This window comes from Cytobacillus sp. FSL R5-0377, assembly GCF_038004385.1.
Classification (GTDB): domain Bacteria; phylum Bacillota; class Bacilli; order Bacillales; family Cytobacillaceae; genus Cytobacillus.
Genome location: NZ_JBBORA010000001.1, coordinates 115,344 through 576,716, shown reverse-complemented (window position 1 = coordinate 576,716; position 461,373 = coordinate 115,344). Strand labels below are relative to the sequence as shown.

Below are 461,373 nucleotides of genomic sequence, written 5' to 3'. Positions count from 1 at the left end.
TCGATTTATTCACTTTACTTGAGAACGACCTGATTGAGGAACTGACCCCTTTGTTTGAGGATGATTACTTAAATGATTTCTACGATGGGTTTATGGCGAATTCATCTATAAGCGATAAGGTATACAGCCTGCCTTTTCAGCGCAGCACGATTGTCCTATACTACAACAAGGACGCCTTCAAAGAGGCTGGGCTGGATCCGGAAGCTCCACCTGAAAATTGGGATCAGCTGGTGGAATACGGGAAGAAGCTTACCAAAAATGACGGCAAGGACCAGTGGGGTCTGGAAATCCCGAGCACTGGGTACCAGTACTGGATGTTCCAGGCATTAGCACTTCAGACGGAAGACAACATCATGTCTGAGGATGGAAAAGAAGTATATTTCGACGCACCATACGCAAAAGAAGCGATGGACTTCTGGCTTTCTCTTGGAAAGGAGCATAAGGTCATGCCGGAGGGTGTTATTGAATGGGCGACAGTTCCTTCTGACTTCCTGAGCGGAAAAACCGCGATGATGTACCATACAACAGGTAATCTGACCAATGTCAAAAACAATGCGGACTTTGATTTCGGTGTATCATTCCTGCCTGCGAATAATCAATATGGTTCACCTACCGGTGGAGGGAACATCTACTTGTTCAAGGATCTTCCAAAAGCAAATAAGGAAGCGGCCATTAAGTTCATGAAGTTTCTTACTGAACCTGAGCGTGTCGCCCAGTGGTCTATTGATACGGGTTATGTAGCTACCAGAGAATCTGCTTATGAAACAGACTTGCTTAAAAAATATATAAAGGAATTCCCGGCAGCCCTGGTTGCCCGCGAACAATTGGAATATGCCGACAGTGAATTGGCGACTTACCAAAATGGTGAGGTGCAGAAAATCTTTAATGATCATATTCAATCGATATTGACTGGCCAAAGCCCGGTTGAAGAAGGATTGAAAAAAGCACAGGAGAAAGCTGAAGATGTACTGAAGCCTTTTCAGTAATTGAGCTGCAACGTTGGACTGAATAGAGGGATGCTCAAGTGAAAGTGTGCGGACTTGGGCTCTCTTTATTCACAAGAAAGGTGGGTTAGTTCTGATGACAATGAAGAGAAGAAAATTCGGTACCGGAACGAGGCGCAATCTGTTCGCCTACGGATTACTGTTTCCTTCATTCATCTTTTTAACAATGTTTACGTTTTATCCAACCCTTAAGTCAATTCAATTAAGCTTTTACAGTGGTCCAATGACCCGGCTGCAGTTTTCCGGATTGGATCAGTATAAGGAAGTATTTGGTGATGAGATATTCAGAAAGGTTATTCTGAATAACATTCTCTTCATGCTGGGTACTGTGCCAACGAGCTTGTTTCTGGCGATGTATCTTGCCATTTGGCTGAATAAAAAAATGGCTGGAAGCTCCCTGTTGAGGACATCATTTTTCTACCCGACGATCATTCCGCTCATTGCGGTAGCGAATATATGGCTTTTCGTTTATACCCCCCAGTATGGGCTGCTCGATAACTTCCTCCACTTGTTCGGTGCAGGGGACACGAACTGGCTCGGAAATCCGAGTACGGTCATGATCGCAATGATTGTCATGATCATTTGGAAAGACGCCGGTTTTTATATGATTTTTTATTTAGCTGGTTTGCAAAATTTACCGAGAGATGTTTATGAAGCGGCTGAGATTGAAGGGGCAAAGCCATTCCAGATGTTCCGCCATATTACGTTTCCGCTCCTGATGCCGACAACGCTGTTCGTAATGATCGTGGCAATTACAAACTCATTCAAAAACGTTGACCACTTGTACATTATGACTAAGGGGGGACCTGATAATGCCAGCAATCTGCTGCTCTATCATATCTATGAAGCGGCATTTACAAATTGGGATCTTGGCAAAGCGGCCGTTCTGACTGTGGTTTTGATTGTCATTATGCTGGGGATCACGGCATTCAACTATTTATATCTTGACCGGAAAATCCATTACTGAGAGGGGGGGAGAATTCAATTGAAAAAATTGAATTATGGCATCATTATTGTTCTTGGGATTATTTCGTTTATCCCGCTGCTTTGGGTTATCATCACTTCCTTCTCTCCGGGTAATCAAGTGATTAATGGAGGATTTCCGTTCTGGGTTTCAAACCCAACGGTTGAAAACTATGTGAAAGCGTGGGAGACGGCACCATTTGTCCAATATTACATTAATACATTCGTTATCGTTTTTGGCGTGCTGATTGTCCAGCTGTTCACGATTACACTAGCAGCTTTTGCTTTTGCCCGGGTGAACTTCAAAGGGAAAAATGTACTGTTTATCCTGTTCTTGCTTCAGCTGATGATTCAGCCTGAAATTCTGTTGTTCCCAAATTACCAGGTTATTAGCCAGCTTGGACTCGTCAATACGAAGCTGGCTGTCATGATGCCGTATTGGGCTTCCGCTTTCGGAGTATTTTTGCTCCGCCAGACATTCAAGCAGGTTCCGTATGGTCTGGATGAAGCATCGAGAATAGACGGCTGTAAATGGTACCAAACGCTGTGGCATGTATACATTCCATCTGCGAAACCGACATATATTGCCTTTGCACTCGTCTCCGTCAGTCACCATTGGAGCAACTTCATGTGGCCGCTGATTATCACAGATTCTGTGGAGTCTCGACCGTTGACCGTTGGACTTGCCTTATTTGCGCAATCGTATGAAACGGGAGCGCAATGGGGAATGGTTGCTGCAGGTACAGTAATGGTCATCATGCCTTTAGTCATTGCTTTCTTCATTTTCCAAAAACAGTTTGTTTCAAGTTTTATGCATTCAGGTATCAAATAGGGCGGTGGTTGGATGGATATTCATTTTCTGGGAACGGGAAGTGCCTATCCCGGTACTGAACGGGATCATACCTCAATTTGTTTTTCGAATAAAGGTTATCATGTTCTGGTTGATGTCAGTGGGAACCCTTGCAGGAAACTGAAGCAGTTGGATGTGGATTTAGGGGAGCTCGATGCAGTGGTGCTCACCCATTTTCATATCGACCATATATATGGGCTGCCTTCCTTGCTATGGGGGATGTGGCTGGAAGGAAGGAAAAAGCCTTTGAGGATTTTCTGCGATTACCGTAATGAGAAAAAGCTTCGCGAATGGCTGGCAGCAATGGAGGCTGACAAGTGGCCAATTTCGTTTTCCATCAAGGTGGAAATATTTAATGGTGATCAGGAAGAGCAGCTGTTATCAGGCGGTGAGATGTCATTCACCTGTTTTAAAGCGCTTCATTCTGTTCCGGCTGTGGGACTTGAGGTGCAATGCGCAGGCCGAGTAGTCGTGTATTCATGTGATACAGAAATCAATGCACGAATCGGACAATATGGCCATATAGATATGTTAATTCATGAAGCGACATCCGCTCGTACTCTAACCGGCAACCACAGCAGCCTCCGTGAAGTTGCAGAAAAATATGCTCTGGATAATATCAAAGAAATTGTGTTAGTTCACTTATCTGATAACGAACCATATGAAGAAGAGGTAACAAGGCTTGGCATCCCGAAGATTGTCATTGGAGAAGACCTGATGACGAAATCACTATAAGTGAATAGAAACAAGGATAGAGATGAGGAGATTCCTTGGGTATGGCGGCATCCAATTATGTAATTGGAGAAATGGTCATGCTCAGGGAATTTTTTATCGCAGTTTGTGCAAGAATCAACCCTGATCGAAGTTTCACTTTATTGGATGGAGGAGACCAATGAGAAACTTGAAAGGATATATTTTTGACTTGGATGGCACCGTATATCTTGGGAAGCAATTGATTGAAGGAGCAGAGACGGTTATCAACTCCCTTCTGAATGAGGGAAAGAAGGTGCTGTTCCTTACAAATAAGACGATTGAATCGCGTCAGCGTTATGTGGAAAAGCTTCGCGGCTTCAAGATCAATGCAAGCCTTGAGAACATTTTGAATCCGACGCTTACTCTGATTGACTATTTGCGGGAACACCATCCTGATGCCGCGCTGTATGTGATTGGAGAGCAGCCAATCAAAGATGAACTGGCTCTTGCCGGCTTCGAGGAAGCGCTGGCACCGGCAGAGGTTGACGTTGTTATCCTGTCATGGGATCGGAATTTTCACTATGATCATTTAAATTTTGCCTTTCAAGCGGTAAAGCTAGGAGCAAAGATGATAGCCACCAATCCTGACAGAACCTGTCCCATGGAGGCCGGCGAAGTTCCGGATTGTGCCGGAATGATTGGTGCTGTGGAAGCGGTTTGTGGTAAGTCGATTGATGTACAGATTGGAAAGCCATCCATCCTTACAATTGAAGCAGCATTGAAAATACTGCATCTTAAGCCGGATGATTGTATTATGGTCGGTGATCGTCTTGAAACGGATATCCGGATGGGGAACGAAGCTGGAATGAAAACAGCACTTGTTCTTAGCGGGATTACTGCCGCGGAGGACTTGGAGGCTTCTCCGTGGAAGCCAGATTATGTATTATCTTCAGTTTGTGGATTGCTATCAGTAAAATGACAAACAAACAAGCAGAAGTATAACATTCAGCAGCATCGTATCGGTGGGGGAATATACAAATAGCCAACATCTTAGCAGACCAATTTGCTTAAAATTGGTCTTTTTTTTTTATTACTGATAATAGGGCGTTCAGCTTGGTAATTTTGATATTAATTTGAATCATATATTTGCGTTGTTGATTTTATAGGCAGGTTCATTAAGGGGAAATTAGTAAACAGCTTAGTGAGAACTTAGAACGAATTTGATGATCACAGTTAGATTTTAGATGGCCAACACTATTTAACTTTTATTTTTATCCTATTGAAAAATAATTGAATCTAGGTGTTATATTATTAGTAATAAAAAATTGTGATAAAACGATATGGATGTTCAGAATAGATAATATTGTATTTAGGTTCCATACAAGATCAAGGAGGAGAGTTTTATAAACGCACAACAAAATAATCACACATATAATAAACGGGCAATTTCATTAGATTTAGCTAGAGGATTCATGCTTTTGTTGATTGTACTTGCTCATGCGCCATTATACTTATACGCTTCCGATCCGGGGATTATGAGTCGCCCTAAGAGCATTACTTTTATAGACTCATTGATAAATACTTTCGGAGAATTGTTTATAGATAACCGTGCACGGCCGCTGTTTGCTGTTTTATTTGGATATGGGTTAGTTTTGAGCTTTGAAAAACAGCTTTCACGAGGCAGTACGATAAAAGCCGCGATTAAAATCATTAGACGGAGATGTTATTATTTAATCGTATTCGGAATTATTTTAGCTGTATTTATTGGGGGACAAGACATATTGATGGCTTATGGTGTAGCCGGTCTGCTGGTAAGCTGGCTGCTGCCGCGTGATAACAGGGTTTTAATTAAAGCTGCGGCCATCATTTGTATCGTTATACTGTTTTATTTACCATTTGTATGGGGTTCATTTTTGAATGAAATGGGCAGGTATGGGTTTGGAAGTGATTTTTCGAGGGATGACCATTATATTCAGTTACTAACTGAGGCAATTGTTTCGTTCCCTATTGTTCCTATCTTCATTCATTTTCTTTTCCCCATTATCCCTTCAGTACTCTTAGGGATTTGGAGTGGGAGGAAACGTCTTTTAACAGATCCTCATGCGCACCATAAGAGATTAAAAATAATTGCTGTAATAGGAATTACAATATCAATAATTGGCGCTGTTCCTTTAGTGATGATTGGTGAAGTATGGAAACCTGGCTATTTTGCAGCCGGAATCATTTGGGGTATTCACATTATAACTGGTATGGCTGCTGGAATCGGATATGCCGCATTATTTGGAGTAATTGGGAACCATATTAAAAAGTCTGATTGGATCACAAATTCAATAGTTGCATTAGGACAGCGTTCGCTTACATTTTATGTCTTGAATGAAGCCATGTTAGTCATCCTATTGTCGCCCGCAGCCTTGGATTTAGGCGGAACATTAACCAGCAGCGGAGTTACAGCGGCTGCTATTTTCCTATGGATAGCTGCTGTCATAATTGCATCTATTTTAGCAAAATACAATAGGAAAGGACCACTTGAACATCTAATGCGCCGGTTAGTTTATAAGTAATAAAAGCCAGGTTGCCTTTTTCAAGTTCAATATGGAATGAAATTATTTAAAATAAAATGCTATGCAGCAGTATACAACAATTAAAGCTTGAGGGTGAATTTAATCCTCAAGCTTTTTGCTTTATATTTTATTTGTATTTCTTCACTTTATTAGTTTTTCTATGACCACAAAGTTACTAACATACTGCTCATTTTTTTGTTATTCAATCCCTTTATCTTCTTTCATCAATTTCTTCATATCAATTCTGAGCATCCGGTCCATCGGGTAGGTGGTCGTATATCGGTATTTATCTGCTCCAGATTCAAATACGACGTAGAGTTCTTTTTGTACTTCTACTATTCCTTCTGGCATTGGAATGGCTTCGATACTCTGGCGCGGTTTTGCAGTGTGTCCATCAAGGAACCAAAGGGGCACTTCTTTTCCTTCAACAGCGACATAGGAATGAGGGTCTTCTTTTAACGGGTACTCATACCGATAAAGCACACTATCATTTGCTCTTCCGTAGGATGTACTTAGTATAATTCCATTCCTTGCAGCTTTTTGTATAATGGCACCTTGGACTTTTCCAGTCGTTGAAAGGACGTAATCGGGCAAAGCATGGTCAAGTGAACCATTCCAATGTTCTTCTGAAAGCATGTCGTTGCTTCGCTCCAAATCGAAGCCGATCATCCAGGCATAATGCATCTCACCATCTCTGTTTTCAATATGGTGGGATGGATCAGTCGGATAGGCGCTTGCCTCATAAAATTCACCGACCCAGAGAATACCTTCATCATAAACTGTGTAAGCTGCTTCGACCGGTAATGGTATTTGTCTTGTGAACTGGATTTCTCCATTATTTTCGGCTTTTGCCAGGTCACTTAATTTGAAGCTGAACAAGTAATTCTCTGATGCGACCCAGCCATGATCGCGACTAACCGTAACGCCTCCTGCGTGACCGGTATAAGGGGTGCCGTCAGTATTATAAAGGACAACTGATTTCACCAGCTTGCCTGACGTGCGATCTGTTACGGTAATGGTACCCGGCCGAATGCCATCATCGACATAGCTTATGGTCAGCAGCCAATCTTTTTTCTTATAATAGGATAACCCTTGAGGGACGAGACCTTCCGCTAGTCCAGCAATCACTGGTCCGTCAGAACTAATATCCCATAGACCTTGATAGGCTGGGTCCTTTAGATGTTTCCAGCGTTCAAGCTGCGTAATGATTTGGTGTTCAGGGGTGACTTGTACTGGCTCCGATTTTTCCGATATATTCCCAGATGTATCCTCTGCGCTAACTTGTAATGTGTAGGTTTGGCTGCCAATTAACAGATAAAGCTGAAAATCTGTACTTGATGCATCAACAGAATATTCGAGCTGTCCATCTTTGTAAATGTGATAACGAAATAGGTCTGATTCATTTGAAGCGCCCCAGCTCAATGCAGCATTTCCGTTGCCAGCAGTCGCCGACAGATTGGCAGGTGGATTCGGAGCTTCCTGATCTGATACTGGACGGGCTGGAGCCTGACCTTCTGCCAGCCATCCCGGAGTAGGGTTTTGGTTGATCCCTAACTTTTTCATTGTCCTTGTATTGTTCTCAGGATAAGTATACGTGACCGTTTTCTTTACTAACACATCGTCCTTTGAATAAACGACTTTGACAACTTCACTGCCATTAGGATCATATACAGTTAGTGTGCTGCCGCCATTGACCAGGCCGCTGATATTACTTAGGGTGATGGTATCTTCCTCTTTTAAATACTTGCTTTTATAGGAATAGAAATAGTTATAGTTGAAAGCTTCCAGTGAGATCGGGCTGATTGCTGCGGTTTTTGTCCAGACCACCACAGTTTCCCAAGGCATTAAAATATATGATTCCTGTATTTTTTCATTCCAATTGTGGGAGGCGAACCGGTAATCTTTCAGGTCTATTTTATTCGGGCTATTGTTATAAAGCTCAAAGTATTCAAATGCATCATTACCCCCGTAGTTATCTGTATTAGGAATCAATTCCGTGATCAGCAGACCGGGTGCGCCTGCCTCTTCTGCCTTGGCTTCCTATGCTGGCATTAGTGCCATTCCAATTCCTATTACAAGCATAAGAACAGATACCCATTTGAATTGAATTTTCAACATAAATCCTCCTTTTTAAAAGGTTTTTTATGAAAAATGAAAAGAACCCATGACAACAGAGTGTACGATGCCGTACACACAGTTGCACAGGGTTCTCCTCATCTCTACCCGCTATTTTTAATATTTAATTAATCATACAATGGGGGATTGGGGGCGGCAATGTGCATTTAGTATGATTTTTAAGTTTATTCTGAATTATCTGATCGATAATCGGTAGAGAAGCATTTGGACTATAAAACCATTACAAAGAAATGCAACGTATTGGAAGAGAGCGAGATTATTAGTTTACCTTTTCCAAGGTATAAGAAATAAGAAAGGCAGAAAGTAAAAAGAGTTAGAGATCCAAATTCCATAGCTTTGGATTGCCGGAGGAAATGGCGAGTGCACCGGCTCCTAATCCATTCAAAATGTCCTCCTTATTACTGATCAGGCCACCAGCGATGATTGGCAGTGCAGTCATTGTCGTCAGTTTATCAATGACAGATGGCATGAGGCCAGGCAGGACTTCAATTGCATCCGGCTTACAGTTATGCGCGATATCGATTCCTTTGACCAGTGCATTGCGATCGATAAGAAAAAGGCGCTGGATTGTCATTAGGCCTTCTTCTTTAGCATATTTAACCAGGTTGCTCTTTGTTGTAATAATGCCGGCTGGCTTCCAGATTTCTGCTATGTATTTAATAGCGCTCTTCGTGTTGGACAGTCCATCGATAAAATCAATGTGGATGAATGCAGTTTTGCCGGCTTGCTTTAGTTTTTTCAGGTAACCGTTCATAGTAATCAAATTTCCAGTAAGGATGAAAACCATGTTGGCTTTTGAATGAATGGCCTTTTCCAGGTCTCCTTCTTCCTTTATTGAAGCAATCACTTGGGATTGTACAATGTCTATTATGTTTTGTTTCATCTACTATTCCCCTTTTTTAATGTCTGATTATTCTATACCTTATCTTGTGTTTGAACAAATTAAGCATTTGTAATTCTGCTATCACTTTTGAAGGAACCAGGTTAATAGGTCTCTATATTTTATTCAAGAGAATAGACAATAATGATTGGAACGCTGTATTTACGAATTGAGTTTGATATAGAAAAGCTTGTTTTCTGCATCCTCCGCTATTCAGCATTTCCCATATAATTGAACAACACTTTCAGCCATTTCCTTCACACTCTTCATAAGCGAAACAGGTTTTATAATCCTCATTTGATCCCCGAACCCAAGTATATACCCGCATGCTTCCTGCTCAGAAGGAAAGCAGAGGCTAGCAGGAATCCACCCATTTTCCGCAGGAGAATCCGTATGAAGGACTTGAACAAATCGACCAGTAAAATTAATCCGCTCCATAATGGCTGGTGCAATCTCCACTTCAACCTCAAATTTAGGCAGGCTGCTAATGAATGTCTGCTTCGATTCCTGCCAATAGGCACCGAGATCAAAGTGATCCGGCCTGGTGAAAAACTGATTAATCACTACGGCATCAACAATTCTTGAAACACGGTACGTCTTTATCTTGGCATCAGAAACAGCTGCAAGATACCAGGTGTTCCCTTTGGCGACCAGTCCCAGCGGCTCAACTATTCTTTTGCTTGTCTGTTTGTCTGCTTTTTCGTATTGAATCTGAAGCTTTTTCTCCTCCCATACCGCCTGCTGAAGTACTCCAAAAGATTTCATTTCCCGTGGTGTCTGCCTCCATGTGCCGGTATCGAAATGAATCCGGTTGGAAATATCCTTCACATCCTCTTTCAGTGGAGCTGGAATGGCCGCCAGGAGTTTCTGGCGTGCTTCTTTCCAATCATTGCTGATGCCAAGGTCAGCAAGGTGCTCGATGGAAGGGGAGAGAAGAAGTGTTTTGATTTCAGCGGCTTTTAACCCGGTAAGATTTGTTCTGTAATTCTCAAGAAGTTTCCAGCCTCCGAATTTTCCCCGTTCAGCCAGGACTGGGATGCCAGCACCGCTTAAGGCTTCCATATCCCGGTGAATGGTCCGCTCTGTTACCTCCAATTCTTTTGCCAATTCCCTCGTGGTCATTCGTTCGTTATTTTGAAGCATTAAAACGATGGCAATGAGTCTGTCTGCGCGCAATCTATTCACTCCTGGTAAAATAGTTTTAAATATGACAATGGATGTCAACATTAATGATTATAGTATAGATATAACACAAAAGGGGGCAGATCAAAATGAGATCATTAAATGGGAAGGTGGCGCTGGTAGCCGGCGGAACACGGGGAGCTGGCCGCGGCATTGCCATGGAGCTTGGTGCTGCAGGTGCAACCGTTTATATTACAGGCCGTACTACGCGCAATAAGATGTCGGAATATGGACGCAAAGAGACAATAGAGGAAACTGCTGAATTGGTCAATGAGCTGGGCGGAACTGGAATAGCTGTCCAGGTGGATCATCTTATGGCAGATCAGATACAGTCTTTAATTGAAAAAATTGAGAGAGAACATGGCAGGCTGGATATCCTCGTTAATGATATATGGGGAAGCGAAAATTTGATTGAATGGGACATTCCTGTGTGGGAGCATTCACTGGAAAAAGGGATGAGAATGCTTCGTTTGGCGATTGATACGCATATTAACACAAGTCATTATGCCCTTCCGCTTCTGATCAAAAACAAAGGGGGATTAGTGGTTGAAGTAACAGACGGAACAGAAGAGTATAATCACGATCGCTACCGGGTGTCTATGTTTTATGACTTGGCCAAAAGCTCAGTTATCCGTATGGCCAAAGCATTGGCCCATGAACTTTCGCCTTATGATTGCACCGCTGTTGCTGTTTCACCCGGATGGATGCGTTCAGAAATTATGCTTGAGGTGTTTGGGGTCAGAGAAGAGAATTGGAAGGATGCCACCCAAAAGGAGCCTCATTTTGTGATATCTGAAACACCAAGGTTTATAGGGCGGGCAATTAGTGCCATTGCAAAAGATCCTGATAAAAAACGGTTGACCGGCAGATCCTTCTCAAGCGGTGAGCTGGCGAAAATGTATCATTTTTATGATTTGGATGGTTCTCAGCCGGAGGCTTTCAGGTACCTGGCTGAGGTCCAGGAGGCGGGAAAGCCGGCCAATGCTGAGGGATATAGATAGCTTTTCATTGGAAAACACCTTTGCAGACCTGTAAAGTAAAGGTGTTTTAGATATGTCTGAGGGAATATCATTACATCCAAATTTTGGTGAATTATATCCCTCTAATTGGTATAATAAAACCAGGTATAAAAAAATAATTAGGCGCAGGTTAGAGGGGAGAATGGCCTTGATCATCCCAGCAAAAAACAACCCCGTTTTACCAGTAACGAAAAGAGTAAAAGACATAGAATCCATCGTTAACTGGTTTGAAAAGCATCAGCGATCCTTTTATGCACTTGGCTGGTCCTATCTTGGAAAACAGGCCAAAATAGAGGAACTTTTTTATAGGTCCATTTTACAGGTGCAAAAGGAGCTGCGGAAATTTACAAGCAATACTTCTTTTGAGATTTCGGTTTTATCCATTTTTATGCAAGTCTGCCGGGAGCTTTCTATTGATAATAGTTTAACCGCTTCAGAGGAAACTATTTTTCATGTCCTCCAACAGTTAAAAGAACCGGAAAGAGCAGTGCTGGTCTTAACCTATATTAAAGGAATTTCTATGGAAGAAACAGCGCAGCTTCTCCACGTGCCGCCCCAACAGATAAAGGAGCATATATTTTCCGGATTACAATTACTCAGAAAAGGATTGGGGAATGGAGTGGCCTATCAGGGCTGTCATGAGTACCAAAAGCATTACGTGGATTACCTGGAAAGAAAACTGGAACGGCCGCAGAAAATTGATTTTGAAAAGCATATTTATCATTGCCAGTACTGCCAGGATGATTTAGCATCTTTGCAGGAAACGAACTTGAAGTTCTCAGAAACCATTGATTCATTTAGCGTGCCGGCAGGTTTTATGGAAAACGTAAAGGAACGGATTTTATATAGGGAAAACCTCCTGAATCAGAAGAAGAAAAAACGTAAAAGAATGGGACTCATTTCAGTTGGTGTTGTCGCGATTTTCTTGTGTACAGGCTTTTTCACCGGAGCTTTTTCAAAGATCTATTACTCATTGACGGAAGAAAATGTGGAGCTGCGCGTTTTTCTTCAGGAGGGTCTGGGTGAAAGGCTTGGACTCGAAGCGGAAAGCGATGGAGTAATTATACGGATTAAGAGTGTGATTGCTGATGAAATTCAAACTCTAATTTTTTATGAGATAGAAGATACCAAAGATAACGGCCAATATATGATAAATATAGACGATGGGGTTATTATCGAGGATGAAATGAAAATAATGGTGGCAAATACCTATCCAAGGTACTATCCGCCAGATATGGAGTCAAATCTTAATCAACAGGAAAAGACTATTTATCATGGGAAACTGAGTCTAAGGCCACTTGAAGAAGAGACAGGTACTATAAAACTTAAAATCAACAAAGTGATGAAACTAAAACGTCATTCCCCTGATGCCTTTTTCGATATGGAGCCGGAAAAAGGGGAATGGAACTTTGAAATTCCGTTCACAAAAAATCCCTCTATCAAATATACATTGAATGAAGTAGTTGATATAGAGGGAGCAGAAGTTTTGATTGATAGACTAATTCTTGCTCCAACAGCGACTATACTGGAATATGGTCTCAAAAATGAGGTGACGGAGAAGAAGCGGATCGACATGATTAATTTTAAAAATTTGGAAATTAATAACGGCATAGCGGAAGCTGACATGTATGGAAACTCCTATGTGCATGCACAGAATGATTTACGTTGGAGCAAGTTCCAAGCACATTTTGAACCTCTTTTTGAAAAAGGAACCGATAGGGTTAAAGTGCGCTTCGAGAGTGTTTATTTGTCAGTAGAAGACCATAAAAGGATTGCACTTGATGCGGCCAAGGAATATCCTAAAACCTTTGAATATGCAGGCAGCATTATTTCTATTGATAAGGTGGAAAGCGGGCAGCCTGCTACGGTTGTTTTCAGCAATCATGAAGTTAAGAATCGGGTGTATGAATCACTTAATTTCAATATAATCACTGATGAAGGTAAAGAATCCTCAATGGAGATGGACCATGAAGGAGTTGTTATGGATAAAAACGGAAAAGAATCTGATATGAAAAAGATTACGACGAAACTATACGATGAAATGGAGCAGCCCCGCCACTTCTTTACTGTGCAAAGCACAAAGATACATGGGAAAAATGTAACTCCTAAATCATTGGAGATATACGGTTATAGCACGACAAAATATTTAGATGATGAAATAGAGCTAAAAACTGAGCTGATTGAAATAGATGAAGCAGGTACCTGAATGGTGCCTGCTTCTTTTTCATTAAATCATCGACTCTACCAGTTCATTCCTGATTTTCGTAATATGCCATTCCATTAATTCTTTTGCTCTATCACCATCTCCAGAGGCAATAGCAAGATAAATTTCTTTATGTTCTGCCATTGTATCCTCGTAACGGGCCGGATCCTTAAAGCGATGGTTCTGTGTAGCTCGAATAGTATCTTCCATATGTCCCTTGAGAGTATGGATCAATTTAATGAAAATGGAATTATGGGTGGCTTCCGCAATTCCGATGTGAAAATCAAGATCGGCCTTTAACCCTAATTCCGGGTCTTGTTTGGACAGGGCCATATGATTTAAAGCTATTCGCAGCTTCTCCAAGTCTGCAGAAGTGGCTCTTTTGGCAGCAAGGAAGGAGGATTCGACCTCCAAGGCACGCCTGAGCTCAAGCATTTCATAAACTAAAGGATTTTCTGCTTTGACAGCTGTGATGATGTCTTCTTTGCTGGATTGGATGCCGGAGACTTTAATATAGCTTCCGCCCCCTTGGCGGATATCGATGAGCCCATTTAGTTCCAGAGTTCTAAGGGCCTCCCTGATGGTTGTCCGGCTGACATTAAATTTACATGCCAATTCTCTTTCTGAAGGCAGCCGTTCACCCGGTTTAACATTGCCCCCCAAATAGCATTCTATCAATTTATCTGCTAAAACCAGATAGGTCTTTTTTTTCTCCGCCATTCCCGTACCCTCATTTCAAAATAGGTCCCTTTTACTTTCCTAAATGTAACAGACATGAAATCTATTAATCAATGCCTTAAAAATAATTAAATAAATAATTGAATTTTTCTGATAAGTTAGTATAATTGACTTAACTTGTTGGACCAATTATAGCATTGGTTTGACCAAATTTTCAGCAGAAGAAAGAAGGAGTATAGGATGGAAACAGCTAGTATGAGCCTCATGCATGCTTTGAAAGAGGTGCTTTCTGATCAGCAGGTAACAGAAAATCAGACAGTAAGAGAATTGCATGGCAGGGATGAATCATACCATAAAGAGAGTCTTCCCGATCTTGTGGTTTTTCCGGAAACAGCCCAGCAGGTCAGTGAAGTGGTAAAGCTGGCAAGAGAATATAAAGTTCCCATCGTTCCTTTTGGGCTGGGATCCAGTCTTGAGGGGCATGTGATACCGTACGAACATGGAATTACGATTGACTTTTCATTGATGAATAAAATCCTCGAAGTGCGTGAAAAAGATTTTCTTGTCCGTGTACAGCCTGGCGTCACCCGCACACAGCTTAACAAAGAATTGAAAAAATATGGGCTGTTTTTCTCTGTGGATCCGGGAGCGGATGCCACACTTGGCGGAATGGCAGCAACCAATGCGAGTGGAACTACATCGGTTAAATATGGGGTCATGCGTGATCAGGTGCGTGATCTGGAAGTAGTTTTGGCTGATGGATCGATCATACATACAGGCAATTTAGCAGCTAAATCCTCCTCAGGATACCATCTGAATGGGTTTTTCGTTGGATCTGAGGGGACGCTTGGATGCTTTACAGAATTGACATTACGAGTATATGGAATTCCAGAGCATGTGATGGCAGCGAGAGCTTCTTTTCCTTCACTGAATGATGCGGTTGAAGCCGTAGTTTCCATTTTACAGGCAGGGGTTCCGATTGCGAGGGTGGAGCTTGTCGATGAGCCATCCATGAAGCAGGTGAACCTGTTCAGTGAAACCAATTATAACGAACGTCCGACACTCTTTTTGGAGTTTCACGGCAATGAAGCTGGTTTGATGCAGGATGTTGCATTCACCAGAGAAATTGTCGAAGACCATCACTGTCTCGATATTGAAATTGAAACCGATAATGCAGCAAGAAACCGCTTGTGGGAGGCCCGGCATAACCTTGCTTATGCATATATCCATGGCCATCCCGGGAAGAAAATGATGGTAACTGATGTATGCTTGCCGATTTCAGAACTTTCTGGCGCTATCAGCCATGCCAGGGAAGCGGTCGAAGCACTTGGGCTTCCTGGAGGAATCGTCGGGCATGTGGGGGATGGAAACTACCATACACTCCTGATGATTGATATGGGTAACCCTGATGAGGTGGAAAAGGCAGAAAAGTTCAATGAACAAATCGTCCTCTATGCTCTTGAGCGGGGCGGCACCTGCACGGGTGAGCATGGTGTAGGGGTTGGCAAGCAGAAATATCAGCAAAAAGAACATGGTCAGGCGCTGATGGTTATGGAAAAAATTAAACGCGCCCTGGATCCGGATAACCTCTTTAATCCAAATAAAATCTTGAAGACAAAAGAAGGAGCGTGATGATATGAAGGTTTTAGAAGCAATCAGTACTATTGCCGGTAAATATTTTGCCGTGTGGGTTATCTTAACATCGGTTATTGCTTTTATGTTTCCAGACCCGTTTTTAGGGCTGGGAGGCTATATCACCATCCTTCTCGGTGTTGTCATGTTTGGAATGGGACTCACATTAAAGGCAGTCGATTTTAAAATTATTTTTACGAAACCTCTGCCGGTGGTAATTGGAGTATGTGCCCAATTCATCATCATGCCGCTGGTCGCTTTCGTCATTGCAAAACTTTTGAACTTGCCGGCAGAATTGGCAGCAGGCCTGGTATTGCTCGGATGTGTACCAGGGGGAACTGCCTCTAACGTTATGGTGTATCTGGCTAAGGGCAATGTTCCCTTGTCCATAGCCATGACTTCCGTATCAACTTTACTCGCGCCAATCATGACACCGCTGCTTCTCCTCCTGCTTGCGGGCCAGTGGATGCCGGTTGATGCAGTGGCCATGTTTATGTCTATTGTCCAGGTCATTATTGTACCAATTGTTTTGGGATTGGCAATTAAGAAATTCTTCCCCGTGGCAGTGGAAAAAAGCTTAACAGTTTTACCGTTAATTTCAGTGGCAGCTATTATTACCATCGTGGCTGCAGTCGTCTCAGGTAATTCGGCAACTATTGCTGCATCAGGACTTCTGATTTTTACAGCTGTCATGCTGCACAATGGTTTTGGACTCATGATTGGCTACTTGGCAGGAAAAGCGCTTGGACAGGGTGAAGTAAACCGGAGAGCGATTGCCATTGAAGTTGGCATGCAGAACTCAGGGCTTGGTGTTGCACTTGCGACTGCACACTTTGGTCCCCTGGCGGCGCTTCCAAGCGTACTGGCAGCTGCCTGGCACAACATTTCAGGACCGATTCTTGCGACTTATTGGTCTAAAAAACCTGTTGGTGAAAGTGAAGTTGAAACGCCAGTTAAGCCAGCTGAAGTGAAACTGTAGATATGAATTTAGGTGTCCGCTCTTTTGGATTGAGAGGGCGGGCATTATTTTGTGCCTATCGAAAATTGGCTAAAAATTTTACTAGCTATTGACAACGTTTACATATAATACTAGAATTGTGACATGACAAGTTAACTATGGTGGAGAAACGGAGAACCCATGCTTTTTTACACTTCCATTCCCGGAAGTGTTATTAAAGTGTGGGTTTTGTTTTTTTTAGCAGTTAATAATGTTGTCGAATAGATCTATGGGGGGAAATAAATGTTCAAAATGTTTAAGCCTGCTCCTCCAATTGAGAGATTGCCTGAAGAACAAATTGATTCTGAGTATAAGAAACTTAGATTTCAAGTCTTTCTGGGAATTTTCATTGGTTATGCAGCGTATTACTTGATTCGGAAGAACTTCTCGCTGGCTATGCCGTACTTTATTGAAGAAGGATTCTCCAAAACTGAACTTGGTTTTGCACTATCAGCTATTTCGATTTCCTATGGCATCAGTAAATTCGTCATGGGGACCTTTTCAGATCGGAGTAATCCAAGAGTGTTCTTGCCTGCAGGGTTAATTCTTTCTGCAATTATTTCTTTATTAATGGGGTTTGTACCTTTCTTTACTTCGTCTGTTTCCATCATGTTTATTATGCTTTTCTTAAATGGATGGTTCCAGGGAATGGGCTGGCCGCCATCTGGCCGTGTTCTGGTACACTGGTTCAGCATCAATGAAAGAGGAAACAAAACAGCCATTTGGAATGTAGCTCATAACGTCGGCGGCGGTCTAATGGCACCTCTGGCTGTGGCGGGTGCAGCATTGTTCGCTGGCATAGCCGGTACCTCTTCTTCAGGCTATGAAGGTGTATTCATTTTACCGGCACTCGTAGCTATTGTTATTGCATTCATGGCCTACTTCCTCATTCGTGATACTCCCCAATCGGCTGGGCTGCCATCCATTGAAGAATATCGCAATGATTATCCAAGCAGAAGCAAGAAAACCTTTGAGACTGAATTAACAACAAAAGAAATTCTTTTCAAGTATGTATTAAATAATAAATGGGTTTGGGCAATTGCTATTGCTAATATTTTCGTTTATTTCGTCCGTTATGGTGTACTGGACTGGGCACCAACATATTTGAGCGAGGAGAAAGGCTTCGATATGAGCAAATCCAGTGTAGCCTATTTTTTATATGAGTGGGCAGGTATACCAGGAACACTATTATGCGGATGGATCTCAGATAAGTTTTTCAAAGGGCGCCGAGGTCCTGCAGGATTTGTATTTATGCTGGGAGTATTAATCGCAGTCCTTGTTTACTGGTTTAACCCTGCAGGAAATCCAACGATAGACATGATTTGTCTGATTGCGATCGGTTTCCTTATTTATGGACCGGTAATGTTAATTGGCCTTCAGGCACTTGATTTTGTTCCTAAAAAGGCTGCCGGAACTGCCGCAGGATTAACTGGATTGTTTGGTTACCTCGGAGGTACTGTAACTGCTAATGCGTTAATGGGTGTCATCGTAGATGTATCCGGATGGGATGCAGGATTTATGCTGTTAACCGCATCTTGTGTACTTGCAGCCCTCATTTTTGCAGTAACATGGAATGTAAGGGGACAAGAAGTAGTTAAAAATCAGCATTAAGACTTAGAAAACTGCTCAAATTATTGGGCAGTTTTTTTTTCATACTAATGAGAAACGTATTGACTAACAGAAAAAAATGGAATATATTTTAATTAACGATTAACAAAATGTTAATTAATAAGAGGTGAACCAATTTGAAGAATAAGTTTATTACCCCTGACGGTTATACAAGTGATATTGCGGTTTTTACCATCACATCTGAACAAGTTGGAGAGTATAAACCTCCAAAAAAAGAGCTGAAAATCATGCTGATTAAAAGAAGTGAACTGGACCATGAAGGAAATCCAAATATGGAAGCAGGTAAGTGGGCGCTTCCAGGAGGATTTGTCCGGCCAGGAGAGACAGCTTTTCAGACAGCAGAGCGAAGATTAGCGGAGGAAACCGGAGTGGAAGGGTTGAAAATAAAGCATTTTGGTGTTTATGATTCTCCTGGCCGGGATCAGCGGGGATGGATTATCTCTAATGCGCACTATGTTATCACTAATGAAGCGGCTTTAGCCAGCCGGAAAAAGACTTATGATGCATCTGAGATTGAGTTATTTTCACTTGAAGACGCAGTTAAACTTGATTTTGCTTTTGATCATCAGACCATTATCGATGATGCAGTCTGGTTTATTAAAAAAGATATGGCACTGACAACACTGGCTAAGCATTTTCTTCCAAAAGAATTCGTGCTTTCTGAACTCCAGGGCGTCTTATTGACGGTATTGGATGACTCAACGATTTCGACTGATGCTGCCTTTTTCAGAAAAGCACCGACACTTCCATTTATTGAAGCTGTAATGGAAAACGGAAAGCCTAAGAAATCAAACCGCTATTCAAAAACGCCGGCTCAGCTTTATCGATTCAATGACTTTCAGCCGATTGTGTCAGTATATCGAAACAAGCTGCAAGGGTGAAAATGCAAATATTTAAGGGAGAGATACACATGGGGATTTTTAAAAACTGGACGCGATTTGAAATTATATGGCTGATCACGTTTACACTGGTTAACATTTATCTATTCTTTGCCTGGTCTGATTCACTTCTTGGCCTGGTTTCATCTATAAGCGGCATGTTATGTGTGGTGCTGGTGGCAAAAGGTAAGATTGCAAACTATTACTTTGGTATTGTTCAAACCTTAACTTATGCTTATATTGCTTACGGATATGGTCTTTATGGTGAAGCCATGCTTAATGCCCTGTTTTATTTTCCAATACAATTTATTGGGATGTATCTATGGAGGCAGCATAAAACAAATCGCGGTGTTAAAGGGGAAGATGTGCAGGTTAAAAGCCTGACTAAAACAGGATGGTTCTATACATTAGTATCCATTTTCATTCTTACAATTGGGTATGGGTTTTTCCTTAAATATTTAGAGGGGAAATTTGTCTGGACGGATTCAGCTACTAACGTTCTTTCTATAACTGCGCAGATCTTAATGCTGAAGAGATTTGCGGAGCAATGGCTCCTCTGGATTTCCGTTAATGTTTTATCCATTATCCTGTGGACGAGTGCCCTTATCTCACAGGGGGGCAATGACTTCTCGATGTTAGTCATGTGGACTGCTTTCCTGGTCAACAGCATTTATGGATATATCAACTGGCGGAAATTATATGTGAAACAGAATAAGGAGGAGGTCTAAATGACAGTCGGATTTATTGGAGGCAAGTTTCTCCCGCTTCATCTTGGCCATGTTTATGCCATCGTTCAGGCTTCCTCCACCGTGGATGAACTGTATGTTGTGCTGTCTCATAGCGAATTGCGTGACAGACAATTATGCCAGCATTCTAAAATGCCTTATATCCCGTCTCATATCCGCTTGCGCTGGCTCAGTCAATTAACTAAAGATATGCCGCATGTGAAGGTCATATCCATTAAAGACAATCAGGGGGATGAGGATTACAACTGGGCAGAAGGTGCAGTAGAGATAAAAAAGGCAATTGGAAAGCGAATTGATTATGTATTTAGTTCAGAGTATGAATATAACGAGATCTTTACTAAACTTTATCCTGAAGCGAAACACGAATTGATTGATCCAAGCCGGAGACAGGTGAATATATCGGCAACAGCGATCCGCAATGAAGGAGTCTTTCATCATTGGGAATACATTCCGGACTTTGTTAAACCATATTTCGTTAAGAAGGTTGTAGTAGTGGGAACCGAGAGCTGCGGGAAATCTACCCTGACGAGAAATCTTGCTAAAATCTACAACACTTCTTTTGTGGAGGAATATGGCAGAACGGTTTGCGAAGAATTAGGCGGCTGCGATGGAATTATGGTGAAGGAGGATTACCACAAAATTGCATATGGCCATAAGCTTAGTGAAATTAAGGCGATTGAAAAAGCGAACAGAGTTGTTTTTATCGACACAGAGGCAATCGTGACTCAGTTTTACTCCAGCCTATACAACAATGAGCATCAAACAGTGCTGGATGAAATAGCGAACCTGCAGGATTATGACCTATGGCTATATCTTGAACCTGATGTGAAATGGGTGGATGATGGACTTCGTGTTCATGGAGAGAATGAAGTAAGGCTCCAAAACAACGATGCTCTAAAAACACTGCTGAACAACCATAAGATTAATTACAAAACCCTCAAAGGAGATTATAAGGAGCGGCTTCAGGGTGCAATAGGGCATATAGAAGAGCTGCTAAAACTTTGAATAAGTGATTGACAAAAACAATAATATTATTTATCCTTTTAAAAAACCAAATGAAATGCTTTCATTCGTATAACTCCAATAATATGGTTTGGAGGTCTCTACCAGGAACCTATAATTCCTGATTACGAAGAAGATACATGTGCTGTATTTTCTTCGTAATCAGGAATTTTTTTTTTGTAAAAAATCTAGGAGGTCAAGCTATGAATTTTACTAATATGCCTAAAATTGAACTTCACTGCCATTTGGACGGAAGTGTAAGACCTGAAACCATCATAGATATCGCGGAAAGAGATGGCATCAGCCTGCCTTCTTTTGATAAAGAAAAAATCAAAGGAGAACTAATTGCCCCGTTGGATTGCGAATCTTTGGATGAATATCTAAAAAGATTCTCCATTCCTAACTTGGTCATGCAGTCAAAGGAAAATTTAAAAAGAATTTCCTTTGAGCTTTTTGAAGATGCAGCAAATGAAAATGTGAAGTACATGGAGGTGCGCTTTGCCCCTTTACTTCATACGCGGAAGGGATTATCCGTAGAAAAAATCATCCAAAGTGTGATTGAAGGGATAAGAGAAGCTGAAGAAGTATTTGATATTAAAGGAAATATTATTTTATCATGCATGAGAACGATGAGGGCAGAAAGTGCATTTGAGGTCGTTGAAAAGGGAAGGGGATTCCTGGGAAAAGGGGTTGTCGCAATAGATTTGTGTGCTTCCGAGGAGGAAGGCTTCTGCGGGAAATTCATTGAACCGATCGCGCTGGCCAGAGAATATGGATACAAAGTCACCATTCATGCCGGTGAAACGGGAATCGGTAAAAATGTGCTGGAGGCCGTTGAATGGCTGGGAGCTGAACGAATCGGACACGGTGTATTTATTAAAGACTGTGAAGAGGCTTACAAGCTTGTAAAGGAAAAACAAGTTGTGCTTGAAATGTGCCCAACCAGCAATGTTCAAACGAAAGCGGTAAACCAATTTAGCGAACACCCAATTTCCGACTTCCATCGGGATGGAATAAAAGTAACAGTTAATACGGATAACAGAACAGTATCGGATACAACGATGGCAAAGGAGTGTGCAATAGTTTCAAAGACATTCGCTATGAGTGATCAGGATTATAAGCACATATACACAAATAGCGTGGAAGCTTCGTTTGCGGATGAAGAGACAAAGCAAAAGCTGATTGGATATGTAATGGATATCTAATAAAGAAGGTGTCTGCCCTTAGCAAAAATTATTACGTTTGGGGGCAGACACCTTAGTAAAGGATAGAAGAAGTTATTTTTCAGATGCAAATAACTTTAGATCTTCACCATCCAAAATAATGGTTCCTTCATAGTTCATGCCGATCTTTTCAAGCAGTGCTGAGGAAGAATGATTGTCTAAGGTTGTGATAGCCAATATCCGTTCCAGATCATGCTGGTTATGGCCATATTTTAATACAGCAGAAGCTGACTCAAACCCGTAGCCTTGCGTTTGATATCTGGATAAAAAAGCAAATCCAATATCTACATTGTCCAGAGTATCCCGTTTTATCAATCCGCACATTCCAATGGGAGTGTTTCCTTCCTTCCGTTCAACTATAAAGAGGCCAAAGCCCGCCTGAGAGTACATTTTCATGGGTCCGGTCACAATATAATTCTTTGCATCTTCAAGGGTACGTACACCTTTATCGCCAATATAACGAATCCATGAAGGTTCGTTTAAAAGTTCGAGAATGAATGCTGCATCATCCGGTGTTAACCAGCGAAGAATCAATCGATCAGTTTCAAGTACTTTCAACTATTTTAACACCTCGATCCTCTTAGGCTGTAACCATAAGTTTAAAATCATATTTTTTCAAATGCTATAACAAATATATAAGTTAAGTTATTATATGGGCAAATTTTTAATTCCATTTTTTGGATTGGTAATTCTCCCATTGATTCACTAATGAGTTATCCCTGTAAACCTGTTAGCCTTGTAAGTGGCCTGTTTTTGCCTAAAAACTACAAACAGGAGGTTTACAAAATGAAAAATTTAGTAACATTTGTTGCTGCCATTTCCCTCATTATGGGTTCATATAGCATGTTTCCTGCAGATCATTTCGATGCTGAGACAGTGGATCAGAAAGCTCCAGAGACACTGACATATAAAAAAGTTGAAGTTGACGCGAAGGAGTCATCATCAACGGATCATCGATTCATTAAAGAGGAAGAAAAGAAGCTGCTTGCACGTCTTGTACAAGCTGAAGCAGAAGGGGAGCCGTTTGAAGGAAAAGTTGCTGTTGCTGACGTGGTTCTGAACCGTGTCGAGCATGAACAATTCCCGGATTCGGTCAAGGAAGTTATTTATCAGAAGAATGCTTTTGAACCAGTTCAAAATGGTTCCATCAATGAACCTGCAAGCAATGAAGCAGTTCAGGCCGTTGAGAAAGCACTCATTGATAAGGAGCAAAACGATGAGCTTCTTTATTTTTATAACCCTGACACGGCTACAAGCCAGTGGATTTTTTCTCGAGAAGTAGTAAAAAAAATAGGCAACCATGCATTTGCTATATAAAGGCGCGTTCAGCATAAAAAGCTGCGCGCTTTTTTTGTTGCAGAAAAATGAAATTGGAGAAAGAATAAAAAAGAAAGATGGCCAAAATTATTAAAGGAATAATTCCAATTAGGGAGAGGGTTGAAATGGAGATCATCGTAAAGAAATTATCTGAAACAGAAGTAGCGTATATCAGGCGTACAGAAAGTTATTTTGAGCCGCAGTATCATTGAGGAAGATTGATTAGCTGGGCAAGCACCAATGGGTTATTTCCCCTGGCGGAATCTTTCATAGGTATTTCACTGGATAACCCTGAGCTGGTGGAGAGCAATAATTGCCGCCATGATGCGTGTATTACAATCCCTGAAGGATTTGATAAAAAGGGGGATAAGCAAATAATGTTTAAAAAGCCTGCTGCCGGGGATGATGCAATTTATCCATTCTATGATGCACCTGATAAATTACGGTATGCCTATCAGTATATGTTTAGAGAATGGCTCCCAATTAGCGAATATGACCCTGATTACGATAGACATAACCTTGAAATTAATCTGAATAATCCTGCTGAAGATACAGAAGGGAAATGCAGAGTTGTTCTATATGTACCGGTGCGAAAAAAGATTATCGGATGAAGTTACCGTTTATCCGATAAAACCCAAAAAATGCCGCGTCAAAGCTCGAGAATGATACCTCTTACCCATAAAATCAGTAATAAACGGCATCAAAGGACTGGTTAGGTACCGTTTATCCAATAAAACCAGACATAAGCAGCGTCAAAGCTTGTAGTTGATACTTCTTATCCAATGGAAGCAGTAATAAACGGCGTCAAAGCTCGTGAAGATACCTCATATCCAATAAAACCAGTAATAATCGACATACAAGCTAATGATAGAAACACCTTATCCACTGCCAAGCAGGCCAAACTGCTGTCAAAATTCCGCATTCAATTGAAGTGCGTTAAAACTGATCAGTGTTACTGCATTTCCGCGTTTCCCTACTGCCCTATATATGCGGGAGTAATTTTTGCTAAACTCCCTCCCATTTTCTTCTCGCTTAAATCCATTACATCCATTCCACAACTAGTTTATAATAAAAATGATGTCTGCATGAGATAATTTCAGTCTCTAAGACACAAAGATGTGTAAGAAGGTGAACAAAATCAACATCATTGAAACAAGGGTGAGAAGTTTTATTGATGATATTCAGCACCCGAAGCAAAAGAAGAAGTTAAATATAAACGATTTAGAATTTCAGCTGCGAAAATTACTGGATGACTATTATGAACTGGATGGTTATTCCCTTTTTTATGAAGCCATTCTATCATTGCAGGATGAAGGGCAGCTGACTCCTATACATAATAATCAATACAACGGGAAAACACCGGCGTTGTCTTTATATTACTGGGTTAATGTGAAATCTCAAGCTGACAAATGGGACCGGCTCGAGATGATGAAGCTGAGTGATCTGTTCGATTTCTCATTTTATGAAAGGCACCCGGAGTGGCAGACGAAAGAGGAATGGGGCCGTATTCATTGTTTATATGGTTTTCTCCAAACGAGCGGTGAACGGGAAACAGTTTCACTTGAAGAGAGAAGCCTGGAGCTGTTCGGCCACGAAAAATTTCTGCTGGATGGGATCAGTTTTCCTGATGGAAAGGGCTTTTTAGCAAGAATTGGCATATCTGAAGAGCAGCTCAAGGTGGTTAAATACGGGGAACCTTTTGTTTTTTGGATGAAGCAGGGAAAAGAGATCAAAGATATTCAGAGAGTGCTGATTGTCGAGAATCTATCATTCTTTCATACTTCAATTCAATTATTGGAAAGGGATCTGCTTGATTATGAGCCTGAACTTATCATATATGGAGAAGGAACTAAAATAGAACGCAGCTTTTCGTTTTTCTTTAAAATTTTCCCTGTTAAATCGTATCTATTCTACTATGCAGGAGATCTTGATGCGGCAGGGTACGGGATCATGACCAGGCTGATAGAAAAATATCCTGATAGCTGCATTCAGCCTGCATTAAAGATTTATCGTAAAATGCTGGAATGTCTTGATCAAAGAAATGAACAGAGATCAGGACAGTCTCAATATTTTAAATACCGTGATGCCTTCTTCAAGTGGTTTACGGAAGAAGAAAAAGAACTCTTAATGCAATTGTGGCATGAAAATAAACGGATTCCTCAGGAAGTCCTGACAATTGAAACATGGAGGAGATGGATGTGAACGAATCATGGGAAGGATTCGCCCAGCGGATGCAGCGTTTGAATCCGCTGTTTGAGCTTGGGAGAGGAATGGAAGTCGGAGAACTGAAGCCTCATATCCAGACAATTCTGATGCAGGTGCTCCTCACCATTTTTTACCGCGAATTGAATGATGATGATCATCGGCGAAAATCGGATATCAAATATATGGTCGAAGATTCGATTAAACAAATGAAGCTTTTGGCTGATGAGAAGCAGATTGAACGAATTACAAGCGGGCTTCTGTATCAGGGAAAAGAAGAATACAGCAGGCCGTTTGAAGCCCTTTATTACGATGAAATCAGGCAGTCATGGGAGACACAGGTATTCCGCTATGTGACAATGGATGAATTATATACAAACCTGGAAATGGGCGGATCAATCGTTTATAAGCTTACTGATATCTCACAGGAAATGATTTTCATGAGCAGGGAAATGGCAGAAGAATTCTCGATCACCATTGAACAGCTTTACAGTATGCAGCTGATTAAAAACGGCAATTTCCGCAAAGCTACCCGAAACCTCGATCACCTCATTTCACGGGTCAACCGCTTAATGTCAAGAGAATTCTCCTTTCAAAAAGAAATGATTAATAATCCCAAAATCTTATTGATGGAAGAAGAAATGCAAAGGGCTGATAACCGTGCGGAAATTGAAAAGCAGTTCGAAGAAGAGAAGAATCACTTCCGCACCATCAGCAGCATGATCGAAAAAACGAAACGAAGAAATGAGGAAAATGATCTCATACAAAAAGAGTTGATCTTACTCCAGGAAAAGATCGGCCATACAAGGCAATTGCATGACCGTTTCGCCAAGCTTGTGATTCAGAATATCTCCTATGAAATAAAATTAAAAGCGGAAAACCCCTCACTGTTTTGGGAAACGAGCCTCGTTTCGTTTCGTGAGCATATTTATGAAAATTGGTTCATGAAGGAGGGGGGATCTTCCTTTAATCGTGTTGAGCAGGTACTGGGTCCTTTATTTTCACCAAAGAATGAATTTATCTTACCTTTGGATTGGATTTGGGGCGAACAGGAATTTGATGAAAAACAGCAGACAGAGGCGATAGAGGAAGAAACGGAAGAGGAAAGTATTACACGGCAGCGCGTTACCAACTGGGATTCTGTTATCAAGGCCTGGAGCTATGTATTTCAATATTTGCAGTCATATGGAGAGTTTTCGCTGGCTGACTTAACGACATTGCCGCTAGAGGTACAGGATTTCTGGTTTGAGGAATCGGAAACGATTGATTTATGGATGATGTTTGATAAAAAGCCGCTGAAGGTACAGGTGCTGCACCGGAGGGAAGAGTCTCTGAGCGATGAGCGGGAAATTCTTCTGTATAAACTGATGCAGGAGTATCCGCAATTCCAGGTGTTTGAAGGATTGAAACTTTATACCGAGTTTGATCATCGGGCAGAGCCTTTCCTTTGGTATCAAATGAAAATCACTCCGTTTAAAATTTGTGTTCAGGAGGAGAAGTAATGAGTGCAGAAAGTATTAAGACTGCATCAGCAGTTTATTTTACGCTATTAAAAGACAAGGTCATTGATGAAAGCAGCGAGCACTTTCAGGCGTATTTCGATCCTGATGTAAGACAGACGGTGCTTTTAATGGCAGACGAATCAGGGACCTTTATCATTGAATCACCTAAACGGATTCAGCTCGTTGTCCAGCCGACCGGCTCTGTTTTTGCAACGAATTTTACACATATGAAGGACAGGCATAAGCAGGTTGAAACAAAAAAACATTTTCACCTGATGAGTGTTGTTATTATGGCATTCCTTGCAGCCATCGACCGCAATCAGGCGGCTAAGATCCGCACCAAGCGCGAAGGAATCAGCTTCTATACATTGGAGCGGCAAGTCAATGATGTCATTGTGAATTGGGATAGCCTGCTTAAAGTAAAACCGGATTTCGGAGAAGACGAAAAAATTGATATGAAAGACGTTGTGACCACATGGAAATACATGGAGGTCGACACAGATGATTACGGAGTTAAGAAAGCCAATCGCAGAACGAGGATCGGTTTGATTACAAGTGCCATGCGTCTGTTGGAAACAGAAGGGCTCATTGTCATCCTGGATCGGGAGGATATACCGAAGGCCATTCCAAAGCAGGAGTTATTTGAGCGGATTGAATATCTGTATCATGACTATGACCGTTATGAAATGTTCAAGGAATTAATGAAAACCGAGGAGGATCAGCATGCCGAAAATACATCGAATTAGAATTGCCGGCCTGAAATATGATGGCATGCAAAAGCAGTATAAGGACACCATATTTAACTTTCATAATGGGGAAACTTCCACAAATGGCCTCATATCGATGATGAATGGCGGCGGGAAAGGTGTTTTCCTGCAGACTATATTTCAGATCCTTAAGCCGGGTACCGCTTGGGGAAAGCAGAATAACCGATATTATCAGCAATTCTTTTTTAATAATAAAGAGCAGTTCCTGCCTTATACCTTTCATGTTCTGGTTCAATGGGAGCTCGACGGTTCAGACCGCAGGCATTTGGTGACGGGCGGTATGTTTTCAGCAGAACAGCGGATTTCCATGAATGAAGAAAGCGGAGAAAGCAAACCGCTTGAACAGGAAGCGAAAATCGTCCCTGATATTACCTTTTATACAAGAGAGTTTGAAAGAAAAGAAGAAGCATCACTTGATCATATTCCGCTCTATGAAGATGGAGAGCTTGCTGAAACAGAAGGACTGAAGGATTATTTAAAATGGAATGGGTACGATGTTTACCGGGACACTAAGAAACACTACCGTATTCTTGATACATATGGGATTAACCGAAAAGACTGGGATATTATGAAGGATATTAATAAGGATGAAGGCGGGGTTGGAAAATTCTTTGAAGGGGCTGAAGATGATCATTCCCTTTTCCAAAAGCGTATTATTCCTACAGTCAGTCAGGTTCTGCATCGGACGGAGCATCAGAAGAACGATCTGGTTGAGATTTTTAAAAGCCAGGCAAGCATTGCGAAAGACCTCCCTGTTTTGCTGAAGAGAGAGCAGGCACATAAAGAGTTTCTGGAAGATATCCTTCCATTTGAAGAGAGTCTTGAAAAGGGTGTCGGGCATAGGGAAATTGTGGAGGACAGCATTAAAGCTGGAAGACAGCTGCTTGGCGCGTTAGAGCACTTGAAGAAAACAGAAGAAGAAACACTCATAGAGCTTGATAAGGAAATTGAAAAATTAACAGGCCGGCAAGTGGATCTGCGTTTTCAGAAAGATAATCTTGAATATGCTAAAGCACACCGGGAAGTGCTGACTTGGGAGAAGAACTTAGCGGAAGAGCAGAAGAAGCATTTAGTTCTGAAGGAAGTTGTTAAGGAAAAGCAGGAGAGAAAAGAGGAGCTGGCTTTTCAGCTGTTATTGAAAGAATGGCATGAAGGGGATCAAAGCATCAGTGCGCTTTCCCAGCAGATTGCAAAGCTTGAGCAAAACAGCGGCCTGGAGCAAGTGAATGAAAGAATGGATGAGATCAAAAAAGAAGCGGCACAGCAGTGGGAAAAAGCCTCCGCTGCCATTGGGGAAGCCGTTCAGCATTATACAGGTTATCAGAAATATTTAAAGAAAAAAGCAAACGACCTGTCTAAGCAGGATAAACAAAAGACCCAGGAGATTGCCAAGCTTCGTACGGAAATTGATTTTCTTTATACCCAAATCCATGAATTTGAATCAAAAGAAGAACAGCTCATCAAGGAATTCGGTGACCGCATTACCTATGATTTAACGGGTTTAATAGAAAATCTGCATAAACAGAAAGAAACCAAAGAAGCGGCACTCGATGATATTCAGGCAAAAGAGCATAGATCAAATGGAAAGCAGAATCAGCTTGCTTCTTCCCATGGCACACTCGCGCAATCCATCCAGTTTTCTGAAGAAAAATGTGAAGAGTTGAAAAGGAAAAAGGAAGACCAGCAGCAGAAAGAAACAAAGCTGTACAATCGGCTGCAGGGCGTTCTGCAAGGTGTTACAGCTCCATTCACAAATGCCCTTTTATCAAAATACTCCTTGGAAGTGGAAGAGCTTCTCGTGCAAAATCGCGGGCAAGCGGAAGAATTAAAGAAAGCACTCTGGGAAACGCAGCTGGATTATGCCTTGAATGATGAGCATTTCTGGATTGCAAATAATGATGTGAAGGAACTGAAGGAATGGATTGATGAAAAGACCGGTATTGACGTATTTTACGGATCCCAATTTCTCCAAACCTTAAAGCCGGATGAAATGGAAAGCCACATGCTTGCTCATCCGCTCCTGCCATATGGCTTGGTGGTCAGCAGGACTCAATGGGAAAAAATCAATAAGCAGGTTCTTAGCGGTAGGATGTTTAAAAGTCCGGTCCCGATTTTTATGCGTGAAGATATGGCTGGCGAAAATCAGCAGAATGCCTTTGTGATGATCACTGGGACAGAGAAGGAGCTGCTGGCGGATAAAAATCAATTCACAAACTGGACAATTCAGATTGCGAAACAAATTGAAGAAAAGAAAGAAACTCTTGCAGAGCTGGAAAAAACAGAAACAGCTCTGCGCCGTATTATGAAAGAAATAGACCGGTTCCTTGCAAGCGACCTTGCTGTTGATCTCGAAAAAGCACAGCTTCAGGAAAAGGAAGCCCTGCTTTCGAGAAAAACAGAGCTGCAGGCTATCATTGTGCAGGAGGAAAAAGAAAAAGAACTGCAGCTGGGACTTAGAGAACAGCTGGACAAGACGAAGAAAAAGATTGATAAGCTTTCTAAAGAGGCAGAATCCTTAGCGGAATTTAACCGTGAAAAGTCGGTGCAACAGGAAAATAAACGGGTAAAGCAGGAAAAAGAGAAGCAGAAGGAAGCATTTGAGAAGCTGCAGAATGAGCTGGGGAACGAGCTTCAGTCCATTGCAGACCTTCAGGAAAAGTGGAGCCAGACCTATCTGGAATGGAAGCTGTCAGCCGAGCAGGATATTAAGAAGATCAGCTTCTTTATTGAAGGTGCTTCTTTCCCAGCCGCTGAAAAAGCTGAAGCTTCCGATGAGGTTCCGCGATTATCACCTTATATTTTAGAAGAAATCAATGGCAGTATGGAAGAGCTTAAACAGCTTCAAAAATCCAAAGAAGAACAAGCGAGTGAACTGCTCGCGATTCAGGCGACAAGGGTATCAGAACAAAAGCAGCAATTGAAGCTGGAGAAAAAACTTCATGCTCTTAATGAAGAGTGGAAGGATGCGCCTGTACCGGATGAACCAATAAGTATTTTAGAAAAAATGGTTCAGACAGCTGCAAAGGAAACAAAGGCAGCAGAAAAAGAAGAACGTGAACAGGAAAAGGCCGTAACCATTGCGGAAACTTCCTTAAAGCATGGAAGAGACCAGCGAAAAAAATCCGCTAAAAAAGTGGCCAAGCATGATCAGCAGCCTGAAGAATGGGAAGACCTTGATCTGGAAGTCAAGACGGTTGAAATCACTGACCAGACCAAACAGACAAATGCAGAGTTAAAGCAAACGGAAGAGCGTAAAAAAGAGACAGAACAAAACATAACTGAGTTTGAAAACAATCAATTGCATTTGTCCGTCATTCTTAAAGAGGAAGCGGCCGCATTTACAGATGAGGATATAGAGAAATTAAAGACTCAGGGAAAACAAAGCATCTTATCCTGGAGTGAAAAACATCAGGCTATTCAGGATGAAGGGCAGGAAAAGCATGCAAAGATTGAACAATCACTAAGGAATTTAAAGCTTGCTATTGAAGGAAAGGATTGGGAAATCCGCTTTAAAAATGAAGTCTTAACCACGCTTGATCATATGGATACAAGGCATTATGCGCATATTCAAAGTGTCGTCCTGAACATGAAGCGCTTTTCACAGAGCGGCCTGGAGCAGCTGGAGCGCGACAAAGAACGGGCGGAAAAGGCGCAAAACTTCTGGGCAAGCCGGGCAAGTATGAAAGTAATGAGCATTTCAGAGGCTATTCGTTCAATGATTGCAAAAATGAAGCTAAAGAATGAACGGGGTTCATTCCCTCTTGTCCAGCTCAAAGAAGACATTCTGCCTAAAAAAGCGGAAGATGTTGAACCTTTACTGAAACAGCATTTTGTTTCCGCGATAAACAAAATTACAAAGCGCTTCGAGATGATTGATGACAATAATCAGCTGCTGGATCAGGAAATCAAACAGCTCATCAGTGATGAGCAGATTTTATTTATCTCGCTAAGGAATCGTTATCCGGAGCTGCTGGTATATAATATGCGTACTGACAATGCCTTCATGTACGGGAAACCGCAGCGTGAGCATTATTCTACCTGGCAGACGATCAACCAGGGTTCAAAGACTAAATCAGATGGCAGCGGAGGCCAAAAGCTTTCCGCCCGCATGGTCATGATGATGATGCTACTTTCGGTTAAAAGTGAAACGGATCAAAGCTGGGTTCCGCTGGTCTGTGATAACCCGTTCGGACAAGCAGCTTCTGCCCATGTGCTTGATCCGATTTTCGCTGTAGCCGATAAGCTGAAGTTCCAATTCATTGTCGTTACTCCTCCTGAATTGGTGAAGACAGAGATCAGTCAGAGGTTTGATTCGTACTATAAATTGGATTTCATCCGCGAAAAAGGAAAAGAGATTGTTTCGGATACGATTGTTCCAGCATTCCGGATTTATCAGGGGGAGGAAGCTGTTCAATAAGTAACGTTCCGGTAAAAATTGATTAAGATATTTAATCCTATAAACTAGAAAAATCGCTCTGAGTTTTAACTCATGAGCGATTTTTATGATTGTCCAAGTCTCACTTCGTCCAACTAATGAAGGAGTGATATAGTTATTAGTTAGTTAATTTTCCTTTTTTGACATGATTTCTAGCAGAATTTGAATGTTCTTTACTCCATCATTTTCCCTAAGGGACCAAAAATGTAATGCAGAAGAGAGATCGGTCCAGGCAGGTCTTCCAGGTTAAAAAAAGACAACAGGGTGGAGATAGACAGAATTGCAGCAAAAGTGATTTTGTCAGTCTTCGAGGACTTTTTGAGCTGCTTCCACTCGAAAATGACAATTAACCATATCAAAACCTGCACGATAACAATAGTTGTCCAATCCCATTGCATTATTCCTTCACCTCATCTCGCGGAAGTGCAGCAGGAGGGCCGATATATCCAGGCCTTCTTACTTTGGCTTTGACCTTGATTTTTACCTCTACCTCCGGGAACTTTTCATCCCAATTCTCTTTTACCTTTTTCCATTCTTTCGGGTATTTTTGATGGAATCTCCTCCCAAACCCAATGACATCTGCCCTGTATTCCTGCTGGAGCTTTTCAATTGTTTGAGCAACTCTTTCTTTTAAGGCTGCTTCAAAATCTTTCCTAATTTTCTTTATCACTGCTTCATTCATGAGGTTGAAATGAGTTTCATTTTGAACAATATCTCCCTCAAGCCGAATGTTTAGATTCATAATCCAGCGTCCATCTTTAATTTCGGGGCTGAATTTAGTGCTGCCCAGTGTCGGAGTCATGGTAAGTTTTCCGTTTGCCCCTTCAGGTTTAACAGATATGGAGCTTCTTTTAATCTCGTCTTTTAACCATAGCAAGCCTCGGCTTTCTTTTAAATCAAGGGTTCCTGCCATTTTATCGTTTTTGAATATAGCGGCACCAGTAATTACAGGTATCGTTTCATTTGGCTTTCTGGCGCTTTCTGTCTGCTCTAACTTTTTTATATAAGGCATGGACACACTTTCGGATTCATCCATCAAGCCTATATCTACGTCCCTTAGCGTAGTTTGTGTTCCATCTTCATCCTGAGATAATTTCTTTAAGGCATCTCCAGAGTACCTCTCTAAAGGAGGAATCAATGTCAGCATTTCCTTTGCTTCGGCTTCACTTACAAATAATAAAGAATTGCCCCTTGGGCTTGGATGCCGGGCTAAATAATCTATATCTTTCCGTATTCCTTTTTGAGCAAGCCCTTTTCCAAAGATAAATATTTTACATTGTCCCCAAAACAGCCTTCTCGGCACATTTATTTGCAGCAGTGATATAGCATTAGCCAGATTATCTCCTACTCCTTCCCGAACAAAAGTTGAACCAGAACTGGGATCTTCTCCCGTTTCTCCGCTTGTAATGGCACGGGGGATGAACAACTGTACAGAAACTCTTGTTTTCCCATCTTCCAGTCTGTCAATTGCAGCTGCCGTAATGATGGCCAGTTCATTCATTTCCACTCGATCTGAGCAGCCGGAGAGGATTGCAATGCAGAAACAAATGGTGATCAGCAGGCTTCCCTTCAATGGCTCTCCCTCCATTTCCTTCGTGCCATGGCAATAAGCAGCAGCAATAGCGGGAGTACAGTTTGAACGATGACAAAATAAAAAGGCTGAGTTCTTGTAGAAAATTCGACCACTGACATGATATTAGGAATATCCCAATAGCTTAAGAAAATCAGAAGCAGAGCCAATGGAAATACAATTGGCCGATAATCTGAAAGCTTTAATAACTGCGCAAGACCCAAGCTGATAGCATATAAAAAAACAGAGACCTTCACAAAGTTTCCTAGTACCCACGAAGCTGTAATGATGACTTCAAAGTTCTCGAAAAATCCAAATACACTGATGGCACGGACGATTGAATAGACAGGATAAAATTGGTTAACAGATGAAACCCCTAAGAGAGTAAGAACAAAAAAATTAACATATAAGAGAAGCAGCACAATATACAAAGCTGATTTCATCCCCGACCTTAGTCCCTTTTTTGAATCATTGATAAAAGGAAAGATAAAGGCAAGAAGAAACAACTCACTGAACCATGAGCTATGCACCAAACTTCCCTTCATAACAGGGAGCAATCCATTCTCTAAAACTGGCCTCATATAGCTAAGATCAATTTCCTTAAGCAATAAGAGCAGTGATAAAGAAGTAACCATGAATAAAGTTGTGCAAATTACTGCAGATCTGGCCATTACTTCAATCCCGCCACGAACTGCCAAAGCACTGACAAAAACGATAGTAATGGAAAAAATGACGGAAGGCGTCTGCAGCATCACGTTGCCGGTAATGAAATCTGAATACTGTCTGATGACAATGCCTGTAGTATGCAAATAAAAGGAAACAAGAAAGAAATTAAAGAGTTTACCAAGTGCTTTTCCAAGTATTTGCTCACTGTATTCGATAGGGGTCATCCTTGGAAATAATTGATGAAGCTTCCATGCAATGAATACCGTGATAAAACCGATTATAGAACCTGCTATAGGCGTCATCCACATGTCATGCCCGGCTAACCTTCCCGATATGGATGGAATCGAAAGAACACCTGTGGCAATGATAGCCGGGACAATTAAAAATTCCATTTGCAGGGCCGATATTTTTCCCTTTTCCAGCATGTCCATCTCACCGCCATTTTAACTTATTTAACTGCCGCTATTTTCAGGACCTGGTTTTAAGCTGGACCCTTGTTTAGTTTTGTTGTATTTTCCTGTGGAATGAGCTCGCTGATTCATTTTCCATAAAGGCGAACGAAAGAGTGTGTCCTTTACCGCATTTTTTTGCAGTGTTGATACAGGAGTCAGGTATGGTAAACCGAATGATCTTAGCTCTGATAAATGGATGACGAGCAGGATTAGTGCAAGCATTACACCTATTAATCCTAAAGCGCCGCCAAGGAGTATGATGGGAAACCTCAGTAATCGAATGGCAAGTCCCATTGAATAACGGGGGATCATGAAAGAGGCAATACCCGTAATACTCACTACTATAATCATAGGTGCAGAAACAATCCCCGCTTGAACAGCTGCCTGACCAATTACAAGGGCACCCACAATACTAACAGCTGAACCTACTTGTTTTGGAAGGCGTATCCCTGCCTCTCTCAGTCCTTCAAAAGCAACTTCCATTAGAAGGACTTCCACAATGGCAGGGAAGGGGACACTTTCTCTGGAGGACGCAATGCTAAGCATCAGGTCCATGGGAATCATTTCCTGGTGAAATGTTGTTATGGCAACATATATGGCAGGAAGGAATAGGGATACAGCTAAGAAAAGAAACCGAAGAGACCGGATGAAGGTACCAATCCAAAACCTTTCATAATAGTCCTCCTGTGATTGAAACAAACTGAAGAAACTCACGGGAGCAATTAAAGCAAAAGGTGTCCCTTCAATCATTAATACTGCTCTTCCTTCAAGTAAATTTGCACATACCACATCCGGACGTTCCGTGTACAATAACTGGGGAAAAGGAGAATACGGGCTATCTTCAATGAATTGTTCGATATAGCCGCTTTCCAGTACTCCGTCAACAGTAATGCGATTAAGACGGCTTTCTATTTCCTGTATCAGAGTTTTATCCGCTATTTCTTCAATATATGAGATAACTACCTTCGTCTTCGTATATTTGCCTACATGCAGAGTCTTCATTTTCAGTCCCGGGTCTTTAATGATCCGGCGCAGTAAAGATGTATTGACACCGAGTGATTCAGTAAAGCCTTCCCTCGAACCCCGAATGGAGGTCTCAGCCTGCGGTTCTTCTATCGAACGCTTTTCAAATTTGGCTAATCCCAGTGAAAGAGCTTCATCATACCCATCAAAAAGCACTATTGGGTTCCCGATGCTTATTGAGTCGATACAGTCAGCGGTTGTTGCCATTCTTTTAATACTTGAAATCGGCAATCGGTTTTTCACAGTATGAAGGAAGTCGTTTTCGATATTCATGTTTTGATGCAGTAAGGTTCCAAGGACCAGCTCGTCAAGCTTTTGGGTATCACTTAATCCATCTATATAAATTATGGCTGCGTCAATTTTATTTAAGGCAAAATAACGGAAAATCACATCTGAACTCTCTCCATAAAGTGAGGAGAAAAATTGTATATTGTCTTCCAGCTTTTTTGATAAGAGGATGTCCTGTGATGTCAACTCGGGCTTAATCTGTTTTTTTACTCTTTTTTTTGAAGGACTCCTTTTAAATCGAAACACCACAATTTCCTCCTCAGGCAATATGTATATCCTTAAATTTCCTTAGAATTGAAATAAATATACAGGAAGGCAGAATCATGCGTTTCTTACATGGCAATAAACCACCAAAGTCTTGCCATCTTGCTAAAAATATGCAATACTTGATTGAAAATAAATTAATATACATACAAATTCTTATCCAGAGAGGTGGAGGGACTGGCCCTGCGAAGCCTCAGCAACCCCTGATTATGTCAGGAAGGTGCTAATTCCAACAGAGTTGACGCTCTGGGAGATAAGAGGTCGATTTGATAAGTTAAGGCCTCTTATAAAGGGGCCTTTTTTGGTGCTCTTTTATGCTCCCGTGCTAAGTGTTTAATATAGTACGAAGAAAGCGGAGGAATGACAAATGGAAAACAGCGTTATACAGGTACCGGAAGCATATTCGAGTATATTACAGGAATCTGCTGTGATGGGCTTCGGGCAATCATGTGATAGAAAAACAGGATTTTTACTAAAGGGGCTGGCTGCCTCCAAACCGGGTGGAAGCTTTTTGGAGCTGGGGACAGGTACGGGAGCTTCTGCTTCATGGATAATGGATGGGATGGATGAAAGCAGTAAGCTTACGACCGTTGATATAGATTTGAACGTGCAATCCATTGCGAAAAAATACCTCGGAAAGGACGCCAGAATCACATTTTGCTGTGAAGACGGAGCAGCTTTTATTCGAAATCTATCTGAGCGATTCGATTTTATTTTTGCAGATACGTGGCCCGGAAAATTCGAGCTCCTGGACAAAACCCTGGACCATTTGAATGTTGGCGGTTTTTATGTAATTCATGATGTGTTTCCGCAGCAGAAATTGCCTGAAGAATTTAGAATCAAAGCTACTAAACTTCTCAAAACTCTGCAGGACAGGCCAGATCTCGACATTACCGAATTGGATTGGTCTACCGGACTGATACTCGCAGTGAAGACTGCAGTTTGACAGAAGAGATATGAGGAGGGGATCCCATGAGTAGCATTATAAATTCGTTTGGAACTGTGCTGCATGAAGAAGAAAACATTATTGAATGCTTAACCTGTTCATTAGTATCGCATTACTGTTTAGCCCCGCTGCCCGGATTGCTGGCGGCAACAAATAAAAGGCTGCTATTTTATGGATTATCTGCATCTGAATCAACAAAGGAATTAGTTGAAGAATTTGCATATATCGATATAACTTCCATTAAAGAAAAGAGGGGAATAACGGGCAAGCATATTCATATGTACTATAACGATGATTTTTTTAATTTCCAGCAAATCGAGGGGATGAATATGTTTGATTTTATGGCAGCGGTTAAGGAAAAGCTCTGCACGATTACAGATCCGGCAAAAGAGCGATATCCCGTAAGATAAGCGCCCTTTTAGATGATAGATATTAATTAGTCAAATAACTTTTCCACGCATTAGCCATTAATTGGACTCCCTTCTCAATTTCGTCCATTGAAGGTGCCCCATAACCAAGCATCACATGGTTGGCAGGCTTGTGATGCTGGTACATAGGCGAAACCGCATCAATTTCAACTCCCGCCGACTTTGCCAGTTCGATTGCTTTAGATTCATTCAATCCATCAGGTAATATTACGATAATGTGCAAACCTGCTGTATCGCCAATTATGTCAAAATGATCTCCCAAATGCCTTGAAAGGCTTTCGATTAAACAGTTCCGCTTGGCCCGATATAACGTTCTCATTTTTGCTATATGAGATGTATAAAGTCCTTCTTCCATAAATTTTGCAGCAGCCCGCTGGTCGATTCTTGAAACATTAGACTTTTGATAAGCATTAAATTCTTCATATCTCTGCTGCAGTGGTGCCGGCATAATCAGATAGCTGATCCGAAGTGCCGGGAGCAAAGTTTTTGAAAAGGTGCCAAAGTAAAGAACGCGCCCGCCGGAATCCAGATGGGCCAATGACGGAATCGGTGTCCCTTTATAGCGGAACTCAGAATCATAGTCATCCTCAAGAATGTAAGCATCCTGTTTCAGTGCCCAATTTAACAGCTCAGTCCTTCTGGCAATAGACATAATTGTACCAGTAGGGTACTGGTGGGCTGGTGTTGTATATAATAGTTTTACCGGATTATCAGGTACACAGCATCCTTCATCGTCCACAGGAATGGGATAATATTCCTGCTGCAATTGCTCAAAAACGGATCTTGCCCTAGTAAAACCCGGATCTTCTATTCCTGCGGTTTTTCTCTTGAAAAACAAACAGACATTCAATAACTGCTGTTGAAATCCGCTGAATAGATATACCTGTTCCGGTTTGCAGGTCAATCCTCTGGCTTGCTGCAGGTATTGTGCAATCTGCACTCGCAAAGAATAGTCCCCCTGCCACGGGGCATTGCTGGCATTGGATTTATTAAGTTCTTTTCGATAAAGTCTGTTCCAGTGTTTATAGGGGAAGGCAGCAGCATCAACTTGCCCGTTTTTAAAATTAATTGAAGACTCACCCTGTATTTCTTTTTCCAATTCTACTGATCCATGCTCATTATAGTGCCATTCATCCTTAATTTCCGAAACAAAATATCCACTTCGTTCCACTGTATAACAGTACCCTTCACTCTGGAGCTGTTCATAAGCCGTTTGAACAGTCACGATGCTGACATTTAACTGCTCGGCCAGTTGCCGTTTTGAAGGAAGCTTGGCATGAGCAGCCAGCTTTCTTTCTAAAGTCGCCCTTCGGATTTGTTCATAAATTTGCTTATATTTTGCTTTATGATTCGAGAGAAGAATTTGGAGCTCCATTAAATCAGTCCCTGGTATTATATTAAAATTCATATTTGGTTATTTTTATCATACCAGAAATCGATTTTAATAGATGCAGGGAGAGTGATAATATGAAAAAATTAGAAAACAGTTTAGTGCAGTTAATTCCAATGAATCTCGAGCATGTAGAGGGACTTTATAAAGCTGCCCAGGATAAAAGAATATGGGAGCATATGTCGGTTGATTTAACTGACAAAAGCCGGGTTATTCAGTATGTTGAAGATGCAATCCAAAAACGGGAGAGAGGAACTGATTTTGCGTTTGCAATTGTTGATAAAAAATTAGGAGAAATTATCGGTGCTACCTGGTTTCTAGATATATCATCCCAGCATAAACGGCTTGAAATCGGGTCCACATGGGTGAATCCTGCTTATTGGAGCTCAAATATTAATACTAACTGTAAATATTTATTATTAACATATTGTTTTGAAGAACTTGCCCTTAATCGTGTACAAATTAAAACCGGGCATGAAAACCTCCGTTCACAAAAAGCGATCGAAAGAATCGGTGCTGTTAAGGAAGGCATTCTTCGAAATCATATGATAAGAAAAGAAGGAATAATCCGTCATACGGTTCTTTATAGTGTCATAAGGGAAGAGTGGGGCAAAGTAAAACGGCATTTTGAAGAACACTTGCTTTATTAAAAGCAGTTTGAATAGATGGAGCATCTCAGCCAAGAGGTATATAATCGATAGTAAAAGCGACTAGAAAGGTGTGGGTAGAAGTGAAAGCCGCTTCTTTTTTTCCTGACAACATCAAATCAGCACTTCAGAATACTCCTCCCGGGGAGTGGATTCCTGAGATTCCGGATGAGTGTATACGCCTTCATTGCGGCTATCCGGCTCCTGCTCTGATCCCTCATGAAGAGATGAAAGCAGCTGTTAACAGTTTATTAGAGGAAGAACATGATTTGCCGCTCCATTATATTGGAAGCCCCAAGATTTTAAAGCTGAAGGAACAGATTTTACAGAGATTGATAAGTCGGGGCATATCTGTTTCGGAAGAAGAACTTTTGATTACTTCGGGGGCCTGTCAGGCAATTGATTTGATTTCCCGCGTTCTTATTGATGAGGAATCAGTTGTGGCAATTGAATCTCCAACATATATGGAGGCTTTAGAAATTTTACAAAATTACACTAAACATATTATTAGTGTTCCGGTTGATAAACACGGACTTCAAACAGATATATTGGAGGAGATTTTAGAAGAAAGAAAACAAAAAGGGCTTGCTATCCCGAAGTTTCTTTATACAATTCCCACCTATCAAAATCCAACAGGCACGACGATGAATGAAGAACGCCGGCGGCATATATTGGAGCTTGCCAATAAATTTAATTTCCTTATAGTTGAAGATGATGCATATGGAGAATTATCATTTAATAAAAATCTCCCCACACTAAAAGCAATGGATCCAAGCAATCAAGTTCTGCATATCGGTTCGTTATCCAAGGTAGTGGCACCGGGCATGCGTATCGGATGGATAACGGGTGTCAGTGAAATTATCCAAGCCTGTGACTGGTTTAAAAAAGATTTGAACCATCCGTTTGCTCAAGCGGCGATGGCTGTTTATTTAGCAGATACTGATTTTAATAATAAATTAGTAACCTTGAGAGACACATACCGGTCAAAATGCAATGTTATGATCTCCGCACTCAAACAGCATTTCCCTGAAACAGCTTCCTGGTATGTGCCCGAAGGGGGATACTTCGTATGGATGAAAATTCCCGGTGCCGATACATCGGACCTGCTGACAGATGCTCTGGCAGAAGGGGTGTCTTTTATTCCTGGCAAGTACTTTTTCATTGATCAGGCAGCCGGAACGGAATTTCTGCGCCTTTCCTTCAGTTATGCGGATGAGAAGGAAATAACTGAGGGGATTCGCAGGCTGGGAAAAGCTGCAGCGGCCTATCTTTAAATGCATATAACCTATCTCTATGGAACATTTTTATAATAAAAAGGATTAAAGGAAGTAAAGCCTTATTACCTGGTATTGTTAGCCAGTGATAAGGCTTTTAATGTGCTGACGGGCAGTGATCTTGATGAAACAGCCTGTTATCAATTTTATTGATCTTTAGGTGGAAATACAGAAGTTTGGTGAAAAGAAATTACAGGGGAAATGAAATATTTATAGAAAGTAATCAGTGATGTATATTAATTTCTTTATCTAAGGAGTGATTTTCAATGCGTTTTCGGAAAGCAATTGAAGAAGATTTGGAAGCTGTAGTACGATTGCTTGCTGATGATGAATTAGGAGCAAAACGTGAGGAGTATAATGAGCCTTTGCCGGATTGTTATTATGACGCATTTAGGGCAATGGAAGCACAGTCAGGCAATCAGATTATTTTGGCGATAGACGGTCAGGAAGTGATTGGCTGCCTTCAGTTAACAATTATTCCTGGGATAGCCCGGCAAGGGATGAAACGGGCACAAATTGAAGGGGTGCGCATCGATAAACGCTGCCGTGGTAAAGGTGTGGGGGAAGCCTTGTTTAAAGAAGCGATTGCCATAGCGAAGTCTGAGGAGTGTGGTCTTGTTCAATTGACGACTGACAAGGAGCGGGGAGATGCACATCGTTTTTATAATAAGCTGGGGTTTATGGCGAGTCATGAAGGGATGAAACTAATCTTTTAATCCGAAACCTTATCCTAATTTAATATAGAATACTAGCAAATACTTAGAAATATTTTTAAAGGAATGCTGAATAATTTTTCATCATATGGAAATTATATAGTTGAATTCAAAAAGGAGGAATGATGTGGAAACAAGCATGAGTGTTGAAGAAGTATTGACCGGGATCTCTGAACTGTTGGAAAAAGAAGGGCTGCCGCCCCGAAAGAAGCAAGTAAAAAAATCAAATCCAGAGTTAATGAAAAATGCATTGTATTATTTTCCGAGCTGGGAAAATGCAGTAGAGCAGTCTATAGGATCTTAACCTCAAAGTGTACATAACATATCTGTTTTTAAAGTGGCGTGTTTGTCAATTTAAAAGGAACTGCTAAAACCACAGAAGATGCCTTCCTTATGGGAAAAGGAAGGCATCTTCTGTGGTTTTATAAATTAGGGGGTTAAAAAACCCTGTCACCATTAAAAATCGAATTTTTAACAATCACATAATCAACATGGCGAATGGCTTCCAGCTTGTTGCCGCCCGCATAAGAAATGGACGACTGGAGATCCTGTTCCATTTCTTTCAGTGTATCTGCTAATGATCCTTTGTGCTCTACTAAAATTCTCTTGCCTTCAACATTCCTCTTTTCCCCTTTTTGAAATTCAGAAGCTGAGCCAAAGTATTCTTTATAGAGCTTTCCGTCTTTTTCATTCTCAATCGTCTCTCCAGGTGACTCCTCATGTCCAGCAAATAAGGAACCAATCATTACCATGGTTGCTCCGAATCGAATTGACTTAGCAATATCACCATGGGTGCGAATGCCCCCATCAGCTATAATTGGCTTGCTTGCAGCCTTTGCACACCAGCGAAGTGCTGCTAACTGCCAGCCGCCAGTTCCAAATCCGGTCTTAATCTTTGTAATGCATACCTTACCAGGTCCAATGCCAACTTTTGTAGCATCAGCACCAGCGTTCTCTAATTCTCTGACGGCCTCCGGCGTTCCGACATTGCCGGCAATCACAAAGCTTTGTGGAAGGTGTTTTTTAATATGCCGGATCATTTGGATGACAGCATTAGAATGGCCATGGGCTATGTCGATGGTAATGTAATCGGGTGATAACTTTTCCTCCGCAATTTGCTTTATAAATCCATACTCGCCTTCTTTGACTCCAACACTGATTGAAGAATACAGACCCCGGGCCTTCATATCTTTAATAAAAGTAATTCGCTTCTCCGGTTCAAACCGATGCATGATATAGAAATATCCGTTCTCTGCTAAGAATACGGCAATTTTCTCATCTACAATCGTCTGCATATTGGCAGGCACCACAGGAAGTTTAAACAAACGTCCCCCCAGAAGTACTGTTGTATCACATTCTGACCGGCTATTGACAATGCTTTTTGCTGGAATAAGCTGAATATCTTCATAATCGAATACATTTTCCATTGTAACCCTCCTATTGTGAAAATAAATCAGATACGTACTTCCTTTGCAAGGATAGGTTTTTCAGTCGGAATTGATCTTATACCAGCAGATAGGGAAAACTCATTAAAAAAGAGCTTAGAAAAAGTCTAGCTCAATGGGATAAATCATAGTCAATATCCTAAAATAGGGTTAGATTATATAATAAATTTATAAGATTCAATCTTTATTCCCATTTAATATGTATTAAAACATCCCATTCCCATTAGGAGATTCCTCCGGTATAGGCTGTCCTACATCCCAAAGTTCAACAATCTTGCCGTCTTGAAACCGAAAGATATGTACAACTGCTCCGCCAAGGTCCTCAGGGTTTTGCTTTACATGAGAATGAACGGCAACGGTTTCATTTTCCTGGATGGCGAGTTTAACATCAAGTTTTTTGTTAGGGTTTTGCTTTGCATTCTCTTCCATTGCGAGCATAAGAGATTCTGCATCACCGCGGAAATAGGGATTATGATGGGACAAAACTGGGCTTACGAAACGCTTGTAGGCTTCACGAACCTGGCCGGATGCCGCGAGCTGCAGAAATGATACTGCTTTCTCTTTCAGTGAAAGGTTCGATGTTGATTGTGGATCTTTACTCAATTAAATCTCCTCTTTTCTCATTTATAAATTTAATTGAAGTATAAATTATAGATATCCTAATGACAACATGTACGATAAGAAGAATCCCTTTTTGTACTATTACTTTATTCTAGAGTGAGCAGTTAATTAATTTATGATATATTTTAGAAAAAAGGAGGCGTTTACTTGAGTATCCATTTTGAAGTGAAAAGATCTGCTCAGGTTTCTGCACAAAAGGCCTGCCAAGGTTTAATCGACCTTGATTCGGCAAAGGAATGGATGAATGGTCTAATTAAAATAGAGCGGGAGGGCAGCGGGCCATTAAAAGTGGGAAGTAAGTGGATAGAGACAAGAAAAATGTTTGGAAAAGAAGCTTCTGAACACTTTGAAGTTGTCGAACTTGACGAACCGAGAAAAATTGTCCTGCGCTGCGATGGAACTAAAGGAACAACAGGAAAAGGAGAATTTATTTTTACATATATAATCACCTCATCAGATGATGTTTCAGAAGTTACCCTGCTCGGCGAGATTAAGGGGCTGACAGGCTTTTCAAAGCTATTTGGAAAGATGATGGCTGGAGCCTTCAAGAAAGCATGTGCAAAAGATTTGGATGCATTAATAAAGTACTTAGAGGAATATGAGCAATAAATTCAAAGGAGCAGTTTGTGATGTCGATTGTTGATAAATTAAAGCTTAATAAATATAAAAATTTGGCTGTGCTCAACCAGCCTAGTGACTATTCTGTTTTTACTGGATTTAATACTGCTTTATCAGGTGATCATGATGCCATTTTCATCTTTGTAGAATCCCTTGAGGAAATGAAAGAGTTTAGCCGAAAAGTGATCGCTGAGGATCACTTGCTTGAAAAAGGATATTTATTTTTCGCTTATCCTAAAAAAGGAAATAAACGATATGATACATACGTACATAGAGATGCTATTTTTCCGGCAATGAAAGTGGGAGAAGATGGATATGTAGAAAATAGCGATGTGAAATTTTCAAGGATGGTAAGCATGGATGATGTATTTACGGTTGTAGGATTGAAGCGTGAAAAGAAAAAGGAAAAAAAGTCAGCCGCCCCTAGTCAATGTGTGGCTGATTACGAAAATTATGTGAATGATATTGAAAAGATTTTAGCTAAATACCCCAATGAATTAAAGTTTTATCAGGAGCTTACACCAGGTTATCGAAAGGATTGGGCGCGCTACATTTATTCTGTTAAACAGCAGAAAACCCGTGAGAAGCGTGAAGCCCAAATGGTCGATATTTTATCACAAGGGTATAAATCAGTTGATTTGTTTAGGCAAAATAAGAAATAAATAGGTTCCTGCCCCAGGTTACTTTAGTAACTAAAAAGGCAGGAATCTTTTTTAAAATCCTCGATAATAACAATTAAATATTCATCAGAAGCAGATTTATCGGCGCGCAGCGTCGGGAATGCTTAACGCCCCGCGATTCACTTAGCATCCTGGGCCGGAAATAAACGAACAAAATTGATAATCAAAAATAACATTTAATACGAAAAGAGCATAAAAAAGAATCCCTTTTGCTTGCTCTGGGAGTAGAATTATTTAATTTGGCAGCAGTGAACTAATATGTTTAATAGGATCCTACTTAACAACTAGTATTTGGTAAAATTTCACTATCGATTCGACAATTTTTATAATATATAAATAATTCGTATTATTCATTCCAAATATTGCCTCGTAATCTATAATTTAGAGTATCTAAATTATAGGAGGTCAAAAGAATGAAAAAAAAGCTGCTTGCGCCTGTATTGCTTTCATCAGCCTTATTGGCAAGTTCGATCCCGGTTAATGTCTTTGCCCAGCCGGCAGATCCAGCAAAGTATCAGTATGTACAAGCTTCCAAGGAATGGAATGAAAAAGCAAGTGTTCCTTTATTTGTGAAGGAACGATTTACAGAGAAATTTTCTTCCAGCACTCCCGCGAATGCAATAAATTACTTAAAGAAACATCAGGATCACACAGGTATTAAGAGTCCGGAAAAAAACCTGAAAGTAAAAGAGGTACAAAAAGACGAGCTGGGCATGACACATGTACGGTTTAATCAGGCAATAAATGGCGTGCCTATAGAAGGATCTGAAGTAATTGTTCATTATAATGAGAACAATGAAGTAGTATCCGTCAACGGCAGAGTAAATCAGACAATTGCCGAGGCAGCAGTGAATACGTCTGTGTCTTTAAAAAGTGATACTGCAGTAAAAACTGCTTTAACAGCTGTCAATGCGCCACAAGAACTTACATATGAGCCAGTTACAGAGCTCGTTGTCTATCCATTTGAAGGGGAGAATCATACAGCTTATAAAGTAAATGTAAACTTTATGGGAGATGAACCTGGAAACTGGTTTGTGTTTGTAGATGCAAAAACGGGTGAAGTCATTGATCAATACAATGGAATCATGCATGCTGAAGAACATAAAACACAAAAAGGATTTGGCAAAGGGGTTAATGGGGACCATAGGGAGCTGCATATTACCAGGGTGAAAGCAGAGAAATCAGGAACTAAATTTGCTCTAGCGGATTATTCCCATGATAACCTTGATGGAATCTTTACATTTGATTCTAAAAATGATTGGGACTCAAATAATGATGCTCTGTATGTCGGGAACTCAGCTGCATTTATAGGGGATTATGACCGCGCTGCAGTTGATGCACATTATAATTCAGAGCGGGTATATGAGTATTTCTTGAATGAGCATGGCCGTAATTCGCTGGATGGGGAAGGAATGGCTATCAATTCTTATGTTCATATGGGCACAGATTACAATAATGCTTTCTGGAACGGCCAATATATGGCATATGGAGATGGGGATGGCGAGTTTTTTATTTCTTTATCAGCCGGCCTTGATGTTGCTGCACACGAAATGACCCACGGGGTAATCTCTCATACTGCAAACCTTGCATATCGGAACCAATCTGGAGCACTGAACGAGTCATTTGCAGATGTTTTTGGTGTACTTGTTGACGATGAAGACTGGGAAATGGGAGAAGACATTATGGCGCCTGCTGCTAAAGCTGACGGTGTAACGAGATTGCGCAGCTTAAGTGACCCTAATAGTGTTGTAGTGAGTAATCCGGAAAGAGCCGCATATGGCAGCGGAGTCTATCCAGCTCATATGGATGAATATTACAATATGCCATTAAATGTTGATAATGGCGGGGTTCATGTGAATTCTTCGATTACTAACCATGCCGCCTACCTGATCGGGCAGGAAGTAGGCAGGGAGAAGCTGGGGAAAATTTATTACCGTGCTTTAACTGTCTATTTAACCTCCAATTCTGATTTTAGTGATGCACGCCAGGCGGTTGTTCAGTCTGCCATCGACCTCTACGGGGAAGGCAGCGGGGAAGCTGCTGCTGCGAATGCTGGATTTGATGCGGTGGGAATCTACTAGCAGAATTGATAAGATGAAAAAAAGACCTGACCCACACATGTGATTATAACGGGTCAGGTGTATTTTTATTATTAAGCTATTGAAAAACGAGCTTTAAATTCATAGATTAAAAATAAATTTTATGAATAATTTAAAAATGCATTCTTCTAAAAGTCATCCTATGTCATAATATAGGTAATAATAATAGCATTTTTAAGGTGGAGTCTGTCACAAAGGGGCCCTTATGCCCTTTTGAGGGAGGCTTTTTTATTTGCAGCATAATTATAAAAACGAAGAAGGTGCTGTCTATGTATGGTATTAAACTTTAGTTGGAAAGGAATGATCTCTATTTGACTGTATTAATGCCTAAAGTTAAAGAAGTTTTGTATGCTGTTCTCCCCATTACCGCCCTCGTAATCATTTTAAATTTGACTATTACCCAATTAGATTCTTTCTTGATTATACGCTTTGTGATAGGGGCCATTTTAATCGTTATCGGATTATCTGTTTTCCTGCTTGGCGTGGATATTGGAATTACCCCCATTGGACAGATGATGGGTGCTGGCATGGCAAAAACCAATAAAGTATGGATTGTCATTGCTGCCGGCCTCGTTCTTGGTTTTATCATCTCAATAGCCGAGCCTGATTTGCACATTCTTGCAGGGCAAATTGAACTGGTTACCTCAGGCCTTATTTCAAAGGGCTATATTGTCGTTATCGTCTCAATCGGTATTGCCGCTTTGCTTTCTGCAGGCCTTGTGAGAATTGTGTATAACCTTCCTTTATATAAATTATTGACGATCCTGTACCTTATTATCTTTATACTTGCCATTTTTACATCACCTGAGTTCCTGGCCATTTCTTTTGATGCTTCGGGTGCCACCACTGGAGCCTTGACTGTTCCATTTATTTTGGCTCTGGCCCTCGGTGTTTCATCTTTGAAAAAGGATAGCCAGGCTTCTGAACAAGATAGCTTCGGATTAGTAGCCATAGCTTCTACCGGCGCCATCATTTCAGTCATGATCATGAGCATTTTATCGAAAGCTGATAAAATATCCGGGAGCCTTGAACATCATGACCCTTCTTCGAATATTCTTGGGCCATTTTTGAACAAAACACCCATACTTGCAGGTGAAGTGTTTTTGGCCTTGCTACCAATTTTACTAATTTTTTTGCTGCTACAGAAATTGATCTTTAAAATGTCCAAAAAAGCAGTCCACAAAATAATAAAGGGAATTGTTTTTACTTTTCTGGGCCTTGTCCTCTTTTTAGTAGGGGTAAATGCTGGTTTTATGGATGTCGGCACGTCGGTGGGACATAGCATAGCCTCTTTAGACAGTAAAGCATACATTATAATTATAGGTTTTATATTGGGCTTCGTGACCATTTTGGCAGAGCCTGCTGTTCATGTGTTAACACATCAAATTGAGGATGTAACAAGCGGGTATGTTAAAAGGAAGGTCGTCATGATTTCCCTATCAATAGGGGTTGGGGCTGCCGTTGCTCTATCAGTGTTAAGAATTATTATTCCTGAGCTGCAGCTATGGCATTATCTTTTACCGGGCTATGCCATTGCGATCACTATGACCTATTTTGTTCCAAAGCTATTCGTAGGGATTGCCTTTGATTCAGGTGGGGTGGCATCAGGCCCGATGACAGCTACTTTTATTTTAGCCTTTATGCAGGGAGCTGCGGAATCAATAGAAGGTGCCAATGTATTAAAAGATGGATTTGGCATGATCGCAATGGTTGCGCTGACGCCCCTGATTGCCCTGCAGGTATTGGGCTTTATCTTTAAGCTAAAATCCAAAAAAGGGGGATTTGAAAAGGATGCACAGTCACTTTGATCATACCGGATTCGAATTAGTCTGTGTTATTGTCAACTTTGGGTCAGGAAGTAAAGTCCTTCAATCCGCAAAGGCAAATGGTATTTCAGGAGGTACTGTGTTCCTGGGCAAAGGTACTATTCAAAATCGCCTTTTAGAATTTTTTTCTTTAAATGATGTAAAAAAGGAAATTGTCCTGATGGTCTCGGATAAAGAAACAGCGAATCAGGTACTAATAGGGCTGGACATGAAATTTAAATTCAGTAAACCGAATCACGGCATAGCTTTTACTATACCTGTATGTAATGTGATAGGTGCAAGCCGCTGCAGAAGTGAAAATAATAAGCAGGGAAGAGGTGCAGAAAAAGTGATGTATCATGCCATTACGGTTGTTGTTGAAAAAGGGAAGGCGGAGTATGTGATTGATGCAGCAGCCGAAGCAGGTTCAAAGGGAGGAACTATCATTAATGCGAGAGGGTCAGGCATTCATGAAACCAGCAAGATATTTTCAATGGCGATTGAGCCTGAGAAAGAGATTGTGCTGATTCTTTCAGAAGAAGAAAGTACAGAAGGAATTGTTGCTTCTATAAGGAAAAAACTTAAAATTGACGAACCTGGCAATGGAATCATATTTATACAAGAGGTCAGCAAAACGTACGGATTATATAAGTAAATGGCCGCCGATATGGACATCAGAAGTAAGTTAAAAGGAGGCAGAAAATATGAATATCTTTTTTGCAGTCACAGTATTAATCTACACCATGCTTCTCATTTTCACATACGGCTTTGCCATTTTAACTGATTTTCAGGAAGATAAAGGGGAGGAAATCTTTGACAGGGCTTTTAAGAACGCCTATGTGATCCTTCTCTTTGGCCTTCTCATTATTTACACTCTGATCCAGCATCCGCATATTCCCATGGATTCAGGTAAGACATCTTATCTCTTGCTTGCAAGCAAATTTCTATCTCTGATGACACTTGGAGTCAGCCTATTTATTTTCAGCCGGAAAAATTACAGCCTATAAAGATAAAGGTGTCTGGCTTATCCTGATGCTCGTGATAATTAATTTATTAAATCGTTTAAAAAACTGCCATAAACTGTATAATTAAAGGTGTATAAGAGATTACAGTTCAAGGAGGAGAATATGGGCAGATTAATTCATTTTGAAATCCATGTCGATGATATGGAGCGGGCTAAAAAGTTTTATGGAGAGGTTTTTGGATGGTCATTTCAGGATTGGAGTGAGTATGCCGGAATGCCTTATTATGGAGCAGTGACTGGAAGTGATGAAGAGCCGGGCATTAATGGTGCTTTGATGCAGCGCCAGGGGCAGCCACCAGAAGCTAATCAGGCTATAAACGGATATTCCTGTACAATAGGCGTGGAAGATTACGATGCTGCGGAAGGCAAAATCCTTGAAAATGGCGGAACTCTTGCATTGCCGAAGTATGCTCTTCCAGGTATGGCTTGGCAGGGGTACTACAAGGATACTGAAGGCAATGTTTTCGGTATTCACCAGCCCGATGAAAATGCGAAGTGAAGGGTAAAAACTATTAGTACCTAATGGCACAATACATAAAAAAAGCCCGTCTATAAACGACAGGCTTCAGTGAAGGAGTCCCCTTTAGGAGGGGCTCCTTTATTTATGCGATAAGTTTTGAAATTTTCCCTTCCTTGCGCTTCTTCCTATATTCAGCTGTTGCTGTAAATAGAACATCTGAGGAAGAGTTAAGGGCTGTTTCACATGAATCCTGTAATACGCCAATAATAAATCCTACCCCGACAACCTGCATAGCTATGTCATCCGGAATTCCGAACAAGCTCGCTGCCAAAGGAATGAGAAGGAGGGATCCGCCTGCAACGCCAGAAGCACCAGCTGCGGAGACTGCTGCTAACACGCTAAGGATTAGAGCTGTTCCAAAGTCCACTTGAATACCTAATGTGTGAACAGCTGAAAGTGTCAGAACAGAAATTGTAACAGCTGCTCCTGCCATATTAACCGTTGCGCCTAACGGGATAGATACGGAATAAGTATCTTCATCCAATCCAAGCTTTTCGCATAAGGTCATATTTACAGGAATGTTTGCTGCTGAGCTGCGAGTGAAAAACGCTGTAATACCACTTTCTCTTAAGCATCTTAAAACAAGCGGATATGGATTTCTGCGAATATTTAAAAATACTATAAGTGGATTTACGACCAGAGCAATAAAGAACATACATCCCAAAAGGATGGCCAGTAATTTGCCGTAATCCATCAGTGCAGAAAGCCCATTGGTGACTATCGCATCAAAAACAAGACCCATAATTCCGATTGGAGCGAAGCTGATCACCCATTTCACTAGGGTTGAAATAGCATCCGAAAAGTTTGCGAGCATATTTTTTGTTGTATCTGCAGCTTTTCTTAAGGCAATGCCAAGAAGAATTGCCCAAGTTAGAATACCTATATAATTACCATTGATCAGGGCATTGACCGGGTTGTCCACTACGTTAGTCAGCAGAGTTTTAAGAACTTCCGCAATCCCTCCAGGTGGTGCTACATCCTCTGCCCCCGGAGCAAGTGAAAGAGTAACTGGGAAGATAAAGCTTGCAATAACTGCAACAAGTCCGGCTAAAAAGGTGCTTAAACCATAAAGAGCTATAATGGACTTCATATTCGTCCTCTGGCCGCTTCTATGCTTGGAGATGGCATGCATGACCAGGAAAAAAACCAGTACCGGTGCTACTGCTTTTAATGCACTTACAAATAATGTACCAAAGATAGAGATCCATCCCGCTGCCTTTGGAATAGTCAAGGCGAGGGCTGCACCTGCGATGATGCCCAGCAGGATTCTTTTGACCAGGCTTATTTCGTTCCACTTGCTGAATGCGTTTTTCATTCGATTCCCTCCGAAGTGTTTATTATATAAAAGAGAATAATAGCCTTTCACTGTTGTTGGACAGTGATATTTGTAAGTTTAACACAAATATTATAAATTGTGTGTAAATTATTATATTGAAATATCTGCTAAACGACTAGTGCTAGATAGATTACTGATAATAATGGTTTTAGTGGTTTAAATATGTGGAATGATAATAAAGAATCTAATAGTTTTTTGCTTGTGGAATAAGAGTTCTTATATAACTGCAACCTAAAAATGTACATAAAATCGAAAGATGAGGTACACACCATGACAGGAATTCTACTAGCCCTCATTGCAGCCGTCTCATGGGGCAGCATTGTATTTGTCAGCAACAAGCTTGGCGGGGACGAGGACAGCCAGACTCTTGGCACGACAATAGGTGCACTGTTGTTTGCTATTGCAGTCTATCTTTTTAAAAGGCCGGATCTTTCCAATATCGTCTGGGCAGTCGGCTTGATTTCTGGTTTATTCTGGTCGATTGGACAGAAAAATCAGTTTGGGGCAGTCCGCTATTTAGGGGTAGCAAAGACAGCTCCGATGTCCACTGGCCTGCAGCTTATTGGAACCACATTTTTTGGAGTATTCATTTTTAAAGAATGGGAAACAAAGATGAGCATTATTATCGGGGTCACCTCATTGGTCTGCATCATTATCGGTGCCATACTGACTTCTCTGAAACAGGGGGTTGATCAGGAACAGGGAAGGAGTCTAAAGAAAGGCCTGCTTGTACTCCTTTTATCGACAGCAGGCTTTGTCGGGTATGTGGTACTCATCCGCTGGTTTGAAATTGATGGCTGGTCTGCCATTCTGCCGCAGGCGATTGGAATGGCAATAGGAGCATTCCTTATAACTCTCCGCCGCAAGCCTTATAACAAATATGCAATCCGTAATATTATTACAGGGCTGATTTGGAGTACCGGGAATCTGGGACTGCTTCTTTCCCTTCCGAAAATCGGCGTGGCCACCAGCTTTTCACTTTCTCAAACAGGAATAGTGATTTCCACCATTGGCGGGCTTTTCTTTTTAAAAGAACGGAAAAGCAAAAAACAGGTGTTTATGGTTCTCCTTGGCTGTTTATTTATTATTGCAGGGGGAGTATTGCTTGGCTTTACGAAAAAATAAGGGAGTGATCTTATGTATCCAAGTCTTGAAGGGAAAGTTGTCGTTATTACCGGCGGAGCGACCGGGCTGGGAAAGGCAATGTCAGAACGGTTTGGAGCTGAAAAAGCAAAGGTAGTCATCAATTATTTTAATGAGGAACAGGAAGTGCAGGGAATTATAGAAACGATTGAGAAAGCCGGCGGCAGTGCATCTGCCATCCAGGGGGATGTTACAAAGGAAGAAGATGTTGAAAGAATGATTGCCCATGCTATTAAAACGTTCGGATCGCTCGATGTCATGATTAATAATGCGGGGATCGAAAATGAAGTTCCGTCTGAAGAACTTACTCTGGAGGATTGGAACAAAGTGATTTCGACAAATCTGACGGGGCAATTTATCGGCTGCCGTGAAGCTATTAACTATATGCTGGAAAACAAAATAAAAGGCTCAATCATTAATATGTCATCTGTTCATCAGGAAATTCCATGGCCTCATTTTGTTCATTATGCAGCGAGCAAAGGTGGGGTCAAATTGATGACCGAAACACTCGCGCTAGAATTTGCTCCGCATGGTATCAGAGTGAACTGCATTGCCCCTGGTGCTATTGATACACCCATAAATGCGGAAAAGTTCTCAGACCCGGAATTGAAAAAAGGTGTTGTTGAGCTAATTCCTATGGGCTACATTGGCAAGCCGGAAGAAATAGCAGCTTGTGCAGTATGGCTTGCATCAACAGAAGCCAGCTATGTCACCTGATTAACATTATATGCAGATGGCGGCATGACACAATATCCGGGGTTTCAGGCTGGTAAAGGATGAATGGACAGCTCTTCTCAGTGTGAGAGGTGCTATTTTCTATTTCTATTTCATAAAGCAGCGGGTCCGCTACAGGAAAATATTTTCAACAAGCAGACATAAAAAATCCGGCCTCTAAAAGGCCGGACCTGAAGGGGTAAAGAAAAAGGGCTGTATGATGTTTCGGTACAAGTTCATTGTAATACGGAAATGTTAACAATCTATGAACGGGATGAGGACAAATTATTAAATAATTCCGTTCCTTGCGCAGATCCTTTTGTAAAATGAACAGTTGGAGCTGTTAAAACGAGCATACAATCATGCTGTACAAGATACTGGCATAAAAATAGGGTTTAACAGTAGCCATGAAGTTTATTCAATATCTGAGGGTTCTATTGAAGTCAGCATTACAGGAGACAGCAGACTTTAATTTTGGGCAAGCATAACTTTGATGAATTCATTTGTAAAGGCTTCGTAGTCAAGTTTAACGGCTATTCTTGTCTTACCCTTCGGACTGCCCGGCCGGATATCGATATAAGATAGTCCCTTTCCCTCTACAGTTCCATCAATGACACTTACATCGTAATAAATATAATCAGCTATAGCAGGATTATTGATGATCATGATGGGAAGCAGATCGTGAATAGGCGCTCCCTGAATGCCGGGAACCAGGCTTTGATAAGCCTTATAATAGTACTCGAAAATAGGTTTTAATAAAAAAGTGAAAGGGTTTGAAGCTGTATTTGATACATATTCCACTATGTCCAAGGTCAATATTGCAAATTCTGTAACATTTAGGGGGGTAATTGTAAGGTTATGGGCAAATTTACAAATGTAATTGGAGGAAGTGGGATCACCATAAAAATTGGCTTCTGCAAGAGGGGTTACGTTTCCGGGAACAAAGAAAGCACCGCCCATGATATAAAAAGCTCCCACTTGTCTGATTTGTTCGTCAAAGAGTATAAATGCTGTTGCGAGGCTGGTTGACCTGCCGGTATCAACAATAATCAAGTCCTTTTGATACTTTTCAATAAGGATGCGAATTGTATCAAATGGATAGGTTTGATATTTTAAATCAGCTGGGGGCTGAATTGGACCAATCCCCTCTGCTCCATGGATATCAGGATAGTACGTGACTTTTTCCTGCTGAACAGGCTGCGCCGCACCTGGAATAATTGGAACACTTTTTTGTCCGGCCAGATCAAGCAGATAATAGGCGTTGGCTGTAGCCTGGTCCTCTGTTACATTCCCGTAGCTCGTAACAAGTCCGACCAGCTCAAGATCCGGATCGAGCAATGTATAAATGATCGCTAGAGAATCGTCAATTCCAGGGTCACAAAATAATAGAATCTTTTTAGTTTTTCCCTTTACCATTTGGAACCCTCCCTTATTTGCTTATACAAAAGTATTCAGTAATGCCTTTTAATATGTTGTGAAAGAAGAGCTGAAAATAAAAAGCGCCAATCCCTTAAAAATTATAGGGAAAAGCGCGTCTTCTTTCTTTTTATTTTCTTTTCTGTGCCTTCATTTTATTTGCTGCCAGTTCAGCAGCATACTCTTCGTATGTTTTACCCTGCTTTTGGCTCTCAGATTGAATTTTTCTGAACTTGTTATCATTAAGATTCGGCAAGTCTACACCTCCCTTGATCAAGAGTATTTTTTGCAAAGACTTGAACATTATTCGAAAAGAATGGATGTGTACAATAGGTTTAATTACTACTTCAAAGGGTAACAGAAAATATGGAATTCTAGAATATGGAATGCCAGTAAATGTTTAGGGTATATTTTTCCAAATTCAAACAAAAAATAGAGACATTAATTTAAAGGAGGTCTGTTTGTGGCTGAAAATAAAGATAGTCATAAAGCAAATGATCAAGATGTAAAGCGTGAGACGTTGACTACTCGGCAGGGGCACCCTGTAACGGATAATCAAAACATTCGCACGATAGGCAACCGGGGGCCAGCGACCTTAGAGAATTACCATTTTATTGAAAAAATATCCCATTTTGACAGGGAAGAGGTACCAGAGCGTGTGGTGCATGCAAGAGGAGCAGGGGCATTCGGATACTTTGAGACATACGGAAAGGTTGGCGATGAACCGGTCGAAAAGTATACACGAGCAAAAGTTTTTTCAGGTGAAGGGAAGAGAACGCCATTAATGGTCCGCTTTTCAACAGTGGCCGGTGCAAAGGATTCACCCGAAACAGCACGTGATCCCAGAGGTTTTGCCGTAAAAATGTATACTGAAGACGGAAACTGGGATTTGGTAGGGAATAACCTGAAAATCTTCTTTATCCGTGATGCGATGAAATTCCCTGATATGATTCACGCCTTCAAGCCTGATCCTGTTTCAAATGTGCCAAATCCTGAGCGGATGTTTGACTTTGTTTCCAGGACACCTGAGGCTACACATATGATTACTTTCGTATTTTCTCCTTGGGGAATACCCGCTACATACCGTCATATGCAGGGATCCGGTGTTAATACGTATAAATGGGTGAATGAAAAAGGAGAAGCAGTACTGGTGAAATATCACTGGGAGCCGAAGCAGGGCATCCGTAATCTGACTCAGGAAGAGGCAAATGAAATACAGGCGAAAAATGTCGGTCATGCCACACAGGATTTATTTGAGGCGATTAAACGCGGAGATTATCCTGAATGGGAGCTTTTTGTGCAGATTATGGAGGATGACTATCATCCAGAACTTGATTTTGATCCCCTTGATGATACAAAGCTATGGCCGGAAGAGAAGTTTCCATGGCTTCCGGTTGGCCGCATGGTTCTTAATCGCAATCCGGAAGATTACCATGCAGAGATTGAGCAGGCTGCATTCGGTACTGGGGTACTAGTCGACGGAATGGATTTTTCTGATGATAAGATGCTGCAGGGACGGACTTTCTCTTATTCCGATACACAGCGTTATCGCGTCGGAGCGAACTATTTAAAAGTGCCTGTTAATGCACCGAAAGTGCCTGTGCGCACAAATCAGCAGCGAGGGCAAATGGACACTCATGACCCGAGGGAGTCTGGGGAAAATCCGCATATTAACTATGAACCATCGATGAAGGGCGGATTCAAAGAAGCACCTGAAGAAGGCCGCACACCACATCGGCCAACCTATAATGCAGCAGCAATGAGCGCTCCCATTGATCGGCCAAATAATTATGGACAGGCAGGTCATACTTACCGGAGCTTTGAAGATTGGGAACGAGATGAATTAATTAAAAACCTGTCTGAAGCATTGGCGGTTTGTGACAAGCGTATCCAGGATGCCATGTTTGAGCATTTTACACAGGCAGATGAAGATTATGGCCGACGCGTGAAGGAAGGAACAGCGAAAGTTATGAAAGAATTGCAGGCAATGAGCGGCAAAGAGCAAGTGCCTGGCCGGGATGCTGGAAGATCCAAATATGGCCAAGGTTCGATTGCCCAGAACCAGGCAGCAAAAGAAGCTGTTGAAAAAAGCCGCGAAACAGATCCATATTAATGATGAAAACAGGGCTGCCCAAAGATGGGCAGCCTTTTTGGTCTTCGCTTATTACCTTTTTATTGCAGATCGGTAGGACTTCTTCCAGGTTTTGTAGAATAATCTCCTTAAACTACATATCCAGGGGTGTAAAAATGAAACCAATAATAGGGGTTACTTCAAATTTAGATGACAAGCAACTTACCGTTTCAATGGATAATATCCATTCATTATTAAACGCTGGAGCCGTACCGGTTGTTGTCCCTAATCTGTTGGATGATGACAAAATTGACAAATTAGCTGAAACCCTTGACGGGCTGCTGCTTACGGGAGGGGGGGACATCGACCCAACACTGTTTGGTGAAGAACCCCATCAAAAACTGGGCAGTATTTGTCCTGAAAGAGATATATTTGAAATCAGCCTAATTCAAAAAATGCTCGCTCGTGATAAACCAATTTTAGCCATATGCAGGGGCTGCCAAATCCTCAGTATTGCTCTTGGCGGTGATATGTATCAGGACATCTACTCCCAAATGAGCGAACCCCTGCTTCAGCATGCCCAAAAAGCCCCACGCTGGCATGCGACTCACTTTGTGAATGTAAAAAGAGAATCTCTCCTGCACAAAGTAACTGGAATGCAAAGCTTTAAAGTAAATAGCTATCATCATCAGGCTGTCCGCAAAATGCCAGACGACTTTGAGGTTTGTGCCGAAGCAAATGATGGTGTCATTGAGGCTTTTGAGAGTAGCAAACATAACTTCGCGTTAGGGGTACAATGGCACCCTGAATGCATGACACAAAAAAATGATTCCCCTTCAAAGGCTATATTTAAGGCATTTGTTATGGCTTGCTCGCAATAGTTTTAGAATGTAAAGCGCCGTCGCACTCTTAACCTGCGCGACGGCGTTTCACTGTCCTTCCTTCAAATAAGTCTCCGCACTGGTGATAAACTCCCGGACCGCAAAGGATAAGTACTTATTTTTTTTCCAGATCATCCCGAGCTCTAAATTAACAGCAGACTCAGAGATTGGCAGAACCACAAGGTCATGGCAGTTTATATTTTTACAGATTTTGCTGGGAAGCATGGTGACCCCCAGTTTCCCTTCAACCATTCCCAGCAGGAAGTCTTTTTGCGAGCTTTCACAGACGATATTAGGCTGAAAGCCGCTCTTTAAACATTCCTCAATAATTAAGTCATAAAGGGTGAAATCCTTCCGGTAGAGAATAAAAGGCTCTTTGGCTAATTCTGAAAAATGCACTTCCGTTTTGGAAGCAAGCTTGTGTTCCCGGTGGATAATGAGCATTAAGGGGTCCTTTAGGACTTTGATTATTTCAAAGCTGCTGCCATGAGCCGGCACCGTGCAAATAAGGCCGATATCCAAGATGCCATCTTCCACTCCTTTTTTTATCTTCTTCGTGCCGACTTCTGTTAATTTTATTTCGATCAAGGGGAACTTTTCTTTATACTGGCTGATAAGCTTCGAAAAGAAGGCGGCGCCGACTATTGGAGGTATGCCTATTTTGATTTCACCGCCCTTCAGCTCCATTAGATCTGTTAATTCCAATGTCAGGTTCTGAAATGCCTCAAGCACTTTTTTCGCATTGATTAATACTGCTTTTCCAGCATCCGTTAATTCAAGCTGCTTCGATGACCGATAAAAAAGCGGTACCCCAAGTTCACCTTCGAGATTTTTAATGGCTTTGCTGATGGAAGGCTGGGTGACATGCAGGGTCTGGGAGGCTTTTGTGAAGCTTAAGTGCTGAGCAACTTCAGCAAAATATTCTAAATGACGGATATCCATTCACTTCACTCCCTTCGTATAGCCAAAAGGCATAAAGATTATAGATTATATGTATTTCATTTATGAATGCGACTCATTATATAATAATCTACAATAAATACTGAAAATTAACAATATTTAATAAAGGGAGATGGATAGAATGGATTTGCAAAAGGAATCTCTGCTTCTTCATGAGAAGTTTCAAGGAAAGTTAACAGTTGATGTAAAAATGCCGCTAAATAGCATGAAAGATTTAAGCTTAGCCTATTCCCCAGGAGTGGCAGAGCCGTGCCGAAGAATCCATGACCAGCCTGAGAAAGTCTATGACTATACCATTAAAGGAAACTTAATCGCCGTAGTCTCTGACGGAACATCGGTGCTCGGACTTGGGGATATTGGCCCTGAAGCCTCCATGCCTGTTATGGAGGGGAAAGCTGCACTATTTAAAGCATTTGCCGGGATTGATGCGGTTCCGATTTGCCTTGATACGAAGGACCCAGAAGAAATCATTAAAACACTCAGGCTGCTGCAGCCTTCTTTTGGGGGCATTAACCTGGAAGACATCGCGGCACCAAATTGCTTTTACATTGAAGAACAGCTGAAGCAGGAAATGAACATCCCGGTTTTTCATGATGATCAGCATGGAACTGCTATCGTAACTGCAGCCGGTTTAATCAATGCACTGAAGCTTGCCGGCAAAAAAATGGATGAAATAAAAATCGTAATCAATGGAGCTGGTGCCGCAGGAATTGCCATTATCAAGCTTCTCCTGAATATGGGAGCAAAAGATATCATCATGTGTGATACAAAAGGAGCGATTTATGAAGGGCGTCAAGAGCGAATGAACCCTGTTAAAGAGTCTGTTGCGAAAATTACCAATTCTGGAAAACGCAGAGGGCCGCTTGAGGATGTTATCATTGGTGCCGATGTGTTCATTGGTGTCTCCTCTGCCGGTGCCTTAACAAAGGAAATGGTCGAGACAATGAGTCCGGATTCCATTATATTTGCCATGGCCAATCCAGTTCCTGAAATCATGCCGGATGAAGCGAAAGCTGCAGGAGCCAAAGTCGTTGGCACAGGCAGATCCGACTTGCCGAATCAGGTGAATAATGTCCTCGCATTCCCTGGAATTTTCCGGGGGGCACTGGATGTCAGGGCTACTGAAATAAATGAAGAAATGAAAATGGCAGCTGTTGAAGCGATTGCCGGATTAATCGATTCTACAGACCTGACACCTGATTATGTAATACCAGGCCCCCTCGACAGCCGGGTTGTCCCTGCGGTAAGGGACGCAGTAATAAAAGCAGCCCAGGAAACAGGTGCAGCCAGAATTGAAATTAGAGAGAACCACATAATAAGCCAATAGAATGAAATCAGCATGGGGAGGCATGTTCAAGTAAAAAACATCATAGTATCCAAAGTATAAAGCTGCTGGTTTTGCCATTGGGAATGAATTAATCACTTTCGTCAATTTGAATTTATTGAAAAGGGAGACTGATACCGATGAAAGTACACGAAGTAATTGAGACGCAGGAAATGTTCCGTGGTGAAATCATTGATAACTATTATGTTATTTATGAGCAAACAGAAAACAAAGTCTATGAAAATCGAAACAATCATCTGTTCCAGCAGGAAAAATTTTTAGAGGAGACCGTAAATATTTTTAAAGGAAATCCGCATTCCACCTTAAAGAAAGTAAAAGCCTATCCCATTAGCCATCTTGGATATGGGGATATCCGCGAAGCAATCACAAATGACTTTCCGGACCTCTTTAAGAACCTTAAAAAATCTTCAGCATAATTACAGGCAGCCTCCAATAAAATGGAGGCTGCTTTTTCTTTGGACTTTTAAAATGGAAATGTTTCCTGTCTATCTGTATGATAGTATAAGCAAAAAAGAAAATGAGGACAGGACCGTTTTTCGGGAATTTTTAAGGGAATAATCCAGATGTAAACATATTTGAGAGGTGGAGCAATGATTAAGTTTGACAATGTGTCGAAACAGTACCGGGATGGTACTAAAGCAGTAGATTCAATCAATTTACATATAAAAGAAGGCGAGTTCTTTGTGATTATAGGTCCGAGCGGTTCCGGGAAAACCACCGTTCTGAAGATGATTAATAGGCTGATTCCTTTGACAGCGGGAACGATTTTCATAAATGGAAAACGGATCAGTGACTATGATATTCATGAGCTTCGCTGGGATATTGGCTATGTTCTTCAGCAGATAGCCCTTTTTCCTCATATGACAATTGGAGAAAATATCTCGATTGTTCCGGAGCTTAAAAACTGGGAGCAAAAAAAAATTAAAGAACGGATTGATGAGTTATTGGAAATGGTCGGATTGGCGCCTGACATATACCGGAGCCGAAAGCCGCATGAACTTTCAGGAGGACAGCAGCAAAGGGTGGGTGTAACAAGAGCACTTGCAGCTAACCCTCCAATCATCCTGATGGACGAACCTTTTAGTGCGCTGGATCCCCTAAGCAGGGAAAAGCTTCAGGATGACCTAATCAGCCTTCAGAAAAAAATAAAGAAAACGATTGTGTTTGTCACACATGATATGAAGGAAGCTTTGAAGCTCGGTGACCGCATTTGTGTCATGAAGGATGGGGAAATCGTCCAAACCGGCACACCTGAAGAGCTGCTTGCACATCCGGAAAACGAATTTGTCAGGCAGTTTGTCGGGGAAGAGCATGGACCGTACATAGAGGGATTCAGCCTTCATGATATCCTTCTGCCGGTTACAGAAACAGGACAGCAAGGAATAGTCATTTCAGCCACCGCTTCATTTGAAGAAACACTTAGCTTATTGTCAGTTCATGATGAACTTGCTGTCGAAGAGGACGGGAATATCATTGGCATGGTCAACAGGCAGGCCGTTATTCGTGAACTTGCCGGAAGCATGAAGGATGAGGTGAGGTCATGAATGCCTTTATCTCTGTTATAAATGAAAGGAAAGGGCAGCTATTCAGTGTATTGATTGAGCATATACAGATTTCACTTATTGCTTTATTCTTTGCAGTCCTGATTGCAATCCCGCTTGGAATTTATCTGACTAAGAAGCAAAAAATCGCAGAGGGGATCATTGGGGTGACGGCCGTATTGCAGACTGTGCCCTCATTAGCCTTGCTTGGCTTGTTGATTCCCTTATTTGGGATAGGAAAGGTGCCTGCCATTATCGCACTAGTCGTATATGCCCTTCTGCCCATTCTGAGAAATACATATACAGGCATAAGAGAGGTGGATGATTCCATAATTGAAGCCGCTAGGGCAATGGGGATGAAGAGAAGCAAAAGGCTCATGAAGGTAGAGCTTCCTCTTGCCATGCCGATCATTATGGCCGGCATTCGGACAGCAATGGTGCTAATCGTGGGAACTGCTACTCTCGCTGCTTTAATCGGAGCAGGAGGACTGGGAGAACTGATTCTCCTTGGAATCGACCGAAATAATACGGCACTGATTGTTCTTGGGGCCATACCTGCAGCCATATTGGCAATCCTTTTTGACATGCTGCTGCGGCGATTCGAGCATTTGTCTTTCAAACGGTCGATCACTGCATTGGGAGTCTTCATTGGCGCAATGGTACTGGTTATGGCTATTCCGCTGCTGACAAATAAGTCTGAAGAGAAGATTGTTATTGGAGGGAAGCTTGGTTCAGAACCGGAAATCCTGATCAATATGTACAAATTGCTGATTGAGAATGAAACCGATCTTAATGTTGAGTTAAAACCAGGTTTAGGAAAAACATCCTTCGTCTTTAATGCTCTGAAGTCAGGCAGTATTGACGTGTATCCTGAGTTTACCGGCACAGCCATTGCTGAATTTCTAAAAGAGTCAGCGGTAAGCACTGAACAGCAGGAGGTTTACGAGCAGGCGAGAAAAGGAATGAAGGATCAGTTCAGTATGATGCTGCTGAAACCGATGGCATACAATAATACATATGCGCTGGCTGTACCGAAGAAATTCTCTGAGGATTATGGCCTGCAATCCATTTCGGATCTAAAAGCTGTCGAGCAAAGCATTAAGGCCGGCTTCACTCTTGAATTCTCGGATCGGGAAGATGGCTATCGGGGCATTCAGGAGCTGTATGGCCTGGACTTTCCAACTGTTTTAACCATGGAGCCCAAGCTGCGCTATGGTGCAATTGAAAAAGGTGAAATCAACTTAGTGGATGCTTATTCTACAGATAGTGAAATCGCAAAATATAACCTCACTGTTCTTGAGGATGATAAAAATCTGTTTCCTCCCTATCAGGGAGCCCCGATTTTGCGAGAAGAAACCGCTGAAGAGCATCCTGAGCTTGTCAAAGCCTTAAACAAGCTGGATGGAAAGATCACCGATGATGAAATGCGTGAAATGAACTACAAAGTAAATGTTGAAGGTGTGAGTCCTGAAGAAACTGCAAGAGAGTATCTTGAGGGGGAAGGATTGCTGAAATAAATCGGATTGAACAGGAAATTATCGAATATATTAAACCACATTCAACAGCCCCGGTTTTATTAATGGGGCTGTTTTTTGTTCTCAAACGGCTAAGCCAGTTCTTGCAGTGCAGGGTATTTTTACCTTTATCGCAGGGTGGAACAGCTTCCTTTGGCCGCTGATTAAAATGGAAAAAATAATCTGCAAATGGTCAGGAACATCAAGTTTCCTTCCTTTTTTAGGTGTTAAGAGCGAGCTCTCTTTCATAAATTCTTCTTAACAGAATGATAAGAAAGGAGCGAATTTTTGTGGCCCCTGAAATGCAAAAAGCAACATTACTCGCTGAAAATATTAATGACTTTTTGACATTCCTGAGTAAAAACCTCGAAAAAAATATCTTTTATATGGATACTGATAAAATAAGACAAATCCAACTGATTGCTGAAGACTTTAAGTTTCATATTCTTGCAAATGAGCTGATCAGGATCAATCGCTTTGTCTGGGATCCGAAGTACACAAATTATTTGGTGGACCGGTTTGTAAAAGGCCTGACCATTATTGATGAATATGTACAAAGGAACTATAACAGCCTCTTTATGGTGACGGGCAGATTATATACATTGAAGAATCTAAGTTCATTATTCAGCAAAGGGTAAAAAAACAAGGTCCTGGTTTACTGAATCCTAAGGGTATTATGGTGGAAGTAAATTTTCCCTCTCTTCATTTTTAACTATATGAATTATAATAGTTTAAGTTCATTTATTTTAATCATTAGGGGTATGAAAATGGAGAAGCATAAAATCTTAAGAATTCTGGAAAAAGAATTAGTGGTTGCCCTTGGATGTACGGAACCTGTTGCGATTGCACTCGCTGCAGCAACTGCCAAGAGTTATGCTAAAGGGGAAATACAAGAGCTTTGCTTGAAAGCGAGCGGAAATATCATCAAAAATGCCAAATCAGTCGGAATTCCCGGCATGAGTTCATATGGTCTGGATTTCGCAGCGGCAATTGGCGCTGTGGCAGGGGATCCTGCGAGAAAACTGGAAGTATTAGCGGGAATGGGTCCTGAAGATGAGCAGTTGGCATTAAAACTTATTGAAGAAGGAAAAGTAACTTCACTCCAAGCTGAGACACCGAAAAGGCTTTACATTGAAGTGATAGTAAAAACTGATATGCAGACTGCCAGAGTGGTAATCTCTGATAACCACAGCAATATTACTTTAATTGAGGTTGATGGCGAAGTTATTTATCAGGGCGGATGTGAAAATATAGGAATCCAATCTGAAGAAGAAGAATTAATTGCACTCACCATTGATGAAATATATGAATGGGTGCTGGGTGTGGAAATCAGCTCCCTGTCACTTGTGAAAAAGAGTATAGAGCTCAACAGGGTCATTGGGCTGGAAGGCTTATCAGGCGAATATGGCCTAAAGGTAGGGAAAACGATCAAGAGAAATGTGGAAATGGGGATTTTATCAGATGATATTGCTACTGCAGCAATGTCTTTAGCTGCAGCCGGGTCAGATGCGAGAATGGCAGGATCAACACTGCCTGTAATGGCAAATACCGGAAGCGGCAACCAGGGCATCGCAGTCACTCTTCCAGTTGTTGCTGCTGCAGAAAGACTGAAGGTCACAGATGAGAAAATGATTCGGGCAGTGGCACTCAGCCATCTGATCACCATTCATATAAAATCCAAATTTGGCCGGCTTTCGGCTTTATGCGGTGTAACGGCTGCGGGAATGGGGGCAAGTGCAGCCATCGTTTATTTACTGGATGGGCACCTTCAGCAAATTAAAGCGGCCATTCAAAATACAATTGGCAATGTATCCGGAATGATCTGTGACGGAGCAAAAGCAGGATGTGCAATGAAAGTGTCTACCTGTTCCAATGTAGCTGTGCAATCTGCCCTTCTTGCACTCAACGATCAGGAAATTAAATCAACCGATGGATTTATTCATGATGATGTTGAGAAAAGTATCGAAAGCTTCTGTAAATTAGGAAATGAAGGCACCCGTCATACGGATGAACTGATATTGAAATTGATGATGGAGAAATAAACAGCCAAAATGGCCCCTCTCTTTATTATAAGATGGGGCTTTTTGGTGCGGCTGGGGATCATGTGTAAAATTATGAAATCATCCCTCGACGAAACATCTCCGCAATGGCTTGAGTCCGGTTTTGAGCTCCCAGTTTTCTGATGGCTGTTTTAATATACTGGTTGATGGTAACTTCACTGATAAACATGGAATCAGCCATTTCCTTTATGCTTTCCCCCCAGGAAATCTTTTTCATAACCTCCATTTCTCTTTTGCTTAATAGGCGGGCATCTTCTTTTCCTTCCGTTTTTTCAAGGATTTTTCCTATGTTCTGACCAAATTGAGTATATGAAGAAAGCTGCTGAACCGAAATATGTGCATGATCATCAAATTCGTTTGTGCAAATATACCCGATGGGAACAGCGCCAAAGCAGATGGGGATAGCCAGGAAGGAGTTGACATTGGAAGTTGTAATGTATTTTATATTTATTTGCTTCAGGTATTCTATCCCCGAACAATATTTTGCTTTTCTTTCATAGAGGGCAGAATATATAAGCGGCAGTGAACGAATATCATCCCTGATATCTCTGATATGTATTAGTCCATGGCATGTAATTGCAATGATCCCTTCACCAATAAAACCTAAAGGGGAATAACGGAATAAATAGGCGTTTTTAACAGGGAAAATGTTCATATAAACCTCTAGAATTTTATACAGCTTTTCTTCATGACTCTCGACAACTTCTAAATTTTGGATATTACCTAATATGGTAGATTCAATTGCCACATTAACACCTTCCTTATAGGGTAATTATATATAGAAAATTGTGAATATTCAATATAAACGAATGATAGTAAGCTTAAAATAGAAAAAAGTATAAGCACTGGAAAGGAGGATCAATTTAAAAGAAAAAAATGTAATCGCTTTCAATTGAACTAATATCATGAGGAGGAAGAAAGAATGTCATCATTTCAAAAATCGAACTCTCTCACGGATTTTGATGCTGTTGTCGTTGGTGCTGGTTTTTCTGGATTGTATATGCTGCATCGTTTGCGGGAGGCTGGTTTTTCCACCCGGGTATTTGAAGCAGGCGATAATGTAGGCGGCACATGGTATTGGAATCGTTATCCCGGCGCAAGATGCGATGTTGAAAGCATCTACTATAATTACACGTTTTCTGAGGAACTGCTGAAAGAATGGAGCTGGTCGGCAAAATACGCTGAACAGCCTGAGATATTAAGCTATATAAACTATGTAGCAGATAAGTTTGATCTTCGGCGTGATGTGCAATTCAATACAAGGGTGCAATCCGCAAAATTTGATGAGAAGAATAGAAGGTGGGACGTCCAATTAAATAATGGCGAAAAGGTATCTGCTCAATATTTTATTACAGCTGTAGGGTGCTTGTCAGCGTCCAATGTGCCTAAATTTAAAGGGCTGGAAAACTTTAAGGGCGAATGGCATCATACCGGCCACTGGCCGCATGAAGGAGTAGATTTTACAGGGAAGCGGGTTGGCATCATTGGCACAGGCTCCAGCGGTATCCAGGCCATTCCTGTCATTGCAAAAGAAGCCGGGCGCCTGACTGTATTCCAGCGGACTCCGCAATACAGCAGCCCTGCCAGGAACACGCCGAATGATCCAGAACACTTGAAGAATATCAGGGAAAATTACGGGGACATAAGAGCAAAAATGCGCCATTCCATTACCGGAATACCGGAGGAGCCAAGAAATGTTTCCGTTTTTGACGAATCCCCTGAAGAAAGGCAAATAGTTTTCGAGGAAGCCTGGAAAGAAGGAGGACTGCTTAAACTAACTTACGCATATAATGACCTGTCCATATCTCCGGAAGCCAATGCGATCGTAGCGGAGTTCATTCGCTCTAAAATCCGCGAAACGGTTAATAATCCTGAAGTGGCTGAGAAACTCCTTCCAAGGTTCTATTATGGCACTAAACGGACCATCATAGATACAGATTATTTTGAAACCTATAACCGTGATAACGTATCGCTGGTGGATGTAAAGAAAGCCCCGATTCAGGAAATTACCGAAACAGGTGTTAAAACTTCGGATGGTGAATATGAGCTTGACATGATCGTGTTTGCCACAGGCTTTGATGCGATGACAGGACCTTTGTTTAAGATCGATATCCGTGGAAAAGACGGCGAATCTTTGAAAGAGAAATGGGCAGGCGGCTCACAGACCCGCACCTATCTTGGCCTGGGCACAGCTGGTTTCCCGAATATGTTTATGCTGACTGGACCTGAAAGTCCGTCTGTTTTAAGCAATATGATGGTTTCAATTGAGCAGCATGTGGAATGGGTATTTGACTGCATCAGTTATATGCGCGAACAAAACCAGGCTGTTATTGAAGTGAATGAAGAGGCGGAAAATACATGGAGCAAGCATTGCCGTGAAATCGCCGATCAGACTCTATTTACCAAGACAGACTCCTGGTACATGGGTGCGAATATTGAAGGGAAAGCCCGAGGTTTTCAAATCTATCTTGGCGGTGTAGGAGCCTATCGGAAGATTTGTGAAGAAGTCGCCGAAAAAGGCTATGAAGGTTTTAGCCTGACAGCATCTGAAAAGAGTGCTGTTAAATAAAGGGCTTAAATTGGGCAGGTATTCTTTCAATATATTAATAAATTAATAGGGGGAAAATAATTATGGCATTAGATCCGCAGGCAAAGTTTTTACTGGAACAAATGGAGGCAGCAGGAGCACCGCCGATGAGCCAGCTATCACCAGAGGAAGCTCGCCTTACCACTGATTTTAGCGCTCTGGCTGGTGAACCGGAGGAAGTAGGAAAGATTGAAAATAGAAAAATTGCGGGATCCGGAGGGGATATACAGGTTCGAATTTATACTCCTAAAGGAGAAGGTCCATTCCCTGCGCTCGTATATTATCACGGCGGCGGCTGGGTAATCGGTGACCTTGAGACAGTAGAGGTTCCTTGCAGGCTATTAACAAATTTGGCGAATTGCGTGGTCGTTTCGGTGGATTACAGGCTGGCTCCGGAACATAAATTTCCTGCTGCTGCAGATGATTCGTACGCTGCAGCCAAGTGGGTGGCTGAAAATGCAGAATCGATTGGTATAGATCCCAACCGTATTGCGGTGGGCGGTGACAGTGCAGGCGGAAACCTTGCAGCCGTTGTGGCTCTCATGGCAAGAGACAAGGGTGAAATCTCATTAGCCTATCAGATGCTGATTTATCCGGTAACCAACCATTCATATGCAACAGAGTCCTATACCGAAAATGCAGACGGCTACCTGTTAACAAAAGACAGCATGGAGTGGTTTTGGAATCACTATCTGCAGAATGAGGAAGACGGGAAAAACCCATATGCCTCTCCGCTGCAGGCAAAAGACTTGAGCGGACTGCCTCCGGCATTGGTTTTAACGGGAGAGTTTGACCCGCTGCGTGATGAGGGAGAAGCTTACGCTGAGCGTTTAAAAGAAGCTGGTGTGCCGGTTGAAGCCAAACGGTATGACGGCATGATCCATGGCTTCTTCTGGATGCCGGGTGTACTGGAACAGGGAAGAAAATCTATTGAGCAGGCGGCAGATGCGTTAAAGCGTGTGTTCCAGGGAAGTATCGCTTCGAAATAATAGAGATGCAGACTGGACACTTCTGAATGGGGAGTGTCCTTTTTTGTGTTATTTTGTAATTAATTTATTGCTAGATTACTGGAAGAGTTCATTGGTGAGATAGCGGTAGCCAGGGAGGGTTAATGACTACTAAAATGGAAGAGAGGCAAAGAAAATGGTCACCATGAAAGGGTTATGACGACGAAAACAGAAGAGAGTAGAGGAAAATGGTCGCCATAGAGGGGGCATGAGGACGAAAATGGAAGAGAGGCAAAGAAAACGGTAGCCATGGAAGGGGTATGACGACGAAAACAGAAGAGAGTAGAGGAAAATGGTCGCCATAGATGGGGGCATGAGCACGAAAAAGGAAGAGAGGCAAAGAAAACGGTAGCCATGAAAGGGTTATGACGACGAAAACAGAAGAGAGTAGAGGAAAATGGTCGCCATAGAGGGGGTATGAGGACAAAATGGAAGTGAGGCAAAGAAAATGATCACCATGAAAGGGTTATGACGACGAAAATAGAAGAGAGTAGAGGAAAATGGTCGCCAAGGAGGGTTCATGAGGACGAAAATGGAAGAGGGATGAAGAAAACGGTCACCATAAAGCATTATAAAACTGCTAAAAAAGAATACCCTCAACATAAAATCTTAGATAAATGTTTCTCTCAATCCTGTTTCCACCTCTCAATTTGGGGTAATCGATTTCCTGTTATTCCATTTTTACCTTCCTCTATTGCCTATCAAGATGCTCTTTATCCTATTTTCAAGAAAATTTTCAGTTAAAAACAAGTAATTCAGTAGCAATGTCCCTCTTTTATTACCCCAATTTACTGCTCACATCTCTCCCCTTTATTATGAAAATAGTAAGTATTCTTACTTTTCTACTAATTAAAGAGCAGGGGGAAAAAAATGAAGTCACGCAATAATCTATTAAAAGGGGCTCTGACTGCAAGTTTATTATTCACAGCTGCCATTCCATTTAATGTGCTTGCTCAGAAGCCCGAGATCACGGTGGACGAAGCAGAAAAAATTTTAAGCGGTCTCTCTAAGGAGCAAAGGGATGCTTTAGAACAGCTGGAAGTTGGACCGGGATTTATTATCTCTCCGGAAGTAAATACATCCACTCCCGACCTGGTCGATGTCATTGTTGAATTTAACCAGGCTCCTGCAAAGGTAGAGGTAAAGAAAGAAGCTTTAAAAGGGAAAAAATCATCTATTCATACAGCGAAAGTAAAAGTGGACAAATCCCACAAAGATTTCAATGCCCATGTTAACAAGCTGAAATCGAAGAAAAGCAATGTACTGTATGACGCAAGTAAGATTGAAGTGAAACGCGAATACAAGAACGCCTTTAATGGTGTTTCCATGACACTTCCGGGTATAGCTGTTGAAGAACTCCTGCAATCAGGTTCAGTAAAAAGAATCTGGAGCAATGCCCAAGTCCAACTTGGACTTCCACCAGCAGAGCGGTCTGCCATAAAGCCAAAGATGGCAGACAGCATTCCTCAAATCGGTGTGGATAAGCTTCACGATGAGGGGGTTACCGGAAAAGGAATTAAGGTGGGAGTGCTGGACACGGGTATTGATTATACACACCCTGACTTAACTGGTTCTTACAAAGGTTATCGTAAAGAAAATGGTCAAGACCCTAAAACAGTTGATCCAAGCTCTGTGAAAGGCTGGGACTTTATCAATAATGATGCAGATCCAATGGAGGCAACTTACGATGATTGGGAAACATCCGGTCAGCCTGAATTTGATTCCAGAGGATCTGCCTTCTATACCTCTCACGGTACACATGTATCAGGAACCATTGCTGCCCAAAAAGAAAATGCAGTAGACTATGCTGTCAAGGGAGTAGCACCGGATGTCAATCTGTATGCCTACCGGGTTCTTGGACCATATGGATCTGGCTCAACAGACGGGGTGCTGGCCGGTATTGATAAAGCAGTAGAAGATGGAATGGATGTAATCAATCTATCACTCGGAGCGGGTGTAAATGATCCTTTATATCCTACTTCGGTTGCTATTAATAACGCTATGCTTTCCGGAGTCGTTTCCGTTGTGGCAGCTGGAAATGCTGGGCCAGATGAAAAAACGCTTGGTTCACCTGGTACAAGTGCTTTCGGAATTACAGTCGGTGCAAGTGATGCATCAATCTCCATCCCAGCTTTTAAAGCCACTGCGGCTGAGAAGGATTTCGAATCTATGAAATTATTAGCCAAAAACTTTACGGATGATTTAAAAACACTTGAAGGCAAATCCTACCCAATTGAGTATACTGGCCTGGGGACTCCGCAAGACTTTACAGGGAAAAACCTTGAGGGGAAAATTGCCCTCATCGAACGCGGAGAGCTGACATTTGAGGAAAAAGTGAAAAATGCCAAAAATGCAGGTGCAGCAGCAGTTATTATTTTTAATAATACGGAGGGCGAAATTCCGGCCTACATAGGTGAGAGCACTAAATTTATTCCTACATTCCAGCTTTCAAAGGAGGATGGGGAGTATTTAAAAGGTATCCCGGGAGCTTCTGTACAATTTAATCAGTTAATGGTGGCTAAGACAGAAGGCGACACTCTTGCCGATTTCAGTTCAAGAGGTCCTGTCAATAGCAACTACGACATAAAACCTGACCTCGTGGCCCCTGGTGTTTCCATTTTCTCCACCTATCCGGAGTATATGAACCATCCAGAAGATGGCAAGGATTACACATCTGCCTATGCACGCCTGAATGGTACGTCAATGGCCACTCCTCATATCGCAGGCGTGGCGGCACTCATGCTTCAGAGTAATCCGGCTCTTGATCCTTTTGATGTCAAAACAGCACTGATGAATTCGTCGGATGATTTAAAAAAGGATTACTCCGTGTATGAAGTGGGCGCCGGCCGTGTGGATGCCTATCAGGCCGTTCACTCAAACGTTTCATTTAAGGTAATCGATAAAACAGAGCATGTTGAAAACGGAGAATACGTGGAAGCTGATGAAATCACAGGTTCCATCAGCTATGGAAACCACTATCTGGACAGTGCAGATATTAAGGATAGCCGTGCACTTCAAGTGACGAATAAAGGCAATAAGGACCAATCCTATAAGATAACCGTGGAATATCATTCTGCCCGGAAGGGTGTGCAGGATGGAGTAAAAAATAAAATTAAAGTAAACCTTCCAGAATCGTTTACAATACGTGCAGGGGAAACGGAACAATTACAAGCGGCGATTACAATCCCGCAAACAGCTGAAATCGGGCGTTATGAAGGATATATCCATGTGGAGAACCAAAATAATCCAGAAGAACGCTATCAAATTCCATATGCAATCCGGGTGACTGACAAAGGCATCGATTTTGCAGAACCGCTTCAGCCGTCTGTTACGACTGATACACCAATGCACCAATACTATTCACCTGGTACGCACTTTGCCTTTAAGTTTAAAAGCCCGATGGAGACATTCGATTTAGTTGTAAAGGATGCAAAAACAGGAAAGGCTATCGGAATTGTCGGAAGCTTTGATGCCCGAGCGGCTCTGCCTGATAAAGAATATCTCATATTCTTCGGCCACAGAGGACTAGTTTATCCATTTACAGGAAATAAGAAGCAGCCGATTGCCGATTATCTTCAGAAACTGCCGGAAGGTGAATATGTTCTTGATTTGATCAGCCGTGATGCAGATGGAAAAACCTATCATCAAGAAAGTCTTGGTATTATAGACAATACTCCGCCGGAAGCAGACCTCGATATTGAGCCGGGAGTGGTTGAGATAAATGATAATATGTTAACAACTGAAGACGGCCACAGGGCATTCTGGGTTCATGGTAAGGTGACCGACAAGACAGTTGACCTATTGCAATCAAAAGGAATGGAATATACCCAAAAAACCAATACAGCTGCTTATTACGAAAGTGACCTGCCATTTATCAGCGGATTCCTGCAGCTTGAAGACGATGGCACTACAAAATTTGGTGTGCTTCCGGAAGAATATGAAACGACACCTTACAAGTTAAGGCTATTCCCGTGGGATATGGCAACAGCAGCCAATATGTTTAAATCTCCCCGGTATGTATTTATGAAGGAAGGCACTGAATACGCAGACAGCCGTTTTAATAAAAGCAGTATGAAGCTGAATGACGAAATAACCGTGACCCTTGATTTAAACAATGTGGAGAACTTTATTTCAGGCACTTATGAAATTCAGGGGCTACTTGACTTTTTTGAGCTGCAGGAAGTTAAAGTAAATCCTGAGCTTCAGAAGTTTGCAGACCAAAATGGTATAGAGGTAAAAATAGATGAACCAGTTGTCACTAAGTCTGGTGTAAAAGTCGGGGCAGCTTTATTAAAAGAAGGGTTTGAAGGGATCAGCGGAGATATGCCTTTCCTGGATGTTACATTTAAAATGGTGGACGACACCAGTTACGCAAGGTATGTATCCTTTGGGTTAAAAGAACTTTCTTATCATAAAAAGGGTCAGTCTGAAGCCGTAACCATTCCGGCATACAGCTTAAACCATTTTGAGCTTATCTCATCTCACTCACGTATTTCAGGCAATATGGCACCAGAAGCTTTCTTAACTTCAGGAGGCTGGATTGACAGCAAATATGATTTTACCAAGCTTAAAGCAAAGGTTTATGCGAAAGCAGCAGACGGGAAAATTTATGATGGAACTATGGACAGCAGTGGACTGTTTGAGGTCATTGTGCCAGCAGCAAAAGAAGCCTATACGGTCTATGTCGAGGTTCCTGGCCACTTGACAGAATATAAAAATGTATCGGCCAGCATCGAGAAGGATGGAAAGTATCACGGGCTTTATGTAAGAATTAACCCTGAAGATAACCTTGCTGGGGATGTTACTCAAGATGGGGTTATCGATATCCGTGACATGAAAGAAGCGGTTAATCATTATGGAGAAGAAAACCCTAAAAATGCCGATCTGGATATAAATCAGGATGGAGTAGTCGATGAAACCGACGTCAGATGGATTGAAAAGAATTTCTTGACGAAAGGGCCGCTGTCCGGAAAAGGAAATCAGCCGAAAGACAGGATTGGAAAGAAAGGGCTAGCTGATTTCTTAAAAATGATTGGATTGGAGCCGAAAAATTAATAATAAAACAGCAGGCAGGAGACAAGTTCTCCTGCCTTTTTCTATTATCCTATAGAAAACATCCAGTAATTTCACTATAATAATAGAAACTTGATACCGAGGTGGCAGCATGATCATAGGAAAAATTATTAAGTTTTACAGGGAAAAAGCAGGATTAACACAGGGCCAGCTGGGGGAAGGAATCTGTTCTGTTACCCATTTAAGTAAAATCGAGAGGGGAATTACCGAATACTCCGGTGAAATTACACTCCTCCTCGCCAGGAGGCTCGGAATCGATCCTGAAGAGGAAACAATGCGATATCATCAGCTTGCCAAAAGGCTGGATGAATGGCATGAGAGTATGATCATGCAGCGTTTGCAGGAATCTGAGCGTATAAAGAAAGAACTGCAGGGTGAAAAACTGATTCATATGACTGACTTTCAAACTCTATATCGCCTGCTGTCAGCCAGATATTTTTTATCTGTAGGTGATTTGATTTCAGCATCAGATTTAATTTCGGATCTTAAAAAAGCTTCTGCTGCATTGTCACCTCATAATGCTAATTTGTTAAAGCATATCCAGGGCATTTATTACTTTCTAACCGGCCAATATCGTGACTGTATCAGCTGCTTGGAATCCATTGACAGAGATCAGTATAGCTACGAAGAATACTATTACCATTTAGCGATTGCCTACCATTCCATCCATTCGAATATTACCGCCTATTATTATGGAGAAAAGGCGCTTCAATATTTTCAAAGAACCTTAAACATTCTCCGGATTATTGACACAGAAATGCTGCTGATTATACAGCTAAATTCGAAGGAACTTCATGATTTTCATGAAACGAAGGAAAAATATGAACAGCTTATAAAGCTATGTGATGCATGTAATTCAGGTGATCGCAAATCCAAGCTATATCATAATCTGGCCTTTGAATATTTTCGCCGAAAGAAATATCGGAAATCAGCTGGTCTATATGAAGAAGCATTAAAACTTACCGCTGAAAAATCTCCTCACTATCTGACTGCTTTAGATGGATATATTCATACCTGTTATAAAGGGAAACTCAAGTCCCGAAATATCTTAATAAAATTAGCTGGAGAAGGACTGGAGAGGGCAAGAGCTGCTGATTCATATACCTGGATTTATTTTCAGCTTCATCTCCACCTGCTGAAGGATGAAGAAAGGCAATACTATCAATTTATTGAAGAAATAGCATTGCCATACTTCAAAAATATTGGATACGGCATTTTAATCGACCATTATGAGAAAAAGCTATTCCATTTTTACTCAGAAAAAGGCGAGTCAAAAAAAGCAATAGCACTAGCCAGTTCTTTTATACATAAGCAAAAAAGCTATTATGATCATGATTAAATAAACAGAAGGCTTGTTCACCGCCAATCGGGAACAAGCCTTTTGAATTCATTTTATCAGTTAGCCCATGCGGCAATTGCACAGCATGTTCTGCAGGAGAAACTCCCAGCATCATTCTCTAAAGACTTAATAAGGTCCCTTCTACTTCATGTATGAGTCTAATAAATTACTAGGCAGTCTTATTTTTCATGGCTTGTTTAGTCATCTTTCTTTGAAAAAATTTAGCATTAGTTCCTATATATACACCCGTAAGAACAAAGGCTGCTCCAATTCCATGCGCAATGGTGAACGTTTCACCCAAAAAGATTGTAGCCATGAAAACAGCAGACACTGGCATCACATTAATAAAAATGGAAGCCTTGGCCGCTCCGACCTCTTTAATTCCGTTATAATACATGACAAATGAAATCACGGTAACAAAGATACTCATATGAGCAATAGCAGCCCAAGTTGTAAAGTTGGCTTGCTGAAGATCCATCCACGTTGTTTCTGCAGAAGCAAATGGCAAAAGAAATAAAGTCCCATAGGCAACGGCATATGTGGTCGATTCCACTGAGCTGAATTTTTTCAATGCCACTTTCCCCACAACACTATAAATGGCCCAGCTAATCACAGCCCCCAGCAGTACAAAGTCAATTGGTTCAAAGCCATATTGGAAAAGAGAGAGCAAATGGCCATCTGTAATAATAAACACTGCACCTGTCAATGCAACGGCCATTCCCATGATATGATTTTTCGTAATTTTCTCTTTAAGGAATAGTCCAGATAAAAGGACAATAAGAACCGGATTGGATGCAATAAATAATGAGCTTTTAATCACCGGTGCGTGCTTTGTGGCCAGAAAGAAACAAATATTATACAGCGCAATTCCAGTCAGGCCCAAGAGAGCAAACAGTCCATGATCTCTTAAGTTTGGCCGCTTCCGGTTTTTCTCCATAATCCACATAAGCGGAAAAAGCAGGATGGCAGCTCCTAAAAACCGCAAAAAAGCAACGGTTGCAGGTTCGAAGATTTGAACAGCAAACTTACCGGCAATAAATGCGCTGCCCCATGTTGCAGTAGCCAAAGTCAGCATCAAATAAATCAGCCATAATCTCTTTTTCAAACGAACTCGCCTTCATTTCTGTAAAAATTTTATAAATAGTATTATAACATCTTTTTCGAAAGTCGAAATAGTTAATTTTTTATAACTTGAAATTCACATCTAAATTTAGGCTATAAGGAAGAGAGGATTATGATGTTTTTTACTTTATCGGTTATGAGGTAAAGTATCGAACAAAAAGTGGAGGGGGGAAATAATGATACTTGGCCATTTCAGTAAATTAATGCATGGTAAAGGCGGAGAAAAAAAACGGATTCAGGCAAAAAATGAAGAAGCTGATCAGGATACCAGCTTCTTTATCGTTTATTCATTCTGGAATTGCCCTCATCGACCATCCCCCTTACTTCTTCAGCCAATCTGTCAAAAACCTGATTAACCCTATTCATTAAAATATCCTGGGAACCTCCATTTTGATTATCAATTCCTTCATTTATATTGTCCTTTTTCATTAAGAACTCACCCCCGCAAAAGTTATCTTTTGTATAGGGCTGCAAAATATTCTTCGCAGTAAATTACACAGGTAATGAAAGCCAGCTTGGACTTCGGGTATGATTGAAGAAAGATATAAAGAAGTCCGAGGATATGTTACCTAAAGTCCGGGTAACTACATAAAATATTGGCTGAAAAATTTCCAATTGCTCCTTTCATTGTATAAACTAAGAATGATTATCAATTAAATTTTTATATAACAATACTGATTCACAATATATAAACCCTGAGAGGAGGTAAAAAAATGTGGCCATTTTCATCCAGCAAAACGAAGAAGAAGAATGTCATTGATGCAGCAAGTTACATTTCCATCAAAGAAACAACGGAAGAAGCGGAAGTTGAAAAGATGGTATCGAAGCTGGAGCAGATTTTTTACAGCACATCCAGGGAAATCGTTATTTTATGCATTGGATCTGACCGCTCTACAGGAGACTCTCTTGGGCCATTGGCAGGTAAGATACTTAAAGAGAAGAACATTCCCTATCCAGTGTATGGGACTTTAAAGGATCCGGTCCACGCTTTAAATATCAAAAAGGTACTTAAAGAAATAGAAGAAACCCACCATAATCCCTTTATATTTGGCATCGACGCCTGCCTTGGAGACGAAAGGCAAATCGGCTATATTTTAATAAGAGAAGGATCTTTTATTCCAGGGAACGCAGTGAATCGGGTTCTCCCGAGTGTGGGTGACTATCATTTGAAGGCCATTGTAAATACGCTCGATCCATTATCACCAGTGCACTCTTTAAATAGCACGAGACTGTACATGGTTTTAAAACTGGCTGAAATTATCGCGGAAATTATTTCACGGGTCGCGGCAAATGATCGGACTTCCCGGGGAAAGATAGAAAAAATAAATGTGCCGTAAAGGTGAGACTAGTAGAACTCCCTGGTAAATCAGCCAAAAAATTGCTGTTACCCCGACAGGTAAGTTATAATGGGCAGTAAGGTTACTAAAGAGAGAAAGAGGGAAAGGGATGGTTAACAATTGGACGGAAGATAACCTGATCTCAATACGCGAGAGGGTTTATCTGCATATTAAGGATCTTATTTTAGACGGGGAATTTAAAGCGGGAGACCGGCTGGTTGAACGTGAACTTGCTGAGCGGTTAAATATCAGCAGGACACCAATACGGGAAGCGCTGTTCCGTTTGGAGTCCCAGGGGTTTGTTAAAACAGTGCCAAGAAAAGGCGTAATCGTTGCCGATATATCTGAAAAGGAAATAATTGAAGTATTCACCATTTTATCTTCACTTGAAGTACTTGCAGCAAAATTAGCCGTCCAAAAGCTGGATGAAGGAATGGAAAGCAAATTCACTGACAGTATTCAAAAGGTCAAGGAATACCTGAAAAATCAAGAAGAAGATGCTGCTGAATTACATAGAGAGCTAAATCATCTCCTATATAGCTCTGCCAAAAATGTGAAGCTTTATGAGATGCTGAGCGGATTGTCCGATTACATTCGCGCTTTTGCCAAAATCGGGCATAAAAATCCAGGCAGGGCAAAGCAGTCTATGGATGAGCATTTAAAAATCATGGAAGCCATCGTCAATAAAGAAATGGAAATGGCAGAATATCTTACCAAAATACATATTGAGAATTCAAAAAAAGCATATATTGAAGCGGTTCAGCAGAACGAAAATAAAAATTAAGAAAGAGCTTGAGCTCTTTCTTAATTTTTTTTAAACTCCAATCACGAATGGCGAAGTTAAATTTTTTAATACCTTAGCTACACTCATGGCGACAATTGGACTCGATTTTGGATTTTCTTCATAAGGAACATTCGAAACGGAGATTTCCACTTCGCCAAAATACCCCTTAGCCTTAATGGTATGAGTATTTGTTCGGATAGTCGGATCAGCATATACCTTCACCTTTGTATTTTCAAATCCAATACCCGCCAGGCTAAGGGCTGCGGAAACATTCACACTTTGCGGAAACAGCCTGGATGACTCCCGGGCATTTCCTTCATAAATACAAAATGGTTCAGTCAGCATATGTAAATCCACTTTTTCTTCTGCAATCGTACCTTTCCAGCTGCGGGGATGTTTTCTTGTGATTAATGTAATATCTTCAATCTCCCCCAGTGCCCCTGCTGCAATCCGGTCCAGGCCGGCTATAGCTGCAGAGGGGATAAAGATCTGCCGGTTTTGCTGCATGGCGACATCCTGCAGTTTTTCATAAAAACAGGCATCTCCTAATGCTCCTACAGAAAGTACTACTAGATGACTTCCATTTGCCAGCACTTTTTCTCCATAAAGGTGTAAAGCCTCATGACCTGCTGCCTCTATGATAATATCTAAATCACCATTAAAAAAGTCGTCTTCATCTGATGTAAGGGCAAGTGATTGTTTGTCAGCATGATCAGCATGTTTATTACTTCTGACCAGCACCGACTTCAGCATCACATTGCCGGCATGGCCGGTTTCTATTAATTCTGCAATGGTTTTCCCAAGCGTTCCAAAACCTATAATTCCAGCTTTAAGCATGTTTTTCACTCCTTCTTGGGCTAAGCTCTAAGTATAGGTATCTATAGAGGTGGCATACGATATACTTTGTGCAATTTTAATCTAGATTTTAACTTAAGTTCATAAAGAGAGCAATACATTTTATAGAAAATAGTAAAACATCTAAATTTTCAAAATTATTTGCACAATAGTTGTTTTTAGTGTTATTATAGTATACAAGTTAAAAATAGTGAAAAAGGGAGGTGGTCATAGTTCTCATGTGCAGAAGGGTAGATGCATTTCAATGGAATCTGTCAATCTGCTAGCATAAGAGATGGATAAAGGGCTATTAAAAGCGGTACATCAGCAGTAAAGCCAGTCAGCCATGTTAAACGCTTTTTTGTTTTTTGGCTATTTTGGTATACAATCTACCAAATGCTGTATTCTGTTTGGCAAATGTTACAAATTCTTACTGGTTATGCTAAATTTCTGGGTATTACATAGTCAGCTGCAGATAAACAGTTTATGCCTCCAGGAATCTGTCTTTTGCAATCTTTCATAGAGAGCTATTTTTTATTACGAAACACGGAGGGGAATATATGGAGTTAACATTTGCTCATTGGGTCTATGCAATTGTTACTGTGTCTGTCATCGCCACCATGCTTTTCAGGAGAGGCGTTGTCTTGCCGGTAATCATCGGAACTTTCTTAGTGGCAGTCATTTATAAAGGCAGTCTGATTGCTGGCTTTCAGGCTGTATTTAACGCTAATCTCCTCGCAGCAAAAGAGTTATTCAGCATATTCTTAATTATTTCACTCATGATCGCTCTGCTAAATTCTTTGAAGGATTTGGGAGCTGATAAGAGGCTTATTGGTCCGATAGAGAAAGTCATGGTGAATGGGCATGTTTCCTATTTAGTACTGATGGTTACAACCTACGTGATCTCTCTCTTTTTCTGGCCAACACCTGCAGTCCCGTTAATCTGTGCACTGCTTGTACCTGCAGCTGTTAGAGCTGGGCTGCCTGTGATGACGGCTGCCATGGTAATTGTCATTGCCGGTCAGGGCATGGCATTATCCTCTGATTATATCATGCAGGTAGCACCGATGCTCAGTGCCAAAGCAGCTGGAATTGATAAGTCCATGGTTGCGGATAAGACGCTGGTTCTTTCCGTTATTACAGGTGTACTCGCATTGTCTTATGTTTATGTGGCGCATAGAAAATCAATCGTGAAAAATGGGCAGCATGACTCCAAGTTAAACCCGGAAGATGCCGCTTTCTTCGGTGTAGCAAATGAGCTTGCTGCCACTGCTGAAGAAAGTGCCGAAATCATTCAGCGAAAAAACACATGGGGCAAGGTTTTTGCAGTATTAGTGCCCTTATCGATGCTGGCTGTTATGATTTATATGTTCTCAACAAAATTAACAGGTGGTACAGGCTTTGAAGGAACAGATGGAGCTGCATTCATTGGCGGTGTTGCGACAGTTTTATTCGTGCTTGCCACTGTGGTATTTAATCGAATTAACGCTTTAGATAAGGTAAGCGAGCATTTAACAGAAGGCTTCGTGTTTGCCTTCAGGGCGATGGCTCCGGTTATTCCAATAGCAGGCTTCTTCTTTATGGCAAGTTCAGACTTCACTGGCACAATATTATCATTAGATGAAAGCGCTGCCAAACCAGCCTTTTTGTTTGATATGATTCAAGCTGGCCAGTCATATATACCTGAGAATGCCTTTGTTGCAGGATTCGGTCTGTTAATTGTCGGTCTGATCACCGGCTTGGATGGGTCAGGTTTTTCAGGGCTTCCGTTAACAGGTGCCTTATCAGGTGCATTAGCAAGTGGAAGCCATATCGATCCTTCCACTTTAGCGGCCATTGGACAAATGGGTGCGATCTGGGGTGGTGGAACAATTGTTGCCTGGTCTTCACTTGTCGCTGTAGCAGGATTCCTGCAGCTTTCACCGCTGGAGCTGGCGAGAAAAAACTTTATTCCAGTCGTCGGCAGTTTATTTATAGCCACACTAGTTGCCATATTAATCTGGTAAAACATTAAGCTTGAAAAAAAGTAGGCTATCCTGCAAAGTTAGAATAAACTAACTAATGGGATAGTCTTTTTTATTTAGAGAGGAGTGAGGATTTGAAAATTGGCTTAGCAGGTATAGGAAAATTAGGTACAGCAATGATGACTCACTGGCATAAATCAAACTTTTCAATAGGCATTTTCCATCCCGACAGGTCAAAGGCAAAACACTTTGCTGAAAAGTTTCCTAACGCACTTCCTTTAACAGATAAAGAGATGAGACAATTGGATATTATTCTGCTCGCCTTGCCGGCTGGAAAGGTAATTTCTTTTATCGATAGCCTTATTAAAGAGAACTCTTCTATCGCCTTCATTAATATGGCGACCGCGCTTCCAACTAAAGTGATTAAAGATAGGCTCCCATCCTGCAAGGTGTTTGGATTGAAATACATGGGGCATTCGAGAGATTTAATGGAGAATGGAAAGGGATTATTTATAACAGAGGACCATCTCCCTGCTCCCATACAGGATCTATTCAGACCAGTGGGGGACATCATAATAGACAGAGAAGAGACGGTATTAGAAGTAAATAAACAGGCAACCTATTTTGCTGTAAAAACGGCTGTTGAAATTGAAACTGAATTCGCAGGGAAAGGATATCACCCAGCTTACGTTAAAAAAGGCCTTACTTCTCTTGCTCCTGAAGTCATACGTTCTTATAGCGAAGGTACATTGGGGCATTTTGCAAATGAAATTGTGAAGGAAATACAGGAATCTAAAAAAGCTGCTGATTAACTTTCAGCAGCTTTTTTTATTAAAGCAATCTTTCAAGTAAGAACAAATAAAGCATCACAAATGCAACATATACTGCCGCAAAAGGAAGATTCCAGCTTGAGACTTTATAGGAATCGACTTTGATAATGTTAGACATGAGACCTAGGGTGGCATTATATGGGCCTACCAAGAAGGCGGAAACCGCTCCGGAAAGCATTGCGACTGTAAGGATATGAGGAGAAATTCCGATGGCTTCCGGGTTAACTCCTTCAATCATCAATGCAAGGGAAACAGCAGGATGGAGGCCCAAAAAGGCCAGCCCTAAAGGAATCAGAGGCAGGAGGATCAGGAAAATCTCGACTCCTGCTACACTAATAAAAGCTGCAATCCAGTCAAAAAGGATTTCATTTGCCTTCGAAATATTTATCGCTGAGATAAAAAAGCCTGTTGATAAAAAAATAAAAAATTGATCCTTCATGCCCATAGCGAAGGAGTTGAAATGGTCAGATAACTGATGGACAAATTCCTTTCCTTTACGTAAAAATAAGGACCAGCTGAAAGCAAAGGGAATGACGATCAGCGAAACCAGAATTAAAAATGGCAATGAAAATTGTGTCTCTGCAAAGGAAACAAGGATATTAAATATACCAATGGCCACCAGGATCTGAAAAACTCTTCCCGTGCGTCCGTCATTAGGCATTTCAATGGCTGCAGCTGTTTCATGCACGGATTCTTTTGCAGGATGAGGGAGTTTTATTGGCTGTGACTGACGGGATCCAATAAACCAATCCATTGCTAAACCTAATATGCTCAGTGGAATGACATAAGGGAGGATGGAGCCCCAGCTGACACCCGTCATCGTTATCACAATTCCCACAATAGGTGTTACCGGGGCCCAGATTAATGGCATCGCAAACCCTCTGGAAATGGCCCTGCTCATAAAACGTTCCTTGTTCCTTACTGGAAAGCTGCCCAGTGCAGGCCGGATTGAATAATAGGTCATGGGAAGTGTGGCAAGATTCATGAAAATGCTGAAAAAGTAAGAGATTCCAGAAGTCATCATATACAATTGGCCAGATGTTTTTACCCGTTTTTGAATGATAGCCTGGATGCCTTCCCCATATCGCCCCAATTTAACAGGAATCCCCAGGATTGGTATCAGCGTAAACATGGTAAGCAAATCTAGCATAGGTCCAAAAGCAAAAATATATTGCTCCCACCCTGAGTTGCTTGTCCAGAGCAAAACTGCACCAAAAATGAGGAAAATGCCCCCGAGTATTCGAACAAATTTCTTCGTCAGCCGGAATGTTAAAACCACGATGATGCAACACAATATAGATAGGAGGGAATCAATATTCCATTGGGGAAGCAAGGTGGACAGCAAAAATAAAGCGATCACTGTTGAAAATAAAACTCTTAACATAGTAGACACCCTCATTTATTGAATTTTAATGGTAATTGTATACCAAGATGCCATTTTAGTTGTATATATTTAAAAATTCGACTATAAAATTAATTAATTTTGGTATTTGGTATACAACATTATTGTAAATCTGAAAAATTCATCATATAATAATGATAATAGGATTGAAAAAAGGAGGCTGCCCTGATGTTCCATTTTCTATTTGGATCCAAATATGCAATTGAGAAAACTGAAAGAAAATTAGCACGTCTAAGAAGAACATTAAAATTCTAATCATGCCGCCATGCTTTGGCGGTCTTTTTTATAAAAAAAGTTGTTTGCACAATGTTTTTACAGAACTCAACGGTTAATAGAAAAACGCAAAAAGAGCCAAAAAAATTATTAAGTGAACAGCAAACCCGGAAGAAGAGATGCTTCCTCCGGGTTTTAAAAATTTTATACGGCTACTTCATCAGATTTAACCAGCTTTGAATGAATAGAGTCTTCGCTGTTGCCGGATGCCTTTACAATCTCATCCAATTCTTCCCTGGCTGCTTCAAGCGTTTCAAAACGTTCAAAGAATTTAACACCAATATGATTTACATATTCTTTTCCTTCGTATTCTTCAAATAATTGGATTTTAATATTTTCATCTAAAACCTCTGCAATAGTGTACTTAGCCTTCAACTTATCGAAAAAATAAAAATGATACGTCTCAACCGGCTTTAATCCCTCGTTTTCAAGAATGGTCTGGAAAGTATCTTTATTTGTTAATACAATATATTTACCCAATTTAAACACTCCTTTTAATCTAAAATATTTTCAGTAAGTTACTATAATATGTATTTAGGCAGCATACCTCCCTTTTGTTGGAATATTGTATACCAAGAACTTTAAATGTATTTTATACTAAAACTTCAAATTTTTCAATTATAAATTCTAAATTTTTTAATAATTCGGTGAAAAAGATCTGGTAGAATTCATAATAAAAATATGAATACCTGTTCCATTGTTCATAATAACAAAAATTAAGAGGGGGCTTGGCTTGGACTGCAGTTAGTCCTGCTGATATAGCGGCGATAATGGGAGAACTTCATATTAAAAGGGAGTGAATCAGTTTAATTAGCGCCGATATTAAATATCCCCATGTCAAAATAGTAAGGAATCTTCATGAATAAGGACGAAAATTAGCCGTCCCTCGCCAATTTGGTAGTAATCCCTCGAAATTAAGCCGAAAATAAGCGTACTTTATTTGAAATGGGAGTTAATCTATTCGAATAATGCCGAGATTAAATGTTCTAATGTTAAACAATTAAGATCGAAAATTTAACCTGCCTCAGCCAATATGGTAGTTAATCTGATTGATTAGTGCCGATATTAAATATCCCCATGTCAAAATAGCAAATAATCTACATGAATAACACCGAAAATCAGCGGTCACAGCCAAAATGGATGTTTCCATTCTTAATAATGCCGCCGAAAATCCGGCCAGGGAACTCTTAAATGGGAAATACCTGCAAATCTTCATATTCTATAAAACAATTCCATAACCAGAAGCATTTACAGCAAAAAATAAAAAACAAGTTTGCTAATCTGCCAGAAAGGTTGTATACTTCGGAATAAGTATCTAAATTTTTAGAATAAACAGAAAGGGGTAATGATATGCCTAAGGTTACACTGCACGTAAATGGAGAGATTGTAGAAAAGCAGGTAAAGGATAATGCGAACCTGGTAGTACTGGCAGGGATCCGCCAGTTTCCAGAATTAAAATACGGTTGTGGAATGGGAAGATGCACAAAATGTACTTGTATCGTTTTAAACGGGGGAGATAATCTCGCACCGCCAAATTGGAAGGAAGAAAAAATGCTCGGCGATAAAGTGAATGAGGGGTACCGGTTAACTTGTCAAATGACCATCCAGAATGATATTGAAATATCACAGGAAAACATCTCTGTAAAGCCTCCTAAAAAAACAACTGCAGCTAGTAACAAATAGTTTTTTATTTTTATTTATTAACGGTATACAAAATACCTAAAAAATAAGCGAGGTATTAAAAAAATGAATTGTTATAATCTTACCAAGATGACGTGGAAGGAAGTTGAGAAATCCTTAGAAACTGTAGAATTCGCTATTATTCCTGTCGGAGCACATGAGCAGCACGGGCCTCATATGGCGGAGAGCTGTGATGCAGTGCTGGCAGAAAGAATGGCGATAAAATTGGGGCAAAGAATGTTTCCATATGCTATTGTGACGCCAACTGTTAACATGGGTGTTTCCGAGCATCATATCCATTTTCCAGGCACCATTACACTACAGCCGACTACTTTGATAGCTGTTCTGAAAGACATGGTTTCATCCCTGAAACAGCATGGCATCAAGAAGTATCTGTTTTTAAATTCCCATGGGGGAAACCAATCTACATTAAATCTTGCAGCAATGACTATCACAAAAGAATTAGAAGTAGAAGTATACTATGCAAAGACCACTGCCTCTGCGAAAGAATCAATAGGGAAATATGTTAAATCTTCTCTATTTGGACACAGTTGCGAAAGGGAAGTGTCTGAAGCTCTGTATCTGGCTCCGGAATTAGTAAAAAAAGACTTATTAGAAAAAGGTGAAATCAAGCAGGGCGGAAGGTGGGAACGGCTCCGGCCGGGGAAGGCTGTTCAAGGTTTTTATTTTTATGAAGAGATGACTGAAAATGGCTGTATAGGTGATGGCCGGCAAGGGAGCAGGGAAATCGGGGAACTAATTGTAGAGGAAGCCCTGAATCATCTTGCAGAGGAGCTTTCTGAACTGCTTGATTTGAAAGAAGAGCTGCTTTACTAATTCTTTCAATCTAGCATATAGAAAAAATAATCTTTAAAAAATTCTAAAAATTGTGTTTACAATTTAATAAGAATAGGTTATGATTTTATTAAGGTATACCAAAGACCAAAAAACACTAATTAATAGGGCTGATAATAAGCAACCTATTATTTTTTAAAAGAAGTTTTGGTATACAAAATATCAAATGCCAATAGGCTACATAAATTTCGAGGAGGAGTTTACACATGCCAGAATTATTATCTAAAGATGAATTTCGTAAAGAACTAGAGGAAGCGATTAAAGGAAACCACAGTCAGAAAGCTCCATTCACAGTAGCTTGGGCTGAAGGAAAACTGGAAAGAAAACATTTTGCGAGATGGGCTGAAAACCATTACCACTATGTAGGTCCATTCGCTGATTACTTAGCGTACATCTACCACAACACTCCAACCGATCCAAAATTTGAAGCAGCAAAAGATTTCACACTTCAAAATATGTATGAAGAAGAAATTGCTGCTGACCGGCATACTGACCTTTTGATTCGCTTTGCTGAAGCTTGCGGAACAACCCGCGAACGTGTAATCAATCCGGAAAACATGGCACCGACGACATTAGGACTTCAAAGCTGGTGCTACGCAGTGGCTGCACGTGAAAACTTTGTTGTAGCAACTGCAGCTCTTGTTGTGGGCTTGGAGTCACAGGTGCCGGATATTTATCGAAAGCAGACTCCTGCTCTTCGTGCTCAATACGGATTCACAGATGAAGAAATCGAATTCTTCGACCTTCATATCGTATCCGATGAAATCCATGGAGAGCGCGGCTATAAGATTGTTCTTGATCATGCTGACACTCCTGAATTACAGCAGCGCTGTCTGGAAGTAGTGCGTACAGGGGCGAAAATGCGCCGCATGTATATGGATGGCCTATGGAGAGAATACCTTGAGCAGGATCTTGGCTCTTTAGTAGAAGCAAAATAATATCTATTATCCAGGCCGTCACATTAAATCTTGTTATACGAGGTCTATGTGGCGGCTCTTTCTTTAACCAAAGAATTTGGCGCAGTAAAGGGAGAAATAAACAGAGAGTAAGGTGATTTCATTTGATTACAACAAAAGTAGAAACCTTCCATAATTATATCAATGGTGAATGGCAGGAATCGGAGAGCCAAAAGAAGTTTCAAAGTGTAAACCCTGCAAATACTGAAGATGTCGTCGGCTTTTTTCAGGCATCAAATGAAGCTGATGTAAAGCTGGCTATTGAAGCTGCCAGAGACGCATTCCCTGGATGGGCAAAGACAGCCCCATCCAAGCGTGCTGCCATTTTAAACAAAGCTGCGGCACATCTTGAAGAAAATGCGGCGAAATATGCAGAAGAACTGTCTAGAGAAGAAGGTAAGCATGTCAATGATGCAAAAAATGAGGTCCTCCGGTCCGCACAGACACTTCGTTATTATGCGGTTGAGGGACAAAGCTTCACAGGTGAAACCTTCCCTAATGATGATCCAAATATGAGAGTATCAACGGAAAGAGAACCGCTCGGTGTTGTAAGTGTCATAACGCCATGGAACTTTCCAATCTCCATTGCCGCGAGAAAAATTGCTCCAGCATTAATTACTGGGAACACAGTTGTGTTCAAACCTTCATCAGATACCCCTCTGATTGCTGTCCGGCTGGTAGAAGCACTCCATGAGGCAGGTATACCAAAAGGGGTCTTAAACTTTGTTACAGGGAAGGCTTCTGATGTTGGTGATTTATTAGTTACTCATCCTGCAGTAAAAGCTGTTACATTCACTGGTTCCACAGCTGCGGGTGAGGACATTCACAGCAAGAGCTCATTTACAACCCGAACTCAAATGGAACTGGGCGGAAAAAACCCGCTTTTAGTTATGGAAGATGCTGACCTTGATCTGGCGGCCACATTAACAGTAAATGGCGGATTTTCTTTAACAGGGCAAGCCTGCACAGGTACGAGCAGAGTGATTGTCATGAAGGAAGTAAAAGAAGCATTTGTTGAAAAATTAATTGAAAAAACGAGCGCCCTTAAAATTGGCAGCGGCTTTGAAGAAGGAGTAAAGATTGGTCCGCTTGCAAATGAAAGACAGCTGAAAAACGTCCTGAAATATATCGAGTTTGGAAAAGAAGACGGTGCAGACCTTGTATATGGCGGTGAACAGCTGACGGATGGCCAATATGAAAAAGGATATTTTGTTCAGCCCGCTATTTTTACAAATGTTAAACCGGGTCACCGCATTGCCAAAGAAGAAATTTTTGGCCCTGTAATTGCTGTGATTGAGGCGGATACATATGAAGAAGCCATTGCGATTGCAAATGACGTTGATTACGGATTATCTGCCTCCATCGTGACAAATAACTTAAAAACAGCCAGTCAATTCACAAAAGAAATACAGGCAGGGACGGTTAAAGTGAACAGAACTACAACTGGCAACTTAATCAATGCGCCGTTTGGCGGCTTAAAGCAATCAAGTACGGCTACATTCCGGGAGTCGGGAAGAGTCGGTCTTGAATTTTTCACTCAAGTTAAAACCGTTTATATCGGCTATTAAAAACTAAAGGAGAATGAAACATGAAAACAGCATTAAAGCTTGAACTCGAAGAAGCTAAATTGATGATTGAAGCAGCCAAGGAAAAGTCAGCTGAGATCAATGTGTTTGAAACTATTGCGATTGTCGATGACGGCGGAAGTGTAATTGCCCTTGAACGCATGAACGGAGCAAGAATCACCGGCCCTGAAATTGCGATTGCTAAAGCATACACAGCAGCTGGCCATAAACGCTCCACCCATCTGTTCAATAAAGAACCGAACGGGCCTGCCCTTCCAGGCAATGAGGCATTTGGCATTCAGCATATGCTTGATGGCAAATTTGCTGTGTTTGTCGGTGGATTCCCTATTGTAGTAAATGGAGAAGTTGTTGGGGGAATCGGCATCAGCGGAGGAAATGGTGAGCAGGATACCGCTGTAGGGACTGCTGCACTAAAAGCCCTTCAAAATTACCTGGAAAAAGACGGCTATGAAGTCGTAACCGAAGCAGATATTAAAAAATAATAGAAAAGGGACCTCATTCGTTATAGATAGATAGCGGAATGAGGTCCTTCTTCAGTCAAAAGCACCTAAAAAAGGGAGGATTCACATGAAGCCTTATCTTGAATTGGCGGTTGGATTTGCACGTACCGGTGTGACTGGGTATGGCGGAGGTCCCTCAACAATACCGCTGATCGAATTTGAAGCAGTCAAGAAATATAAGTGGATGACGGAGGAGGAATTCGGGGAAACTCTTGCGTTAGCAAATACATTACCCGGACCGATTGCAACGAAGATGGCTGCTTATATAGGCTATAAAGTCAAAGGCAGCATGGGTGCCACTGTAGCTATCCTGACGCATATCCTTCCTTCGATAATTGCAATGCTTGCATTGCTTGGCGTTTTATACTCCTTCCGCCAATCCCCGATTGTAAGTGGAATGGTGCAGGGAGTGACACCTGTCATCGGTTTTATGCTGGCCGAAATGGCGTATCGTTTTTACCAGAAGGGCAGCCAGGGCTTAGGGCTGCCAAAAAACCTAGTGTTGGCTGCAGTTTCACTTGTATTTGTTCAGTTTTTGGAATGGCATCCCGGTATATTAATTGCAATAGTCCTGAGCTCAGCATTCTATATTGCCCACCGGAAAGAAGAGGCAAATAAAAAGGCAGCTGGAGATTACATGCCAGTAAGGGAGAAAAGTTCATGATTTATTGGGAAATTTTTTGGGCATTTTTTATAGCAAATTTATTGGGTTACGGCGGGGGACCAGCAACCATACCACTCATTCAAATTGAAGTAGTCAATAACAATGGCTGGATGACACTCTCTGAATTTGGTGACGTTCTCGCCATAGCCAATGCGCTGCCGGGTCCCATAGCAACAAAAATGGCCGGATTTATCGGCTATGAACTGGGCGGAGTGCTGGGTGCAGCGGTGGCATTAGCCGCAACCATCCTGCCATCAGCTTTGGCAGTGATTGTGCTGTTTAAGTTTGTGAATTTATTTAAAGATTCCCCTAAAGTGAAATTAATGACCAAATCCGTACAGCCGATCATTGCTGTCCTCCTGGCAGTTATGGCCTATCAGTTCTTTATGTCAGCCTTCGAAAAAAGCGGAATGCTGCACCTTGTGCTTCTTACAGCTGTTGGCTATCTAACATTAAACAAATTCAAGGTTCATCCTTCTCTAGTTATATTCGGAGCTTTATTTTATGGAGGGATCTTTTTATCTTAAACAGGCGGTGAAACAATGGAAAAAATATGGGAGGGAAATAACTTAATATCTATACGCGAGCATGCGTATTTGTATCTGAAAAAACTTATTTTAGAAGGAGAATACCAGGCGGGAGACAGACTGGTAGAACGGGAACTTGCAGCCAAACTGAACATTAGCCGCACACCGATCCGGGAGGCTCTATTTAGGCTTGAATCTCAAGGCTTTGTGAAAACAGTTCCCAGAAAAGGGGTGGTTATCTCCAATATATCAGAGAATGAAGTACTGGAGGTCTTTACCATCCTTTCTTCTCTTGAGGTACTGGCGGTTAAATTGGCTGCGCAAAGAATGGATATTGACACACAAAAAGAACTCGACCTTAAAATCAATGAACTGATGGAACTTAGTGAACGGGATGAGGAACACTTCAATTCCGAACATATCCAGATGAACAGGCTGATTAATAAAGCATCCAAAAGCCCAAAGCTATATGAAATCTTATCAGGTCTAATCGACTTCATTCACATGGCTGCTAATATGGGATATGAAACACCTGGAAGAAGAAAAGACTCATTAAAGGAACATATAGATATTATGAAAGCACTACGCGATAAAGATGCTGAAATTGCGGAATACCTGATGCGGATCCATATTGAAAACTCGAAGAAGGCTTATATGGCATACATGGCCAGCATTAAGAATAGAGGTACTGTAAAAAATTAAACAGTTTATTGAGCGTTTTTTCAAAGAGAGGATCATTCAGGCAGAGAAAAAAGAGTTTGAAAGAAAAGATTGTGAAGTTTGAGCAGCGATTGACAAGGAAAGGTGAGATCGGAGAATAGATTCGCAACTATCGGCTTCTTAGCCAGGGAGATTGAAACATTAGTTTACATGAGGCGTGCAAAAAAGCATGTTTTAAAATATTTAAAATTTTAATATTGTCTGAATATTATTTATATGGTATATTGTATACCAAGGACAAGAGACTAACTCATATGAATAAGTTTAAGGAGGAATTCATTCATGCCAAACATCCATTTTGTCAACAGCAATAAAACTCTGGAAGTGCCTGAGGATTCTAATATATTAAGAATGTCGCTCCGCTATGATGGGGATCTGCCAAATCGCTGCGGCGGCGGTATTTGCGGCACTTGTGTTTTTAAAACCGAAGAAGGGGCCGAATACCTGGACAATGTGAAAATCCAGGAAAGAAGAAAGCTGGGAGAAGAGTGGCTGGAAAAAGGCTACCGTTTAGGATGCCAGACTTTTGTAACAAACGGGGATGTTACCATTTCCTGGGACGATAAAGTGACAGATCAGGTGAAAAAGAGAAAGCCGGATAAATTAAAGTCAGCTGTTCCTACTGGGAAGTGAGTTTCCCGAGATTGCGTTCTGTAATGGAGGAATTTAGTTATAGTCCGTTACAGAATGCAAAATAAATTCACAATATAATAGAAGAAGGTGAAAATATGTGGGTTTGTAATACACATTTAAAAGAAGCTATGCAAATATTAAAGACTCCTCATATTCGAAAAGCTCCTTACGAAATAAAGTGCTCACTTTGTGAAAATCTTGCATTTGCTAAGGTCTATTATACTCACCGCTCATTTAAATTCACTAAACACCTATATTCTTCATTAAAACAAAGTGTTTCTCAGGAGGCATAGCTATGGAAGGGGTAAAAAAGAGAATTGAAGAAAGACTGGAAGAGCTAAATATCCAGCTTCCTTTATTATCTGATATTGGAATGCCTTTCGAATCAGGTGTTATCTCAGGCAGCACAGTTTTTTTATCTGGACAAACTCCCAGGGTAAATGGCACACAAAAATATTCAGGTATTGTAGGGGAAGACATTTCTGTCGAGCAAGCAAAAGATGCAGCAAGAATTTGCACCCTTAATTTACTGGCAGCCCTTAAAGGGATCATAGGAGATTTAAATAAAGTAAAAAGAATCATTAAAATGGATGGGTACGTTGCATCAACAAGTGACTTTAAAAATCATCCTATCGTTATTAATGCAGCTTCAGAACTGCTTCATGACATTTTCGGAAAGGAAAATGGACATGCACGCAAAGCAGTTGGGCTTGCCTCTCTACCAGGCGGAGCCCCTGTAGAGATTGAAATGATTGTCGAAATCGAATAACTTCCAAACAAGGGCTGCTCAGGTATTGAGCAGTTTTTCTATTTATGCTCTTTTAATAAGATGCTATTATGACTTCAAGAAGGATAAGGAAACCTAAAAGACCTTTAATAATTATTGTAAGGGTTTTCAAGTTTTGCACCACTAAATCTGCTATATTTATATATATTAGATAAGCCGAGAATAGGAGAATCATATGAAGATCTTTTTTTCTTCTATAAAAAAATATAATACACTCCGAAATCAGATTCTAGCAGTGTTTTTAAGCGTTATGCTGGTTGTTCTGTCATTTGTTTCACTCGTTGTCTATGACCAGTTAGGCGGCTTTTTTAGGCAAAATGCAGAGCGGCAGGTTCAGCAAACCGCAAAAGAAGCCAACGGCAGAATGGAAACGATGTATAAACAAATTGACACATTGACTAACCAGCTTATGACCAATAGTACTGTTCAGAAAATGCTGCTGGAGATGCTTGAAGGGGAAAGCATGGATTACGTGAAATTGGAATCCCTGATTAAAATCATAAATAATACATATGCCTACTCTGATGGAATTTCATCAATTGAACTGTATAATGCAGAAGGCAAAAGGATATATCCTTTCGATGGCAAGAATATTTTTAATGTCATCGATTCAAAATGGATAAAAGCTGCCGACAAGGAAAAGGGGAGGCTTGTCTGGACAGGGAAAGCTGCCGGGAACAGCGACTATTCTGCTGCCATACGAAGAGTCAGTCTGATGGATCGCTGGTTCACGAATGGCGGTTATCTTATCGTGCGTATTTCCAACAGTTATTTTCAGATGCAAGGCAATAATGATGAAAACGGACAGAATGATTATATGATGCTGCTGGATCGCGACTTAACTCCTATTACGAATGATTATGGACTTGATATAAAAAGTATTATTCAGCAAAAGGAACAGCCAATTATCATTCGTGATCAGGAATATATGGCTGTTACTGAAAAGTCAGCTGTGACAGGCTGGACTTTTGTCATTCTTAAGCCGATGAGTTTTCTGCTGCAGGGCGTTTCGAAAGTTAGAGCTGTAATCATCCTGGCAGTTTCCATTGGATTCTTGCTGTTTGTCATTTCCTCCATTGTGCTCGCCACTATGATCACAAGACCTATTAAGAAACTGACTAATACAATGAAGAATGCCAAAATGGATGAATTAAAACTGAATCCTGAAAGTAATTCCTCACTTGAATTTATTGAATTAAACTATACCTACAATAAAATGGTTAAAAGAACCAACCATTTAATTCAGGTTGTCTATGAAAAAGAACTGCTGCGGTCACGAACTGAGCTTAAGGCCCTGCAGGCCCAGATCGATCCGCATTTTCTCTACAATACTCTAAATGCATTGTACTGGTCCCTCGAAGAGAAAGAGGAGGAGGAACTGGCTGAGATTGTCATTTCTATGTCGGAACTTTTCCGATATACAATCGGAAACCACAGCTCAAGTGAATGGGTTACAATACATGATGAACTTGATCATATCGAACGGTATATGCGGCTGATGAAAATGCGGCTTGGTGATAGATTATTATGGAAAATTACTGCACCACCCAAACTCCTGGGGGTGAAAATACCAAAATTAATTATCCAGCCATTAGTTGAAAATGCCATACAGCATGGAATTGAAAATACAAGAATACAAGGTACTGTCCTAATCCATCTAGAAGAGTCGGCTAAACGCGACACAGTTAAGATTACGGTGCAGGATAACGGTCCGGGAATTGATAAGGCTGAGCTTCATCAGTTAAATGAGGAGATAAAAAAGGAGAATGTATCTTCATTTAAGGGGATAGGGATGGCGCTGACAAATGTTAATAAAAGGCTCAGTCTTTATTATAAATCCAATTCCATTGCCGGTCTTAACCTGGAAAGTGAATCGGGTTCAGGGACCAAAGTTGTCTTCGAAATACCTGCGGGGGAGGGAAGTAATGGTGGATACAAAGATTATCTTAATAGTGGATGATGAAGAGACAACGAGACAAGGGCTGAAAAAGACATTGGAAGGATGGTCAGCAGGGAGATTTCAGATTATCGGCGCAGCTGACGGACATGAAGCTTTAGCGGTATTTAAAAGGACAAAAGTGAACCTGCTTATTACAGATATATGCATGCCGGAAATGACTGGATTGTCACTCTTGAAAAACATTAGAAACCAAGGGTACAAGCCTGCTGTCCTGATTATATCCGGCTATCCTGATTTTGATTATGCACAGGAAGCCATCCGGCTGGGGGTTCTAAACTATCTGGTCAAACCATTGCGGAAGAAAAGCCTTATAAGTGCAATTGAAGAGGCTCTTGAAACAGAAGCTCATATGGCCAGGGCAGACTATTTGGAGAAAATTGCAGACCGGGGTCTGTTAGAGCTGGAAGGAAAAAAAGAGTATGTAAATTCATCTGTCAAACAAGCCATTGCATATGTGAATGAAAATCTAACGGAACAAATTTCTCTTAAAGAAGTGGCTGATGCAGTGCATCTGAATGCCAGTTATTTTAGTGCAATGTTTAAAGAGCAGACCAAAATTACGTTTAGTGAATATTTGACAAGAAAGAGACTTCAATTGGCGAAAAAGCTGCTCATAACCACAGATTTGACCATAGATGAAGTGGCCAGGCAAGCTGGCTATCAAACTTCCAAGTACTTTATTAAACTATTTAAAGAGTCTGAAGGTATAACCCCAAGCAAATACCGAAAATTGACCGAACTTGATGAAACGCCCATCTAAAAAAAGTGGAATTTTTCCCAATCGCGGTTACCTTACCGCGATTTTTTAGTGATGTTATCATTGGAGTTGTTAGAATAATCAAGCAATAGGAGGTTGAGAAATGTTGAAGAAAGCGCATTCATTATTACTTATTTTAGTGCTGCTTGCGGCGGCAGCACTGACGGCGTGCAGCGGAAGCACTGATACGGCCACTGGTGAAAATGGTTCCAAAAAAACCATTAAGTTCATGCACTTATGGCCGGCAGGAAGCTCCAAACAGCAAAATCAGATAGTTACAGAAATTATTGAACAGTATGAAGCTGAACATGAGGGTGTGAAGATTGAAGTTGAAGTTCTTGAGAATGAACAGTACAAAAATAAAATAAAGGTACTTTCATCTTCTAATGAATTGCCTGATGTAGGTTTTACATGGGCAGCTGGATACATGACTCCATTTGTTAAAGGTAACCTGTTTGCAGAGCTGGATGATGTATTAAATGATGGCTTGAAGGATTCTTTTGTCAGCGGGACAACAGAAGCCTACGCTCTCGATGGAAAAACATATGGTTTGCCTCTTGAGCTGAACATTGCACCCATTTACTACAATAAAGAAATCTTTGAGAAATATAATCTTGATGCACCCCAAACATACAGCGAGTTTGAAAATGCTGTCAAGACACTGGCAGTCAATGGGGTGGCACCGATTGCCCTGGGAAACAAAGACCGCTGGACCGGATCTTTGTGGTATATGTACCTGGCAGACCGTATTGGCGGGGCTGAAGTTCTTAATAAAGCCATTGACCGTTCCGGTTCGTTTGAAGACCCTGCACTAATATCGGCTGCTGAAGAAGTTCAAAACCTTGTTAAAACGAATGCGTTTAATAAGGGCTATAATGGACTTTCAAATGACGAAGGCAAGGCGGAGTTCCTGAATGGCAATGCGGCAATGTACCTGATGGGAACCTGGGAGCTCCCTAATTTCACAACAAATGAAGAAATCCCTCAGGAATTCAGGGATAATGTTGGATTCTTTAAATTCCCGACCGTTGAAGGCGGCAAAGGAAATATCGACAGCTGGGTGGGCGGACCCGGAGTAGGCTTGTTCGTTTCAGAGAATTCAAATGTTAAAGATGAATCAAAAGAATTTGTTAAGTTCTTTGTTGAAAAGTGGGGAGAGCAATCTGTAGAAAAAGCAGGTGTCATCCCTGCCACGAAGGTTGATACAGGAAAAGTGGATCTTCCCGATCTGTATATCGATGTCTTAAACGAGTTGAATAAAGCCAGCAGCCTAACTTTATTTGCTGATGTCCAAATGAGTGCGGCAGTTGCAGAAACCCATTTAAACCTTATCCAATCCTTGTTCGGCAATGAGGTAAAACCGGCTGATTATGCCAAACAGCATGAAGAGGCTCTTAAGGCTGAAGAAGGGAATTAAAGATTCATGAGAGGATATATCAGCTTTTATGGTATATCCTTTCTCATTCTAACAGGAAGGAGCTGAAGCATAATGAATAACGTGCTTTCCAATAAAAAAATAATAGCATTGTATATCGCACCTGCCCTTTTCCTGATTCTCACATTGATCTATGTCCCCATTCTGCAAACTGGATACTACGGTTTGATGAAATGGAATGGCATCGGTGAAATGAGTTTCATTGGTTTAAAGAATTACACAGTATTGATGAAAGACCCGCTTTTTTGGAAAAGTGCACTGCACTCCTTTTTGCTGGCCCTATTTTCGGCAATGAGTTTAATTGGTTACTTATTCATATCCATTATACTTGCAGGGAAAATCAGAGGAGCGGATTTATTGAGAAAAATTTATCTAATCCCAATGCTGCTGGCGTCTGTTGCCATTGCACAGCTATGGATGAAGATTTACCATCCATCAAACGGCATGCTGAATACCGTTTTAATGGCTATAGGTATTGAAGATCCTCCAGCATGGCTAGCGGATGCGAATCTTGCACTCTATGCCATTATTATTCCGATAATCTGGCAGTACGCTGGTTTTTATATTCTTATCTATTATGCTGCATTAAAGAATATTCCGGAGTCCATTGTAGAAGCGGCGAGAATTGATGGAGCATCTTCCTGGCAGGTTGCACTTAAGATCAAAATACCTTTAATTATGAATGTCATCAAAGTAACCATTGTTCTTGCAGTTGTAGGATCTTTGAAATATTTTGACCTGATTTACGTCATGACTGGCGGGGGACCAAATGGAGCAAGTGAAGTAATGGCATCTTATATGTACCAAAAAGCATTTAAGGGGTTTGACTTTGGTTACGCTAGTGCCATCGGGTTTTTCCTGCTGGTGATATGTCTTGCTGTCACCTATATAATCCGCAGACTGACAGCTGCCAATAAAGATATCTACTAATGGAAGGGGGAAAAATGATGGAAACAGTTAAAGCTGATGGCACACCAGGCATAAGAGTATTACCGAACCAAAAGCCTGTCTCAAAGTCTATTCTTAACCGTGCAGCTTACATCACAATGTATATATTACTCATTATTGTCGCGGTATTTCAAATTTTCCCGATTATTTGGCTCTTTCTTTTTTCGCTGAAAAACAATCAGGAAGTTTTCAATACGTCGCCCTTTTCTTTACCTCAAAGTCCTAAATGGGAAAATTACGCAAAGGTTTGGACTGAAGGCAACATCAGTTTATATTTTATCAACAGTGTAACATACACCATTGCAGCAGTTTTGCTGACTGTCATCTTAGCCAGCATGGTTACCTTTGCTATTACAAGAATGCAATGGAGAGGAAGCAGGCTTGTTCTTGGACTGTTCATGGTCGGATTAATGATACCAGTTCATTCCACACTGATCCCTTTATTCAGTACCTTTACAAAGATAAATTTGATTGATAATCCGCTATCCATCATATTAACTTATACTGCCTTTAACCTTCCGATTACCATTATGATTCTGCTCGGTTTCTATGAAGCACTGCCAAGGGAGGTTGAAGAAGCTGCGGTCATGGATGGTGCATCCATTCATCATATTTTCTTTAAAATAACACTGCCAATGACAATGCCGGTTATGGCGACGGCTGCGATTATTAATATGATTTACAACTGGAATGAATTTGTATTTGTGAATACATTTATCAGTTCGGATAACTTTAAGACACTCACGGTTGGAATCCAGAATTTCATTGGCCAGTATACTACGGATTGGGGAGCAATCGGTGCAACACTGGTCATCAGCATCCTGCCAATATTAATTGCCTTTCTCATATTAAGCAATCGTATCGTAGAGGGGATAGCATCTGGCTCGGTTAAAGGCTAAGGACTAATGCGGCAATGAGGAGGTGAATTTCGTGCAAATAACGCTGAGTAAGCTATTTTCAATTTGTGAATGGATTATGAAGCTTGCTTATGTTAACTTGCTCTGGCTTTTATTTACCGTGGCTGGATTAGCCGTTTTTGGCTTCATGCCCGCAACTGTTTCGCTCTTCACCATTGTCCGCAAGTGGCAGATGAAACAGGCAGAAGTCACAGTATGGAATACTTTCATATCAATCTATAAAAAAGAATTCATTAAATCCAATCTGCTTGGTTTCAACCTGATCATATGGGCGGGAATCATTCTCTTGGACTGGCATTTTGTAAATGGCTTAGATGGGAGCATGCAGATGGTATTTTTCGTACCGCTGCTGATTATATCTGTTCTTTATTTCTGTACTCTAATGCATATTTTTCCGGTATATGTACATTACGATTTGAGAGTAACCGAATATATTAAAAATTCATGTTTACTTGGAATCCTGCACCTGCATATTACCTTAATTTTAACGGTCTCCGCTGGATCGATTATCTTTGTACTGCTGTACAGTCCTGCGTTTATTCCATTCTTTAGCGCAGTATCTATTTCATGGATATTGATGTATGGCGGAATGTACAATTTTAGAAAAATCGAAGAGAGGTATATTCACCGGAATCCTGAACCAATCTCTGACATTCGGGCTTAAGATGCCCATAAAAGTGACAACTAAAAAGAAAGGTGTGGTTTTATGGCACTCATTCGCAATCCAATTTTAACAGGATTTAATCCTGATCCGAGTATTTGCCGGGTGGGAGAAGATTATTATATTGCTGTTTCCACTTTTGAGTGGTTTCCCGGTGTTGGAATCTATCATTCTAAGGATCTGAAGAATTGGCGTCTTGCTGCAAGGCCGCTAAACCGTTTAAGCCAGCTGAATATGACAGGAAATCCGGATTCAGGGGGAGTTTGGGCACCTGCTTTATCCTATCATGATGGCCAGTTCTGGCTAATTTACACGGATGTAAAAGTCGTGGATGGTCAGTGGAAGGATTGCCATAATTATCTTTCAGTATGTGAAGCCGTTGAAGGGGAATGGTCTGATCCTGTGTATCTAAACAGCTCAGGATTTGACCCCTCAATGTTCCATGATGAGGATGGAAAAAAATATCTGGTCAATATGGTGTGGGACCACCGCGCTGGCCATCACAATTTTTACGGAATCGTTTTGCAGGAATATGACGCGGAAAGGCAAAAGCTGATAGGGAAACCTGAGATTATCTTTAAGGGGACAGAAATCAAATTGACAGAAGCCCCCCATTTGTATAAAGTCAATGGCTATTACTTTTTGCTGACTGCTGAAGGCGGAACTAAATATGACCATCAGGCTACCATTGCGAGATCAAGGAATATTAGGGGGCCTTATGAAGTGCACCCTGAAAACCCGGTCATTTCGTCTTTCGGAGCACCGAGAAATCCACTCCAAAAGGCCGGACACGCCTCAATGGTAAAAACTCATACAGGTGAATGGTTTCTTGTCCACCTTACAGGACGCCCTTTGCCAAGAGAAGGACATCCCTTGCTGGACCCGCGCGGATACTGTCCGCTAGGAAGGGAGACAGCCATCCAAAGGCTTGAATGGAAGAATGACTGGCCATATGTGGTTGGAGGGAATGAGCCTTCACTTGAAGTTGAAGGGCCAAATATTAAGGAAGTAAAGTGGGAAAGAGATTGGCAGGAGAAAGATGATTTTGATAGTAAGACCTTAAACCTGAATTTCCAGAATTTAAGAATACCGCTTGGGGAACTCATAGTTTCATTAACGGATAACCCGGGCCATCTCCGCTTATATGGGAAGGAAAGCTTAACATCCAAATTTACACAGGCTTTCATTGCAAGAAGATGGCAGCACTTTACGTTCACAGCAGAAACAAAAATGGCATTCCAGCCCGAAACCTTCCAGCAATCTGCGGGTCTTGTCAATTATTATAATACTAAAAACTGGACGTCCTGCCAGGTCAGCTGGAATGAAGAGAAAGGCCGAATCCTTGAATTGGTTTCTTGTGATAATTTTATTTTCTCCCAGCCCTTAAAAGGGAAAGAGATTGAAATCCCGGCAGAAGTTAAATATGTTTACCTCCGTGTGAATGTCCGTATCCATGAATATACATTTTCTTATTCATTTGATGGTGAGAACTGGCATGAACTTGCAAGTACTTTTCAATCCTATAAATTATCGGATGATTATATAAAGGGCGGAGGTTTTTTTACAGGTGCATTCGTCGGCATGCAATGTCAGGACACGTCCGGTCAAAATCAGTTTGCGGATTTTGATTATTTTATTTATAAGGGTGAATCATAATAAGAAAATTGGGCTGCTCAGGAATTGAGCAGTTTTTTCTTTTTAGAAAAAGGATTCTATTTACTTATAACGAATTAATGGACAAAAGAATTATTGGGAGGATTTTATGCAGGAAGAAAACTTAAGCGCAGATTATGGTATTAAACCGCTGTTTCAGAAACAGACCTTCCCATTTAGGGGCTAAGTCGAGAGATCGATCAGCTAATTTAAAAGCTAATCCATACAGAAAGACCATTGGATTGACAGCAATAATTACAGGAGGCAGCCATGAATAAATTTTCTATTAATCTTTCAACCGTTTTTACAGAGTTTCCTTTTTTAGAGCGTTTCAAAAAAGCCAATGATGCCGGTTTTGTTTATGTGGAGTGTCAGTTTCCCTATACATATACAATAGAAGAAATAAAAAAAGAGCTTAATCAAAATCAGTTATTGATGGACTTAATTAATCTTCCCCCAGGTCAATGGGAGAAAGGGGATCGTGGTCTGGCAGCTGACCCTTATAGAATAGAAGAGTTTAGAAAATCAGTTGAGTTGGGGATCGTTTATGCAAATAGCCTAGGAGTCAAAAAGATACATTGTATGGCGGGAAACAGCCCAGATAATAGTCTGGAAGTATTTATCGAAAACCTCCTTTACGCGGGTACTGCAATGTCTAAGCATGGGATTACCTTATTAATAGAGCCTATCAATCCATCAGACATGCCTGACTATTTCTTAAGTGATATTCAGAAGGCCGCAGACATTATTCATCAAGTCGGATTACCGAATGTTAAGCTGCAATTTGATTTTTACCATATTGAAAGAATACATGGCCAATCTCTTTCCTTTTTCCAAGAATATGCTGAACTTATTTCTCATGTGCAATTTGCGGATTGCCCAGGCAGACATGAGCCGGGGACGGGAGAAATGAACTATAATGAGATCTTCCAATATTTGCAGAAAAATTATAAAGGCAGAGTTGGGCTGGAGTATTTTCCGCAATGCGGGAGCGCTGAAAGCTTTGCTTGGCTGAAGGAGGTGGCTTCATGAAGATTGGGTTTATAGGAACAGGCGTAATGGGCTCCAGAATGGCCAGTCGGCTATTAGGCCATGGCTATCAATTGGCAGTACATAACCGGACATTTAATAAAGTACTGCCGCTTATAGAAAACGGTGGGATATATGCGGAAACAATCAGTGAACTTTCCAGTCAATGTGATATTGTCTGTACATGTCTTTCAATGCCTCAGGATGTTATGAACGTATATCTGGGCAATGAAGGTATTATAGAGAATGCGAGACCAGCTACGATTTGCATTGACTTTACTTCAGTAGGAGCCAACACTAGTAATACTATTTTTGAAATGGCGGATGGTAGGGGAATCAGCTATCTTGATTGTCCTGTCAGCGGCGGTCCCGAAGGAGCTGAAAGCGGGACTTTAACGATTATGGCTGGCGGTGAGAAAACGGCCTTTCAAAAAGTAAAGCAGGTACTCGATGTGCTCGGTGATACCATTGAATTTCTGGGACCTTCAGGGTCAGGCAGCATTGCTAAGCTGATAAATCAGTATCTCGTTGCAGTTCACTCCCTTGCTGCATCAGAGGCAATGGTCACCGGAGCTGCTTTCGGACTGGAGTCCGAACAGCTCTTGAAAGTACTAAAGGCAAGCTATGGCGACAGCAGAATTCTTCGCAGGCATATGGAACAATACGTATTCGGACGTCTTTTCACACCAGGTGGGGCAGTGAAATATGTCCACAAGGATGTCCGGCTCGCCAATCAGCTGATGCAGGAAGCGGGTCTTAGTCAGTATACAGGGCAGATGGCTGAAAAAGCATTTCAAACAGCAGGAGAGAATGGACTCTGGGATCAGGATATGGCAGCAGTCATAAAGCCGCTGGAGGAAGAGGCTGAAATTATAGTGGAAAGCAAGCAATAATAGAGATGCCAATAAAGTTCTTCCAGCTTCTCTAAAGGAGCAAATCCTATTAAAATATCAGTATTTTCTGCTATAATAAAAATCTGAAATTATAATAGAGAAACCGGGAGAGCAGCAATGAAACGCAAAAAAAGCAAAAAGCGAACAAAACGAAATTCAAATATTGCCTTACTGTTATTTTTTATGGTTTTGATATTCGTTTTATTTGACCAATTCAAACAGCTAAATATTAAAGAAACTGCAGTTTCTTTACTGCCGAATACTATATCCAGAGACGTCCAGAATTATACACCTTTACTTGAAAAGGAATTGAAAGAAGTCAATCTCGAAGAATACACACTTGTCCTGGCAGCGATCATGCAGCAGGAGAGCAAAGGGAAGGGCGGGGACCCGATGCAGGCATCCGAGTCTGCAGGACTCCTGCCTAATTCCATTCAGGACCCGGAACAGAGTATTAAGCAGGGTGTTAAACATTTTCAGAAAGCATTAAATTATGGAAATCAAAAAAATGTAGACTTTCCTGCTGTTATCCAAGCTTACAATATGGGAATAGGTTATATTGACTTTGTTGCTAAACAGGGCGGAAAGCACAGTGAAGAAATCGCAAAGGAATTTTCCCTTAAACAGGCTGAAAAGAATCCGGAAGTGTATGACTGCGGAGGCGACAAGAATAATTTCCGGTACCCATATTGTTATGGTGATTTTACTTACACTACTAAGGTGACAAAGAATATAGAAAGTTTAACTGCAAGCAATAATATAGATATACCGATTCAAATTCAGGATATTTAGTTTTGCTGATGCCTAAACCTCTTTTTTTAAAAGAGGTTCAGTTTGTAGACAAAAGGGGTTCGGAATAGCCTTATTCCGGACCCTTTTTACTTTTTTATTGGACTTGAAAGCATTTTTTCATGACTGTAAACCTCTCCGAGGTCATCTTCTAGGCTATTACTGGGCCTTGCCAAGTCCAGTTGGCCATTTTCTTTAAATTCATGGCAGCGAAAGTAAGCATCGCCTGCATTGACAATTTTTTAAGTCCCCTTAAAGTTGTCCAACGCATGCCATGCTTTTCTTTTGCATCTGCGAAAACACGTTCAATTGTTTCTTTTCGCTTCTCATAGATTTTTTTGACGTTTTGATGGTGGCGAAGGTGGTCTGCCTCTTCCAAATGTTCCTCCCACACATGACGTTGAATGAGCTTTTGGTGCGCTTGACTCTGTGTGCATTGAGACAAGAACGGGCATCCAGCACAAATTCGCGGATCTGATTTATATTGACGATAACCTTCCTTTGTAGTCGTTTTATACTTTAATATCTCACCAGCTGGGCAAATGTAACAGTCAAAATGCTCATCATAAACATACTCATGTTTTCTGAAGAAACCCTCTTTTGTGCGAGGTCGTGTGTAAGGTAAAGCAGGTGTGATGTCGTTTTTCAATAAGTAGCTCGTGATAGCAGGTGTTTTATAGGCTGCGTCGGCCGCAACAGCTTCTGGTTTACTAACTTTCTCAATGACTTGTTCTACCAATGGCTCTAAAATATGACTATCATGCGTGTTACCAGGGGTTACAGTTGTGCCTAGTACAAAGCCGTTGCGATCTGCGGCAGCGTGAAAAGAATAGGCGAACTGTTTTGTACGCTCATCTTTTACATAGTATCCACTCTCTGGGTCAGTTGTACTTTCCTTAGTTTCTTTGAATTCTTCCTTATCAAACTTATCTGGCGGAAAAGGCTTTTTTCCATGATCTTCACGATCTCGATTAATTTCTTCTTGAAGGCGTTGTTGATAGGCACGGGTTTCTTTTCGAACAACTTTCTTTTCAAATTTCCGTTTATTCGCACTCGCTTTTACATGAGTAGAATCTACAAAAACATGTTCTGCACTTATTAAATTCTTTTCAGCTGCAGCTTTTAAAATTCGATAGAATATCTGTTCAAAGAGATCGGTATTTTTAAATCGGCGCTCATAGTTTTTTCCGAAAGTTGAGAAGTGAGGAACTTTATCGTGGAAGCCGTATCCTAAAAACCACCGATAGGCCATATTTGTTTTCAATTCCTCAATTGTTTGACGCATGGAGCGAATACCGAAGGTATATTGAATGAATGTGAGTTTGATTAAGATAACAGGGTCAATACTTGGGCGTCCTACTTCTGAATACATATCTTTCACCAAATCATAGACAAAGGAAAAATCAATCGCCGCTTCAATTTTGCGAACCAAATGGTCCGCTGGGACAAGTTCATCTAATGCAATCATTTCGATTTGATCCCGTTGAATTGGATTATGTTTAGAAAGCATCTTAATCACCTCAAGTATCGTATTACTTCTATTTTAAAACAAAAAACATACTAAGATTAGTAGTGCTGACCAAGGCATTGGTTGGCACTACTATTTTTTTATATAGTAGAAGTGAAGAATAGGTCGTTGCAGTCTTAGGATCTTAGAATCCGTACAAAAAACTGACCTTCTTCACTTACCTTATTCGAATCAGGTTTAAGTATGTTGGATCCTTGAGATCGTGTATAAGAAATGGGAGTCGATAAGAGTAAGTGAGGGAACTTCAAAACTTTTTTGGGGGAAATAACGTGAAACATGTCATCGCATTTGATGTAAGTATGGGCAAAAGCTACATGGTAATTTACAACACACTAAAAAAGTGTATTTATGAAGGAGAAATCAAGCATTCACGGCCTGAATTTGAAAACTTAAAGAAGAGGATCGACAGATTAACAGAAGGTTATGGTGAACAGCCACATATTGTATTTGAATCAACTGGGGTCTATTCCAGGCAATTGGAGCGGTTTATGAATGTAAATGGTTTTTCCTATTGTTCCTTGAATCCCCTGGAAGCTAAGCTCCAGTGCGACTCCTTGAGGATCCACAAAACGGATAAGAGTGATGCCCACCAACTTGCCCTTACCCACTTTTCAACGCAAAGGACTAATCGAAATGGCACAGAAGATCTTTTTCTCCAATTGAAGTCGCTATCCCGATTTTACAGTGAACTTGATGACGAGTTATCCGTAACACGCAACCGCATGCATAAAGTTATTCAGCTAACCTTTCCGGAACTGGAAAAAATCTTTACAACCAAATCAGAGCTATTCCTCAATATTGTTCAATTGTACCCACATCCAGACTTGGTGCTCCAACATTCAAAAACGGTTATAAAGAACAAAATCCGGACAAACACTGATAAGAATATTTCTACCGCAAGGGCTGAAAAAAAAGCTACTCAATTGCTTGAAGCAGCGCATTTATCATTTCCTGCCGTTTCGTCAACCGATGTCCTGTGTAGCCAGCTGATATCTTACGCTAGGCGTTACCAGGAACTCCTATCCATGAAAGAAAGGTGTATCGAGGACATGGCGCAACTAGCAGAAAGCCGGGCTGAATACCATATTCTCCTCAGTTTCCCGGGGATTGGCTCAAACACCGCAGTACGTCTAATGGCAGAAATAGGGGATATTAGACGTTTTGAAAACAATAAGCAGCTAAACGCATACGCTGGTATTGATATTCGCCGTTACCAATCAGGTAAAACCTTTTACAAGGACAAGATTAATAAACGTGGCAATAAGCATTTACGTAAGCTCCTTTTTATCATTATCCAGAACATGATTAAACTACGCCGTTTCAGTCAAAACCATATTGTTGATTATTACGATAAATTAAAAACGCAACCCTATAACAAGTGCCATAAGGTTGCATCCATTGCCTGTGTGAATAAGCTTTTGAAGATTATCTTCCACCTTATTACACACAATATGAACTATGACTTCCGGTTAGCCACCCAATCATAGTTTAGTACATAATACCACAAAGGCAGGTCTAGTTAAAAAACGCGAAATCACTAGGCCTATTAGGTATACCTATAAATCTGGCCCCTCTTCAAACACAACGTTGAAGGGGATTCATTTATACAGAAAATAAATTAACGGTTTAAAGGTGCTTGACTAATCGTAAGAAAGACTGCAGACAAGCTCAATTTTCATTGAGTTTGTCGACAGTCTGAACCTCTTTTTTTAAAAGAGGTTTTTATTTTATTCTTGTACCACTGTTTTGAAATAATGACAAATGTTATATTTAGATTAATAGAATAGCAGCAAAAACACAGGACACCTGATTAATTGAGTTATCGAAAAATCATAAAGAAGGTGAGCACGTGGAGAAGCTTCGCAATAAGTGGGAGCCCTATTTGCATTATGGTCAATTATTTGACGCAGAAAAAAATAAGGTGATTTATCGTCAGGGTGAAAAAGGTAAAGGATTTTATTATTTACGTAAAGGTGAAATTAAGATTACCCTCCTTTCTGATAATGGAGATGAGCGTATTATCAATATGGTACCCTCAGGCATGCTATTCGGTGAACATGGAATTCAAGGCGAACAATATCTTACCAGTGCAACAACAGTACTTCCCTCCGAAATTTATTTCTTCTCTGACGATGCATACGCTGCTGTTTGTAAAGATTATTCAAGTGCGGCTGAAATTTATACCGATTCTCTTATTTATAAGTTTAGGACTCTAGCAGATATTATTTCCTTAATGGATAGTCCTGTTGAACATCAAATGGCCTACTATCTTATCAAGTTGGCCGAAGAAAATGGGAAGGTATCCATGAACCAGACTGCATTTTCCAAATATATTGGGGTATCAAGGATTACTGTTTCTAAAGTGATCCAAAAATGGAAAAAAGCAAATTACATAACATTGATAAACAGAAAAATCCTTATTAAGGATATGAATAAATTAAAGTCTATGCTAAATAATTATTAAAATGTCTCCTTGACTAGATTTCTTAGGAAATCTGGTTTTTTTATGTAGTAAATTTTATTATCTGAGTCAATAACCTCATTCATTTTCCAATCTTTTAAAACCTTATACACTGTTATTCTAGTTAAGCCGGTGCAACTTGACAGATCCTGCTGAGAAAGGGGAATTTCATAATTTTTGAATTCATCACAAACATTCTGAAGAAGAAGTGCTAGCCTTTGTTCGGATGTAAGCGCATTCATATTAATCCGATCCAAAAGAATCTTCATTTTGTGAATCACACTTTTTGAAAAAAGCTGGTTTAACTCAGGGTCCTGCAACATAAATTCTCTAAATTCCTCAGATGGAAAATGGTAGACAACTGAATCCTTTACTGCCACTGCCGTTGTAAAATGTTTTTTTTGGTCCAATGATTGAACTCCTAATAGCTGATTCGGAATAACGATATTTAATACTCTCTCTTTTTTAGTGGCTGTTATAGTAACAATTTTGACAAGACCTTTATGAAGAAAGTAAAAACCATCTCCATTTGTGCCCTGCGTATAAATATGTTCTTTCCTTCGGATAAACATCCTTTTACCAAGCTTTAAGTAATTTTCCCATTGAAAAACATGTTCATAGACAGTAACCAAGTTATTGCCTCCTTATGAAAATGTGTCGTAATAATTCTTAGAGAAAATCTTCTCTATGAAATTACTATTATCATAGGAGAAATTGTAGAAAAAAACTATAGGATATTTGATTATTTAAATTTTTTAGAAAATTTAAATTAAATTTATGTTAAATAGACTACAGTTGCTAAAAAAAATTAATATTACAATTCAAACTGAAAATAACAAAAAGTTGGAGGTAAGATATGGGAATCAGAACTGGTGCTCAATATATCGAAGCAATAAAAAAGCGTAAACCTGAGGTTTGGATGGGTGGAAAAAAAGTAGAAGATGTGTTTGCGGAGCCTGTTTTTAGACAGCCAATCCTTGAAATTGCCAAATTATATGACATGCAGCATGAACCCGAGTATAGGGATAAGATTACCCATATTTGTGAAGAAACCGGTGAGAGAGTAAATAATGCTTTTATGGTTCCGAAAAGCTTAGAAGATTTAAAGAAAAGGAGAGCTATTTTTGAAGCTTTTGCCAAAGCTACCTTCGGATTAATGGGCAGAACTCCAGATTTTTTAAATGTTGTCTTAACATCGTTTTACCATAATGACTGGTTTTTTGAGAAGTTTGATAAATCCTGGGCTGAGAATGTTCGGAATTATTATAGATACGTTCGTGACAATGATTTGTTTTTGACCCATGCAATTATCAATCCTCAAAATGATCGAAGTAAAACATCTCATGAACAGCGAGACACATATACCCACCTGGGAGCTGTTAAGGAAACTAAAGAAGGCTTAGTGGTAAGAGGAGCTAAAATGCTTGCGACACTTGCCCCGATTACAGAAGAAGTCATCATTTACTCTTTCCCTGGTTTTAGCCCAGGAGACGAAAAATATGCATTAGCTTTTGCTCTGCCACTTGATACTCCAGGTCTTCGCATCATTTGCCGCGAAGCAATGCAAGATGGAACGCGTTCTGTATTTGATCATCCGCTTGCTTCCCGGTTTGAAGAGATGGATGCACTTCTTGTTTTTGATGACGTAGTCGTCCCTTGGGACCGGGTGTTTTTATATAACAATATTGAAGCCGCAAACAAATTGTACCCTCTGACAGGTGCAGGACAGCAGCCAGCTCATCAAACAGGTGTAAGAGGCCTTGTGAAATTGCAATTTGCGACAGAGGTAGCCATGAAGTTAGCAGATGCAATAGGTGTTGATGGCTATTTAAATGTTCAAAATGATTTGGCTGAGCTTATCCAATCGGTTGAATCCATTAGAGCTTTGCTTGATGTTGCAGAATATAACTACTCCATTACAGAAAATGGGGAGGCTATGCCCGATTATGTTCCTCTGGAAACGATAAGAGGACTATTGCCTAAAATGTATCCGAGAGCAATTGAAGTAATGCAGATTGTTGGTGCGGGCGGCCTGCTCATGTCTCCGACTGAAGCAGACTTTGTGAGCGCCATAAGAGAAGATATTGAAAATTATTATGTCGGTAGAGCAGGCGTTTCTTCATTAGAAAGAGTGAGTATTTTTAAGCTTGCATGGGATTTGTGTGGTGAGGCATTTGGCCAAAGGCTTCTCCAATATGAAAGATATTATACGGGTGATCCAATCCGGAAAAGAGGAATCTTCTTTAATAATTATAAGCGTAAACATAAACATGAAATGGTAGATGAAGCATTAAAAGTCTGCACTCTGGATGAGGAAGTTGCAGCCAATTAAATTAATCAGATAATGAAGGGAGAAAGGCAAAGTGGAAACACATATTTATACCTCATTAACATTGCCTTGTTCTGTCATTGCAATAGGTGCGTTTGACGGTGTTCATCGTGGCCACCAAGCAGTCATCGAGTATGCCGTTAAGAGAGGGAAGCTGTTGAATGCACCTAGCCTTGTCTATACTTTCGACCCGCCGCCCCGTGTCTTTTTTCAAGGTGCACATATGCTGTCTTCCATCCAAGAAAAAGTGTCCAAGTTAGAAAAGCTTGGTGTAAGCCATGCAGTGTTTGCACGCTTTAATCGGATGTACGCAGGAGCTGGCCCAGAAAAATTTATAGAAGTTCTTTCAAGATTAAATCCGGTCGAAATTATTGTAGGGGATGATTTTCGGTTTGGGAAAAACCGTGAGGGAGATTCGAATTATTTAAAAATGCATTTTACTGTACGGGAGATTGACCCTGTCTGTTGTTCAAAAGGGAATCGCATTTCTTCATCAAGGATTCGGCATCTGCTGTCCAAGGGTGAAGTACAGGTTTCCAACTCGCTTCTCGGCTGGCCAGCGGGAGATTAGAAAGGAGAGCATCAAGTGAAATTATTAGGGATATCCGGAACAATTATTGGTGCAAAAACAGGAATAGTTGTAAAAAAGATCTTGGATGAGGTGGAAAAGAAATACCCTGAAATTGAAGTTGAATACCTGGATATGATGGATTTTGAAGTCCAATTTTGTGATGGCCGCGACCCTAGCGCCTATTCAGAAGATACAAAAAAGGTCATTGATAAGGTTTCTTCTGCTGATTTTTACATTATTGGGACACCAATTTTTCAGGGTTCGATTCCAGGTGTCTTAAAAAACCTCTTTGATTTAATTAACCCGAAGGATTTTAGGAACAAAGTTATGGGGTTTGCTGCAAATGGAGGGACTTATCAGCATTACCTTGTAATTGAGAATCAGCTTAAGCCAATAGCAGGTTTTTTCCGTGCTTTTGTTGCCCCAAGCTATGTTTATGCAAATAGAGATCATTTTAATGAAATGAATGAAATTAGCGATCCTGATTTACTGAAAAGAATTTCACATTTAGCTGATGAAGTTGTCCGTATGCAAAAAAACTTAAAAAAAGAGTTTGCTGAAATAAGTGAATAATAGATGAGGGGAGCCAATGAACATGAAAGTGAAAAGCAAATTTATGCCGATCAATTTAATGCAATTTATTGAAGAGAATAAGGACCAATTAAAGCCGCCAGTCAATAATAAGGTTATTTGGAAGGATGCTGAATTAATGGTCATGCTTTTGGGAGGGCCGAATAAAAGACGTGATTTTCATGTGGATCCATCAGAGGAAGTTTTTTATCAAATAAAAGGCAGCTGTTATGTAGAGGTCATTAATGATGAAGGCAAACGCCAAGTAGTTGAAGTAAAAGAAGGGGAGATGTTCCTGCTTCCTGCAAATGTTCCGCATTCCCCTCACCGTGTAGCCGATACAATCGGATTAGTTATTGAAAGGAATCGTGCTGAAGGTGAGCTGGAGGATTTCGTTTGGTTCTGTGAAGAATGTGACCATGAAATGCATAGAGTCAGAATTCAGTTAACGAATATTGAGGTGCAGGTTAAAGAAGCAATTTCCGAATTTAATAGCAGTATGGACTTGAGAAGGTGTGAAAACTGCGGGCATGTCATGCCTCCGGAAGCGAGTGAATGGAAATGCGAGTAGACTTTCATACACATATAATCCCTGAGAATTTCTCTGAATTAACAAAGAATTTAATGGGGGATAAATGGCCGACACTAGAGCGTACATGTGCCTGCGGTGCAAATATTATGGTGGCTGGCAAGGTGTTTCGTGAAGTGACAGATCAGGTATGGAGCCCTGAAAAGAGATTACATGACATGAATAGAGAACAAGTGGATATTCAAGTGCTCTCTCCTATTCCAGTAACCTTTTCTTATTGGGCACCTGCTGAAGAAGCGTCCATTCTTGCTCGGATCCAGAATGATTTTATTGCAGAGACTGTAAGTCAAAATCCTTCCAAGTTTATCGGATTAGGTACAGTTCCATTACAGGATGTGCAGGCTGCGATCCGGGAAATGGATCGGTGCATACATGAAATAGGCCTAAGGGGAATTGAAATAGGTACGAATGTTAACGGCAGCAATCTGGATGACCCATCTTTAATCGAATTCTTTGAAATGGCAGAGAAGTGGGAGGTTCCTCTTTTTATACACCCTTGGGAAACATTGGGTAGAGAGCGTATGCCAAGACATAATCTGATGTACACAGTTGGGATGCCAAGTGAAACGGCTGTAGCTGGTGCGAGTTTAATTTTAGGAGGAGTAATCGAAAGATTCCCTAATCTAAAAGTTTGCTTTGCACATGGAGGCGGTTCTCTGCCATATCTCCTTCCTCGTCTCGATAAAGGCTGGGAGGTATGGCCGCACTTAAGGTTATTGGAGAAACCGCCTAGTTACTACGCGAAGAAATTCTATTATGATTCTCTTGTAAATGATCCTATCAATCTACACTATTTGCTTCAAAACTTTGGGCATGAACAGATTATTATGGGGTCTGATTATCCTTTCCTATTAAGGGAGATACGTCCTGGAAAAGTAATCGATGAAACTCTTAATCTTACAGCTGAACAAACCGAAGCTATCCTTGGCAATAATGCTCTTCGATTTTTAAATGCGCCTATTAAGGTTGGGGGGTGAAAATGTGGTAAGAACGGTTAGTCCTGAACAAAAATTAGAGGAGTTAGGAATCATGCTGCCGCCAGTTCGTACATCAGCAGGAAACTATGTCAGCTGTGTCCGAACAGGAAACCTTTTGTTTACATCTGGCCAAGGGACAGATGAATATCGGGGGCGTTTAGGAGAAGACATGCCGATCGAGCTTGGTTATGAAGCGGCGAGACAATGTATGTTAAATCTATTGGCCGTTGTAAAACAAGAGATTGGCGATCTTAATAAAGTAAAAAGAATTGTAAAAATACTTGGTTTTGTGAATAGTGACGCAGATTTTACCGAACAGCCAAAAGTAATGAACGGCGCTTCAGATTTACTTGTACAAATTTTTGGAGAAAAAGGCCAGCATGGTAGATCAGCTGTCGGGATGGCTCAACTGCCAAACAATAATGCAGTGGAAGTCGAGATGGTGCTGGAAATAGAGGGGCAGGAGGCGATGTAATAATGAGTCAATTAAAACAGCAGGTTATTAAAGACGCAAAGCTCTTTGTAAATGGTGAATACCGTGACTCAGTTTCAGGGGAGAGCTTTGACACTATTGATCCTGCCACAAACAATAAGCTTGCATCTGTCGCAAAAGCAAATGAGGCAGATGTCAATCATGCTGTTGATGCAGCACGGCGTACCTTCGAAAGAGGAATCTGGAGTAAAATGCCAGTAGCTGAAAGGTCTGATATTCTATGCAGGATGTCTGACATTGTTTTGGACCGTGCAGACGAAATAGCTCGTGTCGAAACCTTGGATGTGGGCAAACCGATCAAGGAAAGCCGAGGGTTTGATATTCCGAGAGCGGCAGCAAACTTACGATTCTTTGCTGAAATGGCAAACTATATTCACCACGAGCATTATGATCAGGCAAAATATATGTCTTACTCCAAGTATGCCCCAGCGGGTGTAACAAGTTTAATTATTCCTTGGAACCTTCCTTTTATGCAAGTGACATGGAAAGCATCAGCAGCAATGGCTGCAGGAAATACAGTCGTTGTAAAACCAGCCTCCTTGACCCCCTTAAGTGCAGTCATGCTCGGGGAAATTGCTAATGATGCAGGACTTCCTCCCGGAGTGCTTAACATTATTACAGGTCCAGGAGGGACAGCCGGCACAGCTATGACTAAACATCCTTCGGTTAGGCGCATTTCTTTTGTCGGTGATAGCATAACCGGAAGAACAGTCATGCAAAATGCTGCCTCACAGTTAATTCCAGTTTCGCTGGAGCTGGGAGGAAAGTCCGCAAATATTGTGTTTGAGGATGCTAACCTTGATGAAGCTATCGAAGGATCTATTGATGCTATTTTTAGAAATCAGGGTGAAATTTGTTTAGCAGGATCCCGTTTGCTAGTTCAAGAGAGTATATATGATCTTTTCCTCGACAAGTTTGTTCATGCCGTAAAAAAAATTAAGGTGGGAGACCCGCTTAGTGAAGATACTGATATGGGTGCGTTGGTTTCAAAAGGACATCTTGAAACCGTGGATGAGTATGTACAGTCTGGGATAGCTGAGGGTGCAAAGCTTGCCTTGGGCGGTAATAAAATCACCTCACTTGGTGAAGGAAACTTCTATGAACCAACCGTCCTATATGATGTGGATAACAAAATGAAGGTGGCCCAGGAAGAAATATTTGGTCCAGTTCTATCTGTCATTCCATTTAAAACGGAAGAAGAAGCAGTTCAAATTGCAAATGATTCTATCTATGGGCTTGCAGGTGTTGTTTGGACGAATGATCTCCGCCGTGCTCATAGGGTAGCATCCAGTATAAATTCAGGGTTATTTTGGATTAATTGCTGGTATTACAGAGATTTAAGAACACCTTTTGGAGGGTCTAAGGCAAGTGGCATAGGACGGGAGGGTGGACGCCATAGCTTCGAATTTTATACAGAAGCAAAAACTATCACAATGAAACTATAAAAGAGTGCTTACTCCGCACTCGTCTTTACCTTAATTAACGATTATAAGAGAGAGTGAGTATATGAATCTGCTATTAAATCAAATTGTAGAAGAGTTACTGGAAGCTGAATTAAAGAAACAGGCATTGACTCCGCTAACTCAGAAATATTCAAACCTGGATGTAAGGGATGCGTATCATATCCAACTGGGTGTGATAAATAAAAAAATTAAATCGGGCCGAAAGGTCGTTGGCAAAAAGGTCGGACTTACAAGTATATCTATGCAGCAAATGCTGGGTGTAGATGAACCTGATTATGGACATTTGCTAGATGATATGAAGGTAAGCAGTGGCGGTAATGTTAAGGTAAATGATTTGCTTAGTCCAAAAGTGGAGGCAGAAATCGGCTTTATACTCGGTGAAGACTTAAAGGGGCCTAAAGTAACTTGGGTGGATGTTCTGATGGCTACAAAATACTTAACTCCAACACTTGAAATAATTGATACCCGAATAGCCGATTGGAACATTCAGCTTATTGATACGGTGGCAGACAATGGCTCCTCAGCAAAATTCGTAATCGGGGAACAATTAACCGAAATCAATGGAATGGATTTGCGAAGTATCGGAATGACCTTATATAAAAATGGCGAGTTGATCTCTACTGGATCAGGTGCCGCAGCACTTGGCCATCCAGCTCACGCCATTGCATGGCTTGCCAATAAGCTCTATGAGTTTGACATCCCCTTAAAAGCCGGGGAACTCATCCTTCCAGGTGCGCTTAGCGGAGCGATAACCGCAAAAGAAGGTGATACTGTGTCCGCTCATTTCGGACGCTTGGGGTCTGTTTCAGTCACATTTGAGTAAGAGGGGTGAATTCTTTGGCTAAAATGAAAGCTGCAATTATTGGTTCAGGCAATATAGGCACTGATCTAATGTATAAGCTTAAAAGAAGTGAGGTAATTGAACTCACAGCAATGGTCGGTATTGATCCGGAATCAGAGGGATTAAAACGTGCAAAAGATCTGGGTTATCAAACTTTTTCAAATGGCATTCAAGCCTTGAAAGAAAATCCGGAGTTAGCTGATATCGTTTTTGATGCAACTTCAGCGAAAGCTCATGTTAAACATGCAAAAGTATTGCGAGAATTAGGAAAACTTGTGATTGATTTGACTCCGGCTGCGAAAGGCCCATTTGTCAGCCCTGCTGTACAAACACATAGTAATAAGGAAGCTCTTAATGTAAACCTGATAACGTGCGGAGGGCAAGCTGCCATTCCAATTGTGCATGCGATAAATTATGTTGCAGATGTATCTTATGCCGAAATCATTGCAACGATCTCCAGCAAAAGTGCGGGACCTGGCACACGGGCAAATATCGATGAATTTACCATCACAACCAAAAAAGGTATTGAGGAAGTTGGAGGGGCTGATGAGGGAAAAGCTATCATCATTCTAAATCCAGCGGAACCACCCATCCTGATGCGAGATACCATTTACTGTGAAGTTAAAAATATGGATCAGGATGCAATTCTTAAATCGATATATGAAATAGTCGAGACGGTAAAGGAATATGTACCTGGATATCGTTTAAAGCAAAAGCCATTATTTGATGAAGATAGGGTAACCGTTTTTATAGAAGTTGAGGGAGCTGGCGATTATTTTCCTATTTACGCTGGTAATCTGGATATTATGACGGCTTCCGCAACTCGTGTAGGAGAAAATTTTGCAAGGGATTTACTGATACAGAACCTAAATAGTGTTTGATTGAAAGGCAAGGTGACACAGGTTGATTCGAAAAAGTGACAAGCCTATAAAAATAACAGAAGTGTGTCTTCGAGATGGAAGTCATGTCGTTGCACATCAGTATACAGAAGAACAAATCCGCCAGGTTGTAAAAAAATTGGACAGTGCTGGGATGCACTATATCGAAGTCAGTCATGGAGATGGTTTAGGAGGCTCTTCCCTTCAGTATGGAAGGTCACGTGTCAATGAAATGAAACTCATTGAAGCTGCAGCCGGTGAATGCAAACAGTCAAAAATTGCTGTGCTCCTTATACCAGGGATTGGAACCTGCCATGAATTAAAGGAAGCGCATACTTTAGGTGCAGAACTAGTGAGAGTGGCCACACATGTAACGGAAGCTGATGTATCTGCACAGCATATTAGCTCAGCGCGAGAGATTGGCATGGAAACTCTAGGTTTTCTGATGATGGCTCATATGGCACCAGTTGAGAAATTAGTTGAACAGGCCAAGCTAATGGAAAGTTACGGAGCCCAAGCGGTATATGTAACCGATTCGGCAGGTGCCCTTTTACCTCATCAAGTTCGTGAAAGAATTGCAGCACTTAGGGACTCCTTAACTATTGAAGTAGGATTTCATGGACATAATAATTTATCTGTTGCAGTAGCGAATACAATTGTCGCCATTGAAGAAGGAGCTACCAGGATTGATGGAAGTGTCCGCTGTCTTGGAGCAGGCGCGGGCAATGCACAAACGGAAGTACTGCTATCTGTTATGGACAAAATGGGAATGGGTGTTGGAATTGACCTTTACAAGATGATGGATATCGCAGAAAACACGGTCGGACCGTTAGTTCCCAAACCTCAGGTGATTAATAAGGGCAGCCTAGTATTAGGCTACGCTGGGGTATATTCTAGTTTTCTGCTGCATGCAGAAAGGGCGGGGAAGCGGTTTGGCTTGGATCCCAGAGATATTTTAATAGAGTTAGGAAAACGAAAAGTGGTGGGCGGCCAGGAAGATATGATTCTTGATGTTGCTTCTGAGCTTGCAGAAGCCAGGGTCTTGGAGGTGTAGAGTATGAATTTAGCAAGTGGGGCTGGTATGGAAATTGTGAATTATTTATATTCCGCTGAAAAAGAACAGCGAGAAATAGTTAAAATTACGGATCAGATACCTGACTTAAGCTTTGAAGATGCTTACTTTATTCAGGAGAAGCTGATTGAACTCAGAGAAAAAGATGGAGCGAGGCGCGTCGGCATAAAGTTAGGTTTAACTAGCAAGGCAAAGCAGCAAATGATGGGTGTACATGAAGCAGTTTATGGCTACTTGACGGATGATATGCTTGCCTTGGAATGGGAACCAATCAATTTCAATCAATTCATTCATCCAAAGGCAGAACCTGAAATTGCTTTTATGATAGGTGAAGATCTGCAAGGCACGAATGTTACTGCAGAGAATGTATTAAATGTAACAAAATATGTGGCCCCTGCCATCGAAATTATTGACAGCAGGTATTTGAACTTTAAGTTTACACTAGCGGACGTGATTGCAGATAACTGCTCTTCCTCACGATTTGTTCTCGGCAGTAAATGGATGAAACCGGAAACAGTTGATTTAGCACAGCTTGGAATGGTGATGTCCAAGAACGGGCTCGTTGCTCAAACAGGAACAAGTGCTGCTGTGTTAGGACATCCTGCAGCCTCTGTTGCATGGGCTATAAATAAACTTGGAGAATCCGGAAGGGGAATTAAGAAAGGGGATATTATTTTAAGCGGAGCATTATCTGAAGCAATTTCCTTTAAACCTGGTGATTCCGTAACTGTTCAGTTTGCGGAATTGGGTTTAGTCTCTCTTTCCTGTAAACCAGATGTTTTGGAAAAGATATAGGAAAAAGGAATATTTAGTCCGTTGGATTTCAGCAGAAGATACAATCAGTGTTACTTACCGTATCCTTTGCTGATTCCAAGGAGATTTTGGCAAAGCAAAGGATGATGGGTTTGGGTAAGAATCGTAATCAATCAATTCATCATATCTCAGGCTTAAAAAGAGAACTAAAAACAAATCAGCTGACCTTGATTGCCATGGGGGTGCAATCGGGAGCGAGCTTTTTCTTGGCAGCGGACTTGCCATAAGTACCACAGGGCCAAAGGTGGATTTATTGTACGCTCTTATGGGATGTCTGGCTGCCATATTCACCTGGTTGATGGGTTTCGTCTTCAACCTGTTTATCAGGAGAAAGGGGAAAAATCTGCTGGCGGTAAGCTTCCCGGAAGAGTGCTAGGTTATCCATTACTTCCAATAATAAATATCTGCGGCCATTCTATTTAGTATGATGGTTTCTAGATGGTTTAATATTTCAGAATATTTTGATTATCTCATCGTAGTTAAAATATCTTGTCACTAGCATATTGGTTCTGAAAAAAAGTGATAAAGCTTCCATTCGTATGGAAAAATTCGCTGATCAACCAAGTAATCAGTGCAGGTCATTAAAATGGCAGCTATTATTATTTTCGTTTCCATTAATCTCTGAGGGGTGCCCGTTAATGAAGAAGATAAAAAGTTTAGTGCTACTACTGGTCATAAGTTTAATCGTTTTTGCCACTGCAGCATGCAGCGGAAATGTATCTTCTAAGACTGCTTCAAAATCAGAAAAGGGAGCAACCTATCATTTCAAGCTTGCTCATATTACCCCAACTGATCATATGTGGCATAAAGCAGCTGAAAAGTTCAAAGATGAGCTTGAAACCCGATCCGAAGGAAGAATGAAACTGGAAATCTATCCGGCCAGCCAGCTTGGTACTGAAGCTGATATGGTTCAGCAAATCTCCGCAGGATCTATAGATTTTGGATTTATTACTGCTGCGTATTTAAGCTCAAGAGCTGAAGCATTCACTGCTTGGTTTGCTCCTTATGCTTTTAAAGATATAGAAGAAGCAAATGATGCACGCGACACAGAGATTGCAAAAAAAATACTCGCAACCATGGATGATCAGGGTATTAAGGGCCTGGATTACTTATTCGCAGGCAACCGGGTTATGTTATTTAAAGACAAAGAAGTAAAAAAACCTGAAGATATGACCGGATTAAAATTGCGTGTAACACCTAGTCCTCCATTACAGGAGTTTTATAAATCTTTGGGTGCTTCACCAGAATCACTGCCTCTTCCTGAAGTATATGCCGCGATCCAAACAGGTTTAATCGATGGCATGGATATGGATCTAGATGCAGCGATTACGAATAAATATCATGAAGTAGTAGAGTATGGAGCGGTTACAAATCATATGGTTTGGCCTGCTGTAGCAATGATTAACAAGGCTTCTTATGACAAAATGCCTGAAGGGGACCAGAATATCATTGATGAAGCGATAAAAGCGGCTGCAGATTATTCAGCTAGCACTCGTTCTGCACAAGAGAAAGAATTCCAAAAGATTTTAAGCAATGAAGGAATGAAAGTTTATGAGTTAGAAGCAGAAGTGTTTAAACCATATATTGATAAATTTGATAAAAAATACAGGAAGGGAGATCCACTCATTCAGGAATTCCTTGACACTTTCCGCAAGTAATTTATTAGGAGGATATTTGTGAAAAAACTAAGTAATATGATAGCTGGTTTTGAGAAGAAACTGGCTATTATTCTCATGTTTGCAATGGCGGTAATTGTTTTTTCAGCAGTGATTTTTCGCTCTGCAAATGCACCATTATTTTGGGCCGGAGAAATTTCTATCTTTCTATTGATTTACATTACTTTCATAGGCGGAAGCTTAGGACTTAAATACAAAACACAAGCAGCTGTCACACTGTTAACAGACCTGCTTCCAGGAAGTATTAACAAAGGGGTTACAATTCTTGCACATATATTAATGCTAGCTTTTATGGCTATTCTCCTATTTTATTGCTTCAGTTGGATTAGTTCTCCTGGAGTAGCTATTCAAAAATCGAGTGCAATTTTACTTCCAATGTGGATTCCTTACTCTATATTGCCGATCGGATTATTATTTGCAAGCATCCATTTAGTAAGTAATCTTCTGGATGTAACAAAAGGAAGTGAAGTAAAATGATGTTTCTTGTAATAATTGCATTTTTTGTATTTTTGCTTATTGGTATTCCAATTTCTTTAGTTCTGGGAATGACAACCATTGTATATTTTTTAGTGACTGGTAACTATGTTCTGCTGGAATCGACTCCTCAAAGATTATATTCAGGTATGGAGAATTTTGGTTTATTAGCGATACCTTTGTTTATGTTAACAGGGGAGTTAATGAATACCGGTGGAATTACGAATCGTTTAGTTAGTTTTGCAAGAGTAATGGTGGGACATGTAAGAGGCGGATTAGCCTACGTTACGGTTATTGCTAATATGTTCTTAGCCTCTATACTAGGATCTGCCAATGCCCAGGCAGCGATGATGAGCAAAGTAATGGTTCCTGAAATGGAAAAGGAAGGATACAATCGAGAGTTTTCTTCTGCTTTGACACTGGCCTCTTCCATAGTTGCCCCTATTATTCCCCCTAGCATGATTTTTATTATTTATGGAACATTATCGGGAACTTCAATTGGCGCATTATTCATGGCTGGAATCATTCCAGGACTAATCTATGGACTGGGTTTTATCTCACTTGTAGCTTACATAGGATATAAACAGAATTTTCCCAGAAGTGAAAGGGCTAATTTAAAACAAATCTGGGCAGCTTTTAAAGATGTATTGCCAGCTTTGTTTATCCCGGCAATCATTACACTAGGGATATTAAGCGGTGTATTTACTGCTACAGAATCTGCAGCCATCGCGAGTGTAGTCGCATTCATTGTAGGGAAATTCTTTTATAAAGAACTAAAATTAAAAAGCATGCCTGTAGTGTTTGTAAATACTGTGATTGGAACAGCTACAGTGACATTTCTTATTGCAATGGCGAATATTTTCGGTTGGGTCATTGCATTTGAACAGGTTCCCCAATTAATCGCAGATGCTATGTTATCAATCTCTGACAATCCATTCGTCTTCCTTATTCTAGTGAACCTTTTCCTTTTGTTAGTTGGGATGTTCCTTGACGGAATAGCAGCTCTTGTTATCTTAGTGCCGGTGTTGATGCCATTAATTACAGGATTTCAAATTGATCCTATTCATTTTGGGATTATCATTTGTATTAACCTAACTATTGGACTACTGACGCCTCCGGTAGGGACTGGCCTATTTATCGTATCCTCAATAGCAGAGGTAAAGTTTGAAAGACTAGTAAAATCTGTTATGCCAATGTTAGCCCTAGGAATTGCCATGTTGCTAATCATAACGTATTGGGAACAAACTACTTTGTTAATTCCTGCATGGTTCGGATTTTAGGAAAAAGACGGGGAGGTTTTATTTTGCCAATTATACAAGTCCAGATATTAGAAGGAAGAACGGACGTACAGTTAAAAGAACTAATCAGCAGTTTGACAGAAGCAGCTGTGAATTCATTAAATGTAGAAAGTAATCAAGTCAGGGTGGTTATACAGGATATACCACTAACACACTGGGGTATTGGTGGAGCAACAAAATCTGAATTAGAGGATATCAAGAAAAATCGAAATTCAAAGTAGTTCAAAAAAACGTTTATATCATTCCATTCTGCAAAAATCGAAAATAATTCCCCAAAAAATTGTGACAGTTCGATAAAACAAACATAATATTAATATGGTAACTAAAAACCGCGCTTCAAAAAGAAGTGCGGTTTGCATTTATATCTTTAACATGAGGCATGAATTTTTAAATTTTAAATATAACTTTCATTTATATATAATCTGTTTTGACATGAGCTTTAGTTCAGGACACAAACAAGTAATTGTTTTCACACTAACTGCACAATAAAGCTCATTGGATTTGTATTCACCAATCAGAACCCTCACCAGGGAAGGAATAATTCGAGTGTGCAACCCTTCCAGGATACAGAATTTATATGGACTGGGATAGATCCCCACAAATTTACTCCGGTGGAGTGAGTGTAATTTAACCAAATCCCATTAATATTATGGGAACGCATCACTGTCTCCAATGATCGCTGATAAACCAGCTATGGCTTTCTCCTTCATTGTGCGCTGAGAATATCTGGAGGTCTGGCTCTCTCATTATTCGTCCGCTTCTAAAAATCCTCAGTAGTGCTTTACAGCCCTTATTTTTCTGTGGAATGTACATATCTACATATTCTTCTTTAATAACCTATTTCCCGACCGAATGACCCTGGCCAACATCAATGCCTGCCTTTTTTTATTAAAGTGGTTTAAAACTATTCTTTAGAAGGAATTGTTCATAGGGTGAAATTGAAATTCATGATGTCCTCAGGAGGAGATCTCCTGTATTACTGTATTATTCTAAACCGGCAAGTTTGTAGTAATCTAATTTTAATCCAATTAACAGACAGTTCTGACTGGAGGGGGCGACACCTATTTCTCCCAGTATTCGAAAGAGAAAGTGAAAACATCATCGCATGAAGAGTGGCATAATCATAGTGGTTGGCCACTTCGTATTTGACATGATAATTATAATTTACGCATTAAAATTTAACGATTAACAGAGTTTTGATGCAGAAGCAATGTTGCAGCAGCCAGAGTAATAATTTCGTGAATGTGTGGTTACGAAATTGGGTCATCAGCGTGTTTTGTTTGGCATATGGATAGCTGGAAAGCCCATACCCTGTTACAGAATTATTTTATCTTTATATTAGGTAAGTAAACATCCATCGTGGTAATTGCTTTGTGTCCACGAAAATTTCCCTTTTCATGTATATTTGAATATTAATCTTCATATATATTGGCTGTTGTATGATTTTTCTCCTTCCCTGGAAAAAATAGTTTCATAAGTTTTTGCAGAAAAAGTGAAACCAAATGGCATTTCATTCGTCTATATAGACGTGCAGCAATTTAAATGGGCGATAGTCAGTCTATTGGCTGTGAAAAGGCATTTGACCATAAATATCATTGTTACAGAGCGGTTTATCTGGACATGCTTGACATTTTTTTAAATGCGAGTATAGTTATATTCCTGTGAAGTGCTTTTTTGCCTGTTCATAGATTATTAATATTTATCAGGTAAACTAATAATTAGGCTGATTGCCAACTTTAGAATTTTAAATAACTAGCGAAATATGTTACAATAATGTGCTAGAAGGCAGGTGTATGATTTTGAATACTTTACTTCATAAAAGTCAGGATATATTAAATAAATATATTGGCTTTTTCTTTTTAGCAGTATTTCTGCTCTGGATGAAAACGTATATTACTCAAATGACACAATTTAATTTAGGCATTGAAAGTGCCTTGCAGCAATTCCTGTTATTCATTAACCCGCTTGGTTCTTCATTGCTGTTTTTAGGATTTGCATTCTTTTTTAAAGGCAGGAAAAAATATATCGCCTTGATGTTTATGTATTTCCTGCTATCGTTCCTGCTGTTTGCAAATGCAGTGTACTACCGCTTCTTTAATGATTTTATTACATTGCCGACCTTGACGCAGACACAGAATTTCGGTGACGTTAGCGGAAGCATCAGTTCACTATTAAAACCAACTGATATCCTTTTCTTCATTGATTTCATCTTGCTTGCAGGCTTGCTTGTTTTTAAAGCCGTTAAAATTGAAACAAAGGATTGGACGCGCCGAAGAACTGCAGCATTAATTTATGCGTCACTTGCCATTTCCTTTGCTAATCTGGGCTTGGCTGAAACAGACCGCCCGGAGCTTTTGACAAGAGGATTTGACCGTAACTATATTGTTAAATATTTAGGCATGTACAATTATACGATCTATGATGCAGTGCAAAGCACGAAGGCATCTGCACAAAGAGTTATGGCTGATAGCAGTGATACAACTGAAGTCATAAACTTTACGAAATCGAATTATGCAGAGCCGAATTCAAAGTATTTTGGAAAAGCTGAAGGCATGAATGTAATTTACCTTCACCTTGAATCTATTCAGACATTCTTAATGAATTATGAATTGCATGGAGAAGAAGTAACACCATTCCTGAACTCGCTGATTGAAGAAGAAAATACAACTTACTTTGATAATTTCTTCCATCAGACTGCACAAGGTAAAACAGCAGATGCAGAGTTTATTCTTGAGAACTCCCTATATGGGCTGCCGCAGGGTTCTGCCTTTACAACAAAAGGCATGAATACGTATAATGCAGCTCCGGCAATTCTGAAGGATAAAGGATATACTTCTGCAGTCTTCCACGGTAACTCCGGAAGCTTCTGGAACCGTAACGAGATTTATAAATCATTTGGATATGATAACTTTTTTGATGCAGATTACTATGATTTAAAACCTGAAAACATGGCTGACTACGGCCTAATGGATAAGCCGTTCTTTGAACAATCCATGCCATACCTTAAATCCCTGAAGCAGCCGTTCTATTCTAAATTCATTACTGTTTCCCATCACTATCCATATCATATGGATCAGGAAAAGGCGACTATTGAGCCTCATACTACAGGGGACAAATCAGTTGATAATTACTTCCAGACTGCCCGTTATGCTGACGAAGCGCTTAAACAGTTCTTTGAACAGCTAAAGGCTTCCGGCCTGTATGAGAACTCAGTAATTGTCATGTATGGCGACCATTATGGAATATCCAAAAACCATAATAAAGCAATGGAAAAAGTGCTTGGCAAGGAAATTACAGCTTTCGATAGTGCAGGATTGCAGCGAGTTCCGCTATTCATCCGTGTACCTGGCATGGAAGGTGGAGTAAACCATGAGTTTGGCGGTCAGATAGACCTAATGCCAACATTGATGCACTTGCTTGGTATTGATACTAAGCAGTATCTGCAGTTCGGCACAGACTTATTCTCAGAAAATCATGATGATCTTGTTCCTTTCCGTAACGGTGATTTCATGAGCCCAACCATTTCATCTGTTGACGGTAAGTTCTATGACTCCACAACTGGTGAACTGCTGGATGAAAGCCGTTTTGAAGAAGCAGAGAAGCTTCAGGAAAGTACTGAGCAGAAATTGGCGCTATCTGATAAAGTAGTAAACGGAGACCTGCTCCGCTTCTACAAACCGGAAAACTTCGAACCGGTTGATCGTTCCAAGTATGATTACAAAGCAGAGAACAATGGAGTAACCAAAAAGAACGAAAACACTGAAAAAACGCCTGTAACTGAACCGGCTGATAAATAATAATGACTGCCTGCGGGAGATCCTGCAGGCAGTTTTTTGTTAAGGCAGTTTTCGTAAAGTATGTTGCTATTTGGATTATATCTACAGAGTTGATTGGAGCGGAAGGTGCGAGATCCTCGAAAAGCATGCGCATTTTCTTCGTGCGGTGTGTACTCAAAGAAGCTTATTCAACGTCCTGCGGGAGTAGCGGGACAGGTGATACCCCGCAGACGCACAGCATCGGGGAGGGTTAGGCGCCCGCTCTGCAGAACGCTTGAGCATCCCTTCGCTGCAATCAACGGACAACATTGATAAGCGAAAAACACAAATTTATACGTAAAGAGCCTTTATTAATGAAGTTACATAGTGGACAAAACTTGTATACCCTGGAAAAAATATAAAAGATGCTCTACTTAATGTGCTAAACGCTGTTTTATGGAATTACATATTCTATAATGATACATAAAGAGATTCATACCGAGGGGGAGTAAAAAATGAAAAAGCTTGCCGGCAAAAAAATTGCGCTTTTAGGTTCACGGAAAATAGATGAAATCAGCAAGTTAGTACAGAATCAGGGTGGGGTTGCAGTCAGCAGGCCTGCACAGGGAACCGCCTTGCTGAAGGATGATAAACTTAAGGATCATGTAGAAATGCTGATTGAGGGCAGCTTCGATTGGGTTATCTTTACAACAGGCATAGGTGTCGAAACCATTTATCAAACTTCTTTTGACATGAATAGGAGTGATGCGCTGATCAGCAGCCTGCAAAAAACAAAAATTGCAGCAAGGGGATACAAAACCGCCAACTCTCTGAAAAGGCTTGAAATCTTACCTGCAGTGCGGGATGATGACGGAAGTATGGCAGGGTTAATGCGGGAGCTCTCAGCATATCCATTGAAAGGCTCGAAAGTAGCTCTGCAGCTTCACGGGGACCCGGCACCGCAACTAAAACAATGGCTGGAAGAAAATCAGGCGGACTACGAAGATATTCTACCTTATATCCATATTCCTCCAGAGGAAAAAGTGATGAGTCAGCTGCTGTCAGAGCTCCTTGATGGAGAGCTCGATTCTGTTTTTTTCACAAGTACACCTCAAGTACGGAATCTATTCAGCTTCGCACGGGAGAGAAATGCTAAAGAACAATTGAAAGTCTGTTTTTCAGGACGGACTGTAGCATTGTCGGTTGGGAAAGTAACTGCTCAGGCTTTATTTGAGGAGGGGATTTCACGAGTTATTTTTCCTGAAGTCGAAAGGATAGGGAGTTCCGTGATTGAACTTGCCCGTTATTTTAGCAGTGAAGAAGGTACTTAAGGGCTAAGTTGTTAAAGTTATTAAACGAATATGCTAATAAAGCACTGATTATTTTATAAGGGGCCTTTTAGGCTCCTTTTATTGTATTCTTGTATATACAAATTTCAAAAAAGTCATAAAAAAATATTGAAAAGGCTTACACATCGTGATAATATTACAACGTAAACGTTTTCGTAACAAAAATCAGTTTCTTAAAGCAGGTGGGATATGTCCTATACCATCAAAGATGTTGCTAAAAAGGCAAATGTCTCTATTGCAACAGTATCCAGGATCTTAAATGGCCAGGGAGGTTATTCAGAAAAAACAAAAAGCAAGGTTCTAAAAGTAATTGAAGAACTGGGCTATCAGCCTAATGCAGTGGCAAGGGGATTAATTAATAAGAGAACCCATACAATAGGGGTGCTTTTCCCAAAGCTTTCGAGCTCACTGGTTACCGATCTGCTGGATGGAATTGAAAAGGCCGCAAATGATAACGGTTCCAGCGTGATTGTCTGTCATACAGAATCAAATGGCGAAAAAACGATGAAATATCTCCAGCTGCTTACCGAGAAAAGGGTAGACGGAATTATATTTGCCAGCGAAATATTAAAAGAGGAATATTATAAATTTGTGATCAAAACCAGGATGCCGATGGTTCTGCTTTCGACAGAGTCCTATGCTTACCCTTTGCCTTTCGTAAAGGTCAATGATTTTCATGCAGCATATGCAGCAGCTAAGCATTTAATCGATAAGGGTCATACCAGAATTGGAATGATAAGCGGTAACAAGGATGATATCATCGCGGGGATTCCGAGGATTGAGGGCTTTAAAAAGGCTCTGTCAGATCATAATATACCTCTGGGTTCTGATAATATTGTCTTCGGCAGGGGATTTACCTTCCCTTATGGTGTTGAGGGTTTTAAAAGTCTTATCGAACAGTTTCCAGATGTAACGGCAATATTTGCAGCAAGTGATGAAATAGCAATAGGTGCATTATCAGCCGCATATCAAATGGGAATAAGAGTCCCAGACGAAATTTCAGTGATAGGGTATGACAACTTGAAACTTGCTGAAATGTCCACCCCTCCACTTACGACAGTAGGACAGCCTCTGGCAAAAATGGGTGAAGCTGCAGCAGAAATGCTTTTTTCAATCCTAGAAACAGGCGAAACTCCGGAAAGCCGGATAATGCAGCACAAAATCATAGAAAGAATGAGTGTGAAAGAGAGAAAATAATAGCTCTCTTTTTCTCAGCTCAGTTACGTAAACGTTTACGTAACTGAGCTATTATACAAAAACCACATAGGGGGATATACCATGTTTAAAAAAATGACTGCAGGTGTGATGGCATTAACTTTAGGAGCATCTTTACTGGCTGGATGTTCATCTGATGGCAGTGACGATGGTAAAGTAACGCTTGAGCTGTTCTCTAATAAATCAGAAAGCATCGAAACATACAAAGGATTGATTAAAGAATTCGAAGCGGAAAATCCTGATATTAAGATTAAATTGGATGCACCTCCGGAAGCAGAAACGGTTTTGAAAACACGCCTGACTAAAAACGATCTTCCTGACATCATGTCTATCGCTGGTAATGCTACCTACGGCGAGCTTGGCCGTGCAGGCGTTCTTGAGGATTTTTCAGGAACAGATTTAGCTAAAACAGTTCAGCCATCCTATATCGATATGATCAATCGCCTGGTTGGACCTGAAGAAGAAGGCACTTTCGGTCTTCCGTATGCCACAAATGCTAATGCCGTAATTTATAACAAAGCAAAGTTTGAAGAACATGGCCTTGAAGTCCCGACAACCTGGGATGAATTCATCGCCAGTCTTGAAAAGGTGAAAGCTGCTGGTGACATACCGATCTACTTTACGCTGAAAGATGCCTGGACTGGCATGATCGCGTGGAACTCTCTTGGTGCTAATGTTGCTGGAGAAGACTTTGCCGAAAAGAAAGATGCCGGTGAAACATCATTCAAAGAAAAGTATGATGAAGTTGCAGACAAGATGGCTGCATTAGTCCAATATGGCCACAAAGACAATATGGGTGTTGCATATGGGGATGGAAACAATGCATTTGCGGCCGGCAAGTCTGTTTTCTATCTGCAAGGCAACTGGGCAATCCCTGAAATACTTAAAGCAAATCCAGATATGGAACTTGGAGTATTCCCAATGCCTGTTACTAACGAACCTGCACAAAACAAACTTGTTTCAGGTGTAGATGTTCTTTTAGCAGTCAGCAATGAAACTGAGCATAAAGAAGAAGCGATGAAGTTTGTTGAATTTATGATGAATAAAGACACTGCTAAAACCTACATTGACGAGCAGAAAGCTTTCTCTGCCATTGAAGGAGTTTACCAGGAAGATCCAGTCTTTGAAGGAATCAAAGCCAACTTTGAAAATGGAACAATTACAAGCTTCCCTGATCATTATTATCCTGCAGGCATGGGAGCTGAAAACCTTGTTCAGGAATTTCTGATCAAGAAAGATAAAGAAAAGTTCCTGAAGAAAATGGACAGCGAGTGGGAAAAAGTTCAAAACCGTTAATGGCACAGGCCAGGGAATCTCTTGAGATTTCCTGGCTTTCTAAAAAGGAGTTGTCAATATGAAAAAGAAAAACAGTGTGTTTCTCATCATCACGATACCCGCTTTCCTTCTTTTCTTCATTTTCCACAGCTTTCCCGCTTTGCAGGGGATTTTTTACAGCTTTACGGATTGGAAAGGATATGGAGATTGGAATTTTGTAGGATTAAAAAACTACCTTAACGTTTTTAAAGATGAACGTGCAGGAGATGCTTACTTATTTACTTTTAAATTTGCCATTGTTGCGACCATTTTGGTCAATATTATTAGCCTTCTTGTGGCCATCGGGCTAAACTCCAAGATTAAGTTTCACAGAACGCTTCGGGCAGTCTACTTCTTGCCTTACATTCTGAGTATTTTGATTGTTGGCTTTATCTTTAATTTTATATTTGCTCATTTCCTGCCGCAGATTGGCGATGCATTCGGATGGGAATTTCTTACTCGAAATATTCTTGGAAATCCGGACCTTGCATGGATCGGGATTGTTATTGTAGCCGTTTGGCAGGCTGTGTCATTTAATACTATTTTGTATCTTGCGGGGCTGGTTACAATTTCAGAGGATTTGTATGAGGCGGCAAGCATTGATGGTGCAGGTGTCTGGACAAAGTTCTGGAAAATTACGTTTCCGCTGATAGCACCTTTTTTCACCATTAATATGGTTCTGTCTTTGAAGAACTTTCTGATGGTATTTGATCAGATTGTTGCCCTTACTGGCGGGGGCCCGGGAAAGTCAACCGAATCGATCTCCCTGCTTATTTACCGGGGAGGATTTGAAGGCGGAGAGTTTGCCTATCAATCAGCCAATGCGGTTATATACTTTATCGTCATCATCGTCTTTTCTGTTATTCAGCTGAAATTCTTAAATAAAAGAGAGGTGGAAAACTAATGAATCGCAAAAAAACGAGCTGGCTAGTGACTACTCTATTAATCTTAGGTTCATTGCTCATTCTTTTTCCACTGTATTTAACCATTACCATTGCGTTTAAAACACCGCCTGAAATGGCAGGGAATTTGCTCGCTCTACCAAAATCATGGTCGTTTGACAACTTTGCACAGGCAATCGAAATGACTAATTTCTTTAATGCGTTTAAAAATAGTGCATTCGTTACAATATTTGTTGTCATTTTTACAGTGCTAACGAACTCACTGGTATCTTATGCCATCGCGAGAAACCTTCATAAGAAGTTGTATAAGTTCCTATACTTCTATTTTTTAAGTGCGATGTTTATTCCTTTTCCCATCATCATGCTGCCTCTTGTCAAACAGACCAGTGCATGGGGAATGGATAATCTGGTTGGATTAATCATTTTGTATATTGTTTTCAATCTTTCTTTTAATGTGTTTATCTATATCGGCTACATTCGTGCCATTCCAGTTGAATTGGAAGAAGCGGCTATTATGGACGGAGCAACCACATGGGGTGTCTTCTGGAAGGTCATTTTCCCGCTGCTGGCACCTATGAATGCAACAGTTGCAATTATTACGAGTCTTGGTGCATGGAATGATTTCATGCTTCCGCTTGTTCTGCTGAGCGACCGAGAAATGGCTACTTTGCCGCTTGTTCAATATATTTTCCAGGGCCAATTCAGCACAGATTATAATTTGGCATTTGCCTCCTATTTAATGGCACTTGCTCCAATGATAATTGTGTACATCTTTGCCCAAAAATGGATTATAAGCGGTGTGATGAAGGGTTCAATCAAATAATAGAGAATACTTTTTTGATGGGAGTTGTATGAATTGAACAAAACCTGGTGGAAAGAAAGCGTTATTTATCAAATCTACCCAAGAAGCTTTAATGATTCAAATGGTGACGGGATTGGCGATATCAACGGAATCACTGAAAAAATTCCATATTTAGGGGAATTGGGGATCGATGTCATCTGGCTATCCCCCGTTTACAAATCTCCTAATGATGACAATGGCTATGATATCTCAGATTACCGTAATATTATGGATGAGTTCGGAACCATGGAAGACTTTGACGGCATGCTGGCAAAAGCGCATGAATACGGCATTAAAATTATGATGGACCTCGTTGTTAACCACTCAAGCGATGAACACCAGTGGTTTAAAGAATCGAGAAAATCAAAAGACAACCCCTATCGGGATTATTATATCTGGAAAAAGACGGATAATGGCGAACCTCCTACTAATTGGGGAGCAGCGTTTGGCGGCAGTGTATGGGAATATGATGAACAAACCGGAGAATATTACCTGCATCTGTTCAGCAAAAAACAGCCTGACTTAAATTGGGAAAACCCTGTCCTTAGAAATGAAGTGTATGAAATGATGCGCTTTTGGCTGGATAAAGGCATTGATGGATTCCGCATGGATGTCGTAAATTTCATTTCAAAAGATACCAGCTATCCTCAGGGAGAGATCCGGGAAGGCCATAAATATGGGGATGGCAGCAAGTATTATATGAATGGTCCGAGAATTCATGAGTTCCTGCAGGAAATGAACAAAGAGGCCCTTAGCCCGTATGATACTATTACGGTTGGCGAAATGCCTGGTGTAACAGTTGATGAAGGCAAGCTCTACACTGGCCGGGACAGAAATGAATTAAATATGGTGTTTCATTTTGAACATGTGGGTCTTGGGGATGGGCAATATGGCAAATGGGATCCACGCCCCTGGAAATTGACTGATCTGAAAAAGATTTTCAACAAGTGGCAAAAGGGTCTTGAAGAAGATGGCTGGAACAGTTTGTATTGGAGTAATCATGACCAGCCCCGTGCCATCTCCAGATGGGGAAATGATTCAGAAGAATACCGCGTAATTTCCGGTAAAATGATTGCTGCATGCCTTCATATGATGCAGGGGACGCCTTATATTTACCAGGGCGAGGAAATCGGCATGACAAACGTAAAGTTCAATGATATCAATGATTACCGTGATATAGAAACGCTGAATGCATACCGTGATCTTACACCGGATTCCTTAACACATGATGAAATTTTTAAAGGCATTCATGAGAGAGGCCGGGACAATGCGAGAACGCCTGTTCAGTGGGATGCCAGCCCGAATGCAGGCTTCTCAGAAGGAACCCCTTGGATCAGCGTAAATCCTAATTATAAAAGAATTAACGCAGAAGCAGTTTTAGAAGATGAAGACTCAATCTTCCATTTTTATAAGAAGCTGATTCAGCTTAGGAAGCAAAATGAAGTAATTGTTTATGGAACATTTGATTTAATAATGGAAGAGGATGAGCAGATTTTTGCTTTCACACGAACTCTGGGTGATGATCAGCTGCTTGTGATCTGCAACTTCAGTGAAGGAACACCTGACTTTAAGCTTCCGGAACATATCCATTATTCGTCTAAGGAACTTCTGGTATCAAACCTGACCGCAGATGAAAATGAAGAAATTGATAGCCTGACACTTAAGCCGTATGAAGCTAGAGTGTATCGCTTAAAGAAATAATAAAGATAGGGCCTGTTTTGGGGCCCTTTTTTACAAGAATTGATAATAATGAGGTGGTCCCTGTGAATAAAAAGTGGTGGAAAGAAGCTGTTGTTTATCAAATTTACTGGAGAAGCTTTAATGATTCCAATGGTGACGGCTATGGTGATTTAAGAGGAATAATCGAAAAGCTTGATTATATCAAGAACCTTGGCATTGATGTGATTTGGCTGAATCCTTTTTATCAGTCACCAGACCGGGATAATGGCTATGATATTTCAAATTATTATGGAATTATGGAAAAAGCCGGTGATATGGCTGCCTTTGATGATCTAATTCATGAAATTCACCAGCGCGGAATGAAGGTCATTATGGACCTGGTTGTGAACCATACTTCTGACCAGCATCCCTGGTTTTTGGAATCACGTTCCTCAAAGGATAATCCGAAAAGAGATTGGTATATTTGGAAGGATCCAAAGGATGGCAGGGAGCCAAATAACTGGCGATCCTATTTTGCTCCTTCCTGCTGGGAATGGGACAAAGCAACAGGACAGTACTATTATCATTCCTTTGCAGTCGAGCAGCCTGATCTAAATTGGGAAAATCCCGAATTGCGCCAGGAAATCTACAAAATGATGCGCTTCTGGCTGGATAAAGGCATCGACGGGTTTCGAATGGATGTGATTAATTTACTAGCCAAAAAAGAAGATTTATCTAATGCAGAGAATCCTTATGATATTAGCTATCTCGCCAATAATCCGGGTATCCATGATTATCTTCAGGAAATGAACCAGGGAGTTCTTCAGCATTATGATGTGATGACTGTCGGCGAGATTCCGTTTGTTTCACCGGAAGAGGGATTGCTCTATGTGAATGAAAGCCGGAATGAATTAAACACACTGTTCCATTTTCAGGTCGCAGATGAAATGCCGGTATGGGACATGCTCAGATTTAAGGAAATCCAAACAAGCTGGTATGAGGGCCTTAAGCATAAGGGTTGGAATTCGCAATTCCTCAACAACCATGATCACACAAGACAGGTAACCCGCTATGGAAATGATGGCCAGTTTCGAGACCAATCTGCAAAGCTTCTAGCGGCAATGATTCATACATTACCTGGGACTCCTTATATCTATCAGGGCGAAGAATTTGGCATGACAGGTGTGAAATTTGATTCGATTGAAGACTACAATGACATTGCCATGAAGAACAAATATCATGAAGAAGTTTCTAAAGGGCGGGATCCAAAGGAAGTCTTTGAAAGTCTATTGCTTTTGAGCCGCGATAATTCCAGGACACCGATGCAGTGGAATGACAGCATTAACGCTGGCTTTTCTGATGGAGAACCATGGATCAAAGTGAATCCGAATTATAAGGAGATTAACGTTGAAGCAGCTCTGAGTGATCCAAACTCTATCTTTTATTTCTACAAAAAGCTGATTGAATTAAGAAAACAAAACGAGGTTATGGTATACGGGGATTATAAGGATCTATTGCCAGATGATGAACATTTATATGTATTTACACGCTCCTATAATGATATAACCTGGCTGATTGTTTTAAACCATTGTGACGAGGAGCAGACGTTCAACTTTGATGGCTTTCCAAATCGGGAACTGATTCTCGCAAATTACAGAAGGGACACGGAAGAGAATCAAGAAATAATGCTCCCGCATGAAGCGAGAATTTATGAGATTCAAAGACATAATAAGCAGCTGAATTAAGAAGGTAAGTGAATCAGGTCTGGTACTCCATATAAAAATAAAAGCCGGCATTTGAAAAGCCGGCTTTCTTCATTTTTAATTCTTCTCTCCAGCACTGGTTCTGGGGTCTGTTTTTTCGGGAGGAACCTTGGAAAGCTGGTCCATAGGCTCCATCATAGATTCAAGCAGACTTCCATTAACTTGTTTTTCTTTATCAATATTATACGGTCGATCATTCTCACGACTGTCCATCAATTCACCTCATTTTATATTTTTACATAGAATTTGCCTCCCGCATGGTTATTATTCCGAAAACCGGAAAGTCAAAGGTTAAATTCCCTTGCAATGGAAATAATGGAATTTAAAAGATCTATGGAGAAAACCAATGACTAAAATATTAATATTTGCAATACTGGCACTGATTTCCTTAATGTATATTTTTTTACTATTTATGTTAATTTACGGCTGGCGCTGGTTCATGAAGCGGGCAGTAAAGCAGGCTGGAAAGATCATAATGACAGACAGCTATCAGGAAAACATTATTGAGCTGATTCCAGGTTTCAGGCATTTGGGCATTCAAAATGCGCTTGAAAATAACCTGCGTGCGGAAACTGGAGATGTGCTGCATCGCCCATTTGGCTCATCGAAAAAATGGCCGCACCTTGATGAAATTACATTTATCCCAGCACAAACTTCACCTTTTCCCATTGATGGTGACGAAGACGTTGATGTGAAAGTGACAATTGGTCCAAAAGCGAAAAAACCGATGAAGATTAAAATTCCACTGATGATCAGTGGTATGGCCTATGGAATTGCTCTTAGTGAGCAAGTAAAAATCGCATTAGCAACAGCTGCCAAGAATACTGGAACGGCCATAAATTCCGGTGAAGGCGGAATTCTGCCCGAGGAGCTTGAAAGTGCCGGGAAATACATTCTCCAATTTTCTAAGACGGAGTGGGGCAAGGAAGAGAAGACTATTAAAAGGGCGGACATGATTGAAATTAAGCTGGGTCAGGGAGCTACATTGGGAATGGGCGGAAACATCTCCCCAGAAAATTTAACAGGTCGTGCAAGAGAAGTCATGGGGTTAAAGGAAGATGAAACTGCCCATATAATGGAACACTTTTTTGAAAAGCAGACATTGAAGGATTTAAAGGAACTGGTGGATGAGCTACGAAAAATGTCAGGAGGTGTTCCAATCGGTGCAAAAATAGGGGCAGGGGGTAAGATAGAAGAAGACATTGATCATTTAATCGAAATAGGTGTAGATTTTATTGCAGTTGATGGCGGACAGGGCGCATCTGTTGGTGCACCTCCCTTATTGGCAGATGATTTTGGTATACCAACCCTTCATGCTATCACGCGTGCCTCGAACCATCTTGAAAAAAGAAAAAAGAAGGGGGATATCAGCTTAATTGTTTCTGGCGGACTTTTTACCCCCGGACATTTTTTAAAAGTTCTGGCACTTGGAGCAGATGCGGTATATCTGGGATCTGTTATGCTGTTTACTGTGTCTCATACACAAACCCTGAATGCACTTCCTTTTGAACCTCCAACACAGGCTGTATGGAACGAGGGGAAGTTCACAGATGTATTCAAAACAGAAGATGGTGCTAAGTCGGCGGAAAAGTTCTTGACCGCAAGCACTGAGGAAATCAAACTGGCGCTTAGAGCCATGGGGAAAAAGTCATTAAAAGAATTATCCAGGAAAGATCTTGTATCTTATAATGAACTCACAGCAAAAATGATCGGAATCCCTTTTTCCTTTGAACCATGGGAGGATAAATCAACTAAGGCATAATGAAAGCCTGGCATATGTAGCCAGGCTTTCGTTGTTACTCATCAATATCTTTCTTTACTTTTGATTTTTTCTGAGGCTGAAACCTATGCGGATTTTGCGTTCTAAAATAAACTGGCCTTAATGGCTGAAACGGAAATCTGATAAATGAGTCTTTCAAGTCCCGATACCTGGGTGGATAAAACGGCTCCAAAAAAGGTCTGTCGAGTGATGTTAGCCTGATCATATGAGTTAACAAAATACAGGAACAGAAAAGCACTCCTACAAAACCCCATAATGTGGCAAAAAATAAAAACGGGAATCTTAGAAATCGGATCGAATTATTCATTTTGTAAACTGGTGTTGTAAAAGAGGCAAGAGCTGCCAGTGCGATAATGATTAACAGGACATTACTTGTCAGCCCTGCCTGCACAGATGCTGTCCCAATGACAATCCCGCCCACGATACCGATTGTCTGGCCTACTTTTGTGGGCAATCTGGCTCCAGCTTCTCTTAAAAGCTCTATTACCAGTTCGAGAATTAAGGCTTCATAGAAAGGCGGCAAAGGAATATGCTGTCTTGAAGTCACTAGTGTTCCTAACAAATCCGTGGGGATGAGCTCCATATGATAAGTCAGCGTTGCAACATATATGGACGTAATCTGTATTGAAAAAATAACAGAAAAGGCCCGCAATATTCTTGCGAAAGAAGCGATAGTCCAATTTATAAAATAATCTTCAAAGGAACTGAAGAATTCAGAAAACGTTGTAGGGGTAATCAGCACATGCGGTGACCCGTCTACGGCGATCACGACTTTTCCTTCAGCAAGGACAGCAGCTGCCCTGTCTGGTCTTTCTGTATCCAGCACCTGCGGGAAAGGAGAGTTCTTATTATCTGAAATAAACTGTGCAATATAGGAACTGTCAGTGATTTCATCAAAATCGATATTGTCGATTCTTTCTTTAACCTTGCTGACATAATCTGCATTCGTGATTCCCTCTATATAGAGAACCGCCACAACTGTTCTGGAAATGCTGCCGATAAAATATTCCTCAATGATCAGTTCAGAGGTGGGCAACCTTTTGCGGATTAAATTCAGATTATTCTGCAGTGACTCGACAAAGGCCTCCTTTGCTCCAATAACGGTTTGCTCGACTTCAGGGTGTGTCAGCTCCCTTACATAAGAACATTTAGCAGCCATAAAAGCTGCTTTATTATTCTCAGTTTCGGTTGTAATCATCACATAGCCATTTAATAGCAAATATTCAGCATTTGAAAGATCTTCGCAAATTTGAATGCTTGCAGATGGCAAAAGCCTCTTCAAATTATCTATTTTGTTGAAATTACCCTGAAGAAGCTGAGGGAGCAAACTTTTGGTGATCATCTTTTGGTCAGTCAGTGTTTTGTAATAAGTAAAGGAAAAACAGAGCCCAGTTTGTCTATTGCTATAATGTACTTTTTGAAAATCATGAGACCGTGAAAGCGACTTTTCAAGCTCCTCAAGTTCGACTTCTGACACAGGTCTCTTCTTTTTTAACATTTTTTCCATTCCGCAATCACCAGTTTGTTTCGGCTTTAAGTGTAGTGTTTCCGTTTTTGGAAAGATTATGAATGAACAGGGGAAATAGCAAAAAAGCCTGCTCCATTGGGGCAGGCTTGGGTTTTATACCGGTTCTTCCTCCCGAGGCATAAAGCAGGAAGAAACCAGCTTTTCAAGATTCTCAAATTCTTTGGCATCCATAAATTCGATACACCTGCTCAAAGATTGAAGTGCGCTCTCTATGAGGAATTTCCTTGGTTTTTTCGAATGAACTATCTCTTCCTGAATAAAGTCCAGAAGCTCCATGCAATCGTTCTGTTCTTTCTGCTTGATGGACTTCTTTAAGGTCAATATGGATTTGCAGAGAATATACAAATTACCATGATCTTTATTTCGAAATCTGTTTTCAATAAGCTCAGGCTTCAGCAGATAGTCACCGGCTGAACTTACCTCTTCAACGACCTTCCTTATCCTTTCTACACTATAGCGGACCACCGGATTAATGCTTGAAGAGAATTCAAAGAATTTAGTATAGTATTTTACGTTATGATGGAGGATGCCAAGGAACATAACGGCACAATCCAGAAGATATGGCTTCTTATCTTCCCCAAAAATTTCGATAAACCGTCCAAAAATCCAATCCACCATTCTAAGCTGTCCTTCTTTAATAAACTGCTTGAGTTCAGGGTCATTTGAAACAAGGACTTCTTCAAAAAGGGCAACCAGCTTATTGGTCCGATTCATATTCATTTGCAGTTCAATCTGCTGAGTGAATACCTCCAAGCTGCTTGGGCTCTGGCCAATAAGAAGTTTATTGCGTTCTGATTCCATTTTTTCATGCAATGTTTTAAAAATGGAAATAAGCAGTTCGTTTTTTGAAGAAAAATAGTTATAGAAAGTGCCCTTAGAAATCCCGCTGTAATCTAAAATATCCTGAATGGATGTTGCCTGAAAACCTTTTTCCAGGAATAATTGATGTGCTTTTTGTATAACATGCATTTTCCTGTTATTCATATATAATCACCTGTCATTTTATTTGAACTATGTGTATAACTTAATAGTACCTCAATGAATTAATTTACACAAACCCTCTATTTTACAAGGATTTTTTTGTTGCAAAAATTGAACTCATAGTATATTATATGATTTGTGTGTAACACGAGTATAAAAGAATGAACTGAGTGTACAGGAGGAAAAATAATGGAACAAGCAATAAATAATAAAACAGACCGGGCTCCTTATGGAATACTTGCTGTTTTAATGATCGGGGCATTCATTGCCTTTTTGAATAATACATTGCTTAATATTGCATTGCCATCTATTATGACAGATTTAGAAATAGAAGCGGCAACAGTGCAGTGGCTGACTACCGGTTTTATGCTGGTTAATGGTATCTTGATCCCGGCTACTGCCTTTTTAATTGAAAAATATACAGTCCGCAGGTTATTTATTGTGGCAATGGGCTTATTTACACTTGGTACGCTTGTCGCAGGGGTTGCGCATGAATTCCCAATTCTGCTGGGTGGCAGAATGCTGCAGGCTTCAGGGTCTGCCATCATGATGCCGCTGTTAATGAATGTCATGCTGATCAGTTTCCCGGTTGAAAAGCGCGGGGCTGCTATGGGTGTATTTGGTTTAATCTTAATGTTTGCCCCTGCAATTGGCCCGACTCTGTCAGGGTGGATTGTCGAACATTATGATTGGAGAATGCTTTTCCACTTTCTATCTCCACTAGCGGGAGTTATTCTGGTGCTGGGAGCTGTGTTACTTAAAGATAAGAAGGAAAAAGTAAATATCCGTATGGACGTATTTTCGCTCATTCTTTCAAGTGCAGGATTTGGAGGAATTCTTTATGGCTTCAGCTCTGCAGGAAATAAGGGATGGGATAGTCCGCATGTCTATTTAACGATTGTGATTGGTGTTATTTCTTTAATATGGTTTATCTTAAGGCAGACTAAAAGTGACCGCCCGATGCTAAACTTTGGCGTTTATAAATATCCTATGTTTGCACTGTCTTCTGCCATCGCCATGACGGTTAATATGGCACTGTTCTCCGGAATGATTCTAATTCCGATTTATGTTCAGACACTTCGTGGCATTTCACCGCTGGATGCAGGATTAATGATGCTTCCAGGTGCTATTGTGATGGCTGTTATGTCTCCATTAACAGGAAAGCTATTCGATAAAATCGGCGGCCGGATTTTAGCGATTACAGGTTTGGCCATAATAGTTGCAACCACCTATATTTTCAGCAGATTAACCCTGGAAACGACTTACACACAGTTAATCATCCTGAATTCTATAAGAATGTTTGGGATGTCCATGGTTATGATGCCTGTTTCGACTAATGGTTTAAACCAGCTGCCAAGACGTTTATATCCTCATGGAACTGCTATGAACAATACATTGAACCAGGTTGCAGGTGCAATAGGTACAGCCTTATTAGTAACAGTTATGTCAACAAGAACAGAAACACATGCTGCAGAAATTGCGAAAGAAGCAATGAAAGGCGGGGCTATGGCTAATGGCGGCCAAATGACGGAAGCTGCAGTGGCGGAAATGCAGCAGCAGGTTCTAATGAAAGCCATGCTTGAAGGGATTAACGATGCTTTCTTCGTAGCAACCTTTATTGCTGCAGCTGCACTTGTTCTGGCCTTCTTTATTAAACGTGCAACTCCTATGGAAGACCCTGTTGAAGAAGTAAAGCAGGAAAATATGGTACCAAAATTGGCTAAGAATTAGTCGCAAAGGGAAATCGAGGATTTCCCTTTTTTTATGCTTGGATTGGATATGAAACATACATGGACCGCCAGGCGTCTAATAGGTATGCAAGAATTTTACTTAAGTACTGATATGGGAGGCAGAACATATGGCGGTTAGGGGTATAAATCATTTCTTATATTCAGTTTCGGATTTGGAGAGATCGATACAATTTTATCAAGAGGCATTTAATGCGAAGCTCCTGGTAAAGGGCAAAACGACTGCATATTTTGATATGGCTGGGATCTGGATTGCCCTGAATGAAGAACGGAACATACCAAGGAATGAAATTGCTCATTCCTATACACATGTTGCTTTTACAGTCGATGAAACAGATTTTGAAAAAATGTGCAATAAACTAGAAGAGCTGAAGGTGCATATCCTGCCTGGCCGTGCAAGGGACACAAGGGATAAGAAATCGATTTATTTCACAGATCCGGACGGACATAAATTTGAATTTCATACAGGAACATTAAAGGATAGATTGGATTATTATAGAACAGAAAAAGGACATATGGAGTTTTTTGAATGAAAAAAGCCTGCAATGCTTACTGAGCATCTGCAGGCTTTCTAATTATCTATTTTTCCCAACTAATTTGATTGATTGATGTCCGCTGTGAGGGTGAGGTGAAAATAAAATATGATCCAAATACAGAGCTTCCAGCTTCCGGTCACTTAAATTGAACAAGCTATGATTTTGCTGGAATTTAGATAATGATAATAATTTGCTGATTAATGTTTCCCTGTTTAATGGCATGTATTAAACCCTCCTTTTGTTAAATATATTTTAATTCATATTTATCCGATTAGTCAAGTAGGAATTAAGTCTTTTCTTTCATGGTCAATTATGAACAATAAGTAAATAAGCTGCTCTCTATGAACCCCAAGATCACGAATAAAAAATACCCTGTGGCCTCAAAATAAAAACACTTTCAAATAAGGAGGCTGCTTCATGAATGAAAAGTGTTTTTATTGTGCGGCGGAGATAGTGGACAGACAAAAGCATCTGATTTCGTTTGATATGGCAGATAATGAACGGGAAGAAACACTCTGCAAGGAATGTTATAGTGAATGGCTTCATGGTATAAAAGGGTGAAACAGGGAGGATTAGCATGAAGAGAGACAAAAGCAGAAATGAAAAACCATTTGGTGAAGCGCCAGAAGAAGTGCTGAAAATCAGCTCAACTGGTTATGGTTTAGAATCCGTTGCGAAAAGGGAAGATTATTCAAAGGGTAAACAGCAGGAAAAAAACCCCTCAAGCTGCGGAGGATTATAAGCTGATAAAACGTCTGCTAAATGCGGCGTTTTTTAAATAGGAAAAAGGTACAACTATAACTTAGCGCAGGGCAGGAATACCTTAATTCGTCATTGAATACAAATAGAAAATGGCAACAGCTTCTTAAATAGAGAGAGGAAGAAAATATTCTATAAGCTGGGGGAAAAATGAGCAAGCGAAACTGGGGAATTTCAATTTTGCTGATTATCTGTTTCATGGGATTAGCAGGCTGTTCGGGGAAAGTCGCCACCAATGAGCCTGAGAAAAAGGCGGCGGTAGAAAAGTCTAAAGAAGAACAGCCTAAAGAGGAGGCGACGGCAGGGGAGCAGGACAAAAAGGAAGAAAAAAAGGAAGAAGTAAAACCAGTCGTGGTTAATGTCATTGATCCCAATTCAAATGCAGTTCTCAAGACCTTCAGTCCTGCTGAAATGGGATTTGGAGATAACGATGAAAAATATAGGGCAGATCTTGCCCAGTGGGCCAAAGAAATAGCACGAGGAACAGATGAAAAGAAAGGGTATGACCAAAGGATGACCCTTGATAAACTTGGTCCTGATGGCAATATTATTAAAGGGCAGCCAGAAATTATACTGGAAGAAAGCGAATTAGTGGATAAAATTTTTGCTGCTTCTGTAAGCGGCGGAGAAGTTGAATTGCCGCTCTATGTGTCGGAAAGCGGTTATGATCCAGCTGATGTTCCACATTTGGGGGAAGTAGTCGTTGCATCCTATACCACTTATTTCAACAGCGGTGTGGCAGGCAGGACCAAAAACATTGAACTCTCAGCAGAAGCCATCAATAATATTATTCTTGGCAATGGGGATCATTTTTCATTTAATACAACAGTGGGACCCAGTGATGAAGCGCATGGATATCAGCCCGCAGAAGAAGCCATTAATGGAAAGCTGGTGATGGGTATTGGGGGCGGTATTTGCCAAACATCCTCCACCCTCTTCAATGCAATCGATAAAGTTGGAGTAAGCTATGTGGAAAAACATCACCATTCCGTGACGGTGGGGTATGTCCCTAAGGGCAGGGATGCAACAGTATCCTACGGGGGTAAAGATTTCAGGTTTGAGAATACAACCGGGATTCCCCTGCTTGTAAAAGCACACTTCGGAAATGGAGTTCTAACAATTGAAATTAGAACCGCAAAAAAATATGAAGATATACTGAAGAAAGCCGTATAAGGCGGGCGGCACCTTTTTCATGATTCGAGTATAGGTGCCGACTGTCCTGGTTGTAGGACTTATAACGCAAGAAATAACAATTAGTTAAAAATAAGCAAATAGCGGAGGGGTTTGTCCACACCTTTCTTGCAGCTTTTAATACAATGATATAGAAGATCTCCTCCCTAAGGATCTTTGGTCTGCATAGTTGCCGCTAATCTGCCAGCCGGATTAGCGGCATTTTTTTTATAGGGGGAAAGAAAGAGAACTTTCTGTTAATATGCCACCCCAGGAAAAAAGTACCTAAATTGCCAGGTTGTTCATGATAAATTATAAGTATAATATCCTATTTTATCTGGAAATGAGGGAGATTATGAAATTATCTGTGGCAAAAAAACTGTTCTTCGGCTTTTTGTCTGTCATTTTATTATTTGGTTTTGCCGCCGTTTTCTCTAATTATGAACTCGGTAATGTAAACCGGGATTATCAAAGCTTAATAGATGAAAATGTCACAGAAGTGATGCTTGTGAAAACACTGAAGGCGGAGCTGATGAATGAAGCAGGGGGAATCCGCGGCTATCTCCTGACAGGCGATTATACATATCTAAGTGACTATGAAAGTTCCCGCAAGAGAATGGAACATCATATTAATAAACTGAATGAATTAACTGGCAGTAAAAACGAAAAGGAATTGGCGAGAGAACTGGAAGTGCTTCAAAAACGCTACCAGAGCATTATTGACAAAGAAATTAAGTTTAAGCTGGATAAGAATAATGCTTACATGTCATTAGTTGAAACCTCCGAAAAACAGGTTAGCCAGGATTTTAACAAAAAAGCGGACGAGCTTGTAAAATTTTATGAAACGCAATTAGAAGACGGGATAAATGAAACTGTTGCTGGCGTTAAATTCTCTCAGACAATTACATTATTAATTACCATTACAGCCATTTTTGCTGCCATGCTTATAGCTTATGTTATTAGCAGAATGATATCCAGGCCGATTATTATGGCTGCAGCAACGATAGACAAAGTGGCAGGAGGAGACTTAAGTCAAACCTCAATAAAAGGAAAAAACCGGGATGAAATAGGAGTGTTTATTTCCTCATTAAATAAGATGGTTCAAGACCTGAGATCTGTAGTCAGCCAGGTAAGAAGTACATCAGAACAAGTTGCATCAAGCAGTGAACAATTTGCTGCAAGTGCAGAAGAAAGTTCTTTGGCTTCAGGGCAGGTAGCAGGTATTTCTCAGAAAAATGCTCTTGGCATTGAACAGCAGCTTCACCGTTTCAGAGAGGTAACTTCTTCAATGTAAGAGATTTCATCCGGAATGGAGCAAATTGCTTAAAGCAGCGAGCTGATGCTTAAAGCAGCGGAAAAGGCTGAATTGTTAACTAAACAAGGCACTAACTCGGTCGATAATGTTGTAAGTCAAATGAATAAAATAAATACTTCTGAAGGCAGTGCTTCTCAGCATATTTATAAGCTGGAATCTCGATCATATGAAATCAGCAATATTGTGGAGATCATCACCAATATAGCAGAGCAGACAAATTTACTGGCACTGAATGCCGCTATTGAAGCTGTAAGGGCAGGTGACCATGGCAGAGGCTTTTCGGTTGTTGCTGACGAGGTCAGAAAACTGGCAGAGGGTTCCAAGCAATCTGCCATTCAGATTCAGCAAATGATAGTACAGCTTTTACTGAAATTGCTCATTCAATTTGTGATGTAACATTTAAAGTTGAGGAAGTCTCTTCTTCAGTAGAAGAAATGAAAGCCTTGACCACTCAGGTTATTGAAGTCATGTCAAATGTGCAGGACATTTCAGAAAAAAACGCAGCAGCTTCCCAGGAATCTTCTGCCGCAACAGAAGAGCAGCTCGCAACCATGGAAGAAGTTTCATCATCAGCGGGCTCACTGGCGAAACATGCAGAAGAATTACGGGTAGCGGTCTCGAAATTCAAATTATAAGTTTTTACTCTTTCCCTATTACCGTTAAGAACCATTTTCGATTTTTCCGGATTTTGAAGACTAGAAAGTTCACTTTAAACAAAGTAAACTGATCATTCCCCTATAAAATGAGAAATGAAGGAAACTTAAAAGTGTCAGAAAAATTAAGTTGCTTTTTAATGGTTTTGAAGATATGCTCAAACTAGGTGATATACGACGGGGAATTGAAATCTGACATGTAGCATAACTTGTAATCATTTAAAAAAAGAACATCGCCCTCTATGTTGAGGAGATGCTAATTTTAAAAAAATGGTTATAACTAGAATTGCCTACTATGGTTTTTCAAACCTATAATTCGCAGATACCTTGTTGTGTATCTGCCTTTTTATTTGAATCTAAACTAAAAGCCGGTCACGGTAAGCCCTAAATGGAGGGAAAGCTGAATGATCAACCAGCAGACTAAAACCGCAATAGTTACAGGTGTCAGCAGCCCAAATGGAATCGGTGCTGCTATTTGCCGAAAATTAGCCAGGCAGAACTTTAATATATGTTTTACTTATTTTGATGCTGTCCCCCATTGGGAAACAGAATTCAGCAAGAAAATATCAGAATCCGGTGTAGCATGCAAAGGACTCGAAATTGACTTATCTAATGTTCAATCCGCAGAAAAGGTGCTGGAATTAGCAGTAATGGAAGTTGGAGAACCAATGATACTTGTAAATAATGCAGCTCATTCGACAAGTGATGGCTATCTTAATTTTGATTCAAATATTTTGGACGCACACTATGCAGTTAATATGAGAGCTGTATTTATTCTGTGTACAGAATTCGCTAAAAGGTTTCCAGAATGGAATTTACCTTACGGACGAATCATTAATATGACCTCCGGCCAAGATTTGGGAGTGATGCCGGGAGAATTAGCATATGCCTCTACTAAAGCAGCCATTACTGCATTTACCAGATCTTTGTCAACAGAAATTGCTCATTTAGGCATAACTGTCAATGCAATCAACCCCGGCCCTACGGACACTACATGGATGAATGAAGACATTAGAAACCATCTTTTGCCTAAGTTTCCGGCAGGAAGAATAGGTCAGCCGGAGGACGCGGCAAACCTGGCAGCATTTCTGGCAAGTGATGAATCAAAGTGGATAACAGGTCAGGTGATTCATTCGGAGGGAGGGTTCATTCGAAGTTAACAAAAGCAAGTGACATTTACTTAACAAATTAAAGCTATTTATATCATTTTTGATGCAAAATACCCAAAAGGGTTCATTGATCTCCTCCAAAGGTGTATAAATAGAAATAATAGAGGGGAGAGACCTATGATAAACTTATTGAATGACCCTGAAATTGTGAAAATGTGTGAAACTGCTTCCCCGCATGAAATGGTTGAACATTTAACAGGAGGAAAAATAAGAGGACTTGAAAAAATCGCATTGGCTACACTCGCAAACAGAAAACAGCTGCCGTATAATGTCGTAAATGTCCTGATAGTTTATTTTTTCAGCGCATTTGGCAATAAAGTATATGACCGAAATGACCTTGCCAGGCTTTATGATTACTGGGCATCGAATCATGTGTACAGCTTTGCAAAAGCACAGGAAATGACTGAAGAGAACATTGAAAAAATCCTGGCAGTCTTAAAATGATAGGGTACCCAAAAAGTTCTGCCATAAGAGGCATGAACTTTTTATTTAGCTATTTCTTTTTGGTGCTGTATGCACCTTTTAATGTCTGTTTTATCATTTGATGTCCGAGAACTGCGACACCTGCTGCAACAATTCCATTAACAACCCCCTCTAAAGAAAGACCAAATGCCATGCTGCCTGAGAATACGGAAATAATCACAAGAATCCATATGATAGACCAATCAGGAACATTAGGTGTCTGTTTCAAGGCATACCCAATCACCCACAAAGCCGGAACCATCATATAGTAATTCTCGTTTAAAAAATCAAGTAAGTTCAAAAACTCACCTCCCGATCATTTTTAATATAGCTTATGAAAGTCTCTTATCAGTTGCTTGTTTGCTGGTCTATAAAATAGAAGGTAATGCGTGAATAGACTCGGAAACATTAATTTTAAAAAAGACGGAATAGTTTGATAAAACCTATTGGAGACTCGCAGAATAGTTGACTTTCATTCCTATAAGTGCTAAATTTGAATCAGCCGTAATGCATCGTGTTATTTTTTGCTAGCTGCTTTTTCAACCGTTAGGGAATGGTCTGGATGAGTAATGAACGTAAAGTAACAATCGTGTATATGGTGAATTTACACATGGCTTTTTCTAGCCAATAGGAGGATTTTTTTCATGAAAAACGGTAAAGTAAAATGGTTCAATGCTGAAAAAGGTTTCGGATTCATCGAAGGTGAAGACGGAAACGACGTATTTGTACATTACTCTGCTATCCAATCTGAAGGTTTCAAATCTTTAGAAGAAGGCCAAGAAGTTTCTTTCGAAGTTGTTGAAGGTGCACGCGGACCGCAAGCAGCTAACGTAACTAAACTATAATCGACACACCCATACAAAAACAGCCTGGCCATACGGTCAGGCTGTTTTATTTTTTGCCATATTGAATATTCCTCCATCAAATCCGCACCCTATTAGAAAAAGGAAGGTGATCCCAGATGAATTTTGCCTGGCAATCAGTGATTCTGGTTTTCGCTGGTGTTTTGCTATTACGAGTTGCCGGCAGGAAATCTATTTCACAAATGACACTGGCACAAACGGTAGTTATGATTTCCATTGGTTCTATCATCATTCAGCCAATTATCGAGACAAGTGTATGGAAAACCATCGTGGCTGCAGGTATTTTTGTTGGATCATTAATTTTGATGGAATACTTGCAGGTGAGATTTAACTTTGTTGAAAAATTTATTACAGGTAAATCTAAAATTGTGATTGAGAATGGGGAACTTAAAACAGCAAATATGAGAAAATTGCGCTTTACAGCTGATCAGCTGGAAATGAGGCTCAGAACCAGCGGAATCACAAAAATTTCAGATGTCAAAATGGCTACTCTTGAACCGAATGGACAGCTTGGGTATGAGTTAATGAATGATGCGAAGCCTTTAACTGTTGGAGAGTTTAAAAGGCTTATGGGAGAAGTGATTTTGCAGTCGCCCGTTCAGCCTGCACCTCAAGCATCAGATGATATTTTTCAGGAGCTGGAAAAGGGGCATACCCCGCCAAATTCCAAAGATCTTCACTAGTTTATTGCCGCATTGCGGCTTCTTTTACTTTCAATCCCCATTATTCCCCTTTAAAGTATTATTCAGACTCATAATTCACAATAAAAAAGTGCTTGAAGTTTCGCGAGTTTCCTGTATAATGTTCAAACGTGAGTTATTTCAGAATAATTTCATATGAATCGCTTATCAAGAGAGACTGAGGGACTGGCCCGAAGATGTCTCGGCAGCGGGCTCTATAGAGCGCTGTGCCAAATCCAGCAAGCATAGATGCTTGGCAGATAAGAAGAGAACGATTGATTTGTTAGGATCTCTTCTTGCTTGAAGAGGTCTTTTTATTTTGCTGGAAAATCTATTCAGAGAGGAGATTTTTAATGAAAAACAAAGGCAATCCCTGGGCATTATTGCCGCTTTTGGCTTTCCTTCTAATTTTTATTGGAAGCGGCATAGCAACAGGAGATTTCAATAGCATTCCAATCATTGTCATTGTATCCGCTACAGCCGGAATAGCACTGGCAATGAACAGAAAAAAGCCATTCATGGAAAAAGTAGAGATATTCACGAAAGGGGCCGGCCATCCTGATATTATCTTAATGGCCATCATTTTTATCCTTGCAGGGGCCTTTTCTGGTACGGCTAAGGGAATGGGGGCAGTTGATTCGACAGTAAACCTTGCACTCTCTTTTATCCCGCAGAATCTGCTTATGGTCGGAATTTTTATTATTGCATGCTTTATTTCATTATCAATGGGAACATCCATGGGGACAGTAGTAGCTCTTGCTCCAATTGGTATAGCCCTTTCAGCGGAGACAGATATTTCTGTAGCATTGGCCATGGCAGCGATTATTGGCGGTGCCATGTTCGGGGATAATCTCTCAGTTATTTCTGATACAACCATTGCAGCTGTCAGAACACAAGGAACGAAAATGACTGATAAATTCCGTGTAAATTTCCTAATCGTTCTGCCAGCTGCACTGCTTACTGCGTTAATACTTGGGATTTTAACCGCAGGCCAGGAGAGCGCTGTAACGAGCGGTACTTACAGCATTATAAAAGTAGTTCCTTATATTGGCGTATTGGCAGCAGCTTTGCTTGGTCTGAATGTCATACTTGTGCTTAGCGGAGGCATCCTTCTTGCTGGGGTGATCGGAATTGCTGACGGCAGCTATACGTTTGTTTCATTCCTGAAAATGATTGCTGAGGGAATGGCCGGCATGCAGACCCTTGCGATTATTGCCATCCTCATTGGCGGATTGGTGGAGATCATCCGGGTTAATGGAGGTATCGATTACTTGCTTCATATGGCTACAAGCAAGATAAAATCCCGCAGGGGTGCAGAATTTGGGATTGCGTCACTTGTCTCTCTTACAAATTTATCGACAGCCAATAATACAATTGCCATCATTATTGCCGGGCCGCTTGCCAAAAGAATTGCAGATCAATATGAGATTGACCCGCGTAAATCAGCAAGCATCCTTGATATTTTTGCCTGTTTTGTACAAGGGACTATCCCATACGGTGCACAGATGCTCGCTGCTTCCGGACTTGCTGCCATTTCGCCGGTAAGCATCATGGCATATTCCATTTATCCAGTATTAATTGGAATTTGCGGTGTAATTGCCATTTTAATTAACTTTCCGAAGTTGAAGATTAATTAGTAAAAGAGCCTGGTAAGGGCTCTTTTTCTATTCTGAGAGTGCTATGTATTGGAAAAAATTTCTGATATAATAAGAACGAATGTTCTGTTAAATTTTACTTAGCTATTGCTATTTTCTGTTTTGGTATAATAGGAATATTACAGAATGAATCTCAGGCAAGGAAAAGAGGGTGTTCGAAATGAAATTTATCCATACTGCTGATTGGCACCTGGGCAAACTGGTCCATGGAATTTATATGACCAATGATCAGCGTCATTTTCTAAATCAATTTGTTGATTTGGTAGCGGAAGAAAAGCCGGATGCAGTTGTCATTGCAGGGGACTTATATGACCGCTCTGTACCTCCGACAGATGCTGTAGAATTGCTGAATGAAATTCTTTTTAAAATAAATGTAGAGCTCAATACTCCAGTGGTAGCAATAGGCGGAAACCATGACAGTGCCGAAAGACTTTCTTTTGGAACCTCCTGGTATAAACAAAGTCAATTCTATCTTTCTGGAAAGCTGATAAATGATTTTAAACCGATACATATCAATGGTGTGAACTTCTATCTGGTTCCTTATGCTGAGCCTGGAATGGTCAGGCATTTGCTTGATGATGATCGGGTGCACTCCCATGATGATGCAATGAAGGCGATTGTAGGCAAAATTGAAGAATACCTGAATCCAAATGAGCCTAATGTTTTTGTTGGGCATGCTTTTGTTTTGGGTGGGGCCACCACAGATTCGGAGAGGACTCTTTCAGTCGGCGGATCAGGCTGTGTCCATTCAAGCTGCTTTGATCCTTTCTCCTATACAGCACTCGGGCATTTGCATAGTCCTGATGCCATAAAACATGAAAAGATCCGGTATTCTGGTTCCCTATTAAAATATTCTTTTTCAGAAGCCAAACAGGAAAAATCGATTTCTATTATCGAAATGAAGGAAAATGGAGAATTTGATTTGCGTACCCGTTCTCTAAAGCCTGAAAAAGACTTGAGAGAGATCGAAGGACATTTAGATGAACTGATGGATCCAGCTTTCTATGAAAAACAGAATCTTGATGACTATCTGAAAATCACTCTTTTTGATGAAGGCGCATTGCTTGACCCTATTAATAAACTGAGACAGGTCTACCCGAATGTTCTTCACCTTGAAAGAAGGATAGCCGTTACAGATATGAAGAAAAAAGGCTCCTTCCTATCAATGAAGGAAGAAAAAAAATCAGAGCTGGAATTGTTTAAACAATTTTATGAACAAATGACCACATCAGAATTTACTAATGAAAAACAGCAGGTAATGAGCGATGTGATTCAAAAAGTGCTAAGGGAGGAGGCCCTAAAGTGAAGCCATTAAAACTAACGATGCAGGCATTCGGCCCCTATGCAGACAGTGAAAGCGTAGATTTTACCGAACTGGGAAACCGGACAATGTTTGTCATCTCCGGGAAGACAGGTTCTGGTAAAACGACGATTTTTGACGGCATAAGCTATGCCATTTATGGAAAGGCAAGCGGGGAGGATCGGAATGGTCCTGAACTTCGCAGCCAGTTTGCCAAAAATAATACCCTAACCGAGGTTTCTCTCGAATTCATATTAAGAAATAAAAGGTATTACATTATAAGATCCCCTCAGCAGGAAAAGAAAAAAGAGCGCGGCGAAGGCACGACGACAGTGAGTGCAAAAGCAGAGCTCTACATGTACAGCGAAAATGGAGAGAAGAAGCTTCTTGCCTCAAATGTCAGGGATGCTGATGAAAAGATAAAAGAAATCATGATAATAGACAGCAATCAGTTCAGGCAGATTCTAATGATCCCTCAGGGTGAGTTCAGGAAGCTTCTTACTTCCGAGAGCAAAGATAAAGAGGTTATTCTCCAGCGGCTATTTCATACACAAATATACAAGCGTATCGAAGAAAAATTAAAAGAGGATGCGACTGAATTAAAAAGAACGGTTGAAGAACAGATTAAATTGAGAGATCAGTATTTTAATCACGTGCAGGCTGTATACAACGGGGAGCTAAAATCATACCTTGAAGCAGGAAGTGTCAATGACACACTGCTCATGCCGCTTCTGGCAAACGAAATTAAGGAAATGGAAGAAGGACTTAAGGAATTGACAGAAGCCGGGAAGAAAAAGAAACAACATAGAGATCAACTTCAGCAAAAGCTCTATGAAGCAGAAATGCTGCTAAAACAGCTAAAGGCTAAAGAAGACTTGAAGCAAAGGAAAGAAGAGCTAGAGGGGTTGAAGGATCAGTACTCTGTTAAAGAGAATGCAATTGCTCTTGCCCAGAAAGCAGCCCTGCTTAATCAGCAGGAGCAGCACTGCCATGATCTGAAGAAGGAGTTGGATGCGGCAAATGCTAATCTAAATGTCCTTCAGAAAAATATCGGCAATCTTGCAGCTCTTCTAAAAGAAAAACAAGATAAATGGGAATCCGAGAAGAATCGCGAGGAAGAAAGAAAAAAGGCTGCAGAACATGTTAATCACCTGCAAAATCTGCGAGAGGATATCTTCTCCTTTGCCGAAGTGGAGAAGCAGGTGCTATCTCTCGAAGGGAATTTGGAAAAACTGCTGCTTCATAAAAGACAGCAAGATGAAGCGCATCAAAAAGCTGATCAGAAGATAAAGAAACTGACCGAAGAAAAGCAGGACATTGAAAAGAGCAAGCTTGAACTGGTTGAGAATGAAAGAAAACTCGAGAAATTGACTGATGAAATAGAAAAACTGCAAAGATATGAAGAACTGCAAAAAGAGCATTATTTATCCATGAATGATTATAAAAGCAAAAAACGTTATTTTGAGCAGACTTCATCCAGGCTGACAGATGCAAAACTGCTTGTAGAGGAGCTTGAAGGCAAATGGCTCCATGGACAGGCGTCCATATTGGCTGACAGGCTCCAAAACGGAGGGGCATGTCCGGTCTGCGGCTCATGCGACCATCCAAATCCGGCTGTCTCTCCTCATGATACTCCTGATGAAAAAGATCTGAAGGCGGCAAAAAAACAGGCAGCTGAAATGGAAAGAGAGAAAGCGAAAGCAGAGTCGGAATTTTATGAAGCGAGATCCCGAATGAATGCAAGCGAAAGTGGATTGGCGGAACTTACGGCTCAAATACTAAAACAGCGTCCAGATTTTGAACCAGAAAGTTTGATGATACTTAATAATTCTCTTTCCGATCAAAGAAAAGAATTTTTGGCTTTACAGGCTGAATTAAAGAAGAAATCGTTAAGATTGGAAAACTGTAATGCTGAGTTAGTAAAAACGCAGCAGCATAAAGAAACAGTTGCATCAGAAATAGACAGTCTGCAAGTTCAAATAAATGACACGGCCATTTTACATGCCGAAAAGAAAAGCAACTTGGCCAGAATGACGGCTGCTATTCCTGAGGGTTTGCACTCCATTGAAGCCTACCAGTCAAGTTTAAGAACAGCTGCTGAAAAGTTTGAAAACCTGCAGAGACAGCTGGAAACTGCGCAGGCAGAATATCAGGATACAAAATCGTCCTATATGGCAGAGCAGGCAAAGCTTGAGACTCTTCAAAAGATGGCCGTTGAGAAAGAGGAAAAGCTTGCAGCTGAAAGGCGTAATTTTGTTCAGCGTATGAAGGACCAGGGCTTTGAAGTGTACGGAGAATATCGGGATGCCAAAAAATCAGAATCTCAAATCAGACAGATTGAAGGGGAAGTAAGGGAGTACCGGGAAGAAGTCCGTTCTGTCAATGACCGATATGCTGAACTGCTGCAGCTCCTAGAGGGGATAGAAAAACCTGATCTGGAAAGCCTTCAGGTAACATTACAAGAAATAGATAATCAATTGAAGCTGCTGCAGGATCAATATACGAATCTGTTTATGAAGAAGAAGCAAAATGAAGAGACTTTAAGTAAAATTATAGAAATTAATGAAAATATGAAATCCCTTGAGGAAAGGTATAAAGTTATCGGGCACTTATATGAAATTTCAAAAGGCCAGAACACATACCGAATTACTTTTGAACGTTTTGTACTTGCGGCATTTTTAGATGATATACTGAGGGAAGCTAATGGACGTTTAACAAGGATGACCAGCGGGAGGTATATGCTGCTTCGAAAAACAGACCGGTCAAAGGGCAACACACAAAGCGGCCTGGAACTGCTTGTTTTCGATCAATACACTGGACAGGAACGGCATGTTAAGACTTTATCTGGTGGAGAGAGCTTTAAAGCCGCGCTTGCACTTGCACTTGGACTTGCTGATGTCGTTCAGCAATATGCAGGAGGAGTTTCGCTTGAAACGATGTTCATAGATGAAGGATTTGGTACACTTGATCCCGAATCTTTAGATCAGGCCATTGAAGCGCTGATCGAAATTCAAAGCAGCGGCAGGCTTGTAGGCATCATCTCACATGTTCCCGAGCTGAAGGAACGGATTGATGCCCGGCTGGAAGTTACAGCAAGCCAGACAGGAAGCCATACACAATTTCAATTTTTAAATTAGAATTCAGGAGAAAGGATAGACCTCCTGTCCTTTTTCCCATACTATTAAAGTTGGTGATGACTGTTGAGGAAGAAAGTTGTTTTATCATGGAGCGGAGGCAAAGACAGCTGCATGGCTCTGGATGTGCTTATAAAACAGGGATACGAAGTTGCATGCCTTCTGACAACTGTTCCGAAGGAAATTGGCAGGACGTTCGGGCATGGCGAAAAACAGGAGTTAATTCAACTTCAGGCAAAATGCTTATCCATACCTGCAGAGTTTATTTATTGTACTTTTGAAAATTACTCAGAACGTTTCGTAAGTGATTTAAGAAAAATAAAGGATACTTATGGAATTACAGGCATTGCATATGGAGATCTTTACTTGGATGGACACCGTGAATGGGGAGAAAAAACAGCGGCAGAAGCAGGATTGGATGCGATATATCCTCTATGGATGGAAGAGAAAGATAGTCTTAAGGCTTTAAGGGCATTTGCGGAATCAGGCTATAAAGCCAAAGTCATACGTGTCCGCGAAGATGTTCTGGACAACTCGTGGCTTGGCAAAGAACTTGATCATGACTTTTTAAGCAAAATTGAAGCTGAACCTGTTTGTCCAATGGGGGAATCAGGTGAGTATCATACATTTGTTTATGACGGACCGCTATTCTCTAAAAGCATCCAGCTGGTTTTACCTGAAGTTATTCAGCTTGAAACCACTAAGAAATTAGAATTTGGCGAGTTTAGGCTCGCAGAAAAATAATAAAAACGTCAGTGACGGGAATGCGCAGGTAACGAAATGATTGAAATTAAAACATCGGCAGTAAGTGATGGCGAACATAACAGAGGAGTCTTTGCAACTCGGGATATTAAGAAGGGTGAACTTATACATGAGGCTCCGGTTCTTCCTTATCCCAATGATGAGCATCAGCATATTGAAAAAACGACTCTGGCAGACTATGCATTTGAATACGGGAAAAATCACAGTGCCCTTTTATTAGGCTATGGGATGCTATTCAACCATTCTTACCAGCCAAATGCAGTTTATGATATTAACTTTGACAACCATACGTTTGATTTCTTCGCCTATAGAGATATTAAAGCAGGTGAAGAGGTTTTGATTAATTATAACGGGGAAGCTGAAAATGATGATCCCCTTTGGTTTAATAAGTAATTTAATTGGAGACTGCCCCTTTCATGGCCGAAAGAGCAGTCTCCAGCCCAGAAGGGAGAGAGTAGTGTGTCCGGCGTATTTTCTCACGATTATAAAGCTTTCCCTTTTATGGTATTATCCGCACCTCATATATCCATGCTTGTATTATTTACAGCTTTATCCGCGCTATTATTCATCTTCAGAAAAGAATTATTCCGGCTTGATAAACTCATAAGGCTGTCTATGTTTCTAATGCTTTTTACATTGGAACTTCTTTACCATGCCTGGCTTTATCATGGAGGGGAATGGGATATTTCCTTCACCCTGCCGCTTCAGCTTTGCTCCATAAGTTTAGTTCTTAGCTTGTTATTATTAGCATCGAAATCTAAGGCCATCTTCCAGATTGTCTATTATTTAGGCGTCACGGGAGCTTTCATGGCAATACTGACTCCTGAGCTGTTTTTAGGCTTTCCTCATTTTCGCTATTTTCAATTTTTCATTACCCATAATCTAATCATCTGGACCTGCCTTTATTTTGTGCTGGTTCATCAATTTAAGCCAACAGGTATAGGATTGTTCCAGTCCTTTGTCTTCCTGAATCTCTGTGCATCAGCTGCATTTTTTGCAAACAAGTTAACAGGAGGAAACTATATGTTTTTGTCCCAAAAGCCGGAGAATAATACATTATTAGATTACTTAGGGCCCTACCCTTATTACATAATAACACTGGAGATAACGGCATTATTCCTGTTTTCATTATTATTGCTGCCATTCAAGATGATTGGCAAAAATAAAGCTGGAAAGGCGGAACCCGTATGAAACCTGTAAAAATAGGAATTGATGCTGGAGGTTCCCTGCTGAAAATGGCATTTGAAGAACATGGTCAAATCCATTACAAAAGCTATTCGGTTGATGAACTATACAGTTCTATGAATTGGCTGAAGATGACTGCTGCTGATGTGCCAATGGCATTGACCGGCGGGAAGGCTGAATACCTTAAAAAAGAGTTTTTTCAAAACGCCCTGATAGTCCCTGAATTTGAGTCTTGCGGTATAGGTACATCCTTTTTAATGAAGCAGGATGGATTATCCCATAAAAGTTCCCTCTTAATAAATATAGGCACAGGAACTTCGATTTTTCTGAAAAAGGATGGTAACTTTACACGCTTGTCCGGAAGCGGTATAGGCGGAGGCACTTTTATGGGGCTTGGAAGATTGCTGACTGGTGAAAATGATTTTGTCAAACTCGTTTCATTGGCTAAATGCGGGAACGCGGAAAGTGCAGACCTGTTGGTCAAAGATATTTATGAACCATTTGATGCACCGATAGAAGGAAGCCTGACTGCCAGTAATTTCGGAAAAATTAAGGATGATCAAGTAAGCAAGGAGGACAAAGCAGCCAGTTTAACGAAGATGATTGCGGAAACGATTGTTCTTCTAAGCTCTCAGGCAGCAGATCAGCACCAAATAGACTGCATTATATACATAGGAAGCACACTTCGGCATAATGCCCCGTTAAAGGACCTTTTAGAAAAGTATACCGCCATGCTCGGCAAGAATTCTGTCTTTAATCAAAATGGGGAGTTTTGTGGAGCAGCAGGTGCAATGCTGTCCTTGTAGAACCAGATGATTGAAAGATTCTTTTTTTCAAGATAAAGTTGAAATAGAATGCAAAAAGAAGCAGGTGGCAGATTTGAAGAAAAGATTCTTTACAGTCGGTATGGCAGGCCATATCGACCATGGAAAAACCACATTGACAAAAGCATTAACAAATGTGGATACAGATAGGCTTAAAGAGGAAAAAGAGAGGCAAATATCCATAGAACCGGGATTTGCCCCTTTACATGAAGATGAGGAAATTCAAATTTCAGTAGTGGATGTACCCGGTCATGAACGTTTTATCAGGCAAATGATTGCTGGTGTTGCAGGTATTGACTTAGTCATCCTGGCTGTGGCAGCTGACGAAGGAGTTATGCCGCAAACAAGAGAACACCTTGAAATTCTTGATTTTCTGGGGATCCGCAATGGCATTGTTGCCATAACTAAAATTGATCGTGTGGATGAAGAGTTCACCGGCCTGGTAAAGGAAGAAATCTTTGAGGAACTGAAAGGTACAGTTTTTGAAAAAGCTCCATTTATTTTAACAGATAGCCTTACAGGCAAAGGTATTGAAAAGCTAAAGGAGCAAATTATCCATACTTTGAAGGAACAGGACACACGGGATGTAAAAGGTCCATTCCGCCTTCCAATCGATCAGGTATTTACTGTGAAAGGCCAGGGAACTGTAGTAAGAGGCACAGTTTATGAAGGTATAGTAGAGGAAGGACAGCTTCTGAAAATCATGCCAAAGGGTATTGAGACCAGGGCACGCCAGCTGCAGGTTCATCATCAGCCCGCAAAGGCGGCATTTGCAGGCCAAAGGGCGGCCATTAACCTTTCGGGTGTGTCAAAGGAGGAAATTGAACGGGGCGAGGTCCTCGTATCCTCGGAGCATTTCAGCATTACGAAAATTATTGATGTTTCAGTAAGAATGGTGGGAGATTTAGAGCATATCGTCAAACAGAGAATGCCGATCAAATGTCATATTGGTACAGCCGAGGTCATGGGCAAAATTGTCTTTTTTGACCGAAATGAATTATCCAATTCTGAAGGAGAAATCCTCTGCCAGCTCCGTTTAGAAGAGGAAGTTGTCGCCAAAAGGGGAGACAGGTTCATTTTAAGGCGGCCAAGTCCCCAGGAGACAATCGGCGGTGGCTGGGTTATCGATCCTAATGGGGAAAAATACCGGTTCGGCCAAAAAACCATTGAAGATTTAAGCAGAAAAAAAGAAGGGACACCGAAAGATCGTATAAAAGCGGCGATGTCCGAAGAAATGGTCCTAACACCTTCACAAATTATAGCAAAAACCTCGCTTGATGAATGGACGGTTAAAGAAATTTTAAAAGAAGAAGACTTTCTGAACATTAATAACAAGGAATTCACTTTAGTAGTCATTAAAGAGGCAATAGAGGAAGAGATAGCTGACCGCCTGAATGAGTTCCACCAGGAAAATGCAATGAAGCAAGGGATTAATAAAGCAGAATTGCTTCAGGCAATGCAGAATAAATACCCTAAAATACTGGTTGAATTTGTTTTGAATTCAGGGATTAAAGAAAATCTTTTCAAACGCAAAGGCCAGTTTCTGCAGTATAAGGATTTCTATCCCCATGTACCTAAAAGCTGGCAGAAACGCACTGACAATCTAATTGTTGAATTAAAAAAAGATGGCTATACAGTAAAGCCTTTCGATCAATATTATGCTTCTGCAGGAATCCCAGAGAATCTCAAAGGAGACTTAAAACGATTTTTGGAAGACCAGGAAATCGCAGTTCCGCTTGATGCTCAATACTATTGGCATGGTGTTCATTTTAGAAAAGCAGTGGAAGAACTGAAAAAGAGCACTGCTGCTGAATTTGAGGTTGGGGATGCAAAAGAGATATTGGGTCTTTCCAGAAAGTATATGATCCCTTTCCTTGAAAAACTTGATTCTTTAGGAATGACACGCAGAGCAGAAAATAAAAGAATTTGGATTTAAAATATCTTATTTAGAAGGATCAGCATCTGAATGCTGGTCTTTTTAGTTTGTTCAGAAGAAAAAAGTTTAATTAGAATAATTTGAATTATGGTGATAAACTACCCATGTCTTCCTGAAATTATGGTAATTAACCCAATTAAATGCAGGATAAATGTACTGCGAATTAACCAATAAAGGAAATAACATGAAAAAATTGATATTTTTTCTTATTTGTCCATTATTTTCAGATAGGATTTTACTAGAAATATTACTAATATTAGGATGTCAAAGAAATTTAAGGAGTGTACAACTTGAAGAAACAACTACTTACAATGGCTGCGACAGCTGGTTTTTTGATTACACCGTTCAATGGAGAAGCAAGTGCACATGAAAATAAATATATAGTTCAGTCTGGTGACACCTTATGGGGAATCTCTCGCTCTAATAATCTTTCAATTGAAGAGTTAAAGACATGGAATAATCTATCAGGCTCAATAATTTATAAAGGACAAGCTCTGACTCTGCTGGCACCGCACAGCCATGACGCAGCAGCTGGCGGTTCTTCTGGCAGTACAGTCAGCTACACAGTGAAATCAGGCGATACTTTATGGGGAATTGCAAGAACACACGGCCTTTCTGTCAGTACCCTTAAGAGTTTAAACAGAATCAGCAGTGACACGATTTATCCGGGACAAAAGCTAAAAGTGAAAGGTTCGGCTAACACTGCTGTACCTTCTCTTCCTGCTAGCACTGGATCTTATACTATCCAAAGAGGAGATACTCTTTCAGGTATTGCATCTCGCCATAACCTATCGGTTTCACAGTTAAAAGCCTTGAATAATCTTACTTCAGACATCATTTATGCCGGCAAAACGATAAAGGTATCAGGTGCTGCAGCAAGCAAGCCGGCAGAATCACAGGTAGCTGCTCAATCGACATCCAAGGTAAATGAACTTATTTCTGAAGCAAAAAAATACATCGGTTCACCTTATAAATGGGCAGGAAGCACTCCTGCAGGATTTGACTGCAGCGGCTATTTGAACTATGTATATGGGAAAGCAGGAATCTCTATTCCTCGTACAGTTGCATCCATTTGGAGTGCCACAAAACATGTTGCCTCACCAAAAGTGGGAGATTTGGTATTCTTTGAGACTTACCAATCAGGTCCATCACATGCTGGAATATATCTTGGCGATTATAAGTTCATTCATGCCGGTTCTTCACGGGGTGTAGAAATAAGCGATATGAATAATTCTTATTGGAAGCCTCGTTACTTAGGGGCAAAAACCACTTTTTAGTTATAAAAAAGTACTCAGCGCTTTAATAAGCACTGAGTACTTTTTTTTAATCTCTTCGATCATTAAAAGTCTTGGAAAGAGCTTCCTTTGCGTCTCCCCATTTTTCCTCGGTTTGTCCTTTTAACTTATCCATATTGCCTTCCGCTTCTTTAGATTCGTTATTGGTCAGTTTGCCGTATTGTTTTTTAAATTCACCTTTTAATTGGTCAGCATTCCCTTTTGTTTGTTCTCTATTCATATTTGCACCCTCCTAAGTTATTGCTTACTTCTTAAATACCCAAAATGAAAAAGTCCAAACAATTGATATAATAAAAAAGCATTTTTATTTCTCAAACCATAACGAATGTGTTTCCTATAATGCTGGAAAATTAAAAACTTATTGACAATTTATTATTATTGATATATTATTTTTACTATCAATTAAATAATTTACTTATCAAGAGTGACTGAGGGATCAGGCCCTATGACGTCCGGCAACCTCCATAATGGAACGGTGCCACTTCCTGCAGAATGATTTCATTCTGAAAGATAAGTCGTGATACATAACGATGCCTCTTTCCCGAATGGAAAGAGGTTTTTTGTTTGAAAAGGGGCAATGAAACTGGGGGGATCTGCATGATAGAAATTAAAGAACTTGAAAAAGTCTATGAAACTAAGAAAGGTAAAGTAACTGGTGTTGATCATGTATCGCTTAAGATTGAAAAAGGGGAGATTTTTGGCATCGTCGGATACAGTGGAGCAGGCAAAAGCTCTTTGCTGCGGTGTTTAAATTTATTGGAGAAGCCCACTTCTGGAGAAATCCTTATTGATGGATTATCTTTAACGTCTTTAAGCAAGAAAGAGCTTCGCCAGGCGCGTTTAAAAATTGGCATGATTTTTCAGCATTTTCATTTGGTTAGTTCGAAAACCGTATTCGAAAATATTGCTTTTGCTTTAAAAGCAGCAAACAAAACGAAGACTGAAATAGAAGCACGAGTTCATGAATTGCTTGATATGGTCGGATTAACGGATAAGAGGGATGTCTACCCATCACAGCTTAGCGGCGGGCAAAAACAGCGTGTTGGCATTGCCCGTGCACTGGCAAACAATCCATCAGTTCTTTTGTGTGATGAGGCTACATCAGCACTTGATCCAAGCACTACCAAGTCCATTTTGTCTCTGTTGAAAAAAATTAATAAAGAATTAAATCTGACCATTGTACTAATTACACATGAAATGGAAGTTGTTAAAGAAATATGTGACAGAATGGCTGTCATGCAGGATGGAAAAGTAATTGAAGAAGGTAAGGTCTATAATTTGTTCGCCAGCCCGAGAGAAGCGCTGACCAAAAAGTTCATTAATAGCGTGCTTCAATTTGACTTGCCTGAGAAGCTTTTAAAGGAACGTGAAGGCAAGATTATTAAGGTGTACTTCCAGGGAAGTATTGCAGAGGAGTCTGTTATTTCTGAGGTGTTTCAGCAATTTAAAGTGAAGGGGAATATCCTTCATGGAAAAATCGAATACATTCAGGAAAAACCGCTCGGGATTTTTGTTATGGCGATAACAGGTCCTGTGCTTGAAGTCGAAAGAGCCATTCAATATATTACAGACCGGACAAGGAATTTGGAGGTGGTTCGTGATGCAGCTTGAAAGTTTAATAGCTATACTGCCGGAACTGAATAAAGCATTTTTAGAGACCATTTATATGGTTGGAATATCTATTGCAGTAGCCATCATTGTTGGTCTGCCAACAGGTGTTTTGCTTTTTGTAACTGATAAGGGTCTATTTTTGGAAAATACCGTTTTTAAAAACATTGTCGGCTTCATTGTCAATATGATCCGTTCCATTCCGTTCATTATTCTGCTAATTGCTCTTTTGCCATTAGCTAATTTGATTACCGGAACGACCATTGGACCGACTGCTGCATCGGTTTCACTCTCAGTTGCTGCCATTCCGTTTTTTGCGAGGGTTGTAGAACAGTCTTTAAGAGAGATTGATAAAGGTGTCATTGAGGCTGCTGTAGCAGTCGGGGCTACACCGTGGATGATTGTAAAGGATGTACTCGTACCTGAGGCAAAGCCGGGGATTGTTCAGGGAATTACCATTACGGTCATCAGTCTTGTAGCATACTCTGCAATGGCAGGTATTGTCGGCGGCGGTGGAGTCGGGGACCTTGCGATACGCTTTGGTTATTACCGTTATGACAATACAGTCATGTTCACAACTGTTATTATTCTAATTTGTCTAGTCCAGATTTTCCAATTTGCCGGGGACCGGATCGCCAGATTAGTTGATAAAAGATAAAAATATCATCAGGGGGAAATAAAATGAAAAAGATAACATTTGCATTCATACTTATGCTTACATTTGCTGTACTTGCGGCGTGCGGAAGTGAGAACTCATCTTCCGAGGCAAGCGGTGATAAGAAAAATATCAGCATTGGTGCTACTTCGGGTCCATACAGTGACATGGTCAGCAAAGCAATAAAGCCAATTCTTGAAGATAAAGGCTATAAAGTAAAAGTAGTAGAATTTAGTGACTATATCCAGCCTAACCTTGCCCTTTCAAAAGGAGACCTGGATGCTAATCTTTTCCAGCATAAAATTTATATGGAGACTTTTGCAAAAGAACATAATATTGAGCTGTCAGAAGTGATTACCGTCCCAACTGCCCCAATGGGCATTTATTCAAAAAAATTCGCTTCATTCGAGGAAATCAAAGAAGGTTCAGCTATTGCCATACCAAATGATCCAACGAATGCGGCGCGCGCGTTTTTAATCCTTGAGGATGCAGGACTTATCACAATAAATGCAGAAGCTGATCCGCTTACTATTTCTGAAAAAGATGTAGAAGACAATGTCAGGAACCTGCAGTTTAAGCCAATTGAAGCTGCCCAGCTGCCGCGTGCAGTGGACAGTGTTGATTTATCAGCCGTACCAGGAAACTATGCCCTCGCTGCAAAGATGGATTTGCTCGATGCACTGCAACTAGAGGACATGCCAGATAAGTACCGAAATCGAGTCGTAATTGACACGAAAAATACAGATAAACAACTAGCCAAGGACTTAAAGGCAGCTGTTGAATCTGATGAATTCGAAAAGGTTATCGATGAACAGTTTGAAGGCTTCGGTAAGCCGGAGTGGATGAAATAAAAAAATATTAATAAGAGAATGCGCCAGACCTTCTGGCGTATTTTTTTATTTATCAGGCCATAAATCGAATACAATCTATTATTAGTGAAGTTTTCTTAAAATCCTGATAAAATAAACAAGGTCTATTTAATGAACCTCCATAGAAAGGACATATAATATTGTTTTTTAAACAATTGGGAAGATTATTTTTCTTTTTTCTAGTCTTAGCAACTGTATGGCTTTTAGTCTATCAATATATTCAGTTTTCTGCAGATCCTGATTTAAAGGATGGGCCCCCTCCAACCGCTCTTCATCCTGCAGTAGCTGAAAAGAAGGATGAGCTGATCGCTCAGGCTGCCGCTAACGGAATCAATGTTGTCATTACCCAGGATTTCAGAAGTATAGAGGAACAGAATGCCCTTTATGAAAAGGGACGTACAGCTGAGGGGAATATTGTTACCCATGCAAAAGGGGGAGAGTCCTACCATAATTTTGGTCTGGCGATTGATTTCGCACTGATGTCCGTAGATGGCCAGGTGATATGGGATATGCAGTATGACGGAAACGGAAACAGCAAAGCGGATTGGATGGAAGTGGTTGCAATCGCAAAAAACCTTGGGTTTGAATGGGGAGGGGATTGGGCTAAATTCAAGGACTATCCTCATCTTCAACTGGACTTTGGACTTTCCATCTGGGAGCTGCAAAGAGGGAAGAGGCCTCCTGAAGCTGAATGATGATAAAAGAACCTCCACCCATGAATGAGTGAAGGTTCTTCTCTTTTCTTAAATTACCATTTCAGATTGTACATAGTGATACAGCAGCTTAGCCGTATTCTCAATCGAGTCCTCATGTGTACGTTCAAATGCATGGGAAGAATCAATCCCCGGTCCGATTAAGCCATGGACAATATCGTGCCCTGCGCGGATGGCTGCCGAAGCATCAGATCCGTAAAAAGGATATATATCAAGCTTGTACTCAATTCCATTATCCTTGGCAAGCTGAACCAGACGCTTTCTTAGTTCATAGTGGTAAGGGCCGCTTGCATCCTTGACACAGATGGAAACGGTATACTCATCTGTCGACTGCCCGTCTCCCATTGCCCCCATATCAACAGCCAGATATTCGACCGTTTCCGGTGTAATATTGGAATTGCCGCCATAGCCTATTTCCTCATTGTTTGAGATTAGGAAATGGGTTGTGTAAGGCAGCTCAATGTTTTCGGTTTTCAGCTGTTTAATCAGCTGAAGAAGGATCGCGACACTTGCCTTGTCGTCAAGATGCCTTGATTTAATGAAACCTGCCGGTGTGGTCTGCACACGAGGATCAAAGGATACAAAGTCACCGACACCGATTCCAAGCTCACGGACATCATCATCGCTCTTAACTTTTTCATCGAGGCGGATTTCCATGTTTTCCTGGTTTCTTTCTGCTTTCCCGGCATCCTTATAGACATGAACTGAAGTCTGATGCATCAGAATTGTTCCTGTGAATTTTTTGCCTGATGATGTTTCAATTTCACAATACTCGCCTTCGATTGAGTTATATTTAAATCCGCCAATTAAATCAATTTTCAGACGTCCGCTCGGCTTAATTTCCTTAACAATCGCGCCAAGGGTATCAACGTGAGCTGTCAGCATCCTGTGGTTTTTTTCGTCTTTTCCGGGGAGGGAGGCAATGAGGCCTCCTTTCCGGTTACGTTTCGTTTCAACATTAAGCTCATTCAAAAACTTTTCTACATATGTAATAACTTCATTTGTATTTCCGGAAGGACTTGGAATAGAAACGATTTCTTTTAATAAGTTAATGGTTTCTTTCATGTCTGGATATACCATATAGAATATCTCCTCTCAAATTATTCACGCGCAATTCTTATTATACTGTGATTTCTTGGGATAAGCATGTCTTATAAATAAAAAAACTGCCAGATCGGCAGTTTAATTTAAATTTCTTCGGATAGCAGACTTTTCCTTGTTCTTAATCGGTAAAATCTTCTGAAGTCTTTTACCAGAACCTTTATGACTGAATAAAAAGGTATAGCAATCAGGATTCCGATAAAACCATAAATGGATCCTGCAGCCATTAAGATAATAATGACTGTAAGCGGGTGGAGGTTAAGTCTTTTGCCCATCACATGAGGCGAGACGAGATTGCTTTCAAGCAGCTGAACTGAAATCAGAACCAATATGATTTTTAATACCATTCCCGGTCCCTGCAATAACCCGATGAATACTGCAGGAATGATGCCGAGTACAGGACCTAGAAAGGGAACAACTGTCAGGAACATGGCAAATACAGCTAATATTAATGCGTATTCCAATCCGATAATCTTATACCCGGCATACATTAACACACCGTCAACAACTGCCACAATAAACTGGCCGGTTACATAGGAAAATAAGGTTTTGTCTATATCCCCTAAAATTCGCTGGCCTTCATCCTCGTGTTTGTCAGGCAGGTATTTTAAAAGAAAAGGCCTGAGCTTGTGGTCATCCTTAAGGAAGTAAAATAAGATAAAAGGTACAACAACGATGACTGTGACAATGCTTGTTATGGTAGAAAATACTTTCATTACGTTTTCTCCTGCCCCTGATAAAAGGGTTTCCAGGAAGTTCAGCACTTTATTTTTGACACGGTCATAGGAGAACATGCCCATATTATTTTCCTCCACCACTTTCTCCGTTTCATCCGATAAGTCCTCCATTTTAGCAGGCAGGCTTTCACTAATTTCAGCAATCTGGCTTCCAATTACAGATCCAAGCAGGTTAAATCCTAGGTAGCCTATACCCAGGACAGCAGCAAAAATAAGCAAAATGCTTGCTGTTTTTGGCACAGCTCTTGAGACCAGCCTCACAAGGGGTCTTAGTATATAGTATAAAATGCCGGCAATTAAGACCGGGAAGAAAATAGTTGCTATCAGGGCACGGATTGGCCATAAAAAATAATCAATCTTCCCAAGGAGAAAAATGATGATTAATACGAATATGGTGCCCGCTGCATATTTAAAAAATGGTTTATTGATCCACATGCATATACCCCAACCCTTATTTATGTATTTAATACACACTGTTCCTTTTTTTAAACAGTATTAAACACCGGTTTAATAATCTATGTAAGAGGAATAGTTTAAGAATGAAACATATAACAGGTGAGGGAATCTGACGATGCTATTTATTAAAGATGTAACCATTCAGGAAGCGCTGATGTTTTTATTGTTTGCAGGAGTGATATTGGCTGCCAAATGGACAGTTGAATTACTGGTGAAAAAGATGAGGGGCAAGTCCATACAGAACGATCGGATCATCAAGGGAGTTTCTTCACTCGTAAACTGGGCTGCTTTTTATGGAATTATCATTTTATTCCTGTACCATTTTTCAAGGGAAAAGTGGCTTTTTCATACCCTGTTCACAGCAGGGGAAGTAGATGTGACACTTTATTTAATAATTGTAGCATTTTTGACAGTCTCTCTTGCAAATCGGATCGTAAATGTTTTCACCAAATATGTATTAACATCTGTTTATGAATTCTATGGAGTTGACCGCGGACTCGGCTATTCATTCAACAGAATGATCTATTACACGGTCATGATTGCAGCGTTCGCCATCAGCCTGACTGCGGTTGGGATTGATTTAACAGCAGCTGCTGCCATACTGGGTGTCCTCGGTATTGGGATAGGATTCGGCCTGCGCAATATTGCCGGTAACTTTATTTCAGGCATTATCATTCTGTTCGAGAGGCCGATCGAGATTGGGGAAGTGATTGAAATCAACAACAAAATTGGAACAATTGAGAGCATCCGTCTCCGATCTACTATTATCCGCACGGCTAAAGAGGGAACCTTGATTGTGCCAAACCAATACTTTATCGAACAAATCATCAGAAATCGGACAGGTTCAGAAATGCTCGCCCAAGTTCAAATCAGCGTTGCATACGGCACTGATACTGAAAAAGTCGAAAAGCTAATGATAGAAGCAGTGGACATGGAATTGCATAAAACAGAAGGGGTTTTAATGGAACCTGCACCGGATATCCGTTTTGTGGATTTTCGCAGTAAGGCCATGGACTTTCTGATAGAAGTGCCTGTTGCAAACTTTGAAGCCAAGCAGAAATTTGAAAGCAGGCTTAGGCATGTAATTGCAGAGAGCTTTTATCAAAATGAAATTGAGCTTGCCTCAGCACAGCAGCTGACCGGTGAATAACGGTTCTGTTAACATGAGAAAGAATAAAAACACCAGCCGCAAAGGCTGGTGTTTTTTGAAGTAAAGCTATTTTCCTAACAAAGCTTTTATTCCAAGATACAGGATGGCAAGGCCAAAGATGATCATGGCCAGACTGCCGACAATGGTAAAAAAGCTGGCAATACCTGAAGTAATAACTGCAGAAACAGGAACCATTGTCAAGCCGTAGCCAGCAAGCATACATGCAAGATATAATAATGCCAATTGGTACATTATCAATCCCTCCTTTCCATATTAAATTATGAAAAGGGAGAAATCTTGCTTGGTTGATTATCACGAATCTTCAGAATAAGTCGAAAATAGGTCTTAAGAATTACCTATTGATTCATCAATGCTTCCTGTACAGCAATGATTTTCAGGGCATTTATTTCTTCCTCCGATAGCCTTTCTGTTAAAAGACTGTAAAGTTCATTTTGCTCTTCAACAGTCAGTCCGCCTTTTACTTTTGAGACACTCTGCTGAATTTCATCAATTGAAAAACTTTCTGAAATCTTTTGCACAGCCTCTTCTTTTGTCTTGATCGGCAATGTTGTCTTTTGAAGATCTACAGCTTTTAAATCTACCTTGCTGCTTCCCAGTAGGGCCTCTACATTTGGGTCACTGGCTAGCATCTCCAGATCATCCTCAGTGATGCTTCCGGCAACTGCTGTCATTACTTTGTTAGATATGAAATTCATTGAAGCAAAATAGATGAGGAATCCCAATAGAATAAAAGACCCTCCAATGATGGTCAAAAAAATAATTTTTTTCAACTTTATGGGCTGCTCAAGAAACGAACAGTTCCGTTCACACTCCTTTCATATTCTTTCTTCTTAAATTGTAAATGGTCTTTTCCTGAATTTACAAATCTTTTTAAATACAGAACGTATGTGCTATAATTGAGGGGTGAAAATGTAAGGAGCTGTTTCAATGCATGATAAGATAAAAATATCAGTAAGATCGCTAGTTGAATATGTATATAAAAGCGGCAGCATTGAAACAGGCTTCCGTTCTTCAGTGCCGCTTTCACAAGGAACAAGGATTCATCAGCGGATTCAAAAACTTTATGGCGATGAAGGCCAAAAAGAGGTATTTCTGCACACAGCCATACCCTTCAAGCACCTCGATTTTCAGCTTGAGGGCAGGTGTGACGGACTTTTTATTAGAAATGGAGAACATATTATTGATGAAATTAAGTCAGTTTCCCTCCCGCTATCTGAAATTGAGGAATATACGTATCCTGTCCATTGGGCCCAGGCTAAATGTTATGCTTACATGTATGCGAAGGACCATAATATTCCGGAAATGACTGCCCAATTAACATATGTACAGGCTAAAACAGAGGAAGTAAAAAGATTTCAGCAAAGCTATTCTTATAGTGAACTGGAAGAATTCATAATGCATCTTGTCGAATTCTATTACCCATACGCAGAATTAAGGGTCCGGCATCAAAAGGAATTAAGAAAAAGTCTTCAGGAACTGACTTTTCCTTTTCCGGCATATCGATATGGCCAGAGGAAATTTGCAGTGGGGGTTTACAGAACCATAGCTGAGGGGAAAAACTTATTTGCCAACGCACCTACAGGCATCGGCAAGACCATTTCCACCCTCTTTCCCGCATTAAAAGCCATTGGGGAAGGTCATATTCAGAGGATTATCTATGCCACAGCTAAAACGATTACCCGTCAGGCTGCAGAAGGGGCCATTAACCTGCTGAGGGAAAATGGTTTGAATCTTATATCGGTCACAATTACGGCCAAAGACAAAATTTGCTTTAAGGAAAAGACCAATTGCCAAAAAGACAGCTGCGATTTTGCCAATGGGTATTACGACAGAATTAATAATGCTGTACTTGACCTCCTGACAAATGAGACTATGATAACCAGAACGACAATAGAACAATATGCGATGAAGCATAAAGTCTGCCCGTTCGAATTTTCATTGGATGCTGCATATGCAGCTGACACCATAATTGGTGATTATAACTATATTTTCGATCCTAAGGTTTCACTGAAAAGATTGCTGGAAGAGGATAAAAGGAAAACATCTCTGCTGATTGATGAAGCACATAACCTTGTGGACCGCGGAAGGGAAATGTATTCAAGTTCCCTTGAGAAATCAGCCTTTCTTCAATTGAGCAGAAGCTTTAAGGGAAAGGATGAAGGAGTTCAAAAAAGTGCAAAAAGGGTAAACTCAATTTTGATTGCATTTAAAAAGAAATGTGGCGAGCAGCAGGAAATCGCAGAAAAAGATCCCCCAGAGGAGCTTATTGAAGTTCTTGAGGAATTTGTTCAATATGCTGAAGCCTATCTGGGACAAAACCGATTCAATATCGATGAAGAATTGCTGGAAGTATTCTTTGCTGCCCAGGATTTTATCAGAATACGAAAATTGTATGATGCAAGGTTCGTAACGTATATTCAAAAGCAGAGAAATGACCTGATCATTAAATTATTTTGCCTGGATCCATCTAATCTTTTGCACAAGGCAAGAAAAGGATATAAGTCAGCTATCTTTTTTTCTGCAACCTTAATGCCTCTAAATTATTATTTGGACATGCTTGGCTATCAAGAGGATGATTTTATTTTATCCGTTCCCTCCCCTTTCTCCAAAGATCAGGCTAAGGTTTACATACAGCCGCTTTCCACAAAATATCGTGACCGTGTGGGATCTATCGGGCCGATCGTCAGTACTATAAGGAACATGTTAAAGGAACAGAAGGGGAATTACTTAATTTTTTTTCCATCATATCAATACATGGAGGATGTCTATCGACGGTTACTCGATGAGGAACTGTCAGTAAATGTTATCATTCAAAAGGCTGGAATGGATGAAGGAGAAAGGGAGAGGTTTCTGGATGCATTTAAGCCAAATCCTTCTGGAACTCTATTGGGGTTCGCTGTCATGGGTGGAATTTTTTCAGAAGGGATTGATTTGCAGGGAGATAGGCTGAATGGTGTGTTTGTGGTTGGTGTAGGGCTTCCCCAGCTTGGGTTCGAACGCAACATTATGAAAGCTTATTTTCATCAGCAAGGAAAAAACGGCTATGATTATGCCTATACGTATCCTGGTATGAACAAGGTTCTGCAGGCAGGGGGACGTCTGATCCGTTCTGAAGAAGATACAGGCATGATTGTTTTAATGGATGACAGGTATATGCAGGCAAAGTATCAGTCCCTCCTTCCTGAGGAATGGAAGGATTTTGAAATATTAAGAGGTTAAAAAACATCCTGCTCTAAGAGCAGGATGTTAGCTTATTACTTAGTAATCACAGGATCTTTGGGGGCCTGCAGTTTTTGGAGTGCTCTTTGGAAAACCGGGTAAAAGAATTGCACAACTAGTCCAAGAGTTAATGTGACGACGATTGTGCCTACTCCGATGGCACCTCTGAATAAAAAAGCAAGAAGCAAAGCAAAGCTTTCGCTGATGATCCTTGAATTTCTCAGGTTTAATCCGAATCTGGTATGGATGGCTACCATTAATGTATCCATAGGACTTGCCGGAAATTTAGCCTGAAGATAGATCGCAACTCCAATCCCCATCGAAAGGATGCCAAAAAGCAATATGGCTGCTTGCCCTGCTAATGACTGCGGCGAAAGGTCACCGAAAATGATGAGAAGCCAAAAGTCAATCAGTGCGCCAATAATCAGAATGGAAATGGCAGCCAGGATTTCAGGCTTTCTTTTCATTAAGAAAGCGTTTATAAAAATGAGTACAACTCCATTTATAAAAACAAAGGTGCCAACTGTTAAGTTAAACATTTGCGATTCACCAACCGCCAGGGCATCCCACGCAGAAGCTCCAAGGTTTGACCTGATAATCAGCGCAACACCCATTGTCAGGATCAGCATCCCAAAAATAAAAAATAAAAGACGTTCTTTCATGAAGACTCTCCAATCCAACTATGATTAATTTTAGCTTGGCCCTTTTTAAAATCAATACTCCTTCAGCATTGAATTTATGAAGGGAAAATTCATTTTACCATTAAAACAAAATAGGCAACAGGCTATAAATTAAATTGTTGGTTTTTGGAGGAAAAGGGCGAATGTTATTAAGAAGATATCCATTTTCATTGATATGAAACTGTGATATATTATTTTACATTCATTCACTATTTATTAATTCTGTATCTGCAAAAATTTTACATAAATAAAATCTTCTTTTCGCTTGTTTACAATTTAAGAGGTGAATCCACGTTTATGGGAAACTTATTTAACTCGCCTAAGAAGTTGGCAAAGAGCAGTCTTGCAGTGTTTTTTCTGATTGTTATCCTATTTTGGCTAAAAACGTATATCGCTTATAGAATTGAATTTAATTTAGGGATCAATAAATGACATACAGCGATTTCTGCTGGTTTTGAATCCTTTAAGTTCAACACTTGTATTCCTGGGATTTGCTTTATTTTTTAAAGGGAAAATGCAGTCAGGTATGCTTATTGGATTAAATTTATTTTTGTCCTTTCTGCTTTATGCAAATGTTGTCTATTATCGATTCTTTAACGACTTCATTACAGTACCCGTACTTATGCAGGCAAAAGTGAATGGCGGGCAGCTGGGCGATAGCGCTCTGTCGTTAATGTCCCCTTTGGATATTTTTTATTTTACAGATACACTGCTCCTTCTTTTTCTGGCACTTAGGAGATGGTACCAGCCTGAAAAGAAAATTAGCCGAAAACCTGCTTTGGCTGTTATAACTGCAGGAATCATTGTATTCTTCATTAATCTTGAAATAGCCGAGAATGACCGCCCTGAATTGCTTACTCGTTCATTCGACCGCAATTATTTGGTGAAATACCTTGGTGCATACAACTTCACTATTTATGATATTGTGCAAAATGCGAAGTCTGCCAGCCAGAGGGCTCTTGCAGATTCGAATGATGTGACTGAAGTGGAGAACTATGTTAAAGCAAAATACGCACCTCCAAACCCTGATTATTTCGGGAAAGCCAAGGGAATGAATGTTATTTATGTATCGATGGAATCACTGCAGACATTCATTATTGATTACAAGCTGAATGGGAAAGAAGTTACGCCTTTCCTGAACTCACTGGCACATAGCGGCAAGACATTTTACTTTGATAATATAGTCAATCAAACAGGACAGGGAAAGACTTCTGATGCAGAGTTCATTATGGATACATCGCTTTATCCCATGTCACAGGGAGCTGTTTATGTAACAAAAGCGCAAAATACTTTTCATGGCACTCCTGCTATCTTAAAGCCGCATGGCTATACTTCAGCAACTTTCCATGGCAACTACAAAACATTCTGGAATAGGAACGAAATGTATAAAACCATGGGCTATGATAAATTTTTCGATGCAGAATATTACGATATGAACGATGAGAACACGAAAAACTATGGATTGAAAGATAAACCATTCTTCAAGGAATCCATACCAATGCTGACCAGTCTTCCACAGCCTTTTTACACAAAGTTCATCACTCTCTCTAATCACTTCCCTTTTGAAATGGATGAGTGGGATACTGAATTTCCAGAAGGAGAAACAGATAATGATGTGGTTAATCACTATTTTCAATCTGCGAATTATATGGATCAGGCACTTGAGCAGTTCTTTAATGATTTAAAGGATTCCGGATTGTATGATCATACAGTAGTAGTCCTGTATGGCGATCATTACGGCATATCCGAAAACCACAACGAGGCAATGGCAGAGGTGATCGGAAAAGAAATCACTCCATTTGAATATGCCAAGCTTCAAAGGGTGCCAGTATTCGTACATGTTCCTGGAGTAGATGGCGGAATTGTCCATAATGTTGGGGGACAGGTAGATGTGCGTCCGACTCTCCTGCATCTGCTGGGTATTGATACAAGAGATCACCTTGAAATGGGATCTGATTTATTATCAAAAAAACATCGTAAAGTTGTCCCATTCCGAAACGGCAACTTTATTTCACCGGAATATACACAGATTGAAGAAACCTGCTATTATACTGAAACAGGTGAAATAGCGGAGGCAAGTGCATGCAGGCCATTTTCAGATCAGGCAAAAAAAGAGCTTGAAATGTCAGACAACATTGTATACAAAGACCTGCTGCGCTTTTATAAGCCGGAAGGATTTGTTCCAATAGACAGGAATGATTACTCTTATGTAAAGAAAGAACTGCCTTTTAAAGAGGAAAGAAATGGGCCGGGTATACAGAAGTAAAGTTAAGGAGCAGAGAGATCATTCTCTGCTCTCTTTTTATTACCGAAAACGCAGTTTACTAAAAGAATGCACGGGTAGAGTATCTGTGTAAAGTATAAGTATTAAAAAGGAGGATGATAAAGTGTATAGTCAAACCTTTGAAGAATGTATTCAGGCTTGTTTAGACTGCATGAAAGCCTGTAATGCATGCTATGACGCATGCTTAGATGAAGAAGATGTTAAAATGATGACAGATTGTATTCGGCTGGACAGAGAGTGTGCAGACTTCTGTGCCTTTGCAGTTAAGTCAATGGGGTCAAACAGCCCTTTTGCCAGACAAATTTGCACTTTATGTGCAGATATTTGTGAAGCGTGCGGAAAGGAATGCAAAAAACACGGCCATGCTCATTGCCAGCGCTGTGCAGAAGCATGCTTTATGTGTGCAGATACATGCCGTAACATGGCTTCCTAATCAGCATACCAAACAGACATCGTGCAGGATGTCTGTTTTCAATCCGATTTTTTTACAATGCCGAGCAATAAATAATTTTACTTATTTTTATAATTAGAAGGAGAGTAAATTAGCCTTTTGTATATCTGTTCCATAATTTCTGCATAATTTTTTGCCATACTAAATGAAAGAAAAGGAGGAATAGATATGCTGATAAGGAAAAAATTCGCCATATGGTTTGTTTCTTTGTCTGCAGCTTTAACTTTAGCTGCATGCGGTGGAAATGACGGAAATTCAGGAGTGGAAGATACCAGCAAGGAAGAGGGCACAGCAAATAATGAAAGCAGCGGCCATTCAGAAGGCCATGCGGGCATGGATCATTCTGGCTCCGGCGATGTTCCTGAAGGAATAAAGGAAGCTGAAAACCCTAAATATGAAGTGGGCAGCAAGGCCTTTATTACAGAAGGACATATGGAGGGCATGGAGGGAGCGAAAGCAACCATTTCAGGTGCTTATGATACAACCGTATATACGGTCTCCTATACACCAGCCACAGGCGGTAAAAAAGTTGAAAATCATAAATGGGTAGTTCACGAGGAGATTGCTGATGCAGGGGAGGAACCATTTAAAGAAGGAGAAGAGGTAATATTAAATGCAAGCCACATGAATGGGATGGAAGGCGCAGCTGCCGAAATCGATTCTGTGCAGGAAACAACTGTCTATATGGTTGACTTTACTACAGCCGATGGGCAGAAGGTTAAAAATCACATGTGGGTAACAGAGAGCGAGCTATCTCCTGCTGAATAATATAAGAAAGTTAAAGGGCTTATCTGCTGAGGATAAGCCCCTTAACTTAATTTAGCATTCTTACATAAATAATAAACCAAGAATGAAAAAGCAACTAAAAGGAAAATGGCTATTTGCAGCTCCATTCTCAATTTTAATGCATGTGAAACCGCAAAGGCTTCAATAATTAAAGCAGGGATTTTTCCGATGGTGCTGGCAATGCCAAAAGGCATAAGCCTGATTCTGCTGTATGCTGCTGCCAGTGTAACTGCCCCTGATGGGACAAACGGCAAGACTCTCAGCAAAAGAACCATGAAGAAGGCAAGATGGCCATCCGCATTATGGAGTTTTGAAAAAAAATTGTTACTCTTTAGCTTAGGAAAAGAGGAGGTAAGCTTAGTGATTCCTTTGCGATAGAGTATAAAGCTAACAATTGCACCAGCAGCTTCTCCGAAAATCAAAAGGGCTAGTGCAATTTTTAAATCAAATACGGCAACTGTTCCAGCAGTAATAAAGGCACTTGGGAGGAATCCTGTAATCGCTGCACCAATGTTCATGAATATGCTAAATAAAGCTGCCAATATCGGTTCTTCTGAAAGCCATTCGAAGATATCAGAAAACATCAATTAATCCTTTCTGGTCCATTTGTAGCCTAAACCCCAGACTGTTTTCAGATACTCATCTGCAGGAAACCCTGCTTTTCTTAATTTTTCTCTTAAATTTCTTACATGCGAATCTATGGTGCGGTCTTCGATTGACACTCCATAGCCCCATACAGCTCCTATTAAATGCTCTCTTGAAAAAACTCTGTTCAGATTTGAGAGGAAAAGGCTTAACATTGAAAACTCTTTAGGAGTTAAAAGGATTTCTTTCATTTTATAGGAAAGCTCAAAAGAATCTTCTTTGAGTTCCAGCCCTTTAAAGGTTTTGGTTTTTTCACCTTTTTTACTTCTTCTCAAAACCGCTTCCATTCTGGCACATAATTCCTCTTCATCGAATGGCTTTAAAATATAATCATCTGCACCGATATTTAATCCTTTTACAATGTCGGGCTTTTCGCTTTTGGCAGTAAGCATGATGATGGGAATGTCCCAATATTTTTTAATTTCCCTGCATACTTTCCATCCATCCATTTCAGGCATCATAACATCTAAAAGGACAAGATCTGCATAATGGGTTTCCAAGTAAAGCAAGGCCTCTGTACCTGAAGACAATTTAATGCATTTGTAGCCGCGGGGGGCTAAATATAAAGAAATTAAATCAAGCATTCTAGTTTCATCATCAACCAAAAGTATAGTCTTCATTATTCGATTTCTCCCTTTAAAACAAGCTCAAATTCTGTTCCTTCATCTTTTCTGCTGCAGACAGATATAGTTCCCCCATGGGCATAGACAAGTTCCTTAACAATGGCGAGTCCAAGACCTGCACCTCCAAGAGCTCTTCCACGTGATTTATCCACTCGGTAAAAACGATTAAAAATAAAGGGCAGTTCCTCTTCAGAAATCCCTCTTCCGGAATCATTTATTCTAATGATGATATGTTTTTTTGTCCTGCTTACGTCTACAGTTGTTTTATCGCCAGCTGAGGAGTACTTAATCGCGTTATCCAGAAGATTAAATATAATTTGCTCAAGCCTGGATCCATCTGCAGATATGGTGATGGATTCACGGCAGCTGACAGATAGCTGCATGCCTTTTTCAGTGAAGGCAGGAGAAAACTTTGTTTCAATTTTTTTCATAAATTCGTTCAGATCTATTGGCTTTTTTATAATATCAAAGGAATTTTTATCGATCTTAGCCAGATCGAAAAGATTTTTAACCATATCTGAAAGCCGGTTCGTTTCCTCCAGGATTATCGATAAATACTGATGTCTTTCATCCTGGCTAAGGTTCCGCTTCTGGACTATATCCGCATATCCTTTTATATATGTAAGAGGGGTGCGAAGCTCGTGCGATATGCTGGATAGGAATTCATTGCGTTCTTCTTTGAGGTAATTCAGGTCGTCCGCCAGTAACTGGATAGAACGCGCTAAATCCCCAAGTTCATCATCACCGGTTTGAGGAAGGGAAACTGAAAAATCACCGCTGCTTATTTGAGAGGTGGCTTCCTTCATTTTAATGAGCGGTTTCGCCAGGGCCTTTGATAAAAAGATGATAATAGTGATAGTAAAAATGACGGCCATCAACCCGGCGATCAAAAATTGTTCATTTAAGCGCGAGATTAACGACTGAATCCAGGATGTATCCTGAAACATATATACAAAGCCAATAAGTATTCCATTCTGTTCGATTGGACTGACTGTTGAGATATAATCTTCTTCTTTCCAATTGTCCCCGATGGTTTTGCCTTCCCTTTCAGGAGACATAATCGCCATTTCTATGTATCTTTGGATCAAACTGCTGTCAACAGAAGCACCTAGGATTTCTTTTTTCGAATTCGTAATAACTACATCTGTATTTGCTTCAGATTCCATCAGAGCTACATGGGATATCGTATTTTCATCAAAATGCTTTTCAAGTATGGCACGGTGTGAATTGCCGCGTATTTGCAGAGCTATGAGCTCTTCTTCCACACGAGATTCAACAAGGGTACTATGTAAAAAGAAGAACATAATAGTTTCAAGCCCAAATAGAATCAGAAAGAACAGAAGTCCCAGCTTCATGGAAAGTTTTTTCAAAGAACCACCCATTTCAAATCAAGTACTTCTATTATAGTCGAAATGTTTGAAGAAACTGTGCAGAAGAGGTATATGTTTTAATAGGACTGTAGAAGGTAAAATAGAAAGTATGATGTCATACAGGAGGTTTTTAAATGAGCGAATGTAAATTGGACCATACACCAGAAGATGTTCAAACAAAATTTGAACAGCAGAGGGATTTCCTTCCGGAAGAGATGAAGGCTCTGTTTCAGGCATTTTTCCAGCAGGAACATACACAGGATATCTTAAATGAGGTCTTCCATCTGCTGAAAAAATTTGATCTTGCTTCTGAAGAAGAACGAACAGAGCGTGTTAACAGACTTTACCTTGTATTAAAGAATGTTTAATATTGAATTGCCGCAGTTGATTAATCTGCGGCAATTTTTTATGTATATTACAATTTTTTTGTAGTTATTAAAATATTATTTTAACTAAATTGTTTTTATGGTATTATAAAACTAAGAGAAAAATAGTGTAGTATAATATTGAAAGCGATTTCATAAAAGGGAGTGACAAAGTTGAAGGAATGCCATAGACCTGTTTTTGACCTGGCGATCCGGACTGCAGATATGCTTGTCCGAATGTTCGGTTCCCGCTGTGAAGTGGCTGTGCACGATTTCAGCAACTTAAAAAAATCGCTTATTCATATAGCAGGAAATATAACAGACAGAAAAATCGGCTCACCCATTACCGATCTTGTATTGAATGAATTGGCCAGTCATAAAAATGAGGTAAAAGATATAGCCAATTATAAAACTCAGTCGAAAAAAGGGAATGTGCTGAAATCATCTACGATTTTTCTCCGTGATGATGAGAATAAAGTAATTGGTGCATTATGCCTTAATTATGATATTAGTTTGCTCATGCAATTTGGAGGAGAAATTGAAGAATTTATCAGCTTTGATGAACAATCCTCTAAATCGGAAACTTTTTTTAATTCTGTCCAGGATGTTATTCACGAGATGGTGGATCAGGTCCTGCAGGGCTTTAAAAAGGCACCTTCATTAATGACGCTGGAAGAAAAAGTTGAATGTGTTCGCCAGCTTGAAGACAAAGGGACGTTCCTCATTAAAGGTGCAACTGATTATGTTGCATCTGTCCTAGGGGTTTCTAAGTTTACCATCTATAATTACCTTCAGAAAATAAGAACGATTAATGAGCTCCATCCGGAAGCAGCCCTGGAGCATAAATAAGAAGAGTTATTTATATAGCTGATGTTATCATTTCAGCTATAGTCATTTAAAGACCTTAAAAGTAAAGGGGCATACAAAATGAAATATAGATCAGCATTTGATATTATTGGCCCGGTTATGATCGGACCTTCAAGCTCACATACAGCTGGAGCAGCACGCATTGGCCGTGTTGCCCGGACTCTTTTTGGAAAACAGCCATCCAAAGCAGAGATTTCTTTATATGGTTCATTTGCAAAAACCTATAAAGGACATGGCACAGATGTTGCCATTGTTGGCGGTATCCTTGACTTTGATACCTTTGACGAGCGAATTCCTTCTGCCCTTCAACTAGCTGAAGAAGCGGGAATTGAAGTTATTTTTACAGTTGAAAATACCGTTACAGATCATCCTAATACTGTAAGAGTGAAGCTTTCTGAAGGGGATCGTGAAATTGAACTAGTAGGAATATCCATTGGCGGAGGGACAATTGAAATAACTGAACTGAATTCCTTCGAACTTAAATTGTCAGGGGAACATCCTGCCATTTTAGTTGTTCATAACGATCAGTTTGGTGTTATTTCCGCTGTAACGAATATACTATCCAAGCACCAGATCAACATCGGCCATATGGAAGTTTCACGCAAGGAAAAAGGTAAAATGGCCATCATGGTCATTGAAGTGGATCAGAAGATCGGCCAGGATGTGATGACTGAGCTTGAAGGTCTTCCGAATGTTACACAAATTATCAGAATGGTTGACTAATAGTTAGCTGGTCATCAGGAGGGAAAATCTCATGTTATTTAGAAATGTTGCGGAGCTTGTAGAGCTCGCTGAAAATAAAGGTGTAAAAATCGCTGAAATCATGATTCAGCAGGAGATAGAAGTAACAGGATTAACACGTGATCAAATTATCGCCAAAATGGACCGCAACCTGACTGTCATGGAACAGGCAGTTGAGAGGGGACTGAAAGGGGTAACATCTGTTACAGGACTTACAGGCGGTGATGCAGTCCTTCTGCAAAAGTACATTCAAAGTGGAAAGGCTTTATCGGGGAATATCTTATTGGATGCTGTCAGCAAAGCAGTTGCAACCAATGAAGTAAATGCAGCAATGGGCACAATATGCGCTACACCTACAGCAGGTTCGGCTGGCGTGGTGCCCGGTACATTGTTCGCTGTTAAAGAAGTCCTCAAACCAACACGCATGGAAATGATTGAATTCCTATTTACATCTGCAGCATTTGGCTTTGTCGTGGCAAACAATGCCTCTATATCAGGTGCAGCTGGGGGATGCCAGGCTGAAGTAGGGTCTGCAAGCGGCATGGCCGCAGCTTCCATTGTAGAAATGGCAGGCGGGACACCCAAACAAGCAGCAGAAGCTATGGCGATCACATTAAAAAATATGCTGGGCCTAGTATGTGATCCCGTTGCCGGACTAGTAGAAGTTCCATGTGTAAAACGGAATGCCATGGGGGCTTCCAATGCTATGACAGCTGCAGACATGGCTCTCGCGGGAATTACAAGCAGAATACCATGTGATGAAGTCATTAACGCAATGTTCCTTATCGGGCAATCCATGCCATCAGCGCTTAGGGAAACTGCTGAGGGCGGACTGGCTGCAACACCAACTGGCAGGAGGCTGCAGGAAGAAATTTTTGGAAAAAAACAGTAGTATAATTCAGTGACTTATTACACCAGTTCATTAGTGAATTGGTGTTTATATTTGAAGAAAAAAAGATATGATTACTAAGGATTATTTTTCAAAGGGAGAGAAACAAGAGTTTGAAAGTTATAAGAGGGACTATAATCACTATTGTTATTTTGTTTATGCTGTTAATGGGCATAGCTGCACCCGCGGCTTTTATTGGATTAGCTGTCTTTTTACTAGGCTTATATTTAAATAATCAGTACCGGAAGTATAAAATAAATTTTAATAAATCAGGCTGGATTATGGCTGTAGGCTTCATTTTATCCATTTTTTTAGCAACTGCGGATTCCGGTGCAACTGAAACTGTAAATAAACCTGAGAAGGAACAAATAGAAACAGATCAGGAGGCCGAACAAGAAAGGCTTGCCCAAGAGAAAGCTGATGAAGAGGAAGTAAAAAAACAAGAAGAGGGGCAAGCAAGGTTAGAAGCAGAGAGGGAAGAAAAACAGAAGCAGGAAGAAGCTGAAAAACAAAAACAGGAACAGGTTCAAAGTCAGGAAGCACATAGCTTAGGTCTGGAATCAGTTGTCGTTGGCAGAGTAGTAGATGGTGACACGATCGAAACTACTGACGGAAGAAAAGTCCGCCTGATTGGAGTGAACACTCCAGAATCAACAACGAGAGTAGAAGAATATGGAAAAGAAGCAAGCCAATTTACTAAATCTGAGCTGACGGGCAAAAAAATCTGGATGCAAAAGGATGTCTCAGACACAGATCGATATGGCCGCCTGCTGAGAATCATTTGGCTGGACATCCCAGCGGATGATTTGGACGAAGATGAAATACGTGAAAAAATGTTCAATGCCCATTTGGTTCTGAAAGGTTATGCTGAGCCATCCACCTATAATCCGGATGTAAAATATAGTGAATACTTCAGAAAATTCGGCAGGGAAGCAAGAGATTCCAACAAAGGGTTATGGGCCCTCGGAGATGAAGGAACGACTAAAGGAGACCTGGATTCTGCAGCTGCAAGCAGTTCATCATCAAGCTCCGGGAATGCAGGCAGCAGCGGATCAAATAACAGCAGTGGTACAACCAGAAATTCATCACCAGCAGAAGGCAGCACGGAGTCCTACCAAAACTGTACTGAGTTAAGGAAGGTATATCCAGATGGTGTGCCGTCGACACATCCTGCCTATGACTCAAAGCATGATAGAGATAAGGATAATTATGCGTGTGAAAGGTAATTCACATACTGAATAATCACATCAGCATATATTGGATTTTAATACTGTAATAATCACATATAGGGCATCCTGTTACTTCATACAGGATGCCCCATTTTTATTTCTCTTTATGTTATCCATAACAAATCCGCTTTCCGGCAATGCTGGCATTCGCGATAGGATGTAGGATAAATTATAAATTGGGACATTGTAGTCTATTCTATCTACTAGAAATTTTATACAGTCTTTCATATTCTCAACCGTAGTGCCTTCACCCGGACAACGGTGCCCTTTGGCGGAATCACTACCGCCTTGAGGAATAAAATCGAAGAGGCTTTCATCCCAATCTTTAAATCTTTTCGGTTTGAATTCGTTAGGTGACGGCCATAGCTGCTCGTCATCTCCGCAAATCGATTTACATCCGGAGCGAAAACAACGGTCTACATTGGTAAGTTAAAAAGCAATTTATCCGAAAACAGCCAAAAATAAAGAACACTGGCTCCTGCCAGTGCTTTAAGAAGATCTTTTGTGGTGGCCATTCAATTTAATCAGAGAACCTCTCTTAATCCAATAATGAAAGTTTTCAGCCGGGAATACTCCGCGTCCATTTGATCTGTCCATCTGAATGACTACGCTGTTCTGGGTCACCTCAAGAATTTTCAGTGTTTGGGAACGGTTAAGATTTGGCATGAAGGTACTTGTTATTTCAAATTGCATATCCTTATCCAGGTTCAACGGTGCACCTCCTAATGGTTTTATTAAAATTATTATCCCCATACAAAACGTTTCTATCCAATTATTGGCCGGTATATTTTTGGTCCTAATTCTATGGCTATTAAGATAAATTAAACTTTTGAATATTCGAACTTAACTGTATAATTTAAATTAGTACACGATTTTTCATAAGAAGGTGAAGTGTGTGAGAGAAAAGATAAAAATTGGATTCATTGGGATGGGAGCAGTGGGGGTAAGAATACTCCGTCAATTTCAGCAGTATGAGGACTTTGAAATTGCTGCACTTTGTGATCGAAATCCCGCACAATTAGATAAATGGAAGGCTGAGCTGCCGGATACTGCAATGCATACCAATTATTTGGACTTGCTTCAGAATGAGACAATCAAGCTTGTCTATTTAGGTGTTCCGCCAAAATTTCATCATATAATAGCAATGGATATTATAAAGAGCGGGAAGCATCTTCTATGTGAAAAGCCTCTGGCCAATTCCATTCAAGAGGCAAAGGAAATGTATGAAGCTGCTGATAATGCAGGAGTAATCCACGCTATGAATTTTCCGATGGCATATAGCCCAGCATTTATATTGTTTAGGGATAAAATACATAATGGAGAGCTGGGTAAGATTAAAAAAGTTGAACTGCACCTGCAATTTAAGCAATGGCCACGTGAATGGCAGCAGAATAATTGGATATCGAGCAGGGAACAGGGAGGCTTTATCCGGGAGGTAGTACCACACTTTATTCACATGATTCACGATATCTTTGGAGAATTGGACAATATTCATTCTTTCATAGAATATCCTGAGGATGATCGTTTGTGTGAAACTAGCTTTTCGACTTTATTAACCCTGCCAGGCGGAATTCCGGTCCTGTTTAATGGAATAGCCGGAATCGGGCAGCAGGAACATCTGTCTTTTAAAGTTTTTGGTGATAAAGGAACCTTGGACATGCAGAACTGGAGTGTTCTTGTACAGAGTAAGTCTGATGCCAGTGGAGTAATTTTAAAACTTAATGAGCCGGAAACCAGTTTGCCTGCAGAACTGCTAAAAGCAATTAGAGGAGATCAAGCGTTGTTGGTAACGTTTAAAGAAGGGCATAAGGTTCAAAAGGTATTGGAAAGGATTCTAATAAGCTGACTAGAGAAAAACCTTTAACTTAAATCGTTTATCCATACAGCTGCATAGGAAACAATTCTCGAAAAAAACCTGTGTTTTAATGTATAATAATTTGGTGAGAGTTCTTCAAAAAACAGAAGACTCTATTACCTATAAAAAACTTCATAGATCCAAGTTGAAAGAGAGTGGGACATATGGGCCGTAAATGGAACAATATTAAAGAAAAGAAAGCATCAAAAGACGCAAATACGAGTCGTGTATATTCCAAGTTTGCACTTGAAATATATGTGGTAGCAAAGCAGGGGGAGCCTGATCCGGAAGCTAACCAGGCTTTAAAATTTGTGCTTGAGCGTGCAAAAACATATAATGTGCCAAGAAATATTATTGATCGCGCAATAGAAAAAGCGAAAGGCGGAGCAGAAGAGAACTATGATGAGCTTCGTTATGAAGGATTCGGGCCTAGCGGATCCATGATTATTGTTGATGCATTAACGAATAATGTAAATCGCACAGCTTCTAATGTACGTGCTGCATTTGGAAAAAATGGCGGGAATATGGGTGTGAGCGGATCTGTTTCTTATATGTTCGACTCTACAGCTGTTATCGGCATTGAAGGCAAATCAGAGGAAGAAGTACTGGAAATTCTAATGGAAGCAGACGTAGATGCACGTGATATACTGGAAGAAGAAGAGACGGTAATTGTTTATGCAGAACCAGATCAGTTTCATGCCGTTCAGGAAGCATTCAAGTCAGCAGGAATCAGTGAGTTTGCTGTTGCTGAATTAACAATGCTCCCGCAAAATGAAGTTACCCTTGAAGCTGATGCTCAGGCACAGTTTGAAAAGCTGATTGACGCTCTAGAAGACCTGGAAGATGTCCAGCGAGTTTATCATAATGTAGACTTAGGTGAATAATGGAGAAGTGGAGTCCGTATATTTGGCGGACTCTTTTTTTTAGTCTAATGTTTACCGTAAATTTATTATGTAAACTAAATGGTTGGATCCAATTTGATTTTATGAAGTTAGTATTGTCAAAGCAAGTTGTTTCTATTAAAAAATGGTGAATGATAATGTGGTTTTATGGTGTTATCGGATGATATCTGTCGAATATCCTTTTGCTAGCAGCTGCTAGCCTCTTGCCTGATATAGATAAAGATAGTATTTGCCAGTAGAAAGAGCTTAAATCTGAAAATTGGAAAATAAGAGAAATAAAAATTTTGGGTTTTAACCGCTGCAGCGGCGGGAACAAAAATAAGGAAAGGAGCGTTTTTTAATGACTACGTTTAAAGTTATTTATACTTTTGAAAAAGGTGTTACTGTAACAGAAGAGATTGAAGCAGAAAATAAATCCGAGGTAATCGGAAACATTAAAGACCTTGAAGGGTATGTTGAACTAACATGTACAGAAGGTCATTATCACCGATTTGATTTCGCTGATGTAAAGTTAGTCACAATCACAGAATAAAAATAAGGCCAGAATCAGCCTTCCCCAAAGCCCGCCTATTTAGCGGGCTTTTTACTTTCTTACGTGATCCCCAAAAAGAATGTACCTCGGTTCTGTCATCTGCATCTATAATTCTAATTGTAAGCACTAATAGGGAAATTTCCCTGAGGAAGTCCTCTCGACAAGCAGATCAGCCTTCTCTACCCCGCCATGTATCCAAAAGACACTATCCTACTCCATGAGAAGTAATATATATCAAAATAGATATTGATAAATCATTTCAAAATGTGTAAAATTACACTGATATTACCAAGATTAATTATTATCTAAAAGAGGTGGATCCTTTGAACCCCGAATCAGAAAAATACCATCAGGATATATTCCATGCAGAACTGACCAAATTGAGAGAGAAAGATTACATTTCATCAGAACATTATGAAATAACCATGAAAGCCCATCATCAGTACTATCAAGATCTTGCGGAGCTGAAAAGGGAGCACATAAAGGCTGTAAAAGCTGAAAAAGAAAACAGTCAAAAACCTGTTCAGCCGGTAAAGAATAAGAAGAAAAAGAAATTATCTCAGGAAGAAGTTCGTGAAAGGAACATTTCCTGGCTTCTGAATATTGGAGTTATCCTTCTCCTTATAGGCGGGCTTTTTATTGCAACAAGCAATTGGGCTACCATGTCAAATTTCATGAAAAGTGCATCCATTGCAGTGGTTTCTCTTCTTTTTTATGGATTTGCGTTTATTTCAGGAAAGGTATTAAAAATAGAAAGAACATCGTTTGCCTTCATTGTTCTTGGGAGTTTATTTCTGCCTATATTTATTTTGTCTATCGGCTGGTTCCAATTGCTTGGGCCGTATCTTTCCTATTATGGGGAAGGACGCTATATACTCGGAGCGGCTGGCAGTTTATTGATCTTTCCAGTATACAGTATATTTGCTCAGAAACTGGGCTCACGTCTTTTTGTCTGGTTTGCTTATTTTGCCCTGACTGCATGTGCTGGTTTTACCCTGGCAGCATTCAGTCTCGAAAAGGACAGTTTTTATCTCGGATTAATGATTTTTAATGCTTTTCTGTCTGCAGCCTATCATCGCATGAAAACACGTGCCACCCTGAAATTGTTTTCGCGGGAACTGGTTTACTTTGCCCAAATCAATTTAGTGATCTCTACTCTATTGATGCTTGTCTTTTTCAAAAGTCCTGTACTTTATAGTGTGAATATCCTTCTGACAGCAGCCGTTTATTTATCTATGGTTTATGTAACAGGCAGGAAGGAGTTTCATTTCGTTTTCAGCTTATTGATTGTCTATGGTGCCTATCAGCTGATTGAAAATACGATGTTAAATACAGCAGGCCCCGTTTTCTTTGCGCTTGTAGGAATTGGCTTTCTGTTTGTTCCCACAGTTATGGATAAGCAATACTCCTGGGAGAAGATTTTCAGACTGACCAGTGCAGTCGTTTCGATCCTTGCATTTCTTTATATTTCGGTTGAAGGAATTCTTTTAATGGCCGGTGAACCCTCTGCATCACTGCTGCTGGCTTATACAATACTCGCCGTGCAGTTTATTTATTTGGCCAATGTTATGGCAAACGGGCTATTTGCTTATCTGGCACCTGTATTTTTAGCTGCTGCGCTTTTTGAAACAGTTCTTATGCTGGATAAAGCCGCTCATTTCAACAATCTTTCTTTACCTGTTTACTTCATTGGCTTTGTGCTGTTTATCAGTTTGGGGTATATGGTTAAGTATCCTCTCTTAAAAGTGGTGGAATCAAGTTCACGGGATGTGGCTGTCAGTATTATGTTATTTTCGGTTGTATTTGCTGCCGGAATTCTTGATTGGCTTGCTGCAGGCTCCATGCTGTTAATCTTCAGCTTTGTCCTTTACCTCATATATAAGGCTGAAAATCGAATTTTATATAGGGAAGCGATTCCCTGGGCTATTCCGTTGTCAATCGGTTTTGCATTTATGTTTTATGGTGAACATTTCCGAAGCCATTCAAGTTTTTATCAGATTGAGCTGGGTATGGCCATGAATACAGTCCTCTCATGCATAGCCCTTCTTACTCTTTATGGCGTTCTTAATAAGAAAGGACGGAAAACTCAAGCTAATAATGTGTTTTTAATGGCGCTGGGATTTTATACAATCTCATTGTTTACAGCCGCTGCATTGACGATCAACGAAGTCTGGATGAGACCAGCAGTATTTATTGGCGGCATTATAATGTATCTTGCCCTGTATCAGCTCCTTAAGCAAATCTGGATTCCGTTTGTATTAGCATCGATTTCACTTATTGCTTACTTTATGATCCTGATTGGAGTACCATTTAATTTTACAATTATAAATTTGTTCCTGCTTCCGCTGGGGGCATGGCTTCTGCTTGGCGCAGCTTTCTTTATTTCTAAAAAGGATCCTGTACTGGCAAGAGGGTTTAGCTGGATAGGCCATGCTTACATGCCGTTTGCCATGATTCTGAAATACTTCATTGATAGGGAAAACAGTATCTGGGCCTTTATTATCACTCTGGCCGTTTATTGGATCAGTTTCAGGGTGTCTGCTAAAGAGTGGAAAGTAAAGACATTCCTCTACAGCTCATTTATAAGCTTATTTATGGTGATCTTGATGGGAATGGAGCATATTTGGGAGGAGAGCCATAGTGAGTATGCCATATTAGTAGTCAGCTGTGCTGTATTCATATTTTGGATGACTGGAAACACCCAGGATAAAAAAAGAAGTGTTTTCTTTCTTATCCCATGGTCTGTGCTTGGGATATTATCTTTTCTGTTGTCATATCCATTCGGCGTTCTGCCGTTTATTGTTTGTATTATCTATTCAGCAGGGTTAATCTTATTTATGCATAGTACCAAGCGTGATATATTGGGTGCTATTCCATTGTTTTTACTATATGCGGCCGTAATCAAATTCCTATTCATTAACGATATTGCTCCAGATATGAAAATTTTAATTTCTTCAGGGTTCAGCCTGGCTGCCGTTTTCACCGGCAAGATAGTATATGCCGAAATTTTCATGGGCAAAAAAGCGGATAGCTACACATTTATTTCTCTGCTATTTTTGTTTACCGCTTATCTGCTTCCGGCGGTTGCGCTCTGGGCAGAAGTTCTGCCTGGACTCATGATCAGTGCATTTTTATTTTTACAGAAGGGAAGAGTCGCACCCAAATACAATAAGCTGCCTGGATTACTGGCAGGAGCAGTGTTACTGGAGCCATATTATAGTGTATTAAGGAATATTGACATGCCAGCTCTTTTTACAAGAGAGGCATATGTTCTCCCTTTAATCATCCTGGTTATTTTTATCAGAAAAGTCCTGAAGGGGCAATACTTGAAGATGACTAATAAAATTCAGTGGGCAGTTCTTATAGCAGTATCCCTGCTGCTTATACAGGATGGCCTTGCAAGTAATACGGTATATGATGCACTTATTGTCGGTACGCTGTCTCTGATTTCGATTCTGGCCGGCACTCTGATGAGAATTAAGTCATATTTCTTTGTAGGTTCCGGAGTTCTGCTCCTGAATGTGCTTCTTCAGACCAGACCTTATTGGGGCAGCCTTCCATGGTGGGCATACCTTTTAATTGCAGGCTCCATTCTCATTTCTGCAGCAAGCTATAATGAATGGCAGAAACAAAAAACAGCAGATGGCAAAGAGCCTTTATTTTCTAAATGGAAGAACAGCATTATGAATAGATTAAAAGATTGGTCATAAGCAATTTTACCTAGCTCTCCAGTATATGGGCTAGGTCTTTTTATTATCTTTTCAATAAATAAGTAAATTTTCAGAAAATAAGTTGACTTTTTACTGTTTACACGGTATCTTTGTGTTAAATATATAACACTTATTTTATCTAACGATATTTAAACGTTATATTAAATTATTATCCTAATATTTTGGGAGGTCATGTCTTGATTCTGCATGATATTGAAACGGAAAGCCGCAATAGGATAGAAGAATTGCAGTTGAACCGGCTCAGGCAGACAGCGGAGAGAGTATATAATCATGTGCCTTTTTATCGGAAAAAGTTTTTGGAAAGTAATATTACACCTCAAGACGTTACCAGCCTGGATGATATTCAAAAGCTTCCTTTTACTGTTAAAGCAGATTTGCGGGAACATTACCCATTCGGGCTTTTTGCTGTGGATAAAAAGGAAATCGTGCGTCTTCACGCTTCTTCAGGAACAAGCGGAAAGCCTACTGTGGTGGGCTATACACGGAATGATATCACCATGTGGAGTAATCTGGTAGCCAGGGCAATTTCCATAGGAGGAGGCGAGCCTGGTCAGACATTGCATAATGCATATGGATATGGGCTGTTTACCGGCGGATTGGGACTGCATTATGGCAGTGAACAGCTTGGTATGGCAACTGTACCTGTGTCTGGAGGAAATACCGAGAGGCAAATTATGCTGATACAGGATTTTGAGCCGGAAGTTATTTGCGGAACTCCTTCATATGTCCTTAATTTAGCGGAGAAGATGGAGGTGCGGGGAATCGACCCGGCGAGTACTTCATTGAAATTTGGGATTTTCGGTGCTGAACCGTGGTCTGAAGAAATGCGGAAGGCACTCGAAGCTAAGCTTGGAATTAAAGCATGCGATATTTATGGGCTGAGTGAAGTTATGGGACCTGGTGTAGCGATGGAATGCCATGAAGGTCAGAATGGACTGCATATTGCAGAAGACCATTTTTATGCAGAGGTGATTGATCCGATAAAAATGATACCGCTTCCAAGTGGAGAAGAAGGTGAGCTTGTTTTTACCAGCTTAACGAAAGAAGCTTTTCCTGTGATCCGCTATCGCACGGGCGACATTGCCTCCCTTTGTAAAGAGAAATGTGTGTGCGGGAGAACAACGATCCGCATGAGCCGTGTAAAAGGCCGCATTGACGATATGCTTAATGTAAACGGTGTAAACGTCTTTCCGTCCGAAATTGAACGGTGTATTCTTCAGATGCCTGAGCTTGCTCCCCATTATCAAATCCAGGTGCATAAAAAAGGAAGTTTGAAAGTTTTGGAGCTTCATGCTGAATGGAGCGAAGAGTTTTATAGGGATATGGGTGACGCAGAATTCGCAAAAAAGAAGATTCAGGAAGTATTGAAGCAAAACTGTCTTATTTCCATCAGACTTGTTCTCCATCCTCCCAAAACGCTGCCGAGATCGGAAGGGAAAGCTGTCAGGATTGTTAGTTCTTCAGCGGAAAATGCAGTAACCTGATTAAATTTTTTTAACTCATTGGGGGTGAAACACATGTCAGAAACTCTTTTCTTTCAAGAGATGACGGAAGAACAAAAATACGAGCAGTTCATGAAACGCATTAATGCAGGAGAAAAAATTGAAGCCGATGATTGGATGCCGGATGATTATCGAATGACTTTAATCAAATTAATTTCAATGCATGGAATCAGTGAAATTATGGGAGCACTTCCTGAGAAGGAATGGGTGCCGAAAGCTCCCTCATTAAAACGCAAGCTGGGCATCATGGCAAAGGTGCAGGATGAGATGGGACATGGACAGCTATTGCTCCGGGTAGCGGAAGATTTAATGAAGCCCCTCGGCAAAACCCGTGAGGACATTATGCAGGATTTATTCAGCGGAAGACTGAAATTCCATAACGTCTTTCATATGGAAGCACCAACATGGGGAGATGCCGGCCTGATTGGCTGGCTGGTTGACGGTGCTGCAATTATAACTCAGACCAATATGCTTAATGCTTCCTATGGACCTTATGCAAGAGCGCTAAAGAGAATATGTGCTGAAGAGGTTTTCCATGCCCAGCATGGTGAAGCCATTATCATGGCGCTGGCGGAAGGAACCGCAGAGCAAAAGGCAATGGTTCAGGATTCGGTTAACCGCTGGTGGGAAGCACTGTTAATGTTCTTTGGGCCGGGTGACGCATCGACTACAGGAACCTCGAAACAGGATACAACGATAAAATACAAAATCAGGACAAAGACGAACGAAGACTTAAGACAAGACTTTTTTACAAAGTATATTCCACGCGTTCTTTCACTTGGCCTCACGCTGCCGGATGAGACGATGCATTTCGACCAGGATCAGGGGCTTTGGGTTTATAAGCAGCCTGATTGGAGCAGGTTCAAGGACATTATTAAAAATAATGGGCCAAAATCTCAGGAGCGACTTGGCCTCCGCCGTACAGCTTATGATACGAACAAATGGGTGCGCGAAGCTCTCAATACTGCAAACTAATCCATTGTGATGGGAGGGGTACCTTTGGGAAACGAAGGATTTTATCAGGAATTCGAAGTTTTTAGTCAAAGAACCGATACCTCGCCTCTGCAATATCAATTTTCCCTGCTGGCGCCAAATCGGGAGCTTGCACTCGTTATGGCGCAGGAAAATTTTATGAGGAGGGAGCCGGTTGCTGATATATGGGTCGTCAAACGCTCTGATATCCGGAAGCTCACGCCGGAAGAAAAGCGATCACTTCAGCGTCTGGATAACAAAGAATATCGCACGACAAAGGGATATGGATATCTGAAGAAAAAGTGGCGCCATTATGAGCAGGAAATGCTTGATGAAAAGGAGATTCTTTCATGGGGAGGGATGAAGAAAGGTGACTGAGTCAACAGGTAATCTGCCAATCGATGCAAAGATTAAGCCGGCACTGACATCATTATTGTATCAGCTGGCTGATGATGACTTCATCCTTGCCTACAGGGGTTCTGAATGGCTTGGCCTGGCTCCCCATATAGAAGAGGATGTCGCCTTTTCATCCATCAGTCAGGATACTATGGGCCATGCAGCCATGTTTTATCAGCTGCTGGCCGATCTTGGAGAAGGCAATGTAGACAGTCTAGCTCATGCACGAAAAACATCTGAAAGGAGAAATGCTATTCTTTTGGAACTGGTAAATGGTCCAGGACATTATTTGTCTTCTGCACAATATGACTGGGCATTTGCGGTTGTAAGAAATTATTTTTATACCCAGGCGAAAAAAGTCAGATTAGATTCTCTAAAAAACTCCTCTTACCAGCCTTTAGCAGAGGTGGCATTAAAGGTCAATATGGAGCTTTATTATCACCTGCTTCACTGGAAAACTTGGTTTATACAGCTGATGCAGGCTGGCGGGGAAGCCAGAACGAGAATGGAAGCGGCTATTCAGAGGGTATTAGCCGACTTTGAAGGAGTCCTGACCTTGGGACCGCTGGCAAAAGAGATGGCGGAAATTGGCCTCATTGAAAAGGAAGAAACATTAAAGCAGCGATGGCTGTTTATCATGAAGCCTGTTTTTGAGGCTGTCAATTTGGAAGTTTCAGAAGCAGACCTGGCTTTGAAAACTGGAAATGGACGTTTAGGGGAGCATACCGCCGACCTTGATGATGCATTGTCCACTTTGAGCGAGGTGTATAACACAAATCCAGCTGCAAGCTGGTAAGTTTTCAAAAGGGTGATGTAAATGGAGCAGGAACAATTATTGATAAAAACTGCGTTAGAAGCGCTTCATAATGTTAAAGACCCTGAAATAGACACCATTTCAATCGTTGATTTAGGGATGGTGGAACAGATTATGGTGGAGGGACATTTAGTTTTAATTAAACTCCTGCCCACTTTTATGGGATGCCCGGCACTTGATATTATTCGAAAAAACGTTGTAGCCGAGCTGGACAAAACAGGGAGCTTTGAAAAAATAGAAGTCCAGTTTATCTACCACCCGCCGTGGACGTCTGACAGGGTAACAGAGACAGGCAGGATTAAGTTAAAGGAATTCGGGATCGCGCCCCCTCCAAAATTCATAGATGAAACAGCCGAATGGCATGTGGATTGTCCTTTTTGCGGATCCGCATACACAACGATGGATAACCTTTTTGGCCCAACAGCCTGCCGCAGCATCTTATACTGCAAGTCCTGCAAAAACCCTTTTGAAGCCATGAAACCTGTTTCGACCATGATGTAGCCGGCATTATGCATTAAGATACATCAAAAAACTATTAAAAAATGAGAGGAAGTTGCCAAATGGTAAAATTAATCGCTCTTTATAAGCATCCTGAAAATAAGGAGGCATTTGATGATCATTATTTTAATACCCACGCTCCGCTTACAGCCAAAATTCCGGGTCTCCGTAAAATGGAAGTTACAAGGATTGTCGGCAGCCCTATGGGAGGCGAAGGAAAGTACTACTTGATGTGTGAAATGTACTATGACAGCCATGAAGCACTTCAGGAAGCCATGAGAACAGACGAAGGCAAGGCATCAGGAAAAGACGCCATGAAATTTGCAGGTGACATTATTACTTTAATGATCGGTGAAGAAGCAGATGAGTAAAAGCTATGAAACGATTGAAGTTTCACAGCATGGTAAGCTTGGATTAATTGCTTTGAACCGGCCTAAAGTTCTAAATGCTATCAACCGTGCAATGGTTTCAGAGATCCTTGATGCAATGGAGGGCTTTGAGGCCGACTCAAGCGTCAAAGCCATCGTATTAAGCGGCAAGGGAAGAGCATTTGCAGCCGGAGCAGATATTGATGAAATGGCAAATGACCAGTCCATCGATTTTGAGCTTCGCAATCAATTTAAAGATTGGGATCGTCTGGCCATGATCAAGAAACCGATTATCGGAGCTGTGCAGGGGTTTGCTCTTGGTGGAGGATTTGAGCTGGCGCTATGCTGTGATTTGCTATATGCAGCGGATAATGCGGAATTTGGGTTTCCCGAGGTTAACCTTGGTGTAATGCCAGGTGCAGGCGGGACGCAAAGACTTACTAAGCTTGTTGGGAAAACAAAAGCAATGGAATGGCTTTTTACCGGCAAAAGAATTACGGCAAGGGATGCCCTTCAACACGGCATTGTCAATCAGCTTATAGCAGAGGAGCTTCTGCTCGAAGAAACGATGAAAGCAGTTGAACAAATTGCCAGCCAGGCGCCCATCGCCATACGCCTCATAAAAGAAGCGGTCCTAAAGGCTGTTGACACTCCTTTGAACGAAGGAATGGAATTCGAAAGAAAGAATTTCTATCTGTTATTCTCTACAGAGGATCAAAAAGAAGGCATGAATGCTTTTATTGAAAAACGCAAGCCTCATTTTAAAGGAAAGTAGGGAGGTGTACATATCTAATGTTTGAAACTGTTAAATACGAAGTCGCAAACGGTGTAGCCTGGATATCATTAAACCGGCCCGAAAAGCTGAATGCGTTCACTGAACAGCTGAATAAAGAGGTCCAGCTGTCGGTCAAACAGGCGAGCAGGAATAAAGAAGTCAGATGTCTTGTCATTACAGGTGAAGGCCGTGCATTCTGCTCCGGCCAGGATCTCCAAGGGGTAAATGAGGAAATGGATCATGGAGAGGTTCTCCGGCGGTTCTATAATCCGATGGTAATGGAGATTCATAGATGCCAGAAACCTATTATCGCTGCTGTTAATGGGGTGGCAGCGGGTGCAGGCATGAGTCTTGCGTTAGCCTGCGATTTTAGGCTCCTTTCTGATAAAGCCAGTTTCATAGAAGCTTTTATTCATGTGGGGCTGGTGCCTGATGCAGGAAACCTGTACTTTTTGCCAAAGCTGATCGGCCATGCTAAAGCGATGGAGCTTGCTGTGTTCGGTGAAAAAATTAATGCAGAGGAAGCCAAAGAACTGGGCCTTGCTACTAAGGTTATTCCTATGGAGCAATGGCAAGCTGAAATCACTGTTTTTGCAGAGAGGCTTGCCAGTATGCCGACGGCAGCCATTGCCTTAATTAAGAAGAATCTGAAAGCGAGCTGGGAATCCACACTGGAAGAAAGTCTGGAAAGAGATGCACAGGGACAGAGGATTGCAGGATTAACTCTTGACCACAAAGAGGGTGTATCGGCATTTTTGCAAAAGCGTAAACCTGTGTTTCAAGGGAAATAGACTTTAAAAGACTATGAAGCTTACCCGCTATATGTTCTTTTCTGCGAGCATCTCGTATCGGGTGCTCGTCTTTTTTTAAACTGAAAGGAGGATTATATCATGAAGAATATAGTCGTGATCGGTTCTGGTGTCATGGGGCGCGGAATCGCTTATGTCAGTGCTGTCGGGGGCTTTCATACAACCCTTGTAGATATCAGCCAGGAGCAATTAATCCGTGCGGAAAAAGAGATTGACAGCATCTTTAAAAAGGGGCTAGCGAGGAATAAACTAACAGCTGCTGATATGGAAGAAAGCAAGAACCGGCTAACCTATTCTGTAAGCCTTGCACAGCATGTAAGCGAAGCGGACCTGGTTATTGAGGCAGTGCCTGAAGTGATGGATATAAAGAAAAATATCTTTGAAGTTATCGATCAGCATGCTTCAGAACATTGCTGTTTCGCAACAAACACTTCTACAATGAGTCCAACCGAGATTGGTTCCTTTACCAATCGCCCGGACAAAGTGATTGCCATGCACTTCTTTAATCCCGTCCATAAAATGCCGCTGGTAGAAATTATTAAAGGACTTGAAACGAGCGAAGAAACAGCACAGACAATAAAACGTGCAGCTGAAAGAATGGGTAAAGAAACAGTAGTCATTAATGAGTTTCCGGGCTTCGTCACAAGCAGGATTAGTGCGCTCGTGGGAAATGAGGCATTTTATATGCTTCAGGAAGGCCTGGGCACACCTGAAGAAATTGATAAAGCTATTAAGCTTGGGCTTAACTATCCAATGGGGCCGTTCGAACTGGGAGACCTTGTCGGACTCGATACGCGCCTGAATAATCTAAAATATCTTCACAGCAAGCTGGGTGAAAAATACCGTCCGGCACCTCTTCTTGAACAATACGTAAAAGCTGGCAGGCTTGGACGCAAAACGGGCAGAGGTGTTTATGATTACACTGCCAGAGAGGAAGTCAGGCAATGAGAAAAGCAGTAATCGTTGATGCTGTCAGGACTCCGATTGGAAGATATAAAGGTGCTTTAAAGGATATTCGTCCCGATGATTTGGGAGCCGCCGTTATTAGCGCTTTGATGGAAAGAAACCCACAGGTGAATCCTGCAGAAATTGAAGAGGTTATCTTGGGAAATGCAAATCAGGCAGGAGAAGATAATCGCAATGTCGCAAGGATGTCAGCACTGCTCGCCGGTTTGCCTGTCGAAGTGGCTGCTTCAACCGTTAATCGGCTTTGCGGATCTGGTCTAGATGCTGTTAATTATGCTGCACGCGCAATTTTGGCGGGAGAAGGTGATATTTTTATCGCTGGAGGGACGGAAAGCATGACCCGTGCGCCATTTGTCATGGCAAAGCCGAGCAGCGAGTTTCCGAGAGGGAATATGGAAATGTTTGATACCACCATTGGCTGGCGATTTACAAACAGCAGACTTGAGGATATGTATGGTGCTGAAAGCATGCCAAAGACAGCAGAGAATGTGGCAGAAAAATATGGTATATCACGTGAAGAGCAGGATTTGTTTGCTCTTGAAAGCCAGAGGAGAGCAAAATCAGCAGTAGAAAACGGCTTATTTGATGATGAAATCATTCCAGTTACATATATGGATAAAAAAGGGAAGGAAATAACGATTTCACATGATGAGCATCCGCGTCCGGAAACAACTTTTCAAAAGCTCTCCAGTTTAAAGCCGATTTTCCAGGGTGGAACTGTCACGGCGGGCAATGCGTCAGGGGTTAACGATGGTGCCTCGGCATTACTGCTGATGTCTGAGGAAAAAGCACGTGAACTGGGAATCAAGCCTCTTGGAACTTATATTGTCTCCGCAGCAGCAGGTCTTGAGCCGTCGGTTATGGGAGCAGGTCCGATTTATTCTACTCAGAAAGCCTTGAAGAGGGCTGGACTTGCCATGAATGATCTAGACTTAATTGAATTAAATGAAGCCTTTGCTTCTCAATCCCTCGCCTGCATCAAAGAATTGGGCGCTGATCCGGATCGGGTAAATGTAAATGGGGGAGCGATTGCATTTGGCCATCCTCTGGGGGCAAGCGGCGCCCGTATCCTGACAACGTTATTGCATGAGATGAGGCGCAGGAATTCTAAATATGGCCTCGCAACGATGTGTGTTGGGGTTGGGCAGGGAATATCCACCATTGTTGAGCGCTGACCATAGAGATGTTCATCTCTATGGTTTTTAAGATTTTAGGAATAATAAATGATAATTTAGTATGCTAAAAAGTATTTTTCAAAATTGCCTAATTTTAGTACAATAATATATAACATAATTTTTCCGTTCAACCCACATGACGAAATGAGGATGAATGCAAGTTGAATACAAGATCTATGATTTTCACACTTTATGGGGATTATATTACACATTATGGCAGTAAAATTTGGATAGGCAGTCTAATAAAGCTTTTAAGTGAGTTCGGGCACAATGACCAGTCTGTCAGAGCGGCTATTTCAAGAATGAATAAGCAGGGCTGGGTGAGTGCAGAAAAAATAGGCAATAAAAGCTATTATTCCTTATCGCCAAGAGGACAGAAAAGAATTGAGGAAGCTGCTAAGCGTATTTTTAAGTTAAAGCCAGAAGAATGGGATGGTGAGTGGCGCATCCTGATGTATACCATCCCGGAGGAAATACGAAATGTAAGGGATGAGCTGCGTAAGGAGCTTGTATGGAGCGGTTTTGGATCCATGTCTAGCAGCTGCTGGATTTCAGCTAATAATCTTGAAAAACAGGTTTTTGACCTGATTGAGAAATATGATATTGCCAACTATGTTGACTTCTTTATTGCCCGCTATGCTGGTCCGCATAAAAATAAAGAAATAGTAGAGAAAAGCTGGAACCTGACAGAAATTAATGAAAAATATCAGGAGTTTATTTCTCAATACAGCCAGAAATATATTATTGATAAAAATAAAATTTTGAAAGGAAACATGTCTGATGCAGAGTGTTTCGTAGAGAGAACCAAGCTGGTGCATGAATACCGGAAGTTTCTATTTGTGGATCCAGGACTTCCTGAAGAACTTCTTCCGGATAAGTGGCTTGGCAGTCATGCTGCTGCTTTATTTAGTGAGTATTACAAAGAGTTGGCAGAACCCGCATCCAGATTCTTTGAGAGTGTTTTTAAGGAAGGAAATGAACTGAAAAACAGAGATGCCGATTATGACGCATTAAATCATCCCTACATGGTTGAGTAACAAAGCCACCCTGCTGAAGAGAACGCAGGATGGCTCTTTTTTTAACATTTTTTCAATTGTCAAACTATTAAAATTAGTATAACATTATTTTAACGAAGGAGGAATTTAATTGAATAGACTAACCGATATTTTAAATGTTAAATATCCAATTATCCAAGGCGGCATGGGTAATATAAGCAATGCTGTATTAACAGCAGCGGTATCTGAAGCTGGCGGGCTTGGCACAATTGGTGCGGGAACAATGCCTCCTGAGGAGGTAAATAAAATAATAGAGGAGACTAAGAGCTTAACAGATAAGCCCTTTGCCGTAAACATTGCTTTAAGTGTTTCCCCTTATGTTAAGGAAGTCTTATCCCTGGTCATTAAACATAAAATTCCTGCAGTATCCCTTTCTGCCGGAAATCCTGCGCCTTTTATACCCAGGCTGCATGAAAATGGAGTGAAGGTCATTACTGTGGCAGCTTCTGTAAGGCAGGCGCTGAAAGCTGAGGCAGCCGGTGCTGATGTCATTGTGGCGGAAGGGTATGAGGCAGCGGGAATAAATAGTGCTCTTGAAACTACTACACTTGTATTGATCCCTCAAATAGCAGCCAAAGTCTCAGTTCCAGTGGTGGCAGCAGGAGGAATTGGGGATGGTAAAGGGCTTGCTGCCATGCTTGCCCTGGGGGCGAGCGGTGTTCAAATGGGCACAAGATTCATTGCAACCAAAGAGGCTCCCTTTCATCCGCAATATAAAAAGAACATTATTGAAGCATCTGATCATGAAACAGTTGTAGTAGGAAGATCAGTAGGACGGATAAGAAGAGTGCTTTCCACCGGCTATGCCAATAAATTACTGAATTACGAAAAACAGGGCATCTCTTTTGAGGAGTTTAATAAGCTCACTTCTGAAGACTATCATAAAATTGGAGCGATAAAAGGAAACGGTGAGGAAGGTTTTATGAACAGCGGCCAGATAGCCGGCCTGATTGCTGATCTTCCGCGTGTGAAGGAACTTATGGATAAAATGATCGAGGATGCGGATCTTCAGCTTCAATATGCTAAGAAGCTATTAAACTAGCAAGGAGGGATTCAAACACCTGCTTGCTTTTTTGTCGGTTTATTAAATATATCAAATTTTTAGAATATTATTGACACTCAAAGGCTTAGGGTGATAATATAACGATGTATTTACGATAACTAAAGTAAATATCATATAAATGGTAATAACCATTTATTCACTTCATCATGTAAGCGCATACATATTGTAGAAGCTATCAGCCAGCTGATAGTTAATAATGTTTTATAGGGGGTCATATAATGAAAAAATCGTTGAAAGCTTTTTCTTTATTAATGGCTGCAGGCATGCTCGTTTTGAGTGGATGCGGACAGGAGAAATCCAGCAGCTCTTCTTCAGAAGGAAATGAAAAGAAGCAATACACAATTGGCATCTCACAATTTGTCGAACATCCTTCCCTGGATGCAGCGACTGAGGGATTTAAAAAGGCTCTGGATGATGAAGGCTTTAAAGAAGGAGATAATGTAAAATTTGATTTCCAAAATGCTCAGGCTGACATGAACAATACCCAGTCGATTGCCAATAATTTTGTCGGCGATAAAGTGGATATGATCTTTGCAAACGCCACTCCAAGTGCCGTCAGTGCCCTTAATGCGACTAAAGACATTCCAATTCTCTTTACATCTGTTACAGACCCTGTCGGTGCGGGTCTTGTTGAATCATTTGATCAGCCTGGAGACAATATTACAGGAACTACAGATAACCACCCGGAAGGAACTTCAAAAACCATTGATTTTATGATTGATGAAGCAGGTGTTAAAAAAATTGGCATCATCTACAATTCCGGAGAGCAAAATTCCGAGGTTCAGGTTAAACAAGTCAAAGAACTTGCAGAACCAAAAGGTGCAAAGATTGTGGAAGCCTCTGTTTCAACCTCTGCTGAGGTAAAGCAGGCTGCTGACTCACTTGTTGGAAGAGTGGATGCAATCTATATCCCTACGGATAATACAGTAGTATCGGCTCTTGAATCCGTTATCTCAGTCGCTGACAGCAAAAAAATTCCTTTATTCGTTGGAGAGCTGGATTCTATGAAACGCGGAGCTATAGCAGCCAGCGGATTCAACTACTTTGATCTTGGCTATCAGACAGGCAAGATGGCCGCTGAGATTCTTAAAGGAAACAAAAAGCCTTCAGAAATCCCTGTTGAGCTACCTGGAAGCCTGAAACTGGTCATCAATAAAAAAGCAGCTGAAGCGCAGGGCCTTGAAGTAAAAGAGGAATGGGCTGATTTCGCAGAATTTCATGAAGAGTAAAAAAACCTGCCGGCTGGAATTACATAATCTGGCCGGCTGCTTTTTAAGCTAAGCCTAAAAGAATTAAACAAAGGGTGTGATACTTAGTGTTTACAGCGATCTTCGGTGCATTTGAGTCAGGAATTATATACGCGATTATGGCACTTGGAGTATATCTTTCCTTCAGGGTCCTGGATTTTCCGGATTTAACAGTCGATGGGAGTTTTGTGACTGGAGCGGCTGTAGCTGCAACTATGATTGTCAGCGGAGCTAATCCGTTTCTTGCTACAGTAATTGCTTTATTTTCCGGTTTTATTGCCGGCTGCCTGACAGGTATTATTCATACTTTCGGAAAAATTAATGCTCTTTTATCAGGAATCCTGATGATGATTGCTCTATATTCGATAAACCTTCGCATCATGGGGAAATCAAATGTTCCTCTCTTAAATACAGAGACAGCCATGACACATGTAAGAGAGTTTTGGGATAAAACGGGAATCGATTCTTTCTTTAATGCAATCTTGTCCATGATTGGCCTTGGCGACAGTCTTCCGAGGACATGGGGAATTATTCTTTTTATGTTAGCAGTGACATTGGTTATTAAATTTTTGACAGATCGCTTTCTTCAAACTGAAATTGGTTTAGCTTTAAGGGCAACAGGCGACAACAAGAGGATGATCCGCAGTCTTTCGGCCAATACCAATATGATGGTGATTTTAGGGCTGGGCCTTTCCAATGCGATGGTCGCTTTCTCAGGTGCTCTGATTGCCCAGCAGGGCGGATTCGCTGATGTTGGCATGGGGATCGGAATGATTATTATCGGACTGGCGTCAGTTATTATAGGCGAGGCCCTGTTCGGAACAAAAACGATTGCCAGAACAACTTTAGCGGTTATTGGCGGAGCCATTATCTATCGAATCGTGGTTACCATGGCACTAAGGGTAGAGTTCCTTGAGCCGGGTGATATGAAGCTGATTACCGCCACAATCGTCATACTCGCATTAATCATGCCGAAGATCATAGACCGCACCAAGGAAAAGAAGAGGAAAGCTAAACGTCTTGCAGGAAGTATGGATATTAGTGAATTGCCATCAGGCAGAAAGGATGAGGCTGGTGCTGCAATTAAATCAGATTCATAAAGTCTTCAATGAAGGAACACCTGATGAAAAAATCGCACTAGATACAATCAATCTTACATTGAATGAAGGAGACTTTGTCACAGTCATAGGTAGTAATGGGGCAGGGAAATCCACTTTAATGAATATTATCTCGGGCGTGATGATTCCTGATGTTGGGTCTGTTTTTATTGACAGCCAAAATGTCACTGGCATGTCAGAATATAAACGGTCAAAGCTGATAGGCAGGGTTTTTCAGGATCCGATGGCTGGTACTGCCCCGTCCATGACCATAGAAGAAAATCTCGCCATGGCATATTCAAGGAATAAAACAAGAACTTTACGAAAAGGAGTGACGAAAAAGCGAAGAGACTATTTCCGTGAAGTTCTGGAGACCCTGCATCTGGGCCTTGAAAACCGCCTAAATGCCAAGGTTGGTTTATTATCAGGAGGAGAGCGGCAGGCGCTTTCATTGTTAATGGCAACCTTCACAGAGCCCTCCATTCTATTGCTGGATGAACACACAGCAGCTCTGGATCCTGCACGTGCAGAGCTTATTACGAATCTTACAAAAGAAATTGTTCAAAAGTACAATTTAACAACCTTAATGGTCACTCATAATATGCAGCAGGCGCTGGATTTAGGAAACAGGCTGATCATGATGGATAAAGGACAGATTATTCTTGAAGTGGATGAAACACAGAAACAGCACCTGACAATTGAACAGCTATTAAATGAATTTCAGCGAATTCGCGGAACAAAAATGGCAAGTGATCGTGCGCTGCTTTCTTAGAAAAATAAAAAGGATTAGCCAATATGCTGGTTAATCCTTTTTACATGGGATCAAATCAAAAGAATTTTTAAAGTTTTTACAATTTATTGACTATTTATTTAACGTAATGGTATCATATCGTTAAATAAACGTCATACATATTTTATGATCAAAAGGGAGGGATGTTATGAAACCTGGGCTGCAGATTGGGAACCAGGCAGTTATCCATGCAGTGGTTTCTCCTGAGATGTTCGCACAATTTGAAGGCGAGGTCATTCATCCTGTCTATTCAACTGTAACCATGATCTATCACATGGAGCTGGCCTCCCGCCTCCTGATCACTCCTTATTTAGATAAGGATGAAGAAGGGATGGGGGGAGCTGTTTCTGCCAGGCATTTATCACCATCAGCTGAAGGATCCTCCATAGTCATAACAGCTACCGTATCGAAGCTGGAAGGAAATTCAGTTTACTCAAATGTAACAGTTCACAATGGAGAAGTTCTGGCTGGAGAAGGGGAAGTGAAACAGGTTATCTTGAAGAAAAGCAGGATTTCAGAAATGTTAAAGAAAGATTAAAAGAATAGGAATATTAGAGCTCAAAACCATTTTTATTTTCAATATTATTGTAAGCGCTACCATAAATAAAGGGGAGAATGAGATGACAGATATGTTTCAAAAAATTAAAGATCATGAACAAGTTGTTTTCTGCAACGATGAATCTACAGGATTGAAGGCTATTATTGCCATCCACAGCACCAGATTGGGGCCAGCATTAGGTGGCTGCCGTATGTTTCCCTACAACAGTGTAGACGACGCCCTTGAAGATGTTCTCCGATTATCAAAAGGCATGACTTATAAATGCGCTGCTGCCGATTGTGACTTCGGGGGCGGGAAGGCTGTTATTATCGGGGATCCGGCAAAGGATAAAACACCTGAGCTGTTCCGTGCTTTTGGCCAATTTGTGGAATCATTGAACGGACGCTTCTACACTGGCACGGACATGGGAACTACTACGGAAGATTTCGTTCATGCCTTAAAAGAAACGAACTGCATTGTAGGGGTTGATGAGGTTTACGGCGGAAGCGGCGATTCTTCCGTACCAACGGCTCAGGGTGTTATATACGGGCTGCAGGCAACAAATAAAGCACTAAGCGGAACAGATGACCTTTCAGGCAAAAGTTATGCTATTCAGGGGCTGGGCAAGGTTGGATATAAAGTCGCAGAAAGACTGCTGGAAGAAGGGGCAGATTTATTTGTTACAGATATAAGCCAGCAGGCAATCAATCAGCTTCTCAGTAAGGCAAAAGAAATTGGAGCAGGTGTGAAAGTGTTATCAAGCAATGAAATATATGATGCTCCGGCCGATATTTTTGTTCCATGTGCAATGGGCGGCATCATTAATGATGACACAATTGACCTGCTTAAGGTTAAAGCGGTTGTAGGCTCTGCGAATAACCAGCTGATGGATATACACCATGGACAAATTCTTAAAAATAAAGGTATTTTATATGCTCCCGATTATATCGTTAATGCCGGGGGATTAATCCAGGTTGCAGATGAATTATATACACCTAATAAAGAAAGAGTACTCCGCAAAACGAAAGCCATTTATAACTCTCTTCTGAACATCTACGAACATGCTGAAGCAAAAGGTATTACAACAGTTGAAGCATCCAACCAATTCTGTGAAAGCCGAATTGAAGCGCGAACACGCAGAAACAGCTTTTTCTCCCATATGAAACGCCCGAAATGGGCAGTAAGAACCTAATTTTTTTGCTCGGATAACAATATTTTTACAGTATTAAAGTTTAATAAATAATTTACCGGCCAAAGGGTGAGAAGATGGAAAACCACTTTCCGATCAGACAAATAATGGACGAAAATGGAACGATCATCAATTCCGAATATAAAGGAAAAGTAACAGAAAAACTTGTAAAAGAGTTTTATAGACTTATGGTTAGAATCCGTACTTTTGACCGAAAAGCTATTTCACTTCAGCGGCAGGGCAGGATAGGCACCTATGCTCCTTTTGAAGGACAGGAGGCTTCCCAGGTCGGAACGGCTGCTGCCCTGGAGGAGCACGATTGGTTGTTTCCTACCTATCGTGACCACGGAGCAGCTATGATCTTTGGCCACTCCCTGCGTAATATCCTGTTATTTTGGAATGGAAGAAATGAAGGATGTGTGCCGCCTGAGGGAAAGAAAATTTTCCCTCCGGGCATTCCGATCGCGACACAAATTCCCCATGCAGCAGGAGCTGCATTTGCAGAAAGGAAAAAAGGCACGGCCAATGCTGCAATTGCTTATTTTGGTGATGGTGCTACCTCTGAGGGGGATTTTCATGAAGGATTGAATTTCGCAAGCGTATTTAAAGCCCCTGTAGTCTTTTTTAATCAGAATAATCAGTATGCCATTTCTGTTCCTTTTGAGAAGCAGATGAATACCAAAACGATTGCCCAGAAAGCACTGGCATATGATATTCCGGGAGTAAGAGTCGACGGGAATGACGTTTTCATGGTGTATTTTGAAACATTAAAAGCCTTAGAGAGGGCCCGTAAAGGTGAAGGGCCGACCCTGATTGAAGCGGTGACGTGGAGATACGGGGCCCATACTACAGCGGATGATCCATCCAAATACCGAGAACAATCAGAAAGCAATAGCAGAAGACAGGAGAGCGACCCTATTTTAAGACTGGAGCGCTGGATGAAAAATGAAGGAGTATTTGATGAAAGCTGGCAGCAGGCAGCAGAAGAGGAAGCAGCAGCAGAAGTAGATAAAGCTGTTGCAGAAATGGAAGAATTTCCACCTGCAGATCCTGCCGTCATTTTTGACCATGTCTTTGCTGAACCTACATGGCAAATCAAACAGCAGAAAGAAGAATACCTGAAGCTGATTGGAGGCGGCCGATCATGAAAACAGCAGTGGGAGCAAAAACCATGACATTAGTGCAAGCCATTACGGATGCATTAGATACTATGCTGAATGAAAAGGAAGAGGTTTTGCTGCTGGGTGAGGATATCGGGAAGAACGGAGGTGTTTTCCGTGCAACCGATGGTCTTCAGGCTAAGTATGGAGAAGGCCGTGTTATCGATACCCCTTTAAGTGAAGCCGGTTTTGTCGGAGCGGGGATCGGGATGGCTGTTAATGGATTTTTGCCGGTGATTGAAATTCAGTTTCTCGGCTTTATTTATCCTGCATATGAACAAATCATGACCCATGCGTCAAGACTCCGGATGCGGACAATGGGACATTTTACTGTTCCGATGGTTATAAGGGCTCCTTATGGTGCAGGAGTCAGGGCACCAGAAATTCACTGTGATTCAACAGAAGCCATTTTTACTCATATGCCCGGCATCAAAGTCGTCTGTCCATCCAGTCCGTATGACGCCAAGGGACTGCTGATTGCCGCGATTGAGGATCCGGATCCTGTTTTGTTTCTTGAGCCGATGCGCTGCTATCGTTCAGCCAGAGAAGAAGTTCCGGAAGGGAAGTACACTGTTGAAATAGGAAAAGGCAAAAAGCTTATGGATGGAGACGATGTAACGGTCATTACGTGGGGAGCAATGGTCCCGGAGGCTATGAAAGCGGCAAAGCAGATGAGGGAAAATAACATTTATTGTGATGTCATTGATCTAAGAACCCTCTACCCGCTGGATAAAGATGTAATTGCCGAATCTGTGCAAAAGACAGGGCGAACGGTTATTGTGCATGAAGCTCATGCCACCGGGGGAGTTGGAAATGATGTGCTTGCCATCATTAATGATACATCCTTCTTATATCAGAGAGCACCTGCAGAACGGGTTACTGGGTTCGATGCGCCCGTTCCATATTTTGGTTTTGAAGATCACTATCTGCCAACTCCGGCTAGGATTAAGCAGGCAATCGAAAAAGTTATGAAGTTTTAGGAGGGGAAGCCATGGAGGTAAAACTGCACGATATTGGAGAGGGAATGACGGAGGCTGATATAAATTGCTTCCTGGTTAAGCCGGGAGATAGTGTCAAAGCAGATGATCCGCTTGTTGAAGTACAGACTGATAAAATGACTGCTGAAATACCTGCCCCGAAAGCAGGCATTATAAAGGAATTTACCGTGCAGCCTGGCGATACGGTTAAGGTGGGCTCGACCATATTAATTTTAGAAACTGCTGGTGAGGAAGGCGTAAATGAGGTTAATTCCTCTGCTCCTGCTTATTCACAGCCTCCCCAAAAGGAAAAGCAATCGTTTGTAGCATTCAAAGGAAAACGGGTGCTTGCTTCTCCTTTCACAAGAAAAATAGCGCGTGATAATGAAATTGCTATAGAAAAAGTCACGGGGACAGGTCCTGCCGGCCGTGTTTTGGATGAAGACATCTATCAGTACATAGGTGCCCTTCAAGCACCGCCAGCTCATGAGGAACAGGAGCAAGCAGCTTTAAGGGATCCCTTAAAGAACAATGCTGCTGAAAAGGTAATAGTTCCATTTAGGGGCAGACGGAAGCAGATTGCCAAGAAAATGGCACAATCCTTTTTTACCATTCCCCATTGCACACATTTTGAGGAGATAGATGTAACCGAACTGATTACTTTCAGAGAAGAAATTAAATCCCGAAAACAAAGTATTTCAGCAACAGCCTTTTTCTTGAAGGCTTTGTCGATATGCCTTAAGGAATTTCCTGTGTTCAATGCTGTGCTGCATGAAGAAAAGGAAGAAATACATTTGGCAGGTGAACATAATATTGGCATTGCGGTTGATACGGAAGAAGGACTAATCGTTCCGGTGATCAAGCATGTTGAAAATAAGACAATCAGAGACATTCATACAGAAATGAAAAAGCTTACGGAAAAAGCAATGGCAAATAGGCTTTCGGTTAAAGAAATATCCGGCGGGACATTCACGATCAGCAATGTGGGTCCGCTTGGCGGAAGCTTTGGAGCGACACCGATAATTCAGCATCCTCAAACAGCACTGGTATCTTTTCATAAAACAAAAAAGATGCCTGTCGTGACAGATGATGATCAAATAGTGATTCGGTCCATAATGAATATTTCTATGTCTTTTGATCATAGAGTGGCGGACGGTGCAACAGCAGTGCGGTTTACAAACCGGCTGGCTGAATTGATCAAAAATCCAAAAATGCTTGTTCTGGAGATGGTATAAATGGTAGTTGGAGAACTGGCACATGAGCGTGATGTCATCATTATCGGCGGCGGACCTGGAGGTTACCACGCTGCGATTCGTGCTGCCCAGCTTGGACGCAGTGTTACTTTAATTGAAAAAGACCAGCTTGGCGGGATTTGTTTAAATAAAGGCTGCATACCTTCAAAAGTTCTAACACAGGCTGCAGAAAAATTCACTTCAATCCAGGAAGGGGAAAATTGGGGACTTGTAGGAGAAGATATCTCTTTAAACTTAAACAAGCTTCAAGATTATAAGCAGAAGAAAATTGAACAGCTCCGGTCAGGGGTTGAAGCTCTTTGTCATGCTAATAAAATTGAAGTTCTGAATGGTTCGGCATTTTTTTTGTCAGAGGATAAGATTGGCATAGAAAATGGAGATCAATTTGATGTCTATCGATTTCAACATGCCATAATAGCGTCCGGAGGAAGACCGGAAAAGCCTCATTGGACCAAAGAATTAAGTGGTTTAGTATTTGATCAGCATTCTATTTCAGAATTAAGTGAAATACCCGATAAACTAGTAATCTATGGCAGTGATTACATTTCCCTTGAGATAGGTATGGCTTATCAGGCTCTGGGGTCAAATGTGACTCTGATTCTAGATGATGGGAAAGAGGATTTTGACTTTGATCAATCCATTTGCCGGGAATTGAAGAGGATTTTGAAAAAGAAAAAAATAGACATTGTAAGAAATTCGGAAGTATCGGAACTGCAGCATATTGAAGGAATGTTAACAATAACTTTAAAGAGAAAAGATAAAAGTGAAACCATTTCAGGCACACATTTATTTGTTTCCTCTTCCATTAGACCAAATACTGACCAGCTGGGGCTTTCCCGTATAGGGGTGGAACAATGTGAAGCAGGGTTTATAAGGGTTGACTGGCAAAGCCGGACAACACAAAAACATATTTTCGCAGTCGGTGATGTAACAGAAGGTCCTGCACTTGCTGTAAAAGCTATTAAACAAGGAAAAACAGCGGCAGAAGCAATTGCGGGAATTAAATCTGAATCAGATTTCCATTTCATACCGATTGCAGCACATACACAGCCTCCGATTGCAAGTGCAGGGTTAACGGAGCAGGAAGCCGTTAACCTGGGCTATGACATTGAAATTGGAGTATCATCATTGTCTGCCAATGGATTCAGCACCTTGAGCGGGAAAAAAGAAGGATTTATTAAAGTGATCAGCTGCCGGGAAAAACAAGTTCTTCTGGGTATCCACATGGTGGGATCCGGAGCGATTGAACTCATTTCATCCGGAATTACTGCATTGGAAATGGGGGCAAGGGAAGAGGATTTAATTTTCCCAAACTATCCTCATCCAAGTGTGAATGAAGGTTTGCTTGAAGCTGTAGAGGCTGTACGGAACAGGGCAATCCACATTCCCCCAACAAGCAAAAAAACGCAAAAAGTAAAAGTATAAATTACTTTAATGCAGAAGTGCATTATAGCTTTAACTTGAACTCTTGAGAACATATATATGTTTCCTATATGATAAATTCAAAATATTAATAATATTAAAAACGGAGGGGTAAGCATGCAAGATGAAAAATTGTTAAATGATCAAAAAACAGCCGATTTCTTTCCAGTGAAGGAGGTAGATTATTTAGAAATATACTCAGGTAATGCAAAACAGTCCTGCCATTATTTCTGCACAGCTTTCGGCTTTAAGCCAGTTGCTTATTCCGGCCTTGAAACCGGCAATCGGGAAACAGTGTCTTATGTTCTTCAGCAGAGAAAGATTCGCCTGGTGATCACGGGGACGTTGAATGATAGTTCCAGAGTTTCACATTTTATCAAAAAGCATGGAGATGGAGTAAAAGACATAGCTTTAGCTGTTGACGATGTTGAAAAGGCATACAAAGCGGCAGTTGAAAGAGGTGCAATCGAAATACAGCCTCCAGCGGAAATAAAGGATGAACACGGCACAGTGAAAAAGGCTGTAATTGGTACATATGGAGATACCATTCACACACTTGTTGAACGAAATAACTATAAAGGGGTCTTCATGCCAGGCTTTGAGCCATATCAGACTGAAGTGCCGTTTGAGGATGCAGGATTTATCGGAATCGACCATGTTGTTGGTAATGTAGAGAGAATGGAAGAATGGGTAAATTATTATGCAAATGTAATGGGCTTCAAGGAAATGAAGCACTTCACAGATAAAGATATTACAACAGAATATTCCGCACTGATGTCCAAGGTAATGCATAATGGCGGCCGGATTAAGTTCCCGATTAACGAGCCGGCAGAAGGAAAACGGAAATCGCAGATTGAAGAATACCTTGAATACTACAATGGGCCTGGAGTCCAGCACCTGGCCATTTTGACAGAAGATATTGTCAGCACTGTCAGCATCCTCCGCAAAAACGGGGTGGAATTTCTAAGCACTCCTGATTCCTATTATGAAATGCTTTCTGAGCGAGTGGGGAAGATTGACGAAGAAATTGGAAAATTAAAGGAATTAAATATTCTCGTTGACCGTGATGATGAAGGATATCTGCTTCAAATTTTCACAAAACCAATCGTAGACCGTCCGACCCTATTCATTGAAGTCATTCAGCGTAAAGGTGCCAGAGGATTTGGTGAAGGCAACTTTAAAGCACTCTTTGAATCTATCGAACGTGAGCAGGAAAGACGGGGGAATTTATAACTTTCAGCTTAAAAGGGAGAATTGCTTTCTCCCTTTTTTAATAATTAAAGAAGGAGGCGATGCAGATGGCTAAAATCCAGACAAAAAGCGCTTTAGAGAAAATTATCTCTTATCCGCTGGGCAGTTCACCGGAAGAGATTAAAGAGAAGTACAATTTAATGGCTGTCCGGAAAATGTCTGATAATGAAAATGTATATGGCTGTTCACCTGAAGTCAGGAACAATATCAGTAAAGCAATGAACAGTCTATACTTTTACCCGGATGGCACTGTTTCCCTGCTTATACGCAAATTGGCCGGATTCTACAATGTTAGGGAAGATAATTTTCTGGTCAGCAATGGTTCAGAAGAGATCATCCGGCTATTGACTAGAGCTTACATAAGTCCTGGAGATGAAGCTGTCATGGCACAGAATACATTTCCGCGATATGAAACAAACGTCGTGATAGAAGGCGGCATTGCCATAACTGTACCGCTTCAAAACGGAACTCATAATCTGAATGCCATGTATGAGAAGATTAACGAAAAAACCAAAATGGTATTTGTCTGCAATCCAAACAACCCTACAGGAACTATTGTCGGCAAATCAGAACTGCTGCAGTTCATTGAAAATGTTCCTCCCAATATCCTGATTATTCTTGATGAAGCATACTATGAATATGTGAATTCCAAGGATTATCCAGATTCTATACCGCTTCTTAAACAGAAGCCTAACTTAATCATTCTAAGAACTTTTTCAAAAATCTACGGCCTTGCAGGGCTCCGTGTCGGCTATGGAATCATGCATAAGGAGATCGTGAATGACCTTCATAAGGTAAAGGATGTTTTTAATGTCAACCACCTGGCGCAGGCTGCCGCTGCTGCAGCGTTAAATGATCAGGAATTTATCAGGGACTGTGCTGAAAAAAATGCACAGGAAATGGAATATGTGTGCAAAGAACTAAAGGAATTACACGTCGGCTATTTTCCTTCTCAAACCAATTTTATTTATATTTTCAGCCAGCATCCTATTGCAGACAACTTGATTGCCAATGGCCTGGTAGTCCGAAAAATGAAGCTTGAAGGATATCCTGATGCCTTTCGAATGACTTTAGGAACAAGGGAAGATAATGAAGCCGCATTAGCTGTAATAAAAAAACTCTTGAATGAAGAGGCGGTGTAGAGCATATGGAATTAAATCCGCAGAGTCTTGAATGGAAGGACGCATATAAGCTGATGGTAGGCTCCATTCTGCCTCGTCCCATTGCGTTTGTTACTACTATAGATACAGATGGAAATGTCAATGCAGCTCCATTTAGCTTTTTTACTGCCATATGTGCAGATCCGATGCTTATTTGCTTTTCACCGATGCGAAGAGGGTCTGATGGCTCTAAGAAAGATACGCTTGCTAATATTGAAGCCACTAAGGAATTCGTTATTAACATAGTCAGTGAAGAATTTACTGAAAAAATGAATATATGTGCTGCAGATTATCCGGCTGGTACAGACGAACTGGGTGAAGCTGGTCTTGAAAAGGAAAAAAGTGCCGCTGTTAAGCCTCCTCGGGTAAAAGAATCAAAAGTCCATCTGGAATGCAGTCTTTACCAGGTACTTCACTTTGGAGAACATCCTGGTTCCGGAAGTCTCGTTATTGGAAAAGTGGAGCATGTGCATGTTGCGGAAGAGCTTTATGAAAATGGAAGGATTAATTCTGAAAAGCTGAAGCCTGTTGGCCGGATGGCAGGACATATTTACACGAGGCCAATGACTGATGTATTTGAATTGATCCGAAAAACGGACCCAAGGTGATACTATGAAATTCATAACCTTTCAAAAACCTGATGGATCCATAAGAGCTGGCTGGCTGAAGAATGAGGAGTATGCGGTCGATATGCATGAAGCCACCAATGGTGTTCTTCCAAAAACAATGCTTGATTTTCTTGAAAATCATGAGTTTTTTATGGAATACCTATCTTCAAGCTCTAAACTGAAGAATACTGATAGAGGAGTTTATCCTTTATCTGACGTTAAATTAATGGCACCACTGCCAAATCCAAAAAGCTTTCGGGATTTCTATGCTTTCGAAGAACACGTAAAAACGGCAAGAGCCAACCGCGGACTTGATATGATTCCCGAATGGTATGAAATCCCTGTATTTTATTTTTCTAACCATCTGAGCATTAAGGGGCCGAATGAAGAGATTTCGCCTCCTAAGGATTGCCAATGGCTTGATTACGAACTCGAAATTGCCTGTATCATCGGTAAAGAAGGAAAGGATATAAAAGCTGGTGAAGCAGATGATTATATTTTCGGATATTGCATCTTAAATGACTGGAGTGCAAGAGATATTCAGCGAAAAGAAATGAAGGTAGGCCTTGGTCCAGCTAAAGGGAAAGATTTTGCCTCATCAATCGGACCGTATATCGTGACAAAGGATGAGCTTGAGAATTTCCGTGTTGAAAATGGGTATGATTTTCTCATGACCGCTAAAGTTAATGGAACTCTTTTATCAGAGGGGAATATGCAGGATATCTATTATTCCTTTTATGAAATGATTGAACGGGCTTCTGACGGTGTAACCCTCTGCCCAGGTGAAATGATCGGCTCTGGAACAGTAGGAAGCGGCTGCATACTTGAGCTTGGCACTGATGTTCACCGCTGGCTGAAGCCGGGAGATGAAGTTGAGCTTGAGATTGCCAATCTCGGAATTTTAAAAAATCGCATAGCAAATGAGTGAGGTGGAAATATGTTTTATCGCCAAATGGGGAGAATTCCGCACAAACGCCATACGACATTTAAAAAATCGGATGGAACCTTATTCAGGGAACAGGTAATGGGGACAAAAGGTTTTTCCGGCACCCAATCGATTCTTTATCATCACTATATGCCGACAGAAGTAGCACGAACAGAGCTGATGGGAAAATATGTTCCTGAGTATGAAGATCAGGACAGCTTAAAGCATAGGCATTTGTTTACAGATCAAATTGAAAAAAAAGGGGATGCACTGTCAGCAAGGGAATATCTGCTCGGGAATGATGACCTTTTAATAGGCACCATTAATATTACAGAGCCGATGAAAAGCTTTTACCGGAATGGCGATGGGGATGAGATGCTCTATATTCACTATGGAACAGGTAAAATTGAGACTATGTTCGGAACTTTAACCTATCGGCCAGGAGATTATGTCATTATTCCTATCGGCACTATTTATCGGGTGATTCCGGACAAAGAGCAGCTGACTAAAGTGCTCCTGGTGGAGTCATTCAGCCAAATTACAACTCCTAGAAGATATCGGAATGAGTATGGGCAGCTGCTTGAACATAGTCCATTCTGTGAACGGGATATCCGGGGACCGGAGAAACTGGAAACATATAATCAAAGAGGAGAATATGAAGTTATCACGAAAACCAGGGGATACTTGCATTCTCACATTCTAAACCACCATCCTCTTGATGTGGAGGGCTGGGACGGTTATTTGTATCCATGGGTCTTTAATATAGAAGACTTTGAACCGATTACCGGAAGGGTGCATCAGCCTCCGCCGGTTCATCAGACATTTGAAGGACATAACTTTGTTGTGTGTTCCTTTGTTCCCAGATTATATGATTACCATCCGGATGCCATTCCTGCCCCTTACTATCACAGCAATGTGAACAGTGATGAGCTTCTATATTATGTGGAAGGCAATTTCATGAGCAGGAAAGGGATTAGAGAAGGATCCATTACGCTTCATCCAAGTGGTATTCCACATGGGCCTCACCCCGGAAAAACAGAAGCCAGCATCGGGAAAAAGGAAACACTTGAGCTTGCTGTTATGATTGATACATTTAAGCCATTAAAACTGGTGAAAAACGCTAAACTAATTGAAGATGAAAATTACATGTTTACATGGGTTGAATAGAAAAAAGCACTTTTCTTTTGGAGAGTGCTTTTTAGCTTGCGTTTTGCCATATAATGGCCAGAGTCCCTTCACCGGCATGGGCAGCGATAGTGGAGCTAATATCACCAATGAAAATATCGAGGCGCGGAAAATGAAATTGTATTTGTTCAGCCAGTTCCTCCGCTTTGTCGGGTGCATTTCCATGCATGATTTGAACCTGAGGAATGGTATGGTTTTCATATGAATTCTCAAGCAATTCTATCATTCTCTTAATTGCTTTATTTTCTGAACGAACTTTATCAAACAGTTCAAACTCCCCGTGCTGGTTAATGCGGATAATGGGCTTTATATTTAATATGCTTCCAAGCAGGTATTGTGTTCCTGACATCCTGCCGCCTTTATAAAATTGCTCAAGGCTTCCCAGCAATATATAGTTCTCGGATTTGTCTGTCTCACTTTGCAGAATATCAGCAATTTTATGCTCCGGCATATCATTTTCAGCAAGCTTTAATCCTTTATTGATCAATGATGTAATGGCAAAAGACATACATTTGGAATCGACTGTGAAGATAGGGAAACCTGCCAATTCTGCTCCCGTTATACAGCTATTTAACGTGCCGCTTAGCCTGCTGGATACATGAACAGCAACAGCAGCATTATATTCAGGCTTCAATGATTCAAAAAGTTCAGCAAATTTTCCTGCCGAGGGCTGTGAAGTTTTAGGAACTTCTTTCCCATTCCGAATCCGGCTGTACAGCTGATCAGTATTTAAATCGATGCCATCTTCGAAGGACTCCTCACCGAATCTAATGGAAAGAGGAACCACATAAACGTCAGGATGATCCAGCAGCTCCTTAGTAACATAGGCTGTGCTGTCAGTGATCCAGGCAATTTTCTTTTTTGTCATAGATGTTTTAATTCCTTTGTCTATTATTTTAGAATAAAATGAACCGCTTCCATTATTGAAAACTCCCTCATTATACATGAACAGACCATTACCTGTATTGCTTTTTTGTGATCCATTAATAGGAAAAATGCCGAGTATATCAGTTACACCTCTATATCGAGCATATATAGGTAAATAAGAATCTTTTGTGAACAATATTTAAACCTGGTAAAAAGGGCTCCTGAAATGAAAACTCCCCTGCGTGGCAGGGGAGTATGATTTATTGACCTATAACATTTAAACTGTAAATTGAAATTAAAAAACTTTCGTAGTCCAATCCTCACAATTCCAGATATCGGTCGCAATTTCCCGATAGAAATCTGGTTCGTGGGATACCATCAGGATACTTCCGCGATATGCCTTTAAAGCACGCTTTAATTCTTCTTTTGCATCCACATCCAAGTGGTTTGTAGGTTCGTCCAGAATTAATAAATTCGTTTCTGTATTTAAAATTTTACACAATCGAACTTTTGCTTTTTCGCCGCCTGAAAGGACTTCCACTTTACTTTCAATATGTTTCGTCGTTAGTCCGCACTTTGCAAGAGCAGCACGAACTTCAGCCTGATTCATACTTGGAAACTCGCTCCAGATTTCTTCAATACAAGTGTTGTAGTTAGACTCTTTAACTTCCTGCTCGAAATAACCGATGTATTGATATTCACCGCGCTCCACTTTCCCGGAAATAGGATTGATCAATCCGAGGATACTTTTTAAAAGAGTAGACTTACCAATACCGTTAGCACCAACGAATGCAATTTTTTGTCCGCGTTCCATTTTCAAATTAAGAGGGCGGGAAAGAGGTTCATTGTATCCAATAACAAGATCTTCAGTCGTGAAAATCCATCTGCTGGCTGCACGAGCTTCTTTGAAATGAAACTCCGGCTTCGGCTTTTCTCTCCCCAATTCAATAATTTCCATCTTGTCGAGCTTCTTTTGACGGGACATCGCCATATTACGAGTTGCAACACTTGCCTTGTTGCGGGCAACGAAATCCTTTAAATTGGCAATTTCTTGTTGTTGACGCTTGTATGCAGCCTCCAGCTGCTGCTTTTTCATTTCATATACATTTAAGAAGTTATCATAGTCGCCAACATAGCGATTCAATTCCTGATTTTCCATGTGATAGATCAAGTTAACAACGCTGTTTAAGAATGGAATATCATGAGAAATTAAGATAAATGCATTCTCATATTCCTGTAAATAGCGCTTCAGCCATTCGATATGCTGTTCATCTAAATAGTTTGTAGGCTCATCCAGTAATAGGATTTCAGGCTTTTCCAGCAAAAGCTTAGCCAGTAAAACCTTGGTACGCTGTCCGCCGCTAAGATCATCGATATCACGATCAAGTCCAACGTCGTCTAGTCCGAGGCCGCGGGCAACTTCCTCAACTTTTGAATTAATTTGATAGAAATCATTACTATCTAAAGTTTCTTGCAGCTCTCCAACTTCTGCGAGTAATGCATCGATATCTGCACCCTCATCACCCATTTTTGCATAAAGTTCATTGATTTCTGCTTCAGCATCAAAAAGATATTGAAACGCAGTGCTCAAAGCCTCACGCATCGTAGTGCCTTTTTTCAGGACAGCATGCTGATCTAAATATCCAACACGAACTTTTCGTGACCACTCCACTTTGCCCTCGTCAGGCTGCAGCTTACCGGTAACAATATTCATGAAGGTAGACTTACCCTCACCATTTGCCCCTACCAGTCCAACATGCTCACCTTTTAAAAGCCGAAAAGACACATCATTGAAAATCGCACGATCACCAAAACCGTGGCTTAAATTTTGTACATTTAATACGCTCATTTTTTTACCCCTTATCTAATATTCCATGTGGATATCTTACTAGATTTAGACTGTTTTTTCTATCTAAAGTTATATCTTGTGATAAATCCACTTCAATTTCTGGAATAAAAATGAAGTTTGTTCAATCTTAATAAGATCTATATTAATGCTGAATATTGATTTTATGGCAATAAAATAACCGAGAAGAATCCTGCTAAACTTAGGGAATCCAAATAATTCCATGTAATAAAACGGAATTTACAAATCAGGGAACCGTGATTGGTCGTTTTTATATCCTCGCACCATTCTTAGCGGCTCTTTGTTAAAAGATATTTGTTTTTTTGTTTATGAATTGGGCCCGTTGAATTCCGCTCCAGGCACTTGCTTTCCGCGGAGAGGAATGCGAGCCTCCTCGGCTTCGCATGCGGGGGCTCACACTTCCCTCTCCTCCCGCAGGACATTGAATAAGCTCCTTCGAATGAACACCGCACGAAGAAAATGCGTCAGCATTTTCGAGGATCAAATGCCCACAGCGAAGATCAACCCAGCAAATTATACAAAGTTATGATAAAACAACAAACTTTACGATAACAGTCTTCTTAATTATTTAACCACAGAAAAAAGCCATCATTATCATAATCATAAAGATTCATGATATCGTCCGTTTATTGCTGCTGATTCATTATTCCTCCTCTTAACTGAAATGGGCAGGGGACAAACCAGACTTGATCCAGGATAACATGGGACTAATCAGGATGGCTATGGCGGAAGGAGTGTTGGGGATCAGCAAGCAGGTGGGACAATAACACCTTCACCTAAAAAAGGGTGCCAATTAGATTATTGGCACCCTTTGATATTTATTGTTCACTTAACCCCTTGGGGAACTGCAAGGCCAAGACCTTTAGCAATTCGTGTGCCATAATCAGGATCCGCTTTAAAGAAATGCTGAATCTGGCGAATCTTAATTTCTTCTTTTTCTACTGGCTTCATGGCTGCAACAATGTTTGCCACAAGACGAGAGCGTTCCTCTTCACTCATTAAACGGTATAGATCACCGGCTTGTGTGTAGTGGTCATTATGATCATATGCAACGCTTTCAGCTAAACCGGATACAGGGTATGCAGCCTGCTTATGCTCAGGTGCTTCTGTTGGTCCTCCAAAGCTGTTTGGCTCGTAATAAACAGAACCGCCGCCGTTGTTGTCAAAGCGCATCTGGCCGTCACGCTGATAGTTTTGCACTTCATTTTTAGGACGGTTGATTGGCAGCATCTGATGGTTTGCACCTACGCGGTAGCGGTGTGCATCATGGTAGGCAAACAGACGGCCCTGAAGCATTTTATCAGGCGACACATCAATTCCGGGTACCAGAGTTCCAGGTGAGAAGGTTGCCTGCTCTACTTCAGCAAAGTAGTTTTCGGGATTTCTATTGAGAACCATACGTCCTACTTCGATTAATGGGTAATCTTTTTGTGACCATACTTTGGTGACATCGAACGGGTCGAAACGGTACGTATTTGCATCCTCAAGAGGCATAATTTGTACACAAAGCTTCCAGGAAGGGTAGTCTCCATTCTCAATTGCATTGAATAAGTCTTCCGTATGGTAGTCCGGATTTTCGCCAGCTATTTTAGCTGCAGCTTCAGGACTGAGGTTTTTAATACCTTGCTCTGTTTTAAAGTGATATTTCACCCAGACGCCTTCGCCTTTATCATTAACCCACTTGAAGGTATGGCTTCCAAAACCATGCATATGTCTTAAAGTTGCAGGAATACCGCGGTCGGACATTAAGATGGTTACCTGATGAAGTGATTCTGGTGACAAGGACCAGAAATCCCAAACAGCAGTCGGGTTTTTCAGATGTGTCTTAGGATCACGCTTCTGTGTATGAATAAAGTCAGGGAACTTGATGGCATCCCTAATAAAGAATACAGGCGTGTTGTTTCCTACAAGATCGTAGTTTCCTTCTTCTGTATAGAACTTAACAGCAAAGCCGCGCGGATCGCGTACTGTATCAGCAGAGCCCAGTTCACCCGCAACAGTTGAAAAACGGACAAACAAAGGCGTTTTCTTACCTACCTTTGATAGAAATGCAGCTTTAGTATATTTAGTGAGGTCATTTGTAACTTCAAAATAACCATGTGCACCGGCACCTTTAGCATGAACAACACGCTCGGGCACACGTTCTCTATTAAAATGGGCGAGTTTTTCCAGCAGGTGTACATCCTGAATCAGTGTTGGCCCTCTTGAGCCTGCAGTCATTGAATTTTGATTGTCGCCAACCGGCGCGCCCCAGCTTGTAGTCAGATTATTCTTTATTGTCATTCAAAAATCACCTCATAAAAGTTTAATAACTTGCTTATGATCTCAATGATAACACTTCTCAAAGTAAAATCAATACTTTTTTATAATAATTATAAATAAATATAAGTTATTAGGAAATATACGCTTTAATAAAGGCAGCAGAAAGCTTGTTTGAAAAGGCGTTACTATATTTATATTTTCGTTTTTTCCTAAAAGAACCTGTTTTTCGAAAGAGGGGAGAGGGAGGAGGGGAACTGAAACACAAAAAAACGGACGGTTTGGACCGCCCGTTTTTTTAGCTGATATTTTCCCTTATGATTGGCATGCTCATGCATCTTGGGCCGCCACGGCCTCTTGAAAGCTCTGAGCTGAGAATTTCGATGACTTCAACCCCATTCTGCCGGAGGACGTCGTTTGAGACATAGTTTCGATCGTATGTCACAACAACACCAGGAGAAATTGCGAGTGTATTGGAGCCGTCGTTCCATTGTTCACGAGCCGATGCAATCGGGCAGCCACCTCCACAAGGGATTAACACCAATTCATTAAGATGAAGCACTTCTTTCAATGTTTCTTTTAGTGAGTTTTTCTCTGTTATTCTAAGCCTATCAGAATTATTCTCCTGTTCCAGGATGTAAATCTTCATACTGCCATCTCTGTCTTCAATAGCAGGGTGGTAGGTGAATTTATCATGATCAATCATAGTGAAAACTGTATCCAGGTGCATGAATGCGCGAATCTTAGGGATTTCAACTGCCACAACCTTTTTAATGGCATCCTGTCGGGAGAATAACTCCCGTGCAAGTTTTTCAATCCCTTGTGCAGAAGTTCTTGCACTAACACCGATGGCGACCACTTCTTCACTTAAAATCAGCTCATCTCCGCCTTCAAGAGAGTACAAATCATCACGCTTAAAGTAAGCAGGAATCTCATGTTTATTAAAACGCGGGTGATGATTCATGATGCAGTCCATAAAAATGGATTCCCTTCTCCTGGCAGGCTCATGCATTCGATTAATCGTAATGCCCTCACCTATAACCGCAGCCGGATCCCGTGTAAAATAGAGGTTCGGCATCGGGTCCAGATAAAAAGGGTAATGGTCCGGCATCATTTCATGAAGATGAATTTTCTTATCCTGATCAATATCCGATTTAACAACACCAGCCATCACTTTCTTAACCAGTTCATCAGGCGAAAGAGATAAGAGAAACTCTTTCACTGTTTCGTAGGATCCATTAATATTTTCCAGACTTTCCCTTAAGACCTTTTCAATAAACGCCAATCTTGGCTCGTCTTCCTGTATGGATTCTGTCATTAATTTATCGAGATATAAGACTTCAATTCCGCGGTTGCTTAAAATATTGGCGAAATAATCATGTTCTTTTTGAATGGCAGGCAAAAATGGAATGTCATCGAATAAAAGTCTTTTCAAATATTGGGGTGTGAGATTTTCTATTTCCTTACCCGGCCTATGCAGAAGGACCGTCTTTAATTCTCCTATTTCTGAAGTTACATTTAACGGATGTTTCATTATAATAAATACCTCCAAAGGCTTATCAGCCTGACCTATTGTTCTATTTATGATTGGTTCCCTGTGCAGTCATAGAGTAAACAGATCAATTAGGTGTATATTTATACAATCGCGCTTAATATGCAGTAAATTTTTTCGGAATAATAGGGGAAACTGATTATTGAAATTCTAATAGAAAATCTGTCCTTCATAAGTGTACAAATTAAAAAAATGTGTTAAAGTATTAATTGAAAAAACCTTTACATAGCTGTATTTGTTTAATGAAATAATGTCCACTCTAAAAATACAGTTGTATATGAGTTGGCGACATTCAATAAAAATGTACTGGGGGATACTGATATGACCAGCAAAATTTTAGATGCTTTTTTACAGGAAAACCTGGAGGATTTAAAAGATAGAGGACTTTACAACGTAATCGATCCTCTTGAGAGCCCAAATGGACCTACAATTAAAATCAGCGGAAGAGAACTAATCAACCTTTCATCCAATAACTATCTTGGCTTGGCAACTGATGAAAGACTAAAAAAGGCCGCAAATGAAGCAATTGAAAAATATGGGGTTGGAGCAGGTGCGGTCCGTACAATAAATGGAACGCTTGAACTTCACACAAAGCTTGAAGAAAAACTGGCTGAGTTCAAACATACAGAAGCAGCTATTGCATACCAGTCTGGATTTAATTGTAACATGGCAGCTATTTCTGCTGTCATGGATAAAAATGATGCCATTTTGTCTGATGAGCTGAATCATGCCTCCATTATTGACGGATGCCGTTTATCCAAAGCGAAGATTATTCGTGTAAACCATTCTGATATGGAAGATTTAAGAGCAAAAGCAAAGGAAGCGAAAGAATCCGGATTATATAACAAAATTATGGTTATTACGGACGGTGTCTTCTCGATGGATGGGGATGTAGCAAAACTTCCAGAGATTGTAGAAATTGCAGAAGAGTTCGATCTCATCACTTATGTGGATGATGCCCATGGTTCGGGTGTTCTTGGAAAAGGAGCAGGCACTGTTAAGCACTTCGGCCTTTCCGACAAAATCGATTTCCAAATCGGCACACTTTCAAAAGCGATTGGAGTTGTTGGGGGATATGTTGCCGGTAAAAAAGATTTGATTGATTGGCTGAAAGTACGCAGCAGACCATTCCTATTCTCCACATCTTTAACACCTGCAGATGTTGCAGCAAGCACGAAAGCTATTGAACTGCTAATGGAAAGCACAGAACTGAATGAAAAGCTATGGGAAAATGCCAACTACCTTAAGGACGGGCTGCAAAAATTAGGCTTTGATATTGGCGACAGCGAAACACCAATTACTCCATGTATTGTTGGGGATGAAGTAAAAACACAGGAATTCAGCAAAAAGCTCAATGAAGAAGGCGTTTATGCAAAATCAATCGTCTTCCCGACTGTCCCTAGGGGAACTGGCCGTGTCAGAAACATGCCATCTGCAGCGCATACGAAAGAAATGCTGGATCAGGCCATTGCAATTTATGAAAGAGTTGGCAGGGAAATGGGTATTATTTAAGTTCGTTTAGATATAGAAACACAATTAAGGCAAAGAGGAAACGTTGGAGGAATATGATGAAACGGATTATGATAACTGGAGCTTTAGGTCAAATCGGCTCTGAACTAACCTTGAAATTAAGAGAAATCTATGGAACGGATAATGTTATTGCAACAGACATCAGAAAAAATGACTCTGAGGCTGCCAATTCAGGACCATTTGAAATGGTTGACGTTACAGATGCAAAATCAATGCTGGATACAGCTAAGAAGTATAATGTAGATACAGTTATTCATATGGCTGCTCTATTATCGGCTACAGCTGAGGCTAACCCTGTATTTGCATGGAATTTAAATATGGGCGGGTTAATGAATGCACTTGAAACTGCAAGAGAGTGCAATGCACAATTCTTTACGCCAAGCTCCATTGGCGCATTTGGGCCTTCAACGCCTAAAGACAACACTCCACAGGATACTATTCACCGCCCAACTACGATGTATGGAGTGAATAAGGTTGCAGGCGAATTGCTTTCAGATTATTACTATCACAAGTTTGGCGTGGATACTAGAGGCTTAAGGTTTCCTGGGTTAATTTCCTATGTAACTCCTCCAGGGGGCGGAACGACTGATTACGCAGTTGAGATTTATTATGAAGCCATAACAAATGGCCGCTACACATCATACATCGACAAGGGCACATATATGGATATGATGTATATGCCTGATGCGTTAAATGCCATTGTTGATTTAATGGAAGCTGATGCAGATAAACTGATCCACCGCAACTCCTTTAATGTAACTGCCATGAGTTTTGAACCTGAACAGATTGCAGCTGAGATCAGAAAGCATATTCCTGGATTTGAAATTTCATATAAAGTGGATCCTGTGCGCCAGTCGATTGCAGACAGCTGGCCGAATTCAATTGATGCTTCTGCCGCTAAAGAAGAGTGGGGATTTAAAGCTGACTTTGATTTAGCTAAAATGACTGCTGACATGCTTGATAAATTAAGAACTAAATTATGATAAAGTAAAAAGGGACAGCGGCTGGCTGTCCCTTTTATAATTTAATATTGAAATGTTCACGGAGAAACGCCTCTTTTTCCTCCTGGGTTAGTTCATATTTTTCTTTTGTGCCTTCTTCAGATTTGGTGACTGTTAATCCTGAGAGCGTAACACGGCCTTTCTTTGTCGCAATAGTAGCAAGGTCACCATGTGTAAAATGGGATTCAGGTGAAGTCTGATTGAAAGAACAGGCATCATCAAAATCAATCAGCTGCCTTGGCTTATCTGAAAAACGGTAAAGAATTCTCCATTCATCATTTTCGAGCCTTTGAAGATCATATATACCTCCCGCCACTCTGATCCTGTAAGTTCCGCTTACATCTGTTTTTTCCTCACCTGTTAATGGCAATGGCTGCCTGACAGAATCTCCAAATCCAACATCCACTAAATAAGGAACTCGGTTTAGATAAACCAATATGGCTGCATGGGAATCTTCTCTGACCCATCCATTCGGCTTTTTGACAGTGCAAGATATAAGATGCGAATAAAATCCAAGTTCTGACAGAAGCTGCTGAAAAAGACCGTTTAATTCATAGCAAAAGCCTCCCCGGCTTCTTTCGAGAATTTTTTCATAAAACACATTCGTGTCAAGCACAATGGGAATTTTTCTAGTTACATCCAAATTCTCAAAAGGAATATTGTGCATATGACTGCTCTGAAGTTCTTTCAAAAATTCAAGCCCCAGTTCACGTTCATCCGATACGCCAATGCGTTTTAAGTATTTTTTTGTATCCATAAGATCACTCCATATTATTATTGGTTTAGAAAAAACCAGTTTGCAGTAAGGAAGCAGTTATACTAAAATGTCATTATATTAACATTTTAGCAAATTACACACGGGGGTTAAAAAATATGACTTACGAAGTAACTGTTGAATTTTGCATGATGTGAAACTATGCACCAAAAGCCGCGAGTTTCGCGGAAGAACTCTTCACACATTTTCGCTCTGAAATCACAAAAATGGAACTGGTTCCAAGTAAGGGCGGAGCTTTTGAAGTGACAGTAAATGGAGTTAAGCTATATTCTAAGCTTGATACTGGCATTTTTCCAAAAACGAATGCCATTATTGAAAAGATGCAGGGATAAACTGCCAAACCTTCTCCAAGCGGAGAAGGTTTTTTTCTGAACCATAACAATATTATGTAAACAAAGGGTAAAAGGCTACCTCATTCTCAGTATTTCAATTGATGATTATATCTCTATTGCATCCCGGACCCGCTTCATTTTTATTTATGAAAATCTCTAATACCTCATTTGCAAAATCTGCACTTACCTTTTTATTTATAACTGAGAAAGGAAGCTTAACTTTTCGCATGCACGGCTGGCATCGCAGGCTTACTTCTGTGTCATATATTTTAGCAGCCTTGATGATTACGCTGTCTTCTTTTAAGGAAACGGTTACATCTTTAGATGCACATCCCGTTAAAAGGGCCTCAACGATTATCTGCGCCTCCGTGTCGTATAAGTCGATGCGGAATGTGATCTGATCCAAATACGAGGAAAGCGGGTCCAGGTAAAAATCCTCCATCCATTTTTCCAATTCAGCCAAATTAAACGGATGGAGTTCTTCCTTTTTGTTCAAATTCAAAACCCCCTTGTTTCATTCTATAGTATTCATTACATGCAAAATAGTGAAAAATGATATAATAACGGGGCAAATGCTGGAGGGATTTTATGAAAAGTATAGTCAGAAATATTTCACCGGTGCACGAACTGCAAAAAGACCGGCGTTTTACTCTTTTAATGAAACAGTATGAGCTTGACTTTATACATACAACCAACATGCTGAAAGAGGTAATCTCTGATATAAGGAATACGATTCTTGCCGGGAAATGGACCGGTGAGGAGCCGGGTACGGAAAAGTTTACAGATCTTATATTTCAAAAATCAGAAGAGGTCATTAAAGCTCGTTATGGATATACCCTTAAAAGGGTTATTAATGCCACTGGCACTATTCTTCACACTAATCTTGGCCGGGCGCGGTTAAGCAAATCTGCAGGAGATCATATGCTTGAAGTTGCCATGAACTATTCCAATTTGGAGTATAGCCTGGGTGAAGGAGAACGGGGATCCAGGCATAGTCACCTGGAAAATCTGATCAAAGAGCTTACAGGTGCAGAAGCAGCTATGGCAGTCAATAATAATGCTGCTGCTGTTTATATCATACTAAGAGCCCTGGCGGCAGAAAAGGAAGTTATCGTTTCACGCGGTCAGCTTGTTGAAATCGGAGGCTCCTTCAGGGTATCAAGCATAATGGAAGAGAGCGGGGCCAGGCTTATAGAAGTCGGAACTACGAATAAAACCCATCTGGAAGATTATGAAAAAGTGATAAATGAAGATACAGCCATGATTATGAAGGTGCACACGAGCAATTTTAAGATTATTGGTTTTACGAAAGAAGTTGGCACAGAAGAACTTGCCCGCTTATCAAAAGAAAAAAACCTGATATTTTATGAAGATCTGGGAAGTGGTGCACTATTTGATTTCAAAAGCAAAGGAATCGGAGATGAACCGGCAGTCAGCGATGTGTTAACAATGGGGGCAGATATCGTTTCTTTTAGCGGGGACAAGCTTTTGGGAGGTCCCCAGGCAGGCATTATTGCCGGAAGGAAGGACTTAATCGAAAAGCTGAAAAAACATCAGCTGGCCCGTGTTCTCAGAGTTGATAAAATGACAATTGCTGCTCTCGAAGGCACGCTTATTGATTACTTAAAAGGAGAAGAGGGTCTTCGAAATATTCCGGTAGTCCATGATTTGCTGGTGACCAGTGATGAACTTAAAGTGAGAACAGCTCAATTCCTTAACAAATTACAAGCTGCCGGAAACGATTACGATTGTTCAATGAGAGAAAATACAGGGCGGGTAGGAGGAGGCACGATGCCAGAAGTAGAGCTTTCGTCCTGGATTGCCGTTTTAAAGCACAGACATTATTCAGCAGATCATATCGCACGCCAGTTAAGGATTGATTCCTCCATAATCGTCAGGATTCAAAAGGAAGAAGTTCTGATTGATCTGCGGACAGTAACTGCCAGTGAAGAGGACACCATTATAAACGCCTTAAACGCTATTTAATTTAAAGCAGCTGCCTGATGAGGAGGCAGCTGCCTTTTCTTTATATTTACATGTCATGGTGTGAATTATGTTTTTGTCTGGTGTGGTTGCGATTTTTTACTTTCTTTGAACCGCTTAATGGTTCAGGCTGTCCATCATTGTTATGTCCTTTAGGTGCATTTTTTCGCATGTCTTTGCCATTGTTTTTGTTCAATTGAAGTCCTCCTCGGGATAATAGGATGTTTCTACCGCTCCAGGCAGCTGAATATCCTGCCGTCTTAATGAAAAAAGATACAGGGTGAAATTCACCCTCACCTCATGTGTTAGTTTGTCTCTTTTCCATTGAAATTTGCCTTGCAAATTGTGGCTGAATATCAAGACTTCCTGCTGTGTGATTTGCGGAATATTTTTAGAGGCTATTGCGCAATTTAATGGTACAAATTTTATTAGGAGTGAAAAAGTATGCCATATCATAAAGATAAACAGCAGGCATTTCAGGCTGCACAGCAGGGGATGGAAGATGCACAGGAGCTTTATGCTGAAATTGTAAGAGACTCCGCAAGTTACGGCCATCAGCTAAAACATCTTAAGCAGGAAGTAAATGAAGCATATGCTCAAATTGAAAATGCTATGGAAGTTGCATCTGACCATCAGCGTGCACAGCTGGAGAAATTCCAGCAAGATTTAAGGTCCATGGTTGAGGATGTAAACCAATACTAAAAATGTACCCGGCTGCAGTTCAGCCGGGTATTATCATTTATTGATTCTTCTTGCGTTTTTTATTATTTTGCTTTTGCGCTTCTGTTAATGGTTCATTGGCATATTCCTCATTATATCCCGCGCCCATGCCCTGTCCTTTGGCAGCGTTCATACCCTCAATAATATGATTAGACTTTCTTTTAGCCATAGTCAATCACCTCCCTGGTACTATTTTTCCTTGGATATTGTCAATTTATGTTGTTTTTTAGGACAAGCAGAATTCCTTTTTCGTTTTTGCAGAATAATAACTAAGGAATAATGGAATTTCCTTACTAATTGAAAAATACTTTCAATTACACCGTTTAAGAGGCTTTATGAGGTAAATAAAAATTTATGATAAGAAAAACTTATCAAAAACAATAACTTTCTTGTTATTTACTTATATAGCAGGTTGTATTAATATAGGAATTGTGAGAAAAGTAAGGATGGACGAAAATTCAAACTTTTCGACAATTACCTAACACTTGGTATATGATGTTTATTGAAAGAGGGGGTAATACATTTGGCAAAGAACGATGTGTTCAATTCCCGCAAATCCTTTGATCTGGACGGGAAGCGCTATCATTACTATCATTTAGGTGCTCTGGAAGAAGCTGGAGTAGGTAAGGTTTCAAAACTGCCATATTCTATTAAGGTATTATTGGAATCAGTACTTCGTCAATACGACGGCCGTGTAATCACAAAAGAGCATGTTGAAAACCTGGCAAAATGGGGAACTTCTGAAGTAAAAGAAGTAGATGTTCCTTTTAAACCATCACGTGTAATTCTGCAGGACTTCACTGGAGTTCCGGCAGTAGTTGACCTTGCTTCATTGCGTAAGGCAATGGCTGACATGGGTGGGGATCCTGACAAAATTAATCCTGAGAAGCCAGTTGATCTGGTTATTGACCACTCTGTACAGGTAGATAAGTATGGAACACCAGATTCACTTGAAGCTAACATGGAGCTCGAGTTTGAGCGAAATGCAGAGCGTTACCAATTCTTGAGCTGGGCACAAAAAGCATTTGACAACTATCGTGCAGTTCCGCCTGCTACAGGTATTGTTCACCAGGTAAACCTTGAGTTCTTAGCGAATGTTGTTCATGCACTTGAAACAACTGAAGGCGATTACGAAACTTTCCCAGATACTCTTGTAGGAACTGACTCCCATACAACCATGATTAACGGTATCGGCGTTCTTGGATGGGGTGTAGGAGGCATTGAAGCTGAAGCAGGCATGCTGGGCCAGCCTTCATATTTCCCTGTTCCTGAAGTTGTAGGGGTAAAGCTTACTGGTGAGCTTCCTAACGGAACTACAGCTACTGACCTTGCATTGAAAGTAACCCAAGTACTGCGCAGCCAGGGTGTAGTTGGCAAGTTTGTAGAATTCTTCGGCCCTGGTGTCACACAGCTTCCATTGGCTGACCGCGCTACAATTGCTAACATGGCACCGGAATACGGAGCGACTTGCGGATTCTTCCCTGTTGATGCGGAAGCTCTTGATTACATGCGCCTGACTGGACGTCCTGAAGAGCAAATTAAGATTGTAGAAAAATACTGCAAAGAAAATGGAATGTTCTTTGATCCATCTCTTGAGCCAGTATATACAAATGTAGTTGAAATCAATCTTTCCGAAATCGAAGCGAATCTCTCAGGTCCTAAGCGTCCGCAGGATTTAATTCCGCTTTCAGCTATGAAAAAGGAATTCAATGATGCGATTACTGCTCCACAAGGAAACCAGGGCTTCGGCTTGGATAAGAAGGAAATCGACAAAGAAATCACTGTTGAATTTGCAAATGGAGATTCAACCAAGATGAAAACAGGTGCAGTTGCTATTGCAGCAATCACCAGCTGTACAAATACTTCAAACCCTTACGTTTTAGTTGGGGCAGGTTTAGTGGCTAAAAAGGCAGTTGAACTTGGAATGGAAGTTCCTAAGTTCGTGAAAACTTCCTTGGCTCCGGGATCTAAGGTTGTTACTGGATACCTGCGTGATTCAGGACTTCTTCCATACATGGAACAGCTTGGATTTAACCTTGTAGGTTACGGCTGTACAACATGTATCGGAAACTCAGGTCCATTAAGAGAAGAAATCGAAAAGGCTGTAGCTGAAAGCGATCTTCTTGTAACATCTGTTCTTTCCGGTAACCGTAACTTTGAAGGACGTATCCACCCGCTTGTAAAAGCTAACTACCTGGCTTCACCGCCATTAGTAGTCGCGTATGCACTGGCAGGAACAGTCGATATCGATCTTCAAAAAGAGCCAATCGGAAAAGACAAGAATGGCAATGATGTCTTCTTTAACGATATTTGGCCATCTACTGCTGAAGTAAATGAAGTGGTTAAACAGACCGTTACACCTGAATTGTTCCGAAAAGAATATGAACATGTATTTGATGACAACGCACGCTGGAATCAAATTCAAACAAGCAATGAGCCTTTATATTCATTTGATGACAACTCAACATATATCCAGAACCCTCCGTTCTTTGAAGGCTTAACTCCTAATGCTGATGAAGTTAAACCTTTATCAGGATTGCGTGTTGTCGGCAAGTTCGGTGATTCTGTAACAACTGACCATATTTCTCCGGCAGGTGCGATCGGCAAAGATACGCCAGCAGGAAAATACCTCCGTGAGAACGGTGTAGAACCACGTGATTTTAACTCTTATGGATCCCGCCGCGGTAACCATGAGGTTATGATGCGCGGTACATTTGCGAACATCCGTATCCGCAACCAAATTGCACCAGGCACAGAAGGCGGATTCACAACTTACTGGCCTACTGGCGAAGTTACATCTATCTATGATGCTTGCATGAAGTACAAAGAAGATGGTACTGGCTTAGTTGTTCTTGCCGGCAAAGACTATGGAATGGGATCTTCCCGTGACTGGGCTGCAAAAGGTACGAACCTGCTGGGCATTAAAACAGTTATTGCTGAAAGCTATGAGCGTATCCACCGTTCTAACCTTGTTCTAATGGGTGTTCTTCCACTTCAGTTCAAGGAAGGCGAAAGTGCAGAAACTCTTGGCTTGTCAGGAAAAGAAACAATCGATGTTCAAATCGATGAAAATGTTAGACCACGTGACTTTGTTAAAGTTACAGCTACAGATGAAAACGGCAACCAGACTACATTCGAAGTTCTTGTCCGTTTCGATTCTGAAGTTGAAATCGACTACTACCGTCATGGCGGAATCCTGCAAATGGTTCTTCGTGATAAATTGGCTAACTAATTTAACCTGCCGCTATGTGCTTGCTCACATAGCGGTTTTTATTTACAATATACAGGCTCAGATATCTTAAATGGGGGGCTGAAGTTGGGTGCTTTTTTGGCTGGACCATTAATAGTGAAGTATGAATGGGTATTGATCCTGCTCTCATGTATTATTGCTTTTTTTACGATAGCAATAGTATTTAGAGACAACGCGGAATTTAAAAAGATCTTTCAGAATGTCCTATTCAATTCAATTCTTACCAGCTTTTTTACTTATAAATTTAGTTTAATTCTTTTTCAAACAGAAAGTATTATAACCAGCCCTTTAAGTATTTTATATTTATCAGGAGGAAGCAAAGGAGCCACTTTAGGGTTTTTATTTTCACTTATCTATTGGGTTAGGGAATTTAAAAAATACAATTATCCGCTCAGAAATTGGCTAGATGGAATTGTTTACGGATCTGTCACATTTATGCTGTCTTACTGGCTGCTCAGGACCTTATTATTTTTGCTTTTCTAGGTTAAAATACAATTGAGTAAGCAAAAGGCTTGAATAGCTGGGAGGGAAAACAGCATGTTCAAAAAAATGTTCGCAGCTTCTGTGTTATTAATTATTATTACCGCTATTTTTGCTGTACAGGCGGTTGAAAAAGATGAAGTTGAAAGCCATCCAGTTAATCAAACAGGGTTAGCGATTGGCTTGAAAGCCCCAGACTTTGAATTGAAGAATCTTCAGGGGGAAACAGTAAAACTCTCAGATTTTAAAGGGAAAAAAGTGATGTTAAACTTTTGGGCGACATGGTGTCCTCCATGCAAAGCGGAGATGCCTGAAATTCAGAAATTTTACACCCAAAAGGGAGACGCTGTTGCTATATTGGCAGTGAATATTGATCCTCAGTCGGATGTGGCAGGCTTTGCTGATAAAATGCGTGTGAACTTTCCAATTTTACTCGATGTGGACGAAAAAGCCTCTAATGATTATCAAATAATAACGATACCTACCACTTTTTTTATTGATGAAAAAGGGATTATCCGGAATAAATATTTAAGTGCGATGTCCCTGGAACTAATGAACCAGTATATAGAAGAAATGTAGAAAAACATTTGCTTAAAGCAGATGTTTTTTTATTTAGGTTTATCTCAAGCTAATAGGGGGAAATTTACAATAGGACTAATGTTTTCTGAATATTTAAGCATTACTCATGAACCAAATGAACTTTTTTCACATAGGTTGGGTATATGCGGATTAAATTTTCAAAAAGTTGTAATAATTTAAAGGGTTTCTGGAGATAATTATTGTTACAATGTTATTAAAGGAAGGTGAAAGATTTATGAGAAAGCCTAGAAAACGCTCCTTTGCTGAATTAGTACTAGAAAATAAACGCCAGTTGCTTAAAGATCAAGATGCTATGGAGAAAATCGAAGAGCGTCTCGAACTTAAGCGATTAAACAAGGCTGAATAGAATTACTTGCCAATTATGAAACCCTCTTCAAATGCACAAACTTTATATGAGGAGGGATATAAGTGAGTAATCCAAAAAGACACCCTAATCATTTCAATCCAAACCATATTGGTACACAATCACGCGGATTTGGCGGCAACAAAGGCAAGAAAATGCAGGACAAATCCGGAGAGCATGCTCAAGTAATCCAAACTAAAGGTGAATAATTGAAAGTAAAACCTGCCATTTATATAGACGGCAGGTTCTTTTGTTTCCTGCAAATTCTATTTTTCAGGCAAGCAACCCACACTTTTCCGCCAATATTTTTCTTGTTCCTTCACAAACTAAATTTGTACCATCACCTAACATAGGGAGGAATAAACCATGGCACATAACAGACCTAATCCAGATGACCGCAGCGATAACGTTGAAAAGCTACAATCCATGATCGTTCATACAATTGAGAATATGGACGAAGCTGAAGAATCAATGAAGTATGCAAATGCTGAAGATCTTGCCAGAATTGAAGCTAAAAATGAACGCCGCCGCGAAAGTATCGAATCTTTCCGTTCAGAAATAAAGGATGAATATCAGGCACAGCAAAACGGCAATAGCAGCGAGAAGAATAATTATTAATTTCTCAAGACCTAATCAAATGTGATTAGGTCTTTTCCTTTAGTGTGAAGGAGCGCATTCTTATAGATAATTATTGAAATATGGTAAGATAAGTTGAGGAAACTAAGAAGAAGAAGTGATAATTGATGAAACAGCAAAATAGACCGGCAGTATCAGCAGACATTAAGGCTGGCCATTGGAAGAATGAGCTTGACCAATACGGATACATACAAAATGAAGCTGAGCTGTTAGATGTAATTAAGAATATGAGTGAAGAATCAGATCCTGCCCTGCTATCTGAATTATTGGCAATGGCTGCTATCTCCCGGTTAAACAAGAATAGCGATGATACACTCGCATGTGCATGGCTGCAGAAAGCAGTTGAACTGGACTCCGGCAATACTATGGCAGCAGCCCAATTAGGGAAATCTGAATGGAAAAATAAAGGCAATCTTCTTGAAACCCTGACGTTTCCCCCAATTCGGGAAACCGATAACAGGGCAGCAAAAAAGAAGACCGCTGAGCAATTTATTGAAATTTGCAGAAGTTTTATCAACAAATCAGATGATGAGCTTGAAGACCTGCAGAAAAAGCAGGTTGCCTATGAGGATGAGGAATACCGGAAGCTCACTGAAATACTTGAAAAAGCTATTGAAGAAACAGCTTCTCTTTTAAAAGCATCTGAAGAATATGAGCAATCTATTTCGGGTGTTTTTCATACTTCAACTTATTACACTGATATGAAAAAGCACTTAAATGCCATTAACAGACTTAAAAATGAATGGAAAGAGATTTTTGAATCTGAGGCTGAGCAATTTGATTTACCAAAGGATCCACTTGATGAACTTAATGAAATGGTTGGGCTGCAATCGGTCAAAAGCAGAGTTCATGACTTTTACCGATTCTTAAAATATCAAAACGAACGGAAGTCGCTTGGATTTCAGACCAAAGATGCACTCAGCCTCAATATGATACTAACCGGGAATCCAGGTACAGGCAAAACGACTATCGCCCGTCTTTTGGCAAAGATTTATCATAGCCTTGGGGTTTTGCCGCGGGAAGAAGTAATCGAAGCTGATCGGTCACAGCTGGTAGGCGGATTTGTGGGGCAAACAGAGGAAAATGTCAGGGCGGCTGTTGAAAAGGCAATCGGCGGAGTACTGTTCATTGATGAGGCATACAGCCTAAAACGTGAGGGACAGTCCGGCAGTGACTATGGACAAACTGCCATTGATACTCTGGTTTCGCTGATGACGGGGACTGAATATGGGGGAAAGTTTGCTGTTATAATGGCCGGTTATCCAGAAGAGATGAGACAATTTCTGGACAGCAATCCTGGTCTCCGCAGCCGTTTCCCGGAGTCTAACTTTATAGCCCTGCCGGATTATTCCAATGAAGAGCTGCTGCAGATTGCTGAAAAGCTGTCCTCTGATAATGATTATGTCCTTACGCAAGGGGCTAAGCAGGAACTGGGTAAACGAATTGAAAAAGAGCGTGTTGATGACACATTCGGAAATGCCAGGACTGTCAGAAATATTGTGCTGGATGCGATTTTCAGAAAAGGATCTCAAGCAAAGAATAACGAAAACATCATGTCATATACACTGTTGGAAAAAGAAGATTTTGAAGGTGAAGAAGAAGAAAAGCTGATAAATCCTCAGGACCAGCTTGACCGCCTGATCGGACTTGAAACAGTTAAAACAGAAGTTCAAAACCTGGTGGCCTTTGTTAAAATACAGCAGATGCGCCGTGAAAAAGATCTCCCGGTTATCCCGATCCAGCTCCATTCAGTATTTACAGGTAATCCGGGGACAGGAAAAACAACTGTAGCAAAGATCTATGCAGAATTGCTGAAAGAATGCGGATTCTTGAAACGCGGACATTTGATTGTTGCAAGCCGTGCTGATTTTGTAGCCGGCTATGTTGGCCAGACTGCTATCAAAACAAAGAAGAAGATAAGAGAGGCATTAGGCGGCGTGCTATTCATCGATGAGGCATATTCACTCCTTTCACAGACATCAGGAGATTTTGGCAAAGAAGTCATTGATACGTTAGTGGATGAAATGACAAAGCATAATGAAAACCTTATCGTTGTTTTGGCTGGATACCCGAATGAAATGGAGAAGCTAATGTCAAGTAATCCGGGGTTAAAGTCCCGCTTCAAAAAGTTCTTTCATTTCAAGGATTATTCAACTGCGGAGCTCCTCGAAATAATTATTTCGTATACTGGAAAATATGAATACACTCTAACAGAGGAAGCAAAGGACTACCTTAACAGCACTTTATCAAGGATTGAGGTTAACGGGAATGGACGGTTTGCCGCCAATCTTGCTGATGAGGCCATTCAGGCGCAGGCCATGAGAATGGTTTCAGCACTTGATGAGGATATTGAGCAGGTCAGCACTTTGGAGAAGGCGGATTTCGAACTTGCATTAAATAAAATAAGCAAAGGGGAATAGAGATGCTCATCTCAACAAAAGAAATAGAAGTAAGGTATGCAGAAACAGATCAAATGGGAGTAGTTTACCACGCCAATTATCTGGTATGGATGGAGCTTGGCCGGACACAAATCATAAAGGATCTTGGATTCAGCTATGCTGAAATGGAGAAGGATGGGATCATCTCTCCAGTATTGGATATCCTTGCTTCTTATAAAAAACCATTGCGCTACGGGCAGACTGCAACAATTAAAACCTGGATCGAAGAATATGACGGTTTCCGCGTCAGCTATGGATATGAAATATTCAATGATGAAGGAGAACTTGCCGTAACAGGCTTGTCCAAACATGTTTGCGTCAAAAAAGAGAATTTCCGCCCGATTTCTATTAAAAAGAAATATCCTGATTGGCATGAAGCGTATGAAAAAGCAAAAAAGCAGCCTGAAGCTGCTGTCAGATAAAGTGAAACTTCAATCAGCGGGGGGCGTTATCTTCTGCTGATTGTTAGTTGAGGCCCTTAGGAAGCGGGTCACAAAGACTGCTGCATAAGTGGCGTTCTAGTCTTTGTCCTTCTTTCGGGCACGTTAGATTGTGATAAATCTAAAGGATGGAGAATGGAAATGGCTTTCGGCCTTCGCAGAAAAGATCTTCAAGAATGGAAGATGAAAGTGGACCGTGGAGAAATTGCTTTTTTAACACATTATTGGTTAGATGAGCGATTCCCTGGCTGTAAAACAGTCACAAAGGTCGGCTGTTCGGATCTAAATAAACTGAAAGATTGGGGAAAATCGCATGGCCTAAAATCTGAGTGGATTGATTATCGGACTGATGGCTACTCGCACTTTGATTTGATTGGTGCCAGGCAGAAGGAAATCCTTGAAAAAGAGAAGTTATGGGAGCACCTGGAACGGCTGCAATAAGAAAGTGGAAGGCATCGCCTATGATATAATATCGCCAACGAAAAGCATCAGTTTTTGGTCGGGCGTTGCTGTTGATGTTACACGCAGTCTCCCCTTGTCCCGCGGGCCTCAAGCGAAGGATGAGACAGCTGAAGGGCTGTTATTTAACCTTCTGAAAGAAATGTATAGACGTTTGCCCATGTACTGCTTAAACCGGAGATGGAAAATTATCTAACACTAGTATAGATTCTTATCTTATAAAAAAAGAAGCAGGCGGTGTCTGCTTCTTTTACTCATTGTTATACTTAAATTCAGGTTCCTGTGCTTTTTCATTAAAAGTCACGAATAAATCATGATTATCAAAGTACCATAAATCCTTTTCTTCGATAAAGTAAGTGATTCCGTTTTTTTCTGTCTGCACCCCTGCGTCATGAGGCTTTTCATTAGAGACGCCTAGGGAAAATCCCTGCTGAACCGTGCTGCAGCCGCCGTATCTAGCGAAAAATCGGACAAAGTCACCCTTATTCAAGAGCATTTCTTCCTGATACCATTGGGCAGCCTGATCTTCGATATGTATGTTCATTTGAAATTCCTCCTCGTGGGTGATAGTCATATTATAGGCTAGTTTTTCCCTATGCGCGAATAAAATGTCTGCCGCCATACCTATAAATAATGGCATGAACAAGAATATATTATCCTGGAAATGGTATTAAGCCGCTTAAAATCATCAAAATGTTCATGGCAATATGCCATAAGAAAGCAGGAAAGATGCTTCGGGATTTCACCGTGACGGCCGCGTAAAACACTCCTCCTGCAGCAAACAGCAGACACAGAACTAATGAGTATCCAAACATCATATGTGATACCCCAAATGCCAGCCCGGAAAACAGAACTGCTGATTTTTCTCCTGACAGGTCAGCCATTCTGGATAAGATGATTCCTCTCCATAAAAGCTCTTCCATTATCCCATTTACAATGGAGAAGCCAATAAGGAACTGCAGAAAGTCCCTAGAAAAGGAGTGCTCGGCTGAAAAAATAAAATATGCAAATGCAGCAAAATTAATTAGGATAGCAATTATAAGAAAATACTTTATTTTTATGGTATGGAAGCCGCTCCATATGAAAGGAAAAAATATAAGAGAATTCCAATCCGGTTTTTGCCAAAAGGGGATCGGTGTTTTTTTAAACTTTATTGAAATATAGATCAGCAGCAGGATCGGGATTACCAGAAGAAAGCGATTTAATATCATTAAGATATAGTATGGAAGGGGCAGTAAATCAAGAAGCTTATCGCCATAAAGAAACAAAAGGCTGCCTGACAAATAGCCGGCAATAGTCCATGAAAAAACACGCTCCTGCTTTGAGAGAAGCACTAAAAAAATGATAAGTAATAACGAAAGAATGAAAGCGAAAGCGAAAAGCTTCAATTGAAAAAGCAATACACCAAAAGTGAATACACATAGCTGCATATAAGGAAGAGACTTATTAATAAAAGCATTTTTCATAACTAACCCCCTGTATACAACATATTTTACCATTTTTTTGCATAAAAAAAGCGCTAAAAAGCGCTTTACTTCATATTGCCTAACATATGTTTCATAATTTCGTCGTATTTAGAGTCTGCATTGGGTAAGCCAAAGCTGCCCGCATTCTCAAGCGGCACGATCTGATAATTTTTCAATTGTTTATTGCTGACGTAGGTAGGGACGAACCCAGGGTTGGAAAGTTTGATATCGACCCCATTTTGATCAATATATTTTGTAACCTCCACGGTTGCAAGCCCGCCTATATCTTTATAATCACGCATCTGTCCGGATAAAAAGTTGCCAAGCGAATAAACAACCAATGATTGGCCGCCGTCTTTTCTGTCAATCCACTCCATAGGCTGCAGAACATGCGGATGGTGGCCGAAGATAATGTCAGCACCTGCTTTAACAAGACTCTGTGCTAAATTCTTTTGTTCCACTGTTGGCTGAAGCTGATATTCATTTCCCCAATGCATACTTATTACAACAACGTCAGCTTCTTCTTTAGCACGCTTAATTTCATTTATTATTGCGGTTTCATCAATGAGGTTGACGAGATATTCTTTACCTGCAGGAACGGGAATTCCGTTGGTGCCATATGTGTAAGAAAGATAGGCAACTTTAATTCCGTTTTTGCTGAGTATTTTCAAGGTTTGCTGCTCATTTGGTGTTCTGCTCGTTCCCACATGCGGCAGACCAATTTGATCCATATAATCGAGAGACGCTTCCAGGCCCTTTACTCCCTTATCGAGTGAATGGTTATTGGCCGTTGAAACAATATCAACGCCTGCCTCAATAAGAGCATTGCCTACTTCCTGAGGGCTGTTGAACATTGGGTAGCTGGAGATTCCTATTTTCGTACCGCCCAGAATTGTCTCTTGATTGGCAAGTAAGAAATCGGGAGTACTTAATAGCGATTTAGCATGTTCAAACATTGGATTGAAATCATAACCTGTTTTTGTTTTGGCATCATTGTATACCCAATCATGAATAAGGATGTCGCCAATAGCTCCCAAAGTTACCCTTTCAATAAGGATTTTACTGCCCTCGGCCATTTCCCTGTCTTCAGCATGCAATTGAACAGGTTTGGCTTCAGCAGCTTCAGCCTTATGTTCAGTGTGCATCTTGTAGATAAGGAGGCCCGAGCATATTAATAATGTTGTACAGAAAAATGCGGATAGCAGGAAGGCTTTACTTAATTTCATAAAAATTATCCCCTTAATATAGAGCATATATATTAATAGTTTAATTTTAATATGAATTTTTGCATTTTTCATCATTTTTCTGCATTTTTTTCATTAAATTTAAATGTTCTTATTTGGTCAATGCTAGAGGAAGTTCAATTATAAAAACGCTCCCTTGTGATAGTCTGGAATTGACGGCAATTCTGCCCTTGTGTTCCTCGATTATCTTCCGGCATATGGATAGACCGATCCCAGTCCCTTTTTCTTTAGTAGTATAAAATGGCAAGAATAATTTATTTATCGTTTCTTCAGTCATGCCAGGCCCATTATCTTCAATAATGATTTCTGTTTGTTGGCTGTTTGATTTGGCAGTTATGCTAACTTCTCCATCTCCTGCATGAACTTCCTCACATGCCTCCAGTGCATTTTTAATGATATTGATCAGTACCTGCTTTATCTTATTAGTGTCTCCATAGATGATGGGGTTTCCAGGGCAAGGCTTTACAGAGAGGTTTATATTATTAATATTTGCTTGACTTTCAAATAACATTTTCATTTCCTGAATCAATTTGTTTAAATTTATTTTTGCTTTCTTGTTGGTTCCAGGTTTCGATGCATTCAGAAATTCATATATCATATCATTTGCCCTATTAATCTCATCAATGGCAAGTTCGGCGTACTGTTCTTTGCCGATCTCAGATAAATATGGCTTTAAGAGCTGCATAAATCCTTTCACTGTTGTCAGCGGATTTCTGATTTCATGAGCTAATGCTGCTGCCAGCTGACCATCACTATTGGGAATTTCTCCCTCTTCTTTTTTTATATTATTCATTTTTTCCATCTTATTATTCATCCTTACATTAGTGGTTTTCGGCAGAATATAAGCCTAAACTAATGTATGGCGAAAGATATCAATTTATGTTTCTTTATGTATAATCATTTACTCGCATACCATACGGTCAGTTTTTCTGAAATATAAAAAACAGCAGGTGAAAAGTCTGCTGTTTTGCGCGGCCGGCTGGTTTCAGCCAAGCCATTTTATTTTGGGCTCGGTTTTGTCCCTGATTCGTTTAATGTTAGCCCTATGCCTGTAAATAACAAAGAATCCGAGGATAGACACAACAATAATCAGCGGTATGTCACCTAATATAAGAGCGTAAATGATGGAGGCAACTGCTGCCAGAATAGAGGATAAAGACACATACTTAGTTATGTAAAGGCTTAGAAAGAAAACACCCAATATGATAAGAAACATGAACGGTACATAGGCTAAAAGTACTCCGCCTGAAGTGGCCACTGCTTTTCCTCCGCGAAAACCGGCAAACAGCGGATACATGTGCCCAATAACTGCGAAAACTCCGGCGATAAGCTGATGCATTTCTGAACCAAAGAAAAGGGGAAGGGATGCGGCAAGGGTGCCTTTTAAGATATCAGCTATGGTCACAATCATGCCGGCCTTCACTCCAAGTGTCCGGAAAGTATTGGTGCCGCCCAGATTTCCGCTGCCATGCTGACGAATATCCACTCCATAAAATAGTTTTCCAACAATTAAACCTGAAGGAATGGAGCCAAGTAAATAAGCTAAAATAATGATAATTCCATAAATCATAAAAACTCTCCTTCATACTTTCTATGTTAGTATATTGTACCATGTGAGCAAAGCAGCATACCATGTGCAATTAAAAAGAAGTCCAAATTATTTTTGAGGATGCTTCAACTCTCTGGCTTGTGTTTGATCTGTTTGACACCGGGTATTAGTAGACTGTCACAGCAAACAATTCCAAATAAAGGAGAGATTCAGCATGGAACAAAATATGAATAATGTAAATGGACAAGCGGCAGATGTAGAGGGAAAGCTCGATAACATGGGGAGCGAAAAGAAAGATGATATTCTTTCAAGCTTTGACGGGTTTAAAGATTATTTAAGCGGAAAGGTTTCCATGGGACAGAAAATGGGCATGGATGAGGAACAGCTTGCTAATACTGCTCAAAAGGTAGGCGATTATCTGGCATCTAAAGAAGAACCAAGGAACCGTGAAGAAAAGCTTCTTCAGGAATTATGGAAGGTAGGCACAGAAGAAGAAAAGCATAAGCTGTCTCATATGCTTGTAAAGCTTGTTGGCTAATAATATGTATTAATGGCGAAGGCGCTTGCCTTCGTCTTTTATTTTGCCTGGAGGCGCATAGATGAGTTTACAATGGTCAAAAATGGTCTATATATAGTTATCGCAGTCTAAGAAGCAGGGGGAGTACTAGTGAGAAAGGTTCTGGGAAAAGTAAATAGAAAAAAGGTATGGATACCTATTTTGAGCCTGGTGCTGGTAATGGCAGCAACCATTATCTATCAATCCAATAAATCATTGCCCGAGGGCCTTTCATTCGAAGGAGAACTATATTCTGCAGAAGATGTTCAGTTCCTTTACGATTTAACATTTGAAAAAGAAAATGGCAAAAGAGAAAGTGAACAGCAAATCTTTAAGCATATTTTAAAAGCCATCGACGAGGCAGAGGATTTTATAGTTATGGATATGTTTTTATTCAACGGCTTTAATGATGGTGATAAAGAATATCCTGATATTAGCGGCAAAATAACTGATAAGCTGATTGAAAAAAAGCTTAACCGCCCGAATATGGATATTACCGTTATTACAGATCGGATTAACAGTACCTATGGATCACATGAAGTCCCGGAATTCCGGGAACTCAAAGAGAATGGCATAAAAGTGGTTTATACTTCATTAGTTCCTTTAAGGGATTCAAATCCAATTTATTCGGCATTTTGGCGTGTATTTATACAATGGTTTGGGCAGGGCGGCAAGGGCTGGCTCCCCAATCCGCTCGCAGAAAATGCTCCGAAGGTGACATTCCGTTCCTATCTCGATCTAATGAATATAAAAGCAAATCACCGGAAGGTTTTTGTAACTGAAAAATCCGGGATTGTCACATCCGGAAATCCCCACAATGCCAGCGGGTTTCATTCCAATATAGCATTTGAAGTAAAAGGGCCAATCTTAGCGGATCTCGTAAAAACCGAGCAGGCAGTAGTCGACTATTCAGCATCCGGCAAACTTACAGATTTCAAGCCTGAAAAGAGCAATAAAATTGGCCCGCTTAAGGCCCAGGTGCTGACTGAAGGCAAGATTTATAAACACATTCTTCAAGAAATCAATAAAGCTGGGAAAGGGGAAACCATTTGGCTTGGCATGTTTTATCTTGCTGAGCGAAAAGTGGTAGATGCACTAAAAGAATCAGCCGACCGCGGCGTAAAAGTAAAAATCATCCTGGATCCCAACCAGAACGCTTTCGGCTCTGAAAAGATCGGGCTGCCTAATATACCTGTTGCAGCTGAATTGAACAAATTAGGTCATAATAACATAAAAATAAGATGGTACAATACAGGATTTGAACAATACCATTCGAAAATCATGTATATAACCGGAAGAGAAGATAGTAAGATTATCGCCGGTTCAGCTAATTTTACGAAAAGAAATCTGGACGATTTAAACCTGGAGACAAATTTAAAAATCATCGCCCCTCCTCATTCACAGGTTATGAAGGATGTCGACAGGTATTTTAATAAGCTTTGGAATAATAATGGAGGCATTTATACGAAGAACTATCCTTCCAATGAAAAAATGCCTTTTGCCAAATATATTACTTATAGACTCCAGAAGCTTACTCACTTTACAACATACTGATAAAAATTGTGAAACCTTTCCTTGATTAATTTCGTTTATAAGGATGGGTTGAATAAATGAAGACATTCTAAATTTTCTTCCCATTTTCAGATTATTCCTTTACGATGGAAAATAAGGGAGGAAAAGGAATGTACAAGATTGAAACAAGCAAACAAAAGCCTCCTGTTAAAAAGTGGATTTTTGCGGGTCTTTTGTTTGCATTTACAATGATAATCTCCAGCATTTTGATGCTTTTATATCCTTTTGCCTCGAAGGAGAAGGCAGCTTACTTTAAAGGGGATAATCCGATTTTGTTTATGGGAAAACAGGCTGGAAATGCTTATAAAGAAGAGGATACAATCTACCTGCCACTAACCTTTCTGCAGGAGTTTATTGATGAAGCTATCATTTACGATGAACCTTCACAATCTATTATTCTTGCCACTAAGAATAAAGTAGTGCAGATGCCATCTGATGCTTCAAGCTATTATGTGAATGGCAAGTCTGTGGAATCGGAGTTTTCAGTTGTTAAGCAGATAGGAGGAGACAGGTATGTGGCACTTGAGCCCCTGTTGACTTTCTATTCAATAACTTATTCAATTCTCGCTGAAACAGGTGCAGTCTGGGTTCAAAAGAATGGAGAGACTATTGTTTCCGGTGAAGTGCTTGAAAAAGATATTCATGAAGAATTGCTTCGGCTTCGGACGAAAGCCAGTCTTGATTCACCCTATACGGCCTCCGTAACTCCTAAAGAACATATTTTTATTGAAGAGGAAGAAGGAGATTACTATCTTATAAGAAAAATAGATGGCAGAGCAGGCTATTTGAAGAAGCAATACATAAAAAAGAGCAATACCAGGGAGATAGCTATTTCACTTGAAGAAACAAAAAACACAGTCCCTAAAATGGAAGATCCGATTCAGCTGACCTGGGAAGCTGTATATACCAAAAACCCGAATACTTCGGCCATCCCGAAGATGGATGGCGTTAATGTCATATCGCCGACATGGTTTGAGCTTGCGGACGGAAAAGGAGCTATTAAGAACCTGGGGTCGAAGGAGTATGCAAACTGGGCAAGAAAACAGGGATACCAAATTTGGGGATTGTTTTCAAATGCATTTGACCCTGATTTGACACATGAAGCCTTTGGTAACTTTGAAACACGGCAGAAAATGATCCGGCAGCTTTTAAATTTCAGTCAACTATATGAATTAAACGGAATCAATCTTGATATTGAAAATGTAAATCCTGAGGACGGTCCGCTCATAACGCAGTTTGTGAGAGAAGCCACTCCATTTTTTCATGACGCAGGTTTAGTGGTGTCAATGGATATCACCTTCATTTCATCAAGCGGAAATTGGTCTGCTTTTTATGAAAGGGAAAAGCTTGCCGAAATAGCAGATTATATGGTTGTCATGGCTTATGATGAGCATTGGGGAAGCTCACAGGTTGCAGGAAGTGTTGCAAGCCTCCCGTGGGTGGAGGACAATCTGAAACTATTGCTTGAGGTTGTGCCTAATGAAAAATTAATATTGGGTGTGCCATTATATACGAGACTATGGAAACAGGAATCAAATGGCGATGTTTCTTCACAAGCCCTTTCTATGGGCAAAGTGAAAGAATGGCTCACTCAAAATAAAGTTACTCCCATATACGATCCGGTAAGCGGGCAAAATTTTGCGGAGCATTACTCAGAAAAAGATAAAATCACATACAAAGTATGGCTTGAAGATGAAATTTCACTAACGAAACGAGCTGATTTGGCAAAGAAATATCATTTGGCCGGTGTTGCAAGCTGGAGCAGATACTTTGCAGATGAAACAGCCTGGTCTGCCTTAACGTTAACTAATAAGGAAATCACCAAAAAATGAAAGAAAGGCCGTAGAACATCACGGCCTTATTTTTTATGCTTCGGTTTTAATGTGACTGAAGGATCTTACAGAGAATAACCCTTTATCAGTTAATTTGAGTTCAGGGATAACCGGGAGCGCTAAAAATGAGAGCGTCAAAAACGGGTTGAACTCCATGCTGCATCCGATTGTCATAAGTGCATCATTCAATTGGGATAAACGTGAATAGACTAATGAGGAATCCTGGTCGGTCATGAGTCCCGCAATAGGCAGGGGCAGTTCCGCAAGTATTTCCCCATCCTGGACAACAGCCAGACCTCCTCTCATTGCTGCCGTATGCTTAATGGCAGTCAGCAAATCCTCATCAGATGTGCCTGCTGCAACAATATTATGGGAATCGTGTGCAACTGTTGAAGCAATCCCGCCTCTGGAGATCCCTAACCCCTTAACAATGCCAAGCCCTATGCTGCCTGTGCCATTGTGCCGCTCCACAACGGCCAGCTTTAAGTGATCTCTATGAGCACTTGGCTGGAAATAGCCATCAATTGAATCAGCCTTCTCCACAAGGTGCCTGGTGACAATGCTGTTCGCAATAATGCCAATGATATTGCAGTTATCCTTCCCAATGCGAATGCTTAAATCTTCATAGTTCAGGCTGGTGATTTTAATACTGTCCAAAATAGGTCTTGCGGGTGCAGCATTGTTTGGAACAGATTTCTTCATGTTCCCATTTTCTGCAGTAAGTATTCCGGATTTTATAACTTTTTCAACTTTGACATTCCTGAGGTCACTGAGAAAAACCAGGTCGGCTTCATAACCGGGAGCAACGGCCCCTTTATTTTTCAGGCCGAAGCATTCTGCTGCATTAAGAGTAGCGATTTGAACGGCAAGGATAGGATCAATCCCTGCCTTAATGGCCATTCTGACATTATGATCAATGCTGCCTTCATTGATCAGGTCATCCAGGTGCTTGTCATCGGTTACGAATAAACAGCGCCGTGAATTTCGTTCGCTGACAGATTTGAGAAGTGACAGTAAGTCTCTTGCCGCCGATCCTTCCCGCAGCATAACAAACATTCCTTTGCGCATCCGATCCAATGCTTCCTCAGGGTTGATGCATTCATGGTCTGTTCTTATGCCTGCTGCCATGTAAATATTGATTTCTTCCTCATTAAGTCCTGCCGCATGCCCATCTATGCATTTCCCTTTGCTATAGGCAGCTTCCAGTTTTTTTAGCATTCCATCATCATTGTTCATAACAGCGGGATAATCCATAACTTCACCGAGCCCAAGCACTCTTGGGTGACTGTAATATTTCTCGAGGTCCTTGTGACTAAGGGACGCACCGGCATTTTCAAATGGAGTTGCAGGGACACAGGATGGGAGCATAAAAAATACATCAAGCGGGATATCCTCCGAAGATTTCAGCATGAAATCAATGCCGTCAGTCCCGCTGACATTGGCTATTTCATGAGGGTCGGCAATCACAGTCGTGACTCCGTGCGGGATCACAACATTGCTGAACTCAGCGGGAGTCACCATCGCTGACTCAATATGGACATGCCCGTCAATAAAGCCTGGGGCGATATAGCTGCCCCGGGCATCAATAATTTCTTTGCCTTCATACCTTCCTAAGCCAGCTATGAAGCCATCGGCAATCGCAATGTCTTCCTCGATGATTTCACGTGTAAACACGTTTATTACTTTTCCGTTTTTTATTACCAGATCGGCAGGAGTTCTTTTGGCCGCCACATCAATTCTTTTTCGCAACATTTCAATGGTTAGCTTCATACGGACTCCTCGCTTTTGAAAAAAATGACAATCAACAGTTTAATGTCCGCCCATGATGAAATTAATAATAAAGGCAGCACTCACAAAATACATGATCCAGTGGATTTGATGATGCTTGCCTGTCAGGAGCTTAAGCAGAGTATAAGAGATAAAGCCGAATGCCAATCCCTGGGCAATACTGAAGGTTAAAGGCATAAGAACGATTGTCAAAAATACCGGAATAACATCAGTGAAGTCATCAAAGCTTATATGTTTTATTTCACTAAGCATTAAGGCTCCTACAAGAATGAGAATAGGCGCAGTGGCGACAGACGGTATAAAATAGATAAGCGGAGCAAAGATGAGCGACAGGAAGAAAAGTACAGCTGCAGTTAATGCCGTTAAGCCAGTCCGTCCGCCTTCTGAGATTCCTGTGGCATTCTCCACATAAGCATTTAAGGCAGTGCTACCGAAGGCTGCACTTGCCATCGTACCTACGGCATCTGCCTGAAGGGCACGGTCCAGGTTTTCAATTTTTCCATTTTTATCTGTGAGGCCAGCTTTTCTTGATAGTCCGATGAGGGTTGCTAAATTGTCAAATAATTCTACAATTGTGAAGGAGAAAATGACTGAGATGATGCCATATTTTACGGCTCCCATAATATCCATAGCTAAAAACGTCTCAGACATGCTTGGCAGATTAAGGGAAACGATATCACTTACGGCTTTTGGGTAGGCAATGAAGCCAACAATCATGGCTGCTGCACTCGTTCCCAATATACTGATAAGCAGGGCGCCTTTTACTTTCTTTGCCATCAGGAGTGCGGCAATAATCAATCCGAATAGGGCAAGCAGTGGCCCCTTGCTTGTGATGCTTCCCAAGCCGACAAATGTAGCTTCATTTGCGACCACTAATTCTGCATTTTTTAACCCGATAAAGGCTATAAATAAACCAATTCCAACACCTATAGCTGACTTTAAGACATCCGGGACACCATCTACAATCTTCTGCCGGACTCCGGTAACGGTCAAAATTAAAAACACAATCCCCGAAATAAATACAGCTCCCAGGGCTGTTTGCCAGGAAAGCCCCTGTCCAAGCACCACCGTATAGGCAAAAAAGGCATTCAGCCCCATGCCCGGGGCAACTGCTACAGGGAAATTTGCCCACAGAGCCATTAGAAGAGTACAGAAGACACTTGCGTAAATGGTTGCTGCCAGTGCAGCTTCTTTTGGTATGCCCGCGTCAGCTAAGATGATCGGGTTGACAAAGATAATATAACTCATTGTCAAAAACGATGTAATGCCTGCCAGTATTTCTGTCTTTGCATTTGTATTTCGTGCGGAAAGCTTAAAGAGCCGTTCTAAGAGGTTCGCATTTGAGGCAGGCGGGAGGCCCGACCCAAGATCCTTTTCAATCGTCGACATGAAAGGTCACTCCTTATTCATGGTTAATGTTCATCCTGAGAAACGAACTGACTTGACCATGGAATAGGCGGGAGATCTTTTTCTGCAGTTTATTAGATGGGTTCAATAAAAACATCCATGATGCCGCCGCATATTCCGCCATCTTCATAAAACAGCCCTTTTGTTAAATCAACACGCTTTTGACTGGGGGTATTTGTTTGCATAACCTCGAAAGCCTTCTCAATTACTTCTGCTTCTCCGCAGCCACCGCCAATTGTTCCTTCAATTCTTCCGCAGGGGAACACAATCATCCGGCTTCCGATTTTTCTCGGAGTAGAGCCTTTTGTGCGGATAATGGTGGCGAGGGCTGCTTTCTCACCTCCTTTCCGGATATCGAGGGTGCGCTTTATAAGCTGCATTTGGTCCATTTGCCAGCCCCCTCACGGAACCCCAATTTTGCAAATCTTTTAATTTGCGAACTTAAGGAATCTCCGGATTTTTGATTTTTCACTTTCAGAATTTCTGCCATGATGCTGACTGCAATCTCCGCAGGTGTTTCAGCTCCAATATCTAGACCCACCGGTGTGTATAGATTTTCAAAGCTCTCATCAGGAAAATCCTGATGCAATTCTTCAAAAACACCCGATATACGCCTTCTGCTGCCGATCATGCCAATGTATCCTGCCTGACATTTTCTTTTTAAAAGTTCATTCAAACTGAGAACATCATACTTATGTCCCCGTGTAAGAAGGAGTATATAAGTTTTTTCCGAAATTTCAACATGCCTGAAATAATCCAGATAGGATTGGCAAACCACTTCATCTGCCTTTGGAAAACGTTCTCTGTTTGCAAACTCTTTCCGGTCGTCTATTACTGTCACGAAAAATCCGAGCATCCGTCCCATTTCTGCCACGGGTTCACACACATGGCCGGCACCGGCGACTATTAAATGGAGCGGAGAAGGGAAGTACTCGGCAAAACATTCAATTAGACTATCGTTCCACATAAATCTCACAGTTCCGGACCGTTTTTTGGTGACCAGTTTATTGCATTGCACTGTTAGTAGTTTCTTTACATCCATGGGCAGAAGGGAGGATTCCGTGCAGAACTCCCCTTCTGGCCATAATAAAGCTTTGGTTCCGATGAGTTTTTCTTCAGGATAGTCTGTTATAGTCAGCAGAAACGTGTCTTTCCGATTTTTGATGGACTCTTCTAATCTGGCAAATAAATTGCGGCTCATCAATAGGATCACCTTGGGGATTGGACTTTTTGTTTTTTGAGATCTTTCAATGCATTAAAAACTCTTTCAGGAGTAGCAGGCAAATGAAATATTCTGGCCCCTGTTGCATCATATATGGCTGACATAATAGCAGCAATTATCGGAATCATTACCACTTCCCCAATGCCCTTTGCGCCAAAGGGGCCAGATTGTTCTGGCTCTTCAACCGGAAAGGTCTCAATTAAAGGAGTCTCGCGAATAGTAGGAATGATATAATCAGTGAAATTCCGCGTTTTATGGTATCCATTTTCAATCAGCACATCTTCATAAAGAGTATAGCCGATGCCCATTACTGCTCCCCCTTCAGCCTGGCCCTCTAAGCCCTGCGGATTAATGACTTTGCCTGCATCCGGGATGGAAACTACCCGAAGAACTTCTGTTTCGCCTGTTAAAGTATCAACTTCCACCATCACCACATGTGTCAAATATCCGTATAAATGGTGGGGGGCACCGCCGGAGCCTTTGATTTCATCTTTTTCTTTCGGCAGGTAGAAGTGTCCTTCTACTCTAGTTGCCTTATGATGATCATAAAGGTATTTATAGATAGATTTATTAGGTATAATCTGCTCATTGGCTGATAGGTGGTTCGGTTTTAAATTAATTTGGGACGCATCTAGATTCAGCATTTCAGCAGCAGTTTGAATAAGAAGCTGGGTCATCCGGGGAGCTGCTTGAGCAATAGCTCTTCCGCCGGTATAGGTGGAGCGGGAGGCAGTTACAGTACCGCCATCAAGTGTTTTTTGTGTATCACCTTGAATAATTCTGATATTGCTGATATCACAGGTCAGCATTTCTGCGGCTATCTGGGCATAAGCGGTGCTGTTGCCTCCTCCGATTTCCTCGCATCCCACACCTACAAGGAAAGTTCCATCCGGCTGAAGTTCAATAGAGGCTGCTCCATAATCAGGGAGGCCAATACCCATTCCGATACCATGAAAGGAAGTTGCCAGGGATACTCCGCGTTTTTTCCATGGCTCACTTACTTCAGATTTGTATTTTTCCCTGTTCTTCCACAAATCGCAATTCTCTGCTGTTTCCAGGGTTTTATAAGTGCCAACACTGGATTTGACAATATGGCCTACACTTGAAACTTCGCCTTGGTGATAAACATTTTTTTTGCGCAATTCAATAGGGTCCATTCCCAGCTTTTCTGCAATCATGTCCATATGAGTTTCAATTCCCATGCATACCTGATTGACGCCAAAGCCTCTGAATGCGCCGGAAATGCCATTATTTGTATAAACACAGAAGCCCTCGAGATCCACATTAGGAATTTTATAAGGGCCGCATGAATGTTCGATCGCGAGTGCTATGACCGCCCCTCCAAGTGATGCATAAGCACCCGTATCTCCTATGGCTCTCACCTGATTGGCAAGCAGTGTCCCGTCTTTTCTGGCAGCAGTCTTCATTTGAACTTTAAATGGATGCCTTTTTATGCCCGCAATGACTGACTCTTCCCGGCTTAAATGGATTTTTACAGGCCGTCCCTTTGTATGCAGTGCAAGGAGAGCAAGATAAATTTGAACGGTAATCTCATCCTTTCCGCCAAAGGCACCTCCAATTGGACTTGAGATAACTCTTATTCTTTCTGGGTTATATGCCAGGGATCTCGCAATCTGCATTCGATCGCGGTATGCATATTGGCCAGGGCAGCGAATGGTGAGGAACCCATCGTCATCCATTACCCCCCAGCCGCCTTCCGTTTCGATAAAAGCATGCATTTGGCGGGGGGAGAAGAAGGTATTCTCGACAATGATGTCAGCTTCTTCGAATGCTTTCTCGATGTTTCCGTTTTTTATTTTCACATGGCTGTGTAGATTGCCATCAGGATGAAGCTTCGGAGCAGAATCTGTCAGGGCATATTCAGCATCTGCAACTACTTCAAGTGGCTCATAGTCCACTTTAATTAAACTCAGTGCCTGTTCTGTGATTTCCAGTGTTTCTGCTCCAACTAATGCTATCGCATCTCCTGTACACCGGACGACATCGGAGCACAGAACAGGCTGATCGGGAACCACAATCCCAAATCCATTAAAGCCGGGGATATCTTTATGGGTTAGCACACATATCACACCAGGCAGATTTTTGGCTGCCTCAATATCTATTGAATTAATTTTGGCGTGCGGATATTCAGAGCGCAGCACTTTTCCCCAAACCATATTGTCAAAGTGGTAATCGGTCATATATTTTAATTCACCGGTTACTTTTTCCGGGCCATCGATTCTATTTACCCGTTTCCCAACCCATTTGGTGTTCACTGGTTATTCCACCTCCTCATTAAGCGGTATAATCCTCTTTCCAATAAAGCGCTTGCCATATCCCGTCTATATGTAGCTGTTGCTCTTCCATCTGTGATGGGCATAACCTCTTTCCAGGCAATTCTGGCTATGTTCCGGATTAATTCATCATTTAGCGGTCCCAGCGTCAGCACCGATTCACACTTGCGTGCACGTATAATCGTTGGTGCTACAGATCCGAAGGCGATTTTTCCTTCCCTGCATTTCAGCTCATGGTCCATTATGAGTGAAATAGCAACATTCACAATGGAGATAGATTGCGCTTTGCGAGGGCCGAGCTTTTGGAAAATCCCTATTTCATTCGGTTTTTGCGGCGTTATTATGATTTTTGTAATCATTTCATTTTCTTTTAAAACAGTTCTGCCGGGACCAAGGATAAAGTCTTCGATTGGGACGATTCGTTTATCCGACAGCGAGGAGAGTTCAAGTCTTGCTCCGAGAACATACAAAGCCGGAAGGGTATCGCCTGCAGGAGAGGCAGTGCCAATATTGCCGCCGATTGTTCCCATATTCTGCATTTGAGTGGCGCCGACTTCCCGAGCTGCATCTACGAGAACATCCGCTTTTCTTTGCAGAAGCGGAGAATGAATAATATCAGTATGTGTTGTCAACGGGCCAATATGAATACAATCTTTACTTTCTATGATATAACGCAGCTCACTTAAGTTTTTTATATTGATCCAAATTTCCGGCCGCCATTTGCCTTCCTTCATCCGGACTGCAGCATCTGTACCGCCTGCTATCAATTTATGAACCCTGCCTTTCTTCGATAGCTGCATCAGACATTCGGATAGAGAGGAAGGGGTAAACATATCAATCTCTGAAACAAGCATCAGCTTACCTCCCTGTATATGTTTTAACCGCAATTTTATAATCTTCCTGGCGATTCAGGTTGAGATGAATCTGTTCATTTTCCACTGGCACCTCAAGGAGAAATTGCTTATGCTGTTGAATTACATGCCTCAAACCCATATTCTCTTCCTTTATTGATAAAAGCTCGTTCCTCAATCGGGACGAAAAGAGGATGGGGTGCCCTCTTTTGCCCTGGCAGCTAGGGACTGCAATCAGGCAGCGGGTTTTTCTAAAGTCACCTGCGAGCTTATTAATGACCTCAGTATGAAGCGGCTGGTCGACGGATGTAATCAGAATCGTATCTGATAACGCGTCCGCGGCTTTCACCCCCGCAATGATTGACGAACATTTTCCATCCTGAAAGTGTTCATTTATGATCATATTTGCAGAATACTTTTTTCCAATTGAATGAAATGTATCGGCTTCATAACCCAATACAACTACAATATCTGTGAACACCGATTTTCTGAGTGTGTTCAGCTGATGTTCGAATAATGTCGTACCATTCCATGGCAGCAGTCCTTTTAGAGTACCCATTCTGCTGGACTGGCCCGCGGCAAGTAAAATGGCTGTATGTGTCATGGATTATCGGATTGTTTCAGGCTCGGATATTTTTTGGCTGGCAGCTGTCTGAACGGCCTTGATAATTTTGGTATAGCCTGTACAGCGGCACAGGTTCCCTCCTAATGCGGTTTTAATTTCCCCAACGGATGGAACATGGTCAATTCCATCCAAGAAAGCTTTTGCTGATACGATGATTCCCGGGGTACAGTACCCGCATTGTGTTGCTCCTTCGGCAATAAAAGATTCCTGAATGACATCAAGATTTGGTGATAGTCCGACTCCTTCACAAGTGGTGATCACCTGGTTTTCCGCCTGGCCAGCAAGGACAAGACAGGAACATACAACCTCATTATTGATTAGAACAGAGCATGATCCGCATTCTCCCTTTCCGCAGCATTCCTTGCTTGCAGTCAAACCCAGCTCTTCTCTTAATACATCCAGGAGCGGTTTCGCAGGCGGGCAAACGACCGTACAATCCTTCCCGTTAACAATAAAATGAATACTTTTCAAATCTTCGCCTCCTCATAGATTTTGAAACCATTGGCAATGAGAAAAAAGTGTGAGCAGTTTTGTATGGGATAGTAGCCTGGCGAGCAGGAAGAGGTATTTAAATTATGATATTATGCATCTTCTTCTAAATAGACTAATAAGCACAAAAAAATTCCTGCACAAAAGGTTCCTGTATGTAATCAACAGGAAATATCCCTTTCGTAGATAGGAATTACGGTTCCCAGTAGAAACCCTCAAACCGATTATTGAGGTTATACGAAAATTCTATTTAATTTTTCTTGATGCTGAAGGGAGGTTTTACAGGGACAATTATAGAAATATAGGGGGAGTTGATTTGTAGTGTAATAGTTAAGTTAATATTTTGTCAAGTGAGAATTTTCTGAAAAAGATATTGACTTATAAAATAGCCTTGTTTAATATAGTGATTAACAGGAGGATTACATGACTGTATTAACCTCAAAATTATTTCAAACAATAAAAAAAGATCTCGCTTTTCTCTATAATCGTGTGAACCAGGAAATCTATGGAACAGGCGTGAAAAAACAGCGTATTGAAACATTTGATGATAGAGTCATCATCTTCGCACAGCATAAGCGTGTTCAGGCACTGCAGATGCTGAGTCAGAACTTCCATCACCTGACCATTTCGGTTGATTCAGCATTGATTGTTGAATTTAAATCGCTTCTAAAAGGTATGATTGAAGATGCTCTTCATTTGAAAGTCATAACGATTTTAAAAGATTATGATCCTGTTACTGAAGAAGCCTGCACCATTATTTATTTTCAAGAATAGAAGTTTTACATTTTGTTTGGGAGAGCTGTGCATGACGCAGTTTTTCTTAAACCTGAATATAGGAGCGGTTCCTTTGTCTTTTGTTTAACGGAAGCTGAATGAAACCGCAGTAATAGAACATCTATTGTTTACTTTGATGTTATCTATTGCTGCGGTTTTTTTATACACATTTTTCATTTGGGAGGTGATGCCGGTTTTTAAAAGCTGGAGTCAGGCTGTGGCATAACAAAGAATTAAACCTGGGGGGAAAATCTTTGGAAAAGCTAAATCCTTGGAAGGTAGGGACTTTAGGATTTCAGCATGTGCTAGCCATGTATGCAGGTGCTGTCATTGTACCGCTGATTGTAGGACCGGCAATTGGGCTTACTGCCCAGCAGCTCGCTTACTTAATTTCAATTGATTTGTTTACCTGCGGGATTGCTACTTTGCTTCAGGTAATAGGGGGGAAGCATTTTGGCATCAAGTTGCCTGTGATTCTGGGCTGTACTTTTACAGCAGTAGGCCCGATGATTGCCATCGGGAATTTGCAGGGGATTACAGCCATCTACGGGGCAATTATTTCTTCGGGTATTATCGTCATGATCCTATCCCAATTTATGAGTAAAATTATGAGATTTTTCCCGCCGGTCGTAACCGGTTCAGTCGTTGCAATTATCGGGGTATCACTGATTCCTGTTGCCATGAATAATGCTGCAGGCGGGCTTGGGTCATCCGATTATGGAAGTGCAAAGAATTTATTCCTGGCTGCCTTTACACTGGTGCTGATTATCTTAATGAACCGGTTTTTTAAAGGCTATATGAAAGCAATTTCTGTCCTGCTGTCATTGGTGGCCGGGACTATAGCAGCTTATTTTATGGGGCTCGTCAGCTTTGCCGAAGTCAGCCAGGCTTCCTGGTTTCATGTCGTTCAGCCGCTTTATTTCGGATTCCCGACATTCAATGCTTCAGCCATCCTTACGATGACCTTAGTAGCAATTGTTAGCATGATTGAATCTACTGGGGTATTTCTCGCTCTCGGAGATGTCTGTGAGAGAAAGCTCGACTCTAAGGACATTAAGAAAGGCTTGCGTGCAGAAGGACTGGCTGTTGTTATAGGCGGCATTTTTAACGCGTTTCCTTATACGTCCTTTTCACAGAATGTGGGCCTTGTAGCATTGACTAAAGTAAAAACGAGAAATGTTGTTATCGCAGCTGGTGTTATATTAATGATTCTCGGTCTTTTGCCCAAAGTGGCTGCTCTGACTACGATTATTCCTATGGCTGTTCTTGGCGGAGCAATGATTCCGATGTTTGGGATGGTTATCTCATCGGGAATCAGAATGCTTTCTGTAGTGGATTTCAGCAAAAATGAAAACTTGCTTATCGTTGCCTGTTCAATCGGAATTGGGCTTGGTTCAGCGGTGGTCCCGCAGATTTTTGAAAGCCTGCCGACAAGTGCACGCCTTCTGGTTGAAAACGGAATTGTACTGGGGAGCATCACAGCAATTTTATTAAATATGGTATTTAATTATAAAGAATTAAATATAAGTGAAAGTGAAAGAATTGAGCAGCTGAAAGGAGACCACTCAGCTGAATTGATTTAATAGCAGCTGCTGTAACCACCTGCCTCTACTTTTAGAGGCAGAAATCAAATTAATAGATAGGAGCAGGGTAAATGGATTTAATTCTGAAAAATGCAAATATTCCGCAGGGTGATCGTCAGGTTTTAACGAATATTCTAGTAAACGATGGAAAGATTGTCGGCTACACGAACGACATTTCTTTTCTAAATGCCTCCAAGGTTATTGATATACAAGGAAAATTAGTTGTCCCAGGCTGTATTGATCCACATACACATTTTATGGATCCAGGGTTTACTCACAGAGAAACATTTGCAACCGGCAGCCGTTCTGCAGCAGCCGGCGGCTTGACAACTATTATTGATATGCCATGCTGCAGCAAGCCATCTGTACGGGATGGGGATAGCTTCAATAAGAAAATTGGTCCAATCAGGGATCAGGCTTATATTGATTACTGCTTCTGGGGCGGCATGACCGGGGAGGATGCACGTGAAGGCTGGATTGATAATATTTATCCTCAGATAGATCAGGGCGTTGTTGCATTTAAGGTCTACATGACACCTTCTGTACCAACCTTCCCTAAAGTATCTGACGCAGAAATGCTTGAGATTTTTAAAAACGTTGCAAAAACCGGTCTTCCGATTGGTGTTCATGCTGAAAACTATGATATCTGCACATTCAATTCGAAGAAGCTTGAAAAAGAAGGCAGACTTGACGGACCGGCATGGGCTGAAGCTCGTTCTAGCCTCGCTGAAAAGGTGGCCATTGAACTGATTCTCAGCTTCGCGGAAGCTACTGACGCACGTGTACATGTCGTACATATGAGCACAAAGGAAGGCGTTGAGCTCGTTAAGGCTGCAAAGAAACGCGGTGTCAAGGTTACTGCTGAAACCTGCCCGCACTACCTTGTTTTAAATGCACAGGACTCCATGTCAGAGCGGGGCTCTTATGCAAAAATTGCTCCTCCACTGAGGGGGAAAGAGGATAACGAATCCCACTGGCAGGCTCTGGCTGATGGAACAATCGATTTTGTCGGAACCGACCATGCCCCATATGAAATTGCCACTGAAAAGGATTATCCAGGTGCAACGATCTGGAACACCTTCCCTGGCATCCCGGGTGTAGAAACGATGGTGCCGATCCTTGTCAGCGAAGGGCTGAATAAAGGCCGCTTATCTCTATCAAGATTTGTAGAAGTAACGAGCCGCAACGCAGCCATTCATTATGGCATTTATCCTAAAAAGGGTTCAATGGAAATTGGCAGTGATGCTGATTTCACGGTTATTGATCTTGAAAAAGAATATGTTATTGATGAGCAGAAAACAGAATCAATGGCTAAGTATAATCCGCTTCATGGCATGAAATTAAAAGGAAAGCCAGTTCAAACAATAATTCGCGGAAACGTGGTATTCGAAGAAGACAAAGGGATCGTCGGGAAAGCAGGATATGGAGAGTACGTTCCGCGCCAAAGCATCCAGAGACTGGAAAGAACATTAAAGTATGAAAAATACGAAGCAGTCAATGTGCAAACAAAAGATCCTGTAGCACAGCAATAAATATAGATATCGAAGGAGGCTGAATGGATTGGAACTTAGGGGAAAAAAGCACTGTGTAGTTATTATTGATATGTTAAACGACTTTATCGGGGAAAAAGCTGCATTAAGGTGTGAAAATGGAGAAAAAATCGTTCCTAAAATTCAAGAGCTTATTGAGTTCGCACACGAAAACAATATTCAGGTTGTGCATGTTCAGGAAGCTCATAGAAAGAATGACCGTGATTTTCGTGTAAGACCTGTTCATGCAGTAAAGGGGACCTGGGGTTCGGAATTCATTCCAGAACTTCAGCCAGACGAGAGCAAAGGAGATTATGTGGTCCAAAAGAGACGGCATAGTGCATTTAGCTATACCGATTTTGATCTCTTCCTGAGAGAAGAAGAAATTGATACGGTGGTCCTCACTGGTGTCTGGACCAATGTATGTGTACGCAGTACTGCTTCTGATGCCTTATATCATGGATACAATGTAATTTGCATATCTGATGGCACCGCTTCACAGGATGATGATATGCACGTATCCGGTCTAAGAGATATCGACATTTTTGGAGACATATTATCAACAGAAGAATACAAAGAACTGGCTAAAAAGAAATTCTCCCAAGACGAATCTGTTGTCTAACTCTTCTCCAGGTCCAAGAAAAAAACGAATCTTAGTGGGCATAACCGGAGCAAGCGGATCATTGTATGCATATACACTGATCCGCGCTCTTCATCAATTAGAGATCGAAACGCATTTAATTGCTACGGAGATGGGAGAAAAAGTAATGCAATTTGAATGCGGGGTCAAGATGGACGAGCTGAAGGAGTATGCCGCTATCCACAGCAACCGGAATCTTTTCGCTGCGGTTGCCAGCGGATCCTTTAAAACAGACGGAATGGTGATTGTGCCATGTTCGATGAATACATTGGGTGCAATTGCGAACGGGGTCGGCGATACCCTTCTAAGCAGGGCTGCCAGTGTTGTTTTAAAGGAGAATCGAAAGTTTATTATTGTTCCGAGAGAGGCTCCATTTAATTTGATTCACCTCCGCAATATGACTCTTCTCGCTGAGAGCGGTGCATGCATAATGCCTGCATCACCTGGCTTTTACCATAAGCCGACAGAGATTTGGGAGCTGGCCAACTTTATGGTGGCGAGGATATTGGACATGCTGGATATAGACCATGAGCTCCTTGAGAGATGGGGGGAAAAAGCATGAACCCTGTAACAATGAGAGCTTTGCTGGATAGATGGGAAAGCAGGGGACTTGTTCATCGGGTTAAAAAAGAGGTGGATCCACTCTATGAACTCGGAGCAGTAATTAATACGAAACATGGACGTCAGCCTTTTTTATTTGAAAGAATAAAAGGCTATCAAACTTCCATGGCTGCCGGTCTCGGAGGAGATAGAGAACTGATGGCAGACAGCATGGGAATCTCCTCTTCTGAACTTATTCCTAAACTCATCGAATCAATTGTTAATCCTATACCGACAACTTTAAGGCAAACTGGTCCTGTTCAGGAGAATCTTGTGACCGGGGAATTCGATTTGGCAGATTTGTTTCCTATTCCAACTTATCATGCAGAAGATTCAGGAGCTTATTATGTGGCAGGAATATTGGTGGTTAAAGACTTATCCGGCAAAAAAAGGTATACCTCGATTCGCCGGATGCAATACCTTGGCGGTAATCGAACGAATATTCTCATAACCTCCCCGGAGCTGATGGAGCAATATGCCCATTATGAAAGCATTGGAGAACCGATGGAAGTGGCTGTTATGTTTGGTGTCGTTCCAGCTGTTGTCCTAAGTTCCCAGATCAGTACGCATCTGTATCATACCGACAAATTGGATGTAGCTGGTGCCCTGCTTGGCCAATCGCTGGATGTTGTTCAGTGCAAAACGGTGGATTTGGAAGTACTGGCTGATGCCGAAATCGTCCTGGAAGGCAAAATGCTGCCATATGAAAGAGAACTGGAAGGGCCGTTTGGCGAACTGGCCGGTTATTATGGCACCAGAACGCCTCAGCCGATAGTAGAATTTTCGGCTGTGACTTACCGTAATAATGCTATCTCACAGACTATTTTTCCATCAAGCTATGAAGAAAGGCTGCCAATGGCTCTTGTCAGGGAAGCAACACTTTTAAGCACCGTCAGACAGGTTGTTCCGTTTATCAAAGCTGTACATATCCCGATGGGAGGGGTGGCTCGCTATCATGCAGTCATACAAATAGAGAAGAAGCATGAAGGTGACGGAAAACAGGCAGCACTTGCAGCCTTTGCAAGCGATAAGGATTTAAAGCATGTAGTGGTTGTGAATGATGACGTCGATATCTTTGATTCGGATGATGTTGAATGGGCTATTGCGACAAGAGTACAGGCGGGGGATGATATTTTTATCGTACAGGGTGCGAAGGGATCACCGCTCGAGTCTTCTCATCATTTAAAAGGAGTCAGCGATAAGATGGGCATAGACGCAACCTATCCGCTTGGAAAAGAAGAGTTATTTAAAAGAACTTCAATCCCCATTGAAGTGAATCTCGAAGACTATCTATAAGCTTTTGCAGGTAGAGGAGGTCAAAAATGAAGGCAATTGGTCTGATAGAAACAAGGGGCTTGACAGCAGCTATTGAAGCGCTGGACTCCATGGCAAAAGCGGCAAATGTCAGCTTGGTTGATTTAAAGAGAGTCGGATCAGGGCTTGTCACTGTCATTATTGAAGGGGACGTAGCGGCAGTCACAGCTGCTGTTGAGGTTGGAAAGACTGCTCACACTATGGCTGGAGGAGAACTGGTGTCGGCAAATGTTATACCACGCCCTCATTCAGAACTTCGCAAAATTCTTTAAGCAGATGTTCCAAAAGTGGAGGTGCATAATGCGTGTCTAACTTTATAAAAAGTGTTGTTGAAGAAGTATTGAAGCCCTACAGCAAGCCAAAAGCAAATCCTATTAATGGGACTCCCAATTTCTCCCCGCCCCGCAGCCAGCCGGGATTGAAGTCAGGTATACCAGGTATTAGCAGGCCTAATTATCAAAAGGAAAAAATGAATAAAAGAATAGCTGTTAAAACAGACTCACCCAAGGCTGCTAATCCACACCCGAATATTAGAAGGCAGACAGTTTCACTTTCTTCACCTCAGCCTTCCGCTAAAGAAAAAATTGCCCAGCTGCAAACCCTGGCCCTGGCACAAGGGAAACAGCGAGTTTCTGCAGAAACAAAATCTGGCCGAAATGCGAGAGAAAGCCAGCTTGTCGGACAAACGCCGGATGGTGTAAAAGTATGGCATTTCTCAGATCTTCACCCTACATTGGAAGGCTCCTTTCAGCGGGAACTGAAAACAGGCTCGATCGGGGTAGTTACATCAGAAAAATGTACACCGGGACAGCTGTTTTTACTGAATGAACTTTTAAGAGAGTTTCCTTCTTTAAAATATTTTCTGTCATGGGACAAAAACAGCGGGCAAACCTTTTCGCTAGAGCTTTATGAAGAGAATGATGGAATACTGTTAAACGCTTTAAAGAGCTACTTTAAAAAACTATCCCAAAAATCATTTAAGGCGACTGCAGCTTATATAGAAAAGTCCCCCAGTCCATGGCTGACAAAACAATTGGGGCTTAACGCGTCAATAGGATGTGTGTCTGTCATTGAAGGAATTGACTATTACACAGGTATTTTGCTCCTTGACCGGCACATGAAAAAAAACATGGCCGAACGCATCAATTTTTTAATAGAGAAGAAATATGTTCTTCTTTACGGTCAGTTTGATGATGTATCCCGAATTACGGATCAGCTTTGTAAGGAATTCGACCGGATTAAATAAAAGTTTGGCCAGGACAACAATTCAAGAAAAATTAGCCGGTGTGACACTTTTACAGGAGGAGGATTCTTCAGTTGCAAGCATTGGGTTTAATTGAAACCGTTGGTTATTCAACAGCAGTTTCTGCAGCAGATGCAGCCGTAAAAGCAGCCGATGTAGAAATTGTAGGTATTGAAAAAGTAATAGGAGTGGATGGCTATCTGGGCGTGACAATCCATTTTAACGGCGATGTAGCAGCTGTAAAGTCTGCAGTCGACGCCGGTGTGAGCTCAGCAGAGAGAATTGGAAAAGTAATTTCTTCTCATGTCATCCCGCGTGCCCACAATGAAGTAGCCGGGAAGCTGCTTCCGCAATTTATGCTGAAAGAAATGCATCAGGAAACAGTCACTGAAAAAGAGTTGAGATTCAATAAAGAGCCAATTGAAACAAAGCAGGCTAAAGAATCAAATGAAGCAAATGAAAATGATCATGATAAACCATCAGTTTAATAATCTTAAGGAGGAAACACATAATGGGTGAAGCATTGGGCTTAATCGAAACGAAAGGTCTTGTCGGTGCTGTTGAGGCAGCGGATGCAATGGTGAAAGCAGCAAACGTGGAGATCTGCGGATATGAAAAAGTGGGATTTGGTCTAGTTACCGTTATGGTCAGAGGAGATGTAGGAGCGGTTAAAGCAGCCACCGATGCAGGAGCCGAAGCTGCCAGCAGAGTAGGAGAACTTATTTCGGTCCACGTCATTCCAAGGCCGCACAGCGAAGTTGAAAGAGCTTTATTATCAAAAAATATCGGTGAATAAGCATGAGGAGCAAAAGGCAGAGTGTTATGGCTAAAAACACTCTGCAGGCGCTTTACATGCGAAATAATAACTGCAGAGAAAGAAAACCTCATATCCTGGCTCTATTGACCTCTCATATGATAGGGATGGAACCGGGATTATCATACTTGAAACACTTATTACAGGAAGATATAACACTTAGAATGGCTGCTGAAGAAGAAATGCTGATCCAATTTCCGCTTGAGGAGTTAGTTTTTCAGACAGGGAATGACGATTTGATCTCACCTTCAATGATTAATAATCAGCTTCTTGATCATTTTGATGAGATCCTATTGCCTATTCTATCTTTTTCTTTAATAGCAGATCTATTAGCCCTTAACGAACAAAGGCCTTTGGTGCGGATCATCCTAATGGCTTTGTTAAAAGGGAAACGGGTTACGGCCTTGAAGGCTGGAGGTGATCCTTTCAGCCAATATTGGAAACTGAATGGAATGGATAAAGGTCCTGATTTCTTAAAAAGAAAACTTAATGGGCAGATGGCAGAGTTAAAGATGCTCGGCATAAGATTAATAGATTTTAATGATAAAGCTGACTATACAGCTCAGCAGATGAAGAAAACAGTTATTTCCGATGATACAGTCAGGTTTGCCTATTTAAACAAGCTTAATCACTTAACTGTTCCAAAAGGGGCTATCATTACCCCCCTGGCAAGAGATACAGCAAAGGAGCTCAAGATCGAAATTATTTTTCATTAAGGAGTAGGTCTTTATGCAAATGGGAATAGTGGTTGGCCGCGTAACTGCCACAAGAAAAGATGATAATCTGGTAGGCACAAAGCTATTAATTACCCAGCCTATAGGATTGGACGGCTCAATGTTACCGAACCCCATTATAACCGTTGATACTGTTGGTGCCGGCATAGGAGAAAAAGTCATTTATGTGACTGGAAGCATGGCATCAAGAGCGGTTCAGAATAAAGATGCTCCTATCGATGCTGCCATTATCGGAATTATAGACAGTGTAGACGGAATGGAAACAGGGGGTTAATAAATGGAAGCAAAAAATATCAAAAAGGCAGTGCAGTACCGCAAGCTGATTGATGTATTGCTTGATTCCAGCCAGTATGCCGATGTCGTTTTGAAGGGGGGCTACTTTATTAATGTGATCACCCGTGAGATCTATGAAGCCGACGTGGCGATGAAAGGCGAATATATTTTAATGGCCGGGGACGCAAAGGACTTAATTGGGCCAAAAACGATAGTGGAAAACATTAAGGGAAAATTCGTTTGTCCGGGGTTCATTGATTCTCACATGCATTTTGAGAGTGCGATGCTGACTTGTACGGAATTCTCCAAGCTCTCTATTCCGACAGGAACCACCACACTGATTGGTGATCCGCATGAAATTGGGAATGTCCTGGGTGTTTACGGCATGCAGGCAATGATTGAGGAAGCTAAAACCCTTCCAAACCGGGTATTATTTACGGTCCCTTGTGCTGTGCCTGATGCTCCCGGGCTTGAAACATCAGGCTTTGATGTGACATCAAAGGATATGAAAGAGCTTTTGGCAGATCCATATGTGCAGGGAATTGGGGAAATTCAGAGCTTCAGCAATATTGGGCCGGTATATGAGCATGCACCGGAATTAATAGATGACCTTGTTGCAGCAGTTACATATGCAAACAGCATCGGGAAAACCGTTGAAGGGAACGCGCCCGGATTGTTTGGCAAAGAGCTTGCCGCCCACATTATCAGCGGAGGGAACCATGTTTCCTGCCATGAAACCACCACAAAAGAAGAAACAGTCGAAAAGCTGCGCAATGGCGTGAGTGTGTTCATGAGGGAAGGCTCTTCCCAAAGAAATATGGCAGACTGCATAAGGGCCATTACAGAGGATGGGCTGGATTCCCGCCGTGCAATCCTTGTATCGGACGATATGGTGCCTGCTGATCTGTTAAATTACGGACATATGAATGATATCGTCCGCAGAACCATTGCAGTCGGCATAGATCCAGTGGAAGCGATCCAAATGGCAACCATTAATCCCGCAACCCACTTTGGCTTTAAGGATGTGGGGGTTATTGCACCAGGCAAAAGAGCAGATGTTGTCGTGATCAGCGATTTGATCAATATGACAATTGATCAGGTATACCTGGCTGGGAAAAAAGCAGCTGAAAAAGGAGAATTAACGATAGATATTGCTCCTTACATATATCCGGAAAGTGTGAAAAAGTCAGTGAAGCGGAAGCCTGTAACAGTGAAGGAACTCGCTATTGAAGCTCCAGGCAGCCGTGCAAAAGTAAGGGCAATTGAAGCGATCCCTTTTCAGAATTTAACTGGCGGAGGCGAATACACAATGAATGTCAAAGACGGCATTGTGCAGCCTTGCCTAAAGCAGGATGTTCTCCCGCTCTTGGTTGTGGAGCGCCACGGCAGAACCGGAAAAATCGGCAAGTCATTTCTCCATGGCTTTGATTTGAAAAGCGGAGCCATAGCAGAAAGCGTTGCTCACGATACCCACAATATTATTGTAACAGGAACAAACTACGAAGATATGGTCATGGCGGTGAACCGTGTCATTGCCATGGATGGCGGAATAGCCATGATAAATGATAGCAAAGTAGTAGGTGATTTGCCTCTGAGGATTGGCGGTTTAATGACAGATGAATTAACCGGAAAAGAAATGAGTGAAAAGGTCGATGAATTGTCGCAGCTTGCCAAAGAAGTTCTTGGCTGCGGAATGGAAGTTCCTTTTATGCATTTATCATTCTGGTCATTGGTAACAAGCCCTAAATGGAAAATTACCGATATGGGGCTTATTGATGTAGATAAGTTTGAGGTCATACCGACCATTATTAATTGATCATTAAAGCGGCATTCCCTGCCGCTTTTCATATATGCAGCGGGTAAAGGAGGAATATCATGGGAGTGAAACTTGTCGATCTGACACAGGAAATTTATCAGGGGATGCCTGTTTTCCCTCTTCATCAGAAAACGATGATTTTCCCGAATATGTCTCACGAAGAAAGTGAAAAGCAAGTTGGATTCATGTTTGCAACTAATAATCTGCTAATAAATGAACATGGTCCTACTCATAGTGATGCAACTTACGAATATGACCCAAATGGCCAATTCATCGATGAAATGCCGCTTGAGTATTTTTACGGGCCCGCAGTTTGCCTGGATGTATCCCACATCCAGCCGCATCAATATATTACCGACCGTGATCTCAAGGAAGCACTGAGAAGATCACAGCAGTTTATTGAAAAAGGAGATATCGTCCTCCTCTATACGGGCCATTATAATCGCTCTTATGGTACTGACAAATGGCTCACAACATATACTGGCCTGGACTATCAGGCAGCAAAATGGCTGGCTGAAAAAGGTGCAGTCAATATAGGCATTGACGCTCCTGCCATTGATCATCCAGATGATTCTAAGTACTCCGGACACCTTATTTGCCGTGAATACGGAATTACCAATACGGAAAATCTCTGCAATCTCGACCAGATTGCAGGCATGCGATTTCTATATTTCGGACTCCCTCTCAGAATTCGGAAAGGAACGGGATCTCCGATTCGTGCGGTTGCAGTTTTTATTGAATAATAACAAAGGCTGGTGATCAAATGAAAGAGGCTTTTAACAGAGGCAAGGTCCGGGATGAGATTATAATCCCGCCTTATGAAGGAAGAAGCGCACTGGTTCACAAAGGGGAAGAGCTGATTATTATTGATATGGAAGGAAAACAGGTTGGGGACTTTGTCTGCTTTAACTATGAAGATCCCGCGGAACATGTATCACCTGTTCATATGCGGGCTTCACTTAGCAGCATTCGCCTTAAAACGGGAGACTGGCTTTACAGCAACCGCCGCCGTCCCTTAATGCAGCTTTTGGAAGATACTGTTGGAAAACATGATTTCTTCTTCCCGGCATGCGATTATTATCGCTACAAAGTAGATTTCGGCAAAGAGGACCACCCTAATTGCCATGATAATATCGCAGATGCATTGAAAAAGTTTAATATTCATCCTCCGGTAATTCCAGATCCCATTAATATTTTTATGAATAATGTCCTTGATGCTGCCGGGGATTATGTTATTGCAGAACCGCTTTCCAAGCCTGGCGATTACATAAGGCTGAAAGCGCTGTGCGATGTTGTCATTGCCTGTACAACGTGTTCCCAGGACATGGCGCCTGTTAATGGGTTCAAAGTGACCCCTATTAAAATGCAAATTCTGGAGGCGGATTAATGAATGATATCCAGTTTCTTCAGCATCTGCTCCAAATTGACAGCTCCAATCCCCCCGGAAATGAGCATTTAGTGACTGAAGCATTTATTAATCGATGCAAGCAAAATGGTCTGCCTTTTAAAATGACCATGCTTGATGAGACTCGAAGCAATTTTGAAGTCACCCTTCCCGGAAAAAGCGGTAAACAGCTATTTTTATGCGGCCATATGGATACTGTTTCCCCTGGAACAGGAGAATGGGATTACTCCCCTTTTTCAGGGGAAATCGCAAATGGCCGGATGTATGGCAGAGGAGCTTCTGATATGAAAAGCGGTCTTGCAGCAATGTTTCTGGCATTAGAGGAGCTGTATCTCTCAAATACTATTCCGCCTGCAGACGTTACCTTTTTGGCAACATCCGGGGAAGAAGTCGACAGCTGCGGTGCCAGGGCTTTTCTAAAAGAAAATGATGAACGGAAAATTGATGCACTTGTCATTGCCGAACCGACAAATGAAAAAATTGTCATTGGCCATAAGGGGGCACTTTGGCTTGAAATCACAGCATATGGAAAGACATCTCACGGTTCGATGCCGGAACAGGGAATCAATGCAGTAGATCATATGCTGAAAATAATCCGGGTATTGGATGAAATGAAAATTGAATGGAAGACAGAAAAAAAGCCCCTCGGACAAAGCAGCCTGGCTGTTACCATGATTGAAGGCGGCGTGCAGACTAATGTCATTCCGGATAAATGCAGCATCAGAGCAGACATAAGAACTGTCCCTCCTCAATCCCATTCCAGTTTTATTAACAGGCTAAAATCCAAACTTAATCTCCTGGAGGATCAGGGAGAAATTTTTAAATACAGTGTGGAAACCCTGCTGGACCGCCCATCTATTTTAACAGATCCTGCTGAAGACATTATTCATTTAGCGCAAATGATAAAGGGAGGCCTGGCTGCAGATCAATACGGTGTGTCCTATTATACAGATGGGGCCGTGTTAAATCCAAGGAGTGAAATTCCGACTTTAATTTATGGACCGGGTGATGAAAAGCTGGCCCATCAGCCAAATGAGTGGGTCAGTCTGGATGCCTATCAGCGCTCCATTCAATTTTACAGACAGCTTATTATGTCATATGGAAAGCTTGAGCCTTCAAAAGTCAGTTCTATCCAAGGGGGGAAAGCTATTGAACAGTATCCTGATAAAGAATGCTGAAATTGTTACGATGAATGCAGCCGAAGAAATCATTTTCGGAGATTTATATATTGTAGATGACCGTGTTGCCGAAATTGGACAAAACTTGACGCATCAAGCTGATAAAGTAATTGATGCCAGCGGAAAGACGGTTATTCCAGGATTTATTCAGACACATATTCACCTGTGCCAAACCCTTTTCCGCGGGCAGGCTGATGATTTGGAGCTGCTTGATTGGCTGAAGCAGAAAATCTGGCCGCTTGAGGCTTCCCATGATGAAGAGTCCATCTATTATTCTGCTATGCTGGGCATTGGCGAATTGCTCCAGAGCGGGACAACAACTGTTGTGGATATGGAAACCGTTAATCATACCGAATATGCATTTCAGGCCATTGCAGAAAGCGGCATACGAGCATTAGCCGGAAAGGTCATGATGGATAAAGGTGATGAGGTCCCTGTTCCGTTAAGAGAAAATACCTCCGCATCCATACAGCAAAGCGTGGATCTCCTTGAAAAATGGCATAATCGTGATAACGGGCGAATACAATATGCCTTCTGCCCTCGTTTTGTAGTATCCTGTACCGAAGAATTGCTGACAAATGTCAGGGATCTTTCCGCACAGTATGACGTAAAAGTCCATACTCATGCATCGGAAAATTTCAATGAAATTCTCCTTGTCGAAAAAGAATTGGGCATGCGGAATGTCGTCTACCTGGACAGCATTGGTCTAGCCAATGAAAGGCTGATTCTGGCCCATTGTGTTTGGCTTAATGAGGAAGAAAAAAGAATCATTAAAGAGCGTGGGGTTAAGGTCAGCCATTGTCCAGGATCTAATTTAAAGCTGGCCTCAGGTGTGGCAGAGATTCCTTCATTAATCGATCAGGAGGCTTTTGTCAGCCTGGGTGCTGATGGGGCTCCCTGCAATAACAATCTGGATATGTTTAACGAAATGAGACTGGCTGCCATCATTCAGAAGCCTGTCCACGGACCAACAGCAATGAATGCAAGAACCGTCTTCAGAATGGCAACGATCGGCGGAGCTAAAGCAGTCGGAATGGAACAGGAAATCGGAAGCCTAGAGCCCGGAAAGAAAGCTGACCTTGCTATCCTGAATCTGAATGACTTTCATGTTTATCCGTCATTTGATATCGATACCATCTCAAGAATTGTCTATTCAGCGACTCGTGCAGATGTGGAATCTACCATTGTGAACGGGAAGATTGTGATGGAAAATCGCAAACTGAACACAGTAGATAAAAAAATAGTGTTAAGAGAAGCGAATACAAGCATTAAGAGGCTGCTCAAAAGATTAGAGACAGCTATATATTAATCTTCTAAATGCGGCTGAGGGCAAATCGGCTACTTTTTTATGGTAAAATAAGTAAGTGGGGGTGTGGTGATTTGAAAGCCGAAATGTTAGATCAAATAAATTTAATTCAGGCATCCGAATTTATAGCAGAAAAGAACGCTTTTCCAGAGAATCATATAGGGTATTTAGGGACCGAAAAAAATGATATCCTTCATAGTTTAAAAGAGTTGAATAGTGATAACGAATCAGCTGCCTTCGTGATCTTTAAGGATGTTGCGATTGCAGGATTTCTAGGAGTTGATGCTGATCTGAATAAAAGGAATGCAGAATTATGGGGACCTTTTATTCTCGATTCTGAATTGATGGGACATTTATGGGAAAAAGCACTCCATTATTTCGAAGGACAGCTGCATACATACTTTTTATTTGCCGATACCTCCAACCATGCTGCAGCCAAGTTTGCTTTAAAAAATGGATTCCTTCTGCAATCGGCTCAAACATACATGGAACTGAAAAAAAATTCAGGCTTCGGTTTTAAAAATGTCAGTTTATTGCCGGTTCACCTTCATAGTGACTTTATTCATTTACATGATACTTTGTTTCCTCGTGCATATTATTCAGGAAAAGAGATTATTGAAAGGATCAATGATGATCACAAAGTCTATACATCTGAAGATGAAAATGGATTAGATGGTTATTTATATGCAGAATACAATCGTCAAGAAAAAGAAGGAAGCATTGAATTCATTGGTGTGGATCCTGATAAGCGGATGAAGGGCATTGGACGGAATTTGCTTGAAATGGCGGTTCATGATCTTTTTGTGAATAGTGTAGCCAATAGCATTAAGCTTTGTGTAGAGACAGCAAATGAGAAAGCGCTGTCTATTTATAAAAAAGCAGGCTTTAAAGTTGAGAGATCGCTGAATTTCTTTAAACTAGATATTCGGGTAAAAGAGCAATAAATTAGTGTGCTTTTGTATTTTTAGGTAATATATAAGTAATCAGATAAAATGGAGGGAACAACAAAATGGCTATTGAAAACCCAAGCAGGGACGAAATCGGTGTCCTCTTAAAAAAGGCAAAGAGGATTGCTGTTGTAGGATTAAGCGGAAATCCTGAACGTACATCCTATATGGTATCAGAGGCGATGCAAAAAGCGGGCTATGAAATCATTCCAGTAAATCCTTCTGTTGATGAAGTACTTGGTGTAAAGGCAGTACCGAGTCTTAAAGACATCGAGGGGCATGTAGATATCGTTAATGTCTTCAGGAGATCTGAGTTTCTTCCGGAAATCGCGCAGGAATTTGCCGAAATAGATGCTAATATTTTCTGGGCTCAGCTTGGAGTGGCAAACCAGGAAGCATATGATTTTCTAAAAGAAAAAGGGTACACTGTCATTATGGATCGCTGCATTAAAGTTGAACATGCTCTGACGAAGTAAACTCAGCATGAGGTCTAAATAGATCTCATGTTTTTTATTATTTATAAAATCCATGTAAATAATGGGTTCGTGTAACGGAATTAATCATGATAAATCTTTTAAATCCCAAGATCTTATTTGCCAAAACTAAATAAATAGATAAAATAAAGCATAGACCATCCTAATTTATATGGTAAAATATAAATACAGAACATCTGTTCGCAACCTGTTTTTTTACAAATAAAAATAGGCTGTACTGGTATGTTCAAATGCCGTGATCTTCGGCGGCAAGTGTTTTTGCAGGAAATGAAAGGGGTATGTTCGTGGCAAGAAATCAGGAAGCTTTTGACTACAATGATGATGCCATACAGGTACTCGAAGGGCTTGAAGCTGTTAGAAAACGCCCGGGTATGTACATTGGAAGTACGGATGCAAGGGGTTTGCACCATCTTGTATATGAGATTGTCGATAATGCTGTCGATGAAGCACTGGCAGGATACGGGGATCATATCATTGTTAGAATACATAAAGATAATTCAATTAGTGTACAAGATAAAGGACGCGGAATGCCTACAGGTATGCACAGAATGGGCAAGCCGACTCCAGAAGTCATATTGACTGTCCTTCATGCAGGAGGAAAGTTTGGTCAGGGAGGCTATAAGACAAGCGGCGGGCTTCATGGTGTTGGTGCATCTGTCGTCAACGCCCTATCTGAATGGCTAGTGGTAAAAATTAAACGTGACGGCTTTGTGTATGAACAGCGCTTTGAACTTGGCGGTAAGCCGGTTACTACCCTCGAAAAAACGGGCAAAACAAATCAATCGGGGACTACCATCCACTTTAAGCCGGATCCGTCGATTTTTTCGACAACCACGTATAATTATGAAACTCTATGCGAGCGTCTTCGTGAGTCTGCTTTCCTTCTAAAAGGAATGAAAATAGAAATCATCGATGAGCGTAATGATTTTCATGATGTTTTTCACTATGAAAACGGCATAGAAGCATTTGTTGAATATTTAAATGAAGAAAAGGATGTTCTCCACCCTGTCGTAAGCTTTGAAGGCGAAAGCAATGGGATTGAAGTGGACTTTGCTTTTCAATTTAATGATGGCTACTCGGAAAATGTTCTTTCATTCGTCAACAATGTCCGCACAAAGGACGGCGGTACGCACGAGGCCGGGAGCAAAACTGCGATGACAAGGGCCTTTAATGAATATGCCCGCAAGGTGAATCTGCTGAAAGAAAAAGATAAAAACCTGGATGGAGCGGATCTTCGGGAAGGTTTCACGGCGATCATCTCTGTTCGTGTCCCTGAGGAGCTTCTTCAGTTTGAGGGCCAGACAAAAGGCAAATTGGGGACCAGTGAAGCCCGTTCTGCGGTGGATTCAGTAGTTTCCGAGCATTTGTCTTATTTCCTTGAAGAAAACCCTGAGACAAGCTCACTGTTAATTAAAAAGGCGATAAAGGCTTTCCAGGCACGAGAGGCGGCCCGCAAAGCACGTGAGGAAGCAAGAAGCGGGAAAAAACGGAAAAAATCTGAAGCAATGCTTTCGGGAAAACTGACTCCTGCACAATCACGGAACCCTCAAAGAAATGAATTATATCTGGTTGAGGGGGATTCGGCAGGAGGGTCTGCCAAACAGGGCAGGGACAGGCGTTTTCAAGCTGTACTCCCGCTTAGAGGTAAAGTAATCAACACGGAAAAAGCAAAGCTTGCGGATATTTTTAAAAATGAAGAAATCAATACTATTATCCATGCAGTTGGTGCCGGTGTTGGAGCGGATTTTAATCTGGACGATGTCAACTATGATAAGGTGATCATCATGACAGATGCCGACACTGATGGAGCGCATATTCAGGTGCTCCTGCTAACGTTCTTTTACAGGTATATGAAGCCGCTGCTTGAAGCAGGAAAGGTATTCATTGCGCTGCCTCCTTTGTATAAGGTCAGCAAAGGTTCAGGCAAAAAAGAAATGATCGAATATGCATGGAGTGATGATGACCTGCAGGATACCATAAAAAAAGTGGGAAAAGGCTATATGCTCCAGCGCTACAAAGGACTTGGGGAAATGAACGCCGACCAGCTGTGGGAAACAACGATGGACCCTGAGTCGCGCACATTGATCCGCGTTAAAATTGATGATGCAGCCAGAGCTGAACGCCGGGTGACCACCTTGATGGGCGATAAAGTTGAACCCCGACGCAAATGGATCGAATCAAATGTGGCATTCGGACTTGAAGAAGACGGCAGCATACTTGAAAATGAAAATATTTCAGTACTAGAGGAGGAGGGTGTTGACTCATGAGTTCTGCTGAAAAATTCCGGGACCTTCCTCTTGAGGATGTTTTAGGCGACCGCTTTGGACGCTATAGTAAATATATAATTCAGGATCGTGCCCTTCCTGATGCACGTGATGGGTTAAAGCCCGTTCAAAGACGGATTCTTTATGCCATGCACGTAGAAGGCAACACACATGAGAAGGGTTTCCGGAAGTCCGCTAAAACAGTCGGGAATGTAATCGGCAATTATCATCCGCATGGCGATACTTCAGTTTATGACGCGATGGTGCGGATGAGCCAGGATTGGAAAGTTCGAAACCTTTTAGTTGAAATGCATGGAAACAATGGGAGCATTGATGGAGATCCTCCTGCAGCCATGCGTTATACAGAAGCTCGGCTGTCTCCCCTTTCTTCGGAGTTGCTGAGAGATATTGAGAAAAGAACCGTTGAATTCATTCCAAACTTTGATGATACATCAAATGAGCCAACCGTATTGCCGGCCGTTTATCCGAATTTGCTTGTTAATGGCTCGACAGGCATTTCGGCGGGGTATGCAACGGATATTCCGCCGCATCATTTAAATGAGATTATCGATGGTGTTATATTACGGATGGATAAGCCTGATTGTTCCATAGATGATCTTATGGAGCATATTAAAGGCCCTGACTTCCCTACGGGTGGCATCATTCAGGGAATCGATGGAATAAAGAAAGCTTATGAAACAGGAAGAGGCAAAATTATTGTCCGCGGAAAGGCTGAATTTGAGGATTTGCGCGGAGGGAAAAAGCAGATCGTCATCACTGAGATCCCTTATGAAGTGAATAAAGCAAATCTGGTGAAGAAGATTGATGAGTTCCGCCTTGATCGGAAAGTTGAAGGCATTGCCGAAGTCCGTGATGAAACAGACCGCACCGGACTACGGATTGTGATTGAATTAAAAAAAGATGCCGATCCTGAAGGCGTTCTTCATTATCTCTACAAAAACAGTGATCTGCAGATTCCATATAACTTCAATATGGTTGCCATCCACAATCGCCATCCGAAATTAATGGGACTAAGAGAGCTGCTGGATGCTTATATTGGCCATCGTAAAGAAGTTGTTACACGGAGATCCCAGTTTGAGCTGCAAAAGGCTGAGGCGAGAGAGCATATCGTTGAAGGCCTAATGAAGGCTTTGTCCATATTGGATGAAGTGATTGCGACAATCCGCGCTTCTAAAGATAAACGGGATGCGAAAGATAATCTGATTGCAAAATTTGCGTTCACGGAACCTCAGGCAGAAGCTATCGTTTCCCTGCAGCTTTACCGTTTAACCAATACAGATATCACTGCCTTAAGAGCGGAGGCTGAAGAGCTTGCTAAGCTCATCAGCGAGCTTAAAGCTATTCTGGAGAGCGAGAAGAAACTTCTCTCTGTTATTAAAAAAGAGTTAAGGGATGTCAAAAAGCGCTTTGCGGATGAACGCCGTACCAGAATTGAAGCGGAAATCGAGGAAATCAAGATCAATCTTGAAGTTCTGGTAGCGAGTGAAGATGTAATTGTAACGGTAACGAAGGAAGGCTATGTCAAGCGGACCAGCCAACGATCATTTGCTGCCTCTAACGGACAGGATTTTGGCATGAAGGATTCAGACAGAATTATTGCTCAGCTTGATATGAATACAACTGATGTACTTCTTGTTTTTACGAATAAAGGCAACTATCTGTACTGCCCTGTGCATCAGCTGCCTGATATCCGCTGGAAAGATCTCGGGCAGCATATTGCCAATATCATTCCGATTGACCGGAATGAATCGATTGTCCGGGCAATTCCTGTAAAGGATTTTGAGACCAAAGAGTATCTTCTGTTCATGACGAAGAACGGCATGGTAAAGAAAACTGAGCTAAAATCATATAAGGCGCAGCGATATTCAAAACCTCTGGTTGCTGTCAATGTAAAGGGCGATGATGAAGTACTTGATGTTTATTTAACTGATGGCACCAAGGAAATTTTCCTTGCGACCCACCAGGGATACGGCCTCTGGTTCCATGAGGAAGAGGTCAGCATAGTAGGGGCAAGGGCTGCCGGCGTTAAAGGAATTAATCTCAAAGATGGCGACTTTGTTACAGGCGCCCAGCTTATAGAGGAAGATAAAGAGCAGGCTGTTGTGATTGTTACACAGCGTGGTTCCATTAAAAAAATGAAGCTGACTGAATTCGAACGCACCTCGCGCGCGAAAAGAGGCGTCGTGATGCTTCGTGAATTGAAATCAAACCCGCATCGTATCATTGGGTGTGTAATCGTCCGCAGCAAAGATGTTTTATATATTGAAACAGAAAAAGGGAAGATAGAAGCAGTTAATGCTTCAGCAATCCGCTTTAATGACCGCTATTCAAATGGATCGTTTATCATTGACGTTACCGATAGCGGCAAAGCAAAATGCATCTGGAAGGCTGAAGTCCTGGAAGAGGATGAAGGCACTAAAACTGAATAGAATTAATGACCCCTGTGAATACAGGGGTTTATTTGTCTGCTGGAATATAATTTTATGTAAAACTGAGTCCTGAATAAACTGAATAATGTTATTCTTTTGAAAATCTATTTGTATAAAAAACTTATACTAGTTTATATGAAAGCGATTAAAAATATTTAATTCATTTTAGAAGAAACCCGGTATAATTGGCTTAAAATGAGGGTTTTTCTAGAATATTCACACTGGCGAATTAATATTCGACTTGTCTATTAAAAATTCTTTTGATAGATTATAAGGAGCGTGTTGTTTTTCCAAAATAATAAAAAATGTTTAGGGGGAAAAGTATGGGCTTATTAGAAACAGTCGTAGGCTTTCTAAATGATCTTTTATGGACGTACATTTTGATCGCCTCATTAATAATTCTTGGTTTATTTTTTAGTTTTAAAAGCAGGTTTGTCCAATTAAGATATTTCGGTGAAATGTTCAGAATATTGGGCGATAAAGCAATGGTATCTGCTAAAGGCAAAAGAGGGATTTCTTCCTTTCAGGCCTTCACTATTAGTGCAGCCTCCCGTGTAGGTACAGGTAATATTGCCGGTGTAGCAACTGCGATTGCTGCAGGGGGAGCTGGCGCTGTTTTTTGGATGTGGCTTATCGCATTTATTGGGGGAGCTTCTAGCTTCATTGAAAGTACTCTTGCTCAGATTTACAAAGTCAAAGATAAAGATGGGTTCCGCGGCGGGCCTGCCTACTATATGGAAAAAGGCCTTAACAAGCGTTGGATGGGAATCATCTTTGCTATCATTATTACTTTTTGCTTTGGGCTGGTTTTTAACTCTGTACAATCCAACACGATCTCCCTGGCCTTTAATGAAGCGTTTGGCACCAGCCGACTAACAATCGGAATTATATTGGCGGTATTAACGGCGGCTATCATTTTCGGTGGCGTTAAACGGATTGCGTATGTCTCTCAAGTCATTGTGCCGATCATGGCGGTTATATACTTAGCTGTGGCTATCATTATTGTCATCATGAACATCACAGAAATCCCTAATCTGATTGCCAGCATAGTCAAAGGTGCTTTTGGTATTGATCAGGCTGCAGGCGGAGCAATGGGTGCAGCAGTAATGATGGGTATAAAAAGGGGTCTTTTCTCAAATGAAGCAGGTATGGGTAGTGTACCAAATGCTGCGGCAACAGCAGCTGTTTCCCATCCTGTAAAACAAGGACTGATCCAAACCCTTGGGGTGTTTGTAGATACGATCTTAATTTGTTCTGCGACTGCTTTTATCATCCTGCTATCAGGTGATTATGCGAACTCTGATCTTACCGGCATAGAATTAACTCAGGCAGCCCTTAGCACACATGTTGGATCATGGGCACCTATTTTTATTGCAGTTGCTATTTTCTTATTTGCCTTTACTTCGGTTATTGGGAATTATTATTACGGAGAAACCAATATTGAATTTATTAAAGAGAGCCGCACTGCCCTGTTTACTTATCGCATAGCTGTAATCGGAATGGTGGTCTTCGGATCCGTAGTTGATTTAGCCATTGTTTGGAGCCTTGCTGATTTATTTATGGGCTTAATGGCGATCATTAACTTTATTGCGATTATATTGCTTGCTAAAGTTGCCTATGCAGCTCTGAATGATTATAAGGCACAGAGGAAGGCAGGAAAAGACCCTGTGTTTTATGCTGACTCCATTCCGGGCCTAAAAGGGATAGAATCTTGGGAAACGAAAGAAAGTGCTTTAAAAAAAGCAGCAAAATAAGTATTTAACAGCCTCTTATCCTATGGATAGGAGGTTTTTTGTCATTTTACATAGTATTTCCATAGTTGGGCAAGATAATAAAAAAATAGGGAGGGTACATAAATGAAGAAGGAATTGCTTTTTGCGTTTGCGGCGTTCTTTTTTATGTCTTTATCCGCCATAACCGGTGTATATGCAGGTGAACAAGACCAAAAGACTGTTACGCTGTCAAAAGATAAAGTGGATGTTACCGGTGATCAAAAGGCGGATACTGTCTATCTTAAGGGTATTTATTATGAGGAAGGCGCTTCATTTTTAAAGGAAATATCACTCAAAGTTAAGGCTTCAGACGGAAAAACATATAAAGCGGAGCTTGAAGGGGGCTATGAACCTCAAATACAATTTGAAGATCTAAACCATGATTCCATAAATGATATGTATATAAGTATTCCTACTGGCGGAAGCGGCGGCTTGTCGAATTTTTATTTATTTACTTTAAAAGAATTTAAACTAATTGACCTGTCTGTTCCGGATCCTTTAGTAATTAATAGCCAATTTGAAAATGGCTACAAAGCTACTATCAGTATCCAGGATACGAAACAATCGTATACATTCGATTTACGGGACAGAGGTGAAGAGTACGAACGGCTCGGTCTGTATGTAAACGGCAAGCTAAGCGAGCCGACGGAGCTTATGGTTAATCCATATAGTACGCTGAAGATCATCCCTATAGAAGGGAAAAAGGGATTAATGGGAGTTCAAAGAATAAGCGGTGCATATAATGCAGATACCATTGCCTTTGCAGAGTCCTTTTGGCTTTATGAAGATGGAAAATGGGTATTAAAAGACACGAAAGTTATGAATATGAATTCCCGCAAGCGTTAAAGACTGGGCATTTGTCACGTTTTAGCATGGCCTCCATATACTGAACATAAGGATATTTGTATAGGGGGTCGCTTTATATGAGCAAATTTAATCCATCTAAGCTGTCTGTTAAATATTTGCCTCCTGCGACGGAATTCAGACCCGTAGACAGCAGGAAATATACACTTACACATTCGGATGCAACAGGAGAATTATTTTTGGCCATAGGCGGATCCTATGATTTTAATGCAGTTAATCCAAAATTCCGTGATGAAGTTTTTGCTGAATGGATACCTCAAATGGGGCAGTATGTGCTGAGCGGGAGGGTATATATCAGCGGCGGGGAATTCGATAAGCAATACGCAAAAATTAGGTTTCTCATTTACCAGAAAGAACTGGAGCTGGCACTAACAGCCATGGCCTATGGAGACCGGTCTTTTTATTCCAACTATCCATGGCTGCTTGATTCACCAATCTTTATTTACTTTGAATCCGTTTATCCGGAATTCAGCAAGCTGATTTATTATGGAACTCCCAGAAAATATTTAAGTGCAGCATTGCAGCCAGTATGAAAATACACGTATAAGAACATTTGTTCTGTGGTGTGAAAAATGGCCCTAAACATAGCAGCAATTGGAAAACAAGCTGTATTTATTCATTAATGCAAAGGAGCGAATAGAATAATGAGGAATGAACAGGATAAAGAATTTGAATTGAGTTATGAATCTGATGGAGAGATGGGGGGAAAAACCAAAAGCCCTAGCAATAGTAAGAGGAACAATAAAGAAGAACGACAACAAGAGATGTTTTTTAATACTACACAGGATAGTGAATAAATTAATAAGTCGATCAGAATAGGTAGTTGCATATAAAAATGTTATGTAAACTAGAGTAAAAAAAGTATATGGTCAGGAGGGCGCTTGGATATCTGTTAATAGTGTTATCTAAGAAGAATTTACTGGAACATCGATTATGTTTTCGTAGCATCAGCTGAAATAAACAAACAAACAGCTCATAATCATTTAACTGCAATTATTTAAAGCCAAACTTTTCGTTTGCAGATTACATTAACATTTTAATAAATATAAGACTGTAAATTTTTATTCTGTCTCATTATCTTAAGTATACTTAGATAATGAGACGGAAATTCTATTGTTGCTTATAACTTCCTATAATATATATTATGTAAACTAGAAAAAATAAAAACAAACACGTGACTTAGTCCCCCAACTGTCCGCTGATGGGATTTCCCTACACTCTATACATAAACAATTATTCAATTTATCTTTACTTTTTAAGGGCAAATCACTATTGAATGCTTTGTTTTGTTTATATTAATAACCCTTACTAATTATCTCCTCAATTTTGGTCATCAAGCAAAAATAGTTATGAATTGTGAAACCACTGGTTTGTAAAATGTTCTGGTCACTATGTAACAATTTTATGGTCATCCTGCCCTCTTCCCATTAAAAACCATTCTAAACGAATATATAATTTCTCTCCTCTAACTATGAAGACATCAACATTTTTCCTTTTGACATAATTCACATTACGATGTAAATTTGTATCATAGTATATTCAAATAATCAGATATACAATTTAACAAATATTAAAAAGGAAGGCTTGTAATGCAGCAAAAAAGGTTTTTTACTGGGAGATTCAGTGGTTATTCTTTACAGGGTTTTCAAAAAGATCTTCTGTCAGGTCTTGTTGTTGGTGTTATTGCAATTCCTTTAGGCATGGCGTTTGCTATCGCTTCCGGAGTGAAACCTGAATATGGAATTTATACAACCATTATTGCAGGTATACTTATTTCACTGTTCGGTGGTTCAAAATACCAAATTGGCGGGCCCACTGGTGCATTTATCCCCGTTTTGTTTGGAATTGTCATGACATATGGTTATGAAAATCTATTAATTGCAGGATTTCTGGCAGGAATTATATTATGTTTAATGGGGATTTTTCGCCTCGGCATTTTAATTAAATATATTCCCAGATCAGTTACGATTGGATTTACATCTGGAATTGCTGTTATCATTTTCGTCGGCCAATTAGCTAACTTTCTGGGGCTTACAGGTGTAGAAAAGCATGAATCATTTCTTAAAAATATGAGAGAAATTTTTATTCATTTTCATACACTTAATGTTTATAGTGTTTTAACAGCTGGAATATGTTTGATTACTCTCTTACTTACACCCAGATTTTTCTCGAAAATTCCCGGCTCTCTTTTAGGGCTGCTGTTTTCTACCCTTGCAGCAATGTTCTTTTATCCTAATCAGGTAGCAACAATAGGCTCGACATTCGGAGAAATTCCTAACTCCTTACCCCAGTTTGGTTTTCCGGACATCACTTTTGAAAAAATTCAGCTCTTAATCGGGCCTGCCTTAATTATCGCTTTACTTGGAGGCATCGAATCTTTATTATCAGCTGTAGTAGCGGACGGAATGACAAAAAGTAAGCATCATAGCAATCGTGAACTATTGGGCCAGGGAATTGCGAATATGATTACTCCTTTATTTGGCGGAATCCCTGCAACCGGAGCAATAGCCAGAACAGCAACAAATATTAAGAATGGTGCAGTTTCGCCTTTTTCCGGGATAATTCATGGAATGGTGGTTTTGATAATCTTAGTAGTCTTTGCACCCTTTGCTTCCAGCATCCCTTTAGCCAGTATGGCCCCAATTTTAATGGTTGTTGCCTGGAACATGAGTGAGAGAAAAGAATTTTATCATGTACTCAGGACTAAAACGGAAGATTCACTAATCTTAGTCGTGACATTTTTATTAACCATTTTTGTAAATCTTACGGTTGCTGTGGAAGCAGGTCTCATACTAGCCATCGTCTTATTTACCAAACGCATGAGTGATATGCTGATAACATCTAAATCACTGCCTGATCCTAAAAACAAACATGAGAAAATACAGATTCACATGGTGACAGATACTCATGACTGCCCTCAAATCAGTATTTATAGTGTTGAAGGTCCCCTGTTTTTTGGGGCTGCTCAAGCCTTTGAGCAATCTATTATGAAAACAATCCAAAATAAGCCAAGAGTGATATTATTAAGAATGGGAAAAGTTCCTTTTATGGATATAACGGGGGAATATTATTTTTCTGGTATCATAAAGGAGTTATCAAAGCATGGAGTTATACTCATCTCCGGCTTAAAGCCACAGCCTAAAAGTATGTTAAAAAAGACTGGTATATATGACTTTATTGGAGAAGAACATTTCTTTGAACATACTGGTGAATCAATAAATTTCGCACTTAAACACTTAAATACAGAACAGTGTTTTGGTTGCAGACATTTTGCATTTAGAGAGTGCGCGGCATTATCGTGTCAAAAAAGTGATATCGGACAATTAAGAAGTGTTCCAGAGTATCTTAATTAATGAAAGAGAGGCCAAGTAATTGAACCTTGAAATTCAGCAATTCAAAGCGGAATTTTTTAAAGCTCTTGCCCATCCATTAAGGATAAGGATTCTTGAATTATTAGCAGATGGAGATAAGAATGTAAATGAAATTCAAAGTCTTGTAGGGAGTGAAGGCTCTGCTGTTTCTCAGCAATTAACCGTGCTAAGAGCTAAAAACATTGTCACTGGTACGAAAAATGGAAATCGGGTTATCTATTCTTTAAGAGATCCCATGATTATTGAATTGCTTCATGTTGCACGGCAAATTTTCAACAATCATCTTGTCGATACAATAGAAATGTTAGATAAGTTTAATGATGATGATGATCATGATCATTCTGAACAGTCTTAGTTAAGGTTTTAGGAAAAATAATTGAAATCAGGTGAGTAAAATGTTAACGGGTTTACTAATTGTTGGGGTCTTAATTGTTTTGGTTGTATTATTCTTAAGTGTTATAACCACTTCCAAAGCATACACCTTTAAGCATACAGTGGATCCTTTAGAAAATAATCCACATTTATGCGAAGATAAAGAAAATAGTGACAAAAATGTTTAGATGATTGTTTCTTATCAAATATTTTTTGTTATGTACCCTTTTATATACTTTTTTAATGACAATGTCGAATTAGCTTTTCTCCGGCATTGAGATCATTATATTGACAATTTACTTATTAAATGAATGTAATTCTGAATATACTTATGAAGATCGAAGCCTATTTGTCTGCCCTGAATGTGCTCATGAGTGGTCTTTAAACTCAGAAACTGAAAATAGTGAAAATCAAAAAACAATTACAGACGCAAATGGAAATGTTTTAAATGATGGTGATAATGTAACTGTAATCAAAGACCTTAAAGTAAAAGGAAGTTCATCTGTATTAAAAATAGGAACAAAAGTTAAAAATATACGTTTAGTGGACGGAGATCATGATATAGAATGTAAAATTGACGGTTTTGGAGCAATGAAATTAAAATCTGAATTTGTTAAGAAGGTTTAAGTTTCAAAATTTTTTCAGCTGTCCCCCATCGATGAACAAATGCCCACATTACAGTGGGCATTTGTTATATATTCAGTTTTACTGCTTTTTTTTCTCAAAACCAAGTTCATCTGCCATTTCAGTGAGCGCTGACAGGTTTTGGTTCTTAAAAGCATTGTTTAAATTTGATTTGTTTATGATCTGCTGCATGGGATGCGTATTGGCGCTGTGGTTTCGGCTGCGTGTAAATGCAACGGCTGCTGTGCTCAGCACTATGCTGATCAGTGATCCCCACAACCACCCCCAGTTGCTCTTCCTTTTTACGCCAAACATATTCATCATTGGCCTGCGCATATTCCCCATATTATTGAAAAGCGCTGAAATCCAGTTATTCAACTGCAAGCACTCCCTTATTTATAACCAATTTTGAAAGAGACGTTTTCTCTTCCGTTTCTTAATTTTCGCTTATGGGAATGCAAATATGCTGGCAATTTTTTTGATGGTCTTATTAACTCCAGTTAAACAAATACTTCCCAAATACCCAGCAATAATCAGCAGACGAATCACATTTAAAAATTAAAAAAAGCCAAAATACACTTGTAATAGTAGTACAGAAAGAAGGTAAGAAAATGACAGTTGGAACTCAAGTAAAACAGACCATTGCAGGCTTAAAAAGCGCACAGGCAAGTCTTGAAACCTTTGCTCTTGCAACCGACAACCAAAATGCTAAGCAGATGTACCAAAGTGCTGCCCAGCAGACACAATCCATCATTGATAGCCTTGAACCAAGACTTAAGGAGATTCAGGAAGAAGAACCTCAATATAATCAGTAAATCAACTGGCTGGCTTTTGCCAGCCGCAGTTTTATATAAAAACTCTTATGAATGGTGTGAATTTCTAAATGACCATAGCTTCTGATGTCAGTCAATGTCTAGCAGCAATTCGTTCTATCGAAGCTCAATTATCCAGCCTTGCATTAACTTCAATGGACGAAGAAGCTAAACGTCTTTTTCATGAATCTATGCTGGAGGTAAGCGAAATAAAAAATGATTTGGAAAACAGAAAACAGGTTATTGAGTTTGAGGAGCCTCAATATAAACCAAATTAATCAAACATGGAGATGAAATTATGCCTGAGTGGCTGCTGATTGGTGCTCGTTCTATTTTGTACGCAGGTGTTCTACTTATCATTACTAAACTGATTGGAAAAAAACAAATTTCAGAGCTTTCTTTTTTTGAATATGTATCAGGAATCACCATCGGGAGTATAGCCGGTGAAATTATTATGGGCTTAGACAACCACTGGGCAAGCGGAATTCTTTCTATTATGATCTTTGGTCTTGTAACATTATTTGCTGATATTCTCTCCTTAAAGAGTAAAAGCTTCCGCGATTTCTTTGAAGGAAAAGGGACAATATTTATTAAAGATGGAAAGATACTGGAAGACAATTTAAAAAAAGAAAGATACTCTATTGATGATCTTTCCTCCCTGCTCCGCCAAAAAAATGTCTTTAAGGCAGCTGATGTTGAGTTTGCAGTTCTGGAGCCTCGTGGTGACCTTAGCATCATGCTGAAGAAGGAAAACCAGCCGCTCACTCCAAAAGATCTTCAATTGAACTTGCCTCAGGAAAAAGAACCGCAAACGGTTATTATGGATGGTAACATTCTAAACGATCCATTGGCCGAGTCAGGAAAAAGCAAAAAATGGCTGAAAGCTGAAATCGAAAAATTAGGCCTCACTCAGGAAAATATTTTTTGGGGTCAAATTAATTCTTTTGGCGAATTAACTGTGGATGTATATGATGATTCAATTAAGGTTCCTGCACCTCAACAGCGCCCTCTGCTTCTGGCCATGATTAAGAAGTGTGCAGCGGACCTGGAGGTATTTTCATTGCAGACTGATTCAAAAAGTGCACAGAAGATGTATGAAAAAAATACTGAAAAGCTGAATCAAATTATTCAGAAACTGACTCCGTACCTTAAGTGATTTTACCTTCCCTCCTGCTTTCCTCCGTCCATCAAAAAACAAACACCAGAAATTTGGTGTTTGTTTTTTAACATGTCCCTTTCCCTTCCTTTTTCCATACTATCTTTTGCATAATCAGAGCTGCGGCCGCTATTAATGCCACAAATAGTAAGCTTACAAAGAATCCAAATCGGATTGATTTTTCAAGCAGTGTCCCGCTGACCGCAGCCAAGATTAGGATCAATCCTAAAATGGCCAGGATCTTGCCAAATATTTTGTTCTCCAATATCCTCAGTGCTGAAATTATTATGAAAGACCAATTAAATAAAATCATGATGCCTGCAGCAGTGGTAATGTATTCATAGATTTTTCCCGGCAAAAGCAAAGCTGTTACAATGGATGCAATTAAACCCGCTGTTGCAAGTGCGAGCGATGGCAGCGGCAGGTCCTTCCACTTTTTGATCTTTTTTGAAAAGACATTTGGAGCATCACCATCATCGGCTAAAGTAACCAGCAATGCTGTTACCCCAAACAGTGAAGCTGTCATGGTAGAGAAGCCGGCAATGATTATGGCTGCATTAAAAACGTGCGGGAAAAAGGCCAGGTTGTAATGTTCCATGGCAGTAACAAACGGACTTTCTTTTTCATTAAATTCTCCATGTGAAGCCATGTAAACGGCTAAACCCAAAGAAATGACATAAATGATGACCAAAACAATCAGCATGATAATGCCGGCTTTCGGTGCGTCTTCTTTCTTTTTTAATCTTGTAGCCATGAGGCCGATTACTTCAATTCCACCGTATGCATAGAAAGCATAAATTAAAGATGACCAAAAGCCTGTAAAACCCTCTGGAAACCAGTCCTGTACAGAACCTGGAAATCCAGGATGATTCACATTTCCGTCCATCACACCAGCCAAAGCAGCAAAAGCCAGGATGATGAACATGATGATGGCAGCAGTCTTAATGACCGCAAATAGGTTTTCTGCCTTATCAAAGCCTTTGCTTCCTGTAAGAACTACAATAATTGAAAGAATGGCATAACCAGCTGCAAAAATCCAAAGCGGGACGTGTGGCAGCCAGAATCTTGTTAAGATGGAAAGTGCAGTTAACTGGCTTCCCATGATTAATATATTTGAGCACCAGTAATTCCAGCCGCAGCTAAACCCTGCCCATTTCCCATAAGCTTTATTGGCATAATAGCAGAAAGATCCTTCCTGAGGGTCTTCTGCTGTCATCTTAGCTAAAAGATTATAGACTATATAAGTTCCAATAGCTGCTAATATAAATGAAATAACAATAGCGGGTCCGGTAATCTTGATTCCAATGGCAGACCCCAGAAAAAATCCGGTCCCGATGGTGCAGCCGACACCAATCAGTGATAATTGCCACCACTTTAAATCACCTGATTCACTTTCTTTCGAGGAATTTCCGCTTGGAAGAAAAAAATCCATGATGTACCTCCCTCTTTGCGTTGCAAACTGGCAAAAAAATAAGCCGATTCAGATGATGATCGGCTTCCGTTTTGGTGTCACTTGGAAATTTGCCATAATTCTTATTTCTTTTTCTCGGAAGTGTCGTTTTTTAACCCTGTAATAGATCTAAACAACTGTGTATTCATGCTCCCCTGGACAATATCCTCAAGGAAAAACTGCTCGATCAATTTTTTGTATTCCTCATCCTCAAACATCTTTTTATTTTGAAGCTCCATCTCGGCCAGACCTTCATATGTGGAAAGAAAAGCATATGTATGATCATCGCCTGATATGGGTGATAATAATTCGATTTTATGCTGGTAATTTTCGTTGCGGAAATTTTGTATCATTCTGAGGTTTTTAAGAGCTTCAACAAAGTTATCCTGCTTTAACTGAAAAGACTGATAAACAAAAACTGACATGATAATCCCCTTCCCAAGATTTCAGAACTTTTGATTCACAAAGTAAAATTCCAGGGACCTTATATATTTGGAAATGAAACTGCCCAGAGTTGTTCATTCCCGGATTGATTCCCTTCCTGTTTAGTTTGTTATTATTGTTAGAAAATATTCTTTGCTGATTTTCGGAAGCTTCCATAATGAATGAAAAAAGTTCCCTTTTATTGATTTTTTTCTCTGTAATTTTAGCAGGAGGAGTGCTAAAAATATTGAAGGGGCGATGTCCCATGAAAAATTATTAGGGAGCTGATTATATGCATACAGTTCAACATGGTTTACAGCAAGCAAATCAAGCGCGTCAGCTTGCACAGCAGCTGATCCAGCAGACCCAGCAGGGAAGCCAGCAATACCGTATGATGCTTCAGCAGGAACAGCAGAATATCCAAATGCTTGAACAGATTCTGCAGCGTGAAAAGCAGGCTGCCCAATTAATCGAGCAAAGTCTGCATAGTCACGAGCTGGCCATCCAGCGCTGCCAGGAAGTTGTAAACATTTGCAATCAAATGCAGGGGCAGCTCACCGGGCCAGAAATGACCGCATTCCCGCAGCCATTTAATAATCAGCCTGGATCTCAATATAATTATGGAGGCACTTTTCGACAGCAATAAATAAAAAACAGCCCGAAAAATTCGGGCTGTTTCCAGATTACACCATAACCTTGCAGATATCATTCGTAAACTCCACAGGGTCGCTGATTGGAAGTCCTTCAATCAATAATGCCTGGTTATACAGGAGGTTTGTATATAGATCTAATTTTTCTTTATCATTTTCCAAAGAATTCTTTAAGGCTTGGAATACTTCATGATTTGGATTGATTTCAAGGACCTTGTTCGCTTTTACATTCTGATTATCTGGCATGCTGCTGAGCACCTTTTCCATTTCAATGGTGACTTCCCCATCTGCAGTCAGGCACACCGGATGGCTTTTTAGTCTTTTGGAAATACGAACATCTGTTACTTTTCCTGATAATATTTCCTTCATGGTGCTGAACAATTCTTTATTTTCTTTTTCTTCTGCCTCTGACGGCTTTTCTTCTTCATTCTCTATGCCGAGGTCACCGCTTGAGACCGACTTGAATTCCTTCTCTTTATAGGACATGAGCATTTTAATAGCGAACTCATCTATATCCTCTGTAAAGTACAGAATTTCATAACCCTTATCCGCCACAAGCTCGGTTTGCGGAAGCTTTTCGATTCTTTCATATGACTCTCCGGAAGCATAATAAATATATTTCTGGTCATCCTTCATTCTGGATACATATTCATCAAGAGATGTTAAGGTCTTTTCTGTTGAAGAATAGAACAGCAATAAATCCTGAAGCGTTTCCTTATGAGTTCCGAAATCGCTGTAGACACCATATTTTAATTGGCGTCCAAATGACTTATAAAATTGTTCATATTTTTCCCGCTCATTTTTCATCAGCTGCTGGAGTTCGTTTTTAATCTTCTTGCTAATGTTTTTGGCAATAAGCTTAAGCTGGCGGTCATGCTGAAGCATTTCCCTTGAAATGTTCAAGGATAAATCCTCAGAATCAACCATCCCTTTCACGAAACTGAAATAATCAGGCAAAAGGTCTCCGCACTTATTCATGATTAAAACGCCATTCGAATAAAGCTCCAGACCTTTTTCGTATTCTTTTGAGTAGTAATCAAATGGAATATTTTCAGGAATATATAAAATGGCATTATAGCGGATGGTGCCATCCACATTAATATGGATATGCTTTACCGGCTTGTCAAAGCCATAATGCTTCTCCTGATAGAACTTTTCGTAATCTTCGTCTGTCAGCTCGCTTTTATTTTTGCGCCAAATCGGTACCATGCTGTTGATGGTCTGCTCTTCTGTTATTTCTTCAAACTCATTTTCAGCATCTTCTTTTGGTTTTCTGATGGTCACATCCATTTTAATAGGATAGCGGATGAAATCAGAGTATTTTTTTATGATTGACTTTAAACGGTATTCTTCAAGGTACTCATCATAGCTTTCAACTTCTGTGTTCGCTTTGATTTTTAAAATAATCTCAGTGCCGACCGTGTCTTTTTCATATGGTTCAATTGTATAACCGTCAGCACCATGTGATTCCCATTTGTACGCCTGATCACTGCCAAGTGCCCTGCTGATTACAGTTACCACATCAGCTACCATGAAAGCAGCATAAAATCCTACTCCAAATTGGCCGATAATATCATGGCCATCTTTAATCTCATTTTCTTTCTTGAAAGCGAGAGAACCGCTTTTGGCAATGACACCCAGGTTGTTTTCCAGTTCCTCCTTTGTCATGCCGATGCCGGTATCTTTGATTGTTAAAGTCCTGTCACCTTTATCAGGAACGACTTTTATGTAGTAACTGTCTTTTTCAAACGTTAAGGAATCGTCTGTAAGTGCTTTGTAGTAAATTTTATCGATCGCATCACTGCTATTGGAAATAAGCTCCCTCAGGAACACCTCTCTTTGAGAGTATATGGAGTTAATCATCATTTCCAATAATCTCTTGGATTCTGCCTGAAACTGTTTTGTTTCCATGTTCGTCTCTCCCCTTAACATTTTTGATACATTAGCACTTGAACCTTAAGAGTGCTAAACAATATTTTAATATCATATAAGCTAATAAATGTCAATTAGGATGAATGAATTTGTTTAAATGATTTCCTTGGCACATTCCACAAGTTTGCGTATGGTCTCTTCTAATTGCCGGGACAGCTGCTCTGGATTCCATTTTGAATTCTGATTGTCCAGGTCTGATTGTATTAACAGTATCATCCAAATCGAAAAAACAGCTGAAAACAGATAATATTCCTGTTTGAACTTTTCCCTTTCAGTGACCGGGATTTGAAGCTCCTCGCAATAACTGTCCAAAATCATGTTTCGCAATGTACGGCCGCACTCTCTTGGGAAATCTGGATGCGAAATATCAATTAAATGATACAAATCCCAATAAGGGGTGTTCAAGTGGCAATGCTCCCAGTCCAGAACAACTGTTTTATCGCCCGCATAGCCGAAATTCCCCTGGTGCAAATCTCCGTGGCAAAGAACCTTCTTATCGGTAAAGGGTTTATCGGCAATTGCGTTGAAAATTATATTTCCTATGAGAGCTGAAACATTATGTAACCTAAAAACAGCAAAAACCTTCTCTTTGTTTTTCAGTATATAGTCAGCCATTTCCTGAATAGGAGGTTTAGGACCCTTCAGCTGTGTATTGGAAACCCGCGCAATAGGAAAAGAATGCCACTTGGCCATTAATGCAGTCAGCTCCAGGGCAATATCATTATCAAATATATGGTTAATGGTGCCAAGATCCTCTAAAATAATCCAATTACTGATTGGTTTGCTCTGAACGGAGTACGACAGGATTTTAGGGTACTTAAGCGGGAGTTCTGCCAGGACATTTTCAAAAATCCAGACTTCTTTTCCAAGCTGGGAATTGTTTGTCAGCGGCTTGAAAATATAGCTATTTTAAGCATCAATAAAAAAGCGCTCGACAAACCTGCCGTTCACTCCTTGATAGATATTCTCTCTTCTTAAAATATTTTGGTCATTTAAAGTCCCGTCTGCATTCACAATATTAGTAAACAAGCTGGCGCCCCCCTTAAGTACAATATCCTCAAATATATATCAATCTGACTGGCTAAATAATACTGCTTTTTTTCAAGACGCAAAAAAAGTATCCTGTATAAGGATACTTTTCAAAGCAGAGTGAATTCATAGCCCTTATCCCGGATTTCAGCAATTAAACCAGGGAGGGCTTCTGCAGTCTGGGGTAATTCATGCAATAGGATGATTGCTCCATCTTCCAGGTTCTCAATAACGTTTCTGATTATTTGTTCAGGCTCTTCTTTAAGCTCCCAGTCCATCGAGGAGATTCTCCACAATATGGTGGAGAGCCCCAGCTCTTTCGCTGCAGCAATGGTATGCTCATTATACTGTCCATATGGGGGCCTGAATAGCTTCACTTCATGACCTGTGATGGATTCGATCTTTAATTTGCTTGTCCTTAGATCCCGGAATTGTTCAGCCGGAGTTAACTTAACGAGATTGGAATGCTTGGAAGAGTGTGTTCCAATCTGATGTCCTTCTTCCAGGACTCTCTTCCATGGACGTCCAGCGTATAAAAGCCGTGATTGCCAGAAGAAAACAGCAGGAACCTTTTCAGCCTTCAATATTTCCAGTATTTCCGGAAGAACTCTTGCCGGCCCATCGTCAAAAGTCAGCGTCACTGTTTTCTTAGATGATTGACCGGCATTAAATAATTGGATGTCAGGGTCGTTCGAAACGTACACGACGTTCGAGCTATCCACTATTCATGGACAATTGGCCATTTTTCTGCCTCCTCTCCTTAAGTTGATGGGATATATGATTTTTCGTAATAACTTTCTGCATCGTATGTAAATACATACATATCATCTGTAAACTGCTCTGGTTTGCCATCAAAAACGACTTCCCCATCTTTTAAGGCAATAATCCTGGTAGCATAGCGTTTAGCCAATTGAACATCATGGACATTAATGATGGTTTGGAGACCATGCCGATCATGCATCTCCTTCAGCAGGCTGAAGATCCGGTCTGAAGTTCCCGGATCCAGGCTGGCAACTGGCTCGTCTCCCAGCAGGAACCTTGGCTTTTGAAGGAGAGCCCTTGCAATGCCGACTCTCTGTTTCTGCCCTCCGCTAAGCTGTTCAACCCTGCGTTCGGCATAGTCGGCTAAGCCAACTTCTGCAATGACCTGTTTAGCCCGAGTCTTTTCTTCCTCCGTAAACCACCCAATGAGATTCTTAAAGCTGCTTCTGTAGCCGAACATGCCTGTCAGAACATTCTGCAGGACAGTCAATCTCGGAACTAAATTAAAATGCTGAAAGATCATTCCCATCTCCCTGCGGATTTTCCGAAGCTGTTCATCACTAAGTGCGGAAAAGGATTGGCCATCCCAGATGATTTCCCCTGACGTAGGTGACTGGAGGCTATTTAAACAGCGGATTAGAGTGGATTTTCCGGCCCCGCTTTTACCCAGGATACACACAAAATCTCCAGGGTGTATCGTCAGATTTATTGAATTAAGCGCGTTATGCTTCATGCCGGGATAACGGACAGTTATATTTCGAATCTCAAGCATTTCCTGCCTCCTTTATATCACTCGGTTTCTGACATAGCTTCCGAAAAGGTCCACTAGAATAACGATGATCATTATCACCAGGACATCGAGCGAAACGGAATTGTATTGGAAGGTTTTAAAATCATTAAAAAGTCTTTGGCCGATTCCTCCCCCGCCAATGAAGCCTAGGATAAGGGAAGTCCTTATGGCAACCTCAAAACGGTAAAAGTAATTTGATAATACATTTGGCCATATTTGAGGCAGGATGCTGAACAGGGATGCAAACCAGCTTTTTGCCCCAACTGCCTTCATGGCTTCCTGAGGGCCGGGATCAGAGGCTTCAATGAGCTCAGAGATCAATTTTCCCAGAACTCCAATGTTATGAAACATAATGGCCAGGACAGCCGGAAAAGGACCAAGTCCTAAAGCCGTCAAAAGAATCAAACCAAAAACAATTTCAGGAATGGAACGGACAAAGCTGAGGCCGACTCTGGTTATATGGTAAACAAATTTTGAGCCGGATGTGTTTTTAGCGGCCATAAAGCTTAAGGGAAGTCCGATAATAAGACCGAAAAAGCTTCCCAGAAAAGCCATAGCCAATGTTTCCAGACTGTCTTCAAGGATCCTTGGAAGGAGAGAAAAATCCATCGGGAACCAATGGGAAAGAAAGTCTATCATATTCCGGAAGTCCTTGAATTTCGATAAATCGAATTCCGTTAGCCTCATACTTAGATAAACAAATAAAACCAACACCAAATATGTTAGTATGCTGCGTCTTTTAAACCACAATCTTATCAGCCCTATTCTTTAATAAGTCCCTCTTTTAGGGCAGCCTGGCGGATGCTTTCATAATCTTTGTTGCTTGCTTCTGTAAATCCGCTTGCTCCGAATGCATCCAGAATTTCCGGATCTTCAATCGCAAGAAACGCTTCTTTTAGTGCTTTAATTGTTTCTTCATCTGTGTTTTCATGTACAGCCCAAGGGTATTGGAAAAGCTTCTCTGATTTCCAGATCGTTTTAATTTGATCTCCGTCTACTTTTCCTGAATCCACTAATTGATTATAAATGGCGCTGTCGACCGCACCTGCATCCACCTGTTTATTTTGAACTGCCAATGCAGTAGCATCATGTGAGCCGGTAAATCGGACGCTTTTAAAGCTGTGATCATCCTCTGATTTGTACACTTCACGGTCCTTCAATTCAATGGAAGGGATAAGAGATCCTGAAGTTGAATTGATATCACCGAAGGCAAAGTCCGTTTCATTGCTATTTTTAAGTAAATCTTCAAGTGAATTCCAAGGGTTGTCTTTGTGGGTAATGATATATGAATAATAGAATGGCTCTCCATCAATCAGCTGTGTAATGATGGCTTTTGCACCGCTCTTCTCATGGGCAACTACATATGTTAAAGGACCGAAATAGGCCATATCAATTTTATCGTAGTTCATGGCTTCGACTACGCCGTTATAATCCGGATAAACTTCAACAGCAACCTTCCGATCGAGTTTTTCCGATAATGTTGACTGCAGTTTCTCCATGGCAGATTCCATTGATCCCTCTGTTTGAACGGGGATGACTCCAATGGTGAAGGTTTCTTTCGATTGTTCTTTTGCATTTTTATCTGTGTTTTTTGTTTCATTGCCACTGCAGGCTGACAGAAGCATCAGTGAAAAGATAGTTATGAGCATTAAGAATTTTTTCATGTTTGCACTTCCTTGTTTTGTTTTTAGTGAAGGTAAAAAAGGACTCTTTGCGAGTCCTTTTTTAGATAACAGTAATCCTTCCGGGATTCTGTTCTGTGACTGTCCCTATGATGGAAGCCCATTCTACTCCTTTTGACTTAAGGTCATTCAGGAGTGGTTCAGCTTCTGATTCAGGAACGGTTATTAAAAGTCCTCCTGATGTTATAGCATCACAAAGAATCACTTGGTCAACATCATCAATATTTTCGTATTGAATTCGTCCGGATAGCCATTTATGATTCTTTTTAGAACCGCCAGGAATTATATTCTGTTCAGCAAGCTCTCTTGTTTTTGGAAGGATTGGAACAGCTTTTCTTTCAATCGTTATCCCTGTGCCGCTTCCTTCCGCAATCTCCATGGCATGTCCTAGAAGGCCAAAACCGGTAATGTCTGTGCAGGCATTAACCTGGTAGTTATCCATAGCCTCTGCTGCCTCTTTATTTAGAGCAGCCATGACTTCCATCACACAGTCAATGCCTTCCTGATCCAGCATGTCCCTTTTTATCGCTTGAGTAAGGATGCCTACGCCAATCGGCTTGGTTAAAATCACCTTGTCACCAGGTTTGGCCGAAGCATTGGTTCTCACCCGTTCAGGATGTACGGTTCCAGTAACAGATAAGCCGAATTTTGGCTCCTGGTCGTCAATGGAGTGCCCCCCTACTAATACAGCACCTGATTCTTTCACTTTGTCTGACGCACCAGCCAGAATGTCTGCAAGTATACTTTTATCCAATTTGCTGATCGGGAAACCTACAATATTCATGACAGTTATAGGCTTTCCGCCCATAGCGTAAATATCACTAAGCGAATTGGCTGCAGCAATTTGGCCGAACATGTACGGATCATCAACGATAGGTGTAAAGAAATCCAGTGTCTGCACAAGGGCAGTTTCATCATTTATTTTATATACGCCTGCATCATCTGATGTATCCAATCCTACCAGGAGGTTTGGGTCAGGTACAGACTTTGGCAAATGACGCAGAACCTGCGCCAGGTCCTCAGGACCAATTTTGCATCCTCAGCCGCCTTTTGTTGATAAAGAAGTCAGTTTTACGATTTCTTCTCTCGACATATTTCTCTCTCCTTGCCTATTCATTGTTTACTTGGGGATTTTTCTAAGATGGTTTCGTAAATTTTCTGAAGTATTTTGGCTTCATATTCTGAAGAATGACTGTCCTCAATGTAAAGTTTGGCAGCATGCCCCAATTTAATCCTCAATTCGTTATTATTCACTAGTTTGTCTGCATTATCAAGGAATTCGACCGGATTAGTGTAGATTAAACCGGTTTCCTGATGCGAAATGATATTCCTGTTTCCCAGGTTATTGGCGGCAAGAACTGGAAGTTTATAATTCATTGCTTCTAAAATGGCAGCAGGCTGGCCTTCAGAATGGGATGTGTTCAATACGGCATCAGCTTGTCTGTATAGCTCTCCCATATGGTGATGCGGGATTTGGCCAAAATATTGAACCCATTCTTTATTTCTTTCAGTAAGGGTCTTTACGATATTTCCCTCTTCTTCTTCAATAACAGGACCCGCCAGCCAAAGACGGATGCGGGGATTCTTTTCATATAGCACTTTAAGCTTTTCGATGGCAAAAGGAATATTCTTCACCTTACGGATTCCTGCCGGCAGCAAAAATACAAAAGTGCCGTGTTCTTTTTTATAATCCGCTCCAGCTTTCGAAAATATTACAGTGCCCTGATGGATCACGCTAATTTTATTTTTTGCTTCAGGTATTTCACCTGCTAGGACTAGCTTAGCCTCTTCATCAAATACATGAATAGCTTCCGCATTGATAATAGTTTGAATGACTTCGGCTTTCTTCTCCGGATTATGAAGGTCGATATTTAAATCCGTCCCGGTCATGGTTACGACATATCTTTCAGGTTTTTCACCTAGCCCTTTCATAAAATGGCCAAACCGATAAGCATTAAAGCCATGAACGATATCGGCTTTTGGCAGGCTGGATAATTTGCAGCTGTCTGTGATATTAATAATTTCAGTCTCAATGCCCAACTTATTAAGGCCATCAGATATACGCTGCACAGTTACGGTATTTCCTCTTGCCTGATGAAAATTCGGGCTTGCCAGAAGTACTTTCATCCTTTCATCCTTCACAATTATATTTGTACGATCTTCGTGTTAATTAAAGTTTGCATCAATTATTGCAGGAATATTTCATCCTGTCCATTAATGTATTTCAGGTGATGCACTTTTAGTTATAACTGTAAAAAAGCCTGTTTCTTTATTAAGAAACAGGCCCATTCTCTATTCGTTTCCAAATTCTTCTACAAGCTCTCTGAATTTCTGAAGTGAGTTTTCAATTGGATATGGGGAAGTCAGATCCACTCCAGTCTTCTTTAACAGCTCCAGCGGATAATCAGAGCTTCCGCTTTTTAAGAACTCCAGATAGCTCTGCAGTGTTTCTTTGTCCCCTTCAAGAATTTTCGCTGCTAAATGAATGGCAGACGCAAATCCGGTAGCATATTTATACACATAAAATGAACGGTAAAAATGAGGGATCCTGGACCAGCCGAATTTTACTTCTTCATCAAAAACAATTTCATCCCCATTATACTCGCGGAATAAACGTTCATAGATTCCGCTGAATACTTCGGCGTTAAGCGGTTCTCCCTTTTCCGCTAATTCATGGGTTTTCATCTCAAACTCAGCAAACATGACCTGGGTGAAGAAGGTTCCTTTAAACTGATCAATAAAATGATTAAGGAGATGCCTGCGGACACTTTTATCCTTTTCTGTGTCCAGCAAATAATGAATCAGGAGCACTTCGTTGACTGTTGAAGCCACTTCCGCCACAAAGATGCTATAACGGGCTGTAATCTGCGGCTGGTGCTGTGAGCTCAGCTTGCTGTGGACACCATGCCCGCATTCATGAGCAAGTGTAAAAAGGCTGTCCAGATCATCCCGGTGATTCAGAAGGATATAAGGATGAACTCCATAAATGCCAAGGTTATATGCCCCTGACCGCTTCCCTGGAGTTTCACGCACATCAATATAGCGGCCTGACTTAAACTCCTTCAGAATAGTAATATAATCTTTACCAAGAGGCTCGAGCGCATTACACATTGTGTCATAAGCTTCATCATAGGACATTTCAGGTTTAACTCCCTTTACTATAGGAACACTCAAATCGTATTGCCTCAGCTCGTCAAGTCCGAGCAGTTCCTTGCGGATTGCAGTATACCGATGCATCGCCCCAATATTCTCTTTAGTCGTCTCAATTAAATTTACATACACTTCCTTTGGCACTTTATCACCGAATAATCCCTTTTCAAGGGCTGAAGGATAATTCCGGATTCTGGCCGTGGTCACATTGTTTTTAATTGCGGCAGAAAGGGTGGATGCAATGGAATTCTTCAGCTGCACATAAGGCTTGTAATAGGACTTATATGCCTCTTTCCTCTTTTCCCGGTCATCCTCTTCCATAATTTTCGCATACATGCCGCGTGTCAGTTCCACTTTTTCGCCATCATCATTTGTGACATCGCCAAACTTTATGTCCGCATTATTCATCATTCCAAATGTATGACTGGGAACTGAAAGTGCCTCCCCAAGCTGAGAGAGGATTTCTTCTTGGTCTTTATTAAGGACGTGCGGCTTATAGCGGAAGGATTCAAGCAAATCCTCCTCAAAGTATTTCAAACCCTTTTCCTCAGCAATATAGCCCTTAAGAGTATCTTCATCCAGGCTTAAGAGAAAAGGCATAAAAAATGATGTGGATGAACTGACTTTAACGCTTAATTGCTTGGCCCTGTCTACATAGGCCTGCGATTCTGTCACCCGTGTGTCCTCATCGGTTTTCAGCATCGCATATGCATACAGCTTATTAAATATGTAAGAGAGTTTTTCTTTCTTTTCAAGGTATTGATAAAGGGAATGACCATCATGGATTTGCCCATCGAAGGTCTTCAGCTTATCGGCCAGTTGTCCAATCTGCCTGTAATCTTCTTCCCATTTTTCCATGCTTGGGTATATGTCTTCCAGATTCCATTTTTCATACAGCGGAATGTCATTTCTGTCTTTGTATGTCTTCATCTTATTACTCCTTTGCAGCATACTGTTGTTTTATTAGGCTTAGGCTGTACTCGTGAAGTGTTGCTTTTACATAACTGAGTATAAATTGCTGAGTAGATTTTCGCTGTGGGCACTTTACTCCTGCCTGCGGGAGGCTTGCATTCCTCCTCCCGGGTTCACTGCGTGCCTTTCGCTGCAATCAACGGGCAGAACTCAAAAACAAACAACTCTCTTAAAAAAACAGCCTTTTTTATTAACTATATTCAAAAGTTATCTCAAAAACCCTTCCACATTTTTGATTTTATCACTTATGGCCATTAAAATAATGATGAAAGGATGTGGACGGATTGGCCATTACTTTGCCTCATATAGAAGACTCAAACAATACTCCATATTTCCCTCCAGTGGGTCATTTTGAAACGTTTCAGGACGATGCCCATTATGAAGAAAAAGTTAGGGAATGGGGATTATCGACTACAAGGGAAGTAAAAAAGGAATTCTGGTATAAAGAAAAAACACAGCAGCGTCTAGTAACCGTTAAAGGTTATCAGACATACGGCGAAACGGGCGATTATTATACACTCATTATCGAGTTTCAGGATGGAAATCTGAGCTGTATCCACCCTGCTTACCTTAAAGAAATGCAGTCTCCAAGCTTTGGAAAAGCACTGGCTGCTGATTTTGGGGATATCTCCTCACTTGCTTCTGAAAAGGAAGATACAAAAGAAGAGAGTGTCAAAACTGAAAAAATAACAAAGAAATCTGCTGAAACCAGCAAAAGTGATAAACCGGCAGCCAAAAAAGCCAAAAAGGAAAAACAGCCTGCATTGGAATTGCCGGCAGATAAGGTTCATTTTACTGCTAAAGTTAAGCAGCTTGCCCTGAGCTGGAATCACTTCAATGAAGCCAATGATGAAGTTATCATACTTGAAGATCTTGTCATTCAGGAGGATGAATCAATAGAGGTAGGGCTAGGCTGGTGCTCTCATTCAAAAACATTAAAGAAATTTGAACTTCAGCCAGGTGATGAACTCGAATTTGATGGGAAAATCGTTAAAAAGAAATTACCTAAAGGAAAAGACTGTGACGAGGAATTCATTATCGAAGAACCTGTTCAATATAAGGTAAATAATCCATCTAAAATCCAAAAAAGCTAAAGAGCGCAGGGCTCTTAGCTTTTTTGGATTACGAAAGAATCCTTTTCTCTCCCTCGATTTTCTGGATTGGGCTGATGTTTTGTGTGAATTCAAGGGTTCCTGCATAGCGCCCGTTTTCATCCCGTACGGCAAAATAACGGATATAAACATATTTATCTTTGAACTTGATCCAGAAGTCCTCAGAGTTTTTCCGGCCTTCCCTGAAATCCTTCAGCAACTCCTCCACAACATGGACACTGCGGGGCGGATGGCAATTCTGTACGGTTCGCCCTATCACGGCTTTGGTCCTGGCAAAGATTCTTTCCTTACCATGGGAGAAGTAGCGGACAACGTCATCATGATCAATAAAGGTGATATCGACAGGCAAGTGATTGAATAAGAGCTCCAGCTGCTTTAAGGACAAGACGCCAGTTTCCATTTTGATATAGCCTTTTGATAGTGCATTTCCCTTAATCTCTTTCCGTTCAGGCTTCCATTCCATTTCAGGGCCGTCCAGACAGAAGCCAATTTCGCCGCTTTCATGGGCAATCTTTACCCATTCATCTTCTGTAAGGTTTTTTAAAGCCATAGGGAAAAGAATATTTTCCTCTCTGTAAATCATGGCACTAATTTCATTGAAAACGAAACGGACTGCATGGATGACCCTTTGCTTCTCCTCCCCCTTGTAATGGGTGAGAAGATTCTTGGCTTCCTTGATGCCGTCCCTGATAAAGTCATCGATGCTCCACATATTATTTGTTGGACCATATATTCCGTACTTCTCCAGATAAGGAAAAAGCAGATTTTCCTTCCGGCTATAGTGCTCATCAAGGTCAAGAAGCAGGATGCAGTCTTCTAATAATGCATATACATTTTCTTCATCATCGTTCTGGATGAATGCCACGAGATGAACCTTAACATTTTCTTTCAGGTGCTTATCAATTGCTTTATTTTCACGTTTGAACGTATGAATGGGATGTCCCGGCTGTTCTTCCGGTTTAGTACGGGGATCAGCTTCATCATAAGCATGATTAGAATGGCTGTGCTGATCCGGAATCTCACGGTTATTAATTAATTCGCTCACTGTAGAATTCCTCCTCCTTCATTCCTTATTCAAGGCTTTTACTAGTGCTTATAAGGAATGTATCATGCTGGAAAAGTTCGTAATGTGATGGGAATCATATGCTGATAAAAAGTTATTTGATTTTTGCCGGAATGAAATGTGAGCAATAAATTACCACCCCCTCCATGTTCCCTTTTTTGTTACACTTTTAAGGGATCGAAAGATGGAGGTTTACTGGCAGTGAAGAGAAAATATCAAGTTTTGATTATGATTGCTATTATTTTTTGCGGCGGGTTTGTAGCCGGCATTTTTTATACTAAAAGTACAAACGGGACACAGACTCTTAACCAGCCTTTACTGGTTTCAAACTCGCATAAACTTCCAGCCAAAAAAGAAATTCCGGAAGTTTCAGAGAATCCCGAAAGAGTACTGATGGGTTACGTCCAGGATTATCGCGATCCTGCTTCGATCGATTATTCAAATTTGTCACATGTCCTATTTTCTTTTATTCATCCAGAGAAGGACGGAAGCATTTCTTATAATGGTGAGACGGCAAGGAACAATCTGGAGAGAATGGTGTCGATTGCTCATAAGCATAATGTAAAGGCATTCCTTGCTGTAGGCGGCTGGTTTCATGTCAATGGCGGAGAATCCTATGATTATTTTAAACAGGCAATAACGGATGAATCCTCAAGAAACAGGCTGATAACAGAACTCTCAGGACTGGTTCAAAAGGAAAACCTTGACGGGATTGATATTGATTTTGAGCATCCGCGTTCAACAGATGATGCAAGATTCCTGGCTGTTTTTATCAATCAGCTGAGTGAAGTGCTCCATGCAAACGGCAAGCAGCTGTCGGTTGCGGTTCATGCCAAGGTTCATAGTATAACAGGTACAGAGAGCGGTTATGTTGTGTATGAGCCAGATATGTTTAGAAAGGCAGATTATGTGAACATCATGGCATATGACGGCCAATGGGATGGCGGATACAATGCTGCAAATCTTTCTCCCTATTCCTTTACGGAGAATATCGTAAATTATTGGGGCCGCCTCTTTGATTCACAAGGAATCCCCAAGGATAAACTTGTTCTGGGTGTTCCACTTTATGCTCAGCCGGAGGATCCTGCCGTTAAGCCGGTATCTTATCAGGCTGTTATAAACAATAATCCTGAAAATGCAGCAAAAGATATGATCAGCATGAATGGTGTCAGCTATTACTATAATGGATCCGCAACAATGAAAAAGAAAACTGCCCTGGCTTTAAAGCACGGTTTCGGCGGAATGATGCTCTGGGAGGCTGGCCTGGATGCAAAGGGGAAATACAGCCTTACTGGAACGATTGCTGAGGTTCTTCAAAACACAGAAGAACCTGTAAGGTATTATTCTGTGATTCATACAAAATGAGAAAGGAGCAGGGATTATCCCCTGCTCCTTTTCATGAAAGCAGAAACTCTCTAATCTCTTCACGTCTATCCTGGTAGACCTTCTCCCCAAGCATTTTCAATTCTTCTACAAACTTTATTTCATCAAATGGCATTTCTTCACCAAGCTCTTCATTAATGCGCAGATAATTCTCTCCAAGGAGATGCCTGCAATGATAGGTCACAGATTCGGAGGATAAATGAAGAGCGAGGTCCAATAGCTTTGGCGTCACCTTCATGGACGGAAGCTGAAAAGGAAGCCAATGCTTGACCCCCCAATATTTATTATCATCAATCGTAAAGTCAATTTTTTGGAGGCCGGTTCCAAGCGAAAGGATTTTTATCTTTCCAAATTCCACTTTAAAGTGGTGCATAGCTTCCGTAATGCAGACCAATGATGGATTATTTGCCCAAAGCCCTCCGTCTATGGATAAATAACTGTTGCTGATGTTGTTTGGCGGGAAATAGACAGGCGCCGAACAGGAGGAAAGAACGGCGTCCCAAAGCTTCATTGACAGGCTTTCATTGCCTGAGGCGCCGTAATTGGAACGGTGGACAAATGGCTTTCCATGTGTCACATCGACTGCTGGAATCAAAAGCGGTTTTTTTATATCGGATAGCTCGATTTCGCCAAAGGCTTTCCGGAAAAAACGCCGCAGATATTTATCACTATATACGCTTTTAAAAAGGCCAACCTTAGCCTGTTTGACAAAAACTTTTTTCCCGAATGTTTCGTAACCTTTCAGGACTTCCCTCATATCTTTTTTCAGAATCAGTGAAGAGGCTATGATCGATCCGGTGCTCGTGCCTGCAATTATATCAAAATAGTCGCCTGCAGGCTGTTTCAGTTCTTCTTCGAGAGCTTTCAAAATGCTTACGGCAAAAACACCCCGTATTCCGCCGCCATCAATGCATAATATTTTCATTGGATCACCTGCAGTTTCCCTAATCGTTCTCTAGAAGATTGGCGTATGTAAAAGAGAGAAGGATCTTTCCTTCTCTCTTATTCCTCTTGTATCATTTCATCGAAAACGGCAGATACTTTGTTAAATTCATCGTCGTTATCAATGGGTGTAAAGTCGCCTTCCTCATCCAGTTTTAAGAAGAACACGTCAATATCTTCTTCTGTGTCTTCCTCAAGGTCTTCTACAAAGCTGACAGCAGCATATTGATTGCCATCAACCTCTGCCGATGCGAGGACCTCCACTTCCATTTCCTGATCATTCTCATCACTGATTGTAAAAACTTCTCCGACTTCTATTTTGTCCATTTATTAATCTCCTCTCCATATTAGGTTCTTTCTATATTTTCCCGTTTTAGAGGAATTTCATGCCTAAAATAGAAAAAGGATCGGCTTTACGGTGCCGACCCTTACTTTGGAGATTATTTAATTCCTGCTGCCTCTTTTTTTTCCACTTTTACACTCCATCCAAATGGATCCGGTTCAGTTCCTTTTTGAATGCCTGTCAGTTTATCATATATTTTCTTGGACAATTCCCCGGTCTTCCCTTCATTGATTTCAATGATCTTGTTGTCCCAGAAAAATTCGCCAATTGGAGAAATTACAGCAGCCGTGCCTGTTCCAAATGCTTCTTCCAGCTGGCCATCCGCATGTGCCTGGTAGATCTCTTCTATGGAAATTCTTCTTTCCGACACCGGCACATTCCAGTATTTAAGTAACTCAAGTACAGAATTTCGCGTGATTCCTTCCAGGATACTTCCATTTAGCTCTGGGGTAACAACTTCTCCGTTAATTTTGAAGAAAATGTTCATGCTTCCCACTTCTTCAATATATTTATTTTCTTTGCCGTCCAGCCATAGAACCTGCGAATATCCCGTTAAGCCAGCAAGCTCCTGTGCTTTTAGACTCGCTGCATAGTTTCCTCCAGTTTTAGCTGTACCTGTTCCTCCTTTTACTGCACGGACATATTCGTTTTGGACAGCAATTTTAACAGGATTGATGCCTTCTTTATAATAAGCGCCGACAGGAGAAAGAATAATGATGAATTTGTATCTCTTTGATGGGGCCACTCCAAGATAAGGCTCTGTAGAAATGACAAATGGCCTGATATAAAGTGAAGTTCCTTCAACATTCGGAATCCAGTCACGGTCAACTGAAATTAATTCTTTTAAGGCATAAAGAGCAAGCTCTTCATCAATTTCCGGAATACATAACCTGGAGTTTGATTGATTCAGTCTTTCCATATTCTTTTCGGGACGGAAGAGCAGCACCTCATTATCAATGGTAAGATAGGCTTTTAACCCTTCGAAGACACTCTGCCCATAATGGAAAATCATTGCAGCTGGATCAAGAGAAAGCGGCTGGTAAGGAACAATTCTTGGGTCATGCCATCCCCGTCCGGCAGTATAATCCATTTCAAACATATGATCCGTAAAATTCTTGCCAAACACCAGGTTATCAAATGCAGGTTTTTGTTTTTTCTCAGGTGTGTGGTTGATTTCAATTTTAAATTCTGTCATTTTCAAAACTCCCTATCTGTAGATGATTTAAAAACCTTATTCCTGCTTTACGTGCTGCTCTTAAAAGAGGGTAAATAAAAACGCCCAGTCATCCTCCGAGCGTGGACGAAAGGGCTTGCTTCCCGGCAACAACCAATATGGATGTTAAACAGCTGAAGTTATTGATAAAGACTCCTATACTGTTTTTGTTCAGGTTGCCTTTCGCTCTTTTCTACTTCAAGGCAGTAGTGCAGTTCTTTGTTAAAGATTATATAAGTTTTTCTAATATTATGATATTCTCCTATTTAATTGTCAATACGAATTGACAATAAATTTAGAATTAATTCGGATTACTGAAAATTCTATGACACAATAAAAAAGAAAGAAAGATGAAAAAATGCAGGTTTATATTTATAATCAATATATAAATACATAAGGAGTTTTATAATCATGAACAGCAAAGAGCTTGAAGAAAAAATTATTCAAAACTATCAGGGCGAAGAAAAAATGATGATCTTGGTATTTGCCCAGTGGTGCATTAACCACGATTTAGATCCAGAGGAAATCTATTTAAAGGCCTATCCGGATCAAAGTAAAAATATCTCGCTTCAGGAAGCGCTGGAGCTGACTGTTCCAAAAGAAGAAGCGGGCGATGTGCCTGATGAGACACTGCTTGGTGTTCTATCCCTGTTCGGAAATGATGATCTTGCCTTCATAGTGATGGAAGAAATAAAGAAAATGAAAAAGGACAGCTAAAGCCTTAATAGGCTGCTGTCTTTTTTCATAAGGCAGATTTTACTTAAACCAGCCCTTCTCTTTCGACTGGGTTATGGCTTCTATCCTGTTCGTTACTTCGAGCTTATCAAGAATAGCAGAGATATAGTTACGGACAGTTCCTGTTTTAATGCTGAGCTGGGCGGCAATTTCTTTCGTGTTTTTGCCTACAGCAATCAGCTCCAGCACCTCTTTTTCACGATCTGTCAGAGGATTTTCTTCGCCATAGACATCATCCATTAATTCAGGGGCATAGATGCGCTTTCCTTTGAGAACGTTTCTGATAGAGCTGGCCAGCTCCTCACTTGGGCTGTCTTTTAATAGGTACCCTCTTACCCCAGCCTTTAGGGCCCGCTGGAAATAGCCTGACCTCGCGAAGGTTGTCAGAATAATAACTTTGCAGCCGGTGTCTCTTAATTCTTCAGCTGCTTCCAGGCCGCTTTTTTCCGGCATCTCAATATCCATGATGCATACATCCGGTTTAAGAGTTTTGACGAGGGATATGGCTTCTTTTCCATTCGAAGCTTTCCCAATGACCTCCATATCATCTTCGAGATTTAGCAGAGATCCTAAAGCACCCAGCACCATCCGCTGATCTTCAGCTATGACGATCTTTATCATGCCCTCTCCTCCTTGTTTGGTTCCTTCACGACTGTAGGTACTCTCATTATAATCGTTGTTCCATTCTCAGATACAATATCAAGGCTTCCATTGACAAAATCCAGCCGCTCCCCTAAGCCAAGAAGACCGGATCCCTTGCCTACATCTGTAGAGGGGTTCATGCCGACTCCGTTATCCTGGACAGTAATTCTGACTTCATTCCAGGTTTGTTCGATATTGATGCGGCATTCTGTCGCCTTGCTGTGTTTTACTACATTTGTTATAGCCTCTTTCATGCACATGCTTAAAATATTCTCAAGGAACAGGGATACATTCTTTAATTTGATATCTTCTTCCCCGATGAATTCGATAGAAGCAGCCTTTAAAATTTGCTTAACAAGGATAATTTCTTCCTTCAGCCTGATTCCCCTCATCTGGGAAACCATTTTTCTAACTTCATTTAATGCTGTTCTGGCTGTTTGCTGAACATCTACAAGCTCTTCTTTTGCCTGATCAGGATCTTTATTGATGAGCTTCCTGGCCAGATCGCTTTTTAACCCGATAAGAGACAATTTTTGTCCGAGTGTATCATGAAGATCCCGTGCAATCCGCTGCCTCTCCTCCTGCTTGACCAGGTCCGCAATCCTTTTGTTGGCATCCTCAAGCTGTTCCTCAAGCTTTTCCTGCTTTTTCTTATTGTAAATGTTAAAAGGAAGCAGGATCACACTGATCCAGATGATGATAATAAATGGGATCTGCTGAAGAAATAATGGCTTCTGGGTGACAAAATTAACATTTATGGATATGGTGGTTGCGACCAGGTGGATGACATAGAGCGTTAAAAAGGCAATTCTGTTTTTGATATGGCCATTGTAATAAGCAATATAAAATGCAAAGTAAATAAAAGAAAAAAGAATGGTCATTGTAATTGATATGCTGATTAAGATGCCAGTCCATAAATAGACAGGCCATTTCCGGGATATAAAAGCAAAACGCAGCGATATAAAGAAGAATATAGTCAGTATTATACCAACTGCAATTTCAATTTTGGATGTGGATCTGAAGATGAAATAAAACGGAAGAATGCTGAATACACTCCATATATATGGAGAAATGCCTGAACTTTTTAATGCAGTTATATATTTATTAAACATATGAGGTACCCTCTTTTTATTCTTGGAATAATAAACAGCTCCTTTGCAATCATACCACAAAGGAGCTGTTATTCAGCTTATACATTCAGTTTACGGCTTAACAGATGCCGTTTTAGCTCTGCTTTGTTTTTTGCTGATGGCAGGCTGCTTTGCTGCTCCATACCCTGTGAAGTCCTGGGCTTCTTCATCCCATAAGCGGAATCGAAGTGACTTCAGGCTGGTAGAAAGAGTAATCGTCGGTACATTCTTAAGTTCAGCTGTATTATAATGGGCGCTTTCAAGGTTATAGTTAGGAACGCGCGGGCTTAAGTGATGAATATGATGGAAGCCGATGTTCCCTGTAAGCCACTGAAGCACTTTTGGCAGCTTGTAGAAAGAGCTTCCTTCTACAGCAGCTTTGACATACTCCCACTTATCATCTTCTTCAAAATAGGAATCTTCAAATGTATGCTGTACATAGAAAAGCCAAATCCCTGCTGCTCCTGAAATCAGGAAGATCGGACCCTGTACCATCAGGAAAGCTTCCCAGCCGATTGCCAGGCACATGAACGCATACAAACCAGCGATGGCCGCATTTGTAAGGTGCGTATTAATGCGTTCATTCTTTCTAGCCCCTTTTCTGTTAAAACGGTTTTTTAACAGAAATACATAAATAGGGCCTAATCCCAGCATAACGAACGGATTACGATAGATGCGGTATGCTGCGCGAGTTGACCATGACGCATCCTGGTATTCTTTCACTGTTAAAGTCCAGATGTCACCTGTTCCGCGCTTGTCCAGATTCCCGCTGGTTGCATGGTGAACATTGTGGTCATGCTGCCACTGGTGATAAGGAAAAACGGTCAGTATTCCTGTGATTGTGCCAATAATCTTGTTTGCTTGGCGATTTTTGAAAAAGGAATGGTGGCAGCAATCATGGAAAATAATGAAGATCCTGACCAGGAAACCTGCAGCAACGACAGATATGCCAAGTGTCAGCAAGTAAGAAATGCTCAAGCTCTTATAAGCAAGGAACCAGAGCAGGAAAAAAGGTCCCAGCGTATTGACCAGCTGCATAATGCTTTTTGATAAATCCGATTTTTCATAAGGTGCCATTTGTTTTTTTAAGTTGAGTTGTTTTTGTTTAGAAGTCATTTGTTAATTCCCTTCATCATGACGTTAATTTAATAATAAAGGGTTTGCAGATTAGTGTGTAGACATAGGTGTCATGGCCAAACCATGACATTTATCATGGTTTGGACAAAAAATTAAGAGCTCATCCTAATAACTGGCTACAAAAATTTATTTATTGCGGGTATCTTCCACTTCTGACACAAGGTTAAAAAGGAAGTTATAGACCAACAGATAGGCATCTTGTATAGTTAGTTCCTCTTTAAAGCCTTGAAGGTCATTCAATGAAAAATTAAAATCCCATAGCCCATCCTGAGGGCTGAACATCAGGCTGAATTTTGGTGTACTAGTAAGAGTATTTTCATTTATAAATGCTTTTATAGCTGATTCCGCTTTTTTTGGCAGCTTCAGTCCCAGCATTATTTCATAGTTGCCAAAAACATCATCTGTTTCAAAGGAAACAGCATCCGCTCCGATCAGGTCAAACCACTTCGACTCCAAGTACAAAAATTCATTTATATGATTTTTGAAGTAGCTTATTGGCTGATCCAAAAAGCTGGCCGGTTCCTGTCCGAGAACTTCCTCTGTTTCTTTATCTCCTCTTTCAATATAAGCATCCTTAAAACGATCTCCCGGATTTTTAATTTCTGATGCATCATTCTGCAGCAGACTAAGCTTTTGGGCATATTCCTTTTCTTCTTTATAAAGCTCGGCAGGCTGTTCTAGCAAGTGCTTTCTCATCCGTTCTTTTAACAAATTGCTCTCCTCCTATAGTATATTTACCTTCCCCGATTCTTTGATGAATTTCTTGAAGCATTGGGAGAGTGCTTCTTTTTCCCTTGGGTTTTTGTGCGGCCTGTTCGAGATGAACTGCTTTCCCCTCTTTTCCCCTTTTTAGGGGAAAACTTATCATCCCTTGATTGTGATTGTCTGCCTTTTCTTCTGTCATTTCTTTTGCCAGCGGAAGTTTGTCGTTTGGGATCATGCCTCTTATTTTTAGGTGCTGCGTCAGGTTGTTGATCGTCGTTGCTATTGCCAATGTTTTGCTTAGGGATTTTTATTTTCAGCCCATTTTCGATTTCTTCAAGGAGCGGCTTGTCTGCAGAAGAATAAAACGTGATGGCAAGCCCCTTCATGCCCGCCCGGCCGGTTCTCCCGATGCGGTGCACATAGCTTTCAGGATCGAGTGGAATATCATAATTAAACACATGTGTGACCCCTTCAACATCCAGCCCTCTAGCAGCTACATCCGTAGCAATCAGCAGCTGTATCTCCGCATCCCTGAATCGCTTCATTACTTGTTCGCGTTTTGATTGTGATATATCCCCATGAAGCTGATCGCAATCAAAACCATTCGCTTTCAGCACTTCATATAATTTAGTTACTCTTCGTTTTGTACGGCAGAAGATCACGGCTAAAAATGGTCTATGGGTTTGGATCAGCTGTATCAGCGTACCCTGTTTGGCGCGGTCGACAGTATGTATTGCTATTTGTTTAACTGAATGGGCTGGCCCCTGTGTTTTCTCAATTTGGATATACTGAGGCTCTTTCATATGTTTGTTTGCCAGTTTTCTTATTTCTGCCGGCATTGTTGCTGAAAAAAGCATTGTCTGCCTTTTGTCAGGCGTTTCTTTAATGATTCTCTCAACTTCATCTAGAAAGCCTATATGCAGCATTTGATCGGCTTCATCCAGAACTAAAAAATTCACTTCTGATAAATCAATCGTCTTTCGTTTAATATGGTCCAGCAGCCGGCCGGGTGTCCCCACCACAATCTGGATATTCTTTTTCAGCCTTTTCAGCTGTTTATCTACATCCTGTCCTCCATAGACAGCTAAGACTTCCAGATCACTGTCTTTCGTCAGCTTCAGTACCTCGTCCGTTATTTGTAATGCCAGTTCTCTTGTTGGTGTGACAATCAGAGCCTGAATATGGCCGGCATCCGATTCCGCTTTCTCGAGTATAGGCAGAATAAATGCCAATGTCTTGCCTGTTCCTGTCTGAGCCTGGGCGATTACATCCTTTCCTTCCATAACAGCTGGGATCGCCTGAGCCTGAATAGGTGTTGGCTTGGCTATTCCATTTTGCATGAGGACGCCGGTTAGCTCTTCTGAAATGCCAAGTTTTATAAATTCCTGCAAGTATAACCCTACTTTCTTTTCTAGTTCTGTATTAATTATGCCCTTACTTATATTGTGTGTTTAGCCGCAAAATAGCAAGCATTCTATAGGCGAAATTTTAAAAAAGGCTATTTCAAAATAAAAAGCCCATTTCAGGCCAAAAGGCCTTCAGCGGGCTTTCATAACATACAGAAAATTATTCCCAGTCCTTTGTAGGCTCTCTCTCTTCGGCCATTTCCATCCCGTATGCCAGGCGCGAATTGAGAGCAGATTGGCCGCCCCCTTGCTCTTCTCTAATTTCCATTTTGTTTACAAGGAATCTGTGTACAAAAACTTCGGAAAGGGTGATTATACCTGCTGAAATGATGCTCCCCCATGCGATTTGCAAGTAATTGTTAAGCAGCACACTCCCAAACACCCAAACGGATGCATAAACTAAGAAAAAGTCAGCAATAAGGGCATTCCGGTTTCCAACCCGCGGGAGGATAATGCGGTCTCCAAGCAAATACGACATAGCTGTTACCAGAATACTGAAAGAGAGAATTTCGGCGAATGTCGCATCGAAAAATAAATCAAGCGCAATGGCAAAGGCAATCAGGGCAGATGCCAGTTTAAGTATTAAAATAAGTGTATTGTTCATAGGAACACCTCCTCCTTTTCTTTAGCATTTATCAACATGGTGTTTCCCATTCATTTTCTGTTCACCGGGACTAATACAAAATTTTTCAAAAAAGTAAACAACTTGTTCAGTGTCCGGCAATATAATGGCAGTAACTAGGATTACATTATTGTTAAAGGTTGTGGAAGAGTGTTACTCCGAGACAAAATACTTAATGTGGTGATAATAGGTGAATGCTGAATATACATTTCAAAATCTTCAGGAGAGGAATATGACATTTGAGCAGGTATTCAACCGTATTTTACTCTTTATGAAGAGGAATCCTGATGGAAACTTCAGATTGATGATTGGAACAGATTCACAGGTGCATTACAATCGCACCGTTTTTATAACCGGTATTGTCATACAAAATCAGCGAAAAGGCGCCTGGGCATGTATTCGAAAAACGGTAATACCAAGGAAAATGCTGCATCTTCATGAGAGAATCTCCTATGAAACCTCCCTGACAGAAGAAGTGGTCTCGCTGTTTACAGATGATTGCAAAGACAAAATGATTGAAATAGTTCTGCCGTTCCTTTATAAAGGCGGATCATTTTCGATGGAAGGGCATATGGACATCGGCTCTGGAAAACGAAATAAAACAAGGGAATTTGTGAAAGAAATGGTGTCGAGGATCCAATCAATCGGTCTCGAGCCAAAAATAAAGCCGGAAGCATTCGTCGCCTCCAGCTACGCAAATCGATATACGAAATAAAAGAACTCAAGGCAAATGAGTTCTTTTTATTAGGCAAATTATACTCCAGCATGCTCCCTGTATTCCTGCTCGGCCTTTAATGCCACAGCCTCTGTCAGTTCCGCAGTAATTTCAGGAAGTGATGTATTAAGCAAAGAGTTAGCTACTTTAGCCATCATGCCCTCTGCTGATATCTCAAGTGATCCTGTTATAATATTCTTCTTATTCCCGCTCTTCTCTGCAAGAAAATAACCATGACCTGAAAACTTCTCATTCAGTCCCGTTAATTGAAAGGTAACCTTTGTTGGCTCCTGCCAGCTTGTTATATCTACCTTTAATTCAATTTTCTTCTTAATGATCCCCATATCGGTTTTAAAGCTCCACGTCGACTCTTTGTCATTCAGTACCTCATGAGCAATATATCCAGGCACTAATGGTGCCCAGTTTCCGATATTGCTGACAAAGTTCCATATTGCCGATATCGGAATGTTTACTTCTGCCTGATGTATGCAGCTTGCCATGTTACCGCCCCTTTTGTAAATTTCATAAGTTGGTTTCCATGAATATGTATTCAAACGAACCAGGGGAGATTCATTATTTTTTAGTTTATTTAATTAATTCTTTGGCGATAAGCTCATATGAACGCAAACGGTCCTCATATTGGTGAACAAGGGTTACAATCATGATTTCATCTGCTTGGTACCTGTGCTTCATATCCTTCAGCTGCTCGGTAACCTCTTTAGGACTACCAATGATATCGTGCTTTCTATTGATAATTGGCTCCATACCCAGCCTGCTAAAATGGTTCTTTGCTTCTTCAATCGAAGGAATCCCCTCAGTGCCTTCATTGTTTTCTGCTTTTATTTTCCAAAGTATACTGCTGAGTGCCAGCTCTTCAGCTTTCTGTGTTGTTTCAGCGCATATTGCCGAGACAGTCAATATAACTTTTGGTGTCTGTAAAGTTCCCCGAGCAATGAAATTCTTCCTATATTGCTTTATGATATCTTCTCCATCTTTTTCACTCATAAAATGGCCAAATACATAAGCAGTTCCACATTCTGCAGCCATTAAAGCACTTTTCAGGCTTGTTCCCAGTAACCAGGGTTCCGGGCGGATTTCCGGCAGAGGTGAAGCTGATATTTTTGCAAACATATGGTTATCAGGAAAGTCATTATTTAAAAATTGAAGAAGCTCCTTCACCTTTTCAGGCATTTGGCGTACACCTTCTAGGAAATTATCTGAGAGTGCCATGGACGCTTCTGCCGATCCTCCTGGTGCTCGTCCGATTCCCAGGTCCACTCTTCCGGGAAACAAGGCAGCAAGCATATTGAACAATTCCGCGATTTTGTATGGCTTATAATATGGCAGCAATATGGCACCTGAACCAATCCGTATTTTTTTGGTCTTTGCACCGATATAACTCAGCATGATTTCCGGAGCAGAACTGGCAAAGCCGGATAAATGATGATGTTCTGCAATCCAATATCTTGTGAAGCCCAGCTTCTCTGCTGTTTGTGCAAGCTCTGCTGAAGCTTCCAGTGCTTCTTTGGCTGAGTATCCCGAGGAAATGGGTGACTGGTCTAAAATGCTTAGTTTCACTGTTTATACCCTCTTTCGCCATTTTAATTCTCCGCCATTTAACAAGCATCGAATTTGATAAGTGAGTAGAATTTAATTCGAAAGATATTATTCTTCATAAGAAAAAGTTCAATGAACATGAAGACTGCTGTATGGCATTAATACCGGCATCATTAAAGCCTGCTGTTAAACAGCAGGCTCCTTCGTTTATTGCAGAATTCCCCATTTATGAATGAGAAGTTCTATTTCTTCATGATGTTCAAGTCCTTCGTCCGAAGGTGTTTCCAGGATGAAAGGCATTTTTCGAAAGGGATCAGCTTTGACAAACTGATCAAATTGTTTCTCTGTAATAAAGCCATTGTTCAAAATATTGGCGTGTCTATCCTTGCCGGAGCCTGCCGGAAATTTGGAATTATTAAAGTGAATGGCTTTAAGATGCTCGAAGTAGCCAAGCTCTTCCCCTTTTTTTAGAAATTCTTTAAGATTTTCTCCATTCCAGAGATTGCTTGAAAAGGCGTGGCAAGTATCCAGGCAAAAGCCAATCCGGTCAGGGTGTTCACACAGGTTCCGAACCTGTACAAGCTCCTCCATTGTGGTACCCATTGACCCAGGATAGCCAGCAGTGTTCTCAAGGAGGATTAGGCATTGTTCTTCACTGCGGGAAAGGATTTGATTAAGCATTTCGATCATTAATTGATAGCCTGCAAGCGGATCCTTGCTGCTGATTGGGTTTCCGAAATGGACAACCACTCCTGCCGAGCCGCATGCATTGGCAATTTCAAGGTCATTCAGCAGAGACTTTACCGTCAGTTCCTGCTTCTCCGGCTTGGGTGTCAGGCTGGTTGGGTATGGAGTATGTGCAATCGAAAAGATGTCATGCTCTTTGCAGTAAGCCTTGCAAAGAGCTGCATCCTCTTGATTAAAGTCCTTTACAATCAAGCTTCTTGGATTCTTTGGAAAGTACTGAAAGGCAGACGCATTCATGGCCTTTGCAGCCTTGCCCGCTCCTAAATAACCATTCCTTATGCTTACATGACAGCCAAATAACATCCATATCCCATCCGTTTTATTACCTTCTATAATAACTGTATCTTCTTCTGGAACGCGAAGAATGACATTCATCACAGATCTGGTATTCGTGTTCCCATGGCAGCTTCTTGCCGCACTTTCTGCATTTTCTTGAGAGCTCTTTAATATCGGTCTTTAATCTTTCGTGAACATGGTCGCTGATTTCTTCCCTTAATCGTTCCCAATATAATGCTTCGGTTCTCTGCTCTAGCCGATACAGGAACAGCAAATGTAGGCCTATCGCCTTGTAGGTCAATTCCAGCTCTTCGAGGTTCCGGTTCTTGATTCTAGGCTCTGGAAGCTCCTCCCCGTAAATAATGGCATACATCGATTCTTCCCATTGGCGGACAAGATCATTTTCTTTTTTAGAGAAAGGCAGGTGGAGAAAGCCATACAGATCCATTAAGCCAAGCTTGGCTTCAATTTCTGTGCCCCTTATCCTTTCATATAGTTCCCTCTCCTCTGTTAATGCCGCTTTTTTTGTTCCTCTTGGGCTCTCAAACTTATCCCAGAGCTCAAAGAATGTCCCAAGATCCCTGAAATACCTTTGAAACCTTTCAAATACGGTATTGGTTGGGGCTATGGCAAAGCTGTGTACTGGTGCATCTTCCATTTCAAGCAGGGCTTTCATTCTTTTGATATCTTTTGTAAAAGCAACCTTTCCAATATTGTAAAGACCCTTTCGTCCTGCTCTCCCGGCAATTTGCTTCACTTCCTGGGATGTAAGGGTCCTTCTTTTCGTTCCGTCAAATTTATCATTCTCCAGAAACACTATTCTCCGGATAGGCAGGTTAAGTCCCATACCAATGGCATCTGTAGAAACGATGACGGAAGTTTCCCCATTAATAAAACGCTGAACTTGTTTTTTTCTGGTTTCTGGAGGCATTGCTCCATATATCATGCTGACGGAATGCCCTTCCTGCTGAAGCCTTGAGGCGGTTTCAAGCACTCTTTTTCTTGAAAAACAGATAAGGGCATCTCCCTTTCGGACATGGTTAAATTTAAATTCCTTTGCTTCAACTTCAAGAGGAATATCCCGGCTGTATTCATTCAGTTCAATATCTGCGTCGCCAAGAAGCTGCAGCATCATGCTTTTGGCACTTCGGCTTCCAATAATATGGACCTCATTGGCATTTGCCTTAGTTATGGCTTTATACCAGGAATATCCTCTGTCTTTATCCGTAATCATCTGTGATTCATCGATAACAATGACGTCATAATGATCCTTTTCGTAGAACATCTCTACCGTGCTCGATAGATGATGTGAACCGGCAACTGTCTTCTCCTCTTCCCCGGTCTTTAAGGAACAGGGCACACCATCGCGGTTCAATTTATCATATACTTCGAGTGCCAAAAGCCTTAAAGGCGCCAGATACAGTCCGCTGCTGGCAGATTTCATGCCTTCAAGGGCGTGATGGGTTTTCCCGGTATTGGTTTCTCCAATATGAAGAACATATTTTGTGGCCCGTTCCACTGAAGGACTATATTCCTGCCTGAAAATATATTCGAGCATGCGTTCTTCTTCCTCTTTCTTCCGCTGCTGTTCAGCCAGTTCCTCTGCTCTTTTTCTTTCCCGGTCTGCAATATCCTTCTCTAGTTGTTCCTGATGCACTTCAGGATCAAATGGAATATCGGCAAGCTTAAATAAATCTTCAACATATTCCTCCTGAATGGTTTCAAAAAAGCTATCATTAAGATTCTGAAGAGTATGGGCAATCAGCTTTTTCACAGACTTCCCAGTCAGGGGTTTATTATATGCATCTTCATATTCTTCGAATAGATGCTGCGGAAGGTTCTGCAGGATGAGTGTCTGCAGAGAGTCAGAAATAAATCCTGATATATGGGTTTTATAAACATAGTAATATGTTTCATATTCAAAGTAGCCTTTTCCCCAATGCAAGGCTTTATGAATATTCCCTGTCAGCTCCTCGAAAAATTCTCCCAAAACAGTATAATCTTCAGCATTAAAACAGCCAGTTTCCTCAAGCTTTTCTTCAAGCGCGAAGGTATCCACCTTATGATACCTTATTTTATTTTTCATATCTGAGACCAGCTGCTTTGATGCCAAATATCTCACATGAAGATAAAGAAGGCTATAATCTTTTTCAATAATTGCATCTATGCTCTTTTCGATATTGTCACGAATTAAGTATTTTTTTCGCTGAAGAAGCTCTTCTTCTGCTTTCTGCAGATAATGAGCTCTTGCCTTTTCATAGCGCTCAGACCAAGCCTCATCATTACTTTCAAATAAGTCATTAAGCCATTCCAAGCTGTTAAAAGGCTGGTAGTCCCTCATTTCAGTCCGGAACAGGTGATTGATTATTTTCCTGTCAACATTTTCGGTGTCGTACCCTTTCTCATTTAAATATTTCTTTTTTTCCTGCTTGGATATTTTGGCGGTGATTTTATTCAGCCACACATTCACCCAGATTTGATCAATATAATGAAATCTTTCCGAAAGATATTCCTTATAAGAGGGCATCGATTCCTGACTGCCCAGATAACGGTCGACATCCTCGAGAATTTTTATTTTTGTATGCTCTTCAGCATTATTGTATATATGTTCAAGCTGATTCATGATCCGTTCCCCTTTAAACATCATTGATAAATGATGTAATCATTATGACTTAGGTTATGTATGATGTTGAAAATTTAAGTAGTCTTCATTTTACCATCTTTTCAAAAAATATCATTGACATAAAACTCGAAGCGGCATATAATTTGTTTAGAATTAAAACATCTTGAATTCAAGACAAGTTGCGAACTTAGGAGGAGAAAGAAATGGCAAATATAAAATGGGCAGTTGATCCGGCACACAGCAGTGTGGATTTTTCTATCAAGCATATGATGATTGCAAACGTGAAAGGCAGCTTTAATAGCTTTGATGCTGAAATTACAGCAGATCCTGCAGATTTGACAACAGCTGATATAACATTCAATGTTGCACTTTCAAGTGTGGATACACGAAACGAAGACCGTGATAATCACCTTCGTTCTGCAGACTTCTTTGATGTTGAAAATCACCCGAAAATGACATTCACTTCAACAAACATTATCAGCAAGGGTGACGATGAATATGAAGTATCAGGCGATCTTACGATTCATGGAGTAACAAAATTGGAAACCTTTGCTGTCACATATGAAGGATCAGGCAAAGATCCATGGGGCAACGAAAAAGTCGGCTTTACAGCTGCTGGGGCCATTAAACGAAGCGATTACGGCTTAACCTGGAATTCTGCACTTGAAACTGGGGGTGTCCTTGTAGGAGATAAAGTTAAAATCGATCTTCAAATACAGGCAGCAAAAGCAGAGTAAGTCATATAAAAAGGGCAATATACCATTGAAACGGTATATTGCCCTTTTTGCAGTTTATTGATCTGCCAGCAGCGTGGCAATTCGATCTTCTATAACCTTTCCTTCATCGCCATCGGTTAAGTTGTTCAGGATAATGGAAAAAATGAGCTCTTCCCCGCTTGCTGTCTTAACATAACCTGATAACGAACTGACTGTGGAGATGGAACCTGTTTTTGCTTTGACGTTCCCGGCTGCATTGGAGTTTTTCATGCGATTTCTCAGAGTTCCCCCTACCATCCGGTCTGTCTCTCCGGCAATCGGCAATGACTTTAAATAAGAGGAGAACCATTCTTTGTCCTGGGCTTCAAAAAGCAGCTTGGAGATTTCATTTGCCGGAATTAAGTTTACATGTGAAATCCCTGATCCGTCACGAAGCACGAGAGTTTCATTATTGATGCCAAAGGCTTTCACCTGTTCTTCCAACACTTCTAATCCTTTTTCCCAGCTGCCTTCCCCTTTGACTGCCTTGCCCATTTCCTTGATTAACGTTTCAGCATGGCCATTATTGCTTAATTTCATAAATGGAATGAGAAGCTCTTTAATGGGCATGGATTTATGCTCAAGCAACAGCTTTGCTCCTTCATGGGCAGTGCCTGCTTTTGTCTGCCCTTTTAATTTAATGCCTTGTTCAGCGAGAGAATGCTTTAATAGATCCAATGCATAGCCAGTCGGCTCCCATACTGCAATCCATTCCCTTGAACGGCTTCCTTCAACTGGAATATTTCCTTCGATTGTAACGGTGTTGGTTCCATGCTCCCTTTCTATATGAATATCTTTCTTTTCTCCTTTAGAGACGGTTTTCGCCTTATTGACGATTTTTATGTAGTCTGTTTCCGGCACCATTTTTACAACCGGCTCCTGTCCGGCTTTTTCTCCGGGATAAACCTCCACAATAACTGTGCCTGCGTCATAATCCTCATTTGGAGAGGCAGTAAGTGCTGAGACCTGCCCGCCATAATACCAGGATTCGTCGCTCCATGACAAATCGGTTGAGTAGCGTTCATCATCATACCAGGTATCATCACCGATCAGGCTCCCATGAATAACTTTGATGCCTGCTTCCTTCACCTTAACAGCAAATGAATCAAAATCTTTCTTTAAAAGAGTTGGGTCGCCTTTCCCTTTTAAGATCAAATCACCCTGCAGTGCTTTTCCTTTTATTGAACCTGTGTGAAGAAGTTCTGTTGTAAACTGATAATTCTCTCCCAGTGTTTCTAAAGCCGCAGCTGCTGTTAGAAGCTTCATATTAGAAGCCGGTCTTAGACGAACATCCCCAATATGGTCATATACAAGCTCACCGGTTTCTGCATTGCGGATGCTGACTCCTGCAAGTCCCCCCTTTAGAATTGGATCATTATTAAGCATTTGATTCAGCTGCTGGACAAGATCGCTTCCTTCTTCTGTTGCCTGAACCTGAGGAGATTCGGGCTGGGTTAGAGGGACAAGTGCCAGCATAAATACCAGCAATAAACTGATATGTATTTTTACACTCTTTTTCATCTGTGTTAAACCACCTTCCATTTTGTTTCATTACCTTTTCTTCTAAGAAAGGTGAGTTCCCTTTATTTCCATAATGAGGAAAAAGAATCATTTTTTTGATTATTTACCTATTTTATTCTCCTTAGGATAAGTTATGTGGGATAGCTGATATTTCCTATTTTTTTCTATATTAAATATTATTCAAGTAAGAATATTTATTCTTAAAAATCTAGCAGAAAAAATGGTATGATAATATTACGTGAATTTTATAAGGGGTGGAACAAATGAGTGTACATAAAGCAATATCTGAACATGTGGGAAAGCAGAATAAGATCATCACGAGGTTTGCTGCCTTGGATGAACAGCGAGAGTATTATATCGAACAAGCTTTGGATCTTTGCAGAAGAGGTCTTCCTTTTACGGCGGATAAGATAAATGAAGTAACTGCTGAGATTAATGAATTATCCAAACAGGGCATAATACCTGCAAGAAAGTATGTAACAGCTGATATGATTGAGGAATACGCATTAAAAACTAAATAGGTGCTTTTTCTCATATTGAAACGTGTATTCCATGAATGCACGTTTTTAACTTTGATTTGATGGTTCATGGACAAACGTCTTTAAATCAAGCGATCCATTTAGCTGAAAGTATATTCCTTCATTTTCTAGCAGATCTCTCTGCCTGTTATGCAACTCTTCGTCTTTGAATCCAATTTCCCCTTTCCCGTTCACAACCCGATGCCATGGAAGTTGATGCTTTTCACTTTGGGTATGAAGAATCCGGACCACCTGTCTTGCTCCTCGCGGACTCCCGGCCAGCCTTGCAATTTGTCCGTAGGTCATGACTTTTCCTGTTGGGATGTTTTGAATGATGTTAATTACTTTTTCTGTAAATGGCTGCATGTGAAAGCTCCTCTTATTGTTTCTATTCTGCTCTGTTGGGGTTTATTGAAGAGTTCATCTGCTGCATCAGAACGGCAGGCTTTGAAAAAGCGTTATAGTAATAATTAATGCTGATAAAGACCCTGCTGACAGTAATGTAATCATTTTCCGCCAATTTATCTCTTTTGAGGGTTTTACAGCTTCTCTAGATACGGTGATCCATATAGCCATAGATACCATAACTAAGATATACATTATTTCTTTAGACACTTTTGACACCTCGCTATTAATATTTAATGAAGTAATTGTGGGATTTAGTTAACCTAATCGTAACATAAATCACCAAATTTTGTCAGGGTGCTAATTTGAATAGAGTTTTCAAATAGAAAACAAACCCGCCTTTGTTCAGACGGGTTTGTTCACTATCCTAGCATTTTCTTTGCATGCTCAGGAAAATCAATAAATGGGTTTCTGTTCCCCTGGAGAGCTTGAATGGCAGCATTTCGATGCTTTTCATATATAGTCACCGGATTTTCTTCATGCCATTTCAGCAAAGTTTGCATATCCATCTTCTCGTCCAATAAAAGTTCTTTTTTATATCTGACAGCAAAATAGAATACAGCTCTTGAGGCAATCCCCTTTCCATATTCCGGCTCAAACTTCTCCTGTTCTGCCATTCCGCATCCGCTTCTGACTCCCGCCGCCCCTATTTCCGGGACATAGGCTTCAAAGTCAAAGTAGGGAAAATTGCTTCTCATACTATTGCATGCCGGCTCACAGGCAAAAAGATGATGGAGATCCCCTTTCATTGGCTGTCTTTCTTCAAACCATGATTGCGGGACGACATGCTCGGTGTTAAATAGTTCTCTTCCATTGCTGTGTAAGCCTCTTTCACGAATCGTCTGCAGAAGCTTGAGATCCTGGTCTATGGCTTTGAGAGGGTCCATCCCCTTACCTGAATACAAACTTTTAAGCTTCAGGTTCTCCTGCAGGTCCACCCAGGGATATACGTATTGGTGAGGTGAGTAATCCAAGTGCCGGTCATGGGTGCGAACCAGCAGATCGTGAACCTTTAACGGAAGATCCTCTTTCTCAAAATCTAGGGTGCCATAGTAATTCTCTTGATTAATAATATCCTCTTCAGCATTATAATAGGGTTCATTCTGTACACTTTCAATATACCTTGACTGAGCCTCTGCCCATTCCGCAGTTATACTATTCACTTTGCTCATATGGCATTAAGAGCAGTTGAATTGAACTCCTGCTCAAAAATTCCGGCTAAATGCTCTGGAACGGTTAAATAAACGAGTCCGTTTCCTTCAAGTTTTGGAGAGTTGCCAAGCGGAACCGTCCTTCTGATCAATTGGGCATAAAGCTCGGGTTCTGTAAGCTTTCTTTCAAACTGCTTGTTTGCAAATTCCTTGATTAAGGCCAAAGCCCCAGAAACATGCGGAGCGGCCATTGACGTACCGCTGAGGGTTGCGTACTTGCCGTCCAGAAAGGTGGATAGTATCCCTTCTCCCGGCGCCACTAAATCTATTTCATTATGAGAGTTTGTAAATTCGGAAGAATCCCTTTTGAGGTTCACAGCGCCTACACTAATCACTTCGTTATAGCAGCCTGGATAAGCAAACTCGTCGGTAGAGTCGTCCCCATCCCCTTCATTTCCTGCTGCACATACTACTAGGATATTCTTATCTACAGCAGCTTTAATCGCATCATGGAGTTCAGGAACATCAGCTGGGCCGCCTAGGGACATGGAGATGATATCTGCATTTTGCTCGATAGCATAATGGATGCCATTGATAATCCATTCGTATTGTCCAGAACCATCTTTATTTAAGACTTTTACAATAAGAAGATCAGCTTCAGGAGCCACCCCAATAACACCGGCATCATTTTCATGTGCAGCAATAGTCCCTGCCACATGTGTTCCGTGGCCGTTATAGTCCTTGAAACTATTCGGATCGCTGTTATCATCGTCAGTAAAGTTACGGCCGCCTACTACACGGTCTTTCAGATCAGGATGGCTAATGTCGCACCCCGTGTCCAGTACAGCTACTTTGATTCCTTTTCCTTTTGATTCGCTCCAAACCTTCGGCGCTTGAATCAACTCCACGCCACTTGGAACTTCATTAACATCCTCTTCCTGCTGAATCACCTTATAAGGAATGACACGAACAGATTGCTCCATTTCTTTCCCTCCTTAAGAGATTAATTAAAGCCGGTTCCTGATGCTAATTACATTTTAACAATTCTGACTACTTAATAACAGTATCAATGGTAGTGATATTTAATAGAATTTGTAATAATAAAAAGGTAGAATTTGTGAAATATGGACTATAAATGGCAGTCGGTTTTATATCAAATCGCTATCTCAGAGTTTTTAACAGCTTCGGGATCTCAGCATAGATTTGAATGATTTCATCGATTTTCATTCTCACAAGTCCTGAAGAGGAAGGTGCAACAAAGTCAATAGTGCCGGGAACTACAGATTCCTCCTGAATTCCCCATGGCAGCTTTTTTTTGCGGCTGTATTCCTGATATACGCCTTTTCCAACAAAGCAAACGACTTTTGGCTTAAGTTCAGAAATTTTATTTATCAGCTCTGCTCTTCCTTCTTTATATTCTTCCCTGGTTATTTCATCAGCTGCTTTAGTAGGCCTTGCTACGATATTTGTCATTCCATAGCCCAGATCCAATAATTTATAATCTTCTGCTGCATTGTATTTACGGGGAGTTATGCCTGATTCATGAAGAATTTTCCAAAAGCGGTTATTTGGGTTTGCAAAATGGTGACCCGTCTCTCCAGATCGAATACTTGGATTGAAGCCGACAAAAAGTAAATCAAGGTTTTCTTTTAAGTAATCTTTAATAGGCCCCATAGAACCATCCTTTCGATTTTGGAAGCTACTGATTATTTTACCTAAAACGGGATGCTAAACAAAACAAAAAAGAGCCCTCTAAGGCTCTTCAGCTTGTGGAGAAAGGTATGATTTTTCCACAAGCTTTTTTTATTTTCTCAATTACTGACTTAAAAATAGGCTTTTTTTATGGAAAAACAATAGATCGCCACAATTATCCTAGCTTGGCTAGGTGAGTGGCGATCTTTTTCATATTCTGGCACGCTGCGGTGAGTAATACTTGCTCACTCGCATTGTGCAATCCCCGTAACCGGCAATAGCGAAGCCCATGCAGTTCTTTTGAATCTGCGAAGCTTCGCTCAACTTTCTCTTTTCTATATTTATAAAGAATTTTTCCGGAGAGGGAGAGTCTGTTTAGGCGCACTTTCTCTTTAAATTCTTCCCACACATGGCGTGTTAGGACCTTTTGTTTGTTCTTTGACCTTGTGCACTCCTTCAGGAGTGGGCATTCTGAACACTTTTTAGAATCAGACTTGTACTCTCTGTACCCTTCTCTTGTTGTTGTGCGATAAACTAGCTTCTGGCCATTTGGACAAACATAGATATCTTGTTCTTTATGATAGGTAAACTTCCATTTTGGAAATAATCCTTTGGTCGGCTGATATCTCCGATGGGCAATTACACCAAAAATGCTTCTGTCGTGAAGCCCTTTACAAATGGGATTCGTTAAATAACCTGAGTCGAGTGCCACTGCCTCTACTTTAAATCCAAAACGATCGATCTGACGATCCAATCTAGAAAGATAAGGGATAGAGTCATGGACATTTCCAGGAGTAACATAGGCATCCGTTATGATATTGAACTTCATATCCGTTGTTCGGTGGTCTAAGTAACAGAACATTTCCTGCTTATTTTCCCTGGACATGAATCCGCAATCTGGATCGGTTGTACTTTTTCGGATTTCCTTGGTCTCTGTCACCTCCTCTCTTTCTTTTAGCGCTTTTTTCCGTGGTTTGACCTGTCTTCCTCAATAGCTTTATTAAGTTCATCTATATATTCCCGAGTTTCAATTTCTACTTCTTCACGAGTGAATTTGTGCTTGTTTGCATTCGCTTTAAGGTGAGTGGAGTCAGTAAATAAAACTCTTCCACCGACCATTTTATGACTAATGGCTTGATGGACAATTTCATCAAAGATCTCTTGAAAAATATTTGTATCTTTAAAACGAGTTCGCCGGTTCCAACTGATGGTTGAATGGTCCGGAACAGGATCATTGAGCTTCAAGCCAAGGAACCATCGGTACGCCACATTCATCTGTACTTCCCGTTCTAATTGTCGTTCTGAACGGATGCCATAAAAGTAACCAATGAACATCATCTTAAAAAGCATAATGGGGTCCGAAGGACGCCCGTTATTCTCTGAATAGAAGGGACGGACTTTCTCCCCGATAAAAGAAAAATCTATGTACTTATCAACTTTTCTTAAAAGATGATCTTCAGGGACTAAATCTTCAATAAAAACAAATTCCGCTTCATTTTGTGATTCTCTTTTCGGTTTGAACATGCCATCCACCATCCTAAGTAAAATTAATTATATTATATCAAATTAACGCGGTGAATTAATAAAGTTAATGATAAAAATAAAAGCTGTCGAGAGTTTCTCGACAGCCTGAAGAGCCCTCTAAGGCTCTTTTTTCTAAACTAATTATCCTTCAAGAATTTCAACTTTCTCCATAACATCGCCATTTCTCATTGCTTTAACGGCTTCCATCCCGGAAGTAACTTTTCCAAAGACAGTATGAACACCGTTTAGGTGAGGCTGTGGCTCATGAACGATAAAGAATTGGCTTCCGCCTGTATCGCGGCCTGCATGAGCCATAGATAGAGATCCTTCTACATGCTTATGAGGGTTTCCTTCTGTTTCACATTTGATTGTGTAACCAGGCCCGCCAGTTCCTGTTCCGTTTGGGCAGCCTCCCTGACTTACAAACCCAGGTATTACACGATGGAAGTTCAAGCCATTATAAAATCCTTCTTTAGCAAGCTTTTTGAAATTTTCAACTGTACCTGGTGCTGCTTCAGGGTATAGTTCAAATTCAACCTTTTCACCGTTTTTCATTAATATGTATCCTTTTTCTGCCATACTAATCATCTCCTTATGTAAAAATCAAATTAATAATACCATTAATCTCTTCAGGAATAAAATCAAAAGGCGTTTTTTTGCTGATTGAACATGATAAACAAAGGGTAAAGTTATGATAGCTATACAGGATAAAATGCAGATACGACTTATTGGAGGTTTGCAGTATGAAAAAATGGGCATTTGTTTCAGATTTTGATGGAACCATTTCAAAAAGAGACTTTTATTTGATTATGATGGATAAATATTTTCCGGAGGGGCACAGCCTGATGCCCAAATGGAAATCTGGTGAGATAAAGGATATAGACTTCTTGAATAAAGTCTTCACTTCAATCAATCAGGATGAAGAACAAATAATCAGCGATATTTATTCCATTGAAATAGATGAACATGTACCTGATTTTATTGATAGGATTCAGCAGAATGGCGGAGATTTTTTCATTTTAAGTGCCGGCACAGACTATTATATCCATCACATCTTAAAAAAGTATGGAGTCAAAGATGTTAAGGTTTTTTCAAATGAAGGTTATTACCATGAGAAAAATGTCCACATGAATATTGATAAGAATCATCAGCATTATCATGAACAATATGGCATTGATAAATCGAAGGTTATTAAGGACTTAAAAAACGAATATGAAACTGTGTTTTTTATAGGGGACAGTGAACCGGATTCCCACCCGGCAGAGCATGCTGATATCACCTTTGCCAAAAATGGGCTGCAGGATCTGCTTAGGGAAAAGGGCATATCGTTTGTTCCAGTAAATGAATTTACTGAAGTAGAGGAGTATTTATCTGAAAAAGGCATTTTGTCATAATCCTAGAGAAAATCCCGGGAAAGAAGCTGGCTTATCCGGGATTTTATTATGTATATTAACCAAATAACTCCAAAAATAAGATTAAGATAAATATAATAGTTGCGTAGAAAGATAGATGCAGAAATACAGTTGTTAATCTGAATTTGATTTCTTCTATATTAATTGACTGTTGTCTTCGAGTCCTTGCCCTCACTGCAGCAACACCATCCTCGCACATAAAATTTGATCATCTGATCATCGGCATGAATTATTATTCTTCATGAAACATGCGCTTCCCTTCAAAAAATAAGGTTCTTTTCTAAAAGATTGTTGTTTTGTTTATGAATTGTACCCTTTGATTGCAGCGAAAGGCACTAGCTTTCCGCGGGGAGGAATGTGAGCCACCTCGGTTTCGCCTATGGGGTATCATACTTCCCTCTCCTCCCGCCGGACATTGAATAACTTCCTCAAATATACGCCGCACGAAGGAAATGCGACAGCATTCTCGAGGATCCAGTGCCCACAGCGAAGATCATCTCAGCAAATAAAACTAGGTTATGAAAACGCAACAAACTTTACGAAAACAGCCAAAAATAAAAACTGAATTTCCTGGGGAAGCGCATAACATGACAGATATTTATGTTATTCCTCTTTTTTCTCAAGATAATGATCAATCTTATTATCGAGGATTTTCAAGCTTATCATGGCACGCTCAAAATCAAGTTCACGATAGTGATGGGCACCGCCGGGTTCTTCGTCTTTCTCATCTGCCAGTTTGACAAGGGATTGCAGCGGGGTTCTGACAACCTCGCCGCCAGGCAGAAATGAATCCGTATGAAAAAGGATAGCCAAAGCAATTTCCTTTGCTTTGATCGGGTTCTCTCCAATTCTTATCAGCAGTTTATGTGCACGCTCAGCACCTTTAATGGCATGAATGTCATTCTGCTTGTAAAGTTCGTAATCCCACTTGCCATTTTTGTACCACGTATAATGGCCGATGTCATGCATAAATCCTGCTTTGGCTGCTGAATCAACATCTTCTCCCAATTCTTTGGCAATTTGAAATGCGTGATAGGCAACGGCAATAGCATGAGCGATGCCGGAGCGAGTTATATATTTTTGTGCGATCCGATGCTGATAAATATCGGTCAGTTTAACATCCCTCATGTAATCTCCCTCCATTAACTATTAGAATTTTTTATTGAGGATTTTTTGCTTATTCATTACTTCATATGATTTTTCAATAATATCTGTTAATACGTCGCCTTTATAAATCCTGCCGAGTTTCGTGTTTTCCTGATAATAATCAACAATTTCATCTAGCTTATTTGACGTTTCTTTTGATATGCGGACATTAAGCTGAATACGGGTTTCTCCACTCATTGTAATCCTCCTGGCAATTAATATCTAAGAGCTAGCAACATGATAGCGAATGCTGTCGATTTGTTAGTAGGTGCTATAAATATTTAGATTACACTGTTTTGCTGAATTATTCCAGTATAAAGATTAATGGAATATGAAAAAGAGAACAGCTATGTTAGCCATTCTCTCATTAACGCTATTTGCTGAATTGATCCCATTTGTCCTTCAGGAATCTGCCGAAATCTTCAAGTTCCTGTTTTCCTTCTCTTAATTTTTCCTTCCATATTGGGAGATCCTCTCTCAGTTTGCCTTCGAATTTTTCAGCTTGTTCTTTAATCGTTTGTCCAATTTCTTCTGTTAATTCTTTTTTCTCGAGCTTTTCATTAACCGATTTAGTAGCAAATTCCCCTTCCTGCATGTATGGCAGGCTTGCCTCCATTATCGATCGGAATACAGGGACTACTGTTTGAGAACTGCTTGTTGACAGATAATGGTCCCTGTCAGTCTTATCATACCCCAGCCATACGGCGCCCACTAAATTCGGGGTATAGCCTACAAACCATTGATCTTTTGTTCCGTTAATATCTTTATATGGGAGCTGGGTCGAACCTGTCTTGCCGGCAATTTGAAGTCCTTCTATCTTCGTTGCGCTCCCTGTGCCGGTTTCAACTACATTTAAAAGCATGGAAGTCATTTGGTTAGATACCGTTTTTGTCGTTGCTTTAACTGATTTTTTATCTCGCTCAGCAATAATGCTTCCGGTCGGACCTACGACTTTCGTAATTAAATGGGCATCGTTGCGTTTACCGCCATTAGGAAAAGCTGCATATGCTTCGGCGAGCTTTAACGGTGAAATACCCTTTCGCATCCCGCCCAAGGCAATTCCGAGATATTCATCTTCTTTTTCGAGTGGAATGCCGAACCTCTCAAGTGCATCCAGCCCTTTATCCAGTCCAATTTCATTAAGCAGCCATACGGCCGGTACATTGATGGAGTCTTCCACAGCTTTATACATAGATACTTCACCTGCATATTGTCCTGAAGCGTTGGCCGGTGAGTAATCTCCGTATGTTCCGGGTTCATCCTTCAGCATTGAGGTTGGTGAGTATCCTTCTTCAAGGGCAGGTGTGTAAACGGCTAAAGGCTTTAGTGTAGATCCAGGCTGAGCCTTGATGTGTGTGGCCCTGTTGAATCCTCTGAAAACATGCTCACCTCTTCCGCCGACCAGCCCCCTGACTCCTCCTGTCGCCGGATCAAGAAGCACAGCACCGCTCTGGACAATTTGACCATTCATTCCAGCTGGAAAAATGGAGTCTTTTTGATATACATTTTCCAGGCTTGATTGCAGGTTTTGATCCATTTCTGTGTAAATTTTATACCCTCTGGTAAATATCTCCTCCTGGGTTAATCCATAGGTATTAATTGCTTCATCCAGGACGGCATCAACATAGTAAGGGTATTTCCTTTCCTTCTTGCTTCGGGTACCTTCCTGTAATTGAATCTTTTCATTTACAGCTATCTCATATTCTTCTGATGAAATCATTTTGTGCTCTTTCATCTTCCCAAGGACAACATTCCTTCTTTTGATTGCCCGTTCGTAATGATTGTATGGATCGAGAGCAGAAGGAGATTGAAGCAATCCTGCAAGCAATGCACTTTCGCTGATGCTTAATTGCTTTGGTGTTTTGCTGAAATACTTATTGGATGCCTGCTCGATTCCCCATGAGCCGCTTCCGAAGTATACCTGATTTAAATACATTTGAAGGATTTCATCTTTTTTGTAATTTTTTTCGATTTCTACTGCCAGGAACAGTTCTTCAGCTTTTCGCTTGTATGTTTGTTCAGGTGAAAGCAGGGCGTTCTTAGCGAGCTGCTGAGTAATGGTACTTCCTCCGCCGGTTATGCTCCCTGCAAATAAGTTGCCAAAAAATGCTCTGGCAATGCCTTTTATATCAAATCCGTTATGCTTGTAAAAGCGTTCATCTTCAATTGCAATAACAGCATTGGCAACATGTTCAGGCAATTCCTCAATATTAGCCCCCTCTGCCCTGTTTTCCGCAAGTCTTGCAGCAGCATCGCCGTCTTTATCATAGATTACCGTTGACTGCCTTAATCCATCTTTCAGAGTTTCAACGTTAGCTGTAGCTGCGAGAAAAGCAAAAAATAGAATGGTTAGCAGTAATATAGTCAGTGATAAAAGCAGCAGAATTTGGGTTAAATGCTTTTTGCGCCAAAATCCTGCAAAAGCTTCTTTGAAACGCTGTAATTTTTCCATGGTGACTCCTTCGCTATTTCTTTCAGTTTCTTTATTATTTCCTCTTATTATATATTAAACGAATAAACAGTATAAAAAGTTTCAAGTTCGGCTTAAGGGGCTGCTCACAAAAAATGCTTGTTTTCTTTTTGGAATAATGCTATATTGATTAAGCGATGAGCTAATTGCATAAGACGACAGACAAGCCTTTCTTGGCAATGCACTATGTGGAGTGCAGTCGTGTCGCCGCAATACGTAGAAAAAGACGCCCTTATGGGGCGTCTTTTTTATTTGATTAAAGATGTAAGATATGAGCCCATAGCTGCTGACCGGAGCCTGGCTGCTACGTATGGCGGGCATGCGTTTTTATGGGCCTCTGCCGGCATACCCAGCCATAAGACGTTTCTGTCAATTAAGAGGAATGGGAACGGGAGGCATTTTTCCGATATCTCATCAGGGGTAACGAAAGGAACAGAATGCTCTGCAAGCAGGGTCAGCTTTGTTTTTGGTGACCTTCTGGAAATTGCCTGCCCCCACGCTTCCCCTAATCCCTGGCCATCAGGAAGGGACATGATAATCTCCTTTTTCGCTTTAGAAATATCCTCAAGCACTTTCTCCCATTTTTTTGCATGCATCCACTGCAGATGAGGATGCTGATTTTTAATCCATCTGCCAATATGCTCAGGATGCAAAGCCTGTCCATTTTCCAGCTGATGATCTGCCAGCTTCCGCCATGTTTTGTTTTTGAAAACCTTCTTTTGTATAAATTGCAAATCGCATATATGGATGAATTTTCCCTTGGTTCTTGTTATGGCAACATTCAAAAGCCTTTCGCTATCTTTCCCAGTCAAGAGCATTCCAGCTCTGTCATGGGGAGCGGCATCTGCAGAATCAAAAATCATAACATCCCGTTCACTTCCCTGAAAACGGTGAACTGTCGCAGCAATGATATCAGCAGAAGCTCTTTCTTCATCATATATCTCGCTGAGAAGCTGTTCCATTAATAAGGCCTGTGCACGATAAGGAGTAACATACCCTATTGACCGGCTTCCCCCAATATAAGCCTCCTGTATCAGCTGAAACCCTAGCAGCAGATTCCATAGATTGATTCTTGAATTTGAGCTGCCATCTTTTATGCCATATTCTCCTGATCCATTTGTATTGATCAGGATAGAGGCGTTTCCGGGAAAAGGTGTGCAGGCTGCAATAGGAGCTCTAGCGGCCAATACATCGGGGTGGTCACCTACAAGTGCATGATAAATATGTTTATTGGAAAAAGCGGATATGTCCGGGTGCATTCGGCGCTGTTCTTTTAAAAGAAAAAGGTGCGGATGCAAGTGTCCATCCTTGACTGCATCAGACACGCCTGAGTGGTGAAAGATATCCTCCCTCAGCCATTTTTCCGAAAGCTTATGTTTTGAGGCAGCAATTGGAGGAAGCTGTTTAAAATCCCCGCAAATAATTACCCTTCTTCCAAGCGAAGCTGCAAAGGCAGCCTGTGGAACATAAGCCATACTGGCTTCATCGATGATGACCAAATCAAAGTTTTTCTCGTAAATTGCCGGGTCACTTGCAGCTTTTGCGAGTGTTGTTCCGATAATCGAAGCGTTTTTTACAAACTCGATTTCCTTTTGCCTGATTTTTTCAAGCACTCCGGACAGCTTCTTTTCTATTTCAATTAGCTGGCCGGAATCTCTTTGGCTGAACGACCTTGATAAATCCTGTTTAATCAGGCGTCGGTCCTCAATTAGAGCTGCTTTTTGCTCTGAGAGATTAGAGTGCTGCTTAGTTAATAGAAATTCAGCATTTAATGATTGATGATCAATTAATGCCGGGCCGATTTGTGACCCGTAGCGAAGCAAATCACCATCAGCGATCGTTCTTTTGTGGGATGCAAAGGTTGAAATCTCTGCCATAAGGACATCGATTGCTTGATTGGAGTGTGCAAGAATGAGAACATTTTGTCCTTTAAAATATTTATTGGCAGCTACTCGTGCCAGTGTGTAGGTTTTTCCCGTGCCTGGCGGTCCCCAGACATATGTGGCCGGATTATATTTAGAGCGCAATATCAGTTCATGGGTACTGCTTTTTACTTTATCAGCAGGATGTTTGGGGGGCATTGAAGGATCCATTAATTTTTTTATTCTCGCCCTTTTTCTTTTGCTGCCTTTTATGTCCTCTAAGCGCTGAAAAAGCTGATCCAATAGCTCCCATGGGTCATGAAGCAAATAGGCCTCAGATAAATCGCTGCCAATATCCTCTTTTAGGGCCAAAATCACATTATTTCCTTCCGCAGAAAGGATTCTTCCCTCTATCCTCTTACTTCCCCAGTCTATTTTTATGGCTGAGCCAGTTGGTATTTTTATTGCTGAAGGTGTATCGAAAAAATACATATAGGCATCTGATTTTGAAAGCAGACGCCCATTAAGAATTAGCCAGCGGGAGCTCCCGTATTTTTTTAAGTGTAAAATCTCAGCCTGGATGGCTTTTTGCCAAGCCCTTATAAGTCCAAGTGTTGATGTCATTTTTATCGTCCTTTGTCCACTAAAATATTCAATTAGACTAATATATCATTTACTTGCCAATATGCAAAAGAAAAAATGAATGTTTAATTATATCTAAGGTTAATTCTCCCGAAGTATGAGATAATGAAAATAACACCTAATCGAATGAACGAAAGAGGGATCAGCGTGAAGCGCAGAAATAAATTTGATCATAATGATGTAGTGATTCTGGTTGATACAGGAGAAAAAGTGACAATCAACAAAACATGTTATGTGGCGAAAATGAAGAAATACACATATACAATTAAAGAAAATCCGAAAATGTTTTATTTCGAAGAAGAAATGAAAGAAATACTTTAGAAATAGGCTATAGAATTGTAAAATTTCTCTCCATAAATGCCCAGTTTTGCGGAAAACGCAAGCTCAATTGCCAGTATGTCATCCCTAATAGATTATACTGGTCAATTAATTTATATTTTTCAGTTATGCTGCGGATATCCTCGAACCAGACAACATGTTCTTCTGCTCCATTCCAGTACCTGAACCATGGGGATGCTGCATACCCATCGTATTGAATAATTGCACCTCTGCTTAAAGCCAAATTTTGAATGCCCTGCATGGAAAACGAGCGGGTTTGATTATCCGCTGTTCTCCAGTCATAGCCATATAACGGCAAAGCAATTTGCAGTTTTTTCGTATCAATTTGTGTGGCCGAATATTTTATAACCTCCTCGACCCACCATAATGGAGCGATTGGATTGGGAGGACCTGTAGGATAACCGTAATCCATGGTCATGACCGCAACAATATCTGCACCTTCTCCAATGGCTTTATAATCATATGCCCCTATTATCCGGTTTCCCGGAATATCCTCCGTCTTGGCATGAACATTGACATGAAGAATTTTTTGTCCTAAGGCATTTTTTAGTTCCTTTATGAATAAATTGAAATCCTGGCGCCTTTGCGGAGGGATAAATTCAAAATCGAGACTGATGCCTCCGTACCCTTTTTGGCTGACAAAATTCATCAGGCTTAAGATCAAGTTCCTTCTATAAGCTGGCCTTTCGAGTACTCCACCGATTAATTCAGCGTTAAAGTCTCCTTCGGCAAGATTTCGGATCATCAGCAAAGGGATGACATTCAAACGCCTGCTTTCTGCCAATATGGCTGTATCGTCCAGCTCGATGTAGGCATACCCTTCTTTTGTCAGCGAATAAGAGGAAATGGCAATGTAGGTTAAATGCTTTGCTGTTTCCCTGAAAGCGGGTAAAAAGGTTTCAGGGGAATAAGGGACAATGAAACCCAGCGTTCTCATAGCTAACTTGCGTAATGATGGGATGTTTAATTTCTGACCGATATACAGTCTTTCTGGCCTAATTCCCGGGTTTGCTGACAGAATTGCATTAATTGAGCTCTGGAAACGCTGGGAAATGGTCCAAAGTGTGTCACCCTGCTTTACCAGATACGATCGGATAACAGGTTCATTCTCCGGTATATATAGAGCTAAACCAGGAATGATGGCAGGTGCACTTTCAAGGCCGTTTGCCTCTATTATGTTTAGGATAGGAATATTAAACCTTTGAGATATGCTCCAAAGACTATCGCCTGCCTGAACGATGTGAATCCCCATAATGCACCTCACTTCACTTGCTTTTAAGTTAGTTTATGGGAGAGGCAGGCCTAAATAGTACTAAGTGACCAATAAGCATTCTCAAAGTGTTTATATACCCTGGTGAACCGGGGTGTTTTGGTAATGAGGGATTGCTGTTTACGTGCTTTGGCAAGTGCCCACTCGCAAAAAAGTGGCTTCAAGGATTCTTGACAGCCACTTTTACATATTTTTAAATTACAGATAATCTGCTTCATGCCCGCCGAGTGAATCCATGTGGCTGGCAATCATTGCAATGATTGTGCTCGCCTCTTCTTTGCTGAAGATAAAGTGATCTTCATCCTTTATCATATCCTCATCATCAGTCCAAATGCGATTAACTCTGCGCAGGACGCCATCACCTGTTTCCTGGACCACTCCAAACTGATAGGATACCTCTACTTCGTCTTCCTTGAAAAAGGCAGTAACTTCAGGAGTTTCCCACTCTACGTCTACTTCCTCGAAGATATCTCCTTCATCTCCGAAATCATATTCATCGGCGATAACGATATCATCGTCTTCCTCGACATAAATTTCTTCATTCTCCTCAAACCCAAATTCTTCATCTTCTGTGCCATTCATGTAGTCATGAAGACTTTCGTGAACGGTATCGATGATATCTTCAATGTCAAAAAGCATTGTTTTAGAGGTATGGCCAAGTTCAAAGTCAAAGTCTTCTACATAAAATTCCTCATTATGCGGATCAAAGAAAAGTGTGCAAAAATACTCTCTGTCATTGTCCTCGGTTTCAATAAAAAATTCCATTCTGGGATGCTTGGCACCCCGGTCAACCGACATATGGCCAATCTGATCATATTTACTGCAAATTGATTCAAGATGATCCTGCAGTTCACCGCTTACCCTGTCAAACCATTCTAGTGACATACTGCATACCTTCCTCTCAAGGTTTTTCTCAAACCTATTTTTCCCGATTGCCGTTTTTTCAAGTGTGGCATTAATATCCAATAGAATTTGCTGAGAGACTTCACTAAAAAAGCACCCGATATGTCGGGTGCTTGAAATAAAATAAATTGTTCGTTTCGCAAAGGCTGTTTTTTTTCGCCTCTAAATGCAGCCTGTTGATTTCCACTTCATGCTGAAACTGCTAATTTCCTTTTTGCTGAATAAATGCGCATTCGCTCGGATGGGCGAAAAACATCATCAACGCTGCGCATGCGCGGGTCTCACCTTTACCGCTACATACAGTTAACCAAGTAAAAAACCTGCGAAATCCCTATAAATTAAACTTGCAGCCCGTAATTGCGGCAAAGAGCTGCCAAACCACCTGAGAATCCGCTGCCAATGGCATTGAACTTCCAGTCGTTTCCATGGCGGTATAGCTCACAGAAAACAACCGCTGTTTCAATTGAAAAATCTTCTCCAAGATCAAAGCGAAGCAGCTCCTGATCATTGGATTCATCCACTAATCGAACAAATGCATTGGAAACCTGGCCGAAATTTTGCTGCCTTAGTTCTGCATCATGGATTGTAACCGTTATGCCAATGCGATGGACGTGTGATGGTATTTTAGTAAAATCAACAACAAGCTGCTCATCATCACCGTCCCCTTCACCTGTACGGTTGTCACCTGTGTGAATTACTGCCCCGCTTGGATGCTGCAGATTATTGTAGAAAATAAAATCATGATCATTTGTACATTTACTGTTTTCATCAGCCAGAAATGCTGATGCGTCAAGGTCAAAATCATGGCCTCCGCTATATTTGTTTGTGTCCCAGCCCAGGCCGATTATAGCTTTTGTCAGGCCGGGATTCGTTTTAGTCAGATCAATTCTTTGCCCTTTTGATAATTGAATACCCAAGATATTCACTCCTTCATAACCCAAATCTGTTTTTGATGACAGATCATCTGCATAAATAAGCTCATCTAATGAGAAAGCCAGGAAAAGCTGATGCTCTGCCTGGCAAAAAAAGGTCTTAACCTACCTGCAAACCGAAGTCGGTTGCGATGCGGGCAAGTCCGCCCTGGTAGCCTGAACCGACAGCAGAGAATTTCCATTCTCCATTATGACGGTATAATTCACCTACAACAATGGCAGTTTCGATAGAGAAATCTTCGCCCAGATCATAGCGGATTAACTCTTCATTAGTTTCTTCGTTAATGATTCGCGCAAATGCGTTGGAAACCTGTCCAAAGTTTTGGCCGCGGCCTTCGCCATCATGGATAGTAATAACGAAAGAAATCTTCTCAATGGAAGCAGGAACAGCGCTAAGATTAACTTTGACCTGCTCGTCATCGCCGTCTCCCTCACCTGTTCTGTTGTCTCCAGTATGTACGACTGAGCCATTGCCGCCTTCAAGCTGGTTGTAGAAAATAAAATCCTTATCTGATGCGCATTTGCCATTCGCATCTAATAAGAAAACACTGGCATCAAGGTCAAAGTCCAAGCCGCCATCATATTTATTCGTATCCCAGCCAAGTCCAACGATTACCTTAGACAACCCGGGATTCGTTTTCGTTAAATCGATTTTTTGCCCTTTCGATAATGAAATACCCAATGTTCATCCATCCTTTCAAATTCAAAATTTTATAAGCAGCCCCACTCAACGCTGCGGCTGAAAACTATGTACACCTTAAGTGTAAACGTTTCAAATGAAATCGTAAACCGATTTGCTGCCTGAGCTGGGAAAAAGTTCTTTTTATCACATAGGTCGATGGATAATTCTGTGCCTTCCTTTTTTACCCCTTATTCTTTATAATGTCTTGTTGGGAAGTCAGGTATAGAAAGGGTGATGGCGTATGGCCGAGCTAAGGCAGCTGATTTTCTTTGATTTTGAAATGCTATGCAGCAAAAATGGCATGATGTTTGAAGATATGGAGGCCATTCGTCTTGGTGCTGTAAAAGTGGATGTTGCATCAGGCAGGGTCAGTGAATTTGACAGATTCATTCGCCCGCAGCAGACCTCGCCTTTAAGTTCTTTCTGTAAAGAATTAACCGGTATATCTGACTCTGACCTGGAATTTGCGGATACCTTTCCTGAGGTGTTTAAAGATTTTCTTTTTTGGGTCGGCGGAGTGATAAAAGCTAAATTCTACTCGTGGTCATCCAGTGATATCTTAAGATTGAAAGCTGATGCTTTAAGGCATAATCTTCCCCAGACAACGATTGAAAAAATTACTAATAGATACGTTGATTTTCAAGCTGTTTTTACAAAAAGAGCTTCCCGTACTTCAGCTTCTGTTGAAAAAGCTTTGTCATTCTATGGACTCTCTTTTATTGGTGAGCCCCACCATCCTATGTATGATGCTTATAATACGCTGAGGATTTATCAGTCATTCAAAGAGAAATTGGTAAAAACAGATTTAATTATGGTGGAGCAATTTATCTTACAAGAGGGAGAACTCCCTCCTGATGACAAACTCAACCAGGAAATTAAGCATGTACTTCATGAAGATCTGGCTGGATTCTACTCCAGTATAAATGATACTTTGCGCATGAAAGATGCCTGGAAATTAATAAAAAGAACTAAGAAGCTTGTTGAAAAATATGAGAATATCCTGATAAATCGTTCTGGCATTTTTGAGGGTGAACTGATAGCCGCTGTTGAAGAATTAATCAACTTTTATAAGGAACTTCAGACCGCCTACAGGGAACATTGTTCTTACACATCAAAAATAATGATACTGCATGAGCAAATGGTTAACCCGCTGGAGAAAATATGCGTTTAACTTGGAGGTGACATAACAGTTGCCTCTTTTTTGTGTTTTGCCAACGTTTTGCTTGGTATTCTCAACAATTTCAGAGATAATGACAATACTAAACACGGGGAGATGATACGTTTGGATAGAGTGCAGATGGCAGAGGACCTGTCGTTTTCAAGAATTGTCCATGGACTTTGGAGACTGGCTGACTGGAAATTTTTAGATGAAGAGTTAATTACATTAATAGAGCATTGTCTGGAGCTCGGCATAACGACATTCGATCATGCTGATATTTATGGAAGCTATACCTGTGAAAGCCTGTTTGGAAGGGCTCTGGCGAAAAAACCGGAACTCCGTGAAAAAATAGAAATTGTTACGAAATGCGGGATTGTGCTGGAGTCACCAAACCGGCCAGAGCATAAATCCCATCATTACAATACCGGGAAAGAACATATTATTGCTTCTGTCGAGAGATCATTGCAAAATTTGAAAACAGATTACATAGATACCCTGCTCATCCATCGTCCTGACCCTTTTATGGATCCGGAAGAAGTGGCTGATGCATTTTCATCCCTAAAGACAGCCGGCAAGGTAAGGCATTTTGGTGTTTCGAATTTTAAAAGCCATCAATTTACAATGCTTCAGTCATATCTTGACATGGATCTGATTACTAATCAAATTGAGCTGTCTGCCTATCAGCTGGAGAATTTCGAGGATGGCACATTAAATTTGTGCCAAGAGAAAAGAATTGCTCCGATGGCCTGGTCTCCTTTGGCTGGCGGAGAAGTCTTCAGCGGTACCGGAGAAAAACCAGTGCGTCTAAGAAACGCATTGCTTAAAGTCGCTGAAGACATCGGGGCAATTGATATTGACCAAGTGTTATTTGCATGGCTCTTAAATCACCCTGCCCGAATCATGCCGATTGTTGGTTCCAGCAGGATCGAAAGAATTGAACGTGCTGTGGGTGCATTATCTTATAACCTTAACCGGGATCAGTGGTTCGAAATTTATCAAAGTTCACTGGGGCATGATGTCCCTTAATAAAGAAAACAGCCCAATTTATTAAATGGGCTGTTTTTTACATATTACTGAAAAACACTTTTAAAAGCAGGAGGAGATAATTCTACCTCTTCAAAAACTTTAGTCATGGCATTGATATATTCTTCTTTAAATGGCTCTGCTTCCGCCATATCTTTTGAGCCTGCTTTTACAAGCTCGGCTTTTTTAGCATAGTATTGGGATAAGCTATCAATCGCGGCTTCAATATCCTTAGTATAGTCTGTTATTTCCTCCGGTACAGACACGGCTTTCGCTTCCTTTTCGAATGCTGCAGCTGCTTCAGCCGGATCCTGACCTTCAGCAGTTAAGTTGGCATCTGTGCTTCGGATTATTTTTGTCACTTCTCCCTGATAGTTCAGCAGAGCCGAGCGCACTTCTTTGGATTCTTCAGCAGATTCTGTCGCTTCAGCTGCCTCCTTTTCATTTTCTTCCACTTTAGAAGCTTCTTCGTTTGAGCATGCTCCCAGCATTAGTGTCAGTACAGCTGCTGAAAGCAAGAAAGATAATTTCTTCATGCTTTTGTCCTCTCCTTCGATTGTTCAGAGGTAGTTTTGATTGACTTCATATGTAATTACATTGCCAATTAACTGGCAATTAATAATTTACATATTTTTTTGATTTTTTTCAACCCTTTTAATTATGGTTTTCGAAATGTTTTTATGAATTATGCTGTGTAGAACTGAAAAATGTTTAGGCTTTTATGGGAGAGTGCCCATCCGTCAAAAAAAGTTCTGGCATAGGCTATTAAAAATATAAAACTGAGGAGTGTTCCTATGTCACAAAAATCAAATGGGGATGTAAAGCCTAAGCTTTTTCTGAGCGATTCACATCCTGACACTAATCAGGGTACTTACCGTCTCAACTTCCTCCAGGAGATAATAAAAGAGCAGCAGACGGTAAACACCCGATTATCTGATACCTATGAAGAGATGAAGACTCAGCTTGAAGATTCGTTCTTTGATATGAAAAGGCTTGTAAAAAGTGCTGCTGGCAAACACAGTAATCATATTGGGCATCTATCAGCTAAGCTTGAAAAGCAGGATTCTTTTTTGGCCAGTTTTCTGGAAATGCTGCATGAGCGTGAAAAGGAAAATGATTTATTGTATAACAGACTTGCTGCCTTGGAGGGAATAAATAAGGAAATTCTCGAAATTATTGAAAATGAAGAGCCGTTAAAACAGGAGATACTTGAACAAATTTCCTGTCAGGAAGCGGCAACACAGGCACTTTCCCGTAAATTTGATAAGTTCGAGGCATTTTCTGAAGAAGCCGTATCAAATTTTAAAGCTCAGGAAGAAATGAAAGCAGAATTAAGCAAAAGCCTTGATGTCCAGGAAGTATTCCACAATACAGTAATGGAGCGTTTAGACCAGCAGTTCGCATCCTTTTCAGAGGAAGCTGAGAAAAAGCTTAAGTCGCAGGAGCAATTGAAAGAAGAATTAAATATGAAGCTTCTCGAACAGGAACAGGCCAGCAGGTCGATAATGGAACGCTTGCACAGCCAGGAGGCAAACACCGAAAAAATCAGCAGGCAATTAGATCATTTAAAGTCAATTGTTTATGAGCGTGCCTCCCACCTTTCTGAACGCTTTGAAAAAAGCTTAAAACAGCTGGCAAAACCGGTCCACAGCTTCTTTGTCAATCAGGAAGAAAAGGCAAAGGAAGGCAAAAATAAAGAGTAAAGAAAGAGACTGTGATAATAAAGGATTCTCCTGTTGGAGGCAGGTTAATTTAAATAACACAGTAAATAAGAGCATTGGGATGTCTCAATGCTCTTTTACATTAGGTTGAAATCGGCTCTTTATGGATTTAAGGTGATGTACTCCTCGTCTTCAGGATTTAAGTAAGTTATGTTCACTCCCTCTAGTAAATTGTTGTTCTTTAATTCTTCTATGATTGTATGTGTTGCCTTCCCAACATTTACACATGGTTGACAATATTAGCTGTACCACTGCCTATATCTCCACCATCACTAATACAAACCCTCATCATCAGCCTTTATCATTTTAATCAAATCCGGCACTAGCCCGAAACAAAATGATCTTGGATTATTTTAGAGAGCTTTAAATACGCTAGTTAGCACAGGGACTTAGTATTACACCCTGTAGCGGTTCTTTACAGCAAAAAAGACAGACCGATTAATTGCTGATTGGTCTGTCTTTTGACTATCTATCTTGTTTTCTCTCAAAGTGGAGAACCAGGTTAATTGAATAGTGCCTTCTTGTCTAAACTGAGGCATTCGGCTTTCCCAGTATTAATCAAGAATTGTAACTTTAACTGTTTTTCTGCCAAAATTGATGGCATCTTCCTGAGATGGCATAAAGATATCAATCTTGTTGCCTTTAATCGCTCCGCCTGTGTCTCCTGCGACAGCATTACCATACCCTTCAACATGGACTTTAGTTCCGAGCGGTATCACATCCGGATCTACGGAGATTACTTTTTGATCAGGATTTTCTTTTAAATTAATCCCTGTTGCAGTAATGCCTGAGCAGCCTTCACAATCAGCTGTGTAGGCTGTTGCTTCCATATTCAGCACTTTTTGAGATGCTTCGTCATTTGCAGTTTCTGCAGGTTTTTCTGCAGCTGGTTTGGATTCCGCTGCAGGCTTGGCAGGCTCAGCTGCAGGCTTTGATTCCACAGCCGGCTGTGCTGGTTCAGGATTTGACTCTGCCTTTGGCTTTGCTTCTGGAGCCGGTTCTGACTTTTCGGCTGGCTGAGTTTGTTTTGCTGCCGGCTGTTCAGACTTTTGGTTTGAAGCTGATACTGTTTCTGCAGGCTGATCGGACTTTGCCGGAGCAGCTGCAGCATTAACAGCTTTCGCTTCAGGATAAAGAATTAATTCATCGTCCGGACGGATTAAATCAGAGCTCAAGCTGTTCCATTCTTTAATTGCCTCAGCTGTGATATTGTGCTCTCTTGCTATATCCCATAAAGTATCACCTTTTGATACTATGTATTTCTTTTCCGGGTATACATTTAATACCTCCTCCGGATGGATGATATTTGAAGACAGCCCGTTCCATTCTTTTATCATCTCAACTGGTGCATTATATGACTGGGAGAAATCCCATAAAGTATCGCCTTTTTTTACTGTTACTTCTTCTGCTTGTACATTTGCACCTGCTGTTCCTGTAATTGCTGCAGCGGCTACAAAAGTTAAAATAGATTTTTTCATGTGTAAAACCTCCCGTATAGCTCGTTTTTAGCTAACGGGGATAACTATAACATGTAATCTTTACTAAAAAAGAACAAACAGGTAAAAATCCTGTTACGGAGATAACAGCATCATAACAAACATATTTCAAAGCGAAGGGTCTGTTTAAACCTAAAGTGCTGGTTTTCCTTATCTAATGGGATTCCAGCCAATGTTATTCTAATTTATCCATATGCTGGGAAAGTCTATTTTTAAGCAGAAAAGGAATTAATTTCTATTTAGATTTGCCAGGCAAAACAATATTAAATGTCGTACCTTTATTTAATTCGCTCTGGATAAATACTTTTCCATTATGGCTTTCTATTATTTTAAAGCTGACCATCAAGCCTAAGCCATTTCCATTTTTTTTTGTTGTAAAAAAAGGTTCGCCTATACTTTTTAGCTGTTCCTGCGGAATTCCCACACCTGTATCCTGTATAGCAATCTGCACCTCGTTATGTATGAGTGCTGCTCTGATTGTTAATTCTCCCCCTTCAGGCATTGCTTCAATTCCATTTTTGATTAAATTATGGAAGACTTGTTTTAGGCGGTTTTCGTCACATTCGATTTGGATAATATCCTGTACAAATTCGAAACGAATCTTCACCGAGAGGTTTCGGGCTTCAAATTCCAATAAAGAAATGACATTTTTTAAGATATGTATAATATCTTTTTCTTCCAGTTCTGCCGCTTTCGGCTTAGCAAGAACCATAAAATCTTCTGCGATATCATTTACCCGGTTAATTTCATCTAAAATGATTCTTAAGTATTCCTGGCTCTCTTCATTCGTTTCATCCAGCTGAAGGAACTCTGCATATCCTCTCATTGTTGTCAGCGGATTGCGAATTTCATGTGCAACCCCTGCAGCAAGCTGGCCCACTGCTGCAAGTTTATCCTGCCGATGCAGCACTTCCTCTGTTTTCTTCCTCTCTGTTATATCGTTTCTTATGGACAAGTATTGATAAGGTTTTCCGTCTGCGTTTAAGAACGGCACAATTGTTGTATGAACCCAGTAATAAGACCCGTCCTTTGCTTTATTGCGGATTTCCCCCTTCCACACATGGCCACGGACAATTGTTTTCCATAAATTCTTAAAAAATTCTTTAGAGTGCAGATTTGAATTTAATATAGAATGATTACGCCCTGCCAGTTCTTTCCTGCTGTACTGGGAAATTTCACAAAATCTATCATTTACATTAGTTATGATCCCTTTTTCATCAGTTACGGCAACAATAGCAGATTGATCAAGTGCAAATTTAATATCTTTAACCTCTTTCAGGGAACTTTTCAGTTTAGCTTCAGTCGTTTTTAAAGCGGTTATATCTGTCCTGATGGAAACATACTGATAGGGTTTATTTTTATTATTGAGGAAAGGCACTATTGTAGTTTCCACCCAATAAAAGCTTCCATTCTTCGCTTTATTGCGGATTTCCCCCTTCCATATTTCCCCTGATCCAATTGTTTTCCATAGGTTTCGAAAAAATTCCGGCGGATGATAACCTGAATTTAAGATATTATGATTCCTTCCCAGCAATTCATCTTCTTCATATTTCGATATTTCAACAAATTTGTCATTCACATAAGTGATAATCCCCTTTGGATCAGTAATAGCCACAATAGTAGATTCATCCAGTGCAGCCTGAATATCATGCAAGCGGGTGCGGCTTACTTTCAGCCGCTTGGTGACTAGGACTCCGGAAGAAATGAGGCCGCTTAGAATTAGAAATCCCGCAAAGATTAATATCGGATTAAAAGATTCGATTATCTCAGTCATCGCAGGCTTTTAGCCCCCTCATTTTTACTTTATTCAATATGATTGTAATGGAATCAATAATGCCATGGAAGAGGCTGGACGAAATAAAGTCTGCAGTTCGGTTAAAACTGACAGCTTAATAAAAAATTTCAGCCCTCTTTTGTACCTTGAATTATAATTAATGAAATTTTTAAAAAATTTAGCAAAAGCACTTCACTTTTATATAAGTTTGGTATATACTGTACTACAACAGAAGTAAATAATGTAAACTGTATTATAAGAAGGAGGAAATAATGATGATGAAAAGTCCGGTTGAATTCTTCAGAACGCTTCCCAAAAAGGTATGTCCAGAGTGTGGCCAAACAGTAAAGGAACAAGCTGAATCATATTTGATGGAATGTGATCGCTGCTTGTCAAAGAAAATGGAATAGCACACTATTAGAGGAAGGCCACAGGTCCTTCCTCTTTTTAATGAGATTTTTACAACCCCCAGCTGTTACAGTACACGTTAAATTATTTGAAAAGTCTATAAATTAAGTGGAGCTTCCTGTATAATTGTTCCATAATCTCTTTACTTAGAGAATCGAAATAGGAGGGATCATTACATGGTTCAAACAGCAATAACGAGATTAAATCGTCATGAGGTGCCGAAAGAGCGCAAATGGAGCGTGGAGGATTTATTTGCATTGGAGGAAGATTGGCAGCAGGAGATCAGAAGTATTGAAGAGGATCTTGCAGTTTTTGATCAATTCAAAGGAAAATTCCATGAAGGACCGCAGGTATTACTTGCCTGCCTTTCTGCTCAAGAAAAGCTTTCGATCCGTCTTGTTCAGGCCGGTACATATGCAAGCTTACGCCAATCCGAAGACGGCACAAATCCGGACAATCAGGCAAACTCATCATTGATGGCCTCTTTAAGGGCAAAAGCAGCTTCCGCCCTTTCGTTTATTGATTCAGAATTATTGTCTCTGCCTGATGGTACAGTTGAAAGGTACATTAACGAAGAAAGCGGCCTGGAACCGTTCAAAAATGTGCTGACTCAACTACTGGAAACAAAGAGGCACAGGCTTTCTCAGGAAACGGAAGAAGCCCTGGCTGCATTGGGAGAAGTATTTGGTGCTCCTTATAATATCTATCAGTCTGCAAAACTTGCTGACATGCCATTTGCTTCATTTAATGACAGTGAAGGAAACGAGTTGCCAAACTCTTTTGCTCTGTACGAAGATAGCTATGAGTTTTCCCCGGATACCACTGTCAGACGCAATGCCTTTGCCTCGTTTACTGAGTCATTGGAGAACTACAAAAACACATTTGCCTCTGCGTATTCTGCTGAAGTGAAAAAGCAGGTAACATTATCGAGGCTTAGAAAATACAGCTCAGTTACAGAAATGCTTCTTGATTCTCAGCATGTAACAGAGGAAATGTACAACAATCAGCTCGATATTATCCAGAAGGAGCTTGCCCCCCACATGCGCAGATATGCACAGCTGAAGAAAAGGATCCTGGGATTAGATAAAATGCTATTTTGTGACCTGAAGGCTCCTCTTGACACGGAGTTCAATCCGGAAATAACTTTTGAAAAAGCATCCGATGTTATTTTGGAAGCTCTCAATGTGATGGGCCCGGAATATACGGATATTATAAAGAAAGGTCTGACTGAACGCTGGGTTGATTTAGCAGATAACATCGGTAAATCAACTGGCGCATTTTGCTCAAGTCCGTACGGATCCCATCCGTTCATCCTGATTACATGGACGGACACGATGCGCGGTGCTTTTGTTCTGGCTCATGAACTTGGACATGCGGGTCATTTTTATTTGGCCAATAAATATCAGCGCATAATGAATACCCGTCCTTCAACTTATTTTGTCGAGGCACCTTCCACATTAAATGAAATGCTACTTGGGCAGCATTTAATGGCAGGTACTGAAGATAAAAGAATGAAGCGCTGGGTTATTCTGCAGATGCTTGGAACGTATTATCACAACTTTGTCACACATCTTCTCGAAGGAGAGTATCAGCGCAGAGTATATCAGCTGGCTGAAAAGGGTGTTCCTTTAACGGCAAAAACACTCTCTGCCCAAAAATTTGACACACTTTCTGCATTCTGGGGAGATTCGGTTGAATTGGATGAAAAAGCTGCTTTAACCTGGATGAGACAGCCTCATTATTACATGGGACTTTACCCGTATACCTATTCAGCTGGTTTGACTGCTTCAACAGCTATGGCACAAAGCATTCAGGAGGAAGGCCAGCCTGCTGTAAAGCGCTGGCTTGATGTCCTAAAAGCAGGAGGAACGAAGAAGCCTCTTGAACTGCTTAAGAGTGCGGGCATTGATATGTCAAAGCCAGAGCCGATTCGAAAAGCAGTTAGCTATGTTGGAACGCTGGTGGACGAATTGGAAAAGAGTTATAGTTAACAGGAACCCCCTCCGATTTAAGGAGGGGGATTTTTATTTAGCCTCTGGTTGTTTTATTGTGATCTGACAGGGATGTTAAGCGGATTTAAGCTATGGGTTTTCTCTAAAAAAACAAAGCCGTCATACCTTTGAGAAATTTTAGTGGGAACATAATTCCCGTACTGTTCATATTCAGGATTATATACAACTCCGATAGCCCTGTGTCCGAAAGAATCTTTAAATAAATGTTTGTTTTCATCGGTGAACAGCAGTACCTTATCACCAGGACCAGCCTTTTGAAGAGTATCCTCAAAGCTTCCTTCCAGTGCAGGCGGGACCTCCATAACCTGCATTTCACTGCCCCATTGTTCGGCAGCAATAACGGTGCCGGAGTGAGTGCCAAAACCTAATGCAAAAACCTGATCTTCCCCATATTTTTCACGGAGGATCTGCCCAACATTAACAAGCCCTGCCTCTTTCATATCTGTTGCCCTTGCATCACCAATATGAGTGTTGTGTTCCCAAACGATAACCTTTGCATTTTCTCCGTAAAACTGAGACACTTCCTCCAATGCATTTACCATGTGATGATCTCTGATATTCCAATCATCAGGACCGCCTTTTACCATTGCGCGATAATAGTTTTCTGCATTCAGGGCAACAAGGCTATTTACCAATAGGTTCAGTGATTCCTCTTCAAAATGGCTGGTTTCCTCCCACTTATTTTTTATTTTCAGAAAGAGGTCGGCCAACTCTTTTTCGCATGCATCTCCATAAAATTCTGCTGCTACTGCATAATTTTCCGGCTTCCTGTGAAATGGCTCGAAGCAGGCAAATGCCTTTTTAGCAGCTTCCAGTTCGGCAGCCCCCTTCGACTCCAAAAGTTTTATGATCTCATCCATAGATTCCCATAAGCTATATATGTCGATGCCATAAAAACCTGCCATTTGGCTCTGATCTTTAAGGTCCTGGTTATAATCATGCATCCAGGTTATCAGCTGTTTTATTTCCTCATTGGCCCACATCCATGTCGGCCACCTGTTAAAATCTTTCAGTGCATCAAGCGGGTTCATAGGTGCGTAGCCTTTAACATACCTGTTAACAGTAAAGCAGGAAGGCCAGTCCCCTTCTACTGCGATACAATTAAACCCTTTATTTTCAATCAGCCTCTTGGATATCTCAGCTCTTATCGTATAAAATTCTGATGTTCCGTGGGAAGATTCTCCCAATAAAACAAATTTCGCATTCCCGGCCGCTTCAATAATGCGCTCAAACCAGGATGGATCACTAAGAGAGCCAGCTTCCGACTGAATAGCTGAGATCACCTTTTGATTAGCATTCATTTTTTCACCTCAATATAGCCTTGCCCATTGAATTAGGATTATATGGCTGAATATTAGCTCACTGCTGAGAGAAAACTTTAAAGAAAGCTGTTCGAATATCTATAAGAAGGGGTTAGGGAAATATGAAAAAAATGGATGAAAAATACCTCACATCTGCGCCGAAGGAAAATATGGTTACCATTGAAAATGACGGCAAATTTCCAAATCTGAAAAATACAGTCGGGGACTCTGTAAATGGACATGAACAATTGGAGAAGGCAAATGCTATTTTGGGGGCAAAAGAAATCGGCCAGCAAAATGAAAACCTATAAATGGGGAGTGAAAACAAATGGAAACTATAGATCCTAAAGAAGTAAAAGCAGGAGATGAGGTTTATGTCATTTACCATAATCCTCACACTCCCAGTGTAGCAAACGTAAGGCCTGCTGAAATTGTTCCTCATCCAAAGGATCCTAATGCAGTAGCCCTCTTTCTTAATGAGTCGTTCCATTTAATAGAAGAAGATGATGCTCTGTTTACTTCTGAGAAGGATGCAGAAGAGGCATTTCAGGAATTATATGGAGATTACTGAAGCCCAATAAAGAAAGACTGTTATGCAACAACAGTCTTTCTTTATATGCTGATTATAAGATTTGCGGTAATTCCCTCATTTCGGCAGTTGTTTCATCACCGCATAATGGACATCTTAAATCGGAAGAGGCAAAATCTTTTCTCATCCAGCCATTGCAGCTGTTACAGGAAAACACCTCTGTGTCGAGCATTACAACCTCTGGCTTATCATCATGGCCTTTTTTATTGAAAAAAATTGGAAACGCCCCCTTTTTTTCTTAGTATGGACAAGAATCGGGAAAATTATTGAAAATGTTAAAAACAAATATAAAGAGGAGGATTTTTTATGGTCATCCAACAGAAGAAAAAGAACCTTACTGTCGCAGGAACTGATATTGATGAGGTAAAAAGGCTGAATAGCCAGTCTGGATTATCTTATAACGAGGTAAAAAGAAGACTGGCAGAAAATTATTTAAAGAAATGAAACATAATTTAGGGGGCTGCCTCCCTTATTAGTGGCCAAAAATAGGCATGCTTTTGAGGAGAATAGTGTAAAACTGGTTCCCCCTTTAAGTACTTGTCAGGCAAAAATGATGTCATCGTATTTTCGTGTATCGAAACAGATACTTTATGAAGCTGCCATTTGGTATGGTGGATATCCCCGCGATAAACCTTTTCACTTTTTGTTACCCATAGGCAATACCTTTCAGTCAGCCATTCATCAAGGGACCCCGGCTGTGAATTAAATGGGCTGGATTCCGGCTTAGAGTGAGCTTTGAATTGTCCTCTCTCTTGATGTGCACTTTTCCGCATGCTCTCATACTTAATAATCCCCTCTTCCTGATCAACTTGCATTTCGGCATTCATATAGGGAAGGAAATACAGCATTCTGGCCCCTGCTACAGCTAAAAAATTGTCGGCATCCAAACTGAAAAAATACACCCCTTTCCTTCCCCCATACTCTACATAAGTTCTTACATTTAATTCATTCATTGTTTTCATCATTGGCAGCGGCGGCAAGCCGCGGACTCTCATTCTGCTTATCCAGAAAGGAACTATTCCGATCCAGGCATGTCCGTTAAATGTATCTAACGTTAGCTGAGAAGGAATGTGTTTTTTCATTATTTTTGCAGGCACAGGCCAATGAGCAAACAGGACATCATTCCATATTTGCTCCATCACCCAGGGTTTATCAGGCAGCGGAAATGGTCTATGCCCTGTTATCTGTAATTCTTCCTTCATGCTTTTACCGCCTTTCATCTTTTTTATGGCTCTTTTCTAAAACATTGATGTTTTTTGATTATAAATTCTGCCCGTTGATTGCAGCGAAAGGCACGCAGTGGACCCGCGGGGAGGTATGCGAGCCTCCTCGGTTTCGCCTGCGGGGTCTCACACTTCCCTCTCCTCCCTCAGGACATTGAATGAGCTTCCTCGAATAGACACCGCACGAAGAAAATGCGTCAGCATTTTCGAGGATCAAGTACCCCAGCGAAGATCAACTCAGCATATTAAACTAGATTATGAAAAGGCAACAATCTTTTCGAAAACAGCCTTTTTTATTAACGATTATTCCTTCAAAATGCAGGCATTAAACTCAGGAGGTATAAATGCATTTCAAATAGTCTATAGTTCTAAGCTTTTGCATTGCCTTGTATTTATTAAGAGAGGTGATGGTCATGAATAGGCATCTAGCAGTACCCTATCTGAGAACGCTCAGTCTGTCTCCGGAAAATCAGGAGTCTCCCATTCATTTTCTGGAGAATTGGAAAACCCCTCAGGATTACTTCTATCTAAGAAACCATTTTCCATACCCGCTAGTTAATGCTCAGAATGCAGCTTTGTCCATTACCGGGAACGTTCAGAAACCGATGGTAATATCATTTCATGAACTTACCCGCTTTCCTTCCAAAGAAATGTTGGTCACGCTGGAATGTGCCGGCAATAATAGAGCGAAATTTAAGCCAAAGGTTTTTGGTGAGCAATGGGAAGAAGGAGCAGTCAGTCAGGGGAAATGGAAAGGAGTGCCTTTGAAAGAGCTGCTGGATAAAGCGGGACTTTTGGATGGGAGTAAAGAAGCTGTATTTGTGGGAAAGGATTTCGGTGTGCGAAAAGATTTTAAAGATTCCTTTTACTATGCAAGAAGCTTACCAATTGAAAAGGCACTTCATGAAGATACGCTCGTAGCTTATGAATATAACGGCAAGCACATACCTTATAAGCATGGTTTTCCTTTTAGGCTAATCATCCCTCAATGGTACGGAATGGCTTCCGTTAAGTGGCTCAGTAATATTTTTATTATTCAGCATACATTTAATGGCCCTTTTCAAACAAAAGATTACGTTTACTATCCTAATAAAGATAATGACTTTGATAAAAAGCCTGTTACCGCCATAAATGTTAACAGCACAATTCAGTATCCCTTGGATTATTCCATTGTTGATGAAGGATTGCATGTTATAAAAGGTATTGCCTGGACTGGAACTGGCACAATTACTGAAGTGGCAATAAGCTTTGATCACGGGGAAACATGGAGAAAAGCGACGCTTAAATACAGAGAAAACGAAAAATATTCCTGGGTGAGGTGGTATTTTAATTGGGAGGCAAATAAAGGTGCATATACTATTCTTGTGCGGGCCGCTGATTCAGAGGGGAATATTCAGCCCAAAAATCCTTACTGGAACAGAATGGGATATGGATATAATGGTGTTCAAAAAATAAAAGTTCAAGTGAAATAATCCGTTTTTCTATACAAAATCCCATATATACAAAAAGAGAAGATGTTTTACATCTTCTCAGCTTGTGGAGAAAGGTATGATTTTTCCACAAGCTTTTTTTATTTTCTCAATTACTGACTTAAAAATAGGCTTTTTTTATGGAAAAACAATAGATCGCCACAATTATCCTAGCTTGGCTAGGTGAGTGGCGATCTTTTTCATATTCTGGCACGCTGCGGTGAGTAATACTTGCTCACTCGCATTGTGCAATCCCCGTAACCGGCAATAGCGAAGCCCATGCAGTTCTTTTGAATCTGCGAAGCTTCGCTCAACTTTCTCTTTTCTATATTTATAAAGAATTTTTCCGGAGAGGGAGAGTCTGTTTAGGCGCACTTTCTCTTTAAATTCTTCCCACACATGGCGTGTTAGGACCTTTTGTTTGTTCTTTGACCTTGTGCACTCCTTCAGGAGTGGGCATTCTGAACACTTTTTAGAATCAGACTTGTACTCTCTGTACCCTTCTCTTGTTGTTGTGCGATAAACTAGCTTCTGGCCATTTGGACAAACATAGATATCTTGTTCTTTATGATAGGTAAACTTCCATTTTGGAAATAATCCTTTGGTCGGCTGATATCTCCGATGGGCAATTACACCAAAAATGCTTCTGTCGTGAAGCCCTTTACAAATGGGATTCGTTAAATAACCTGAGTCGAGTGCCACTGCTTCTACTTTAAATCCAAAACGATCGATCTGACGATCCAATCTAGAAAGATAAGGGATAGAGTCATGGACATTTCCAGGAGTAACATAGGCATCCGTTATGATATTGAACTTCATATCCGTTGTTCGGTGGTCTAAGTAACAGAACATTTCCTGCTTATTTTCCCTGGACATGAATCCGCAATCTGGATCGGTTGTACTTTTTCGGATTTCCTTGGTCTCTGTCACCTCCTCTCTTTCTTTTAGCGCTTTTTTCCGTGGTTTGACCTGTCTTCCTCAATAGCTTTATTAAGTTCATCTATATATTCCCGAGTTTCAATTTCTACTTCTTCACGAGTGAATTTGTGCTTGTTTGCATTCGCTTTAAGGTGAGTGGAGTCAGTAAATAAAACTCTTCCACCGACCATTTTATGACTAATGGCTTGATGGACAATTTCATCAAAGATCTCTTGAAAAATATTTGTATCTTTAAAACGAGTTCGCCGGTTCCAACTGATGGTTGAATGGTCCGGAACAGGATCATTGAGCTTCAAGCCAAGGAACCATCGGTACGCCACATTCATCTGTACTTCCCGTTCTAATTGTCGTTCTGAACGGATGCCATAAAAGTAACCAATGAACATCATCTTAAAAAGCATAATGGGGTCCGAAGGACGCCCGTTATTCTCTGAATAGAAGGGACGGACTTTCTCCCCGATAAAAGAAAAATCTATGTACTTATCAACTTTTCTTAAAAGATGATCTTCAGGGACTAAATCTTCAATAAAAACAAATTCCGCTTCATTTTGTGATTCTCTTTTCGGTTTGAACATGCCATCCACCATCCTAAGTAAAATTAATTATATTATATCAAATTAACGCGGTGAATTAATAAGGTTAATGATAAAAATAAAAGCTGTCGAGAGTTTCTCGACAGCCTGAGAAGATGTTTTACATCTTCTCTTTTCCAATTCAATTAGCGGTGCAGATTAATTTTCTTCATCCGTCCTCTTTCCTGCTTCGGGTTCACCAGGTGTCTGATTGCCTGTTGTAGCCTGATAACCCACCCGGTAAGAAGAAGTCCTCTTTTTTCGAAGAACTTCCGGCATTTTGTACTGACTCAGATCATCTTGAGCATCTCTCGGCGTCAAAGAAATGCCTCCTTTCTATTCTTCATCATACCCTTTACGGGGAATGGAAATATCCACCCCAACTACATCCTCAATTACCGCATCCGCCTGGCCTTCCATATAGGTGTCACTTACCTGCTCATGAGTTGTTGCGAGTCCGGATGAAAGCTGATCATTTCTTTTATAATCCTCAGCCTCATAATATCTGCCTGCAATATTTGTTCCATCGTTATTGTCTTTTTTAGTCATGCAAGATCCCTCCTTCTAAAATAAGAACTGTCCTTATTTTGGACATTAAACCGATTATCATACGATTCAAATTAAACTGATTGCCAGAAAACAAAAAATCTGCCCTTATAAAGGCAGATTTTAAGCAATTTTATTTTACATGGTCATTATCCATTAATATCCCCAGCCGACGTAAGCAGCACCTACAATGATTAGAAGTATAAACAGGACAACGATTAAAGCAAAACCGCCGCCGCATCCTGCACCTGCACCCATTCCAACACCTCCTGACATCTAGTGACAGTGTATGAACATGATGTTTGTCCCGAATGGGCAGTTGTAACAGAGGAATAAAATAAAACCGAAAATCTTTTACTTTGCGGAATGAAGAAATGATTTGGGAAGAACGTTAAATAGCTGAAATTGTGAACAAAAATGGGAGATTTATCATGCAAACAAATTTGGAATGAAAAAAACTCTTTACTGCAAACGGATTCATGTTAAAATGGACATATACCAAGTTAGATGTCTGACGTCTATTCACAAACCTCTTTCTGCAGAGGTCTATATTTTTGATGTTTCGTAAAAACGTTTTCATTAATCTAAAATCAACAAATGAGGTGTCAACATGAATTTTATCTGGGGTTTATTCGGTATTTTTACTGTACTGGGTATTGCTTTTCTACTTTCATCAAATCGTAAAGCGATTAATCTGCGTACAATTCTTGGCGGTCTTGCCATACAGTTTGCCTTTGCTTTTGCTGTACTAAAATGGGATCTTGGGAAAAAGGCACTGGAAAAATTAACTTTTGCAGTAAATGATATTGTAAGTTACGCCAATGAAGGTGTTAACTTTCTATTCGGAGGATTATTCCAGGAAGGTTCAGGTGTTGGGTTTGTATTTGCATTTCAGGTCCTGACAGTTGTCATTTTCTTCTCTTCCCTTATCTCTGTTCTATACTATACAGGGATCATGCAAATCATTATTAAGGTGATTGGCGGAGCCCTTGCTAAGCTGCTTGGGACAAGCAAGGCAGAATCCATTTCTGCAGCTGCCAATATTTTTGTCGGACAGACTGAGGCGCCTCTAATCGTTCGCCCTTTCATCAGCAAAATGACAAAGTCGGAATTATTCGCTATCATGACCGGCGGTTTAGCTTCCGTAGCCGGTTCTGTTCTGATTGGATATTCACTGCTTGGTGTTCCGTTGGAATACTTGCTTGCAGCAAGCTTTATGGCAGCTCCTGCCGGACTTGTTATGGCTAAAATGATGATGCCTGAAACTGAGAAATCTGAAACAACTGATGATATCAGCATTGAAAAGGATACACAATCTGTCAATATCGTAGATGCTGCTGCCCGTGGTGCAAGTGATGGTTTAATGCTTGCCTTAAATATCGGTGCCATGCTTCTCGCTTTCATCGCGCTGGTTGCTCTAATTAATGGCATTATCGGTTTTGCAGGCGGACTTTTTGGACTGGAAAACCTGACACTTGAAATGATCCTTGGCTTTATTTTCTCCCCAATTGCATTTGCAGTTGGAGTTCCATGGGCAGAAGCTGTACAAGCTGGCGGATATATCGGCCAAAAGCTTGTTTTGAATGAATTTGTTGCATACTCAGCATTTGCTCCTGAAATCAGCAATCTTTCTCCTAAGACTGTTGCAGTAGTAAGCTTCGCGCTTTGCGGATTTGCGAATGTCTCCTCTATGGCCATCCTGCTTGGAGGTCTCGGCAATCTGGCGCCTGACCGCAGGAATGATATTGCCAAGCTGGGAATCCGCGCTGTAATTGCTGGAGCGCTTGCTTCTCTATTAAGTGCAGCGATTGCAGGAATGTTAATTTAATAGTCTGATAGCATACTGGATAAAATCAGTATGCTATTTTTTTGGTATAAGGCGAGAATTGTCGAACATTATCTGAAAATTACTTTAATTCAGAGTTGATTTTATATTTTTATTAATGTTAAAGTAGTGATGTAAGCGTTATCAATAGTATTCTTCTAAAGTTTTGCAGCATGAAATACATAGACTACTATTTTGAGGAGGAATTATATGAGTCAGTTAACTGCAGGGTTAAAAGAAAAGGTAGAAAAGTTCTTAAGCGGAAAGAAGAAATTATATATCAATGGTGAATTTGTTGAAAGCAAATCACAGAAAACATTCGATACGTACAATCCGGCTACAGGAGAAGTTCTTGCTTCTGTTTATGAAGCTGGTGCAGAAGATATTGACCTGGCAGTAAAAGCAGCCCGAAAGGCTTTTGATGAAGGCAAATGGTCTAAAATGAGCGCTTCTAAGCGCAGCCGTCTGATGTACAAGCTTGCTGATCTTATGGAAGAAAACAGTGAAGAATTAGCACAGCTTGAGACACTGGATAATGGTAAGCCAATCCGTGAAACAACAAATGCTGATATTCCTCTGGCTATTGAGCATATGCGCTACTATGCAGGCTGGTCTACGAAGATTGTCGGACAGACTATTCCTGTCAGCGGGCCATTCTTCAACTATACCCGCCATGAAGCTGTTGGGGTTGTGGGACAAATCATCCCTTGGAACTTCCCTCTTCTTATGGCAATGTGGAAGCTGGGTGCTGCCCTTGCAACGGGATGTACGGTTGTTCTTAAACCAGCTGAGCAGACACCACTTTCTGCTTTATATCTTGCCGAATTAATGGATGAAGCCGGCTTCCCTCCTGGAGTTGTTAATATCGTTCCAGGCTTCGGAGAAACAGCAGGCCAGCCGCTTGTTGATCACCCGTTAGTAGATAAGATTGCATTTACTGGTTCTACTGAAGTCGGAAAACTGATCATGTCCAATGCTTCTAAAACATTAAAGCGTGTTACGCTAGAGCTTGGCGGTAAGTCTCCAAACATTATCCTGCCAGATGCTGATTTATCAAAGGCAATCCCTGGAGCTCTTAACGGTGTTATGTTCAACCAGGGACAGGTTTGCTGTGCCGGCTCCCGTGTTTTCATTCAAAAGAAGCAGTTTGACAATGTTGTAGCTGACATGGCTTCACATGCTAAGAAAATCAAGCAAGGTGCCGGACTTCATGCTGACACAGAAATTGGACCACTTGTGTCTGCTGAGCAGCAAAACAGAGTTCTCGGATACATTGAAAAAGGCCTGAGTGAAGGTGCTCAGCTTGTAGCCGGAGGAGATAAGCCGCAGGAGCAAGGCTACTTCGTCTCCCCTACTATCTTTGCTGATGTTAATGATGACATGACAATTGCAAAAGAAGAAATCTTTGGACCGGTCATTTCGGCTATGCCTTATGATGATATTGACGAATTAATTAACCGTGCCAATAACAGCGAATATGGTTTAGCTGCAGGAGTTTGGACTCGTGATGTGGCAAATGCACACTATGTAGCAAATAAACTCCGCGCTGGTACAGTTTGGGTGAACTGCTACAACGCGTTTGATGCTGCTTCTCCATTTGGCGGATACAAACAATCCGGTATTGGCCGTGAAATGGGATCATACGCTCTGGATAACTATACAGAAGTAAAGAGTGTTTGGATCTCAATGAAATAATAGCTGATTCAAAAAAGGAACCCCGCGGGGTTCCTTTTTTAATTGCATCTCCTTTTCCCTTTAATAAGTATAAGTTCACAGATTATCCATAGGATTTTTGATGGATATTATTTATCCTTATATTAGGAGGGGAAATAATGAAAAAAGTTTACATGGTTTCCGCTATTATCGTAATATTAGGCATTGCTGCAGGCATTTCTTTTTTTCTTATACGTGATATGACAGCAAAAATACCTGATCATATCACTCTTTTAACAGATGATGAAAAGGCATTCAACTTTGCAGAATCTGAGGATAAACTGAAGCTTGTTGAATTTATTTATACCCACTGTCCGGATATATGTCCGACAACTACCCAAAGAATGAATCTCCTGAAAAGTGATCTTATTAATGAGGGGGTATTCGGGGAGAAAGTGCAATTCATTACAGTAACGATCGACCCTTATAGGGACACCACAGATGTTTTAAAAAAATATAGAAAAGCCTTTGAAATCGAAAATGATGAAAATTGGCTCTTTCTTACTGCCAATCCAGATACACTAAAAAAAGATCAGGCAGAAATTAAAGAGCTCGCAAACACTTTCCAATTTCAATATCGTGATCCCGGTGACGGTTTCTATGTTCATAGCACTTTTGTGTATTTGCTTGACGAAAATAATAAATTTATCAAGAAATTCCCTATGGGAGAAGATTTTAACAGGAAAGAAGTTTTCAAAAAAATCATGAAGCAAATATAGAAAAAATGGCGGATTTTAGATCCGCCATTTTTTTAAACCTAGTTCGCAGAAGAAGATAAATTTTTGTTTTGGTCAATGAGCATTAAAGTTTTGGATCTTGGCTTTGAAAAGCTTACTTTAATACCGGATTTCTTTAATCGGTTTACTAAATCAACCAGCTGTTTTTTAGCCATCTAAAAAACTCCTTTTTCCCTGCCTGTATGTTTATTATTGTACATGAAATTTATGAAAAAACTATGAACAAAAAGAAACATTTTATGATATTTGGGTGTTTTTTCAAGGTTTTAGCAAAAGTGTATGCCTGGCTTTTTCTTCGGCGAGAGATGTTTTATGATAAGAACCTTCTGCCCAGTCGGTCATCTGATCGTGGTACCACTGACTTAAAGGATGCCCTGATTGCCCTGGTCCCACCAGGTGAAAGGCAGTACTCATATTTTGTGTATCAATCACAAATCTCCAGGATCCTCCATGATTCACAGTGCCATCATCTTTATTGGCTGCTGCCTGGACAGTGACTGAGCTGCCGCCAACAGGAATCCGGCCCTCTCTATTAAACAAGTAGTTTAAAGGTTTGACACTTGAAAGAGGATGGGAAAAAGCTAATTGATGATAGTTACCCCATTTCCACTTAGACGGGCTGTTACCTTGCAGCTTTACGGCTTCCTTAACCGCATTACTCAATGATAGAGACAGGACTTTCTTAAGTCCCCCCTTCTCTTCAATCCAGATGCTTTCCCTGCCATTTGCTTCATTTCTCAATAATTCATCCACTGCCTGTTTTTGCCCTTTAAAGAGCTTCCTCATGTCCGATGAAATCTCTTTTTCAAAAAGAATATCGGATATGCTTTTCATCCAAAGATTGAAAATGAGAGGGGCTGCTTCATCCTTGCTGTCATAATAATCCCATTTACTGAGGATGAATAAAGCCTCTTCTTCAATAGCTGTTGAGGGTTCTTTCAATACAGAAAGAAACATCGGGATAAATTCCTCTGCCTGCAGGTTTTTCAGATCCATTTGCAGAGCCATCATGTCTTCAGCTGAAAGATCATCTTTGCTTTTTAGATATTCCTGAATGCGCATTTGCCGAAATGGCTGGGCCCAATCATGACTGATATGGTAAGGATAGCTGTCACCCGTAACCTTATTGTTTGCCGTTGAGATAAATCCTTCTTTGGGATTGATCACTTTAGGCAGCTGATCATAGGGGATATAGCCTTTCCATCCATATTCATCCGTCCAGCCAGGCACTGGAAGTAATCCGTCTCCTTTCTTTCTGATGGGGATTTTACCATTGGCTTTATACGCTATTGTTCCATCCGGTGAAGCAAAAACAAAGTTTTGGGCGGGAGTATGAAAATTCTCCAAAGCTTCCTCAAACTGATTCCAGTCTGAGGCTTTGTTCATTTTCAGAATAGCTTCGAGCTCTTTTGAAGGCTGAAGTGCCGTCCATTGCAAAGAAAGTACGGTATCCTTGCCGCTGTCTGCAGCAAATTCTGAAATGACAGGTCCATGGCGGGTAATCGTTACTTTGTACCTGATTGTCTCATTTCCTTTTACCTTAATTGGTTCTTGTATTACTTCAGCCTTTTCCCATTTTCCATTAAAAAGAAACTCATTTTTATTGTCAGGATTCCTTTTTTCAATATATAAATCCTGAACATCAGGTCCTGTATTGGTAACTCCCCATGAAATATCTTTATTGTGGCCTAGGATGATACCTGGAATGCCGGCAAAAATAACGCCGCTGACGTTCATTTCCGGGGACTGCAGATGCATTTGATACCAAATGGAAGGTGTGCTGAGTGATAAATGAGGGTCGTCCGCCAAAATTGGCTTTCCGGATGCCGTTTTACTGCCGGCTGCCACCCAGTTATTGCTTCCGTTGAATTCTGGAGGTGTGGTGACAGATGCAAAGCTTTCTTCGATATTTAAATTTTGTTTTCCAATTATGTAAGGGGCTTCTTCCGGATAGGAGGGAAATAATTCATATGCTTTATCTTCCGGAAAATGCTGAAGGAGATAATAGCGGAATGCCTGGCTCTCCCAATGTCCGCCAAGATCATATGCCATGTATTTGCCAATAGTGAGCGAATCCACTGGAGTCCATGGTTCGGGATTATAGCCAAGTATGGAAAATTCAACAGGTAATTTTCCGTTTTCGGCAGCTTCATTAATAAAAAGGTTAACTCCTTCCGCATACCAGCTTAAAATCTTTTTGGCATCGGGAGAGTATGCCTCATAGGATGCTTCTGCAGCTCTTCTAAGCCCAAGGGTCCTGAAGTATTTATCATTATCTACTGTAGCCTCTCCGATTACTTCGCTCAGCCTTCCCGATGCCTGGCGCCTGCTTAAATCCATCTGAAAAAGGCGATCCTGAGCCTGCACATACCCCTGTGCAATAAAAAGATCCCTTTCATTTGCAGCAAGTATGTGCGGGACCCCGTTGTCATCGCGATTGACTGTTACTTGATTAGAAATAGAACCTATTCTGATTTCACCCTCTATCTTAGGCAGAGAACGGGACAAGAACCCATAGGTAATGAAAAAGGCTGCAGCCAATACAACGAATATGATTGCAATGCTCCACAGCGAGTATTTCTTCCACTTTGATTTTGGCTGGTGCTGGACACTGATTTTGCCTTCCATATACATTCCTTCCCTTTTATTAAATTTTTACTTCGAACCGGCCGGAAAGCTTTTGCTCACCAGCTTCATTTTTTACTGATACTTCTCCTGTCACTCTTTTTTCGTCCTCCTCCCATCTTTCGCCGGTCAATTTGCCTTCAATTGTCAGCTTCTCGCCGGGGCGTGTCATTTTGCTGAAGCGCACTTTAAATTTTCTCAGGTCTTTTCTTGGAAACCACTCAGCCAGTGCTTCACCTGCCATTCCCATGATGAGCATCCCATGGGCAATGACTCCATCCAATCCCGCTTTTTCTCCTACCGGAACTACTGTATGAATCGGATTAAAATCTCCGGATGCCCCGGCATACTTGACTAGCTGTGTATGTGTGATTATGGGTTTTTGAATTTTTTTAAGCTCACTCATTTTTGTTTTCCCCTCTTTCTATAATGGTAGATTCTGAATATAGAACATCCCTTCCATCACTGTTTTTGTAATGAATACCGATTGTGATAAACCGAAGCTTCCTTTTTTCAAAAGAAGATATTAATTGAGGGGTCGCAGTTACTGTATCGCCAGCATACATTTCCCCTAAATAGCGGTATTCCTGACCGCCGTGCAGCACCTTAAGCGGGTCCAGTCCGAAAAGCTCAATTAAGGTTTCGAAGTCTAAGCCTCCCCACATCTCGATGGCTGTCGGAAATGTAGGAGGAATGGGAATATCCCGGTACCCCTCTTTTCTGGCAGCGCCGGCATCATAATAAATAGGATTGCTGTCTCCAATGGCAATTGCAAATTCCCTGATTTTCCCCCTTTCAATTGTGAAACTGAAAGGCTTTAACTTTACATCAGTTTTTAAAAGAGATTCCATAAATAATGCACGTCCTCTCGTTTTTTATAATCTTTATGTATTCGACTTTTTTCATCGGCTTCCTGTTAATTCTCAAAACTTTATTTAAGTCGTTACGCGATATTAGGAAGAAGGATTCGCGATTACGCGCTGAAAGTGGTATAATTTTAAGGATTATGTATTTGGAGGAATAAAAATAATATGATAACTGTCAGTAATGTAGGTCTTCGATACGGTGACCGCAAACTTTTCGAAGATGTTAATATTAAATTCACACCTGGGAATTGCTATGGCTTGATTGGAGCAAATGGTGCAGGCAAATCAACTTTTCTTAAAATTTTATCAGGTGAGATTGAGGCGCAATCAGGCAGTGTTCACTTAGGACCTGGTGAGCGTCTGGCTGTCCTGAAGCAGAACCATTTTGAATACGAGGAGTTTGAAGTATTAAAAGTAGTCATTATGGGACATGCCCGCCTTTATGAAGTAATGCAGGAGAAAGATGCCATTTATATGAAGGCTGACTTCACTGATGAAGATGGCATGAAAGCTGCCGAACTTGAAGGTGAATTTGCAGAGTTAAATGGATGGGAAGCAGAATCTGAAGCAGCTATTTTGCTGAAGGGACTTGGAATCGAAGAAGAGCTTCATGACAAAAAAATGGCTGATATTTCCGGTTCTGAAAAAGTAAAGGTTTTACTTGCACAGGCCCTTTTTGGCAAGCCGGATGTTCTTTTGCTGGATGAGCCGACTAACCACTTGGATATCAAAGCAATCCAATGGCTTGAAGAATTTTTAATCAACTTTGAGAATACGGTTATTGTTGTATCCCATGACCGTCATTTCTTAAACAAAGTATGTACCCATATTGCGGATCTTGACTTTGGAAAGATCCAAATCTATGTGGGTAACTATGACTTCTGGTATGAGTCAAGCCAGCTAGCACAAAGGATGGCTCAGGATGCCAATAAGAAAAAGGAAGAAAAAATCAAGGAGCTGCAAAGCTTTATTGCCCGCTTTAGTGCAAACGCGTCAAAATCCAAGCAGGCAACTTCACGTAAAAAGCTTCTTGACAAGATTTCATTGGATGACATTAAACCGTCCTCCAGAAAATATCCATATGTCGGCTTTTCACCTGACCGTGAGATCGGGAATGACCTGCTCCGGGTGGATGGAATCAGCAAGACGATTGATGGCGTTAAAGTCTTGAATAATGTCAGCTTCATCATGAATAAAGATGATAAAATTGCGCTAGTTGGCACGAACGAATTAGCGAAAACTACCCTATTTAAAATATTGACTGGTGAAATGGAGCCTGATGAAGGCACATATAAGTGGGGTGTTACTACCTCCCAGTCCTATTTCCCGAAAGATAACTCGGAGTTTTTCGAGAACTCTGATCTGAACCTTGTTGATTGGCTGCGCCAATTCTCACCTGCTGATGACAGTGAAAGCTTCCTGAGGGGTTTCCTTGGAAGAATGCTGTTTTCCGGTGAGGAAGTTCTAAAAAAAGCAAGCGTACTTTCCGGTGGAGAAAAAGTCCGCTGCATGCTTTCTAAAATGATGCTTAGCGGTGCAAATGTGCTTCTTCTCGATGAGCCGACCAACCACCTTGATTTGGAATCCATTACGGCATTGAATAATGGACTGATTAATTTCAAAGGCTCTTTGATTTTTGCATCACATGACCATCAATTCATTCAAACCATTGCCAACCGCATTATTGAAATTACACCTGCTGGCATTGTCGATAAGCAAATGACTTATGATGAGTATTTAGAAGACTCAGCCATTCAGAAACAAGTAGCTGAAATGTATCAGTAAACTGTAAAAGCAGGAGGAATAGCCTCCTGCTTTTAAGTTTGTCAAAAGTCCTGTTTTTTGTTTTTATGGCGTGCAGAGGAAGCCTTTCTGCTGCCTGTTTCCATATTGGTTGTCCCCTGCCCTTCAACGTTTGGAGAACTCAATCCAGCATTTGAAGGGTCTTTTTTTCGTTTGCTCATCGTTAAACACCTCCTTTCTTACTTTTTCGTGTTCAGGCGATTTTTATCCATGGAATAAAAATCGGGTGCAAAAGCCAATCTAACAAACGGAGGAGGTGTTAACATTGACGAAAAGAGTAGCTGTTGAACAATCCTTAACAAATGTTTCTGAAGCGCTTCGCCAAAAAGGATATGATGTGGTTGACTTGAAGTCGGCGCATGATGCTGAGAACTGCACATGCTGTGTAGTGAGCGGTGTTGATTCAAATGTAATGGGTATGCAGGATGTTTCTACAAAGGCTTCTGTTATTGAAGCCAGCGGCCTGTCAGCGGAAGAGGTATGCAGCCAGGTTGAGCAAAGAATGCAATAACGGGTGATCCAAAGACTAAAGAAATATTCTTTAGTCTTTTTCAATGGTGCCTTCAATTAAAAAAGACGGGCTTTATACCCGTCTTCTCCTTCTTCTTGCTTTTTCTTTAAGGTTTTTCCTTAAAACAAGGATAAAGACCCCAAATAAAAATAGGGTTAATCCTGCTTTTCCATAATACCCAGTGGTTTCTTTTTCAGGCTCATCAGCTGTATTATTCAGCTGACTTGAAACCACTTCATCCTGTTTGTCCTCTACAAGCTTTACAGACTGAATAATCCTCCCGGTCTCATCCTTTATCTGCAGCTTTCCTTTTGCTGTAATGTTTTCCTCGTAGTCCCCTTTAGGCAAAGTGATGGGTATAGTCTCACCGCCTGTCGTATAGGTTTTTCCATCAGAGGGAAAAACCTCAGTGCTGCTCAGTGCCGCAGTTTCAAAGTTGCTGTATCCATAATTCAAAAGGTTTTTCGTATCATTATAAATATCCCGCTTGTAATCAGCTTTTAACACAATGGCGGTTAACTTGATTGAATCATTTTCAGCAGAGGTAGCAAGAGTCTGTTTGGCTTCATCCACAAAACCGGTCTTTCCCCCTGTCACTCCCTCGAATGGTACCTCCCCTTTAAGCATTCTGTGATGAGTAAAAATGGTGGTATCCCACGACTTTCCTGTCCACTTCAATTCCTTTGTTCCGTAGATCTTTCTAAAGGTTTCATTCTTTAGGGCATAATTAGTCAAATTCGCAAGGTCTGCTGCGGTTGTATAATGGTTGTCATCATACAAACCGTGCGGATTAATAAAGTGGGTATTTTTTAAACCTGCCTTTTCTTCCAGATAGCGATTGAGATTCTCTGAGTAGGTTTGAATATTGCCGTCAAGATGCTCAGCAATCCCCCAGGCAGCATCATTCCCTGAATTAATAAGCATGCCCTGAATGAGTTTTTTTAAGGGAACCTGCTCCCCTTCCTCCAAATACACTCGTGTTCCTTCAGTCTCTGCAGCTTTTTTGCTGATTGTCACCATATCATTCAGATCGCCATTTTCAATGGCATAAATGGCTGTTGCTATTTTTGTCAAACTGGCCGGGTACATCTTTTTATCTGCGTTTTTGCCATATAAAACAGCTCCTGATTCAGAATCTGTAACAATGGCCGCTTCACTGATAATTTCAGGTTCTGCTGTTTCTTCAGCAGCAGTATATGAAGTTGGATAACATAGAAAAAGCAGTATAAAAGCAAGGAGTTTTCTCATAAATACACATCCAATTCAAGCCGATAATAAATCCATACTGATTGTATCAAACAATAGATGCATAGCCCTATCATATTTATAAATTGTTACATAATTGAAAATTTTATGCCGGAATTTGAGAAGTTTGATAATGAAAGGAAATTTTTTAAGTGGAAATGGTAGTTGATCGGGGGTGATAACGCCTATACAGGCGGGCTCTCAAGGGTATAGGTAATTAATCGGGAGAATAACGCCAGACTGGCGGGGTCTCAAGGAAAATGGTAACTAACTAACCGGGAGGAATAACGCCCAAAAAGCGGGCATCAACGAAAAATGGCAGTTAATTGAAACTAATTACCGGGTCTTCAAGAAAAATGACTGAATCTACAAAAAAAAGCAATCCAAACGGACTGCTATTTTTGCTGCTTTTTTTCCTTCATATAAAAACGCTTCAAGAATTCAACATAAATATCATCATGAACCAGCCATGCCTGGTATTTTCTTTTAATGTAATTTTCTGCTGTCTGGAAATCCGGGTAAGGTTCCTGCATTGGCTTTCCATTCAATTCAAGGATCCATTTGTTGTCCATTTCAGCAAAAATAAAAAATTTGTCTCCTTTCTTATTTTCGTATAGTGAGCCCTGCTTGGCGTTTTTATTATTGTATTTGTTTTTGAATGCATCCTGTCTCAAAGGGTCCAGGGGAAATATGTCTTGAACAAATAGTTTAAAAGCATCCTTTCCCATTGAACAGCCCGATGCTTTGGCATGTCCTCCCCCTCCATATTTTCCTGCCACGGCAGATACATCAACATGGTCATGGATTGTTCTGAAGCTGATTTTTTTGCCTCCGAGGTTTAAGATTGCAATGTAGTCCAGATGCGGATACTCTTTACCAAGTTCATTTCCCAGTTCTGAATGATAAGACTCTGCATGGACAACTCCTGCGCAATGTTCTCCGATGAACGTTTGTACAAGTTCCCGCTTCTTCCGTCTTACGTAACGCTCAATCTTTTCCTCTTCCATTTCAAGCAGTTTTTGTTCAAAATCATCAAATTCGAAAGTATCAGAGTTCATGATTCTATCGGTCATTTTTTCCTCAAATTCATCAATGGAAACCATGAAAAACAAATCATTCAAATTTTTTGCCTTCAAATTATCATTTTGGTCCCATTCCCAAGTGTCATACTGCCGCACAAGCTCGACAAATTCATCGAGGGCCTGCGATGGCTCAATCAGTTCATGCTCCTGAAGATACTCATACAACAAAGAAGTGGCAGCCGTGAGCCTGCCATCTTCATATTGCACCTTCACTCTCCCCCAGCTGTAATCATTAAAGTGAAGAGCTGTTTTGTGATGGTCAATCAATCTGACTTTTCCCCCGCTTTTTGCCAGATCATCAAGCCGGATCAAATTTTCGTCATTAACAGATAAATCCGTGATAATTAAGAAATCATCTTTTATATTTTTTTCGTTTTCCAGTAATTTTTCAATCTGATAATCAAGTCCCATTACAGAGTTATAGCGTACCTCAACATCTTTTCCAAACGCGATCTTGGCCACTATGCCGCAGCCGACGCCATCAAGGTCATTATGTGTATACAGCCTGTACAAATTCCATCACCTGCTATTCTTAGACTCATTCCTCTGTTAGTTTGGTTGTGGAGGAAAATTCTATGCGAAAAATCCCCGCTGAAGTGAGCGGGGATTTCCAGTTAAAGCAGCAAATAGGCTAGTGGAGCAGTAATCAGTATGGTCAGAATGGTTCTCTCTGTCCAGATGACAAGGAGCTGCGGAATGGTTATAGAAATTTCTGTTGATAAAATACACGGAACAAGTGCTGAAAAGAATATTATGGCTGATACAGAAACAACTCCGATTACAAATTTAGTGACCATTGCAGCCTCAGCTGCCAGCAAGGCTGGGAGAAACATCTCAGCAATTCCCACTGCACTTGCCTTGGCTGCCAATAATGGTTCGGGGAGTTGTACCAGAGCCGTAAAAGGATAAAAAATATATCCCAGCCAATCAAACACAGGGGTAAATTCAGCAAGAACGAGGCCGAATAAACCGACAGACATAATGGAAGGCAAAATGGACATTGTCATAACAAAGCCGTCTTTTAGATTATCCATGATGTTTTTCCATAATGAAGGTGACTGGGCAGCTGTATCCATCGCTTCTTTCCAGGCTGCCTGCAGACGGCTCCCCGTGAAGGATTCAACTGGAGGCTCCTGGCCATTGTAATATTCTTCGCTCATAGATTTTAGTGGCCAAATCCTAACGGTTATAGCTGTAACGATGAAAGTGACAGCAAACGTTGTCCAAAAATAGGTATTCCAGATTTCCATCAACCCCAGTGTTTTGGCCACAACAATCATAAACGTTGCGGAAACCGTAGAGAATCCTGTAGCAATAATGGCTGCTTCTTTGATAGTATATTTTCCTTCTTTGAATACCCTGTTGGTTATGAGCAGTCCGATTGAATAGCTTCCAACAAAAGAAGCAACTGCATCAATCGCTGATTTTCCGGGTGTTTTCCAGATCGGCTTCATGATCGGCTGCATGATGACACCGAAAAATTCGAGTAATCCATACCCAACAAGCAGTGCAAGAAATACAGATCCGATGGGAACAAGCAGTCCTACAGAGATAACGAGTTTGTCAAACAAAAAGGGTCCCATGCTCGGGTCAAATAGCCAGGCAGGACCAAAACCGAAAACAATCATGAAGGCGGTAATAAATCCGATCACTTTAAAAATGGAGAATACGATGTTTACCTTGTTTTTGTGCCAGGTTTTTGTCCAGAAAGGATAAATGGCGCCAAGCAGTATGACAAGCAAAGCATAGTAAGGAATTGCAGATGGTATGAAAGTTTGAATGGCAGTGACGAAATGGTCCAGCATGATAGAGGATTTATCATCAATGGTAACGGGAACAAAAAACATAAATAGGCCAATGGAGCTGAAAAGAAAAAACTTAACTTTGTTTTTAAAAGTGGCGTTGTGATTTAGTGCCGGCTGTTGAGATTGCCTTAACATTGTTTCTTTTTCCATTCTCATTCCCCCTCTTCAGTTTAAAGGCAAGGAGCAGTGTGTGCCCCTTACCTTCTGTTCAATAAGGCAGTCAAAAAGGTCAGAAATGTGTATGTGCCTGCTTTCACGGTTGGCTGTGCCTGGTGATCTCTTGTTGGGTCAAGGCAGACAATATCCATGGCTTCCGTTTTAGAGGAAAGTCCCGCAGTGTAAACGGCTGTAAATAGTTCTTCAGTAGTCATGCCGCCTGGTGTAGATGCGGGTACCCCTGGCGCAAAACCAATATCCAGCACATCCATATCAATCGTGACATAAATTTTATCCACTTTTGTTTCCAGCTGCCGGAGTGATTCTTTAACCGTTTCTTCCATTCCCCGTCTTCTGGCTTCCTTAAGGGTAATATAATTGAGCTTGTGCTCTTTAGCATAGTGGACGAGCGACTGGGTGTTGAAAAAGCCATGCAGGCCTATATTGTAGACATTTTCCCCTTTGATCTTATTATTCTGAATCAAATTTCGGATAGGAGTCCCATTGGTCGGTCCATGGTCTTCAAGACTCCGGAGATCAAGATGCGTATCCAGCTGGAGAATGCCGATTTCTTTTTCAGGCTCCAGTTCCTTCAGGCCGCTGACAAGCATGGCTGTGATGGAGTGATCTCCCCCGATCGCAATAGGAAATGAATCTGGAAATTGAGTCCTTACGTCTTTCATCGTTTGCTTAATATTGGCATGGCATTGCGGAATATCCGTGAAATGCATTTTCACGTCACCAAGATCAGCCACCTTCAGTTCTTGAAGATCACTTTCAAAATCCAAATTATATGTGGAAAAGCCTTTCCAGGACCTCCTGAAGGATTCAGGGAATTCAGATGCTCCTGATGCGCTTATCGATGAGCGGGAAAGAGGGACACCGAAAAGCACGACATCCCAGTTTTCTGCCTTCAAATCACCTTCCCGCTGGATTTGGCGTATCCATTCATTCACTTTTACGTCGGTTCCTAATTCGGATTGGGGCCAAAAAAACCCGGGAGGATTTATTGTTGGTAGCATAAACTTCCTCCCTTAACCACTACTTCCCCATTTTTTATCACAGTGTCCGTATGGTTCATGCCGTAGTGATATTGCATTTGCATGTAGTTCGGTACATTGAGCAAAAGCAGATCAGCCTTTTTGCCGGGCTCTATGCTACCCACTTCTTCGGCACGATTGATCGCATGTGCTGCATTAATGGTAGCGGCCGTAATGGCTTCAGCCGGTGTTAACCCCATATGCATACATGCAAGATTCATCATAAAAGGCATGGAGCAGGTTGGCGAAGAGCCTGGGTTGCAATCTGTTGATAATGCAACTGGCACGCCCTTATCAATCATGCGGCGTCCCCTGGCAGCTTCAGCCATTAGAAAAAATGCTGTGCCTGGAAGCAGCACACCGATTACTCCTTTTTCAGCCATCATTTCCATGCCTTTATCCGATGCTCTAAGCAAATGATCTGCAGAGATGGCTCCAACTTCAGCGGCAAGCTCTGCCCCCTCATAAGGTTCGATTTCATCCGCATGGATTTTCGGAGTCAGGCCGTACTTCTTTCCTGCTTCAAGAAGTTTTCTTGACTGTTCAGGTGTAAACACGCCTCTTTCGCAGAAAATATCGTTGAATTCAGCAAGCTTTTCTTCCGCGACTTTTGGCAGCATTTCTTCAATGACCAAGTTAATAAAAGCATCAGGATTTTCTTTGTATTCTGCAGGTACCGCATGTGCCCCCATAAAGGTGCGGACAACCTCCACCGGATGCAGCTCATCCGCTTTCCGGGCTGCTGTCAATTGTTTTCGCTCTGTTTCCCAATCTAATCCGTATCCGCTTTTTGCTTCAATCGTGGTAACTCCGTGCTTTAGAAAGCGATCAAGGCGTACAAGACTTGCATCTACTAATTCTTCTTCAGATGCAGTTCTGGTCATAGAAGTGGTGGCATGGATACCTCCGCCATTATTCATAATTTCCATATACGTCGCCCCGTTCAGGCGCATATTGAATTCCTCTTCTCTGCTGCCTGCATAAACAAGGTGTGTATGCGGATCAACTAATCCTGGAAGGAGGATTTTCCCTTTGGCGTTAATGATTTCAGCTTCGTTAAGCCTGTTTTGATATTCTGCTTCAAGTTCAGCAGTTGTCCCTGCGGATTTGATTCTTCCTTCTTCAACCCATACCGCCCCATCTTCAATAATAAAAAGCTCACTCATTTTTTCTTTAGTCAGCGGCTGTTTGGAGCTGCCTTTCATAGTAATCATTTGATTTGCCTGTTTGATAAAAATAGGTTTTGAGTGCATTTTTGTAGTGCCTCCTTAAAAAATGGAAGATCCAATCCGCACAAATATTGGATTGGAGAGCTTCCTCATCGAATAAATTATGTCGTATTTGCTAGTGTTAGAGCTTTATTTCATCATTGGAATGTTTACGCCTTTTTCTTTGGCCGTTTTAATAGCGAGATCATAGCCTGCATCTACATGTCGTACGATTCCCATTCCAGGGTCAGTAGTGAGGACACGTTCAAGACGCTGCTCTGCTTCCTTTGTGCCGTCTGCCACAATAACCATTCCTGCATGAAGGGAATAGCCCATTCCTACGCCGCCTCCATGGTGGACGGAAACCCAGCTTGCACCGCCGACTGCATTGATCAGCGCATTCAGGATTGGCCAGTCTGCCACTGCATCACTGCCGTCCTTCATGGCTTCTGTCTCACGGTTTGGAGAGGCAACTGAACCAGAATCCAGATGATCACGGCCGATAACAATCGGTGCTTTAAGTTCTCCGCGAGCTACCATATCATTGATGATTTTTCCAAATCTTGCGCGCTCCCCATAACCAAGCCAGCAAATTCTGGAAGGAAGTCCCTGGAATTGGATTTTCTCACGTGCCATTTTGATCCATTTGCAAAGGTGTTCGTTATCCGCAAATTCACGCAGGATTACTTCATCTGTTTTATAGATATCCTCAGGGTCTCCAGATAATGCTACCCAGCGGAAAGGCCCTTTTCCTTCGCAGAATAGTGGACGGATATAGGCAGGCACGAATCCAGGAAAATCAAAAGCATTCTCGATGCCTTCATCTTTTGCGACCTGACGGATATTGTTGCCGTAGTCAAATGTAACGGCGCCCTTCTTCTGCATATCCAGCATAGCCTGAACATGGACAGCCATGCTGGCTTTTGATTTCTGAACATATTCAGCAGCATCCTCCTTCCGCAGAACAGCTGCCTCCTCTAAAGAATAGCCAATTGGAACATAGCCATTTAAAGGATCATGTGCAGAAGTCTGGTCAGTCAGGACATCAGGAATGAAGTTCATTTTAAGCATTTTTGGAAGAATTTCAGCTGCATTTCCTAATAGACCAATAGAAAGCGGACGGCCTTCCTGCTTTGCCTCTGTTGCCAATTTAATAGCTTCTTCAATTGTATAAACCTTTGTATCCAGATATTTAGTTTCTAGCCTGCGGTCAATGCGGTATTCATCCACATCAATGGCAATGCAGACACCATCATTCATGGTCACTGCAAGCGGCTGAGCTCCGCCCATTCCGCCAAGGCCTGCTGTCAAAGTTATCGTTTGTTTCAGTGAGCCGGTGAAGTGCTGTCTGCCAAGCTCTGCAAAAGTTTCATATGTTCCCTGAACGATCCCTTGGCTTCCGATGTAAATCCAGCTTCCGGCTGTCATTTGCCCATACATCATAAGGCCTTTCTTATCAAGCTCATGGAAGGTATCCCAGTTTGCCCAGGCAGGCACCAGATTTGAATTGGCAATCAATACTTTTGGTGCATCTTTATGTGATTTAAAGACGGCAACCGGCTTTCCGGATTGAACCAGAAGTGTTTCATCGTCCTCTAATTCATGCAGAGTTTTCACAATCGCATCATAGCAATCCCAATTACGGGCAGCCTTCCCAATGCCTCCGTAAACAACCAGTTCTTCCGGAATCTCTGCAACCTCTTTGTTTAAGTTATTCATTAACATGCGGAGTGCCGCTTCTTGGATCCAGCCCTTTGCATGAAGCTCACTGCCTTGATAATTTTTAATTTCTCTTTTTGTTTCCGCTTTCATTGTTATCCCTCCAATGTTATCTCATATTTAGATTTTATAATGAGAACTATCTGAAAAGTAGGATAATTAGGTTTGATTTTTTATAAAAATATAAGATTTTGGCAGTTGATTTTAATATTTTTTATACTTATATTGGTGTTTTTATAAATTAATACAAAAATAATAACCTCCCTTTACAAGGAGGTCTTATGCAGGCTTTTCCTAAATTGATTAGGCGGCATACCTTTAATTTTACTGAACACTTTATTGAAATATTGCTGATTTCGAAAACCGCAGACGGCTGAGATTTCTTTTATACTCATTTCTGATTCCAACAGCAGCTTGGCAGATTGCCTGATTCGGGTTTCATTGAGAAGCTCCCGAAATGACTTGCCGCATTTTTTTGCAAGTATTGAGCTAATATAATTGGGGTTTCGATCTGCGTATTCAGCTGCCCTTTCAAGGGTGACTGAAGAATCCCAGTAATTTGTCTCTATAAAAAATTGGACTCTGTCAGATAGATCCATCTTCAGCTTCTTATCAGATCGAATACTTTCAAAAATATAAGAAATGAAGCTGATCATTTCGTTAATAATCCGGTAAATCAATGGTGAATACAGGATCGTCTGGAATAAACGAAGGTATTCTTCCTCCATTTCTCCGTCGGCAAGCCGAAATGTCTTCATATGCCTGCGGATCTGTGCGAGAATACTGGTCAGCCGAATTCTGATAAGGCCTGGTTCCGGGTACGGATCTTCCAAAATAAGAAACTCTTTGGAAAACCATGATTTGATCGTTTCCAGATCAGCCTGATTCAGGAAATCAATCCAGCTGCTCTGTTCCTCGGGAGTTAAGAACGGATCTATCGATAGCCATTTAGGTATAGCGGCTTCCTCAATTACCTGATTGAACCCTCTGAAAAAAGTTAACTCCATCAGTTTTCGATTCGCATCATAATGGCTTTTGAGCGTATTCGGCCCTTCCTGAGCTGTATAAATGCTGAGGGCAATTGGTTCTGCAGAGGTTTCCTGCCAATTCCTCATAAATCTGACGCTCTCCTCTTTCCAGGATACGTCCGAGTTTTCAGCAATGATCAGTACCATGTCACTTAAAATAAAATAATCGACCTGTTTATGGAAAGCATAGCTTTCCAGGAAATCATATAACTTTGGAAGCTCGAATATATTCTCCGTTTTTATTCCTATTGACAGAAAAGGCTCTTCCGGTTCCGGTGATTCTAAAAATATATCCTGATAATTAAAGGTTTTTTCCGTAACTATGGTGGAGTTATTTACAGCAGCTGCACTTTTCATCATTTGACGCCTATAAATGTTTCTTGCAGATTTTAATAAAATATCCGCTGAAATGGGCTTAAGTATTAAATCTGCTACACCCATGTCAATAGCTCTCTTTGCCTGTGAAAAGGTCGCTTCCATTGTTAGTGCAATAAGATCAGGCCCTATAATTTGAATCGTTTTTAAGAAAGAGCTATAACCATCTTCCTTTATCAGATCAAGTTCAAAAATCAGCAGATCGGGCTGAAACGTTTCGAGCTTTTTAATAAGCCCTGCTTCATCTTCTGCAGACTCCAATTCCCATGCGTTCATTGAAGATTTCAACAGCCACTCTATACCCTTTGTATCATACTCATCCCGATTGGCCACAAGTACTTTGTACATGCTGCCACATCCTTTTTTAATCTATTATGAAATAATATTTCAGCAGCTGTAAAGAATAAATCGGAAAAATCCTTCAAATAGTAGACAAGTTATGATGCCCTTCCTGCATATCTATATATGGACAACTATTTTTGGAAGGAGCATGAGCATGCCTTTTCTTGTATTAAAGAAACGAAGCATCATTGCATTTGTCATCATATTTTCAGTCATTGTTTCTGCATCTGTATGGTATTTTTCAAAGTCTGACAGTATGACGGTATTCAACCAGAATGAAACTGAAAAAGTCCGGGAAATTCATATGGTGACAGGAGAATTTAAAGCCAAGCTGCCTGATGGAAAGGAAATTGAAGCCTACCGCTGGGATCCGGGAACCATTTTTCTCAAGAAAGGTGAAAAGGTAAACCTGAAAATTTGGGGAGTCAATGGAATGGAGCACCCTTATATTATCGAAGGAACTGATATCAAGGGTGTTGTAAAGAAAGCTGAGGAAACAGTAGTCCCACTTCAATTTGATAAAAAAGGTATATACCGGCTGATTTGCCTTACTCATCCGGATAAGGATAATAGCGGGCCTATGATTGCTTATATTGTGGTAGATTAATGCACAAAAAAGCACCGGATATTCTTCCGGTGCTTTATTATTTACCTCCCTATAAACATCTGTGTCCAATAGTGGCCATAACTTCCGCCCTGTGCATATCCCACACCGATTTCTGTGAAATTGGCGGAAAGGATGTTCTTGCGGTGACCTTCGCTGTTCATCCATGCCGTTACAACTTCCTGAGGTGTTTTTTGACCTGCAGCAATGTTTTCTCCAGCAGTTCTGTATGTAATTCCAAAGCTCCTCATCATATCAAACGGGCTTCCGTATGTAGGAGAGTTATGATCAAAATATCTCTTATTAATCATATCCTGAGATTTGTATCTTGCTACTCTCGCAAGCTCCCAATTTGATTTAAGCGGCTTTAATCCGTACTTTGCTCTTTCCTGGTTAACAAGCTGAACCACCTGCTCTTCAACACCTGTTGTGGCTTTTGAAAGAGTAGGGATATTCACCTTTTGCCCTGGATAGATGAAGTTCGGATTTGAAATCTGCCCATTGGCATTGATGATTTCAGGAACCCCAACCTGATACTTCATGGCAATCTTCCACATCGTATCCCCTGACTGAACCGTATGTACTGTTGATGCTTTTGCATCGAAATTGAATCCAAAGACAAGTGCGACAGACAACATTAAAATGAATGAAAGTTTTGATAGTGTTTTCATATTTATATTTAATCAGAAACTCCTGTTCTATTAAACAGGTAATTGTTGGGGCGGAATGTAAGAATTTCATAGTGTATGTTTTTGATGCGAAAACAATTCCAAGTGAATCGGTTTAACGTGTGTGCGGTTATACACAATACCGTAAAGAGGTGTATGTTTGAGTATTAAGATGGCTTTGGTTCTGACGTGAAGCCGCAAACTGGTACTCGTAGTCTTATGTTGGACTGGGTTCTGACACAAATCTGCGATCTGCTTCATTTTGAGTTAAAAGTGTGCCGAGGTTCAAACACAAACTAGCCATCTGCCGCATTTAGAGTCCGAAGTTGCCCAATGTTCAGACACAAAACGGCAACCCGAGGCATTTAGAGTACGAAGTTACCCAAGGTTCAGACGCAAAACGGGGCCCCGAGGCATTTTGTGTCAGAAGTTACCTAGGGTTCTGACACAAAACGGCGCTCTGAGTCATTTTGTGTCCAAAGTGGCCCGAGGTTCTGACACAAAACGGGGCCCTGAGTTATTTTGTGTCCAAAGTAGCCCGAGGTTCTGACACAAAACGGGGCCCCGAGGTCTTTTGTGTCAGAAGTTACCCAAGGTTCAGACGCAAAACGGGGCCCCGAGGTCTTTTGTGTCAGAAGTTACCTAGGGTTCTGACACAAAACGGCGCTCTGAGTCATTTTGTGTCCAAAGTGGCCCGAGGTTCTGACACAAAACGGCGCTCTGAGTCATTTTGTGTCCAAAGTAGCCCGAGGTTCTGACACAAAACGGGGCCCCGAGGTCTTTTGTGTCAGAAGTTACCCAAGGTTCTGACACAAAACGGCGCTCTGAGTCATTTTGTGTCCAAAGTGGCCCGAGGTTCTGACACAAAACGGGGCCCCAAGTCATTTTGTGTCCAAAGTAGCCCGAGGTTCTGACACAAAACGGGGCCCTGAGTCATTTTGTGTCCAAAGTAGCCCGAGGTTCTGACACAAAACGGGGCCCCTAGGCATTTTGTGTCAGAAGTTACCTAGGGTTCTGACACAAAACGGCGCTCTGAGTCATTTTGTGTCCAAAGTGGCCCGAGGTTCAGACACAAAACGGGGCCCCGAGGTCTTTTGTGTCAGAAGTTACCCAAGGTTCAGACGCAAAACGGGGCCCCTAGGCATTTTGTGTCAGAAGTTACCTAGGGTTCTGACACAAAACGGGGCCCTGAGTCATTTTGTGTCCAAAGTAGCCCGAGGTTCAGACACAAAACGGGGCCCTGAGACATTTTGTGTCCAAAGTAGCCCGAGGTTCTGACACAAAACAGCGACCTGCTGCATTCAGTGTCCGAAGTTGCCCAATGTTAAGGCATAAAACGGCGCCTCGCTTCATTTGGAGTCAGAAGCAGGCATTAATTCAACCTGATTTCCATATCACTCCACCCTCATTTAAGCTATAATTAAACCGAGGTGGATAATTATGACAAATGCTTTGAAAAGGCCAAAGTGGCTAGTGTTTGGTGTCCTTTTATCTATGATTCTATTTTCCAACTACATTCTGTACAGGACCACGCTCTTTGGTCCGGTGCCGGACGGAGCGGCGGTTGGCTCCCTGTTTGATTTGCTGGTTGTTGTCCCGCTGTTGACGTATTTCTTTATCCTTCGCAAAAGGTATTCGCTTAAGTATGTAGGGGCAGTTATTTTAGCAGGATACGCAGCTGCTTATTTTATTATCCCTTCCAGTCATTTTTCGCAGTTTGCCTTTCTGCCATATGTAATTGTTGTATCCGAAGCGCTTTTTATTGGACTGGAGCTGTTTATTGCCTATAAGATACTTACCAAGCTGCCTGTACTATTAAAAGAATACCGGAGGCTAAACGGTATAAATTCTCTATTCCTCTTTAATGTTAAGAAGGCAGCCGAATCGCATTTTCCAAATAATAGGTTGGGAACTGTATTAATCACTGAGCTCGTGATGTTTAAATACGCCTTGTTTTCATGGAAAAAGAAGCTGTCTATAAAGAATGGAGATTGTTTCACCTATCATCAAAAAACAAGTGTAAATGCTGTGTACATTATGCTGATCCATGCGATAGCCATTGAATCCATCGGACTTCATTATTGGCTGCATTCGTGGAATGCCATTGTGGCTTATCTCATCTTACTGGCTAATATTTATGGCATTTTGTACTTTTTGGCAGAGATAAACGCCACCCGCTTAACCCCATTCGTACTTTCTGATTCTCATTTGCTGCTCCAGACAGGGTTCTCAAAAAGCATGTATCTTCCATTGGAAGATATTAAAGAAATCAGCTATTATGATGGTCCTGAAAAGTTTAGCAGACAAGAAATGAATGAGATATTTGATGCCAGAGTTCCAGATCTTATTCAGGAAAAGCCATTGTTCGAGATTGTGCTGAAGGGGCCGGCAGAATATGAGCTGATGTACGGAATAAAAAGAAAGGCAAGCCGCATTGTTTTAAATGTGGATGAACCTGAGAAATTTTTTCAGGAAGTTTCAAACAAATTTGCTCAAAAGTAAAAGGAAAATCCCTGAGGATTTTCCTTTTTGCATAGGCTTATTTCCACCAGTCATCGTGCATGGATGCAGGCATCTGGCGCTTATGTTCGGAAACGATGTAACGTTTTTCAATTTTTTCTGCGGCTTCCGGGCTTACTGTTTTGCCTTCGAGGTAGTCATCCAATTCATCATATGAAATACCCAGTTCCGTTTCATCAGCCTGTCCGGGCTTCTGGTCGAGAAGATCGGCAGTTGGCACTTTTAAGTAAAGTCTTTCTTCTGCCCCAAGCTCTTTTAGAAGAGCCTTTCCCTGTCTTTTAGTCAGGCCGGCCAATGGCAGGACATCTGCTCCGCCATCGCCATATTTTGTATAGAATCCTGTCACTGCTTCTGCTGCATGATCTGTTCCGATGACCAGCAAGCCGTATTGGCCGCCGATTGCATATTGGGCGATCATTCTCATGCGGGCTTTTACATTACCTTTGTGATAGTCCTTTAACGGTTCTTCCGGTAATATGCGATCATATTCAGTTTTTACCTCATCAACTGCATTTTTAATGTTAAATACAACTTCACGGTCAGCCTGGATAAAAGAGAGCGCCACCTGTGCATCCTCTTCATCCTGCTGTACACCATAGGGCAGGCGGACTGCCATGAAAGTTGCCTCTTTGCCTTCATTTCGCAGCTCTTCAACGGCAAGCTGCGCAAGTCTTCCAGCAAGAGTGGAATCCTGCCCTCCGCTTATGCCTAGTACATAACCTTTGGCATTCGTTTTGACAAGGTAATCTTTTAAAAACTGGATTCTTTTTTGGATTTCTTCTTTTGGGTTGATCACTGGATTTACATTTAAAGCTTCCATAATTTCTTTTTGTCTGTTCATTGCAGGTTCCTCCCTCTTCTTAAAGCTTCAGTTCTTTAAATTTTGTTTTACCTGGCTGATCATGTTCATTTTATTATCCCAGCACTCCTGGCTCAGGTCGACCGGGTATTCCTCCGGATTTAGAGAACGGCGGTACTCATCCCATAAGACATTAAGATTTTCTTTAGCAAAATTCTGCATCTCTTTTAAGGATGGAACTTTATAGATAAGCTTCCCTTCCTGAAAAATCACTTTATGCAGTTCTCTCGCTTCGAAATTTGTAACAAATTTGCTTACAAACGTATGAACCGGATGGAACATCTTAAGCCTTGGCTCTGCTTGAGGATTCTCATGATCGAGTGCAATATAGTCTCCCTCTGATTTGTGGTTGTCTTTATTGATAATCCGATACACTCTCTTCAGGCCGGGGGTGGTCACTTTTTCCGGATTTCCGCTGATTTTTATTGTATCAGCCATCTTGCCGTCCTCATCTTCTATTGAGACGAGTTTATAAACAGCTCCTAATGCAGGCTGCTCATAAGCCGTGATCAATTTCGTACCTATGCCCCAAATATCAATTTTCGCTCCTTGTGCTTTAAGGTTAATGATGGTGTATTCATCTAAATCATTCGATGCGATGATCTTAGTATCAGGGAAACCTGCAGCATCCAGCATTTTTCTTGCTTCTTTGGACAAATATGCCAAGTCCCCGCTATCCAGTCTTATGCCTTTAAAGTTAATTTGATCTCCCATTTCCTGTGCCACTTTAATGGCGTTCGGGACTCCGGATTTGAGCGTGTCATACGTATCGACGAGAAAAACACAGTCTTTATGTGTCTGGGCGTATTTCATAAAAGCAATATACTCGTCCTTATATGCCTGTACAAAAGAATGGGCATGGGTTCCTGCAGCTGGAATCCCAAATTTTTTGCCCGCTCTTACGTTTGATGTGGCATCAAAGCCGCCAATGTATGCTGCTCTTGTTCCCCAGATGGCAGCGTCCATTTCCTGAGCCCTTCTGGAGCCAAATTCCATTGCTGTCCCATCGCCAATGACTTCTTTTATTCGTGTGGCTTTTGTGGCGATCAAAGTTTGGTAATTTATTATATTTAATAGTGCTGTTTCAATGATCTGAGCTTCTGCCAGCGGAGCTTCTACACGCATAATTGGCTCATTGCCGAAGACAAGCTCTCCTTCTTCCATTGATTTAAGGGTTCCTGAAAAAGTCATGTTTTTCAGATAATCAAGGAAATCATCAGCATAATGCATCTCGTTTTTTAAGTACAGCAGGTCACTTTCGGTGAATCTGAAATTCTCAATATACTCGATTACCCGTTCGAGGCCCGCAAAAACACCATATCCATTCCCAAAAGGGAGCTTCCTAAAATAAACTTCAAAGACCGCTTTTCGATTATGTATCTTGTCTTCCCAATAAGTCTGAGCCATATTTATCTGGTACAAATCAGTATGTAAAGCTATGCTATCATCTGCAAATTCCGTGTGCATAATCGCAACCTCCTGTGACAAAACATCCTGAAAAATTTCCTTTTACTATTTAATATCCCCTATTCACACATTTCTCAACTTAAATGGCTGAAAAATTTGCCTATTATTTTAATAGTAGTGAAGTTCATAGCCTTAAGCAAATTTTTCAGCCTGAATATATACGGATATTTACCTTTTTTACACATTCTCCAATCGCCGTTCGTTTTATAGAACTACTGATATTATCCTGTTATAACACTCAAGAATTATTTCCCGAGGGTCACCTGCTTCAGTGTTATATTAAAATAAGATACCATTCAACACTCCCCTTTTGATGCCAATCACCATCCCTCCGCCCTCCGCATAAGATGTCATGAATTGACAAGGAGGGCTGTGAGATATGGAAAGACGGGGCCTGTTGCCTTTCGTTGTGACCGCATTTTTTGCCGTAATGATTTCTCTCTTTGCTTTTTCGCTAATGGATTCAAAGGATGCAAAGACGCAAAAATCAGAAACCATTCCGGATGTCCAAAGCAAAAGCCATGACAGTGATATTTCGAATGAAGTAAAAAATAATATCAAAGGCAATAAAGCTAATATTAATAACTCAATCGACAACGATTTAAATAATGGCGAAGATAGCCAAATCGATAATAATGTGACGAATGATATTGAAGTCAATGTGGATGTTAATGTAACAAATACGATAAAAAATAAGGCTGATAAAAATCAGGACTCCAGTCAAAAAGGAAATGAAAAGGAAACCAGCAGCAGCGAAAAGAGTAAGGAAAATGACCGAAACGGCCAGTCTGGAGATGATGAAGTCGTTTGGGGTGTAGACTCCGCAAGTCTCACTACAAGCGACTTGCTTTCTTGTGTTCGTGAAAACTTTGGATCTCCTAAAGTATGGGGACGTTATTTAGGTGAAAAAGAAGGCGTATCAGCAGGTATTACACCTGAAGAGGCTGAACTGCTGAAGGAGAATGATATTAAATTACTTGTGATATGGAATCGATTTAATGATGCCACAGGGCTTGAAAATGGACAGAGTGAAGCAAGAGCAGCTGTTCAATTGGCAAAGGAGCTGGGAATCCCTGAGGGTGTCGCAGTTTTTGCGGATATCGAGCCTGATTATTCTGTAGACGCTTCTTTTATAAAAGGCTGGTATCAAGCCATGTCGGAATCACCTTATGAGCCTGGCATTTATGGAGTTTTTGAAAAGGAAAAGGCCTTGAGAAAAGCTTTCGACCAGGCTGCAGCCGGAAACTCTCCCCTTCTTGAAAATACACTCATATGGACTGCTGCACCGAATAAAGGAATCACCGCCCAGACACAGGCACCTGAGTATAAACCTGAAGCTCCGGAAAACTCACTTATTGCAGGCTGGCAGTATGGAATTGAAGCAAAGGCATGCAATATTGATACAAACTTATTCAACAAAGACATTTTAGATATTCTTTGGTAAATAAAAAAGAGCCCCTTTAGGCTCTTTTATAGTTTAAAGCTGTTCTTTAGCATCCCGTTATTCCAAAACTGATTCATGATAAACGGCGTGCCGATAAACACTGGAACGATATAATAGCTGAGCCGGTAGAACATGAGAATTAGAAGACCCAGTTCTGATGGGACTCCCTGAGATTCCAGCCCTATCAAAAATACAAAGTCAAAGGATCCTATTCCCCCGGGGATCATACTTGCAATTCCAGCACAAGCAGAGATGATGACAATCGGGAATAAAACCAAAAATGGAATCGATACTTCCAGGGCTCTGGCGATTCCCCAGATACATATGATAATAAATAGCCACTCCAGCAATGAAACCGTCAGAAGTTCCCCTGCAAACCCCTTTTTGATGTGCTTCGTATTCCAAAAAGACGGCTTAAAGAAGTAGACGCCAAGCAGCAGCGGTGTGTAAGCAGCGACAGCCCATACTGCGAATTTTATTAGTTTTACGTCATCGTATAAATGTAAATCGGTAAATAAAACGACCCATGATAATATGGACAAGCCTGTTAGGTAAAACAGTGACAGCTTGGCAATTACTTTTATATAGGGTGTACTGCCTGTCAGGTAATCTTTATAAAAATAGGACCTGAGTGTAGCTCCTGCCACACCTCCCAGTCCGATAAAGTTAGAGAATGCGTTTGCAGATAGTGAATAAAATAAAAGCTTTTTTTTAGGAACTCTAATTCTGAAAAGCCTTTGCAATATTTCATCATAAAAATACATTGGAAAAAGGGCAACGAGCCCTAATAGAAGGATCAAAAATATTTTGCGCACCGTTAGCCGGTCAACATATAGCTCAAGGAGAGCCCAATTAAAATCAGTGAAAATCCCTTTTGCTTCAAGCATAACAAACAGCAAAATGAATAAGGGTACAAGGAGTTTGGCCAGCGTAATCATTGTTTTTTGTTTGAACAAGGACAAAATACCCCACCATTCATTTAGAGAACTAGAGATAATTTAATCTCCCTGATAGAGTGTATCATATAAAAGCTTAATATATATACTTTTTTACTATTATATTCCTATTTGGTGACAATAGAATGGACAAGAATTAAGTTTTTATAAATAGTTCGGTATCTGTGATTGTTAACAATACAGCGTTCAATTATACTTATTTATGTGAATAGAGGTGAACTTACATCTTTGAATTAGTAATTGAATCGTCTTTTATTTCATCAGACTATACTCTTTATTTAACCTATATCATTGGTTTAGCTGCAAAACTGTTAATCATATGGAAAATTAAGTCTGCATTCTATAATCCCGGATATTTTGGAAATGAGCAAAAGGAATTTGAAAAACTTCCGAAGTTTTGCATGAACCGGCCTTTAGTATGCGATTCGATTCAGTCGTGGATGGCAAAACTGATCCTGAAAAAAGGCGATCAAAGTGATGAGCCGGAAGGTCTCTCTCCTATTTTTTAAAGAAAAAATAGCGGGAGGTTTGCTCTTAATGAAAAAATATAAACTGTTGCTGGCCATTGCCATGATCACCGTATTGCCAGTATTCTTATCTGCCTGTCAGGCTCAAGGAGGACAAGGAACAAGCTTTTTCCATCATTATTTTGTCAGTCCGTTTGCACTGGCCATACATGGAACAGCTGTCTACTTCCATGGAAATTTTGGTTTGGCCATTATCTTCATTACCATTATGATTAGACTGGTATTAATGCCATTAATGCTTAAACAATATAAAAATCAAAGTGTTATGAAAGAAAAAATGGATATGCTAAAACCGGAACTTGATAAAATACAGCAAAAGCTGAAAACAGCGAAAAAACCAGAGGAGCAGCAAAAGCTGCAGCAGGAAATGTTTGGCTTGTATCAGTCGCATGGAGTGAATCCTTTAAATGCTGCGGGATGTCTGCCAATTTTGATTCAAATGCCCATTTTAATGGGGTTCTATTATGCTATAAGAGGAAATCAGGAAATTGCGGCACATTCATTTCTCTGGTTTAATCTGGGTCATTCAGACATTTGGATCACAATCATTGCAGGCATAGTGTACTATCTTCAGTACCGGTTTACGCTAAGCAATATGACTGCACAATCACCGAAGCAAATGAAATTTATGGGTCTATTATCTCCAGTAATGATTATGCTGGTTTCTTTAAATGCCCCGGCAGCTTTGCCGCTATATTGGACTGCAGGTGGAATCTTCTTAGTTTTTCAATCATGGCTTGGCAAGAGATTATATTCAAAAGAAAAAACGGATAATGTGCAGTTTATGTCAGAGTCATAAATACACAGGGAGCGGGCTTAATGCCATGCTCCCTTTTTGTTTAAATAATTGTGAATAACAGTGCCTCTTCTTGGAAAGATAAGGGTGAAAATGATAAGGAGGTAAGTGGATGATTAAGCGTAAATTACTAATCGCAGGCGCACTGTCAGCAGTATTACTTGGAGGCTGTGCCACGAATGACACGGATATGGATGAAACTGCTCAGAGAAACAGAGACCTGACAGAGCCGACGAAGGTGAACGACAGCAACTATGGCGAAAACGGACGCACAACCGAACCGGGAATTGATCTTACCCGTACCCGGACCGGCAATGATAATCAAAATGATTCTCCGAGAATGAAGGTTGCTGATAAAGCTGCCGATAAAATTACTGCTATACCAGAGATCGAGTCTGCGAATGTTATCGTGACAGACAATAATGGCTATGTTGCCGCACGCTTAAATGATGGAAATGGAGAATTGACAAAGGATATTGAAAAGAAGATTTCTGATCAGGTGAAAGCAGTCGATCAGGATATTGATAATGTATATGTTTCTGTTAATCCTGACTTTTATGACCGAATGGCAGGATATTCAGAGGACATTCGGGCCGGTCAGCCTGTAGAAGGGTTTTTTGATGAATTTATAGAAACTGTCCGCCGAATCTTCCCGACACAAAGGTAAAAAGAAAACGGCCCATTACAGGCCGTTTTCTTTATGTGCTTAAGCATCTTGGAAGTAGTCTTTATAAAAACCGCTTACTTTTCCTGAATTATCTACTATGAAATAAAATTCTTCCGTTTCATTTTTCACATCATAAATATTCCCTGCTGTTAAAGCCCGGTTTACAATGTATTTCGCTGCATCTGTGTGCACACATTTTACCTTTTTTAATGTTTCACGTTCCTGCCAGTTTAAATGAATCACCGTTGCCACTCCTTCAAAGTCTGCATTACTTATATGTTTAGTTTTTATTATAATGAATAGGAGCGGTTGTCTGCAACCGGATTATCGTTAGCAGCTGGCATTATTTTCATTATTTTTCTATATTGCTTGATTTTATCTGTCTCAAATGTATAAACTTCACCAGTTAGCGAGTTTTTCATTGTTACATAGTTAATTTCACAGATTTGGTCTATTCGTACAAATTCTAAATGATCATAATGGTCATTACCATATTCCACTTCATAAAAGCCATTATCTGCTAAAATTTCCATTTTGATGACCCTCTTTCTAAGATGATGGCAAAGGTTATATACCACCCGCTTAGCCTGTTTCAAACCACCAAATACAGTTTTGCACGATTTAGCTTATTTTTTCCCATTTACTCAGGTGCATTGGATTTAAGTAAGGTTTTGCCTTCCCCTCCAATACAGCGATATATTCTAATGAGTGGCCGTCCGGATCATAAAAGTAGACTGAGGCAGCCGGCATCCATGTATGGACTATCGGTTCTTCCGGTGATAGGCCAAAGCTTTCCCTGACTAGGATGCCTTTTTCCGTTAAAAACGGAATAACTTCCCGCAGCCTTTCAGCTGAAACAGAAAAGGCAATATGAATTTTCCTTATTGGGGTGTTTTTAGTTTCCCAGATCCCCAGCATGTTCTCTTTGTTTTCGCCAAGAAAGAAAAATGCTGCTTTTCTGTCTCCAATTGTATGCGCTAATTTAAAGCCGATTTTTTCATAAAACTTGATGCTTCTTTCCAGATTTCCTGAGTTGAGATGTGCTTCATATAATTTTGCACCCTGCATCGTAAGGTCCTCCCATTCATATTTAATCTGACTTTATTGTATTAAATATGAAAACCCTGCCATACAGAAAAAAGGATGAACTTGTGCTCATCCTTAAGTCTTACACTATTATGCATCCAACGAAATCTTAACTCCCAGTTTTTCCAGCTGCAGTTCTAGCTTTTTGTAATATTCATCACTTACTCTGCCTCTTGCGCCGCGGAGAATTTCAAGAGCGTAATGGTCTGGGGGTGGCAGCTCCCCTTTTTTATTATAGACATGGAAAGTCAGGACATCTTTGTACCATTTATCCCCTGCCCGGACATTTACAAAGGCAGGACGGTACCATTGCCCGTAAAAGCCTTCCCTTTGGAACAGGTATTCAACAGCTTCATAGGGAAGTTCATATAATACCCCTTCCGTGACTCCGCCATTTTCTATAATGTCTGCCCTTCCTCCATCATCCCTGGAGAACAGGTATTGCATTGAATAACCTTCCAGCACACCACCGCCGATAATCGTTTTGAAATGGTGATCTACCTTTGCCAGGCAAAACCGTTCATCATCCATGCAGGACCCATAAGCAAAATAATAGGTCTTCTCCGGTTTATCCTTCATTAGGCGGTAAAGCTTCCAATCTCCGTGAAGAATTGGTTCAGCCAGCAGGTCATCCCGTGACGAAATATAGACAAGGGCATTTACTTCTCCTTTATCCGTATGGACAGTCTGTTCTGCCCGATCGTACAAATTGTCTTTTCTGCCAGGAATATAATCCTCCAATTCATCCAGATCGGAAAAATGATCCAAATGGACTTCATAAAGCTCCCCATACACTTTTTGTTCCAGAGATGGCTTCATGGAGGGATAGCCAAGTCCAGTATCAAATAATTCACCGTATACCCATGCTTGCTCGGCAATGCAGGGACTTCCTTTTAGTACAAAGTGATTTGATTCATGCATTCTTAAGGTTCCATAAACAAACAATTTTTGTGAATTCATTTGCACATATTCCCCCTAAATTCTCTTTTTTTTTCTAGGCTTCCGTATAAAAATGTTTTTTTTCACTTATCAATGTTGTCTATTGATTGCAGCGAAGGGAGGCTCAAGCTTTCCGCGGAGCGGGCGCCCGAGCCTCCTCGACGCTGCGCGTCTGCGGGTTCTCACCTGTCCCGCTACTCCCGCAGGACATTGATTAAGCTTCCTTGAGTACACACCGCACGAAGAAAATGCGCATGCATTTTCGAGGATCTCGCACCTTCCGCTCCAATCAGCTCTGTAGATATAATACAAATAGCATCAAACATTACGAAAACAGCTTTTTTCTATTATAATAACATTTTTCTGAAGATTCTTTCCAAAAGTATTATTTCGTATTTTTTTTTAGTCTATCAATATTGCCCGTTGATTTCCATCCAGGCTGCTAAGCGTACTGGGCGGGGCGGTAAGTCTCATTGGCGCTGTGTGTCTGGCGTGTTCTCACCTCCATCCTGGATAATGAACATCAACTCAGAAAGCAACAAACTCTGCGAACAAGCCGAAAAAAAGACGGAGAACATCTCCGTCATCCTTGGCATTGGCAGGCATCCAATTTTTTAATTACCGGAAGCCTGCAGCAAATTGGTTTAGTTTTTGAGCTTTTAGGATGTGGCGTTATTGAATCCAATCCCCTCTGTTTATCCTTTAATAAAACTTCCGTTACATACATTTCATCATACATATACTCTCTCTCCTTTTCGACTATCTTTAATATCATTTTAGTTTCCCTTAAGCTTTATCACATTGGCTATGAGGAGGAGATATTTTGAGCCTTTTGAATGAAAGAAGATGGAAATCAAAAAACCTGCGGGAGGATTCCCCGCAGGTTACATACAGCTATTATTTTAATGTATTAGCATTCTCAATAACTTCTTTAGCTTGTTCACGCAATCTGAACTTCTGGATTTTGCCTGAAGCTGTCATTGGATATTCTTTTGTAAATTCTATATAGCGTGGGATTTTATGGCGAGAGATTTTCCCTTTGCAATAATTGCGAAGTTCCTCTGCTGTTAAGTCAGATCCTTCTTTAGCGATTACCCAGGCGACCACTTCTTCCCCATACACAGCATCTGGTACCCCAACCACCTGAACATCCAAAATCTGCGGATGTGTATAAAGGAATTCTTCTATTTCACGCGGATAGATATTTTCTCCGCCGCGGATGATCATATCTTTTAATCTGCCTGTGATTTTACAGTACCCGTTTTCATCCATTACAGCAAGATCCCCAGTATGGAGCCAGCCATCCTCATCAATGGCTTCTTTGGTAGCATCCGGATTTTTATAATACCCCTTCATGACATGGTATCCCCTCGTACACAATTCCCCCTGTACGCCAAAAGGAACCTCGTTATTGGTGCCCGGTGCTACAATTTTCACTTCCACATTTGGCAAAGCCCTGCCGACTGACTCTACTCTCAGCTCAATAGGATCATCTGTCCGAGTCTGGGTAATGACTGGTGATGACTCTGTTTGTCCATAGGCAATGGTTATTTCACTTGCTCCCATCTTTTCAATAACACCTTTCATAACCTCAATAGGACAATTGGAGCCGGCCATGATGCCCGTCCGCAGAGTGGACAGATCATATTTGCTGAAATCAGGATCATTCAATTCTGCGATAAACATTGTCGGCACTCCATGAAGGCCTGTACATTTTTCATCCTGGACCGTCTGCAGAACAGCTTTAGGACTGAATTCCTGCACTGGTAAAATGGTGGCGCCAACAGATATGCATGCCATCGTTCCCAGCACACAGCCGAAGCAATGGAAGAATGGAACAGGAATGCATAGGCGGTCATCTGTAGTTAATCGCATACAATTTGCGATATTATATCCATTGTTAACTATGTTATTGTGGGTCAGCATTACCCCTTTTGGGAATCCTGTCGTTCCTGATGTATATTGCATATTTATGGCATCGTCAGGGTCCAGGCTTTCCAGCCGCTCATCAAGTTCTATGTCTGAAACTGATTCACCCATCCGGATAATATCTTCCCAGCTGTAGGTTCCCGGAAAGCGTTTTTCCCCCATGACAATAACATTTTTTAAGAAAGGAAGTCTTTTGCTTTTCAGCTGCCCAGGCTCGGAATCCTTCAGTTCCGGTACGATACTGTACAGCATTTCTATGTAAGAGGTGTCTCTGAATTTTTCCATCAAAACAATCGTCGTACTGTCGGATTGCTTCAACAGATATTCCAGTTCAGCAGCTTGATAATTTGTATTTACAGTTACAAGGACAGCCCCCATTTTGCCTGTTGAAAACTGGCATGTGAGCCATTCTGGCGTGTTTGTTGACCATGCGGCAATATGCTCCCCTTTTTCAAGGCCCAGCTTCATAAACCCTTTGGCAGCGAGTCTGCAATAGTCATTAAATTCTTTATAACTCATGCGGAGCCCGCGATCGGCATAAACAACTGCTTCATGATCAGGGTGAAGGGCTGCTTTCTCCTCCAGGAGCTTCCCTACTGTTAGATTCAATAATTCCGTCATCCAGAAATCCTCCTTGGTATATGATAAAATCATTCTGCAAAAGATTCCTCTAAGATGCTGATATAAAACGCTTTCATTTTATGTTATCATATATTGCTGAATATTCAATATTTTCATATAGTTAGATTTTATAATTTTTTATAACCTGAAATCAAAAAAACTGCCCTTCATTAAGGAGCAGCAGGTTAAAGCAGAGACTTCGCTCTCAGTATTAAAAATAAAGCCCATTATATAGCGATATTTCCTTGCCAAGGCCTGGAGCTAATTGAACAGCAAAGGGCTTTTCACCCCTTTTTAAAAGGACCTCGCTTGTCCTTCCGACCCCGGATAATGGCTGGCAAAATATCATATTTACTGAACCAATAAGAATGGAGGCTCTTTTTTCTTTTCCGTCACTGCTAATGTAAACATCAGCTTTGGAAGCAGGAAGGATGTCCTGCCATCCTGATGCAGATTTTTCACAGTCATGTGAAGCGATATAAACGGCTGATATTTTTTTATTGCCAAGCTTCTCATCAATGAGACCGAGTTGTCTCAGTTCTTCAAATCGTTTATCATCTTCCATGCCCCAGTCAATGAAGAAAGGGTATTTATAATCGTGATTTTTCTTAATGAAGAGCATTTTCCAAGAAAGGATGCTTCCGTCCCCTCTCTTTCTGCTTCCATCAAAGATTGGAAGCGTCTCAATGCCCTTTTCCGTTAATTCAGCCTGAAGCTTTTCAATATTATTGGTTCGAAAACAAATTTGGCCGATCCCTTCTCCATTCGGGATTTCTTCAAATAGCTGTTTAATAAGCGGATTATCCGTTCTTGAGGCAATATCATTCTTTTCAATTGATAAAAACTCAAGGTATGAATGACCAATGTACAAAAGACTATTATAAGTCCCCCAGTTTTCATGGCTTCCCCCGGGGATTGCCATATATCCATAATCCCTCCATTTTTCAGCAGCAGCAGCCGGCTCACCCTTTATAAAATGCACAATATGATCAAGCGTCAGATTCATATGCAGTTTCTCCCTTTGTTCAAAGTTATAATAAATTTTACCTCTATGGGAAAACACAGTCTACTCTCAGCAGTTAAGAAAAGAATTTGCAGAAAAATGTCATCAGAATGTAATAAATCTTTTCTTTACAAGGGGTTCACAAAATCTTAATTAAGCTTTACAATAATAAAAAATAGAATATTCAATCCATTTAACCAGGAGGTATGCATAATGAAAATTATGAGTAATGAACAGCTGGTCGTCTCGTATCGTGATGCATTGAAATCGGGGTCTGAAAAGGAATGGATTAGGATATTAAAAACGGAGATTCAAAAACGGGGTTTAAGACCGTTTAAAGAGTAAATCTCAAATTCCATATTAGTTTGCCAAATACTTAGTGTATATGTAGAGCGGGAGCTATTCCCGCTTTTTTTATTATCTTCGGATGTATGCTGAAAGTTTATTTGCTTTCTTTATATTTTCATAGTCTTGTTCACTCAACACCCCTAATTTTTTCAGCACCGTACTATACTGCAGTATTTTCATCTGCCTTCTTGTCAAGTTTATCACCCGCTTTTTAATATACTATTCATAACCTGTACTTTGTTTCCTTAATGCAAATAATTTTCCATAGTAAAAAGCGAAGTCTTCCACAAACTGGTCCGCTGCAGTTAGCCGGCTGATATTAATGCTGCTTCACCCTACATATTGATATCTGTACAAAAAAACCAGAGCGTGACTCCGCTCTGGTTTAATATTTTATGCTTCGAATAGAAGGCTTTCCGGATCTTCAATCAGTTCCTTAACACGTTTCAGGAATGTAACTGCTTCTTTTCCATCAACAATACGGTGGTCATATGATAATGCGATATACATCATTGGACGGTTTTCCATTCTTTCAGCATCGATTGCAACCGGACGCAGCTGGATGGAATGCATTCCAAGAATACCAACCTGAGGCCCATTCAGAATAGGCGTTGACATCATGGAGCCAAATACACCGCCATTTGTGATGGTAAAGCTTCCTCCCTGAAGATCTGAAAGGGCAAGCTTATTGTCTCTTGCCTTAACAGCAAGGTCCATGATATCTTTTTCGATTTCAGCAAAGTTCTTGCGGTCTGCGTCACGGACAACCGGAACGACAAGACCTTCAGGAGCTGAAACGGCAATTCCAATGTCATAGAATTTTTTCAGTACGATCTCATTGCCTTGAATTTCAGCATTTAAGTAAGGATTTTTCTTAAGCGCTGCAACGACTGCTTTTGTGAAAAATGACATGAAGCCAAGCTTAACATCATTTTCTTCAAAGAATTTATCTTTCCGCTTCTTGCGAAGGTTCATAACATTAGTCATGTCCACTTCATTGAATGTTGTCAGCATGGCTGCCGTTTGCTGAACTTCTACCAGGCGATTTGCGATAGTCTGGCGTCTGCGGGACATTTTGATACGTTCCACTTCTTTTCCGCCTGAAGACTGTTCAGCAGGTTTGGATGCTGCTGCCGGTTTTGGTGCTGGAGCCTGCTGTTTTGCCTGATTTGGATTGAAGGATTCTACATCCTGAGTTCTGATACGGCCCAGTGGATCTGCTGTCGGAACCTGGCTCAGGTCAATGCCCTTTTCTCTTGCCAACTTGCGTGCTGCAGGTGAGGCGATTGGACGCTGTCCACCTGTTTTTTCTTCAGCAGCTGGCTCTGCTGGCTGCTCCTCTGCCTTCGGTTCTTCGGCCTTTGGCGCTTCAGGCTTTTCTTCCGCTTTTTCCGGTGCAGGTGCAGCTTGTCCGCTTTCGTTAACGACAGCGATGGTTTCACCAACATTCACTGTGTCGCCTTCCTGGGCTTTAATTTCCTGTAAAACTCCGCTGTGTTCAGAAATAATTTCAACATTTACTTTATCCGTTTCAAGTTCGACAACATAGTCACCTTTAGTAACTGTGTCGCCAGGCTGTTTCAGCCATTGTGCCACCGTACCTTCTGTAATGGATTCTGCCAATTCTGGAACTTTGATTTCTGCCACCTTAATTTCCTCCTTCTTGCTTGCATGTCAAAGTGAAAGTCAATCAGCGGGGGTTTTTCCCGCAGTTTGTCATCGCGTTCTCGTGTCGCTAGATCTCTGCCAGCGCTTCGATTAATCAAAGCTAAAAACCCGATTGGCTCAACTAAGCTGCTGCTCGGCATTGGCAAGTCTTACTTTATCTCACCAATCGGGCCCATACGGGATGCTGATTCCCGCTAATTCTATTTCGATTCAATTGTTTGAGTATTAATTTGGGAAGCTATCTGCCCGTTAAGCTTCGATAATGTTTCATCAATTATGCGTGCTTGTTCTTTCTTATGAACAGTCGGGTCACCCTCTGCCGGGCTGGATCGGCGTCTTCTGCCGATGTAGCTGACCTCGATATCACTGCCTGCAATTTCTTTCAGTCTAGGTTCAATGAAATTCCATGCACCCATATTCTTAGGTTCTTCCTGTACCCAAACCATTTCTTCCACATTCGGATAACGGGTTAAAATTTCTTTAATCTGATCCATAGGGAACGGATAGATTTCTTCTACACGTAAAATATGGAACCAGTCCTGCTCCGGGTAGTTTTTCAGATTTTCAGCTAGATCAATTGTGATCTTGCCTGTTCCAAGAATTATGCGTTTCACTTTTTCATGATTTTGGCCTAATCCAGGCTGTTCAATTACGGATCGGAATTCTCCTTCGCTCAATTCCAGTCCATTTGATGCCACAGTCGGATTGCGCAGCAGGCTCTTCGGTGACATGATCACTAACGGACGAACTTCCTCTTTGCCAAGTATGGCAGCCTGTCTTCTTAGAATATGGAAGTACTGAGCTGATGAAGAAAGATTAGCAACAGTCCAGTTATTTTCAGCTGCAAGAGTCAGGAATCGTTCCAGACGCGCACTTGAGTGTTCAGGTCCCTGTCCTTCATATCCGTGCGGAAGGAGCATGACAAGACCTGATTTCTGTCCCCATTTGGCACGGCCGGCAGCAATAAACTGGTCAAACATTACCTGCGCTGCATTGGCAAAGTCACCATATTGAGCTTCCCATAAAACAAGCGTTTCAGGAGCAAAAACATTATATCCATATTCAAAGCCTACAACAGCCGCTTCAGATAAGGGACTATTATGGACAGCGAATGAAGCCTTAGCAGTTGAAAGTTTATGCAAAGGTGAATACGCTTTACCGGTTGTATGATCATGCAGAACAACATTTCTTTGAGCAAATGTTCCTCTCTCAGAATCCTGGCCAGTCAGTCTGACAGGTGTACCGTCAGATAAAATGGTTGCAAATGCCAGCGTCTCTGCAAGGCCCCAGTCAATCTTGCCGTCCCCTTCAAGCGCTTCCAGTCTGCGCTTCAGAATTTTGCCGAGTTTATCAAATACCTTGAAATCCTCCGGCCATTTTAACAATTCTTCATTAATTTGCTTTAGTTTATCAATTGGCACTGCTGTATTAATTTTTGGCAGGCCTTTTTCGACAGTTTCAGGAGGATCGGTTAACTCAGCCTGCTTCTTTTCTTTTGGCACTTTTTCATAGGCAGCCTTCATTCTTTCCAGAACTTCGTTTTGAACGCTTTCAGCTTCCTCTTTGCTGATGATCTTCTCATTTAGAAGCTTATCAGCATACAGCGCTTTCACGGTTGGTCTCTTGCGTACAATATTATACATAAGCGGATTCGTCGTCATTGGCTCGTCCATCTCGTTGTGTCCAAAACGGCGGTATCCGATTAAATCGATCAGGATATCTTTCTGGAATTTAGCACGATACTCGCAGGCAATTCTTGCCGCTGCAACGACTGCTTCTGGTTCGTCAGCATTTACATGCATAATTGGCATTTCATATCCCTTGGCCAGATCACTTGCATATCTGGTAGAGCGTGAATCATGAGATTCTGTAGTGAAGCCGATTGTATTATTGGCAATGATGTGAATCGAACCGCCTGTGTTATACCCGGTCAGCTGTCCGAGATTAAGTGTTTCAGCTACAATACCCTGCCCTGGGAATGCTGCGTCTCCATGAATAATAATGGATAGAGCAGCTTTTGGATCTACCTCCGGGTAACCGGCCTTTGTTCTGTTGTCCTGTGAAGCTCTTGTATATCCTTCAACAAGGGAGCCTACAAATTCAAGGTGGCTTGGATTGTTAGCTAATGTCAGTCTGGCTATGGTTGTATTCTCATCTTTGATTTGTTTATCAAGACCCAGATGGTATTTAACGTCACCTGTCCAGCCGTAATTGATTCCAATGGATCCTTCAGAAGGAACCAGTTCCTTATTTGGCGCATGCTGGAATTCCGCAAAAATCATTTCATAAGGCTTTCCAAGCACATGGGCAAGAACATTCAGCCTGCCTCGGTGAGCCATGCCGATGTTAATTGTTTTCGCACCGTCAGAAACGGATTCAGAAACAATTTCATCCAGCAGCGGAACCATTGTATCAAGGCCCTCAATGGAGAATCTTTTCTGACCGACAAAAGTTTTATGAAGAAACTTTTCAAATTCCTCCACTTCTGTCAGTCTTTTTAATACTTTTAGCTTTTCCGCTTTTGGCATAGACAGCTTGTGGCTGTTGGCGCCTATTTTGCGGCGAAGCCAGTCTTTTTCGTTTTCATCAAATATATGCTGGAATTCAAAAGCAATGGGTCCCATATAAGCGCTCTTCAGGAATTCGATTGCTTCAAGTCCGTTGCGTAAAGGATATGTGGCATCTTTAGTTATGACACCAGCAGGGATCTCTTTTAAGTCATTTTCAGTTAAGCCATATTTGCTTAATTCAAATAAAGCAGTTTCTGATTTATTGTTTCCCAGCGGATAAATATCGGCAGCCAAGTGGCCATATGTACGAATATTATCAGCCAGGCGAATAGCAGCTAGTGTTTTTTCAATCTGTCCGGCATTCATTTGCTGATTTGCTGATGAAGCCAGTGGTGCGGTTTCTTCGCTCATAAGAGGGGAACCGTTTTTTTCAAAGTACTCTTTCATTTCAGGATCAATCGACGACGGATCCTCTAAATATCTTTCATAAAGCTCAATAACGTAGCCAAGGTTCGGGCCATGAAATCCCTGTTCAAAAGGTCCCTCACCATTCGTTGGCTTTTTCATGGAAAATTACCTCCATAACTGTTTTGTAAGTAAATAATTTAATACGTTTTTTCTTCCTAAAAATACAATACCCATCATTTGAACGCATTAACAATTCATTTTTACGAATAATAATATTTTTCAGAGGATAAAACGTTTCCATAGTTATTCTAACACGGAAAATCTACTTGTACAAAGATAAAAACATGAATATAGTGGAAAACTATTAAAAAATTTTTTTAGCAATTACTTATTCTAAAAAAATAATTTGTAAAAGGTTACACCTTTATAAATATGAAATAACCGGGTGGCTTTTTGATTTTTGGAGTTCATTTATTTGTTTAGGCTCTTTTTTCAAAAATTGTTGTTTTTTGTTTATGAATTCTGCCCGTTGATTTCCACTCCAGTCACTTGCTTTCCGCGGGGAGGAATGTGAGCCTCCTCGGCTGCGCCTCCGGGGTCTCACACTTCCCTCTCCTCCCGCAGGACATTGAACAAGCTTCTTCGAATCAACAACGCACGAAGGAAATGCGTCAGCATTTTCGAGGATCAAGTGCCCACAGCGAAGATCAACTCAGCAAATTATACTAAGTTATGCAAAAGCAACAAACTTTAAGAAAACAGCCTTTCCTTAAAATAGTCCACGCTGATTTAAAAAGCAACCATCTGCTTTAAGTGGGAAGAATCTTAGCTCCTTAAGCTTTGCTTTCAGAGTCTTCTGCTCCCTCTTTTCCTGCAGAACATTGAATAAGCTTATAAGACATCCCGCTAAGATATCCAATGCTTTTTATAGGGTCAAGTGCCATTCAATACCAATTACTAACTGAAGCCAAAATAAAAAAGCCGACATGGCGTCCGGCTTAAAAAGTCTCAACTAAGTTAATGTAAATTTGTTTTGCTGCATTTGCTTTTTTTCTGTTTTCTTTTAGGGAAGATTCAATTGCTTCTCTCGTTTCCACAGGAAAATCAAAATGGCCGCAAGTTGTACATTTTTCAAACATTGAACCAGAAACATTTACTTCAATGCCATCCAGGGTCTGGAAAACTGCAGGACCTTCGGATTCGGCAAACCGGTGGCGGCAGTGGCTATGTTCGCGCATATTAGCTTCCCTCCAAGAAAAATGTCATTTGTTCCATTATAAAACAAATATTCTGAACTTTAAAGCGATCTACCTATAACAGTTTATGCCAGATAAAAAGAATAATTTGTATCTTTTTTAGACACATTAAAGTTATTCAAATTCAGGAGGTTTTTCCATGAACATTGGCAGAGCCAAAGAGATTGCTGAGTCTGCTGAAATGCACAATGTTACTTTAAATGGAGTTCCGATCATCATTCAGCATGTAGATGAGCAGACTAAGACAGCACGCATTTACACTAAAGCAGATTCTGAAAAAGAAATGGATGTGCCGGTTAACGATTTAATTGAAGAATGAATAGCCTAAAAAAACTTTCCGATCTGTTAAGGAAAGTTTTTTTAGTCCAGGACTTTGCTTACCCCCCTGGACTCTTGCTGAATATTTTTTATAACATGAAATATTCAAAAAAGTATTGACTGTTAACGGTTTACTGTAGTAAAGTTTAGAGAAAATTTAATAATTGATTTCTTATCCAGAGAGGTCGAGGGTAAGGCCCGACGACGCCTCAGCAACCTTCAATCATTTTTTTGATTGAAAAGGTGCTAATTCCTGCAAGTTTTCAAAAACTTGAAAGATAAGAAGAATGGCTGTTCACATTAAAAAGTCTTCTTCTTATAGAAGGCTTTTTTTTATTATGACGAAGGAGTGTTTATGAGCATGTATAATATTGACACCAAATTAGCGCAAATTGGAAACAGAAGCGAATCCGCAACAGGTGCAGTCAATCCGCCTGTTTACTTTTCCACCGCTTACCGCCATGAAGGCATTGGCCAGTCTACTGGCTTCGACTATAGCCGAACAGGCAATCCGACCCGCCAGCTGCTTGAACAGGCAATCGCCGATTTGGAAAAAGGCGATCAAGGATATGCCTGCAGTTCAGGAATGGCGGCTATACTTACTATTCTCTCACTCTTTCAATCAGGTGATGAATGGATTGTATCCAAAGATCTATACGGTGGTACCTACCGCTTGCTTGAACAGGGCTTCAAAAAGTGGGGACTGGAAAGCAAATATGTGAATACCAGCAATCCTGAAGTTGTTGAAGAGCTTATCACTGAAAAAACAAAAGCTATATTTCTGGAAACCCCAACTAATCCCTTGATGGAAGAGACAGATATTGGGCTGATAGCTGACATCGCAAAACGGCATAATGTTCTCCTGATCGTGGATAACACATTTTATACCCCCCTTCTTCAGCAGCCGCTAAAGCTTGGAGCTGATATTGTCATCCATAGTGCTACAAAATACCTTGGCGGCCATAATGATGTCCTTGCTGGGTTAATTGTCGCAAAAGGCAAGCAGCTATGTGAGGAGCTTGCTATGAACCATAACGCTGCTGGTGCAGTCCTTAGCCCATTTGATTCATGGCTTTTAATCAGAGGCATGAAGACACTTTCTCTTCGCATGGAACGGCATGAGAAAAATGCCAGGGAACTGGCGGCTTTCTTATCAGGACATGAATCCGTTACGGATGTTCTATATCCAGGCAAAGGCGGCATGATTTCGTTCCGGGTACAGGATGAATCCTGGGTGAATCCTTTTCTGCAGAGCCTCTCCCTTATCTCCTTTGCTGAAAGCCTTGGCGGAGTCGAGAGTTTTATCACCTATCCCGCAACACAGACGCATGCGGACATCCCTGAAGAAATCCGCAAGGAAACAGGTGTCTGTAACAGGCTTCTGCGTTTCTCGGTTGGAATCGAAAATGCAGAAGATTTGAAGGCAGATCTAGAACATGCTTTTGCAAAGGTTGTAAAGGAGGCAGTGCGATGAGCTCAAACTATACATTCCAAACGAAATTGCTTCACAATAATCATAAATTCGATCCGGAAACAGGAGCTGTCAGTGTACCGATCCAGCATGCCTCCACCTTTCATCAAAAAGATATTGATGTATTTGGAAAATATGATTACAGCCGCAGTCTGAATCCAACAAGGGAAGCTCTTGAAGAGGTCATTGCGGAGCTTGAAGAAGGAGTCAGAGGATTTGCCTTCTCTTCAGGAATGGCTGCCATTTCTACGGCTTTTCTCCTCTTATCACAGGGAGATCATGTTGTCATAACAGAAGACGTATATGGCGGGACCTATCGCATGACTACCGAAGTCCTGTCCCGTTTTGGCATTGAGCACACATTTGTTGATATGACAAACCTGGAGGAAGTGAAGGAAGCCATCCGTCCCAACACAAAGGTTTTCTATGTTGAGACTCCTTCCAATCCCCTGCTGAAAGTAACTGATATACAGGCCATCAGCCAACTTGCCAAGCAGCATGGAGCCCTGACATTTGTGGATAATACCTTTCTGACCCCTGCCCTGCAAAAACCGCTCTCTTTAGGTGCAGATATCGTGCTTCACAGCGCTACCAAATTTTTATCCGGACATAGCGACGTCGTGGCAGGCCTGGCGGTTGTGAAAGACCCGGAATTAGGAGCAAGACTTTCCTTCCTCCAGAATTCCTTTGGAGCTGTTCTGGGTGTTCAGGATGCCTGGCTTGTCTTAAGAGGCATTAAAACGCTCCAGGTAAGGCTTGACCAGTCTGTGAAATCAGCTAAGAAAATTGCCCGTTTCCTTCATGATCATCCGGAAGTAAAGAAAGTTCATTACCCGGGCTTTGCCGAGCATCCCGGCTATGAAATCCAGAAAAAACAGGCTGTGAATGCAGGTGCTGTTCTTTCATTTGAACTTGAAGATGAACAGGCAATGAGAGCATTTGTGGGAAATGCAAAAATTCCTGTTTTTGCAGTAAGTCTGGGAGCAGTTGAATCCATCCTCTCCTACCCTGCCAAAATGTCGCATGCAGCCATGCCTGCACCTGAAAGAGAACAGCGCGGAATTACAGACAGTCTTCTCCGTCTGTCTGTTGGACTGGAGAGCGCAGATGATATTATAGAAGATTTCAAGGCAGCGTTATCTGCTGCAGAACAATCAAAACAATCGATTTTACAGCGGGGGTGATATGATGAGTTTCCTGGATAAATTAAAGAATGAAATCATCATAGCAGATGGCGCGATGGGAACTCTCCTCTACTCCTATGGCACAGACAGCTGTTTTGAAGAATTGAATCTTTCTCAATCAGAACAAATTCAGCATATCCATGAAGCGTACATAGGCGCGGGGGCTGATTTGATCCAAACCAATACGTATGCGGCCAATTATCTTAAACTGCAGCGATATGGCCTTGAAGACTCTGTGAAAGAAATAAACGGTGCTGCTGCCCGGATCGCCAAAAAAGCTGCCGGTGGCCGCGCGTATGTTGCAGGTACAATTGGCGGGATAAGAGGGTTTAAGCCAAACATGATCACACTGGAGGAAATAAAAAGAAGCTTCCGTGAGCAGCTTTATTGTCTGCTGCTGGAAGGTGTGGACAGCATCTTGCTGGAAACGTATTATGATCTTGAAGAACTTGAGACGGTTCTGGCTATTGCCAGAAAAGAAACCGATTTGCCGATTATCGCACAGGTTTCTCTTCAGGAAGCAGGTGTCCTGCAGAACCAGACTTCCATTTCTGATGCGCTGGCAAGGCTCGACGGCATTGGCGCGGATGTAGTGGGAATCAATTGCCGGCTTGGTCCCCATCATATGCTGAAAACACTCGAAAGTGTACCTTTGCCAAAGCATGCCTATCTGTCTGCATATCCAAATGCCAGTATTCCTGCTTATACGGACGGCAAATTCCATTATGAAGGTGATGCAGAATATTTCCGGCAGTCTGCAATTGAATTTCGGAATCAGGGCGTCCGCCTGCTTGGGGGCTGCTGCGGAACAACACCTGATCATATCAAGGCATTTGCTGATGTTCTAAAAGGACTTCCGCCAATCGAGGAAAAAGAGATCAAAGCAGTTAATAAGGTTATCGTTTCAGAAAAAACGGAATCATCAAGAGAGCTCCCTCCCCTTCAGGATATTGTCAGAGAAAGGCCATCGGTGATTGTTGAGCTCGATCCGCCAAGGAAGCTTGATACTGCCCGCTTTTTTGAAGGTGCCAAAGCATTGAAGGAAGCTGGTATTGATTCTATTACTCTTGCGGATAATTCTCTTGCTTCCCCAAGGGTATGCAACTCTGCACTTGGCTATCTTGTCAAACAGCAGACAGGATTGCGCCCTCTTGTGCATGTAACCTGCAGAGATCGAAACATTATCGGGCTTCAATCCCATTTAATGGGACTGCATGCCCTTGGTTTAAATGATATTCTTGCTGTAACAGGAGACCCGGCCCGTGTCGGTGATTTTCCGGGAGCCTCTTCCGTGTATGATGTATCTTCATTTGAATTGATTAATATGATCAAGCAGTTAAATGAAGGATTATCTTTTTCAGGGAAAGACTTAGGCCAGAAAGCAGCCTTTTCTGTTGCGGGTGCATTTAACCCCAATGTCCGTTCATTGGAAAAAGCTGTTGGAAGGCTGGAAAAGAAAATTGAACACGGTGCAGATTATTTCATTTCACAGCCTGTTTTTTCTGAAGAGAAGCTGCTTGAGGTTCATGAAGCTGTGAAAGATTTAAAAGCACCTGTTTATATAGGCTTAATGCCTCTTACCGGCAGCCGTAATGCGGAGTTTCTTCATAATGAAGTTCCGGGAATCAAGATCTCAGACAGTATTAGAAACAGAATGGCCTCTTTAAAGGATGATCCTGCAAAAGCCGGCGCTGAAGGCATTGCCATTGCCAAGTCGCTTATCGATGCTGCGGCAGAGCTGTTTAATGGCATTTACCTTATCACTCCATTTATGCGCTATGAAATGACTGTCGAGCTATCAAACTATGCCCGTGAGACAACCGAACGGCTTTCAAGGAGGAAACAACATGCGTAAACCATCACTGCAGGAGCAGTTAAAAAAGAAAATCCTGATTATGGACGGAGCAATGGGCACCATGCTTCAGAGAGCCAATCTTTCGGCAGATGATTTCGGCGGCGAGGAATATGAAGGCTGCAACGAGTATTTAAACGTAACGGCACCCTCTGTGATTGAACATATTCATCTAGAATATTTAAAAGCTGGTGCAGACATTATTGAAACCAATACTTTCGGTGCAACCAGCATTGTTCTCGCAGATTATGATCTGGAAGAAAAAGCATATGAATTGAATAAAATTGCTGTAGAAATTGCCAGAGAAGCCACAGACCGCATGTCAACTCCTGAATGGCCGAGATATGTTGCTGGCGCCATGGGACCTACGACGAAAACGCTGAGTGTAACAGGCGGTTCTACATTTGAAGACATGATAGCAGCTTACGAGGAGCAGGCCAGAGGATTAATCGAAGGCGGTGCAGACCTTCTCCTCCTGGAAACCAGCCAGGATATGCTGAATGTAAAAGCTGGATTTATCGGCATCGAAAAGGCATCAGAAAAGACAGGAATTAAACTTCCTCTGATCGTTTCCGGAACGATTGAACCGATGGGCACAACCCTTGCAGGCCAATCGATTGAAGCCTTTTATATTTCGCTTGAACATATGCAGCCGCTGGCAGTTGGACTCAACTGTGCGACAGGACCCGAGTTCATGCAGGACCATATTCGTTCCTTGTCAGGATTGGCTTCTACAGCTGTCAGCTGCTATCCAAATGCCGGATTGCCTGATGAAGAAGGACAGTACCATGAAACACCCGAATCATTGGCGAGCAAGCTTGAGGGGTTTGCCAAGGAAGGCTGGCTGAATATTGTCGGCGGCTGCTGCGGTACCACCCCGGAACATATTCAGTCAATTGCTGAGTCGGTAAAAAATTATAAACCACGTAATTATGAGGGCAATTCCCTTCATAAAGTGTCCGGAATCGAACCTCTGATTTATGACGACCCGACCTTAAGGCCCATTATGGTCGGAGAGCGTACAAATGTTATTGGCTCACGCAAGTTTAAAAGGCTGATTGCTGAAGGAAAGTTCGAGGAAGCGGCTGAGATAGGCCGAGCCCAGGTTAAAGGCGGAGCCCATGTTATTGATATTTGCCTGGCAGATCCTGATCGTGATGAAATGCAGGATGTTGAAAACTTTATCAAGGAATTAGTAAAGAAAATTAAAGTCCCTCTTGTCATTGATTCAACTGACGAGGCAGTTATCGAGAAGGCACTCACCTATTCACAGGGAAAAGCCATCATAAATTCGATTAACCTCGAGGATGGCGAGGAAAGATTCGAGGCAATCGCACCGCTTATCCAACGCTATGGTGCGGCTGTAGTGGTAGGAACAATTGATGAAGAAGGAATGGGTGTTTCGGCGGAACGCAAACTCGAAATTGCAAAGCGTTCCTATGATCTGCTTGTAAATAAATATCATATCCCGCCCCAGGATCTAATTTTTGACCCTCTCGTCTTCCCTGTCGGCACAGGAGATGAACAATACATCGGGTCTGCTAAGGCAACGGTAGATGGAATCAGACTTATTAAAGAGGCTCTTCCGGAGGTACAAACCATTCTGGGTATCAGTAATGTATCATTCGGCCTCCCTCCTGTCGGCAGAGAGATATTGAATTCGGTATTTCTATATCACTGCACCCAGGCGGGACTGGATTATGCGATAGTGAATACGGAAAAGCTTGAACGATTTGCTTCCATTTCCAAGGAAGAGGTTTTAATGGCCGAAAAACTTCTTTTTGAGACTACGGATGAATCACTTGCTGTCTTTACTGATTTTTATCGTGATAAGAAAAAAGAAAGCAAGAGTGTTCTGCCGGATATGACATTGGAGGAACGACTCGCCTATTATATTCTCGAAGGAACTAAAGAAGGGCTCCTGCCTGACCTTGATTTGGCACTGGAAGCATACCCTGCTCCTCTGGATATCATTAATGGGCCTTTAATGAATGGCATGAAGGAAGTAGGAAGATTGTTCAATGATAACCAGCTGATTGTTGCAGAGGTTCTTCAAAGTGCAGAGGTAATGAAAGCTTCTGTTGCTTATCTGGAGCCGCATATGGAAAAAGATGCTGCACAATCTTCGTCAAAGGGTAAAATCATCCTTGCAACCGTTAAAGGAGATGTCCATGATATCGGTAAAAACTTAGTTGATATCATTCTCAGCAATAATGGTTATGAAGTGATAGACCTGGGAATTAAGGTAACTCCTGCTGAACTTATTGAAAACATCAGGCGCGAGAATCCGGATATGGTCGGCCTTTCAGGTTTGCTTGTTAAATCTGCTCAGCAGATGGTCATTACGGCACATGACATGAAGCAGGCTGGAATTGATATTCCGATTTTAGTTGGGGGGGCTGCACTCTCAAGAAAATTCACAGATACAAAAATCTCCAAGGAATACGATGGGCTTGTCCTGTATGCAAAGGATGCCATGAACGGGCTCTCATTAGCCAATCAGCTTCAGGAGCCCGAAGAGGCGGAGAAACTGCGAAGCGAGCAGGCTGAAAAACAGGCAGCCCTGCTGAATGCAGTACCTTTTGACCGGGGATCGGTTGCAGTTGCAGTAAGGCCTAAACCAACTGTCAGCACAAAGGTGCCGGTTTTTGTTCCAAAGGATTTAAAGCGGCATCTGCTGAAAGCATACTCCCTTTCGCATATCGAGCCCTATATTAATAAGCAAATGCTGATTGGCCATCACCTTGGCTTAAAAGGAAACCTGCAAAAGCTGCTTGCTCAAAAAGATGAAAAAGCCATTAAAATTAACACAATGGTTGATGAATTGATTGCTGAAGCTAAAGAAAACAACTGGATAGAGCCAAAAGCCGTTTATCAGTTCTTCCCTGCCCAGTCTGATGGCGATAAGGTTCTTATTTATGCAGAGGATGAAAAAACGGTCATCGAAACATTTGAGTTTCCGCGCCAGGAAACAGAGCCATTCTTATGTCTGGCAGATTTCCTTAAATCAAAAGAGAGCGGTCAAATGGATTATGTATCGTTCTTTACTGTGACAGCCGGGAAAGGGATCCGCAATATAGCAGATCGATTAAAAGCTGAAGGCCGATTCCTGGAAAGCCATGCCCTGCAGTCCCTGGCTTTAGAGACGGCCGAAGGTCTTGCTGAGCTGATCCATCGCCAGATCCGTGATCGCTGGGGTTTCCCAGATCCGGTTGAAATGACGATGAAAGACCGTTTTGCAGCGAAATACCAGGGGCAGCGCTTTTCGTATGGCTATCCTGCATGTCCTGAGCTTGAGGACCAAAAAAAGCTGTTTAAGCTTATTAGCCCTGAGGATATAGGTGTTCAGCTTACTGAAGAATGTATGATGGAGCCTGAAGCCTCGGTATCTGCGATGGTATTTGCCCATCCGGAAGCCAGATATTTTAATGTATTGAGATAATGGGATACCCGGCAAAAAATTGCCGGGTATTTGCCTTTGCCCTTTCTCAGACTTTACAATGTATACATAGCAAGGAGGTTGATTTTTATGAATGTTCTTTGGGATTTAGATGGCACGATTCTGGATACTTGGCCTACTTTGGTTCAGGCTTTTATCGGCATTTCCGGCAAAGAACTCAAACCCGAGGAAGTTCTCTTGCCCCTTAAAAACGGGACAGCTTATCAAAGATTTGATGTTCCTCCTGAAAAAATTAAAGATTTTCGTAAATTGGAAGCAGCTATTAAGCATAATGAGAAGCCATTATTCCCATATGTAAGAGGTATATTAGAACGAAATAACGTAAACGTGCTCGTTACCCATCGAAACCGTCATTCCACAGAGGAGCTGTTGGAGTATTGGAATCTCACAGCCTATTTTGAAAAAGTGATCTGTCCGGAGTATGATGGTTTTTCCTTAAAGCCGCATCCGGAATCTTATGAATATCTTCACCGGCGTTATCATATTGATTTGGCCATTGGCGACCAGGATACAGATTTAATTCCTGCCAGACAAATCGGCATAAAAACCTGTGCGTTCCGCAATCCGAACCCTTATGCAGACTTCTCCATTGATTGTTATTCAAAATTTGAATTTGAGAATTAAAAAACCAGGGACTTCTCATTGAAGAAGTCCCTGGTTATATTCTGAGGGCAGGTTTAATTGGCCGATTTTCGAGTATTAATCCTGATAACTCTTTCTGTTTTTGAATCAAATTCAATATCAATATACAAACCGAACTCTTTGCCGCCATCCTCTATCCACAGCTTGAACTTTTCGATCTCTGTCGTCTGCCTCTTTTCTCTGCCAATATGCAAATAATCAAGGATTTTAGCCCTTGGGTATTTCTCTTTCGCTGTCTCCATAGCCAGTCTGCCCCATTTTGCATATGCTGGTTCCGGTCTCTCTGCATAGGCTTCTCCGGTCAATGCCCGTATGGGAATGTATTCTGTTACAAGCATTAATACCATAAGACTGATCATTAATTTCTTCATCTTAAACCTCTTTTCGGAAAGCTTCTAATCGCTATTGATGTTATTCATAGTTTCTTCCTTCATTCGTTCTTCCTCTTCTTCTACACAAATATAAGCAATTTGCTCTTCCATAAGATGGTGGAGAATATCTTTATCATCCGTACAGGAAACGTCTTTTCTTTTTTCCATTACTTCACTCCTCGCTTTCATTGTAGGTGGATTTACTGAATGAGTTTTTAATGGCTTCAGCTGACGCAGATAACACCTTTTTATCCAAAAATGCCAAATGAAAAACATACATTAATATTGACTTAATAATGAACAGCATAAATAGCTGCAGCTGTGAAAAACGGAGAAGCTTCCAAATCCCCATCTTTTTGAACCAAGTATAAAATAGGCAAAAAAAGCATCAACCACAGCATTCAAAAGAATATACATCAATGGCCTTCCATAAGTCAGTTTTAAAATCCAGATGGACCCTGCAAAAAATGGTCCTAAAACCAATGGAAATTCACCGCTGAGCTTTGAGTGCAAACGAGTTTTAATTGTCCACCATTTGTTCTTTTCAGCAATAATTCCTTCTATCAATACATATAACCCCATAAAGGTTGCTGCCGGATAAAATCGTTTAAAATCCTTCTTGCCTATAAATGGAACAGTCAGCCAGGAAAGGATAATAATAAGCACCAAAAACAGCTTCTTTTTCATCTTACCCCACCTTTTTTTAAAGGTTTTGTATTTAGAGGGAATTTATTCATCCTTTCTGCCTTGTCTAATGAACTTTTTTAGAAATTGGCTGAAAATCGTGTTTTGAAAGTTCCGATATGTGTAATAGATTAACAAGCATAGAAGGAGCTGATCTGCATGCTAACCATGTACAAGTGTAAAAACTTCAATAAAACCGGCAAAGTTCTGCTCCCCAGCAAGTGGCGCAGCCAATTTGGGCTTTTGCCGGGAAAACTGGCGGAATTACGCTTCGATCATGACCAAATTATTATTGAAAAAGCCAATTTGGATTCAACCCACAATAAAAGACTTATTTCTGACAACGGCTCCATCCATATCCCAAAAGAGCTTCAGCAGCTGCTGGAAATAACAGAGGAGGAAGAATATTGCCTTTATATTGATGAAGAAGATGAAAGTTTTATCCTTAAGATGATAACAGAAGACTAAAAAGCTGCGGCCAGTTTCCCAGCAGCAGCTTTTAGCAGATATCTTTTCCCGTTAATTTCGTAAGTGCTATGCAAAACTTTTCCCATCCATTAGGAAAAGCCTGAATCCCCTGACTCTCAAAGATATTTTCCTTTGTAACCAGCTTTACGGACCATGTCACACTATCCAAAATTATTCCCGGATTTTTGTATTCCTCCTGCCACTTCCAAATTTTCAGCCGATATAATTCTTTCTTAAATTCTTCAATGCTCCCTGACACTGCCGGCAGCTCATTTCTTGATGAGAACGAACTTAAATGCCATTCAAAGTAAACAAAACGGCCGTTAATGAAATCCACTTCAATCTTGTACCATGGCCCTGGATAGCCCCCGATACTTACACTTAAAAGAATTGGATCTTTATCAGGGTCAATCGTAACTATATTATTTTTAATATGAAAGAGCTCTCTTTTCCTGCTGATCACTGATTTTACATGTGATAATTCAACAGGTTTCGTGCTGGCTCTCTGATAATTATTTTGCCTGTTCATTTCATCCAGCAAAGAAGGGATTGATATAGCCCCCTTTTTCTCCAGGATGTCCAAAATATTCTCAAAAATGCTCATTGTGTGTTCCTCCATTGAAAAGCAGTGTGGATTTATGTACGAAAGAATGTTTTCTTCCTTAATATCCTTTTTTTCGCCTGTACAAACATTTTGAGGAACTATAGGGGATAGTGAATAAATGATGCCTGCTCATTGCACGCTATGAATCAGGAGGTGCAGCCATGGATCCACTAAAACCAGGAAGCCAAAAACTGCCGGATTTTAAAGAACTGGATGATCGAATGATTGCAAAACATACTTCTGGGCCGACACTGGTAATAAAGACCAATCTTGACCCGGATAATTCAACTGAAGATAATCCCTACTACAAGAATAAAACCGAAAACGATTCAGAAGACTTTCGAGAGTATTTTGAAGAATAAAAGGAAACCGGCAGGCTTGTGTGCCTGCCGGTTTCTCGTATTTAAAAATTGAAGTTGTCGGGGTCCGGACCTATTCGTCTATTTTCATTTAAGCTGCTGATTTTGTCCATATCCTCTGAAGAAAGCTCAAAGTCAAATACATCAGCATTTTCAATGATGCGATGTTCTTTTACAGATTTGGGGATTGTCACAATTTCATTCTGCAGATCCCATCTTAAGATTACCTGTGCAACTGATTTGCCGTACTTTTGGCCAATTTCCTTCAATGCTGCATTTTCAAGAAGCTCTCCCTGTGCGAGCGGTGACCATGCTTCTATCTGAATGTCATGATTCCTGCAGAAGTCCCTAAGCTCAGACTGACTGAGTAAAGGGTGAAGCTCTACCTGATTGACCATTGGCTTTATCTCAGCATCCTTCAATAGATCTTCCAGATGATGAATATGGAAGTTGCTCACACCAATTGCCTTTACTCTCTTCTCTTTATATAGAGTTTCAAGGGCTTTCCATGTTTCTTTATATTTCCCTTTCACAGGCCAGTGAATCAGGTAAAGGTCGATATACTTAAGACCCAGCTTTTCAAGGCTGGTTTCAAATGCATTGATTGTGGAATCATAGCCCTGGTCAGAATTCCAGACCTTCGTGGTAATAAAAAGCTCTTCCCGAGGTACGCCAGCTTCCTTAATTGCCTGGCCTACGCCCTCTTCATTCTGATAGACCGCTGCCGTATCAATGCTTTTATATCCTGCTTTAATAGCTGATTTAACTGACTGGACAACTTCGTCTCCGTTCTCAACCTTAAAAACACCCAGTCCCAGCCAAGGCATTTTGACACCGTTATGTAATGATGCAGCAGATTGTAAATTTTCCATTCTTTCACCTCTTTTATAAAATTGGGTACTGGATAATTTTCTCACATTTCTTTCGGTTAACAAAATTTTTTGCTTTAAAAAAAAACATTGCCGTATGAGGGCAATGCTTGATAAATATATTTAGCCTCCGAAGAAAAAGTCCAGAACATTTCCGGCAGTGGAAGAGTTTTTATTATAAAATTCTGAATACCCGCAGTTTTTACAGTAAACGACCAGAAATCGGTTATGCTGAACATCAAACATTTTGGAAAGTCCAGTACCAGTCATGGCAACTTCTTTTTGGCCGGCGTCACTGCTTCCGCACTTGATACACCCTTTTCTTTCCATACCTTCACCCTTTCAAATGCTTTCTTAATATATACGTGCTAATCGAAACAAGGTTTCAATAAAATTTTACTGTGATTTATATCACATTTTATGTAAGGTAAGTAGTATATACTTGTATTAAAATAATGGATTACGAGCAGGTGAAAAAACGTGCAAGAGTTTAAAACACTATTTGAAGAATTAGGCGGAACTGAAACTATAGACAAACTTGTTGAGGCGTTTTATCCGCGTGTGTATGCAGATCCCGTTTTAAGTCCCCTATTTGAAGGAGACATAGAGGAAATTAAGCGAAAACAAAAAATGTTTCTAACCCAATTTCTTGGAGGACCGCCACTTTACAGCCAGGAGTTCGGTCCGCCGGCCATGAAGCAAAGACATCTTCCATTTGAAATTACCTCATTAAGAGCGCAAAGATGGCTTGCCTGTATGAAGGAGGCCTTTAAGGCGACTGGTCTTGAACAAAATCCTGCTTCTGTCCTTTTCTATGATCGATTAATGCAGGTTGCAGCAATTATGGTAAACAGTCCAGAATGAAAAAAGGACCTTCCGTCCGGAAGGTCCCACATTTATTAAAGTGATTCAAAATATTCTTTTGCATGCTCTGCTGACTGGAACATTTTTACTTTTGTCACTTCTTTTTCATCATATGCAACACCTAAAAATCCATCAGCAAGCTGAAGAATATCTGCTGATGAGGTATTTTCATCTTCAACGACTACTGTTTCTTTCATTTCCAGCTGGCCCTTTTCAGACCATGACTGTACTTCCGCAGAGTAGGTATCTATATTCATACCCTCATCAATACGTTCATCCAGCTCGGCAATTGAGAGTGGCTTTTTTTCCCCTTCGGTGTTAGTAGCTTCATTATATTCCTGGCTGCTGTTTTCTTTCTTTGCGGCTTCATCTTTTTTCTCTTCTCCCCCGCTGCAGGCTGTCAGCATCATGCATGCGGTAAAAGCAAGCATCCATTTACACATTCAGTTTCATCTCCTTCTTTATTTTGTAAGCTAGTATTCTATTACCCCAATTTTCCAGCAGGCACTCATAAAAAAGAAGCATTCCTTAGGAAAGAATGCTTCATCCTTATTTATTTCTGAGTTCTTCCCTATTAAGGGATTGAGGCGGTTTTTCCAGCCAGCCGTTGTCGATCATCAATTTTGCTCCATCGTCAGCAAAATTACCGGCCTTGATCATCATTTTAGCATATTGGATAGCCAGGTCTTTTCGGACACTTGCGCCGATGGCTATTCCGAAGTCCATTACCCCTACCGCTGTTATACTTGAAATGAGAAACATCATTAATTTATCCGAAAAAGGTGCCTTCGTAGAGTCTGTAATCGACCCATCCCATGTGCTTGGATAGGATACATCGTCATTTTTTAACACGTGGAGGAAATATTCAACATGCTCCAGGCTCATGTCATAGCCTTTTTTGAAGTAATTGCTTATCATTTTTTCCTGAGCTACCTGGCTGAAAGCTAAAAGCATGGTTTTGGCAATATTCGAGAGCTCAATATTCGTGCCCAGGTGGGCAATTTCGATGGCCAGCAGCTGACGCTTCTTTCCAATAATTCCACCAAGGAATTGATGGTCTGAAACATACTTTACCTTCTTAGGATATTCAATATAGGGTGATCGAATGAAGAAGCCCTTTTCCTGCATAGCTTCAGACGCCATATCAAATAATTTTTCGGTTTGTTCATAGTATTTTTTAAACATGCTGCGCACGTCTTCTCTAGCGGAGACTGATTTAGCAAGTGAGTAGGCATTCAATCCGGTTCTTCCTAAATGATGCATGAATCTTAGATAGGTTATGTCTGAGAATAATTTAGGAGCGTCAATGTACAGGTCTTCCTCATTAAATCCATCAGGTAAGGGAAATTCCTCCATCTTAAAGAGTGAGGCAATTTCGTCTATGTGATCCTTCGCGATAGTTAGCGCGTAGTTCAATACCGGCAGGACATCCGGGTCTTCATTTGTTTTAATGTAGTGCTTTATACAACAGACTGCTGCTGTATCTGCTATATAGGTATTCCAAAGCATGGCCATTTCGGACGATATTAATTTAGGAATACTGCTGCCGTTCATAAACTCACCAGCCATTTAGGAAAATTATATTTATATACTATAAACTTTATAATAGCCGTTTAATTATAAAGTTATTCAAAAATATGGAAATGGTTTTCCGGTATTAATTTCTATATATGAAAAGCTTTTTTTGTATAAAGTGCTGTTCTTTACCTTTCAATATTATGTGTATTGGAGCAGATTGTTTGAAGAAGAGGCGTCTTTCATGTGGATTGAATCAACTTTTTCAGATTTTCGCTATATATAAGGTGTCTCCCTCCTAAATAAAATGTGTATGTATATTCGAGGATCTCCTGCCTTCCTCTGCAATCAATCAGAAAAAGAACCAGCCGTAAGGCCAGTTCTCTTAGTTTAATTTAACTTCAGTTCTCCTGCTTTTTGGAAAGCATCTGTATGATAGGCATTAATTTTTCCAGGAGATATGCTATAAATGTAGTCACCGATATAAATAAGCCTTTCGATTGCATTTTCCCATTCTTCATAGATTGTTTCTTCTGTCTGATGGGTAATTTTACTTTGGAGCTCGATCCCGTTCTCGACAGTAATTTTGTATATTAACGCACCCTGGAAGTCAAATGTGGATTCAAACTGGCTGCCTTTTTTATTTTGATAGATCGAAATGGGGAGTCCATATAGATTTTTCTTTTTATCCACAAGCAGCGCTTTGTGATCGTAATTTAAAGGGGAATAGGTACCGCGTCCCCCGATGATTTCGTTATCTTTTTCGACAGGATTACTAGTATCACTTACATCGAATAAAGAGATTTTAATACCGTCCGTGGTAATTACAGGCTGGCCGCCAGCTGCTTTTCCTCCGGCAATTTTTGTATCATGTCCAAAGCCTATGAGATGGTTTTCATCCAGGGGGTGCAGGTAATTGCTGAAGCCCGGAATTTTTAATTCTCCGAGAATAGAAGGTTTTTCCGGATTTGAGCCATCAATAACAAAGAGAGGATCGGTTTCCTTGAATGTCACCATATAAATCCGCTCATTCATAAATCTTGCAGAATAAATTCTCTCCCCTTTTGCCAGGTCTTCAAGCTGGCCGATCTGTTTTAAATTCTTATCCAAAATGTAAAGGCTATTGGATGAAGGGTTTCTGACATCCCAGGCTTCCCCTTTAGTTGTTACGACCCTGAAGTTTCCTTTATATTCATCCATTGAAAACTGATTTAAAACGGTTCCTTTTATTTCCGCAGAAGTCTGGAATTCTACCTTTCCGTCTTTTAGATTGAACTTATATATGCTCGTATCCGGATGCGGCATCTTTCTGTCTGCAATCTCTTCATTGTAATGGGTGGCTGCTAAATATAGATTATGTTTGGACATATAAAATTCATTTCCGCTGCCTAAATAGCTAGAGACAGATAATGGCTCCCTGTTGGCTCTTACATTCATCACAGCTATATTAATATAATTTGCTTGATGGGAATCGGGAAAATATTTTATCTTATTGTAATCTACAAACTGCTCTTCCATGCTTTGGGCAGTATCATAGTAGCGGGGGCGCAGGTCTGCATTTTTATGTTTCTCCAATATCCAATATTCGGGATAATAGCTTGTAATTAAATATACTTTTCCATCCATTAGCCTCGAAGCAAGCAGGCTGCCCTCAACCTCTGCCTCTCTGATTTGTTTTGGCTTTTGTTTATTTTCGATATTATAAACAATTGTTTTGGTGGATTGGTATGCAGGTGCAATCATTTTTTCTGAAGGCACATTTCTAATGTGTTTTCGAACATCTTTATAACTGTGGCCCATAACGATTAATTGATTGTCTTCAATAAATAACTGAAAGGGAGTAAAATCCTCACTGAAGGTTAACTGAGATTCCATTTCCATTTTATCTGCCGGAACAGCTTTGATAATCTGAACTTTATTTTCGGAGATTTTGTAGATGTGGGTTCCGTCTGTTTTTAGTAAATCGGCTTCATCGATACCTGAAACCTGCACATTTGTTCCCGAATAATCTGTCCCTGCGGACTCTGCTGAACTCTTTGCACTGCTATCCTCACTTATTGCCACTTCCCTGTCTAATAGGAAAGTCCTTTCTTCTTTAAGCATTTTTGAAAAAAACCTGTTCAATTCATCTTTTGAACCGATTGCCGGCAATGTATTTATTACTTTAAAGGCTGTTTTTACTGATCCATTTAGATTTTGTCCTCTCTTTGTTTTAATATGATTTGTGATGACCAATGTATAATGCGGTGAATGAAGGTTATATCCTTCATCGGGCGGCTGAACTTCTATGGATTTAAGACTGTTTTTGAGTAAAATTTTTACCTTCTCTTTTTCTCCCTCGTCATTCAGAACATAAACTGAAGCACTGCTAACACTTTCTGGATCAAGTTCCTTTGAAAACGTTACCTCCCATACTTTATTGGATAAAACAATTAATTCTTCCTTACTTTCTGCCAAAGAACTGACTATTGTTAATCTGTTAAAGAAAGGAAACGACGTCAGGATTAGTAATGTTATTGTGATGCCGCCAAACAGAAGCCATTTATTTTTCATAATTGACACCCCTTTTTAAGTAAGTTGACGCGTTGCCTTTTCCAATAGTTACAAATTTTTCAAGAAAAACTTTTCCGAAATGAATGAATTTTCTTGATGATAAGGGTAAAATTTTATTTATTACAATTAAGGAAGAAGGTTTTCATGGTTGCTGGATGAGAGAAACAAAATGAACGGTTTTCTATTGCTGATATTAGCGAATATGATATGGGGAGGTAATTTTGTTATAGGGAGAATGGGTGTCGATTATTTCCCGCCTGTTTTCTTTTCCCTTATGCGCTGGATCATTGCCTTTCTGGTGTTAACCCCTTTTATGATAAAGCAGCTTAAGCATGATTTGGCTATTTTAAAAAAACATAAGCGAATCCTGCTGCTTTTAGCTGTGACGGGTGTTGCCGGCTACAATACGATCATCTATTTTGCACTGCAGTACACCACCTCGATTAATGCGTCGGTGGTCAATAGTACAAGCCCCTTATGTATCGCGCTGCTGGCTGTATTTATTTTAAGAGAAAAGCTTCTGGCACATCAGGCAGCCGGAATCATCCTGTCCGTCTTTGGCATTTTATTTGTCATTTCAAAGGGGTCAATTGATGTGTTTCTTTCATGGAAAATAAATGCCGGTGATTTTTACGTTTTGGCAGCGGTTTTTCTGTGGGCATTGTATTCTGTGATCGGCAAAAAATATGCAGACATCTTGCCTTTGCTGTCGGCTTTTTATGTAACCGTATTTCTTGGTATTTTACTTTTGGCACCTATAAGCATGTTTGAATACATTTGGATGGAAGCGGCAAAACCAGTCTTCACTCTTTCCTCCATAGGAATCTTGCTGTATGTTGGGTTTTTAGCTTCCATTATGGCTTTTCTATCGTGGAATTTTGGAGTTCGAATAATCGGAGCGGCTAAAGCAGGGGTATTTCTGAATCTTCTTCCTGTTTTTGCAATTATCTTCGCGCTGGGGTTTACACAGGAAAAATTGTATTTTTATCAGGTAATTGGCGGTGGAATTGTGATTATCGGCGTAGTCCTATCTTCCAGGAAGTCTTTTCGGTTAAAGAATCATTCACAAAAAAATAATTTTTCAGCATAAAAACTCCCCCTCAGCTCCTGGCTTGGGGGAGTTCCATATATATTACCAATCCTGGGTACGTTCTAATAAATGATCAATTTCCACCTGTCTGATCATATGGCCAAGATCTTCTTCGGCAATTTCCGATGTGGCTTCCAATAGCTGATCAATATCCATTTGCACCAATCTCATAACCAGACCCTCCAATATAGCAATCTATGATTTCTTTCCTGATATACTATTCGCTGTTCAGTTGACAGGTATGGGGGCAGTTGAGAAATATTATTAATTATAAATACCCGGCTTTACGGGATATCAATCATTTAGACAAAAAGTAATTGAATGATTGTTCATTTTTCTCACGCCTCAGCTGGCAGGATAATAGGATATAGTGAGTTTTAAAAAATCTTAAAAGGGTATAGAGTCATAAAATACATTGCTGCTTGAAGGTGTCTATTATGAAATCTAACTTTAGTGATTTTGAAAAGCTATTGGAATCTGCCCTTGATAAAGGGCAAACTGATACAGAAATGACCATCCATCAACTGCTTGATGATATAAAGAGTCAGCTTGAACCTATAATCAATAAAAAGGAAATCGGCTAATAAGCCGATTTCCTTTATTTTGCTGTGAACATTTGTGTCCAATAAGATCCGTCCTCTGTATAACCTACGCCAATATGTGTAAAGCTGCCGTTTAAAATATTTTTCCGATGCCCTTCACTTTCCATCCATGCTTGAACCACTTGTTCGGGACTCTGCTGTCCCATCGCAATGTTTTCACCGGCGGTGCTATAGTTTACCCCAAAATCCCTCATCATATCAAATGGTGAACCATAAGTAGGACTTGTATGGGAAAAGTAATTTTTCTGCTGCATATCGTTTGATTTCGCCTGTGCAACACCGCTTAGGGGTTTATCTGCCTTTAAAGCTTTTAGGCCATTCTTCTCCCGTTCTGCATTGGTTAATTGAATTACTTTTGATTCAAAATTGTTTACCTCATCATTTTGAGCTGCTGGTGCCTGTTCATTTTGTCCTTGAGGAGCCTGTCCGGTCCCTTCCTGTGGGGGGGGTTCTCCAGGTGCCTGAGGCTGCTGGCCCTCTTGGTTAAATGGCTGTGCAGGTTGATCCCCAGCCGGTCCGCCTTGTATTCCTTCATTTTGCTGATTGCCTTCTCCAAACTGAATGAGTGGCATTCCGCCATCTTCTGTTACTTGACTATGAGGAAATTCCCCGCTTGGAGTGGAAGTACTGTAAGAGTTCGGGTCAATTGTGAGGTACCCATTATTTACTTTTTGCAGTTCAAGCGGAGCTGTTCCCCGTCTTTCCCTATCCACATTCACATTATTAGGCTGGCTAATTTCTTGAAGGTCATCCCCGGTTAACTCCCCTGTATCCATTCCCTGCTGCGAATTATTACATGCTGCAAGAGTTAGAATCAGGAAAGCACCAATAAAGAAACTTTTCTTTAATAGCATGGTCTTATTCTCCTTTAAAAAGTGTTAGTTTTACTTTTTTATCATACGGATTAAGACCTAAAGTATAGGTGGAAAATTAGAGAAATCTTCAAGAGCCACATTAAAAGCTTTTGCATAGATTATTTTTAAAAATGACAAGGAGGAAACAGCTTTGAGGCAATATATCATTACAGGCATGAATGGTGCGCATTACTACGGATATCCGCAGATCCAATATGGGCCCTGGTGGCAGGCTATCCATCAGGGATACCCCTTTCACAGTGTTTGGCATCAGAGTCATTTGCACACCGGACATTACATTGTTGTTACTCAGCAGGGATATTATTAAATCAAGTTTCGTTAAGCTTTGTGGTTATCAGATCAAGGCAGTCTAATGGATGGGTCTTCTCCTTGTTTTCATCTTCGGGTCAGCACTCCTGATTTGAGTAAAAAAAATACAAATGGTTCTCTTGCCCCCCTGCTCCAATTATCACGTGTGCAGAAATAAAAAAACGCATGCCGGAAGACATGCGTTTGTCATATTAAACAGTTTGTGCTGCTGTTTTTTGAATGGCTGTTATTGCTTGTTCAAGCTGGTTTCTGTTCACATCATAGTGAGTAACGAAACGCACATAACTAGGTCCAAAAGTTCCAGATAGAACTCCTTGGGCTTTTAATTTTTCAACAAATTCCGATGAATTCATCTTAAGGTTTTTTACATCGGCCACAATGATATTTGTATCTACCTGATTTACGATTTCAATCCCATTGATTTGGCCTAGTTGCTGTGCAAGATATTGGGCATTTTCATGGTCCTCAGCCAAACGTTCTCTCATTTGTGTTAAAGCAATAATTCCGGGAGCCGCTATGATGCCAGCCTGCCTTAGTCCCCCGCCAAGTCTTTTGCGCCATTTTCTCGCGGCTGTTATAAAATCTCTGTTTCCTGCCAGTATGGATCCGACCGGAGCACCCAGCCCTTTGGATAGGCATACCTGGACAGTGTCGCAATGCTTTGCTAATTCAGAAGCCGGGAGGTTCAGTGCTGCAGCGGCATTGAATAATCGTGCTCCATCTATATGTACGGGAATGTCATTGGAATTTGCGATACGATGAATATCTTTCATATTATCAATGGGAATCACGGCACCGCCTGCTCGATTATGGGTATTTTCAAGGCAAATTAAGCCAGTTTCAGGAAAATGCTGATCCTCTCCCCTGATGGCAAACTCCAAGTCAGCGGGATTCATGGCCCCTCTTGTCCCGTTTAACGTTCTGGTCTGTACACCGGCGAATGCAGATGGAGCTCCGCTTTCATAGTAAAATATATGGCTTTCTGCCTCGAGGATTATTTCATTGCCAGGACGGCAATGTGTTAATATGGCAATCTGGTTTCCTTGTGTTCCGCTTGTTACGAAAAGTGCCGCTTCTTTTCCAAGCACTTCAGCAGCTTTTTCCTCCAGTATATTTATTGAAGGGTCCTCTCCATAAACATCATCTCCAACTTCAGCTTCATAAGCCGCTTTTCTCATTGCTTCAGTCGGCTTTGTGACTGTATCGCTTCTTAAATCAATCATGTCCTCACCCTGTCTCTATCTAATTTTACTTTATGTTACTGCAGTATTCTGTATTTTTCAATAAATAAGAAAGAGCACTTACAGGCTTTTAATCAAAATCATTTTCCTGTTATGAAAAATCCTTTTCTGTCCGAAGAGTCACCTTTTTTGTATATCTTCCTTTATTATTGAAGGCTCTTTTCTTTTCGTATTAATTTTTGTTTTCTGCTTATAGTGTTGTCCGTTGTTGGCCGCTAAGGATGCTCCTTTTCCGCGAGGCTTGCGCCTAAGGCTCCTCGGCGCTGCGCGTCTGCGGGGCCTCACCTGGCCCGCTACCCCCGCTCTAATTATCTCAGTAATTATAATACAAATAGCAACAAAATATACGAAAACAGCCATGGTGAAAATTTCATAAAAAAAGTTCAAAAGTTGTTCAAAAGTTCGATAATGCAGCAGAACCGTTGTTATATTGCTATTTATAGAAAATAAAAAGCGGTTCAAAGTTCTTACATATATTTCCTTTTGATATTTGTCACAACTTTTCACATTTGCTTATGTTAATATCATTTACACAGTGATAACTAAGTTAAATAAAGGTTTCAGGGATGTGCAATTTTGCCAGCAATATATTTTTTTGACATCTTTGTGAAATTGCGCACATTATTTGTGAATTATTTAACAATAGTTTTGTTTAAAGGAGATGAAACATCAGATGAAAAAAATGCTGCTCTCTCTAACAGCTATATTGCCGATGCTTTTGCTCAGCGGCTGTAATATGGTTGTTTTTGAACCGCAGGGTCCTGTAGCCAGAAGCATTACTGAATTAATTAACTGGTCCCTGATCTGGATGCTTCTTGTTGTTGCAGTCGTATTTGGATTATTCGGCTACATTGTTTGGAAATACCGTGAAAAACCTGAGAATAAGGATTATGAACCACCCGAGGAGCATGGGAGTACACTCCTTGAAATTATCTGGACCGGGATTCCGATCTTAATCGTCATTGCGTTAACGATCCCGACCGTTAAAACCCTTTATGCGCTGGAAGAAACACCAAAGGGCTATGAAGAAAAAGAGCCTATTACCATACATGTTACATCTGCTGACTGGAAATGGATTTTCAGTTATCCCGAAGAAGGCATTGAGACAGTGAACTATGTCAATATTCCCGAAGATAGGCCAGTACTCTTCAAAATGACTTCCGCAAGTACCATGCAATCTTTTTGGGTGCCTGCACTTGGCGGACAGAAGTACACCATGCCGAAGATGGAAACAGAATTGTATCTTGTTGCAGATAACCCTGGATCATACGAAGGCCAGAACACGAACTTTAACGGCCGCGGATATGCGGATATGAAATTTGAAGTGCTTGCCCAAACACAGGAAGATTTTGACCAATGGGTTGAAGATGTTAAGGATACAGCACCTAAATTGACAGAGAAAGAGTATGAAGGACTGCTGAAGCCTACTCATTTAGGAAGACTGACATATTCAAATACTCATTTAGAATGGGTAAATCATGCTGATCCTCACTCTAAGGCTTATACAAACCCTGAACTTTACAGAGGCCATGGATACCAGGGCAAGACATTTGAAGAAGACGATAATTACAAAAATGAGAACCCGAATGTAATTGAAGGTCATGGCAAAGACAGCGGCCATGATGACAGTGAAGAAAACCATGGAGGTGGCCATAGTGGGCATTAAATGGGATGAGTTTTTTATTACCGGAGATCCCCTTATACTAGGTTCCCAGATTGCCATTTTGCTGACAATGATTGGTGCAGTGGCAGGGATTACCTATTTGAAAAAATGGAAGTATCTGTGGACAGAATGGCTGACTACTGTTGATCATAAAAAAATAGGTATTATGTATATCATCTCCGCGGTATTAATGTTTTTCCGCGGCGGGATGGACGGCCTGCTGATGAAAGCTCAGACTGCGCGGCCTGAAATGGAATTTTTGAATTCCCAGCACTATAATGAAATCTTTACAACACACGGCGTTATCATGATTCTCTTCATGGCTATGCCGTTCTTGATTGGATTAATGAACGTTGTCATTCCGCTGCAGATTGGTGCACGTGACGTTGCCTTTCCACAGCTGAATGCTCTAAGCTTCTGGCTGTTTTTCAGCGGAGCTATGTTATTCAATATTTCCTTTGTCATTGGAGGATCGCCTGATGCAGGCTGGACTTCCTACTTCCCTCTTGCAGGCAAGGAGTTCAGTCCGGGAATCGGCAATAACTTTTACGCCGTCGCCCTGCAGATTGCCGGTATCGGTACATTAATGACAGGTATAAACTTTATCGTTACGATACTGAAAATGAGAACAAAAGGCATGACACTGATGAAAATGCCGATGTTCACGTGGACTACTTTTGTTACATCAATTCTGATTGTGGCTGCGTTCCCTATTTTCACAGTCGCATTGGCATTGATGACATTCGACCGTCTGTATGGAACACATTTCTTCACGGTATCCGGCGGAGGCATGGATATGCTTTGGGCTAACCTGTTCTGGCTATGGGGCCATCCAGAGGTATATATTGTTGCCCTTCCTGCTTTCGGGATTTTTTCAGAGGTTATTGCGACCTTCTCAAGAAAATCATTGTTTGGCTACAAGTCAATGGTATTTTCCATCCTTGGAATTGCGCTTCTAAGTATGGTTGTATGGGTCCACCATTTCTATACAATGGGATCAGGACCTGCGGTTAACTCATTCTTCTCCATCACGACAATGGCAATAGCCATACCGACCGGAGTTAAGATGTTCAACTGGCTGTTTACGATGCGGAAAGGCCGCATTAAAATTACTTCTGCCATGCTTTGGGCACTTGCATTTGTCCCATGCTTCGTTATCGGCGGGGTTACCGGTGTCATGCTGGCAATGGGTGCAGCAGATTACCAGTATCACAATACATTATTCCTTGTTGCCCACTTCCACTATGTATTAATTCCGGGTGTAGTATTTGCGGTATTCGCCGGTCTTTACTACTGGTGGCCAAAAATGTTCGGCTTCATGCTGAATGAAAGAATCGGCAAATGGCATTTCTGGCTGTTTGTAATCGGCTTTAACGTAACATTCATGCCTATGTTCTTCCTTGGTTTAAACGGAGCTGTAAGACGTGCATACACGTACTCTGCCGAGTCTGGTTTTGCACCTCTATTCATGCTTTCAGCCATTGGTTCAATCGTTCTGGCAGCCGGATTCGCGGTATTCTGCTACAACATTTACTGGAGCATCCGCTATGCAGACAGAAATATTTCAAGCGACCCATGGGATGCTAGAACATTAGAATGGTCTACTGCATCGCCTGTTCAATTCTATAACTTTGCTAAACTGCCGGAAGTCAAATCCCTTGATCCATTCTGGCACATGAAGAAAAAGAATGAAGGCTTAACGTTATATGACAGTGAAATTGAAGAGATTCATATGCCAAGCAATTCTTGGCTGCCGATTTATATGGGTGTCATCTTTGGCATCGCAGGCTTCCTCCTTGTATTTGAATGGCACATTGGTGCAGCAGTCGCTGCGATCGGCATTTTCGCCGGTTTAATCATCCGTTCATTCGATTACAATGAAGGCTTCCATGTTAAAAAAGATGAAATCCATCGAATTGAAAATGCGTGGAGAAAAACAGAAGGAGAGGTGCACGATCATGTCAGCTAAAGTGGATACTTCCCTGCCCCTTGAATATCAGACTGAGCAGGACCGCATGAATATTCTCGGCTTCTGGGTTTTCCTTGGCGCTGAAATCGTTCTATTTGCCACTCTGTTCGGAGTATACGGTGTATTATATGAACGCTTTGCTGGAGGACCAACACATAAGGATATCTTTGTCATCAAGGATGTCATGATTCAGACAGTCCTCCTTTTAACAAGCAGCTTTACAATGGGCATCGCCATTTTTGAAATGCGCCGCCATAACCTGAAAGGGCTAATCACCTGGCTGGTGATTACCCTTGCTCTTGGCGCAGGCTTCCTGTTCATGGAAATCAATGAATTTGTCCATTATGCCCATGAAGGCGCAACGATGCAAACTAGTGCGTTCCTTTCGAGCTTATTCGTTTTGCTTGGAACACACGGTGCCCACGTTACATTGGGTATTGGCTGGGCTACTATGGTTATTATCCAGCTTTTAAAAAGAGGCCTTACCCCTACTACAGCAAGAAAAACGTTTATTATCGGCCTTTACTGGCATTTCCTTGATGTAGTCTGGATCTTTATCTTCACATTTGTTTATCTGAAAGGACTGGTGGCTTAAATGGAACATCATCAATCAAAAAGCTTCCCGATAAGCCATGTCATTGGATTTATTGTTTCTCTTGTGCTGACTTTTGCAGCAGCAGGAATTGCTTTATATACAAACCTCTCTTTTAAAGTGATTATGTGGATCATTGGCTCCCTGGCTGTCGTTCAGGCAGGAATGCAGCTGTTCATGTTCATGCACTTAAGAGAAGGTGAAGACGGCAAGACAAACTTAGTCAATATGATTTATGCGGTATTTATGGTTATTGTTATTGTAGTGGGTTCTATCTGGGTCTTAACTTCTGGACACGCTGCACATTAAATCAGCACATGCCCATCCTCCCAAAGCACCTTTACCTCGAGGGTGCAGGCGCTGGAGCAAGACAGTACAAAAAAACCGGTCTCCCCGTTGGAGGCCGGTTTTATTTGTATTGTCTGATTCCCTTGCTTCCCTTTGTCATTTCTTCCATCACATTGATAAAAAACCCGAATCCGAACAGCAGCATAGACGAAACCATAATACTTAAACCGATGGATAATACATACTCACCAGTGATACCGCTTACAAAAAAGCTTGAAATAAAAACAATAAATCCTATTACAATACCTGCTGCTGTACTATTTCGGAAAAAATGCAAAACGCGCTGCTGTTGAATTGTCATATTTTCATCCCCTTTTATTTAATATTCTAACTATGTTCACAAATTTGTCAAACTTTTTGTCACGAATTTGTCAAAATTATTTTTCAATAAAAAACGCCCTGCATAGGCTGCAGAGCGTTTTTCTACTGATATAGGTTTTTAATGTTCTCCAAATCTTCCTTTAGACTGCAAATTTCCTGACGGGTCAGCATAAGCGGCATTTGATCGTAAAGTGTAATTATTTGCCCTCCCTCATCTTCTTCATGAAGGGTAAGATAATTATACAGAGTTTCACATTGATGTTTGTTGAGGACCGACTGGGTATTGAAGCTTTTTACTTTTTGAATCTCAAAAGCACTGGTTTCCGCATCAAATACGCCAGTTATGATATTTCCCTGCAAAGTATTGGACAAGGTCTTCACTCCCCTTTTTTGAGTAATATACCCATTATTCAGAAGCAATTTCCTAATATATCAAAAAAACTTTGGAAATATCATTTAATTATAATTATATTCTGCAGCATAGTAATCAGATTTACTTTTTACCTAAAGTAAACCCTTCAAATAGCCTCCCGCCAAAGGGTTCAAGCACTTTATCAATCAGGATAACTATCTTTTCAATGTTATTTGTTTTATAAAACGAATCAAATGCTTCAACGAATTCGTCTGCAAGTTCTTTGTCGTGGTGAACTAATGAACGAACAAGCCATTTAGATGATCCAATCCATTTACGATTACTGCGAAGTATGAACTCACCCACTAACTCCCCGAGTTTACTTGCAATAAAAATTCCTTCTCCTCTGTTTTGGCATCCGATTAAATCATCTAGTGCATCTGTGATGAAATATCTCTTCAAATCGATGGTTTTTTTTGATCATGCTTTTGGTCCTTGTTCCAGCAGTTCTTTCGCTTCTTTCTTTATGCCTGCTATAAGACCTGTATCTTTTAGTATCTTCCCTTCACTAACCATTCTTGGCATAGAAGGTTTTGCTTCTTTACAATCACTTTCAAAAAAGAAACGATAAGACGTTAAATTATGTACAAATAGTTCAATATTCCAGCCAAACTCAATGACCGATTCACGATAAGAAGAAACTAAATTATCATCAAAAATGACAAGATCTAAATCAGATGTTTCAGTTGCTTGTCCACGAACAACACTCCCAGCCAATAAAGCTCCCTGACAATTTGGAAAATGTCTTTCAACAAATTGGACGGCAGCTTCTATTGGTTCAGGTCTTTTTTTCATTTTATTTACTCCCTTATAAAGAATCTCACTCACAAACTATAATATTACATGAATTTTCCAAATATCTTGAATTGGAAAGTTTAATCCATTTGACAATAAAAAAGCAGACCAATCACTATGTAAATTAGTCTGCTGAATAAAGCTCTTATCGAATTCGTGGAAATATATCAAAGGAGTTATCAGGAGGCACTTTTGTGAGATTGAAGGCCTTCATCCGATTTTTGAATAATTAATCTTGGTGCCGACGAAATAATGAACACGGCCGCGATTGAGCAGAGAATGGCCGCTCCAAGCATGGTAGCCCCGTTAGCCAGGAAGGAAAAAAGAACCGGCGACATCCCTTTTGGCGCATAGCTTCCGAAGAAAAGAACACCTGCTATAAAATGCCAGAAATACCGGGCGAAGCTTCCGATAAATACTGCCACGACTACCCAGCCAAGCGCTTTCTTCCTGCTGCCGGTGCGCAGCTGATTTTGAATAACACGATAAAACAAGCCGGCAAAACCGATACAAGCAAATGCAACAAAATACTCAATAAATGCCTGAAGCGGAGTGGCAATCCAGGCATCTCCCATGGCGATCTGCAGTATCCCCCATAAGAGTCCTGCAATAAAGCTGACTTTAAATCCTCTTCTAAAGGCCAGAATAAAAATCGGAATCATCGCCACAGATATAGAAATGGATGGCGACAGCTTGATAGATGGCAGAAGATCAAGAATGATAGCGAATGCTGCAAAAAATGAAGCCTCTATCATTGCGATTAAGCTTAATTTCTTCATAAAAAAATCCCCCTTTAGTCTCGAGACGATACCCCAAGGGAGAATAAGCAGACAGAATAGTGCAACTGCCTTTTATTCCACATTCCTGCGCTAGCATTAACTAACAGGTTCAAAGGGTCAGAACAGCGGGCTGTTCACTCTCAGCGATATGCTCCCCTTGTGGCACGTTATTGAATTATTCGCTTTTAGTATATATGAAAGAATTAATGGTGAAAAGAAATTACTCCTCCTCTCCAAAAATATTTTGTTTATCCCACTTGCCTTTTCGATAATACATAAAGGCAATAACACTGCTAATGCCAAAACTGATCCCCATTCCTGCTGCAATTCCCTTATCCCCTATATACTTTGAAAATAGATAAGTTAAAGGATATCGGAGGATCCAGAATGAAATGATATTGAGGATAAGAACTTGAAACATGGCGCCTGAGGCTCTTACCACACCATTCAATACAAAATTAATGCCCAGGAGAGGATAGAAAAAAGCAATGATTTTCAAATATTCAGTGCCATAGTGTACTGATTCTTTATCCTGTATAAACAGGTGCACCCCATACTCTGCAAATAGGAACGTCCCCAAAGCAATGATAAACATGATGGCAAGATTGTAGAGGACTCCGTACAACGCTATTTGATGTACCCGTTCCCATCGATTTCCTCCTATATTTTGACCAGCCATACTATTGACTGCAGTCCCCAATGCCATGGCAGGAAGCATTATGATACTGTCGATCCGCTGTGCTGCACCAAACCCTGCAACGACGTCACTCCCAAAAGAAGTAACGACAGACATAATAGCCATAACGCCAGCCGATATGACAGTCATTTGGAGTCCTGAAGGAATGCCAAGCTTGAAGATCAGCACGGCCTCCTCTTTGTGAGGCCAAGATGGAATTGTAAATGGCGCCAGCTTTTTGCGGAGTATGAATATCATGCCGATCAAAAAGGCGACTCCCTGTGAAAGGATGGTTGCATAGGCGGCCCCATCAATGCCAAGCTGAAATACTGATATAAAAAGAGGATCGAGAATTGCATTTAACACGACAGCTATCAGCACAAAGTACAGGGGGCTTTTGCTGTCTCCGAGTGCTCTTAGTACAGTTCCTATAAAGTTATACCCGAATAAAAACAAAATACCAATGAAGTTAATCTGCAAATACGATGCAGCCTCTCCGGCCATTACGGCAGGTGTGCCCATGAAGGCCAGAATTCTTTCCGCAAGCAGGAATCCGGCTATTCCAAGAACAACCGACAAAATGGTCTGTATGACGGTAAAGGCATTTAAATAACGCTTAAGCCCCTCTGCCTGATCTCCGCCTTTTTGCTGGGATAGAATCGTTAATGCCGCATTGTTTATTCCAATGATAAATGAAAGTACTGTAAAGATTACAGTGCCTGAAATTGCAACAGCCCCCAATGCATCAGCTCCCAGCAGATTCCCAACCCACAGACTATCAATAAATTGATAGGAAACCTGCAGGAGATTAGTGAGCATTATGGGAGTTGAGAACAACAAGAGCTGTTTAAAAATATTTCCTTTTGTAAAGTCCTGCTGAGCCATTTTAACACCTTTTTCCCCTATATATTTCAATATTTTTATCAACAGAAATCGCTTATCCGCTTTTATTATTCACTATTTCACATTCAGTTTCCAATAAAATGGTTTGTACTAGACTTCCCCCCTGTCACATATCTTTCACATTTATTAACCCTATGAACGCTGTTGTAGCACACTTTCTAATGAAGGATATTATTTTTCCATAATTTACAATGTTTAAAAAGAGTTAAGCCCTTTTATTAACAATTTTAATTTCTTATAATGTAGGTATGTTCAATGAGGAGGGAATTGGTTGAAATCACTTTTAAAGAAGCCTTCGACGATTATAACTATTGCATTGGTAGTCACGGTGATTTTGGCGGCGGTTATTTGGACCGTACAAGCAGGAAATAAGGATGTGACAGTCCCGTTTTCTTCTGTGGAAAAAATTATTGCCTCCCAGGATGGAAAGATTGTTACAGTACAGGAATATAAAAATGGGAAACTGCTGATCACAGCTCCTGATGGCGAGTACATCTCTCATGTGCCTCCCAACAGTGATATGGTTGATAAATTAGTAGAAACCTATAATATTCAATATACATTCGCAGCCACAGGGCCCTATACACCTTGGATACTTGGCGGCATAGTCCTTTTGTTCATTGCCATAGGAATTTACCTGTTTAAGTCAGGAAAAGGCGGAATGGGCGCAACAAATACAATGAAGCAAAGTGTATCCAAGCCTAAAGCCCTTCCTGCCATTTCGCTTGAAGATGTAGGCGGAATTCAAGATGAAATGAAAGAGGAAATTATGCAGACTCTTTCGATTTTAAAAGAACCGGAGCGCTCATTAAAAATGGGCATTAAGCCTCCGAAAGGGATTCTTTTATACGGACCTCCCGGAACGGGAAAAACATTGCTGGCTCAGGCAATCGCCAAGGAATTGGGAGCCACATTTTTCTCAACAAGCGGTTCCGGGTTTAATGAATTATTTGTCGGTGTAGGAGCATCCCGAGTCAGAAACCTTTTCCAAAATGCCAGGAAGTATTCTCCTGCTGTCGTCTTTATTGACGAAGTAGATGCACTTGCAGGACGAAGAAAGCAGCATGGCGGAGAAGAAAGTGAAAAAACGTTAACTGAACTGCTGGTCCAGCTGGACGGCGGACACTCCAATGACGGAATATTATTTATTGCCGCCACGAACCGGAAGGATATGCTTGACGAAGCCTTCCTTCGTCCTGGACGGATTGACTTTTCTTTCAATGTCCCTCTTCCTGATACTAAGGGCCGGAGAGAGATCATAAATATTCATACACGAAATAGGCTGCTGGCTGAAGATGTCATGACAACTCTTGGCGATCTGGCAGAAAGCACTTCCGGTTTTTCAGGTGCTGATCTTCATTCCCTGTTCGAAACGGCAAGCCGCAGAGCTGTCCGGAACGGCCAGGAGATTATCTCAAAAGAAGATTTGGATTATGCGCTTGACCGCACTATCCTGGGAACCACCACCCGGGCTTTACAGGATGCCGGAACGAAGCAGCGGGTTGCCATTCATGAAGCTGGCCATGCTTTAGTGGCTGCTTTAACAAAACCGGGTTCCGTCCGGAAAGCAACCATCATTCCGCGTGGCGAAGCACTTGGGTATGTAGCTCCTATTCAAAAAGAACTTCATTTATCAACAACAAGTGAACTTCTTGACCAGGTAGCCATGATTCTCGCTGGCGGGGTAGCAGAACGAATGATACTTGGCGAACACAGCATTGGGGTAAGCGGCGATGTTAAACAAGCGAAGCATATCATCGAGCAAATGGTTGATACGGGGTTACTTGATAACGGATTTGAGCTTACTTTCAACAAAGGCCAAAAAGAAGCCAAAATGCAGGATCTTTTCCAGAAAGCATTGGAAAGATGCGAGTTAATTATTGCGAATCACCAGCCGCAATTTAAAGTCCTGGTAGAGGCCCTTCTTGAGAAGGAAACACTCGAAGGCAGTGAAGTACAGGAAATTGCAGGAGAATTAAAAACTGAATTGGTCATAGCGTAATGTGAAACCGGTCCTCTGAGGGCCGGTTTTTTTATGATAATAGGACATCGGAAATATATTAGGGTAATGTTAAGGATGCCAATTATTTTGAATACAAAAGTAAATAAATGCTTTTATATAAAGGATTCTTCCTCTCTTTTGTTTAATTATTAATATAGATAAAAAATGGAGGAATGGTACTTTTGTATGATTTTATTGCTGACCTGATATTTCACTTTCTGATTATGATGCTGATTCCTTTTATTCATAAAATCTCTTCTCAGTGGAGTGGACGATGGAAGACTTCTGTACCGTTTTTATCTGTTTTAATAATGGCCCTTTTCCTGACAATGACTTTTCCAGTAGAAATTACGGGCGGCCAATTTTTTAATCTGAAATTTATTCCTATTTTTGTCGCATTTTTTTATATTAGCTCGTTTGCAGGATTTTTTACAATATTTGTATTAATTACTTTAAAGGGGTTCCTTTCACCTGAAGATATCTGGATAGCGCTAATAAATTACACTATTATTTCCGTTCTCTTTTTCTATGCGGGAAAATTTTATAAGAACCGTACATTTGGACAAAAAGTCAGTATAGCTGCATTATTCTATCTTCCCATCACCATTACGAGGTTTGTTATTTTCCTCCAAAGGGATATAAACGAAGACGCTGTTTATTTATTATTGTTTTCTGCAGTTTCGATCATAACTCTTTCCATGATCATTTATCTGGTTGAAATGAATCTGCTTCAGGAACAAATAATGCAAAAGGTGAAAAATGCGGAAAAAATCAATGCAATCAGTCAGCTGGCCGCTTCTGTCGCCCATGAAATCAGAAATCCGATGACCACTGTAAAAGGGTTTTTGCAAATGATGAAGGATGAAAAAAATCTTACTGCGAATCAAAAGACGTTTATTAAAGTCTCTTTGGAAGAGCTTGACAGAACTAATCATATAATAAGTGATTTTCTTTCACTTGCACGCCCGGATACTGCAGCTGCAAGGAAGGTTTATCTTTCAGAATTATTATTGGAAGTGGCTGATTTTATGAGGCCTTATGCATTAATGACAAAGGTTGAAATAAAGGCAAGCATTTTTGAAGGCATCTATATTGTTGGTAACCCAAATGAAATGAAACAATTATTTATCAATTTATTGAAGAATAGTATTGAAGCCATGCCTGGCGGAGGAATCCTGGAGATTTCAGCCTACAAGAAAAATACAACTGCAGATATACAAATTAAAGATGAAGGTGTCGGAATGTCTAATGAAACACTTCAAATGCTCGGACAGCCCTATTATTCGACAAAAACAAAAGGAACTGGCTTAGGGCTGATGATAACGTTTGATATTATCAATCGATTGAAAGGAAAATATTTAATCGATAGTACACCGGGCAAAGGAACAACCTTTACGATTTCCCTTCCTTTATTTTACTCTTCTGAAGAGGTTCTGAGCCCTTCATTCCATAACGGAACTGAAAGACAGCATATAAAGGAAAACTAAACCCCAAAACTTAATAATAAACCAATGAAAAAAGCCTCCATAAAAATGAAGGCTTTTTTCATTTATCCCCTGCCGGATGCACGGCCTCTTATAAAGTTTACTACAATGATAATCGCTGCGATTACCAGCAGTATATGAATGATGCCTCCTGCAATTTTAAACATTAATCCCAGAATCCATAATACAAGCAGAATACCTGCAATAGTCCAAAGCATGCCTTTCCTTCCTTCCTGTCGTTTTTACAATATAAATACCCTTAATGTAAAAAGAAAAAACATTGCCGTACTTTTTATCGCCGTTACAATGTTAGGTTTTGCAAGGGATCCCTATTTTTATTCAGGAAGTATTTTATTATGCCGCACTTCTTCCGGGCTCTCTTTTAATAAAGTGGAATGCCCATTCAACCATGAACTGGCAGTTAAAAACGTTCAGGACACCCATTCTGCAAAAGCAAAATAAAATTCAACAAAGCCTTCCGTAATTCAAGCACTATTTGTTTGCATCCATTTTTCGATCATTGCATATACTATATTCACGGCCGCCCACCTCTTCTAACATCGCTTCGTTGCGGGACTAACCAGACCGGAATGTGGGCGGCCTCCTGTATAGGTGACAGGCACCTATACCACTACTAGACCACTTTCACACACACCATTTAAGCTGCAAGCCGCATAGGTATTGCAGCTTTTAATTTATGGCTCATCGTCCATACTGTATCCTAAATTTACTCCAATGAAAAAAATGCCAGGAGCATATCCTGGCAGTCTAACGGTCAGTAAACCCCCGATGACCCGAGGTTTCACTTTATTTTTTATGCATTTTAAACTCAAGGAAAAGCTCATTATAATAAGCGAGCATTCTTTTTCCCAGGTTTTCATAAACCTCCAGACGGGCTGTCATTTCTTCATCAGGATAAAAACGTTCATCAGAAATGGTTTCTTTATCCATATATTTCAGCGCCTCTTTATTTGGCGTTGAATATCCAACATATTCTGTATTTTGTGCCGCATTTTCCGGGTCAAGGATGAAATTCATGAACTTATGTGCGGCTTCCGGGTTTCTCGCAGTCTTAGGGATGACCATATTATCAAACCACAGATTGGAGCCTTCTTCCGGAACAACATATTCGAGATTATCCTTCTCCCACATGAGCTCCTGTGCTGTACCGGACCAGACTACGCCAATTCCGGCTTCATCATTTTCCATCAGCATTCTGATTTCATCTCCAACAATGGCTTTAATGTTAGGTGTAAGACGATCGAGCTTTTCTTTCGCCTCGACTAAATGGTCTTTATTTTTGTCATTAAGAGAATAATGCAGACTATTTAGCCCCATGCCCATTACCTCTCGTGCCCCATCAATCAGCAGAATCTGGTTTTCTAATTCAGGGTCCCATAAATCATTCCAGCTCGTGATTTTTATATCACCTAATATATCGGTGTTATAAAGAATGCCGACTGTGCCCCAGAAATAGGGAATCGAATACTCATTCTTAGGATCAAAAGGCAGGTCCATGAAACGGGGATCAATATATTTCAGGTTTGGAATTTTCGTATGATCCACCGGCAATAGCAGATCTTCTTCCTTCATTTTTTCAATAGCATATTCTGAAGGAACAGCAATGTCATAAGCTGTGCCGCCCTGTTCAATTTTCGTCATCATCGCTTCATTGGAATCGAAGGTTTCATAGATGACTTTAATGCCTGTTTCCTGTTCGAACTTATCCACCAGGTCTGCATCAATGTAATCGCCCCAATTAAAAATGGTCAGCGTATTGCCGCTTGTATAGCCCTGGGAGGAATTCAGACTGGAAACGAAGTACAGCAATGCGATTGAAACGATTAATACGGCCGCTAGTGCCTGAATAAGCTTTTTCATTGCCTTACCCCCATTCCATTCGGCTTCTCATTTCGCTTTGTAATAAAGTAATAGCCTGTAACCAGGATGATGGTAAATAGGAATAGCAAGGCGGATAAAGCGTTGATATTCAGTGAAACTCCCCTTCTTGCCAGAGAATAAATCTCAACAGACAAAGTGGTAAAGCCATTGCCTGTAACAAAGAAAGTGACGGCAAAATCATCGAGAGAATAGGTCAGGGCCATAAAAAAGCCGGCGAATATCCCTGGAGTGATATAAGGGAGAATGACCTTTGTCAGTACATCCAATCTGCTGGCCCCAAGATCCATGGCTGCATATATCATGGATGTGCTCATCTCTTCAATTTTAGGCAAAACCATCAGGACAACGATCGGAACACTAAAGGCGATGTGTGCCAGTAAAACAGAGATAAAGCCAAGCTTAAGTCCGATCATCGTAAAAAGAATTAAAAACGACGCACCGATAATAACATCCGGACTGACAATCAGCACATTATTTAATGAGAGCAGCGTGTTTTTCACTCTGCGTTTTCGTGCATAAGCAATGGCAAGTGCCCCAGCGACTCCAACAATCGTTGATATGGCTGCTGATAAAAGGGCAATAATAACCGTGTTCAAAACAATGATGAGCAATCGTGTATCACTAAACAGCTCCCGGTACCAATCCAAAGTAAATCCTTCGAACTGATACATAGTCCCTCCGCTGTTAAAAGAATAAAAGATCAAATAAAAGATCGGGGCGTATAGAATGACAAAGATAAGAGCCAAATAAAACGCCGGCCATTTCCTGTTCTTTTTCATTATAGGATCCCCCGCTTTCTTCTGCCTGTCAGCACCATAATCAGTACCATGGCGATAATCAGGAAGACGGCAATGGTAGAGCCCATTCCCCAGTCCTGTGTTACAAGGAAATGCTGCTCAATCGCAGTTCCAAGTGTAATGACACGGTTCCCTGCAATCAGTCTTGTCAGCATGAATAATGATAATGCCGGGATAAAGACAATCTGGCATCCTGCTTTCACGCCATCCAGTGTCAAAGGAAAAATAACACGCTTGAATGTTACCCAGGAAGAACCGCCCAAATCATTGGAAGCATCCAAAAGCGTTGGATTCAGCTCATCTAAGGAATTAAATATCGGCAATATCATAAAAGGAAGAAAGATATAGACCGACACAAAGATAAAACTGAAATCAGTAAACAGAATCTGTCTGCCGCCGATTCCCATCACTTCCAGAAAGCTGTTCGCAGCGCCATATGTACCGAAAATGCCAAGGAAAGCATAAGCCTTCAAAAGCAGATTAATCCAGGATGGCAGGATGATCAATAATAGCCACAGCTGCTTATGCTTCGTTTTCGTAAGCAAATACGCTGTCGGATATGCGATCAGCAATGAAAATAACGTAATTAAAAAGGCATACCAAAAGGAGCTTAGAGACATTTTTAAATAAACAGGCGTAAAGAACTTCCGATAATTCTCCATTGTGAAGTGCCCTTCAATATCAAAGAACGAATAATACAGGACAAGCAGCAAAGGCGTGACAACAAATAGCACAATCCAAAGAACATAAGGAATTAAATAAAAATTGCGGGAATTAGTTCTCATGGCTTCCCTCTTCATAGGCTTCCAGGCGCTTATCAAATTCTTCTTCGGTCTCCCCGTGCCTCATGACATGAATTGCTTCAGGGTCGAAGTGGAGGCCAATATCATCCCCGACAGTCGCCTTTTTAGTTGAATGGACGAGCCACTCATTGCCGTCGCTATCATAGCAGCTGATCTCATAATGGACACCCCTAAATAGCTGGGAGTCAACTTTAACCTTCAGCTTCCCATCATCAGGGGCTGTAATAGCGAGATCTTCCGGGCGGATCACAATCTCAACCTCTTCATTCGGCTCAAAGCCTCCGTCAACACATTCAAATAACTTCCCGGCAAACCGAACTTCATAATCCTTGATCATCGTACCTGCAACAATATTGGATTCCCCGATAAAATCAGCTACAAAGCGGTTAATCGGTTCATCATAAATATCAGTAGGCGTTCCACTCTGCTCAATCCTTCCGCTGTTAATCACGAAAATTTCGTCTGACATGGCCAATGCTTCTTCCTGATCATGTGTGACAAAAATAAACGTAATGCCAAGATTTCGCTGCAGCTCCCTTAGCTCATACTGCATTTCGGTGCGCAGCTTCAGGTCAAGTGCGGATAATGGTTCATCCAGGAGAATGACCTCAGGCTCATTGACAATGGCTCTCGCGATGGCAACACGCTGGCGCTGCCCGCCTGACATATCTTTAATTTCCCGGTTTTCGTATCCTTCAAGGTTTACAAACCTTAGCGCTTCTTTTACTTTCCTTTCGATCTCCGTTTTCTTTAATTTTTTTATTTTTAGGCCAAATGCAATGTTTTCAAATACATTCAAATGAGGAAACAGGGCATAATCCTGAAAAACAGTATTTACTTGCCGTTTGTTTGCGGGAACATGATTAATGACTTTTCCACTAAAATAGATATCCCCTTCAGAAGGTTCAGTAAAGCCGGCAATCAGCCGCAATATCGTCGTTTTTCCGCAGCCCGATGGACCTAAAAGGGTATAAAACTTTCCGCGCTCAATTTCAAAGCTGACATTTTTTAATACAGGCGGGTCATTATCATATTTTTTTGTCACCGATTTAAATCGGATAATGGTGTTATCTGTCATCTAACTCTCCCTATCTATAGAAATTTACAGGAAATATGTGAAATATGTATTGTCAAGTTCAAACGTATAATATCATAGATTTCCAATAATCTGTTACAAAATTCAAAAACAAAAATAACCCCGCACCTTGAATGCGGGATTTTCGGATGCTATACTCCCCGCTTATTCCCCCATACATAGGTATGCAGCTGCGGAAGCACTTTAACATCTTTCAGCTCATTGTCCTGAATCGTTTTTTCGATAAGCCAATCATATTTATCAAGCAGTCTTTGCAGTAAATTCCGGTCGTCTGCTGTTACGGTGTCATCATTTCCCACCTGCAGATAAAACGGAACTCCTGGATAGCGCTGATAAACATTTTTGGCATATTCATAATCCTCATCATTAAAAACAACAATCTTAAGTGAAAACTGCTGTTCTTCCCTTCTGCTGCCCTGCAGTTTGTTCACGATCAGATCGAGCACATCGAAGTCCGTATTCATGCCTGAACTTGGCGGCTTTGGGGAGAGTGTGAGTTCATCAATATCATAAAACCAATCCTGCCAGCGGCTTCCCTGTGTTTCCAGGCAGAGCTTAATTTGTTCAGCTTTAAGAAGAGAAATGAACTTACCCAAATTTTTAAGAAGAGCGGGATTGCCGCCTGAAATGGTTACGAATGAAAACCCGTCTCCTCCCAGTTCTTTAAGCTCTTTCCAAATTTCATCCGGGTCCATTTGACGGATGCTGTCTTTCGCACTTCCATCCCAGGTAAAAGAGGAATCACACCAGCTGCAGGAATAATCACAGCCTGCAGTGCGGACAAACATAGTCTTTTGGCCGATGACCATGCCTTCACCCTGAATGGTCGGACCAAATATTTCCAGTACTGGTATCTTACTCAACCTCCATCCACTCCCTTCTGGCTTCCGCATAGCTTGTAGGAGTTTCAAAAAGGCGCACAAATTCTACTCTGGCCCCGTCATATTGCTCTTTTCTGTTTTGCAGGCTTTCCGCCATTTTTTCATAAATCCACACAACCATATTCTCGGCTGTCGTATTCATAGGTGGCAGCGTTTCATTCAGGTACTTGTGATCGAGAAAAATCTCAATCTCTTTTTTCCAGATTTCTTTTATATCCCCGAAATCGATCATTAACCCTCTGTTATCCACAAACCCGCTTAAGCCGAAAATCACCTTATAGGTGTGTCCATGCAGGTTTTTGCACTTACCTTCATAGCAATGCAGATGATGGGCTGAATCAAACGTGAATTCCTTGCTGACCATTACACGCTTGTGATGGTATTTCAACTGATCCGGTTTAATGTCTTCATTAATCTTCTGGAGTTTATCAACAATCCTAAATCCATACATGGCTTAAAGCCCCCCCTTTTCGCTGAGGTATTCTTCAAGGCCCTTTTGTCTTAAATGGCAGGCAGGACACTCACCGCAGCCATCGGCAGGAATGCCGTTATAGCATGTCAGTGTGCTGTTGCGCACATAATCAAGAGCATCCAAGTCATCTGCCAATTTCCATGTCTCCGCTTTATTGAGCCACATTAAAGGTGTATGAATCACAAACTGCCCATCCATCGAGAGATTCAGTGTGACATTCAGTGATTTGATAAAAATATCTCTGCAATCAGGGTAGCCGCTGAAATCTGTCTCACACACCCCGGTAACAATATGCTTGGCATCGATCTGACTGGCAAGCACACCGGCAAAGGACATGAATAAAAGGTTTCTTCCAGGCACAAATGTCGATGGAAGCCCGCCTTCCTCTCCATCCTTTACTTCTATGTCATCACGGGTCAGAGCGTTTGGTGCAAGCTGATTCAATAAGGACATATCAAGGATATGATGCCTGATTCCCAAATCTTCTGCTATTTGGCGGGCACAATCAATTTCAAGCTTGTGCCGCTGATTATAATTAAAAGTAACTGCTTCCACCTCGGCAAAACGTTCTTTTGCCCAGAATAAGCAGGTAGTACTATCTTGTCCGCCGCTGAATACAACGAGTGCTTTATCATTTTTCATATTAAAATTCTCCTTTAAATAGAAAAACAGGACCACTAAGAAAGCAGACCTGTTTTCCTTAGTTTTTTAAAGAGGGTAGCTAGAACCTCTACCGTTTACACGGATTTTCTATTGAACTATCAGTTTATATTATCATCTTTTTCAAGGTTTTAGAAGGTATTACTTGTGTTCAAACAAAAAGTTTTATTATTCAAAATCGTGGAAAAGTAATAATGCATCGCCATTTCATAAGGAGGGATTGAAGCATGATCAGATTTACATCGTCATCACGCTATTCCTTTGGCATTGCGAAAAAAGGGACATTTGCAAGAAGGACTTCAGGGATCCATATTCAGGACAGGTCCACTCTTATGCGTTTGGGATTGCTGCAATAATCGGAACCTGTAAAAAAAGGTGCAGCTATTGCCTGCACCTTTTTTTCGTATTAATTTTCTGAATCGGCCTCCAGCAGGTCCCAGGCTGTAATAAAGCCTTTTGGTTTTTCAGTCGGCTTTCCAGTATCAGTAACAATGATTCCCTCAAGCTTTTCATTTTTATTTCTGGATTCCTCAAACATATCCTCTAAATCAAATATTGAAGTATTCGTGCCGGCAAATGCGATTTGATGCTTGGATTTTTTGTTGAAGAGCTCTTTGATTTTCACTTTTTTCAGCTGGATCGTCTCTTCAGTAAAATGCTCTGCCATCCATTTGACAATATCTGCTGAGGTTAGCAGCCAGGAATATTCCTCTTCCCTTGAGTAGATGGGAAACTGCGAATGAGAGAATTTATTGATTATGGCCAGTACATCTGAAAGCTTTCCATCTTCATAAAAATAAAATACAGGTGTCGCAGCTATGGAAATCGCCGTTTTGGGCTTTTCAAAATGGCCGGCAATCCGTTCGATTTTTTCCACCGTTTCCAGGTGAGGTTCCGCAATATAATAATCCAGATCAATTTTTTCATGGACAATAGCATTCCTCAGCTTGGCAAACTGATGTAAATCATCCTCATATAATCGAATCAGCGAATGGTTTTTCTGTATTTCTATCAGTTTATAAAATTTATCTGTTCTGGCTTGTTTAGCAGATTGTTTCAAGGCTTTGTGAATTCGGTTAAAGGCAGCCTCAAATCTTTCAGATAAGTTCATTTCCGGTTCTGCTCCCATGGTGATCTCTCCCTAATTCATAATATCCTTCTTTATTCCCATATTAGCGGACGATATAAACTTTGAAGAATCTGGGTCAATTTCCGGCAGAATAATTTGCACACATAGAATTTTCAGTCTATTATATGATATTATATTCTTTAGCTGAAGAAGTTGCATAAATATATAAATCTACTAATAATCCTTTTCCTTCTAACCTTATTAAACCTAGACTTTCCTTATTTTAGGAAGAAATAAAGTGTGTATTTTGTCTCTTTGGAAATGGATATTTATTATTACTGAATAATTTTTTTGAATCTTCAGCTCACTATATTTGAAGCGAAAGCCGGTGAAAATATGGAATACACTGTACATCCTTTAGGAGATAATGCAGTTCTTATTGAACTTGGGAATGAAATCAGTGAGGATGCACATCAAAAAGTGCAGACACTGACATCCTTTCTCGAGAAACATCCTCCAGATTGGATGATAGAATACATCCCCGCTTATACCACAGTCACCATTTTTTACAATCCATATGAGATATATCAGCTTTCCGGCGGCCAGCTTCCATTTGATTTCATATGTTCTCTCATAAAACCGCTAATGGAAGAACTGGGAGAAAAAAAGCCAATGGAAGCAAGGATTGTCGAAATCCCGGTTTGCTATGAAGGAGAATTCGGGCCGGATCTTGACTATGTTGCCGAACATAACGGCCTTACCCCTGATGAAGTAATAAACATTCACTCTTCAGGCAGTTACCTGGTCTATATGATTGGCTTTGCGCCAGGCTTCCCTTTTATCGGCGGGATGTCAGAGCAAATTGCCGCACCCCGACGGGATACCCCCCGTTTGAAAATACCTGAGCGAACAGTGGGAATTGCCGGGATGCAGACTGGGATCTACCCCATTGAGACGCCAGGAGGCTGGCAGCTGATCGGGCGTACTCCTGTAAAACTGTTTCGTCCAATGGATGAATCCCCCACCCTTTTAAAAGCTGGAGATAAAATTAAATTCAGGCCAATCAGTCTGGAAGAATACCATCATTGGGAGGAGACGGAGCAATGATTAAAGTGCTAAAGCCTGGACTCCTTTCAAGCATTCAGGATCTTGGGAGAACCGGCTATCAGAAGTTTGGCATCATAGCCAGCGGGGCCATGGATCCTTTTTCACATCGAATGGCCAATCTGCTGGCCGGCAACGAAGAAAATGAGCCTACAATGGAAATAACGATGATGGGTCCTGTCCTGGCATTTGAGGAAGATACATTAATTTCAATCTGCGGCGGAGACCTTTCCCCTTCGATCAATGGCCAGCCTATTCGGACATGGCGGTCCGTTTTTGTGAAAAAAGGCAGTGAACTTAAATTCGGGGGCTGCAAAAAAGGATGCAGAGCCTATTTGGCTGCAGCCGGCGGCTTTGCCGTACCAGAAATAATGAACAGTAAATCTACTTATCTGCGTGCGGGTCTTGGCGGATTTAAAGGAAGAGCATTAAAGTCTGGAGATGTGCTGGAAACAGGCAAACCTTCTCTTCTGTCTTTGAAAATGACGGGATACTTGTCAAAACAGCTCCTTGATAAAAATTTCGTTGAAAACGATTGGGGCATTTCCTCAAAACTCATTCCGGAATATGTGGGGAATCCGGAAATCAGAATCACCAGAGGACGGCAATTTGAATTATTTTCCCATGAAAGCAGGATCCAGCTGTTTAATGATGTTTTTGAAGTGACGGCACAATCGGACAGGATGGGATATAGATTGAAGGGTCTTTCACTTGCACTGTCAGAGCATGCTGAACAAATATCTGAGGCTGTCAATTTTGGGTCCATTCAGGTTCCTCCAGACGGAAATCCGATTGTCCTGCTGGCTGACAGGCAAACAACCGGCGGCTACCCGAAAATTGGGCAGGTTGCTGCGGTTGACCTCCCCCTTCTCGCGCAGGCGAAACCCGGAGATGCTTTGCAATTTACAGAAATAACAAGTGAACAGGCTCAGCAGCTGCTAATTAAGAGAGAAATAGAATTGAAGGAATTAAAACAAGGAATATTATTAAAAATCAGAGGAGGAAATTAACATGCACATTGTAGACATTAACTGTGATATGGGAGAAAGCTTTGGTTCTTACAGGATGGGTCGCGATGAGGAAATCCTGGACCACATTACCTCAGCCAATATTGCCTGCGGCTTCCATGCTGGCGACCCGGCGACAATGCGAAAAACAGTCAGGATGGCGCTTGAGAAAAATGTCGGCCTGGGTGTCCATCCCGGACTTCAGGATTTACACGGGTTCGGCCGCAGGGATATGAATATTACCCCTCAGGAAGCCTATGACCTGGTGGTCTACCAAATTGGCGCTTTATATGCATTTGTTAAATCAGAAGGCGGCAGGCTTCAGCATGTAAAACCGCATGGAGCATTGTTCAACATGGCCTCAAAAAGCGCGCCGTTATCGGAAGCAATCGCAGAAGCAGTATACAAAGTGGATCCGGAACTCATTCTATTCGGTCTCTCTGGTGGCGAATTGGTTAAAGCCGGCAGGAAAATCGGCCTCCGTTCTGCCAATGAAGTATTTTCAGACCGAACTTACCAGGAGGACGGAACGCTGACTTCCAGACGGGAAAGCAATGCCCTTATTACCGATCACAGCGCTGCTGCTCAACAGGTAATCCGCATGGTTAAAGAAGGAAAAGTTCACTGTGTACAGGGCACCGATGTTTCTATCGAGGCCAATACGATCTGTATCCACGGTGACGGGGAAAGCGCTCTGGAGTTTGCCCAATATATTCCGAAGGCACTTAGTGAAGCGGGAATCCAGGTGGCGAAAATTAGTGAGTTTTTGAAATGAAATTAGTTTTATGAAGAATTGGTGACTTGCCGAGCGTGAATGGACTTTATTTGGTTAGTTAGATAGCTTGAACGGCACATAAGGGAGCGGATTGATGCCGTTTGTGGCGGTATGGTCAGCCCGAACGGCCTTAATCGAGCCGAAAAGTGCCGTTTGTGGCGGTATGGTCAGCGCGAATGGCTTTAATCGAGCCGAATAGTACCGTTCATGGCGGAATTGCATCAAGCAGACTATTACCATTCATAACCTACCCGCCAGCATAAATAGCACCCATCAGGCCTTATTGCACTATAAACTAAGTAGACAAATTGAAATATTGGGGGAAAACGAATGAAAAAGCAATCTAATGCCAGTCTATTGCTTGGCGCCGCCTTCTTAATGGCTACGTCAGCCATTGGCCCGGGCTTCCTGACTCAGACGACTGTATTTACAGAAACCCTGCTTGCGAGCTTCGGGTTTGTCATTTTAATTTCTATTATTATTGATATTGGTGCACAGATGAATATCTGGCGAATCATCGCTGTATCTGAAAAACGCGCACAGGATATTGCCAATGATGTACTTCCAGGTCTGGGGTATTTTCTTGCTGCCCTCATTGTCATGGGCGGACTGGCTTTTAATATCGGAAATATTGCCGGTGCCGGGTTAGGTACCAATGTTATTTTCGGCATTTCGCCTGAATTAGGCGCCCTTTTAAGCGGAATTCTGGCAATTGGCATTTTTCTTGTAAAAGAAGCTGGCAGATTAATGGACCGTTTCACACAGATTTTAGGATTTGTCATGATCGGGTTAACTCTTTATGTCATGTTTACAGCACAGCCTCCTGTTGGTGAAGCTGTAGTCAAAACGTTTGTTCCGGATAAAATTGATATCCTTGCCATCATCACACTTGTCGGGGGTACAGTCGGCGGTTATATTACTTTTGCCGGCGGCCACCGCTTAATTGATGCGGGTGTTAAAGGGAAAGCGGCCCTTCCGGAAGTCACAAAGAGCTCTGTAAGTGCAATCGGGATCGCTTCTATCATGCGAATCTTCCTCTTCCTTGCCGCGCTGGGCGTTATTTCACAAGGGCTGGCACTCGATCCATCCAACCCTCCTGCTTCTGTCTTCCAGCTTGCTGCGGGCAATATTGGGTATAAGATATTTGGGGTCGTTATGTGGGCAGCTGCCATAACTTCAGTTGTCGGTGCAGCTTATACTTCAGTCTCATTCATTCGGACATTGAGCACTAACGTCGAGAAATATCATAAATGGGTGATTGTCGGTTTTATCGCCATTTCTACTTTTGTCTTTGTCTTAATTGGAAAACCGGTCAAAATTCTGGTTTTAGTTGGTTCGTTAAACGGTCTTATCCTGCCAATTGCTTTAGGGGTTATGCTGATTGCGGCTCATAAAACCAAAATTGTCGGCGATTATAAACATCCGCTCTGGATGACGATTTTCGGAGTCATAATTGTTATTGCCATGGCTTACATGGGTGGTTACTCGTTAATTAATGGAATCCCTGAGCTGTTTAAATAAGTATGAAAGGAGATATTTATATGAACTCCCCTTCTCAATTTAATCCTGATGAGGCACGGCAATTGATCCGAAGCAAGGCATGGGATAAGCCGACAGCTGGTATGGCAAACGGCTTCATCCAGGCTAACCTTGCCATACTGCCAAAGGAATTGGCTTTTGAGTTTCTCCTTTTCAGTCAAAGGAATCCGAAATCCTGCCCGATTATTGATGTGACAGAACCTGGTTCTCCTGTTCCTCTGCTCTCTGCACCTAATGCTGATATCAGAACTGATCTCCCAAAGTACAGGGTATATAAAAACGGAGTGTTAACTGAAGAGCAAACAGACATCAATTCTTATTGGAATGATGATATGGTGGCATTTCTGATTGGATGCAGCTTTACATTTGAAGAAGCATTGCTGAAAAATAACATCCCTATCCGCCATATTGAGGAAAATCGGAATGTTCCGATGTTCAAAACCAATATTCAGTGTGTTAAGGCTGGCCGGTTTGAAGGGCCAATGGTTGTCAGTATGCGGCCGATGACAGAGAAGGAAGCTATTCGGGCAGTACAGGTGACTAGCCGCTTCCCTTCTGTCCATGGGGCTCCTGTCCATATTGGAAACCCCGAAGCAATCGGAATTAGTAACATACATAAGCCGGATTTTGGCGATGCCGTGACGATTAAAGATGGAGAGGTGCCGGTCTTTTGGGCCTGCGGCGTAACTCCCCAGGCAGTTGCCATGCATGTGAAGCCGGAGATTATGATTACACATGCACCGGGACATATGTTTATTACTGATTTAAAAAATGACGAGTTCTCGATTTTATAGGAAAAAGGCGTCCATTGGGCGCCTTTTATTTTTTGTGTTTTAAAAAATCCAGTGCTTCCTGATGATCTTTTTTCATAATCTGCTCTATCAACGGATCAGCCGGGATGACTTCCTTCTTTTTGTTTTTGATTGTCCTGAATACAGGCCTTATAGAGGAAAGACTGCTTTTTACTTTCCATTCTCCTTCCTCAGAGACTAATTTTAAATCGATGAGACCGAGATGATTGCCCCAGTAGCCAGCTTGAACAGCAGCTGTTCCATTTATTGTTCCGGTCTTCAAATCGATTCCCGGCACCTCCTGCAGCTCTTCTTTAACAGGAAAAACAGAGTGGCTGTGTCCGAATAAAATGGCATCTATTCCTTTAACTTTACTGAGTGCCTGAACTGAATTGCCTTTTTTCTCCTTCAGCCCTTTATCGGATTGCAGGCCGGTGTGTGCAAGGGCAACAATGATATCCGCACCTTTGCTTTTCATAATGGGGATAAAGTGCTCGGCTGTTTCTTTAATATTTTTTACTTTTAGGTTCCCGCGAAAATACTCCCTATTCCACTCAGCAACAATCGGTGTAATAAAGCCAATAACTCCGACATTCAATTTGTGCTTTTCTCCGGATGTATCTGTTACTTCCTTCTCTATGATGGTGTAGGGGTTAAAATAATTGAGGTCATCCTCCTCAAGCTGGTTGCTGTCTTCTACATAGATATTGGCATTCACATAAGGAAAGTTAGCTCCTCTCAGGCTTTCTTCCATAAAATCGATTCCGTAATTAAATTCATGATTTCCCACTGTTGCAGCATCATAAAGAAGTGTATTCATAGCCTTAAAAACAGGATGGACATTCGCCAGGTCCAGTGGATGGCTTCTATAGGCATATTCATCAAGCCCATTGCCTTCCAGAATGTCCCCGTTATCGAATAAAAGGGAGTTAGGAGACTCATTTCTTGCCTGTTTGATCAGGCTGGCTGTTCTGGAAAGCCCAAATTCTACTGTTTTCCTGCGGTCTTCGTAATCATAACCAATCATGTTTCCATGGAGATCAGTGGTTTCCATCAGGCGCAGATGGATGGTTGGCGGTCCGGATACTTCAGCTTCCGTCTGGTTCCAGACAAGCAGCAGGGCTATGAATGATATCAGTGAGATAGTATATTTTTTCATTCCCTTTTTCATTCCAACTCCCCCAGACGATCAAAGATTAGTTTTCTTATTTTCTCTAGATGCAAGAAAATTAATCAGAGATTGGGGACTTAAGAAAAAAGAAGAAAAAAAGGAAAATTTTGAAACATTTTTTCCTATATCACGTATAAAATGAAATACGAATCGAGGGGGTTCTTCTATGCTCATGCACAGGAAGTTTTGGATTTGGGCCATATTATTTTTTATTTTAGAAACCATTTTAGCAGCCGCCGTGTCATTTTTACTTAATTTTCCTCTGCTTGATACCCTAGCCTACAGCAGTTTTCTCCTATTTGCATTGAGCTTATTTTCATTTTCTCATGGCGATGCCTGGACAAATAATGTAATTGCCAAATCAAAAATAAACATGGCGACACATATGAATACAGAAGAAAGAGCAAATTTCTTCATTAATCTTAATCCCTTTTTAGCCGGAACTTTTGCTTTTTTTATCGTTGGGTTAATCATTACTGGTTATTTGTTTAGTACTCAGTCTTTATAAAGTGTTTTCATTATGATTTTCTCCCAATTTTTCCAGCTTAGAAGATGTTTCAGGCGAATTCTTGTTCCGACACCGTTTCCGACGGGGTATCTGAGTCTGGGTTCTCTTTCCCTAATAATGTCCACTGCTTTTTTTGCAACGATTATCGGATCTTCATATGATGGCTCCCCTTGATCAAGGTACCGCTGTATTTTTGTCATATAGGTATAATATGGCGAGTCTTTCTTTAATGATGGCTCCGCTATCTTCTTCCCAGTTGTCCAAATGCCTGTTTTGAAAGATCCCGGCTCAATGAGCACCACATTTACTCCAAACGGCTTGACTTCAAGCCTAAGAGATTCACTCCAGCCTTCTAACGCAAACTTTGAGGCTGCATATGGCGATAAGCCCGGAAAACCTATTCTTCCGCTGATGGAGCTGATGTTAATGATGGTTCCCGCTCCCTGTTCCCGCATGAATGGCAGAACTGCCTGGGTCACAGCAATCGTTCCGAAGACGTTTGTTTCAAATTGCGCTCTATACTCATCCAGTGTAATTTCTTCTGCAAATCCTGCACCTGCGTAGCCTGCATTATTTATTAAAACATCTATAGAAGGCAATTGAAGCAGCTGGCTTTTTAAATTTTCAATAGAAGCTGATGAAGTGACATCTAATTCGTGAATGAAAATCTGCTTAAGCACTCCCTCTTTATCAGCTTTCTCCAATAAGATTTGGCGTTTATCCAAATTCCTCATGGTTGCAAGAACGTGAAAATCATTTTTTGCAAGCTCAATGGCCATTAATATTCCAAACCCGCTGGAACAGCCGGTAATGAGGGCATATTTCCTATTCAAATACTTTCATCCTTTCTCTGGGCTGAATTTTTTGTTTTAAATGTAAATAGATATATAATTAAGTGTAAAAGTATTATAAAATAATAAATATATTGATAATAAGAGGATGAACAAGGTGGCTCAAATATTTATCAGCATTTTTCTGCTATTATCCGGTTTGATTCCGGCAGTGCAGCAAAGCCAGGAGCCGATTAATTTCAATGACCCGGGAAGAGATGCCATTGTCATTGATTCACCAGCCCTAAAAAACCCTGCTTTTTGCAGCACACTGATAACTGCAGTCAAAACAACCGCAAAAACAACTAAATTTAAAGAACGTCGCATGTATTTTCAGAATCTAAAATCGATTGCATTCGAGAGAAGCAATGAATACATGACCCCTTACATGTTTCAGAGTAATTATCTCCGCATTTAATGAAACCTTGAAGAATCTTACTAAAGTGTGGAGGAATGAGATTGGAAACGATTAAATCACTACTTAATAATAATGGCTTTAAACGCTTCGTCATTTTTGGAATTATAGTTCTGGCTCTTTATTTGTCGAGGAGCATGATTAATTTAATCCTGATTACTTTTATTTTTTCTTTCTTGATGGATAGGCTCGTGAAACTGGTCCTATCGAGATTTAAACTGAATAGAAAACTGACAGTTGTAATCCTTTATATAGGCATTATCGGCCTGTTATCCATCGGGATAATTAAGTACCTTCCTTTAATAATATCTGAAATTTCACAGCTGTTTAAGCAGGTTGAGAGCTTTTATACTCAGAAGCATGACAATATTGTCATCACATACATTGTGCAAATGCTCGAAACAAATGAAATTACAAAGTATCTCGAACAGGGCTTTGCTTTCCTGCTTCAATATTTCTCCGATATTAGCCATATTGCGATTCAAGTATTGCTGTCCCTGATCCTTAGTTTGTTCTTCCTGCTTGAAAAGCCTAAATTGACAGAGTTTACTTTAAAGTTCAAACACAGCAAAATGGCTGCATTTTATAATGAGATTTCCTATTTTGGCGGTAAGTTTGTGCAAACATTTGGAAAAGTAATTGAAGCACAGGTGGTCATAGCCACAGTAAATTGCATCTTGACTACACTTGCCCTATGGATCATGGACTTCCCACACCTGATGGGCTTGTCTATACTTATCTTCCTGCTTGGTCTAATCCCGGTGGCAGGCGTGATTATTTCCCTGGTTCCTTTGTGTACAATCGCTTATTCTCTCGGCGGCTTTATCCAGGTGTTTTATATCCTTCTGTTGATAATGGTGATCCATGCGATAGAAGCCTATATTTTAAACCCGAAGCTTATGTCTTCCAAAACGGATTTGCCTGTATTTTATACGTTCATCGTTCTGATTTTCTCAGAGCATTTCTTCGGTGTTTGGGGCCTTATCGTCGGTATTCCGGTATTTGTATTTCTTCTGGATGTCCTTGAGGTCAAGAGCAATCCGCCAAAAATACAATAACTTAAAAAACACACAGTCGCGCTGTGTGTTTTTTATTTGTTCACTACTCCCCTTTTATTATCAGGCTGCTTCAGCCAATGCCTGAGCCCTTTTCCTGCATATGGTTCATCATTATATCTGGGAATGATGTGCAGATGGCTGTGAAGAATAGTTTGATTTGAAGCTTCACCGACATTCCATCCAAGGGTGTATCCATCCGGTGAAAACTTTTTATCCAAATAATGCTTCGCTTTTTGGAGAAGCGCATATGTATCTTTCCACTCTTCTGCAGTTAGGTGAAAGGCATCTGAATGATGAGCCTTTGGCACAATGACCCCACATCCCTCCAAAACGTCCTGCTCTTTATCGTGCTGAAGGAAATAACAGGTGCGATTTTCAAAAATGATATTCTGGTGTGGATCCGTGTGAGGGCTGCAAAAAGGACAAGCTTTCTGATGTGTCATTTTCATGGATTCCTTTCTTGGCAGTTTATGAGTAACTTCTCTAATGCAGCTCTATGGGAAGATTTATCATATCCAGAGTTATTGAGTACGGCCTTTTGGATAGACAGGCTATTGAGGATTTCTTCTTCTGCCTGTCTCCTTGCTTTAAGAACCTTAATAGTGCCTTCTTCCCCGCTCAGATTATTCTTCAATCCATATCCCTGCTGGGTATAATAATGCATAAAACCCTCTGACCAGCTTTTCGGCCGCTCTTTTATTGCTCTATTAAACGAGTAGTCTAAGTCATCCTGATTGATATAAATTAGTAATGGATTAAGCTTTTTCACCGAACTTTCCAGCGCTAAAACATAATCCTGTATCTTTGATTTAGGAGCCCCATACTTAATCATTCCGACCGTAACCGGATTCTGGATAAAACAGCATTCAAAAATATGGACTTTATTGCTGCTTTCAGCATGCCTGGCAAAACTTGCCCACTTTTGAGTGATGAGTTTCATATTTTGGTCCAGCGGAAGCTCATAGATATCATGTTTAAATACTCTGTCATAAAATGAATCCGGCATATTAGACCCAAGCTTCTTATAAGGCAGCAAAAAGCCATCATCTTCTAAAATGCTTTTCTGTAAAATTAGCTCTCTGAAAGTATAAAATTCCTCTAATAAATGCTGCCACTCTTCATTAGTTAAATAAGCGACACTTTCAAAATCTGCCGGGTGGCTTAGATCCCCTTCGAAATATACTTCTGCATCGATCCCTTGTTGCCGAAGCACCTCATAGGCCAGTGCTGCCGTAGTGGATTTGCCTGAACCAGGCAGACCCTCGATTAATATTAATTTTGTATCCATGGATTTACCTTCGCAATATTTAGAATTCAAGATCTATTGTAAGGCATAGAAAGAAAAACAAACAGTTTTATTTGCTGTTTGTCTTTGCGGAAGGAGTATTAAACCAGGGTTTTTTGCGGTCATGGAAGCCGTATGGCACCTGTTTTTGCATGTGTCACAGCCTTTGGGTCTGTATAAAAGCTCTATGGCGCCCGTTTTTGCATGTGTCAAAGCCTTTTGGTCGTCATAAAGGCTCTATGGCGTCCGTTTTTGCATGTGTCACAACCTTTTGGTCGTCATAAAATCTCTATGGCGCCCGATTTTGCATGTGTCACAGCCTTATGGTTATCATAAAATCTCTATGGCGCCCGTTATTGAGAGGAACACAGGATTTTGGTCATCATGAAAGCTCTATGGCGCCTGTTTTAGCATGTGTCACAGCCTTTTGGTAGCATGAAAGCCCATGGCGCCTGTTTTTGCATGTGTCGTAGCCTTTTCGTCGTCATGAAAGCCCTATGGCGTCCGTTTTTGCATGTGTCACAGCCTTATGGTCGTCATTAAGGCTCTATGGCGCCCGATTTTGCATGTGTCACAGCCTTATGGTAGCCATAAAGGCTCTATGGCGCCTGTTTTTGCATGTGTCACAGCCTTTTCGTAGTCATAAAGCCCCATGGCGCCCGTTTTAGCATGTGTCATAGCCTTTTCGTCGTCATAAAGCCTCCATGGCGCCCGTTTTTGAATATGCCCCTGCCTTTTCGTAGTCATGAAAGCCGCATGGCACCATTTCACCAATAATCTTCTAAGAAACAAGTTTAAGCCCAATGGCTGCACTTAATACCATCGCAATAAAAAATATCCGTTTGGCATCCTTCGGTTCTCCGTACAGGATCATGCCAAGAATCGCTCCACCTGCGGCGCCGATTCCGGTCCAAACCGCATACGCTGTGCCCATCGGAAGCTCTTTCATAGCCAGAGACAGGAACAGAAAGCTTGCGCCAAACCCGCCAGCCAGTAGGAGAAATGATTGCCAGTTGCGTTTCTGGTGCCAGCTGTTTATCATCGTGACACCGGTCATTTCAAATAACCCGGCAAGTATCAGGTACACCCAGCTCATGAACTTTCAGCTCCTTTTGATTCGTCCTCGTTTGTCACCAGCTTTAAACCGAGGACTCCTATTAGTAAAACAAGAACTAGAATGATCTTAGAAAATTTCAGCGGTTCGCCGAAGAATATAATTTCAGATAGAACTGTCCCGGCGGTGCCCATGCCAACAAAGACGGCATAAACAGTTCCCACTGGCAGCACCCTTCCCGCCATGATCATCAGATAAAAACTAACGGTTATGCTGATGATGGTCCCTGCCCATGTTAATGGATCATCTGCATGTTTTAAGCCAATGACCCAGAAAACTTCAAAAAATGCAGCAATAAAAACCTTCAGCCACTGCATGAAATCAGCCCCTTCAACAAATAATCTCTCCTGGAAAAAGAAAAAACCCGGAAGATATCTGATAATCAGTATCTCCCAGGCTTTTATCCCTCCGTGGCATAGCAATAATAGCTATGAGTTTTCTCTCGGACCAGCCCAGCTTCTGCTGCGGAACCCTAGAAAACCTTTTATATTAGATTTACAGGCATTATAACAGATTATATGATCATTTTCCATCCAAATCAGTTCAAATGATCTGCAAGGACATATTCTTTTTCCCAATGCCGGCAGTCTGCCAGATCAGCTAAGCCGCTGATTTGACTGATTGGCGGAGGATAAGGGCTACTCCTGATATGCTCTTTTATGCTGTTGAAGGCTGTGTCATAATCGAATTCCAGACAGTGATCAAAATAACGATGAACAATTTCATTTTTGATCCGGAAAGGCGGATACACTCTTTCAATAAGAACAAAAAGCTTCAGCATTTCTGTTTTGTTCATATAACCATTCCTTTAGATAATCTTAATTCAATTATTGCCCGTTTTTCAAAAACAAAACCCCTGCACAACAGCAGAGGTTCCATTCTATATATTAAGTTCAAGTGCGATCGGACAATGGTCGCTGCCCATAATGTCACAATGAATTTGTGAATCTATTATTTTTTCCTGAAGCTTTTCCGACACAATAAAATAATCAATGCGCCAGCCGATATTCCGCTCTCTTACTTTTGCCATATACGACCACCATGTATAGGCTCCCTCGGCTTCCGGGTATTTATAGCGGAAGGCATCCACAAACCCAGAACCAAGCAATCTGGACATTCTATCACGTTCTTCATCGGTAAACCCGGAATTCCCGCGATTTGATTTTGCATTCTTTAGATCCCGTTCAGAATGTGCCACGTTTAGGTCGCCGGTCATGATCACGGGTTTCATCGCATCCAGCTCCAGTAAATGCTCCAGAATCCGCTCTTCCCAGTTAAGCCGGTATGGCAGACGGGCCAGGTCCCGCTGAGAATTCGGCGTATACACATTCACGAGGTAAAACTCTTCATACTCCAGTGTGAGAATTCTGCCTTCTGGTTCTGTATCGTCATTGCCCAATCCATATCGGACTGATATCGGTTCTTTTTTCGTAAATACGGCTGTCCCGGAATACCCTTTTTTCAGTGCATAATTCCAATATTGATGATAGCCTTCCAAGATGAGCTCAATCTGTCCTTCCTGCAATTTGGACTCCTGGATGCAAAAGATGTCTGCATCCACCTCTTTAAAGTAATCGATGAAGCCCTTTTTCACACAGGCTCTAATGCCATTCACATTCCATGATACAAGTTTCATTGCTTATAAATCTCCTTATGTAAAAAATATACCTGAGTACAACATTACCATGGACCGTCATGTTCTGCACTGTTAAAGCACTGATGTTTGAAGGGCAGCCGGCAATACTAATAGTTCCTGGATATTGGCTGATCTTCTTTGCATGAAATCAACGCAATTCCCTGCTTCATTAATCTTGCTAAAGCCAGCTAAAATAGTCTAAAGAAAGCGGTGTGATAAATATAACAAACTTACTGCCATTAATTCTGAATTTGCACATCTTTGCCTCTATGCCTTTTGGCCAATAAGACAATAAAAATTTTTCTAACTAGAAGACTCCGGTGCTTGATGAGCAGGGCGGCTTACAAATAAAGCCCATATTATTGAACACTTTTCTGTACGGCTTCTTTGAGCTCTCCTGCTGATTTTTCCGGGGATTCCGCTAGGCTGATTGCCGTAATGACTGAAACGCCGTCTGCGCCAGCATCCATTATCGGAGGTGTATTTTTAGCATTTATTCCCCCGATACCCACCACAGGAATCTCGATGGAAGCAGATCTCAATTCTTTTAAAAACGTAAGCCCCTGCACAGCTTTGGCATCCTTCTTTGTGCTTGTCGGATAAATAGGGCCAATGCCTAGGTAGTCGGCCCCCTGCCTGATCGCTGCTTCTGCTTCCATCATATTATGAACGGAGACACCAAGAATTTTGCTGCCAATTATCCTGCGGACCACATCTGCCGGTTCATCCTCCTGGCCAATATGGACACCATCTGCATTTAGGCGAATAGCCAATTCGATATCGTCATTAACAATAAAAGGAATACTGCTCTCTCTGCAGATTGCCTGAAGTTTTTTTGCAAGGCGTTCCTTCTCATTGCCATGCAGGCATCCTGCTCCTTTTTCACGGAATTGAAACAGGGTGATGCCCCCTTGAATCGCTGATCGGAGAATTTCTTCAGGATCTTGATGGCAATTAACGCTTCCCATGATGAAATATACCTTTAGCCAGTCTCTCATTTGTTTAGTATTGACTTCCATGTATGAGGCTCTCCTTTTTCTTGGCATTAAAGGCCCAATGATTGGTTGGCCCATGGCCGCTGCCAATTTTTAAGTCATTTTCAATTGCTGCCTGGATAAATTGCTTAGCGCGATCTGCAGCCAGGGGTACAGATAGGCCGTCAGCGAGGCCAGCTGTGATGGCAGCCGAAAAAGTGCAGCCTGTGCCGTGCGTGTTCACTGTTTCGATTCTATTACTCTTGAATTCGGTAAAACATTCTCCATCAAATAATAGATCCGCAGCCATTTTTCCCTCCTCATGGCCGCCCTTTATGATGACATGTCTTGCTCCAAGCCTGTGCAATTCATAAGCAGCCTTCTTTTTATCATCCATAGACCGGATGATAGTATCCGTTAATACCTCTGCTTCTGGAATATTGGGTGTAATCACCATGGAAAGCGGAATCAAATGCTTTTTCATTGCTAAAATAGCTTCAGTCTGAAGAAGGCTTGCTCCGCCCTTAGCAATCATCACAGGATCAATGACGATATTTTTCCAGCCGTAATTTGCCATCTCCTTTGAAACAGTTTCAATGATCTCAGCACTGAACAGCATTCCAGTTTTGACTGCATCCGGACTTAAATCTTCTCCTATGGATTGTATTTGGGATGCAACCGCATCTGCGGTCATTGGAAAAACTCCCTGTACTCCTCTGGTGTTTTGGGCGGTTACGGCAGTTAAAGCTGACATGCCGAATACACCCAGTTCCTGAAAGGTTTTTAAGTCTGCCTGAATACCTGCACCTCCTCCGCTGTCTGATCCCGCTATAGTTAATGCTTTGTTCACTTTCATATGTATTGCCTCCTATCCTTCCGTTTTTTCAATTGAACCGCGCATTTCAACATCTTCAGCTGAAATATTATATAAGCTGTTCAAAAACTCTATCTGGAAAGTGCCCGGGCCCCTGCCATCTGTTTTTTCTGCTGCGATTTCGGCGGCAGAGCCATATACGACCAGAGCAGCAGCTGCCGCTATTACAGGATCTTTTTCAACTGCTGCGAAAGCTCCTACGACAGAAGTCAAAAGACATCCGGCACCCGTTACCTTCGTTAATAGGGAATGTCCATTGCGGATGGTAAATGTAGTATGTCCATCTGTAACAATGTCCTGTTTGCCTGTTATGACGGTGACTGAACCAAGTTTATTTGCTGCAGATTTGGCAAGCTCTAATGTGTTTCCTTCTGCTTCTCCTGCATCGACGCCCTTAATATTCCATTGCTGTCCTGCGGCATTGGCGATTTCTGCCGCATTGCCTCTTATGATGCTAATATCTAATTCTTTCATTATTCGATTGGCAGTTTCTGTGCGGTAGGCAGTGGCGCCGGCGCCAACAGGATCAAAAATAACCGGCACCCCATGCTGATTGGCTGATTTTCCTGCGATAAGCATACTTTTCACTTCTTTTTCAGACAGTGTTCCCATATTCAGAACCAGTGCCCCGGCGATTTTAGCCATATCACCCGCCTCTTCATGCGCATAGGCCATGACAGGTGATGCTCCAATAGCCAGCAGGCCATTGGCAGTGAAATTGGTTACTACTACATTGGTGATATTATGTACTAATGGATTTATCTCTCTTACTTTCTCCAATAGGCTGGTAATTTCTTGAATGTTCACATCTATTCCTCCTCTGCAAATGCTGCTTAATAGTTTCTTAAGGGAACACAAAAAGCCAGATCCCATATATGGACCTGGCTGAATAATCTGTAGAGAGTCATTTGGTTCTCCGCAATTACTACTTTCCTACGCTGGTATAATCCAGATCAGGTCCGAAGGGTAAAAAACAGTCCGGTTTCTTTCTCAGCCCGCGAGCATCGGGCACCCCTAGCAGTAAAACTATTAAGTTGGCTGTTTTTATCTTAGCCTGAATCGTGAAATCTGTAAAGCTTGCAATTCTGCCGCTTCCTCTTTAAGGTGTAAGTAAGAATACATAGCTTGGAGGATTCAGATATGGCTGAACACCATTTTTACTTGAAAGCACATTGGCCTGGTCTTCGCAATGATGTGGGGGAAATAGAAACAGGCGGCTTGAGAACAAAGGTATCCATTCCACCGGAAATGGACGGTCCCGGAATCGGAACGAATCCGGATGAAATGCTGCTTGGGGCGGCGGCTGCTTGTTATATTATTACCCTTGCAGCCATGATGGAACGCAGCCGGCTCGATAAAGAGGACCTCACGATGGAGTCAGTCGGAATTGTGGATGTCACAAAAGGTGTGATTACGTACAAAAAGATTATTCATCGTCCAGTTATCGTGCTGAAGGCAGACGCCGATGGAAAGGACTATACACTTGCTAAGAAGCTGGCGCAAAAAGCGGAAGCATCCTGTATGATCTCAAGGGCCATTAAAGGAAATGTGGAAGTCGAAGTACAGGAAACCATCCGCAATAATAAAACAAACGAAACACCGGCAGGATAGCCGGTGTTTCGTTCAGATTAAAGAGCCCATTTACGGATGGCCAGTGCAACGCCGGCTTCATCATTCGTTCCTGTTACAGCATCGGCTGTTTCTTTAACAATGTCCTGTGCATTTCCCATCGCTACTCCCCAGCCTGATTCCTCAATCATGGCAATATCGTTCAAGCTGTCTCCCATGGCCATTACATTTTCCATTGAAATACCAAGGAGTTCGGTTACTTTGAGGATTCCTATGGCTTTGTTGATGCCTAAAGCATTGACTTCAATATTGGTTAAGCTTGAGTTGGTAATTTCGAGATCGCCCTTTGATCGAAGTTCCTTATGGATCAGTTCCCTGATCGCATCATCTGAAATATCAAACCCAAATTTAAGCCATTCATGGTCATGGATATTTTCCGGCATTTCGTTCATCCACACCCGTTCACAGCTGGTTGCCCAGAAATTGGTCTTGTGTGTCTGAGACAGATTCCACATCCATTCCATTACTTTAGAATCCACTGGAGCTCTTAAAATGGATTCACCATCAGGTCCAAATATTTCGCTGCCATTTACCGTGATCAAATAAGAATTTAATTCAAGAGAATCAGCATGATCGCCTGCCGTTAATCTGGATCTGCCAGTGCTCAAAATAACTTCGATGCCTTTCTCCTTTGCCTCTTTTATAGCTGCACGGTTCTCTTCAGGAATTTCTCCTTTGGAATTCAGTAATGTTCCATCCATATCAAGGGCGATTAATTTAATTTGCGGTGGAATTTTAGAATCTTTCATAATCCTCTTCCTTTCTTCTATTAACACAATAAAGCCATTATATAGGTAAGCCGGCTTTCCTTCAAAGAAGGCGCATTCCAGATGAATACTTTTAAGGAAAATGGAAATACCTGTATGTATTAAATATTAAAGGTGATGTTACTATGTATCTCGCACTTGTGATGATCGTATGGATTTTGTTCGCTTACCGCTTTATTGACTGGTCGCAGTGGAGAAAGCAATATCCGACTGTTTTATTTTTTATTGCAATCAACCTGACCTACAATATGCTCTATTTTAATCATACACTATGGGCTTTTAGAGGCATTACGGCGGAATGGCTGAATCATTCAATTATTAACTTAGCCTTCACTTTTTTTATTACACCTATGGCTCTGATCATTTATCTGCAGCGCTACCCTGAATATAAAAAACAGGGATACATATACTCTGCTGTATGGATTGGCTTTTTTACGATTATTCAATCACTGTTTGCCCACAAAGGAATGTATGTGTACGATAACGGCTGGAACAGCTGGCATAATATTTGGCTGAATATCGCTTTATTTGCTGTATTGCGAATCCACTATCGAAGACCGGCGGTTGCCATGCTGATTTCCCTGCCTGCTGCGGTGGTATTCTATTTATTATTCCCTGTTCCATTGGACAGCCTAAAATAAATGCATACATAAAGCGAGGTGTACTGGAATGATTATTCAGAACGATTTGTCTGTTTTCTTATTTTTGCTCCTTCTGTTCGCAACCTATGCATCGATGTGGTTTTATTTAATTAGGAAAAAAACAAATAAATAATTTAGCGCAGACCAAATGGTTTGCGCTTTTTGTGTATACTCTTAATACATGCCAAAAAAATGAAGCGATTTGCTTCTATCTGTCGTCTAACTGTCAGTCAAATAAAAGTCAGCCGGTATCGGCAGGCTGGCATTTAAGCTGGGAGGCAAACATGTGAGCATTGAAGAGTATATATAACGGTCAATAACGGATCAAGCGGACCGTGCTCTCGTTCTTGAGATGTTTATGGATGAGTATGGCACCGTTCTGAAACGATTAATATACAGCTATGTGAAAGACTGGAATACTGCAAGCGATCTGACACAGGATACTTATATTACTGTGTGTTTGAAAAGCTGGAAAATAGCGTAAATATGCCGATTGAAGATGAAAAGGTTTCGTTAATTATTAACAAATATCGTGCTGCAGAAGGTACTGTCCATCAGGCAGAAGATGTTGAGGTGGTTATGCATGAAGAACTGCATAATGAGGCTCGTCCATTCAAGCTGTCCCTAAGCAATGAAAATCATCCTTCCAGAGCCATTAAATCATGTATATAAAGAATTATCTTTAAAACGAACAGATGAGATCCTAAAGGGTTTAAGGCCGGCAGAAGTATTCCAGCTATATCTGTTTGCGGAGGAAGTTAAGGACTTTTATACTCAATATGTCCTGTTTAACCATGACCCGCATGTCGAAAAGCCATTTCCTGATCTAAATGCTTATCCCAATGGGATCAACCAGTCAGCTTCTATACCAGAAGAACAGACTTTATCTTTGGATTCGGACTAAGCAGGAACAGCGATGGAATATGGAAAGTAAACTGGATGCCAATCCAGTAAATGATCCAGCTTGTACCAATTATGGTGCAGGCTCTTTCCTTTTATCTGAATTGGCCTCCAAAGAAAACAATGATCGCGAGGACCGATGAAAGAAAAAGCGTGAGGATAATGGAAAATAGGACATGAAAGCCCGCCTGCCAATTTTGGACTTTCTTTAAGACATTGATGCTTACGACGAAGACAAGAACTGTCAGCAGTAGAAGGACAGAAAATGGCCGATGGCCGATTTTGTTCAGATAAAGATCATACAGAGGCGAAAAACCCAGCAGCAAAAATAAACCGAGGCATACAAAAGATAAAATGAAAACCAGATGGCTTAATTTTTCCGGCATGGTTAGTCCCCCTTTTAGAAAGCCCGCCTTTTTTATAAATGTATGAAAATATATCATTACATAAAACTTGTAATTCATTGATTGTTAACATATGGTATAAATATCTTTAGGTAATCAAAAGAAAAGAAGGTTTTTGCGTGAAAAAAAATATTTTTATCACCTTTTGTGCTGCCGCTGCAGGTGCAGGCTTATTTTCTTTATTGAATGTTCCGGTCGCCTTTTTACTTGGTGCCTTGACTGCTGTAATGATTGGAAGCCGGCTTAGCAGAATTCCCTTTTACTGGCCAGCCGCATTTCGCGATGCCGGAATCATCATTGTCGGCTACAGCATTGGCCTTTCCTTTACACAGGATGCGGTCCTGTTAATTCTTAAGAAGCTGCCTTTTATTATGCTAATAACGATTTGCCTTATTCTCTTCTGTGCCCTCTCTGCACTTCTCATTTCCAGATTAATGGGCATCGATTATCCAACAGTTCTGATTGGCAGTATTCCCGGAGGTCTTTCACAAATGATCCTTCTGGCAGAGGAAGTCAAAGGAATCGATATCACTGTGGTTACCTTTATGCAGGTTGCAAGGCTGTTCATAATTATTTTCACTGTCCCTGCTTTGGTTTTCGGACCTTGGATGAACATTACAGGAGGATCTGGTTATATAGCTGCAGAACCATTATGGGGAGATTTATTCCCTGATATTTTTCTCTTCGCACTGGCTTCCTTTGCCGGCATTATCCTTAGCAAACGACTAAAGCTCCCTACCGCACCCCTTCTCGGTCCGATTATGGGAACAGCTGCCCTTGTTATTTCCGGCATTAATGGGCCCGAGCTTCCTTCCTCTGTTCTGGACCTATCACAGCTATTAATTGGAGCACATATCGGCATGATGATGAGGCCTGAAAAACTGGATCATAAGGTTAAAACGATTTCACTTGCTGCCTTAAGCGGTCTGATTCTAATGGTGTGTTCGGTTCTGCTTAGTTTTTGGGTTATGCACGCTTTTCACATTTCCCCTGCTACCGGATTACTGAGCCTTGCGCCGGGAGGGATGGACCAAATGGCTATCATGGCCCATGAAACCGGTGCAGACCTGGCCATCGTAACAGGATATCAGCTTTTTCGCTTATTCTTTATCTTTTTTGTGGTGCCGCCGTTTTTAAAATGGCTGTTTTTGAAGTTTAAGAGATTGGGAACCTCAAGCGAATAAAGAAGGGACTGCAGCTGCAGCCCCTTCTTTTGCTATTATGTTAGTTAATTACTATAGCCTGTGACCCCATTAGCTCCCAGGCTTCTATAAACTGCTGTTTTGGCACCTTTTTATTTTTTGTGCCATATGGATCGTTAACATAGATATTTTCCTCATCATATCCGGTTATCGCCACACTATGCATCTGGAACGATACTTCTACAGGTCCGCCTGGTGTATTCCAGGTTTCAAAGGATGCTGCGGGAGAAAGGCTTGCCGTCGTAATAATCCAGACCGGCGACCCTTCTGCAATTTTATCAAGCAGCACATCAAACGGCTTGCCAGTCAGATTCTCAGTACGATCAGGGAAATACTTTTTGGCGAGTTCGAAAATCGGCCCCTCATAAACGCCCAGTCCCGGACCATCCTCCATATTGCCGACAAATCCGGCATTGGGGTTTCCGTATTCCCCTCCGCTATACCTCAGAGGCACACGGTTAATTTCCTGTGCCAAATCATTCTTTGATACTTTCATGCCTTCATAGCTTAATATCATTGCTAAACTGGTAATCTCACAACCATTATATAATCGCGGATGATCCATTTGGTTATACAATGGCACATCCAGAAGCACCGATTTCTTCTGGACCTCCTGCTTAACAGGCGGTTCATGCTTTGCCTCCCCATGCGGAACAGCTGCATAGTAAATTTCTTTGTGTTTTGAATGTTCATGGCTCCCTATCTTTATGCTTCCCACAGTCAGAGATAATCCAACCCCGGCTGCTAAAGACATGGCGAGAATTCTATTACCCAATTGATCATGCTCCCTCATCATTTCGCTGTTATATAATATTCTAGTTTGCTAACTCCGGTACCATTGTGCCATACACGCCCGGATATTACAAATACGCTGATGATTGGCAATTTTTTTTAGAATATTTGTCAAAATCGCTGTTTTTTGCTTTTTTCTGATGAATATCGTCTTGTTTTGATAGCTTTTGTCATGCGGCAGGAAAAAGAGGGATATCATGCTGAATAGGTTAAGTGGAAATTGATTCGGAACCCGATTCCGAATGATTCAGAATCTATTTTGGAAAGGGCTGAGTTAAATGGATACGCAATATATGAAAGCTTATACAATAAAAGAGGTTTCAAAAATGCTGAATGTGCCACCCGGGACCTTAAGGCAATGGGAAAAGGATTTAAATGGACTTTTGCTGATTCCCCGTTCCAAACAAGGAGCCCGTTTTTATACAGACCATGAAATTGCCTTGCTAGATAAAGTGAAGCAAATGCGCGATAAAAATCTGAGCAAGGAAATGATCCGGGAATTAATGCAAAAACATATGGAATATGCTCCTGAAACGGATTCATCGTCAAATGAAAACGCTTTGGCGGCAGTAGAACAGGAAACAGCCATACATAAAGAGCCTGATTCAGTTATGGATGCAGAACAGTTCATGGCTTTGATGGAAAACTTCAAGGACAGTTTACTTACAGATATCAGAAATGAAATTCGCAGCGGCGTTCGAAAGGAGGTTTTGGATGAAGTGAAAAAAGAGATTAGCAAAGGGTCTTTGCATACTGTTAAAAGCCTGTCGGATTCAATTTATAAATCCGGCGAAAAAACAAAAGCGGAAATCGAGTCACTGACAGCGAAGATTGAGCTGACTTCGGAAGAAACTTCCGAAGCGGTCGGAACTCTTTCTAAGAGGGTTGCGAAGAGTTCGAAACGCACTTCCGATCAAATTCATCAACTGACAAATAAACTGACCGAATCCTCGGAAGCATCTTCTGAAGAATTCAAAACCATGATCCATTACATCTCCTCTTCTGCCGAGGTGACCAGCACCGAAATCAGCTCACTGATCGAAACGTTAAATACAGACAGGGAAATTTATATCGAAACCATTAATAAAGAGCGGGAGCAATATTGGCATGAGGTAAAGCAGCGGGAAGACGTTTTTCAGGACATGATTGTTTCCTTCCGAAACGCAGCCGCTGCACAGGAAACTGAAAAAAAATGGTGGAAATTCTGGAAATAGGATTGGCGTATGAAAAGAACCAGGAGACTCTTATTCCCCTGGTTCTAACTTTGCTTTTTGGCTAAGACCTTCCGGTTCGGTGATCCTGGCGGCTGTTCCAGCCATTTGTGCTTGATCATAAGGTCTGCTCCGTCCTTGGCAAACTGGGCAATCTCAAGGGAAAGACGTTCATAATTCAGAATTAAATCACTCCTTTGGCTTGCGGAAGCTGCTGCTGCATAGTTCCCTAATCCCAATGTAGTCAGAAAAGCCATTAGCTGCATCATCAGCCGTTCGGTGAATGGTGCTTCGCCGCTGCCCTTAACAGCATAATCAGCGGAATTAGGGGCTTGTATATCATTGTCAAGTAATGTCGCACTAAGAATCTTCACATGTTTTTTGGAAATGTCCTTCCCCCGTTCCATGTACCTGATAATCTCTTTTGATTTGGCAGCCTGTGAAAAGCTGAGAGCAAGCATAGTACCAACCATGTTGGTTTCAAGATTAAAGGATAAATGTGCAATCTCAATGGCATTTAATGGCCTCGGCTTCTTTAATGGATTTAATCCGCTTAAATAACTTTTATCATCAATCATGTCCGGTTCCGGCGGAAGATCTATGAACGGCCTTCTGAGATAAATTCCCTTCTCTAAGGCGATATCCGTTACTTTTTCATATAATTCCATAGTTTGATCGATGCAATTAATAAAGAAGGCTCGTATATCTTTCCTGGTACACATGCCCAAGGAGCTGCCATACGCAACCAGACCGGATTTGGCCATCAGTATAATAAATTCCAGCATAAATGGATCCGTGTATAATTTTTGGGCATTGAGGTTAACATCCTTAGATGAAAAGCCTGCAGGGATCGGAAACTTTTCATTCTGGAAAAATGCAGTCAAGAACTTGATGTGCCCTTCTGATAATTGACGGGCGAATTCGATTACAGGTTTAATTTCATCATCCTCTACGGTCTTAACAAAATACTCCAGAAGAGGCAGTGACATGCTATCATTCTGGTATCCCGTCCATAAAACGGCCATTTCACCTGATGTCAAATGTACCTTCTTTTCTTCCATTCCAAAATCCCCCTAGTTATCGTTATCTTTATTATTTCCTGTTTTTAAGGGATTATGAAAAAAGACTCCCTGTATGGGAGCCTCAAGTTTACTCTGATAAAGAACCGGGTTTAATATTTTTGCCGTAAAAGATCTCGTCCATCTCTGTAGTAAGCCGCTCAGTAATCTCTTCAGCTTCCTTTAGATCAAGCTTGTCCTTAGTATATCCAAATAAATAATTATCCAAATCAAAATCCCTGATTTTACATTTGGTATGAAAGGTGTGTGCCTGATAAATATTTACGTCGATCATATCAAAATCTTCTTTTACTTCATCCGGTATATAGTTTTGAATCGAACTGATATCATGATCAATATATAATTTTTTTCCGTCCTTGTCCCGTGTAAAACCCCTGACTCTGTAATCGATGGTCATGATGTCCGTATCAAAGGAATGAATAAGGTAATTTAGGGCTTTCAGCGGGGAAATTTCTCCGCAGGTGGATACATCAATATCTGCCCTGAATGTGCTGATTCCTTCGTCCGGATGATATTCAGGATAGGTATGCACGGTAATATGGCTTTTATCCAGCTGCATGACTACATTATCAGGCAGCGGACCGGGAGATTCATCATACGATTCTGCCGGCACCTCTACCACTGGCCCTTCGGATACAAGAACCGTTACACTTGCACCCTGCGGCACATAATCCTGCTGTGCCACATTCAGGACATGGGCGCCAATAATTTCGGAAACATTCGTTAAAATTTTTGTCAGGCGCTCCGCACTATATTCCTCGTCAATATAATCTATATATGCTTCACGCTCTTCCCGGGTCTTTGTGTAGCAAACATCGTACATATTAAAGCTGAGTGATTTAGTCAAATTATTAAACCCATGCAGCTCTATTCGTTGTTCCGGAGTAAGTTTCAACATGCTTCCCCCTTTGCACTATCTGTTCATTTTTATATTTATGTTACCCAAACTTTTCTTTTAAAAACGGTAAAATATCGAATCACGGTTAAAGAGACTGCCAAAAAGGGTAGAAAAAAAAGGAAGACAGCAATGTTTTGCATTTCCGGATTTTTAAATCTTATAATGAATGGGCATACCTTTGATAATGGGTTGAAAGGTGCATGGGAGGAGATTATTTGAGGAAGTTTTTATTTATATTTGTCCTGCTGTTTCTCGGTTTTGCCTTTTCACAGCCGGATGAGAAATCAGCCGATGATCCTAAATCAGGAACTGTAATGGATAATATAAAAACAGATATTCAGCTTTTTAAAGATAATAAGGACCTGCAGAATATAATTACCGGTGTGATGGAGGAAGCGCAAAACTGGGCAGATAAATTTCTTCTGACTATCGGGGAATTCACCGGGGAAAAAAATCCTTCTCCTAAGGAAAAAGCGGAAAAACCTGTTCTGGAAGCCCCTGAGGAACAAATCTTTTCTATTCATAACATAGAAATCGGCGATGATAAGGCGGAAATCGAAAAGAATCTCGGTTCCGCAGACCGCATCTCCGCAAATGAATATGGATCAGACTGGCATGCATATCATGATCAATATCAAAATTTCGTAATGGTGGCATATGACAAGCAGGATAAAGCTGCCGGCATCTATACAAATCAGGATTTGATTTCTTCTGCAAAAGAGATTTCCTATGGAACGCCAAAGTCTTCCGTTGCGCATCAGCTTGGAGAACCGCTTGACCAAATGAGGAAGGGCTTTGTCATTTTCCAGCTAGAAAAGGATAGAGATTACGATTTATACGAACTTGATGGGAATTATGTAACCATTTTTTATGATAAGCATCGTGACAATACGGTAACATCCATCCAGATAGTAAGTAAAGCACTTGAAGAACAAAAAGATGCGTTTTATGCAAATGCCAGCACTGCTTTAAAAGAAGGATTTGAATTACAGCTTTTTGATATTACAAACGCTGAAAGAGTGGCTCACGGTGTGTCTGTACTAAAATGGGATGATGCTGTTAAGGAAACGGCAAGAAAGCACAGCAGCGATATGGCGGAAAACAACTATTTTGACCATACCAATCTGCAGGGCCTTTCCCCTTTTGACAGAATGCAGGCAGATGAGGTTTCCTTCACATTAGCCGGGGAAAACCTTGCTTCCGGTCAATTCAGCAGTATCTTTGCCCACGAAGGGTTAATGAATTCACTTGGCCACCGAAAAAATATTCTGCGTGCGGATTATGAATTTATGGGTGTGGGTGTCGCTTTTAATTCGAAATCACAGCCTTATTATACGGAAAATTTTTATGCCAACTAAAAGCTCCTGCTTCTGCCGGAGCTTTTTTTGTGATGGTAAAAATCACATTCTCTTTTTTTATGCATACCCTATATCAGCCTATTTAATATTTGAGCAATTGGGGTGAGTAGAATGGCAGTAGTAAAGGCACGAGATCAGGATATAGATTTGCTTGCCCGTCTTCTTCGGGCAGAGGCCGAAGGCGAAGGCCAGCAGGGCATGCTAATGGTAGGGAATGTGGGGATTAACCGGATCAGAGGAAATTGTTCTGATTTCAAAGGCATTCGCACGATACCGCAAATGATTTACCAGCCACATGCTTTTGAAGCAGTACAGAAAAGCTATTTTTATCAGCGTCCAAGAGAAGTGGAGAGACGGCTTGCACGGAGGGCCGTAAGAGGTGAACGGATCTGGCCATCCAAATTTGCTTTATGGTATTTCCGGCCGCCTGGCGAATGTCCGCCCACCTGGTACGATCAGCCCTTGGCAGGAAGATTTAAACTGCATTGCTTTTACGAGCCTACAGCGGAAGAATGCGAGAATGTTTATAATACATTTTAAAAGAATCCCTGCCAATTGGATACTGGCGGGGATTTTCTTAATCACTAAATTTCCATGTCCATCAGAATTCCCTTTTTTACGTAAATTATTATTTTCTTTGCTTCATCGAACGCTCTTTTTCTCCCGCTTGGATGCTGCTTCCAATGGCTTTTCCCTGTTGCACCATCATTGGAAGATACAAGAGAATAGTTTATCCAGCCAGGCATATAGGTCTTAAAAGTCAAGTGAAGCCTTCTCATGTGGAATGGAGCAGTCACGAGAATGATATTTGAAATATTCTCCATACCGCACATCCTATCCATAACCAGCATAGAGGCAAGCACATTTTCTTTTGTATGAAGAGATGTATTCTCAATAAAAAGATCAGACGAAGGGATTCCGTACAAGATTGCTTTTTTCATTAATTTTTCTGCTTCAGTTAATTCATTGCCCGGCCATTTTACACCACCGGAGAAAAGCAGCTTTTTTGCCCTTCCCTCCTTATGAAGTCTTATAGCTTCAGGCAATCGATATTCTGCTGCTTTACTGCTGCCAGGCACAAAAATAAAATCCCCCTTTTGCAGATTATCTTCAATCCCATCATAAAGCAGCTTCGTGACGTCATCTTCATTTAACTGGCTGGGGCTGAATTCCGAGATTTTCACAAAACTTCCCCCTTTCGTTCCCAGCTTATTCCCTTCCTGTATTATACTATTCCTCCAGGACATGAGTTCAACGTATATTTGCCTAATTCAAAGAAAAAGCAGCGGAAATCCGCTGCTTTCGTTTAGAATGTTTTTGCTTTGTCTTTTGCCCGGGCAATGGCATCTGCTTTAATTTCTTCTGCTTTATCCGGCATAGCATTGTGCCCTTCCACAAACAGGCCTTCGAATGAAGGGACTCCGAAGAATTGCATTAATACTGTTAAATAGCGGTGACCCATTTCCATCTCTGCTGCTGGACCTTCCGAATAGATGCCTCCGCGAGCCTGGATGTGAATCGCTTTTTTATCTGTCAATAACCCGATTGGGCCTTCCGCCGTATACTTAAATGTCTTGCCGGCTACAGCCACTGAGTCAAGATACGCTTTCATTACTGGTGGGAACGAGAAGTTCCAAAGCGGTGTAACAAGCACATATTTATCAGCTGCAATAAACTGCTCGCTTAGCTCGGATAAACGGCCTACTTTTGACTTTTCTTCTTCTGTCAGTTCTTCAAAACCTTTGCCTGACTGAAGCTTGCCCCATCCGCTGAAAACATCCACATCAATTGCCGGAATATTTTCCTTATATAGGTCAATATGAACGATTTCGTCATTTGGATTAGCTTCTTTGTAGGAATCAATAAATGCCTTCCCTGCTGCCATACTGTATGAAACCTTGTCATCATGAGGGTGTGCAGTAATGTATAAAACTTGAGCCATAATCTTATCACCTTTCTATTTTGAATTGAGTCAATTTAGTTTGAATCAGAAGTA

At 41.0% G+C, this 461,373-nt stretch carries 455 protein-coding genes, 8 pseudogenes and 10 riboswitches (1 of these 473 cut by a window edge); of the genes and pseudogenes, 278 read left to right on the top strand and 185 right to left on the bottom strand.

Annotation, left to right across the window (positions count from 1 at the left end; genetic code table 11):
* The 6 genes from NSQ49_RS02850 to NSQ49_RS02825 form a co-directional block, all read left to right on the top strand.
* Nucleotides 1-986: the 3' portion of an ABC transporter substrate-binding protein gene (locus NSQ49_RS02850; RefSeq protein ID WP_341070357.1), read on the top strand. Its footprint begins 286 nt before the window's first position; 986 of the gene's 1,272 nt are visible here — the last part of the coding sequence; the start codon falls outside the window, past its left edge; it ends in the stop codon at nucleotides 984-986.
* 100 nt (nucleotides 987-1,086) lie between these two features.
* A complete protein-coding gene (locus tag NSQ49_RS02845; protein ID WP_159867234.1) occupies nucleotides 1,087-1,971 on the top strand; it encodes a carbohydrate ABC transporter permease in 885 nt (294 codons plus the stop codon).
* Between the two features lie 18 nt (nucleotides 1,972-1,989).
* A complete protein-coding gene (locus tag NSQ49_RS02840) occupies nucleotides 1,990-2,799 on the top strand; it encodes a carbohydrate ABC transporter permease (protein ID WP_251282854.1) in 810 nt (269 codons plus the stop codon).
* Nucleotides 2,800-2,811: 12 nt separating this feature from the next.
* Complete coding sequence (locus tag NSQ49_RS02835; RefSeq protein ID WP_251282855.1) at nucleotides 2,812-3,552, top strand: MBL fold metallo-hydrolase; 741 nt, start codon at nucleotides 2,812-2,814, stop codon at nucleotides 3,550-3,552.
* Between the two features lie 157 nt (nucleotides 3,553-3,709).
* Complete coding sequence (locus NSQ49_RS02830; RefSeq protein WP_251282856.1) at nucleotides 3,710-4,489, top strand: HAD-IIA family hydrolase; 780 nt, start codon at nucleotides 3,710-3,712, stop codon at nucleotides 4,487-4,489.
* A gap of 424 nt (nucleotides 4,490-4,913) precedes the next feature.
* Complete coding sequence (locus NSQ49_RS02825; RefSeq protein WP_396398065.1) at nucleotides 4,914-6,071, top strand: DUF418 domain-containing protein; 1,158 nt, start codon at nucleotides 4,914-4,916, stop codon at nucleotides 6,069-6,071.
* 198 nt (nucleotides 6,072-6,269) lie between these two features.
* Here the strand turns inward: NSQ49_RS02825 and NSQ49_RS02820 are convergent, their stop codons facing one another.
* From NSQ49_RS02820 to NSQ49_RS02810, 3 genes are all read right to left on the bottom strand, one after another.
* A complete protein-coding gene (locus tag NSQ49_RS02820; RefSeq protein WP_341071569.1) occupies nucleotides 6,270-8,078 on the bottom strand; it encodes a lamin tail domain-containing protein in 1,809 nt (602 codons plus the stop codon).
* A gap of 442 nt (nucleotides 8,079-8,520) precedes the next feature.
* Nucleotides 8,521-9,090 (bottom strand): glycerol-3-phosphate responsive antiterminator, encoded by a 570-nt coding sequence (locus NSQ49_RS02815; RefSeq protein ID WP_159867076.1) that lies wholly within the window; start codon nucleotides 9,088-9,090, stop codon nucleotides 8,521-8,523.
* A gap of 210 nt (nucleotides 9,091-9,300) precedes the next feature.
* Entirely contained in the window at nucleotides 9,301-10,263 is a 963-nt protein-coding gene (locus NSQ49_RS02810; protein WP_159867079.1) for a helix-turn-helix transcriptional regulator, read from the bottom strand.
* Between the two features lie 95 nt (nucleotides 10,264-10,358).
* On the opposite strand from NSQ49_RS02810, the gene NSQ49_RS02805 reads away from it, so the two are divergent.
* Together NSQ49_RS02805 and NSQ49_RS02800 are read left to right on the top strand one after the other, a co-directional pair.
* Nucleotides 10,359-11,270 (top strand): SDR family oxidoreductase, encoded by a 912-nt coding sequence (locus NSQ49_RS02805; RefSeq protein ID WP_159867082.1) that lies wholly within the window; start codon nucleotides 10,359-10,361, stop codon nucleotides 11,268-11,270.
* Nucleotides 11,271-11,430: 160 nt separating this feature from the next.
* Nucleotides 11,431-13,494 carry a DUF4179 domain-containing protein gene (locus tag NSQ49_RS02800; protein ID WP_341070355.1) on the top strand — a complete coding sequence of 688 codons (2,064 nt, stop codon included), beginning with the start codon at nucleotides 11,431-11,433 and terminating at the stop codon, nucleotides 13,492-13,494.
* Between the two features lie 21 nt (nucleotides 13,495-13,515).
* Here the strand turns inward: NSQ49_RS02800 and NSQ49_RS02795 are convergent, their stop codons facing one another.
* Entirely contained in the window at nucleotides 13,516-14,211 is a 696-nt protein-coding gene (locus NSQ49_RS02795) for a FadR/GntR family transcriptional regulator (RefSeq protein WP_159867088.1), read from the bottom strand.
* Between the two features lie 198 nt (nucleotides 14,212-14,409).
* On the opposite strand from NSQ49_RS02795, the gene NSQ49_RS02790 reads away from it, so the two are divergent.
* The 7 genes from NSQ49_RS02790 to add all read left to right on the top strand — a co-directional run bounded on the left by NSQ49_RS02790 (nucleotide 14,410) and on the right by add (nucleotide 22,258).
* The gene (locus NSQ49_RS02790; RefSeq protein WP_251282859.1) at nucleotides 14,410-15,801 is read left to right on the top strand and encodes an FAD-binding oxidoreductase; all 1,392 of its coding nucleotides are present in this window, start codon (nucleotides 14,410-14,412) and stop codon (nucleotides 15,799-15,801) included.
* A 4-nt stretch (nucleotides 15,802-15,805) separates the two neighbouring features.
* On the top strand, nucleotides 15,806-16,780 hold the full coding sequence (locus NSQ49_RS02785) for a bile acid:sodium symporter family protein (protein WP_159867094.1): 975 nt from the start codon (nucleotides 15,806-15,808) through the stop codon (nucleotides 16,778-16,780).
* Nucleotides 16,781-17,041: 261 nt separating this feature from the next.
* Nucleotides 17,042-18,409, top strand: a complete 1,368-nt coding sequence (gene glpT, locus NSQ49_RS02780) for a glycerol-3-phosphate transporter (protein ID WP_251282860.1) — start codon at nucleotides 17,042-17,044, stop codon at nucleotides 18,407-18,409.
* 134 nt (nucleotides 18,410-18,543) lie between these two features.
* Nucleotides 18,544-19,308: an NUDIX domain-containing protein gene (locus tag NSQ49_RS02775; RefSeq protein WP_251282861.1), complete on the top strand. Its 765-nt coding sequence runs from the start codon at nucleotides 18,544-18,546 to the stop codon at nucleotides 19,306-19,308.
* Between the two features lie 29 nt (nucleotides 19,309-19,337).
* Nucleotides 19,338-20,033: a nicotinamide riboside transporter PnuC gene (gene pnuC / locus NSQ49_RS02770; RefSeq protein WP_251282862.1), complete on the top strand. Its 696-nt coding sequence runs from the start codon at nucleotides 19,338-19,340 to the stop codon at nucleotides 20,031-20,033.
* A complete protein-coding gene (gene nadR, locus NSQ49_RS02765) occupies nucleotides 20,034-21,056 on the top strand; it encodes a multifunctional transcriptional regulator/nicotinamide-nucleotide adenylyltransferase/ribosylnicotinamide kinase NadR (protein WP_251282863.1) in 1,023 nt (340 codons plus the stop codon).
* A gap of 45 nt (nucleotides 21,057-21,101) precedes the next feature.
* Nucleotides 21,102-21,201: riboswitch (purine riboswitch) on the top strand.
* A 55-nt stretch (nucleotides 21,202-21,256) separates the two neighbouring features.
* Nucleotides 21,257-22,258 (top strand): adenosine deaminase, encoded by a 1,002-nt coding sequence (add, locus tag NSQ49_RS02760; protein ID WP_251282864.1) that lies wholly within the window; start codon nucleotides 21,257-21,259, stop codon nucleotides 22,256-22,258.
* A 72-nt stretch (nucleotides 22,259-22,330) separates the two neighbouring features.
* Here add and NSQ49_RS02755 read toward each other — a convergent pair whose 3' ends face one another.
* Nucleotides 22,331-22,834: a GNAT family N-acetyltransferase gene (locus NSQ49_RS02755; protein WP_251282865.1), complete on the bottom strand. Its 504-nt coding sequence runs from the start codon at nucleotides 22,832-22,834 to the stop codon at nucleotides 22,331-22,333.
* 228 nt (nucleotides 22,835-23,062) lie between these two features.
* Here NSQ49_RS02755 and NSQ49_RS02750 point away from each other — a divergent pair, with 228 nt between their 5' ends.
* The 6 genes and pseudogenes from NSQ49_RS02750 (at nucleotide 23,063) to NSQ49_RS02725 (ending at nucleotide 32,481) form a co-directional block, all read left to right on the top strand.
* Entirely contained in the window at nucleotides 23,063-23,593 is a 531-nt protein-coding gene (locus NSQ49_RS02750) for a cell wall hydrolase (protein WP_251282866.1), read from the top strand.
* 125 nt (nucleotides 23,594-23,718) lie between these two features.
* Nucleotides 23,719-24,204: pseudogene (locus tag NSQ49_RS02745) on the top strand (AraC family transcriptional regulator).
* Between the two features lie 517 nt (nucleotides 24,205-24,721).
* Nucleotides 24,722-25,795, top strand: a complete 1,074-nt coding sequence (locus NSQ49_RS02740) for a Wadjet anti-phage system protein JetD domain-containing protein (RefSeq protein ID WP_251282867.1) — start codon at nucleotides 24,722-24,724, stop codon at nucleotides 25,793-25,795.
* A complete protein-coding gene (locus tag NSQ49_RS02735; RefSeq protein ID WP_236566252.1) occupies nucleotides 25,786-27,297 on the top strand; it encodes a hypothetical protein in 1,512 nt (503 codons plus the stop codon). The genes NSQ49_RS02740 and NSQ49_RS02735 overlap by 10 nt, the downstream gene beginning before the upstream one ends.
* Entirely contained in the window at nucleotides 27,297-28,043 is a 747-nt protein-coding gene (locus NSQ49_RS02730; protein WP_159867124.1) for a DUF6063 family protein, read from the top strand. The genes NSQ49_RS02735 and NSQ49_RS02730 overlap by 1 nt, the downstream gene beginning before the upstream one ends.
* Nucleotides 28,021-32,481 (top strand): hypothetical protein, encoded by a 4,461-nt coding sequence (locus NSQ49_RS02725; RefSeq protein ID WP_251282868.1) that lies wholly within the window; start codon nucleotides 28,021-28,023, stop codon nucleotides 32,479-32,481. The genes NSQ49_RS02730 and NSQ49_RS02725 overlap by 23 nt, the downstream gene beginning before the upstream one ends.
* A gap of 191 nt (nucleotides 32,482-32,672) precedes the next feature.
* Here the strand turns inward: NSQ49_RS02725 and NSQ49_RS02720 are convergent, their stop codons facing one another.
* From NSQ49_RS02720 to NSQ49_RS02705, 4 genes are read right to left on the bottom strand one after another with little or no spacing between them, the layout of a single operon-like run.
* On the bottom strand, nucleotides 32,673-32,897 hold the full coding sequence (locus tag NSQ49_RS02720) for a hypothetical protein (RefSeq protein ID WP_251282869.1): 225 nt from the start codon (nucleotides 32,895-32,897) through the stop codon (nucleotides 32,673-32,675).
* A complete protein-coding gene (locus NSQ49_RS02715; protein WP_251282870.1) occupies nucleotides 32,897-34,072 on the bottom strand; it encodes a Ger(x)C family spore germination protein in 1,176 nt (391 codons plus the stop codon). Before NSQ49_RS02715 ends, NSQ49_RS02720 begins: the two co-directional genes overlap by 1 nt.
* Complete coding sequence (locus NSQ49_RS02710) at nucleotides 34,069-35,160, bottom strand: GerAB/ArcD/ProY family transporter (RefSeq protein ID WP_285868412.1); 1,092 nt, start codon at nucleotides 35,158-35,160, stop codon at nucleotides 34,069-34,071. Before NSQ49_RS02710 ends, NSQ49_RS02715 begins: the two co-directional genes overlap by 4 nt.
* Before the next feature lie 27 nt (nucleotides 35,161-35,187).
* Nucleotides 35,188-36,744, bottom strand: a complete 1,557-nt coding sequence (locus tag NSQ49_RS02705; protein ID WP_251282872.1) for a spore germination protein — start codon at nucleotides 36,742-36,744, stop codon at nucleotides 35,188-35,190.
* Between the two features lie 171 nt (nucleotides 36,745-36,915).
* A riboswitch (SAM riboswitch) is annotated at nucleotides 36,916-37,022 on the top strand.
* A gap of 107 nt (nucleotides 37,023-37,129) precedes the next feature.
* Between NSQ49_RS02705 and NSQ49_RS02700 the strand changes: the two genes are divergently transcribed.
* On the top strand, nucleotides 37,130-37,708 hold the full coding sequence (locus NSQ49_RS02700) for an O-methyltransferase (protein ID WP_251282873.1): 579 nt from the start codon (nucleotides 37,130-37,132) through the stop codon (nucleotides 37,706-37,708).
* Between the two features lie 26 nt (nucleotides 37,709-37,734).
* Complete coding sequence (locus NSQ49_RS02695) at nucleotides 37,735-38,118, top strand: PH domain-containing protein (protein ID WP_251282874.1); 384 nt, start codon at nucleotides 37,735-37,737, stop codon at nucleotides 38,116-38,118.
* A gap of 22 nt (nucleotides 38,119-38,140) precedes the next feature.
* Here the strand turns inward: NSQ49_RS02695 and pdxR are convergent, their stop codons facing one another.
* Nucleotides 38,141-39,511 (bottom strand): MocR-like pyridoxine biosynthesis transcription factor PdxR, encoded by a 1,371-nt coding sequence (gene pdxR, locus NSQ49_RS02690; RefSeq protein ID WP_251282875.1) that lies wholly within the window; start codon nucleotides 39,509-39,511, stop codon nucleotides 38,141-38,143.
* 92 nt (nucleotides 39,512-39,603) lie between these two features.
* Between pdxR and NSQ49_RS02685 the strand changes: the two genes are divergently transcribed.
* The 4 genes from NSQ49_RS02685 (at nucleotide 39,604) to NSQ49_RS02670 (ending at nucleotide 42,464) form a co-directional block, all read left to right on the top strand.
* The gene (locus tag NSQ49_RS02685; RefSeq protein ID WP_251282876.1) at nucleotides 39,604-40,176 is read left to right on the top strand and encodes a GNAT family N-acetyltransferase; all 573 of its coding nucleotides are present in this window, start codon (nucleotides 39,604-39,606) and stop codon (nucleotides 40,174-40,176) included.
* Nucleotides 40,177-40,256: 80 nt separating this feature from the next.
* Entirely contained in the window at nucleotides 40,257-41,447 is a 1,191-nt protein-coding gene (locus NSQ49_RS02680; RefSeq protein WP_251282877.1) for an aminotransferase-like domain-containing protein, read from the top strand.
* A 266-nt stretch (nucleotides 41,448-41,713) separates the two neighbouring features.
* Complete coding sequence (locus NSQ49_RS02675; RefSeq protein ID WP_159867145.1) at nucleotides 41,714-42,163, top strand: GNAT family N-acetyltransferase; 450 nt, start codon at nucleotides 41,714-41,716, stop codon at nucleotides 42,161-42,163.
* Nucleotides 42,164-42,287: 124 nt separating this feature from the next.
* Complete coding sequence (locus NSQ49_RS02670) at nucleotides 42,288-42,464, top strand: hypothetical protein (RefSeq protein WP_251282878.1); 177 nt, start codon at nucleotides 42,288-42,290, stop codon at nucleotides 42,462-42,464.
* Between the two features lie 133 nt (nucleotides 42,465-42,597).
* Here NSQ49_RS02670 and guaC read toward each other — a convergent pair whose 3' ends face one another.
* Both guaC and NSQ49_RS02660 read right to left on the bottom strand, forming a co-directional pair.
* Nucleotides 42,598-43,587 carry a GMP reductase gene (gene guaC / locus NSQ49_RS02665; RefSeq protein ID WP_251282879.1) on the bottom strand — a complete coding sequence of 330 codons (990 nt, stop codon included), beginning with the start codon at nucleotides 43,585-43,587 and terminating at the stop codon, nucleotides 42,598-42,600.
* A gap of 222 nt (nucleotides 43,588-43,809) precedes the next feature.
* The gene (locus NSQ49_RS02660; protein ID WP_159867171.1) at nucleotides 43,810-44,208 is read right to left on the bottom strand and encodes a nuclear transport factor 2 family protein; all 399 of its coding nucleotides are present in this window, start codon (nucleotides 44,206-44,208) and stop codon (nucleotides 43,810-43,812) included.
* A gap of 165 nt (nucleotides 44,209-44,373) precedes the next feature.
* Between NSQ49_RS02660 and NSQ49_RS02655 the strand changes: the two genes are divergently transcribed.
* From NSQ49_RS02655 to NSQ49_RS02625, 7 genes are all read left to right on the top strand, one after another.
* Complete coding sequence (locus tag NSQ49_RS02655; protein WP_159867174.1) at nucleotides 44,374-44,835, top strand: SRPBCC family protein; 462 nt, start codon at nucleotides 44,374-44,376, stop codon at nucleotides 44,833-44,835.
* Between the two features lie 20 nt (nucleotides 44,836-44,855).
* Nucleotides 44,856-45,506, top strand: coding sequence for a YdeI/OmpD-associated family protein (locus tag NSQ49_RS02650; protein WP_251282880.1), 651 nt, complete (start codon nucleotides 44,856-44,858; stop codon nucleotides 45,504-45,506).
* Nucleotides 45,507-45,937: 431 nt separating this feature from the next.
* Nucleotides 45,938-47,605 carry a M4 family metallopeptidase gene (locus tag NSQ49_RS02645; RefSeq protein WP_251282881.1) on the top strand — a complete coding sequence of 556 codons (1,668 nt, stop codon included), beginning with the start codon at nucleotides 45,938-45,940 and terminating at the stop codon, nucleotides 47,603-47,605.
* Nucleotides 47,606-47,934: 329 nt separating this feature from the next.
* Entirely contained in the window at nucleotides 47,935-49,431 is a 1,497-nt protein-coding gene (locus tag NSQ49_RS02640; RefSeq protein ID WP_159867183.1) for a DUF1538 domain-containing protein, read from the top strand.
* Nucleotides 49,415-50,083, top strand: coding sequence for a P-II family nitrogen regulator (locus NSQ49_RS02635; RefSeq protein ID WP_159867186.1), 669 nt, complete (start codon nucleotides 49,415-49,417; stop codon nucleotides 50,081-50,083). The genes NSQ49_RS02640 and NSQ49_RS02635 overlap by 17 nt, the downstream gene beginning before the upstream one ends.
* A gap of 49 nt (nucleotides 50,084-50,132) precedes the next feature.
* Nucleotides 50,133-50,435 (top strand): hypothetical protein, encoded by a 303-nt coding sequence (locus tag NSQ49_RS02630; RefSeq protein WP_159867189.1) that lies wholly within the window; start codon nucleotides 50,133-50,135, stop codon nucleotides 50,433-50,435.
* Nucleotides 50,436-50,555: 120 nt separating this feature from the next.
* A complete protein-coding gene (locus tag NSQ49_RS02625; protein WP_159867192.1) occupies nucleotides 50,556-50,951 on the top strand; it encodes a VOC family protein in 396 nt (131 codons plus the stop codon).
* A gap of 103 nt (nucleotides 50,952-51,054) precedes the next feature.
* Here NSQ49_RS02625 and sstT read toward each other — a convergent pair whose 3' ends face one another.
* Entirely contained in the window at nucleotides 51,055-52,287 is a 1,233-nt protein-coding gene (sstT, locus tag NSQ49_RS02620) for a serine/threonine transporter SstT (RefSeq protein ID WP_251282883.1), read from the bottom strand.
* Nucleotides 52,288-52,578: 291 nt separating this feature from the next.
* Between sstT and NSQ49_RS02615 the strand changes: the two genes are divergently transcribed.
* A complete protein-coding gene (locus NSQ49_RS02615) occupies nucleotides 52,579-53,433 on the top strand; it encodes a GRP family sugar transporter (RefSeq protein WP_251282884.1) in 855 nt (284 codons plus the stop codon).
* Between the two features lie 12 nt (nucleotides 53,434-53,445).
* Nucleotides 53,446-54,231, top strand: a pseudogene (locus tag NSQ49_RS02610) (glucose-1-dehydrogenase).
* On the opposite strand, the pseudogene NSQ49_RS26710 reads toward NSQ49_RS02610, so the two are convergent.
* The 3 genes and pseudogenes from NSQ49_RS26710 to NSQ49_RS02600 all read right to left on the bottom strand — a co-directional run.
* A pseudogene (locus tag NSQ49_RS26710) lies at nucleotides 54,221-54,271 on the bottom strand (hypothetical protein); the annotation flags it as partial. The pseudogenes NSQ49_RS02610 and NSQ49_RS26710 sit on opposite strands and share 11 nt — an antisense overlap.
* A gap of 362 nt (nucleotides 54,272-54,633) precedes the next feature.
* The gene (locus NSQ49_RS02605) at nucleotides 54,634-55,581 is read right to left on the bottom strand and encodes a nucleoside hydrolase (protein WP_251282885.1); all 948 of its coding nucleotides are present in this window, start codon (nucleotides 55,579-55,581) and stop codon (nucleotides 54,634-54,636) included.
* A gap of 130 nt (nucleotides 55,582-55,711) precedes the next feature.
* Nucleotides 55,712-55,837: a hypothetical protein gene (locus NSQ49_RS02600; protein WP_268891669.1), complete on the bottom strand. Its 126-nt coding sequence runs from the start codon at nucleotides 55,835-55,837 to the stop codon at nucleotides 55,712-55,714.
* A gap of 207 nt (nucleotides 55,838-56,044) precedes the next feature.
* Here NSQ49_RS02600 and NSQ49_RS02595 point away from each other — a divergent pair, with 207 nt between their 5' ends.
* Nucleotides 56,045-57,694 (top strand): catalase, encoded by a 1,650-nt coding sequence (locus tag NSQ49_RS02595; RefSeq protein ID WP_251282886.1) that lies wholly within the window; start codon nucleotides 56,045-56,047, stop codon nucleotides 57,692-57,694.
* Nucleotides 57,695-57,828: 134 nt separating this feature from the next.
* The gene (locus tag NSQ49_RS02590; RefSeq protein ID WP_159867210.1) at nucleotides 57,829-58,533 is read left to right on the top strand and encodes a gamma-glutamyl-gamma-aminobutyrate hydrolase family protein; all 705 of its coding nucleotides are present in this window, start codon (nucleotides 57,829-57,831) and stop codon (nucleotides 58,531-58,533) included.
* Nucleotides 58,534-58,581: 48 nt separating this feature from the next.
* On the opposite strand, the gene NSQ49_RS02585 is transcribed toward NSQ49_RS02590, so the two are convergent.
* Entirely contained in the window at nucleotides 58,582-59,475 is an 894-nt protein-coding gene (locus tag NSQ49_RS02585) for a LysR family transcriptional regulator (protein ID WP_251282887.1), read from the bottom strand.
* A 139-nt stretch (nucleotides 59,476-59,614) separates the two neighbouring features.
* Between NSQ49_RS02585 and NSQ49_RS02580 the strand changes: the two genes are divergently transcribed.
* The 7 genes and pseudogenes from NSQ49_RS02580 (at nucleotide 59,615) to NSQ49_RS02550 (ending at nucleotide 65,935) form a co-directional block, all read left to right on the top strand.
* A complete protein-coding gene (locus tag NSQ49_RS02580) occupies nucleotides 59,615-60,820 on the top strand; it encodes an NAD(P)-dependent malic enzyme (RefSeq protein ID WP_251282888.1) in 1,206 nt (401 codons plus the stop codon).
* 137 nt (nucleotides 60,821-60,957) lie between these two features.
* Nucleotides 60,958-61,254, top strand: coding sequence for a hypothetical protein (locus NSQ49_RS02575; protein ID WP_159867219.1), 297 nt, complete (start codon nucleotides 60,958-60,960; stop codon nucleotides 61,252-61,254).
* A 174-nt stretch (nucleotides 61,255-61,428) separates the two neighbouring features.
* Entirely contained in the window at nucleotides 61,429-62,382 is a 954-nt protein-coding gene (locus tag NSQ49_RS02570; protein WP_251282889.1) for an ABC transporter ATP-binding protein, read from the top strand.
* Nucleotides 62,379-63,896 (top strand): osmoprotectant update ABC transporter permease/substrate-binding subunit OpuFB, encoded by a 1,518-nt coding sequence (opuFB, locus tag NSQ49_RS02565; protein WP_251282890.1) that lies wholly within the window; start codon nucleotides 62,379-62,381, stop codon nucleotides 63,894-63,896. Before NSQ49_RS02570 ends, opuFB begins: the two co-directional genes overlap by 4 nt.
* An 88-nt stretch (nucleotides 63,897-63,984) precedes the next feature.
* A pseudogene (locus NSQ49_RS02560) lies at nucleotides 63,985-64,059 on the top strand (hypothetical protein); the annotation flags it as partial.
* A gap of 124 nt (nucleotides 64,060-64,183) precedes the next feature.
* Nucleotides 64,184-64,531, top strand: coding sequence for a hypothetical protein (locus NSQ49_RS02555; RefSeq protein ID WP_251282891.1), 348 nt, complete (start codon nucleotides 64,184-64,186; stop codon nucleotides 64,529-64,531).
* A gap of 129 nt (nucleotides 64,532-64,660) precedes the next feature.
* The gene (locus NSQ49_RS02550) at nucleotides 64,661-65,935 is read left to right on the top strand and encodes an L-cysteine desulfidase family protein (protein ID WP_251282892.1); all 1,275 of its coding nucleotides are present in this window, start codon (nucleotides 64,661-64,663) and stop codon (nucleotides 65,933-65,935) included.
* Between the two features lie 70 nt (nucleotides 65,936-66,005).
* Here NSQ49_RS02550 and NSQ49_RS02545 read toward each other — a convergent pair whose 3' ends face one another.
* Nucleotides 66,006-66,701, bottom strand: coding sequence for a response regulator transcription factor (locus NSQ49_RS02545; RefSeq protein ID WP_251282893.1), 696 nt, complete (start codon nucleotides 66,699-66,701; stop codon nucleotides 66,006-66,008).
* 174 nt (nucleotides 66,702-66,875) lie between these two features.
* On the opposite strand from NSQ49_RS02545, the gene NSQ49_RS02540 reads away from it, so the two are divergent.
* From NSQ49_RS02540 to NSQ49_RS02525, 4 genes are all read left to right on the top strand, one after another.
* Nucleotides 66,876-68,522 carry a flavin-containing monooxygenase gene (locus NSQ49_RS02540; RefSeq protein WP_159869104.1) on the top strand — a complete coding sequence of 549 codons (1,647 nt, stop codon included), beginning with the start codon at nucleotides 66,876-66,878 and terminating at the stop codon, nucleotides 68,520-68,522.
* 62 nt (nucleotides 68,523-68,584) lie between these two features.
* Entirely contained in the window at nucleotides 68,585-69,529 is a 945-nt protein-coding gene (locus tag NSQ49_RS02535) for an alpha/beta hydrolase (RefSeq protein WP_251282894.1), read from the top strand.
* An 888-nt stretch (nucleotides 69,530-70,417) separates the two neighbouring features.
* On the top strand, nucleotides 70,418-74,602 hold the full coding sequence (locus NSQ49_RS02530) for a S8 family serine peptidase (RefSeq protein WP_251282896.1): 4,185 nt from the start codon (nucleotides 70,418-70,420) through the stop codon (nucleotides 74,600-74,602).
* Nucleotides 74,603-74,711: 109 nt separating this feature from the next.
* Nucleotides 74,712-75,959 carry a helix-turn-helix domain-containing protein gene (locus tag NSQ49_RS02525; protein ID WP_159869113.1) on the top strand — a complete coding sequence of 416 codons (1,248 nt, stop codon included), beginning with the start codon at nucleotides 74,712-74,714 and terminating at the stop codon, nucleotides 75,957-75,959.
* A 169-nt stretch (nucleotides 75,960-76,128) separates the two neighbouring features.
* On the opposite strand, the gene NSQ49_RS02520 is transcribed toward NSQ49_RS02525, so the two are convergent.
* Complete coding sequence (locus tag NSQ49_RS02520; protein ID WP_251282917.1) at nucleotides 76,129-77,034, bottom strand: DMT family transporter; 906 nt, start codon at nucleotides 77,032-77,034, stop codon at nucleotides 76,129-76,131.
* A 323-nt stretch (nucleotides 77,035-77,357) separates the two neighbouring features.
* Nucleotides 77,358-77,510: a hypothetical protein gene (locus tag NSQ49_RS02515; protein ID WP_159869116.1), complete on the bottom strand. Its 153-nt coding sequence runs from the start codon at nucleotides 77,508-77,510 to the stop codon at nucleotides 77,358-77,360.
* Nucleotides 77,511-77,794: 284 nt separating this feature from the next.
* Between NSQ49_RS02515 and yyaC the strand changes: the two genes are divergently transcribed.
* Together yyaC and NSQ49_RS02505 are read left to right on the top strand one after the other, a co-directional pair.
* Nucleotides 77,795-78,418 carry a spore protease YyaC gene (gene yyaC / locus NSQ49_RS02510; protein WP_251282897.1) on the top strand — a complete coding sequence of 208 codons (624 nt, stop codon included), beginning with the start codon at nucleotides 77,795-77,797 and terminating at the stop codon, nucleotides 78,416-78,418.
* Between the two features lie 109 nt (nucleotides 78,419-78,527).
* Nucleotides 78,528-79,202: a GntR family transcriptional regulator gene (locus tag NSQ49_RS02505; RefSeq protein ID WP_251282898.1), complete on the top strand. Its 675-nt coding sequence runs from the start codon at nucleotides 78,528-78,530 to the stop codon at nucleotides 79,200-79,202.
* A 30-nt stretch (nucleotides 79,203-79,232) separates the two neighbouring features.
* Here NSQ49_RS02505 and nadX read toward each other — a convergent pair whose 3' ends face one another.
* A complete protein-coding gene (gene nadX / locus NSQ49_RS02500; RefSeq protein ID WP_251282899.1) occupies nucleotides 79,233-80,039 on the bottom strand; it encodes an aspartate dehydrogenase in 807 nt (268 codons plus the stop codon).
* 557 nt (nucleotides 80,040-80,596) lie between these two features.
* Here nadX and NSQ49_RS02495 point away from each other — a divergent pair.
* Nucleotides 80,597-82,042 (top strand): hypothetical protein, encoded by a 1,446-nt coding sequence (locus tag NSQ49_RS02495; RefSeq protein ID WP_159869128.1) that lies wholly within the window; start codon nucleotides 80,597-80,599, stop codon nucleotides 82,040-82,042.
* Between the two features lie 92 nt (nucleotides 82,043-82,134).
* Nucleotides 82,135-82,812: an NAD(P)-binding domain-containing protein gene (locus tag NSQ49_RS02490; RefSeq protein ID WP_251282900.1), complete on the top strand. Its 678-nt coding sequence runs from the start codon at nucleotides 82,135-82,137 to the stop codon at nucleotides 82,810-82,812.
* Nucleotides 82,813-82,831: 19 nt separating this feature from the next.
* On the opposite strand, the gene NSQ49_RS02485 is transcribed toward NSQ49_RS02490, so the two are convergent.
* Nucleotides 82,832-84,214 (bottom strand): hypothetical protein, encoded by a 1,383-nt coding sequence (locus NSQ49_RS02485; protein WP_251282901.1) that lies wholly within the window; start codon nucleotides 84,212-84,214, stop codon nucleotides 82,832-82,834.
* Between the two features lie 435 nt (nucleotides 84,215-84,649).
* A complete protein-coding gene (locus NSQ49_RS02480; RefSeq protein WP_341070337.1) occupies nucleotides 84,650-84,994 on the bottom strand; it encodes a hypothetical protein in 345 nt (114 codons plus the stop codon).
* A gap of 861 nt (nucleotides 84,995-85,855) precedes the next feature.
* Between NSQ49_RS02480 and NSQ49_RS02475 the strand changes: the two genes are divergently transcribed.
* The 20 genes from NSQ49_RS02475 (at nucleotide 85,856) to NSQ49_RS02380 (ending at nucleotide 104,458) form a co-directional block, all read left to right on the top strand.
* Complete coding sequence (locus NSQ49_RS02475) at nucleotides 85,856-86,188, top strand: 2Fe-2S iron-sulfur cluster-binding protein (protein WP_159869140.1); 333 nt, start codon at nucleotides 85,856-85,858, stop codon at nucleotides 86,186-86,188.
* Nucleotides 86,189-86,251: 63 nt separating this feature from the next.
* Nucleotides 86,252-87,022, top strand: a complete 771-nt coding sequence (locus NSQ49_RS02470) for a creatininase family protein (protein ID WP_251282902.1) — start codon at nucleotides 86,252-86,254, stop codon at nucleotides 87,020-87,022.
* A gap of 224 nt (nucleotides 87,023-87,246) precedes the next feature.
* Nucleotides 87,247-87,978 (top strand): TenA family transcriptional regulator, encoded by a 732-nt coding sequence (locus tag NSQ49_RS02465; protein ID WP_019382771.1) that lies wholly within the window; start codon nucleotides 87,247-87,249, stop codon nucleotides 87,976-87,978.
* A 122-nt stretch (nucleotides 87,979-88,100) separates the two neighbouring features.
* Nucleotides 88,101-89,564 (top strand): aldehyde dehydrogenase family protein, encoded by a 1,464-nt coding sequence (locus NSQ49_RS02460; RefSeq protein ID WP_251282903.1) that lies wholly within the window; start codon nucleotides 88,101-88,103, stop codon nucleotides 89,562-89,564.
* 20 nt (nucleotides 89,565-89,584) lie between these two features.
* Nucleotides 89,585-90,064 (top strand): GlcG/HbpS family heme-binding protein, encoded by a 480-nt coding sequence (locus NSQ49_RS02455; RefSeq protein WP_159869149.1) that lies wholly within the window; start codon nucleotides 89,585-89,587, stop codon nucleotides 90,062-90,064.
* Between the two features lie 85 nt (nucleotides 90,065-90,149).
* Nucleotides 90,150-90,746, top strand: coding sequence for a chromate transporter (locus NSQ49_RS02450; protein ID WP_159869152.1), 597 nt, complete (start codon nucleotides 90,150-90,152; stop codon nucleotides 90,744-90,746).
* The gene (locus tag NSQ49_RS02445; protein ID WP_159869155.1) at nucleotides 90,743-91,273 is read left to right on the top strand and encodes a chromate transporter; all 531 of its coding nucleotides are present in this window, start codon (nucleotides 90,743-90,745) and stop codon (nucleotides 91,271-91,273) included. Before NSQ49_RS02450 ends, NSQ49_RS02445 begins: the two co-directional genes overlap by 4 nt.
* A 15-nt stretch (nucleotides 91,274-91,288) precedes the next feature.
* A complete protein-coding gene (locus tag NSQ49_RS02440; RefSeq protein WP_159869158.1) occupies nucleotides 91,289-91,975 on the top strand; it encodes a GntR family transcriptional regulator in 687 nt (228 codons plus the stop codon).
* 300 nt (nucleotides 91,976-92,275) lie between these two features.
* Entirely contained in the window at nucleotides 92,276-92,626 is a 351-nt protein-coding gene (locus NSQ49_RS02435; RefSeq protein WP_159869161.1) for a 2Fe-2S iron-sulfur cluster-binding protein, read from the top strand.
* Nucleotides 92,627-92,921: 295 nt separating this feature from the next.
* Nucleotides 92,922-93,395 (top strand): RidA family protein, encoded by a 474-nt coding sequence (locus NSQ49_RS02430; RefSeq protein WP_159869164.1) that lies wholly within the window; start codon nucleotides 92,922-92,924, stop codon nucleotides 93,393-93,395.
* Nucleotides 93,396-93,588: 193 nt separating this feature from the next.
* Nucleotides 93,589-95,373, top strand: a complete 1,785-nt coding sequence (locus NSQ49_RS02425) for a cache domain-containing sensor histidine kinase (protein WP_159869167.1) — start codon at nucleotides 93,589-93,591, stop codon at nucleotides 95,371-95,373.
* Nucleotides 95,342-96,133: a response regulator transcription factor gene (locus NSQ49_RS02420; RefSeq protein ID WP_251282918.1), complete on the top strand. Its 792-nt coding sequence runs from the start codon at nucleotides 95,342-95,344 to the stop codon at nucleotides 96,131-96,133. Before NSQ49_RS02425 ends, NSQ49_RS02420 begins: the two co-directional genes overlap by 32 nt.
* A gap of 100 nt (nucleotides 96,134-96,233) precedes the next feature.
* Complete coding sequence (locus NSQ49_RS02415) at nucleotides 96,234-97,547, top strand: extracellular solute-binding protein (protein ID WP_251282904.1); 1,314 nt, start codon at nucleotides 96,234-96,236, stop codon at nucleotides 97,545-97,547.
* Nucleotides 97,548-97,619: 72 nt separating this feature from the next.
* A complete protein-coding gene (locus tag NSQ49_RS02410) occupies nucleotides 97,620-98,495 on the top strand; it encodes a carbohydrate ABC transporter permease (protein WP_251282905.1) in 876 nt (291 codons plus the stop codon).
* Nucleotides 98,496-98,512: 17 nt separating this feature from the next.
* Nucleotides 98,513-99,412, top strand: coding sequence for a carbohydrate ABC transporter permease (locus tag NSQ49_RS02405; RefSeq protein WP_159869263.1), 900 nt, complete (start codon nucleotides 98,513-98,515; stop codon nucleotides 99,410-99,412).
* Nucleotides 99,413-99,443: 31 nt separating this feature from the next.
* On the top strand, nucleotides 99,444-100,094 hold the full coding sequence (locus NSQ49_RS02400) for a YesL family protein (protein ID WP_251282906.1): 651 nt from the start codon (nucleotides 99,444-99,446) through the stop codon (nucleotides 100,092-100,094).
* Nucleotides 100,095-100,136: 42 nt separating this feature from the next.
* Nucleotides 100,137-101,747: a glycoside hydrolase family 43 protein gene (locus NSQ49_RS02395; RefSeq protein ID WP_251282907.1), complete on the top strand. Its 1,611-nt coding sequence runs from the start codon at nucleotides 100,137-100,139 to the stop codon at nucleotides 101,745-101,747.
* Between the two features lie 267 nt (nucleotides 101,748-102,014).
* A complete protein-coding gene (locus tag NSQ49_RS02390; protein ID WP_251282908.1) occupies nucleotides 102,015-102,776 on the top strand; it encodes a hydroxypyruvate isomerase family protein in 762 nt (253 codons plus the stop codon).
* Complete coding sequence (locus tag NSQ49_RS02385; protein ID WP_251282909.1) at nucleotides 102,773-103,666, top strand: NAD(P)-dependent oxidoreductase; 894 nt, start codon at nucleotides 102,773-102,775, stop codon at nucleotides 103,664-103,666. The genes NSQ49_RS02390 and NSQ49_RS02385 overlap by 4 nt, the downstream gene beginning before the upstream one ends.
* Before the next feature lie 117 nt (nucleotides 103,667-103,783).
* Nucleotides 103,784-104,458, top strand: coding sequence for a lysozyme family protein (locus NSQ49_RS02380; RefSeq protein WP_251282910.1), 675 nt, complete (start codon nucleotides 103,784-103,786; stop codon nucleotides 104,456-104,458).
* A 148-nt stretch (nucleotides 104,459-104,606) separates the two neighbouring features.
* Here the strand turns inward: NSQ49_RS02380 and NSQ49_RS02375 are convergent, their stop codons facing one another.
* Nucleotides 104,607-105,965, bottom strand: coding sequence for an IS1182 family transposase (locus NSQ49_RS02375; RefSeq protein ID WP_159871981.1), 1,359 nt, complete (start codon nucleotides 105,963-105,965; stop codon nucleotides 104,607-104,609).
* A 287-nt stretch (nucleotides 105,966-106,252) separates the two neighbouring features.
* Between NSQ49_RS02375 and NSQ49_RS02370 the strand changes: the two genes are divergently transcribed.
* Together NSQ49_RS02370 and NSQ49_RS02365 are read left to right on the top strand one after the other, a co-directional pair.
* Nucleotides 106,253-107,470, top strand: coding sequence for an IS110 family transposase (locus NSQ49_RS02370; RefSeq protein WP_159871966.1), 1,218 nt, complete (start codon nucleotides 106,253-106,255; stop codon nucleotides 107,468-107,470).
* A gap of 362 nt (nucleotides 107,471-107,832) precedes the next feature.
* A complete protein-coding gene (locus tag NSQ49_RS02365) occupies nucleotides 107,833-108,447 on the top strand; it encodes a Crp/Fnr family transcriptional regulator (protein ID WP_251283723.1) in 615 nt (204 codons plus the stop codon).
* On the opposite strand, the gene NSQ49_RS02360 is transcribed toward NSQ49_RS02365, so the two are convergent.
* A complete protein-coding gene (locus NSQ49_RS02360; protein WP_251283724.1) occupies nucleotides 108,444-109,076 on the bottom strand; it encodes a Crp/Fnr family transcriptional regulator in 633 nt (210 codons plus the stop codon). The genes NSQ49_RS02365 and NSQ49_RS02360 overlap by 4 nt on opposite strands.
* Before the next feature lie 224 nt (nucleotides 109,077-109,300).
* Between NSQ49_RS02360 and NSQ49_RS02355 the strand changes: the two genes are divergently transcribed.
* From NSQ49_RS02355 to NSQ49_RS02240, 24 genes are all read left to right on the top strand, one after another.
* Entirely contained in the window at nucleotides 109,301-110,776 is a 1,476-nt protein-coding gene (locus NSQ49_RS02355; RefSeq protein ID WP_251283725.1) for a 4-hydroxyphenylacetate 3-hydroxylase family protein, read from the top strand.
* Nucleotides 110,777-110,807: 31 nt separating this feature from the next.
* The gene (locus tag NSQ49_RS02350; RefSeq protein ID WP_251283726.1) at nucleotides 110,808-111,344 is read left to right on the top strand and encodes an FAD synthetase family protein; all 537 of its coding nucleotides are present in this window, start codon (nucleotides 110,808-110,810) and stop codon (nucleotides 111,342-111,344) included.
* Nucleotides 111,345-111,359: 15 nt separating this feature from the next.
* Complete coding sequence (locus NSQ49_RS02345; RefSeq protein WP_251283727.1) at nucleotides 111,360-111,917, top strand: NADPH-dependent FMN reductase; 558 nt, start codon at nucleotides 111,360-111,362, stop codon at nucleotides 111,915-111,917.
* Nucleotides 111,918-111,939: 22 nt separating this feature from the next.
* Nucleotides 111,940-112,485: a 3-hydroxyanthranilate 3,4-dioxygenase gene (locus tag NSQ49_RS02340; protein WP_251283820.1), complete on the top strand. Its 546-nt coding sequence runs from the start codon at nucleotides 111,940-111,942 to the stop codon at nucleotides 112,483-112,485.
* Complete coding sequence (locus NSQ49_RS02335) at nucleotides 112,470-113,480, top strand: amidohydrolase family protein (protein ID WP_251283728.1); 1,011 nt, start codon at nucleotides 112,470-112,472, stop codon at nucleotides 113,478-113,480. The genes NSQ49_RS02340 and NSQ49_RS02335 overlap by 16 nt, the downstream gene beginning before the upstream one ends.
* Nucleotides 113,481-113,484: 4 nt before the next feature.
* A complete protein-coding gene (locus NSQ49_RS02330; RefSeq protein ID WP_251283729.1) occupies nucleotides 113,485-113,955 on the top strand; it encodes a RidA family protein in 471 nt (156 codons plus the stop codon).
* A 2-nt stretch (nucleotides 113,956-113,957) separates the two neighbouring features.
* Nucleotides 113,958-115,418 carry an aldehyde dehydrogenase gene (locus NSQ49_RS02325; protein ID WP_251283730.1) on the top strand — a complete coding sequence of 487 codons (1,461 nt, stop codon included), beginning with the start codon at nucleotides 113,958-113,960 and terminating at the stop codon, nucleotides 115,416-115,418.
* Nucleotides 115,419-115,479: 61 nt separating this feature from the next.
* Nucleotides 115,480-116,259 carry a 2-keto-4-pentenoate hydratase gene (locus NSQ49_RS02320; RefSeq protein ID WP_251283731.1) on the top strand — a complete coding sequence of 260 codons (780 nt, stop codon included), beginning with the start codon at nucleotides 115,480-115,482 and terminating at the stop codon, nucleotides 116,257-116,259.
* A gap of 14 nt (nucleotides 116,260-116,273) precedes the next feature.
* Complete coding sequence (locus NSQ49_RS02315) at nucleotides 116,274-117,158, top strand: acetaldehyde dehydrogenase (acetylating) (RefSeq protein WP_251283732.1); 885 nt, start codon at nucleotides 116,274-116,276, stop codon at nucleotides 117,156-117,158.
* Nucleotides 117,159-117,180: 22 nt separating this feature from the next.
* The gene (gene dmpG / locus NSQ49_RS02310) at nucleotides 117,181-118,209 is read left to right on the top strand and encodes a 4-hydroxy-2-oxovalerate aldolase (RefSeq protein WP_251283733.1); all 1,029 of its coding nucleotides are present in this window, start codon (nucleotides 117,181-117,183) and stop codon (nucleotides 118,207-118,209) included.
* Nucleotides 118,210-118,212: 3 nt separating this feature from the next.
* Complete coding sequence (locus NSQ49_RS02305; protein ID WP_251283734.1) at nucleotides 118,213-119,022, top strand: 2-keto-4-pentenoate hydratase; 810 nt, start codon at nucleotides 118,213-118,215, stop codon at nucleotides 119,020-119,022.
* A gap of 47 nt (nucleotides 119,023-119,069) precedes the next feature.
* Nucleotides 119,070-119,267: a hypothetical protein gene (locus tag NSQ49_RS02300; RefSeq protein ID WP_341070317.1), complete on the top strand. Its 198-nt coding sequence runs from the start codon at nucleotides 119,070-119,072 to the stop codon at nucleotides 119,265-119,267.
* Nucleotides 119,268-119,678: 411 nt separating this feature from the next.
* Nucleotides 119,679-120,698 (top strand): TRAP transporter substrate-binding protein, encoded by a 1,020-nt coding sequence (locus tag NSQ49_RS02295; protein WP_251283735.1) that lies wholly within the window; start codon nucleotides 119,679-119,681, stop codon nucleotides 120,696-120,698.
* 18 nt (nucleotides 120,699-120,716) lie between these two features.
* Nucleotides 120,717-121,193 (top strand): TRAP transporter small permease, encoded by a 477-nt coding sequence (locus NSQ49_RS02290; RefSeq protein WP_251283736.1) that lies wholly within the window; start codon nucleotides 120,717-120,719, stop codon nucleotides 121,191-121,193.
* Complete coding sequence (locus tag NSQ49_RS02285) at nucleotides 121,190-122,470, top strand: TRAP transporter large permease (protein WP_251283737.1); 1,281 nt, start codon at nucleotides 121,190-121,192, stop codon at nucleotides 122,468-122,470. Before NSQ49_RS02290 ends, NSQ49_RS02285 begins: the two co-directional genes overlap by 4 nt.
* 23 nt (nucleotides 122,471-122,493) lie before the next feature.
* Nucleotides 122,494-122,709 (top strand): 4-oxalocrotonate tautomerase, encoded by a 216-nt coding sequence (locus NSQ49_RS02280; RefSeq protein ID WP_251283738.1) that lies wholly within the window; start codon nucleotides 122,494-122,496, stop codon nucleotides 122,707-122,709.
* A 1,572-nt stretch (nucleotides 122,710-124,281) separates the two neighbouring features.
* Complete coding sequence (locus NSQ49_RS02275; RefSeq protein ID WP_159869191.1) at nucleotides 124,282-126,285, top strand: LTA synthase family protein; 2,004 nt, start codon at nucleotides 124,282-124,284, stop codon at nucleotides 126,283-126,285.
* Nucleotides 126,286-126,758: 473 nt separating this feature from the next.
* Nucleotides 126,759-127,574 (top strand): uroporphyrinogen-III synthase, encoded by an 816-nt coding sequence (locus NSQ49_RS02270; RefSeq protein ID WP_251283739.1) that lies wholly within the window; start codon nucleotides 126,759-126,761, stop codon nucleotides 127,572-127,574.
* A 207-nt stretch (nucleotides 127,575-127,781) separates the two neighbouring features.
* On the top strand, nucleotides 127,782-128,789 hold the full coding sequence (locus NSQ49_RS02265) for a LacI family DNA-binding transcriptional regulator (RefSeq protein WP_251283740.1): 1,008 nt from the start codon (nucleotides 127,782-127,784) through the stop codon (nucleotides 128,787-128,789).
* 81 nt (nucleotides 128,790-128,870) lie between these two features.
* Nucleotides 128,871-130,103, top strand: coding sequence for an ABC transporter substrate-binding protein (locus tag NSQ49_RS02260; protein WP_251283741.1), 1,233 nt, complete (start codon nucleotides 128,871-128,873; stop codon nucleotides 130,101-130,103).
* Between the two features lie 58 nt (nucleotides 130,104-130,161).
* On the top strand, nucleotides 130,162-131,025 hold the full coding sequence (locus NSQ49_RS02255; protein WP_251283742.1) for a carbohydrate ABC transporter permease: 864 nt from the start codon (nucleotides 130,162-130,164) through the stop codon (nucleotides 131,023-131,025).
* Nucleotides 131,025-131,846 carry a carbohydrate ABC transporter permease gene (locus NSQ49_RS02250; protein ID WP_251283743.1) on the top strand — a complete coding sequence of 274 codons (822 nt, stop codon included), beginning with the start codon at nucleotides 131,025-131,027 and terminating at the stop codon, nucleotides 131,844-131,846. The genes NSQ49_RS02255 and NSQ49_RS02250 overlap by 1 nt, the downstream gene beginning before the upstream one ends.
* Before the next feature lie 33 nt (nucleotides 131,847-131,879).
* A complete protein-coding gene (locus tag NSQ49_RS02245; protein ID WP_159869206.1) occupies nucleotides 131,880-133,565 on the top strand; it encodes a glycoside hydrolase family 13 protein in 1,686 nt (561 codons plus the stop codon).
* A 62-nt stretch (nucleotides 133,566-133,627) separates the two neighbouring features.
* On the top strand, nucleotides 133,628-135,268 hold the full coding sequence (locus NSQ49_RS02240) for a glycoside hydrolase family 13 protein (protein WP_251283744.1): 1,641 nt from the start codon (nucleotides 133,628-133,630) through the stop codon (nucleotides 135,266-135,268).
* Nucleotides 135,269-135,343: 75 nt separating this feature from the next.
* On the opposite strand, the gene NSQ49_RS02235 is transcribed toward NSQ49_RS02240, so the two are convergent.
* A complete protein-coding gene (locus tag NSQ49_RS02235; RefSeq protein WP_201306591.1) occupies nucleotides 135,344-135,499 on the bottom strand; it encodes a hypothetical protein in 156 nt (51 codons plus the stop codon).
* A gap of 133 nt (nucleotides 135,500-135,632) precedes the next feature.
* Here NSQ49_RS02235 and NSQ49_RS02230 point away from each other — a divergent pair, with 133 nt between their 5' ends.
* Nucleotides 135,633-137,048: an FMN-binding glutamate synthase family protein gene (locus tag NSQ49_RS02230; RefSeq protein ID WP_251283745.1), complete on the top strand. Its 1,416-nt coding sequence runs from the start codon at nucleotides 135,633-135,635 to the stop codon at nucleotides 137,046-137,048.
* A 34-nt stretch (nucleotides 137,049-137,082) separates the two neighbouring features.
* Here the strand turns inward: NSQ49_RS02230 and NSQ49_RS02225 are convergent, their stop codons facing one another.
* Nucleotides 137,083-138,573 (bottom strand): spore germination protein, encoded by a 1,491-nt coding sequence (locus tag NSQ49_RS02225; protein ID WP_251283746.1) that lies wholly within the window; start codon nucleotides 138,571-138,573, stop codon nucleotides 137,083-137,085.
* 114 nt (nucleotides 138,574-138,687) lie between these two features.
* Entirely contained in the window at nucleotides 138,688-139,578 is an 891-nt protein-coding gene (locus NSQ49_RS02220) for a TetR/AcrR family transcriptional regulator (protein ID WP_251283747.1), read from the bottom strand.
* A gap of 186 nt (nucleotides 139,579-139,764) precedes the next feature.
* Here NSQ49_RS02220 and NSQ49_RS02215 point away from each other — a divergent pair, with 186 nt between their 5' ends.
* Together NSQ49_RS02215 and fosB are read left to right on the top strand one after the other, a co-directional pair.
* Nucleotides 139,765-141,306, top strand: a complete 1,542-nt coding sequence (locus NSQ49_RS02215) for a DHA2 family efflux MFS transporter permease subunit (protein WP_159869221.1) — start codon at nucleotides 139,765-139,767, stop codon at nucleotides 141,304-141,306.
* A gap of 127 nt (nucleotides 141,307-141,433) precedes the next feature.
* Entirely contained in the window at nucleotides 141,434-141,856 is a 423-nt protein-coding gene (gene fosB / locus NSQ49_RS02210; protein ID WP_159869224.1) for a metallothiol transferase FosB, read from the top strand.
* A 42-nt stretch (nucleotides 141,857-141,898) separates the two neighbouring features.
* Here fosB and NSQ49_RS02205 read toward each other — a convergent pair whose 3' ends face one another.
* Nucleotides 141,899-142,081: a hypothetical protein gene (locus tag NSQ49_RS02205; RefSeq protein WP_159869227.1), complete on the bottom strand. Its 183-nt coding sequence runs from the start codon at nucleotides 142,079-142,081 to the stop codon at nucleotides 141,899-141,901.
* A gap of 195 nt (nucleotides 142,082-142,276) precedes the next feature.
* Between NSQ49_RS02205 and NSQ49_RS02200 the strand changes: the two genes are divergently transcribed.
* The 8 genes from NSQ49_RS02200 to NSQ49_RS02165 all read left to right on the top strand — a co-directional run bounded on the left by NSQ49_RS02200 (nucleotide 142,277) and on the right by NSQ49_RS02165 (nucleotide 147,369).
* Nucleotides 142,277-142,420 (top strand): hypothetical protein, encoded by a 144-nt coding sequence (locus tag NSQ49_RS02200; RefSeq protein ID WP_201306592.1) that lies wholly within the window; start codon nucleotides 142,277-142,279, stop codon nucleotides 142,418-142,420.
* Nucleotides 142,421-142,436: 16 nt separating this feature from the next.
* On the top strand, nucleotides 142,437-142,601 hold the full coding sequence (locus NSQ49_RS02195) for a hypothetical protein (RefSeq protein WP_159869230.1): 165 nt from the start codon (nucleotides 142,437-142,439) through the stop codon (nucleotides 142,599-142,601).
* A gap of 167 nt (nucleotides 142,602-142,768) precedes the next feature.
* Nucleotides 142,769-143,791 carry a VanW family protein gene (locus NSQ49_RS02190; RefSeq protein ID WP_251283748.1) on the top strand — a complete coding sequence of 341 codons (1,023 nt, stop codon included), beginning with the start codon at nucleotides 142,769-142,771 and terminating at the stop codon, nucleotides 143,789-143,791.
* 352 nt (nucleotides 143,792-144,143) lie between these two features.
* Complete coding sequence (locus NSQ49_RS02185; protein WP_251283749.1) at nucleotides 144,144-145,082, top strand: CHASE3 domain-containing protein; 939 nt, start codon at nucleotides 144,144-144,146, stop codon at nucleotides 145,080-145,082.
* A gap of 45 nt (nucleotides 145,083-145,127) precedes the next feature.
* Nucleotides 145,128-145,499 (top strand): methyl-accepting chemotaxis protein, encoded by a 372-nt coding sequence (locus NSQ49_RS02180; RefSeq protein ID WP_159869239.1) that lies wholly within the window; start codon nucleotides 145,128-145,130, stop codon nucleotides 145,497-145,499.
* Nucleotides 145,500-145,570: 71 nt separating this feature from the next.
* Nucleotides 145,571-145,738: a hypothetical protein gene (locus NSQ49_RS02175; protein ID WP_341070301.1), complete on the top strand. Its 168-nt coding sequence runs from the start codon at nucleotides 145,571-145,573 to the stop codon at nucleotides 145,736-145,738.
* Nucleotides 145,739-146,160: 422 nt separating this feature from the next.
* Nucleotides 146,161-146,916 carry an SDR family oxidoreductase gene (locus NSQ49_RS02170; RefSeq protein ID WP_159869245.1) on the top strand — a complete coding sequence of 252 codons (756 nt, stop codon included), beginning with the start codon at nucleotides 146,161-146,163 and terminating at the stop codon, nucleotides 146,914-146,916.
* A 126-nt stretch (nucleotides 146,917-147,042) separates the two neighbouring features.
* A complete protein-coding gene (locus NSQ49_RS02165) occupies nucleotides 147,043-147,369 on the top strand; it encodes a hypothetical protein (protein WP_251283750.1) in 327 nt (108 codons plus the stop codon).
* 49 nt (nucleotides 147,370-147,418) lie between these two features.
* Here the strand turns inward: NSQ49_RS02165 and NSQ49_RS02160 are convergent, their stop codons facing one another.
* Complete coding sequence (locus NSQ49_RS02160) at nucleotides 147,419-147,688, bottom strand: phage holin family protein (RefSeq protein ID WP_159869248.1); 270 nt, start codon at nucleotides 147,686-147,688, stop codon at nucleotides 147,419-147,421.
* Between the two features lie 343 nt (nucleotides 147,689-148,031).
* Between NSQ49_RS02160 and NSQ49_RS02155 the strand changes: the two genes are divergently transcribed.
* The 11 genes from NSQ49_RS02155 (at nucleotide 148,032) to NSQ49_RS02105 (ending at nucleotide 161,003) form a co-directional block, all read left to right on the top strand.
* Complete coding sequence (locus NSQ49_RS02155; protein ID WP_009334826.1) at nucleotides 148,032-148,232, top strand: cold-shock protein; 201 nt, start codon at nucleotides 148,032-148,034, stop codon at nucleotides 148,230-148,232.
* A 116-nt stretch (nucleotides 148,233-148,348) separates the two neighbouring features.
* Nucleotides 148,349-148,933 carry a DUF421 domain-containing protein gene (locus NSQ49_RS02150; protein ID WP_159869251.1) on the top strand — a complete coding sequence of 195 codons (585 nt, stop codon included), beginning with the start codon at nucleotides 148,349-148,351 and terminating at the stop codon, nucleotides 148,931-148,933.
* A gap of 159 nt (nucleotides 148,934-149,092) precedes the next feature.
* Nucleotides 149,093-149,197: riboswitch (SAM riboswitch) on the top strand.
* Nucleotides 149,198-149,283: 86 nt separating this feature from the next.
* Nucleotides 149,284-150,567 carry a Na+/H+ antiporter NhaC family protein gene (locus NSQ49_RS02145; protein ID WP_159869254.1) on the top strand — a complete coding sequence of 428 codons (1,284 nt, stop codon included), beginning with the start codon at nucleotides 149,284-149,286 and terminating at the stop codon, nucleotides 150,565-150,567.
* 178 nt (nucleotides 150,568-150,745) lie between these two features.
* Nucleotides 150,746-151,891 carry an exonuclease SbcCD subunit D gene (locus NSQ49_RS02140; RefSeq protein WP_159869266.1) on the top strand — a complete coding sequence of 382 codons (1,146 nt, stop codon included), beginning with the start codon at nucleotides 150,746-150,748 and terminating at the stop codon, nucleotides 151,889-151,891.
* Nucleotides 151,888-155,022 (top strand): SMC family ATPase, encoded by a 3,135-nt coding sequence (locus NSQ49_RS02135; RefSeq protein WP_251283751.1) that lies wholly within the window; start codon nucleotides 151,888-151,890, stop codon nucleotides 155,020-155,022. Before NSQ49_RS02140 ends, NSQ49_RS02135 begins: the two co-directional genes overlap by 4 nt.
* Before the next feature lie 63 nt (nucleotides 155,023-155,085).
* Complete coding sequence (locus NSQ49_RS02130) at nucleotides 155,086-155,763, top strand: Dph6-related ATP pyrophosphatase (RefSeq protein ID WP_251283752.1); 678 nt, start codon at nucleotides 155,086-155,088, stop codon at nucleotides 155,761-155,763.
* Between the two features lie 36 nt (nucleotides 155,764-155,799).
* Complete coding sequence (locus tag NSQ49_RS02125) at nucleotides 155,800-156,174, top strand: SET domain-containing protein (RefSeq protein WP_159869271.1); 375 nt, start codon at nucleotides 155,800-155,802, stop codon at nucleotides 156,172-156,174.
* Nucleotides 156,175-156,240: 66 nt separating this feature from the next.
* Entirely contained in the window at nucleotides 156,241-156,972 is a 732-nt protein-coding gene (locus NSQ49_RS02120; RefSeq protein WP_251283753.1) for a YwaF family protein, read from the top strand.
* The gene (gene coaW, locus NSQ49_RS02115; RefSeq protein ID WP_251283754.1) at nucleotides 156,969-157,772 is read left to right on the top strand and encodes a type II pantothenate kinase; all 804 of its coding nucleotides are present in this window, start codon (nucleotides 156,969-156,971) and stop codon (nucleotides 157,770-157,772) included. The genes NSQ49_RS02120 and coaW overlap by 4 nt, the downstream gene beginning before the upstream one ends.
* A gap of 64 nt (nucleotides 157,773-157,836) precedes the next feature.
* The gene (gene selB / locus NSQ49_RS02110) at nucleotides 157,837-159,726 is read left to right on the top strand and encodes a selenocysteine-specific translation elongation factor (RefSeq protein ID WP_311315915.1); all 1,890 of its coding nucleotides are present in this window, start codon (nucleotides 157,837-157,839) and stop codon (nucleotides 159,724-159,726) included.
* 290 nt (nucleotides 159,727-160,016) lie between these two features.
* On the top strand, nucleotides 160,017-161,003 hold the full coding sequence (locus tag NSQ49_RS02105) for a C40 family peptidase (RefSeq protein ID WP_285869705.1): 987 nt from the start codon (nucleotides 160,017-160,019) through the stop codon (nucleotides 161,001-161,003).
* Between the two features lie 46 nt (nucleotides 161,004-161,049).
* Here NSQ49_RS02105 and NSQ49_RS02100 read toward each other — a convergent pair whose 3' ends face one another.
* Nucleotides 161,050-161,241, bottom strand: coding sequence for a CsbD family protein (locus tag NSQ49_RS02100; RefSeq protein ID WP_251283756.1), 192 nt, complete (start codon nucleotides 161,239-161,241; stop codon nucleotides 161,050-161,052).
* Between the two features lie 192 nt (nucleotides 161,242-161,433).
* Nucleotides 161,434-161,538: riboswitch (SAM riboswitch) on the top strand.
* Between the two features lie 80 nt (nucleotides 161,539-161,618).
* Between NSQ49_RS02100 and NSQ49_RS02095 the strand changes: the two genes are divergently transcribed.
* From NSQ49_RS02095 to NSQ49_RS02080, 4 genes are all read left to right on the top strand, one after another.
* Entirely contained in the window at nucleotides 161,619-162,632 is a 1,014-nt protein-coding gene (locus NSQ49_RS02095; RefSeq protein ID WP_251283757.1) for a methionine ABC transporter ATP-binding protein, read from the top strand.
* Nucleotides 162,622-163,287, top strand: coding sequence for a methionine ABC transporter permease (locus tag NSQ49_RS02090; protein ID WP_159869441.1), 666 nt, complete (start codon nucleotides 162,622-162,624; stop codon nucleotides 163,285-163,287). The genes NSQ49_RS02095 and NSQ49_RS02090 overlap by 11 nt, the downstream gene beginning before the upstream one ends.
* Nucleotides 163,288-163,310: 23 nt before the next feature.
* Complete coding sequence (locus NSQ49_RS02085; protein WP_251283758.1) at nucleotides 163,311-164,135, top strand: MetQ/NlpA family ABC transporter substrate-binding protein; 825 nt, start codon at nucleotides 163,311-163,313, stop codon at nucleotides 164,133-164,135.
* Nucleotides 164,136-164,293: 158 nt separating this feature from the next.
* Nucleotides 164,294-164,848, top strand: coding sequence for a M15 family metallopeptidase (locus NSQ49_RS02080; protein WP_159869288.1), 555 nt, complete (start codon nucleotides 164,294-164,296; stop codon nucleotides 164,846-164,848).
* A 48-nt stretch (nucleotides 164,849-164,896) separates the two neighbouring features.
* On the opposite strand, the gene NSQ49_RS02075 is transcribed toward NSQ49_RS02080, so the two are convergent.
* Both NSQ49_RS02075 and NSQ49_RS02070 read right to left on the bottom strand, forming a co-directional pair.
* Nucleotides 164,897-165,946 carry a M42 family metallopeptidase gene (locus tag NSQ49_RS02075; RefSeq protein ID WP_159869291.1) on the bottom strand — a complete coding sequence of 350 codons (1,050 nt, stop codon included), beginning with the start codon at nucleotides 165,944-165,946 and terminating at the stop codon, nucleotides 164,897-164,899.
* A gap of 107 nt (nucleotides 165,947-166,053) precedes the next feature.
* Nucleotides 166,054-167,139, bottom strand: coding sequence for an AI-2E family transporter (locus tag NSQ49_RS02070; protein ID WP_159869294.1), 1,086 nt, complete (start codon nucleotides 167,137-167,139; stop codon nucleotides 166,054-166,056).
* A gap of 136 nt (nucleotides 167,140-167,275) precedes the next feature.
* Here NSQ49_RS02070 and NSQ49_RS02065 point away from each other — a divergent pair, with 136 nt between their 5' ends.
* Entirely contained in the window at nucleotides 167,276-168,310 is a 1,035-nt protein-coding gene (locus NSQ49_RS02065) for a mechanosensitive ion channel family protein (RefSeq protein WP_251283759.1), read from the top strand.
* Nucleotides 168,311-168,376: 66 nt separating this feature from the next.
* On the opposite strand, the gene NSQ49_RS02060 is transcribed toward NSQ49_RS02065, so the two are convergent.
* Together NSQ49_RS02060 and NSQ49_RS02055 are read right to left on the bottom strand one after the other, a co-directional pair.
* On the bottom strand, nucleotides 168,377-168,562 hold the full coding sequence (locus NSQ49_RS02060) for a hypothetical protein (protein ID WP_159869300.1): 186 nt from the start codon (nucleotides 168,560-168,562) through the stop codon (nucleotides 168,377-168,379).
* Nucleotides 168,563-168,666: 104 nt separating this feature from the next.
* Nucleotides 168,667-169,101, bottom strand: a complete 435-nt coding sequence (locus NSQ49_RS02055; RefSeq protein ID WP_159869303.1) for a hypothetical protein — start codon at nucleotides 169,099-169,101, stop codon at nucleotides 168,667-168,669.
* A 157-nt stretch (nucleotides 169,102-169,258) separates the two neighbouring features.
* Here NSQ49_RS02055 and NSQ49_RS02050 point away from each other — a divergent pair, with 157 nt between their 5' ends.
* On the top strand, nucleotides 169,259-171,550 hold the full coding sequence (locus NSQ49_RS02050; protein ID WP_251283760.1) for an ATP-dependent DNA helicase: 2,292 nt from the start codon (nucleotides 169,259-169,261) through the stop codon (nucleotides 171,548-171,550).
* Between the two features lie 35 nt (nucleotides 171,551-171,585).
* Here NSQ49_RS02050 and NSQ49_RS02045 read toward each other — a convergent pair whose 3' ends face one another.
* The gene (locus NSQ49_RS02045; RefSeq protein ID WP_159869309.1) at nucleotides 171,586-172,212 is read right to left on the bottom strand and encodes a YczE/YyaS/YitT family protein; all 627 of its coding nucleotides are present in this window, start codon (nucleotides 172,210-172,212) and stop codon (nucleotides 171,586-171,588) included.
* 315 nt (nucleotides 172,213-172,527) lie between these two features.
* Here NSQ49_RS02045 and NSQ49_RS02040 point away from each other — a divergent pair.
* The 3 genes and pseudogenes from NSQ49_RS02040 to NSQ49_RS02030 all read left to right on the top strand — a co-directional run bounded on the left by NSQ49_RS02040 (nucleotide 172,528) and on the right by NSQ49_RS02030 (nucleotide 175,733).
* Nucleotides 172,528-174,496 (top strand): annotated as a pseudogene (locus tag NSQ49_RS02040) (LTA synthase family protein).
* 121 nt (nucleotides 174,497-174,617) lie between these two features.
* Nucleotides 174,618-174,947, top strand: a complete 330-nt coding sequence (locus tag NSQ49_RS02035) for a four-helix bundle copper-binding protein (RefSeq protein WP_251283761.1) — start codon at nucleotides 174,618-174,620, stop codon at nucleotides 174,945-174,947.
* 186 nt (nucleotides 174,948-175,133) lie between these two features.
* On the top strand, nucleotides 175,134-175,733 hold the full coding sequence (locus NSQ49_RS02030) for a YdhK family protein (protein WP_251283762.1): 600 nt from the start codon (nucleotides 175,134-175,136) through the stop codon (nucleotides 175,731-175,733).
* Nucleotides 175,734-175,774: 41 nt separating this feature from the next.
* Here the strand turns inward: NSQ49_RS02030 and NSQ49_RS02025 are convergent, their stop codons facing one another.
* Genes NSQ49_RS02025 through NSQ49_RS02015 form a run of 3 tightly spaced genes read right to left on the bottom strand, consistent with a single transcriptional unit; the run spans nucleotide 175,775 to nucleotide 178,389 of the window.
* A complete protein-coding gene (locus NSQ49_RS02025; protein ID WP_159869321.1) occupies nucleotides 175,775-176,335 on the bottom strand; it encodes a TVP38/TMEM64 family protein in 561 nt (186 codons plus the stop codon).
* Between the two features lie 3 nt (nucleotides 176,336-176,338).
* Nucleotides 176,339-177,016: a response regulator transcription factor gene (locus NSQ49_RS02020; RefSeq protein ID WP_251283763.1), complete on the bottom strand. Its 678-nt coding sequence runs from the start codon at nucleotides 177,014-177,016 to the stop codon at nucleotides 176,339-176,341.
* Nucleotides 177,016-178,389 (bottom strand): HAMP domain-containing sensor histidine kinase, encoded by a 1,374-nt coding sequence (locus tag NSQ49_RS02015; protein ID WP_201306593.1) that lies wholly within the window; start codon nucleotides 178,387-178,389, stop codon nucleotides 177,016-177,018. Before NSQ49_RS02015 ends, NSQ49_RS02020 begins: the two co-directional genes overlap by 1 nt.
* Before the next feature lie 134 nt (nucleotides 178,390-178,523).
* On the opposite strand from NSQ49_RS02015, the gene NSQ49_RS02010 reads away from it, so the two are divergent.
* The 5 genes from NSQ49_RS02010 to NSQ49_RS01990 all read left to right on the top strand — a co-directional run bounded on the left by NSQ49_RS02010 (nucleotide 178,524) and on the right by NSQ49_RS01990 (nucleotide 182,477).
* On the top strand, nucleotides 178,524-178,757 hold the full coding sequence (locus tag NSQ49_RS02010) for a group-specific protein (RefSeq protein WP_159869327.1): 234 nt from the start codon (nucleotides 178,524-178,526) through the stop codon (nucleotides 178,755-178,757).
* A gap of 171 nt (nucleotides 178,758-178,928) precedes the next feature.
* On the top strand, nucleotides 178,929-179,603 hold the full coding sequence (locus NSQ49_RS02005; protein WP_236566307.1) for a helix-turn-helix transcriptional regulator: 675 nt from the start codon (nucleotides 178,929-178,931) through the stop codon (nucleotides 179,601-179,603).
* 78 nt (nucleotides 179,604-179,681) lie between these two features.
* On the top strand, nucleotides 179,682-180,344 hold the full coding sequence (sdaAB, locus tag NSQ49_RS02000) for an L-serine ammonia-lyase, iron-sulfur-dependent subunit beta (protein ID WP_159869330.1): 663 nt from the start codon (nucleotides 179,682-179,684) through the stop codon (nucleotides 180,342-180,344).
* Between the two features lie 31 nt (nucleotides 180,345-180,375).
* Complete coding sequence (gene sdaAA, locus NSQ49_RS01995; protein ID WP_159869333.1) at nucleotides 180,376-181,254, top strand: L-serine ammonia-lyase, iron-sulfur-dependent, subunit alpha; 879 nt, start codon at nucleotides 180,376-180,378, stop codon at nucleotides 181,252-181,254.
* 110 nt (nucleotides 181,255-181,364) lie between these two features.
* On the top strand, nucleotides 181,365-182,477 hold the full coding sequence (locus tag NSQ49_RS01990) for a thermonuclease family protein (protein ID WP_251283764.1): 1,113 nt from the start codon (nucleotides 181,365-181,367) through the stop codon (nucleotides 182,475-182,477).
* A 72-nt stretch (nucleotides 182,478-182,549) separates the two neighbouring features.
* On the opposite strand, the pseudogene NSQ49_RS01985 reads toward NSQ49_RS01990, so the two are convergent.
* Together NSQ49_RS01985 and NSQ49_RS01980 are read right to left on the bottom strand one after the other, a co-directional pair.
* Nucleotides 182,550-182,855 (bottom strand): annotated as a pseudogene (locus NSQ49_RS01985) (cytochrome P450); the annotation flags it as partial.
* A gap of 114 nt (nucleotides 182,856-182,969) precedes the next feature.
* Entirely contained in the window at nucleotides 182,970-183,191 is a 222-nt protein-coding gene (locus NSQ49_RS01980) for a hypothetical protein (RefSeq protein WP_159869339.1), read from the bottom strand.
* 184 nt (nucleotides 183,192-183,375) lie between these two features.
* Between NSQ49_RS01980 and NSQ49_RS01975 the strand changes: the two genes are divergently transcribed.
* From NSQ49_RS01975 to NSQ49_RS01830, 30 genes are all read left to right on the top strand, one after another.
* Complete coding sequence (locus NSQ49_RS01975; protein ID WP_236566308.1) at nucleotides 183,376-184,326, top strand: Gfo/Idh/MocA family protein; 951 nt, start codon at nucleotides 183,376-183,378, stop codon at nucleotides 184,324-184,326.
* Between the two features lie 173 nt (nucleotides 184,327-184,499).
* Complete coding sequence (locus NSQ49_RS01970) at nucleotides 184,500-185,219, top strand: YebC/PmpR family DNA-binding transcriptional regulator (protein ID WP_159869342.1); 720 nt, start codon at nucleotides 184,500-184,502, stop codon at nucleotides 185,217-185,219.
* Between the two features lie 358 nt (nucleotides 185,220-185,577).
* Complete coding sequence (locus NSQ49_RS01965; RefSeq protein WP_159869345.1) at nucleotides 185,578-185,769, top strand: hypothetical protein; 192 nt, start codon at nucleotides 185,578-185,580, stop codon at nucleotides 185,767-185,769.
* Nucleotides 185,770-186,092: 323 nt separating this feature from the next.
* Nucleotides 186,093-189,479: a hypothetical protein gene (locus NSQ49_RS01960; RefSeq protein ID WP_285869720.1), complete on the top strand. Its 3,387-nt coding sequence runs from the start codon at nucleotides 186,093-186,095 to the stop codon at nucleotides 189,477-189,479.
* Nucleotides 189,480-189,676: 197 nt separating this feature from the next.
* A complete protein-coding gene (locus NSQ49_RS01955) occupies nucleotides 189,677-190,984 on the top strand; it encodes a phenylacetate--CoA ligase family protein (RefSeq protein WP_159869351.1) in 1,308 nt (435 codons plus the stop codon).
* A gap of 33 nt (nucleotides 190,985-191,017) precedes the next feature.
* Nucleotides 191,018-191,977 carry a 1,2-phenylacetyl-CoA epoxidase subunit PaaA gene (paaA, locus tag NSQ49_RS01950; RefSeq protein WP_159869354.1) on the top strand — a complete coding sequence of 320 codons (960 nt, stop codon included), beginning with the start codon at nucleotides 191,018-191,020 and terminating at the stop codon, nucleotides 191,975-191,977.
* Nucleotides 191,978-192,001: 24 nt separating this feature from the next.
* Nucleotides 192,002-192,352, top strand: coding sequence for a 1,2-phenylacetyl-CoA epoxidase subunit PaaB (gene paaB / locus NSQ49_RS01945; RefSeq protein ID WP_445662632.1), 351 nt, complete (start codon nucleotides 192,002-192,004; stop codon nucleotides 192,350-192,352).
* Nucleotides 192,345-193,166, top strand: coding sequence for a 1,2-phenylacetyl-CoA epoxidase subunit PaaC (gene paaC, locus NSQ49_RS01940; protein ID WP_251283767.1), 822 nt, complete (start codon nucleotides 192,345-192,347; stop codon nucleotides 193,164-193,166). Before paaB ends, paaC begins: the two co-directional genes overlap by 8 nt.
* 21 nt (nucleotides 193,167-193,187) lie before the next feature.
* Nucleotides 193,188-193,685, top strand: a complete 498-nt coding sequence (gene paaD, locus NSQ49_RS01935) for a 1,2-phenylacetyl-CoA epoxidase subunit PaaD (protein WP_159869360.1) — start codon at nucleotides 193,188-193,190, stop codon at nucleotides 193,683-193,685.
* 59 nt (nucleotides 193,686-193,744) lie between these two features.
* Nucleotides 193,745-194,053, top strand: coding sequence for an EthD family reductase (locus NSQ49_RS01930; RefSeq protein ID WP_159869363.1), 309 nt, complete (start codon nucleotides 193,745-193,747; stop codon nucleotides 194,051-194,053).
* On the top strand, nucleotides 194,046-194,825 hold the full coding sequence (locus NSQ49_RS01925) for an enoyl-CoA hydratase-related protein (protein WP_251283768.1): 780 nt from the start codon (nucleotides 194,046-194,048) through the stop codon (nucleotides 194,823-194,825). The genes NSQ49_RS01930 and NSQ49_RS01925 overlap by 8 nt, the downstream gene beginning before the upstream one ends.
* 17 nt (nucleotides 194,826-194,842) lie before the next feature.
* Nucleotides 194,843-195,616: an enoyl-CoA hydratase-related protein gene (locus NSQ49_RS01920; RefSeq protein ID WP_159869369.1), complete on the top strand. Its 774-nt coding sequence runs from the start codon at nucleotides 194,843-194,845 to the stop codon at nucleotides 195,614-195,616.
* A 99-nt stretch (nucleotides 195,617-195,715) separates the two neighbouring features.
* A complete protein-coding gene (locus NSQ49_RS01915; RefSeq protein WP_285869727.1) occupies nucleotides 195,716-196,582 on the top strand; it encodes a 3-hydroxyacyl-CoA dehydrogenase in 867 nt (288 codons plus the stop codon).
* Nucleotides 196,579-197,775, top strand: coding sequence for a thiolase family protein (locus NSQ49_RS01910; protein ID WP_251283769.1), 1,197 nt, complete (start codon nucleotides 196,579-196,581; stop codon nucleotides 197,773-197,775). Before NSQ49_RS01915 ends, NSQ49_RS01910 begins: the two co-directional genes overlap by 4 nt.
* A gap of 161 nt (nucleotides 197,776-197,936) precedes the next feature.
* Nucleotides 197,937-198,812, top strand: coding sequence for a phenylacetic acid degradation operon negative regulatory protein PaaX (paaX, locus tag NSQ49_RS01905; RefSeq protein WP_159869378.1), 876 nt, complete (start codon nucleotides 197,937-197,939; stop codon nucleotides 198,810-198,812).
* Nucleotides 198,813-198,921: 109 nt separating this feature from the next.
* A complete protein-coding gene (locus NSQ49_RS01900) occupies nucleotides 198,922-199,872 on the top strand; it encodes an NAD(P)H-dependent flavin oxidoreductase (protein ID WP_159869381.1) in 951 nt (316 codons plus the stop codon).
* 239 nt (nucleotides 199,873-200,111) lie between these two features.
* The gene (locus NSQ49_RS01895; protein ID WP_159869384.1) at nucleotides 200,112-201,122 is read left to right on the top strand and encodes an ABC transporter substrate-binding protein; all 1,011 of its coding nucleotides are present in this window, start codon (nucleotides 200,112-200,114) and stop codon (nucleotides 201,120-201,122) included.
* A gap of 86 nt (nucleotides 201,123-201,208) precedes the next feature.
* Nucleotides 201,209-202,240, top strand: coding sequence for an ABC transporter permease (locus NSQ49_RS01890; protein ID WP_159869387.1), 1,032 nt, complete (start codon nucleotides 201,209-201,211; stop codon nucleotides 202,238-202,240).
* Nucleotides 202,215-203,009, top strand: coding sequence for an ABC transporter ATP-binding protein (locus NSQ49_RS01885; RefSeq protein WP_159869390.1), 795 nt, complete (start codon nucleotides 202,215-202,217; stop codon nucleotides 203,007-203,009). Before NSQ49_RS01890 ends, NSQ49_RS01885 begins: the two co-directional genes overlap by 26 nt.
* Nucleotides 203,010-203,175: 166 nt before the next feature.
* Entirely contained in the window at nucleotides 203,176-203,565 is a 390-nt protein-coding gene (locus NSQ49_RS01880) for a thioesterase family protein (RefSeq protein WP_159869393.1), read from the top strand.
* A gap of 82 nt (nucleotides 203,566-203,647) precedes the next feature.
* The gene (locus NSQ49_RS01875; RefSeq protein WP_251283770.1) at nucleotides 203,648-204,757 is read left to right on the top strand and encodes a Leu/Phe/Val dehydrogenase; all 1,110 of its coding nucleotides are present in this window, start codon (nucleotides 203,648-203,650) and stop codon (nucleotides 204,755-204,757) included.
* A 74-nt stretch (nucleotides 204,758-204,831) separates the two neighbouring features.
* Nucleotides 204,832-205,902 carry a pyruvate dehydrogenase (acetyl-transferring) E1 component subunit alpha gene (pdhA, locus tag NSQ49_RS01870; RefSeq protein WP_251283771.1) on the top strand — a complete coding sequence of 357 codons (1,071 nt, stop codon included), beginning with the start codon at nucleotides 204,832-204,834 and terminating at the stop codon, nucleotides 205,900-205,902.
* A complete protein-coding gene (locus tag NSQ49_RS01865; RefSeq protein ID WP_159869402.1) occupies nucleotides 205,899-206,894 on the top strand; it encodes an alpha-ketoacid dehydrogenase subunit beta in 996 nt (331 codons plus the stop codon). Before pdhA ends, NSQ49_RS01865 begins: the two co-directional genes overlap by 4 nt.
* 11 nt (nucleotides 206,895-206,905) lie before the next feature.
* Nucleotides 206,906-208,126 (top strand): dihydrolipoamide acetyltransferase family protein, encoded by a 1,221-nt coding sequence (locus tag NSQ49_RS01860; protein ID WP_251283772.1) that lies wholly within the window; start codon nucleotides 206,906-206,908, stop codon nucleotides 208,124-208,126.
* The gene (lpdA, locus tag NSQ49_RS01855) at nucleotides 208,127-209,569 is read left to right on the top strand and encodes a dihydrolipoyl dehydrogenase (RefSeq protein ID WP_251283773.1); all 1,443 of its coding nucleotides are present in this window, start codon (nucleotides 208,127-208,129) and stop codon (nucleotides 209,567-209,569) included.
* 114 nt (nucleotides 209,570-209,683) lie between these two features.
* A complete protein-coding gene (gene hppD, locus NSQ49_RS01850; RefSeq protein ID WP_251283774.1) occupies nucleotides 209,684-210,799 on the top strand; it encodes a 4-hydroxyphenylpyruvate dioxygenase in 1,116 nt (371 codons plus the stop codon).
* A 65-nt stretch (nucleotides 210,800-210,864) separates the two neighbouring features.
* Nucleotides 210,865-211,959, top strand: coding sequence for a histidinol-phosphate transaminase (gene hisC, locus NSQ49_RS01845; RefSeq protein ID WP_251283775.1), 1,095 nt, complete (start codon nucleotides 210,865-210,867; stop codon nucleotides 211,957-211,959).
* A 5-nt stretch (nucleotides 211,960-211,964) separates the two neighbouring features.
* Nucleotides 211,965-212,585 carry a flavin reductase family protein gene (locus NSQ49_RS01840; RefSeq protein ID WP_251283776.1) on the top strand — a complete coding sequence of 207 codons (621 nt, stop codon included), beginning with the start codon at nucleotides 211,965-211,967 and terminating at the stop codon, nucleotides 212,583-212,585.
* Nucleotides 212,586-212,589: 4 nt separating this feature from the next.
* Nucleotides 212,590-213,513, top strand: coding sequence for a fumarylacetoacetate hydrolase family protein (locus NSQ49_RS01835; protein ID WP_159869420.1), 924 nt, complete (start codon nucleotides 212,590-212,592; stop codon nucleotides 213,511-213,513).
* A gap of 9 nt (nucleotides 213,514-213,522) precedes the next feature.
* On the top strand, nucleotides 213,523-214,677 hold the full coding sequence (locus NSQ49_RS01830) for a homogentisate 1,2-dioxygenase (protein ID WP_159869423.1): 1,155 nt from the start codon (nucleotides 213,523-213,525) through the stop codon (nucleotides 214,675-214,677).
* Between the two features lie 31 nt (nucleotides 214,678-214,708).
* Here NSQ49_RS01830 and NSQ49_RS01825 read toward each other — a convergent pair whose 3' ends face one another.
* The 4 genes from NSQ49_RS01825 to arcA all read right to left on the bottom strand — a co-directional run bounded on the left by NSQ49_RS01825 (nucleotide 214,709) and on the right by arcA (nucleotide 221,222).
* Nucleotides 214,709-215,563 carry a DegV family protein gene (locus tag NSQ49_RS01825; protein WP_251283777.1) on the bottom strand — a complete coding sequence of 285 codons (855 nt, stop codon included), beginning with the start codon at nucleotides 215,561-215,563 and terminating at the stop codon, nucleotides 214,709-214,711.
* Between the two features lie 294 nt (nucleotides 215,564-215,857).
* Complete coding sequence (locus tag NSQ49_RS01820; RefSeq protein ID WP_159869429.1) at nucleotides 215,858-217,411, bottom strand: ABC-F family ATP-binding cassette domain-containing protein; 1,554 nt, start codon at nucleotides 217,409-217,411, stop codon at nucleotides 215,858-215,860.
* Nucleotides 217,412-218,254: 843 nt separating this feature from the next.
* A complete protein-coding gene (gene katA / locus NSQ49_RS01815; RefSeq protein WP_251283778.1) occupies nucleotides 218,255-219,712 on the bottom strand; it encodes a catalase KatA in 1,458 nt (485 codons plus the stop codon).
* A 274-nt stretch (nucleotides 219,713-219,986) separates the two neighbouring features.
* Nucleotides 219,987-221,222, bottom strand: coding sequence for an arginine deiminase (arcA, locus tag NSQ49_RS01810; protein WP_159867247.1), 1,236 nt, complete (start codon nucleotides 221,220-221,222; stop codon nucleotides 219,987-219,989).
* Between the two features lie 339 nt (nucleotides 221,223-221,561).
* On the opposite strand from arcA, the gene NSQ49_RS01805 reads away from it, so the two are divergent.
* Both NSQ49_RS01805 and NSQ49_RS01800 read left to right on the top strand, forming a co-directional pair.
* Nucleotides 221,562-222,752: a glycine C-acetyltransferase gene (locus tag NSQ49_RS01805; protein ID WP_159867250.1), complete on the top strand. Its 1,191-nt coding sequence runs from the start codon at nucleotides 221,562-221,564 to the stop codon at nucleotides 222,750-222,752.
* 56 nt (nucleotides 222,753-222,808) lie between these two features.
* Nucleotides 222,809-223,753, top strand: a complete 945-nt coding sequence (locus NSQ49_RS01800; RefSeq protein ID WP_251283779.1) for an L-threonine 3-dehydrogenase — start codon at nucleotides 222,809-222,811, stop codon at nucleotides 223,751-223,753.
* 34 nt (nucleotides 223,754-223,787) lie between these two features.
* Here the strand turns inward: NSQ49_RS01800 and NSQ49_RS01795 are convergent, their stop codons facing one another.
* The gene (locus NSQ49_RS01795; RefSeq protein WP_251283780.1) at nucleotides 223,788-224,528 is read right to left on the bottom strand and encodes an arylamine N-acetyltransferase family protein; all 741 of its coding nucleotides are present in this window, start codon (nucleotides 224,526-224,528) and stop codon (nucleotides 223,788-223,790) included.
* Between the two features lie 167 nt (nucleotides 224,529-224,695).
* Between NSQ49_RS01795 and NSQ49_RS01790 the strand changes: the two are divergent.
* Nucleotides 224,696-224,878, top strand: a pseudogene (locus NSQ49_RS01790) (Rdx family protein); the annotation flags it as partial.
* Nucleotides 224,879-224,972: 94 nt separating this feature from the next.
* Here the strand turns inward: NSQ49_RS01790 and NSQ49_RS01785 are convergent.
* Complete coding sequence (locus NSQ49_RS01785; protein ID WP_251283781.1) at nucleotides 224,973-225,374, bottom strand: Hsp20/alpha crystallin family protein; 402 nt, start codon at nucleotides 225,372-225,374, stop codon at nucleotides 224,973-224,975.
* Between the two features lie 92 nt (nucleotides 225,375-225,466).
* On the opposite strand from NSQ49_RS01785, the gene selA reads away from it, so the two are divergent.
* The gene (gene selA / locus NSQ49_RS01780) at nucleotides 225,467-226,864 is read left to right on the top strand and encodes an L-seryl-tRNA(Sec) selenium transferase (RefSeq protein ID WP_251283782.1); all 1,398 of its coding nucleotides are present in this window, start codon (nucleotides 225,467-225,469) and stop codon (nucleotides 226,862-226,864) included.
* A 46-nt stretch (nucleotides 226,865-226,910) separates the two neighbouring features.
* Here selA and NSQ49_RS01775 read toward each other — a convergent pair whose 3' ends face one another.
* Nucleotides 226,911-227,057: a small acid-soluble spore protein P gene (locus tag NSQ49_RS01775; protein WP_009334725.1), complete on the bottom strand. Its 147-nt coding sequence runs from the start codon at nucleotides 227,055-227,057 to the stop codon at nucleotides 226,911-226,913.
* A gap of 248 nt (nucleotides 227,058-227,305) precedes the next feature.
* On the opposite strand from NSQ49_RS01775, the gene NSQ49_RS01770 reads away from it, so the two are divergent.
* Nucleotides 227,306-227,563, top strand: coding sequence for a hypothetical protein (locus NSQ49_RS01770; protein WP_159867262.1), 258 nt, complete (start codon nucleotides 227,306-227,308; stop codon nucleotides 227,561-227,563).
* 37 nt (nucleotides 227,564-227,600) lie between these two features.
* On the opposite strand, the gene sspO is transcribed toward NSQ49_RS01770, so the two are convergent.
* Nucleotides 227,601-227,750: a small acid-soluble spore protein O gene (sspO, locus tag NSQ49_RS01765; RefSeq protein ID WP_061790826.1), complete on the bottom strand. Its 150-nt coding sequence runs from the start codon at nucleotides 227,748-227,750 to the stop codon at nucleotides 227,601-227,603.
* Between the two features lie 354 nt (nucleotides 227,751-228,104).
* On the opposite strand from sspO, the gene acnA reads away from it, so the two are divergent.
* The 9 genes from acnA (at nucleotide 228,105) to NSQ49_RS01720 (ending at nucleotide 236,423) form a co-directional block, all read left to right on the top strand.
* Nucleotides 228,105-230,813: an aconitate hydratase AcnA gene (acnA, locus tag NSQ49_RS01760; RefSeq protein ID WP_159867265.1), complete on the top strand. Its 2,709-nt coding sequence runs from the start codon at nucleotides 228,105-228,107 to the stop codon at nucleotides 230,811-230,813.
* A 555-nt stretch (nucleotides 230,814-231,368) separates the two neighbouring features.
* A complete protein-coding gene (locus tag NSQ49_RS01755; protein WP_251283783.1) occupies nucleotides 231,369-231,890 on the top strand; it encodes a peroxiredoxin family protein in 522 nt (173 codons plus the stop codon).
* Between the two features lie 235 nt (nucleotides 231,891-232,125).
* A complete protein-coding gene (locus tag NSQ49_RS01750; protein ID WP_201306565.1) occupies nucleotides 232,126-232,257 on the top strand; it encodes an FbpB family small basic protein in 132 nt (43 codons plus the stop codon).
* A gap of 62 nt (nucleotides 232,258-232,319) precedes the next feature.
* Nucleotides 232,320-232,463 carry an acid-soluble spore protein N gene (locus NSQ49_RS01745; RefSeq protein WP_159867271.1) on the top strand — a complete coding sequence of 48 codons (144 nt, stop codon included), beginning with the start codon at nucleotides 232,320-232,322 and terminating at the stop codon, nucleotides 232,461-232,463.
* 157 nt (nucleotides 232,464-232,620) lie between these two features.
* Nucleotides 232,621-232,872 carry a small acid-soluble spore protein Tlp gene (gene tlp / locus NSQ49_RS01740; RefSeq protein WP_159867274.1) on the top strand — a complete coding sequence of 84 codons (252 nt, stop codon included), beginning with the start codon at nucleotides 232,621-232,623 and terminating at the stop codon, nucleotides 232,870-232,872.
* Between the two features lie 125 nt (nucleotides 232,873-232,997).
* A complete protein-coding gene (locus NSQ49_RS01735) occupies nucleotides 232,998-235,310 on the top strand; it encodes an AAA family ATPase (RefSeq protein ID WP_159867277.1) in 2,313 nt (770 codons plus the stop codon).
* A 2-nt stretch (nucleotides 235,311-235,312) separates the two neighbouring features.
* Complete coding sequence (locus NSQ49_RS01730; RefSeq protein ID WP_159867280.1) at nucleotides 235,313-235,750, top strand: acyl-CoA thioesterase; 438 nt, start codon at nucleotides 235,313-235,315, stop codon at nucleotides 235,748-235,750.
* 159 nt (nucleotides 235,751-235,909) lie between these two features.
* Nucleotides 235,910-236,209 (top strand): hypothetical protein, encoded by a 300-nt coding sequence (locus NSQ49_RS01725; RefSeq protein WP_159867283.1) that lies wholly within the window; start codon nucleotides 235,910-235,912, stop codon nucleotides 236,207-236,209.
* Complete coding sequence (locus tag NSQ49_RS01720; RefSeq protein ID WP_341071653.1) at nucleotides 236,166-236,423, top strand: hypothetical protein; 258 nt, start codon at nucleotides 236,166-236,168, stop codon at nucleotides 236,421-236,423. The genes NSQ49_RS01725 and NSQ49_RS01720 overlap by 44 nt, the downstream gene beginning before the upstream one ends.
* Before the next feature lie 54 nt (nucleotides 236,424-236,477).
* On the opposite strand, the gene NSQ49_RS01715 is transcribed toward NSQ49_RS01720, so the two are convergent.
* From NSQ49_RS01715 to plsY, 5 genes are all read right to left on the bottom strand, one after another.
* Nucleotides 236,478-236,771, bottom strand: coding sequence for a HesB/YadR/YfhF family protein (locus NSQ49_RS01715; RefSeq protein ID WP_159867286.1), 294 nt, complete (start codon nucleotides 236,769-236,771; stop codon nucleotides 236,478-236,480).
* Nucleotides 236,772-236,880: 109 nt separating this feature from the next.
* Nucleotides 236,881-237,693, bottom strand: coding sequence for a CPBP family intramembrane glutamic endopeptidase (locus tag NSQ49_RS01710; protein WP_159867289.1), 813 nt, complete (start codon nucleotides 237,691-237,693; stop codon nucleotides 236,881-236,883).
* 65 nt (nucleotides 237,694-237,758) lie between these two features.
* Nucleotides 237,759-238,919, bottom strand: coding sequence for a CapA family protein (locus NSQ49_RS01705; protein WP_159867292.1), 1,161 nt, complete (start codon nucleotides 238,917-238,919; stop codon nucleotides 237,759-237,761).
* Nucleotides 238,920-239,028: 109 nt separating this feature from the next.
* Nucleotides 239,029-239,739, bottom strand: a complete 711-nt coding sequence (locus NSQ49_RS01700) for a sensor histidine kinase (protein WP_236566254.1) — start codon at nucleotides 239,737-239,739, stop codon at nucleotides 239,029-239,031.
* Between the two features lie 183 nt (nucleotides 239,740-239,922).
* Complete coding sequence (gene plsY, locus NSQ49_RS01695; RefSeq protein WP_159867298.1) at nucleotides 239,923-240,507, bottom strand: glycerol-3-phosphate 1-O-acyltransferase PlsY; 585 nt, start codon at nucleotides 240,505-240,507, stop codon at nucleotides 239,923-239,925.
* A 193-nt stretch (nucleotides 240,508-240,700) separates the two neighbouring features.
* Here plsY and NSQ49_RS01690 point away from each other — a divergent pair, with 193 nt between their 5' ends.
* The 3 genes from NSQ49_RS01690 (at nucleotide 240,701) to NSQ49_RS01680 (ending at nucleotide 244,446) form a co-directional block, all read left to right on the top strand.
* Nucleotides 240,701-241,024 (top strand): DUF3243 domain-containing protein, encoded by a 324-nt coding sequence (locus NSQ49_RS01690; protein ID WP_159867301.1) that lies wholly within the window; start codon nucleotides 240,701-240,703, stop codon nucleotides 241,022-241,024.
* A 129-nt stretch (nucleotides 241,025-241,153) separates the two neighbouring features.
* Nucleotides 241,154-242,596 (top strand): phospholipase D family protein, encoded by a 1,443-nt coding sequence (locus tag NSQ49_RS01685; protein WP_251283784.1) that lies wholly within the window; start codon nucleotides 241,154-241,156, stop codon nucleotides 242,594-242,596.
* A 128-nt stretch (nucleotides 242,597-242,724) separates the two neighbouring features.
* Nucleotides 242,725-244,446, top strand: coding sequence for a glycosyl hydrolase family 18 protein (locus NSQ49_RS01680; RefSeq protein ID WP_251283785.1), 1,722 nt, complete (start codon nucleotides 242,725-242,727; stop codon nucleotides 244,444-244,446).
* Between the two features lie 33 nt (nucleotides 244,447-244,479).
* Here the strand turns inward: NSQ49_RS01680 and ade are convergent, their stop codons facing one another.
* The 8 genes from ade to NSQ49_RS01640 all read right to left on the bottom strand — a co-directional run bounded on the left by ade (nucleotide 244,480) and on the right by NSQ49_RS01640 (nucleotide 253,104).
* A complete protein-coding gene (gene ade, locus NSQ49_RS01675) occupies nucleotides 244,480-246,216 on the bottom strand; it encodes an adenine deaminase (protein ID WP_251283786.1) in 1,737 nt (578 codons plus the stop codon).
* Nucleotides 246,217-246,255: 39 nt separating this feature from the next.
* Entirely contained in the window at nucleotides 246,256-247,623 is a 1,368-nt protein-coding gene (locus NSQ49_RS01670; RefSeq protein ID WP_251283787.1) for an NCS2 family permease, read from the bottom strand.
* Between the two features lie 92 nt (nucleotides 247,624-247,715).
* Nucleotides 247,716-248,030, bottom strand: coding sequence for an XdhC family protein (locus tag NSQ49_RS01665; RefSeq protein WP_159867316.1), 315 nt, complete (start codon nucleotides 248,028-248,030; stop codon nucleotides 247,716-247,718).
* A complete protein-coding gene (locus NSQ49_RS01660) occupies nucleotides 248,009-248,842 on the bottom strand; it encodes an XdhC family protein (RefSeq protein ID WP_159867319.1) in 834 nt (277 codons plus the stop codon). The genes NSQ49_RS01665 and NSQ49_RS01660 overlap by 22 nt, the downstream gene beginning before the upstream one ends.
* 8 nt (nucleotides 248,843-248,850) lie before the next feature.
* On the bottom strand, nucleotides 248,851-251,139 hold the full coding sequence (locus NSQ49_RS01655) for a xanthine dehydrogenase family protein molybdopterin-binding subunit (RefSeq protein ID WP_251283788.1): 2,289 nt from the start codon (nucleotides 251,137-251,139) through the stop codon (nucleotides 248,851-248,853).
* Nucleotides 251,136-252,011, bottom strand: a complete 876-nt coding sequence (locus tag NSQ49_RS01650; RefSeq protein ID WP_159867325.1) for an FAD binding domain-containing protein — start codon at nucleotides 252,009-252,011, stop codon at nucleotides 251,136-251,138. The genes NSQ49_RS01655 and NSQ49_RS01650 overlap by 4 nt, the downstream gene beginning before the upstream one ends.
* A 4-nt stretch (nucleotides 252,012-252,015) precedes the next feature.
* The gene (locus NSQ49_RS01645) at nucleotides 252,016-252,612 is read right to left on the bottom strand and encodes a nucleotidyltransferase family protein (RefSeq protein ID WP_159867328.1); all 597 of its coding nucleotides are present in this window, start codon (nucleotides 252,610-252,612) and stop codon (nucleotides 252,016-252,018) included.
* Between the two features lie 3 nt (nucleotides 252,613-252,615).
* Nucleotides 252,616-253,104 carry a (2Fe-2S)-binding protein gene (locus NSQ49_RS01640; RefSeq protein WP_159867331.1) on the bottom strand — a complete coding sequence of 163 codons (489 nt, stop codon included), beginning with the start codon at nucleotides 253,102-253,104 and terminating at the stop codon, nucleotides 252,616-252,618.
* A gap of 181 nt (nucleotides 253,105-253,285) precedes the next feature.
* A riboswitch (purine riboswitch) is annotated at nucleotides 253,286-253,383 on the bottom strand.
* Between the two features lie 162 nt (nucleotides 253,384-253,545).
* On the opposite strand from NSQ49_RS01640, the gene NSQ49_RS01635 reads away from it, so the two are divergent.
* From NSQ49_RS01635 to NSQ49_RS01495, 29 genes are all read left to right on the top strand, one after another.
* Complete coding sequence (locus NSQ49_RS01635) at nucleotides 253,546-253,896, top strand: Na-translocating system protein MpsC family protein (protein ID WP_251283789.1); 351 nt, start codon at nucleotides 253,546-253,548, stop codon at nucleotides 253,894-253,896.
* Nucleotides 253,897-254,150: 254 nt separating this feature from the next.
* The gene (locus NSQ49_RS01630) at nucleotides 254,151-255,479 is read left to right on the top strand and encodes a nucleobase:cation symporter-2 family protein (protein WP_159867337.1); all 1,329 of its coding nucleotides are present in this window, start codon (nucleotides 254,151-254,153) and stop codon (nucleotides 255,477-255,479) included.
* A gap of 71 nt (nucleotides 255,480-255,550) precedes the next feature.
* On the top strand, nucleotides 255,551-257,011 hold the full coding sequence (gene allB / locus NSQ49_RS01625; protein WP_159867340.1) for an allantoinase AllB: 1,461 nt from the start codon (nucleotides 255,551-255,553) through the stop codon (nucleotides 257,009-257,011).
* 28 nt (nucleotides 257,012-257,039) lie between these two features.
* Nucleotides 257,040-257,630, top strand: coding sequence for a cysteine hydrolase family protein (locus NSQ49_RS01620; RefSeq protein ID WP_159867343.1), 591 nt, complete (start codon nucleotides 257,040-257,042; stop codon nucleotides 257,628-257,630).
* Complete coding sequence (locus NSQ49_RS01615) at nucleotides 257,623-258,210, top strand: UbiX family flavin prenyltransferase (protein WP_285869762.1); 588 nt, start codon at nucleotides 257,623-257,625, stop codon at nucleotides 258,208-258,210. Before NSQ49_RS01620 ends, NSQ49_RS01615 begins: the two co-directional genes overlap by 8 nt.
* Nucleotides 258,207-259,544 (top strand): UbiD family decarboxylase, encoded by a 1,338-nt coding sequence (locus tag NSQ49_RS01610; RefSeq protein ID WP_159867346.1) that lies wholly within the window; start codon nucleotides 258,207-258,209, stop codon nucleotides 259,542-259,544. Before NSQ49_RS01615 ends, NSQ49_RS01610 begins: the two co-directional genes overlap by 4 nt.
* A gap of 26 nt (nucleotides 259,545-259,570) precedes the next feature.
* Nucleotides 259,571-259,834 (top strand): BMC domain-containing protein, encoded by a 264-nt coding sequence (locus NSQ49_RS01605; RefSeq protein ID WP_061790799.1) that lies wholly within the window; start codon nucleotides 259,571-259,573, stop codon nucleotides 259,832-259,834.
* A gap of 32 nt (nucleotides 259,835-259,866) precedes the next feature.
* A complete protein-coding gene (locus tag NSQ49_RS01600) occupies nucleotides 259,867-260,808 on the top strand; it encodes a hypothetical protein (RefSeq protein WP_251283790.1) in 942 nt (313 codons plus the stop codon).
* A 71-nt stretch (nucleotides 260,809-260,879) separates the two neighbouring features.
* Nucleotides 260,880-261,293, top strand: coding sequence for a BMC domain-containing protein (locus NSQ49_RS01595; protein ID WP_159867352.1), 414 nt, complete (start codon nucleotides 260,880-260,882; stop codon nucleotides 261,291-261,293).
* 23 nt (nucleotides 261,294-261,316) lie between these two features.
* Nucleotides 261,317-261,601: a BMC domain-containing protein gene (locus NSQ49_RS01590; protein ID WP_009334686.1), complete on the top strand. Its 285-nt coding sequence runs from the start codon at nucleotides 261,317-261,319 to the stop codon at nucleotides 261,599-261,601.
* 146 nt (nucleotides 261,602-261,747) lie between these two features.
* Entirely contained in the window at nucleotides 261,748-262,335 is a 588-nt protein-coding gene (locus NSQ49_RS01585) for a hypothetical protein (protein ID WP_341070283.1), read from the top strand.
* A 13-nt stretch (nucleotides 262,336-262,348) separates the two neighbouring features.
* Complete coding sequence (locus NSQ49_RS01580) at nucleotides 262,349-262,627, top strand: EutN/CcmL family microcompartment protein (RefSeq protein WP_159867358.1); 279 nt, start codon at nucleotides 262,349-262,351, stop codon at nucleotides 262,625-262,627.
* Between the two features lie 3 nt (nucleotides 262,628-262,630).
* Nucleotides 262,631-264,442 carry an adenine deaminase gene (locus NSQ49_RS01575; protein ID WP_159867361.1) on the top strand — a complete coding sequence of 604 codons (1,812 nt, stop codon included), beginning with the start codon at nucleotides 262,631-262,633 and terminating at the stop codon, nucleotides 264,440-264,442.
* Nucleotides 264,443-264,501: 59 nt separating this feature from the next.
* On the top strand, nucleotides 264,502-265,185 hold the full coding sequence (locus NSQ49_RS01570; protein WP_159867364.1) for a cyclase family protein: 684 nt from the start codon (nucleotides 264,502-264,504) through the stop codon (nucleotides 265,183-265,185).
* 20 nt (nucleotides 265,186-265,205) lie between these two features.
* A complete protein-coding gene (locus NSQ49_RS01565) occupies nucleotides 265,206-265,829 on the top strand; it encodes a DUF1989 domain-containing protein (RefSeq protein WP_159867367.1) in 624 nt (207 codons plus the stop codon).
* Complete coding sequence (locus tag NSQ49_RS01560) at nucleotides 265,829-267,025, top strand: M20 family metallopeptidase (RefSeq protein ID WP_251283792.1); 1,197 nt, start codon at nucleotides 265,829-265,831, stop codon at nucleotides 267,023-267,025. The genes NSQ49_RS01565 and NSQ49_RS01560 overlap by 1 nt, the downstream gene beginning before the upstream one ends.
* Nucleotides 266,997-268,334: a 5'-deoxyadenosine deaminase gene (locus NSQ49_RS01555; protein WP_251283793.1), complete on the top strand. Its 1,338-nt coding sequence runs from the start codon at nucleotides 266,997-266,999 to the stop codon at nucleotides 268,332-268,334. The genes NSQ49_RS01560 and NSQ49_RS01555 overlap by 29 nt, the downstream gene beginning before the upstream one ends.
* 71 nt (nucleotides 268,335-268,405) lie before the next feature.
* A complete protein-coding gene (locus NSQ49_RS01550; RefSeq protein WP_159867375.1) occupies nucleotides 268,406-269,275 on the top strand; it encodes a GNAT family N-acetyltransferase in 870 nt (289 codons plus the stop codon).
* Between the two features lie 65 nt (nucleotides 269,276-269,340).
* Complete coding sequence (locus NSQ49_RS01545; protein WP_251283794.1) at nucleotides 269,341-269,754, top strand: CoA-binding protein; 414 nt, start codon at nucleotides 269,341-269,343, stop codon at nucleotides 269,752-269,754.
* A gap of 302 nt (nucleotides 269,755-270,056) precedes the next feature.
* A complete protein-coding gene (parE, locus tag NSQ49_RS01540; RefSeq protein WP_311315913.1) occupies nucleotides 270,057-272,039 on the top strand; it encodes a DNA topoisomerase IV subunit B in 1,983 nt (660 codons plus the stop codon).
* Nucleotides 272,036-274,486 (top strand): DNA topoisomerase IV subunit A, encoded by a 2,451-nt coding sequence (parC, locus tag NSQ49_RS01535; RefSeq protein WP_251283796.1) that lies wholly within the window; start codon nucleotides 272,036-272,038, stop codon nucleotides 274,484-274,486. The genes parE and parC overlap by 4 nt, the downstream gene beginning before the upstream one ends.
* Nucleotides 274,487-274,809: 323 nt before the next feature.
* On the top strand, nucleotides 274,810-276,240 hold the full coding sequence (locus NSQ49_RS01530; RefSeq protein ID WP_159867384.1) for an alanine/glycine:cation symporter family protein: 1,431 nt from the start codon (nucleotides 274,810-274,812) through the stop codon (nucleotides 276,238-276,240).
* Nucleotides 276,241-276,342: 102 nt separating this feature from the next.
* Complete coding sequence (locus NSQ49_RS01525; RefSeq protein WP_251283797.1) at nucleotides 276,343-277,104, top strand: hypothetical protein; 762 nt, start codon at nucleotides 276,343-276,345, stop codon at nucleotides 277,102-277,104.
* A gap of 77 nt (nucleotides 277,105-277,181) precedes the next feature.
* The gene (locus NSQ49_RS01520; protein ID WP_159867389.1) at nucleotides 277,182-277,655 is read left to right on the top strand and encodes a staygreen family protein; all 474 of its coding nucleotides are present in this window, start codon (nucleotides 277,182-277,184) and stop codon (nucleotides 277,653-277,655) included.
* A 111-nt stretch (nucleotides 277,656-277,766) separates the two neighbouring features.
* Nucleotides 277,767-277,919 carry a hypothetical protein gene (locus NSQ49_RS01515; protein WP_201306566.1) on the top strand — a complete coding sequence of 51 codons (153 nt, stop codon included), beginning with the start codon at nucleotides 277,767-277,769 and terminating at the stop codon, nucleotides 277,917-277,919.
* Nucleotides 277,920-278,711: 792 nt separating this feature from the next.
* Nucleotides 278,712-280,475, top strand: a complete 1,764-nt coding sequence (locus tag NSQ49_RS01510; protein WP_251283798.1) for a SulP family inorganic anion transporter — start codon at nucleotides 278,712-278,714, stop codon at nucleotides 280,473-280,475.
* Nucleotides 280,476-280,494: 19 nt separating this feature from the next.
* A complete protein-coding gene (locus NSQ49_RS01505) occupies nucleotides 280,495-280,848 on the top strand; it encodes an ArsR/SmtB family transcription factor (RefSeq protein ID WP_251283799.1) in 354 nt (117 codons plus the stop codon).
* Nucleotides 280,849-280,888: 40 nt separating this feature from the next.
* A complete protein-coding gene (gene ytzI, locus NSQ49_RS01500; protein ID WP_159867398.1) occupies nucleotides 280,889-281,053 on the top strand; it encodes a YtzI protein in 165 nt (54 codons plus the stop codon).
* A gap of 100 nt (nucleotides 281,054-281,153) precedes the next feature.
* Nucleotides 281,154-281,492, top strand: coding sequence for a zinc ribbon domain-containing protein YjdM (locus NSQ49_RS01495; RefSeq protein WP_251283800.1), 339 nt, complete (start codon nucleotides 281,154-281,156; stop codon nucleotides 281,490-281,492).
* 78 nt (nucleotides 281,493-281,570) lie between these two features.
* On the opposite strand, the gene NSQ49_RS01490 is transcribed toward NSQ49_RS01495, so the two are convergent.
* The gene (locus NSQ49_RS01490; RefSeq protein WP_159867401.1) at nucleotides 281,571-281,867 is read right to left on the bottom strand and encodes a hypothetical protein; all 297 of its coding nucleotides are present in this window, start codon (nucleotides 281,865-281,867) and stop codon (nucleotides 281,571-281,573) included.
* A 233-nt stretch (nucleotides 281,868-282,100) separates the two neighbouring features.
* On the opposite strand from NSQ49_RS01490, the gene NSQ49_RS01485 reads away from it, so the two are divergent.
* From NSQ49_RS01485 to NSQ49_RS01475, 3 genes are all read left to right on the top strand, one after another.
* Nucleotides 282,101-282,304, top strand: coding sequence for a DUF1657 domain-containing protein (locus NSQ49_RS01485; RefSeq protein ID WP_159867404.1), 204 nt, complete (start codon nucleotides 282,101-282,103; stop codon nucleotides 282,302-282,304).
* 68 nt (nucleotides 282,305-282,372) lie between these two features.
* Entirely contained in the window at nucleotides 282,373-282,579 is a 207-nt protein-coding gene (locus NSQ49_RS01480) for a DUF1657 domain-containing protein (RefSeq protein ID WP_159867407.1), read from the top strand.
* 20 nt (nucleotides 282,580-282,599) lie between these two features.
* Complete coding sequence (locus NSQ49_RS01475; protein WP_159867410.1) at nucleotides 282,600-283,457, top strand: DUF421 domain-containing protein; 858 nt, start codon at nucleotides 282,600-282,602, stop codon at nucleotides 283,455-283,457.
* A gap of 67 nt (nucleotides 283,458-283,524) precedes the next feature.
* Here the strand turns inward: NSQ49_RS01475 and NSQ49_RS01470 are convergent, their stop codons facing one another.
* A complete protein-coding gene (locus NSQ49_RS01470) occupies nucleotides 283,525-284,889 on the bottom strand; it encodes an amino acid permease (RefSeq protein WP_251283801.1) in 1,365 nt (454 codons plus the stop codon).
* A gap of 101 nt (nucleotides 284,890-284,990) precedes the next feature.
* Nucleotides 284,991-285,332, bottom strand: coding sequence for a hypothetical protein (locus NSQ49_RS01465; protein WP_159867416.1), 342 nt, complete (start codon nucleotides 285,330-285,332; stop codon nucleotides 284,991-284,993).
* 290 nt (nucleotides 285,333-285,622) lie between these two features.
* Here NSQ49_RS01465 and NSQ49_RS01460 point away from each other — a divergent pair, with 290 nt between their 5' ends.
* The gene (locus NSQ49_RS01460) at nucleotides 285,623-285,976 is read left to right on the top strand and encodes a hypothetical protein (RefSeq protein ID WP_159867419.1); all 354 of its coding nucleotides are present in this window, start codon (nucleotides 285,623-285,625) and stop codon (nucleotides 285,974-285,976) included.
* Between the two features lie 37 nt (nucleotides 285,977-286,013).
* Here the strand turns inward: NSQ49_RS01460 and htpG are convergent, their stop codons facing one another.
* From htpG to pepF (NSQ49_RS01415), 9 genes are all read right to left on the bottom strand, one after another.
* Complete coding sequence (gene htpG / locus NSQ49_RS01455; protein ID WP_251283802.1) at nucleotides 286,014-287,891, bottom strand: molecular chaperone HtpG; 1,878 nt, start codon at nucleotides 287,889-287,891, stop codon at nucleotides 286,014-286,016.
* Nucleotides 287,892-288,005: 114 nt separating this feature from the next.
* Nucleotides 288,006-288,605, bottom strand: coding sequence for a phosphotransferase (locus NSQ49_RS01450; protein ID WP_251283803.1), 600 nt, complete (start codon nucleotides 288,603-288,605; stop codon nucleotides 288,006-288,008).
* Nucleotides 288,606-289,051: 446 nt separating this feature from the next.
* Nucleotides 289,052-289,645 carry a polysaccharide deacetylase family protein gene (locus tag NSQ49_RS01445; RefSeq protein WP_341070282.1) on the bottom strand — a complete coding sequence of 198 codons (594 nt, stop codon included), beginning with the start codon at nucleotides 289,643-289,645 and terminating at the stop codon, nucleotides 289,052-289,054.
* Nucleotides 289,646-289,701: 56 nt separating this feature from the next.
* Nucleotides 289,702-290,475: a phosphonate ABC transporter ATP-binding protein gene (gene phnC / locus NSQ49_RS01440; RefSeq protein ID WP_251283805.1), complete on the bottom strand. Its 774-nt coding sequence runs from the start codon at nucleotides 290,473-290,475 to the stop codon at nucleotides 289,702-289,704.
* Nucleotides 290,476-290,487: 12 nt separating this feature from the next.
* A complete protein-coding gene (gene phnE / locus NSQ49_RS01435; protein WP_396398729.1) occupies nucleotides 290,488-291,222 on the bottom strand; it encodes a phosphonate ABC transporter, permease protein PhnE in 735 nt (244 codons plus the stop codon).
* 32 nt (nucleotides 291,223-291,254) lie between these two features.
* A complete protein-coding gene (phnD, locus tag NSQ49_RS01430) occupies nucleotides 291,255-292,157 on the bottom strand; it encodes a phosphate/phosphite/phosphonate ABC transporter substrate-binding protein (RefSeq protein WP_251283806.1) in 903 nt (300 codons plus the stop codon).
* Between the two features lie 61 nt (nucleotides 292,158-292,218).
* Nucleotides 292,219-293,268, bottom strand: coding sequence for a selenide, water dikinase SelD (selD, locus tag NSQ49_RS01425; RefSeq protein ID WP_251283807.1), 1,050 nt, complete (start codon nucleotides 293,266-293,268; stop codon nucleotides 292,219-292,221).
* A gap of 20 nt (nucleotides 293,269-293,288) precedes the next feature.
* Nucleotides 293,289-294,302 carry a glycosyltransferase gene (locus NSQ49_RS01420; protein ID WP_251283808.1) on the bottom strand — a complete coding sequence of 338 codons (1,014 nt, stop codon included), beginning with the start codon at nucleotides 294,300-294,302 and terminating at the stop codon, nucleotides 293,289-293,291.
* Between the two features lie 165 nt (nucleotides 294,303-294,467).
* On the bottom strand, nucleotides 294,468-296,255 hold the full coding sequence (gene pepF, locus NSQ49_RS01415; RefSeq protein WP_251283809.1) for an oligoendopeptidase F: 1,788 nt from the start codon (nucleotides 296,253-296,255) through the stop codon (nucleotides 294,468-294,470).
* Nucleotides 296,256-296,581: 326 nt separating this feature from the next.
* On the opposite strand from pepF (NSQ49_RS01415), the gene NSQ49_RS01410 reads away from it, so the two are divergent.
* Complete coding sequence (locus tag NSQ49_RS01410; RefSeq protein WP_285869782.1) at nucleotides 296,582-297,391, top strand: hypothetical protein; 810 nt, start codon at nucleotides 296,582-296,584, stop codon at nucleotides 297,389-297,391.
* A gap of 28 nt (nucleotides 297,392-297,419) precedes the next feature.
* On the opposite strand, the gene NSQ49_RS01405 is transcribed toward NSQ49_RS01410, so the two are convergent.
* Nucleotides 297,420-298,427 (bottom strand): DUF438 domain-containing protein, encoded by a 1,008-nt coding sequence (locus tag NSQ49_RS01405; protein WP_251283823.1) that lies wholly within the window; start codon nucleotides 298,425-298,427, stop codon nucleotides 297,420-297,422.
* A gap of 246 nt (nucleotides 298,428-298,673) precedes the next feature.
* Between NSQ49_RS01405 and NSQ49_RS01400 the strand changes: the two genes are divergently transcribed.
* Nucleotides 298,674-299,837 (top strand): glycosyl hydrolase family 18 protein, encoded by a 1,164-nt coding sequence (locus NSQ49_RS01400; protein WP_341070281.1) that lies wholly within the window; start codon nucleotides 298,674-298,676, stop codon nucleotides 299,835-299,837.
* 31 nt (nucleotides 299,838-299,868) lie between these two features.
* Here the strand turns inward: NSQ49_RS01400 and NSQ49_RS01395 are convergent, their stop codons facing one another.
* From NSQ49_RS01395 to NSQ49_RS01385, 3 genes are all read right to left on the bottom strand, one after another.
* Entirely contained in the window at nucleotides 299,869-300,780 is a 912-nt protein-coding gene (locus NSQ49_RS01395; protein ID WP_159867448.1) for a CBASS cGAMP-activated phospholipase, read from the bottom strand.
* 77 nt (nucleotides 300,781-300,857) lie between these two features.
* A complete protein-coding gene (locus NSQ49_RS01390) occupies nucleotides 300,858-301,124 on the bottom strand; it encodes a DUF1292 domain-containing protein (protein ID WP_159867451.1) in 267 nt (88 codons plus the stop codon).
* A gap of 113 nt (nucleotides 301,125-301,237) precedes the next feature.
* On the bottom strand, nucleotides 301,238-302,335 hold the full coding sequence (locus NSQ49_RS01385; protein ID WP_251283812.1) for a branched-chain amino acid aminotransferase: 1,098 nt from the start codon (nucleotides 302,333-302,335) through the stop codon (nucleotides 301,238-301,240).
* Between the two features lie 429 nt (nucleotides 302,336-302,764).
* On the opposite strand from NSQ49_RS01385, the gene NSQ49_RS01380 reads away from it, so the two are divergent.
* Nucleotides 302,765-303,070: a hypothetical protein gene (locus NSQ49_RS01380; RefSeq protein ID WP_251283813.1), complete on the top strand. Its 306-nt coding sequence runs from the start codon at nucleotides 302,765-302,767 to the stop codon at nucleotides 303,068-303,070.
* 39 nt (nucleotides 303,071-303,109) lie between these two features.
* On the opposite strand, the gene NSQ49_RS01375 is transcribed toward NSQ49_RS01380, so the two are convergent.
* The 6 genes from NSQ49_RS01375 to NSQ49_RS01350 all read right to left on the bottom strand — a co-directional run bounded on the left by NSQ49_RS01375 (nucleotide 303,110) and on the right by NSQ49_RS01350 (nucleotide 308,712).
* On the bottom strand, nucleotides 303,110-303,709 hold the full coding sequence (locus NSQ49_RS01375) for a response regulator transcription factor (protein WP_159867460.1): 600 nt from the start codon (nucleotides 303,707-303,709) through the stop codon (nucleotides 303,110-303,112).
* The gene (locus NSQ49_RS01370) at nucleotides 303,706-304,842 is read right to left on the bottom strand and encodes a sensor histidine kinase (protein ID WP_251283814.1); all 1,137 of its coding nucleotides are present in this window, start codon (nucleotides 304,840-304,842) and stop codon (nucleotides 303,706-303,708) included. Before NSQ49_RS01370 ends, NSQ49_RS01375 begins: the two co-directional genes overlap by 4 nt.
* Before the next feature lie 90 nt (nucleotides 304,843-304,932).
* Nucleotides 304,933-305,976 (bottom strand): fatty acid desaturase, encoded by a 1,044-nt coding sequence (locus tag NSQ49_RS01365; RefSeq protein ID WP_159867466.1) that lies wholly within the window; start codon nucleotides 305,974-305,976, stop codon nucleotides 304,933-304,935.
* Between the two features lie 147 nt (nucleotides 305,977-306,123).
* Complete coding sequence (locus NSQ49_RS01360) at nucleotides 306,124-306,708, bottom strand: branched-chain amino acid aminotransferase (RefSeq protein WP_251283815.1); 585 nt, start codon at nucleotides 306,706-306,708, stop codon at nucleotides 306,124-306,126.
* Nucleotides 306,709-306,731: 23 nt separating this feature from the next.
* Nucleotides 306,732-308,093 (bottom strand): DEAD/DEAH box helicase, encoded by a 1,362-nt coding sequence (locus NSQ49_RS01355; RefSeq protein WP_159867472.1) that lies wholly within the window; start codon nucleotides 308,091-308,093, stop codon nucleotides 306,732-306,734.
* A gap of 175 nt (nucleotides 308,094-308,268) precedes the next feature.
* On the bottom strand, nucleotides 308,269-308,712 hold the full coding sequence (locus NSQ49_RS01350) for a YndM family protein (protein WP_159867492.1): 444 nt from the start codon (nucleotides 308,710-308,712) through the stop codon (nucleotides 308,269-308,271).
* A 250-nt stretch (nucleotides 308,713-308,962) separates the two neighbouring features.
* On the opposite strand from NSQ49_RS01350, the gene NSQ49_RS01345 reads away from it, so the two are divergent.
* A complete protein-coding gene (locus NSQ49_RS01345) occupies nucleotides 308,963-309,445 on the top strand; it encodes a ribonuclease H-like YkuK family protein (RefSeq protein WP_236566260.1) in 483 nt (160 codons plus the stop codon).
* A 38-nt stretch (nucleotides 309,446-309,483) separates the two neighbouring features.
* Here NSQ49_RS01345 and NSQ49_RS01340 read toward each other — a convergent pair whose 3' ends face one another.
* The 4 genes from NSQ49_RS01340 to NSQ49_RS01325 all read right to left on the bottom strand — a co-directional run bounded on the left by NSQ49_RS01340 (nucleotide 309,484) and on the right by NSQ49_RS01325 (nucleotide 314,648).
* A complete protein-coding gene (locus NSQ49_RS01340; RefSeq protein WP_159867497.1) occupies nucleotides 309,484-309,945 on the bottom strand; it encodes a CoxG family protein in 462 nt (153 codons plus the stop codon).
* An 85-nt stretch (nucleotides 309,946-310,030) separates the two neighbouring features.
* A complete protein-coding gene (locus NSQ49_RS01335; protein WP_251283816.1) occupies nucleotides 310,031-311,023 on the bottom strand; it encodes an LLM class flavin-dependent oxidoreductase in 993 nt (330 codons plus the stop codon).
* A gap of 186 nt (nucleotides 311,024-311,209) precedes the next feature.
* Nucleotides 311,210-312,052 (bottom strand): deoxyribonuclease IV, encoded by an 843-nt coding sequence (locus NSQ49_RS01330; RefSeq protein WP_396398731.1) that lies wholly within the window; start codon nucleotides 312,050-312,052, stop codon nucleotides 311,210-311,212.
* Between the two features lie 19 nt (nucleotides 312,053-312,071).
* Nucleotides 312,072-314,648, bottom strand: a complete 2,577-nt coding sequence (locus NSQ49_RS01325) for a DEAD/DEAH box helicase (protein WP_159867506.1) — start codon at nucleotides 314,646-314,648, stop codon at nucleotides 312,072-312,074.
* 203 nt (nucleotides 314,649-314,851) lie between these two features.
* On the opposite strand from NSQ49_RS01325, the gene NSQ49_RS01320 reads away from it, so the two are divergent.
* Nucleotides 314,852-315,385, top strand: a complete 534-nt coding sequence (locus NSQ49_RS01320) for a YceI family protein (protein WP_159867509.1) — start codon at nucleotides 314,852-314,854, stop codon at nucleotides 315,383-315,385.
* Nucleotides 315,386-315,439: 54 nt separating this feature from the next.
* On the opposite strand, the gene dacB is transcribed toward NSQ49_RS01320, so the two are convergent.
* On the bottom strand, nucleotides 315,440-316,924 hold the full coding sequence (gene dacB, locus NSQ49_RS01315; RefSeq protein WP_159867512.1) for a D-alanyl-D-alanine carboxypeptidase/D-alanyl-D-alanine endopeptidase: 1,485 nt from the start codon (nucleotides 316,922-316,924) through the stop codon (nucleotides 315,440-315,442).
* Between the two features lie 263 nt (nucleotides 316,925-317,187).
* Between dacB and NSQ49_RS01310 the strand changes: the two genes are divergently transcribed.
* Nucleotides 317,188-317,445, top strand: a complete 258-nt coding sequence (locus tag NSQ49_RS01310) for a YpbS family protein (protein ID WP_159867515.1) — start codon at nucleotides 317,188-317,190, stop codon at nucleotides 317,443-317,445.
* A 45-nt stretch (nucleotides 317,446-317,490) separates the two neighbouring features.
* Here the strand turns inward: NSQ49_RS01310 and NSQ49_RS01305 are convergent, their stop codons facing one another.
* From NSQ49_RS01305 to NSQ49_RS01280, 6 genes are all read right to left on the bottom strand, one after another.
* Nucleotides 317,491-317,808, bottom strand: coding sequence for an MGMT family protein (locus NSQ49_RS01305; protein ID WP_251283818.1), 318 nt, complete (start codon nucleotides 317,806-317,808; stop codon nucleotides 317,491-317,493).
* A gap of 401 nt (nucleotides 317,809-318,209) precedes the next feature.
* Nucleotides 318,210-319,019: an endonuclease I family protein gene (locus NSQ49_RS01300; RefSeq protein ID WP_159867521.1), complete on the bottom strand. Its 810-nt coding sequence runs from the start codon at nucleotides 319,017-319,019 to the stop codon at nucleotides 318,210-318,212.
* On the bottom strand, nucleotides 319,016-319,981 hold the full coding sequence (locus NSQ49_RS01295) for a S8 family peptidase (protein ID WP_159867524.1): 966 nt from the start codon (nucleotides 319,979-319,981) through the stop codon (nucleotides 319,016-319,018). Before NSQ49_RS01295 ends, NSQ49_RS01300 begins: the two co-directional genes overlap by 4 nt.
* A 178-nt stretch (nucleotides 319,982-320,159) precedes the next feature.
* Nucleotides 320,160-320,672 (bottom strand): mismatch-specific DNA-glycosylase, encoded by a 513-nt coding sequence (locus NSQ49_RS01290; RefSeq protein WP_159867527.1) that lies wholly within the window; start codon nucleotides 320,670-320,672, stop codon nucleotides 320,160-320,162.
* A gap of 193 nt (nucleotides 320,673-320,865) precedes the next feature.
* A protein-coding gene (locus NSQ49_RS01285; protein WP_159871978.1) for an IS1182 family transposase occupies nucleotides 320,866-322,214 on the bottom strand; the annotation gives its coding sequence in 2 pieces (ribosomal slippage) (nucleotides 320,866-321,650 and nucleotides 321,650-322,214; 1,350 coding nt in all).
* Nucleotides 322,215-322,355: 141 nt separating this feature from the next.
* Nucleotides 322,356-322,793: a peptidylprolyl isomerase gene (locus NSQ49_RS01280; RefSeq protein WP_159871350.1), complete on the bottom strand. Its 438-nt coding sequence runs from the start codon at nucleotides 322,791-322,793 to the stop codon at nucleotides 322,356-322,358.
* A 164-nt stretch (nucleotides 322,794-322,957) separates the two neighbouring features.
* Here NSQ49_RS01280 and NSQ49_RS01275 point away from each other — a divergent pair, with 164 nt between their 5' ends.
* A complete protein-coding gene (locus NSQ49_RS01275) occupies nucleotides 322,958-323,608 on the top strand; it encodes an MtnX-like HAD-IB family phosphatase (RefSeq protein WP_159871347.1) in 651 nt (216 codons plus the stop codon).
* A gap of 621 nt (nucleotides 323,609-324,229) precedes the next feature.
* Here NSQ49_RS01275 and NSQ49_RS01270 read toward each other — a convergent pair.
* From NSQ49_RS01270 to NSQ49_RS01255, 4 genes are all read right to left on the bottom strand, one after another.
* Nucleotides 324,230-324,754, bottom strand: a complete 525-nt coding sequence (locus NSQ49_RS01270) for an HD domain-containing protein (protein ID WP_251284903.1) — start codon at nucleotides 324,752-324,754, stop codon at nucleotides 324,230-324,232.
* A gap of 21 nt (nucleotides 324,755-324,775) precedes the next feature.
* Complete coding sequence (locus NSQ49_RS01265) at nucleotides 324,776-324,970, bottom strand: hypothetical protein (RefSeq protein WP_159871341.1); 195 nt, start codon at nucleotides 324,968-324,970, stop codon at nucleotides 324,776-324,778.
* A 175-nt stretch (nucleotides 324,971-325,145) separates the two neighbouring features.
* Nucleotides 325,146-327,224 (bottom strand): transglycosylase domain-containing protein, encoded by a 2,079-nt coding sequence (locus NSQ49_RS01260; RefSeq protein ID WP_251284904.1) that lies wholly within the window; start codon nucleotides 327,222-327,224, stop codon nucleotides 325,146-325,148.
* A gap of 266 nt (nucleotides 327,225-327,490) precedes the next feature.
* Nucleotides 327,491-329,728 (bottom strand): DEAD/DEAH box helicase, encoded by a 2,238-nt coding sequence (locus tag NSQ49_RS01255; protein WP_251284905.1) that lies wholly within the window; start codon nucleotides 329,726-329,728, stop codon nucleotides 327,491-327,493.
* A 165-nt stretch (nucleotides 329,729-329,893) separates the two neighbouring features.
* On the opposite strand from NSQ49_RS01255, the gene NSQ49_RS01250 reads away from it, so the two are divergent.
* Nucleotides 329,894-330,067 (top strand): hypothetical protein, encoded by a 174-nt coding sequence (locus NSQ49_RS01250; protein WP_201306626.1) that lies wholly within the window; start codon nucleotides 329,894-329,896, stop codon nucleotides 330,065-330,067.
* Nucleotides 330,068-330,074: 7 nt separating this feature from the next.
* On the opposite strand, the gene NSQ49_RS01245 is transcribed toward NSQ49_RS01250, so the two are convergent.
* The 4 genes from NSQ49_RS01245 to NSQ49_RS01230 all read right to left on the bottom strand — a co-directional run bounded on the left by NSQ49_RS01245 (nucleotide 330,075) and on the right by NSQ49_RS01230 (nucleotide 333,872).
* Entirely contained in the window at nucleotides 330,075-331,337 is a 1,263-nt protein-coding gene (locus tag NSQ49_RS01245) for a glycosyl hydrolase family 18 protein (RefSeq protein ID WP_251284906.1), read from the bottom strand.
* Between the two features lie 216 nt (nucleotides 331,338-331,553).
* Nucleotides 331,554-332,240 (bottom strand): hypothetical protein, encoded by a 687-nt coding sequence (locus NSQ49_RS01240; RefSeq protein WP_159871332.1) that lies wholly within the window; start codon nucleotides 332,238-332,240, stop codon nucleotides 331,554-331,556.
* 356 nt (nucleotides 332,241-332,596) lie between these two features.
* Nucleotides 332,597-333,175, bottom strand: a complete 579-nt coding sequence (locus NSQ49_RS01235; protein ID WP_159871330.1) for a TerD family protein — start codon at nucleotides 333,173-333,175, stop codon at nucleotides 332,597-332,599.
* A 115-nt stretch (nucleotides 333,176-333,290) separates the two neighbouring features.
* Entirely contained in the window at nucleotides 333,291-333,872 is a 582-nt protein-coding gene (locus NSQ49_RS01230; RefSeq protein WP_159871328.1) for a TerD family protein, read from the bottom strand.
* Nucleotides 333,873-334,113: 241 nt separating this feature from the next.
* On the opposite strand from NSQ49_RS01230, the gene NSQ49_RS01225 reads away from it, so the two are divergent.
* Nucleotides 334,114-335,043 (top strand): 3'-5' exonuclease, encoded by a 930-nt coding sequence (locus NSQ49_RS01225; RefSeq protein ID WP_251284907.1) that lies wholly within the window; start codon nucleotides 334,114-334,116, stop codon nucleotides 335,041-335,043.
* 111 nt (nucleotides 335,044-335,154) lie between these two features.
* Entirely contained in the window at nucleotides 335,155-336,057 is a 903-nt protein-coding gene (locus NSQ49_RS01220; RefSeq protein WP_251284908.1) for an aldo/keto reductase, read from the top strand.
* A gap of 44 nt (nucleotides 336,058-336,101) precedes the next feature.
* Here the strand turns inward: NSQ49_RS01220 and NSQ49_RS01215 are convergent, their stop codons facing one another.
* Complete coding sequence (locus tag NSQ49_RS01215; protein ID WP_159871322.1) at nucleotides 336,102-336,590, bottom strand: hypothetical protein; 489 nt, start codon at nucleotides 336,588-336,590, stop codon at nucleotides 336,102-336,104.
* A 258-nt stretch (nucleotides 336,591-336,848) separates the two neighbouring features.
* On the opposite strand from NSQ49_RS01215, the gene NSQ49_RS01210 reads away from it, so the two are divergent.
* Nucleotides 336,849-337,757: a hypothetical protein gene (locus NSQ49_RS01210; protein WP_251284909.1), complete on the top strand. Its 909-nt coding sequence runs from the start codon at nucleotides 336,849-336,851 to the stop codon at nucleotides 337,755-337,757.
* A 572-nt stretch (nucleotides 337,758-338,329) separates the two neighbouring features.
* Here NSQ49_RS01210 and NSQ49_RS01205 read toward each other — a convergent pair.
* Nucleotides 338,330-339,253, bottom strand: a complete 924-nt coding sequence (locus tag NSQ49_RS01205; protein ID WP_251284910.1) for a LysM peptidoglycan-binding domain-containing protein — start codon at nucleotides 339,251-339,253, stop codon at nucleotides 338,330-338,332.
* Between the two features lie 253 nt (nucleotides 339,254-339,506).
* A pseudogene (locus NSQ49_RS01200) lies at nucleotides 339,507-341,015 on the bottom strand (PAS domain S-box protein); the annotation flags it as partial.
* A 305-nt stretch (nucleotides 341,016-341,320) separates the two neighbouring features.
* Here NSQ49_RS01200 and yhfH point away from each other — a divergent pair.
* Both yhfH and pepF (NSQ49_RS01190) read left to right on the top strand, forming a co-directional pair.
* Complete coding sequence (gene yhfH, locus NSQ49_RS01195) at nucleotides 341,321-341,455, top strand: protein YhfH (RefSeq protein ID WP_159871356.1); 135 nt, start codon at nucleotides 341,321-341,323, stop codon at nucleotides 341,453-341,455.
* A 174-nt stretch (nucleotides 341,456-341,629) separates the two neighbouring features.
* Entirely contained in the window at nucleotides 341,630-343,444 is a 1,815-nt protein-coding gene (gene pepF / locus NSQ49_RS01190) for an oligoendopeptidase F (protein WP_251284912.1), read from the top strand.
* Between the two features lie 53 nt (nucleotides 343,445-343,497).
* On the opposite strand, the gene NSQ49_RS01185 is transcribed toward pepF (NSQ49_RS01190), so the two are convergent.
* On the bottom strand, nucleotides 343,498-344,766 hold the full coding sequence (locus NSQ49_RS01185; protein ID WP_251284913.1) for an erythromycin esterase family protein: 1,269 nt from the start codon (nucleotides 344,764-344,766) through the stop codon (nucleotides 343,498-343,500).
* 122 nt (nucleotides 344,767-344,888) lie between these two features.
* Here NSQ49_RS01185 and NSQ49_RS01180 point away from each other — a divergent pair, with 122 nt between their 5' ends.
* Together NSQ49_RS01180 and NSQ49_RS01175 are read left to right on the top strand one after the other, a co-directional pair.
* Entirely contained in the window at nucleotides 344,889-345,077 is a 189-nt protein-coding gene (locus tag NSQ49_RS01180; protein ID WP_159871312.1) for a hypothetical protein, read from the top strand.
* Nucleotides 345,078-345,094: 17 nt separating this feature from the next.
* Nucleotides 345,095-345,337, top strand: a complete 243-nt coding sequence (locus NSQ49_RS01175; RefSeq protein WP_159871310.1) for a transcriptional regulator SplA domain-containing protein — start codon at nucleotides 345,095-345,097, stop codon at nucleotides 345,335-345,337.
* A 52-nt stretch (nucleotides 345,338-345,389) separates the two neighbouring features.
* Here the strand turns inward: NSQ49_RS01175 and NSQ49_RS01170 are convergent, their stop codons facing one another.
* Complete coding sequence (locus NSQ49_RS01170) at nucleotides 345,390-345,572, bottom strand: cold-inducible protein YdjO-related protein (protein WP_311315980.1); 183 nt, start codon at nucleotides 345,570-345,572, stop codon at nucleotides 345,390-345,392.
* Nucleotides 345,573-345,661: 89 nt separating this feature from the next.
* Between NSQ49_RS01170 and NSQ49_RS01165 the strand changes: the two genes are divergently transcribed.
* Nucleotides 345,662-345,799, top strand: coding sequence for a hypothetical protein (locus tag NSQ49_RS01165; RefSeq protein ID WP_201306625.1), 138 nt, complete (start codon nucleotides 345,662-345,664; stop codon nucleotides 345,797-345,799).
* 8 nt (nucleotides 345,800-345,807) lie between these two features.
* Here NSQ49_RS01165 and NSQ49_RS01160 read toward each other — a convergent pair whose 3' ends face one another.
* Complete coding sequence (locus NSQ49_RS01160) at nucleotides 345,808-346,557, bottom strand: YqjF family protein (protein ID WP_251284914.1); 750 nt, start codon at nucleotides 346,555-346,557, stop codon at nucleotides 345,808-345,810.
* Between the two features lie 434 nt (nucleotides 346,558-346,991).
* Between NSQ49_RS01160 and NSQ49_RS01155 the strand changes: the two genes are divergently transcribed.
* The gene (locus NSQ49_RS01155; protein ID WP_159871306.1) at nucleotides 346,992-348,050 is read left to right on the top strand and encodes a sulfite oxidase; all 1,059 of its coding nucleotides are present in this window, start codon (nucleotides 346,992-346,994) and stop codon (nucleotides 348,048-348,050) included.
* Between the two features lie 162 nt (nucleotides 348,051-348,212).
* On the opposite strand, the gene NSQ49_RS01150 is transcribed toward NSQ49_RS01155, so the two are convergent.
* The 4 genes from NSQ49_RS01150 to NSQ49_RS01135 form a co-directional block, all read right to left on the bottom strand.
* Nucleotides 348,213-349,561, bottom strand: a protein-coding gene (locus NSQ49_RS01150) for an IS1182 family transposase (RefSeq protein WP_159871978.1) whose coding sequence is annotated in 2 segments (ribosomal slippage) — nucleotides 348,213-348,997 and nucleotides 348,997-349,561 — 1,350 coding nt in all. Because the reading frame shifts where the segments join, the coding sequence is not laid out codon by codon here.
* 156 nt (nucleotides 349,562-349,717) lie between these two features.
* Nucleotides 349,718-349,879 carry a hypothetical protein gene (locus tag NSQ49_RS01145; RefSeq protein ID WP_201306581.1) on the bottom strand — a complete coding sequence of 54 codons (162 nt, stop codon included), beginning with the start codon at nucleotides 349,877-349,879 and terminating at the stop codon, nucleotides 349,718-349,720.
* 15 nt (nucleotides 349,880-349,894) lie between these two features.
* Nucleotides 349,895-350,107, bottom strand: a complete 213-nt coding sequence (locus NSQ49_RS01140) for a YozQ family protein (RefSeq protein WP_159868409.1) — start codon at nucleotides 350,105-350,107, stop codon at nucleotides 349,895-349,897.
* Nucleotides 350,108-350,260: 153 nt separating this feature from the next.
* Entirely contained in the window at nucleotides 350,261-350,362 is a 102-nt protein-coding gene (locus tag NSQ49_RS01135) for a YjcZ family sporulation protein (RefSeq protein ID WP_197207005.1), read from the bottom strand.
* A gap of 352 nt (nucleotides 350,363-350,714) precedes the next feature.
* Here NSQ49_RS01135 and NSQ49_RS01130 point away from each other — a divergent pair, with 352 nt between their 5' ends.
* The 3 genes from NSQ49_RS01130 to NSQ49_RS01120 all read left to right on the top strand — a co-directional run bounded on the left by NSQ49_RS01130 (nucleotide 350,715) and on the right by NSQ49_RS01120 (nucleotide 354,361).
* Nucleotides 350,715-351,932 (top strand): NupC/NupG family nucleoside CNT transporter, encoded by a 1,218-nt coding sequence (locus NSQ49_RS01130; RefSeq protein ID WP_251283043.1) that lies wholly within the window; start codon nucleotides 350,715-350,717, stop codon nucleotides 351,930-351,932.
* Between the two features lie 207 nt (nucleotides 351,933-352,139).
* Nucleotides 352,140-353,624: an aldehyde dehydrogenase family protein gene (locus tag NSQ49_RS01125; RefSeq protein ID WP_159868400.1), complete on the top strand. Its 1,485-nt coding sequence runs from the start codon at nucleotides 352,140-352,142 to the stop codon at nucleotides 353,622-353,624.
* A gap of 137 nt (nucleotides 353,625-353,761) precedes the next feature.
* Complete coding sequence (locus tag NSQ49_RS01120; RefSeq protein ID WP_159868397.1) at nucleotides 353,762-354,361, top strand: SCO family protein; 600 nt, start codon at nucleotides 353,762-353,764, stop codon at nucleotides 354,359-354,361.
* A gap of 38 nt (nucleotides 354,362-354,399) precedes the next feature.
* On the opposite strand, the gene NSQ49_RS01115 is transcribed toward NSQ49_RS01120, so the two are convergent.
* The 4 genes from NSQ49_RS01115 to NSQ49_RS01100 all read right to left on the bottom strand — a co-directional run bounded on the left by NSQ49_RS01115 (nucleotide 354,400) and on the right by NSQ49_RS01100 (nucleotide 357,855).
* A complete protein-coding gene (locus NSQ49_RS01115) occupies nucleotides 354,400-354,534 on the bottom strand; it encodes a hypothetical protein (RefSeq protein WP_268891678.1) in 135 nt (44 codons plus the stop codon).
* A 103-nt stretch (nucleotides 354,535-354,637) separates the two neighbouring features.
* Nucleotides 354,638-357,007, bottom strand: coding sequence for a penicillin acylase family protein (locus NSQ49_RS01110; RefSeq protein ID WP_251283042.1), 2,370 nt, complete (start codon nucleotides 357,005-357,007; stop codon nucleotides 354,638-354,640).
* A gap of 19 nt (nucleotides 357,008-357,026) precedes the next feature.
* The gene (locus NSQ49_RS01105) at nucleotides 357,027-357,410 is read right to left on the bottom strand and encodes a MaoC/PaaZ C-terminal domain-containing protein (protein WP_159868391.1); all 384 of its coding nucleotides are present in this window, start codon (nucleotides 357,408-357,410) and stop codon (nucleotides 357,027-357,029) included.
* Entirely contained in the window at nucleotides 357,403-357,855 is a 453-nt protein-coding gene (locus NSQ49_RS01100; protein ID WP_159868388.1) for a MaoC family dehydratase N-terminal domain-containing protein, read from the bottom strand. Before NSQ49_RS01100 ends, NSQ49_RS01105 begins: the two co-directional genes overlap by 8 nt.
* A gap of 180 nt (nucleotides 357,856-358,035) precedes the next feature.
* Between NSQ49_RS01100 and NSQ49_RS01095 the strand changes: the two genes are divergently transcribed.
* Nucleotides 358,036-359,655, top strand: a complete 1,620-nt coding sequence (locus NSQ49_RS01095; RefSeq protein ID WP_159868385.1) for an ABC-F family ATP-binding cassette domain-containing protein — start codon at nucleotides 358,036-358,038, stop codon at nucleotides 359,653-359,655.
* Between the two features lie 41 nt (nucleotides 359,656-359,696).
* Here NSQ49_RS01095 and NSQ49_RS01090 read toward each other — a convergent pair whose 3' ends face one another.
* A complete protein-coding gene (locus tag NSQ49_RS01090) occupies nucleotides 359,697-359,834 on the bottom strand; it encodes a YuzL family protein (protein WP_159868382.1) in 138 nt (45 codons plus the stop codon).
* Between the two features lie 104 nt (nucleotides 359,835-359,938).
* On the opposite strand from NSQ49_RS01090, the gene NSQ49_RS01085 reads away from it, so the two are divergent.
* Nucleotides 359,939-360,184, top strand: a complete 246-nt coding sequence (locus NSQ49_RS01085; protein ID WP_159868380.1) for a YkuS family protein — start codon at nucleotides 359,939-359,941, stop codon at nucleotides 360,182-360,184.
* A 72-nt stretch (nucleotides 360,185-360,256) separates the two neighbouring features.
* Here the strand turns inward: NSQ49_RS01085 and NSQ49_RS01080 are convergent, their stop codons facing one another.
* From NSQ49_RS01080 to NSQ49_RS01050, 7 genes are all read right to left on the bottom strand, one after another.
* Entirely contained in the window at nucleotides 360,257-361,432 is a 1,176-nt protein-coding gene (locus NSQ49_RS01080; RefSeq protein ID WP_251283041.1) for a D-alanyl-D-alanine carboxypeptidase family protein, read from the bottom strand.
* A gap of 392 nt (nucleotides 361,433-361,824) precedes the next feature.
* Nucleotides 361,825-363,024: a DHH family phosphoesterase gene (locus NSQ49_RS01075; protein ID WP_159868374.1), complete on the bottom strand. Its 1,200-nt coding sequence runs from the start codon at nucleotides 363,022-363,024 to the stop codon at nucleotides 361,825-361,827.
* A 101-nt stretch (nucleotides 363,025-363,125) separates the two neighbouring features.
* Nucleotides 363,126-364,451 carry a YjiH family protein gene (locus NSQ49_RS01070; RefSeq protein WP_251283051.1) on the bottom strand — a complete coding sequence of 442 codons (1,326 nt, stop codon included), beginning with the start codon at nucleotides 364,449-364,451 and terminating at the stop codon, nucleotides 363,126-363,128.
* Between the two features lie 62 nt (nucleotides 364,452-364,513).
* A complete protein-coding gene (locus NSQ49_RS01065; protein WP_251283040.1) occupies nucleotides 364,514-365,494 on the bottom strand; it encodes an agmatinase family protein in 981 nt (326 codons plus the stop codon).
* Nucleotides 365,479-366,765 (bottom strand): imidazolonepropionase, encoded by a 1,287-nt coding sequence (gene hutI, locus NSQ49_RS01060; RefSeq protein WP_159868365.1) that lies wholly within the window; start codon nucleotides 366,763-366,765, stop codon nucleotides 365,479-365,481. Before hutI ends, NSQ49_RS01065 begins: the two co-directional genes overlap by 16 nt.
* A 105-nt stretch (nucleotides 366,766-366,870) precedes the next feature.
* A complete protein-coding gene (gene hutU, locus NSQ49_RS01055; protein WP_251283039.1) occupies nucleotides 366,871-368,532 on the bottom strand; it encodes a urocanate hydratase in 1,662 nt (553 codons plus the stop codon).
* 173 nt (nucleotides 368,533-368,705) lie between these two features.
* Nucleotides 368,706-370,190 carry an AraC family transcriptional regulator gene (locus tag NSQ49_RS01050; protein WP_251283038.1) on the bottom strand — a complete coding sequence of 495 codons (1,485 nt, stop codon included), beginning with the start codon at nucleotides 370,188-370,190 and terminating at the stop codon, nucleotides 368,706-368,708.
* A gap of 148 nt (nucleotides 370,191-370,338) precedes the next feature.
* Between NSQ49_RS01050 and NSQ49_RS01045 the strand changes: the two genes are divergently transcribed.
* The gene (locus tag NSQ49_RS01045) at nucleotides 370,339-370,791 is read left to right on the top strand and encodes a hypothetical protein (protein ID WP_159868356.1); all 453 of its coding nucleotides are present in this window, start codon (nucleotides 370,339-370,341) and stop codon (nucleotides 370,789-370,791) included.
* A 41-nt stretch (nucleotides 370,792-370,832) separates the two neighbouring features.
* Here the strand turns inward: NSQ49_RS01045 and safA are convergent, their stop codons facing one another.
* Nucleotides 370,833-371,459 (bottom strand): SafA/ExsA family spore coat assembly protein, encoded by a 627-nt coding sequence (gene safA, locus NSQ49_RS01040; RefSeq protein WP_159868353.1) that lies wholly within the window; start codon nucleotides 371,457-371,459, stop codon nucleotides 370,833-370,835.
* Nucleotides 371,460-372,896: 1,437 nt separating this feature from the next.
* On the opposite strand from safA, the gene NSQ49_RS01035 reads away from it, so the two are divergent.
* Nucleotides 372,897-373,958, top strand: a complete 1,062-nt coding sequence (locus tag NSQ49_RS01035) for a hypothetical protein (RefSeq protein ID WP_251283037.1) — start codon at nucleotides 372,897-372,899, stop codon at nucleotides 373,956-373,958.
* Nucleotides 373,959-373,995: 37 nt separating this feature from the next.
* Here the strand turns inward: NSQ49_RS01035 and nadE are convergent, their stop codons facing one another.
* Nucleotides 373,996-374,817 carry an ammonia-dependent NAD(+) synthetase gene (gene nadE / locus NSQ49_RS01030; RefSeq protein WP_159868347.1) on the bottom strand — a complete coding sequence of 274 codons (822 nt, stop codon included), beginning with the start codon at nucleotides 374,815-374,817 and terminating at the stop codon, nucleotides 373,996-373,998.
* Nucleotides 374,818-374,844: 27 nt separating this feature from the next.
* A complete protein-coding gene (locus tag NSQ49_RS01025; RefSeq protein ID WP_159868344.1) occupies nucleotides 374,845-376,302 on the bottom strand; it encodes a nicotinate phosphoribosyltransferase in 1,458 nt (485 codons plus the stop codon).
* A gap of 379 nt (nucleotides 376,303-376,681) precedes the next feature.
* Here NSQ49_RS01025 and NSQ49_RS01020 point away from each other — a divergent pair, with 379 nt between their 5' ends.
* Nucleotides 376,682-377,746: a glycoside hydrolase domain-containing protein gene (locus NSQ49_RS01020; protein ID WP_251283036.1), complete on the top strand. Its 1,065-nt coding sequence runs from the start codon at nucleotides 376,682-376,684 to the stop codon at nucleotides 377,744-377,746.
* Nucleotides 377,747-377,772: 26 nt separating this feature from the next.
* Here the strand turns inward: NSQ49_RS01020 and NSQ49_RS01015 are convergent, their stop codons facing one another.
* A complete protein-coding gene (locus NSQ49_RS01015; RefSeq protein ID WP_236566292.1) occupies nucleotides 377,773-378,702 on the bottom strand; it encodes a lysylphosphatidylglycerol synthase domain-containing protein in 930 nt (309 codons plus the stop codon).
* Nucleotides 378,703-379,239: 537 nt separating this feature from the next.
* Here NSQ49_RS01015 and yidC point away from each other — a divergent pair.
* Both yidC and NSQ49_RS01005 read left to right on the top strand, forming a co-directional pair.
* Entirely contained in the window at nucleotides 379,240-380,028 is a 789-nt protein-coding gene (gene yidC, locus NSQ49_RS01010) for a membrane protein insertase YidC (protein ID WP_159868335.1), read from the top strand.
* A 109-nt stretch (nucleotides 380,029-380,137) separates the two neighbouring features.
* Entirely contained in the window at nucleotides 380,138-380,692 is a 555-nt protein-coding gene (locus NSQ49_RS01005) for a YhcN/YlaJ family sporulation lipoprotein (RefSeq protein WP_251283035.1), read from the top strand.
* 39 nt (nucleotides 380,693-380,731) lie between these two features.
* On the opposite strand, the gene NSQ49_RS01000 is transcribed toward NSQ49_RS01005, so the two are convergent.
* The 7 genes from NSQ49_RS01000 to NSQ49_RS00970 all read right to left on the bottom strand — a co-directional run bounded on the left by NSQ49_RS01000 (nucleotide 380,732) and on the right by NSQ49_RS00970 (nucleotide 386,273).
* Nucleotides 380,732-380,935 (bottom strand): DUF6501 family protein, encoded by a 204-nt coding sequence (locus NSQ49_RS01000; RefSeq protein ID WP_159868329.1) that lies wholly within the window; start codon nucleotides 380,933-380,935, stop codon nucleotides 380,732-380,734.
* 47 nt (nucleotides 380,936-380,982) lie between these two features.
* A complete protein-coding gene (locus NSQ49_RS00995; protein ID WP_159868326.1) occupies nucleotides 380,983-381,225 on the bottom strand; it encodes a hypothetical protein in 243 nt (80 codons plus the stop codon).
* A gap of 88 nt (nucleotides 381,226-381,313) precedes the next feature.
* The gene (locus NSQ49_RS00990; RefSeq protein ID WP_159868323.1) at nucleotides 381,314-381,760 is read right to left on the bottom strand and encodes a VOC family protein; all 447 of its coding nucleotides are present in this window, start codon (nucleotides 381,758-381,760) and stop codon (nucleotides 381,314-381,316) included.
* Between the two features lie 108 nt (nucleotides 381,761-381,868).
* On the bottom strand, nucleotides 381,869-382,738 hold the full coding sequence (locus NSQ49_RS00985) for a gamma-glutamylcyclotransferase (protein WP_159868320.1): 870 nt from the start codon (nucleotides 382,736-382,738) through the stop codon (nucleotides 381,869-381,871).
* A gap of 562 nt (nucleotides 382,739-383,300) precedes the next feature.
* Nucleotides 383,301-383,492, bottom strand: coding sequence for a hypothetical protein (locus NSQ49_RS00980; protein WP_251283034.1), 192 nt, complete (start codon nucleotides 383,490-383,492; stop codon nucleotides 383,301-383,303).
* Between the two features lie 122 nt (nucleotides 383,493-383,614).
* Nucleotides 383,615-385,267: an AMP-binding protein gene (locus tag NSQ49_RS00975; RefSeq protein ID WP_159868314.1), complete on the bottom strand. Its 1,653-nt coding sequence runs from the start codon at nucleotides 385,265-385,267 to the stop codon at nucleotides 383,615-383,617.
* A gap of 211 nt (nucleotides 385,268-385,478) precedes the next feature.
* On the bottom strand, nucleotides 385,479-386,273 hold the full coding sequence (locus NSQ49_RS00970; RefSeq protein WP_159868311.1) for a VOC family protein: 795 nt from the start codon (nucleotides 386,271-386,273) through the stop codon (nucleotides 385,479-385,481).
* 210 nt (nucleotides 386,274-386,483) lie between these two features.
* Here NSQ49_RS00970 and sda point away from each other — a divergent pair, with 210 nt between their 5' ends.
* A complete protein-coding gene (gene sda, locus NSQ49_RS00965) occupies nucleotides 386,484-386,615 on the top strand; it encodes a sporulation histidine kinase inhibitor Sda (protein ID WP_035330849.1) in 132 nt (43 codons plus the stop codon).
* 396 nt (nucleotides 386,616-387,011) lie between these two features.
* On the opposite strand, the gene odhB is transcribed toward sda, so the two are convergent.
* From odhB to NSQ49_RS00950, 3 genes are all read right to left on the bottom strand, one after another.
* Complete coding sequence (gene odhB, locus NSQ49_RS00960; protein WP_159868308.1) at nucleotides 387,012-388,265, bottom strand: 2-oxoglutarate dehydrogenase complex dihydrolipoyllysine-residue succinyltransferase; 1,254 nt, start codon at nucleotides 388,263-388,265, stop codon at nucleotides 387,012-387,014.
* Nucleotides 388,266-388,486: 221 nt separating this feature from the next.
* On the bottom strand, nucleotides 388,487-391,363 hold the full coding sequence (gene sucA, locus NSQ49_RS00955; protein ID WP_251283033.1) for a 2-oxoglutarate dehydrogenase E1 component: 2,877 nt from the start codon (nucleotides 391,361-391,363) through the stop codon (nucleotides 388,487-388,489).
* Nucleotides 391,364-392,202: 839 nt separating this feature from the next.
* The gene (locus tag NSQ49_RS00950; protein WP_159868299.1) at nucleotides 392,203-392,442 is read right to left on the bottom strand and encodes a hypothetical protein; all 240 of its coding nucleotides are present in this window, start codon (nucleotides 392,440-392,442) and stop codon (nucleotides 392,203-392,205) included.
* A gap of 157 nt (nucleotides 392,443-392,599) precedes the next feature.
* On the opposite strand from NSQ49_RS00950, the gene NSQ49_RS00945 reads away from it, so the two are divergent.
* From NSQ49_RS00945 to NSQ49_RS00920, 6 genes are all read left to right on the top strand, one after another.
* Entirely contained in the window at nucleotides 392,600-392,779 is a 180-nt protein-coding gene (locus NSQ49_RS00945; RefSeq protein WP_159868296.1) for an H-type small acid-soluble spore protein, read from the top strand.
* Nucleotides 392,780-392,947: 168 nt separating this feature from the next.
* Nucleotides 392,948-393,063: riboswitch (SAM riboswitch) on the top strand.
* A gap of 76 nt (nucleotides 393,064-393,139) precedes the next feature.
* On the top strand, nucleotides 393,140-394,252 hold the full coding sequence (locus NSQ49_RS00940) for a methionine biosynthesis PLP-dependent protein (protein WP_251283050.1): 1,113 nt from the start codon (nucleotides 393,140-393,142) through the stop codon (nucleotides 394,250-394,252).
* Entirely contained in the window at nucleotides 394,249-395,433 is a 1,185-nt protein-coding gene (gene metC / locus NSQ49_RS00935; RefSeq protein WP_251283032.1) for a cystathionine beta-lyase, read from the top strand. The genes NSQ49_RS00940 and metC overlap by 4 nt, the downstream gene beginning before the upstream one ends.
* A gap of 4 nt (nucleotides 395,434-395,437) precedes the next feature.
* Nucleotides 395,438-397,288 carry a bifunctional homocysteine S-methyltransferase/methylenetetrahydrofolate reductase gene (locus tag NSQ49_RS00930; protein WP_251283049.1) on the top strand — a complete coding sequence of 617 codons (1,851 nt, stop codon included), beginning with the start codon at nucleotides 395,438-395,440 and terminating at the stop codon, nucleotides 397,286-397,288.
* The gene (gene metH / locus NSQ49_RS00925) at nucleotides 397,281-400,727 is read left to right on the top strand and encodes a methionine synthase (protein ID WP_251283031.1); all 3,447 of its coding nucleotides are present in this window, start codon (nucleotides 397,281-397,283) and stop codon (nucleotides 400,725-400,727) included. The genes NSQ49_RS00930 and metH overlap by 8 nt, the downstream gene beginning before the upstream one ends.
* 87 nt (nucleotides 400,728-400,814) lie before the next feature.
* On the top strand, nucleotides 400,815-401,369 hold the full coding sequence (locus NSQ49_RS00920) for an HAD hydrolase-like protein (RefSeq protein WP_251283030.1): 555 nt from the start codon (nucleotides 400,815-400,817) through the stop codon (nucleotides 401,367-401,369).
* Between the two features lie 53 nt (nucleotides 401,370-401,422).
* On the opposite strand, the gene NSQ49_RS00915 is transcribed toward NSQ49_RS00920, so the two are convergent.
* From NSQ49_RS00915 to NSQ49_RS00905, 3 genes are all read right to left on the bottom strand, one after another.
* A complete protein-coding gene (locus tag NSQ49_RS00915) occupies nucleotides 401,423-401,758 on the bottom strand; it encodes a DUF3889 domain-containing protein (RefSeq protein WP_159868281.1) in 336 nt (111 codons plus the stop codon).
* 24 nt (nucleotides 401,759-401,782) lie between these two features.
* Nucleotides 401,783-401,926, bottom strand: coding sequence for a hypothetical protein (locus NSQ49_RS00910; RefSeq protein WP_201306580.1), 144 nt, complete (start codon nucleotides 401,924-401,926; stop codon nucleotides 401,783-401,785).
* A gap of 111 nt (nucleotides 401,927-402,037) precedes the next feature.
* Nucleotides 402,038-402,445 (bottom strand): hypothetical protein, encoded by a 408-nt coding sequence (locus NSQ49_RS00905; RefSeq protein ID WP_251283028.1) that lies wholly within the window; start codon nucleotides 402,443-402,445, stop codon nucleotides 402,038-402,040.
* 156 nt (nucleotides 402,446-402,601) lie between these two features.
* On the opposite strand from NSQ49_RS00905, the gene NSQ49_RS00900 reads away from it, so the two are divergent.
* Nucleotides 402,602-402,910 (top strand): hypothetical protein, encoded by a 309-nt coding sequence (locus NSQ49_RS00900; protein ID WP_159868275.1) that lies wholly within the window; start codon nucleotides 402,602-402,604, stop codon nucleotides 402,908-402,910.
* 31 nt (nucleotides 402,911-402,941) lie between these two features.
* On the opposite strand, the gene NSQ49_RS00895 is transcribed toward NSQ49_RS00900, so the two are convergent.
* A complete protein-coding gene (locus tag NSQ49_RS00895; RefSeq protein WP_159868272.1) occupies nucleotides 402,942-403,514 on the bottom strand; it encodes a hypothetical protein in 573 nt (190 codons plus the stop codon).
* 161 nt (nucleotides 403,515-403,675) lie between these two features.
* Between NSQ49_RS00895 and NSQ49_RS00890 the strand changes: the two genes are divergently transcribed.
* Nucleotides 403,676-403,876: a hypothetical protein gene (locus NSQ49_RS00890; RefSeq protein ID WP_159868269.1), complete on the top strand. Its 201-nt coding sequence runs from the start codon at nucleotides 403,676-403,678 to the stop codon at nucleotides 403,874-403,876.
* A gap of 41 nt (nucleotides 403,877-403,917) precedes the next feature.
* Here NSQ49_RS00890 and NSQ49_RS00885 read toward each other — a convergent pair whose 3' ends face one another.
* Nucleotides 403,918-404,745, bottom strand: a complete 828-nt coding sequence (locus NSQ49_RS00885) for an aldo/keto reductase (RefSeq protein ID WP_159868266.1) — start codon at nucleotides 404,743-404,745, stop codon at nucleotides 403,918-403,920.
* Nucleotides 404,746-404,865: 120 nt separating this feature from the next.
* Nucleotides 404,866-405,072 (bottom strand): zinc ribbon domain-containing protein, encoded by a 207-nt coding sequence (locus NSQ49_RS00880; protein ID WP_159868263.1) that lies wholly within the window; start codon nucleotides 405,070-405,072, stop codon nucleotides 404,866-404,868.
* Between the two features lie 150 nt (nucleotides 405,073-405,222).
* On the opposite strand from NSQ49_RS00880, the gene NSQ49_RS00875 reads away from it, so the two are divergent.
* Complete coding sequence (locus tag NSQ49_RS00875; RefSeq protein WP_159868260.1) at nucleotides 405,223-405,606, top strand: globin domain-containing protein; 384 nt, start codon at nucleotides 405,223-405,225, stop codon at nucleotides 405,604-405,606.
* 35 nt (nucleotides 405,607-405,641) lie between these two features.
* On the opposite strand, the gene NSQ49_RS00870 is transcribed toward NSQ49_RS00875, so the two are convergent.
* The 3 genes from NSQ49_RS00870 to NSQ49_RS00860 form a co-directional block, all read right to left on the bottom strand.
* A complete protein-coding gene (locus NSQ49_RS00870) occupies nucleotides 405,642-406,049 on the bottom strand; it encodes a hypothetical protein (protein WP_159868257.1) in 408 nt (135 codons plus the stop codon).
* A gap of 106 nt (nucleotides 406,050-406,155) precedes the next feature.
* Nucleotides 406,156-407,160 carry a DUF3231 family protein gene (locus tag NSQ49_RS00865; protein WP_251283026.1) on the bottom strand — a complete coding sequence of 335 codons (1,005 nt, stop codon included), beginning with the start codon at nucleotides 407,158-407,160 and terminating at the stop codon, nucleotides 406,156-406,158.
* Between the two features lie 351 nt (nucleotides 407,161-407,511).
* Nucleotides 407,512-409,674, bottom strand: coding sequence for a beta-propeller domain-containing protein (locus NSQ49_RS00860; RefSeq protein WP_251283025.1), 2,163 nt, complete (start codon nucleotides 409,672-409,674; stop codon nucleotides 407,512-407,514).
* Between the two features lie 169 nt (nucleotides 409,675-409,843).
* On the opposite strand from NSQ49_RS00860, the gene NSQ49_RS00855 reads away from it, so the two are divergent.
* Nucleotides 409,844-410,764, top strand: coding sequence for a DMT family transporter (locus NSQ49_RS00855; RefSeq protein ID WP_236566291.1), 921 nt, complete (start codon nucleotides 409,844-409,846; stop codon nucleotides 410,762-410,764).
* A 42-nt stretch (nucleotides 410,765-410,806) separates the two neighbouring features.
* Here the strand turns inward: NSQ49_RS00855 and NSQ49_RS00850 are convergent, their stop codons facing one another.
* Nucleotides 410,807-410,935 (bottom strand): hypothetical protein, encoded by a 129-nt coding sequence (locus NSQ49_RS00850; RefSeq protein ID WP_268891677.1) that lies wholly within the window; start codon nucleotides 410,933-410,935, stop codon nucleotides 410,807-410,809.
* Nucleotides 410,936-411,201: 266 nt separating this feature from the next.
* Between NSQ49_RS00850 and NSQ49_RS00845 the strand changes: the two genes are divergently transcribed.
* Nucleotides 411,202-411,348, top strand: a complete 147-nt coding sequence (locus NSQ49_RS00845) for a hypothetical protein (RefSeq protein ID WP_201306579.1) — start codon at nucleotides 411,202-411,204, stop codon at nucleotides 411,346-411,348.
* A 14-nt stretch (nucleotides 411,349-411,362) separates the two neighbouring features.
* Here NSQ49_RS00845 and NSQ49_RS00840 read toward each other — a convergent pair whose 3' ends face one another.
* On the bottom strand, nucleotides 411,363-412,220 hold the full coding sequence (locus NSQ49_RS00840; RefSeq protein WP_251283024.1) for a CAP domain-containing protein: 858 nt from the start codon (nucleotides 412,218-412,220) through the stop codon (nucleotides 411,363-411,365).
* Between the two features lie 151 nt (nucleotides 412,221-412,371).
* Here NSQ49_RS00840 and NSQ49_RS00835 point away from each other — a divergent pair, with 151 nt between their 5' ends.
* Nucleotides 412,372-412,548 (top strand): hypothetical protein, encoded by a 177-nt coding sequence (locus NSQ49_RS00835; RefSeq protein WP_159868243.1) that lies wholly within the window; start codon nucleotides 412,372-412,374, stop codon nucleotides 412,546-412,548.
* 193 nt (nucleotides 412,549-412,741) lie between these two features.
* On the opposite strand, the gene ltaE is transcribed toward NSQ49_RS00835, so the two are convergent.
* Complete coding sequence (gene ltaE / locus NSQ49_RS00830) at nucleotides 412,742-413,773, bottom strand: low-specificity L-threonine aldolase (protein ID WP_159868240.1); 1,032 nt, start codon at nucleotides 413,771-413,773, stop codon at nucleotides 412,742-412,744.
* 691 nt (nucleotides 413,774-414,464) lie between these two features.
* Between ltaE and qoxA the strand changes: the two genes are divergently transcribed.
* From qoxA to qoxD, 4 genes are read left to right on the top strand one after another with little or no spacing between them, the layout of a single operon-like run.
* A complete protein-coding gene (gene qoxA / locus NSQ49_RS00825) occupies nucleotides 414,465-415,457 on the top strand; it encodes a cytochrome aa3 quinol oxidase subunit II (RefSeq protein ID WP_159868237.1) in 993 nt (330 codons plus the stop codon).
* Complete coding sequence (gene qoxB / locus NSQ49_RS00820; RefSeq protein ID WP_159868234.1) at nucleotides 415,447-417,423, top strand: cytochrome aa3 quinol oxidase subunit I; 1,977 nt, start codon at nucleotides 415,447-415,449, stop codon at nucleotides 417,421-417,423. The genes qoxA and qoxB overlap by 11 nt, the downstream gene beginning before the upstream one ends.
* Nucleotides 417,413-418,018 carry a cytochrome aa3 quinol oxidase subunit III gene (qoxC, locus tag NSQ49_RS00815; protein WP_076262280.1) on the top strand — a complete coding sequence of 202 codons (606 nt, stop codon included), beginning with the start codon at nucleotides 417,413-417,415 and terminating at the stop codon, nucleotides 418,016-418,018. Before qoxB ends, qoxC begins: the two co-directional genes overlap by 11 nt.
* Entirely contained in the window at nucleotides 418,019-418,324 is a 306-nt protein-coding gene (gene qoxD, locus NSQ49_RS00810; protein ID WP_159868231.1) for a cytochrome aa3 quinol oxidase subunit IV, read from the top strand.
* A 100-nt stretch (nucleotides 418,325-418,424) separates the two neighbouring features.
* Here qoxD and NSQ49_RS00805 read toward each other — a convergent pair whose 3' ends face one another.
* The 6 genes from NSQ49_RS00805 to NSQ49_RS00780 form a co-directional block, all read right to left on the bottom strand.
* On the bottom strand, nucleotides 418,425-418,664 hold the full coding sequence (locus NSQ49_RS00805) for a hypothetical protein (RefSeq protein WP_159868228.1): 240 nt from the start codon (nucleotides 418,662-418,664) through the stop codon (nucleotides 418,425-418,427).
* 122 nt (nucleotides 418,665-418,786) lie between these two features.
* Nucleotides 418,787-419,065: a hypothetical protein gene (locus NSQ49_RS00800; RefSeq protein WP_236566290.1), complete on the bottom strand. Its 279-nt coding sequence runs from the start codon at nucleotides 419,063-419,065 to the stop codon at nucleotides 418,787-418,789.
* 112 nt (nucleotides 419,066-419,177) lie between these two features.
* Nucleotides 419,178-419,498 (bottom strand): nucleotidyltransferase, encoded by a 321-nt coding sequence (locus tag NSQ49_RS00795; RefSeq protein ID WP_311315883.1) that lies wholly within the window; start codon nucleotides 419,496-419,498, stop codon nucleotides 419,178-419,180.
* An 18-nt stretch (nucleotides 419,499-419,516) separates the two neighbouring features.
* Nucleotides 419,517-419,891 carry a nucleotidyltransferase domain-containing protein gene (locus NSQ49_RS00790; protein WP_311315882.1) on the bottom strand — a complete coding sequence of 125 codons (375 nt, stop codon included), beginning with the start codon at nucleotides 419,889-419,891 and terminating at the stop codon, nucleotides 419,517-419,519.
* A gap of 179 nt (nucleotides 419,892-420,070) precedes the next feature.
* Nucleotides 420,071-420,670, bottom strand: coding sequence for an energy-coupled thiamine transporter ThiT (gene thiT / locus NSQ49_RS00785; protein WP_159868219.1), 600 nt, complete (start codon nucleotides 420,668-420,670; stop codon nucleotides 420,071-420,073).
* 65 nt (nucleotides 420,671-420,735) lie between these two features.
* Nucleotides 420,736-420,838, bottom strand: a riboswitch (TPP riboswitch).
* 52 nt (nucleotides 420,839-420,890) lie between these two features.
* Complete coding sequence (locus NSQ49_RS00780) at nucleotides 420,891-422,231, bottom strand: MATE family efflux transporter (RefSeq protein WP_251283048.1); 1,341 nt, start codon at nucleotides 422,229-422,231, stop codon at nucleotides 420,891-420,893.
* Nucleotides 422,232-422,520: 289 nt separating this feature from the next.
* Here NSQ49_RS00780 and NSQ49_RS00775 point away from each other — a divergent pair, with 289 nt between their 5' ends.
* Together NSQ49_RS00775 and NSQ49_RS00770 are read left to right on the top strand one after the other, a co-directional pair.
* Nucleotides 422,521-424,251 carry an AAA family ATPase gene (locus NSQ49_RS00775; protein WP_251283023.1) on the top strand — a complete coding sequence of 577 codons (1,731 nt, stop codon included), beginning with the start codon at nucleotides 422,521-422,523 and terminating at the stop codon, nucleotides 424,249-424,251.
* Nucleotides 424,252-424,433: 182 nt separating this feature from the next.
* Nucleotides 424,434-425,738 (top strand): ATP-binding protein, encoded by a 1,305-nt coding sequence (locus NSQ49_RS00770; protein WP_251283022.1) that lies wholly within the window; start codon nucleotides 424,434-424,436, stop codon nucleotides 425,736-425,738.
* A gap of 62 nt (nucleotides 425,739-425,800) precedes the next feature.
* Here the strand turns inward: NSQ49_RS00770 and NSQ49_RS00765 are convergent, their stop codons facing one another.
* The 8 genes from NSQ49_RS00765 to queC form a co-directional block, all read right to left on the bottom strand.
* On the bottom strand, nucleotides 425,801-425,953 hold the full coding sequence (locus NSQ49_RS00765; RefSeq protein ID WP_159868213.1) for a lmo0937 family membrane protein: 153 nt from the start codon (nucleotides 425,951-425,953) through the stop codon (nucleotides 425,801-425,803).
* Nucleotides 425,954-426,542: 589 nt separating this feature from the next.
* On the bottom strand, nucleotides 426,543-427,616 hold the full coding sequence (locus NSQ49_RS00760; protein ID WP_251283021.1) for an ABC transporter substrate-binding protein: 1,074 nt from the start codon (nucleotides 427,614-427,616) through the stop codon (nucleotides 426,543-426,545).
* Nucleotides 427,613-428,416: an ABC transporter permease gene (locus NSQ49_RS00755; RefSeq protein WP_251283020.1), complete on the bottom strand. Its 804-nt coding sequence runs from the start codon at nucleotides 428,414-428,416 to the stop codon at nucleotides 427,613-427,615. The genes NSQ49_RS00760 and NSQ49_RS00755 overlap by 4 nt, the downstream gene beginning before the upstream one ends.
* Nucleotides 428,416-429,219 carry an ABC transporter permease gene (locus NSQ49_RS00750; protein WP_251283019.1) on the bottom strand — a complete coding sequence of 268 codons (804 nt, stop codon included), beginning with the start codon at nucleotides 429,217-429,219 and terminating at the stop codon, nucleotides 428,416-428,418. Before NSQ49_RS00750 ends, NSQ49_RS00755 begins: the two co-directional genes overlap by 1 nt.
* Nucleotides 429,209-430,315 (bottom strand): ABC transporter ATP-binding protein, encoded by a 1,107-nt coding sequence (locus NSQ49_RS00745; protein WP_159868201.1) that lies wholly within the window; start codon nucleotides 430,313-430,315, stop codon nucleotides 429,209-429,211. The genes NSQ49_RS00750 and NSQ49_RS00745 overlap by 11 nt, the downstream gene beginning before the upstream one ends.
* A 149-nt stretch (nucleotides 430,316-430,464) precedes the next feature.
* Entirely contained in the window at nucleotides 430,465-431,196 is a 732-nt protein-coding gene (queE, locus tag NSQ49_RS00740) for a 7-carboxy-7-deazaguanine synthase QueE (RefSeq protein WP_159868198.1), read from the bottom strand.
* Entirely contained in the window at nucleotides 431,189-431,665 is a 477-nt protein-coding gene (gene queD / locus NSQ49_RS00735) for a 6-carboxytetrahydropterin synthase QueD (protein ID WP_159868195.1), read from the bottom strand. Before queD ends, queE begins: the two co-directional genes overlap by 8 nt.
* A gap of 3 nt (nucleotides 431,666-431,668) precedes the next feature.
* Nucleotides 431,669-432,328, bottom strand: coding sequence for a 7-cyano-7-deazaguanine synthase QueC (gene queC, locus NSQ49_RS00730; protein ID WP_159868192.1), 660 nt, complete (start codon nucleotides 432,326-432,328; stop codon nucleotides 431,669-431,671).
* Between the two features lie 52 nt (nucleotides 432,329-432,380).
* Nucleotides 432,381-432,423, bottom strand: a riboswitch (PreQ1 riboswitch).
* A gap of 150 nt (nucleotides 432,424-432,573) precedes the next feature.
* On the opposite strand from queC, the gene NSQ49_RS00725 reads away from it, so the two are divergent.
* Nucleotides 432,574-432,702 (top strand): hypothetical protein, encoded by a 129-nt coding sequence (locus tag NSQ49_RS00725; RefSeq protein ID WP_268891676.1) that lies wholly within the window; start codon nucleotides 432,574-432,576, stop codon nucleotides 432,700-432,702.
* A gap of 50 nt (nucleotides 432,703-432,752) precedes the next feature.
* Here NSQ49_RS00725 and NSQ49_RS00720 read toward each other — a convergent pair whose 3' ends face one another.
* Nucleotides 432,753-433,475 (bottom strand): hypothetical protein, encoded by a 723-nt coding sequence (locus tag NSQ49_RS00720; RefSeq protein ID WP_251283018.1) that lies wholly within the window; start codon nucleotides 433,473-433,475, stop codon nucleotides 432,753-432,755.
* A gap of 336 nt (nucleotides 433,476-433,811) precedes the next feature.
* On the opposite strand from NSQ49_RS00720, the gene pxpB reads away from it, so the two are divergent.
* The 5 genes from pxpB (at nucleotide 433,812) to NSQ49_RS00695 (ending at nucleotide 438,634) form a co-directional block, all read left to right on the top strand.
* On the top strand, nucleotides 433,812-434,522 hold the full coding sequence (gene pxpB / locus NSQ49_RS00715) for a 5-oxoprolinase subunit PxpB (protein ID WP_159871867.1): 711 nt from the start codon (nucleotides 433,812-433,814) through the stop codon (nucleotides 434,520-434,522).
* Nucleotides 434,519-435,529, top strand: a complete 1,011-nt coding sequence (locus tag NSQ49_RS00710; protein WP_159871864.1) for a 5-oxoprolinase subunit C family protein — start codon at nucleotides 434,519-434,521, stop codon at nucleotides 435,527-435,529. Before pxpB ends, NSQ49_RS00710 begins: the two co-directional genes overlap by 4 nt.
* A gap of 1 nt (nucleotide 435,530) precedes the next feature.
* Nucleotides 435,531-436,301: a LamB/YcsF family protein gene (locus tag NSQ49_RS00705; protein WP_159871861.1), complete on the top strand. Its 771-nt coding sequence runs from the start codon at nucleotides 435,531-435,533 to the stop codon at nucleotides 436,299-436,301.
* A 330-nt stretch (nucleotides 436,302-436,631) separates the two neighbouring features.
* On the top strand, nucleotides 436,632-437,822 hold the full coding sequence (locus NSQ49_RS00700; RefSeq protein ID WP_159871858.1) for an NRAMP family divalent metal transporter: 1,191 nt from the start codon (nucleotides 436,632-436,634) through the stop codon (nucleotides 437,820-437,822).
* Nucleotides 437,823-437,842: 20 nt separating this feature from the next.
* Nucleotides 437,843-438,634 carry a putative hydro-lyase gene (locus tag NSQ49_RS00695; RefSeq protein ID WP_251283016.1) on the top strand — a complete coding sequence of 264 codons (792 nt, stop codon included), beginning with the start codon at nucleotides 437,843-437,845 and terminating at the stop codon, nucleotides 438,632-438,634.
* A gap of 25 nt (nucleotides 438,635-438,659) precedes the next feature.
* Here NSQ49_RS00695 and NSQ49_RS00690 read toward each other — a convergent pair whose 3' ends face one another.
* The gene (locus NSQ49_RS00690) at nucleotides 438,660-439,802 is read right to left on the bottom strand and encodes a metallophosphoesterase (protein WP_251283015.1); all 1,143 of its coding nucleotides are present in this window, start codon (nucleotides 439,800-439,802) and stop codon (nucleotides 438,660-438,662) included.
* 172 nt (nucleotides 439,803-439,974) lie between these two features.
* Between NSQ49_RS00690 and NSQ49_RS00685 the strand changes: the two genes are divergently transcribed.
* Nucleotides 439,975-440,310: a hypothetical protein gene (locus NSQ49_RS00685; protein ID WP_251283014.1), complete on the top strand. Its 336-nt coding sequence runs from the start codon at nucleotides 439,975-439,977 to the stop codon at nucleotides 440,308-440,310.
* Here NSQ49_RS00685 and NSQ49_RS00680 read toward each other — a convergent pair.
* Entirely contained in the window at nucleotides 440,298-441,143 is an 846-nt protein-coding gene (locus NSQ49_RS00680) for an SDR family oxidoreductase (protein WP_159871849.1), read from the bottom strand. The genes NSQ49_RS00685 and NSQ49_RS00680 overlap by 13 nt on opposite strands.
* Before the next feature lie 106 nt (nucleotides 441,144-441,249).
* Between NSQ49_RS00680 and NSQ49_RS00675 the strand changes: the two genes are divergently transcribed.
* Together NSQ49_RS00675 and NSQ49_RS00670 are read left to right on the top strand one after the other, a co-directional pair.
* Nucleotides 441,250-441,558, top strand: a complete 309-nt coding sequence (locus tag NSQ49_RS00675; RefSeq protein WP_236566351.1) for a hypothetical protein — start codon at nucleotides 441,250-441,252, stop codon at nucleotides 441,556-441,558.
* A 41-nt stretch (nucleotides 441,559-441,599) separates the two neighbouring features.
* Entirely contained in the window at nucleotides 441,600-442,613 is a 1,014-nt protein-coding gene (locus NSQ49_RS00670) for an AI-2E family transporter (protein WP_159871843.1), read from the top strand.
* 32 nt (nucleotides 442,614-442,645) lie between these two features.
* Here the strand turns inward: NSQ49_RS00670 and NSQ49_RS00665 are convergent, their stop codons facing one another.
* The 10 genes from NSQ49_RS00665 to thiM all read right to left on the bottom strand — a co-directional run bounded on the left by NSQ49_RS00665 (nucleotide 442,646) and on the right by thiM (nucleotide 449,303).
* Nucleotides 442,646-443,056, bottom strand: a complete 411-nt coding sequence (locus NSQ49_RS00665; RefSeq protein WP_251283013.1) for an HIT family protein — start codon at nucleotides 443,054-443,056, stop codon at nucleotides 442,646-442,648.
* Between the two features lie 2 nt (nucleotides 443,057-443,058).
* A complete protein-coding gene (locus NSQ49_RS00660) occupies nucleotides 443,059-443,901 on the bottom strand; it encodes a hypothetical protein (RefSeq protein WP_251283012.1) in 843 nt (280 codons plus the stop codon).
* A 576-nt stretch (nucleotides 443,902-444,477) separates the two neighbouring features.
* On the bottom strand, nucleotides 444,478-444,645 hold the full coding sequence (locus NSQ49_RS00655; RefSeq protein ID WP_251283011.1) for a hypothetical protein: 168 nt from the start codon (nucleotides 444,643-444,645) through the stop codon (nucleotides 444,478-444,480).
* 34 nt (nucleotides 444,646-444,679) lie between these two features.
* Nucleotides 444,680-444,994 carry a DMT family transporter gene (locus NSQ49_RS00650; RefSeq protein ID WP_251283010.1) on the bottom strand — a complete coding sequence of 105 codons (315 nt, stop codon included), beginning with the start codon at nucleotides 444,992-444,994 and terminating at the stop codon, nucleotides 444,680-444,682.
* Entirely contained in the window at nucleotides 444,991-445,329 is a 339-nt protein-coding gene (locus NSQ49_RS00645; RefSeq protein WP_159866633.1) for a DMT family transporter, read from the bottom strand. Before NSQ49_RS00645 ends, NSQ49_RS00650 begins: the two co-directional genes overlap by 4 nt.
* A gap of 70 nt (nucleotides 445,330-445,399) precedes the next feature.
* Nucleotides 445,400-445,499: riboswitch (guanidine-I (ykkC/yxkD leader) on the bottom strand.
* Nucleotides 445,500-445,550: 51 nt separating this feature from the next.
* A complete protein-coding gene (locus tag NSQ49_RS00640) occupies nucleotides 445,551-445,808 on the bottom strand; it encodes a hypothetical protein (protein WP_159866630.1) in 258 nt (85 codons plus the stop codon).
* Nucleotides 445,809-445,892: 84 nt separating this feature from the next.
* Nucleotides 445,893-446,648 (bottom strand): exodeoxyribonuclease III, encoded by a 756-nt coding sequence (locus tag NSQ49_RS00635; protein ID WP_159866627.1) that lies wholly within the window; start codon nucleotides 446,646-446,648, stop codon nucleotides 445,893-445,895.
* 359 nt (nucleotides 446,649-447,007) lie between these two features.
* On the bottom strand, nucleotides 447,008-447,667 hold the full coding sequence (thiE, locus tag NSQ49_RS00630; protein WP_251283009.1) for a thiamine phosphate synthase: 660 nt from the start codon (nucleotides 447,665-447,667) through the stop codon (nucleotides 447,008-447,010).
* Complete coding sequence (thiD, locus tag NSQ49_RS00625) at nucleotides 447,651-448,478, bottom strand: bifunctional hydroxymethylpyrimidine kinase/phosphomethylpyrimidine kinase (RefSeq protein ID WP_159866621.1); 828 nt, start codon at nucleotides 448,476-448,478, stop codon at nucleotides 447,651-447,653. The genes thiE and thiD overlap by 17 nt, the downstream gene beginning before the upstream one ends.
* A gap of 12 nt (nucleotides 448,479-448,490) precedes the next feature.
* The gene (thiM, locus tag NSQ49_RS00620; RefSeq protein WP_251283008.1) at nucleotides 448,491-449,303 is read right to left on the bottom strand and encodes a hydroxyethylthiazole kinase; all 813 of its coding nucleotides are present in this window, start codon (nucleotides 449,301-449,303) and stop codon (nucleotides 448,491-448,493) included.
* Nucleotides 449,304-449,409: 106 nt separating this feature from the next.
* A riboswitch (TPP riboswitch) is annotated at nucleotides 449,410-449,522 on the bottom strand.
* A gap of 114 nt (nucleotides 449,523-449,636) precedes the next feature.
* On the opposite strand from thiM, the gene NSQ49_RS00615 reads away from it, so the two are divergent.
* Nucleotides 449,637-450,107 (top strand): OsmC family protein, encoded by a 471-nt coding sequence (locus NSQ49_RS00615; protein ID WP_251283007.1) that lies wholly within the window; start codon nucleotides 449,637-449,639, stop codon nucleotides 450,105-450,107.
* Between the two features lie 17 nt (nucleotides 450,108-450,124).
* Here NSQ49_RS00615 and NSQ49_RS00610 read toward each other — a convergent pair whose 3' ends face one another.
* Nucleotides 450,125-450,874 (bottom strand): Cof-type HAD-IIB family hydrolase, encoded by a 750-nt coding sequence (locus NSQ49_RS00610; RefSeq protein WP_159866612.1) that lies wholly within the window; start codon nucleotides 450,872-450,874, stop codon nucleotides 450,125-450,127.
* 143 nt (nucleotides 450,875-451,017) lie between these two features.
* Between NSQ49_RS00610 and NSQ49_RS00605 the strand changes: the two genes are divergently transcribed.
* The 3 genes from NSQ49_RS00605 (at nucleotide 451,018) to NSQ49_RS00595 (ending at nucleotide 452,437) form a co-directional block, all read left to right on the top strand.
* A complete protein-coding gene (locus tag NSQ49_RS00605) occupies nucleotides 451,018-451,533 on the top strand; it encodes a CBO0543 family protein (protein ID WP_341070280.1) in 516 nt (171 codons plus the stop codon).
* Between the two features lie 456 nt (nucleotides 451,534-451,989).
* Nucleotides 451,990-452,205: a hypothetical protein gene (locus NSQ49_RS00600; protein WP_159866606.1), complete on the top strand. Its 216-nt coding sequence runs from the start codon at nucleotides 451,990-451,992 to the stop codon at nucleotides 452,203-452,205.
* Entirely contained in the window at nucleotides 452,165-452,437 is a 273-nt protein-coding gene (locus tag NSQ49_RS00595) for a hypothetical protein (RefSeq protein ID WP_159866603.1), read from the top strand. Before NSQ49_RS00600 ends, NSQ49_RS00595 begins: the two co-directional genes overlap by 41 nt.
* Nucleotides 452,438-452,528: 91 nt before the next feature.
* On the opposite strand, the gene NSQ49_RS00590 is transcribed toward NSQ49_RS00595, so the two are convergent.
* Complete coding sequence (locus tag NSQ49_RS00590) at nucleotides 452,529-452,819, bottom strand: hypothetical protein (RefSeq protein ID WP_159866600.1); 291 nt, start codon at nucleotides 452,817-452,819, stop codon at nucleotides 452,529-452,531.
* A gap of 137 nt (nucleotides 452,820-452,956) precedes the next feature.
* Between NSQ49_RS00590 and NSQ49_RS00585 the strand changes: the two genes are divergently transcribed.
* Nucleotides 452,957-454,021, top strand: a complete 1,065-nt coding sequence (locus NSQ49_RS00585; RefSeq protein WP_251283005.1) for an AbrB family transcriptional regulator — start codon at nucleotides 452,957-452,959, stop codon at nucleotides 454,019-454,021.
* 40 nt (nucleotides 454,022-454,061) lie between these two features.
* Here the strand turns inward: NSQ49_RS00585 and NSQ49_RS00580 are convergent, their stop codons facing one another.
* A complete protein-coding gene (locus NSQ49_RS00580) occupies nucleotides 454,062-454,814 on the bottom strand; it encodes a C39 family peptidase (RefSeq protein WP_159866594.1) in 753 nt (250 codons plus the stop codon).
* A gap of 295 nt (nucleotides 454,815-455,109) precedes the next feature.
* Here NSQ49_RS00580 and NSQ49_RS00575 point away from each other — a divergent pair, with 295 nt between their 5' ends.
* Nucleotides 455,110-456,045: a MerR family transcriptional regulator gene (locus NSQ49_RS00575; RefSeq protein WP_341070279.1), complete on the top strand. Its 936-nt coding sequence runs from the start codon at nucleotides 455,110-455,112 to the stop codon at nucleotides 456,043-456,045.
* Between the two features lie 44 nt (nucleotides 456,046-456,089).
* On the opposite strand, the gene NSQ49_RS00570 is transcribed toward NSQ49_RS00575, so the two are convergent.
* Together NSQ49_RS00570 and speD are read right to left on the bottom strand one after the other, a co-directional pair.
* On the bottom strand, nucleotides 456,090-457,103 hold the full coding sequence (locus NSQ49_RS00570) for a DUF3231 family protein (RefSeq protein WP_159866587.1): 1,014 nt from the start codon (nucleotides 457,101-457,103) through the stop codon (nucleotides 456,090-456,092).
* Between the two features lie 88 nt (nucleotides 457,104-457,191).
* On the bottom strand, nucleotides 457,192-458,016 hold the full coding sequence (speD, locus tag NSQ49_RS00565; protein WP_159866666.1) for an adenosylmethionine decarboxylase: 825 nt from the start codon (nucleotides 458,014-458,016) through the stop codon (nucleotides 457,192-457,194).
* 218 nt (nucleotides 458,017-458,234) lie between these two features.
* Between speD and NSQ49_RS00560 the strand changes: the two genes are divergently transcribed.
* Together NSQ49_RS00560 and NSQ49_RS00555 are read left to right on the top strand one after the other, a co-directional pair.
* The gene (locus NSQ49_RS00560) at nucleotides 458,235-459,377 is read left to right on the top strand and encodes a CAP domain-containing protein (RefSeq protein WP_285868555.1); all 1,143 of its coding nucleotides are present in this window, start codon (nucleotides 458,235-458,237) and stop codon (nucleotides 459,375-459,377) included.
* A 111-nt stretch (nucleotides 459,378-459,488) separates the two neighbouring features.
* Complete coding sequence (locus tag NSQ49_RS00555; RefSeq protein ID WP_159866581.1) at nucleotides 459,489-459,917, top strand: cell wall hydrolase; 429 nt, start codon at nucleotides 459,489-459,491, stop codon at nucleotides 459,915-459,917.
* A gap of 44 nt (nucleotides 459,918-459,961) precedes the next feature.
* Here NSQ49_RS00555 and NSQ49_RS00550 read toward each other — a convergent pair whose 3' ends face one another.
* Both NSQ49_RS00550 and NSQ49_RS00545 read right to left on the bottom strand, forming a co-directional pair.
* Entirely contained in the window at nucleotides 459,962-460,561 is a 600-nt protein-coding gene (locus tag NSQ49_RS00550) for a YdcF family protein (RefSeq protein ID WP_251283003.1), read from the bottom strand.
* Between the two features lie 122 nt (nucleotides 460,562-460,683).
* Nucleotides 460,684-461,319 carry an FMN-dependent NADH-azoreductase gene (locus NSQ49_RS00545; RefSeq protein ID WP_251283002.1) on the bottom strand — a complete coding sequence of 212 codons (636 nt, stop codon included), beginning with the start codon at nucleotides 461,317-461,319 and terminating at the stop codon, nucleotides 460,684-460,686.
* Between the last annotated feature and the right edge of the window lie 54 nt (nucleotides 461,320-461,373).

Bases quoted from the DNA above. Each gene is read 5' to 3' on its own strand.
- NSQ49_RS02845 (WP_159867234.1), top strand. From the start codon at position 1,087: ATGAAGAGAAGAAAATTCGGTACCGGAACGAGGCGCAATCTGTTCGCC.
- NSQ49_RS02835 (WP_251282855.1), top strand. From the start codon at position 2,812: ATGGATATTCATTTTCTGGGAACGGGAAGTGCCTATCCCGGTACTGAA.
- NSQ49_RS02830 (WP_251282856.1), top strand. From the start codon at position 3,710: ATGAGAAACTTGAAAGGATATATTTTTGACTTGGATGGCACCGTATAT.
- NSQ49_RS02815 (WP_159867076.1), bottom strand. From the start codon at position 9,090: ATGAAACAAAACATAATAGACATTGTACAATCCCAAGTGATTGCTTCA.
- NSQ49_RS02805 (WP_159867082.1), top strand. From the start codon at position 10,359: ATGAGATCATTAAATGGGAAGGTGGCGCTGGTAGCCGGCGGAACACGG.
- NSQ49_RS02800 (WP_341070355.1), top strand. From the start codon at position 11,431: ATGGCCTTGATCATCCCAGCAAAAAACAACCCCGTTTTACCAGTAACG.
- NSQ49_RS02795 (WP_159867088.1), bottom strand. From the start codon at position 14,211: ATGGCGGAGAAAAAAAAGACCTATCTGGTTTTAGCAGATAAATTGATA.
- NSQ49_RS02790 (WP_251282859.1), top strand. From the start codon at position 14,410: ATGGAAACAGCTAGTATGAGCCTCATGCATGCTTTGAAAGAGGTGCTT.
- NSQ49_RS02785 (WP_159867094.1), top strand. From the start codon at position 15,806: ATGAAGGTTTTAGAAGCAATCAGTACTATTGCCGGTAAATATTTTGCC.
- glpT (WP_251282860.1), top strand. From the start codon at position 17,042: ATGTTCAAAATGTTTAAGCCTGCTCCTCCAATTGAGAGATTGCCTGAA.
- pnuC (WP_251282862.1), top strand. From the start codon at position 19,338: ATGGGGATTTTTAAAAACTGGACGCGATTTGAAATTATATGGCTGATC.
- nadR (WP_251282863.1), top strand. From the start codon at position 20,034: ATGACAGTCGGATTTATTGGAGGCAAGTTTCTCCCGCTTCATCTTGGC.
- add (WP_251282864.1), top strand. From the start codon at position 21,257: ATGAATTTTACTAATATGCCTAAAATTGAACTTCACTGCCATTTGGAC.
- NSQ49_RS02750 (WP_251282866.1), top strand. From the start codon at position 23,063: ATGAAAAATTTAGTAACATTTGTTGCTGCCATTTCCCTCATTATGGGT.
- NSQ49_RS02735 (WP_236566252.1), top strand. From the start codon at position 25,786: ATGGATGTGAACGAATCATGGGAAGGATTCGCCCAGCGGATGCAGCGT.
- NSQ49_RS02730 (WP_159867124.1), top strand. From the start codon at position 27,297: ATGAGTGCAGAAAGTATTAAGACTGCATCAGCAGTTTATTTTACGCTA.
- NSQ49_RS02725 (WP_251282868.1), top strand. From the start codon at position 28,021: ATGCCGAAAATACATCGAATTAGAATTGCCGGCCTGAAATATGATGGC.
- NSQ49_RS02720 (WP_251282869.1), bottom strand. From the start codon at position 32,897: ATGCAATGGGATTGGACAACTATTGTTATCGTGCAGGTTTTGATATGG.
- NSQ49_RS02710 (WP_285868412.1), bottom strand. From the start codon at position 35,160: ATGCTGGAAAAGGGAAAAATATCGGCCCTGCAAATGGAATTTTTAATT.
- NSQ49_RS02700 (WP_251282873.1), top strand. From the start codon at position 37,130: ATGGAAAACAGCGTTATACAGGTACCGGAAGCATATTCGAGTATATTA.
- NSQ49_RS02695 (WP_251282874.1), top strand. From the start codon at position 37,735: ATGAGTAGCATTATAAATTCGTTTGGAACTGTGCTGCATGAAGAAGAA.
- pdxR (WP_251282875.1), bottom strand. From the start codon at position 39,511: ATGGAGCTCCAAATTCTTCTCTCGAATCATAAAGCAAAATATAAGCAA.
- NSQ49_RS02685 (WP_251282876.1), top strand. From the start codon at position 39,604: ATGAAAAAATTAGAAAACAGTTTAGTGCAGTTAATTCCAATGAATCTC.
- NSQ49_RS02675 (WP_159867145.1), top strand. From the start codon at position 41,714: ATGCGTTTTCGGAAAGCAATTGAAGAAGATTTGGAAGCTGTAGTACGA.
- guaC (WP_251282879.1), bottom strand. From the start codon at position 43,587: ATGGAAAATGTATTCGATTATGAAGATATTCAGCTTATTCCAGCAAAA.
- NSQ49_RS02650 (WP_251282880.1), top strand. From the start codon at position 44,856: ATGTCGATTGTTGATAAATTAAAGCTTAATAAATATAAAAATTTGGCT.
- NSQ49_RS02645 (WP_251282881.1), top strand. From the start codon at position 45,938: ATGAAAAAAAAGCTGCTTGCGCCTGTATTGCTTTCATCAGCCTTATTG.
- NSQ49_RS02635 (WP_159867186.1), top strand. From the start codon at position 49,415: ATGCACAGTCACTTTGATCATACCGGATTCGAATTAGTCTGTGTTATT.
- NSQ49_RS02630 (WP_159867189.1), top strand. From the start codon at position 50,133: ATGAATATCTTTTTTGCAGTCACAGTATTAATCTACACCATGCTTCTC.
- NSQ49_RS02625 (WP_159867192.1), top strand. From the start codon at position 50,556: ATGGGCAGATTAATTCATTTTGAAATCCATGTCGATGATATGGAGCGG.
- sstT (WP_251282883.1), bottom strand. From the start codon at position 52,287: ATGAAAAACGCATTCAGCAAGTGGAACGAAATAAGCCTGGTCAAAAGA.
- NSQ49_RS02615 (WP_251282884.1), top strand. From the start codon at position 52,579: ATGACAGGAATTCTACTAGCCCTCATTGCAGCCGTCTCATGGGGCAGC.
- NSQ49_RS02605 (WP_251282885.1), bottom strand. From the start codon at position 55,581: ATGGTAAAGGGAAAAACTAAAAAGATTCTATTATTTTGTGACCCTGGA.
- NSQ49_RS02590 (WP_159867210.1), top strand. From the start codon at position 57,829: ATGAAACCAATAATAGGGGTTACTTCAAATTTAGATGACAAGCAACTT.
- NSQ49_RS02585 (WP_251282887.1), bottom strand. From the start codon at position 59,475: ATGGATATCCGTCATTTAGAATATTTTGCTGAAGTTGCTCAGCACTTA.
- NSQ49_RS02580 (WP_251282888.1), top strand. From the start codon at position 59,615: ATGGATTTGCAAAAGGAATCTCTGCTTCTTCATGAGAAGTTTCAAGGA.
- NSQ49_RS02575 (WP_159867219.1), top strand. From the start codon at position 60,958: ATGAAAGTACACGAAGTAATTGAGACGCAGGAAATGTTCCGTGGTGAA.
- NSQ49_RS02570 (WP_251282889.1), top strand. From the start codon at position 61,429: ATGATTAAGTTTGACAATGTGTCGAAACAGTACCGGGATGGTACTAAA.
- opuFB (WP_251282890.1), top strand. From the start codon at position 62,379: ATGAATGCCTTTATCTCTGTTATAAATGAAAGGAAAGGGCAGCTATTC.
- NSQ49_RS02550 (WP_251282892.1), top strand. From the start codon at position 64,661: ATGGAGAAGCATAAAATCTTAAGAATTCTGGAAAAAGAATTAGTGGTT.
- NSQ49_RS02540 (WP_159869104.1), top strand. From the start codon at position 66,876: ATGTCATCATTTCAAAAATCGAACTCTCTCACGGATTTTGATGCTGTT.
- NSQ49_RS02535 (WP_251282894.1), top strand. From the start codon at position 68,585: ATGGCATTAGATCCGCAGGCAAAGTTTTTACTGGAACAAATGGAGGCA.
- NSQ49_RS02530 (WP_251282896.1), top strand. From the start codon at position 70,418: ATGAAGTCACGCAATAATCTATTAAAAGGGGCTCTGACTGCAAGTTTA.
- NSQ49_RS02525 (WP_159869113.1), top strand. From the start codon at position 74,712: ATGATCATAGGAAAAATTATTAAGTTTTACAGGGAAAAAGCAGGATTA.
- NSQ49_RS02520 (WP_251282917.1), bottom strand. From the start codon at position 77,034: ATGCTGACTTTGGCTACTGCAACATGGGGCAGCGCATTTATTGCCGGT.
- NSQ49_RS02515 (WP_159869116.1), bottom strand. From the start codon at position 77,510: ATGAAAAAGGACAATATAAATGAAGGAATTGATAATCAAAATGGAGGT.
- yyaC (WP_251282897.1), top strand. From the start codon at position 77,795: ATGTGGCCATTTTCATCCAGCAAAACGAAGAAGAAGAATGTCATTGAT.
- NSQ49_RS02505 (WP_251282898.1), top strand. From the start codon at position 78,528: ATGGTTAACAATTGGACGGAAGATAACCTGATCTCAATACGCGAGAGG.
- nadX (WP_251282899.1), bottom strand. From the start codon at position 80,039: ATGCTTAAAGCTGGAATTATAGGTTTTGGAACGCTTGGGAAAACCATT.
- NSQ49_RS02495 (WP_159869128.1), top strand. From the start codon at position 80,597: ATGGAGTTAACATTTGCTCATTGGGTCTATGCAATTGTTACTGTGTCT.
- NSQ49_RS02485 (WP_251282901.1), bottom strand. From the start codon at position 84,214: ATGTTAAGAGTTTTATTTTCAACAGTGATCGCTTTATTTTTGCTGTCC.
- NSQ49_RS02475 (WP_159869140.1), top strand. From the start codon at position 85,856: ATGCCTAAGGTTACACTGCACGTAAATGGAGAGATTGTAGAAAAGCAG.
- NSQ49_RS02470 (WP_251282902.1), top strand. From the start codon at position 86,252: ATGAATTGTTATAATCTTACCAAGATGACGTGGAAGGAAGTTGAGAAA.
- NSQ49_RS02465 (WP_019382771.1), top strand. From the start codon at position 87,247: ATGCCAGAATTATTATCTAAAGATGAATTTCGTAAAGAACTAGAGGAA.
- NSQ49_RS02455 (WP_159869149.1), top strand. From the start codon at position 89,585: ATGAAAACAGCATTAAAGCTTGAACTCGAAGAAGCTAAATTGATGATT.
- NSQ49_RS02450 (WP_159869152.1), top strand. From the start codon at position 90,150: ATGAAGCCTTATCTTGAATTGGCGGTTGGATTTGCACGTACCGGTGTG.
- NSQ49_RS02445 (WP_159869155.1), top strand. From the start codon at position 90,743: ATGATTTATTGGGAAATTTTTTGGGCATTTTTTATAGCAAATTTATTG.
- NSQ49_RS02440 (WP_159869158.1), top strand. From the start codon at position 91,289: ATGGAAAAAATATGGGAGGGAAATAACTTAATATCTATACGCGAGCAT.
- NSQ49_RS02435 (WP_159869161.1), top strand. From the start codon at position 92,276: ATGCCAAACATCCATTTTGTCAACAGCAATAAAACTCTGGAAGTGCCT.
- NSQ49_RS02430 (WP_159869164.1), top strand. From the start codon at position 92,922: ATGGAAGGGGTAAAAAAGAGAATTGAAGAAAGACTGGAAGAGCTAAAT.
- NSQ49_RS02425 (WP_159869167.1), top strand. From the start codon at position 93,589: ATGAAGATCTTTTTTTCTTCTATAAAAAAATATAATACACTCCGAAAT.
- NSQ49_RS02415 (WP_251282904.1), top strand. From the start codon at position 96,234: ATGTTGAAGAAAGCGCATTCATTATTACTTATTTTAGTGCTGCTTGCG.
- NSQ49_RS02410 (WP_251282905.1), top strand. From the start codon at position 97,620: ATGAATAACGTGCTTTCCAATAAAAAAATAATAGCATTGTATATCGCA.
- NSQ49_RS02405 (WP_159869263.1), top strand. From the start codon at position 98,513: ATGGAAACAGTTAAAGCTGATGGCACACCAGGCATAAGAGTATTACCG.
- NSQ49_RS02395 (WP_251282907.1), top strand. From the start codon at position 100,137: ATGGCACTCATTCGCAATCCAATTTTAACAGGATTTAATCCTGATCCG.
- NSQ49_RS02390 (WP_251282908.1), top strand. From the start codon at position 102,015: ATGAATAAATTTTCTATTAATCTTTCAACCGTTTTTACAGAGTTTCCT.
- NSQ49_RS02385 (WP_251282909.1), top strand. From the start codon at position 102,773: ATGAAGATTGGGTTTATAGGAACAGGCGTAATGGGCTCCAGAATGGCC.
- NSQ49_RS02380 (WP_251282910.1), top strand. From the start codon at position 103,784: ATGAAACGCAAAAAAAGCAAAAAGCGAACAAAACGAAATTCAAATATT.
- NSQ49_RS02375 (WP_159871981.1), bottom strand. From the start codon at position 105,965: ATGCTTTCTAAACATAATCCAATTCAACGGGATCAAATCGAAATGATT.
- NSQ49_RS02355 (WP_251283725.1), top strand. From the start codon at position 109,301: ATGGGAATCAGAACTGGTGCTCAATATATCGAAGCAATAAAAAAGCGT.
- NSQ49_RS02340 (WP_251283820.1), top strand. From the start codon at position 111,940: ATGAAAGTGAAAAGCAAATTTATGCCGATCAATTTAATGCAATTTATT.
- NSQ49_RS02335 (WP_251283728.1), top strand. From the start codon at position 112,470: ATGGAAATGCGAGTAGACTTTCATACACATATAATCCCTGAGAATTTC.
- NSQ49_RS02325 (WP_251283730.1), top strand. From the start codon at position 113,958: ATGAGTCAATTAAAACAGCAGGTTATTAAAGACGCAAAGCTCTTTGTA.
- NSQ49_RS02320 (WP_251283731.1), top strand. From the start codon at position 115,480: ATGAATCTGCTATTAAATCAAATTGTAGAAGAGTTACTGGAAGCTGAA.
- NSQ49_RS02305 (WP_251283734.1), top strand. From the start codon at position 118,213: ATGAATTTAGCAAGTGGGGCTGGTATGGAAATTGTGAATTATTTATAT.
- NSQ49_RS02295 (WP_251283735.1), top strand. From the start codon at position 119,679: ATGAAGAAGATAAAAAGTTTAGTGCTACTACTGGTCATAAGTTTAATC.
- NSQ49_RS02285 (WP_251283737.1), top strand. From the start codon at position 121,190: ATGATGTTTCTTGTAATAATTGCATTTTTTGTATTTTTGCTTATTGGT.
- NSQ49_RS02275 (WP_159869191.1), top strand. From the start codon at position 124,282: ATGATTTTGAATACTTTACTTCATAAAAGTCAGGATATATTAAATAAA.
- NSQ49_RS02270 (WP_251283739.1), top strand. From the start codon at position 126,759: ATGAAAAAGCTTGCCGGCAAAAAAATTGCGCTTTTAGGTTCACGGAAA.
- NSQ49_RS02265 (WP_251283740.1), top strand. From the start codon at position 127,782: ATGTCCTATACCATCAAAGATGTTGCTAAAAAGGCAAATGTCTCTATT.
- NSQ49_RS02260 (WP_251283741.1), top strand. From the start codon at position 128,871: ATGTTTAAAAAAATGACTGCAGGTGTGATGGCATTAACTTTAGGAGCA.
- NSQ49_RS02255 (WP_251283742.1), top strand. From the start codon at position 130,162: ATGAAAAAGAAAAACAGTGTGTTTCTCATCATCACGATACCCGCTTTC.
- NSQ49_RS02250 (WP_251283743.1), top strand. From the start codon at position 131,025: ATGAATCGCAAAAAAACGAGCTGGCTAGTGACTACTCTATTAATCTTA.
- NSQ49_RS02235 (WP_201306591.1), bottom strand. From the start codon at position 135,499: ATGGACAGTCGTGAGAATGATCGACCGTATAATATTGATAAAGAAAAA.
- NSQ49_RS02230 (WP_251283745.1), top strand. From the start codon at position 135,633: ATGACTAAAATATTAATATTTGCAATACTGGCACTGATTTCCTTAATG.
- NSQ49_RS02225 (WP_251283746.1), bottom strand. From the start codon at position 138,573: ATGGAAAAAATGTTAAAAAAGAAGAGACCTGTGTCAGAAGTCGAACTT.
- NSQ49_RS02220 (WP_251283747.1), bottom strand. From the start codon at position 139,578: ATGAATAACAGGAAAATGCATGTTATACAAAAAGCACATCAATTATTC.
- NSQ49_RS02215 (WP_159869221.1), top strand. From the start codon at position 139,765: ATGGAACAAGCAATAAATAATAAAACAGACCGGGCTCCTTATGGAATA.
- fosB (WP_159869224.1), top strand. From the start codon at position 141,434: ATGGCGGTTAGGGGTATAAATCATTTCTTATATTCAGTTTCGGATTTG.
- NSQ49_RS02205 (WP_159869227.1), bottom strand. From the start codon at position 142,081: ATGCCATTAAACAGGGAAACATTAATCAGCAAATTATTATCATTATCT.
- NSQ49_RS02200 (WP_201306592.1), top strand. From the start codon at position 142,277: ATGAATGAAAAGTGTTTTTATTGTGCGGCGGAGATAGTGGACAGACAA.
- NSQ49_RS02195 (WP_159869230.1), top strand. From the start codon at position 142,437: ATGAAGAGAGACAAAAGCAGAAATGAAAAACCATTTGGTGAAGCGCCA.
- NSQ49_RS02190 (WP_251283748.1), top strand. From the start codon at position 142,769: ATGAGCAAGCGAAACTGGGGAATTTCAATTTTGCTGATTATCTGTTTC.
- NSQ49_RS02185 (WP_251283749.1), top strand. From the start codon at position 144,144: ATGAAATTATCTGTGGCAAAAAAACTGTTCTTCGGCTTTTTGTCTGTC.
- NSQ49_RS02180 (WP_159869239.1), top strand. From the start codon at position 145,128: ATGCTTAAAGCAGCGGAAAAGGCTGAATTGTTAACTAAACAAGGCACT.
- NSQ49_RS02175 (WP_341070301.1), top strand. From the start codon at position 145,571: ATGTCAAATGTGCAGGACATTTCAGAAAAAAACGCAGCAGCTTCCCAG.
- NSQ49_RS02170 (WP_159869245.1), top strand. From the start codon at position 146,161: ATGATCAACCAGCAGACTAAAACCGCAATAGTTACAGGTGTCAGCAGC.
- NSQ49_RS02165 (WP_251283750.1), top strand. From the start codon at position 147,043: ATGATAAACTTATTGAATGACCCTGAAATTGTGAAAATGTGTGAAACT.
- NSQ49_RS02155 (WP_009334826.1), top strand. From the start codon at position 148,032: ATGAAAAACGGTAAAGTAAAATGGTTCAATGCTGAAAAAGGTTTCGGA.
- NSQ49_RS02150 (WP_159869251.1), top strand. From the start codon at position 148,349: ATGAATTTTGCCTGGCAATCAGTGATTCTGGTTTTCGCTGGTGTTTTG.
- NSQ49_RS02145 (WP_159869254.1), top strand. From the start codon at position 149,284: ATGAAAAACAAAGGCAATCCCTGGGCATTATTGCCGCTTTTGGCTTTC.
- NSQ49_RS02140 (WP_159869266.1), top strand. From the start codon at position 150,746: ATGAAATTTATCCATACTGCTGATTGGCACCTGGGCAAACTGGTCCAT.
- NSQ49_RS02125 (WP_159869271.1), top strand. From the start codon at position 155,800: ATGATTGAAATTAAAACATCGGCAGTAAGTGATGGCGAACATAACAGA.
- coaW (WP_251283754.1), top strand. From the start codon at position 156,969: ATGAAACCTGTAAAAATAGGAATTGATGCTGGAGGTTCCCTGCTGAAA.
- NSQ49_RS02100 (WP_251283756.1), bottom strand. From the start codon at position 161,241: ATGAATAGAGAACAAACAAAAGGGAATGCTGACCAATTAAAAGGTGAA.
- NSQ49_RS02095 (WP_251283757.1), top strand. From the start codon at position 161,619: ATGATAGAAATTAAAGAACTTGAAAAAGTCTATGAAACTAAGAAAGGT.
- NSQ49_RS02090 (WP_159869441.1), top strand. From the start codon at position 162,622: ATGCAGCTTGAAAGTTTAATAGCTATACTGCCGGAACTGAATAAAGCA.
- NSQ49_RS02085 (WP_251283758.1), top strand. From the start codon at position 163,311: ATGAAAAAGATAACATTTGCATTCATACTTATGCTTACATTTGCTGTA.
- NSQ49_RS02075 (WP_159869291.1), bottom strand. From the start codon at position 165,946: ATGGTATATCCAGACATGAAAGAAACCATTAACTTATTAAAAGAAATC.
- NSQ49_RS02070 (WP_159869294.1), bottom strand. From the start codon at position 167,139: ATGTGGATCAATAAACCATTTTTTAAATATGCAGCGGGCACCATATTC.
- NSQ49_RS02065 (WP_251283759.1), top strand. From the start codon at position 167,276: ATGCTATTTATTAAAGATGTAACCATTCAGGAAGCGCTGATGTTTTTA.
- NSQ49_RS02060 (WP_159869300.1), bottom strand. From the start codon at position 168,562: ATGTACCAATTGGCATTATTATATCTTGCATGTATGCTTGCTGGCTAC.
- NSQ49_RS02050 (WP_251283760.1), top strand. From the start codon at position 169,259: ATGCATGATAAGATAAAAATATCAGTAAGATCGCTAGTTGAATATGTA.
- NSQ49_RS02045 (WP_159869309.1), bottom strand. From the start codon at position 172,212: ATGAAAGAACGTCTTTTATTTTTTATTTTTGGGATGCTGATCCTGACA.
- NSQ49_RS02030 (WP_251283762.1), top strand. From the start codon at position 175,134: ATGCTGATAAGGAAAAAATTCGCCATATGGTTTGTTTCTTTGTCTGCA.
- NSQ49_RS02025 (WP_159869321.1), bottom strand. From the start codon at position 176,335: ATGTTTTCTGATATCTTCGAATGGCTTTCAGAAGAACCGATATTGGCA.
- NSQ49_RS02020 (WP_251283763.1), bottom strand. From the start codon at position 177,016: ATGAAGACTATACTTTTGGTTGATGATGAAACTAGAATGCTTGATTTA.
- NSQ49_RS02010 (WP_159869327.1), top strand. From the start codon at position 178,524: ATGAGCGAATGTAAATTGGACCATACACCAGAAGATGTTCAAACAAAA.
- sdaAB (WP_159869330.1), top strand. From the start codon at position 179,682: ATGAAATATAGATCAGCATTTGATATTATTGGCCCGGTTATGATCGGA.
- sdaAA (WP_159869333.1), top strand. From the start codon at position 180,376: ATGTTATTTAGAAATGTTGCGGAGCTTGTAGAGCTCGCTGAAAATAAA.
- NSQ49_RS01970 (WP_159869342.1), top strand. From the start codon at position 184,500: ATGGGCCGTAAATGGAACAATATTAAAGAAAAGAAAGCATCAAAAGAC.
- NSQ49_RS01965 (WP_159869345.1), top strand. From the start codon at position 185,578: ATGACTACGTTTAAAGTTATTTATACTTTTGAAAAAGGTGTTACTGTA.
- paaA (WP_159869354.1), top strand. From the start codon at position 191,018: ATGTCAGAAACTCTTTTCTTTCAAGAGATGACGGAAGAACAAAAATAC.
- paaD (WP_159869360.1), top strand. From the start codon at position 193,188: ATGGAGCAGGAACAATTATTGATAAAAACTGCGTTAGAAGCGCTTCAT.
- NSQ49_RS01930 (WP_159869363.1), top strand. From the start codon at position 193,745: ATGGTAAAATTAATCGCTCTTTATAAGCATCCTGAAAATAAGGAGGCA.
- NSQ49_RS01925 (WP_251283768.1), top strand. From the start codon at position 194,046: ATGAGTAAAAGCTATGAAACGATTGAAGTTTCACAGCATGGTAAGCTT.
- NSQ49_RS01920 (WP_159869369.1), top strand. From the start codon at position 194,843: ATGTTTGAAACTGTTAAATACGAAGTCGCAAACGGTGTAGCCTGGATA.
- NSQ49_RS01915 (WP_285869727.1), top strand. From the start codon at position 195,716: ATGAAGAATATAGTCGTGATCGGTTCTGGTGTCATGGGGCGCGGAATC.
- NSQ49_RS01910 (WP_251283769.1), top strand. From the start codon at position 196,579: ATGAGAAAAGCAGTAATCGTTGATGCTGTCAGGACTCCGATTGGAAGA.
- NSQ49_RS01895 (WP_159869384.1), top strand. From the start codon at position 200,112: ATGAAAAAATCGTTGAAAGCTTTTTCTTTATTAATGGCTGCAGGCATG.
- NSQ49_RS01880 (WP_159869393.1), top strand. From the start codon at position 203,176: ATGAAACCTGGGCTGCAGATTGGGAACCAGGCAGTTATCCATGCAGTG.
- NSQ49_RS01875 (WP_251283770.1), top strand. From the start codon at position 203,648: ATGACAGATATGTTTCAAAAAATTAAAGATCATGAACAAGTTGTTTTC.
- pdhA (WP_251283771.1), top strand. From the start codon at position 204,832: ATGGAAAACCACTTTCCGATCAGACAAATAATGGACGAAAATGGAACG.
- NSQ49_RS01865 (WP_159869402.1), top strand. From the start codon at position 205,899: ATGAAAACAGCAGTGGGAGCAAAAACCATGACATTAGTGCAAGCCATT.
- NSQ49_RS01860 (WP_251283772.1), top strand. From the start codon at position 206,906: ATGGAGGTAAAACTGCACGATATTGGAGAGGGAATGACGGAGGCTGAT.
- lpdA (WP_251283773.1), top strand. From the start codon at position 208,127: ATGGTAGTTGGAGAACTGGCACATGAGCGTGATGTCATCATTATCGGC.
- hppD (WP_251283774.1), top strand. From the start codon at position 209,684: ATGCAAGATGAAAAATTGTTAAATGATCAAAAAACAGCCGATTTCTTT.
- hisC (WP_251283775.1), top strand. From the start codon at position 210,865: ATGGCTAAAATCCAGACAAAAAGCGCTTTAGAGAAAATTATCTCTTAT.
- NSQ49_RS01840 (WP_251283776.1), top strand. From the start codon at position 211,965: ATGGAATTAAATCCGCAGAGTCTTGAATGGAAGGACGCATATAAGCTG.
- NSQ49_RS01835 (WP_159869420.1), top strand. From the start codon at position 212,590: ATGAAATTCATAACCTTTCAAAAACCTGATGGATCCATAAGAGCTGGC.
- NSQ49_RS01830 (WP_159869423.1), top strand. From the start codon at position 213,523: ATGTTTTATCGCCAAATGGGGAGAATTCCGCACAAACGCCATACGACA.
- NSQ49_RS01825 (WP_251283777.1), bottom strand. From the start codon at position 215,563: ATGACAAAAAAGAAAATTGCCTGGATCACTGACAGCACAGCCTATGTT.
- NSQ49_RS01820 (WP_159869429.1), bottom strand. From the start codon at position 217,411: ATGAGCGTATTAAATGTACAAAATTTAAGCCACGGTTTTGGTGATCGT.
- katA (WP_251283778.1), bottom strand. From the start codon at position 219,712: ATGACAATAAAGAATAATCTGACTACAAGCTGGGGCGCGCCGGTTGGC.
- arcA (WP_159867247.1), bottom strand. From the start codon at position 221,222: ATGAAACATCCGTTAAATGTAACTTCAGAAATAGGAGAATTAAAGACG.
- NSQ49_RS01805 (WP_159867250.1), top strand. From the start codon at position 221,562: ATGACCAGCAAAATTTTAGATGCTTTTTTACAGGAAAACCTGGAGGAT.
- NSQ49_RS01800 (WP_251283779.1), top strand. From the start codon at position 222,809: ATGAAACGGATTATGATAACTGGAGCTTTAGGTCAAATCGGCTCTGAA.
- NSQ49_RS01795 (WP_251283780.1), bottom strand. From the start codon at position 224,528: ATGGATACAAAAAAATACTTAAAACGCATTGGCGTATCGGATGAACGT.
- selA (WP_251283782.1), top strand. From the start codon at position 225,467: ATGAAAAGTATAGTCAGAAATATTTCACCGGTGCACGAACTGCAAAAA.
- NSQ49_RS01770 (WP_159867262.1), top strand. From the start codon at position 227,306: ATGCCATATCATAAAGATAAACAGCAGGCATTTCAGGCTGCACAGCAG.
- sspO (WP_061790826.1), bottom strand. From the start codon at position 227,750: ATGGCTAAAAGAAAGTCTAATCATATTATTGAGGGTATGAACGCTGCC.
- NSQ49_RS01755 (WP_251283783.1), top strand. From the start codon at position 231,369: ATGTTCAAAAAAATGTTCGCAGCTTCTGTGTTATTAATTATTATTACC.
- NSQ49_RS01750 (WP_201306565.1), top strand. From the start codon at position 232,126: ATGAGAAAGCCTAGAAAACGCTCCTTTGCTGAATTAGTACTAGAAAAT.
- tlp (WP_159867274.1), top strand. From the start codon at position 232,621: ATGGCACATAACAGACCTAATCCAGATGACCGCAGCGATAACGTTGAA.
- NSQ49_RS01735 (WP_159867277.1), top strand. From the start codon at position 232,998: ATGAAACAGCAAAATAGACCGGCAGTATCAGCAGACATTAAGGCTGGC.
- NSQ49_RS01730 (WP_159867280.1), top strand. From the start codon at position 235,313: ATGCTCATCTCAACAAAAGAAATAGAAGTAAGGTATGCAGAAACAGAT.
- NSQ49_RS01725 (WP_159867283.1), top strand. From the start codon at position 235,910: ATGGCTTTCGGCCTTCGCAGAAAAGATCTTCAAGAATGGAAGATGAAA.
- NSQ49_RS01715 (WP_159867286.1), bottom strand. From the start codon at position 236,771: ATGAACATACATATCGAAGATCAGGCTGCCCAATGGTATCAGGAAGAA.
- NSQ49_RS01710 (WP_159867289.1), bottom strand. From the start codon at position 237,693: ATGAAAAATGCTTTTATTAATAAGTCTCTTCCTTATATGCAGCTATGT.
- NSQ49_RS01705 (WP_159867292.1), bottom strand. From the start codon at position 238,919: ATGAAATTAAGTAAAGCCTTCCTGCTATCCGCATTTTTCTGTACAACA.
- NSQ49_RS01700 (WP_236566254.1), bottom strand. From the start codon at position 239,739: ATGGAAAAAATGAATAATATAAAAAAAGAAGAGGGAGAAATTCCCAAT.
- plsY (WP_159867298.1), bottom strand. From the start codon at position 240,507: ATGATTTATGGAATTATCATTATTTTAGCTTATTTACTTGGCTCCATT.
- NSQ49_RS01690 (WP_159867301.1), top strand. From the start codon at position 240,701: ATGGAACAAAATATGAATAATGTAAATGGACAAGCGGCAGATGTAGAG.
- NSQ49_RS01680 (WP_251283785.1), top strand. From the start codon at position 242,725: ATGTACAAGATTGAAACAAGCAAACAAAAGCCTCCTGTTAAAAAGTGG.
- ade (WP_251283786.1), bottom strand. From the start codon at position 246,216: ATGAAGCTAACCATTGAAATGTTGCGAAAAAGAATTGATGTGGCGGCC.
- NSQ49_RS01670 (WP_251283787.1), bottom strand. From the start codon at position 247,623: ATGTCGACGATTGAAAAGGATCTTGGGTCGGGCCTCCCGCCTGCCTCA.
- NSQ49_RS01665 (WP_159867316.1), bottom strand. From the start codon at position 248,030: ATGGACCAAATGCAGCTTATAAAGCGCACCCTCGATATCCGGAAAGGA.
- NSQ49_RS01660 (WP_159867319.1), bottom strand. From the start codon at position 248,842: ATGAGCCGCAATTTATTTGCCAGATTAGAAGAGTCCATCAAAAATCGG.
- NSQ49_RS01650 (WP_159867325.1), bottom strand. From the start codon at position 252,011: ATGCTTGTTTCAGAGATTGATATGTTTACCCCTTCCTCTCTATCCGAA.
- NSQ49_RS01645 (WP_159867328.1), bottom strand. From the start codon at position 252,612: ATGACACATACAGCCATTTTACTTGCCGCGGGCCAGTCCAGCAGAATG.
- NSQ49_RS01635 (WP_251283789.1), top strand. From the start codon at position 253,546: ATGACTGTATTAACCTCAAAATTATTTCAAACAATAAAAAAAGATCTC.
- allB (WP_159867340.1), top strand. From the start codon at position 255,551: ATGGATTTAATTCTGAAAAATGCAAATATTCCGCAGGGTGATCGTCAG.
- NSQ49_RS01610 (WP_159867346.1), top strand. From the start codon at position 258,207: ATGAACCCTGTAACAATGAGAGCTTTGCTGGATAGATGGGAAAGCAGG.
- NSQ49_RS01605 (WP_061790799.1), top strand. From the start codon at position 259,571: ATGAAGGCAATTGGTCTGATAGAAACAAGGGGCTTGACAGCAGCTATT.
- NSQ49_RS01590 (WP_009334686.1), top strand. From the start codon at position 261,317: ATGGGTGAAGCATTGGGCTTAATCGAAACGAAAGGTCTTGTCGGTGCT.
- NSQ49_RS01580 (WP_159867358.1), top strand. From the start codon at position 262,349: ATGCAAATGGGAATAGTGGTTGGCCGCGTAACTGCCACAAGAAAAGAT.
- NSQ49_RS01575 (WP_159867361.1), top strand. From the start codon at position 262,631: ATGGAAGCAAAAAATATCAAAAAGGCAGTGCAGTACCGCAAGCTGATT.
- NSQ49_RS01570 (WP_159867364.1), top strand. From the start codon at position 264,502: ATGGGAGTGAAACTTGTCGATCTGACACAGGAAATTTATCAGGGGATG.
- NSQ49_RS01565 (WP_159867367.1), top strand. From the start codon at position 265,206: ATGAAAGAGGCTTTTAACAGAGGCAAGGTCCGGGATGAGATTATAATC.
- NSQ49_RS01560 (WP_251283792.1), top strand. From the start codon at position 265,829: ATGAATGATATCCAGTTTCTTCAGCATCTGCTCCAAATTGACAGCTCC.
- NSQ49_RS01545 (WP_251283794.1), top strand. From the start codon at position 269,341: ATGGCTATTGAAAACCCAAGCAGGGACGAAATCGGTGTCCTCTTAAAA.
- parC (WP_251283796.1), top strand. From the start codon at position 272,036: ATGAGTTCTGCTGAAAAATTCCGGGACCTTCCTCTTGAGGATGTTTTA.
- NSQ49_RS01530 (WP_159867384.1), top strand. From the start codon at position 274,810: ATGGGCTTATTAGAAACAGTCGTAGGCTTTCTAAATGATCTTTTATGG.
- NSQ49_RS01525 (WP_251283797.1), top strand. From the start codon at position 276,343: ATGAAGAAGGAATTGCTTTTTGCGTTTGCGGCGTTCTTTTTTATGTCT.
- NSQ49_RS01520 (WP_159867389.1), top strand. From the start codon at position 277,182: ATGAGCAAATTTAATCCATCTAAGCTGTCTGTTAAATATTTGCCTCCT.
- NSQ49_RS01515 (WP_201306566.1), top strand. From the start codon at position 277,767: ATGAGGAATGAACAGGATAAAGAATTTGAATTGAGTTATGAATCTGAT.
- NSQ49_RS01510 (WP_251283798.1), top strand. From the start codon at position 278,712: ATGCAGCAAAAAAGGTTTTTTACTGGGAGATTCAGTGGTTATTCTTTA.
- ytzI (WP_159867398.1), top strand. From the start codon at position 280,889: ATGTTAACGGGTTTACTAATTGTTGGGGTCTTAATTGTTTTGGTTGTA.
- NSQ49_RS01485 (WP_159867404.1), top strand. From the start codon at position 282,101: ATGACAGTTGGAACTCAAGTAAAACAGACCATTGCAGGCTTAAAAAGC.
- NSQ49_RS01480 (WP_159867407.1), top strand. From the start codon at position 282,373: ATGACCATAGCTTCTGATGTCAGTCAATGTCTAGCAGCAATTCGTTCT.
- NSQ49_RS01475 (WP_159867410.1), top strand. From the start codon at position 282,600: ATGCCTGAGTGGCTGCTGATTGGTGCTCGTTCTATTTTGTACGCAGGT.
- NSQ49_RS01470 (WP_251283801.1), bottom strand. From the start codon at position 284,889: ATGGATTTTTTTCTTCCAAGCGGAAATTCCTCGAAAGAAAGTGAATCA.
- NSQ49_RS01465 (WP_159867416.1), bottom strand. From the start codon at position 285,332: ATGTCAGTTTTTGTTTATCAGTCTTTTCAGTTAAAGCAGGATAACTTT.
- NSQ49_RS01460 (WP_159867419.1), top strand. From the start codon at position 285,623: ATGCATACAGTTCAACATGGTTTACAGCAAGCAAATCAAGCGCGTCAG.
- htpG (WP_251283802.1), bottom strand. From the start codon at position 287,891: ATGGAAACAAAACAGTTTCAGGCAGAATCCAAGAGATTATTGGAAATG.
- NSQ49_RS01450 (WP_251283803.1), bottom strand. From the start codon at position 288,605: ATGGCCAAGTGGCATTCTTTTCCTATTGCGCGGGTTTCCAATACACAG.
- phnC (WP_251283805.1), bottom strand. From the start codon at position 290,475: ATGCTTGAGATTCGAAATATAACTGTCCGTTATCCCGGCATGAAGCAT.
- phnD (WP_251283806.1), bottom strand. From the start codon at position 292,157: ATGAAAAAATTCTTAATGCTCATAACTATCTTTTCACTGATGCTTCTG.
- NSQ49_RS01420 (WP_251283808.1), bottom strand. From the start codon at position 294,302: ATGAAAGTACTTCTGGCAAGCCCGAATTTTCATCAGGCAAGAGGAAAT.
- pepF (WP_251283809.1), bottom strand. From the start codon at position 296,255: ATGAAGACATACAAAGACAGAAATGACATTCCGCTGTATGAAAAATGG.
- NSQ49_RS01395 (WP_159867448.1), bottom strand. From the start codon at position 300,780: ATGAAAATATTATGCATTGATGGCGGCGGAATACGGGGTGTTTTTGCC.
- NSQ49_RS01390 (WP_159867451.1), bottom strand. From the start codon at position 301,124: ATGGACAAAATAGAAGTCGGAGAAGTTTTTACAATCAGTGATGAGAAT.
- NSQ49_RS01385 (WP_251283812.1), bottom strand. From the start codon at position 302,335: ATGACAGAATTTAAAATTGAAATCAACCACACACCTGAGAAAAAACAA.
- NSQ49_RS01380 (WP_251283813.1), top strand. From the start codon at position 302,765: ATGAACAGCAAAGAGCTTGAAGAAAAAATTATTCAAAACTATCAGGGC.
- NSQ49_RS01375 (WP_159867460.1), bottom strand. From the start codon at position 303,709: ATGATAAAGATCGTCATAGCTGAAGATCAGCGGATGGTGCTGGGTGCT.
- NSQ49_RS01370 (WP_251283814.1), bottom strand. From the start codon at position 304,842: ATGTTTAATAAATATATAACTGCATTAAAAAGTTCAGGCATTTCTCCA.
- NSQ49_RS01365 (WP_159867466.1), bottom strand. From the start codon at position 305,976: ATGACTTCTAAACAAAAACAACTCAACTTAAAAAAACAAATGGCACCT.
- NSQ49_RS01350 (WP_159867492.1), bottom strand. From the start codon at position 308,712: ATGAACAATACACTTATTTTAATACTTAAACTGGCATCTGCCCTGATT.
- NSQ49_RS01345 (WP_236566260.1), top strand. From the start codon at position 308,963: ATGACATTTGAGCAGGTATTCAACCGTATTTTACTCTTTATGAAGAGG.
- NSQ49_RS01340 (WP_159867497.1), bottom strand. From the start codon at position 309,945: ATGGCAAGCTGCATACATCAGGCAGAAGTAAACATTCCGATATCGGCA.
- NSQ49_RS01330 (WP_396398731.1), bottom strand. From the start codon at position 312,052: ATGTTATTTGGCTGTCATGTAAGCATAAGGAATGGTTATTTAGGAGCG.
- NSQ49_RS01325 (WP_159867506.1), bottom strand. From the start codon at position 314,648: ATGAATCAGCTTGAACATATATACAATAATGCTGAAGAGCATACAAAA.
- NSQ49_RS01320 (WP_159867509.1), top strand. From the start codon at position 314,852: ATGGCAAATATAAAATGGGCAGTTGATCCGGCACACAGCAGTGTGGAT.
- dacB (WP_159867512.1), bottom strand. From the start codon at position 316,924: ATGAAAAAGAGTGTAAAAATACATATCAGTTTATTGCTGGTATTTATG.
- NSQ49_RS01310 (WP_159867515.1), top strand. From the start codon at position 317,188: ATGAGTGTACATAAAGCAATATCTGAACATGTGGGAAAGCAGAATAAG.
- NSQ49_RS01305 (WP_251283818.1), bottom strand. From the start codon at position 317,808: ATGCAGCCATTTACAGAAAAAGTAATTAACATCATTCAAAACATCCCA.
- NSQ49_RS01300 (WP_159867521.1), bottom strand. From the start codon at position 319,019: ATGAGCAAAGTGAATAGTATAACTGCGGAATGGGCAGAGGCTCAGTCA.
- NSQ49_RS01295 (WP_159867524.1), bottom strand. From the start codon at position 319,981: ATGGAGCAATCTGTTCGTGTCATTCCTTATAAGGTGATTCAGCAGGAA.
- NSQ49_RS01290 (WP_159867527.1), bottom strand. From the start codon at position 320,672: ATGGGGCCTATTAAAGATTACTTAAAAGAAAACCTTGATTTACTTTTT.
- NSQ49_RS01280 (WP_159871350.1), bottom strand. From the start codon at position 322,793: ATGGCAGAAAAAGGATACATATTAATGAAAAACGGTGAAAAGGTTGAA.
- NSQ49_RS01275 (WP_159871347.1), top strand. From the start codon at position 322,958: ATGAAAAAATGGGCATTTGTTTCAGATTTTGATGGAACCATTTCAAAA.
- NSQ49_RS01270 (WP_251284903.1), bottom strand. From the start codon at position 324,754: ATGAGGGATGTTAAACTGACCGATATTTATCAGCATCGGATCGCACAA.
- NSQ49_RS01265 (WP_159871341.1), bottom strand. From the start codon at position 324,970: ATGAGTGGAGAAACCCGTATTCAGCTTAATGTCCGCATATCAAAAGAA.
- NSQ49_RS01260 (WP_251284904.1), bottom strand. From the start codon at position 327,224: ATGGAAAAATTACAGCGTTTCAAAGAAGCTTTTGCAGGATTTTGGCGC.
- NSQ49_RS01255 (WP_251284905.1), bottom strand. From the start codon at position 329,728: ATGACATCAACACTTGGACTTATAAGGGCTTGGCAAAAAGCCATCCAG.
- NSQ49_RS01245 (WP_251284906.1), bottom strand. From the start codon at position 331,337: ATGGGGATTCACATCGTTCAGGCAGGCGATAGTCTTTGGAGCATATCT.
- NSQ49_RS01240 (WP_159871332.1), bottom strand. From the start codon at position 332,240: ATGTCACTAGAATGGTTTGACAGGGTAAGCGGTGAACTGCAGGATCAT.
- NSQ49_RS01225 (WP_251284907.1), top strand. From the start codon at position 334,114: ATGGCCGAGCTAAGGCAGCTGATTTTCTTTGATTTTGAAATGCTATGC.
- NSQ49_RS01215 (WP_159871322.1), bottom strand. From the start codon at position 336,590: ATGAAGAAATTATCTTTCTTGCTTTCAGCAGCTGTACTGACACTAATG.
- NSQ49_RS01210 (WP_251284909.1), top strand. From the start codon at position 336,849: ATGTCACAAAAATCAAATGGGGATGTAAAGCCTAAGCTTTTTCTGAGC.
- NSQ49_RS01205 (WP_251284910.1), bottom strand. From the start codon at position 339,253: ATGAAAAAATCTATTTTAACTTTTGTAGCCGCTGCAGCAATTACAGGA.
- yhfH (WP_159871356.1), top strand. From the start codon at position 341,321: ATGATGAAAAGTCCGGTTGAATTCTTCAGAACGCTTCCCAAAAAGGTA.
- pepF (WP_251284912.1), top strand. From the start codon at position 341,630: ATGGTTCAAACAGCAATAACGAGATTAAATCGTCATGAGGTGCCGAAA.
- NSQ49_RS01185 (WP_251284913.1), bottom strand. From the start codon at position 344,766: ATGAATGCTAATCAAAAGGTGATCTCAGCTATTCAGTCGGAAGCTGGC.
- NSQ49_RS01180 (WP_159871312.1), top strand. From the start codon at position 344,889: ATGAAAAAAATGGATGAAAAATACCTCACATCTGCGCCGAAGGAAAAT.
- NSQ49_RS01175 (WP_159871310.1), top strand. From the start codon at position 345,095: ATGGAAACTATAGATCCTAAAGAAGTAAAAGCAGGAGATGAGGTTTAT.
- NSQ49_RS01165 (WP_201306625.1), top strand. From the start codon at position 345,662: ATGGTCATCCAACAGAAGAAAAAGAACCTTACTGTCGCAGGAACTGAT.
- NSQ49_RS01160 (WP_251284914.1), bottom strand. From the start codon at position 346,557: ATGAAGGAAGAATTACAGATAACAGGGCATAGACCATTTCCGCTGCCT.
- NSQ49_RS01155 (WP_159871306.1), top strand. From the start codon at position 346,992: ATGAATAGGCATCTAGCAGTACCCTATCTGAGAACGCTCAGTCTGTCT.
- NSQ49_RS01140 (WP_159868409.1), bottom strand. From the start codon at position 350,107: ATGACTAAAAAAGACAATAACGATGGAACAAATATTGCAGGCAGATAT.
- NSQ49_RS01135 (WP_197207005.1), bottom strand. From the start codon at position 350,362: ATGGGTGCAGGTGCAGGATGCGGCGGCGGTTTTGCTTTAATCGTTGTC.
- NSQ49_RS01130 (WP_251283043.1), top strand. From the start codon at position 350,715: ATGAATTTTATCTGGGGTTTATTCGGTATTTTTACTGTACTGGGTATT.
- NSQ49_RS01125 (WP_159868400.1), top strand. From the start codon at position 352,140: ATGAGTCAGTTAACTGCAGGGTTAAAAGAAAAGGTAGAAAAGTTCTTA.
- NSQ49_RS01120 (WP_159868397.1), top strand. From the start codon at position 353,762: ATGAAAAAAGTTTACATGGTTTCCGCTATTATCGTAATATTAGGCATT.
- NSQ49_RS01115 (WP_268891678.1), bottom strand. From the start codon at position 354,534: ATGGCTAAAAAACAGCTGGTTGATTTAGTAAACCGATTAAAGAAATCC.
- NSQ49_RS01110 (WP_251283042.1), bottom strand. From the start codon at position 357,007: ATGGAAGGCAAAATCAGTGTCCAGCACCAGCCAAAATCAAAGTGGAAG.
- NSQ49_RS01105 (WP_159868391.1), bottom strand. From the start codon at position 357,410: ATGAGTGAGCTTAAAAAAATTCAAAAACCCATAATCACACATACACAG.
- NSQ49_RS01100 (WP_159868388.1), bottom strand. From the start codon at position 357,855: ATGGAATCTCTTTTAAAAACTGATGTAAAGTTAAAGCCTTTCAGTTTC.
- NSQ49_RS01095 (WP_159868385.1), top strand. From the start codon at position 358,036: ATGATAACTGTCAGTAATGTAGGTCTTCGATACGGTGACCGCAAACTT.
- NSQ49_RS01090 (WP_159868382.1), bottom strand. From the start codon at position 359,834: ATGAGCAAACGAAAAAAAGACCCTTCAAATGCTGGATTGAGTTCTCCA.
- NSQ49_RS01080 (WP_251283041.1), bottom strand. From the start codon at position 361,432: ATGAGAAAACTCCTTGCTTTTATACTGCTTTTTCTATGTTATCCAACT.
- NSQ49_RS01070 (WP_251283051.1), bottom strand. From the start codon at position 364,451: ATGTTAAGGCAATCTCAACAGCCGGCACTAAATCACAACGCCACTTTT.
- NSQ49_RS01065 (WP_251283040.1), bottom strand. From the start codon at position 365,494: ATGCTACCAACAATAAATCCTCCCGGGTTTTTTTGGCCCCAATCCGAA.
- hutI (WP_159868365.1), bottom strand. From the start codon at position 366,765: ATGCACTCAAAACCTATTTTTATCAAACAGGCAAATCAAATGATTACT.
- hutU (WP_251283039.1), bottom strand. From the start codon at position 368,532: ATGAAAGCGGAAACAAAAAGAGAAATTAAAAATTATCAAGGCAGTGAG.
- NSQ49_RS01050 (WP_251283038.1), bottom strand. From the start codon at position 370,190: ATGTACAAAGTACTTGTGGCCAATCGGGATGAGTATGATACAAAGGGT.
- NSQ49_RS01045 (WP_159868356.1), top strand. From the start codon at position 370,339: ATGCCTTTTCTTGTATTAAAGAAACGAAGCATCATTGCATTTGTCATC.
- safA (WP_159868353.1), bottom strand. From the start codon at position 371,459: ATGAAAACACTATCAAAACTTTCATTCATTTTAATGTTGTCTGTCGCA.
- NSQ49_RS01035 (WP_251283037.1), top strand. From the start codon at position 372,897: ATGACAAATGCTTTGAAAAGGCCAAAGTGGCTAGTGTTTGGTGTCCTT.
- nadE (WP_159868347.1), bottom strand. From the start codon at position 374,817: ATGAACAGACAAAAAGAAATTATGGAAGCTTTAAATGTAAATCCAGTG.
- NSQ49_RS01025 (WP_159868344.1), bottom strand. From the start codon at position 376,302: ATGCACACGGAATTTGCAGATGATAGCATAGCTTTACATACTGATTTG.
- NSQ49_RS01020 (WP_251283036.1), top strand. From the start codon at position 376,682: ATGGAAAGACGGGGCCTGTTGCCTTTCGTTGTGACCGCATTTTTTGCC.
- yidC (WP_159868335.1), top strand. From the start codon at position 379,240: ATGAAAAAATATAAACTGTTGCTGGCCATTGCCATGATCACCGTATTG.
- NSQ49_RS01005 (WP_251283035.1), top strand. From the start codon at position 380,138: ATGATTAAGCGTAAATTACTAATCGCAGGCGCACTGTCAGCAGTATTA.
- NSQ49_RS00995 (WP_159868326.1), bottom strand. From the start codon at position 381,225: ATGGAAATTTTAGCAGATAATGGCTTTTATGAAGTGGAATATGGTAAT.
- NSQ49_RS00990 (WP_159868323.1), bottom strand. From the start codon at position 381,760: ATGCAGGGTGCAAAATTATATGAAGCACATCTCAACTCAGGAAATCTG.
- NSQ49_RS00985 (WP_159868320.1), bottom strand. From the start codon at position 382,738: ATGAATTCACAAAAATTGTTTGTTTATGGAACCTTAAGAATGCATGAA.
- NSQ49_RS00980 (WP_251283034.1), bottom strand. From the start codon at position 383,492: ATGATATTAAAGATAGTCGAAAAGGAGAGAGAGTATATGTATGATGAA.
- NSQ49_RS00975 (WP_159868314.1), bottom strand. From the start codon at position 385,267: ATGACGGAATTATTGAATCTAACAGTAGGGAAGCTCCTGGAGGAGAAA.
- NSQ49_RS00970 (WP_159868311.1), bottom strand. From the start codon at position 386,273: ATGAATCTGACGCTTGATCATATTGTGCATTTTATAAAGGGTGAGCCG.
- sda (WP_035330849.1), top strand. From the start codon at position 386,484: ATGAAAATTATGAGTAATGAACAGCTGGTCGTCTCGTATCGTGATGCA.
- sucA (WP_251283033.1), bottom strand. From the start codon at position 391,363: ATGAAAAAGCCAACGAATGGTGAGGGACCTTTTGAACAGGGATTTCAT.
- NSQ49_RS00950 (WP_159868299.1), bottom strand. From the start codon at position 392,442: ATGCGCGAACATAGCCACTGCCGCCACCGGTTTGCCGAATCCGAAGGT.
- NSQ49_RS00945 (WP_159868296.1), top strand. From the start codon at position 392,600: ATGAACATTGGCAGAGCCAAAGAGATTGCTGAGTCTGCTGAAATGCAC.
- NSQ49_RS00940 (WP_251283050.1), top strand. From the start codon at position 393,140: ATGTATAATATTGACACCAAATTAGCGCAAATTGGAAACAGAAGCGAA.
- metC (WP_251283032.1), top strand. From the start codon at position 394,249: ATGAGCTCAAACTATACATTCCAAACGAAATTGCTTCACAATAATCAT.
- NSQ49_RS00930 (WP_251283049.1), top strand. From the start codon at position 395,438: ATGAGTTTCCTGGATAAATTAAAGAATGAAATCATCATAGCAGATGGC.
- metH (WP_251283031.1), top strand. From the start codon at position 397,281: ATGCGTAAACCATCACTGCAGGAGCAGTTAAAAAAGAAAATCCTGATT.
- NSQ49_RS00920 (WP_251283030.1), top strand. From the start codon at position 400,815: ATGAATGTTCTTTGGGATTTAGATGGCACGATTCTGGATACTTGGCCT.
- NSQ49_RS00915 (WP_159868281.1), bottom strand. From the start codon at position 401,758: ATGAAGAAATTAATGATCAGTCTTATGGTATTAATGCTTGTAACAGAA.
- NSQ49_RS00910 (WP_201306580.1), bottom strand. From the start codon at position 401,926: ATGGAAAAAAGAAAAGACGTTTCCTGTACGGATGATAAAGATATTCTC.
- NSQ49_RS00905 (WP_251283028.1), bottom strand. From the start codon at position 402,445: ATGAAAAAGAAGCTGTTTTTGGTGCTTATTATTATCCTTTCCTGGCTG.
- NSQ49_RS00900 (WP_159868275.1), top strand. From the start codon at position 402,602: ATGCTAACCATGTACAAGTGTAAAAACTTCAATAAAACCGGCAAAGTT.
- NSQ49_RS00895 (WP_159868272.1), bottom strand. From the start codon at position 403,514: ATGAGCATTTTTGAGAATATTTTGGACATCCTGGAGAAAAAGGGGGCT.
- NSQ49_RS00890 (WP_159868269.1), top strand. From the start codon at position 403,676: ATGGATCCACTAAAACCAGGAAGCCAAAAACTGCCGGATTTTAAAGAA.
- NSQ49_RS00885 (WP_159868266.1), bottom strand. From the start codon at position 404,745: ATGGAAAATTTACAATCTGCTGCATCATTACATAACGGTGTCAAAATG.
- NSQ49_RS00880 (WP_159868263.1), bottom strand. From the start codon at position 405,072: ATGGAAAGAAAAGGGTGTATCAAGTGCGGAAGCAGTGACGCCGGCCAA.
- NSQ49_RS00870 (WP_159868257.1), bottom strand. From the start codon at position 406,049: ATGTGTAAATGGATGCTTGCTTTTACCGCATGCATGATGCTGACAGCC.
- NSQ49_RS00865 (WP_251283026.1), bottom strand. From the start codon at position 407,160: ATGAACGGCAGCAGTATTCCTAAATTAATATCGTCCGAAATGGCCATG.
- NSQ49_RS00860 (WP_251283025.1), bottom strand. From the start codon at position 409,674: ATGAAAAATAAATGGCTTCTGTTTGGCGGCATCACAATAACATTACTA.
- NSQ49_RS00855 (WP_236566291.1), top strand. From the start codon at position 409,844: ATGAACGGTTTTCTATTGCTGATATTAGCGAATATGATATGGGGAGGT.
- NSQ49_RS00850 (WP_268891677.1), bottom strand. From the start codon at position 410,935: ATGAGATTGGTGCAAATGGATATTGATCAGCTATTGGAAGCCACATCG.
- NSQ49_RS00845 (WP_201306579.1), top strand. From the start codon at position 411,202: ATGAAATCTAACTTTAGTGATTTTGAAAAGCTATTGGAATCTGCCCTT.
- NSQ49_RS00840 (WP_251283024.1), bottom strand. From the start codon at position 412,220: ATGCTATTAAAGAAAAGTTTCTTTATTGGTGCTTTCCTGATTCTAACT.
- ltaE (WP_159868240.1), bottom strand. From the start codon at position 413,773: ATGATTGATTTAAGAAGCGATACAGTCACAAAGCCGACTGAAGCAATG.
- qoxA (WP_159868237.1), top strand. From the start codon at position 414,465: ATGAAAAAAATGCTGCTCTCTCTAACAGCTATATTGCCGATGCTTTTG.
- qoxC (WP_076262280.1), top strand. From the start codon at position 417,413: ATGTCAGCTAAAGTGGATACTTCCCTGCCCCTTGAATATCAGACTGAG.
- qoxD (WP_159868231.1), top strand. From the start codon at position 418,019: ATGGAACATCATCAATCAAAAAGCTTCCCGATAAGCCATGTCATTGGA.
- NSQ49_RS00805 (WP_159868228.1), bottom strand. From the start codon at position 418,664: ATGACAATTCAACAGCAGCGCGTTTTGCATTTTTTCCGAAATAGTACA.
- NSQ49_RS00790 (WP_311315882.1), bottom strand. From the start codon at position 419,891: ATGAAAAAAAGACCTGAACCAATAGAAGCTGCCGTCCAATTTGTTGAA.
- thiT (WP_159868219.1), bottom strand. From the start codon at position 420,670: ATGAAGAAATTAAGCTTAATCGCAATGATAGAGGCTTCATTTTTTGCA.
- NSQ49_RS00780 (WP_251283048.1), bottom strand. From the start codon at position 422,231: ATGGCTCAGCAGGACTTTACAAAAGGAAATATTTTTAAACAGCTCTTG.
- NSQ49_RS00765 (WP_159868213.1), bottom strand. From the start codon at position 425,953: ATGCTTTGGACTATTGCAGGTATTCTGCTTGTATTATGGATTCTGGGA.
- NSQ49_RS00760 (WP_251283021.1), bottom strand. From the start codon at position 427,616: ATGAAAAAGCTTATTCAGGCACTAGCGGCCGTATTAATCGTTTCAATC.
- NSQ49_RS00755 (WP_251283020.1), bottom strand. From the start codon at position 428,416: ATGAAAAAGAACAGGAAATGGCCGGCGTTTTATTTGGCTCTTATCTTT.
- NSQ49_RS00750 (WP_251283019.1), bottom strand. From the start codon at position 429,219: ATGAGAACTAATTCCCGCAATTTTTATTTAATTCCTTATGTTCTTTGG.
- NSQ49_RS00745 (WP_159868201.1), bottom strand. From the start codon at position 430,315: ATGACAGATAACACCATTATCCGATTTAAATCGGTGACAAAAAAATAT.
- queD (WP_159868195.1), bottom strand. From the start codon at position 431,665: ATGTATGGATTTAGGATTGTTGATAAACTCCAGAAGATTAATGAAGAC.
- queC (WP_159868192.1), bottom strand. From the start codon at position 432,328: ATGAAAAATGATAAAGCACTCGTTGTATTCAGCGGCGGACAAGATAGT.
- NSQ49_RS00725 (WP_268891676.1), top strand. From the start codon at position 432,574: ATGATCAGATTTACATCGTCATCACGCTATTCCTTTGGCATTGCGAAA.
- NSQ49_RS00720 (WP_251283018.1), bottom strand. From the start codon at position 433,475: ATGGGAGCAGAACCGGAAATGAACTTATCTGAAAGATTTGAGGCTGCC.
- pxpB (WP_159871867.1), top strand. From the start codon at position 433,812: ATGGAATACACTGTACATCCTTTAGGAGATAATGCAGTTCTTATTGAA.
- NSQ49_RS00710 (WP_159871864.1), top strand. From the start codon at position 434,519: ATGATTAAAGTGCTAAAGCCTGGACTCCTTTCAAGCATTCAGGATCTT.
- NSQ49_RS00705 (WP_159871861.1), top strand. From the start codon at position 435,531: ATGCACATTGTAGACATTAACTGTGATATGGGAGAAAGCTTTGGTTCT.
- NSQ49_RS00700 (WP_159871858.1), top strand. From the start codon at position 436,632: ATGAAAAAGCAATCTAATGCCAGTCTATTGCTTGGCGCCGCCTTCTTA.
- NSQ49_RS00695 (WP_251283016.1), top strand. From the start codon at position 437,843: ATGAACTCCCCTTCTCAATTTAATCCTGATGAGGCACGGCAATTGATC.
- NSQ49_RS00690 (WP_251283015.1), bottom strand. From the start codon at position 439,802: ATGAAAAAGGGAATGAAAAAATATACTATCTCACTGATATCATTCATA.
- NSQ49_RS00685 (WP_251283014.1), top strand. From the start codon at position 439,975: ATGCACAGGAAGTTTTGGATTTGGGCCATATTATTTTTTATTTTAGAA.
- NSQ49_RS00675 (WP_236566351.1), top strand. From the start codon at position 441,250: ATGAACAAGGTGGCTCAAATATTTATCAGCATTTTTCTGCTATTATCC.
- NSQ49_RS00665 (WP_251283013.1), bottom strand. From the start codon at position 443,056: ATGACACATCAGAAAGCTTGTCCTTTTTGCAGCCCTCACACGGATCCA.
- NSQ49_RS00660 (WP_251283012.1), bottom strand. From the start codon at position 443,901: ATGGATACAAAATTAATATTAATCGAGGGTCTGCCTGGTTCAGGCAAA.
- NSQ49_RS00655 (WP_251283011.1), bottom strand. From the start codon at position 444,645: ATGACTACGAAAAGGCAGGGGCATATTCAAAAACGGGCGCCATGGAGG.
- NSQ49_RS00650 (WP_251283010.1), bottom strand. From the start codon at position 444,994: ATGAGCTGGGTGTACCTGATACTTGCCGGGTTATTTGAAATGACCGGT.
- NSQ49_RS00645 (WP_159866633.1), bottom strand. From the start codon at position 445,329: ATGCAGTGGCTGAAGGTTTTTATTGCTGCATTTTTTGAAGTTTTCTGG.
- NSQ49_RS00640 (WP_159866630.1), bottom strand. From the start codon at position 445,808: ATGAACAAAACAGAAATGCTGAAGCTTTTTGTTCTTATTGAAAGAGTG.
- NSQ49_RS00635 (WP_159866627.1), bottom strand. From the start codon at position 446,648: ATGAAACTTGTATCATGGAATGTGAATGGCATTAGAGCCTGTGTGAAA.
- thiE (WP_251283009.1), bottom strand. From the start codon at position 447,667: ATGGAAGTCAATACTAAACAAATGAGAGACTGGCTAAAGGTATATTTC.
- thiD (WP_159866621.1), bottom strand. From the start codon at position 448,478: ATGAAAGTGAACAAAGCATTAACTATAGCGGGATCAGACAGCGGAGGA.
- NSQ49_RS00615 (WP_251283007.1), top strand. From the start codon at position 449,637: ATGGCTGAACACCATTTTTACTTGAAAGCACATTGGCCTGGTCTTCGC.
- NSQ49_RS00610 (WP_159866612.1), bottom strand. From the start codon at position 450,874: ATGAAAGATTCTAAAATTCCACCGCAAATTAAATTAATCGCCCTTGAT.
- NSQ49_RS00605 (WP_341070280.1), top strand. From the start codon at position 451,018: ATGTATCTCGCACTTGTGATGATCGTATGGATTTTGTTCGCTTACCGC.
- NSQ49_RS00595 (WP_159866603.1), top strand. From the start codon at position 452,165: ATGAAAATCATCCTTCCAGAGCCATTAAATCATGTATATAAAGAATTA.
- NSQ49_RS00590 (WP_159866600.1), bottom strand. From the start codon at position 452,819: ATGCCGGAAAAATTAAGCCATCTGGTTTTCATTTTATCTTTTGTATGC.
- NSQ49_RS00575 (WP_341070279.1), top strand. From the start codon at position 455,110: ATGGATACGCAATATATGAAAGCTTATACAATAAAAGAGGTTTCAAAA.
- NSQ49_RS00570 (WP_159866587.1), bottom strand. From the start codon at position 457,103: ATGGAAGAAAAGAAGGTACATTTGACATCAGGTGAAATGGCCGTTTTA.
- NSQ49_RS00555 (WP_159866581.1), top strand. From the start codon at position 459,489: ATGGCAGTAGTAAAGGCACGAGATCAGGATATAGATTTGCTTGCCCGT.
- NSQ49_RS00545 (WP_251283002.1), bottom strand. From the start codon at position 461,319: ATGGCTCAAGTTTTATACATTACTGCACACCCTCATGATGACAAGGTT.